Source organism: Bradyrhizobium sp. ISRA436 (genome assembly GCF_029910015.1).
Lineage (GTDB): Bacteria > Pseudomonadota > Alphaproteobacteria > Rhizobiales > Xanthobacteraceae > Bradyrhizobium.
In genome coordinates this window covers 115,344-570,456 of the sequence record NZ_CP094519.1, presented here as the reverse complement: position 1 = coordinate 570,456, position 455,113 = coordinate 115,344, and the positions used below count along the sequence as shown (strand labels likewise).

The following is a 455,113-nucleotide window of genomic DNA, read 5'->3' as shown; positions in this document are numbered from 1 at the left end:
TTCGTCGGCATCTTCTCGACCGAGACGATGATTACTGGACTCGTCGTGATTGCCGGTCAGGGCGGCTTGTGGCCCGCCCCGTATGCCCACTATCTGCCGCCTGACACGCTGCCGCTGACGTTGGCGATTTTCTCGATCATCGTCTACGTCGTGGCGCAGCTCGGAACGGTGCGCCAGATCATGCAGATCGCCGACCGCTATTTCAATGCCGCCGAACTGGCGCCGGCGCGTGTCTGGCCGTTTCGCCCTTTCAATGCGCCCGAGCGGCGCGTCGCCGTCGCCCTCGTTGTTGCCCTCGTGCTTCTGAACCAGGCGGAGGTGGGTATCCTCATTCGGCTGAACTTCTTCAACCGCGCCTGGTTCGACGCCATACAAACCCGCAATGCGGCAGTGTTCTGGCAACAGCTGTTGCTCGTCTTCACGCCTTGGGCTTTCACATACGTAACGATGGCGGTTGTCGAGTTCTTCATGCGCTCGATGCTGGTCATCCGCTGGCGGCGCTGGTTGACGGACCATTTCGTATCGCGTTGGCTGACCCACCACAATCATTACAGGATCAGCCTCGTCGCCGGCCAGACCGACAATCCCGACCAGCGCATTGCCGAGGATATTTTCCGCTTCATCAACGGCGGCTCCGACGGGTCGGTCACGGCCTACGGCATCTACGATTTTTCCATTCTGCTCGTATCGACCGTCAGCTCATTCGTTTCCTTTGCCGTCGTGTTATGGGGCCTGTCGAAAGCGTTCACGCTCCCGGGCACAAACATCATTGTTCCCGGCTTTCTGTTCTGGGTCGCCCTGATCTACGCGACCTGCGGAACGCTCATCACCCATCTTATCGGCCGGCCTCTGATCGGCCTCTACTTCGAGCGCCAGCACAGGGAAGCTGATTTCCGGTTTTCGCTTGCTCGACTTCGCGAATACACCGAGCAGGTCGCACTCTTGGGCGGAGAGATGGCAGAGAACAACGCGGTCGGGCATCGCTTCTCCGCGCTTATCGCAAACTACCTGGCCGTCATCTTTCGTCTCATGAGAGTCACGGCATTTACAGCCACGTTCGGCCAGCTCTCACCGATCATCCCTTTCGTCTTCACAGCGCCGTTCTATTTTGCCGGCAAGATCGAACTCGGTGTGATGACGCAAACCGCGCAAGCGTTCGGCCATGTGGCGACGGCGTTGACCTTCTTTGTGACCTATTACACCTATCTGGCGGCGTTCAAGTCGGTAGTCGATCGTCTGACCTCATTCGACGTCGCGATCGAACAAGCGCAAGCGCTCAAGGGCGCAGGACCGGCCCACGTCGCAAGCGCCGACGGCGAGCGCAAGATCGTCCTTGACGGCGTCGAGCTCTTGCTGCCGGACGGACGGCCTGTCGTTAGGACTGGCCATCTCGAATTGGCGGGCAGTGAAAGCGTGGCTATTTCCGGTCCATCAGGATCCGGCAAGTCGACATTGTTTCGCGCAATTGCGGGAATATGGCCCTACGGCGAAGGCCGCATCAGCGGTCCCGATGGCACAAACGCGATGGTCGTGCCGCCGAAGCCCTACCTTCCCATCGGCACGTTGCGCGCGGCCGTCAGCTATCCGGCGCTGCCCGGCAGCTACTCGGACGATGACATCCGCAGCGCGCTGGTCGAGGCCCATCTCCCCAATCTCGTCGATCAGCTTGACCGCGAGGAAGTCTGGTCACAACAATTGTCGAGCGGCGAGCAGCAGCGCGTGGCCATCGCACGCGCACTATTGATGCGGCCGGACTGGCTCTTCCTGGACGAATCGACGTCCGCCGTGGATGAGAAGCTGGAGGCCAAACTCTACGCCGTCCTGGCTCGTCGGCTGCCGAACTCGACCATCGTATCCATCGGACATCGCTCGGCGGTTGTCCGGCTGCATCAGCGGCATCTGGCGATGCGGTCCGCCGATGGCGACTTTATCCTTCGCGATGCCGCTGAGGGTGATTCCGTGGACACCGCATCCGGCAAGGTCATGAACGCCCCGCGGAGCGATTCACCCGGCCGTCAGCGATGATGACCGCCGCCAAAACCTCGTCCGCCAACATGGCGCATGCCTACCCCGACGTGGCCCATGCTAGCCATGTGCGCGCCAAATCCACCCGGCATCGCGTGGCCGATGGCGCCCATCCGACCGGCAGCGAAGTGCGGCTCGCCGCCACGGGACGCAGCGAAACCATGCGCCGCGAACTGGGGCCGAGCGCCCAACGCACGCATGGGATGACCGATCTGACGGGTGGCGAACGCGCGGGTCCCGCCAAGCCGGTAAGGCCCGGCCGACTCTCGATACTCGCCGCGCTCGTGTCTGAATTCGTGTCGGTGACCGACGAACCCAAATTCAAAGCCCTCGTCGGGGAGCCCAAAAGCGTAAGCAAATGGCTCATAGTACGCATACGGCCCGTAATAGCCGTAATACCCGTACGATGGGTAATAATACGGCTCGACTGCGGCTGTCTCGATGTCGAGATAGGCTCGGCTGGCATAGCCCTCCTCTCCGTCATAGGAGACTCGGCACCACCCGACGGCGCAGTCGGTCGCATTGACCGTGGCCCCCGCGGGCAGCGTAGCGATCACAGCGAACTCTGTTCCCGGGCCGTTTCGCAGGTTAACACTCGATTCGACGACCGCTGGCGCGGCCATGGCCGCTCCGGCGGAAAGTGCCACGAAGCTGACGCCGAGCAACAGGCGTTTCATCATGCACATCTCACTTCTTCCTCATGCGTGAACACGCTTCGCCCCTGAAGAACAACCCTGCCAAATTGCGTACGTTCCGGTGTTACCGATTTTCAATGTGTCTGACTGTCGAGACGGACGAATGCGGATCATCACCAAACCGATAATTCACCACACAAGAACCACCCGGAGCGATCAGCTAGCCCGGATCGGCTCGGCACCGGATCGACGACGGGACCATTGGCCTCACTCACTATCGGCCGCTTCTGACGAACTGCGGCTGGGTCAACAGGCAATTGCAATACTGTCGTGCAATACTGTCGCCTCTTGCCCTGGGCGCAGCGCGGTGAGTAACACGATTTGCCCGTTTCGAGGCTGCGCAAGTACTCGCGGTGGCCGTCGACCAGTAGAAAATCGTTGCTTTGCACAGCTAGTGCCGCGGCGGCCCGCAGAATCTTTCTGTGCTATCCCGCGCGGTCGCAAAATAGATTTCTATCGCTCCAACAGCCGATCGAATTCTTGCCCAGCCTCGGGTTCGGAAACTCGACAGCGTCGTGATGCGTATCGGGCCAGCCCAGGTTGACCTGCCGAAAGCGCACCAGCCTTCCGGTCGCCTGCCTTTTCTCGAAGAACCTGAAAAGGGGCCAACCCCATTCAATGTCCTTCTCGAACACCAGCTCAGTACCGGGACGAAGGCACACGGCAACCCCCGGTTTACCGACTGCGGCAAAGCCACGCCTGGACGTGTAGGCGAAAGATGCGGTCACCCATCGCGTCGGCTTTCGATTAGACGAAGGACGAGGCACACTCGACGATTGGAGCGGCGCCACGCGGATCGTCTTCAATCGAGAAATCGTTCGCTCTGCCGCACGACTTCGTGAAGCGCCGCGATAGGCACGAGAAGTCTCCAGCAGCGTTTTCAATTTTAGTCGGGGCCGAAGGTGGACAACTCATGTCCAGAATGAAGAACGGTCTCGTCTTCCTCGTGATAACCCTGGCGGTGTGTGGCATCGCCTCGATGTTTGGCGTGGTTGCGAGCCAAGACTGGGTTCAGCGTGCTGACGCAAGCGGCGTCGGCAAGGTGGTCCTCGGCATGCCGGTCGACTGGGAATTGAATTTTCCGTACGCTGGCACACCGTTCGGGCGAGACCTCTTCAGGTTTCACAACTTGTTGTTCAGCGTCGACCTGGCCATCTGCTCGCTGGTTGCGATCCTGCTTTTTTATTCGGTCTGGCGTTTCCGAAAATCGAGGAACGCCGTGCCATCCGATAGGACGCATAACACCCCCCTCGAGCTCCTATGGACTGTGCTTCCGGGCCTCGTCCTCGTGGGCATCGCCGTACCCTCGTTTAGCCTGGTCTATCGTTACAATGTCATTCCGGCGAGCGGGATGACACTGAAGGTCACAGGTCACCAATGGTATTGGGAATATCAATATCCAACCAATGGCAATCTCGACATCACCAGCACGATACTGCCGGACGCCAAGCTCAAAGCGCAACAGGGTCATAACAGTGTTCGCCTTCTCGCCGTCGACAACTACGCGGTCCTGCCGGTCGGGACAGTGATCCGCATCGAGGTCACTGGAGCCGACGTCATTCATTCGTTCATGGTCCCCTCACTCGGATTGCAGAAATACGCGATCCCGGGCCGCATCAACGAAATCTGGACGCGGATCGACCGAGAGGGAGATTACTACGGGCAGTGCTCCCAGCTTTGCGGACAGAACCACGCTTTCATGCCGATCGGCATCCGGGCCGTTTCGAGGAAGGCCTTTGATGACTGGGTCAAAAAGCAGAAAGAGCAGAACGTGTCTCTGCTGGGCGTGCATGGGGCCGCGCCGGCAGGGGGAAACGCTCGCGTCGAATAAGGTTGCCGGAGGTTAAGCATGACCGAGGTCGCGTTACCTGAGCCTGCCAACGAAGCGCCCGAATCCTTCGCGCAGCGCTGGCTTGAAGCCACCAACCACAAGAACATCGGCACGCTTTACCTTTGCGGGGCAACGCTCGCCGGCATCCTGGCGGTTGGCCTCTCCATCGTCATGCGCGTGGAGTTGCAATCCCCCGGCGTGCAATTCCTCAAGGACGCGGCCGGCAATCCTGACGGGCAACTCTACAATGTGATCGTGACCGCCCACGGCCTCTTGATGATGTTCTTTGTCATCATCCCTGCGATGTTCGGCGGGTTCGGCAACTATTTCGTGCCGTTGATGATCGGCGCGCCGGACATGGCGTTCCCGCGCTTGAACAATCTGAGTTTCTGGCTCTTCATCGCCGGACTGGTCATGCTGATATCGTCGCTCCTGGTTGGAAGCGGCCCAGGTACCGGGTGGACTCTTTACCCGCCCCTGGCTTCACTCACCGGGCAGCCGGGCCCTTCCGTAGACATGGCGATCCTGTCGATCCATTTGTCTGGAGCTTCTTCGATCCTAGCTTCGATCAACTTCATCACCACCATCCTGAACATGCGCGCACCGGGGATGCATCTGTTCAAGATGCCGCTCTTTCCGTGGGCCATCCTTTGCACTGCCATCCTGATGATTATCTCGATCCCGGTTCTGGCCGGCGCCATCACGATGCTTCTCGTCGACCGCAATTTTGGTACCGCTTTTTTTGACCCCACCGAAGGGGGCGATCCCATGCTGTTTCAAAACCTGTTTTGGTTCTTCGGACACCCGGAAGTCTATATGATGATCCTTCCAGCCTTCGGCGTGATCAGCCAGGTCATCGCCACCTTCAGCGGCAAGCCCATATTCGGCTATGTCGGCATGGTCTTTGCGCTGGTGGGCATCACACTGATCAGCTTCATCGTCTGGGCTCACCACATGTTCGTCACCGGGATCAGCCTGGAGGCGCAACTCTTCTTCTCGTTTGCCTCAATGGTCATCGCGGTACCTACCGGCATCAAGGTATTTTCCTGGATCGCCACCACTTGGGGAGGCTCGCTTGACTTGCGCACTCCGATGTTGTGGGCTCTTGGCTTCATTTTCGTCTTTACAGTGGGCGGGGTCACCGGTGTCAATCTCGCCAGCGCGAGCTTCGACGTCGCCGCACACAATACCTACTATGTTGTCGCGCACTTCCACTATGTCATGTCACTCGGCGCCGCCTTCGGCCTCTTCGCCGGCTTGTACTACTGGATCGGCAAAATCAGCGGCCGGCAATATCCGGAATGGGCAGGCAAGCTCCATTTCTGGGCGACCTTTGTCAGCGTCAACCTGACCTTCTTCCCGATGCACATGCTAGGCGCGGAGGGCATGCCGCGCCGCGTGATCGACTATCCCCAAGCCTTTGCCGGCTGGAATTTCATCAGCTCGATTGGCGCCTATCTCGGCGCAATTTCCTTCGTCTTCGGTCTTGGCGTGTTTGCGTACACCCTGCTCGCGGGCCGGCGCGTCCATGAGGCCAACTATTGGGGCGCCGGCGCCACCACACTCGAATGGAGCTTGCCATCCCCGCCTCCCTACCACACGTTCGAAACGCTGCCGCTCATTCGCTAGGCGCTTCAATGGAGATGACCGCGACGGACAGGATCAACAGAGACACCACGCCTTGGCGTCCTGCAGAGAACGCAGCGAAGGACGCGCATCGAGCCGGCAACCGCGAGGAGCCGCCGGCCGGTCGCACCACCGCCGTCGAGTGGAGCGACCTGGTGGCCGGCACCCTGCTGATCGTCACCGCCTTTCTCTTTTGGTGGCTAAGCGCCGCTCATGCCTCGGCCATGCCTCTCTGGGCGCCGTGGGATTTCTCCTCGGTTGAGTTCGTAAGCACTTGGCTCGTGATATGGTGGTTTGCCCGCGGTCTCGTCCGCACGGAAGTGCCGAACAGGCCTTCGCCGATACAGCGGATAGGCTTTCTAGCCGGTACGCTTGCGATCTATTCGGTACTGCAGACGCATTTCGAGTACGCAGCCCAGCATATGTTCGTGCTCAATCGGATCCAGCATGTCGTGATGCATCATCTGGGGCCTTTGCTGATCGCACTTTCCTGGCCGGGCACAACAATCGCTCACGGCATGCCACGGACACTGCGCGCGTTGGTGCGGCATCATCTGGTACTACGCGCCGTCAACCTTGTGCAGCAACCGATTCTCGCTGCGACGCTGTTCGTAGGCATCATCTTCTTCTGGCTGATTCCAGCGGTGCATTTCCGTGCCATGCTCGATCCCCGCCTATTCGCGATCATGAATTGGAGCATGGTTGTCGACGGGATCCTGTTTTGGTGCCTTGTCCTCGATCCCCGCCCCTCACCGCCTGCCCGCACCTCCTTTGCCGTCAGGGCGATGCTCGCCATCGGCGTCATGTTTCCACAGATTCTCGGCGGCGCTCTGATCGCATTCAGCCGCCGCGACCTCTATCCCAGTTACGATCTGTGCGGTCGCCTATTTCCCGGGATTGGTGCTTTGGCGGATCAGACGCTCGGCGGCCTCGTGATATGGATTCCGCCGGCAATGATGAGCGTGCTTGCGTTCATGCTGGTCCTGAATGCATCGCGACACTACAGTGAAGCGCGGCAGGAGAGCCGCGGCCACGATCGGTTGTGCTGCTCGACCTCTATCGAAGCAAGGCTTTGGACCGGATGACGGACCTCCGGTCAAGAAATGTGCAGGAGATGTGCGAACCATTCCCGCTCGGATGGCGCGACGAGAACATTGCGCACATCCTGCGTCATTGCTTTCAGGTCACGAGGCGCAGGTCTTTCCAGCCCTGCGAACAGCCGCTTCACGTTTCCTTCCCTGTCGAACAAATAGACGCCCGTGCCGTGCGTCACCTCATAATCGCCAGTCCCCGCAATCGGCTTGACGGAGTAGGCGACGCGATAGCGCTTCGCAAGCGCTGCAAGCTGATCAGGTGTGCCCCGCAAACCGACAATCTGCGGCGCAAAGGAACTTGTATACTGCTTCAAGGCGTCCAGGCTGTCGCGGTTGGGATCGATCGTGACGAACAGGACGCGAATCTGATCGGCGAGTGTGCCGAGCTTGCCAAGCATCGTCGTCAGGTTGAAAAGCGTCATCGGGCATATGTCAGGGCAGGAAGTATAACCAAAGTATAGGAGAACGACCTTTCCACGATAGTCGGCAGCCGTTACTTCCCGACCATCGGCGGCCCGGCGCATCGTGAAGGCCAGCTGAGGCAAACTGCCTGAGATATCGACTGAAGATCCTGTATTCGAGGCGTTGTTCTCGCTGCATCCGGAGAGAACGGCAAAGCACATTCCTGCACCCAATAGCCGGAAGAAAGTCCGGCGCGTTGGAACTGTCATTCGAGGTGCCATCATAAACCGGGGTGCCATGCGATCATAAACGACCGCGGGTTGCTCGAGTTCCACCCATGAGGTGTCTGCCGAGTGAGGCGCAGGCCGGGCTTGCGCCCAACTTCGCAAGCACCTGGCGCTCCCGCACAAGGGCCGCGGTTCAGTTTCGCGCCGTTCTCATAGGCCGGGGACAACACCCAAGCGCAATTCGAATTTGCGTGCGTTAAGCAAGCGACTCCATGCGCATCATAATCTCTGCCCTCGTGGCACTCTGGTATGGCTTGATGATAGCCCTGTGCACCGAAATCGGCACCCTGCACGGGCCTCGCTTGCTGCGCTGGTGACCGCCCTCGCTCGAAGTTTACCCAAGGTCTCAAAACCTTACTTGCGGCGCCTCGTCGACCACTCGGCGTTCATTGCCAACGCCAAAGAATTCGTGCGGTGCAAAGCCAAGAACGCGCGCAACCAGCGCGGTGGGAAGTTGCTGGATCATACTGTTATATCCCTGCACCATGGCATTGAATGCTCGGCGTGCGGCCGCGAGCCTGTTCTCGATAGTGGTCAATTCGGCCTGAAGTTGCTGAAAATTGCTGTTCGCCTTGAGGTTCGGATAAGCCTCCGCCAACGCGAATAATTGGCGCAACGCACCGCCCAGCGTGGATTCGGCCTCTGCCTTTGCCGCAGAGCCTCGCGCCGCCATTGCGGCGTTCCTCGCCTGCACCACCGCGTCGAGGGTGCCGCGCTCATGACCGGCGTAGTCTTTCACGGCTTCGACGAGGTTGGGGACAAGATCGTGACGCTGCCTAAGCTGAACGTCGATATCGGCGAAAGCCTGATTACATTGCTGGCGCATCGCGACGAGCCGGTTGTAGCTCGCAAAGCCGAGCAGCACGACGACCACCACGAGGGTAAGAATGATCCATGCGGAAATGGACATGGCAGGGCTCTCAGGCTGCTGTCGCTCCATAGCGTAGCGCGGGCGCAGCGGGAGTCTATCCCGAATGCTTCAACTGAATGCGAAGAGATCCCCCCGCTCTCGAGAGGTGGCCTCACAAGAGCACGGGGAAATTGTGCGCATATTCACATCACTGCTGAGTTCTTGGCCGAGCGGGAAGCTCATAGAGCTCCCACCCCGCTATGCAGAGAACGAGGATACCGACGATCAAGGCGTTCCGCATGGTCACCTGATCACCGCTGAAGCGAAGGAGCCAGGGTGAGATGGCGACCCAAAGGCCGAGCACAACATTGGTCCATTCCTCCCACCTCTGTACCTCGTACAAGGTCGCTGCGGCGAGGACCGCGATGATAGCCCCGAAGATCCAAGCGTTCCGAGCCGCGGCCGTCGCACCAGTGAAGTGCAGCAGCCAAGGTGAAGCGAAGAGCCAAAGCCCCAGGATCAGGTTCGCCCAATCCTGCCAGGCATTGGACTGCCTGTCTCCACGCGGAGTTCCATATGAAGTCATGACGAGCCTCCACTCGTTAGAGATTCTGCCCAACGTTCGGGCGTCCTGGAACGTAGTGTTTCCCGTAAATGGAGGGTCAAGGCACAGCCTTCGTCCGGTTTACCGACGCGCGAGGCTCTCAGGGGGCGCCTGCGAGAGGGATGCCGCGACTAGGGGCCACAGGCTCTGTTGCATGCCGAGTTCTCAGTCATGAACCCTCACACCTACTTTTTCTTTCCTGCGCCTTGACCTTCCAGCGACTGGAAGGTGCACATTCCACCTAACAGGAATGTATGTGGAAAGCCTGCCATGACTGGATCTGCCGATATTCGAGCCCCGGGTGCCGTAACGCTCGCGATCCAAGGGATGACTTGCAGCGGTTGCGCGCGGACAGTCGAGCGAGTGCTGCGACGGGTATCTGGCGTGGACAACGCGACCGTCGACTTCGATCTCGGTCTCGCTGTCGTGAATGGAGCGGCCACCCCGGTGATCGCCGCAGTCGAGGGCGCAGGGTACGGCGCCGCAAAAGCCTGAACGTCCTTAATGTGGGTGCAACAAATGGAACGAACAAAGAGCACCGCCCAATCGGCGGCCGTTGAACGACAACATGTCGTTCTGCCCATCGAAGGCATGAGCTGCGCGACCTGCGCCGGACGGGTCGAGAAGGCGATTTCAGCGTTGCCGGGCGTAACGGCAACCGTAAACCTCGCGAGCGAGAACACAGATGTCGAGTACGACGGCTCCCAGGTGAGCCCCGTCGCCCTCACCGAAGCCGTGGTGGGCGCTGGCTACGAGGTGCGACGGGAAACCCGCGAGCTTGCGATTTCGGACATGAGCTGCGCCACCTGCGCCGGGCGTGTTGAAGCGGCCCTCAAGCAGGTGCCGGGTGTCACGCACGCGGAAGTGAGCCTCGCGAGCGAGAAGGCAGCCGTCGAGGGCATTGCAGGCGTCTTGCGACCATCCGATCTGGTTGCTGCGGTTCGGAAGGCCGGCTACGGCGCCGAATTGCTAACCGGTGATCGCGAACGCGATGAAGCGATCGTCGCAGCCGAAGACCGGCGGCTTCGGCGCGAGACGTGGCGGATCATCGCCGCGGTCGTGCTGAGCGCGCCACTGTTGTTGCCGATGGTCGGGATGATGCTGCCCGGATGGCTGCAGTTCGCGCTCGCCACCCCCGTCCAGTTCGGCGTCGGCTGGCGGTTTTACGCCGGCGCATGGCGAGCCCTGCGAGCCCGCACCGGCAACATGGACCTCCTGGTGTCGCTCGGCACCTCCGCCGCCTATTTCTACAGCGTTTACCTGATGCTCGCCGGTCCGCCGGGCGGTCACCTCTACTTTGAGGCGGCGGCCGTGGTCATCGCCTTGATCATGGTCGGTCGCTGGCTCGAGGTGCGCGCCAAGCGCTCGACCACCGCCGCGGTCCGGGCGCTCATGTCGCTGCGCCCGGAGCGCGCGCGGATCGAGCGCGACGGCGGCGAGATCGAGGTGCCGGTCGCCGATGTCGTCGTCGGCGAGATCGTGGTGGTGCGGCCTGGAGAAAGAATTCCAGTCGACGCCACGGTACTGACCGGACGGAGCGAGGTCGATGAGAGCCTGCTGACAGGTGAAAGCCTGCCGGTGCCGAAGGCCGCCGGCGACAAGATCATCGGAGGGTCGATCAACGGCAGCGGTCTCCTCCGGGCTCAGGCGAGCGCGGTCGGCGAACAGTCGAGCCTGTCGCGGATCATCGCCTTGGTGGAGCACGCCCAAACGAAGAAGCCGCCGGTGCAGCGCTTGGTCGATCGCGTTGCTGCGGTCTTCGTGCCTATCGTGCTGGCAATCGCCCTGGCGGCCTTTTTGGGCTGGTGGCTGATGGTCGGAGATATGACGGCGGGCGTCGTTGCCGCGGTTTCGGTGCTGGTCATCGCCTGCCCTTGCTCGCTCGGCCTCGCAACGCCAACTGCGCTGATGGTCGGCACGGGTGCTGCGGCGAAAGCAGGCATCCTGATCCGCGACGCCGAGGCGCTCGAGCGCACGCACCGGCTTGATACGATCATCTTCGACAAGACCGGCACGATCACCGAAGGCAGGCCCGCGGTCACCGAGGTCGTCTGTCACGACATCGACGAAGCGCAACTACTAGCGTTCGCAGCCGCGGCCCAGACAGGCAGTGAGCATCCGCTCGCCAGGGCCGTGTTGGCGAAAGCAAAGGGACTGAGCCTGCCAAGACTCGTGGATTTCCAGAGCCACACCGGCCTTGGCCTGACGGCCAACGTCGACGGGCGCAGGGTCGTGATCGGCAATCGCCGGCTCATGGCTGAGCACGGCGTGAGCCTCGATCCGCTCGTTGCCGAGGCCGCTCGCCTAGAGGAGCGAGGCCGCACGGTCATGTGGGTCGCCGAGCTCACCACCTCAGCCGAATTGCTGGGTATCATTGCCGTAGCCGATCCGGTGAAGCCGACGGCGAGCGACGCCGTGCGGCACCTGCACGATATCGGAATCGAGACCGTTTTGTTGACGGGCGACAACGAGCGGACCGCTGCGGCCGCCGCGGCTCAGGTCGGGATCGACCGCGTGCTCGCGGGCGTTCTTCCCGGCGAGAAGTCGAACGAGGTGGAGCGGCTGCAGAAGGAAGGCAGGCGAGTCGGCATGGTCGGGGACGGCGTCAACGACGCGCCGGCGCTCGCCGCAGCTGATGTTGGTATCGCGATGGGTACCGGTGCTGACGTCGCGATGGAGACCGCGGGAATCACGCTGATGCGCGGCGATCCGCTGCTGGTCGGGAATGCAATCTCGGTGAGCCGAGCGACCTACAACAAGATTGGGCAGGGCCTGTTCTGGGCCTTCATCTACAATGTGGTGGGCCTGCCGCTTGCCGCCTTCGGGCTGCTCAGTCCAGTGATCGCGGGCGCGGCGATGGCTCTGTCCTCGGTGAGCGTGGTGACGAACGCGCTGCTATTGCGTCGCTGGCGGCCGGCTGGCGTCGGCAAGGCGTCGCGTGTTGTCAAGCCATCTGACCCGGCGCTCACCGCGGTAACCCAAGTTGGAGGACCATAAGATGGATGCGATGACGATCGGCCAGGCGGCGCAGCGCTCGGGCGTACCGCCGAAGACCATCCGCTACTACGAAAGTGTGGGGCTCGTCAGCCCGGCGGCGCGCGGAGAGAACAAGTATCGCGCCTACGGCGACAAGGAGGTCGAGATCCTCCGCTTCATCAATCGCGCAAGAGGCCTTGGTTTCTCGCTCCAGGAAGTGGAGGAACTCCTTGCACTCTACCGCGACCGCAGGCGGCCAAGTCGCGAGGTGAAACGCCTTACGCTGCGCCACATTGACGATCTCGATCGCAAGATCGCCGAGTTGCAAACGATCAAGAAGGCCCTTCTGCACCTCGCCGAAAAATGCCGGGGCGACGACAGGCCAGACTGCCCGATCCTGGATGATCTTCAGTCCGGCCGCGCGCTGTCAGCCGCGGCGTCGACGCGAGGCCGCCGAATCCGATCTCTCGCGGCGGGAGCGTCGAACGCCAACCGAGCGAATCATTGCAGATAGGGATGCCGGTCATGCACCGTAGGTCATTGCTCAAGGGAGTGCTCGCCGCCGCTGGAACTGTCATCAGCTTCCTGCTCGCCCGGTTTGGCCGTGCCCAGACCATGATGCCCGGCATGGGCGGAATGATGGAAGACCATATGGGCGGCATGATGAGAGGCGGCATGGGCGACATGATGGGCCCGATGCGAACCGGCATGCAGCTCTTTCGCCGCCATGCCGCAATCCGCCGCAATGTAACGGTCCTCTCGGACGGTGTCCGGGCCGTCACCGAATCGGACGATCCGGAAGTGGGCGCGCTCATCCAGAGGCATGTCGCCGACATGTACACGCGGATCGATCAGGATCGGCCGTTTGCATATCCGATGAGCCGAACAGTGCCGGTTCTGTTTCAGAACACCGGTCGGTATCGCCGGCAATTGGAGGTGACACCAAAGGGCGTCGCAATAACCGAGACGGCATCAGATCCCGACATGGTCGAGCTGATCAAGGCGCACGCGCGCGAGATCACCGGCTTCGTCGATGAGGGCATGCCGGCAATGATGCGGAACATGATGCAGTAAGCCATCCTTCTGCCGCTAAGGACCCGAGGCAGCTACTGTGAATCTCATGATTCGAAGTGAAATCTGCTCTTCAGACAATCCGGATCGAGGTTCCCAATCATAAAGTTTGAAGGAAGCGAGCTCAGAATCTGTCGTTGACTTGGCACGAGCCATCCAATCATTCGTTTGCTTCAATCAACAAGGAGGAGAATTCAGTACGGGAGAGTTGAGCATGTCCTGGCTTGGTGTTGTGTCCTGGATTACGATCATTCTCGGCTTTCTGACTGCCGGGATCATCTCCCTCGATCTCGCTTCCCATCCGCAGAAGATGCGGATCATGAATATCGTATGGCCTGTAACCGGTCTCTATTTCCCGGTGGTCGGATGGTGGTTCTATCGCGCGATGGGGCGGCCCATGGCAGCCGATGCGCCGGTAATGAAGGGCGAGCGGCCCTATTGGAGGCGGATCTTCGTGTCGGCGACGCATTGCGGAGCTGGTTGCGTGATCGGTGACATCCTGGGTCCGCCGATCGTGTTCGGCTTCCGGCTGACGCTGTTTGGAGTCGTTCTTTTCGCCGAATACGTGACGGAATTCGTCTTCGCCTACGCATTCGGAATAGCTTTCCAGTATTTTCCGATCCGGTCGATGCGCCATGTGCCACCGGGAGAGGCGCTGATCGATGCCGTCAAGGCGGATACGCTATCTCTTGTCGCGTTCGAGGTCGGCATGTTCGCCTGGATGGCGCTCGCATATTTTGTTCTGGTCCCTTGGCACCCGAAACCAGATAACGTCGTCTTCTGGTTCATGATGCAGATCGGCATGACCTTTGGGTTCTTGACGACCTATCCGGCGAATTGGCTGCTCATCCGGTGGGGCGTCAAAAGCGGGATGTAATCGACTTTCCGGTATGGCCTGTAGCAAGTGACGTCGCGCGTATCGTTGACTAGCTGGCCTGCCAACAAACCGACGCACAACCACCACGGCGGCGTCTCCGCAATAGACCCGCGGCAGGTCGCTATGTGCTTCTCGTCCGCAAAAAATTTGAACACCAGGTTGATACCGCCACTCTCTCAGAGAGTCCGTTGTGCTCGCCCTGATATCCTATTTTACGACGCGCATCGGATCGAAATGTACCAATTGATGTGGGCGCCGTATCTCATGGGTAAAGATAGAGGCGCGAAGGGGAAAAGCGCGCGTCTAAGCCCGCTCTAATTCGCAAGCGTCGCAACTGCCCGGCGCTTTTCGATGGGCGCCGCAACGGGCTCGAAACCGGCGTCAAAATTCGGAAAATGATCGTAGAATCAATAGGATATGGCGGCGTACTGGATGCCGTATTCCTCCTCGCCGGTCTCGCCCAAGGTGCGGCCGTCAAAGCCAATGATCGCGGAGTGGCCGAAATAGGAATAGACACCGTCGAAGCCGGCGGCATTGGCGACGGCGACATAGACATTGTTGGCCCAGGCCATCGCCTTGGAGATCAGCACCTGCTGCTCCTTGGCAGGATACATGTAGTCCTGGCAGCGCACGATCAGTTCGGCGCCCTTCATGGCGCAGTCGCGCCAAATTTCCGGATAGTTGCCGTCGTCGCAGATGATCAGGCTGATCTTCAGGCCCTTCGGACCGTCCGAGACATAGGTGCAATTGCCGGGGATACCAGCCTTCGATCGGCACCCAAGGCATGATCTTGCGGTACTTCTGAACAATCTCACAGGATCAGGGTGTTGTAGGGCGCCTTGTGCGGGTGCTCCTCATGCCGCTTGCCGGTGAGCGAGAACACGCCCCAGACCCTGGCCTTGCAGCAAGCTTCGGCGAAGATGGCGGTCTCTTCACCCGGGACCTGCGAGGCGGTCTCGTACATCTCCTTGGAGTCGTGCATAATGCCGTCGTGGAATATTCCGGGAAGATCACCAGATCCATGCCCGGCAGGCCGAGCTTCAAGGAGGTCGACGAGGGCATTTGGCTCGCGACCTTCATGCGCCATGATTTGGGATACTTCGACCTGGAACAGAAAACCCTGCAACCTCTCGACAACCCGTTCGGCACGAGGTTGTCACCCATGTCTTACGTACGATCTGTTAGCCATGTCTCCGGGCTGGAAAAACAGTGTGGTGGCGGAGAGAGTGTCAGTCAATCCCCATTGAAAGATAAAGCATTTTCGACCTTCATAGACCAAAACCCACCATTCGAGCTACGGCCCGAAATGGGATTTCGCCGCCGGCAAAAGCCTGTTCAGCCAATGGCCCATCATCGACAACAACACCATCAAGCGACAAGCGAAAGGCAAATTGCCGTCGCGCGCATGGGGCACAAATCCCAGCCCCATGCTTGCCGCAGAACCGAACCGCAGGTCATGGCCGAACGCGAGAGCGGCGATCCCGAACGCGGCAAACAGCATTCCCGACCAGAAATCCCTGGTCGGCAACATCCGTTTGAGCGCCATGCCCCCATTTCGAAAACTCAGGCTTTGCCCGCGATGTTCCATCCGCGTGCGATGTCGCCGGGGGCTTCCCAGCCATCCTCAGTGACGATCAGCGTATCCTCGAGCTTGATGTAGCCGCGCGAAGGATGGAGCATCGCGGTCTCGACCGAGATCACCATCCCGGGCTGCAGCGGTCGATCGGCATCATAAGGCGCATAAGGCACCGGCCCACGTCCGGTGAGCCGCGGCGCCTCGTGACTGACAAGGCCGATGCCGTGCGCCGTGTAGTCCAGCACATCGGCATGCGGCGCCCGGCGCACCGCCTCTTCGCCGGCGGCGATGATGTCGCCGCCACGCGCACCGGGGCTGATCGTGCCGCGCGCTACCTGCTGGATCTCCTCGATCTCTTGCAGCAGGTCGTGCAATTCTGCGTCGGGCTCGCCCACCACGCCCATGCGGCTGAGGTCGCCGATATAGCCTTTATAGTTGCCGCCGGAATCGAGCGAGATCACGTCGCCTGCCTTCAGGCGCTGATCGGAGGGTGCGCGGTTGTGGCTGTTGCCGACAGCGATCAGGCAGTATTCGAACACAAGGTCCCTGTCGTGTTCCTCGCGCCGCAGCCGACCGACGATATCGTGCTTGCTCATGCCCGGCGCGCAGATGTCGAAGGTCGCCGTCATCGCATCTACCACGCGCTCAGAAGCTTCACGCACCAGGTCAAGTTCTGCCGCGGTCTTGACCGCGCGGAGCCGTTCCAGCACGAATTGCGCGTCCGCCAGCGACGCGCCGCCGAGCTCTTTGCTCAGGAGATCCTTGGCATCGGACGGCAGGAAACTCGGCTCGAATCCGACGCGTTTCACGTCGGCGCCCAGCGCCTTGATGTGATCGATGGCGAGACGGATCGCGTCCGTGCTACCCCAGGAAGCGGTCTTGACCGCGGGCGCCTCAATGCGGCCGAGTTCCTTCTCGAACCCTTCCATGCGGTTGCCGACATAGAGCGCGTTCTCCGGACGCCCGCGCTGATAGACGTACACCGGCAAATAGCGGCTGACGCCGATCGCCTCCATCGCGTCGAAGAAGAAAAAGCGATAGCCGCCGAGCAGATACTGAACGTTGTGGCGGGACGTGACGACCAGCGCGTCGAGCCGCGCCTCGTGCATCAGCCGGTCGAGCTTTTCGGTATCGAACGGCGCGCGCGCTGTGATCTTCCTGTCCGCTACATTCATGCCCTTGCTCCAATCATGCTTGCTGAGTCGTTGCGTGCTCGCGCACCGGCACCGTTTCGCGCGGTGCTACGGCCGGATCGCCGCTCTCTAGCGCCAGCGGCTTGCCATGGGTTTCGATACCAAGCAGGCTGAAGGCGAGCCCGATCGCGAGGCCGCAGGCGGCCAGGAACAGAAACGCCGGCGTAACGGCGTCGATGGTGGCCTTGGGCGTGATCAGATTCGACGCGCCGGCGATCAGCGCGAGGCAGAGCGGTCCCGAAATCTTTCCGACGCCGTTGGCGGCCTGCGCCAGTCCCACGCCGCGCGCGCTTAGCCGCACCGGAAAGATCTCGGCGGAATACGGCGCGATGTTGGAAAAACCGCCGTCGAAGAACAACGCAGCCGGGATCAACAGCACGGCGAACGCCGGATAGCCAAAGATGATGCGGTCGAAGAACAGCGCCGCCGCGCCGAGCGAAAGCGCGGTGCCATAGCCCATGATCTCACCGCAGCGTCGCCGCCCAAGCCATTGCGGCAGGAACGAGAACGCGGTACGGCCGAGCATGCCAGTCAGGCTGACGAAGACGAAGAGAGGGGCGGCCTGCATCGGCGATACGCCCATCAACAGCGCGACGATCGTGGGCCCCCACAGGAACACACCGTAATTGGCCGTGCTCGCGCCGAACCAGACGATCACCGTGAGCCAGAACAGTTTTGGCTTGGCCAACAGATCGGCGAAGCTCGGGGCCGGCGACCGCACATGGCTTGCTGGCGCGATAGCCGGCTGCGGCAAATCATCCGGCGGCACGTTTAGTGCCCGGCCAACGATGCGGCGCGCCTCGGCGTGACGCCCGCGCGATACCAGCCAGCGCACGGACTCCGGCATAACAACCGCGATCAGAATGGCCGGAACCAGCGGCAAGAAACCCAGCGCCGCGAGGCCGCGCCAGCCGATCAACTGCAACAGCGTCGCGGCCGTGAGCGACGCCGCGAGGATTCCGAGCGAAACCGGAATCACCGTGACGCTGGTCAGGATCGTGCGGTGCCGCGTCGGCGTATATTCGACGATCAGCGGCAGCGCGACCGCGGCTACAGCGCCGACGCCGAAGCCGACGACGAAGCGCAGGCACGCGAACAGGATCCACGCGCCGTCCGGGATGACCGAGATGGAACCTGCGCCCATCGCGCAAAGAACGACGCCTGTGACCGTCAACGTCTTGCGGCCGAAATGATCCGCCAGCGCACCCCAGGCCAGTGATCCAACGATCGCGCCGACGCCGGCGCTGAGCAGCATGACCGAGGTCTGGCCGAACGTCAGGTGCCATTGCGGGGCCAGCACCGCCACCAGGAAGCCCACGATGAAGAAGTCGAAAAAATCAAAGATGCTTGTCGTGACGGCGAGCGCCATGCTGACCCAGTAACGGGCATTGAGCGGCGCCTCGTCATAGAGCGTAACGAGATCCTCCCCTTTGGTCTCCATGGTCATCCTCCTCCGTGCTTTGTCGTTGTTTTGTCTGGTCGCCTCGCAAAAATGCCCGTACCTCCGCCGCGACCGCGGCAGGATCTTGAATGGTCCCGATGTGGCCGATGCCGGCGATGGTCGCGGTCTTCGCGCCCGCGATCTCCCGTGCCAGCGACAGCGTATGCGCCGGCGGGATCAGGCGGTCGGCACCACCGGCCAGCACCAGCGTCGGCGCCGTGATCGCGCCCGGCTCGAACGCGACCGGCCGCATTAGGATGGCGCCGCGGCGCTGCTTCTGTTCCGCATCGCGCGTGCTGCTGGTGAAGATCGCTAGCACCTCCGGATGCGCCGCGATGTACTCGGGCGGCACAAAATACTCTGCGAACTCGCAGACCGATTCCGGCATGCGGTTGCGCAGCGCCACAAACGCCGGGAAGCCTTCCGGATTGATCGACATCACCGACGCACCGGGCCGGAAGGTGCTCGACAGCACTAGGCGATCGATGCGCCCGGTGTGACGTGCGGCCAGCACCTGCGCGATGACCCCGCCGAGCGAGGTGCCGAACACATGGGCGCGCCGATAGCCAAGCGCTGCGACCAGCGCGGCAGCATCGTCGGCGAGTTCCTCGAGACCGTAGGGCTGCGGCGGATTACGGGTCGCGCCGGAATCGCGCTGGTCGTAGGCGATCACGGTGAAATGCGGCGCCAGCAGCGCGCCGAAGGCATCGAACATCGAGTGGTCGGCTTCGGCGCCATGCAGAAGCAATAGCGGCGGTCCCTCCCCGCTGCGCTTGAAGGCAATCGTGGTGCCGTTGGCTTCGATTGTATCCATGACTAATGCAGCAGGGTTTCGAGCGCGCCGGCCAATTCGCGCGCGGGATCGGAGGGGATGTAGGGCATGCGCCAGGCGACGTGGCCGTCGGGACGCACCAGCACCGCGCCACGCGGTCCCATCTGAATGCCGTCGGCGGGATGGGCGTGGGGGAGTTGCTGCAAATTGAGCTGCAGCCCGGTTTTCGCCGATACGTTGCGGCCGGCCTCGAGCCACGTCTCGCCCTGCGGTCCGGCAACGACTGTAAACTCCTTGTCGAACCAGTCGAGCGTCGAGCGCTTGCGCGACATGTCGAGCCACATGTGGGGAAAGCGTCCGCCCGGCCGGTCGGACGGCCGGTAGACGCGGGTCAGATGCCCGCCATGCGGCGTGCCGTCGGGAATGACCGCGCCCTCTTCATAGGTGAAGCCGAGCCCCTGGCCGATGCTGTGCAAATGGTTGTCGAGGTCGTTCACCCAGAAGCGGATGTGATCCTCGTTGCCGGAGCGGACGGCTTCGTCGATCCGCCGGAAGCGGATCATGTTGCCAAAACTGAAATCCGCGTTCGATCGTCCCACCGGCCGTCGTTCGAGGTCGTAGCTGTTGAGCAGCTTCTCCGACGCCCAGCCGCGCAGCACATAGACGAGCTTCCAGGCCAGGTTGTGCGCGTCCTGAACGCCCGAGTTGAGTCCAAAACCGCCGGTCGGCGGAAAGCGATGCGCGGCATCGCCGACGAGAAACACGTGGCTCTTGCGAAAACTCGCCGCGACCTGCTTGCTCATGCGCCAGACCGAGCGGTTGAGCAACGTCACTTCGAGATCGGGAACGCCGACATGGGCGCGGATGATCTCGATCATCTCGGCATCGGTCCAGGGCCGCGGCCGATCGTCCTTCTGCTCGCCGATCTCGATGATGGACAGCCAGCGGTCGCGGCCGTTGGTGTTGAGAATGCCGGCGCGCGGCGGCACGCCCGGCGTTTTTGAGTAGACCTGAAAGCCGGCGGCCTCGCGCGCCAATGGAAAGCGCGAAAGATCGGCGCGCCAGTATTCGTTCTGCAGCACCGACAGGCAGGCCGGCCCCACCATGTCGATGCCGGCAGCCCGGCGCGTCTGGCTGCCAGCGCCGTCGCAGGCCAGCAGATACCTGGCGTGCCAATGTTCGCTGCGGCCGGTTTCAACCGAGCGGATCTCGCAGATGACACCGTCCTCGACTTCCTCGAAGCCGACGAATTCGGTCGAGAATTGCACCTGCACCCGGTTGGAATGCTCGATGACCCGGTAGATCTCCTCTTCCACCGCATCCTGCGCCACCACGCTTTTCCACGCCGGCGTCTGCCCGAGATTGGGCTCCGGGCGCGACCGGCTGATCTCGCGGCCGGCGATGCTTTCGACCTGCACGAACATGTCGGAATCATCCTGCAGCCCGCGGTCGCGGATCGCCTGCTCGATCCCCCATTGCCGGAAGATCTCCATGGTGCGGATCCAGCAGCCGCGCGATTTCGGATGATCTGTCGTTGTCGGGCTCTTCTCGACGATGACGGCGTCGATCCCGAAGCGGTCGAGCAACAGCCCCATGGCGAGGCCAACCGGTCCGCCGCCAACGACAAGTACCGACGTGCGGCGAGGCGCTTCCGCGGCGATGTTCATTCTCGTTTCCTCTCGATTTTCACTTTGGCCGCAGACTGCCCGGTTTTTGATATCTCACAAGAATATATTTGCTATGATCTCCATCTCGATTCGAGATGGAGGGCGAAAATGGACCTGCGGCAGCTTCGCTATTTCGTGGCGGTGGCAGAACGCGGCGGCTTCGGCGCCGCGGCCAGCGCGCTCAACGTCGCGCAGTCGGCGCTCAGCCGCCACGTCAAGGAACTCGAGCACGAATTGGGAGGCGCGTTGCTCGAGCGCGGCGCGCGCGGGGTATCGGTGACCGAGTCCGGCAAGGTGCTGTTGGCGCGCGGGCGCTGGCTGCTCGGCGCCGTCGATGACGTCAAGGCGGAGGTGCGCACGGAAAACCGCGAGCCCAGCGGCACGGTGCGGCTGGGAGCGCCGTCGAGCCTCGCCGACATCTTCTACGCGCCGCTGGCGCAGATATTCACGAGGCGCTTTCCCCGCGTCCGGCTGGAGTTGAGCGAGGGCCTGACCGAGACGATGTGCGATCATCTGCTGCGCGCCGAACTCGACATCGCCATCGTCACCACGCCGCAGCCCAATGACCATCTCGACTACGAAACGCTGGTGGTCGAGCCGGTCTTCCTAATCGGTCCGCCGCGCGATCCCAGGCTCAAGCGTGGCCGGCTGACGCGCAAGGAGGTCAACGATCTGCCGACCGCTGTCGTGCCACTCAGCCGCAACCCGTTCCCGCCAGACGTACCGTTCTCCTTGCGGGTCGAGAGCACCACGCCGTTCAAACAGATCGTGGGCCTGGGGCTTGGCTACGGGCTGTTGCCGTTCTCGGGGATTCACCAGGAAGTGGCGGCAGGCACGCTGTCGGCGGCTCTCTTGCCATGGATGCGCGCCGACCGCGTCCTCGCCCTGCCGCGCGGCCGGCCCGTTACCCGCGCCACCCGCGAAGTCGTTGCAGCTTTAAAGGAGATCTGCAGCAACCTTATCGACGACGGCAAGATTCTGACGATGCCGACGCGCGCGAGATCCCGCTAAACCAAACCTATTCCTTCATGCCAGTTCGGATAGGCGCCCTACGCGTATTCGGGCCTCAGCTTCAATGAGCGAGCCGCCCCCATCGATCGTACGAAATCGTAGAAAATTGTGAGGTAGCGAACAAAATCGCACAAATGGCGGAGAGAGTGGGATTCGAACCCACGGTACGGTTTCCCGCACACACGCTTTCCAAGCGTGCGCCTTAAGCCACTCGGCCATCTCTCCGGGAGGCCCTCTCTTGAAGGGACGAGGCGGATTTTGCAAGGGAGTGTGGGGCCGCGGCCGGAAATTTCCACAACTCACTGGAATTGCTTGACAATTCAGGCCTGAGGCCGCGCCGTTACCGGCGCCCTGGCCGGGAGACGCGGGAGGTTTTGGCACCGATTGGTTAGAGACCGGCGCAAATCATCGGCGGTGCCCAACACGATTCACCAGCGACCGCCCGTCATTTCGGGTCTTCCAGCAAGGTCCGCGCAAGGCGCGGCTCGATGACCAAGCCCCCCGAGACCTATGATGCGCAACTGCGCATCTGAGAATCGATCGGGCCATACGCTCCATGGACGAATGGATTCCGGGCTCGACGCTACGCGTCGCCCCGGAATGATGGTGAGGCGAGCACGTTGCTCAGGCTCCCTATCGCCGGTGGCTTCCTAACGGGCCAATCACTGATTTGCCCGACGGCGCAAGAGCCCACGCAAGAAATATTTCTGTTTTACAGAAACGCAACTCAGTCTATGATCCGCCTCGTCTCACCCGACACGAGGGGCGGATCGCGATCGTCACGAACGTGGTGTGGGATGCGGTGGACGCGGATTGCGCAACTGACGAGTGCGCATGAGGCGGACGGTGAAGTCGTGTGGTCTCGACGCCCCAGTGGCAGGTGTCTCCTCGCAAGATGCAAAGCGCGTCTTCGCGAAGACGGTGACAAAAAGCCAAGTCTCGCCGGGGAGAGCACGAAGTAAGCCGTAACCCATCGCGCAGGGAAAGCCGGAGTGTTTCCGGTTTCACCTGTGGTCCTACCTCCCGTGCTTTCCATTTGCACGGGACCCATGGGTGCGATCGGCACCCGGCTTTCCCTGCGCCCTCTGCGGATTGAGAGGGCGAAACGAACGGTAGAACTCGGGCAAATCGTGCCGCGAGAATGCGGATGTGCATCCCCACTTGTCATACCCCGCGCATCGGGGGCATCCCAGTACGCTGCGGCCTCTCGACTCAAGCACTGGCGTCTCTGGAATGCTGGATCACCCGCATGCGCGGGTGATGACAGCGCGGCCAGGCTGTTTGATATGTGAATCGGGTACGAACCCGCCATCATGACGGCGAGGCTGCAACGCGGCCGCCCCGAAGCAGACGGCCACGGGCGGCGCGTGCATGCCTCTTCCGGCGGGATGAAGTACGGCTAAATCGGTCTTGCTGGCTGCACCTCTCCCGCTTGCGCGGGAGGTCGTATCGCATCTTCGATGCGATACGGGTGGGGGTTCTCTCCACAATGCGACTCGCAGAGAGCCCCCAACCCAGCCCTCCCCCGCAAGCGGGAGAGGGAGCGCAGCGCCTTCGCGATTGCCGCCAGCCTTATCTCAGCATGCGTCGCGACGCGCGTTCTGCGCCTCTCAGCGGCAGCAGCGAAGCCGTTGCGCGAGAGACGATGGACACTCCGTTCCGTCGGCGTTGGCGAGTGTGATTGCGGCCTGCCGTCCAGCGAGGATAGCAGGTCGCTCAGTGATACCGCGCCGCGACATCCGATGCGCGGCGCGGCCAAACGGTCGGCGGCTCGGGCAGCGCGGTGTCGCCCGAATCATGCGTGCTCTGCAGCGCGTCGATGAAGTCGGCGAACCACTGCTGGATGGTGTGGGTGTTGAGCTTCGTCATCATCGCTTCCCAGCGCGTCCGCCGTTCGGTCAGCGGCATCACCAGCGCGGAAGCGATGGTGCGCGCCATGCCGTCGATGTCATGCGGGTTGACCAGGAGCGCGGCGTCGAGCTCGTTGGCGGCGCCGGCAAATTTCGACAGCACCAGCACGCCCGGATCGGCCGGGTTTTGGGCGGCGACATATTCCTTGGCGACGAGGTTCATGCCGTCCTGCAGCGGCGTCACCACGCCGACCTGCGCGGTGCGATAGAGCCCTGCGAGCACGCTCTGGCCAAATCCCTTGTTGAGATAGCGGATCGGCGTCCAGTCCACCTCACCATGCGCGCCGTTGACGTCGGTGACCAGCCTGGCGATCTCGCTCTGCAAATTGCCGTAGGCCTCGATCACGCCGCGCGAGGGCGTTGCGATCTGCAGCAACGACACCCGTCGCTTGAGGTGCGGATAGAGCATCCACATCTTGTCGAACGCCTTGATGCGATTGCCGAGCCCCTTGGAGTAGTCAAGCCGGTCGACGCCGATCGCGAGCTTCTCGCCATTGAGACTGCGCCGCAGCCGCGTCACGTCGGGATGCGTCATCGCCTTGGCGGCCTGCTGCGCGAACCTCTCGGGATCGATGCCGATCGGGAACACCGCGGCGCGCGCGCGACCGAACGACGAGGTGACGACGCCGTCACGGACCGCGAGGTCGAGGTCGTCCCGCACATAGGCAAGGAAGTTCTCGCAATCTTCCTCGGTCTGGAAGCCGATCAAGTCATAGGCGAGCATCGCCTCGACCAGCTCGCGATGGTTCGGCACGCCGGAGATCACCGCGCGCGTGGGCCACGGCGTGTGCAGGAAGAAGCCGATCGGCTGTGTCACGCCGAGATCGCGCAGCTCGGCGCCGAGCGCGAGGAAATGATAATCCTGGATCCAGAACACGGAATCGGGTTTGCGGAATCGCAGCAGCGCGCGCGCCATAAAGGCGTTCACCTCGCGATAGCTCGCATAATCGTCTCGCGACGCGCGGATCAGATCGGCACGTGAATGCAGCGCCGGCCACAGCGCCGAATTGGCGAATCCTTCGTAATAGCCGCCGTAATGCGCGGCCGGCAGGTCGAGCATCGCCAGCGCGCCGGCGCCGAGCGCTTCGACCTCCGCAAATGGCTCCTTCAAGCTCCCGTCGCGGACGCGGCCGCTGGAACCAACCCATATCGCCCCTGTCTTTTCCACCACCGGCAATAGTGCCGCAGCCAGCCCCCCCGTCATGGGTTCATTGGGTTTTCCGCGCGCCACGCGGTTCGAAACGACGACGAGGTTCACCCGGTTCCCTCCTGTTGGTCAACTCGCGTATTAACAACCATTCATCAAGATGGTTCCTCATCAAGGAATCTCCCAAATGAAACCAAATTCTGGCGAACGCGCACGGAACTCGCGGGAACTCGCGAAAAGAAAATTGCGCGCGAGGTGGCGCCCGCGACGCAAAAGCACCGCATTCGATTCGGAGGTGGCAAGATACGGTGAGCCGCTTAGGGCGGGCTCACGTGCCTTTCGTCATCGCTCCAGCAGACGCGCGAGGAATTCGCGCACGTCGCTCGGTGTGTCGAAATGGCCGGCGACGCCGGTCGCGCGACGGCCCACGGAAAATGCGAGACCGTTGAAGTCGGGCATGATCTCGAACACGCTCTCGTCGGTGACGTCGTCGCCGATGAAGAACGGACGCCGTCCCTTGAACGGCTCGTGCGTCATCAGTTCGCGCACGCCGCTCGCCTTGGTGAAGCCGGCCTGCTTGATCTCGCACACGCTCTTGCCCGGCATCACCTCGATCGGCGCGTTCGGCAGATCGGCGCGGATCAGCGACACCGCTTCATGGATCGCCTTCTCCGCGTGCGGCGCGAGCCGGTAGTGCAGCGCCAGCGAGTAGCCCTTGTCCTCGAGCAGGATCCCGGGGCTGAGCTTGGCGATCGCGGCGAGACGGCGCTTCAACTCCTTGTCCAGCGGCGGGGCGTGCGCGGCGACTGCTTCGTCGCTGCCCGGCTGCAGCCGCATCTCGGCGCCGTGGCCGCCGATGGCGGGAAACAGATCCGGCGCGAAGATCAGGTCAATGTCGTTGAGCGAGCGGCCGCTGACCAGCGCCAGCGCGCCGTCAGTGCGCTCGTGCAGAAGCCTCAAGGTCTCCGCCAGATCCGGCGGCACCCAGACCTCGCGCGGCGTCGGCGCGAAATCGATCAAGGTGCCGTCGATATCGAGCAGCACCGCGGTCTCCTTCAGACGCGGAACCAGCGATGCCGGCACCGGCACGCTGTCCGGCGCCAGATTGTCGTCAGGGGCGATGTCGTCATCCACGGGCATCTCGGCCAGGTCATGCTTCATGTCATTCTACTCCACAACTGCCAGCGGTCGTGCGACAGATTCGAGCGATTTTCGCTCGGCCGCGACGGCGTAACGCCACGCGACGACTGCGGCTCCGACCATGAGCGCCGCCCCCAGAAGGTAACCGGCGAAAACGCTGCTGCGCGATCCGGTGTCGATCAGCACGCCGAACAATGCGGGCCCCACCACGCCGCCGATGCCGGTGCCGATCGCATAGAACGCGGCGATCGCGAGCGCGCGGACCTCGAGCGGGAAGTTCTCGCTGACGGTCAGATAGGCGGCGCTCGCGGCCGGCGAGGCAAAGAAGAAGATCACCATCCAGGCGATGGTCTGGCTCTGCGCGCTGAGCGCGCCGATCGAGAACAGATAGCCGGACAGCGCCAGCAGCACGCCCGACACGCCATAGGTCAGCGTGATCATGGTGCGGCGGCCAAGCGTGTCGAACAGGCGGCCGAGCAGCAGCGGCCCGAGGAAATTGCCGGCGGCAAAGGGGAGGATGTACCAGCCAACATCGCTCGCGGGAATGCCAAAGAAGTCGGTCAGAATAAGGGCGAAGGTGAAGAAGATCGCATTGTAGAAGAACGCCTGCGCGGCCATCAACACCAGCCCGACCAGCGAGCGCTGCCGGTAGGTGGAGAACAGTGTCGTTGCGACCTCGCGCAGCGGCGTATGATCGCGCATCCGGATCCTGATCTTGTCGAAATCCCCGCTCGGCTGGGTATGGCCGAGGACGGAGGTCTCGATGCCGTCGACGATCCGGTGCGCCTCGTCGGGGCGGCCGTGGATCATCAGCCAACGCGGGCTCTCGGGGATCCACATCCGCATGAACAGCACGACGAGGCCGAGCACGGCGCCGGTGAAATAGGCGATCCGCCAGCCGTGGTCCGGCGCCAGCACCGCGGGGTCGAGCAGGAAGATCGCGCTGGAGGCGCCGATCGCGGCGCCGATCCAGAAGCTGCCGTTGATGACGAGATCGGTCCAGCCGCGATAGCGCGCCGGCACCAGCTCCTGGATGGTCGAATTGATCGCGGTGTATTCGCCGCCGATGCCGGCGCCGGTGAGAAAACGGAACAGCGCGTAGCTCGCAACATTCCACGACAGCGCGGTGGCCGCGGTTGCCGAGAGATACAGCGCCAGCGTGATGAAGAACAGCTTCTTGCGCCCGATGCGGTCGGTCAGCCAGCCGAAGCCCAGCGCGCCGAGCACCGCGCCGGCGAGATAGGCGCTGCTGGCAAAGCCGACATCGGCGTTGGAGAACCGCATCGCCGGGCTGTCCTTCAGCGCGCCCGACAACGCGCCGGCGAGCGTCACTTCGAGCCCGTCGAGGATCCAGGTGATGCCGAGCGCCAGCACCACGCGGGTATGGAATCCGCTCCAGTACAGATTGTCGAGCCGAAGCGGAATCGAGGTCTCGATGATGCGATCATCGCTCTCCGCGGCCGGCGCCGCCGCCTCGCCCGTTGTCGCAGTGCTGAGCTGTGTCCGCTGCAGAGTCATCGCGCCTGAGTAATGGGAAAAACCCCGGAACGAAACGCTCCAAGGCTCTCACTGCCGGAATTGCGGCAAACCAGATGCCCGCCACGCGGCGATAACGCCGGCGTCGTGCAGAGGTTCCCATATCGATCGACAGGAACGGAACATGGCGGCCACAGTTGCCCGCTGAGACGTCAAGGAGCCAGCCATGGCGGCACGCAAGCAAGCCACGCGGAAAAAGTCCACCGCACGGAAGGCCGGTGCGGCACGGCGCAAGATCGCAACGCGAAAGACGGCGCCCAACCGCTGGTCGCAGCGGGTGACGCAAGAGAGCGATGCGCTCGATCTCAAACGCGGCGTGTTCAAGCTGACCAGCGCGAAGAAGATCGCAGCATCGCTGAAGCGGTCCGCCGAACAGAGCAAGCGTCGCAAGAGCGGCGCCTACCGGTCCGCATTGTCGATGCTAACCTTCTATATCAACCGCGCCGGCAAGACGCTGCCGCTGGCGCAACGCTCGCGGCTCGAACGTGCCAAGGTCGAGTTGAAGCACCAGTTTGGCCGCGATTGATGTCGTCGTCCTGGCGAAGGCCAGGACCCATACGCAGCCATGGCAACAGGCGCGCGGCTAGTTGCGTCTACAACAATAGCGAGCGGTGGGTATGGATCCCGGCTTTCGCCAGGACGACGATTGTCTATCCGCTCGGGCGTACCCGCCTACGCCGCGCGGATGTTCGCCATGAAGCGGTCGAGCTCCTCGCGCAGCCGCGCGCTCTCGACCGACAGCGAGCGGGCCGAGTTCAGGACCTCTTCGGAGGCTGCGCCAGTCTCGGTTGCGCCGCGATTGACCTGGGTGACGCTGGCGGCGGCCTCCTGCGTGCCCTGCGCGACGTTCTGCACGCTGCGGGCGATCTCCTGCGTCGCCGCGCTCTGCTGCTCGACCGAGCTCGCGATGTTGGTCGCGATGCCGGAGATCTGGGAGATGGTGCCGCCGATCTCCTTGATCGCGGCGACCGATTCCTGCGTCGCGGCCTGCATGCCCGAGATGTGGTTGGAGATTTCCTCGGTGGCCCTGCCGGTCTGACTCGCCAGCGACTTCACCTCGGCCGCAACCACCGCGAAGCCGCGGCCGGCATCGCCGGCGCGCGCCGCCTCGATAGTGGCGTTCAACGCCAGCAGGTTGGTCTGCTCGGCAATCGCCGTGATCAGCTTGACCACGTCGCCGATCTCCTGCGCGGCACGCGACAATTTGCCGATCCGCGCATCGGTCTGCTCGGCCTGGCGCACGGCGGAATCGGCGATCTGGCTCGACTCCTTGGCGCGGCGGCCGATCTCGTCGACCGAAGCGGACAGCTCCTCGGTGGCGGAGGCAACCGACTGCATGTTGCTGGACGCCTCCTCGGAAGCGCCGGCGACCTGGCTGGACAGATTCTGCGTGGTCTCCGCGGTCCGCGTCAGGGTGCCGGCTGCCGATTCGAGCTGCACGGCGGAGGCCGACACGTTGGAGACGATCGAGCCGACAGCGGATTCGAATTCGTCGGCGAATCGGATCAGCTCGGCACGCCGCGCGGCGGCGCTTGCCTTGTTCTGCGCCTCCTGGGTCGCGGCGTCGCGCTCGGCCTTGGCGATCGCCTGGACCTTGAACTCCTCCACCGCACCAGCCATCTCGCCCAGCTCGTCGCGGCGGCCGAGGCCGGGCAGCACGACGTCGAAATTGCCGGCGGCGAGCTCGCGCATCGCGGCGCACATCGCGGCAATCGGCCGCGAGATGCCCTTGCCGAGCAAGAACGCCCAGGCGAGGCCCAGCACGAAGCCGCCAGCGGCAAGCATCAGGATCAGCCGCTCGGTCTCGCCGATCGTGGCATGGGATTCGTTCTCGAGCCGCTTCTGATCGGCGAGCAGGTTGGACTTCATCGCGGCCGAGCCCTGGCTGATGGCGGTTGCGGATTCCGTCATCTCGACCGTCAGCTCATCGATTGATTTCGAGTTCTCGATCAGCTTCGCCAGCGATTGCCGGTATTCGTCGAGCAGCCCGGCGACCTCCTTCAGCCCCTGATTGATCCGCTCGGTCTTCGAGGAGAGCGCGTGCAGCGAGTTCTCGACGAACTTCAGCCGCGCCATCGCGCTGGTCGCGACCGTCTTGTCGGCATTGACGACGAACATGTTGGCGAGCGCGGTCGCCGCCTGGAACTGGTCGGCAACCTTCTTGGAGCCGAACTGAATCGACTGGAGCTCAGAATCGTCGGCATTGCTCGGGAGATCGTCGAGCTTGTAGCGCATCGAATTTGCGCTGCGGTTGAGATTGTTCTGCGCGATCCGTGCGCTCTCGTCCTTCAGTTTGACGATGTCGGCGAAGATCTTGGAGAAGGTGCGAAACTCGCGCTCCAGCTTGGTGACCTGATCGAGCCGGGCCGGGTTGGTGGTGCCCTTCATCGCGGCCAGGATGGCGTCCTTCAGGCTGGCTTCCGCGGCGAGCGCCGCCTTGGCGTCGTCCTCCTTGCCGGTGACCACGAAATACCGCGCCAGCGAACGGTAGGAGATCAGCTCGCGGTCGATATTGCGGGCAAGATCGGCTTCCGCGACGCTCTGGCGGTAGGAGGCGACGCCGGCCGAGACCCGCTCGAAGCCCATATAGGCAAATCCCATGCTGGCCGCCGAAATCGCCAGCGTCACGGCAAAGCCGAGCATGATCTTGGCGCGGAACCTGAGGGTTGGGAATTTGATCGAACGCGATCGCTTGAGCCCCAGCATCCCCACCCCCTCATCTTCATTCTGAAAACCATGCGGTGTCCGGAGGCGCCCCGCCCCGAACCCGGCGCGCAAACCTAGGGCAGAAATGGATAAAGCTGTGTAAACGCCGATGCGTACCGGACTGCAGGGATCAACGGAGGGCGTCCGTTTCCTGACCCGCAGCCGGGTGTTCAACGACGACGAGGTCGCGGAGCTCGAGGCAGCCGAGCGCCCGGCCTGATCCCCCTGCGATACCGGCAGGCCGGTGCACCGACCGCTGGCATTCCAGACCGGCCCGGACGCGCCTGCTACGACCTTCGTCCCGCGCATTCGCGATTGACGGGAGAGCCGGCCCCTTTAATTTAGACTGGTTATAAGCAGGCCCGGCCGCTGCCCGCAGCCGGGAAAAACATATCAGGGAGGCGTCCGATGTCATTGCGGCGGATGGCGCTATCGGCGCTTGCGTCAAACAGGCGTGCCGGCACCTTGGCCGGCCAATGATGTCTCCCACTACGATACGGTACCCAGCGGTACCTCGATCGCGTCCGGCCTGAGCCGCCGTCGCGGTATGCGCGGAACCATCCGCGCCAAGAAGAATAAAGTGACCTGGTCTGGGAGAAAGCCTTTGGCGGAGAAGCACAGCGGTGCCGCCGACAGTATTGTCGTGGCGCAGGCAAAGACCGACGGACCGCGGGAAGCCGCGGACGAGATCGCGCGTCAATTGGCGCGCGCCAAGCTCGCCATGGTCACGGTGTTCGTCTCGCCGTTCTACGATCCCGAGACCTTCATCGCCGAGCTGTCGCGCCGGATGCCGGACACGCCGATCTTCGGCTGCACGACGGCCGGCGAGCTCTCGCCGGCCGGCTGGGACGAGGACAGCGTGGTCGCGATGGGCTTCAACGCGGCCGACTTCGTGATCGCGGCCCGCCCGCTGCTCGACCTCTCGACCTTCCGGGTCGATCGCGGCCGCTCGATCTGCACCGAGCTGCAGCAGGAGTTCGCGCAACGCACCGAGCAATGCGATCCCGCCGACGAGTCCTTCGGGCTGCTGTTCATCGACGGAATGTGCCAGCGCGAAGAGACCATCATGTCGGCGATCTACGCGTCGCTGGGAGACATTCCGATCGTCGGCGGCTCGGCCGGCGACGGCCTGCGCTTCGAGAAATCCTGGGTCTTCCACAACGGCAAGGCATACACCGACGCCGCCGTCGTGATCCTGATCAGGACCCGGCTGCCGTTCCGCCTGTTCAAATGCGATCACTTCGAGCCGACCGCGACCAAGATGGTCGTGACCGACGCCGACATCGAGCGGCGGATCGTGAAGGAGATCAACGCCGAGCCTGCCGCGCTGGAATATTCGCGCGCGGTCGGCCTCAGCGATTCCAAGCTCGAACTGTTCTCCTTCGCCGCCCATCCCTTGCTGGTCCGGGTCGGCGGCGCGTATTACGCACGGTCGATCCAGTGCACCAACCCGGACGGGTCGCTGCAGTTCTTCTGCGCCATAGACGAGGGGATGGTGCTGACGGTAGCGCGCGAGCGCGATCCGATTGATGCGACGAGCGACCTGCTCAAGGAGATCACCGACGAACTCGGCGAGATCTCGGTCTTCATCGGCTTCGAATGCGTGCTGCGCCGGCTCGACGTCGAGCAGCACCAGTTGTCGCGGGAGATGTCGGAACTCTATCGCCGCAACAATGTGATTGGCTTTCAAACCTATGGCGAGCAATATCGCTCCATGCACGTCAATCAGACGCTGACCGGCGTTGCCATCGGCAAGCGAGCTGTTGCTCCGCAATGACGGATACCGGCCCCAGCCGCATTGCAACGCTCGAGCGCGAGGCCGAGAAGCTGCGCAAGATCAACGCGGCGCTGATGTCGCGCGTCGAGCGCTCGACCGACCAGCAGCTCAACGCATTCTCGCTGTTCGAGACCGCGATCGCGCTCGACCAGCAGGTTCGCGACCGCACCCAGCAGCTCAAGCAGGTGCTGCAGTCGCTGGAAAAGACCAATGGCCGGCTGCTGCAGGCGAAGCAACAGGCGGAGGCGGCAAGCTCGCTGAAATCGTCCGTGCTGGTGTCCGTCACTCACGATCTGCTGCAGCCGCTGAATGCGGCGCGGCTGACGCTGTCGGCCCTGACCGAGATGATGACCGAACCCAAGGGCGTCGCCCTGACCGACCAGATCGACCGCTCGCTGGCGACGCTCGAGGACATGCTGCGCACGCTGCTCGACATCTCCAAGCTCGATGCGGGCGTGCTCAAGCCGGAGTTCGGACCGGTTGCGATCGCGTCGCTGTTCGAACCGCTGCAGCAGGAATTCAGCCCGCTCGCGGCCAAGCGCAACCTCTCGCTCCGGATCATGCCGTCGTCCGGTGTGGTTCGCTCGGACCCGCTGATGCTGCGCCGGATCTTGCAGAACCTGTTGGCCAATGCATTGCGCTACACCCAGCGCGGCAGCGTGCTGATGGGTTGCCGTAACAGCGGCGACAACATCTGCATCGAGGTGCACGACACCGGCCCAGGAATTCCGGAAACGCAGCGCGAAGCCATCTTCGTCGAGTTCCAGCGTGGCGAGGCCGGCGCCGGCGACAAGGCCGGCATCGGACTCGGCCTCTCGATCGTGCGCCGCTTTGCCAACGTGCTGGGCCACGACATCCGGCTGACGTCGCGCCCGGGCAAGGGCTCGGTGTTCTCGGTCACCCTCCCGCGCACCGCCGACCCAGTCGCAATTCCGGCGCGCGAGCAGGCAAGCGTCGATTATCGGTATGGCGGCATGGAGGGTGCGAAGATCCTGCTGATCGAGAACGACCTGTCGAGCGCCGAGGGCCTCGCCAGCCTGCTGGAGAAATGGGGTTGCGACGTCGCGGTGACGATCTCCAAGACCGAAGCGCTCGAACGCATCCGGGCGCTGGATGGAATTCCAGACGCCATCATCGCCGATCTGCATCTCGACAATGGCGAGACCGGGATCGAGGCCGTCGACGTGATCCGCAACGAGATCAAGACCGGCGTTCCGGCGATCATCGTCACCGCCGACTACTCCGCCAAGGCGGCCTCCGATGTGTCGGCCTTCGGCCACGAGCTGCTGAAGAAGCCGATCAAGCCCGCTGAGATGCGCTCGCTGCTGTCGTTCCTGCTGGCCGCGGAGCAGCCGGCAACGCGGCTATGATTGGTCGCCGCGCGACGGCGCAGCCGTGACCGGCGCGTGGTCGTGCTTGCCGAAATCCAGCTTCGACAATGCGATGATCGCCTCGGTCCGGCTCCGCACGTTGAGCTTGCGCAGGATCTCCGAGACATGCACCTTCACGGTCGTGACCGAGATATCGAGCTGATAGGCGATATGCTTGTTCTGCAGGCCATGGCAGATCATGTCGAGCACGCGCAACTGCTGTGAGGTGAGCTGGCCGAGCTGCTGGATCAGCTCCCGCGTGTCGGCCTGACCTTTCCGGGCAGCGGCGGTATCGCGGAAACGCGTGGGCAGGCACACGGCTCCTTCGAGGATGCCGCGCAACAGGCGCGCCAGCTCGGCCTTCGGCGTGGATTTCGGAATATAACCGGAAATGCCGAGCGAGATCGTGCTGCCGATGATTCGGGAATCGTCATGCGCCGACACGATGACGAGCGCGCTGCGCGGCGCGGCAGCGCGCACCCGGTAGGCTCCCAGGAGCCCAGTGGTCCCGGGCATCGACAGATCGAGCAGGATCAAATCAAGGCCCTCGCGCGCGGCGATAACGTCCAGCGCGCCGTCGATCGACGTCGCCTGCAGCACTTCGGCCTCAGGAAATTCAGCGCCGATCACGCCGACCAGGGCGGCACGAAACAGCGGGTGATCCTCGACGATCAGCAGCCGAGGGGCACCCGCCTTGCTGACCGGCGGTTCGTCCAGGGGCGCGGTTGTGGTCAAGGCTGCGCCGTCCTCTCCCGGGTCGCTCATGACTGCCATTGCGGGCATGACGTTATCTCAAAGCCGGGGTGCAGCCTATAGAACGTTCGATGCCCTCGCGTTGCAGCGCAGCAACCTTAAGGCGCCTTCTCCGGCTTCGAACCCGCGCAGGCTTCAGGAAGCGGAAGCGGGACCTTGCCGAGCTCGATGATCGCCTTGTTGCGGCTGAACAGCTTCAGCTTGCGCAGTATCTCGGTCACATGCGCCTTCACCGTGGACTCCGCGAGCTTGAGCTCCGCGGCGATCTCTCGGTTCTGCAAGCCGCGGGTAATCAGGTGCAGGACGCGAATCTGCTGCGGCGTCAGCTTCTGGATCCGTTCCTGCAACGTGCGCGCCGTCTCCGACTGCTCCAATGCGCCGACCGCGACGAAATCCCGCGGCGCCGAGACCGAACCGCTCAGCACCCGGGCGATCGCCTCAGACAGCTCGCCGAGCGAGGTCGACTTCGGCAGATAGCCGACCGCGCCCATCTCCAGCGCCTCGCGGATCGTATGCTTGTCCTCCTCGCTCGACACGATGGCGATCGGAAGCCGGGGATAGCGGTCCCGGATCTTCTGGAACCCGGAAAAGCCGACAACGTCGGGCAGCAGCAAATCGAGCAGGGCCAGGTCGATGTTCGGCTCGGTGGCGAGGATACCGAGCGCGCCCTTGATCGAGGTGGCCTCGTAGATACGGGCATCCGGATGCGAGATGCGAATGGCGTTGCCAAGCGCTTCACCGAACAACGGGTGATCGTCGATGATCAGGAAGCCCATCATAAGGAGCCTCGTACGGATGTTGCCGCCGTCGTGCCCTAGAGCATTTTCAGTTCTGATTAAATCAGAACCGAAGCTCCAGATGCTAGCTTTGACGCATCGTCTTCACGCGAACCGGTGCTGAATTCGCTCGAAAATGCTCTAGTTCGACGCGTCGGAGTCCTGCAGTGTCTGTAAATAGGCATATACGTTTTTCAGCTCGTCGTCGCTAAAAACGTCCTTCCACGACGGCATCCCCTTGGACGGGCGGCCCTCATGGACCGTCTTCCAGAAGGTCGCTTCCATGTCGTTGCCATAACGCTTCTTCAGGAGACGCAGATCGATGCGCCGTTCGCTCTGCACCGCATCCGGGCCGTGGCAATGAGCGCAGGTGCCGTTGAACGTTTCCCGCCCGGCCTTGGCATCTCCGGTGACTGCCGCGGTCTGGACCGGCTTGTCGGATGCAGCCGCCTGTCCCACGGTGGTGGGTTCGCTCGTCCCGCTGGACGACGTCGCAGCCTGGTTCGCCTGGCCGAACTTCACCGGTGCGCCGTTCGGCACGCCATATTTGACGAACAGGGCGGCGATGTCAGGTTGCAGTGACGGTAGCACGGCATCGACCTCATCGCGCAGCGTGCCCGACGCCTTGGCGAAGCCGATTGCGGTCTTCCAGAGCAGGCCGTCGCCTTTGGTCGATACGACCTGATACTTGTCGCCATAGGCGGTCTTGTTGAGCCAGCCGGCCACCGGCGCCCAAATGAAGGCGACGTCCACCGTTCCTTTCGCAAGCGCCGCCATCCCTTCGTCCGGGCTGAGCACGGTGACTTTCTGGATGTCGTCGCGCGACGCAAGCAGGTTTTGTGGCGCCGATTCGTATTGCACCGCGACCCGCAGCCCCTTGAGATCGTCGATGCCGGCGAGCTTGCGATCCCTGGCCGCGACTAGCGCGTAGCCTTCATGGGCGATCGGCTTCGAGAAGATCACCGCCGGCCCCATGAAATCCTCGACCAGCGGCAGGCCGACCATGGCATCGCATTGCTTGCTGAGCAGGGTTTCGCGAACCGTGCGCTTGCCGAAATAAGACTTGTACCAGTTGTAGCTCACCGCACGGCCGAGCTTCTCCGCCACCGCCTGGCCGATCTCGAGATACAGTCCGGGCTTGCCCGGATCATCGCTCGAGAACGGCAGGTTGGTTGGGTCGGCGCAGAGCCGCAGCGGCTTTGTCTCCTCTGCGCCGGCCGACACGGCCGGCGCCATCAATATTGCGGAGAGCAGCACGGCACTGATCGCCCGTCCCAACCGCGCGTCACGCGAACATCCACGCACTTCGTTTCGGGTCATGCTGAACACGGACAATGCTGCCTCCGTTCTCGACGATTGTTACTGCACGCTGAACACGAACAACGAGCCGCCCTCGGGCGCCGCGGCGGTCATCTTCTTGCCGATGTCGCCGAGGAAGGCCGGGATCGACGCCGTGCGCCCAACCACGATTGCGACATACTGCTTGCCGTCGACCGAGTAGGTCACCGGACCGGCGCCGATGCCGCTGCCGAGGTTCTTGCTCCACAGCACCTTGCCGTTCTTGGCATCGATGGCGCGGAAGTCGCCATGCAGATTGCCCGAGAACACCAGGTTGCCGGCCGTCGTCAGCGTGCCGCCGTTGAAGGGCAGGTCTTCCTTGAGGCCCCACACCTTCTTGTTGGCGATGGGATCCCAGGCCACGAGCTCGCCGAGGAACCCGCCGGGACCTGCCTTGGTCGGGAATTCGGCGCCGAGATAGAACACGCCGCGCTTGTAGTTCACGTCACTGACCGACCAGTCCATGCAGACATTGTTGGTCGGAATGTAGACGAGGCCGGTCTGCGGGTTGAACGACATCGGCTGCCAGTTCTTGCCGCCGATCAGGTTCGGGCAGATGTCCTTGGCGGGATGGCCGGGGCCGGGCCGCTTGTCCGGATCCTCTTCGGCCCGCATCGTGTTGACGTCCCACTTCTTGGCCCAGTTCGCGAAGACATATTTCTCGGCCGAGATCACCTTGCCAGTTTCGCGGTTGGCGACGAAGAAGAAGCCGTTGCGGTCCGCCTTCATCAGCACCGGCGTCTCGGCGCCCTTGATCTTCAAGTTGGCGAGCACGAGCTCATTGACGCCGTCATAATCCCAGGCATCGGCTGGCGTGCCCTGGATATGCCACTTGATCTTGCCGGTGTTGGGATCGATCGCGAGCGTGGACGCCGTGTACAGGTTGGTCAGCTTGCCGAAATTGCCGTCGCCGGTGGAGCGCACGCCGGTGTTCCAGGGACCCGGATTGCTGGTTCCCCAATAGACCGTGTCGGACTTGGCGTCGTAGGAGCCGACCAGCCAGGCTGCGCCGCCGCCGTGCAGGCCGGTGTCGCCCTTCCAGGTCTCGCTGCCGGGTTCGCCGGGCGCCGGCACCGTGTAGGTCTGCCAGAGCAGCTTGCCGGTGTTAAGGTCGAACGCCTGCAGCGCACCGCGGACGCCGTATTCGCCGCCGCCGAAGCCGGTGATGACCTTGTCGCGGACCACGAGCGGCGGCGAGGTGATGACCGAGCCCTGCTTGTAGTCGACGACGGTCGAGGTCCAGAGCTCCTTGCCGGTCTCGGCATCGAGCGCGGTCAGCTTGCCATCGAGCCGGCCGACGAAGATCTTGCCGTTGGCATAGGACACGCCACGATTGTTGACGTCGCAGCAGGCGTATTGAAGCACGTCGTCGGGGATATCAGGCTGATAGGTCCATTTGCGCGCCCCGGTCGCGGCATCGATCGCATAGACGTATTTCGGCCCCCAGGAGGTCGAGACGTACAGGGTCTTGCCGATCACGATCGGCGAGGACTCGTTGGAACGCAGCGAGGCCAGCGACATGGAATAGGCCAGCTGCAGCTTGCCGACGTTCTCGGAGTTGATTTGCTTCAGGGGGCTGAAGCGCGTATTGCCGTAGTCGTGGCCTGCGACGGCCCACCCGTTGGGATCCGATGCCGCCTTCACGACGGAATCATTCGCTCTCGACACGCCGACACTCGCCATCAGCATGGCGGCCAGCGACACGCCGGCAAAGAAGGTCCCGCTCCTCAGCTTCATCTGTTTCCTCCAATATGGTTTCGTTGCCGCGACGGATGCGTCGCGGGCGCGGCTTTCTAACCAATTCATGAACGCGCGATCTTTCGTCGCTGCATCGCCGATGAAAATGACAGCAACGTTTTTTGGCCGTTATAGGCGGAAGGTAGTAGCCATCGCGGACGGTGCTTCGCCGCGCGTTGCGATCGACAGGTTGGCGATCGCAAGCGCCATGAAGGCGGGTGCATCACGTGCACTTGGGACGATCGGTGCGGGCTTGTAAATTGCCCATCCACCGGCGGCCTGCTAGGATCGAAGCACAGGCCCGGCACCCTTCATGACAGGGTCGCGACTACGACTTTGATCGCGGTTACGCCCCCCATGAAGCGTGCTCTACTGAGCCAATAATTGAGACTTTGGGAGGAATGCGTGTCTACAGTCAAACTGACGGTAAACGGCAGGGCGGTCTCGGTCGACGTCGAGGACCGGACCCTCCTCGTGCATCTCTTGCGCGAAAACCTGAACCTGACCGGTACCCATGTCGGCTGCGATACCAGCCAGTGCGGTGCCTGCGTCGTCCATGTCGACGGACGGGCGGTCAAATCCTGCACCATGCTGGCCGGCCAGGCCGCCGGCTGCAACGTCACCACGATCGAAGGCCTCGCCAAGGGCGACGAGCTGCACCCGATGCAGGCGGCCTTCCGCGACAATCACGGCCTGCAGTGCGGTTACTGCACCCCCGGCATGATCATGTCCGCTGTCGATATCGTGCACCGCCATGGCGGCAATCTCGACGAGGAAACGGTCCGCCACGAGCTCGAAGGCAATATCTGCCGCTGCACCGGCTACCACAACATCGTCAAAGCGGTGCTCGATGCAGCCGGCCGCATGAAGGTCGCGCAGGCCGCCGAATAGCAGCCCAAGGGCTGTAGAGGACCACGCACGATCAAGCTCATCACCGCCGATCTCGATGGAAACGGCGGCAAATCGAAATCTCCGGTCGGGAGGACTAGACCATGGGTGTTGAAGGAATCGGCGCACGTGTCGTGCGCAAGGAAGATCGCCGGTTCATAACCGGACAGGGACGTTACGTCGACGACATCAAAATGGTGGGCATGAGCTATGCTCACTTCATCCGCAGCCCGCATGCGCATGCCAAGGTCACGGGCATCGATTCAGCCGAGGCCATGAAGATGCCCGGCGTGATCGCGGTGCTGACCGGGCAGCAGCTCGTCGACGACAAGGTCGGCAACCTCATCTGCGGCTGGGCGATCACCTCGAAGGATGGTTCGCCGATGAAAATGGGCGCGTGGCCGGCGATGGCGCCGGAGACCGTGCGTTTCGTCGGACAGGCGGTCGCGGTCGTGATCGCCGAAACCAAGAATCAGGCCAGGGACGCGGCCGAAGCTGTTATCGTCAACTATGAAGAGCTTCCCGCGGTGCCCGACATCAAGGCCGCGATCAAGCCCGGCGCGCCGCAGCTGCACCCCGAAGCGCCCGGCAACGTCGTGTATGATTGGCACCTCGGCGACGAAGCCGCGGTGAAGGACGCCTTCAGCAAGGCCGCCAACGTGGTGACGCTCGAGCTCACCAACAACCGCCTGGTGCCGAACGCGATGGAGCCGCGCGCGGCGATTGCGCATTACGACCAGGCCGACGAGCACTTTACGCTCTACACCACATCGCAGAACCCGCACGTCGCCCGCCTCGTGCTGTCGGCGTTCTACAACATCGCGCCGGAGCACAAGCTGCGGGTGATCGCGCCCGACGTCGGCGGCGGCTTCGGCTCGAAGATCTACATCTATCCAGAAGAGATGGTGGCGCTGTGGGCGTCGAAGAAGGTCAACCGCCCGGTGAAGTGGACCGGTGACCGCTCGGAGGCCTTCCTCACCGACGCGCATGGCCGCGACCATGTCTCGAAGGCAGAGATGGCGTTCGACAAGGACAACAAGATCCTTGGTCTCAGGGTGAAGACCCACGCCAATTTCGGCGCCTATATGTCGCTGTTCTCCTCGGCGGTGCCGACCTATCTCTATGCGACGCTGCTGTCGGGCCAGTATGTGATCCCGGCGATCTATGCCGAGGTGATGGGCGTCTACACCAACACCACGCCGGTCGACGCTTATCGCGGCGCCGGCCGCCCGGAGGCCAGCTACCTGATCGAGCGGATGATGGAGACCGCGGCGCGGCAGTTGAAGGTCGACCCGGCCGAGCTGCGCAAGAAGAACTTCATCACCCAGTTCCCGTATCAGACGCCTGTGATCATGGCGTATGACGTCGGCGACTTCCACGCTTCGATCGACGCCGCGATGAAGGCGATCGATTACGCCGGCTTCCCGGGCCGCAAGGCCAAGGCGAAGGCCGACGGCAAACTGCGCGGCATCGGCATCTCCTGCTACATCGAGGCCTGCGGCATCGCGCCGTCGAAAGCGGTCGGCAGTCTCGGTGCCGGCGTCGGCCTATGGGAGTCCGCGGAGATCCGCGTCAACCCGGTCGGCACCATCGAGGTCCTCACCGGCTCGCACAGCCACGGCCAGGGCCACGAGACGACGTTCTGCCAGATCATCGCGGAGCGTCTCGGCGTGCCGCTCAGCCAGGTCTCGATCGTCCATGGCGACACCGACAAGGTGCAGTTCGGCATGGGCACCTACGGCTCGCGCTCGCTCGCGGTCGGCGGCACCGCGATCGTGAAGGCGATGGAGAAGGTCGAAGCCAAGGCCAAGAAGATCGCGGCGCACGCGCTCGAAGCCTCCGAGAGCGACATCGTGATCGAGAACGGCGAGTTCAAGGTCACCGGCACCGACAAGTCGATCGCGCTGCCGATGGTCGCGCTCGCGGCCTACACCGCGCACAACCTGCCTGAGGGCATGGAGCCGGGGCTGAAGGAGACGGCGTTCTACGACCCGACCAACTTCACCTTCCCGGCCGGCGCCTATATCTGCGAGCTCGAGGTCGATCCCACCACCGGCAAGACCTCCTTCGTCAACTTCGTGGCGGCAGACGACTTCGGCCGGCTGATCAACCCGATGATCGTCGAGGGCCAGGTTCATGGCGGCTTGGCGCAGGGCATCGGCCAGGCCCTGCTCGAAGGCGTGGTCTATGACGGCAACGGTCAGCTCGTGACCGCATCCTTCATGGATTACACCATGCCGCGTGCCGACGACCTGCCGTCGTTCCAGCTCTCGCACACCACGACGCTGTGTCCGGGCAATCCGCTCGGCGTCAAGGGCTGCGGCGAGGCCGGCGCGATCGGCGCCTCGGCTGCCGTGATCAATGCGATCACGGACGCCATCGGCAACAACAAGCTGGAAATGCCGGCGACGCCCGATCGCGTCTGGAACGCCATTCACGGTTGAGGGAGGAAGAGCCATGTACGAGACAAATTATCACCGCGCTTCCTCGGTCGCCGACGCCGCGGCAACCTTCGCCAAGGGCACGGAATCAAAATTCCTTGCCGGCGGACAAACCCTGCTCCCCGTGATGAAGCAGCGTCTCGCCGCGCCGTCCGACGTGATCGACCTCTCCAAGGTGCCGGAGATGATCGGCATCGAGGTTTCGGGCGACACGGTCACCATCAAGGCCGCGACGCCGCATCACGATGTGGCGCAAAGCGATGCGGTCAGGAAGGCGATCCCGGCGCTCGCCAATCTGGCGTCGATGATCGGCGATCCCGCCGTGCGCCATCGCGGCACGATCGGCGGCTCGCTCGCCAACAATGATCCGGCGGCGGACTATCCCGCGGCGGTTCTGGCGCTTGGCGCGACGATCAAGACCAACAAGCGGTCGATCGCCGCCGAGGACTTCTTCAAGGGCCTGTTCGCGACCGCGCTTGAGGACGGCGAGATCATCACGGCGGTCTCGTTCCCCGTTCCGGCCAAGGCGGGCTATGCGAAATTTCCGAACCCGGCCTCGCGCTTCGCGCTGACCGGCGTGTTCGTCGCCCAGACCAAGGCTGGCGACGTCCGTGCCGCGGCGACCGGCGCGTCGCAGAGCGGCGTCATGCGGGTCCCGGCGATCGAGGGCGCGCTGAAGGCGAATTGGTCGCCCAGTGCGCTCGATGGCGTCAAGATCCCGTCGAACGGGCTGCTCGCCGACATCCACGGCTCGGCAGACTATCGCGCCAACCTGATCAAGGTGATGGGACAGCGCGCAGTCACCGCCGCGGGTTGATAGCGTCTAGACACAAGTGCAAGAACGGCGCGCAGCGATGCGCGCCGTTCTTTTTTGCGGATGAGCACGGACAAAAAGCCGCTTGCCACACGGCGTATTCGGCGAGACAATTTAGCTAATCAGCTAATTAAAAATACCGTCGCACGGACGGGGCGAGGACGCGCGCATGACATTCGGCATCACCGACGCACACCGTTTGCCACGACCGTGTAATGAGTCCGACGTCAGGTGACGCGCAGCGATACCGCCGCAGCCACGAGACCTCATCCGCATAACTCCTAACTACAACGGACCAACAACGTGCTCGATAAACCAGCCTCCCAAACTGCCGCCCGCACCTCCGGCCCGCTCGTCGGCTTCCGCATCGTCGAATTCGCCGGCATCGGCCCCGGCCCGTTCGCGTGCATGCTGCTCGCCGACATGGGCGCCGAGGTCATCACCCTCGATCGCGTCGGCGCCGGCAAGAACCTGAAGGCGGTCGCAACGCGCGGCCGCAAGGTGATCGAGCTCGATCTCAAGAACAAGGCCGCGGTCGCCGAGGTGCTGGAGCTGTTGGGTCATGCCGATGCGCTGATCGAGGGTTTCCGCCCCGGAGTGATGGAGCGCCTTGGTCTCGGCCCCGACGTCGTGCTCGCGCGCAATCCGAAGCTGGTCTATGGCCGCATGACCGGCTGGGGCCAGGAAGGGCCGCTGGCGCACGCTGCCGGCCACGACATCAACTACATCTCGATAACCGGCGCGCTGGCTGCGATCGGCACCAAGGAGAAGCCGGTGCCGCCGCTCAACCTGGTCGGCGATTTCGGCGGCGGCGCGCTCTATCTCGTGGTCGGCGTGCTCGCCGCGCTGCTCGAAGCACAGAAATCCGGCAAGGGCCAGGTGGTGGATACCGCGATGTGCGACGGCGCGGCGTCGCTGATGTCGATGTTCTACGACATGAGCGCACAGGGCCGCTGGAGCGGCGGCCGCGACCAGAACTTCCTCGATGGCGGCGCGCACTTCTACGGCGTCTACGAATGCTCCTGCGGCAACTTCATCTCTATCGGTTCGATCGAGCCGCAATTCTACGCGCTGCTGCGCAAGCATGCCGATCTGACCGGCGCCGATTTCGACGCGCAGATGGATCGCAAGGCGTGGCCGGGGCTGAAGGAGAAGCTGACCAAGGTCTTCAAGAGCAAGACGCGTGCGGACTGGTGCAAGATCATGGAAGGCACCGACATCTGCTTCGCGCCCGTACTCACCATGGAGGAGGCGCCGAAGCATCCGCACATGGCGGCGCGCAAGGTGTTTGTCGAGCGCCACGGCGTCACCCAGCCCGCCCCCGCGCCGCGCTTCTCGCGGACCCCGTCGGCGATCCGCGAGCCGGAGGTGGCGAAGATCGGGGATGTGACGAGCGCGTGGAAGGTCGCGAGGTAACTTCCGCTGTCATGCGAGCTCGCGACAAAATTGCAAGGCAATTTTGCGCTGAAGCGACGAAGCAATCCATCGTTCCGCGAACGGCGAAATGGATTGCTTCGCTTCGCTCGCAATGACGGCGCAGAGAACGCAGAGTGGATAAGGACGCGTAGCGCCGTACCGACGAAGTCCTACGCCGCGTGATCGACCTTCAGCACGCCGCGGCGAATCTGGTCCTCCTCGATCGATTCGAACAGCGCCTTGAAGTTGCCTTCGCCGAAGCCGTCGTCACCCTTGCGCTGGATGAATTCGAAGAAGATCGGTCCGATCGCGTTCGCCGAGAAGATCTGCAGCAAGACCTTGGTCTGGCCGCCATCGACCACGCCCTCACCGTCGATCAGGATGCCGTTTGTCTGCAGCCGCGCGACGTCTTCACCATGCTTCGGCAGGCGGGTGTCGATCCGCTCGAAATAAGTGTCGGGCGGTGACGGCATGAACGGCAGACCGGCGTCACGCAGCGTCTCGACGGTGCGATAGATATCGCGGGCGCCGCAGGCGATGTGCTGGATGCCCTCGCCGCGATAAATGTTGAGATACTCCTCGATCTGCCCGGAATCGCCGGCGTCCTCGTTGATCGGAATCCTGATCTTGCCGTCCGGGCTGGTCAGCGCCCGGGAGAACAGGCCCGATGCGCGCCCCTCGATGTCGAAGAAGCGGATCTGGCGGAAGTTGAACAGCTTTGCGTAGAAGCCGGTCCAGGCGTCCATGCGGCCGCGATGAACGTTGTGGGTGAGGTGATCGACGTAATAGAGGCCGGAGCCTGCGGGCCGCGGATTCTCCGCGCCGAGCCACTCGAACTCGGCGTCATAGGCCGAGCCCTTGGCGCCGTAGCGATCGACGAAATAGAGCAGGCTGCCGCCGATGCCCTTGATCGCGGGGACGTCGAGCGTCTTCTGCGCGGATGAGGCATCGGACGGCTCGGCGCCGAGCGAGAGCGCGCGCTCATAGGCCCGCTTGGCATCGACCACGCGGAACGCCATCGACGGCGCGCACGGGCCGTGCGCGGCGACGAAGTTGAAGCCGTGGGTGGCGGGCTCCTCATTGACGAGATAGTTGATGTCGCCCTGGCGATAGACCGTGATCATCTTGGTCTTGTGGCGGGCGACCGCGACGAAGCCCATCAGCTTGAACAGCGCGTGCAGTTCTTCCGGATTGGGGTGGGCATATTCGACGAACTCGAAGCCGTCGGTGCCCATCGGGTTGTCGGCGCTGATCTCGGCCGGCGGCGCATTGTGAGGAAACGGACCCATGGCGGAATCTCCCTGACTTGTCTCGAGGTTAATTTCCACCATTTGCCGCGCAATGTGCGTGCAAAGCAGCGCTAGATTCGCTAGCATCGCACACAATCCGTGCATTAGATTGGCTTTCTGCGCATGACTGAAGTCGACGCCTTCGACCTCAAGATGCTCGCCGCGTTGCAGGACGACGGCCGGCTAACCAACCAGCAACTCGCCGACCTTGTCGGCCTGTCCGCCTCGCAATGCTCCCGCCGCCGGATGAGGCTGGAGGAGGAGAAGGTCATTTCCGGCTACCACGCCGACCTTGCCGGCGAAGCGCTCGGCTTCGGCCTGATCGCCTTCGTCCACATCACGCTGGCGACCCATTCGCCCGACAACGCCAAGCGGTTTCGCGAGCTGGTCAACCGCGTCGACGATATCCAGGAGGCCTATGCGCTGACGGGAGATGCCGATTACGTGCTCAAGGTGATGCTGCGCGACCTCAAGAGCCTGTCCGACATCGTCAACAACGTGCTGATGCCGCACCAGAGTGTCGCCCATGTGCGCTCCTCCATCGTGCTCGATCGCCTCAAGGAGAGCTCAAAGCTGCCGCTGACGACGTTGCAGGGGTAGTCTTTTTGACGCGTTTTCTTCACGCGAACCGGTCCCACTTCGCTGGAAAACGCTCTGCTCTGGCGCAAATCGAGGGAAATCCGTCATTCGCTTTCCTGGCCCGATTTGCGATCATTCCTCCAACATCCGGCAAGAGGGACGACGATGGCGCTGCAGATGCGACCGAACTGCGAATATTGCGACAAGGACCTGCCGCCGAACGCGACAGATGCGCGGATCTGTTCGTATGAATGTACATTTTGCGCGGATTGCGCCGACACCAAGCTCGGCAATGTCTGCCCGAACTGCGGCGGCGGCTTCGCGCCGCGGCCCATCCGGCCCGCGAAGGAGTGGCGGCCGGGCGTGTGCTCGGCGAAACAGCCGCCGTCCGACAAGCGGGTGCACCTGAAATATAGCCTCGAGGATATTGCCGCGCATTCGGCGCGGCTGAAGGATATCAGGCCGGAAGAGAGGTGATCGGCGATATTTTGTCCCCTCTCTAGCCCCCTCCCGCCTTGCGGGCCTGCAAGGGCGAGGGAGGGGTGGGGGTCAAGCCGCGGACGCCGGCATTCGCCACCCGCTTCGCGCTGCAGCGCAAACCAACCTCCCCTTTTCAAGGGGAGGTGAAGCACTCTGTCGGGCGATCGAACGAACTATTCCGCCGCGACGATCGTCCCCTCGACCTCGCCGAAGCCGACGCGGTAGCCGTCGCCCTGGCACCAGCCGCGCATGACGAGCGAATCGCCGTCTTCGAGGAACGAGCGCTTGACGCCGCCGGCAAGCTCGACCGGCTCGGTGCCGTTCCAGCTGATCTCGAGCAGGCTGCCGCGCTGGTGCTTCTCCGGACCGGAGATCGTGCCTGACCCTAAGAGGTCGCCGACATTCATGGCGCAGCCGGATGAGGCGTGATGCACGAGCTGTTGCACCGACGACCAGTACATGTACTTGAAATTGGTGCTGCAGATCGTCTTCGCCTCGTTCATCGATCCCGCACCCAGCGCGACATCGAGCTGCATGTCGTAATTGTTCGGCTGCGCCTGCTTCAGATAGGCGAGCGGCTCCGGCTGCTGCGCCGGGCCCTGCATGCGGAACGGCTCCAGCGCTTCGCGCGTCACCACCCAGGGGCTGATCGAGGTCGCGAACGCCTTGGCCTGGAACGGGCCGAGCGGCACGTACTCCCACTGCTGGATGTCGCGCGCGCTCCAGTCGTTGAGGATGACGAAGCCGAAAATCATCTCCTCAGCCTGCTTCTCGGTCAGCATCTCGCCCATCGGCGACGCCTGTCCCACGACCACGCCCATCTCGAGCTCGAAATCGAGCCGCTTGCACGGGCCGAAGCTCGGCACCTCAGCGGTCGGCGGCTTCAGCTGGCCGCGCGGCCGGCGCACCTTGGTGCCGCTCACCACCACGGTCGAAGCGCGGCCGTTATAGCCAATCGGCATGTGCAGCCAGTTCGGCTGCAGCGCGTTGTCCTTGCCGCGGAACATGACGCCGACATTGGTGGCGTGCTCCTTCGACGAATAGAAATCGGTGTAGCCCGAGACGGCAAACGGCATGTGCAGCTTCACATTCGCCATGGGCACCAGCGCCCGCGCCCGCAATTCCCTGTTGTCCCGTAGCTCCGGGTGATCGGAGCGCAGCAGCTCACTGATCCGCGCCCGCGTCGCCGACCACACTTTCGGCCCCAGCGCCATGAAGGCGTTGAGCGACGGCTGCGAGAACACGCCGAGCGGCCCGACATCGAGCCGCGAGTCCTGCTCGAGCTCCCAGAGATCGAGCACATAGTCGCCGATCGCGACGCCGACGCGAGGGGCCAATCCGTTCGCCGAGAACACGCCATAAGGCAGATTCTGGATCGGAAAGTCGGAGGTCGGCGCAACGTCGATGAAGGAGCGGAGTTTGGGGTCGTTCGGGTGGGGCACGGATTTCTCCAATCAGAAAGTCGTCATGCCCGGGCTTGACCCGGGCATCCATCTTCAGGAAGCCCGATGGATCGCCGGGTCAAGCCCGGCGATGACGATCGACATGAATTCTACGGCTTGCTCGGATCGAACTTCTTTTCCAAGCCCTTCCAGCAATCCGAATAATCGTCCTGCAGCGTCGACGACGTCGCCGCATGCTTGGTAACGCGCTGGGGAAACCGCGTTTCGAACATGAAGGCCATGGTGCCGGTCAGCTTCACCGGCTTGAGCTCGGTGTTGCTGGCGTGCTCGAAGGCCTCGCGGTCGGGGCCGTGCGGCAGCATGCAGTTGTGCAAGCTGATTCCGCCGGGCACGAAGCCCTGCGGCTTGGCGTCGTAGACGCCGTAGATCAGGCCCATGAATTCCGACATGATATTCATGTGATACCACGGCGGACGGAAGGTGTTGTCGGCCACCAACCAGCGCTCCGGGAAGATCACGAAGTCGATATTCGCGGTGCCCGCGGTCTCCGACGGCGAGGTCAGCACCGTGAAGATCGAGGGATCGGGGTGATCGAAGGCGATCGCGCCGACCGGCGAGAAGGCGCGCAGGTCATATTTGTACGGCGCATAATTGCCGTGCCAGGCGACCACGTCGATCGGCGAATGCGGCAGCGTGGTCTTGAACAGCGAGCCGCCCCATTTCACGTAGAGTTCGGTCGGCGTGTCCTTGTCCTCATAGGACGCAACGGGCGTCAGGAAGTCGCGCGAATTGGCGAGGCAGTTGGCGCCGATCGGGCCGCGCTCCGGCAGCGTGAACGCACCGCCGTAGTTTTCGCAGAGATACCCGCGCGCCGGACCATTTAGAATCTCGACGCGGAACTTGACGCCGCGCGGGATCACCACGATCTCGCCAGGCTCGGCATCGATGCGGCCGAACTCGGTGACGAAGCGCAAATTGCCCTGCTGCAACACGAACAGCATCTCGCCATCGGCATTGTAGAAATGCTGATCCACCATCGATTTGGTGATGAGATAGACGTGCGCCGCCATGCCGGCTTGCGTGTTGGCATCGCCCGCCGTGGTCATGGTCTGCACACCCTGCAGGAAGGTCTTGTCCTCCTTCGGGATCGGCGCGGGGTCCCAGCGCAGTTGCGCGATCGGCATGTCGTATTCGTGGCACGGCGCGGTGCGCCACAGCCCGGCATCGACCTTGGCAAAGCGGCCGGAATGCTTGACCGACGGACGGATGCGATAGAGCCAGGAGCGCTCGTTGGTCCCGCGCGGCGCCGTGAACGGCGAACCCGAGAGCTGTTCGGCGTAGAGCCCGTAGGCGCAGCGCTGCGGCGAGTTGCGCCCCATCGGCAGCGCGCCGGGTAGCGCCTCGGTCTCAAAGCTGTTGCCGAAGCCGGACATGTAGCCCGGCGTCACCTGCGCGGTGCTGCGAACGATCTGATCAGGTGAGGTGTTGATATTCATGGTCATCCTCCTCCTTGCAGGGCGGCCCACATTTCCTGGTCGCGCTTGTCGGTCCAGATCACGGGATCGTCGATCCCGGACGCCTCGTCATAGGCGCGGGAGACGTTGAACGGCAGGCAATGCTCGTAAATCGCGAAGCTTGCGAATTTCGGATCCATCACCTCGCGCGTCGCGGCCATCGATTCCTTCAGCGTGCGGCCTTTGGCGACGGAGCTTTCGGCGGCGCCATAGAGCGTGGTGACGAAGTCGCGGGTCATTGCGATCGCATCGCGCGTGGTCGACAGGCCGGTCAACGCATCGCCGCGGCCCGGCGCGATCGCCTTCGGATTGAAGGCGCGGATCTCGTTCAGCGTCATCGGCCATTCGCGCAAATGCGCGTCGCCGCAATAGCAGGCCGAGTGGTACTCGATGAGATCGCCGGAGAACATCACCTCGGCATCCGGCACCCAGGCGACGATGTCGCCGGAGGTGTGGCCGGCGCCGAGCTGCATCAGCCGCACCTCGCGTTTTCCCAGATAGATAGACATCTCGCCTTCGAAGGCCAGCGTCGGCCAGGTTAGACCGGGAATGCTCGCGGCATCCTGGAACAGGCGCGGGAAGCGTCCGTACTCGGAATCCCAGTCCTGCTGGCCGCGCTCCTGGATCAGCCGATAGGTCTCCTGCGAGGCGACGATACCCTGCGCGTGATAGGCGGACGCACCGAGCACGCGCACGGCGTGATAATGCGACAACACGACATATTTAATCGGCTTGTCGGTGACCGTGCGCACTCGCTCGATCACCTTGTTGGCCATCGCGGGCGTCGCCTGCGCGTCGAACACCAAGCAGCCGTCTTCGCCGACGATCACGGCGGTGTTGGGGTCGCCTTCGGCGGTGAAGGCATAGAGATCGGTCCCGATCTCGGAGAAGGTGACCTTCTTCTCCGCGAGGTCGGTGGTCGAGGCGAAACCTTTGGCCATCAGTTCAATCCTGTTCGTTTACGTCGAGACTATTGTTGTTGCTGTTGCTGCTGCTGCTGGCTCGCATCCAGCGTCCGGCGCTTCGCCAGCGCGATCGCCTCACGCAGCACATCGATGTCGCCAATGTGGTTTGCGAGCACCAGAACCAGCGCGGCATCGAAATCGGCGCTCTGGGCCTCGGTGAGGCCGCGATGCGCCTCGACGATGGCGCGGAAGGCATCATCGGGCCTTGCGAAATTCGAGCTGGTCGACAGCGCCATCGGCGATACCTCAGTTCAGGCCGGATGCGCGCGCCAGCGCCGCATCGAGCGCCGGCCGCTGCGCTTTGCGGAAGCGCGCCGCGACGTAGCCGTCCGGCCGCAGCAGATAGGCCGTATCAGGCGCAGCTTCGTAGCGCATGGCGGCAAGACCCTGGGAATCGACCAAGCCGCCCTCGCCGCCGACCTGGATCTTGCCGACGCCTTCCGGCACGTCGGCGGCCGCTCCACTGCCAAACGCCAGCAGCGTGAAACGCGTTCCCTGCTTGATGAAGGCCTCGGTCAGGAAGGTGGACTTGCCGTCGCGTTCCGCAACGGGCGCATCCACCATCGAAGCGCCGGGCCTCGGGCCGCCGCGCCATTCGTCGCGATCCTCCGTCGATAGCGGCGTGTCGTAGACCGAGGGCACCGACAGCCGGCCGCCATTGACCATGCGCTTGCCGAATTCGGTTTCCTTGGCGAGCGACAGCACCGCCTGGCGCAGCCGCGCCTCCTGCCGGGTCGCCGGCGCCATGAAGTCGGTCGAGCGCGTCGATTCGCGGATGTTCTCGTCCGCCGCCGCGCTGCGCTCGATGTGATAGCTCTCCAGCAGCCCTTCCGGCGAACGCCGGCGCAGCACGCGGTCGAGCTTCCACGCCAGGTTTTCGGCGTCCTCGAGCCCGGAATTGGCGCCGCGCGCGCCGAACGGCGAGACCTGATGCGCGGAATCGCCCGCGAAGATCACCCGGCCATGGACGAACTTGGCCATCCGCCGACACTGGAACTTGTAAAGCGAGATCCACTCGAAGTCGAACTTGTCATGCCCGAGCATGCGCTCGATCCGCGGCCGCACGTTCTCCGGCCGCTTCTCCGCGACCGGATCGACATCCGGGTTGAGCTGCAGATCGATCCGCCAGATGTCGTCCGGCTGCTTGTGCAATAGCGCCGAGCGGCCGGCATGGAACGGCGGATCGAACCAGAACCAGCGTTCGGTCGGGAACGCCGCGGTCATCTTGACGTCGGCGATCAGGAACTGGTCCTCGAACACCTGGCCTGCGAACTCCGCGCCGACCATCTGCCGCAGCGACGAGCGGGCGCCGTCGCAAGCGATCACGAAGGTCGCGCGCACCTGGTACGCACCGTCGGGGGTTGCGATCGTCAGCGCGACGCAATCGTTGCGGCTCTCCAGCGCGACCACCTTGTTGCGCCAGCGCAGATCGACCCCGGGCAGTTGCTCGACGCGATCGACCAGATAGGCCTCTGCATAGAACTGCTGCAGGTTGATGAAGGCCGGCCGCTTGTGGCCTTCCTCGGGCAGCAGATTGAATTGATAGAGCTGCGCGTCGCCGTGGAAGATCCGGCCGACGCTCCACACCACGCCCTTGTCGACCATGCGGTCGCCGACGCCGAGACGATCCCAGAACTCCAATGAGCGTTTCGAAAAGCAGATTGCGCGCGAGCCCTCGCCGATCCGATCGGCATCGTCGAGCAGCACCACGTGCTGGCCGCGTTGCGCCAGATCGATCGCCAGCGACAGCCCGACCGGGCCGGCGCCGACGATCACGACAGGGTGTTCCGCCACTTTGGCGCCCGACCGGTCCTGGTCGGGATGGCGGCGGTAGCCGAATTGGGTTTTGGCCTGTGCCGTATTGGCTTGTGCCATAGCGTGACCCTGGATGTTTCCTTCCGCGCCGGCCTTTGGCCGTGGACTTCCATGACAGGCTTGCGACCGGCGCGCGATCTTGCTAAATTAGTCTCACTTGCAACTATCTTAAACTCCCAGTCGAGCCCGTCGTCAACTCAAATTGGAGGGATTTTTGGCCAGGACCTCTGCAAGCCAGCCTCCTGTGCGCGCACGCGGCGCGCTGGACGGCGATCTGCGCGACGACGCCGCCCCCGGAAAAAAGCGGCTTGATCTGTTCCACTTCGTGCCGTTCCGGTTGAACCGGCTTTCGGCCGAGGTCAGCTCGGCGCTGTCGAGCGAATATCAGGCGCGTTACGGCCTCGACATACCGGAGTGGCGCGTGCTCGCGACGCTTGGTTTTCGCGCCGACGCCTGTAGTGCGCAATACATCGCGCACTGCACCCGCACGCACAAATCCACCATCAGCCGCGCGGTCTCGGCGCTGATGGAGCGCGAGATCGTGGAGCGCGTCGAGAACGAGGACGACCGCCGCGAATTCCGCCTGCGACTGACGAAGAAGGGGCAGGCGCTGTACGAAGAGCTGATCCCGCGCCTGCTGCACAAGGAGCAGGAGATTCTCTCCTGCCTCTCGGCGCAGGAACGCCGCAACCTCGGACGCCTGCTCGGCAAGATCGAGGCAAGCCTCGATCTCGTGCAGACCAGCGAAGAGGCCGACGCCAAGGAAGCGTATTAGGCGAGTTCTGCCGCTCGCCCTGCTCTCAACCCTTCATGCCCGCGCAACGACTCCGTTAGCGACGCTAGCGCGTGATGAGATTAGGTTGAGCTGGAGCCGCAACGGAGCCTCTCCCTTGGGAGAGGTGAACCGAATACGTGACCGAACCTATTCGATCCAAACTCATCTTGCTCTAAGGTCCGGACTCAATCAGGTCCACCAAATGATAGCGGCAGCAAGATTGACGGCCGAGAGGAAGTTTCTGGCGAGCTTGTCATAGCGGGTTGCAATGCGCCGCCAGTCCTTGAGCCTGCAAAACATGCGCTCGACGAGGTTGCGCCGCTTGTATGCGGCGCGGTCGAACGGATGGAAGCGTTTTCGGGTGGGATTGTTTGGGATGACCGGGGTTGTTCCCCGTTCGATGAGGAATTGCCGCAGTTCGTTCGCGTCATAGGCCGTGTCGGCCGCACAGCAACGCGGTGGTGGCAGAGAGCTGAGCAGGGGCAGCGCCGCGCGGATGTCACCACGCTGACCTGGCGTTACTTCGAGCGCGATGGCGCGTCCGAGACTGTCGCAGACGGCGTGGATCTTGGTGGTCCTGCCACCGCGGGAACGACCGATGGCCTGAGCCTCCGCCCCCCTTTTCCACCGGCCGCCGCACGGTGCGCCTTGGCGGTCGTGGAATCGATGGCCTGGAAGTCGTCATCGGGCGACAGGCCCCGAAGTGCTTCGAACAGATTGCGCCAGACCTCGCGCCGCGACCAGCGGTTCCAGCGATTGTAGACGGTCGTGTAAGGGCCGAACACTGCCGGGCAATCGCGCCAGCGGCAGCCGGACTTCAACACATGGATGATGCCACTGATCACGCGGCGATCATCGACTCGACGAGCGCCGGGCTGATTTTGCGGCAGCAAGGGCTCGATTGCTGCCCACTGCCGATCATTCAACCAAAACTCGCCCGCCATGATCCAAGCCCCGCAAATGCAGAGCTTGAATCATATCTCCACGTAAAATTATACATCTGATTGAGTACAAACCTTAGCGCCTACTTCGCAAACGACCGCGACGGCGCCAGATGTAAGGCGAACGCATCGACCTTGTCGCTGGCGCGCGGGTAGATCTCGCTCACGATCGGATCGTGCCCGGGGATGAAGCGGTCCGGATGGCCGGCGAGCCGCTCGACGGTCTCCCAGCCCTGCGCCATGTCACCGACATTGTAGACGATCGGGAACGGGCTGCGCCTGTGCAGGTTCGCGTAGTAATGCGCGGCGTCGGACGCCAGCACGACAGGGCCGCGCGCGGTCTCGACCCGCACCACCTGCAGGCCGTCGGAGTGGCCGCCGACCCGGTGCACGGTGATCCCGAGTGCAATCTCGCCGTCACCCGAATGGAAAGTGACGCGTTCGCCATAGACATGGCGCACCATCTGCGTGACATGCTCGACCGAGAACGGATGGCGCAGCAGGCCGTTGCACATGCAACGGCCTGCTGCGTAGCTCATCTCGCGCTCCTGCAGATGGAAGCGGGCGTTCGGGAAGCGGTCGAGATTGCCCGCGTGATCGTAGTGCAGATGCGTGACGATGACGTCGCGGATCGTATCGGCGGCTACACCGAAGCCGGCCAGCGCATCGACCGGGTTGAGCGTCAGCTTGCGGGCGCGCGCCTTGGCTTCCTCCGCATTGAAGCCGGTGTCGACCAGGATGTCACGGCCGTGGCCGCGGATCAGCCAGACGAAGTAATCGAGATCCTGCGCGGTGGTGTCGTGCGGATCAGGCGCCAGGAAGTTCATGTTGGGTGTGCGCGGCGACATGGTCGCATAGCGCAAGGCATAGATCTCGTAGGCGTTTCCCATCGGTTTCGCTCTTGTTTGAGTGGCTTGCCGTCCCGCACACAAAGCCACCACCCCGCGCAAAGGTCAAACCGCGCAGACAGAGTGACAGATGCATGTCGAGACGGCCAAGGTCTCTGAGAGCTATCACATTATCCGCTCGCGGGAACTTGCACCATGCGCCGATGGCGATGGCGCCATGACCGCGGCGACTGTGCTCCGGCCGGCACATCCGTCGCGATCAACGACGCCGCGGCCGGCCGTTGACGCGGTCTGGCGCTGGTTTGATAATGGTTTTTCCGTAGAGTAAGGTCGCCGAGGCGCGAACTGGAGCCGGCGCCATTTGTTTTGGAACGCTGCGATCTGGATTGCCGCGATCATGAAAATCCGCTTTGCCTTGCTCGCCACGTTGATTTTTTCGATCGCCTCGCCTGTCCCATCCCTCGCAGCCGGTGAACGTTTCGCGCTGGTCATTGGCAACGCCAAATATCCGGACGCCGACGCGCCGCTGAAGGAGCCGATCAACGACGCGCGCGATGTCGCCGACGAGCTCAAGCGCGACGGCTTCACCGTCGATATCGGCGAGAACCTGACCGGCGACGGCATGCGCCGCGCCTTCGACAAGCTCTACGCCAAGATCAAGCCGGGCTCGGTGGCGCTGATCTTCTTCTCGGGCTACGGCATCCAGTCGAACCGGCAGAGCTACATGATCCCGGTCGATGCGCAGATCTGGGCCGAGCCCGACATTCGCCGCGACGGAATCAGCCTCGAGACCGTGCTCGGCGAGATCAACAGCCGCGGCGCCGGCGTCAAGATCGCCCTGATCGACGCCTCCAGGCGCAATCCGTTCGAGCGCCGCTTCCGCAGCTTTTCGGCGGGCCTTGCCCCGGTGATCGCCCCCAACGGAACGTTGGTGATGTATTCGGCCGCGCTGTCGTCGGTCGTCTCCGATAATGGCAGCGATCACAGCCTGTTTGTGCGGGAGCTGCTGAAGGAAATCCGCACCCCCGACCTGATGGCGGAAGAGACGCTGAACCGCACCCGGGTCGGCGTCACCCGGGCCTCGCGCCAGGAGCAGGTACCGTGGATTTCGTCGTCGCTGGCCGAGGACTTCTCCTTCATCCCGGGCGGCGCGCCGCAGCCCGCGAGCCTTGCGCCCGCCGCGCCTGCGGCCGAGGCGGCGGCGCCACAGCCCACACCAGCTCCGCCAACCCGGCCGGCACCGCCGGTTCAGACTGCGACTGCCCCAACCCCGCCGTCACTACTGTCACCACCGCCACCACCGAAGCAGGCCGAGATCACCCTGCCGCCACCGCCCCCTCAGGCGCCCACGGTGATCGAGCCCTCGCCGACCCCGACCAGCCCGGCCGCGCTCGCGCTTGCCGACGATCCAACGATCAAGGGTCTGAGCAACCGGCTCGACAAAAATCCGGACGATGCGGCGGCGCTGTATCGCCGCGGCCAGGTCTATGCCAGCAAGGGCGCCTACCAGCTCGCAATCAGCGACTTCACCAATTCGCTGCGGCTGAACCCCAAGGATGTCGAGGCCTATAACAACCGTTGCTGGGTCCGCACCGTGATCGGCGACCTGCAGGCCGCGCTGAAGGACTGTAACGAGGCGCTGCGGCTGCGTCCGAACTTCGTCGATGCGCTCGACAGCCGCGGCCTGATGAACCTGAAGAGCGGACAGAACAAGAATGCGATCGCCGATTTCGACGCGGCGCTGAAGATCAATCCGCGCCTGACGTCGTCGCTGTACGGAAGGGGCCTCGCCAAGAAACGCAACGGCGCGATCGCGGAAGGCGATCTCGACATCGCCAACGCCAAGGCGATGGACCCGAATATCGTGAAGGAGTTCGCCGAGTACGGCGTGAAGTGACGAGGCAAATCGGCGCCGGCCGCGGCCCGACCTCGAACTGCCGGCCGAATTGCTCGACTAGACAGCGGGTGCATACCGGCTCGGCCGGCCAATCGATTTCGGTATTTGGAACCGCGCGGAGCGCGCAGGAGGGACTCCATATTCAAGCCGTCCGGACATCTGGCCGCCGTCGTTTCGATGATGACCGTCGGCGCCGCGCTGTCGTTCGCGTCACGGTCGGCTATGGCAAGAGCAAGCTGAAGGACCCGAGCCAGCCGCTGTCGGAAGTGAACCGCCGCGTGCAGGTCGTGAACATGGAAAACAAGGCCTCCGCGTCCAGGTGATGGGCGTGGCATGCCATATTTTTGTGGTTACAATGCGTCCCGCACCCCGGCGGGACGCATTTGCATTTGGGGCAAGCCCAAGGCAAACGAAGAGGCAAACGAAAAGGCAAACGTGAAAGCAAGCCCGAGTGACCCGCCTCACATGACGTCAGAGCATGATCCGAAAGAATGGAGACCGGGACTGCGCGCGCCCGGACAGCAAGGTGGCGAGCGGGATGAGGCTTCGACAAGCGCTTGCGACGCGCCAAGTTCTGGGTTGATCCGGCGATGAATTTTCCTCAGTACCTCAAGCCGGCGCTTGGAACGGTCGTCCTTGTCGCCCTTGGCATCGCCTATTATTCGTTCGAGCTCCGCTCCCACCCGGAAGCGAAGGAGACGCCCGGCCAGGCGCTGGTGGTCGTGACGAAAGCGACCAATGCCTGCTTCTCCGACATGGTCCGCGTCACCGGATTCATCGTGCCGCGCCGCGAGGCGCAGGTGAATGTCGACCAGGAAGGCTCCAAGGTCACCGAGGTCCTGGTTCGCGAGGGCGACGCCGTCACCGAGGGCCAGGAACTGGCGCGACTGACTCCGCCGCCGCAACAGGCGGCCCAGGGCAATACCAAGCCGATCGTGCTGCGTGCGCCGGCGGCCGGGCTCGTCACCGAGGTGCGCACCGCGGTCGGCGCGCCGGCCTCGCCGCAGGCCCCTCCCATGTTCAAGATCTCCGTCAACAACGAGATCGAGCTCGACGCCGAGGTGCCGGGCTTCCAGCTCCTGAAGCTCAATCCGGGCGCCACGGTGCGAATCAGCCGGGACGATGCGCCTGATATGGTCGGCAAGGTGCGCCTGATCTCGCCGCAGATCGACCGCACCACCCAGCTCGGGCATGTCCGCATCTCCCTGAACAACAACCCCACGCTCAAGGTCGGCATGTTTGCCCGCGCCAATATCGACGCCAAGCGCTCCTGCGGCGTCGCCGTGCCGCGCACCGCGATCGACCGCCTGACGCTGCAGGTCGTGAAGGGCAATACGATCGAGACGCGCAGGGTCCGTGTCGGGCTGACGTCCGACACCTCGACCGAAATCCTTGAGGGTCTCGACGTCGGCGAAATCGTCGTGGCCGACGCCGGCACCTCGCTGCATGACGGCGACCAGATCAAGACGATATTTGCCGAAGACCTCGATCGTACGCGGACACGCTAATGGGCTTGAACATCTCGGCATGGTCGATCCGGAACCCGCTTCCCTCGATCGTCTTCTCGATCATCCTGCTCTTGCTGGGGTGGGTATCCTTCACCAAACTCGCGGTGACACGGCTGCCGAGCGCCGACATTCCGGTGATCTCGGTTGCGGTCTCGCAGTTCGGCGCAGCACCTTCGGAACTTGAATCGCAGGTCACCAAGACGATCGAAGACGGCGTCTCCGGCGTCGAGGGCGTGCGCCATATTTCATCGTCGATCACCGACGGCCTGTCAGTCACCACGATCCAGTTCGCGCTGGAGACCAACACCGACCGCGCGCTGAACGACGTCAAGGACGCAGTCACCCGCGTGCGCGCCAATCTGCCGCAGAACGTCACCGAGCCGCTGATCCAGCGCGTCGATGTGATCGGCCTGCCGATCGTGACCTATGCCGCGATCTCGCCCGGCAAAACGCCGGAGCAGTTGTCCTATTTCGTCGACGACGTGGTCAAGCGCGCGCTGCAGGGCGTGCGCGGCGTCGCGCAGGTGGAGCGCATCGGCGGTGTCGAGCGCGAGATCCTGGTCTCGCTCGATCCAGACAAGTTGCAGGCCGTCGGCCTCACCGCCGTCAATGTCAGCCAGATCCTGCGTGGCAGCAATGTCGATCTCGCCGGCGGCCGCGCCGAGATCGGCAAGAACGACCAGGCGATCCGCACACTCGCCGGCGCCAAGACCCTGAACGAGCTCGCCGGCACCATGATCCCGCTGTTCGGCGGCGGCGAGGTGCGGCTCGACGACCTCGGCACCGTCACCGACACCATCGCCGACCGCCGCACCTTCGCCCGCTTCAACGGCGAGCCGGTGGTGGCGCTCGGCATCAAGCGCTCCAAGGGCGCCAGCGACGTGGTGGTCGCAGCCGCCGTGCAGAAGCGCATCGACGCCCTGAAGGCGGCCTATCCCGACGTCGACCTCAAGCTGATCGACACTTCGGTGGAGTTCACCAAGGGCAATTACGAAGCGGCGATCTCGACCCTGTTCGAGGGCGCGATCCTCGCCGTCATCATCGTGCTGTTGTTCCTGCGCGACATCAGAGCCACGATCATTGCCGCGGTCTCGCTGCCGTTGTCGATCTTCCCGGCGTTCTGGGCGATGGACATCCTCGGCTTCTCGCTCAACCTGGTCTCGTTCCTCGCCATCACGCTGTCGACCGGCATCCTGGTCGACGACGCCATTGTCGAGATCGAGAACATCGTCCGCCACATGCGGATGGGCAAGACGCCTTATCGTGCCGCACTTGAAGCTGCCGATGAGATCGGCCTTGCGGTGATCGCGATCTCGCTGACGATCATCGCGATCTTCGCGCCCGCGAGCTTCATGTCCGGCGTCGCCGGGCAATTCTTCAAGCAGTTCGGCATCACCGTCTCGGTGCAGGTGTTCTTCTCGCTGCTCGCCGCGCGCTTCGTCACGCCGATGCTGGCCGCCTACTTCCTCAAGCATCATTCGCAGGACGAGCCGCCGCCGGGCCGCATCCTGCGTGGCTACCACAGCCTCGTCACCTGGTCGGTGAAGCACCACTACGTCACCGTGCTGATCGGCTTTGCGATCTTCGCTGCATCGATCTGGAGCATCACGCTGCTGCCGCAGGGCTTCCTGCCGGCGCAGGACACCGCACGATCGCTGCTCGCGATGGAGCTGCCGCCGGGCTCGCAGCTTGCCTATACCGAGAAGGTCACCGAGGAGATCGTGGCGCGGCTGCGCAGGCGGCCCGAGGTACGAAGCGTGTTTGTCGACGGCGGCCGCGTGCCGCCGGGCACCCAGGAGGTGCGTCGCGCCGCACTGATCATCAACTACACGCCAAAGGCCGACCGCAAGATCACCCAGCGCCAGCTCGAGCTTTCGATCAGCAAGGAGCTCGAGAACGTGCCGGATATCCGGTTCTGGTTCCTCGACGAGAACGGCCTGCGCGCGATCTCGCTGGTCGTCACTGGCACCGACAGCAACATCGTCAACAATGTCGCCAGCGAGCTGGCGACGCAGATGAAGCGGATCCCGATCATCGCCAATGTGATCTCGGAGACCGCGCTCGACCGGCCCGAGCTGCGCATACACCCGCGCGCGGAACTCGCCGCGAGGCTCGGCGTCTCGACCGAGAGCCTGTCGCAGACCATCCGCGTCGCCACCATCGGCGACGTCGGCCCGGCGCTGGCCAAGTTCGACGCCGGCGACCGCCAGGTGCCGATCCGCGTGCAGCTCGAGGACAATGCGCGCGGTGACCTGAAGATGCTGCAACAGCTGCGGGTGCCCCTCGGCCAGCATGGCGAGCGCGGCGGCGTGCCGCTGTCGGTCGTCGCCGACATCAAGCTCGACCAGGGCCCAACCAGCATCAACCGCTACGACCGCGAGCGGCAGGCCACGGTGGCTGCTGACCTCGTCGGCAATGCCGCGCTCGGCGACGCCACCAAGCTGATCTACGACCTGCCGGTCATGAAGAGCCTGCCCAAGGGCGTGAAGGTCAGCCCGTCCGGCGACGCCGAAAGCCTCAACGAGCTGTCCGACGGCTTCGCCACCGCGATCACCGCCGGCCTGATGATGGTCTATGCGGTGCTGGTGCTGCTGTTCGGCACCTTCCTGCAGCCGATCACCATCCTGTTCTCGCTGCCGCTCTCGATCGGCGGCGCGATCGGGGCGCTGCTGTTGACCGGCAAGCAGCTCACCACGCCGGTGTGGATCGGCATCCTGATGCTGATGGGCATCGTCACCAAGAACGCGATCATGCTGGTCGAGTTCGCCATCGAGGCGATCCGCGGCGGCAAGACGCGCGAAGAGGCGATGATCGACGCCGGCATGAAGCGCGCCCGTCCGATCGTGATGACCACCATCGCGATGGTTGCAGGCATGACGCCGTCCGCACTCGCCTTCGGGGCCGGTGGCGAATTCCGCTCGCCGATGGCACTCGCGGTGATCGGCGGCCTCCTGTTCTCGACGCTGCTGTCGCTGGTGTTCGTGCCGGCGATGTTCATGGTGATGGACGACATCGGCGCCCTGATCTGGCGCTTCAGCAAACGGCTCGTGGTCTCGCATGCCGGCCACGAGCTCCCCCCGGACGACCGTCAATCCAAGCCTCCATCCAAGGGGCCGCCGGACACGATCTCGCCTGCGGCGGAATGATGGCGCAATCGCGGCGGCGCTGAAAGCAAAACCCCTGCGGTCAACGGGAGGACCGCAGGGGTTTGCAGATGGATGGTGTGAGGCCAGCAAGGCTGGGTGTCACCCCAAAGACCCGCATCATGATGAAAGCGGCCGCGACCGGTTCCCGCAAGCATGTCTTTTGGGCAATCGCACACGTCCTTACGCAAGCAGAACGCGCACGACGGTTCGCTTGTCCCGCACGCATTGCAATGCCGGTTAATCGTTGCGCGCGACCGCGGTCAGCTTGGGCATGTTGTGCAACAGGATGCGGCCGCGCTGTAGGTCCAGGATGCCGTCCCTGCGCCAGCTCTGGAGCTGTCGGTTGACGCTCTCGCGGGCAGCGCCGACGAAGATGCCGAGCTGTTCCTGCGAGATGTGCACCTCGGAGCCGAAATCCTCGGCCAGCGCGCACAGCCGCCGCGCCAGCCGCACCGGCAGCGGCTGCAGCACGGGTTCCTCCATCCGCTCGCCCTGCCAGCGGATGCGCTGGCACAACAGTTCGATCAGCCGCACCGCGACCTTCGGCTCGCGCTCGAGGAAGCTGAGGAAATCCTCCCGCCGCAGCAGAAACAATTCGCTGGGCTCGCCCGCGGTCGCGTCCGAAGTGCGGTCCTGGCCGTCGAGGACCGCGACCTCGCCGAAGAGATCACCGGGTCCCATGAGATTCAGCGTGAGCCGGCTGCCGTTGGAGGCGCCGGTCTCGATCCGGATCCGGCCGCGGCGAACCCCGAACAGGGCGTCGCCGGGATCGCCCTTCTGGAACAGCACCTCGCCGGTCGCGAGCTGCTGGGTGTGGCAAAGGCCCGAAAGCCGCTGCAATTCGTCCGCGCCCAGATCCGCGAACATCGGGTTCATCTTCAAAATGACCGCAAATTCGGCCTGTTTGCTCATGGTACTGCCTTCCAGATCAATCCCAGCGGTCCCGCAACGCCGGTTAGCAAAGTTCCCCCTCCTGGGAGTGTGTCAGAGGTCACATAAGTTCATGCCGGTAACGGATTATTTTTCCGGCCGTTGGAGCCAACTCCCGTTTCGGGGATAATCCCGGCTGGTCGGCCTTGTCCGTCCGATGCAACCGAACCGATGCCGCTTGCCCGGTCTGGAATGACGACATGAGAGCACTGAAATTTGCCGGGGCGGCGATCGCCGCCGCGGCCGTGATCATCGCGCTACTCGGGGCGTTCGGGATCCCGTCCGGCTTCCTGACCTCGGCGATCGCGGAGCGGATCGAGCGCGAGACCGGCTACAAGGTCGCGATCAATGGCAGCGGCAGGATCGCGCTTTGGCCGACGGTCTACATCACGCTGAACGACGTCGTGCTGCAGGCCCCGACGCGGCGCGAGGTCAACAACCGCTTCACCGCTGATAGCATCGAGGCCGAGACGACGCTGTCGAGCCTCTGGTCGGGCCGGCCCGAGATCACCGACCTCGTCATCATCAGGCCCGTGGTCAACCTGCCGCTGCAGCGCGAGCGGACGCGCGACAACAATCCGCCGGCGCAATCCGCCTCGTCCGGCGACGCGGGTACTGTGTCGGTCCGGCACGTCAGCATCAGCGGCGGCACCATCGTGCTCTCCAATGTCCATGACCACGTCGAAGACCGGATCGAGACGGTCAATGCCGACGTGAGGGTCGGCACTGATCGCAGCATCGTCGTCACGGGCAACGCGCGCGCCCGCGACAAGCCGGTGAAATTCGAGATCCGCGCCGCCGCGCCGCCACTTGAGCGACAGAACGCGCCGACCGAATTCAACATCGATGCCCCCGGCCTCTTGCCCGCGGCACTCAAGGCCAACGCCGAGCTGCGGCTGAACGGCACCGTTCTGATGTTCAACGGCGTGTCCGGCACGCTCGGCGACGGCGGCTTCACCGGCTGGACCTCGGTCGATTTCGCCGGCAACAAGCCGCTGGTGAAGCTCGATCTCGACTTCCGCCGGATTTCGATCGCCACGACGCCGAGCCAGCCCGGCACGGCGTCGGAGCCCTGGAGCAACGCGCCGATCGACTTCAAACTGCTCAACTATGTCGACGCGCAGGCCCGCATCTCGGCGGCGGAGCTCATGATCGGCGACGGCCGCTTCGCGCCGGCGGCGATCGATGCCTCGCTCGCAAGCGGCGTGCTGAAGGGCCGGCTCAGCAATCTCGGCGCCTATGACGGCAACGCCAATGGCGACCTCACCATCGACACCACCACCAACAATCCCACCTACGCACTGCGGCTCGATCTCAACGGCGTGCGCGCGCTGCCGGTGCTGAAGAACCTTGCCGGCTTCGACAAGCTCGACGGCCGCATGGAGGCCAAGCTCGACCTGCACTCGCAAGGCGGAAGCGAACGCGCCATCGTCGCCGGTCTCGGCGGCACCGCGCTGGCCGCGTTCCAGGACGGCAAGATCATCGGCCTCAACGTCGCGCAGATGATCCGCAACCTCACCGCCAGCCCGTTGTCCGGCTGGCAGGAGAGCGCGGAACTCTCGACCGATCTCAGCCAGCTCTCGGCCTCCTTCAAGATCGACAACGGCCAGGCCGTCACCACCGATCTCGACCTGGTCGGCCCGCTGGTGAAGATGACCGGGGCCGGCACCGTCGACCTCAACACCAGGCAGATCGGCTTCCGCGTCGAGCCGCAGCTCGTGATGACCACCGAGGGCCAGGGCCGCGCCGGCAATCCGGTCGGCTTCGGCATTCCCGTGATGATCGAGGGACCGTGGGCCAACCCGCGGATCTATCCGGAGGTCCAGGGCATCTTCGACAACCCCGAAGCGGCCTATGCCAGGCTCAAGGAGATGGGCAAGGGCCTGTTCGGGCCTGGTGGCGCCGGCCTCGGCGGGCTCTCCGACCTTCTCAACGGCGTGCAGGGCGGCAACGGGCAGCCCAACAATGGCGGCCAGGCGCAAGGCGGCGAGAGCCAGAACAACCCGCTCGGCGGACAGCTTGGCGAAGCCATTGGCAATCTGCTGCAGCAGGGGCTTTCCACCTTGAACCAAGGTAATGCAACACGCGGAAACCAAGGCTCGACTCAAGGCCGCAGCGCCGATCCCGCCCCGCCACCGTCGCCGCCCGATCCTGACCAGCGGGGCGACAATCCGGCGATGAACGACATCCTGCGGCAGCTGTTCAACCGCTGACAGGCCCGCACACCGAAGGGCTTTAATCCCCCGATCCTCGCCGCGGAGATTCTCAGCTGGAAGGGCGAGCCGAGCGCGAAGGCAACGGCGGCGGAGTGAGCGGAACCCGCGCCGGCCCGCACCTTGTATTCGCGGAAAAGATGTGTATATTGGTACAATTCGATTAGCCGTTGTGCCTTGTTGAATGGTCAGAGCGGCCCTTTTCCAAAGAACATCGTGAGTTGAATCGATGACGCGCAATCTTGCGCAACAGATGCGCATATGCGCGTTTTGGAGAAGAGAGATGCCGACAGGTACTGTGAAGTGGTTCAACGGCCAGAAGGGCTTTGGTTTCATCGAGCCCAGCGATGGCAGCAAGGATGTGTTCGTTCACATCAGCGCGGTCGAGCGTGCCGGTTTGTCCGGCCTTGCCGAGGGACAGAAGGTCTCGTTCGAAGTGAAGACCGACAAGATGCGCGGCAAGACCAGCGCCGAGAATCTCTCGCTGGTTTAGGCCCGTTGCCTGGGCATGATCCGTTTGGAAAGCCGCGACGCGGTTTTCCGGATCATGCCGTATCGTCATTCCACGGATGTACTGGGATGACGTGGCGACCCGCTCGATCCCCACGGATTGGGCGGGTTGCGGCATGTTCGCTTGTGCGTGATCTGCCGGGACACTGCGTCCCGCCGTTGCCCGGGACGGGCGCGGCGTTTGCGCCGAGAATATGCTTTTGAAAGGATGTCGATGACCGCCAGGAAGCCCAACCTGTCGCCCGCAAGCCTCGCGAGGGCCGACCGCCAGCGCCTTGCGGCCGAGGAGGGCGCGCGCGCGATGGCCGAGGTCGAGCGCGAGGCGCTCGCCGTGCGCAAGAACATGGAGCGGCTGCGCGCCTTGCGCGAGGCGCGCGACGCCGAAGCGGCGAGCGATGCGACGCCTGCCTCATCCGCGCCCCGGCCGAAGCTCACGCGCCGCGTGAAGCGGATCGTGCGTTATACCAATGGCCCTAAGGATTGACTGTTGCCCAAGTGCGGCTTGTGATTGAGGCGATGCGACCTGGATCATTTGCGAAGAAGTTCCAGGCTTCGCAGGTCTTGGCGACGATATCGTCGTAGTCGTCGAAGACGGTGATGGCGAGCTTGTTGGCGCGCAGGTACTGCCAGACGTTTTCAATCGGATTGAGCTCGGGCGCATAAGGCGGCAGCTGTAACAGAGTGATATTTTCCGGAGCTCGGACGGTGCCGGCACTGTGATAGCCGGCGCCGTCGAAGACGAGAACGGCATGTGCGTCGGGTGCAACTTTGCGGCTGATTGCCTCCAAATGCAGTGACGTCGCCTCTGCATTTGCCGTCGGCATGACAAGACCCGCGGCGACGCCCCGTTGAGGACAGGCGGCACCGAAGAGATAAGCCCAATCGTAACGTCGATCGCGCGGCGCGCGAGGCCGTGAGCCACGCTTGGCCCACACGCGTGTCAGCGTGCCCTGCTGGCCGATCCGCGCCTCGTCCTGGAACCAGATTTCGATCGGCTTGCCTTGGGCGTGAGCGGGGAGCGTTGTCGTGAGGGTCGTAGCAAAGTTTTTTTGAACGCTTCCTGAGCCGCTTCATCGGCTTGCGGATGGCGCGGCCGCACCGAGAGCCGGCGGTACCCGAGCTTGGCCAGAACCTTGCCGACCGAACGTTCGTGCAGTTTGACGCCAAACCGCCGCTCAAGCTCGTCGCGCAAATCCACCCGCCGCCAACGTACGACCCCATGCTGCTCAGGATCGGGACCGGCCTCGACCAACGCGGCCAATTCGGCCTGCTGCTCTGTCGTCAGCCGCGACCGCGGTCCCGTCGGTTTGCGCGACCGCAGTCCCGCCAAGCCTTCGGCGTTATAACGATGCACCCAGTCCCGCAGGGTCTGACGATCCATCCCGCAACTTTCGGCTGCCTTCTTGCGGTCCGCGCCCTCCAGCACAAGCGCAAGCGCCAATATCCGCCGCGCTACCGTACTATTCTTCTCTCTGCGCGCCGCCTTCCGAAGCTCGCCCGCGGTCAAATCAAGCCGCGTAATCGCTACCGCTGCCCCCATCGATATTGCTCCTGTCTACGCAGCAACATCGATTCAGAAACTCACTGATTTGGAAATCCCAAATGTGAGTCAAATCCGGGGGCCGTTGGTATTAGTCCGATTCGATTTTCAAACAGCATGGGATGTGAGTGCGCGGCCTCGCGACGCGATGCGCCCGAGCTGTGCGACCAGATCACCCTCTTCGAATATCGGAGGGCGCAGGGAAGGCCGGGCGCCGATTGCACCCGCGGGTCCCGTGCAACAAAAAAGCACGGGGGTAGGACCACAGGTTCAACCGGAAACATCCGGCCTTCCCTGCGCAATGGTTTACGGCTTACTTCGTGCTCTTCCCGGCGAGACTAGGCTTGCTTGTCACCGCCCTCCGCGCGACGCGTTCGCGTCAAGCGGATGGGGCACCTGCCACTGGGGCGCCAGAACCACACGACTTCACCGTCCGCCAACATGCGCGCTTCGTCGATCGCGCCGCCAGCGTCCATAGCTAGCGGTCGCTGCATCCGCCTCTCCGCTGGTTGCTTGGCTCACCATCTGCTAATCAGGGACCGCATATTTCGGAAATGATCCGCCGATGACGCCATGCTTTTCGCGCTGTTCTGCCGCCGCCGCGCTGCTCCTGCTCGCGACGCAGCCGGCGCTTGCCGCTGATAACACCGACGCACTGCCGAAAGGCGTCGCCGTCACCGTGCTGAAGGCAGCGAAATCCTGCTTCGACAATATCGTCGAGGTCTCGGGCGTCGTGATGGCGCGGAACGAGCAGCAGGTTCGGCCTGACCGGTTCGGGCTGAAGGTGGCGGAGGTGATGGCCGATCCCGGTGATGCCGTCACCGCGGGTCAGCAGTTGGCGCGGCTGACCGACGGCAGCAATGCAATCAAGCTCACCGCGCCGGTGGCGGGCACGATCTCGGCCTCCACGGCGATCGTCGGCGCGCCGGCGTCCGCCAAGGGCGAGGCGCTGTTCACGATCATCACCAGGAGCGAGTACGACCTGGTCGGCATGGTGCCGACCCGCGACATCACCAAGGTGAAGGCCGACCAGACGGCGCGGGTCAGCGTGCTCGGCGCCGGCGAGATCGACGGCAAGGTGCGGCTGGTCGCGCCGACGGTGGAGCCGAACAGCCAGCTCGGCCAGGTGTTCATCGCGCTTGCCACCGACCGGCGGCTGCTGGTGAATTCATCCGGCCGCGCGCGGATCAAGACCGGGCAGAGCTGTGGCGTCGCGGTGCCGCTGACCGCGATCCTCTATTCCACCGCCGGCACGGTGGTGCAGGTGGTGCGGCGCGACCGCGTCGAGACGCGGCGGGTGGAGACCGGGCTGATGTCGGCCGGACAGGTCGAGATCCGCGACGGCGTGCAGGAGGGCGAGATCGTAGTCGCCCGCGCCGGCGCGCTGCTCCGCGAGGGCGATCCGGTGCGGCCGGTGCCGGAGAATGCCGACGCGAAGTAGGGGGGTGCGATCAACCATTCACGCCGTTCAAGCAGCGACATCGTCGACAATTTGGCGCACGTCGTCTCCCGTCAGGCAGCACGGCAAGCGGCACCCCTCTCCCTAACCCTCCCCTGCAAGGGGGGAGGGAACCCGTCCGCTGGCGGCTACCTCACGCGATCTGCGGAGATAGACGTGCCGTGATTGCCAGTGCCAATACGTGGGTGAGGCGCCGCCGCGCGATGTGAGGCGAGCACGCATGTCAGGCTCCCTCCCCCCTTGCGGGGGAGGGCTTTCTCCACACGGATGCTGTTCGGAAAGCCGACACCGTCATTGCCGGGCTTGACCCGGCAATCCATCGACAAGGATCACTCTGTGAAGAAGGCCGCGCGGATCGTGCGCGCTAACGTCAGCCGCCGAGCTTGACGTCTTCCAGCAGCGACGAGGACACCTGCGGCACCTGCTCGCCTTCGCTGACGCGGGACACGGCGGCGCGGGTCTTGTTGAAGGCGGCCTCGACGCCGGCCTGGGTGTTGAGGTTGGTCAGGAGCTCCGACACCAGCACGCTGTTCGCCGTCCGGGAATCGTCGGCGACCTTGCCGGGCGCGGCCGAGGTCAGCACCAGCGTGTTCTCCGGCGGGCTGATCGGGGCGAGGCCGTGGGAATAGGCGCGGAAGCGGCGCTCATAGGGATTGCGCCTGGAGGCATCGAGCACGACGAGCTTGGTCTTGGCGCCCTGCTCGTTCATCGCATCGAGCACGGATTCGACGCTGACGCCGACGCGCTTGACGTCGGCTTCCTTCCAGATCGCGGCGTCGACCGGGATCATGTAGCTCTCGCGGCCGGCCTGCACGCCGTAGCCGCCGAAGAACAGCATCACGACGGTGCCGGGGCGGATCCTGGCCTTCATCCGCTCGACCGCGCGGACCATGTCGTCGCGGGTCGCGTCCTCGACGACGTCGACATCGAAGCCGTCGTGGCGCAGCGCGGCCGACAGCGTGCGGGCGTCGTTGATCGGCTGGGCGAGCGGCGCGGAGGCGTCCGGGTAATGGCCGTTGCCGATGATCAGCGCGAGATGGGACGCGCCGGTGGTGACGGCGCCGGTGGCCTGCTCGGTGGTAACAGCCTTGGCGGCGTCGAGCGAACGCTTGTTCAGCGCGGCATGGGCGCCGATCGCGAGCGACACCGTGCCTGCCAGCGCCACGGCGACCGCAATGGTGCGGCGGGAAATGCGAAGCTGCCTAAGGTTCATGGCGTACCTAGTCCCAATCCTTATCCCAAGGCGCTCAACATGGCCGCGCCAGTTAGTCGCGTTCGATCCGGTCAGGTTTAATGGGGTTGCTTACGTGTGTGCCGGTGAGTTCAGCTCTGTTTGCGGCATCGCAACAAACAAACCCTTAACCCGAGCGGGCGCCGGGAGCAACCCGTTTGGCGCATGGGGCCGATCGCACATGGCCATTGACGGCGTTGGCCAGACGTTATGTGACCCCAATCACATTTGAGTTTCCCATGGATTCATGTAGCCTTCCCAAAGACTTGCGGGCTTTTTGGGCGGAGCGCGGAAACATCGTCCGCCCTGACGGCGTTAACCGGTTCCTTGAGAAAGGGTTTCATGGGCTTTCACGGGATTGCGGGGGCGGTGTGCCGGGCGCTGACGGCCAAAAAGGACGGCCCGTCGCTGTACGACGTCTGCGATCCCCTGCTGCTGAAATATCGGGGCGGCGACGCCCATCTCGGACAGTTTTACCGGACCGCGCTCGGCAATCCGGCGCTGCGGTCGCTGCTCCGCCGCACCGGCCTGCCGGCGCTGAAGGATCCTGCGCGGCTTGACCGGCTGCGCGCGGCGCTGACCGCCGCCCGCGACGCCGCGGCGCCCGATTGGGCCGCGATCGGCGCCCCCGTCGCCGAGTTGATTGATGACATCGATGTGCGCCACCCGCAGCCGCCGGCCGCAGCAGTGTCGGGGCGCGCACCTGACATGGCCGAGATCGACCGGGTGATCCGCAGCTGCGGCGCGCATCTGCTGCGCTCCTTCGCGAGGAACGGCTTCATCCCGACCTATGCCGCGTTCAATCTACTCGGCGATGCCGACATCAGCGGGCGCGAGATGCTGATGGCGCTCACCGGCCTGAACGCGCGCGGTTACAAGAACTCGACGCTGCTGTTCGCTCTCGCCCGCATCTTCATCGCGCATTCGCCGGCGCGCGCGCTGATCAATCCGCCGTGGCGCGGCATCGCCGAGCCGATGTGGGAGCCGGTGCAGATCCGCCACCGCTCGGCCTATTACGACGCGTTCTTCACCGAGGCACTGCTCGGCTTCATCGAGACCGGGCTCGCGTCGCCGGACCAGACCAAAGCTGCGCGGCGCGCGATCTCCGACATGGTGGACTTCTGCCTGAAGACCAGCGCCGAGGAGGTGCCGTCGCATGACGGCTCTGTTGTGAAGGTGATCACCGCGCTGGCGCCGGGGCGGCATCCGCGCTTCTCGCGCTTCTTCGCCCAGATCAAGCAGGATCTCGGCTTCGGCATCTACGTGCCCGATTGCGACACCACGGCGTGCTCGTTCTCCGCCGCCACGCAGGCGGGAGCCGACGACCCGATCCTCGACCAGCCGCTGCTCGATTTCTACCGCGGCTACCAGGTGCGATCCGGCGCCAACGAGCCGCGCGTCACCGTGCCGCTCAACGACCACATCGATTATGAGGGCGGCGTCGTCACCTGGATCGACAATCTCAATGGCGACCGGCCCTATGGCAACGACCTCGATCCAACCTTGAACCTCGACATCCTCGAGGTCTCGTTCCGCAACCTTGCGCGCTGGAAGATCATCGAGACGCCAGAGCGGCTTCAGACCGTGCATCGCATCATCGCGTTCCAGAAACGGCTGGTCGAAAGCGGCGCGTTCAAGAACCCGCGCTCGCACATCTACTATCTGCCCGAGCTCTATTCGGCCTATTTCGGCCGCTGCTACGCCGCCTTCATCGCGCTGCCGCTCGCAGCCCAGCGCGTCATCGATCCCGGCAACGTGTTCGCGCTGATCCGCGCCCGCGTGCTCGGCTACGTCATGAACGAGCTGATCACCAATGAAATGAACCCGTTCGACGCCGCGCTGGCGCTGATGGCGCTGGCGCATCTTGGCGCGGAGGTCGCAAGCTTCACGCCGGCGCTGCATTGCATCGTGCAGACCATCGGCGAAGGCGGCCGCCGCGGCCCCTACAGGGCCTATGAGTGGAACAAGATGAAGACGCCGACGCGCATTTTGGTCGGCGGACCGGAGGTGACGTCGGCCTTCGTGCTGATGGCGCTGGCGCTGGCGCGGAAGCGAATGACGGTCCCGTAGGATGGGAGCGAAGCGATACCCATCGATGCACGGGGACAGATGATGGGTTTCGCTGCGCTCTACCCATCCTACGGACCGTCGAGGAGGCGAATGGCTCATTCGTAGGGGGATGACGTGAAGTTGAAACCGGCTGCAACACAACGCCACTGGCACCGCTGCCCAATTGCCCGCACAATCCGTGGGCAATGAGATTTGAACGCTCAAGTCCGCGCCGGGATTGCCAATGCTCAAGACGTTGCTCACCGCTGGCCTGCTGTTGTCGCTGCCGACGCTGGCGCATGCCGCCGACATCACCGGCGTGCCGAAGATCCGCGACGGCGACCAGGTGATGATCGGCAGCGTCCGCATCCGGCTCGGCGGCATCGACGCGCCGTCGACCGACCAGCTCTGCCTCAACACCAAGGGCGAGCGCTGGACCTGCGGCGTTGCCGCGCGCGACGCGCTGGTCAAGCATGCCGGCAACAAGAGCTGGACCTGCCACGCCCGCTCGGTCGATCGCCGCGGCCGCACCATCGCGCGCTGCCAGGTCGACGGCGAGGACATCCAGAAATGGCTGGTCGGCAGCGGCTGGGCGCTGGCCAACACCCACATCTCGCACGACTACGAGGCGGACCAGAAGGCGGCGCGCGAGGCCAAGGCCGGGATGTGGCAGGGCGCGTTCATCGCGCCGTGGGACTGGCGCGTGCGCAACAAGAAAACGCCGGTGCTCGGCGCCGCGAAGGTGCCGGACAGCGCCCACGCGATCCTGCTCGCGTCGGCCTCCGGCCCGGTCGCGCCCTCGCCCGACTGCACCATCAAGGGCAACGTCAACCGCTCCGGCGAGTGCATCTATCACAAACCGACCAGCCGCTGGTACGCACGGATCGAGATGAAGATCAGCAAGGGCACGCGCTGGTTCTGCTCGGTCGAGGAGGCCGAGGCCGCCGGTTGCCGCGAGACGCGGCGCTGACAGCTTGATAGATGCGAGTGCTTTCTGGCCGCATCCACAATGCGCCCCCTCTCCCGCTTGCGGGGGAGGGTTGGGGTGGGGGCTTTCTCTACGAGTCGCATTGCGGAAAGAGCCCCCACCCGCATCGCATCTGCGATGCAATGCGACCTCCCCCGCAGGCGGGAGAGGTGAGAGCGGGCCACATCTCGTGACCGACATCCCCAGCGATCCGCACGCGGCGCACAGGTGCCACCGCATCCGGCGCGTCGCGATGGCGCTGCTGTTCGTCGTGGCGACGTATCTGATCGCGGCCTATCTGGTGCTGCCGGAGCTCTGGAAGCATTACGAGCACCAGAAGGGCCTCGCTGATCTGCCGATGGTGACGCGCACTGCGCAGGGCATTCCCGGCGATCCCATGAACGTCGGCCTGATCGGCGACCTCGCCGACGTGGTCTGCGCGATGCACGAGGCGGGATGGTACCCGGCCGATCGCATCACGCTGAAGTCCTCGATCGAGATCGTAGGCAGCGTGCTGCTCGATCGCCCCTACAAGGACGCGCCGGTCAGCAACCTGTTCTATCTCGGCCGGCGCGAGGACCTCGCCTTCGAGAAGCCGGTCGGATCGAGCGCGGATCGCCGCAACCATGTGCGCTTCTGGAAGGTGCTCGCGTCAGGCGAGGAGAAGCGCCCGGTGTGGCTCGGCGCCGCGACACTCGACCGCAGCGTCGGCGTCAGCCACTACACCGGCGCGGTGACCCATCACATCGCGCCCGACCTCGACGCCGAGCGCGCGCTGCTCGCCACCGATCTGGAATCCGCCGGTCTCGTCACCGCCAAATATCAGGTCACCGGGATCGGTCCGACGCTCGCCGGCCGCAACGGCGGCGGCGATCTCTATTACACCGACGGCGAAATCTGGGTGCTGCGCCTGGTCGAGGCCTGCAAGAAGCATCACGGCACGGTCGAACAGATCCCGAGCCCGGCCGCGACCGCATTCAAGGACCAGGTCTGGCACGCCGTCGTCGACGCGATCGGCAAATAGGCGGCCGTGTCCCGCACTTTTCGAAGCTCTGGATTGCTTCGCCATGCTCGCAATCGCGGGCCTGATCGCATATCTTCCTCACCTGATCCCTCACACGCTTGATTTGCGCGTTTTACCCAAGGAACAAGAAGATGACCGTTCGCGCGGGCCGGGAATTTCTGGCCATCCCCGGGCCCACCACGATGCCTGATCAGGTGCTGCAGGCAATGCATCGCCCGGCCCTCGACATCTACTCCACCGAGATGGTCGAACTGACCGAAGGCCTGCTGCGCGATCTCTCGAAGCTGTTCGCCACCAAGGGCAAATCCTACATCTACATCTCCAACGGCCACGGCGCCTGGGAGGCGACGCTCTCGAACGTGCTGTCGCGCGGCGACAAGGTGCTGGTGCTGGAGAGCGGCCGCTTCGCGATCGGCTGGGGCATGGCGGCGGCCGCGATGGGCGCCGAGGTCGAGGTGCTGAAGGGCGACTGGCGCCGTGCCATCCGCCCCGCCGAGGTCGAGGCGCGGCTGCGGCGCGACAAGGAGCATACCATCAAGGCGATCCTCGCGGTGCAGGTCGACACCGCCTCCGGCGCCTACAACGACATCGAGGCGATCGGCAAGGCGATCAAAGCCGCAGGCCATCCCGCCCTCTTCATGGTCGACACCGTAGCCTCGCTCGGCTGCACGCCGTTCGAGATGGACAAATGGGGCATCGACGTCGCGATGAGCGGCTCGCAAAAGGGGCTGATGACCCCGCCCGGTCTCGGCTTCGTCGCCGCCAACGACCGCGCGTGGGAGGTGCACAAAAAGGCCGATCTGCGCACGCCCTATTGGGACTGGACCGAGCGCGAAGGCAGCGAGCACTACCGCAAATATGCCGGCACCGCGCCGGTGCACCTGCTGTTCGCGCTGCGCGAGGCGATCAACATGCTGCACGCCGAAGGGCTGGACAATGCTTTCGAGCGGCACCGGCTGCTCGGTGAGGCGGTACGTCGCGCGGTCGCGGTCTGGGCCGAGGGACAGGTGCTCGGCTTCAACATCACCGAGCCCGCCGAGCGTTCCAACACGGTGACGACCGTGACCGTGAAGGGCGCCGATCCCGCCGCGATCCAGCGCTACGCCAAGGAGAAATGCGGCGTGGTGCTCGGCACCGGCATCGGCGACCTGCAGGGACAGGCCTTCCGCATCGCGCATATGGGCCACGTCAACGCACCGATGGTCCTGGGCACACTCGGCGTCGTCGAGGTCGCGCTCAACGCCCTGAGGATTCCGCACGGCAAGGGCGGAACCGACGCCGCCGTGCAGTGGCTCGGCGAGAACGTGAAGGCGTAGGCTGGTCGTGCGTCCGACGTCGCGGACGCACATGCTTGACTCGTCATTCCCGAGGAGGCCGCGAAGCGGCCGTCTCGAAGGATCGACGGCAACTCTCGGCTCCGCGAATCCGCACACGCCGGAACATCCGGGCCGTACACCTTCGAGGCTCGCCCAGCGGCGCTAGCGCGCCGCAAGCCCGCACCTCCAGCGACAAGGGCTTTGCGCGGAGATGACGGAACGGAGACGTGCCAAGACTTTTTGAGAGGGCACGAACACTTTTCGTCGTCATCATTTTCCGCTTTACTGCCGGCAACAGCCGGGCACTGATCCCTGCGAAATAACGAGAATGGAGGGATCGCTTGGCGTCGGTGGAATTGCGCAGCCTGGTCAAGCGATTCGGATCGTTTGTCGCGGTCGACGATGTCTCCCTCACGATCGATCACGGCCAACTGGTCTGCCTGCTCGGGCCATCCGGCTGCGGCAAGACCACGACGCTGCGGCTGATCGCGGGCTTCCTCGAGCCGTCCGACGGCGAAATCCGAGTGGGTGACCGCGTGGTCTCCTCGAAGGCGCGCACGCTGCCGCCCGAGCAGCGCAACATGTCGATGATCTTCCAGAGCTACGCGCTGTGGCCGCACATGACGGTCGCCGAGAACATCGTCTATGGTTTGCGGCTGCGCAAGGTCGATCGCGACACCATCGCCAAGAGGCTCGCCGCGATCCTGGCGACGACCAAGCTCGAACCGCTGGCGCAGCGCTATCCCGGCGAACTCTCCGGCGGCCAGCAGCAGCGCGTCGCGCTGGCACGCGCGCTGATCGTCGGCCCCGAGACGCTGCTGCTCGACGAGCCGCTGTCCAATCTCGATGCCAATTTGCGCGAGGAGATGCGCTTCGAGATCCGCAGGCTGCACGACGAATATCGCTACACCACGGTCTACGTCACCCATGACCAGTCGGAGGCGATGACCACCGCCGACCTGATCGCGGTGATGAATGCCGGCAAGATCGACCAGCTCGGCACGCCCCAAGATATCTATGCGCACCCCGAGTCCGAGTTCGTCGCACGCTTCATCGGCGCGGCCAATGTGATCAAGGGCACCGCGCGCGACGAGAGCCATGTCGCGTTTGCCGGCGCGACGCTGCAGGTGGTCGGCACGAAGCTCGTGGCCGGCCAGACCGCGCCGGTCGCGATCCGCCAGCATGAGATCCAGCTGTCGACGCAGGCGCCCGCCTCGCCGCAGAACACGCTGAAGGCCACGGTGACGCGGCAGGTCTATCTCGGCATGAACCGCGATTACATGGTGGAGACAGAGGACGGCACGTCGATGCGGGTCACCACGCCGACCGAGACTGCGGTCGACAAGGGCAGCGAGGTCTGGCTGACGCTGCCGCCCGAGCGCTGCCGGGCGCTCAGCCGATAACAAGAGACGGAGGGACACGATGCGGAAGCAAATTTCCAGACGCGATGTCCCTAATTCATTGCCGTCGGCCATCACGGCGCGTTCGCCGACCGGCTGGCCGGCTTCCTTTGTACCTGCGCATGCACCGAGTGCTGCCCGGTGAAGTCGACGAAGAACTGCTGGGTCTCGCGGGTGCCTCGCCCCGCTTGCGGGGAGAGGCCGCCGCGCATCGCAAGATGTGCGGCGGGTGAGGGGGAGTCTCCGCGCATTCGGTGTCCGCGGGGGCAGCCCCTCACCCCAACCCTCTCCCCGCGAAGAGCGGGGCGAGGGAGCTCAGCTCAGCAGGCGGGGACGCCATGACCACCTCCTCCCCCGTCCCCAAGCCTCGCACCGACTGGACGCGTCCCGTCCTCTGGCTGTTCGCGGCCGTGCTGATGCTTCTGATCCTGCTGCCGCTGTCATGGCTTGTGGCGTTCGCCTTCACCGACAAGGACCGGCACCTCACGCTGCAGAACTTTGCGACCCTTTTCAGCAACCCCGACTTCCTCGATCCGCTGCTGACGACCGCGATCATCGCGGTCACGTCAGCGCTGATCTGCTGCATCGTCGCGGCACCGATCAGCTGGCTGGTATCGCGCACCGACATGCCGGGCCGGCAGATCATCCGCGCGCTGGTGACGGCGTCCTTCGTGACGCCGCCGTTCCTCGGCGCGATCGCCTGGGAATTGCTGGCGGCGCCGAACTCGGGACTGCTGAACCAGCTCTACCGGCTGTTCGCGGGCGAGGATGCGGACGCGCTTTTCAACATCTATTCGCTGACCGGGATCATCTTCGTTATCTCCTGCTACACCTTCCCGTTCGTGTTTGTGCTGGTGGCGAATGCGCTCGACACCATGCCGGGCGAGCTGGAGGACGCCTCCGCGATCCTCGGCGGCAACGCCTGGACCACGGCGCGGCGGGTCACGATCCCGCTCGCCCTGCCCGCGCTGGTCGCGGGCGCGCTGATCGCGTTCCTGCAGGCGATGACCCTGTTCGGCTCGCCCGCGATCCTGGCGCTGCCGGCCGGCTTCCACACCATGACGACCAAGATCTGGAGCCTGTTCCAATATCCGCCGAAACTGGAGCTCGCCGCCGCCGCGGCCGTGCCGCTGTTGCTGCTCACCATCCTCCTGCTGCAGGGGCAGAAATTCCTGCTCGGCCGACGCAGCTATTCGGTGATCGGCGACAAATATAGCGCGCCGCGCCGGGTGGAGCTACGCGGCTGGCGCTATGTTGCACTCGGCTTCTGCCTCGTGATGCTGCTCAACCCGGTGTTCCTGCCCTATCTGGCGCTGCTCAACGCCGCACTCTCGCCGAACGCCACCACGCTGGTGACACCGTCGACGTTAACCCTGCACAACGTCGTCTTTGTGTTCACCGAGCTGTCCTCGACCCAGCTCGCGCTGAAGAACACCGTAATCCTCGGCACCGCGACCGCGACCATCGGCACCATCCTCGCGCTCGTGATTGCCTATATCACGACGCGGCGGGTGATCGCGGGCTACCGCCTGCTCGCGTTCCTCGCCACCGCGCCGGTCGCAGTGCCCGGCATCGTGCTCGGTGTCGGCCTGTTCCTGAGCTACACGCGCCCGCCCTTCGTGCTCTACGGCACACTGTGGATCCTGCTGCTCGCGTTCCTCACCATCAATTTGCCATCGGCCTATCAGCAATTGCAGGCCGCGTTCGCGACCATCCACCCTGAGCTCGAGGAAGCCAGCCGCATCCTCGGCGCGACCCGGCTGCAGGCGCTGCGCCAGATCACCGCGCCGCTGTTGCGCACCGGCGTGATCGCGACCTGGTGCTTCATCTTCATCGGCGTGATGCGGGAACTGTCGGCAGCGATCGTGCTGTTCACCTCGCAGACCAAGGTGCTGTCGGTCCTGATCTACGATCTCAACGAAGGCGGCGACCTCGCCGCGATCGCGGTGCTCGGCATCGCGATGCTGGTGATCACTTTCGCCGTGGTGCTGGCGGTGAACCAGATCCCGATCTCCGGCAGCAACGCCGCTGCGAGGCTGAGGAACGGGCAGTTCTAACCGCTGTCATTGCGAGCGAAGCAAAGCAATCCATCGTCCCCCTCGGGGATAGAATGGATTGCTTCGTCGCTTCGCTCCTCGCAATGACGACGGAAACCGGGCGCTCGCCCATCTGGCAATCGCCGCATTCATCCCGATATAAGGCGGAACCCCTGCACAATGAGGATCGTGTGACCGAAGCCGCTATCAAGACACCCCTGCAACCGCCGCCCGTCGCGCCGCGCCGGCCGCATACCTTCACCACCCACGGCATCACGGTGACGGACGACTATGCGTGGATCAAGGATCCGAAATGGCAGGAGGTGCTGCGCGATCCCTCGATCCTCGATCCCGATATCCGCAAATATCTGGAGGAAGAGAACGGCTATACCGAGACCCTGCTGGGCCATACCGACGGCTTGCAGAAGCGGCTCGTCAAGGAGATGCGCGGGCGGATCAAGGAAGACGATTCCAGCGTGCCGTCGCCGGACGGCCCGTTCGCCTACTTCCGCAAGTTCCGCGAAGGCGGCCAGCACGAACTGTTCTGTCGCACGCCGCGCGACGGCGGCGACACCCATGTCGTGCTCGACGGCGACGCGCTGGCGAAGGACCACAAATATTTCAAGTTCGGCGGCAGCCGGCATTCCGACGATCACCGGCTGCACGCCTGGAGCGCCGACACCAAGGGCTCCGAGTATTTCTCGATCCGCGTGCGCGACTGGGCGACCGGCGGCGATCTCGACGATTGCGTCGAGGAGACCGACGGCGGCGTGGTCTGGGCCAAGGATTCGAAGAGCTTCTTCTACGTCAAGCTCGACGACAATCACCGCCCCATGCAGGTGTGGCGACACCAGCTCGGCACCAGGCAGGCGGACGATATCCTGGTCTATGAGGAGCAGGATCCCGGCTGGTTCACCCATCTGCACGAAAGTTCGAGCGGCCGGTTCTGCGTGATCGCCGGCGGCGACCACGAGACCTCGGAGCAGCGGCTGATCGACCTTTCCAATCCGGACGCACCACCGCGCCTCGTCGCTGCGCGCGAGGAAGGCGTGCAATATTCGATCGCCGACCGCGGCGACGAGCTCTACATCCTCACCAATGCCGACGACGCCATCGACTTCAAGGTGGTGACCGCGCCGCTCTCTGCACCCGAGCGCGCCAACTGGCGCGACCTGATCCCGTATCGCGAAGGCGTCTACGTGCTCGACGTCGAGCTCTATGCCGGCCACATGGTGCGGCTGGAACGCGCCAACGCGCTGCCGGCGATCGTCATTCGCGATCTTAGCAACGGCGAAGAGCACGCGATCGCCTTCGACGAAGCCGCTTATTCGCTCGACACCATGGGCAGCTATGAGTTCGAGACCACGAACCTGCGCTTCTCCTATTCGTCGATGACAACGCCTTCGGAAGTCTATGACTATGACATGGCGAAGCGGACCCGGGTGCTGCGCAAGCGTCAGGAGATCCCGTCCGGCCACAACCCGGCTGACTACGTCACCACTCGCATCATGGCGACCTCGCATGACGGCGCGCAGGTTCCAGTCTCGATCCTGCATCGCAAGGACTTTGTCCGTGACGGCAAGGCGCCTTTGCTGCTCTATGGCTATGGCTCGTACGGCATGGCGATGCCGGCGTCGTTTGCCGCCAACCGGCTGTCGCTGGTCGACCGCGGCTTCGTCTACGCCATCGCGCATATCCGCGGCGGCGCCGACAAGGGCTGGGGCTGGTATCTCGAAGGCAAGCGCGAGAAGAAGCCCAACACATTCGACGATTTCGCCGCCGCCGGGCGCGCGCTGATCGATGCAAAGTACACTGGCGAGAAGCGCATCGTCGGCCATGGCGGCTCGGCCGGTGGCATGCTGATGGGCGCGGTTGCCAACCGCGCCGACGAACTGTTCGCCGGCATCGTTGCCGAAGTGCCGTTCGTCGACGTGCTCAACACCATGCTCGACGATACGTTGCCGCTGACGCCGCCGGAATGGCCGGAGTGGGGCAACCCGATCGAGAGCGAGAAGGATTTTCGCACCATCATGTCCTATTCGCCCTACGACAATGTCTCCGCGAAGCATTATCCCGCAATCCTCGCGATGGGCGGGCTGACCGATCCGCGCGTCACCTACTGGGAGCCGGCGAAGTGGATTGCGCGGCTGCGCGCCGCCATGACAGGCGGCGGCCCGGTGCTGCTGCGGACCAACATGGGCGCCGGTCACGGCGGCGCCTCCGGCCGCTTCGACCGGCTCGACGAAGTCGCGATCGTGTATGCGTTCGCGCTGTGGGCGGTCGGGATGGCTGAGAGGGCAGAAGTGTAAAAGACACCCCCGCACGCGGGGGTAAGAAACGGACTACCGTCCCTTTGCCTTCCGCCACACCGCAAAATCCTTCAGCGTCTGCTCGTCGGTCGCGGGATAGAGCCCAAAAATGCTGCGGCCCTTGTGGACTTCCTCGGTCACGAAATCCTCGAATGCGGTCATCTCGAAGGTCTCATCGGCGATCTCGTCGGCGAGATGCGCGGGGATCACGATGACGCCGTCGCTGTCGCCGAGGATCACGTCGCCGGGAAACACCGGCGCGTCGCCGCAACCGATCGGCACGTTGATCTCGATCGCCTGGTGCAGCGTGAGATTGGTCGGCGCGCTCGGCCGATGGTGAAAGGCGGGGAAGCCGAGCCTGGCGATCTCGGCGGCGTCGCGGAAGCCGCCATCGGTAACGACGCCGGCACAGCCGCGCTTCATCAGCCGCGTCACCAGGATCGCACCGGCGGACGCGGCGCGCGCGTCCTTGCGGCTGTCCATCACCAGCACACTGCCGGCCGGACAATCCTCGATCGCCTTGCGCTGCGGATGCGAGCGATCGCGGAACACATCGATCTTGTTGAGGTCCTCGCGCGCCGGCATGTAGCGCAAGGTGAAGGCTTCGCCGACCATGGTCGGCTGATTGGGGCTCAAGGGGTGGACATCCTGGATGGCCTGGATGCGGAAGCCGCGCTTGAACAGCGCGGTCGCCACCGTAGCGGTGGAGACGGACTTCAGCTTGTTGCAGGTGGTGTCGCTGAGTTTTGACATATTGTTCATCCCAGTTGTCATTCCGGGATGGTCCGAAGGACCAGACCCGGAATCTCGAGGTCCGGGTTCGATGCTTCGCATCGCCCGGAACGACGGAGTCAATAAATCGAAGGCTCGCCCACCGGCTTGCCAAAACCGGTTTCGAGGAAATCGAAGTCGCAGCCCTCATTGGCCTGCTTGATGTGCCTGGAGAACATCCAGCCATAGCCGCGCTCGAAGCGCCGTTCGGGCTGCTTCCATTCCGCGCGGCGCTTCGCCAGCTCCGCCTCCGGCACATCGAGATTGATGGTGCGCGCGGCGACGTCGAGCGTGATGAGGTCGCCGTTCCTCACCAACGCCAGCGGGCCGCCGATATAGGATTCCGGCGAAACATGCAGGATGCAGGCGCCGTAGCTGGTGCCGCTCATCCGCGCGTCCGACAGCCGCACCATGTCGCGCACGCCCTGCTTCACGAGCTTGGTCGGGATCGGCAGCATGCCCCATTCCGGCATGCCCGGCCCGCCCTGCGGACCGGCATTGCGCAGGATCATCACATGATCCGCCGTGACATCGAGATCAGGATCGTCGACCGCCTTCTTCATCGACGGATAATCGTCGAACACCAGCGCCGGCCCGGTGTGCTTGAGGAAACGCGGATCGCAGGCACTCGGCTTGATCACGCAGCCATCGGGCGCAAGATTGCCCTTCAGGACCGCAAGCGCGCCCTCCTTGTAGATCGGGTTGGCGACGGTGCGGATGACGTCGTCGTTGTAGACCTCGGCGTGCGCGATGTTCTCGCCGAGGGTCTTGCCCGACACCGTCATGCAGTCGAGATGCAGGTGCTCCTTGATCCGGCTCATCAAGCCGGGCAGCCCACCGGCATAGAAGAAATCCTCCATCAGATAGCGGTCACCGCTCGGCCGCACATTGGCGATGACGGGCACCTTGCGACTCGCCGTCTCGAAATCGTCGAGGGAGATGTCCTGCCCGGCGCGGCGCGCCTGCGCGATCAGATGGATGATAGCGTTGGTCGAGCAGCCCATCGCCATCGCGACCGCGATCGCGTTCTCGAATGCGCTTCGCGTCTGGATCGTCTGCGGGGTGAGATCCTCCCACACCATCTCGACGATGCGGCGGCCCGCCTCCGAGCTCATGCGGATGTGGTTAGCGTCGGCTGCGGGGATCGACGACGCGCCCGGCAGCGTCATGCCGATCGCTTCCGCGATCGCGGTCATGGTCGAGGCCGTGCCCATGGTCATGCAGGTGCCGTAGCTGCGGGCGATGCCGGCCTCCATGTCGACCCAATCCCTGTCGGAAATCTTGCCGGCGCGGCGCTCGTCCCAGTATTTCCAGGCATCCGACCCTGAGCCCAACGTCTTGCCCTTCCAGTTGCCGCGCAGCATCGGGCCGGCCGGCAGATAGATCGCGGGCAGGTTCATGCTGGTGGCCCCGAGCAGCAGCGCCGGCGTGGTCTTGTCGCAGCCGCCCATCAGCACGACGCCATCGACGGGGTGGCCGCGCAGCAGCTCCTCGGCATCCATCGCCAGCATGTTGCGGTAGAGCATCGTGGTCGGCTTCAGGAGCGATTCCGACAGCGACAGCGCCGGCAGCTCCAGCGGAAACCCGCCGGCCATCAGCACGCCGCGCTTGACGTCGTCGACCCGGCTCTTGAAGTGCATGTGGCAGGGCTGCGCGTCCGACCAGGTGTTGATGATCGCGATCACCGGCCGGTCTCGCCACTCCTCCGGCGCGTAGCCCATCTGCATCGCGCGGGAGCGATGGCCGAAGGCGCGCAAATCGTCGGGCGCGAACCAGCGGGCGCTGCGCAGTTGGCCGGGGGTCTTGTTCTTTTGCGTCATGTTCGGGGCCCCATATCTGTCGAGGTCGCCTGCATAGGCTAGTGTTTCAGTTACCGGAAAGGGCTTATAAATCGGTCGCGGTGCATATACTCGAATTTGGCTGGGGTGTCCTAGCCCGTCGATCAGGAGGCGGACTTCACTGAACATGACGGTCAAGCGGATCCTTCCCCTGCAGGAACGGTTCGCGGCAGGCGAGAGCACACATCCGGGCGCGGGGAACGGCAGTGCAACCGGCCGCGGATTCGCATGAGTATCGGGTGGCCCATCATCTCGCGCGCCCGGACAAGCGGAAAGCTGCGACCGCACCGATGACGCTGACCAGCAGACTCGCCATCGCAATGATCGCGCTCGTCGCGATCGCGGTTTCCGCGGTCGGATGGCTGAGCTATCGCAGCCTCGAGCAGGCCCTGATCCCGCGGGTCCTCGACCGGATCGAGGCGCAATCGCGCTTCGCCGCGGCTGCCCTCGAGGCGTACGTCCAGAGCGCGCCCGCCGACATCACGACGTTCCATAACCTCGCCGCCATCGACGGCTTGATGCGCGCGCGGCTCAATGGCGGGATCGATCCTGTCGACGGCACCACGGAGGCGGTGTGGCGCGAGCGCCTGGAAGGCCGGCTCGCCGTGCAGATGGCGCTGAAGCCCGCCTATTCACTCCGCTTCATCGGAGTTGCGGACGGTCATCGCGAACTCGTCCGCGTCGACCGCTCCGGTCCGAACGGTACCGCCCGCATCGTGCCGCAGGCGGAGTTGAAGCAGGTCGGCGACGCCGACTATTTCCGCGACACGATCAATCTGGGAGCCGACGGCATCTACGTTTCTCCAATCCGCCTCAACGAGGAAGCTGGCGTCATCGACACGCCGCCGGCGCCGATCATGATGGTCGCCAAGCCGGTCGCGGCGCCTGACGGCAAGCCGTTCGGGATCGTCATCGTCAATATCGACATGCGGCCGGTGCTCGAGCGCGTTCGCGCCTCGGTGCGGCCCGGCGAACAGGCCTATGTGGTCGACGCGAGCGGCAATTATCTCGTGAACCCCGACCGCAGCCGCGAATTCGGCGCCCAGCTTGGCCGGCCGGCGAGTTGGCAGCGCGACATGCCCGCGCTGTCAGCCGCGAGCGGAACCACGCAAAGCACCTCGACCATGAGCAGCGATCCCGCCGGACAATGGATCGGGATCGCGCTCGCGCCGGCCACGCTGGCCCGACATCAATGGATCGCGGTGATCGAAGCCGTTCCCAATACGGTGTTCATGGCGCCAGCGATGGCGATCCGCAACAGTTCGATCCAGGTCGGCCTGCTGGCGGTGCTCGGCGCGGGCGTCCTGGCCTGGCTGATCGCGCGATCGCTGACCCGGCCGATCACGCGACTGACCGCCGCCGTCGAGCGCGTCGGCGAAAAGGGCACCGCGGCGATTCCGGTCGACGCCGGCGGCGAGACCGGCGTGCTGGCGCGCGCTTTCGTCCGCGTGATGGACGAGGCCAACGCCAAGACGGTGGCGCTCGAGCGCGAGGTCGCCGAGCATCGCCGCACCGAGGCGGCGCGCGACCACCATGCCGAGCGCGAGTACCTGTTCGCATCGGCTGTCGAATCCTCGAACGACGCCATCATCACGATGTCGCTCGAGGGGATCATCACCGGCTGGAACCCGGCTGCCGAGCGGCTCTATGGCTACAGCGCCGACGAGGCGGTCGGCCGACATATCTCCCTGATCGTGCCCCCGGACCGGCGCACCGAGATCGACGATATCATTCGCGGGATCCGCCGCGGTGAACGGATCGAGGAAAGCGAGACCGTGCGCCTGCGCAAGGACGGCAGCACGGTCGACGTGTCACTCTCGACCGCGCCGATCAAGGCGCTGTCGGGAGCCATTATCGGCATCGTCAAGTCGGCGTACGACATGACCGAGAGCCGCAAGTCCGAGGAAAGCCTGCGCGAGAGCGCGCAGCTCGCGAGGGGCATCATCGACGGCTCGCTCGACGCCTTCGTGCAGATCAACCAGTTCGGCATCATCCGCGACTGGAATACCCAGGCGGAGACGATCTTCGGCTGGACCCGCGAGGAGGCGATCGGCCGCAACGTCTTCGACCTGATGGGCCGGCCGGACGGCCCGCTCAGGACGGCGCTCGCCGGATTCCTGAGCTCCGGCGGCGAACAGGTGCGCCAACCCCGCCGCGAGGCGCAGATCCGGCGCCGTGACGGCAGCGAATTCACCGCCGAGCTGAGCATCTCGGCACTGAAGACCCGCGATGGATTCGTGTTCAACGGCTTCATCCGCGATCTCACCGAAAAGATCGCCGCCGAGGATCGGATCCGGCAGTCGGAGAAGATGGAAGCGGTCGGCCAGCTCACCGGCGGCATCGCGCACGACTTCAACAATATCCTCACCGTCGTCACCGGGACGATCGAGATCCTGGCCGACGCCGTAAAGGACCAGCCGCAGCTCGCGGCGATCACCCGGATGATCGACGAGGCCGCGTCGCGCGGCGCCGATCTCACCCAGCAACTGCTGGCGTTCGCCCGCAAGCAGCCGCTCGAGCCGCGCGAGATCGACGTCAACGCACTGATCATCGACACCACCAAGCTGCTGCGCCGGACGCTGGGCGAGCAGGTCGAGATCCAGTCGGCCTTCGAGGACGAGACGTGCCTGGCGGTCGTCGATCCCAATCGGCTCGCCAACGCCCTGCTCAACCTCGCGCTCAACGCCCGCGATGCCATGCCGCAGGGCGGCCGGCTCACGATCGAGACGGCATCCGTCGTGCTCGACGAGAGCTATGCCGGCTCGCATGGCGACGTGCGGCCCGGTCCCTATGCCATGATCGCAGTGAGCGATACGGGGACGGGAATTGCCGCCGACATGCTCGACAAGGTGTTCGATCCCTTCTTCACCTCGAAGGGCCCCGGCAAGGGCACCGGGCTCGGCCTCAGCATGGTCTACGGCTTCGTCAAGCAGTCCGCCGGGCACATCAAGATCTACAGCGAGCACGGATACGGAACGACGATCCGGATGTATCTTCCGGCGGCTTCCGGTACAGGGGTCGCGGCCGAGGAGGCGGCGGCGCTGGAATTCGAGGGCGGCCACGAGACGATCCTGGTGGTCGAGGACGACAAGCTGGTCCGCGACTACGTGCTCGCACAAGTGCACGGTCTCGGCTACGTCACGCTGGAGGCCGCGAATGCCAATGAAGCACTCGCGATCGTCGAGGCCGGCAAGCCGTTCGATCTGCTGTTCACCGACGTGATCATGCCCGGGCTCAACGGCCGCCAGCTTGCCGAACGGATCTTCAGGATGAAGCCCGACCTCAAGGTCCTCTACACCTCGGGTTACACCGAGAATGCGATCATCCATCACGGGCGCTTGGACGAAGGCGTGCTGCTGCTACCCAAGCCCTATCGCAAGTCGGAACTCGCGGCGATGATCCGCAAGGCGCTCGCCGATTAGAGCGTGATCCGGAAAAGTGTAAAGCGGTTCTCCCTCGCGACAAATGCGGAACGCGCTTGCGCGGAGATCATGCTCAAACAGAGAGCTAAAGCCCGATGACGATTCAACCCAATCTCATCGCGCTATAGATGTGAGCTCGCGGATGCCGGCTCTGCTTCAATCAGCGCGGCAACTCTCGAAGGTTGCGCGGAAATCAGGCTTGGCGCTGTGCCGTCATCACGATGCGGACGAGGTCGGCGGCGTTGCGCGCCCCGAGCTTCTTCATGATGTTGGCGCGGTGATCCTCGATGGTGCGCGGACTGATGCCGAGATGACGTCCGGCCTCCTTGTTGGACGCGCCTGAAGTGAACTGCTCGAGCACCTCGCGCTCGCGGCGGGTCAGCGGCTCGCGTCCCGGAAAATGCAGCGAGGCGATGCGCGACGCCGAAGTCTCGGTGCGGCGCCTTGTGTAGGCCTCGATCGCTTCATTCAACCGGGCGACGATCTCGTTGCCGCGGAATGGCTTCTCGATGAAATCCAGCGCGCCGTTCTTGATGGCGCTGACCGCCATCGCGATATCGCCCTGCCCCGAGATCATGAAGATCGGCGCCGGATAGTCCTCGCCGTGCAGTTCCTTCAGGATGTCGAGACCCGATTTGCCGGGAATGTGCACGTCGAGCAGGATGCACGCCGGCGTCCTGCTTCGCGCAACGGAAAGCAGCGCGGCGCCGTCCGCAAAACAGATCACCTTGTAACCGGCTGTCGACAAAACCACGGAAAGAGTCTCGCGAACGGCAGGATCGTCGTCGACTACGAAAATCTCCCCGCGGGGAACGCCATTCTCAGCCATGTGCATCGTCCATCAGTGGTGAAGCGTGGTGCTTAGCCCCACAAAATATCTCTCGACCGTATCGATCAATGGACCCGTATTTGTACGGGACGTCCGCTTAACGCACAAGTAGCACCGCATTCCCTAAAAGTGGAGGTCGTGGAGGAACATGCATGAGAAATGCAGCGGCGGATAACGTTGCGGCGTGCTCGGACGAAGGCAATGATCCCTACAACATGATTGTGGCGGACCTGGTTGCGCTGATCGGGCACGTCCAGGCGAGCCTGCGGCTGATCGAGTCCGAGATTGCGCGTGAAGCCCTGCTCGCCGAGCAGGACGCCGCCAGCAACATCTTCGTCCTGGACGATGTTATGCCACGCTATATGGTCGCATCCACTGCCTTGAAAGCCTGTGACGTTGGCCTCGGTGCCGCGCTTGGTCGGCTGCTCGACTCCGAGACCCCGACACACATCCTAAACTGATCCGCCGGTCCGGAAACGACCGCGCCCGCGACGGACGGCTGTCACGCAGATTGCGCCATTGGCGCTCCAACACATAAGATCGCGATCTGTTCCGCGCTCAGTTCGGGATGATGGCAGATTTGACGGAACGCGCGGCCAGGTCAGGCCCCGACCCGGACGGCTTCGCCGGAGGCTGATCGCTTCTTGCTCGGCTTGCCCTTGAGGAAGCCGACGTCCATTTCGGTGCCGTTGACACGGATCAGTTCGCAACGGCGATAGGCGAGCCCGGTTGACGACAGCAGCAGGAAAAACTCCTTTAGATTGAGCCCCTGAATAGAACCTTCCACCGTGAGGGCTGCGTCCGTGTCGGAGATGGCGTCGAGCCGGCAGTCGCGCCGCCAGGTGCCGTCGATGGCCATGATACAGACATCAAAGCCCCTGCTGAACGTGACGCGTTCGACGAGTTTGCCATCTTCCGTCATGGTCAAAGCCTCGCTGCCATGGCGGCAACCCTCGGCAGGACGGCTCCTGCCGCCGACGTCCGCGCGCCGCTCGGCCGATACAGGCCGCGCCGTTCGGGGAACGGCTTGAATCCGTCCGTCAGGCCGACCACGGTTTCGGCTGCGCCCAGCACCAGAAAGCCGTCGGCCTCCATCGATCTGGCGAGGCGGTTGAAGACGTTGATCTTGGTGTCCTGATCGAAATAGATCAGCACGTTGCGACAGAAGATCACATCGAAGGCGCCGAGCTGGGAAAAATCGTGCAGCAGGTTGAGCTGGCGGTGCTGCACCATCGTGCGCAATTCAGGATTGATCTGCCAGAACTCGCCCGATTGCTTGAAGTACTTGACCAGCATCTGGATCGGCAGTCCGCGCTGCACCTCGAACTGGCTGTAAATGCCGGCCTTCGATTTCTCCAGCACCTCCTGCGACAGGTCGGTCGCGATGATCTCGACCCGCCAACCCGCCAGTACTGCACCCATCTCCTTCAGGCACATCGCCAGCGAATAGGGCTCCTGACCCGTCGATCCCGCGGCGCACCAGATCCGGACGCTCCTGCGTGCGGCACGCGCCTTCAGGAGCTCCGGCATGATCGTGTTGCGGAAGTGATCGAACGGCACCTTGTCGCGAAAGAAGAAGGTCTCGTTGGTGGTCATGGCTTCGACCACCTGGACGACGAGCGAGGACGAACCGCCCTTGATCTTCGTCACCAGGTCAGGGATGCCGGACAAACCGAACTTGCGCGCCAGCGGAAGCAGGCGGCTTTCGATCAGGTACTGCTTGTCTGCGGACAGGTCGAGCCCTGAATGATCCTTCAGGAGCTTACGCAGATACTCGTAGTCGGGGGGCGTCACTGGAGCCTCGCAAGGGCAAAAAAGATGAAACTGGCGTCAGGCTTCGGTGGGCAGATCGAGTGCAAGCAGCCCGACTTCCTGGAACTTCGCGGTGACGATCTCCTTGTCGAACGGCTTCATGATGTACTCGTTGGCGCCGGCATGCAGCGCACGCGAGATGTGATCGATGCCGTTCTCGGTGGTGCAGAACACCACTTTCGGTGCATCGCCGTCGGGCATCCGGCGGAGCTGCACGAGGAATTCGAAGCCGTCCATCACGGGCATGTTCCAGTCGAGCAGCACCGCGTCTGGCATCGCGCGTTTGCAGGCCTCGAGCGCCTTCTCGCCGTCCTCGGCCTCGATAACAGTGAAATCCATTCCTTCGAGGATGCGGCGTGCGATCTTCCGCACCACGCCAGAATCGTCGACAACAAGACATGTCTTCATGTGTTTGCCTCCTTGTTGAACCAGCCGTCTTCGCGGCCAGCGTATTACGCAGCAACCTTGGCGTCGGGCATCAATTCGAGCACGCGATCGACATCGAGGACGACCATGAGCTGGCCGTCGAGGCGGTGGACGCCGCCGGCGAGCCTGGCCATGCGGGGATCGAGGTTGACGGGATTGTCCTCGCGGCCCGCCTCGGGCAGCCGCAGGACCTCGCCGATCTGGTCGATCAGCAGCCCGTAGGATTCGCCGCGCAGGTCGACGCCGACCGCCATCATCGCCCTGCCGTCGCCGGCCCGGGGCAGGCCGAGCCGGGCGCGCATGTCGACCACGGTGACGATGCGGCCGCGCAGGTTGAGCACGCCGGCGATCTCGCTGGAGGCCAGCGGCACCCGGGTCAGCCGCTCCGGCATGAACACGTCCTGCACCCGCGAGATCGGCAGCCCGAACAGCTGCCCGCCGATCACGGCGGTGACGTATTCAGCCATGATGCCGTCGCTCGCTTCGCTCTTGCTGGTCATCGCTCCTGTTTCCCTGGGTCCCGTCAGGCCGCTTTCCGGATCTCGGCGGTCTGCTCCTTCAGCGCCGCGATCAGCCCGGGACGGTCGAACTTGGCGACGTAATCGTGGAAGCCGGCCTGCCGGCCGCGCTCGATCGCCGCCGGCGACACCATCGCCGACAGCGCGATGATCGGCAGCCCGGTCAGATTGTGGTCAGAGCGGATCACTTCCGCGAACTCGAAGCCGTTCATCTCGGGCATCTCGATGTCGGTCAGCACGACGTCGAAGGCCTGCCCCGAACGCAGCGCGGCGAGCCCCTCCTGCGCGCCTCCCGCGGTCCGCACCTTGTAGCCGGCGGCCTTCAGGACCGGCGCCAGCATGTTGCGGAAGAACGCGGAGTCGTCGACCAGCAGCACCGACTGCGCGCTGGCCGACGGCCGCATCTCCTTGCGCGAGAACCAGTCGGCAAACGCCATCGGCAGGAAGTGGCCGACGTCGATCACCTCGGTGGCCTGGCCCTTGATCACCGCCGAGCCCAAAATGCCGTCCTGCGCGCCCGCGACCTCGATGTTGAGCCGCTCCTCGACGATGTCGATGATCTCGTCGACCACGAGCCCCATCGAGCGGCCGTCGTCGGCGAACACCAGGATCGGCTGCGCGCCTTGCGTCTGCACCTGGACGCCTTCCATCTGCACCAGCGGCATCAGCTGCTCGCGGTACTGCACCATGTGGCGGCCGTTACTGAGCTCGATCTTGTCGGTGGCGATCTCCTCGAGCCGGGTGACGAGGCCGAGCGGCACCGCCTTGGGCTGGCTGGTGCCGGCGCGGAACACCAAGAGCGAGGTCAGCTGCTCGCCGCTTAAGGCATGCGAAGCGGCACTGTCGTCGGCCACGGCATGGGCCGCCGAGCCGGAGGCACCGAGCGCCTTGGCAATGCCGTTGGGGTCGATGATCATGATCACCGCGCCATCGCCCAGGATGGTGTTGCCGGAGAACATGTCGATGTGGCGCAGCTTGGTCGACATCGGCTTGACCACGATCTCCTCGGTGTGGAACACGCCGTCGACCACGATGCCGAAGGTCTGGCTGCCGACCTGGGTCACCACGATGAAGCCGTGCTCGGCCTCGGTGGTCGCGCCGTCGTCGATGTTGAGCAGCTTCTTCAGATGGATCAGCGGCAACAGCTTGTTGCGCAGCCGCAAGACCGCGGTGTCCTTGATGCGCTCGATGCGGTGCTCGGAGTTGGCGCGGGCCCGCACCAGCTCGACCACCGAGAGCTGCGGGATCGCGAAGCGGTCGCCGCCGGCCTCCACGATCAAGGCGGAGACGATCGCCAGGGTCAGCGGGATCTTGATGGTGACGGAGGCGCCCTCGCCGGCCACGCTCTTGATGTCGATGGTGCCGCCGATCTGGTCGATATTGGTGCGCACCACGTCCATGCCGACGCCGCGGCCGGACACCGAGGTGACCTGGGCGGCGGTGGAGAAGCCCGGCGCGAAGATGAACTTGTGGATCTGCGCTTCCGTCATCTTCTCCAGCTCGGCCTCGGTGACGAGGCCGTTCGAGAGCGCTTTCGCCTTGATCCGCTCGGTGTTGAGGCCGCGCCCATTGTCGGCGATGCAGATGATGATGTGGCCGCCCTCGTGATAGGCACTCAGCCGAATCGTGCCCTGCTCACCCTTGCCGGCCGCGAGCCGCTCGGCCGGGGTCTCCAGACCATGGTCGGCGGAGTTGCGCACCATGTGCGTCAACGGGTCCTTGATCAGGTCGAGCACCTGGCGGTCGAGCTCGGTGTCGGCGCCGTGCATCTCCAGTTCGATCTGCTTGCCGAGTTCGCCGGAGAGGTCGCGGACGATGCGCGGCAGCTTCTGCCAGGCGTTGCCGATCGGCTGCATCCGCGTCTTCATGACGCCCTCCTGCAGCTCGGCGGTGACGTTGGAGAGCCGCTGCAGCGGCACCTTGAACTCGGTGTCCTCGTTGCGGCGCGAGATCTCCAAGAGCTGGTTGCGGGTCAACACCAGCTCGGAGACCATGGTCATCAGGTGCTCGAGGGTGTCGACATTGACCCGGATCGACTGGTGGGCGATCTTGTCGCCGCCCTCGACCTCGGCGTCGGCGGCCGCGGTCCTGCGCGCCGGCTTCTTCGCCGCCTCGGCGGCTGCAACGGCAGGCGCTGTAGCGGCGGGCCTGGCGACGGGCGCCGGCACCTCGGTTGCGGTCTCGCGGAAGGCGCGCTCGAGCTCGTCGAGCGAGACCTCGCCCGGACGCAGCGGCCGCTCCAGCGTCTGCGCCACCAGCGTGCCCGCGGTCACCGCCGGCTGCATCGGCGGCGCCTCGACCACCGGCACCGCCGCCGCATCGGCCATCGCCGCCATGCCGCGCGCGACCATGGCTTCCAGCTGCTCGATCAGGTCGCGGTCGGTGCCGGCGGGCTCGGCCTCGGTGGCCTCGAGCCCGGCCAGGATCTCCTTGATGCGGTCGATCGAGGACAGGATCAGCGTCACCGCCTCGGCGGTCACCGGCATGCCGTCGCGGAACTTGCCCATCAGGGTCTCGCCGGCATGCGCCAGCGCTTCCAGCCGCGGCAGCCCGAGGAAGCCGCAGGTCCCCTTGATCGTGTGCACCAGGCGGAAGATGTTATCCAGGATCTTGGCGTTGTTCGGATCCTGCTCGAACTGCACCAGCTGGTTGTCGACCGTGTCCAGGCTCTCGCTGCTCTCCGTCAGGAACTCGCGCAACAGATCGTCCATCGGAATCGGCCCTCAAAGTGCTACGGAATGGTCGCCGCCTATCGATAACCTCGCCAACTTCACGGCGACGTTAATTTTGCTGTCCGTGCAAATACGGACCATGAGGCATTTCAAGGAGTTGGGAGATGCATTCTGCGGCCTCGGCCGCGCTCGAAAGAACAGACACTTACTACTCGCGCAGGTAGAACAACGTCCGGCGAGCGCCGCGAATTGAATCAAATTGCAACAAGCGGCTGTTAAGCTTGGCCGCAGCATGCCGTGACGCGATACGCGCACGTCGGCGCGATCGCGCACCGCGCTCCAGGTGGACGGCGCGCAAGACAAAGGCGGCGGAGTCTTCTCCGCCGCCTTCATATCGATGCCTGTCGCGGCCGCGCTTAGCGGAGCAGCTGCAGAACGCTCTGCTGGCTCTGGTTGGCCAGCGCCAGCGCGGACACCGCGATCGACTGGCGGGTCGACAGCGCCTGGCTGTTCGCCGCTTCCTCATTGGTGTCGGCCAGTGTCAGGTTGGACGAGCCGGTCTGCAGCACGTTGATCAGGTTCTTCGAGAAGTCCTGACGGATCTGCACGATCGACAGGTTCGAGCCGAGGGTCGACGCCTGGGTGCGCAGCTGGCCGCTCGCGGTGTTGAGCGTCTTCAGCGTGGCGTTGGCCGACGCGTTGTCCAGGAAGTCGGTTCCGGCTGTCAGCTTGGTGAGGTTGAGACCTGTGGCATTGAAGGTCACGCCCTGGATCTTCAGCGTCGAGGAGCCGGTCTCGTTGAAGGTCAGCTTGAGCTGATCGCCGTTGAGCAGGTTGATGCCGTTGTACGACGCGTCCTGGGCCGTCGTGGTGATCTGGTCCAGGATGTTGTTGTACTGGTCGACCAGGTTGGCGCGGTTCGCCAGCGCGGTCGGATCCTGCACCGGAGCGCTGCCCGCCAGGCCGTTGAACAGCTTGCCGGCGCCGGCTGCCGTGCCGCCGATCGTGCCGATGGTCGCCGACGCGGCATCGTTGGTGGTGCTGATGGTGAGCGCACCGGCCGAGCTGAGCGAGGCCTGCAGGTTGTTGGCCGCAAGCGCGGTGTTCAGGTCGTTGAGGGACTTCACCTGGCCCGCGCCGGTGCCGAAGGTGATGTTGGTGGCGGTGCCGTTGCCGGTCGCGCCGATCGTCAGGGTCAGGCCACCCAGCGGGGTGGTCGCGGTGCGCGCGGTGGTGCCGGCGGTGAGCCCGAAGGCGGTCAGCGAGGTGCCGGTGCCGGAGATCACGAGATCCTGGGCGGTGCCGGTGCTGATCTGGAGCTTGCCGCCCGACACGGAGGAGGCGGTGGTCGCCCCCGTGATGCCGTCGATCGCGGTGAGCAGGTCGCCGACCGTCAGCGTGCTGCCCGCGCCGGTGCCGAGGGTGACGTTGCCGGACGCGTCGGTGGTCGAGGTGGTCTGCGCCGTCGAGAATGTGATCGTCTTGCCGTTGACGGTGAGGACGCCGGTCGGCGTCGCCGCCAAGGTGTCGGAGTTGGCCGCGCTGACGAGCTTGGTGGCCGACGTGATCGCCGCGGGCGTCGTCAGGTTGTTGTTGACGACGGAGCCGGTAAGCTGGGCGTTGCTGTAGGTCGGCGTGCCGAGCAGGTTGTCAGCCGTCGCGCCGGTGATCGCGGCGGTCGACACCGAAGACTTCTGGGAGTAGCCGACGGCGGCCTGCAGCGCCTGGTTGGCGACCGACTTGGCGCTGTCGACCAGCTTCTGCAGCGAGGTGATGCCGGTGTTGGCGGCCTGCAGCACCTGCACGCCGTTGCTGATGCCGTCGAGCAGGTTGTTGATGTCGCTGGCGCGGTTGTCGAGCGACTGCGCGGTGAAGAAGTTGGTCGGATTGTCGAGCGCGGTGTTGACCTTCTTGCCGGTGGCAAGGCGGTTCTGCGTGGTGGCGAGCAGATCGGCGGTCGACTGCAGCGAAAGCAGATTCTGGCGGACCGAAGCCGAAAGGACGATGCCGGACATACTGGATACCCTTCTGGATGAACACAATTGACGCGACGCCGCAAGTTTCACACGGCGACCGTGTTACACTGGGCCGTCCGCGCTACCCGTTCGTTAAAGAGCTTCTCCGTACTAATACCCAACTAGTACCCAGAAGAGCGCGCGCGAGGTCGGTCTGGGAACCTGTGCCGCTGCCACATATGGGCGTTCAAGCGGCGCCCGAGCATGCGCAGGTCCATCGGACATTGCGCGCTGCGTGCGGGCCGTCGCGCGCCATAGGACCGACCAGACCAGGCGTGTGATCGGTCTCGCGTCGCGAGACTCAGCGATATCCGCCAATGCTCGGCGTTAATGGAAAATCAACAATGCCACGAAAATGGCGAAACCCTTCGCCGGCCGTGGCTACGCATTCTGTGCGTGAATCGGGGACCAATCGCGACTGTTTGCCCCATAGGGTGTATAAAGTGAATACCGCAACTCTTGTGCAATTGCGCAGGCCGGCTATGTTCGCTGCCGTTCCAAACGCCAAGAGTAGGTGATGTGAGACCGTAGTGCTCCCGCCCTCGGCAGGAGATCCAATGTCTGCGGTAACGCGTCCGCCCAATCGTTTGTTGCAAGCGCTGCCTGCGGCAGAGTTCGCGCAACTCCACCCGCTTCTCGAAACCGTCGAACTGACCAAGGACGCTGTGCTAGCCAACGCCGGAGCGCCGGTGCAGCGGGTCTATCTCCCGCACGGCGGCATCATTTCGCTGATGATCAATTTGTCCGACGGACAGTCGGTCGAGATCGCGACGATCGGCCGCGACGGCGTCGCCGGAGCGGTCGCCGCGATTCACAGCCGCCCGCTGCTCACGGACGCGATCGTCGCGGTCCCGGGGACGGCTTCGATGCTGCGGGCGGAGGATTTCCGCGAGGCGGCCGAGCGCGGAGTCGCGTTTCGAACCCTGGTCGCTCTCCATGAGCAGGCGTTGATGGCACAGGCGCAGCAGTCCGTGGCGTGCAACGTGTCGCATCCGGTCGAGGCGCGACTGTCGCGATGGCTGCTGCGCGCACGCGACCTGTGCGGCAGCGAGGCGTTGCCGCTGACCCAGGAGATGCTGGCGCAGATGATCGGTGTCCGGCGCAATGCCGTCTCGATCGTCGCGCATGGATTTCAGCAGGCCGGCGTCCTCCGCTATAGCCGCGGACATATCGAAATCACCGATGTCAACGGTTTGCAGAAGGCTGCTTGCGAGTGCTACGCGACGGTCAAGGCGTATGCCGCGCAATGGGTTGGGTCCGAGGATTGATCGCGCGAGCGAACCAACGAGCCCAGACGCAGCGGTCAACAGTATGCGGCAATAGACCTATTTTTATTAAACTCAAGTCGTGCCAAGATAGGTTGCGGGCGCGTACGACTGCGCGCGTCGGTGCCAGAGACAAGCTTTGCCGGCAGGCTGGAGGTTGCTTTGGATACGGCTTCGCGATCACCTAACGGTTTCCTGTCGTCACTGTCGGCGAACGATTTCGAATTGATCCGGCGGCACCTGCAAACCGTCGACCTGGTTGCGGATACGGTGCTGATCGAAGCCGACGAGATGCTCAAGCGCGCATATCTGCCGCACAAGGGCGTGATCTCGCTGGTGGTCAAGCTCGCCCGAGGCGAGCACGTGCAGGTCGCGATGGTCGGCCGCGACAGCATCTTCGGTGCGTTCGCCGGGCTCGGCGAGGCTCCCACGCTGAACAGCGCGGTGGTGCTGGTGCCTGGCGTCGCCTCGACGATCGAGGTCGAGGCCTTGCGGAAGGCGGCCGGGCTGAGCCCGACATTTCGCGCAACGCTGACGCGGCACGGGCTCGCCGTCTACGCGCAGATCCAGCAGACTGCCGGCTGCAACGCCGCCCACACCGTGGAATCGCGGCTGGCGCGATGCCTGCTGCAAACGCGCGATCTCGCCTGCAGCAACAAGTTCGTGCTGACGCAGGAATCGATAGCGCAGATGATCGGCGCCCGACGCAACAGCGTGTCGCTGGTGGCCCACACCCTGCAGCAGGCGAACTTCATCCACTATAGCCGCGGTCACATCGAGATCATCAATCTCGACGGGCTGATCAAGACCACGTGCGAGTGCTACGCCACGGTCAAGACCCGGTACGCGCAGCTGCTCCATGGTCACGAGACTTTCAACAAGTGAGCGTCTCGCGACGCCGTACTTCTACGGCTCACGATTTTCACCGTCGGATAACATTGAATCCACACAGTTGTGTGGACGCGCGGGGGAGCCGATGTTCACGTATCAAACGACCGACCACAAGGACGCCAGGCGTCTCCGTATTGCGCAGTTCAGCGGCAGATCCGCCACCGTTCACTCCGGCGGCGCGACGATCACCGGCCGCGTGCGGTCGATCCTCGAAGGCAAGGGCGACGTCGGGACGATGTGGGTGATCACGATCATTCCGGAAGAGCGGACGGCCGCGGCACCGAAGACGCGGCCGACGCCGCGTATGCACATTCCGGCAGAGGATTATCTCTGAGACACCAGTCGCCGCCACGCCGCGGCGGTCTCCGGCAAGACAGCCGGTGTGCACGCGCAGCCCGGAGCATGCGAGCCGTTTCTCGCCGCCACCTGTGGCGGCGAAGGCGCTCAGGCGGTGTACAGCAGAGCCTTGCGGACGAGGTCGGCGGTGTTGCGCGCACCGAGCTTGCGCATGGCTTCGGCGCGGTGGCTCTCGAACGTCCGCGGACTGATGTTCATGCGCAGCGCGCCCTGCTTGTTGGAATAGCCGTCGCTGATCAGGCTGAGCACTTCGCGCTCGCGCTTCGTCAAGGGCTTACGGCCGGCCTCCGGCGCGAACATCACCTCGGGCGAACAGGATCGTATCGGCTTGTCGCCCCGGAGCGGCTTGAGGTCGGCGGCCGGCACGGCATTCGGATAGAGATCGGAGATCTGCTTCAGCATCGCCGACACGCGTTCGGTCTGCTCGAGTGCGTTCTCGATGACCTGCCGCAAGTAAATGCCGTTGCCGGGTGTCTGCGCGAACTGATGGCTGTGCTGCTTGAGCTCATTCATATAGAGCAGCAGCGCGGTCACGGGTCCATTGAACTGGCGGACGATCGCGGCCCCAGCCTCCTCCGTGACCTGCGCTCGCGGGACGACCTTCTGGGTCTCAAGCGGCGGGGTCTCGAGCGGCATGGCCTCATCGATCCATGTCGGGAGGCGGGCCTCGGCTCGATTGTCGTGTTGCGTCATAAGTATGGTTTACCGAAGGTGAACTTGTGTCTGCGTTAACGCGGAACCCCGTAGAAATACGGACGATGCAACTGTGATCTACGGTTCCGGCAGGCCAAGCAGGGGCAGATCACCGCCGATTGGCAACGAATCTCGCATATTTGAGTCGAATTACAATATTTTTACGGGACGACGCCTGCCTCAACCGCGGTAATTTCACGGACCCGCTTTTACCTTTCCGAAAGACCCGATCGCCGCATCCGACGTTCGATCCGGCCGCGATTCGTGCCGTGATGCGGATCGCGTCGCTCCGCATTCGGGGTGGGGTCTCCGTACGATGCAGCGCGCGAGAGGGCCGTGGCAGACCGGAGGAACCGGGTCAGGCGATTGTCAATTTACAGCTTCACGGGGCCGCCGCGATGATCCGCCACCTCGGATAGCCCGCAAGAGCCCAGCAAGGAGGCAGCGACGATGCGAGGACGGAACGGATCCTGGATGGCGATGGTCGCGCTGACCGCCGCACTGCTATTGGGGGCCGATGTGCAGGCCCAGACCCCGCCGACCGGCAATGCGACGCCGACGCCCGACAACGCGGTCATGGTCACCATCTTCTTCAAGCATGACCAGTCGCGGCCGTTGAGCGAATTGAACGCCCAGCTCGAGCGACAGGGCTTCTACAAGGCGTTTCCACCGGAAGGCATCGAGGTCGTGAGCTGGTACGTGATGATGGGAATTGGCCAAGTGGTGACGCTGCGGATGCCGGCCTCACGGCTGCGCGAGGTCAACCGCGTCATCGAGAACAACGCCTGGGGTGCCTATCACACCGAGTTCTATCCGACCTACGATTACAAGGCGGTCGGGATGGCCAACCACGAAAAGGCGAAGTGAGGCGATTTCTCCGCCCGACTGCAGAGGGACGCACGCCAAGTCTCCCGGCACTGATCGATCAGAGCCGGCTGCCAACCGGATGCGGCCCGCTCGCTACGCGTGCGCCCGCGAGCGCTGGCTGAGCTTCCTGGCCAGAATCCTCAAATCCTTGGTGCGCCCGCTGCAAAGCAGGCGCGTGAATTCGTCAGGATCGATGGACGCAGGTGGGAGATCGGCCGATTTGCGCGCGACGCGGCGTAGCCAAGTCAATCCGAAGAGACGCTTGAGCATCTTCATGGTTGTTGAGCCCCAATACGCGTGTACGTTAAATCGCGGTAAAGAAAATTGGTTCCGCTCCTTGCCGTAGCCCACGCTGATTTTCACAGGTCCAATCAGGCGAGCAGCGCCTTGCGCTTTCGCACCCGCTCAATGGACTGCCCGATGCTGGGCTGATCGAGCGTGCCCTCAGCGATCCGCGCCACGATCGCCTCGGCGATGGCGGCCATCTCCTGCTCCTGGTTGAACAGATTGTTGCCGATGCAGACCATGTCCATGCCGGCGCCGATCGCCTGCAGGCTGGCGGCGTGCGTGCCAAGCGCCTTCTGTAATCCTTGCATCTGCATGTCGTCGGTGATCAGCAGCGTCTCGGGCAGGCGCCGACGCAGCCGGTCGATCCCGACGGATGACAACGTCATTGGATTGCGGGCGTCCCACGGCCGGACGATCGCGTGGCTGACCAGCACGGCATCGCCATGGGTCTGCGGCGCCAGCGCATAGAACAACTCCTCCTGCTCTGGCCGCAGCGCATCGGAAATGTCCATGAACTCCAGATGCGAATCGACCTTTGCGCCGCCGATCCCCGGAAAATGCTTCAGGCAGAGGCCGACCCGGGCCTGCCGCGCCGCAGCGTCGACAAGACGCGCATTGGCCTCGACCTCGGCGATGTCGGCCGAGTAGGAGCGCTTGATCCGGCCGATATTCGGATTGTCAGGGTTGTAGTCGACATCGATCACCGGCGCGAAATTGTAGCTGACGCCGAGCCGGCGCAATTCGCCATAGCTTGCGGCCAGGATTTTGCGCTTCTCCTCGGTGGCGAGCAGATTGAAATCCTTCGCGCTCGGTAGCGGCTGAAAGCCGAGGCTATCCTTGAGTCGGCGCACCAGCCCGCCCTCCTGATCGATGAAGACCAGCGGGCGTGAGGGCAGCGACGCGATCTCGGCGCACAGCGCCTGCAGTTGCGCGGGCGAAGCGATGTTGTTGTCGTATTGCCGGGTCTGGCAGGAGTAGTCGAACAGGATCACCCCGCCGAGCCCGAAGCGCATGGCAAAATCCTTCAGCCACGCAGGGATGACCTTGCCATAAAAGCCGAGGATAAAGAGTTCGCCAACGGACATCTGCATGTGCTGGCCCTGCGCGTGAATCGGGTGCGGCATAGCATGTGGAAATAGCGGTAAGAATATGCTGGCACGCCTGCCGCCGGAACTGCGTTCCCCGCGCTTGCACGCCTATGCTAGAGATGCCGCACGCGAACGCCAAGATACGCCAGCAAGACAAGAAAACCCGGAATCGCCCATGACAGCACCTTACGTCCCGCAAATGGCCCTTTACCGCCAATGGCTGAAGCAGACGCGCGGCCTTGAGTTTGCGAATTTCGAGGAGATGCGGCGCTGGTCGGTCACCGACATCGACGGCTTCTGGCAAAGCATCTGGGACTATTTCGACATCCAATCGCCGACGCCGCACGCGGCCGTGCTCGCGAGCCGCAAGATGCCGGGCGCGATGTGGTTTCCCGGTGCCTCAGTGAACTATGCGCGCCAGGTGTTTCGCCATGTCGAGCCGGCACATGCCGCAGGCCTGCCGGCCCTCGTCTCGAGCGGCGAAGACGGCAAGCTTATGGAGACGAGCTGGCCGGAGCTCCGGCGCAAGGCGGCCGCGCTGGCCTTGCATCTGAAGGCCAGGGGCGTGCAAAGCGGCGATCGCGTCGCGGCCTACCTGCCGAACATCCCGGAGACCATCATCGCGTTTCTCGCGACCGCGAGCCTGGGTGCGATCTGGAGCGTCTGCGCGCCCGACATGGCGGCGCCAGCGGTGATCGACCGCTTCAAGCAGATCGAGCCGAAGGTGCTGATCGCCTGCGATGCCGTGACCTATGCCGGCCGGCGCCATGACCGGCAGGGCGTCATCGACGAATTGCGGCGCGCGCTGCCGACGGTGCAGCATGTCCTCCTGCATAGCGAGACGGCCGCCTCCGACACGCAGCTGTCGTCCATCCTCGCAAGGGAGAGCGCCGAGATCGACGCGTTCGAGCCGGAATGGCTGCCGTTCGACCATCCGCTCTGGATCGTCTATTCCTCGGGCACGACCGGATTGCCGAAGCCGATCCTGCACAGCCATGGCGGCGTGATCGTGGTGGCGCTGCCGCTCTCGACGCTGCACAACGACATCGGCTGCAGCTACCAACAGAACTCGTTCGGCGAACGCTTCCATTGGTACAGCTCGACCGGCTGGATCATGTGGAACTGCCAGACCAACGGCCTGCTCAACGGCACCACCTGCTGCATCTTCGACGGCAGCCCGGGCGGCCCCAAGGACAAGCCGGACTGGACCACGCTGTGGCGCTTCGTCGCAAACGCCAAGGCGACGTTCTTCGGCGCGGGCGCGGCATTCTTCGCCAACTGCACCAAGGCGGAGATCGATCTCGCGGAAGTCGGCGACCTCTCGCAGTTGCGTACCTTGGGCTCGACCGGATCGCCACTCAGTGCCGACACGCAAGCCTGGTTCAACGACCGCTTCGCCACGCTCGCGAAGATCAACGGCAACGCCGCGCAGGCCGACATGTGGTGGGCGAACATCTCCGGCGGCACCGATTTCGCCGGCGCTTTCATCGGCGGCAACCGTGAACTGCCGCAGACGCCGGGCACGATGCAGTGCCGCCTGCTCGGCTGCGCGGTGGAAGCCTTCGACGAGCAGGGCCGCGCCGTGATCGACGAAGTCGGCGAGCTTGTCTGCACCGAGCCGCTGCCGTCGATGCCGCTGCGGTTCTGGAACGATCCGGGCGATGCGCGCTATCGCGCCAGCTATTTCGAGACCTATCCGGATAATTTCGACGGGAGCGGCCGCGGGCCGGTGTGGCGCCACGGCGACTGGCTCAAGATCAATCTTGACGGCTCCTGCGTGATCTACGGCCGCAGCGACGCCACCATCAACCGCCACGGCCTGCGGATGGGCACCAGCGAGCTCTATTCCGCGATCGAAGCGCTGCCCGAGGTGCTGGATTCCATGGTCGTCGACCTCGAATATCTCGGCCGCGACAGCTACATGCCGCTGTTCGTGGTGCTGCGGGAGGGCATTGCGCTGGATGCCGCGATGAAGGCCAGGATCAACAAGGCGGTCGAAGCCGGACTGTCGCGCCGCTTCCTGCCCAACGACATTTTCGCGGTGCCTGAAATTCCGCGCACACTGTCGGGCAAGAAGCAGGAGCTGCCGATCAAGAAGCTGCTGCTCGGCCACCCCGTGGAGAAGGTCATCAACAAGGACGCGATGGCCAATCCGGGCTGCCTGGACTGGTATCTCGACTTTGCGAGGAATTATCTGAGCAAGCAGACCGGCGCGGCGTGAGGCTGCCGTTCGATCGACTCGGCCGCATTCAGGACTCAACGACATGCCGTCACCCAGCTATATCGACCCGCTCAACGGAAAACTCTATTCGCTGGATGTGCCGCGCTGGTGCTCGGACGAGGGCAAGCCGCTGCTGGTGACGCCGCTGCCCGGCATCTCCCGCGACGACATCGATCGCGGCACGCGGTCGCTGTGGCGTTACCGGGCCTCGCTGCCCGTCGATATCAAGCAACCGATCACGATGGGCGAAGGCTGCACGCCTGTCGTCGAAAAGGAGTGGAGCGAGCTGCGCCCTCACTTCAAGCTCGAATGGTTCAATCCGACTGCGAGCTTCAAGGATCGCGGCACCACGGTGATGCTATCCTTCCTGCGTCAGCTCGGCGTCGATGCGGTGCTGGAGGACAGTTCCGGCAATGGCGGTGCGTCCGTCTCAGCGTATGGCGCTGCCGGCGGGATGCGGGTCAAGATTCTCGCGCCCGCCACGACGTCGCCGATGAAGGTGGCGCAGATGCACGCCTTCGGCGCCGAGGTCCAGCTGGTGGAAGGCCCGCGCGAGGAATCCGAGGCGGAAGCGATCCGGCAGTCGAAGCAGACCTTCTATTCCAGCCATAACTGGCAGCCGTTCTTCCTCCAGGGCACGAAGTCGCTGGCCTACGAGATCTGGGAGGACTTGAACTACTCGGTGCCCGACAACGTTATCATGCCGGTCGGCGCAGGCAGCAGCATGCTCGGCTGCTACATCGGATTTAAGGAGCTGCTCGCGGCCGGACAGATCACGCACCTGCCGCGCCTGTTTGCCGCGCAACCGCTCAACTGCTCGCCGGTCGATGCCAGCTTTGCCGTCGGCCTTGACACGCCTGTCAATCGCGAGGTGCGCAAGACCATTGCCGAGGGCACCGCCATCAAGCATCCGCTGCGCCTGAAGCAGATCATCGCGGCGCTCCGGGAGACGGGTGGCGGCACGGTCGCTATCCCCGAGAAAAGGATCATCGACGCGTTGAAGCGGCTGGCGCGCACCGGCCTGTTCGTCGAGCCGACCTCGGCCTCTGCTGCCGCCGCGCTCGACGTGCTCAAGGAGCGCGGCGCGATCCGTCCGGCCGAGCGTACTGTCGTCATCATCACCGGGACCGGAATCAAGGCCGCCGGATTGATCACCGAGATTCTGGAAGCGAGCTAGGCTTACACCGGCGGCGGATTCAGCCGCGCAAAGCCCTCCTGGATGCGATAAGGATAGTACGGATAGCTCGGCATCACTGCGCTCGCTTTGTCGAGACGCGCGACCTGATCCGGTGTCAGCGACCACCCGACCGCACCGAGATTGTCGCGGAGCTGCGCTTCGTCGCGCGCGCCGATGATCACCGAGGACACGCTGGGACGTGTGAGCAGCCAGGCGATGGCGATCTGCGGCACGCTGCGTCCGGTCTCAGCCGCCGCCGCGTCCAGCGCATCGACGATCGCGTAGAGCTGCTTGTCGTCGACGGGCGGTCCGAACTGCGCAGTCTCGTGCAGGCGACTTTGCTTCGGCAGCGGATGGCCACGCCTGATCTTGCCGGTGAGCCGGCCCCACCCGAGCGGACTCCAGACCAGCGCGCCAACATGCTGGTCAAGCGCGAGCGGCATCAGCTCGGATTCATAGTCGCGGCCGACCAGCGAGTAGTAGACTTGATGCGTCACGTAACGCGGCCAGCCGTGCCGCTCGGCGATGGCCAGCGATTTCATCAACTGCCAGCCGGAAAAATTCGAGGCGCCGACATAACGCAGCTTGCCGGCACGCACGAGCGCATCGAGCGTCGACAGCACCTCGTCGATCGGCGTGAAGGCATCGAACGCATGGAGCTGCAGCAAGTCGATATAGTCGGTGCCCAGTCGCCGGAGGGCCGCGTCGACCGCTGCGACGAGCCGATGCCGCGACGTGCCGGCATCAGACGGACCGTCGCCCATAGGCAGGCCGGTTTTGGTGGAGATCAGCACCTTGTCGCGGCGGCCCTTGATGGCGGCGCCGAGAATTTCCTCCGACGCGCCGTTGGAATAGACATCGGCGGTGTCGAACAGGTTGACGCCCGCGTCGAGGCAGATGTCGATCAATCGGCGTGCCTCGTCAACGCCGCTCCGCCCCCATGCCGAGAACAGCGGCCCCTCGCCGCCGAACGTGCCGGTACCGAAGCTGAGCACCGGCACTTTCAGACCGGAGGCGCCAAGATTGCGATATTCCATGATTGGATTCCCTTTGATCCTGTTCATTCCGCCGGACACTGCGCCGCCAGAGCGGCCGGGCTATCGAGGCGCAGGCTCCACAGGGCCAGCAGCAGTCCGACCAAGGTGATGACGGCGGCCACCAGCGGCAGGGCGCCGAGGCCGAGGCCGCGATCGATGGTCACTCCGCCGGCCCAGGCGCCGAGCGCATTGCCGAGATTGAAGGCCGCGATATTGAGGCTCGACGCCAGGGTCCGCCCCTCCGCGCCGGCGGCTTCGAGCACGCGAAGCTGCAGCGGTGCGACGGTCGCAAACGCGGCGATGCCGAGCACGAACAGCAGCGCCACGGCCAATGCCTTGATCGAGACGACAGCGGCGAGCGCCACGAGAACGACGGCGAGGCCACCGAGCGTCACGATCAGCGCACGTGCAAGTCCCTTGTCGGCGAGCCGCCCGCCTGCGACATTGCCGATCGCAAGACCGGCGCCGAACACCAGGAGGATCGGCGAGACGGCAGCGTCCGAGAATCCGGTGAGTCGCGTCAGGATCGGCTGCACATAGGTGAACACCGCGAACAGGCCACCGAAACCGAACACCGTCATGGCCAGCCCAAGCAGGACCTGCGGGCGACCAAGTACGGTGAGTTCCTCGCGCAGCCGCGCTGGCTTGTCCTTAGCTCCGACATGGCCGGGGACCAGCACGGCGAGCACGACGAAGGCGATGACGCCGATCGCCGCCACCGCCCAGAACGCGGCGCGCCATCCGAGCATCAGGCCGAACCAGGCGCCAAACGGCACGCCCAGCAAGGTAGCGACCGTCAAGCCGATGAACATCGTGGCGATCGCGGACGCGCGCTTGTCCTCGGCGACGAGGCTCGTCGCCACCACTGAGCCGACGCCGAAGAAGGTGCCGTGCGCCAGCGAGGTGAGGATTCGCGCCGCCATCAAGAGCGCATAATTAGGCGCCAGCGCGCAGGCCGCGTTTCCGAGCGTGAAGACCGCCATCAGTGCCAGCAGCACCGCCTTGCGCGGCATCCGCCGCGTCGCGAGCGTGAGGATCGGCGCACCGACGAACACGCCGAGCGCGTACCCGGAAATCAGGAGGCCCGCCGCAGAGACCGAGACCTGCATGTCGGCGGCGACCTGCAGCAACAGGCCCATTATGAGGAATTCGGTGGTGCCGATGCCGAAGGCACCGGCGGTCAGGGCAAGAACAGCGGCAGGCATGAGTCGCTCCGGATCGAATGGGATTCGGCAATGCGACATAGCGGTCCGGTTCCAAAAGGATTAGAATGGCCGCGATCCAATCATTTGTGACTTGAATTCAATATGGCCCGCCTCGACACCAACCGCTCCGGCGAAATGGAGGTCTTCGTCCGCGTCGTCGATCTCGGCGGCTTCACCGCCGCGGCGAACAACCTGCGCCTGACGCCCTCCGGCGTCAGCAAGCTGGTCTCCCGGCTCGAGACGCGGCTCGGCACAAGGCTCGTCAACCGCACCACGCGCAAGCTTCAGCTCACCGAGGAAGGCCAGGCCTTCTACCAGCGCGCCCAGCGTATCCTCGCCGACATCGATGAGGCCGAACGCGAAGCCGCCTCCTGCGTGCCGCGCGGGCACCTCACCGTCAACAGCAACATCCCGTTCGGCATGCTGCATGTGATGCCGCTGCTGCCGCGCTTCATGAGCGATCATCCCGACATCACGCTCGACATCGTGCTGACCGACACGCTGGTCGACCTGATGCAGGAGCGTGCCGACGTCGCGATCCGCGTCGGACCGCTCGGCGCCTCGCGGCTGATCGCGCGCAAGCTCGGCACCAGCCGCATGGCTGTTGTCGCCGCCCCCTCCTATCTTGCCCGCTTCGGCACGCCGAAGACGCCGGCCGACCTCACCGGCCATCGCGGCATCGGCTGGACCTTTCCACGCAGCATCCGTGGCTGGCCATTCCGCCGGGGTGAGCGGATCGAGGAGGCACTGCCGCCGCCGGTCGCACGCGCCAGCGATGGCGAGACCGCGCGCCAGCTTGCGCTCGGCGGCATCGGGTTTGCGCGGCTCGCGCTGTTCCACATCGGCCCCGACATCGAGGCCGGGCGCCTGGTGCCGGTGCTGCAGACCCTCAATCCCGGCGACCGCGAGGACATCCATGCGGTCTATGTCGGTCACGCCGGCCCGTTGCCGGCGCGGGTGCGGGCCTTCATCGATTTCCTCGCCAAGCATATCCGCATTGGCGACCCGGCACTGCGGCGTGGCGCAGACGGAAAGTGGAAGATCGCGCCCGGTCGGTGAGCATTCGCCGCACGATCGCCTGATCGTGAGCCGGTCTAGGCCCGCTTCAACAAATAGAGGTGCGTGACGTAGGGAAACACCACCTCATCAGCGTCGCCGAGACCGGCCTCGCGTAGGATGGCGTCGGTCTTGTCGCGAAGTGCCGCCTTCTCCGCGTCCGGAAGATTGGCGACATAGCTCGTCGATGCGACGCGCTGAAAGACATCCTGCCGCGGCATCCGATGCGGATGCTCCTGCACAATTTCCTTCTCGAGCATGAAGCGCGGATCCATCAAGATCCATCGCCAGCGTCCCGTCCGTTGCCGGGGCGTGTCTCCCGCGTAGTGTTCAATTATGCGGGACAACGCGTCGACCCACGGCATGCGGTCATCCCTGTTGTTCCAGACCAGCGCCAGCGTTCCGCCCGGACGCAGCAGCCGCACGATCTCGGCGACCGACGGCTCATTGTCGAACCAATGGAAGGCCTGGGCGCAGGTGACGAGGTCGACACTGCCCGTTTCCAGACCGATCGCATCGGCGCGCGTGTTGATGACCTCGACCGTCGCTTCCTTCGCCAACCTGGCCGACATCTCCGGCACGGGCTCCACGGCGATCAGGCGAGCGGTCGAAGACAAATGCGGAAGCAGGAGGCGGGTGAACTTGCCGGTGCCGGCACCGAGATCGACGACGCAGCGCGCGGCCCAAAGCGGCAGCGCGGCGACAATATCAGCCGGATAGCCGGGCCGGCCCGCCTCGTAAGCGTTGACCGCGACACGATAATTTTCAGCCGTGGGGTTCAGTGTCATTCCGCGTCTCCCTGCAAGCCTCCTGTGTGCCGTGAAGCCCTGCCGGACGGTATAGAGCAGCGGACGCGCAGGACTGGAAGAGCGTGTCGATTCAAGTTTCGCTGATATACGTCACCTTTGCGTCGCAGCCCGTTCTTGGAGCGGCGCCATGTTCCTGGCGGCTGGCACACACGTCCGCCGGATGGGTTGGCAAGCGCGGACAAAGCCGCTAAACGTCCGCCCCCTTTCACCCCCACCATCAGAGCATGACATGTCGAGCGCCCCGCCCGCCGTCTCGATCGGCGTCGATTTCGGCACCAGCAACACCGTGGTCGCGCTGTCCGACGGCGATGGCCGCGTCGAGGCGATCAGGTTCGACCATGGCGGCCGGACACACAATGTCTTTGTGTCGGCGCTGTGCTTCTGGGAGGAGCGGCCGGGCAGCGGCCTGCATCCGCGCGCCGAGGGCGGCCCGTGGGCGATCGAGCAGCTCCTGGAAGGGCGCACCATTCATCGCTTCATCCAGTCGTTCAAGACGTTTGCGGCAAGCTCGGCGTTCAACACCACGCAGATCTTCCGGCAGCGCTACAAGTTCGAGGATCTTTTGGCGGCGTTCCTGCGCACGCTGGCACGCCATGCCGGCGACGGTTTCGATCTCGGCGCGCCGACCATCATGGTCGGGCGGCCGGTGCGGTTTGCCGGCGGCAATCCCAATGACGAGCTCGCGATGCAGCGCTACAGGGCTGCGTTCGAGCGGCTCGGCGCCGGCCATGCGCGCTATGTCTACGAGCCGGTCGGTGCCGCGTTCTCCTTCGCGCGCAGCCTCGATCACGACGCCACCGTGCTGGTCGCCGATTTCGGTGGCGGCACCAGCGACTTCTCGGTCATGCGCTTCTCGCGCTCGGGCGGCGTGCTACGCGCCGAACCGCTGGGACACGCTGGCGTCGGGATCGCCGGCGACACCTTCGACTACCGCATCGTCGACCACATCGTCTCGCCTCGACTCGGCAAGGGCACCAACTACCGCTCGTTCGACAAGGTGCTACCGATTCCCAATCACTATTATTCGAGCCTGGCCCGCTGGCATCAGCTCGCGATGATGAAGGGCAATGGCGATTTGCGGGAGTTGCAGCAGCTCGCGCGCACCGCGCTCGACCCCGCCCCGCTGCAGGACTTCATCACCATCGTCGACCACGATCTCGGTTTTGCGCTCTATCGCGCCGTCTCCGACACCAAGGTCGCGCTGTCGAGCCGCGACAGCGTCGAGTTCCGCTTTGCGCGCGAAGGCATCGATATTGCCGCGACCGTCACGCGCGACGATTTCGAGGCCTGGATCGCCGACGACATCGAACGGCTGGGAGCCACGGTCGACGAAGCGCTCGCCAAGGCCGGCATCACCGCGCGCGACGTGGAGAAGGTGTTCCTGACCGGCGGCACGTCATTCGTGCCGGCGGTGCAGCGCCTGTTCGCCGAGCGCTTTGGCGCAGCGCGGCTGACATCGGCCGACCAGTTCGAATCGATCGCCTACGGCCTCGCTCTGATCGGTGACACGCCGGACCCCGACCGCTGGACGGTGGCTGCCGCGGCGTGACAACGACCGCTATAGGAAGGATCGCGCCATAGTGGCGGATCGGAACGCCGCGAGTGTGGCGGTGGATACGGGAGACGCCTCGGCTTGAAATGCGCGTCACCGCATGACGGTTGCGGCCCAGATTGCACCGGCCCCGCGCCGGCTCACGGCTTGACGTAGGTCCAGCCCTGCTCCTCAAGCTCCATGACATGCACGACACCCGACTTGACCACTTGCGCCTGCGGAATGATCGGAATGTCCCTGTTCTCGGCCTTGTGCATGTTCTCCTGGGTATTGCCGCAGGCTTTGAACGAAACTTCCGGCGTGCTCAAAGCCATCTCCTCGATGCGGGCCTTTACCGGCGACGTGTCGTTGCGCAGCATGTGCAGGCCGGGCCCGAACGTGACCACCTCGATTTCCACCTTCTCGCCGAGATTCTTGTAATATTGCGTGACGTTCGTTGCGTTGTTGAGCGCGAGATTCATCGCGGCGGGATCATTGGTATTCACTTGCAGCACCAGGCGATGCAGCTTTTTCCCCGCAGCGGGCGGCGCGACGCGCGCAGCTCTCTGCTTGTGCATCTGTGCGGCGGCGTGCGACGTCGCAGTTCTGGCGTTCGCCTGCGACGCGGCGAGATGGAGTGTCGGCGTCAGCGCCAACGGTCGCATGGCTTCCTGCGCAGCAGACGGCCACGTGGTAATCATAAGAGTGATAGCGCCGATCGTCGCCATCCTCGCAATATACAAAAATCTGGTCATGGTCCGCCTCCTATCGAGGAAAGTTTCCGCGCATTATCGGTCGTTGGGCCTTGCTACGGCATGTGGCCATTTGCACACGGCCTCTATCTTCGCCCGTACTTTCTCCAGCCCGGTCAGGGAGAACGTCCCTTCTCGGGCGGCTCCCATCCGCGGCTGGAGGCGGATGTCGAGTTCTCCTTCACCCGGGAGCGATCGCAACAACCCGACCACATCGCCGGCGAACGCGATGCCGCCTCCGAATGCCGGCGCATTGCCCGCGAGTTGCACCGGAGGACCGCCGTTCACGCGGTAGGAAACGACATAGCCGTCGCCGCGGCCAGGCATGGCAGGTCCCGCAACCACCAGCTCGGTCCGTCCACCACGACACCGGATCGAGAGCTGCATGGTCGATCCTGCTGCAGACTCGCGCGATGAAATTGTGGCAGTCGCGATCGGCGTGTAGTCGAGGGGCGAAGTCGTCTGGCTGACAATCCAGCCTCCCTCCGCCGGCGCAGAAATCGCCGGAGGAACGATGGCATGGGACAGCCGATCGAGGCATTCCAGGCGTTCCGCGCGCTCCATCGCGGAGCAGGCACGAAGCTGCTCCAGCAGATCGTTCGATCCCTGCGCCAGCACAATGGCGCTTGCGACCGTGAGTGCGATTGGGGTCGGAAGGACAATCACGATCATTGCTCTGTCATTGCGATGCCCGGGCTGCGCGCGTGTGGCCATCGAGCCATGCCTGCGCCGCAGGGAAGCGCGTAAGCCCGGGAACGGTCGCGGCGAGATTGATCGATTTCCATTTCGGATCGAAACCGGGCGCCTGCAGCCTGTCGATCCGTGAGAACAGATGATCGACAAAGCGCGCGACCCGCTCAAACCGGTTCGAATTGGTCCGCCAATTGAAGGCGACAAGCGCTGTCGGCACGGCAATCGTCGCCACGCGTTCGCCCTGCCTGATCAGGTTGGGATAATCGGTCGCATCCAGAGTCGCCGGGAGATAGTAGTCCTCCAGCTTGCTCCCATAAGGGACCGGCAGAAACTTGAAGCCCGGATCCCAGCGCCCGCGCAAGAAGGCATCGACCGGCTTCGACGTAATGAACACGACCGCCGCGATCTCGCCTTTGCGCATCTGCTCCAGTGCGACCTGATGCGGGATGAACGTCTTTTCGACGTCCAGACCGAGACGGCTGAAGATGAGCGGCCCCGAATAGGCCGCGGCGGTGCCCAGGGTATTGAAGTTCACCTTCTTGCCGACGAGGTCGTTCAGGCTGGCAATCTCCGGCCGAACGAACACGTGCAATTCAGACGGGAACAGGTTGAGCACGTAGGCAAGCCTGTGCTGGATATCCGGGACCTGGCTCTTGTACTCGTCGAGCGCATCGGAATTGATGATCGCCGCGTCGATGCCGCGCAGATAGAGCAGCGAGTTGAGATTTTCCGTGGGCCCCCGCGTCACGACCGGCAGAACATGCATGTTGTCACCGTCATCGACCACACGAGCCATCTCTGCGGCAAGACGAATGGGCGCGCCCTCGATGCGACCTCCGGCCAGACCGACCGTCCAGGCGTTGATCGCCGCTCTCGGGTTTGGCGGCTCCTGCCGCACCGCCCGCGCGGCATGTATCGGGACGTTCTTCGTTTGCGCATCCACGGGGGACGGCTGAACGAACTGGAGCAGAGCCAATGCCGCAAGCAAAAGCAGCGGATGCGTTGCAGGACACCTGTTCATCGATCAGCTCCTTCTGTGCTATTGGCGCAGCGCGTCGAACCGCTGTTTCGCCTCCTTGACTCCGCCGGCCTCGGCCTTCGCGTAGAGAGCGCGCGCTTTTGGCGCATCGCCGCGCGTCCCATACGTTCCCCATTGAGGCAGAATCAGTGGGTCGTAGGTTTCGGCGAGCATGAAACTCGCCTGAGCATTGCCGTCCTCAGCGGCGCGCTCGAGCACGATCCGCGCCGAGCCGATATCGCCCTGCCCAAGCAACACGCTCGCGCGGGCCACCAATCTTGCCGTGTCCTGGGCGCCCTCTGGGTTCCCCCGAGGCTCTCCGCGCGCGTTGGCGACGGCCACCGTTCCTGCTGCGCCCGGCTTTGCCGCGTTCGTCTCGACTTGCTTGGCCTGCGCAACCTGACTGGCAGGCATGTCCTTCGTGCTCCGCGCAAGGGCGAGTTCCTGCTCCAGCCCCGCGACGCGCCCGCGCTCCTGCTGCAACGACGCGCGCAATTCTGTAGCCCCTTGCTTCAGCCGCGCAGTCTCGTCACCCGCCTTGGCTGCTAATGCCGTCTGCGTCTCAACTTCGCGCCGAGCGGCTTTAAGCTCCTGCTCGAGCTGCGCCGTCCTCTCGCTCTCCTTCTGTAAGGACTTTTGCAGTTCCGCCGTGCCGCTTTCGCCGACCTTCTTTGCTTCACTGGCCTCGGTGCGCGCCTTCGCCGTCAGCGCGGTCTGCGTCTCGACTTCGCGCCGCGCTGCCGCGAGATCCTGCTCCAGCTGGCCGGCCCTCTCGCTCTCCTTCTGCAGGGATTTTTTCAGTTCCGCCGTGCCGCTCTCTCCCGCCTGCTTTACCTCCGTCGCTTCGGCGCGCGCCTTCGCCGCCAGTGCGGTCTGCGTCTCGACCTCACGCTGCGCTGCCGCGAGATCCTGCTCCAGCCGCGCCGCTCTCTCGCTCTCCTCTTGCAGGGATTTTTTCAGTTCCGCCGTGCCGCCTTCTCCTTCCTGCTTTACCGCGGTGGCTTGGGCGTACGCCTGCGCCGCCAACGCGGCCTTCGTCTCAACCTCGCGCCGCGCTGCCGTAAGATCCTGCTCCAGCCGCGCCGCTCTCTCGCTCTCCTCTTGCAGGGATTTTTTCAGTTCCGCCGTGCCGCCTTCTCCTTCCTGCTTTACCGCGGTGGCTTGGGCGTACGCCTTCGCCGCCAACGCGGCCTTCGTCTCAACCTCGCGCCGCGCTGCCGTAAGATCCTGCTCCAGCCGCGCCGCTCTCTCGTGCTCTTCTTGTAGGGATTTTTGCAGCTCCGCCGTGCCGCTCTCTCCCGCCTGCTTTGCTTCGGTCGCTTCGGTGCGGGCCTTCACCGCCAGTGCGGTCTGCGTCTCGACCTCCCGCCGCGCTGCCGTAAGATCCTGCTCCAGCCGCGCCGCTCTCTCGTGCTCTTCTTGTAGGGATTTCTGCAGCTCCGCCGTGCCGCTCTCTCCCCCCTGCTTTGCTTCGGTCGCTTCGGTGCGGGCCTTCACCACCAGTGCGGTCTGCGTCTCGACCTCCCGCCGCGCTGCCGTAAGATCCTGCTCCAGCCGCGCCGCTCTCTTGCGCTCTTCTTGTAGGGATTTTTGCAGCTCCGCCGTGTCGCTCTCTCCCGCCTGCTTTGCTTCGGTCGCTTCGGCGCGGGTCTTCACCACCAATGCGGTCTGCGTCTCGACCTCCCGCCGCGCTGCCGCGAGATCCTGCTCCAACCGCGCGGACTTTTCGCTCTCCTTTTGCTGAGATTTCTGCAGTTCCGCTGCGCTGCTCTCCCCTGCCCGCTTTACTTCGGCCGCTTCGGCGCGTGCCTTCGCCGCCAGTGCAGTCTGCGCTTCAACCTCGCGCCTTGCCGCCGCGAGATCCTGCTCCAGCCGGCCGGCTCGCTCGCGTTCCTGTTGCAGGGATCTCTTTAGCTCTGCCATGCCGCTATCGGTCGCCTGTCTTGCTTCGTCTTTCGCCGTGGCTGCCGGCGAGGCCCGCGAGTCGGCATTGCCGCGCATTCTGGCAATATCCCGCTCCATCCGTTCGGATCGTTCGCGCATCATCGATTTGCGCAACTCGGCGGCGTTGCGCTCCGCCGCCGACATTGATCGGTCGACGCCCTCGCGCTCCCGCTGCAGGGATTTGCGTAATTCTGCGATTTCGCTGTCGGCGGCCTGCCTGGCTCGAGCCGATTCTTGGCCCGCCTCCTTCAACCGCGCCTGCAGCATCTCGAGATCGTGCCGGACGACGGCGAGTTCGCGCGCCAGCATCTCCGCTCTCTGGCGCTCCTGCTCGGCGACCGGCTGCGGCCCGCTCGGCTCGCTGCTCGTTGCTTGTGCCAGCTGTACCGATCTGTCGCCGCTCGGCCGCATCTGCGCTTGCCGGGCTTCGCCTGACGCCAACGCTTGCGATACCCATGTCGACGCGAGCAAAGTTGCGATGATGCACAGGGGAGCGGCTCGCCCCCATCCGGACGGGCGCAGCGTCGTCCTGCAGGCGAGCTGCCTATTGTTCGAGCCGCCTGCGATACCGCAAGCGTGCACCTCATTGATGAGGATGACGGTTGTTGGATTTCCCGACCCCTCCGCAATCACCTGTCGCATGGTGATTTGGCCCATTCGTTGGCCTACTCTAATGGGTCACGATAGCGCTTACGGGCGCTCGAATGCCATTCCCTCGCAAGGAGGCCCCTTACCTACCCCTTTCGAGTTAGCTACGCGCCGTGGAAAGCGGCCTGATTTAAACGGCCCTAGCCCGCGGCCGCGGCCTGACGAAGGGATGCGAGCATCTGTGCCGGCGCTGGTGGCCGAAGCGACTCAGTTCCGGCCTTGATCCCGAATCAACACGCGACTAGATCACCTCCATCATCAATCCGAGAGGATGCCGACGGCCATGGATTTCATCCGGACTGCAACGCCCACCAGCCTTGCCCACGGGGACATCCATCGCCATGCCTGCATCCATCACGCTCTCGAATTTGACCCTGTCCGCGCCTGACGGCCGGATCCTTCTTTCCAACATCGACCTGAGCTTCGGACCCGAACGGACCGGCCTTGTCGGCCGCAACGGCATCGGGAAAACGACGCTGCTTGCTTTGATCGCCGGGGAACGTCCGCCACAATCCGGCACGGTCTCGGTGCGGGGCCGTGTCGGACTGCTTCACCAGACGGTTCAGGTGAAGCCGGATGAGTGCGTCATCGATCTGTTCGGGGCGCGCCGTGCACTTGGCGCACTGCGCCGCGCTGAACGGGGCAATGCGACCATCGAGGAGCTTGCGGATATCGACTGGACGCTGGACGTCCGCATTGCATCCGCACTCGGCCGCGTCGGACTGGGCGATGTTCTCGAAGCCCGCCTGGCGAGCCTGTCCGGGGGACAGGCCACCAGGGCGCGCCTCGCCGCACTCATTTTCGCAGAGCCCGACTTCCTGCTGCTGGACGAGCCCACGAACAATCTGGACCGCGCGGGACGCAAGGCCGTGATCGACCTGCTCGCCGACTGGCGTCGCGGCGCGATCATCGTCAGCCACGATCGCGCGCTGCTGGAGACCATGGATGCGATTGTCGAACTGACGTCGCTGGAAGCCAGACGCTACGGCGGCAATTGGAGCCATTACCGCGACCGCAAGGCAGTCGAGCTTGCCGCGGCCCGGCACGACCTGGCGAGCGCCGAAAAGCGCGTGGCCGAGATCGACCGCAAGGAAAGAGAGACGACTGAACGGAAGGCGCGCAAGGACGGCGCGGGCCAGCGCGAGCGCGCAAAGGGCGATATGCCGCGCATCGCCGCCGGCCTGCGCAAGGATCGCAGCGAAGACACCGGCGGCGAGAACGCCCGCCTCGCCGAACGCAGGCGAAGCCAGGCGATTGAACTCGCCACCGCAGCGCGTCAGCGCATCGAAGTCCTTCAACCGTTCTCGGTGCAACTGCCGCCGACACATCTGCCGACAGGCAGGATCGTGCTCCGGATCGAAGCCGCTGATGTCGGCTACACGATGGAGAAGTCGATCCTGCGCGACGTCACCTTCTCCATCGCCGGACCGGAACGCGTCGCGATCGTCGGGCCGAACGGAGCGGGCAAGACGACGTTACTTAAGCTCATCAGCGGCGACCTGATGCCGTCGCGCGGCACGGTGCGCGTCGTAAGCCGTTTTGCGATGTTCGATCAAGCTGTCAGCCTGCTGGATGCTTCGAGCTCCATCCTGGACAACTTCCGGCGCATCAATGCGAATGCCGGCGAGAACGAATGCCGCGCCGCGCTAGCGCGCTTCATGTTCCGGGCCGATGCAGCGCTGCAGACCGTCTCCCGCCTCAGCGGCGGGCAGTTGCTCCGGGCGGGCCTCGCCTGCGTTCTTGGCGGCGCCACGCCACCGCCGCTCCTGATCCTCGACGAGCCGACCACCCACCTCGACATCGAATCCATGGAAGCGGTCGAAGCCGGATTACGCGCCTATGACGGTGCGCTGCTGGTCGTGAGCCACGATGAGGCCTTCCTCGAGGCCATCGCTGTCACGCGCAGGTTCGACCTCGGCGCCTACGCCCGGTAGCGATCGACGGGATTGTCCGGGTCATCCCTCGGCACGAATCAGATCGCGCCCGATGGCCGCGGTTCCCACCAAAATATCGAAAACAACCCCATGCAAAGTAGCCAACGGCCACCACAAGCGACGGTTTGGGCCGGCGCGCTTCGCTGTCCTCGATCAGCGAGACGTGGTCAGTACCGCTATGAACTCATGTGGCAGCGCGCGGAAGCGCTCGGCGTGAGGCCGCCAGAGGCTGAGTTGCGCTTCTCGAAAAACTGACGTTGGTCAACAATATCCTCCACAGTGCCTGGCGAATAGAAGCACCAAAACAACTTCTTCACATGATCTTGGGTCGCCTTATCCTGCCATGGGGGAAGCTCGCCGCCCTGAATACTGGTGATAGCTGGGGAGACAATCAACTGCAGGGCGGTTGACATTCCAACGTTCGTGCTACGGCTCTTGCCGCGATTCGTTGGAGAATTTGTTCATGGCGAACCTGCCATACGTTGTTAGCTACAAGAATTTGCCGACCCTGTTCGAGAAGATCAATTCAGCAAAAATCCCGGAAACCGGCTTCACCTACAACTTCCTGCTAACCACGATCGGTTTGAAGTCGACCAATGACAGGGCCTACATCCCACTGCTGCGCCATCTCGGCTTCTTGGATCAGTCGAGTGTGCCTACCCCGCACTATCGGCTTCTGAAGGGCGACAAGCGGAAAGCGGCGTTGGCCGATGGCATCCGCCGCGCCTACGGTCCTTTGTTCGATGCCGATCAGGAGGCGAACAAGCTGAGCGGAGAAAAGCTCCGAAGCCTCGTTGCACAAGTGGCGGGGACCGATGCTGATTTGACCGGGAGGATCAGCGGCACGTTCCTATCGTTGGTCAACCTCGCGGACTTCGAGTCGAGCACGGCCACCGAAGAGAAGAAGGCCGATGGGAAGGACGATGCTGGTGATCAGCAAGCCGACCAAGATACGCAGCGATACAAGCCGAAAGGGCTGCGAACCGAATTCCACTACAACATCCAGGTGCAGCTGCCCTCAAACGGAACCGAGGAAACGTACCTGAATATCTTCAATGCAATCCGTAAGACCTTTCAATGACGACGGTAGATTCTCGGGCGGCGTTGTTCTTGATGCTGGGTCAAGCAGCGGAGAAGACGGTCTCGCAACTTGATGAGATCGTGCCCAAGGACTCGTTGCTCATTTCGCCTTCCTACGATCTGGCGGCACTGGTGCCGGACAAGACGCGACGAGCAATCGAAGCGTCCGAAGCCTACAAGCTGTTTTTCGTGTTCGAGAGCTATCTCCGAGAGATGATGGTCGAAGTCCTCTCGAACGATGGTCAAAACGTCAATTGGTACGACAAGGTGCCGCCGGATGTGCAAGCCGAAGTCGCCAAGCTGGAGCAAACCGAAGAGGTAAAGAGTTGGATGGCGTTGGAGTCGCGCGACCGATCAGCGCTTCTTACCCTGCCTCAGCTGCTGAGGGTCATCGACGTCAATTGGAAAGACGGCTTCGAAGACTTGGTCCGGGACAAGAGCTTGATCCAGCAGGGCCGGGTGCTCGTGCACCTGCGCAATACGATCTGCCACATGAGCACGATACCCGCCGAGGAAGTGGCGCGGCTTAAGCAGACCATGCGGGACTGGTTCAGGGTGGTCGCCCCCTGATCGCCGGCGCCCCAGATAGGGCGGCCTCGCTACCCCATTTCCGGGCCCAATGCATATCCGAGTAGGGGTAGACCCCAATCCGGGAGTTCCATCGGGTTCCACTGGCCCCTAGAACCGATCTTCCCGCGATTCCAGCGATCTAACCGGGACGGCCTAGCACCGTTGGGGAACCCGTCCATCGCATCCCCGAGCCGTATTGTGCGATTTATGGACGGGCTTCGTTTTAGCCCGGAACTTTGGATCGGCTGGCCCCAGTATCTCCCCGGGGCGGAATGGAAATCGCTCCGCATGGGAACGATCATGGATCGACTCCAAAATCCAAGCTAAGCCGTTTATTGTGCTGCCCTTAATGGCGGAGAGGGAGGGATTCGAACCCCCGATAGGCTTGCACCTATGCCGCATTTCGAGTGCGGTGCATTCAACCACTCTGCCACCTCTCCAGTGGCCCGGGTGATTTGCGCCACCCGCGGTCGGGGCGTGTTCTAGGCGAGGTTGGCGGGCCAGACAAGGCGCTGCAATAATATTTCCGTCACGGCGTCATCGAGCCACAGAGGTTATCGACGCGGCTGAAGAAAGCGCGTGGAAACAAAGCGCTAGCGGCATGGCTCTGGTCAGGCCGGCACGGCGTCGCGCAGGCAGAACGGGAGCGGGCGATGGAGCATGTGACGATTCGAGCCAATGGTGCGGCGTTCCACGTCGCAAAAGCCGGTAGCGGCAGGCCGTTGCTCCTGCTGCACGGCTGGCCGGAATTCTGGCTGACCTGGGAGCCGGTCATGACCCGCCTCGAGGACCGTTTCACGCTGATCGCCCCCGACCTGCGCGGCTTTGGCGACAGCGACAAGCCCGACGGCCCTTACGGCCCCGATCAGCATACCGACGACATGCTGGCGCTTTTGGATACGCTCGGCATCGAGAAGGCCGGCGTCGTCGGCCACGACGTCGGCGGCGCGGTGATGCAGCCCTTGGCCCGCAAGGCGCCGGAGCGGCTGGCCGGCCTGTTCTTCTTCGATTTCGTCTATCCCGGCATCGGGCCCCGCATGGCTGCACCCGACCGGCTGAACCACATCTGGTACCAATCGTTTCACCAGATGGAAATGGCGCCCGCACTGGTCGGCGCGACGCGCGAGAATTGCCGCACCTATATCGGGCATTTCCTGCGCAACTGGTCGCATCGCAAGGCCGCCTTCGACGACGCGATCGAGGCCTTCACTGACAACTTCTTCAAGCCCGGCAACCTCGCCGGCGGCTTCGCCCACTACCGCGCGGCGCATGCGGCACGCGTGAAGATGATGCAGGGCGAGGCCCTGGCGCTGCCGCCTATCGCAGTGCCGACCTGCATCCGCTGGGCGGAGCACGATCCGCTGTTTCCCTATGCCTGGACCGACCGGCTCGGCGATACCTTCACACATCTCGACCTGACGATGTTTCCCGATGTCGGACATTTCCCGCATCGTGAGGACCCCGACCGCGCGGCCTCCGAGATCGCGGGCTTCTTCGAACGAATCAATTGGAAGTAGAGAAGTGGGTGGGACCGCCAGACGCGACAAATATACTGGCGGTCCCTTGCCGCTGCTTGAAAATTGCCGGCTTGGAAGTGCGGCTTCGCTGGCCGGCGGAGCGACATGGGGACGGTAGCAACCCGCCCGGAATCGGCAACGCGAAGCCGATCTTAACCTAACCGGTCAACCTTACCGCGCCGGGGCGCCCGGAAGCGACGCTGGCTCCGGGTCTCAAGGAACTCGTTGATTTCAAATCCGGGTTGCGGTCCTGAAGCGGCGCCCGGAGGGCCAAAATGGCGCCAAATCCTTCATTTTTGGCCGGTTTTTGCCCTGCTTTGCCTTGACTTTCCGCGATTTGCGGCTATAAGTCCCCCACATTCGGCGCGAGGATTTCTCGCGCCGCTTGTCTTTGCGCGAATTTATGCGGGACTTGTGCCCGTTTCGTGCGAGACACGTACCCTAAACCCGACTGAACAAGAAGCCGGCCCGGATGCGTCCGAGGCCGGGATCGAACACGAAGGAATCAAACGATGTTCGCAGTCATCAAAACCGGCGGCCGGCAGTACCGTGTCGTTCCGAATGATGTACTCGAGATAGGCAAGATCGCCGGCGACGTCGGCACGATCGTGCAGCTTGGCGAAGTTCTGGTGCTCGGCGGTGACACGCCGGTGCTGGGAACGCCCACCGTGGCAGGCGCCTCCGTTGCAGCCGAAGTGCTGCAGCACAAGCGCGGCGCCAAGGTGATCGCGTTCAAGAAGCGTCGCCGCAAGAATTCACGCCGGAAGCGCGGTTATCGCGACGAGCTGACGGTGCTTCGCATCACCGAGATCCTCGCCGATAACGCCAAGCCGACCATCGGCCCGCGGCCGAAGAAGGAAAAGGTAGCAGCGCCCGCCGACGGCGAGGACGCCGCACCGAAGGCGGCCAAGAAGAAGGCGCCAGCCGCCAAGAAGGCTCCGGCCAAGAAGGCCGCCAAAAGCGAGAAGAAGTGATCATCGCGCTTCACGAACTGAAGCGTGACAAAATGTGAAATGATTCCGTCAAGGAATTGATCTAGAGATCAAAGCGAAGTCGGAGACGGGCTATGGCTCACAAAAAAGCAGGCGGTTCATCGCGCAACGGACGTGATTCCAAGGGCAAGCGCCTTGGCATCAAGGCGTTCGGTGGCGAGCGCGTGATCCCCGGTAACATCATCGCGCGTCAGCGCGGCACCACTTGGCATCCCGGCCTTAATGTCGGCATGGGCACCGATCATACTCTCTTCGCCAAGATCGAGGGTCATGTCGAGTTCCGTGCCAAAGCCAACGGCCGCACATTCGTATCGGTTATCCCGATGGCGGAAGCGGCCGAGTAGACGGTGGACAAACACGAGTCCGCCGGGTCCTGTTGAACCGGCGGAGTCGCAAAGGGCTCCAGGGGAGGCGGGATAACCGGCCTCCCTTTTTTGTTGCGCGTGTTCCGGTTCGATCACGTGTGACGTTCCAAGCGTTGCGTAACGTTTTTTCGCATCACAGGAGCCCGACATGTTGCAGGAAATCCCGACGCCGACGACCTTGCGTGAGGCAAGAGCTTGCGTCCTCGAGACCGAACGGCTGACATTGCGCAAGCCGACTCTCGCGGACGTAAAAGCAATTGCCCGCCTGGCCAATGATCGCCGCATCGCCGAGAACACCCGCCGCCTGCCGTACCCCTACAGTCAGGACGACGCCATCGACTTTGTGCGAGCCCTCGCCGAACGCGGACGCGAAACGGTTTTCCTGATCGAGAACAATCACACGCCGATCGGCATGGTCGGCATCGACTGGCGCGACGGGATCACGCCGGAGCTCGGCTACTGGCTCGGCGTCGACTATTGGGGCCAGGGCTTCGGCACGGAGGCCGCTCGCGCGGCGATCGATTACTTCTTCGAGGAGTTCGACCTCGACCACCTGATCTCCGGCGCGCGGGTGGTGAACCCGTCGTCGCGCAACATCCTCGAGAAGTGCGGCTTCCAGTGGAGCGGCGTCGAGCTGCATCGTTTCGAGGCGCTGGGCTCGTCGAGCCCGGTCGACTGTTTCCGTCTCTCGCGGAGCGTCTGGGCGTCGCTGAAGAACTGGAACAATTCGACGCGCCGGCACGGATAGTTCTTCGTCGCCAACATCGTGGTCTCGGCTCAATGCCGAGGCCACTCGATCACGCCGGCGGATTCACCGCAGGCTCCTCGCGTCCGAGCTGCTGCTCGCGCAGGAAGATGTAGAGGCCAGCCGCGATGATGATCGCGGCGCCGATGATCGTGGCCCATGACGGCACGTCGCCGAACACCGCGAAGCCGAAGATCACCGCCCACACGATCATCGAATATTGATAGGGCACCACGACGCTGGCCGGCGCGAGCTTCAGCGAGCGGTTGACGCAGAACAGCGCGGCAACCGAGATAAGGCCGGCGGCGGCGAACAGCACCAGGCTGCCCGCGGTCGGCGTCACCCAGCCGATTGGCGAGAGCACCGCGCCGAGGACGAACGTGCCGCAAAATTGCGACGTCGTCAGCACGATGTCGGGCGTCGCACGCAGCGAGCGGGTGATCAGCATCAGCAGCGCGAACGAGGTGCTGCCGCCGAGCGCAATCAGCGCGGGCCAGCTTACCGTCTGCGTCGACGGCCTGAGCGCGATCAGCACGCCGCAGAAGCCGATCAGGATCGCAGTCCAGCGCCGCCAGCCGACATGCTCGCCGAGCACGAGGCCGGACAGCGCGGTGACGAAGATCGGGCACGCCAGATAGTAGGTGATGACGTCGGCGAGCGGCAGATAGACGGTCGCGAGGAAGAACGCCGCGACCTCCAGCGTCGACAGCGTGACGCGCAGCAATTGCAGCCACGGGCGCTCGAGATGCAGGAAATCCGCACGCCGCTGCCACACGATCGGCAGCAGCACGAGCAGCGCCGCGCAGGCGCGCAGCCACAGGAGCTGCCCGACCGAATAGGTCGCGACGATGAATTTGCCCATCGCGTCGCCGAACGAGAACATGAAGATCGACAGCAGCATCAAGCCGATGCCGGCGAGCCGCGCCGATCGATCGTCATAGGAGGACAGTTTTGCGAACAGGCTCATCTTGCTCTTGTCGCCGCCGCGTGTGAGTCAGGCCGCTCTTGTTGCCGGTTTTAGCGAGGTGGCCGCGCAGGACAACCCCGGGGGGTTGCGATCGCACCAATTGTCGCAGTCCGGTGCCTGCGCTACCGGTGGGTCAACCATTCAGGAAACAGTGCAGGAAAACGCCGCATGACCGAGTTCGACCCCACCCAGCATCGCATGGTGACCGCGCAGCGCTGGTTCGAGGATTTTGTGCTCGGCGAACGCTTCGTGATTCCGAGCCGTACCCAGACCTCCGCCGTGTTCGCCGCCTTCCAGACCGCGAGCGGCGACACCCACCCGATCCACTATGACGTCGAATATTGCCGTGCGCGCGGCATGCCGGACCTGCTTGCGCATGGCTTCCAGACCCTGGTGCACACCGCGCCGGGCGCGGGGTTGTTTCCCTATATCGTGGAGGAGTCGCTGATCGGCTTCCTCGAGCAGTCGAGCAAGTTCCTGAAACCGGTCTATGCCGGAGACACCATCTACCCGGCGCTGGAAGTGATCGAACTCGCCCCGGGCCGCACCACCGGCGTGGTGACGCTGCGCTCGACCGTGCACAACCAGCGCCGCGAACTGGTGCTGGAGGGGGTGCAGAAGTTCCTGATCCGGCGGCGGCCTCGGGCCGAAAAAAGGCCCGAAAATTAAGGCTTCTCGGCGAAGTCAGGGCGCTTCCGGGTTGCCGCAGCGGCCGCCCTGCCCTAACTAGTAGCGATTATGAAATTCCTCGATGAAGCAAAGGTCTATATTCGCTCCGGCGACGGCGGCAATGGCTGCGTCGCGTTCCGGCGCGAGAAGTTCATCGAGTTCGGCGGCCCCTCCGGCGGCAATGGCGGCCGCGGCGGCGACGTGATCATCGAGACCGTCGACGGCCTGAACACGCTGATCGACTATCGCTATCAGCAGCACTTCAAGGCGCAGAAGGGCGGCAATGGCATGGGCAAGGACCGCCACGGCGCCAACGGCAAGCCGATCCTGCTGAAGGTGCCGGTCGGCACCCAGGTGTTCGACGAAGACCGCGAGACGCTGATCCACGACTTTACGAAGCTCGGCGAGAAATTCGTGCTCGCCAAGGGCGGCAATGGCGGTTTCGGCAACGCGCATTTCAAATCCTCCACCAATCGTGCACCGCGCAACGCCAATCCCGGCGCGCCGGGCGAAGAGCGCTGGATCTGGCTGCGGCTGAAGCTGATTGCCGATGCCGGTCTCGTCGGTCTGCCCAACGCCGGCAAATCGACCTTCCTGTCGGTGGTCAGTGCGGCGCGGCCGAAGATCGCCGACTATCCCTTCACCACGCTGCACCCGCAGCTCGGCGTGGTGAACTTCGGCGGCCGCGAATTCGTACTGGCCGACATTCCCGGGCTGATCGAAGGCGCGCATGAAGGCGCCGGCCTCGGCGACCGTTTCCTCGGCCATGTCGAGCGCTGCCGCGTGCTGCTGCACCTGGTGGATGCGACCTGCGAGCATGCCGGCAAGGCCTACAGGACCGTGCGTACCGAGCTCGAAGCCTATGAGGGCCATCTGGCCGACAAGATCGAGATCGTCGCGCTGAACAAGATCGACGCGGTCGCACCGGACGAATTGAAGAAGCAGAAGGACCGGCTGAAGCGGGCGGCGAAGAAGACGCCGCTGCTGCTGTCCGGGGCCACAGGCACAGGCGTGCAGGACGCGCTTCGTGCGTTGGTCGAGGTGATCGGCGAGGCGCCGGTGTCCAGCAAGGCCAAAGGCGAGGCGGAGCCGTGGGCGACCCCGGTGCCGCAGGGTTGAACGGCTAGGCCGCTCAACTCTTGCACTTCCCAAGCCACATTGTGGCGCGTATTGCTTCCACCTTGCTGCTAGACCGAACCCATGAAACGCCCCGCGCTCCAGAATTTTCGCCGTATCGTCGTCAAGGTCGGTTCGTCGCTGCTGGTCGACTCCGAGGCCGGCGAGGTGCGTGCGGCGTGGCTCTCGGCGCTGGTCGACGACATCGCCAAGCTGCACAACGAAGGCCGTGAGGTCATGGTGGTGTCGTCGGGCTCGATCGCGCTCGGCCGCAGCCGACTCAAGCTGCCGCGCGGACCGCTGAAGCTCGAGGAGAGTCAGGGCGCCGCCGCCGTCGGGCAGATCGCGCTGGCGCGGATCTGGTCGGAGGTGCTCGGCCGTCACGGCATTGGCGCAGGGCAAATCCTCGTCACGCTGCAGGACACCGAGGAGCGCCGCCGCTATCTCAACGCGCGCTCGACGATCGCAAAGCTGCTCGAATGGCGCGCGGTGCCCGTCATTAACGAGAACGACACGGTCGCCACCAACGAGATCCGCTACGGCGACAATGATCGCCTCGCCGCCCGCGTCGCCACCATGACGAGCGCAGACCTGCTGATCCTGCTGTCGGACATCGACGGCCTCTACACCGCACCGCCGGCGGTCGATCCCGACGCGAAGCTGATCCCGGTCGTCGAAAGCATCACCGCGGAGATCGAAGCGATGGCGGGCTCTGCCGGATCCGAGCTGTCGCGCGGCGGCATGACCACCAAGATCGAGGCCGGCAAGATCGCGACCACCGCGGGCACGCATATGCTGATCGCCTCCGGCAAGATCGAGCATCCCTTGCAGGCGATCGCCGACGGTGGCCGCTGCACCTGGTTCCTGACCCCGGCCAATCCCGTCACCGCGCGCAAGCGCTGGATCGCGGGTTCGCTGGAGCCGAAAGGCACGCTGACCATCGACGCCGGCGCCGTGAATGCGCTGCGCGCCGGCAAGAGCCTGTTGCCAGCCGGCGTCATCCGGGTCGACGGCCAGTTCGCCCGCGGCGACGCCGTGGTGGTGCGCGGCCCCGACACCCATGAGATCGGCCGCGGCCTGGTCGCCTACGACGCCGAGGAGGCCGAGCGGATCAAGGGCCATTCCTCGCCGGAGGTGATGGCCATTCTGGGCACCAGCGGCCGCTCCGAGATGATCCATCGTGACGATCTCGTGGTCGGCCCGGCCGGGCCAATCCCGGCCAAATAGGCCATTGGCCGACCTGCCGGCGGTCGGCCGCCCATCTGCCATGCCGGTTCCGCGCCTCGCCAACCCCTCAATTGCCATGCTAGAACATAGCGTTAGAGCATCATCCGGACCGGCACGGCCGCGTTAGCGAAAAGTGGAAACCGATTTTCGAAGAGATGATGCTCACATAGAACTTGGGACATCCATGACCACGCCTCTGAAGGCGATCGACGGCAACGCCGATCTCTCCACCCTGATGACCGATCTCGCCGCCAAGGCGCGCGCCGCCGCGCGCGTGCTGGCGCTGGCGCCGCCGGAGCAGAAGGACCGCGCGCTCGCTGCGATCGAACGCGCGATCCGCGCCAATGCGGCGGCGATCCTTGCGGCCAATGCCGAGGATGTCGCGGAGGCGCGCGCCGCCGGCACGACCTCGGCGTTCCTCGACCGCCTGACGCTGACGCAGGCGCGCATCGACGGCATGGCCGATGGGGTTGCGACCGTGCACGAGATTGCCGATCCGGTCGGTGCCGTCACCGAGCGCTGGCAGCGGCCGAACGGCATGACGATCGAGCGCGTGCGCGTGCCGCTCGGCGTGATCGGCGTGATCTTCGAGAGCCGCCCCAACGTCGCCGCCGACGCCGGCGTGCTGTGCCTGAAGTCGGGCAATGCGGTGATCCTGCGCGGCGGCTCGGACAGCTTCCGCTCCTGCCGCGCGATCCACGATTGCCTGGTGCAGGGCCTGTGCGAAGCCGGCTTGCCCGAAGCCGCGATCACTCTGGTGCCGACGCGCGACCGCGCAGCGGTCGGCCTGATGCTGTCGGGGCTCAATGGCGGCATCGACGTGATCGTGCCGCGCGGAGGCAAGAGCCTGGTCGGGCGCGTCGAGGCGGAAGCGCGCGTGCCGGTGTTCGCGCATCTCGAAGGCGTCAATCACGTCTACGTCGATGCCGGCGCCGATCTCGAGATGGCGAAGTCGATCGTGCTGAACGCCAAGATGCGCCGCACCGGCGTCTGCGGCGCGGCCGAGACGCTGCTGGTCGATCGGGCTGCCGCGGCGACCAGCCTGAAGCCGCTGGTCGAGATGCTGCTCGACGCCGGCTGCGAGGTGCGCGGCGACGACGCCGTGCAGAAGGTCGATGTGCGCGTCAAACCGGCGTCCGATGAGGATTGGGACACCGAGTATCTCGACGCCATCATCGCCGCCCGCGTCGTCAACGGCGTCGATGAGGCGATCGCACATATCCACGACCACGGCTCACACCATACCGATTCGATCGTGACCGAGGACGCCAGGGCCGCCGAGAAATTCCTGAGCGAGGTCGACTCCGCGATCGTGCTGCACAACGCCTCGACCCAGTTCGCCGACGGCGGCGAGTTCGGCTTCGGCGCCGAGATCGGAATCGCCACCGGCAAATTCCACGCCCGCGGCCCGGTCGGCGCCGAGCAACTGACGAGCTTCAAGTACCGCGTCCACGGCACCGGGCAGACGCGGCCGTGATCATTGTCGCACGCGCACGGTAGACCATTGCAGCAAGCTTCGACCGTGCCGTACCCCGCAGCCCAGGTGCTGCCGTTCTATACCAACGGCATGCGCATCGGGCTGCTGGGCGGCTCGTTCAATCCGCCCCACGCGGCGCATCGCGCCATCAGCCTGTTCGCGATCAAGCGATTGCAGCTCGATCGCGTCTGGTGGCTGCTGACGCCGGGCAATCCGCTGAAGAACCATGACGGCCTGCGTGCGCTTGCCGAACGCGCCGACGCCGCGCGCCGCGTTGCCGATGATCCGCGCATCGACATCAGCTGTCTCGAAGCTGTCATTGGCACGCGCTACACTGTGGACACGATCATCCACTTGCGCCGCCGCGTCTCCGGCGTGCACTTTGTCTGGATCATGGGCGCTGACAACCTCGCGCAGTTCCACCGCTGGAAAGACTGGCGGCGCATCGCCTCCGATGTGCCGATTGCCGTGATCGACCGCCCGCCCCAAAGTTTCCGCGCCCTTGCCGCACCGGCAGCACAGGCGCTCGCGCGCTACCGCTTGCCCGAGAATCAGGCGACGCGGCTGGCCGACCAGCGTGCCCCGGCCTGGGTATTCCTGACCGGCATGAAATCCAAGCTGTCTTCGACCGGCCTTCGGAACCCTGACGGGAGCTGGAGGACGGCCTGAAGCACAAGAGGGTTACTGGAATATTGAAACCATTAACCCCACATGCGTAGTATGGTGTGCGGGCGCCGAGGATTCGGCACCCGCGATACAGTGAAAGGAATGGTCCCTGGCCACATCTGTATTGTCCAAGTCTGTTTTACCCAAGGTTCCAAAGACTGCGCGTAAAACATCGACGAAAACCGCGGCCTTGCAGGCGCAACCCGGCGCCGACAAGACGCTGAGCCTGATCCTCTCCCGCCTCGAGGATATGAAGGCGGAAGAGACGGTCACAATCGACCTTCGAGGCAAATCCGCATATTCCGATTACATGATCATCACCTCGGGCCGGGCCAACCGGCACGTCGGTGCGATCGCGGAAAATGTGACGAAGGGCCTGAAGGAAAACGGGGTCAAGAGCATTCACGTCGAGGGCTTGCCCAATTGCGACTGGGTGCTGATCGATTCCGGCGACGTGATCGTGCACGTGTTCAGACCTGAGGTGCGCGAGTTCTACAACCTCGAGCGGTTGTGGACTCAGAACCCGGCAGTCGCGGCGGTCTAAGGCTTATCGAAGCCGATGCGAATCGGCAGCGGCGCAGCTAGTCTGCACGCGCGCCTCAGGGCGCGCGAGTGTCAGGCTTGACGCGTTTTCTGCGGCAAACCGGTTTCCACTTTGCCGGAAAACGCTTTTATGCGCCTCGTTGTGATCTGCATCGGCCGTCTGAAACAAGGCCCGGAACGGGAGCTCGCCGAGCGCTATCGCGCGCGCTTTGACGATATCGGCCGCAAGCTCGGCTTTCGCGGCCTCGATATCCATGACATTGCAGAAAGCCGCGCACGTGACGCCAATGCGCGCATCGCCGAAGAGGCCGCAGCCATCGCCGCGGTGGTCCCGGAAAAGCATGTGCTGGTCGCGCTCGACGAACGCGGCAAGAGCGTCGACAGCGCAAGCTTCGCCCGGCAGCTCGGCCGCTGGCGCGACGAGGGAATCGCAAATACTGTCTTCGTGATCGGCGGCGCCGACGGACTTTCGCCCGAATTGCAGCGCAAGGCTTCGTTACGCATTGCATTCGGCTCCGCGACCTGGCCGCATCAAATGGTCCGCGTCATGCTCCTGGAACAGATTTATCGGGCCGCCACCATTCTGGCCGGCCACCCCTATCACCGCGCATGAATGCCGTAACGAACAGTCGATAGCGCTGAACAAAAACTGGATGCAACACAAGCGGGACATGGTTTCGTATTTCGGCGCTGCGTGTCGCGCCTGGCTGCCCCTATCGCAGCTGCTGTCGATCGTCATGCTCGCCGCGAGCCCGCTCTCGCCGGTGCACGCGCAAGCCGCGCCGCCAGAGCAACAAGCCGCGGTGACGACAGCATCGCCCGACGCCATCAAGCAGCGTGAACAGGAGCTCGAGGCGGCACGCGAGCAGCAACGCAAGGCGACCGAGCTGCAGGAGAAGTTGAAGGCCGAGATCGCGGCAATCGGCCAGGACCGCAGCAAGCTCAACCAGCAGCTGATCGACATCGCCGGCCAGGTGCGAAGCATCGAGACGCGGATCGCGGACGCCGAGGCGCGCCTGCAGCCGCTCGACGGCCGCGAGCGCGACATCCGCGCCTCGCTCGATTCGCGCCGCGCCGAGATCATCGAAGTGCTCGCCGCCCTCCAGCGTGCGGGGCGACGGACGCCGCCGGCGCTTTTGGTGCGGCCCGAGGACGCGCTGCAATCGCTGCGCACCGCGATGCTGCTCGGGGCGGTGGTGCCGGAGTTACGCGGCCGCGCCGAGAAGCTTGCAACCGACCTCGGCGAGCTGGTCGCGCTCCGCAAGACCATCTCGACCGAGCGCGATGCGCTGGCACGCGACCGCGACAAGCTCAAGGAGGACCAGACCCGCCTTACGGCGCTGGTCGACGAGCGGCAGCGACAGCAGGCCGCGGCCGAGAAGGACATGGAAGCCGAGGGCACCCGCGCCATCGCGCTGTCGAAGCAGGTCGACGACCTGCAAGGCCTGATCGCCAAGATGGAGCAGGATCTGAAGAGCGCGGCCAAGGCCGCCGCCACGGCCAATCTCCAGGGCGCGCCGGCGACCGTCAACGGCAAGCCGAATCTGGAGGCCTTCAAGAACCCGGCCCGGATGAGTCCGGCGGTCGCCTTCGCCTCGGCCAAGGGCCTGTTCTCGTACCCCGTGAACGGCACCAAGATTCGCGATTTTGGCGGTTCCGATGGCGCGGGCGGCGTACAAAAAGGCATTTCTTTGGCGACCAAGGCCGACGCGCAGGTCACAACCCCGTGTGACGGCTGGGTTGTTTACGCAGGCCCCTTCCGCAGCTACGGACAACTCTTGATCCTCAATGCCGGGGGCGGGTATCATGTCCTGATCGCCGGGATGGAGCACATTTCGGTTAACATCGGCCAGTTTGTACTTACGGGGGAGCCGGTAGCGACCATGGGCTCGACATCCCAAGTCGCATCCATTCTCGCGACCAATGCGAGCCAGCCAGTGCTCTATGTCGAGTTCCGGAAAGACGGCACTCCAATCGATCCAGGTCCATGGTGGGCCGCAAATGAAGGCGAAAAGGTTCGCGGATGATGCGCAAGACTTCTGTAATTCTCCTCAGCGCCGCCACCGGCGCGGCACTGACGCTTTTCGTCACGCAGCCCCGCGCTGTGCTGATGGGATCGAGCGCGCGCGCTGCGACGTCTGATACCTACCGCCAGCTCAACCTGTTCGGCGACGTGTTCGAGCGCGTGCGCAGCGACTATGTCGAGAAGCCCGACGACAGCAAGCTGATCGAATCCGCCATCTCGGGCATGCTGTCCGGCCTCGATCCGCACTCCAGCTACATGGACGCCAAGAGCTTCCGCGACATGCAGGTGCAGACCCGCGGCGAATTCGGTGGGCTCGGCATCGAAGTCACGATGGAAGACGGGCTGATCAAGGTCGTCTCGCCGATCGACGACACCCCGGCTTCGAAGGCCGGCATCATGGCCAACGACATCATCACGACGCTGGACGACGAGGCCGTGCAGGGCCTGACGCTCAATCAGGCGGTCGAGAAGATGCGCGGCCCGGTCAACACCAAGATCAAGCTCAGGATCATCCGCAAGGGCCAGGACAATCCGATCGACGTCACGCTGGTGCGCGACAACATCCGCGTCCGTTCGGTGCGCGCGCGCGTCGAGGCCGACGACATCGCCTATATCCGCATCACCACCTTCAACGAGCAGACCACCGAAGGCCTGAAGAAGGAGATCGCCAATCTGCAGAACCAGATCGGCGACAAGCTGAAGGGCTACATCATCGACCTCAGAAACAACCCAGGCGGTCTGCTTGAAGAGGCGGTCACGGTGTCCGACTCCTTCCTGGAGCGCGGCGAGATCGTCTCGACCCGCGGACGCAACGCCGAGGAGACGCAGCGCCGCACCGCTCATCCGGGCGACCTGACCAAGGGCAAGCCGGTCATCGTGCTGATCAACGGCGGCTCGGCGTCGGCTTCCGAGATCGTCGCCGGCGCGCTGCAGGACCACAAGCGCGCGACGCTGGTCGGCACGCGCTCGTTCGGCAAGGGCTCTGTGCAGACCATCATCCCGCTCGGCTCGGGCAACGGCGCGCTGCGCCTGACCACCGCGCGCTACTACACACCGTCGGGCAAGTCGATCCAGGCCAAGGGCATCGTGCCCGATATCGAGGTGCTGCAGGACGTGCCGGACGAGCTGAAGGCACGGACCGACACCAAGGGCGAGGCCTCGCTCCGCGGCCATTTGAAGACGAACGATGGCGACGAGAAAACCGGCTCGCAGTCCTACGTGCCGCCGGACGCCAAGGACGACAAGGCGCTGAAGATGGCCGACGACCTCCTGCACGGCATCAAGTCGACCTCGAGCGCGACGCCGGCGGCGCCTGCGTCCGGCGACAAGGCCGCAGTCGACAAGCCGGCCAGCAAGGCCGCGAACTGATCCGATCGATCGATTCGGCGAAAGGGCGGCCCTGGGGTCGCCCTTTTGCTTTCGGGGCCCGACCGTCGGGCGGTCGCCCCGTGCTTTGACGGGTAGGCGCAGCGCGCGGGAATGCACTGCATCGTGCTATCGTTCGCGCTGTTGATTCGGGGAGGACGATGGCAGAGGCGGCCGACGAACTGAGCACGCCGCTTGGGCAGAACACCGTGGGCAAATCGCGCCGGTTCCGTCTGCCGTTCACGGCGATGCAGGCGCTCGCCGTGCTGCTGGGACTGGTATTGGTTGCCTTCGTCGGCATTGCACTGTTCAACGACAACCCGCTTGGCGGCGAGCCGATCGCCCATATCGCGCTGCGCAAGGCGCCGCCCGCCGCGGCGGATGACAAGCATTCCGCGGCCAGCCACGCCGCCGAACCCGCGGCCAAATCCACCGCCAAGCCGCCGGCCGCTGCCGGCGACGTCAAGACGGTCACGATCATCGATGGCTCGAGCGGCAAGCGCCAAGACATGGTGATCGGCGGCGGCGATCCGAGCGATACGGCCAATGGCGACACATCCGCCCCCGCGATGACCGGCGCCGACCCGCGTCTGCTCGAAAAGTCCCGCTACGGCATGATCCCGGTGGTCGCCGACGGGCTGAAGCCCTTCACGGTCTATGCGGCCGACGCCGACCGCGCCAAGGCCGCCAGGATGCCTGTGGTGGCCGTCGTGGTCGCCGGCCTTGGCGTCGGCGCCGCCAAGACGACCGAAGCCATCATGAAGCTGCCGCCGGCCGTGACGCTGGCCTTCACGCCCTATGGGGCCGACCCCGGCAAGCTCGCCGGGCGCGCCCGAACGCAGCGCCATGAGATCCTGCTGCAGATCCCGATGGAACCGTTCGACTACCCCGACAATGATCCCGGGCCGCAGACCCTGCTGACCACGCTCAACAGCGAGCAGAACCTTGACCGCTTCTACTGGCACCTGAGCCGTCTGCAAGGCTATGCCGGGATCGCCAACTTCATGGGCGCACGCTTCGTTGCGACCGATCCTGTGATGCAGCCGATCATCCGCGAGGCGGCCAAGCGCGGCCTCGGCTATTTCGACGATGGTTCCACCCCCCGCAGCGTCGCCCCGGCGCTGGCCACGAGCCAGGGCGTGCCGTTCGCCAGGGCCGATTTCAGCATCGACGCGGTGCCAACCTCCGCCGAGATCGACCGCACGCTGGTCAAGCTGGAGACGCTCGCCAAGGAACGCGGCACGGCCGTCGGCGTCGCCTCGGCCCTGCCGGTCTCGATCGAGCGACTCGGCGCCTGGATCAAGACGCTGGACTCCAAGGGTATCATGCTTGTGCCATTGACAACGGCGATGCTGAAATCAAAATCGAGCTAAAGATCAATCTGTTGGTGCAGCTTCAGACCTTGCCGGGGGGCCGGGTCGGGCGGCCCCGGGATATGCGAGGTATCGGCGGCATGGCACGTTATGAAGACCTGCCCTATCGCACCTGCGTCGGCATCATGCTGCTGAATGCGGCGGGACTGGTCTTCATCGGACGCCGCGCCGGCGGCATAGAACATGTTAACGAGGCCCATGTCTGGCAGATGCCGCAAGGCGGCGTCGATCCCGGCGAGGATACGTTTCAGGCTGCCAAGCGCGAGCTCTATGAGGAGACCAGCGTCAGATCCGTGGAGAAGCTCGGCGAGGTCGCCGACTGGCTGATCTATGACATCCCGCGCACCGTCGCGGGCCGTGCCTGGAAAGGTCGCTATCGCGGCCAGCGGCAGAAGTGGTTCGCGCTGCGCTTCACCGGCAAGGACAACGAGATCAACGTTGCCAATCCCGGCGGAGGGCACAAGGCGGAGTTCATCTCCTGGCGCTGGGAGCCGATGAAGAACCTCCCCGAACTGATCGTGCCGTTCAAGCGACCGGTCTACGAGCGCGTGGTGAGGGAATTCGCGGCCCTGGCGGCGAAGTAACCGGCCGACACGACCACCGTCATGTCATCAAGCAAGCCCTATCGCCCCAACGTGGGCATCGCACTGTTCAGCCCCGCAGGACGCGTGCTGATCGGCCGTCGATTCAAGGATGACGGTCCGGAGATCGTGCTGCCCGGTCTCGAATGGCAGATGCCGCAGGGCGGCATCGATGCGGGCGAGGATCCGCGCGACGCCGTCATGCGCGAGCTCTGGGAAGAGACCGGGGCGGTCAGCGCCGACTATCTCGGCGAGACCGACTGGATGACCTACGAATTCCCGCCCTATGACGGACCAGCATCGCACCGGCTGGCGAAATTCCGCGGCCAGCGGCAAAAGTGGTTCGCGCTCCGCTTCACCGGGCGCGATGACGAGATCGACCCGTTGACGCCGCGCAACGGCCAGCCGGCCGAGTTCGATCAATGGCGCTGGGAACGGCTCGACCGCGTCGCCGATCTCGTGGTCCCATTCCGCCGCGACGTCTATCGCGCCGTCGCCGCGCGCTTTGCGGAGTTCGCGGGCTAAAGCGCGATGAGATTAGGTTGAATCGTTATCGCGCTTTAGCTCTTTGTTTGAGTATGATCTCCGCGGAAACGCGTTCCGCGTTTGTCGCGAGGAAAACCGCTTCACACTTTTCCGGATCATGCTCAATTGCAACAAGCAACAGCGCCCGCCAAGATCTGGCGAGCGCTGTACTCATTCAAGCTTGTAAGGCGATGAGCGGCCGGAGACGGCCTAATGCATCGCCGTCGTGTTGAGTTCGTTCTGGATGCTCTTGAAGTGATCTAGACGCTCGATCGCATGATCCAGCTCGGACCCTTCCTTCTCGGCGAGCTTTTCCTGCATCTCGTTGATCGTCTCTGCGAACTTCGCACGATCGAGATCGGCAATCGCGGTCGCGACGTCGGCCAGCACGGTCAGCCCCTTGTCCGACATCTCGGCGAGACCGCCGAGCACGATGACCTTCTCGCGCTTGCCCGCCGTGGTGACGGTCAGGATGCCCGGGCGAACCGCGGCGACGACCGGAGCGTGTCCGGCGAGGACGCCGAAATCGCCTTCCACGCCGGGGACGTCAACCTGATCGACCTCGCCGGAGAAAGCGAGCTTTTCGGGAGAGACGAGATCGAAGTGGAAGGTAGCCATGGTGACCCTGCGAGTAGTGAATAGCGAATAGCGAGTAGCGGCGGAGGGAGAAGCGAGCGATACCGCTATTCGCTACTCCCGCTTCGCCAATCGCTTGCTTACGCCGCCTCGGCGGCGAGCTTCTTGCCCTTCTCGACGGCTTCTTCGATGGTGCCGACCATGTAGAAGGCCGCTTCCGGCAGGTGGTCATACTTGCCCTGGCAGAGGTCGCGGAAGCCCTTGATGGTGTCGGCGAGGTCGACGAACTTGCCCGGCGAACCGGTGAACACTTCGGCGACGTGGAACGGCTGCGACAGGAAGCGCTCGACCTTGCGGGCGCGGGCAACCGTCAGCTTGTCCTCTTCCGACAATTCGTCCATGCCGAGAATGGCGATGATGTCCTGCAGCGACTTGTAGCGCTGCAGGATCTGCTGAACCAAGCGCGCGGTCTGATAGTGCTCTTCGCCGACGACGAGCGGCGACAGCATGCGCGAGGTCGAGTCGAGCGGGTCCACCGCCGGGTAGATGCCCTTTTCCGAGATCGCGCGCGACAGCACCGTGGTGGCGTCCAAGTGCGCGAAGGACGTGGCGGGCGCCGGGTCGGTCAAGTCGTCGGCCGGCACGTAGATCGCCTGCACCGAGGTGATCGAGCCCTTCTGGGTGGTGGTGATGCGCTCCTGCAGCGCGCCCATGTCGGTCGCGAGCGTCGGCTGATAACCCACGGCGCTCGGAATACGGCCGAGCAGCGCCGACACTTCCGAGCCCGCCTGGGTGAAGCGGAAGATGTTGTCGACGAAGAACAGCACGTCCTGGCCCTGATCGCGGAAGTGCTCGGCGACGGTCAGACCGGTGAGGCCGACGCGGGCACGGGCGCCCGGCGGCTCGTTCATCTGGCCGAACACCAGCGCGCACTTCGACTTCACGCTCGGATCCGGATTGTGCGGATCGGCGTTGACCTTCGATTCGATGAACTCGTGATAGAGGTCGTTGCCTTCGCGGGTGCGCTCACCGACGCCGGCGAACACGGAATAACCACCGTGCGCCTTCGCGACGTTGTTGATCAGTTCCTGAATCAGCACGGTCTTGCCGACGCCGGCGCCGCCAAACAGGCCAATCTTGCCGCCCTTGGCGTAGGGCGCGAGCAGGTCGACGACCTTGATGCCGGTGACGAGAATCTCGGCTTCGGTCGACTGGTCGGTGTAGGTCGGCGCGTCCTGATGGATGGCGCGCAGGCCTTCGGACTTGATCGGGCCGGCTTCGTCGATCGGCTCGCCGACGACGTTGATGATGCGCCCGAGCGTGCCTTCACCAACCGGCACCCGGATCGGCGCACCGGTGTCGGTCACTTCCTGGCCGCGAACCAGACCTTCGGTGGTGTCCATCGCGATCGTGCGCACGGTCGACTCACCGAGGTGCTGCGCGACCTCGAGCACCAGGCGGTTGCCGCCGTTCTTGGTCTCGAGCGAGTTGAGAATCGCCGGAAGGTGGCCTTCGAACTGCACGTCGACCACGGCACCCGTGACCTGGGTAATGCGACCGATCTGGTTGGCTGCTGTAGCCATGGACTGTTCTCCTTCGAAAATCTGCCTTAGACCGCCTCGGCGCCGGAGATGATTTCAATCAGCTCCTTCGTGATCATGGCCTGGCGGGTCCGGTTGTAGATCAGGGTTTGCTTGCGGATCATTTCGCCGGCGTTGCGGGTCGCGTTGTCCATCGCGCTCATCTGCGCGCCATAGAACGAGGCGTTATTCTCCAGCAATGCGCGGAAGATCTGCACCGCGAGGTTGCGCGGCAGCAGGCGGGTGAGGATCTCGTCCTCCTCCGGCTCGTATTCGTAGGACGTGGAGGGAGCCGCATTGGCCGCGGGCGCGTTGACCTCCAGCGGGATGATCTGCTGCGCGGTCGGAAGCTGCGCGATCACCGACTTGAAGCGCGAGTAGAACAGCGTGCAGACATCGAACTCACCGGCCTCGAACCGCGCCAGCACCTTGTTGGCGATGTCCTCGGCATTGACAAAGCCGAGCTGGCGCACCGAGCGCAGGTCGAGATGCTCGACGATCTGCCGCTCGAAGGTCCGGCGCAGCTGCTCATAGCCCTTGCGGCCGACGCAGAAGAACTTGACCTCTTTGCCCTGCGCGATCAGCGACTGCGCCCGCTCGCGCGCCAGGCGTACGATCGACGAGTTGAACGCACCCGACAGGCCACGCTCGCCGGTGCAGACCAGCAGGAGATGGAGTTGGTCCTTGCCGGTGCCGGCCAGCAACGTCGGCGCACCCGGCGAACCGTTGGCTGCGGCGGCGATGTTGGAAATCACCGCGTCCATCTTGTCGGCATAGGGCCGCGCCGCTTCTGCGGCGTTCTGCGCGCGGCGCAGCTTCGAGGCTGCGACCATCTGCATGGCCTTGGTGATCTTCTGCGTCGCCTTGGTCGAGGCGATGCGGACCCGCATGTCTTTCAGTGACGCCATTCTTCGTTCACCCCGGCGATCCGACCGCCAGGGTCAGATCGCAAGCCTCCGTTCGTCACGCCCGGCGGCGAGCCGGGCGACGGCCCCATTGTTATGCAAACGTCTTGGCGAAGCCTTCGACCGCCGACTTCAGCTTGGCAGCGGTGTCGTCGGAGAGGTCGCGGCTGTCGCGGATCGCGTTGAGGATCTCGACGTTCTTGCCGCGCAACAGCGACAGCAGACCTTCCTCGAACGCCTTCACCTTGTTGAGCGGCAGCGGATCGAGATAGCCGTTGGTGCCGGCCCAGATCACGCAGACCTGCTCTTCCATCTTCAGCGGCGAGAACTGCGGCTGCTTCAGGAGCTCGGTCAGGCGCGAGCCGCGGTTGAGCAAGCGCTGCGTCGAGGCGTCGAGGTCTGAGCCGAACTGCGCGAACGCCGCCATTTCGCGGTACTGCGCGAGCTCGCCCTTGATCTTGCCGGCGACCTTCTTGGTTGCCTTGGTCTGCGCGGACGAACCGACGCGCGACACCGACAGACCGACGTTCACCGCGGGACGGATACCCTGGAAGAACAGGTCGGTCTCCAGGAAGATCTGGCCGTCGGTGATCGAAATCACGTTGGTCGGAATGTAGGCCGACACGTCGTTGGCCTGGGTTTCGATGACCGGCAGCGCGGTCAGCGAGCCCGAACCATGCTCCTTGTTGAGCTTGGCGGCGCGCTCGAGCAGGCGGGAGTGCAGATAGAACACGTCGCCCGGATAGGCTTCGCGGCCCGGCGGGCGGCGCAGCAGCAGCGACATCTGGCGATAGGCGACGGCCTGCTTCGACAAGTCGTCATAGATGATCACGGCGTGCATGCCGTTGTCGCGGAAGTATTCGCCCATGGTGCAGCCGGTGAACGGCGCGATGTACTGCATCGGAGCCGGATCGGATGCCGTGGCCGCGACCACGATCGAGTATTCGAGCGCGCCCTGCTCCTCGAGCACCTTCACGAACTGGGCGACGGTGGAGCGCTTCTGGCCGACCGCGACATAGACGCAGTACAGCTTGAGGTTCTCGTCCGGCTGGGCGTTGAGCGGCTTCTGGTTCAGGATGGTGTCGAGCGCGATCGCGGTCTTGCCGGTCTGGCGGTCGCCGATGATCAGCTCGCGCTGACCGCGACCGATCGGGATCAGCGCGTCGATCGCCTTCAGGCCGGTCGCCATCGGCTCGTTCACCGACTTGCGCGGAATGATGCCGGGCGCCTTGACGTCGACGCGCTTGCGCTCGGTGGCCTGGATCGGACCCTTGCCGTCGATCGGGTTGCCGAGCGCGTCGACGACGCGGCCGAGCAGCCCCTTGCCGACCGGCGTGTCCACGATGGAGCGGGTGCGCTTGACGGTCTGGCCTTCCTTGATCTCGCGGTCGGCGCCGAAGATCACGATACCGACGTTGTCGGTTTCGAGGTTGAGCGCCATGCCGCGGGTGCCGTTCTCGAACTCGACCATTTCACCGGCCTGGACATTGTCGAGACCGTAGACGCGGGCGATACCGTCACCGACCGACAGCACCTGTCCGACTTCGGTAACCTCGGCTTCCTGGCCGAAATTCTTGATCTGGTCCTTGAGGATCGCGGAAATTTCCGCGGCGCGGATGTCCATCAGCCTGCCTCTTTCATCGCGTTCTTGATCGAATTGAGTTTGGTGCGAAGCGAACCATCCACCATGCGGCTACCGAGCTTGACCACCAGGCCACCGATAATGGAGGGATCGACCTTCACGTTGAGCGCGACGTCCTTGCCCGTCACCGATTTCAGTGCGGTCTTCAGCGCGTCGAGATTCTTGTCACTGAGCTGCTCGGCGACGGTGACTTCGGCAGTCGCCTCGCCCTTGTATTTCGCCACCAGCGCGCGATAGGCGCGGACCACATCGGCAACGGCGAACAGCCGGCGATTGGCGGTGAGCACTTTGAGGAATTTTGCGGAGGTGCCCGAGATACCGGCCTTGTCGAGCACTGCGGTCAGCGCCTTCAACTGCGCGTCCGCCGAGAACACCGGGCTGCGCACGAGGCGCTTGAGATCGGCACTCTCGTTGAGCAGAGCATCGAACTTGTCGAGATCGGCCCTCACTTCATCGACGGATTTTTCGTCGCGCGCCAACTCGAACAAGGCCGTTGCATAACGACCGGACACTCCCGAAACGGACGGATCTTCAGCAGCCACGAGCTCGCTCTTTTTTGCTGTCAAACTCGCAAGGGAAAAACCGTCGCCACCGAAAGCAGCGCCTAGCGATCCAAGCCCTTGGAATTCAAGCGGGACTTCGATTTTCGACCGGCACGGGACGTGCCGAGACCGTTAAAATCGCGGCTTTGCTAACATAGCAATCGCACAGGTGCAACATGACGGCATAGCCGGTGCCGCCTTGTCGCACACGCACCTGCCCCCGTCCGCGCAAGCCGAATCAGGAAATTCTGCGCGCGGGAATTTGCCGCTCCGACCACCGACGGTTCGCCAAGCCTGAGTTGGTTCCAGCAAAAATTTGCATGGGTCCATGCGCGGCTGCGCACGGAACCGATCACGGGCGCGTGTTCCATTTGGCGAATACTTACCCAAACCTTACTTCAGCGCCGCTAAACAGTATTCGTAAGTATTTAACTCATTAAAGATTGGTTAAAGAACAAGGTTACGGAACCTAGCTGGAATACCCGAAAGCGGTAACAAGATATTTCAGCCGGAGACAATCCGGATTTACTGCCCAATTCGTGCCTCATTGCGAAACCAAACGGCCCAGGTCAACGAAGGGACGGGGGTTCCACTTGCCACGCTTGTGGCAATACTGTCTGAGGGTCTTAATCAATGCGAAATATGAAGAAGGCGCTGGGTGGGGTAACCCAGTCGCGCGCGGCGCTCGCTGTTGTCGCCGCCACTCTCCTGGTCGGGGGCAGCGTCACGGAGGCGTCCGCGAAGTCCAGGCATCATCATTACCGCTATCACCATCATCACCACGCCCGCGCCGAAACCTCCGCCTGGCGCGACGCCAACGCATCGATTGCCCAGCCGACCGGCGGCCGCATGTTCTCGGGGATGGCCTCCTTCTACGGCAACGAGTCCGGCAGCCGCACCGCTTCCGGCCAGCGCTTCAACCAGAACGCCATGACCGCGGCCCACCGCTCGCTGCCGTTCGGCACCAAGCTCCGCGTCACCCATGGCGGCCGCAGCGTCGTCGTCACCATCAATGATCGTGGCCCGTTCGTCCGTGGCCGCGTGCTCGACCTCTCCACCGGCGCAGCTCGCGCCATCGGCCTCACGGGTGCCGGCGTCGGCCGCGTCACCGCCGAGGTGGTCTCCTGAGGCGTCCACCACGCCGCCTTCCGTTCACAGTGTTCGGTAAGCGTTGCGTAGCGTAACGGTTGCGGATCTTGTTCCGCACCGATCAGGCCTGTCGTCGCGAATGACGGCAGGCTCTTCGTTTCACAGGAAGGTCTGCGGGTCGACGTCGACCTCGAGCTTCAGATTGCCCTTGGTCTTGGGACCGGCGGCCAGCCATTCGCGCAGGTACTGCGACAGGTCGACATTGCGCAGTGACTTCACCAGCAGACGGAAGCGATAGCGGCCCTTGATGACCGCAAGCGGCGCCTCGGCGGGACCGAGCACCTGGATCCGCTCGTCGAGCGGCGCGACCGCGGCGAGCTTGCGCGCGAAGCCCTCTGCCGTGGGACGATCGCCGGCCGAGACAATCAGGCTCGCCAGCCGGCCGAACGGCGGATAGCCGGTGCGTTCCCGGATCTCGATCTCGCTCGCGTAGAACGCCTCGCGGTCGTTCGCGATCAAGGCCTTGATGACGGGATGCTCCCGCTGGTGCGTCTGCAGATAGCCGACACCGCGCCCCTGCTCGCGGCCGGCACGGCCGACCACCTGGTTCAAAAGCTGGAACGTGCGCTCGGCCGCGCGTGGATCACCGTTGCTCAAGCCCAGATCGGCATCGACGACGCCGACCAGATTGAGCCGCGGAAAATTGTGCCCCTTCGCCACGAGCTGGGTGCCGATGATGATGTCGACGCGCCCCTCGGCGATCTCGTTCAGCTCGCTGCGCATGGTCTCGATCGAGGTGATGAGATCGCTGGACAGCACCATGGTGCGGGCCTCCGGGAAGATGCTCGCCGCCTCCTCCTGCAGCCGTTCGACACCGGGACCGACGGCAACCAGTGATTCCTCGGCCGCGCAGTGCGGACAGATGTTCGGGCGCGGCATCGAGAAGCCGCAGTGATGGCAGACCAGCCGCTGGCGGAAGCGATGATCGACCAGCCAGGCATCGCAGATCGTGCAGGCGAAGCGATGGCCGCAGGCGCGGCACAGTGTCAGCGGCGCATAGCCGCGGCGGTTGAGGAACAGCAACGCCTGCTCGCGCCGCTCGATCGCATGGCGGATCTGCTCGGCGAGCGGCGGCGAGATGAAGCGGCCGCGCGGCGGCGGCGCGCGCCGCATGTCGATCGCCTCGATATGCGGCATGTGCTGGCCGCCGAACCGCGACGGCAGCGCCACGCGCTGGTAGCGCCCCTTGCGTGCATTGACCTCGCTCTCGACCGACGGCGTGGCGGAGGCCAGCACGATCGGGATCCTGGCGATATGCGCACGCACCACCGCCATGTCGCGGGCGTGATAATGCGCGCCATCGTCCTGCTTGTAGGCCTGGTCGTGCTCTTCATCGACGACGATGAGGCCGAGATCGGCATAGGGCAGGAACAGCGCCGAACGCGCGCCGACCACGACCGGCGCCTTGCCCTCCGAGATCGCCGCCCAATTCCGCGCGCGCGTGCGCGGCGTCAGCTCCGAATGCCATTCGAGCGGCCGCACCCCGAAGCGCTGCGCGAAGCGGTCGAGGAACTGGCCGGTCAGCGCAATTTCGGGCATCAGGATCAGCGACTGCTTGCCGCGGCGGATGTTTTCGGCGATCGCCTCGAAATAGACTTCGGTCTTGCCTGAGCCGGTGACGCCGTCGAGCAGCGCGACATGAAAGCTGCCGCTTGCGGCGAGCGTCCGCATCACGTCGACAGCGCTGCGCTGCTCGCGCGAGAAATCAGGCTGCGCGTAGGATGGGTCCGGAGGCGGCGGCGCCTGCGGCGGCGGCATCGCCTCGACCGTCAGCGTGCCCTCGTCGACCAAGCCGTCGATCACGCCCGAACTGACGCCGGCCTCCCGCGCCGCCTCCGACTTGCCATGCAGCAGGCCGTCCGACAGCACCTCGATCACCCGCCGGCGCGCCGGCGTCAGGCGCCGTGGCGCCTCGCCGACCAGGCGCACGCCGAGACGGGTGCGTTCGGGCCCGAGATTCTCGCCCATGCGCAGCGTCATCCGCAGCACCATGCCGCGGGCCGACAATGTGTAGTTGGACACCCAATCGACGAGCTGGCGCAGTTCCGCTTTCAGCGGCGGGATGTCGAGCTTCTCGCTGACGTCCTTGAGCCGATTGTGCAGCCGCGGATCGGGATTCGCGTTCTCGGCCCACACGACCGCGACGACCTCGCGCGGCCCCAGCGGAACGCAGACGACATCGCCCGGCGCCAGCGCCATACCGCGCGGAATCCGGTAGGAATAGGTCTGATTCAGCGCGACAGGCACCAGCACGTCGACGACGCGCGTCGTCGATGTCGAAGTCGTGCTGCTGCGCGTCGCGTGGTCCATCCGAGAATCGATCTTTGAGCCGCGGCAGGCTAGCGCCGCCCCAGCCAGTTAGCGAACGGTAAACGAAACCGGTGCGATATAATCAAGGGAATCGCAACGCCAATAGCGTCATGACCAAAACAAACCAGGCAAGCACGGAGCCGGTGACCCAGCCGCTCGAGCTCGACTGCGCCGACGCAAGCGTCACGCAGGAGATGACGCGCTGGCTGTCGCATCTGCGCGCCGAGCGGCGGCTGTCGCCGAAGACGCTCGAGGCCTATGCCCGCGATGTGCGGCAATGCCTGGCCTTCCTGGCCGAACATTGGGGCACGCAGGTGACGCTCGCGGGTTTCGCCGCCCTGGAGGCCAGCGATGTCCGCGCCTTCATGGCGATGCGGCGCGCCGACGAGATCGGCGGGCGGTCGCTGATGCGGGCGTTGGCGGGCTTGCGCTCGTTCGGGCGCTTCCTGGAACGCGAGGGCAAGGGCAAGGTCGGCGCGCTCTCGGCCATTCGTGCGCCGAAGATCGCAAAGAGCCTGCCGAAACCGATCCACATCGAAGCGGCAAAACGTTTCGCCGACGCCGATGAGCGCGCCGGCGAAGCCCGCGAGACCTGGATCCTTGTCCGCGACGCAGCGGTCATGGCGCTGCTCTATGGTTCGGGCCTGCGCATCTCGGAGGCGCTCGGACTGAAGCGCCGCGACGTGCCGAAGCCGGGCGAAGGCGACGTGCTCGTCGTCACCGGCAAGGGCAACAAGACCCGCATGGTGCCGGTGCTGCAGAACGTGCTGCAGCTGATCGCGGACTACGCGGCGATCTGCCCGCATCAGCTCAATCCGACCGGGCCGATGTTCGTCGGCGCGCGCGGCGGCCCCCTGAGCCCGCGCATCATCCAGCTTACGATGGAGCGGCTGCGTGGCGCGCTTGGCCTGCCCGACAGCGCAACCCCGCATGCGCTGCGACACTCCTTTGCCACGCACCTGCTCAGCCGCGGCGGCGACCTGCGCGCGATCCAGGAATTGCTCGGCCACGTCTCGCTGTCGACCACGCAGATCTACACCGGCATCGACAGCGAACGCCTGCTCGAGGTCTATCGTTCGGCGCATCCGCGCGGGTGAGGCGGCGGGACAGCCTTCAAATATGACGCAGGCTGTTTCGGTCGTCCCAGCGACGCCGATATTCATACGCCCGCCATAAACGGCGCGCCCCTTGCGTTGCAGGCCGCATTCGGCAATCGTGTACCGGTCTCACCCGGAGGGGGAATTATGAGCGCACATGAAAGTATGGAGCACGCGGAGCATGTCGAGCATGCGTCCAGCGAGAACAAGAAGATCGCACTTCTGATCGCCGTGATCGCATTGTGCCTGGCCCTCTCGGAAACGCTCGGCAAGGGCGCACAGACCGAAACGATCAGCAAGAATGTCGAGGCCTCCAACCTCTGGGCCTTCTTCCAGGCCAAGAGCATTCGCCGCACCACCTTGCAGACCGCGGCCGAGCAGGGCAAGCTGAGCCTCGGCGGCACGGCCGACGACGCCACCAAGGCAACGCTGCAGAAGCAGATCGACGAATGGCAGAAGACCGCCGCGCGTTATCGCTCGGAGCCGGAAACCGGCGAAGGCACCGAGCAGCTGGCCGAGCGCGCCAAGCACGCCGAGCATGAGCGCGACGAGGCGACGGCGAAGTATCATCACTTCGAACTTGCCTCCGCCGCCTTCCAGATCGCGATCGTGCTGGCGTCCGCGACCATCATCACGGGCATGATCGCGCTGGCCTGGGTGTCAGGCCTCGTGACGCTCGCCGGCATCGTGATGACCGCGCTCGGCATCTTCCAGCCGCATTTTCTGCCGCTGCATTGAACCGCAGAGCCCCGGCTCTCTCACCGTCGCCCTGAGGAGGACGGTCGAGCAACTTGCGCGGAACGTCTAGCGCGCCTGTTGCACGCTCTTGCGGAAGCGCGCGATCAGACGGAGCGTGCGCGCCGTCCATCCGTCACCATTGCCGCGCAGGACCTCGCGGATACGCTGCTTGATCGGCTCGACGATGGCGGTGGCCTTGGCGCGCATCGCCATCACGAAATGATAGAGCGCCTCGAACCACGGCATCTCCATCAGCTTCGGCCGCGTCACGTCGAAGATGAAGGCGGTGACGCCGACGCTGAGGAATTTCGCGAACAGAATGGTCGAGATCGCGCCGAGCCAGTATTCGTGCGTGAACAGCCACAGGCCGACCAGCTTGAGCGGAAACAGCGGGATGACCGGGACGATGAACACAATCAGCGTCATCGCCGGCGACAGCGAATCGACCCGCTCGGCCAACCATTGCTTGAACGCGCTCAGCGGAATCGCCCCCACCACGCGCGCCACGATCGGCTCGAGGTGGTCCCACAGCCATGCTTCGATCAGGAAAATGATCGCAAGCAGGACCCAGAACGGCTGTAATAGGCGACGCAACATCTAGATGATCTCGACCCCGGCCGGCGCCGGACATCGGTCACATATGGATGGCGCGTTTGCCCACCGCAAGCGAGGCTTCCTTGATGGCTTCCGAGCGGGTCGGATGGGCGTGGCATGTGCGCGCCAAATCCTCCGCCGATCCGCCAAATTCCATCAGCACGCAGGCTTCATGGATCATTTCGCCGGCTTCGCGGCCGACAATGTGCACGCCGAGCACCCGATCCGTCTTCGCGTCTGCGAGAACCTTCACGAAGCCGTCCGTGGTCTGGTTTACCTTGGAGCGGCCGTTGGCGGTAAATGGAAATTTGCCGACGGTATAAGCGATACCTGCCTGCTTGAGGTCTTCCTCGGTCTTGCCGACCGATGACACTTCGGGCGTGGTATACACAACGCCTGGGATGACGTCGTAGTTCACGTGGCCAGCCTGACCCGCGATGATCTCCGCGCAGGCGACGCCTTCGTCTTCCGCTTTGTGCGCGAGCATCGGGCCGGCGACGACGTCACCGATCGCATAGATACCCTTCACATTGGTCGAGAAGTGCGAATCGATCTCGACACGGCCGCGATTGTCGAGCGCAACACCGGCTTCCTTCAGCCCGAGGCCTTCGGTGTAGGGCACGCGGCCGATGCACACCAGCACCACATCGGCCTCGAGCGTTTCGGCCGCGCCGCCTACGGCCGGCTCGACCCTCACCGCCAATGTCTTGCCCGAGGTATCCACCGAGGTGACCTTGGCGCCGAGCTTGAAGACGAATCCCTGCTTCTCCAGCATGCGCTGGAATTGCTTTGCCACTTCGCCATCCATGCCGGGCAGGATGCGGTCGAGGAATTCCACGACCATGACATCCGCGCCGAGGCGGCGCCAGACCGAGCCGAGTTCGAGCCCGATCACGCCGGCGCCGATGATCAACAATTTCTCCGGCACCTTCGCCAGCGAGAGGGCGCCGGTCGACGACACGATTCGCTTCTCGTCGATATCGATTCCCTTCAGCCGCGCGATGTCCGACCCGGTAGCAATCACGATGTTCTTGGTCTCGACGACTTCGGCCTTGCCGTCGCCGGAGACCTCGACCTTGCCGGCACCGAGGATCTTGCCGGTGCCCTTGAGCACGTCGATCTTGTTCTTCTTCATCAGGAACTCGACGCCCTTGACGTTGCCGTCGATGCCCTGCTGCTTGAAATTCATCATCGAAGGAAGATCGAGCTTCGGCGCCGAGACGCTGACGCCCATCTTGGCAAAGGAGTGGGCGGCTTCCTCGAACATCTCGGAGGCATGCAGCAGCGCCTTCGAGGGCATGCAGCCGACGTTGAGGCAGGTGCCGCCGAGCGTCGCGTTCTTCTCGACGACGGCCACCTTCATGCCGAGTTGCGCTGCGCGTATTGCGCAGACGTAACCGCCGGGCCCAGTGCCGATGACGACGAGATCGTAAGAAGCCATGATGGAAGTCCTGTAGCTAAACTCTGTGACAGTTAGTGGAGCACGACCTTTCGGAGAAGGGGTTCCTGCTTGTCCGGATCATGCTCACATCTCCTTGTTTGAGCATGATCTTTTCGGAAAACCGGTTTCCACTTTTCCGGATCATGCTCTAGCGACCGCCCGACACGTCGAGGGTCGCGCTCGTGACATAGGACGCCTCGTCCGAGATCAGCCAGACGATGGCATTGGCGATTTCCTCGGCTGTGCCGACCCGCTTCATCGGCACCATGGGCGCGAGCCGATGCGCGCGATCGGGCTCGCCGCCCGAGGCGTGGATTTCGGTATCGATCAGACCGGGGCGAATGCCGGCAACGCGAATGCCTTCGTCGGCGACCTCGTGACCAAGGCCGACGGTGAAGGTATCGATCGCGCCCTTGGACGCCGCGTAGTCGACATAGGTGTTGGCCGAGCCGAGCTTGGCGGCGACCGACGACAGGTTGACGATCACGCCGCCCTTGCCGCCCCTCTTGGTCGACATCCGCTTCACGGCTTCACGGGCGCACAGGATGCTGCCGGTGACGTTCACCGCCATCATGCGCGCGATGCGCTCGGCGGTCATGTCCTCGACGCGAATCGACGGACCGACGATGCCGGCATTGTTGACCAGCGCGCCGAGCGTCCCGAAGCCGTCAGCGGCCTTGAACAGTGCCAGGATATCCTGCTCGCTGCCGACGTCGCACTTCACCGCGATCGCCTTGCCGTTCTTCGCCTCGATCGCGGCAACGACCTCGTTGGCCGCCGTCTGGTTGGAAGCGTAGCCAACGACGACGCGATAGCCGCGCGCAGCCGCCGCGAGCGCGGCGGCGCGGCCGATGCCGCGGCTGCCGCCAGTGATGACAACGACCTTGTCCGTCACGTCAACCTCCAAGCGTGTGTAATGAAGATCCAATCGCGATGCCCGAAGCGGTCGGGCATCGCGTGCGTCCTGACCTCAGAGATCCAGCACCAGGCGGGCCGGATCCTCCAGGCTCTCCTTGACGCGCACCAGGAAAGTGACCGCTTCCTTGCCGTCGATGACGCGGTGATCGTAGGACAGCGCCAGGTACATCATCGGGCGTGCCTCGATCTTGCCGCCGACCACCATCGGCCGCTCCTGGATCTTGTGCATGCCGAGAATGCCGGACTGCGGCGCGTTGAGGATCGGCGTCGACATCAGCGAGCCGTAGATGCCGCCATTGGTGATGGTGAAGGTGCCGCCCTGCATCTCATCGATCTTGAGCTGGCCGTCGCGGGCGCGGCGGCCGTAGTCGGCGATTCCCTTCTCGATCTCGGCGATCGACTTGTGGTCGCAGTCGCGCACGACAGGCACCACCAGGCCGCGGTCGGTGCCGACCGCGACGCCGATGTGATAGTAGTTCTTGTAGATCAGGTCGCTGCCGTCGATCTCGGCGTTGACGGCCGGAATATCCTTCAGGGCCTGCACGACGGCCTTGGTGAAGAAGCCCATGAAGCCGAGCTTGGCGCCGTGCTTCTTCTCGAACGCGTCCTTGTAGTGCGCGCGCAGCGCCATGACGTTGGTCATGTCGACCTCGTTGAAGGTCGTCAGCATTGCGGCAGTGTTCTGCACGTCCTTGAGACGGCGCGCGATGGTCTGACGCAGCCGCGTCATCTTCACGCGCTCCTCGCGCGCGGCATCGTCGGCCGGCGACGGCGCGCGCACCTGCACGGCGGCAGCCGGCTGATAGACCGGGGTGGGCGCGGAGGCCGCCTTTTCGATCGCAGCCAGCATGTCGCCCTTGGTCACGCGGCCGTCCTTGCCCGAACCGGGAACGGTGGAAGCATCGATGCCGCTCTCGGCCGAGAGCTTGCGAACGGAGGGCGCGAGCGGCGCATCCGCCGGCGGCGCCTTCGGCGCAGCGGCAGGAGCCGGGGCGGCGGTCGGCGCGGGCGCGGCTGGAGCCGCCGCCTTGGCGGGTGCGGCGGCCGCAGCAGGCTTGGCCGGAGCCGCGCCGTCATTGATCTGGCCGAGCAATGCGCCGACGGCAACCGTTTCGCCGTCCTTGGCGATGATCTCGCCAAGCGTTCCCGCCGACGGCGCCGGAACCTCGATCGTAACCTTGTCGGTCTCCAGCTCCACGAGCGGCTCGTCCACCGCGACGGCATCGCCTGCCTTCTTGAACCAGCGGCCGATGGTGGCCTCGGTCACGGATTCGCCGAGCGTTGGAACGCGAATTTCAGTCATGGTCTTTTCCTCAGATCAACCCTGCGGTCATAAAACTTGTGCGGCCACCGTGCGCCAGGGCGGACGATCCGGGGCTCCGTGACGACAGTGCTTCTGCCGGATACGCGGAGTGCCGAATGCCCCGCTTTCGCGGGGCATGGCTGGAGTGAAGCTCGTCAGTTCAGTGCGTCGTCGAGCAGCGCCTTGAGCTGCGCCAGGTGTTTCGACATCAACCCGGTCGCGGTCGCCGCCGATGCCGGACGGCCGGCGTAGCGCGGACGCTTGTTGGCCGCGTGGATCTGGTTCAGCACCCATTCGAGATAGGGCTCGATGAAGTGCCACGAACCCATGTTGCGCGGCTCTTCCTGGCACCAGACCATCTCGGCATTCTTGAAGCGGCCGAGCTCCTGCACCAGCGCCTTCAGCGGCACCGGATAGAGCTGCTCGATGCGCATCAGATAGATGTCGTCGATGCCGCGCTTCTCGCGCTCCTCGTAGAGATCGTAATAGACCTTGCCGGAGCACAGCACGACGCGACGGATCTTGTCGTCCGGCTTCAGCTTGATCTTCTCGTCCGGCAGCATCTGCGCGTCATCGTACAGGATGCGATGGAAGGTGGCGTTCTTGCCGAGCTCGTCGAGCCGCGACACGGCGCGCCTGTGACGCAGCAGCGACTTCGGCGTCATCAGGATCAGCGGCTTGCGGATCTCGCGATGCAGCTGGCGCCGCAGCACATGGAAGTAGTTCGCCGGCGTGGTCGGATAGACCACCTGCATGTTGTCCTCGGCGCACATCTGCAAATAGCGCTCGAGGCGAGCGGAAGAGTGCTCCGGTCCCTGACCTTCGTAGCCATGCGGCAGCAGGCAGACCAGGCCGGACATGCGCAGCCATTTGCGTTCGCCCGAGGAGATGAACTGGTCGAACACGACCTGTGCGCCGTTGGCGAAGTCGCCGAACTGCGCCTCCCAGATCGCGAGCGCATTCGGCTCGGCCAGCGAGTAGCCGTATTCGAAGCCGAGCACCGCCTCTTCCGAGAGCAGCGAGTTGATGACCTCGTAATGGCCGGTGTCGTCGCCGCCGAGGTGATTGAACGGCGTGTAGCGGCTCTCGTCTTCCTGATCGATCAGGACCGAGTGACGCTGCGAGAAAGTGCCGCGTTCGGAATCCTGGCCGGACAGGCGCACGTGATGGCCTTCCTGTAGCAGCGAACAGAACGCCAGCGCCTCGCCGGTCGCCCAGTCGATGCCGACCCCGCTGTCGATCGCCTTGGCGCGATTATCGAGGAAGCGCTGGATGGTGCGGTGGACGCGGAAACCGTCCGGCACCTTGGTGATCTTGCGGCCGATGTCCTTCAGAACGGCAACGTCGACGCCGGTGACGCCACGGCGGGCGTCCTCTTCCTGGTCGGCGATCTTGAAGCCCGCCCACTTGCCGTCGAGCCAGTCGGCCTTGTTCGGCTTGTAGCCGGCGCCCGCTTCGAATTCGGCATCGAGCCGCGCGCGCCAATCGGCCTTGGCCTTCTCGACCTCGCCCTCGGTGAGCACGCCATCGGCGACCAGCCGCTTGGCATAGATCTCAAGGGTGCTCGGATGCGAGGCGATGCGCTTGTACATCACCGGCTGGGTGAACGCCGGCTCGTCGCCCTCATTGTGGCCGTGGCGACGGTAGCAGAACATGTCGATGACGACCGGCTTGTGGAATTTCTGCCGGAACTCGATCGCGACCTTGGCTGCGAACACCACCGCTTCCGGATCGTCGCCGTTCACATGGAAGATCGGCGCGTCGATCATCTTCGCGACGTCGGAGGGATAGGGCGACGAGCGCGAATAGCGCGGATAGGTGGTGAAGCCGATCTGGTTGTTGACGATGAAGTGCAGCGATCCGCCGGTGCGATAGCCCTTCAGGTCGGAGAGGCTGAAGCATTCCGCCACGACGCCCTGGCCCGCAAACGCCGCGTCGCCATGCATCAAGAGCGGCAGGACGGAGATGCGCATGTCGGGTGGATCGCCGTGCTGGTCCTGCTTGGCGCGAACCTTGCCCATCACCACGGGATCGACGATCTCGAGATGCGACGGGTTTGCGGTCAGCGACAGGTGGATGTTGTTGCCGTCGAACTCGCGGTCCGAGGAGGCGCCGAGGTGATACTTGACGTCGCCCGAGCCTTCGACCGAGTCCGGATTGGCCGAGCCGCCCTTGAATTCATGGAACAGCGCGCGGTGCGGCTTGCCCATCACCTGGGTCAGCACATTGAGGCGACCGCGATGCGGCATGCCGACCACGATCTCCTTCACGCCGAGATTGCCGCCGCGCTTGATGATCTGCTCGAGCGCAGGGATCAGTGATTCACCGCCGTCGAGGCCGAAGCGCTTGGTGCCGGTGAACTTGAGGTCGCAGAACTTCTCAAAACCCTCCGCCTCGATCAGCTTGTTGAGGATGGCGCGGCGCCCTTCGGGGGTAAAGCTGATCTCCTTGTCCGGCCCCTCGATGCGCTCCTGGATCCACGCCTTCTGCGCGGCATTGGAGATGTGCATGAATTCGACGCCGAGCGTCTGGCAGTAGGTACGCTCGCAGATCTGAACGATCTCGCGCAGCGTGCCGTATTCGAGGCCGAGCACGTGATCGAGGAAGATCTTGCGGTCGAAATCGGCCTCGGTGAAGCCGTAGGAGCGCGGATCGAGCTCCTCGCGATCGCGCGGCGCCTCGATGCCAAGCGGATCGAGCTTGGCGTGGAAATGGCCGCGCATGCGATAGGCGCGAATCAGCATCAACGCGCGGACGGAATCGCGGGTCGCCTGATGGACCTCGGCGTCCGAGAGCTCGGCGCCCTTGGCCTGGGCCTTGGCGGCGAGCTTGGCGCCGACCGCCTTCTCGACCTCCGCCCAGTTGCCGTCGAGCGCTGAGGTCAGCTCGTCACGCGGCGTCACCGGCCAATTGTCGCGGCCCCAGGAAGCGCCGTCGGCGTTCTTCTGGACATCGGCAGGGACGTCCCTCAGGCTCTTGAAGAATTCCTGCCACTCGGCATCGACCGATCCTGGATCCTGTTGGTAGCGGGCATAGAGGTCGTCGATGTAGGCGGCGTTGGTGCCCTGCAAAAACGATGAAAGGGCAAAAGCGGCGTTCGCGTCCTGGCGAGACATGAGGCAGTCCTGGTGATTTTTTTCGGTTCGCGCGTCAAAGACGGCGCAAGTGCCGGTCTGGAAGAGGGGCCGGCTGGTTGGGTACCCTTTACCCTATCTAGTTTGGATATTCCTGCCTAAAAGAACTAAGGAGTGAATATATTTTCAAAACTTGTAAATACACGATCTTTGGAAGCAAACGGCTGCGCCGTGGCTTCCCGGAGGGGAAATTCCGGGAGGCCACGGCGGGATAACGCCTGATCAGGAAAATTGTCGCGGCGGGATGATTTACTTCAACATCTCGGCCAGGGTGTGCCCGAGCCGGGCCGGCGATGGCGACACCTTGATCCCCGCCGCTTCCATCGCCGCGGTCTTGGAACCGGCATCGCCCTTGCCGCCGGAAATGATGGCGCCGGCATGGCCCATCCGGCGACCGGGAGGTGCTGTAACACCGGCAATGAAGCCAACCATCGGCTTCTTGCGGCCACGTTTGGCCTCGTCCCGGAGGAACTGGGCCGCATCCTCCTCGGCGGAACCGCCGATCTCGCCGATCATGACGATCGACTTGGTCTTCTCGTCGGCCAGGAACATCTCCAGCACGTCGATGAACTCGGTGCCCTTGACCGGGTCGCCGCCGATGCCGACCGCGGTGGTCTGGCCGAGGCCTTCCTGGGTGGTCTGGAACACCGCCTCGTAAGTGAGCGTGCCGGAGCGGGAGACGATGCCGACGCTGCCGGGCTTGAAGATGTTGGCCGGCATGATGCCGATCTTGCACTCGCCGGCCGTCATCACGCCCGGACAATTGGGTCCGATCAGCCGCGACTTCGATCCCGACAGCGAACGCTTCACGCGCACCATGTCGAGCACAGGGATGCCTTCGGTGATGCAGACGATCAGCGGGATCTCCGCATCGATCGCCTCGCAGATCGCATCCGCCGCGCCCGGCGGCGGCACATAGACCACGCTGGCGTCGGCGCCGGTCTTTTCGCGCGCTTCCGCGACGGTGTCGAACACCGGAAGGTTGAGATGGGTCGAGCCGCCTTTGCCCGGCGCCACACCGCCGACCATCTTGGTGCCGTAAGCGATCGCCGCTTCCGAATGGAAGGTACCGTTCTTGCCGGTGAAGCCCTGGCAGATGACCTTGGTGTTCTTGTCGATCAGGATGGACATGGTTCGTGATGCTTTCGCGAGACGAGCAGTGAGGACTCTATGCTCTAGTGGATACGCCGGTACACGCCGGTGAGCACGTCGGCCCATCCTTCCGCGTCTGGCGAGAACTGGATCTTCATGTTGTAGGTGTCGTCGTCGACGACCTCGTAGACGTGACGGGCGTTGCCGCGCAGCGAGCCGCGCACCAGGATCAGCGATTTGTTGACCCAGGCGCCGGAGGCCGGCGACGGCGGGTAGTAGCCGAGCGAATCGTGCCAGAACAGTTTGTAGGTCCGCTCTTCGCGGTCGTAGGTGAAGACGCCGTGAGTGGCAAAGCTCTCCTTGCTGTCGCGCGTCTGCACGCTGTCCTGGATCAGGTAGAAGCCGTTGAGCGCGACGCGCGCGCTGACATGCGAGGTCGCCGGACCACCTGCAGTCCAGCGCGACGGGTGGACCACCTCTTCGCCGCTCCACTCGCCCGCGAAGACCGCGAGCCTGCGGTGTTCTTCCAGCGGTGACGGAGCGTCGAGATGATCGGCCATCGTTAGCCTCCCTTGACGGCTTTCACGATCTTCTGTGCGGCATCATCGAGATTGTCGGCAGGCACGACGTTGAGACCGCTTTCGCGGATGATCTTCTTGCCCTGCTCGACATTGGTGCCTTCAAGACGCACCACCAGCGGCACCTTGAGACCGACCTGCTTCACCGCGGCGACCACGCCCTCGGCGATCACGTCGCACTTCATGATGCCGCCGAAGATGTTGACCAGGATGCCCTTCACGTTGGGATCGGCGGTGATGATCTTGAACGCGGCCGCGACCTTCTCCACGCTGGCGCCGCCGCCGACATCGAGGAAGTTCGCCGGCGACATGCCGTAGAGCTTGATGATGTCCATGGTCGCCATGGCGAGGCCGGCGCCGTTGACCATGCAACCGATATTGCCGTCGAGCGCGACGTAGTTGAGGTCGAATTTCGACGCCTCGATCTCCTTGGCGTCTTCCTCGGTCTCGTCGCGCAGCGCCAGCACGTCGGGGTGGCGATAGAGCGCGTTGCTGTCGAACGACACCTTGGCGTCGAGCACGCGGAGCTGGCCCTGCTTGGTGACGACGAGCGGATTGATTTCAAGCATCGCCATGTCCTTGGCGACGAAGGCGGCATAGAGCTGGCTGGTCAGCTTTTCCGCCTGCTTGGCAAGGTCGCCGGTCAGCTTCAGCGCGTTCGCGACGGTGCGGCCGTGGTGCGGCATGATGCCGGTCGCCGGATCGACGGAGAAGGAGACGATCTTTTCCGGCGTCGCGTGCGCGACCTCTTCGATGTTGACGCCGCCCTCGGTCGAAACCACGAACGAGACTTCGGAGGTTTCGCGGTTGACCAGGATCGAGAGATAGAACTCCTTGTCGATGTCGGAGCCTTCCTCGATGTAGAGACGGTTGACCTGCTTGCCGTGCGGGCCGGTCTGCACCGTGACCAGGGTCGCACCGAGCATCTGCCTGGCGAACTCGTCGACCTCGGCGACCGACTTGGCGATGCGGACGCCGCCCTTGTCGCCGGCGGATGCTTCCTTGAACTTGCCCTTGCCACGGCCTCCGGCGTGAATCTGGCTCTTCACCACCCAGATCGGTCCGGGAAGCTGCTTCGCCGCCGCATCGGCGTCCTCCGGCTTGAGCACCGGGACGCCGCGCGAGATCGGCACGCCGAATTGATGCAGCAGTGCCTTGGCCTGGTATTCGTGGATATTCATGGAGAGACGCTCCCAAACCCTCTTGCGGCGAACTTCATCGAAATCGCGTCAGCCTTGAGACTGGCATACCACATACCAAGGCTCATGCAACTACAAAAGCCGCCGGAAATTCATCACCCTGCACCCGATAGGCGATTGAAAACGCCTATCGGGCCATTGCCAAGCCAGATTACCTGCCGAGCAGGTCGGGCGTGATCTTCTTGCAGGCGTCGACCAGGCCCTGCACGGCGCCGACCGACTTGTCGAAGGCTTCGCGGTCCTTGCCGGCCAGCTCGATCTCGACGACGCGCTCGACGCCCTTCGAACCGATCACGACCGGCACGCCGACATACATGTCCTTCACGCCATACTCGCCGTTGAGATAGGCGGCGCAGGGCAGCACGCGCTTCTTGTCCTTCAGATAGCTCTCGGCCATCGCGATCGCGGAGGCAGCCGGCGCGTAGAAGGCGGAGCCGGTCTTGAGCAGGTTGACGATCTCGGCGCCGCCGTTGCGGGTGCGATCGACGATCTCGTCGACGCGCGCCTGCGAGGTCCAGCCCATCTTGACAAGGTCGGGCAGCGGAATGCCGGCAACGGTCGAATAGCGCGTCAGCGGCACCATCGTGTCGCCGTGGCCGCCGAGCACGAAGGCGGTGACGTCCTCGACCGAGACGTTGAATTCGTCGGCGAGGAAATAGCGGAAGCGCGCGGAGTCGAGCACGCCGGCCATGCCGACCACCTTCTTGTGCGGCAGGCCCGAAGCCTTCTGCAACGCCCACACCATCGCGTCCAGCGGGTTGGTGATGCAGATGACGAACGCGTCGGGCGCGTACTTCTTGATGCCGGCGCCGACCTGCTCCATGACCTTGAGGTTGATGGAGAGCAGGTCATCGCGGCTCATGCCGGGTTTGCGCGGCACGCCGGCCGTGACGATGCAGACCTTGGCGCCGTCGAGCGCTTCATAGGAATTGGCGCCGGAGAGATTGGAGTCGAAGCCGTCGACCGGCGACGATTGCGCGATGTCGAGCGCTTTGCCCTGCGGCACACCTTCGGCGATATCGAACAGCACGACATCTCCGAGTTCCTTGAGGCCGACGAGGTGCGCCAGCGTTCCGCCGATCTGTCCGGAGCCAATCAGAGCAATCTTGTCGCGTGCCATGGGAAATCAGTCCTTTGAACTGGTAGCAGGAGGGAGAGAAGTCGGTTGGAAGGGTGGTTATCCCTTTCGAATGATACGTTCAAGTCGCGGCCTGCCCAATTGTCGCCCCTGCCCGGAATTCGATCAGGCATGCCAGCGATAACCGTGCGGACGCTCGAAAAGTTGCCCGGAACGGGCGCTCGAGGCTGTATTCAGGTCTCGACCAGACCGGTCGATGTGCCGCTCGCCGACGAGTCTTTCCGACCGTGCGGCAACGCCAGGTAGGATTCCGAGCTCATTTCGATCAGACGGGACGCAGTGCGCTTGAATTCCATCGCCTCGATGCCGTCGGTGGCGAGATAAAGCGACACCGGGTTGGCCTCGGCCGAGGCCATCAGCTTCACGGCATTGTCATAGAGCGTGTCGATCAGCGAGATGAAGCGCTTGGCGGCGTTGCGCTGGGCATAATCCATCACCGGTATATGGTCGATCAGGATCGTGTGGTAGTCGTGCGCGAGCCGCAGGTAATCGGAGGCAGCAAGCGGCTTCTCGCAGATATCCGCGAAGCTGAAGCGCGCGACACCATTCGAAGAGCACGGCACGTGCAGCGTGCGCCCCTTGATCGCGATGTCGCGCGACTTGCACGGCGCATTGCCGGTCATCTTGCGCCACGCTGCGTCGAGCGCCTCGTCGGCCTCATCATCCGGCGGCACCAGCCACATCTTTACGCCGAACAACTTCTCCAGCCGGAAGTCGGTGCGTGCGTCGAGCCGCAGCACGTCCATATGGTCGGAGATCTGCTTGATGAACGGCAGGAACAGCGCACGGTTGAGGCCGCCTTTATAGAGGTCCTCCGGCGCGACGTTCGAGGTTGCGACCACGACGGTGCCGAGATCGAACAGCTTTGCGAACAGCCGCCCGAGGATCATCGCATCCGCGATGTCGGTAACATGGAATTCGTCGAAGCAGAGCAGCCAGGCCTCGTCGAAGATCGCCTGCGCGGTGAGCGCGATGACATCGGCTTCGTCGATCTCGCCGCGCGCAATCTGCTGGCGATAGCCGTAGATGCGCTCATGCGCTTCGGCCATGAATTCGTGGAAATGCGCGCGGCGCTTGTGCTCGATCGGGCTCTGCTGGAAGAACAGGTCCATCAGCATGGTCTTGCCGCGTCCGACCTCGCCATGGACATAGAGCCCGCGCGGCGGCTTCTCGTCCTTGTCGCCACCGAACAGCCGGCCGAACAAGCTCTGCTTGCGCTGTGGCTTGTAGCTCGCGAGCCGCTCGTCCAGCGCACCGAACGCGTCGGCGGCGCGCGCCTGCGCGGGATCAGCCTCGATCGCGCCGGAGGCGACCAAGGCTTTGTAGTGGTCGAGGAAGGAACTGGGCGAGGTGGAGAGCATGAGCCATCTTACGGCCCTACCTCGCGGAAAATTGCAAGCCGTGAATTTTGGCGACGGCTATGCACGAGCACGGCCTTGCGCACCCCGGCCGGGCGCCCAGAACTGGCGGCTATCTCACGCGCAGAGCGCGTAGGAATCCTCGACCACGTAGGGGCCGCCGCCAGTCGACGCACGCGACGAGAACAGCACGAAGCGATCCGCCATGAAGGTGCGGCTCGGGAAGTAGCCGCGGACGGAAAGATAATCCGCCACGTCCTGGCTCGACGCATCGTGCAATCGCGCGAGCGTCACATGCGGCGTGAACTTGCGCCCCTCGGGATCAAGCCCGATCCGCTGCATCAACCGCTCGAGCTCCGCCTGCAGCTCTATCAGCGGCCGGCTCGGCTCGACGGAGGCAACCACCGCGCGCGGCTTGCGTCCGCCGAAGCTCGACAAGCCCTGCAGCTTCACCTCGAATGGCTTGCGATTCACCCGAAACAGCATCATGGCGATCTCGTTGGCTGAGACGCCATCGATATCGCCGATGAAACGCAGGGTGACGTGATAATTTTCGGGATCGATCCAGCGTGCGCCGGGAAGGCCACCACGCAAGCTGGAGAGGGTTTGGCCGATATCGGCCGGGATTTCCAGTCCAGTGAACAGACGCGGCATCGCAATAATCCTCGATGCGGTGGCGCGAGTTTTGGGAGCCCGCGCCCTGTTACGACCCGGTGACGAATCACCGACGTCTCTTTGTACCCGAGTTATATGACTCTGCGAAGCATGATGCGTTAACAGCTCGTAAACCTACATCATCATGCGCAGCAGGGCCTGTATTTCAACTGCGTTGCCCCGATAGTGCACTGAGGAATGCCTCCACCGTGGGCAGGATTTTCTTCACGACGATATCCACTCCGTCGGCCGTCGGATGCATGCCGTCGGCCTGGTTGAGCTTGGCGTCGGCGGCGACGCCATCGAGAAAGAACGGATAGAGCGGCACGCCAAAGGACCTCGAAAGATCTGGATAGATCGCGTTGAACTTGGCCGCATAGTCGCTGCCGTAGTTCGGCGGCGCGAGCATCCCGCACAAGAGTACTGCGATCTTGCGCACCTTCAACTTTGTGATGATGTCGGACAGCGCGGCGCGGGTGACGGCGGGATCGGTGCCACGCAGGGCATCGTTGGCGCCAAGCTCGAGGATCACGGCATCGGTTCCATCAGGCACCGACCAGTCGACTCGGTCGCGACCGCCCGAGGCGGTGTCGCCGGACACCCCGGCATTGATCATATCGACCTTTATCCCCTTGGCATCCAAGGCCTTTTGCAGGCGAACCGGGAACGCCGCCGCGGCCGGGAGGCCATAGCCGGCACTTAAGGAGTCACCCAGCACCACCATCTTGATCGGTTTCGCGGGATCCGCCGCCTGCACGCTTGCCGCCGTCATCAAGCCCATAAGCAACACGAGTATGTGCACGAAGATTCCCAACCGGGCCTCGACCGCAGCGGCGGAAGTGCCATATGACCGAACCATGGACAGTCTCATCGAATCCTCTTCCCTGACCGGCGTCGAGCCGGACACCATCTCTGTCAAGAACGTCAATCTCTCGCTCGGCACCGGCGCGGCACGGGTTCATATCCTGAAAGATATCAGCCTTCGTGTGGCAGCGGGCGAGGCCATCGGCTTGATCGGCCCGTCGGGTTCGGGCAAGTCGACCTTGCTGATGGTGATGGCGGGGCTCGAACGTCCTGACAGTGGAGAAGTGGTCGTCAACGGCACGTCGTTCAATGCCCTCGACGAGGATGCGCTTGCGCGCTTCCGCGGCCGCCAGGTCGGCATCGTCTTCCAGTCGTTCCATCTGATCCCGACCATGACGGCACTGGAGAACGTCGCGGTGCCGCTCGAACTCGCCGGCAATGCCGATGCGGCAACGCGTGCCGCGCAGGAGCTGCAATCGGTGGGCCTCGGCGAACGTCTGCATCACTATCCGACGCAACTCTCCGGCGGCGAGCAGCAGCGTGTCGCAATCGCGCGCGCGCTCGCGCCCGATCCCGCGATCCTCGTTGCCGATGAGCCGACCGGGAACCTCGACGAGGCGACAGGAAAGCAGATCGTCGACTTGCTCTTCAGCAAGCACACCGAGCGCGGCATGACGCTGGTGCTGGTGACGCACGACATCTCGCTCGCGCAGCGCTGCGATCGCGTCGTGCGGCTGCGCTCGGGCCGGATCGACGGGCACTCCGCGACATGAGCATCGCGTCCGAAGTCGCGTTGCAGGGCCGCGCATCGTCGCTCGCCTTCCGTTACGCGATGCGCGAACTGCGCGGCGGCCTGCGCGGCTTCTATGTCTTCATCGCCTGCATTGCGCTCGGCGTGATGGCGATCGCCGGCGTCGGCTCGGTCGCCGCGAGCCTCGGCGACGGCCTGTCGCGCGAAGGTCGCACCTTGCTCGGCGGCGACGTCGCGTTCTCGTTGATCTCGCGCGAGGCCAAGCCGAGCGAAGTTGCGTTCCTGCGCACGCGCGGCGAGGTCTCGGTCGCAGCCAAGCTCCGCGCGATGGCGCGCAGCAATGACGGCAAGCTGGCACTGGTCGAGCTCAAGGCGGTCGACGACAAATATCCGATGCTCGGCGAACTGACGCTCGAGCCGAACATGCCGCTCGCCGATCTCCTCGCCGAGCGCGACGGCGCCTATGGCGCGGCCGTCGATTCGACCTTGCTCGCACGGCTCGACCTCAAGCTCGGCGACCGCGTCACCGTCGGCACCGCGACCTACCAGATCCGCAGCGTGGTCGCGGCCGAGCCGGACAAGCTCGCCGCCGGCGTCGGCCTCGGCCCGCGGTTTCTCGTCAGCGAAGCCAGCCTGCGCGCCACCGACCTGCTGCAGCCGGGCAGCCTGGTGCGCTGGATCTACCGGGTGAAGCTGCCCGACGGCACCAACGACGATCGGGCCACTACCGCATTGATCGACGGCGCGCGCAACGCGGCGCCTGAGGCCGGCTGGGAAGTCCGCAGCCGTAGCAATGCTTCGCCGCAACTCGAACGCAACATCAACCGCTTCACGCAGTTCCTGACCCTGGTTGGCCTTGCCGCGCTACTGGTCGGCGGCGTCGGCGTCGCCAATGCCGTGAAGAGCCATATCGACCGCCGCCGCGACGTCATCGCCTCCTTCAAGGCGCTCGGCGCCACCGGCCGCGACGTCTTCACGATCTATCTCACCCAGGTGGTCGTGCTCGCCGGAATTGGCTCGGTGATCGGCCTTGCGCTCGGCGCCGCGCTGCCCTTCGCAATCGTCGGCCTGTTCGGCACGCTGCTGCCGCTGCCGGTGGTGCCGGCCGTGCATCCGGATGAGCTTGCGCTCGCCTTCATCTATGGTCAGCTCACCGCGCTCGCCTTCGGCCTGTGGCCGCTCGGCCGGGTCCACGACGTGCCGGTGGCGGCGCTGTTCCGCGAGACCGTCGCCAGCGAATGGCACCGTCCGCGCTGGAGCTATCTCGCACTCATGGGGGTCGTGATTGCCCTGCTGATCGCGGTCGCCATCGGGCTGTCCTATGACAAGCGGGTTGCCACCGTATTCGTCATCTCCTCGATCGCGGTGTTCCTGCTGTTGCGTGGAATTGCCGAACTGCTGATGGTCGTGGCCCGGCGGCTGCCACGCAGCCGCATGACCATGCTGCGGCTCGCGATCGCCAACATCCATCGGCCAGGGGCGCTAACGCCGTCGGTCGTGCTGTCGCTGGGCCTCGGGCTAGCGGTGCTCGTCACCATCACCCAGATCGACGGCAACCTGCGCCGTCAATTCCTGGCTGCGTTGCCGGAGCGGGCGCCGTCGTTCTTCTTCATCGACATCCCCTCCACCGAAGCCGACCGCTTCGGCGCCTTCCTCAAGCAGATCTCCCCGGATTCGACGGTCGAGGACGTGCCGATGCTGCGCGGACGCATCGTCGCCGCCCGCGGCGTGAAAGCCGACCAGCTCAATCCCACCGTCGATTCGGAATGGGTGCTACAGAGCGACCGCGGCCTGACCTACACCGGGGAAGTTCCGAAGGGCTCGAAGATCGTCGAGGGCGAATGGTGGGGGCCGGACTATAGCGGGCCTCCGCTGGTCTCGATGGAGAAGAAGATCGCCGACGGGCTCGGCTTGAAGATCGGCGACCAGATCGTGGTCAACGTGCTCGGCCGCGATGTCCCGGCGAAGATCGCCAATCTACGCGATATCGACTGGCAAGGGCTCGGCATCAACTTCGTGCTGGTGTTCTCGCCGAATGCCTTCAAGGGCGCACCGCACAGCCACGTCGCGACCTTGACGGAACCACATCCGGGCTCCGCCGATGACGCCCGCATCATCAAGCAGGTCGCCGACGCCTTCCCGATGGTGACGAGCGTGCGGGTCCGCGAGGCACTGGAAACGATCGGCAGCGTCGTCAGCAACCTTGTGCTGGCGATCCGCGGCGCCAGCGCCGTGACGCTGATCTCCGCCATCCTGGTGCTGGGCGGAGCGCTGGCCGCCGGCCACCGCCACCGGGTCTACGACGCCGTCATCCTCAAGACGCTCGGCGCAACACGGGCACGGCTGCTCGGCGCCTACGCGCTGGAGTACCTTATGATCGGCTTTGCAACCGCCGCGTTCGGAATCATCGCCGGCTCGATCGCGGCCTGGCTGATCGTCACGCGGCTGATGACGCTGAGCTTCATCTGGCAGGCCGGGAGCTCCGCGCTGGTCGTGGTCGCCGCACTGATCCTTACCGTCGGATTGGGTTTGGCCGGAACACTGCTCGCACTCAATCAGAAACCCGCTTCGGTGCTGCGGAATTTGTGACAATTTGTAGCGCCGGCTACACCGTTTTTCGCCGCAAATGCCGCATCAGAGCGACATTCAGCCGCGCGTGGAAGCTTGCGTCGCATGTGTTAATTTCCCACATACCAACCGGGTCGGATGATCGGTTTGATGACACGGAATTAATGTTCCGCAAACCGCGCCATCTGAGATAGATTTACGACCGGCGCCGCAAATCCCTTGCGCTCCACCGGGACCAACCACGGGAATTCGACCATGTCGGACCTAGACCGTAACTACGCTTCTCCTTTCGGCCGGGCCGCCGGGCGCATTGACGCTGCGGCCGTCGACGCCGGTCTGCGCGCCTACATGCTGCGCATCTACAACTACATGAGCATCGGCCTGGCCATCACCGGCCTCGCCGCGCTCGGTGTCTATATGGCTGCGGTGACCGGCGATCCGTCCGCCGCCGTCGCGAAGTTTGGCAGTGCCTATCTGACGCAGTTCGGCTACGCGATGTTCGTCAGCCCGCTGAAGTGGCTGTTCATCCTCGCCCCTCTGGTGATGGTGTTCGTCATCTCGGCCGGCATCAACCGCCTGGCACCCTCGACCGCCCAGATGCTGTTCTGGGTGTTCTCGGCGCTGATGGGCCTGTCGCTGTCGTCGATCTTCCTGGTGTACACACACACCTCGATCGTGCGCGTGTTCTTCATCACCGCAGCGACGTTCGGTGCGCTCAGCCTTTACGGCTACACCACCAAGCGTGACATGAGCGGCATGGGCTCGTTCCTGTTCATGGGCCTGATCGGCATCATCATCGCCAGCCTGGTCAACCTGTTCCTGGCGAGCTCAGCGCTGCAGTTCATCGTGTCGGTGGTCGGCGTGCTGGTGTTCGCGGGCCTCACCGCCTGGGATACCCAGCGGCTGAAGAACGACTACATCTACGGCTACGCCTCGCAGGGCGGCGCGATTGCAGAGCGCGCGGCGATCACCGGTGCACTCTCGCTCTACCTGAACTTCATCAACCTGTTCACGCTGCTCCTGCAGCTCCTCGGCCAGCGCGACTGACGCGCAACGCCGATCGGACAGATCGAAGCCCCGGCCCAACGGCCGGGGCTTTTCTTTTGCGCGGAGCAAAAATAGTGTCGCGCCATGTCCGATGCAGAAATGGCCCGAACAGAGGTCAGGCCCACCACCGAAGCCGACCTCCCCTCCATCACCGCGATCTATGAGCAGGCGGTGCGCTTCGGCACCGCCACGTTCGAGCTGATCCCGCCCGACCTCTCCGAGATGACCCGCCGCTACAGGGCGCTGATCGATGGCGGCTTTCCCCATTTCGTCGCCGTGCACGAGGGCGGCGTGGTCGGCTATGCCTATGCCGGCCCCTACCGGCCACGCCCCGCCTACCGCTTCACGGTCGAGAACTCGGTCTATCTGGATCCCGCGATCCATCGCCGCGGCGTCGGCCTGCAGCTGATGGAGCGCCTGATCGCCGAATGCACAGAGCGTGGCTTCCGGCAGATGATCGCCGTGATCGGCGATTCCGCCAATGCCGGCTCGATCGGCCTGCATCGCAGATGCGGTTTCCAGATGATCGGGACACATCCCAGCGTCGGCCTGAAGTTCGGCCGCTGGCTCGACACCGTGATGATGCAGCGCAAACTCGGAGAAGGCGGCGCAACGGTGCCGGCGGATTAGACGAGCCGAGGGTATGGGATTCGGAGCCCGCATGAGCGAAGCGATATCCGGGGAAGTCGCATCTGCTTGGCGAGATCGTCCCCGGATGTCGCTACGCTCATCCGGGCTACAATAGCCGCAATTGACGCGCCTAGACCAGCGCCAGCTTGCGGTCGATCACCAGCAGCACGCGCTCGAGCTCATGGCCGCGGCGCAGGATCAGGCCTGTCGCCGAGATCACGCTGTACATGCCCTGCTTGCGCGCGAGGCGCGGGTCCTTCTCGATGCGGTAGATCGGCACTTCGGAGGCTCGGCGAAACACCGAGAACACCGCACGGTCCTTCAGGAAGTCGATCGCGTAATCGCGCCACTCACCGTCGGCGACCATGCGGCCATAGAGATTGAGGATGCGGTTAAGTTCAAGTCGATTGAATGTCACGCGGTTGGGCTGAGGGGCCGCAGCGGCGGCGCGCGCCACGGCGCGAATCCCGCTCGGATCAGTGTCCTCCGACATCAAACTCATCGAGCGCCTCCTGTCATCCCGGCGACGATCTTGTTCCGAAGGCCGGTGCCCCCTCTTCGGGATCGTCACGAGACTGACATGATCGCGCTAAGCGGGAGGCACCGCAAGGGGCCATTCTCGATGCAATCAGGCAGAACCGTGTCGGAGCGCGACGGATTGTCCAAAAGACTGTCCAAAAAAGAGTCACAGGAACGTTAGAAGAATCATATTACCGCCCCACTTCCGCCCATCGCCCGCCCCGCGGCTCTGCAAAAAGGAAGCCCTGCGTTGGCCCGGTCCTTTCGGTTCCGGATTCCTCAGCCCCCAGCCCCCCGGGGCCGTCAGGATCGGGCCTGTACGCAGGGGAGTTGATCCCCAACACTGGGCCAACGAAAGTTGGTCCTTTTTGTTTTTGAGTGTCCTCATGCGCGATCGAAGCGAATGCGCAGAGTCGAGCCGCCCTCACCTCAACAGAATTCGAGATCGATATCGCCGCCAATGTCTCGGAGAGACGGCGCGCATCAGCACGCGATCCGGAGGCCTGCGTTCACACGAAGCGTGACGCTGACCTCCGTGACAATGATGCGCACCTTAGCGCAGTGACGTGAACGCCGCGCCGAGCATCGGACCCGGCTTGTCGCGACTGCCATCCTGGACGTACACGGCGGCAGCATCGACGCCGTCACGCGCGATGTTCTCCAGCGGCACGGTCCAGCTTCCGGACGAACCGTTCCAGTCGCCGACCTTCAGCAGATTGCGCACAACATTGTGGTAGGTGATTTCGCGGCCGCGATTCTCGCCGCGCCCGATCGAGATCGGCACCGATTTCGAGATCGAGCAGATCCACACTTCGCCACGCGACGCCGTCGGCGACCTGGACGCCGCCACCGAAACATTGATCTGCTTGCCGGTCAGCGTCATCGACACCGGCACCGACATCACGCCGGCGCTCTTGTCGGTGTCCCTGATCGCGCTCTCGATGGAGGCGCGATCGCTGCCGATCACATGCGCCGAGCCGTTGATCACGGCCTGCGGCGTGTAGACATCGCGATCGCCGCGCATATGCGAATAGGCCTTCTGGCGCGCGCTGAAACGCGCATCGGCCAGCGTATCCTTCCAGCCGAGATAATCCCAATAGTCGATCGGCATGCTCAGCGCGATGACACTGGGATCTTTGGCAAGCTCGCCGATGATCTTGTCCGCGGGCGGACAGGACGAGCATCCCTGCGAGGTAAATAGTTCGACGACAGCACGCGGATCGGCGTGAGCGGGGCGGATGATTGCGACGATTGCGCAGATACCAAGCGCGCGGGACCATCGCGAGACACGATTATAGGCCATCATCGCTGTCATACTGCGAACCAGTCGTGATGATTTCCATCCGTATTTGTACGGAGCATGGAGTTGTCCCTGAACCGCGTGCCCCAAACGCGAGAAAGCGGCCTTTTTCATAGGCCGCCTTCCCTTTAGCCGCTACTCACTAAGCAGTGAGCCACGGATCACAAATCCGCGTTAGGCGGCGAGTTTGCGCAGCACATAATGCAGGATGCCGCCGTTGCGATAGTAATCCAGCTCATCGAGCGTATCGATACGGCAGAGCAGGGGGACTTCCTTCTTGCCACCCTCGTTTGAGGTGATCTCCGCGGTCAACGTCTGACGCGGCTTCAGATCACCCTGGAGCCCGCGGATCGTGACCTTCTCGTCGCCCTTCAGGCCGAGCGAGGACCACGAGGTGCCCTCCTGGAAGGTGAGTGGAAGCACACCCATGCCGACCAGGTTGGAGCGATGGATGCGCTCGAAGCTCTGGCAGATCACCGCACGCACCCCGAGGAGGCGGGTCCCCTTCGCAGCCCAGTCGCGCGACGAGCCGTTGCCGTATTCGGCGCCGGCGAACACCACCAGCGGCACGCCGTCGTGCTGGTACTTCATCGCCGCGTCGTAGATCGACATCTGCTCGCCGTCGGGCCAGTGCTTGGTCAATCCGCCTTCCGGAATATTTCCGTCGGCGCCCTTCAGCATGAAGTTCTTGATGCGGATGTTGGCGAAGGTGCCGCGCATCATCACTTCATGGTTGCCGCGGCGTGTGCCGTACTGGTTGAAGTCGGCGGGGCGCACCTGGTGTTCACTCAGGAACTTGCCGGCGGGCGAGGTCAGCTTGATCGAACCGGCCGGCGAGATGTGGTCGGTCGTGATCTTGTCGCCGAACATCGCAAGGATCCGCGCGTCGACCACGTCGGTGATCGGATCGGGCTCCTTCTTCATGCCTTCGAAGTAAGGCGGGTTCTGCACATAGGTCGAGCTCATGTTCCAGCGATAAGTCTCGCTTTCGGTGGTCTTGATCTTGCGCCAGTTGGTATCGCCCTTGAACACGTCGGCGTACTTCTTCTTGAAGATCGTCGCCGTGACGTACCTCTTCATGAAGGCGTTGATCTCTTTCGCCGTCGGCCAGATGTCCTTCAGGAACACCGGCTTGCCGTCCTTGCCGATGCCGAGCGGCTCGACCGCGAGATCCTTGGTGACGGTGCCGGCGAGCGCATGCGCGACCACCAGCGGCGGCGAGGCGAGATAGTTCGCCTGCACGTCCGGCGAGACGCGGCCTTCGAAGTTGCGGTTGCCCGACAGCACGGCAGCGGCAACGATGCCGTTTTCGTTGATCGACTTCGAAATCTCCTCCGGCAGCGGCCCGGAATTGCCGATGCAGGTCGTGCAGCCGAAGCCGACCAGGTTGAAGCCGACCTTGTCGAGATCCTTCTGCAGGCCGGAATTGGCGAGATATTCGGCAACCACCTGGCTGCCCGGCGCGAGCGAGGTCTTCACCCACGGCTTGGCCTTCAGGCCCTTGGCGGCCGCGTTGCGCGCCAACAGGCCGGCGCCGATCAGCACGCTCGGGTTCGAGGTGTTGGTGCAGGAGGTGATCGCGGCGATCACGACGTCGCCATGGCCGAGATCGAAATCGCGACCCTCGACTGCGAAGCGCTTCGATTCACTATCGGGCTTCTTGTACTCGTTGACCAGCGAGGTAGCGAAGCCGGACGCGACCGCCGGCAGCGCGATGCGGCCTTCGGGACGCTTCGGCCCGGCCATCGACGGCACGACGTCGCCGAGATCCAGCGTGAGCGTGGTGGTGAACACCGGATCGGCCGACTTGGCGGTACGGAACAGGCCCTGCGCCTTGGCGTAGGACTGGACCAGCTTGACGCGATCGGCCTTGCGGCCCGAGGTCTTCAGATAGTCGATGGCCGCGGCGTCGACCGGGAAGAAACCGCAGGTCGCGCCGTATTCGGGCGCCATGTTGCCGATGGTCGCCTTGTCCGCGACCGAGAGATAGTCGAGGCCGGGACCGAAGAACTCGACGAACTTGCCGACCACACCCTGCTTGCGAAGCATCTGGGTGACCGTGAGCACGAGGTCGGTCGCGGTGACGCCTTCCTTGAGCTGGCCCTTGAGCTTGAAGCCGACGACTTCCGGCAGCAGCATCGACAGCGGCTGGCCGAGCATGCAGGCCTCGGCCTCGATGCCGCCGACGCCCCAGCCGAGCACGGCGAGGCCGTTAACCATCGTGGTGTGCGAGTCGGTGCCGACAAGCGAGTCGGGATAAGCGACCTCGAAGGTGCCGGTCTTCTTGCCGACCGTCATCTTCTCCTTCTTGGTCCACACCGTCTGCGCCAGATATTCGAGATTGACCTGGTGGCAGATGCCGGTGCCGGGCGGCACCACCGAGAAATTCGAGAACGCCTTCTGGCCCCACTTCAGGAACTCGTAGCGCTCCTGGTTCTGCTTGTATTCCTCGACCACGTTCTTTGCGAACGCCTTGTTGTCGCCGAAGAAGTTGACGATCACCGAGTGGTCGATGACGAGATCGACCGGCACCAGCGGATTGATCTTCTCGGCATCGCCACCAAGCTTCTGCATCGCGTTGCGCATTGCTGCGAGATCGACCACGGCCGGAACGCCTGTGAAGTCCTGCATCAGCACGCGCGCCGGACGGAAGGCGATTTCATGCTCGAGTTGGCGCTTCCTCAGCCACTTCGACACCGCGACGATGTCGTCCTTCTTGACGGTGCGGCCGTCCTCGTTGCGCAGCAGGTTCTCCAGCAGAACCTTCATCGAGTATGGCAGCTTCGAAATGCCCTTCAGTCCGTTCTTCTCTGCCTGAGGCAGGCTGTAATAGACGTAGGTCTTGCCACCGACCTTCATGGTCTTGCGGCATTTGAAGCTGTCGAGCGAGGTCATGCGAGGAATCCCAATTCTCAGTTATACCCAGGAAAGGTATTTGAACACCGTCGACCGCGCCGGCCGTGAGGATCGGCCTGATGGCTTGCGGCCGCCGACTGTGTGTGCTGCATCAAGTTCCGGGCTTATAGAATCTTTCTAGAAGCACCGCCACATCGACAAGCGTGCGACAGCGTTGCGCGACCCAAAAATTCTCACGCGGTAGCCAAAGATTTCAGAGGGCTGTGACAAGGAGAAACATGCGGCTCTCGGGACGAAATCTGAAATGCGTACGTGGCGGTCGCGAGGTATTTTCCGGCCTGGATTTTTCGGCCTCCTCCGGCGAGGTCATCGCCGTCACAGGCCCGAACGGCTCAGGCAAGACGTCACTGCTGCGCGTCATTGCGGGGCTGCTGGTTCCCGCCGAGGGCGCGATCGCACTGGAAGGCGGCGAGGCCGAGCTGAGCCTGCCCGAGCAGGCCCATTATCTCGGCCACCGCGACGCGCTGAAGCCGGCGCTCAGCGTGCTTGAAAATCTGTCGTTCTGGCGCGAGTTCCTCGGCGGCAAGCCGGAGGATGCCAAACAGTGCCTCGCCGCCGTGGCGCTGGATCACGCCGCACATCTGCCGGCCGCCTATCTTTCCGCCGGCCAGCGCCGCCGCCTGTCGGTCGCACGCCTGCTCTCGGTGCGGCGGCCGGTCTGGCTGCTCGACGAGCCGACGTCAGCGCTGGATGCGGCCGGTCAGGAGTTGTTTGTCGGATTGATGCGCGATCATCTCGGCGGCGGCGGGATCATCATGGCCGCGACCCACATGCCGCTCGGACTCGAATCACGCCACCTGCGGATGGGAGGCGTCCAATGAGCGCCCTCGCCGCGTTGATCCGCCGCGATATCAAGATCGCGTTGCGCGTCGGCGGCGGTGCGCTGATCGGCGTGCTGTTCTTCCTCACCGTCACGGTGCTAATGCCGTTCGCGGTGGGACCGGATCTCGCGCTGCTGTCGCGGCTCGGCCCGGCGATCCTATGGCTCGGCGCGCTGCTGGCGAGCCTGCTCACCCTCGATCGCCTGTTCATGGCCGACCACGACGACGGCTCGCTCGACCTCATCGTGATGAGCCGGACGCCGCTGGAACTCGCCTGCGCGGCCAAGGCATTGGCGCATTGGCTCGCCGCCGGCCTGCCGCTGATCGTGGCAACGCCTGTGCTCGGCCTGCTGCTCAATCTCGACGGCGCCGCGACGTTGGCGGTCGCACTCACGCTGCTCGCGGGAACGCCAGCGCTGACTTTCACCGGCATGATCGGCGCGGCATTGGCCGTGACGCTGCATCGCGGCGGACTGTTGCTGGCGGTGCTGGTGCTGCCGCTATCGATTCCGGTGCTGATTTTCGGCGTGGCGGCCTCTCAGGCGGCGATATCGGGGCCCCTCTCGTTCGGAACGCCGTTCTCGATCCTTTGCGCGCTGTCGCTCGTCAGCTTCGTAATCGGCCCATTTGCTGCGGCCGCGAGCCTGCGGCACGGGCTGGACTGAGGTTGCGTCCGATCAATTCTTGACGAGGGGAATTCGGCCAATTGCCTGCGACACATCAGACGATTATCAGGGTGCCATGACGCTGATCGACCTTGCCAACCCGACCAGGTTTCTGGCGCTGACCGCACGCATCCTGCCGTGGCTGGCGGGCGCGACCGCGATCCTGCTCGCGATCGGCCTCTATCAATCGGCCATGGCGCCCGACGACTACCAGCAGGGCGCCACGGTGAAGATCATGTTCATCCATGTGCCGAACGCCTGGCTGTCGATGTTCGTCTGGAGCGTCATGAGCGTCGCCGCGCTCGGCACCTTGGTGTGGCGCCATCCGCTGGCGGATGTCGCGGCCAAGGCCGCAGCACCGATCGGTGCCGCCTTCACCTTTCTCGCGCTGGTTACCGGCTCGCTCTGGGGCCGGCCGATGTGGGGCACCTATTGGGAGTGGGATGCGCGGCTGACCTCGGTGCTGATCCTGTTCCTGATGTATCTCGGCCTGATGGCGCTGTGGCGCGCGGTGGAGGATCCCTCGCGGGCAGCGCGGGCGGCGGCGGTCCTCACTTTGGTCGGTGCGATCAATATCCCGATCATCAAGTTCTCGGTCGATTGGTGGAACACGCTGCATCAGCCGGCCTCCGTGTTCCGGATGGGCGGGCCGACGCTCGACAAGGCGTTCCTGTGGCCGCTGCTGGTGATGGCGCTCGCCTTCTCGCTCTTGTTCGTCACGCTGCATCTGGCGGCGATGCGCAACGAGATCCTGCGCCGCCGCGTGCGCAGCTTGCAGATGATGCAAGCCAGCCGCATAGCGTTTACGAGCGAAGTGGGCACCGGTTCGCGTGAAGAAAACGCGTCAAAAGAAATTGGGGCGGCCTGACCATGTCGCTCGGACCCTACGCCCCCTTCATCGTGACGTCCTACGCGGTGGTCACGGCGGTCGTGCTGCTGTTGATCATCTGGATCGCCGCCGACTATCGCCGGCAACAGGCGCGCCTGAAGGAGATCGAGGCCAGCGGCGTGACACGCCGCTCGGGCCGCAGCGCTGGAGATGTCCGATGAGCGAGCAGGCGACGGACTCCCCACCGCAGGGCCGGCGCTGGCTGGTGGCGTTGCCGCTGATCATCTTCCTCGGTCTTGCCGGCCTGTTCCTGTTGCGGCTCTATGGCGACGATCCCTCGAAGATTCCGTCGGCGCTGATCGGCCGGCCCGCGCCGCAGACCCCGCTGCCCGCGCTCGACGGCCTGGTGAAGGACGGCGCACCTGTGCCGGGCCTTGACCCCACCGTGTTCAAGGGCAAGGTCAGCGTGGTCAATGTCTGGGCGTCCTGGTGCGTGCCCTGCCACGACGAGGCGCCGCTGCTGACCGACCTCGGCAAGGACAAGCGCTTCCAGATCATCGGCATCAACTACAAGGACGCGCCCGACAACGCCCGGCGCTTCCTCGGCCGCTACGGCAATCCATTCGGCATCGTCGGCGTCGACGGCAACGGCCGCGCCTCGATCGAATGGGGCGTCTACGGCGTGCCCGAGACCTTCGTGGTCGGGCGCGAGGGCAAGATCGTCTACAAGCTGGTCGGCCCGGTGACCCCGGACAACGTCAACACCGTGCTCAAAGCCGAGATCGAGAAGGCGCTCGCGGCGGGCAGCTAGCCCTTCCGCACATCGCCCGCCTCGGCTTCGCTGGCCTCCAGCGAGACCGGCTCGAGGTGGTAGCGCTTGGTCAGTGGCATCTGGGCGATGGCGAAGATCATGGTCAGCGGCGTCACGCCGAAGACCTTGAAGTTCACCCAGAAATCCGTGGTCTGCGTGCGCCAGACGATCTCGTTCAGGATCGCCATGCCGGCGAAGAACAGCGCCCAGCGCAGCGTGAGGATGCGCCAGCCCTTCGGCGTCAGGTTGAACATCTGGTCGAACATGACGGCGATGAAGGAGCGGCCGAACAGCAACCCTCCGCCGAGCACCGCCGCGAACAGGCCGTAGATGATGGTCGGCTTGACCTTGATGAAGGTCTCGTCGTGCAGCACCAGCGTCAGCGTGCCGAACACCAGCACGATCACCCCGGTCACCAGCGCCATGATCGGCACGTGCTTGGTCACCACGTAGGAAGCGATCATCGCCGCAACGATCGCGACCATGAACGCGCCGGTCGCGACAAACAGATGGTACTTTGCGTTGGCGACAAAGAACACGAGCAGCGGCCCGAGCTCGGTGGCGAGTTTGAACAGCGGATGCGGCTGGGTCTTGTCCATCACCTAACCTTTGTTGCCGTCATCACCCGCGAAGGCGGGTGATCCAGTACTCCGAGAGGTCTCGATTCCAGTGAGCGGCGCGGCGTACTGGATGCCCCGCCTTCGCGGGGCATGACGAAAACCTAAGTTTCAATTCCGGCGATCGCCTTGGCAAAATCCTTCGCCGTGAAGGGCGCGAGGTCCTCGACGCCTTCGCCGACGCCGATGAAATGCACCGGCAGCTTGTGCTTCTCCGACAGCGCGACCAGGATGCCGCCACGCGCGGTACCATCGAGCTTGGTCATCACCAGGCCGGTGACGCCCGCCGTACGATGAAACGCCTCGACCTGCGACAGCGCATTTTGTCCCACCGTGGCATCGAGCACCAGCAGCACCGCGTGCGGCGCCGTCGCATCGACCTTCCTGATGACGCGCACGACCTTCTCGAGCTCGTTCATCAGCTCGGACTTGTTCTGCAGCCGACCGGCGGTGTCGATCAGCAGTACGTCGCGCTGCTGCTCCTTCGCCGCGGTCAGCGCGCTGAAGGCGAGGCTCGCCGAATCCGATCCCTGCGCGCCGGCGATGACCGGCGACTTGGTGCGCTCGCCCCAGACTTTCAGCTGCTCGATCGCCGCGGCACGGAACGTGTCGCCGGCGGCGAGCATCACCTTGCGGCCCTCGGCGGAGAATTTCGCGGCGAGCTTGCCGATCGTGGTGGTCTTGCCGGACCCGTTGACGCCGACGACGAGGATGACGAACGGCTGCTTCGAGGTGTCGATCTCGAGCGACTTCGCCACCGGCGACAGCACCTTCTCGACCTCGGTTGCGACCACCTCCTTCACCTCGTCGGCGGAGATCGCCTTGTCGTAGCGTCCCTTGCCCACTGCATCCGCGATGCGCACGGCGACCTCGGTGCCGAGATCGGCGCGCAGCAGCACATCCTCGATGTCGTCGAGCATGGCGCGATCGAGCTTGCGTTTGATGACGAGATCGGCGACTGCCGTCCCGAGCGCACCGGAGGTCCGCTTCAGGCCGCTCTTCAGCCGCTGCCACCAGCTCAGTTTTGGAGTTCCCGGAGTATCGTTCATGGTGCAGGTGTGTTAGCCGTTTCGCCTCGCAAACGAAAGTCTCGACCAATTGATCGATGTTCCCTCTTTGAGCGCGGATGAAATCCTGGCGCGGGTGCTCCACCGCGACGGGTTGATGCTGGTCATCGACAAGCCGGCCGGGTTGCCGGTGCATCGCGGCCCCAAGGGCGGGCCCAATCTGGAGGCGTCGTTCGACGCGCTGCGATTCGGCCTGCCGCGGCCGCCGGTCCTGGCGCACCGACTCGACAAGGACACCTCCGGCTGCCTGGTGCTGGGACGCCACCGCAAGGCGACCGCCTCGCTCGGATTGCTGTTCAAGCATGGCAAGATCTCGAAGACCTATTGGACCGTGGTCGAGGGCGGCCCTGCTGAAGACGAGGGCACCATCGACCTGCCGCTCGGCAGGCTCAACGCGGAGCGCGGCTGGTGGCAGAAGCCGGACCCGGACGGACAGAAGGCCGTCACCAACTGGAAGGTGTTGGGCCGCGGCGAGGGCCTCACCTGGCTCGCGATGGAGCCGGTCACCGGCCGCACCCATCAGCTTCGGGTGCATTCCGCCGCCGCGGGCTGGCCGATTGTCGGCGACAATATCTACGGCAACGGCCCGCGCTTCGGCGAGCCGATCCTGCACCTGCACTCCCGCGAGATCGAAATCCCGATCTCCAGGAACAAGGAGCCGGTGCAGGTGGTCGCGCCGGCGCCGGCGCACATGCGTGAGCGGCTCAAGGCCTGCGGCTGGAACGGGCAGTGATCGTTGCGCTGGCGGATCTTGCGGCGACAGCAGGAACCCAAAACGACTGCAACTGTCGTTATTGCAGGAACGCGCGCCCGATGACCGGCTCCGCGAAGGCTTCGACGGCGAGTTTCTGATTCAACTGTCAAACAGCTTGCTCAGTGTCATCACCCGCGCATGCGGGTGATCCAGTATTCCAGAGACGTCAGGGCTTGATTGAGAGGCCGCGGCGTACTGGATGCCCCGCATGCGCGGGGCATGACAGCCGGGAGGATGCAAGCGCGCATTCTCGCGACATGATTTGCCCGAGTTTTGCTCTTCATTTCGCCCCTCTTGAGCAGAGGGCGCAGGGAAAGCCGGGTGCCGATCGCACCCATGGGCCCGGTGCAACAAAAAAAGCACCGGGGGTAGGACCACAGGCGAGACCGAAGAACACTCCGGCTTTCCCTGCGCGATGGTTTACGGCTTACTTCGTGCTCTCCCCGGCGAGACTTGGCTTTTTTGTCACCGTCTTCAGCAAGAGACGCTCATCCCTTGCGAAGAGACACCTGCCACTGGGGCGTCGAGACCACACGACTTCGCCGTCCGCTTCATGCGCACTCGTCAGTTGCGCCTTCCGCGTCCACCGCATCTCGCCCCAACACTCGTGACGATCGCGAAGCGCCCCTCAAGCGGGGTGAGATGGGTCAATTCATACACTGAGTTGCAATTCTGTAAAACAGAAATTTTTTTCGCGCGAGGGCTTGCGCCGTCGGACAAATCAGTGATTGCACGCAAGGGAGGCACCGGCGAAAGGGTTCCCTCTCCCCTTGCGGGGTCCGAGGCGAGCGAAGCTCGCTCTCGAGGTTAGGAAGAGGGGTGCCACACGACGCGCCCTCTCCGCATTCGTCATGACGGCAAGCGACCACAATTTGCGAGGGTGCTGCCCGCATCGACTATCTCAGCCCGCGGCTTACCCCTCTCCCCACCCTCCCCCGCAAGGGGGGAGGGTGCCTGAGCAATGTGCTCCCCTTACCGTCATTTCGGGACGACGCGCAGCGTCAAGCCCGGAATCCATTTCACCATGGAGCGTGCGGCTCGATGAATTCCCGGCTTGCGCCAGGAGCCGCGCGCCGTCGTGACCGGTCATCATAAGCCGCCGCACCAGGCCCGGCACATCGCCGTCGATCGCGACGGGCAGGAAGTGCTCGGTGCGGCCCTGCCGGGCGCTTTCGATCAGCACGTCGCGCGTGGCGCCGACCTCCGCCGCCAGCCGCCGGGGCAGCGCGGCCTCGCCTGCCGCACGCAGGCGTTTCGCGCGCTCCTTGATGGCGCCGCCGTCGACCTGCGGCATTCGCGCGGCCGGCGTCCCCGGACGCCTGGAATAGGGGAAGACGTGCAGGAAGGTGAGATCGCATTCCTCGACCAGATCGAGCGAGCGCGAGAACATCTCCTCCGTCTCGGTCGGGAAGCCCGCGATGATGTCGGCGCCGAAAGCGATGTCCGGCCGCAGCCGGCGCACCTGCGCGCAGAAATCGATCGCGTCCTTTCGCGAATGCCGGCGTTTCATCCGCTTGAGGATCATGTCGTCACCGGATTGCAGCGACAGATGCAGATGCGGCATCAGCCGGGCATCGTCGGCGATGACGTTAAGCAGATCGCGGTCGGCTTCGATCGAGTCGATCGAAGAGATGCGCAGCCGCTTCAGCTCGGGCACATGGCGCAGGATCTGCCGCGCCAATTGGCCGAGCTTGGGTGTAGCAGGCAGATCGGCGCCGTAGCTCGTGAGATCGACGCCGGTCAGCACGATCTCGACGTGGCCGCGCGCGACCAGCGTGCGGACCTGATCGACCACAGCCCCCATCGGCACCGAGCGCGAATTGCCGCGGCCATAGGGGATGATGCAGAAGGTGCAGCGATGGTCGCAGCCGTTCTGCACCTGCACGAACACCCGCGGCAAGCCACGCTCGAAGCCGTCGAGCAGGTGCGGCGCCATCTCCGTCACCGCCATGATGTCGGCAACGGCGACCTTCTCGCTTGCGCCGATGTCGAACGCTGCGCGCGTCGCGCGCCAGGCCTCGCCGCGCATCTTCTCGTCATTGCCGACGACGCGATCGACCTCTGCCATGCCGGCGAACATCTGGCCTTGCGTCTGTGCCGCGCAGCCGGTGACGACGATGCGCGCCGCCGGGCGTTCGCGCTTCAACTTGCGGATCGATTGCCGGGCCTGCGCCACCGCCTCGTTGGTGACGGCACAGCTATTGATGACGATGGTGTCGGCAAGACCCGCCTGCTCCGCCTCGCGGCGAATCACTTCGGACTCGAACGCGTTGAGGCGGCAGCCGAAGGTGACGACGTCGACGCCCATGATTGTCAGGCCGCACCGGCGAACAGCGCCGGATCGAAGCGGCCCTCATATTCGAAATCGGCCGTGCCGGTCATCAACACGTGATCGTCGCGCTCGCGCCACTCGATGCCGAGCTTGCCGCCCGGCAGCGTCATCTCGACGATACGGTTGGCGCGCTTCAGCCGGGCCGCGGCGACCGCCGTGGCGCAAGCCGCCGAGCCGCACGCCTTGGTGAGACCCGCGGCGCGCTCCCAGGTGCGAATCGTGATGTGGTCGCGGTCGACGATATGAGCGAGTGTGATGTTGGCGCGCTCCGGGAAGATCGGATGATTTTCCAGCAGCGGTCCGAACCGCTCGAGGTCATAGGCGTTGACGTCCTCGACCCAGAAGATCGCATGAGGATTGCCCATGCTGACCACCGAGGGTGAGTGCAGCACCGGATTGTCGATCGGCCCGACCTGCAGCTCGATATAGCGGGTGTCACGGAATTCCTCCGCGAGCGGAATGTCCTGCCAGCCAAACTTCGGCGCGCCCATGTCCACGGTGTAGAGATCGGGCGCGGGGCCCTGCCAGCAATTGAGCAGGCCGGCGCGGGTCTCGAACGTCGCCGTGGTCTGGCCGGTGGTCTCGAACACGCGTCGCACCACGCAGCGCATGCCGTTGCCGCAGGCGCCGGCCTCCGAGCCGTCATTGTTGAAGATCGTAATGAACGCCTCGGTGCCCTGCAGCCGCGGCGGCTGCAGCACCATAAGCTGGTCATAGGGCACACCGCCGGAGGGCGACGCCACCGCGCGCGCTTCCTCCGCCGAAACCCGCGCTTTGGAATCGCGCAGGTCGACGACAACGATCTCGTTGCCGATGCCGTTCATCTTGGCGAATGCGTGGTTGGCGAGCGCACTCATGGATTTTCCCAATTTCTGCCCGCTTATATGGCGAGTGGTGGCTGAAAGGCCAGCATCGAAGATGCCTATGACGCATCTGTCATGGGACGAAAGCGGAACTTGCGTGTTAGGAATATCGCACCTCGCGGACCGTGCGCCGGGACAGATCGAGCGGCCGTTTTGAGGATGGGGATGGAGAATACCGAATGAACCGTATCAGCACGCTTCGCGCGGCCCTGGTCGCGCTGCTGCCTTTGGCCGCGATCGTTCTGGCAAGCCCGGCGCCCGCCCAGTCGCCGGTGGCCACGCCCGCACCCGCGGCGAGCCCGGCACCAACCCCCGCGCCGTCGGCGACCTCGGTCGCACCCGCGACCCCGGTCGCACCGGCGACCCCGGTCCCGCCGCCGGCCGAGACCAAATCGCCGGCTGACAGCCCCGCCGCGTCCCAGACTCCAGCGCCGCCACCGGCTGCGCCGGTGCAGACCGCCGACCCGTTCGGCGAGCCGATCACGCTGGAGCCGAAGAAGGTCGTCATGCTGAAGGGCACCGCCAACTGGGATTCGGCCTTCGATACCCTGATCGATGCCTTCAAGACCCTCACCGCGCTGCTCGACAAGCAGAGCGTCAGGGCATCAGGCAATCCGATGATCGTCTACACCTCGACCGACGACACCGGCTTCACCTTCATCGCCGAGATTCCGGTCGATCAGGACGTGAAGAACCTGGGCAAGAACATGAGCATGGGCAATTCACCCGAGGGCAAGTCGCTGAAGTTCGTGCATCGCGGCTCCTACGACAACATGGACAACACCTATGAGGCGATCACCAATCACCTCGACGACAAGAAGCTCGAAGCCAAGGACACCTTCATCGAAGAATATATGACAGATCCCCTGAAGACCGCCGAAGACAAGCTTGTGATCAACGTCTACGTACCCCTGAAGTGAGCCAGATGACCCATCGCCTGCCCTTCGCTGCCACCCTGATCGCGACCACGCTGCTGGCTGCGCCCGCACTGGCCGACAATGACTTTCCGCCGGCGATTTCGGTCACCGGCGAGGCGACCGTCTCCGCCCCGCCGGACCAGGCGCAGCTTGACGCGGGCGTCACCACTGACGCCAAGACCGCACGCGAGGCCGCCGAGGCCAACAATGTCACGATGGGCAAGGTGCTGGCCGCGCTGAAAGGCGCCGGGATCGCGGAGAAGGATTATCAGACGTCACGGCTGTCGCTGCAGCCGCAATTCGCCAACCGTCCGGCGCCGTCCCCGGCCACGCCGCCGAGCATCGTCGGCTATCACGCGAGCAACCGCGTCACGATCAAGCTGCACGATGTGAGCAAGGTCGCGGGGATCATCGATGTGCTGGTCGGCGCCGGTGCCAATGACATCGGCGGGCTCAGTTTCTCGGTATCGCAGGCCTCGAAGCTGCGCGATGAGGCGCGTGAAAAGGCCATCGCCGACGCCCGACGCAAAGCGGAGATTTACGCCAAGGCCGCGGGCGTCACGCTCGGAGCACCCCTGGATATCGCGGAAGTCGGCTCGGCGCCGGGACCGACGTTCCGCGCCAGGATGGCCACGGCCGGGTTCGCGGCACCGACGCCGGTCGCGCAGGGCGAAGAAACACTCACGGTCAATGTGAGCGTCTCCTGGGCGATCAAGGAGAAGTAGGCGTAACCGTCACTGCGAGCGGAGCGAAGCAATCCACCCGTCAGCGAGAGGAAAGATGGATTGCTTCGTCGCGGAGCCTGTCATCGGGCGCGCATGCGCGCGACCCGTTGGCTCCTCGCAATGACGGCTCGAGCGGGATGATTTAAGATCGAAACGAGCGGCCGCCTCTCCTTCACCTCGCCCCGCCTGCGGGGAGAGGTCGGATCGCATCGCAAGATGCGATCCGGGTGAGGGAAGCTTCCCCAGACCGTCTGCGCGGAGAGGGCGCCTCACCCCAACCCTCTCCCCGTAAGAACGGGGCGAGGGGGCGCAGTCTCTTCGCAGTTGCAGTTCGACTTACTCTCATCCCGCTCTAGATCTCGAACACCTGCCCGGGCTTCAACGCTGCGAATTTTTCGCGCGGCACTTTTGCCGCGTCCAGCGCTTTACCGAGCGCGATCAGCGGCGCGTCGATCGCCTCATCGGTCAACTGGAATGTGCCGTGGTGGTGCGCCAGCGCCTGTTCCGCGCCGCAATCGGCGAGCGCCTGTACGGCATCTTCCGGGTTCATGTGCTGGTCGCGCATGAACCAGCGCGGCTCGTAGGCGCCGATGGGCAGGATCGCGAGCCGCAACGGGCCGTGCGCCTCGGCGACGCGCCGGAAATGCCGCCCGTCGCCGTAACCGGAATCGCAGACGATGTAGAGCTTGCCGGCCGGCGTCTCCAGCACGAAGCTCGCCCACAGCGCCCTGTTGCGATCGAACAGGCCGCGCGCCGACCAGTGCCGCGTCGGCACCAGGGTCACGGCAAGGCCGTTACCGAGCTCGACGCGCTGATGCCAGTCGAACGCTTCAGCCTTGATCGCGGCATCGGCCTCACGCATGGTGATGTCGTTGCCGAGCGGCGTCACCACGCGGGGGCCGAACGTCTTGGCGAGCTTCGACAGCGTCGCGACGTCGAGATGATCGTAGTGGCCGTGCGACACCAGCACGACATCGATCCTGGGCAGCTTCTGGAAGGCAATGCCGGGATCATTGTGCCGCTTCGGCCCGGCAAAGCGGAACGGCGAAGCGCGCATCGACCACACGGGGTCGACCAGGATGTTGAGGCCTCCGGTCTGGATCAGCCAGCTTGCATGCCCGACGAAGCATAACCGCACCTTGCCGCCATCGACGCGGGGCGGCGGCGTATCGGCGTAGGGGCTCGGGACCCAATCGGGCCAGACGAAGCGCTGCCGGCCGCCGCCGAATTGCCAGCGCAGCAACTCGCCGAGCGCCTTCGGTGGCGCGCCGTCGGGATCGAAGAAACACCGGCCGTCAAAATGATCGGAGATGGGGCCGTCATAGGTTTTCATTGATGAGATCCAGATGGATGGAACACCGATCGCCGCGGCGGCGCCGGTCAGGGTAGCGAGAAGACGGCGACGGGTAATGGCAAGTGGGGTTCCGAAATGGCCAGATGGGCGGCCCCGTCTATATGGGTGGCGCCGCCGGATTCGGAACCCGCGCAAGAAAATGACGTATTTTCATAGCCTTACTGTTTGCATCGAGCCGCCGACGGGCAAACTTTCCTTGACTTTTCGCCCCCGGCAGCGTTTAACGCGGCCACTTTCTCGGAAAGATCCGTCTTTTCGACCCGCCGACCGGTCCTGGAGGCCGGAGGTCAACGCCCGACAGCGCGATGCGCCCTCGGGCGCGAAAGTGTTTGGACCATCGTCTTGGCACGGTGCCAGGGCAGACTATGTCGTCATCACCCGCGAAAGCGGGTGATCCAGTATTCCAGGGCGTATCGGATTGAACCGAGATGCTGCGGCGTACTGGATACCCCGCCTTCGCGGGGTATGACGGGAAGCGAATGAAGCGAGCGCTCACGAGCGCAACGAAGGACAACGGCATTGTTCGACAATCTGTCGGAAAGGCTTGGTGGCATTCTCGATCGTCTGACGGGGCGCGGTGCGCTGACCGAAAAGGACGTCGATGCCGCGATGCGCGAGGTGCGCCGCGCGCTGCTCGAAGCCGACGTCGCGCTCGAAGTGGTCCGCAGTTTCACCGAGAGGGTCCGCGAGCAGGCGATCGGCGCCACCGTCGTCAAGTCGGTGACACCCGGCCAGATGGTGGTGAAGATCGTCCATGACGAGCTCGTCGCCACGCTCGGCTCCGATGGCCAGACCATCGACATCAACACGGTGCCCCCGGTTCCGATCATGATGGTCGGTCTGCAGGGCTCCGGTAAGACCACCACCACCGCGAAGCTCGCCCGCCGCATGGTCCAGCGCGACAAGCGCAAGGTGCTGATGGCCTCGCTCGACGTCTATCGTCCGGCGGCGATGGAGCAGCTCGCCGTGCTCGGCCGCGATCTCGACATCCCGACGCTGCCGATCGTTACCGGGCAGATGCCGCCGCAGATCGCCCGGCGCGCGCTCGAAGCCGGCAAGCTCGGCGGCTACGACGTCGTGCTGCTCGACACCGCCGGCCGCACCACGCTCGACGAAGAGATGATGAAGGAGGCGGCCGAGATCAAAGCCGCCGCCAATCCGCACGAAGTGCTGCTGGTCGCGGACTCCCTCACCGGCCAGGACGCGGTCAACCTGGCGCGCTCATTCGACCAGCGCGTCGGCCTCACCGGCATCGTGCTGACCCGTGTCGACGGCGACGGCCGCGGCGGCGCGGCGCTCTCGATGCGCGCGGTCACCGGCAAGCCGATCAAGCTGATCGGCACCGGCGAAAAGACCGATGCGCTGGAGGACTTCCACCCGAGCCGCATCGCCGGCCGCATCCTCGGCATGGGCGACGTCGTCTCGCTGGTCGAGAAGGCGGCCGCCAACATCGACGCCGAGAAGGCCGCGCGCACCGCCGAGCGCATGCGCAAGGGTCAGTTCGACCTCAACGACATGCGCGAGCAATTGCAGCAGATGGCGAATATGGGCGGCATCGGCGGCCTGATGGGCATGATGCCCGGCATCGCCAAGATGAAGAACCAGATCGCCGCGGCCGGCATCGACGACAGGATCATCAAGCGCCAGGTCGCGATCATCGATTCGATGACGCGGCAGGAGCGCAAGAACCCGGACATCCTGAAGGCGAGCCGAAAGAAGCGTATCGCGGCCGGCGCCGGCCAGAGCGTCGAGCACGTCAACAAGCTCCTGAAGATGCACCGGAACATGGCCGACATGATGAAGGCCATGGGCTCCGGCAAGCGCGGCCCGCTCGCCGGCATCGCGCAGGCGATGGGCTTTGGCGGCGGCATGAAGCCGCCCTCGCCCGAGGAGATGAAGGCGCTCGCCGAGAAGATGCAGGGCGGCGCCGGTGGCGGCCTGCCGAACCTGCCGAAGGATTTACCCGCCGGCCTGCGCGGCGGCCTGCCGAATCTGCCGGGACTGACCGGCCTCAGCGGCAAGCCGACGCTGCCGGGCCTCGGCGGCTTCCCGGGCAAGAAGAAATGAGCAATTCGTCGCGACGGTTCGCATGCGGCCTGCGCGACGCGGAATGCCAATCAAACGAACACATCGTATTTTGAAGGAGAACTAAATGTCCGTTGTTATCCGCCTCGCTCGCGCAGGCACCAAGAAGCGTCCGGTCTATCACGTCGTCGTCGCCGACTCGCGCTTCCCGCGCGATGGCCGCTTCATCGAGCGTCTCGGCCACTTCAATCCGCTGCTGCCGAAGGACAGCGAGGCGCGCCTGAAGCTCGACATGGACAAGGTGAAGGCCTGGCTCGCCAAGGGCGCGCAGCCGTCGGATCGCGTGACCCGTTTTCTCGACGCCGCCGGCGTCGTGAAGCGCAAGGCGCGCAACAACCCCGAGAAGGCCGTGCCGCGCAAGGAGCGCAAGGCGCAGGCTGAAGCCGCCGCCAAGGCATAAGCTGAACGGCGACCGCGGTGGCTGCACCGGTCTGCGTCGCCCGTATCGGCGCTGCGCATGGCGTGCGCGGCGCCGTCAGGCTATGGACCTTCACCGAAGACCCGCTGGCCGTGCAGGATTACGGCCCGCTGCTGACCAAGGACGGCACACGCCAGTTCGAGGTCACGCATGTGCGCGAGGCCAAGGACCATCTGGTGGTGACGCTGAAGGGCGTCGCCACGCGTGACGAGGCCGAGCGGCTTAACGGCCTCGAACTGTATGTCCCGCGCGACCGGCTGCCCGAGACCGACGACGGCGAGTATTACCACACCGACCTGATCGGGCTTGCCGCGGTGACGACCGCGGAGCAGCCGCTCGGCAAGGTAATCGCCATCCATAATTTCGGCGCCGGCGACATCATCGAGATCGCCCCGCCGCAAGGCGCGACGATACTGCTTCCCTTCACCAATGCCGTGGTGCCGACCGTCGATCTCGCCGGCGGACGCGTGGTGATCGAGCTGCCGCAGGAAATCGACGGCGACGATCCGTCGGCGGCGTGACGAAACTCCCGCCGGCTGGCACTGTCCCGGTTTAATCATACATGGACTGTTGCGACGATGAGTCCCGGGTCCTGCCTCCCTTGCCCGGGACGAGCAACGGGAACGCACCACAATGACAAGCACGCACAAGGCCTGGCGGCTGCACGCACACAATGATCTCCGCTTCGATGACGTCCCGACGCCGAAGCCCGCGCCCGACGGCGTCGTCGTCAGCATCGAAGCCGGCATGGTGCTGTCCTACACCAACAAGCTGCTGTCGGGTGCGCTGCCCTACAGCCTGCCGCCGATGCCGTTCGTGCCCGGCACCAACGCGATCGCGCGTGTCGTCGCGGCCGGTGAGAACGTGACGCATGTGCAAAGCGGCGACCGCGTGTTCCTGAGCCCGCATCTGCGCGGCGACGTGCCGGACCGCGATCCGCCGCAGATCCTGATCGGCCTCACCGCGACGGTGACGACGCCGGAGGCGCTGGCGCTGCAGGCGCGCTGGCGCGACGGCGTGTTCGCGGAAACAGCGCATTGGCCGGCCGCCTGCGTGACGCCGCTCGCCAATCTCGACGACAGGCCGGCAACCGAGCTGATCGGGCTGGCGAAGCTGATCGTGCCATTCGGCGGATTGCAGCGCTCCGGCCTGCGCGGCGGCCAAACCATCATCATCAACGGCGCGACCGGCTATTTCGGTTCGGGCGCCGTGATGCTCGCGGTCGCGATGGGTGCGGGCCGCGTCGTTGCGGTCGGACGCAAGCAGGCGATGCTCGAGCAATTGCGCGATGCCTTCGGACCGCGCGTCGTTCCGGCTATCGTCACCGGCGATGCTGCCAGCGACCTGCCGGTCATCCGCCGCGCCGCGGGCGGCACCGCTGACGCGGCGCTCGATCTGCTCGGCGCCGCCAAGAGCACATCGACGACTTTGTCGTGCCTGCGCGCGCTGCGTCGTGGCGGCCGGATGGTGCTGATGGGCAGCGCCGAGGTGCCGCTCGAGCTCTCCTTCCGCGAGATGCTCGCCAACGACTGGGAGGTGGTCGGGCAGTTCATGTATGACCGGACCGCGCCGGGACAGCTTGCCGGCCTCGCCGCCGAAGGCCTGCTGGATCTGCGCAAGATCAACGTCGCGACCTTCAAGCTCGCCGACTTACGCCGCGCCGTAGACGCTGCCGCGATGATGCAGAGTCTCGACCTCACGGCCGTGGTGCCGTAACCAGAGGCCATGACATCCCACTCCGCACCCTGGCGCGCGACCGTGCTGACCCTGTTCCCGGACATGTTTCCGGGGCCGCTTGGCGTGAGCCTGGCCGGACGGGCGCTGGCCAGCGGCCTGTGGGCGCTGGAGGCGCGTGACATCCGCGCCTCGGCCACCGACAAGCACCGCAGCGTCGACGACACGCCAGCCGGCGGCGGCCCGGGCATGGTGCTGCGCGCCGATGTACTGGCCGCCGCGATCGATGCCGCGGCGATAGCGGCGGAGCGGCCGCGGCTCCTGATGAGCCCGCGCGGTCGGCCATTGACCCAGGCAGAGGTCATTGAGCTTGCGGCGGGACCCGGCCCCCTGATCGTCTGTGGCCGCTTCGAGGGCATCGACCAGCGCGTGATCGAGGCGCGGGCGCTGGAGGAGGTCTCGATCGGCGATTACGTGCTGTCGGGCGGCGAAATCGCCGCGATGGCGCTGATCGACGCCTGCGTCCGGCTGTTGCCGGGGGTGATGGGGAAGCAGGCCTCCGGAACCGATGAAAGCTTCTCCGAAGGACTACTGGAATACCCGCAATACACCCGCCCGCAGGAGTTCGAGGGGCGGCCGATCCCGGAAATCCTCGTTTCCGGCGATCACGCCAAGGTTGCGGCGTGGCGTCTGGCCCAATCCGAGGCCCTGACCCAGGCCCGGCGGCCGGACCTCTGGGCCAGAAGGGCCGGCCAAAAAGCCGCATCCGGGCGGACAAAAAGCACGACAGACGGGTGACAAACCCTGTGCTTTGCCTTATAGGAGCGCGCAAATCCGCACACGCGCAGGATAGATGGACGTTTGCGCAGCCCGCCAAAGGCTGGGCGCGCCGCCGATGGAGATTTCAATGAACCTTATTCAGCAGCTCGAAAAAGAGCAGTTCGACAAGCTCTCCGCCACCAAGGAGATCCCGGAATTCGCACCCGGCGATACCGTCATCGTCAACGTGAAGGTGGTCGAAGGCGAACGCACCCGCGTGCAGGCCTATGAGGGCGTCTGCATCGGCCGCTCCGGCTCGGGCCTCAACGAGAGCTTCACCGTGCGCAAGATATCCTACGGCGAAGGCGTCGAGCGCGTCTTCCCGGTGATGTCGCCGATGATCGACTCGATCAAGGTGGTCCGTCGCGGCAAGGTGCGTCGCGCCAAGCTCTATTATCTGCGCAGCCTGCGCGGCAAGTCGGCCCGCATCGTCGAGAAGCAGGACCGCGCCGCTGCCGTCAACGAGTGACCGATCCCGCAGGGGGTGTGATCAAAAGCGCGGGCTCACCCCGCGCTTTTTTGTTGCGGCATACCTATCTGGTGGACAGCCCCAACTCGTCATGCGCGGGCGCCTGTCCCCGACCTGATCGGGGATGACCCGCGCATCCATCATCATGAGAACGCCGTGCTCAGGATCGATGGATTGCCGGGCCAAGCCCGGCAATGACGACAAGGGCGCCCCGCGCATCGATTGATTGTCGCAGGGCTTTGCCCTGTGTTAGAAATTTAGAATGGTTCCGGATCAAGCTAGCCAGCCCTGCCAGCGCGTCGTGATCGACGATCGCTCGCGGCTGCCCGGCCGGTTTTTCGGACGCTTTGCAACGTCGGCGACGTCGGAGCTTACGCGCGCAGCGTAACGCTGCCGGACGCTTTCGCCTGCTCGCGCGTCGCCGCGCTCAAGCCGCCCATCACTGAATTTCACACTGAGTTTCCCTTGGAGCTGACGCTCATGTCCAAACCGACCACGCTGTACGACAAGATCTGGAACGACCATCTGGTCCACGAAGCCGAGGACGGCACCTGCCTCATCTATATCGACCGCCATCTGGTGCACGAAGTGACCTCGCCGCAGGCGTTCGAAGGCCTGCGCGTCTCCGGCCGCAAGGTGCATGCGCCCGAGAAGACGCTCGCCGTTGTCGACCACAACGTGCCGACCACCGATCGCACCAAGCCCAATCCCGACCCCGAGAGCATCGAGCAGATCAAGGCGCTCGCCGAGAACGCCAGGGACTTCGGCATCGAATATTACAACGAGTTCGACAAGCGTCAGGGCATCGTCCACGTCATCGGCCCGGAGCAGGGCTTCACGCTGCCCGGCACCACCATCGTCTGCGGTGACAGCCACACCTCGACGCATGGCGCGTTCGGCGCGCTCGCGCACGGCATCGGCACCTCCGAGGTCGAGCATGTGCTGGCGACGCAGACGCTGATCCAGAAGAAGGCGAAGAACATGCGCGCGATCGTCGACGGCAAATTGCCGGATGGCGTCACCGGCAAGGACATCATCCTCGCGATCATCGGCGAGATCGGCACCGCCGGCGGCACCGGCTACGTGCTGGAATATGCCGGCGAGGCGATCCGTGCGCTGAGCATGGAAGGCCGCATGACGGTCTGCAACATGTCGATCGAAGGCGGCGCGCGCGCCGGCCTGGTCGCGCCGGACCAGAAGGCGTTCGACTTCCTGCGCGGCCGCCCGAAGGCGCCGCAGGGCGCGGCCTGGGACGCCGCGATGCGCTATTGGGAGACGCTGCGCTCCGACGAGGGCGCGCATTTCGACCACGAGATCCGGCTCGACGCGGCCAAGCTGCCGCCGATCGTCACCTGGGGCACGAGCCCTGAGGACGTGATCTCGGTGACCGGCTACGTGCCCGATCCCGACAAGATCGAGGACGAGGCCAAGCGCATCTCCAAGCACCGCGCACTGAAATATATGGGCCTGACGGCGGGCACGAAGATCACCGACATCAAGCTCGACCGCGTCTTCATCGGCTCCTGCACCAACGGCCGCATCGAAGACCTGCGTGCCGCGGCCAAGATCGCCGAGGGCAAGACCGTCAACGCCAATGTCAACGCGATGATCGTGCCGGGCTCGGGCATCGTGAAGGAGCAGGCGGAAGCCGAGGGCCTCGACAAGATCTTCATCAAGGCCGGCTTCGAATGGCGTGAACCGGGCTGCTCGATGTGCCTCGCGATGAACCCGGACAAGCTGAAGCCGGAGGAGCGCTGCGCCTCGACCTCGAACCGCAACTTCGAGGGGCGCCAGGGCTTCAAGGGCCGCACCCATCTGGTGTCGCCTGCGATGGCCGCCGCCGCCGCGATCGCCGGACACTTCGTCGACGTCCGCGACTGGCGCTAAACGCCGGCGTTTCGCTACGGCTCTTGCTTCAAGCTCGAGCCGTTTCAGAAACGGCTCGTTAACGCACCTTACGCACACTGGCTCCTCGCGAAGATCAGCTTCGCGAGGAGCCGGACGTGGCGGAAAAACGCGAATTCGTCGATATGATCAGCGAGGCGACGCGGCAGAAGCGCCGCCGCGCCGCGCCGCGCATCATCGATCCGTTGCCTGAGGTGAAGCAGACCTCACGTCTCAGCCACTGGCCGCCGGAGCGCTGGACGCAGTGGCGGATGGAAAACCTGACGCCGTGGAAGATCAAGTCCTGGAAGTTGAAGGACTGGGACTAAGCGCGGATCGCATGACTTAACAAGACAGGCGCCGTTTGGCGCCCGCTGTCATTTCAACCCTCACCAATAGCCGTAGGGCCGCCAATAGTGACGGCGATGCCACCACCACGGCCGGCAGATCCGGCGCGGCCCGTAATAGGTCCAGATCACCCGGCAACGGCGGTGATGATAGTAGTAGGACGGACCATAGAAGAAACGCCGGTGATGGAAGTGCCGGCGATAGTAAGGCCGGTAGCCGTAGCGATAACCGCCACCGTAAAAGCGGTGGTAGCCGCCATAGTGGCGATGGAAGCCGCCATAGCGATAGCCGCCATGGAACGCCGGCGCGGCACGAAAGCCGCCGCCGTGAAAGCCGCGGAAGCCACCACCGTGGAAACCGCCTCCATGGAAACCACCGCCGCGGAAACCACCGCCATGAACACCTCCGCCGCCATGGAAGCCGCCATGCCGAACTTGAGTCGTCATTCCGCCTGCTGCAGACTTCGCCGCAGGCGATGTGCCTGGGCTCGCCGGTGACAGCGCTTCGGCGCGCTGCTGCGAAGCGATCGACAACGCGAAGATCGCGGCCGCTGCGACACCGAGATGGCGCACCAATCCGCGCCGCAAATATCCCTCCCTCATCTCTGGACCTCCCTGACAACAGCAATTAGAACCGCGCCGCATCGCAGCCGGTCTCATTGCGTTCGTTGCAGTCGCTCCCGCCGTGACGCTAGAAATGCCCAAGTGAATGCGCCATGAACGCGCGTGCGACGAAAAGTCCGAGAGGAGCTGCAAAGCAGGCGTGCAGGCTATCGTGCTGCTGGTCAAAGGCTTCACGCCCTGATCCGATTCACTGACTTTCTTTCAGTCTTCGCCGAACGATCTTGATCAGCAGGAGCAGTTCCGATCGAGCGGAACTGCTCCTGCCTTCCGTCTCCTGCTACGCACGCAGCAATAGCGCCTGCATCACCAGAACGGGCCGAATCCGAAGCCGAAGGTGAACGGCGCCGGCGCAGCATACGGATAGGGCCGATAGTAGTAGGGCCGTCCGTAGTAATAAGGATACGGCCGGTAGTAGGGTCGGTAGTACGGCCGGTCATAATAGGGCCGGTAGCCGTGAAAGTGGTGACGATGGTAGCGGCGATGATGGCGTTGTGCGCTGAGGTCCGTCGCTTTGCCCGCACCCTGTTGTTGCGCGGCCGGTTGCGACTTGGCTGGCGCGGCGGCAGCCGCCGATGCCGGCGCGTGAAGCGCGAGCACGCCTGCGACAACGGCAACACCGATCCATCTCATCATGATCAACTCCTGCAGATTTCGATGAACATCATCTGGGTCGCTCGAATCTGCCGGTTTCATGGCTAAGAACGATAACAGGCCCGCTGCTCACGGGCCTGTGTCTCATCTGCGCTGAAACGCCGCGCGATCAGCGGCGCCAGTGGCGACCGTGCCAGCCACGGTGATACCAGCCACGGTGATGTCCACGATACCACCCACGATGCCATCCGCGCCCGCGCCAGTGCACTTGTGTGGTCATCTGGTTCGAGTCGTCCTGAACCGTTGCGGCCGCACCTGGCGTCGCGAGCGTGAGCGCTTGCGCGCGCTCAGTCGGTGCCGCCAAAACCAGCACGGCACCGACGGCCGCGAGCCCCAGAACGTTCGTCACCTTCATGAGTTGTTGTCTCCTCGATTCCTGGATGTCACGTCTTGCAACGGCGATGCGTTGATGGAGTTGACAGGCTCATCAAGCCCCGTTGCCGCGACGCAGATCGCAAGCAGAGTTTGGATGACGTGAATGGAGAATGAATGACTGCGCCACGATCATGAATGCCGCGGCCCCGAGGCGGGTTCCTTGCGGACACATGATTTTTCGCATCATCGTGCGAGCCGGTATCCGGCTCGCACCAAGACGCGTTAGCCTGGCCGCCAGAAGCAGTTCATGCGCGGCGTGATCACGGTGCCGCTCGGCCGATATTCCTGCACATAGGTCGCGGTACACTCGCGCACGGCGTTCGGACCGGGATTGTAGCGTGGAATGACATCCGGTTCCCAATGCTCGGGCCGGTAGATCGGTACGCGCCGCAGCCGGCGACGCCCGACGACAACTGTGCTGCCCGCCGCAGGCGGCGCCGCCTGGGCCACGCGCACATCGGCCTGAGCGGTCTGCGCTTGCGCCGCCGCTCCCGGAAGCCAAATCCCGACTGATGTCGCCAACAGCGCTGTCGCCACGATCCGTTTCATCACGCCACCCCGTTATTGGGCCGCACGGTCTCCCATTGGGCCGCCAAGGTCAACTGCGCTGGCGCCGCCGGCCGCACTCGCGCTAAAGGAGTGTCATGTGGACCACAGCCAAAGCCCCCTCGCTCGCCGAAATGGAGGCGATGGCGCACGAGATTTTCGAGCGCCTGCCGAACACGTTCCGGACCCTCTGCGAGGGCCTGATCATCCGTGTCGACGATTTCCCGACGGATGAAGTGCTCGACGAGTTGCAAGTGGAGAGCGAATTCGACCTGCTCGGCCTTTTTCAAGGGGTCGGCCTGCCGCAGCAGAGCTTTGGCGACGTGGCCCGGCTGCCTAACCTGATCTGGCTCTACCGCCGGCCGATCCTGGACTACTGGGCGGAGCATGACGAGACCCTCGGCCATATCGTCCGCCACGTGCTGGTCCATGAAATCGGCCACCATTTCGGCCTGTCGGACGCCGATATGGAGGCGATTGAGTCGGAAGCGGGCTAAGGTTTGTACTCAATCAGATGTATAATTTTACGTGGAGATATGATTCAAGCTCTGCATTTGCGGGGCTTGGATCATGGCGGGCGAGTTTTGGTTGAATGATCGGCAGTGGGCAGCAATCGAGCCCTTGCTGCCGCAAAATCAGCCCGGCGCTCGTCGAGTCGATGATCGCCGCGTGATCAGTGGCATCATCCATGTGTTGAAGTCCGGCTGCCGCTGGCGCGATTGCCCGGCAGTGTTCGGCCCTTACACGACCGTCTACAATCGCTGGAACCGCTGGTCGCGGCGCGAGGTCTGGCGCAATCTGTTCGAAGCACTTCGGGGCCTGTCGCCCGATGACGACTTCCAGGCCATCGATTCCACGACCGCCAAGGCGCACCGTGCGGCGGCCGGTGGAAAAGGGGGGCGGAGGCTCAGGCCATCGGTCGTTCCCGCGGTGGCAGGACCACCAAGATCCACGCCGTCTGCGACAGTCTCGGACGCGCCATCGCGCTCGAAGTAACGCCAGGTCAGCGTGGTGACATCCGCGCGGCGCTGCCCCTGCTCAGCTCTCTGCCACCACCGCGTTGCTGTGCGGCCGACACGGCCTATGACGCGAACGAACTGCGGCAATTCCTCATCGAACGGGGAACAACCCCGGTCATCCCAAACAATCCCACCCGAAAACGCTTCCATCCGTTCGACCGCGCCGCATACAAGCGGCGCAACCTCGTCGAGCGCATGTTTTGCAGGCTCAAGGACTGGCGGCGCATTGCAACCCGCTATGACAAGCTCGCCAGAAACTTCCTCTCGGCCGTCAATCTTGCTGCCGCTATCATTTGGTGGACCTGATTGAGTCCGGACCTTAGTCCTGCAGAAATGGCCCTTTTACCGCTGTCACATTCGCGATACACATCCCGCCCGTATCCCTCATTTTTGACCGGGAAGTGCATCGATGGACAAGTTCACCACGCTGGAAGGCGTTGCGGCGCCGCTGAAGATCATCAATGTCGACACCGACATGATCATTCCGAAGCAGTACCTCAAGACCATCAAGCGCACCGGCCTTGGCAAGGGGCTTTTCTCCGAGCAGCGCTACAAGGACGACGGCAGCGAAAACCCTGATTTCGTCCTCAACCAGCCGGCCTATCGCAACGCCAAGGTGCTGGTCGCCGGCGACAATTTCGGCTGCGGCTCGAGCCGCGAACACGCGCCATGGGCGCTGCTCGACTTCGGTATTCGCTGTGTGATCTCGACCTCGTTCGGCGACATTTTCTACAACAACTGCTTCAAGAACGGCATCCTGCCGATCCGCGTGTCGCAGGAGGACCTCGACAAGCTGTTCGACGATGCCGAGCGCGGCGCCAATGCGACCCTGACCATCGACCTTCCCAACCAGGAGATCCGCGGTCCCGACGGCGGCAAGGTGAAGTTCGAGATCGATCCGTTCCGCAAGCACTGCCTGATCAACGGCCTCGACGACATCGGGTTGACGATGGAGAAGAAGAGCTCGATCGACGCCTACGAGTCCAAGCTCAAGGAGCGCGCCTGGGCTTGAGGCGCGGCCTTTTCATCATGCCCCCCGGTGCCTGTCGGCGCCGGGGTTTTTCTTTGCCGGTTTGTCTTCAACGCAAAACTGCTTATAGCTGCCGCACATGTTGCCTGACGTCGTCACCTTCTGGCACGGCCCGATGGATGCGTTGCGCCAGACCTGCCTGCGCTCGCAGCTGGCGGCCGGGCACAAGGTCACCGTCTACAGCTTCGATCCGATTCCCGGCCTGCCCGACGGCATCGGCAACGCCGAAGCCGAGGCGGTGCTGCCGCATGCGTTCGCCGAGAAGCTGCGCCCGCCGCAGCCCGACGGTTCATGGCGCGACTGGACCATCCTGCAATTCAGCGACTTCTTCCGCATGCGGCTGATGACACAGCGCGCCGGCCTCTGGCTGGACGCCGATGTGCTGTTGCTGAGACCCGTCGAGCTCGATTCTGCAAAGCCGTATTTTGCCTGGGAACGCCCGCGGCAGATCGGCAATTCCGTGCTGTATTTCCCGCCGGACGATCCGATCGTGCGCGCATTCGAAGCGCTGATGGCACAGGACGAACTCACGCCGGACTGGCTGGCGCTGCGCCACCGCCTGACCTTTGCGATGCACCGGCTGATCGGCAAATCGAACCGCGTCTCCGATATTCGCATTGCGATCTACGGCCCGGCTGCGCTCACCGCGCTGGTGCGCCGCGAGAACGAATTGCAGCATGCGCTGCCGAAGCGATCGTTCTACGCCGTCCACGCCCAGCCGAGGCTGTTCTTCGAGCCGATGGATTTTTCCAAGTACCTGAACGATCCGGAGATCATTGGCCTGCATATCTCGGGAAAGGGACGCGCCAAGCAGCCCCCGCGTCCGGGCAGCCTGTACGCCTGGGCGACGGAGAGGTTTGCGGACTGACCGCAAGCGCGGCCTTACCCTCTCCCCCTTACAAGGCAGGGCAATCGCACATGCCGCTTATGCCGCGCGTTCGACGCCTGTGGTTTGGTTGGTCTACCCACAAACTCGTCGTGCCCGGGCCCGGCGATGTCATATGCGATTGCCCTGCCTTACAAGGGGAGAAGGGAAGGTCGCCGACCTGCTAATGCCCCATCGCGGTGATCGCGTCCGCGATCGCGATGGTGCGCCTGGCCATCTCGGCGTGCAGGCGCTCGACCATGCGGCCGTCGAGCTGGATCGCTCCGCGCGACGCATTCTCCGGCTTCTCGAAAGCCGCGATGATCTTGCGTGCCTCGGCGACCTCGGCCTCGGGCGGCGTGAAGATGGCATTGCAGGCGTCGATGTGGCTCGGATGGATCAGCGTCTTGCCGTCGAAGCCGAGATCGCGCCCCTGCGCGCACTCCTCGGCAAAGCCGTCGATGTTGCCGATGTCGCTGTAGGGCCCGTCGAGGATTTCCAGGCCGTGGGCGCGGGTCGCCAGGATGCAATGCGTGATCATCGGGATCATGGCCGCGCGGCCCGGCTTCATCCGGATCCGGGTCTCGCGCGCGATGTCATTGGGTCCGAATACGAAGCCCGCGAGCCTGACCCCGGAATCCTTCGACGCCGCGGCGAGCTTGTCGGCGTCGAGCACCGCGCGTGCGGTCTCGATCATGGCCCAGACCCGGATCGGGGCCGGGGCATTGGCGTCGCTGAGGCGATCGGCGACGGCGTTGAGATCGTCGACCGTGGAGATCTTGGGAACCAGGATGCCGTCCGGCTGCGCCTTGCCGGCCATGCCGATGTCGTCGACCCACCAGGGCGTGTCGAGCGCGTTGATGCGGATCAGCACCTCGCGCTTGCCGAACCCCTTGGCGGCGACCGCCTTGGCGATCTGCTCGCGGGCCACGGCCTTGGCGTCCGGCGCAACCGAATCCTCCAGATCGAGGATAATGCCGTCCGCCGGCAGCGTGCGAGCCTTCTCCAGCGCCCGCGCATTCGATCCGGGCATGAACAACAGGCTGCGGCGCGGGCGGGTCATCGGCATCTCCTGACGGCTTTGGCTCGGCACTACTGTCTGGGCATTGCGCGGCCGCGTAGCTGGAACCCCTGCCGTACCATTTCGGGCTCCCAACCGAAAGTCTTGTTCCGGTCACCTCCATGTGGTTAGGCAGAGGGCATGAAGCTCTTTCCGAAGCAGTTGATCGACGGCTACCGGACCTTCGCGACCCAGCGGTTGCCGACTGAGCAGTCGCGATACCGGGAGCTATCGGAACGCGGCCAGTTTCCCGAGACTATGGTGATCGGCTGCTGCGACTCTCGCGTCTCGCCGGAGGTGATCTTCGATGCCGGACCCGGCGAGTTGTTCGTGGTCCGGAACATCGCCAACCTGGTTCCAGTTTATCAGCCCGACAGCAACGCCCACGGCGTCTCGGCTGCGCTGGAATATGCCGTGACCGTGCTGAGGGTGAAGCATATCGTGGTGCTGGGCCATGCGCAGTGCGGCGGCATCCGCGCCTTCGTCGACAAGATCAAGCCGCTCACGCCTGGCGACTTCATCGGCAAATGGATGCAGATGTTCATCAAGCCGGGCGAAGTGGTCGAGCAACGCGACCATGAAAGCATGCAGGACTTCGTCGTCCGCATCGAGAAGGCCGCGGTGTTCCGCTCGCTGGAGAACCTGATGACCTTCCCGTTCGTCCGCGACCGGGTGGAGAGCGGCGAGATGCAGCTGCACGGCGCCTATTTCGGCGTCGCCGAGGGCTCGCTGTTCGTGCTCGACCGGGTCGCGAAGGAATTCATCAGCGTGCACGACGCGCTGGAGCGGGGCGAATAGCGAATGGCGAGCAGCGAATAGCGCAGACGTCCATTCGCTGCTCCCTATTCGCCAGTTACGCCGCCTTCTTCTTCGCGGTGATCAGCTTGCGGTTGATCAGGACTTCCGCGATCTGCACGGCGTTGAGCGCCGCACCCTTGCGCAGATTGTCCGAGACGCACCAGAACGACAGGCCGTTCTCGACGGTCGCGTCCTCGCGGATGCGGCTGATATAGGTCGCATCTTCGCCCGCGGCCTCATAGGGCGTCACGTAGCCGCCCGGCTCCTGCTTGTCGATCACGAGGCAGCCCGGCGCGTTGCGCAGGATGTTGCGCGCCTCGTCCGGTGTAATCGGATTGGCGAACTCGACATTGACGGCTTCGGAGTGGCCGACGAAGACCGGAACGCGCACGCAAGTCGCGGTCAGCTTGATCTTGGGATCAAGGATCTTCTTGGTCTCCGCCATCATCTTCCACTCTTCCTTGGTGTAGCCGTCTTCCATGAAGACGTCGATGTGAGGGATGACGTTGAAGGCGATGCGCTTCGGAAACTTGTTATTGATCAGCTCGTCGTTGGTGTAGACGGCCTTGGTCTGCGAGAACAGTTCGTCCATCGCATCCTTGCCGGCACCGGACACCGATTGATAGGTCGAAACCACGACGCGCGTGATAGTGGCCTTGTCGTGCAGCGGCTTCAGCGCAACGACGAGCTGTGCGGTCGAGCAGTTCGGGTTGGCAATGATGTGCTTCTTGGTAAAGCCGGCCGCGGCGTCCGCATTCACCTCGGGCACGACCAGCGGCACGTCCGGGTCCATGCGCCAGGCCGAGGAATTGTCGATCACGACCGTGCCGGCGGCGCCGATCTTCGGCGACCATTCCTTGGAGACCGAACCGCCGGCCGACATCAGGCAGATATCGACGTCGGAGAAATCATAGTGCTCGAGGGCTTTGACCTTCAGGGTGCGGTCGCCATAGGAGACCTCGACGCCGACACTGCGGCGTGACGCCAGCGCGACGACCTCGTCGGCAGGGAATTTGCGCTCGTCGAGAATGTTGAGCATTTCCCGCCCGACATTGCCGGTCGCACCGACCACCGCGACTTTGTAACCCATCGTTCACTCTCCGACGAAAAATGCCCGTTCCCACGCTACATGCGGAAAGGGAAGAGGCAGCGCTTCTATGCGAGAAGATATTTCGCGTTGAAACCACTACGGTTTTCGAATTTGTACCCACGGCTGTACCCACGGGAATTTCGAGCGCCGCGGTGATCCAGCCTGATCTATCCTAACCGGGTTGACCGTGAAAGCCATAAGGCCTAGGCCAACGGCGTCGTGAGGACGAAAGCGCCCCTTCGTGGGGAAAAACGTGGTCGCCTCGGGCAACGGGATACAGCCACCATGGCCCCGTGGAGTGCCGTTAAGCCGGCCATCACGATACTACCATGTCTGAGCCTCTGTCCCTGTCCCCGCAAGGGGCCGCCGAATATCTCTCCCTAAGCAAGCCAACCATCTATCGCCTGTTAGCCGCCGGTACCCTGACGGGCAAGCGCCACGGAACGCGCACGTTGATCGACGGCAAATCAGTCCGCGCATTCTACGCCAGCTTGCCGGACTACGCGGCCGGCAACTCGATCCCCAACGCGCCGCAGTCCCTGCCGACCCGCCGCAGGAAAGGCCCTAGAAGCCGTTAGGGACTCCGCTTTGAGTAGCCCATGGCTCCGAAGCACTGTCAACCGCCGATCTCGGGAGGCGACCGCAAGGCGCTCGGGAAGGAATTGCGCCGGGCTCGCGCCATGACAACCATCCTCGTCGAACGCGCAGCGGAGAAGCGTGCAGCCGGCGAGGCGCTGATCCGGGAAGCCGACTGCCTCGATTGCCAAAGCTGGAATGAGCGCCATTTGAGCAGCCGGCACTCGCGCCGGACCTCTTGCGTTGGTAACGAATAGCCGGCTCGACGAAGACCGACTTTACAATGTTCTCTTTTTGTTCTATGGTGTACCCATGACCGCTCCCTACACTGAGATCGAATGGACGGACGCGACGTGGAACCCGACAACCGGCTGCACGAAGATCAGTCCTGGCTGTCAGAACTGTTACGCGGAGCGGATTGCTGAGCGCTTTCGAGGCGTCCCGGATCACCCATATGAGCACGGCTTCGATTTGACACTCCGGCCGGAGCGGCTGTCCCAGCCGTTCGGATGGAAGTCGTCGAAGATGATCTTCGTGAATTCGATGAGCGACCTATTCCATAAGGCCGTCCCGGAGAGCTTCGTCGATCGGATTTTTGATGTCATGGAGAAGGCCGATTGGCACGTTTTCCAAATCCTGACGAAGCGCAGTTCTCGATTGCAGCGGTACATAAACCGTCGCTACGGCGAGGCGGGGGCACCCTCGCATATTTGGCTGGGCGTATCGATCGAAGATGGACAAAGGCTCTCGCGGCTCAAGCATCTCCGGGCGACCAATGCGCCAATCAAATTTCTTTCGCTTGAACCATTGATCGGCCGAATTGGGCACCTCGACCTTGACGGCATTGCTTGGGTGATCGCAGGCGGCGAGAGCGGTCCAAAGCATCGGCCCATCGAACCTCACTGGGTGAGGGAAATCCGGGATCAATGCCACGCGAGCGGCACAGCCTTTTTCTTCAAGCAATGGGGCGGCCGGAACCCGAAGTCTGGCGGTCGGCAACTAGATGGTGTAGAGTGGAGCCAATACCCCAAACTACCTTTTAAGAACCCACTCAATCCTCGGAAATCCGCGCGCAATCCCATCAATGGCGACCACAGAAACGCTATGGAAGCTTGACCCGCACACCGTTGGGAAGCACCTCGTGCTTCGCGCCTACTTGGATGCGTGGCTTCCCATCATGAGTTCGGCAAACAGCCGCGTCCTGTTCATAGACGGATTTGCAGGCCCCGGCGAATACGCCGGGGGCGAAGAAGGGTCGCCCCAAATCGCAATGAGGGCTCTCGTTGATCACTCAGCGAGCATTAAGGCTGAGGTCGCTTACTTCTTTATCGAGAAGGAAGCCGATCGGGCGAAACATCTAGAGACAGTCGTTGAGGGGTGGAAGCCGAAGGTGCCGGCATCGACCTCAGTCGCGGTCATCACCGGGGCCTTTGACGACACGATGACCAGCATCTTCGATTATCTCGACGACAAGAATTCGAAGTTAGCGCCTGCGTTTGTCATGGTCGATCCGTTCGGCGTTAAGGGAACGCCGATGTCGGTCGTAAAACGACTGCTGCAAAATCCACGGTGCGAAATCTACTTCTCCCTCATGTATGAATTCCTCAACCGGTTTAAGGCTTCTGCCGAGTTTGAGCCTCACCTTGACGAGCTATTTGGCTGCTCCGACTGGAGGGACCTGATCAACATCGCTGATACGGAAGAGCGCCGAATGGCTCTCTACGACTTGTATGAAAGGCAGCTTCGCGCGGCCGGTGCCAAGCAAGTCATCCACTTCGACATCTTCGACGGCAATAGGCTGAAATACAGCATCTTCTTCGCCTCGCAGCACGAACTCGGCGCAGACCGAATGAAGCAAGCGATTTGGAAGGCTGCACCCCAAGGTGACTTTGCATTCCACGGATCGCAAACTCCGCAGCTTGAACTCGTCGCATCACCAAACTTCGGGCCTCTTATGGATCAGTTGAGCGCGGAGTTCGCTGATGGGAATTGGCACGGCATTTCTGAGATCGTTAGCTTCGTAAAATCTGACAAGACGGACTATCACTCCGGTCAGGTGAAAACCAAGACGTTGAAGCCGATGGAGGTCGCGGGCCGGCTGGAGGTGAAACCTGGCACTCGCACAAAGGCAGGCACATATCCAGACGGCTGCATGATCAAGTTTAAGCCGCTATCGAAGAGCGCCTGACGCCAAACGGCGACGTACCACTAGGAGCACCATCATGCCCGCCGCAGAAATCACGGCTGCCATTACCAGTATCCGAGCCGCGTATGATTTCACGAAGGGCATGGTTGCTGTTCGCGACAGCGACCTGCTAGCAAAGCAAGCCCGCGAACTGAATGCGATGATGCTTGACGTGCTCGATAAGAGCATCGCTGCGAGGCAATCGTATATTGAGCAGACCGACGAATTGCAGGCGCTCAAGGCCGAGCTTGCGGCATCGAAGAACTGGGATCGCGAGAGGGAAAGATACGAGCTTAAATCTGTAGGCTCGGGAGCAATGGTCTACATGTTGAAGCCCGAGGCCCGAGCCAGCGAGCCGCCTTATTGGCTCTGCCCCAATTGCTTCGCTCAAGGCAAGAAATCGTTTCCTCAATCGACGCATCAAATGCATCTGCGGCAACTGATATACAATTGCGTTGAGTGCAAGGGCACGTTCAGTGCCAACAAAGACCCCAACAAGTGGTTAGATGGCGACGCTGGGGATCACGAGTAACTAACCGTTTCTTCATCGATCGCGGCGACACTGCGCACGGGCAGCGTATCCAGCCTAAAGCCGCCGCACCGATCTCAACCCGGTAGCGGCGGCTTTTCGTTGATCAGGCGAGCTTGTCGGTGCGCATGTAGTCGTCATAGCCGCAAAAGCCGAAGACCCGGACTAGCCAACCCTCCGCCATCATGGTCTCCGAGAGCGACATGCAATCGACGCGGAGATCGCCCCACGGATCATCGCGGGGATCATCGATCCGCATTGACTTCGGACAGTTGTCTTTGGCCCATGCATCCATGTCGCGCCAATCGAGCCAAGAGCCCGGCGGAAGCGCGATCACGTGTCGGCGAAATGCCGCGTCGGTTCGCTTGCCCATGATCAATGCTTCGTGGTGCCGGCGTGTTGCTCTTCGGATCGCCGCACATTCGCCAATCCCTTCACGGCCGCGCGGAAGGTACACTCGGCATTGATCAAATCGTCAAGCGCTTCGTCGCGTGCAATCTCAGCAGCCTCAAGCTCGGGCGTATATTTGCGGTTGGCCTTGATAGCGGCTTCGCACACAAGCAAGTGAGCATCGAAGAATGCGCCGATCGCACATTGTTTAGCGTCGTCAGCAAGATCGACCGCGCGCCGGCCGGGCTCTGTCTTGGTCGTCATAGGGGATTGCTCCGGTAGTTCTTACGGACGCCCCGCTCTGCGGGGTCCGAGGTGGACAACTAATTCCGAACGACCGGGAGATGGCATGCGCCAGCGGCCGTTGCAACCATGTAAGGAAGCCATCTATTCGGTGATGGTAAATTCTGTCGGGGACAGGATCAGTGAACGGAAAAGCCGCCGCTACCGGGTTGAGATCGGTGCGGCGGCTCGTTTACGTTCGGGCGTGATACGCAACCCGGCGCAGAGTGTCGCTGCACCCGGTGAACAAACCGTTAGGCCCGTCGCACTGCATAGACCGGAATGGTTGGGTTGACCCAATGCGGACCGATCGTCCATTCGTCGAGTAGATAAGCGGTCGCGGAAGAGCCCGGGTCTTCCAATGTCAGGGTCTGCCCTAGTTCTTTGCCGAAGATCGCGAGGGCTTCGCGGCGATCTTGCGCCGGGGTCGATAGCGTTCGGTTGTTCTCGATTTGAAGGTTGAAATACATGATGCGTTGCACCCAATCTAACGACGCCATGTAATGCGGAGATCGCGGCAAACATATGTCCGCGCTGGACGCGGCCGAGAATTCGGCTAGGCTCTCAACCCGGGCGGGAGGAGGCGTAGCGTGCGAGAGCTTGGACGCATCATAGTGGAGGAGCGGTCAGTGCTGATCCGCCTGCGACGCGTGGAGGCATGGCGCAGGGTGCGGCTCCAGCGACTGCTAGCTGATCCGCACCGCGAGCATGAACAAGCCATCCGTGCGGGCCGCCGCTATCTCGAAGTCAGCACCCGACGCATGGCTATAGAGCGTGGCGTTATCTAACAAATGGCCCTACCTCTCTTCATTCGAAAATTCTTAGCCCCTGTCGAGGTGAAGCTCGTGCTCTCGGCTCTTTCAATGGAGGCGCAACTATTCAGGGACGACCGAAAGCTAGGCGGAGGGATCGCGACTGACATTGTCATGCCGAAGGTCGTCAGCGACGTGCTGACTTGGTCAAAGAGCATTGAAAAGGACATCCAAGACGGCAAGCCGCCGCGCGTCTTAGCGTTGTTTCTGACGATGAACGTGGTGCGGGATTATCTCGCCTCAGGCAGGTTTCATATCTATCGCGGCAGGCTCTCGATGCAGGGCGCCGCACTCAAAGGCATGAATGCTTACTGCCTCAACGAACTTACGAAGCTCGGTCAGATGACGACGGAGGAGCAGAGAGCCGCGTTGCAAGCGACCAACAGCGATATCGCAGCGGTTGGTTAGTCACACAAGCATGCCGCGCCCATGGCCGTTGAGCGCGGGATTATCTAAGGTCGTTTGGATCGGCGCATTGGGGAACTGAAATGTTGACGATTTGGGATTTTCTCGCTCTTGCATTCATTGCGTTGGCGGCGGTAGCAGCCATCACGCATGCCATCGGCGAGGCCGCTAGGAAGCTCACGGTTAAACCGAAGGATGTCAGCTTTGACGTGATGACGGCCCGCGTGGCCGCGACAGGTTGGCACTTCGCCTTAGAGGGAGAGCGTTATCGCATTTGGCACGCAAACGATTTCGCCGACCTCAAACGTGAGATCGTAACCAGCACGGCCCATAATGACGTTGCGCTTTGGCTGCATGCAATCGGCTGCCTTGGTCGTGACGAAATGTTCGCCGATTGCAAGCCACGTTACGTTCCGGTGGATATGCACGACGATTTTAGCAAGCCCGTGGATCGCGTGGAGTTCAGAGCCACCTCGTTGCATCTCTGGTACTCTCGCAACGGCAAGATAGATTCGTATAACATACGCCAAGTCGTCACCGACACATTGATGCGCGGTGAGGTGAACCATCCTACATATTACGCGCTGCTTTCGTTGGCCCGTGCCTTCGTCTCCGGCCGCGCGGTTAGCGAAGCTGAGTTAGCCGAAATGCTTGCCGCTCTCGCCCCTGAGGAGCTGAAAGCCGCGGCGGATGGTTAGCTCTCTGAGAGAAGTTCTTCCAACGTTTGTGGCTTGCTGGCCTTGATCAAGGCTGCACGAGGGAGGGACTTCGACTTCACGTCATCCCTCACTGACCATGCGCACGTGATCCCGTCTTGGTCGATGGAGATAACAGTCATGATATGGCCGCCGCTGCGCAGCGACACAGTATCACCGATCTTCAACGGCTCGCTTTCGACCTGCATATTCATTTCGCTTCTCGATCCATGTGGTTCGCTGGGCCTTGTGCTCAAGTCCGTTGAGGTCTAGTGGCGCGGCATGTTTGACGTGATTGGATCGGTCTTCTCATCGAACAGTGCGAGCACTCCGCCGGCATCTAGGCCAAGGTCGCGCAACTGCGCTGCGTTGAGCTGTTGATTGATCACCGCGGCTTCTCCGTCGCAGGCTCTTATCGCCGCGGCTATGGCTTCCGCTGGGTCGATCAATGCGACCGCGTAGACGACGTGTCCGATACTGTTATCGGCCTTGATGATTCCGACCGTCACTATCCAGCCGGCTGCTATCTGATCCATGGAAGCCATCTGAGCCCAGCCGGCGCCCCGTGGCAACGTCTTACATGGTCGGTGGCTCCGGCCCGTGATCCTGCGGAGCGGGTCCTCATCTAGGGAAGATATTTCTCCGGCTTAAAGCCATGTGCGGCGAGCCCGTCTTGCGCGGCGCGGAGGTCTCTTCGTCTCTTTGTCTTTTCCCATAGTATCGCGCCGCCCCACACCGGAGCCGTCATCGCGCCAATGACCAACGCGGGCAGCACCAACGGTGCGAGCGTTTTTGCGATCCCGATGCTACCGCCGACATACTTTATCGCGCGCTCGGCTTTTGAGTCGCGCGGGTGAATATCCAAAAGCTGTTCGAAGCCTTCGCGCCACCAAGTCGTCACTGTCGCCTCCAAGCTTCGACCGTGCGCACAAACACATTGAGGCTCGCGGAAGGTGAACGCTAAAGTTGTTCTCAATTCGTCCAGCCTTTTTCCGAAATTTCGTCGGATTCTATATTTTTTCACAATCCGGACTTCTCCGTCAGCGAGCGAGCGGACGCTAGGGCGCATAGCCCATTTCGCAATACCCGAAATACAGGGTCCTACCCCATAGCAGTTTCCAGCGGGCCGGACGCGGGGAGGCTCAGAGATGCCCAGCCGGGTCGCGCGCCTATGCGCCCGGCCCAAGGCCCTGTTAACCACGCGGAGCGATCGAATGCTGATAATCAGAAGAGATTGTTAGCATACAAACGATCGTAGATTCCATAACACCCCTCATCGGAAGTCGGGCCTTGACGTTGTTGAGCTTTTCCAAGTCAACTGAAAAGCGTAAGTATGGATAACACAACTTTAAGAGAACAGAATAAGATGAGGCCGATCTGGCCGGGAAGATCGTTCTACGCCGGGTCACGAAGCCATGCGCCGGCCCCGCGCTCGATCCGATCGATACAATTCGAGCTATTCGAAAAATCCGAAGGCAAGGCCGACCTGTCGGTAAGGTTACCTTTTGGCGTTAACAGGGTCTTGCCGGCGGAAGCCACTTTTGCGGCCGAATGTGCCGGAATAAGACGAAATTGCGCGAAATTGGCCGGCTGGGCCGCCTACGGCTCGGTAGGGTTAGGAATTAACGTTAAAACGGGTTCCAGATCGCTAAAATTGAGAGAAAAAATTTGGCGCGCCCCTCCGAAGGCCTGTTCCAACGATCTTGAGCGTTGCTCAACTTTGACGCCTGCTCCAGATTGTCCAGAAACCATGAGCCGGAGGCCCCAGAGAGTAATTTCACGAAATTGCATGTAACGGCATAACGTGTAACGGGTCACTTCTATAACATACCTATAATACTACCCTCTCTTCTATATGCGCGTGACCCATTACACCCATTATGCAGTTACAGCGGTGATTGTACTGGAGAATTTTGTAACGGGTACCAGTTACGCCCGTTACAGGCCTCCGCCAGCTTGAAAAGCGCGCTCGCGCATCAGTCATCCGGCGCGCCGCGGTCGCCCGCTCATCAGTCATTCCCCGTGATCACGCGCCGGCCGGCCTCTCCGGTTGATCAGCACGTGATCGGTGATCCTCCTCCTATGCGCCTTGCCGATCTCCCGGCCGGCCTCAGATCGGTGACGCGCTCCCCCATAGTGATCATCCACGTCGGTCTCGAACCGCGATCGACGAGCCCGTCACATGGTTTCGGCGGCATGACCGAGAAATGCACGTCCGCTCGATCCGTCGCCGCGGAAATCGCAGCAAACCCCTCAAATCATAGCGTAATTCGTCATATCGGCACCGTGTCTTGATGCCCGCTAATTGATAGTTGATCAAACTACACGCTCGGCGTTAGAATCCGCCTTGTCAGATCGAGGCGCGCATGGGCCGCCGGAGATCGCCGCAGGCAGGCCATGGGGCCGGGCCTCCACATTCAATCGACACCGACATAGAGGACCGCGCGCATCAGCGTGCGGTGATCGATTCATGGGCCGTCCCGGACCACGCACGCACATTCTGCTCGACGACGGCATCGTCGCGTATTCACCGAGGGCCGCTTGTAAGGCCTTCGTGCCACCGATGCCCGACTACCTCATCCGCGCTGCGCTCGCCGATGGCACGTTGCGCTCCGTCCTGATCGGCCGGCGCACCTACGTCACCCACGACCAACTGAAACAATGGGCCGCAGACAATGGCTAGACTTTCCCTTACCCGTCTCTTGATCGAGCGCGAAGTGCAGAAGATCGCGCCGCGCCTGCAATCGCATGTGCCGCTCGCAGCATTCGCCGACGACATCGAGCACGCTGTCGGCGACGCCGTCGCATCAGCCCGGACCGACGAAGATGCCGTTGCCCGGATCAAGGAAGCGATCGACGCCCGTTCGCACCTCATCAGAACCTCTACTGCGGTCGATCCCTCGCTCGCGCGTCAAGCGTTCGGCGAACGGCCGAGCCTCTACGCTCAGGGTCGGATCGTTCGCGAGTATGGCGAAGATGCCGCGAAGGAGATTGCGGCCGATTGGCAGACCCAGCTCGGCAGCTTGAACCCGGGCAAAGACCCGACTGCGAAGCCGCCGGCAGGAAACGTCAAGCGCGAGCGCGGCCGTCCGGCTGATATCCGCAACAATCCGTGGTCCAAGGAGTGGAAGGGCCAAGAGCGCGATCGGGCCGACGCGAAGGCTCACGCCTTGCGCGTGTATGGCATCAAGAAATGCGAGCAATTAAGCGCTGAGGCAGGCGTGCATCTTTTGTCAGGGAGGCCGCGATGATCGACAAGACTTCGCTGTTGCGCGGCGCGGAGAAGCATCTGCATCCCGCCGGCCTGCATCATGGAATGGTGCACGTCACCCACATCGGCGGCCGGCGTGTCGAAGTTCTCGGCATCAGCCGCACCGAGATGGGTCACGAATTCGGCAAGGTCGATGCGCTCCGAAACCACATTGACGGAGGCCAACCGATCGCCTCGACCAGCGTCATCAAGCGCGGCGTCGGACCCGCACCGATCAATCCGGGATGCCGCTCGCGCAATCACGAAAGGTCTTAGGCCATGGCAAAGAAGCAAGCGAAGATCACGAACGAATCCGGAAGTCTCCCGTCCGATTACTCGATCACGCGCGGATATCGCGCACCGGGCAGCACCGGACCTGCTATGCTGATGAGCGCGCCGTCATCGCCGAGCTTGTCCGCTGTTCGAACGGTCCCGGGCGATCCGGATTTCGAGCGCGACTATCTTCGCCGCTCCGGTTTCTTCAAGAGCCCGAAGCAAAAGCAAGTCGCCAGTCATCCGGGCACACCGAGCCGCGTCAATCGCGGTCGCGCTCGCCTCGCCTCGAAAGAGCTGTCGCCAGCGGCCGATGCGCTCGATCAATTCGCCTCCGTCGTGGGGCTGGACAGCGCGAGTTGACGACTATGCGCGCGACCCTAACACGCTGGCTACCGGAGAAGCGCTACGGCTTCGCCAAGGCCGCCGGCCTGACTCATGACTTGATGGTGCACGTCGCAGACATCGTATCTGGTGCGCCCTATGCCGGCGCGGTGATCGAGTGCGATATCGTCAAGGGCGATCGTCACGGACGGCCGCGCGCTGCAAATGTGCGGGTGCTCCAATGAAGGGCGTTGTCGTGCACATCGCGGACGATCACAAATTTGGCTTGATCGCCGATCTTGAAGCCGGTCCGAATGCGTCTTGGATTTTCTTCGACACGTATGATTGCCTCTGTGATCCGGACGACGTTCTGTCGTCGCTCGGCGCGGAGGTCTCATTCGAGATCAGAGCCGAGGCGACCAGAGGCAAGCATCGGCGCGCATGCAACATCCGCCGCTTTGAGCCCAAGCTGGAGCGCGGGACGATCGCGAACATCGTTGACCGCAACGGCAAGAGCTACGGATTTCTGAAGGACGATTGGGGTGTGAGCTATTACTTCACGCGCAAGCATTCCGCCCGCTTTGACGACCTTCGGGCAGGCACTCGCGTCCGCTTCGCCGAGATGAAGATCAAGGCGGACGGCGGCAAGTATCCCATCGCTTGCGCTATCGAACCCATGGAGTGAACATCATGTCTAAGAAAATCGACACCTACGCCGGCACGCCGGCCGACACCTACATCGAGAGCGAGTTGCCCGCGAACGATTCGTTTGGGCAAAATGGATATCGTGGTCCGTCCAGCGTTGTCCCGGGCGCGCAGGCACCGAAGCCAAACGACTTCGCTCCAAAAGAGAGCCCAGCGCACAAGGTGATCAAGGATGCCGGGATGGACTTCTCCCAGACCCGCAAGATCGATCCCCATCTCGCCGCGCCGATCGCGCACGGCATGCGCGACGTGAACAAGAACCCGGTGAATGTCCCGCCGAGCGGTCGCCCAGTAACGACGCAGGAAGCAAAGAGCGAGAAGCGGCCGGGCAAGACCTTCGCCGAGCGCAACGACAGCTTCGCAGGCCGTCACCACTAACGAGATTCGATCGCGCGTTTCATGCCCGCGCGATCGAACCGGCCGGCGTCATTCTCGCGTGTCCCCTTGTGTGACGCCGGCCAACAGATTCGTTTCCAGCAAGCGCTTGCTGGAGCGTTGAGGCCAGTGGCTAAGCGCTGGCAGCGGCTCAGCGTCGTGGACATGGTCCATGACGGTGCGCACCCAGACCCAGTCCGCGGCTGACGACGGTTTCTCCTTCCGTCGCGCCGCGGCCGGGCAACCACGGAAGAGGATTTTTCAAAATGACCTATCCAGTCATGACCAACCCGGACGGCACTCCGCGCCGCGACTTCGACGAAGCCGACTTCGCGCAGATGTCCGACGATGAGCGCGAGGCATTTGTCGTCTTCCTGCAAGAGCGTGTCGCAGAGGATGAGGCGGTTGCAGCGCTCGACGCCGCGACCAAGGACCTTCACGCCTCGGTTCGCGAACGCAATGCCGCAGAGCAGGCGCTCAACGAAGCATACCCTCCGCAGACCGCGCTTGAGGCGCGGCTCGCTGCAATCGCCGCGTATGATGCGGTCCGGCTCGGCAAGGAGCTGCCCAAGCCCAAGCCGCCGACCAAAAAGCAACTCGCCGCGAAGGAACGCGCCGAGCAGGCAGAGAGTGACTGGCGGAGGAAGCTCTCGACGAAGCAACGCGCGGAGGAAGCTCTCCGCGAAGTTCGCCGAAACCTCAAGGCTGCATTTCTCCGATGCGTCACGCCGGTCAGCGCGGATGAGGCTCGCAGAGAGCACTTGCGTCTCAGTTCCGAGCACAAGGCGGCCGGCAATGTCGTGAAACCAACGCCCGAGGCACCATTGTCGCCGATCGATCGCGCCTTGCGCGGCGCCGGGCGGCAAACCTCGATCGAGTACGGCACGAAGCGCCCGAGGTACGCGTGATGCAGACACTCACGCCGAATAGTCGGCGCGTCCGTAACGTTTGCGCGGCTCAGCGGAAAGCTGCCACGCTCGGCGTCGAGCTTCGACCGAGGGATCGTCGCTTTCCGTATCATGAGATGGAGCGCGACGGATATGGAGCTGCATCCCGCGGACGTGCGCTTGATCGCCTTGTCAGGGCCAAGCTGGGAATTCCGGATCATGACGCGTAAAAATCCCGAGACCCTGCTCACGTTGTGCCAGTCACTGAGCGAGAACCCGCGCATTGAGCTGGCGTGCACCCGGGCCGGCATCTCCCGCGCCACCTTCTATTCATGGCTATCGCAGTCGCAGGCCGGCGAGCCGGGCTTTGAGCTGGAGTGGTGCGGGCAAGTCGTGCCCCTGCATGTGGCCGTCGCGCTCTCGCGCCGCATGGTGATTATGGAGGCGGTCGCGCGCATGGAAGAAAGAGCCCTCAATGGCCATGAAGAAATCTCGATGTGGCATGGGGCTCCTGTCTATCAGATCGACGAGCGATATGAGCACTGTGATGACGAGACTCTAGCCATCCTTGGCGTCCCCGATCGCTACCTCCGTGATCCCGTGACCGGCGAAAAGGTGCCGTACAAAATCCACTACATGCCCCCGACGCAATTGGTTCTAGCTGTCGCGGGCGCACATTTCCCGAAGCTCTACGGCAACCATCAGAGCATCGAGGTCACCAACAAGTCCGGTGGAGTGCACGTTGTGAAGCATGAGCACAAACTGATCAAACCACCTGTGCCTGTTGTCGAGGCGTTGCCCGCACCTGTCGAAGATGCAGTTTTCGAGGAAGTTCCTGCCGAGCCTGTCACTATGCCCGAGCCGGCGATCGTTGAACGCGTCGGCATCAGCGATTTGGAGCGCGACCTTCTCGCCAAGTTGGCCGCGGGTCCGAAAAATCCGCGGCCTTCCGGACTGGTCAATACTTGTGGCGGAAGTTCGCCGCGCGCGGACGACCCGCAGGAAGGTGGCGCATGATCGACTGGGACGCACTCAACCAGCCTGTCGGGAATATCGACGATGCGCCGTCCGAGGAGCAGACCACCGGCCTCCCCGTTGAAAGGCCGTGGTCTCCAGCAGAGGCTGAGATCGCCGCCAAGCTTTTTCACAGCGATGATGCGTTCTGCCGATTGCCACCAGTGTTTACCCATGAGGGGGAAAACGGGGAAGAGATATTCGCCAACGCGGAGGAGTTTAAAGCACTCATGGGACTCGATCGCCTTCCCACCGAGGAAGAAGCGCTCGCCTTCAGCTCGCGTGTTCTGGCGCTCTGGACCAAGCTGCTCGATCAGCGCGCTGCGGAGCTGGACCGATGAAGGGCGACATTTCCATGTTGCGCCACTATCGCCTCGCCGAGCTTGCTGCGGCCGAGCCCGATCAACAGCGCCGGTTCAGACTGGCTTCGCTGGCGACGCGAGCGCGCTGGAATGCCTGTTTCCGGGGCGATCACCGGATCGAATGCCCGATCCCGACACCGGATGCAAAGCCTGACCCTCGATACGGACCGGATATGTGGCTGCTCTTCCTGCCGTAGGGCAGGATTCGTCGGCGCGCTTCGGCCGCACAGATACACCGGAGCGCCGGAAGGCCTCTCCAGCGACTCCGTAGGACTCTGGAGAGGCATTCGCGCAACGGATTGAACATGAACTTTCGGCGACCTTCTCCCGTAGAAGCTAGATCGGCTCCCGTAGAAAATGAACGGCAACGGTCGCGCTTGTCCCGCGATCACGAAGAGGCGAGCACAGAAAACATCTAAGGATTTGACTTCGTTTACTGCCCAGAAATCGAAAGGCCCACACGCGGCAGAACGTGCGGGCCTCTGATTCGAATTTTCGTCGCGACCCGGCAAGGTCCGACGATGTGATGCAACCAACCGTACTTGATCGCATGCGCAATCCTTATCCATCCCCCACTATCGCGTCAACGGCTTGTCCGGGAAATCTGCTTTCCTTCACGGCGTTCGCGCTTCATTGCCGCAGTGTCGCACACACACCGCGCGGTAAATTTCTCGCCCTCCTAAAAAGCTGGATCGATACCGAGATCGTGCCCGACTTCACGTCGTGGCGCGATTTTTTCCGCTGGCTAGATCGCCGCGGCGTCGATCGCGACACGATCCAAATCGCGCGCGGCCTCTGGACGGAGTACCAAAAACAGGAAGTCCCCCTTCCGCAGATACGAAGAGGGACATCATGAACCAGACAGTCTTGCGGCTCGGCGATCGACTTGACAACGTCGATCATGCGCTCGCGTCGGTATGGGCGAGCGACACCGGGCTATATCCCCCCGGCGTCACGAACGCAGAATACGATGGCCTCTTGCATAAGCGACACGAGGCGGCGTCGATCTATTCTCGCGCGCTTTGGCAGCGCGTCATCGCCGCTCGCGATAAATTTCGCAACCGTGTCCAACCTCCGCGGGCACGCGACGCCATCGCGCTGCGCGAGGAGATGTATGACGCAGAAATCCATCTGGACTTGCTCGAAAAGCTCGGCTTCGACTTCTCCACGGAGCGGGAACGGATCGACGCACACGCCAGAGCATGGCTTGCGCGCGAACGGTATGAGATTGCCGAAGAGAAATTCCAAGATCACCAGCGGCAGGCTCGCGCCGATCGACGCGCGGGCATTGTTCGCACCTAAGCCATACGAGGCCCCACAATGGCAAAGCGTAGCAAGCAGGAATTGGTGCCGGTCATCCTTGATGCGCCGTTGCCCGTCGATTTTGTTGATCTGGCTGGCAAGGGGCCTACGGCCGTAGCGAAGGATACATTCATCAATGCGCGAATTGCTCTAAACCGGCTCGATCTCGATTGTCGTTATGATCTGTTTCGCGAGCAGTATCTGATCAACGGTTATAAGCTCTCGTTGTCATCCGAGAAGGCTGGCGAATTGTCCGATGTCGCATGCCGGAAGCTTCGCATCATTATCCGGCAGAATTTCTTTTTCGAACCCGGTGAATCGAACATGGTGAACGCTGCAAAGGCCGCTTGCGAGGCCCGCGCATTTCACCCGGTCAAAGACTATCTCGATCCGCTGAAGTGGGACGGCGTTCCGCGCATCGATTCCTTTTTGTCCGACTACATGAGCGCCGAGGACAACGAGTACACGCGCGCGGTTGCGCGCATCACCTTCATTGCGTCCGTTCGGCGCATCTATCGTCCCGGCACGAAGTTTGACTATCTGCCGATCCTGCAAGGCGCCGAGGGCCTGAACAAGTCTACTGCCCTGAAGGTGCTCTATGGTGATGAGTTCTTCACCGACACGTCGTTTCTCGGTGCGGACTCGAAACACACTGACGAGATCGGTCGTGGAATGTGGTGTGTCGAATGTGCCGAGATCGCGGGCCTGAGGAAGGGCGAAATGGAGCTGATAAAGGCCCAATTGTCCCGGACCAAAGAGCGCATCCGCCGGCCATATGATCGGCTGGCAATGGACGTTCCGCGCACCTTCATCGCGTGGGGCACCACAAACGAGGTGCAATTTCTGAAGCCTTCCTCTGGCGTGAACCGGCGTTTCCTGCCGGTCACCGTTGGGCGTATCGATATCGACAGAATTCTCGCCGATCGCGATCAGCTATGGGCGGAGGCGAAGTTCTACGCGGACAGTGGCGAGAGCTGCATGCTGCCCGAACATCTCTGGCAGAACGCATTCAACGAGCGGCAGGCCTTCACTCAATCCGACCCTTGGGAGGAAGATTTGCGTGATATCTCGGTCTCCGCTGCTCGGGATCAGTTCGAAGACTACAGCGACCAAGCGATCTATCAGCGCATCGAATTGTCTAGTGGCGAGGCGGAAGAGCGCATAGCGTCCGCCTATGTGATGGATCAACTGAACATCCCAACGGAGCGGCGCACGTCAGAACTCGCGAAGCGCGCCGCGAACGTGATGCGAGATTTGGGCTGGAAGGGTCCGCAATCAGTACGCATCAACGGGAGCACCCTCAGAGGATTCGTTCGCAAAGAGCCCCAGCCTTGGGATTGAGGCGCGACTATAAGGCGCGCGGCTAGGACAAGAGATCGCGCACGCTGCGACGATGACGCGAGCGCACATGATAAGCCGTTGCGAAGGCGAGGACAGCAACAGCGACCCGGCCCATGGCGTGATTGAAGCGCGCGAGCCATCGCCAGAATGGGCGCTTGCGCCAGTCCGGTTTGCCGAAGACTTTTTCCCGTAGCGGATGTGTCATGGATCACTCTAAACAGCGCCGATTTTCAACACGCCAAAAGCGTGTTGAAAATTACACGGTCCTCACCTTGCTCATCGCGTAGTCGCTCCACGCCTGAAGCATCGGCCGCAACGCCTTCAACTGGTCGGCTCTGTCATAGCGTTCGTATGCCGCCTCGGTCGCGGTGCGCCCGGCCGCGTGCGCCTTGGCAAGCTCGCGAAGGTCCTTCGGATAGCCAGCCGCCTTGGCCCATGAGGTAAAGCTAGTCCTGAACCCGTGCACGGTGAGGCCGCTGCGAAGCGCGCCGAGCACATCATTCAAGGCCGACTTGTGCATCTCGCCGAAGATCAGGCCAGATGGCTTGCGCTTGCCGAGCAGTGCAAACGCGGCCGGCGACAGCGGAACGGCGTGCTCTTCGCCTTCCTTCATTGATCGCTCTTCACGACCGCCGGGGATGATCCAATCCTTACCGACGATCTCTTGCCAGTCGGCTAGACGTGCTTCCGCATTCCGCGCCACGGTCAAGATCGTGAAGGCTAGCGCACGCGCGGCGGGTGAGCCATCGGCGACAAGCTCAGCCATCAGATTGGGCACGTCGTCGCGGTGCATCGCAGGCCGCGGCGTGCTCTTCGGCGCGCTCTGCATCAGTTGCCCGATGATCTCAATGCGCGCCGGATTGGGTCCATCGGACCGAGCCCCTTTCGCCACCGCGTGGTCAATCACGCGTTCGATGCGACCGCGCATCTTCTCGGCGTTCGCCAGCGCATCGCCCCATCGCGTGGTCAGCTCGCTCGCGACCGCTGTATGGTCGATCTCATCGGCCCATTTCTTGGCGAGCGCGCCGGTTTTCAAACGGCGGTAGTTCTCGGGCTCGCGGCTTTTCGTCTTCCACTCCGACGCCTTCAACGTGATGAAGCTATCGACAACATCGGCGAAGCGCATGCGCTTCGGCGCGTCGCTCTTCGGCTCGGTCGCTGGCGCGGCCGAGTTGAGCACGGCGAGGCCGCGACGCGGGATGCGCTCTTCGTACCGCTTCGCCGCGAAGGCGTTGCGCGCATTGCGCGCAGCGCTGAGGCTCATCCCGTGGTGATAGCTGCCAAGGCTTGTTGAGCGGAAGCTGATGCCGTCCCGAAATTTGTAAATCCAGAGCGCGGAACCGCCCCGGATTTTTAACGAGAGGCTGGCACCATCGCTTAGCGTCTGATCGGTCCCGCTGGCGATGGCTTTCGTGATGTCGGCCGGGCTGAGGTTGCCCATGGGCAAAGGCTCCGTTTGTACCCACCTTTGTACCCACAATATGCCTTCCGGCCTGATCCAACAAGAGCCGGCATGAGAAATCAGACCCGATCTAACACCTTGGTAAATTAGCCGAAATGATCCGGCATGATCCAGCGTGAGAAAGTCTTAAAATTTCTAGGCGAGAAACCCCATCAAGACAACGTTTGCGTAGCGTTTGAGCGTTGATGCGTCTGTTTCGGGCCGATCCGGCCGCCCGCCATCATACGGGAATTCCATCAGCACTGAGGAGTCTCGTCGACGAGGTCTACGCCGCGCTGTCGCAGCTGTTCGCCTACGTTGCGGCACTGGCGCTGCTCGGTGGTCTCAGCGTCTATCTATGGCAACGTCTGCCGGACGCAACGGCGATGGAGCCGGCGGCCGCGGGCTGGGGCCTAGCCGACCATTCGGCCCCGGCCTTTGCCATGAGCCGGCTCGATCCACGTGACAAAACAGAGGCTTACGAAATCTTCCGGCACCCGCAGGGCGGCCGCAAGGACGTTTTCCGCTGGAATGATGCTGCGCTTAAGCCGATCGCCGAGTTGTTCGCGCATGCCGAGCTGAGGCGGACCACCGACCGCGTTACCTCCGGCCCGCCGGCCCTGTCGCCCGACTGGGTCATGGGCAGCGAAAACCCGAGGTTGCGCGGCGCGCTTTGATGGCGGCACCGTGGCAAGACACTGGTTTTGATGCAACTTTTGCTCCGCGGTCGGCATTATGTCCGCTGGTGTGGCGCAATTGACCTAGTGACGGCCCAGCCACCGCGGCTACAATGTGTTCCAATCGATTTGGCGACGCGCCAGCCCCTCTCGGGCCGTAATGACGAGGATGCGATGACCGTGAAATTCCCTGCCGCGAACAAGCTCGTGGTGTTGCTTGCTGCGGCTGCCGTCACCGCAACCGCGTTCAGCGTGACCCCGGCCGACGCTCAGGCCCCGACCAAGCGCCAGCAGCAGCGCTACGACCGCGACGGTCGCCACTATTACGGCCCGCAAGGTCCGAACCGAGTCTACCAGCAGGGCCCCCGCACCCGCGTTTACGTGACCACCCGCTCGTGGCTCGACGCCGGCACCGAGGTGCTGCCGGGCGATCGCAAGTTCAGCGACTACGCCTTCCCGCCGGATGTCGGCTATCCGTCGTTTGGGCGCGAGAACAACAACCGTCCGATCGATCGCCAGCCGCTCAGCCCGCCGGCCGATCTCGGCGGCTATCCGCGGAACTTCCCGCTGTACTGAGATTTTCGGCGATCAGCCGACACGAAAATGGCCGGGCTCGCCCCGGCCATTTTGTTTTGGCTTTGTCAATCCGGGCGATGCGAAAGCATCGAACCCGGAATAACGGCACTGCCGTTACGCGTGCAGCTTCTGCAATTCCTTCAGGATCGCCTCACCCATCTGCGCCGTGCTGGCCGATGTGGTGCCTTCCGACTTGATGTCGGCGGTGCGCAATCCGCTGGCCAAGACGGCGGCGATCGCGGCATCGACCTTGTCGGCGAGATCGCCCATGTCGAAGGAATAGCGCAGCGCCATGCCGAACGATGAGATCATCGCGATCGGATTGGCGAGGCCCCTGCCTGCGATGTCAGGCGCCGAGCCATGCACCGGCTCGAACAGCGAGCGGCGCTTCCTGGTCTTGGTGTCGATCTCGCCGAGCGAGGCCGAGGGCAGCATGCCGAGCGAGCCGGTCAGCATCGCCGCGATGTCGGACAGCATGTCGCCGAACAAATTGTCCGTGACGATGACGTCGAACTGCTTCGGCGCCTTCACCAGGTTCATGCCGCCGGAATCGGCGAGTTGATGCTCCAGCGTGACGTCCTTGTACTCGCGCGCATGCACCTGGGTTATGACCTCGTTCCAGAGCACGCCCGACTTCATGACGTTGCGCTTTTCCATCGACGTCACCTTGTTGCGGCGCTTGCGCGCAAGGTCGAAGGCGACGCGGCCGATTCGCTCGATCTCGTAGGTGTCGTAGACCTGGGTGTCGATCGCGCGCTTCTGGCCGTTGCCGAGATCGGTGATGGTCTTCGGCTCGCCGAAATAGACGCCGCCGGTGAGCTCGCGCACGATCATGATGTCGAGGCCCTCGACGACCTCGCGCTTCAGGCTGGAGGCCTCCGCCAGCGCCGGGTAGCACACCGCCGGGCGCAGATTGGCGAACAGGCCGAGGTCCTTGCGCAGCCGCAGCAGGCCGGCCTCCGGGCGCACCTCATAGGGCACGCTGTCCCACTTGGGACCGCCGACCGCGCCGAAGATCACGGCATCGGCCGCGAGCGCCTTGGCCATGTCGCCCTCGGAGATCGACACCTTGTGGGCGTCGTAGGCCGAACCGCCGACCAGCCCCTGCTCGGTTTCGAATTTCGCGATTCCCTGCGCGTTCAGCCAGTCGATCAGGCGCTGCACCTCGGCCATCACTTCGGGGCCGATGCCGTCGCCGGGGAGAAGCAGCAGTTTATGGGTCGCCATGGTGTTACCTCGAGCTAACTGTTTGTTGTCATTGCCGGGCAAAAGCGCGAAGCGCGTCCTCGCACAGATGACCCGGCAATCCATCTCGCTTCGATGAAGCCTTGAAGATGGAGGCCCGGGTCAAGCCCGGGCATGACGAGCGAAGAAAATCCGGCGCGAGTGCTAAAACGCCCAGGGCGGATTGGCAAGGCGCCTCGGACAGGGCCAGAATGGCCCCACATGGCCAACCGCGCCGCGCCAAGAAGCCAACAAGACGGACCTCATGACCGCCGCCATCCTCTACGCCTTTGCCTCGGCCCTTTTCCTCGGCGCCGGGGTCGTGCTGGCGCAACTCGGCCTCCGCACCGTCGAGCCGCTATCGGGCGCCGCCATCAGCGTGCCCTCCTTCACCCTGCTGTTCGTGCTGCTGTCCCCGCTGATCCTGCACGGCGAGCCGGTGGTCTGGCAGGGCTTGCCGATCTTCATGGCGATCGGCCTGTTCTTTCCGGCGTCGCTGACGTTCCTGACCTTCGCGTCGAACCGGGCGCTCGGGCCGGTCATCACCTCGACGCTGGGCAATCTCGCGCCGCTGTTCGCGGTCACCGCCGCCGTGGTCCTGCTGCACGAGCCCCTGGAACTGCAGCAGCTCATCGGTCTCGTCGTCGCGGTCGCGGGTGCCGCGATCATCACCGTGACCCGGCCGCGCGACCTCGGCCATTGGCGGAGCTGGGCGCTGCTGCTGCCGCTCACCAGCGCGCTGGTGCGCGGAATCGTGCCGCCGATCGCCAAGCTCGGTCTGGCGGTCTGGCCAAGCCCGCTCTGGGCGTGCCTGGTCGGCTACATCATGTCCTCGCTGGTGGTGCTGATGGTGCAGCGGATCCGCAAGGGCAGCTTCATGGTGCAGGCCCCGCGCGAGGGCCGGTTCTGGTTCGCGATGACCGGGATCAGCAACGGGCTCAGCGCGCTCAGCCTGTTCGCGGCGGTCCGCAACGGCCCGATCACGCTGGTGGCGCCGCTCGCCGCGATCTATCCGCTGGTCACCGTGGCGCTGAGCGCGATGGCGTTGAAGCACATCGAGATCACGATGCGGATCGTCGCCGGAACCGCGTTGACCGTGATCGGCGTGGCCCTGGTGCTGATCGCCTGATTGTCCGTTCTGCAACACACCGTTGCGGCGCGAGGCGCTGGGCAGGACCGGCGCGGCCTGTCACAATGCCGGCATTGCCGGAGTGATTTGTGAGAGCCCCCACCCCATCCTACGCGCGTCCCGCGCGGCTGATCCTTATTCTGTCGCTGGCACCGACCATAGGCCTCGGCATCGGCCGCTTTGCCTATTCGCTGGTGCTGCCCGACATGCGCGACTCGCTGGCCTGGTCCTATTCGGCCGCCGGCTTCATGAACACGATCAACGCCGCCGGCTATCTGGTCGGCGCACTGTTCGCCTCGCGCCTGATCCAGCGCTTCGGGCTGGCGACATCGGTGCGCTGGTCGACGCTCGCCTGCGTGCTGTCGCTGGCGCTCTCGGCCATCTCGGGCAATTTCGTCGTGTTGAGTTTCGCCCGCCTCCTGCTCGGCCTCGCCGCCGCGGTCGGCTTTGTCGGCGGCGGCACGCTTGCGGCGACCATCGCACAATCGCGGCCGCACCGCGCGAATTTCCTGATCAGCCTGTTCTACGCCGGACCGGGCATCGGCATCCTGTCGTCCGGCCTGATCGCCCCTTTCGTGCTGCAGGGCTTCGGCGCGGGCTCCTGGTGGATCGTATGGTGGGCGATGACGCTGCTCGGGGTCGCCATGATCCTGCCGCTGTGGTTCGCGCCGTTTCACGCCGACACCATCGCCGGCCGCATCGTGCGAACGAAGTTCGCGATCTCACCGGTCCTGATCTATCTTACCAGCTATTTCCTGTTCGGCGCCGGCTACATCGCCTACATGACCTTCATGATCGCCTACGTCCGCGACGGCGGCGGCGGCGCTGTGGCGCAGAGCGCGTTCTGGAGCCTGATCGGCGTCAGCGCCTTCGTGACGCCCTGGGTCTGGCGGCGCGTGCTGGCGCTCGACCGCGGCGGGCTCGCGACCACGATCATCCTCGGCGTCAACGCGCTCGGCGCCAGCCTGCCGATCTTCGGGCATTCACCGCTGCTGCTCGCAATCTCGGCGCTGGTGTTCGGCGTCGCCTTCTTTGCCGTGGTCAGCTCGACCACCGCCTTCGTCCGCCTCAATTACCCGCCGGAAGCATGGCCCACGGCAATCGCCGCAATGACCATCGCCTTCGGGATCGGCCAGACACTCGGCCCGATCGTGGTCGGCGCCATCACCGACGCGGTCGGCAGCCTGTCATTTGCGCTGAACGTCTCGGCGGCGATGCTGGCGCTGGGAGCGGTGCTGTCGGCCTTTCAGAGAAAGGTCGGGCCGAAATCAGCGAATAGCGAGTAGCGAACAGAAACGCGTCTCGTCACTCCCCATTCGCTATTCGCCGCCTCAATTCCCGCTGAACGAATTGTATCCCTGGTCTTCCCAGTAGCCGCCCTTGTAGTCGTTGGTGACTTCCATCGAGACGACGTATTTCGGATTCTTGAAGCCGAGCTTGGTCGGCACCCGGATCTTCATCGGATAGCCATAGGCGCGCGGCAGGATCTGGTCGGCGAACTTGAACGTCATCTGCGTCTGCGGATGCAGCGCGCTGCGCATGTCGAGCGGCGAATTGTAGCCGTCCTTGTCGGCACACTGGAACCAGACATATTTTGCGCGCATGTCGGCGCCGACCAGCTTGAGGAAATCGCGCAACGGCGTGCCGGTCCAGCTGCCGATCGCGCTCCAGCCCTCGACGCAGATGAGCCGGGTAACCTGCTTGACCTGCGGCAGCTTGTAGAGCTCGTCCAGCGTCCAGGACTTCTTGTTCTCGACTAGCCCGCGCACCTCCAGCTTCCAGTCCGGGCCCGCGATGTCAGGCGCATCGTCGAGATCGTAATAGGCATTGAACGGGAAGGGCTTGGTGATCATGCTCTCCGGGAAGGTCGGCGCCAGCGCATCCGGATTGAACATCCAGGCCTGCACGGCGTCGTTGAACTTCGACACCTTCTTCAGCAGTTCCTCCGCCGAGGACGAATCGACAACATCGCAGCCGGTCAGCAGCGTCAGCGCGCCGAGGCTCGCGCCGGTCGTGATGAAGCGGCGCCGCGTCGGACCGGGCATGGTTTTCACGGCGTCGCCGACGAGCAGTTTCTCGTCGACGCCGGGGATCAGAAGCTTGCGCATGCGACCCATAACGTCCTCCTCAACGTCCGATGATCATGGCGCGCAGGCTGCGCGGCACCAGCACCGCGAGCGCGACATGGATCACCAGGAAGGCGACGATCAGCGCCATGCAGGTGAAGTGAACGTAGCGCGCGATGTCGTAGCCGCCGAACAGCACCGACAGCCAGTACAATTGCACCGGCTTCCACATCGACAGGCCGGACAGCACGATCACGACGCCGACAATGATGATGCCGGCATAGAGCAATTTCTGCACGTAATTGTATGTGCTGAGATCGTCATGCGACAGCTTGAAGGTGAGCGCCGCCCTGGCGTCGGAAATCACGCCACCCGGCGTGATCGGCAACAGCTTGCGACGGAACCGGCCGGTGATGAAGCCGAGGATCAGATAGATCAGGCCGTTGACCATCAACAGCCACATCGCAGCGAAGTGCCACAGCAACCCGCCGGCGAGCCAGCCACCGAGCGTGATGCTCGGGGAGAAGGTGAAGTTGAACAAGGGCGAGGCGTTGTAGATCTGCCAGCCGGACATGATCATCATGATCATGGCGAGCGCATTGATCCAGTGCAGCACGCGCACCCACACGGGCTGGATGACCTTCGCGGGCGTCGCTGTGTCTGCGTGGTCGTCGGTGACGGCGAAGCTCGACATTGGGGGGTTCTCTGCTCAAGGTCATTATCGGCTTATACGCCGGGAACCGCCATTCCGTTACAGAAACTCGCGTTATCAGTTTGATGCACGCGGCCTATCACGGTCACAAAAATGCGAGCCGGGGCGGGGCGCCGGCTCGCCGTTCCGCCCGCCCTGTCGGGATTAAACAGGGCGGTCGGGTGTTACGTCGCCGGCATCAGGACGGTATCGATCACGTGGATGACGCCGTTCGATTGGTGGACGTTGGAGATCGTCACCATGGCAGAACCACCCTTGGCATCGACGATCCAGACCTTGCCGTCCTGCTTCTTCACCGTGAGCTCCTCGCCCTCGGCCGTCTTCAGCGTCTTGCCGTCGGTGAGGTCGGATGCCTCGAGCCTGCCGGGGACCACATGGTAGGTGAGGATCTTGGTCAGCGTCGCCTTGTTCTCGGGCTTCACGAGATTGTCGACGGTTCCCGCCGGCAGCTTGCTGAACGCGGCATTGGTCGGCGCGAACACCGTGAACGGGCCCTTGCCTTCCAGCGTGTTGACCAGGCCCGCGGCCTTCACCGCGGAGACGAGCGTGGTGTGATCTTTCGAGTTCACTGCGTTCTGGATGATGTTTCTCGATGGGAACATCGCGGCGCCGCCGACCATCACGGTCTTCTCCGCGGCGCTGACCGGCGCGACGACAGTTGGGGTAAGCGCGAGCGCGGCGAAGGCTGCAGCCGAGAACAGTGCAATAGGCTTGGACATGGAAGGTCTCCCGATATTGGTGTGACCGGCGGCTCCGCCGGGATGAAAGGGTCAACGACGACAGGGGGTGATGAGTGAATGCGTCGTCGTTGGCTCGAACTACGGGAGGTTTTGCGGACGGTTTCGCCGGATAATTTATCGTGATGCGTGAAACTAATGTCAGGCGTGATCGTGAGGCCGAACCCGATTGCAGCCCGGATGGAGCCAGCGAGTCGCGCGAAGCGCCCAATAGCTCCATCCGGCTGCGAAGTTGTGAGGGTGCCTCGCCTAATCCCGGTTCGCCGGCGTCTGGATGAAGCCGCGGTTGTGCGTCGGGCTGATCAGGATCTCGTTCATGCAGACGCGCGGCGGCATGCTGGCGACGAAGGCGATGGTGCGGCCGAGATCTTCGGGCTGCAGCATCTTGGCCTGCTCGGCCTCGCTCGGCACCACCGGCCGCAGCTTGAGGATCGGGGTGGCGACCTCGCCCGGCGACAGGCAGCAGGCGCGCAGGCCGTTGACGCATTCGTCCATGTTGAAGGAGTGCGTCAGCGCCAGCACCGCGTGCTTGGTCGTGGTGTAGGCCGGGCCCGGCATCTTCGAGACATGGCGGCCGGCCCAGGAGGCGACGTTGATGATGCAGCCGTCCTTCTGCTTGCGCATCGTCGGCAACACCGCGTGCATGCAGTAGAGCACGCCATTGAGGTTGATCTCGACCAGCTTGTCCCAGCCTTGAAGCTCCATATCGGCCCAGCTTCGCTTCGGCACGTTGATGCCGGCGCTGTTGACCAGGAGATCGATCCGGCCGTGCCTGGACACGATCGTCTCGGCGGCCTTGTTAACGTCGGCCTTGTTGCTGACGTCGAGCGGGATGGCCTCCGCCTTGCCGCCGTTCTTCGTAACGTTGGCGACGACGCGATCCAGCTCTTCCTTTCGGCGGCCGGAGACCACCACCGTCCAGCCATCCGCGGCCAGGAACTCCGCCCCGGATTCACCGATTCCCGTGCCGCCGCCAGTCACCCAGGCCACGCGTTTCTCGTTTTTTGTCATGCAAACTGTCTCCGTTGCTTTCCGAAGGGCGTTTTTGCTAATCCAACCAGGATTTATCGGCTCTTTCGGCCCCTCGGGGATGTTGCATGAACATGACCGCCAACGCCAACCTGTTTTCCCGCCTGTTCGACGGCCTCGACGATCCCAACCGGCTCGCAATCGAGCAACTCGACGGCAGCCGCATCTCCTATGGCGACCTGATCGCCCGCGCCGGGCAGATGGCGAATGTGCTGGTCAGCCGTGGCGTCAAGCCGGGCGATCGCGTCGCCGCGCAGACCGAGAAGTCGGTCTCGGGCCTCGTGCTCTATCTCGCCACTGTGCGGGCCGGCGGCGTCTATCTGCCGCTCAATACCGCCTATACGCTGAACGAGCTCGAATACTTCATCACCGACGCTGAGCCGACGGTAGTGGTTTGCGATCCCTCGAAGCTGGAGGGGATCAAGGCCATCGCCGCCAAGGTCGGCGCCAAGGTCGAGACGCTCGACGCCACCGGCAACGGCTCGCTGACCGAGGCCGCCGACAAGGCGGCCAAGGATTTTACGACGGTGCAGCGCGGCAATGACGATCTTGCCGCGATCCTCTACACCTCGGGCACCACCGGCCGCTCCAAGGGCGCGATGCTGTCGCACGACAATCTGGCATCGAATTCGTACTCGCTGGTCGACTATTGGCGCTTCACCGACAAGGACGTGTTGATCCACGCGCTGCCGATCTACCATACCCATGGCCTGTTCGTAGCGAGCAACGTCACGCTGTTCGCCCGCGCCTCGATGATCTTCCTGCCGAAGTTCGATCCGGATCTGATCCTGAAGCTTATGGCGCGCGCCACCGTGCTGATGGGCGTGCCGACCTTCTACACCCGCCTGCTGCAGAACCCGGGCCTGAACAAGGAAGCGACCAAGCACATGCGGCTGTTCATCTCGGGCTCCGCGCCGCTGCTCGCCGACACGCATCGCGAATGGTCCGCGCGCACCGGGCATGCCGTGCTCGAGCGCTACGGCATGACCGAGACCAACATGAACACAAGCAACCCCTATGACGGCGACCGCGTGCCCGGCGCCGTCGGCTTCGCGCTGCCCGGCGTGTCGGTGCGGGTCACCGAACCCGAGACCGGCAAGGTGCTGCCGCCGGAGACGATCGGCATGATCGAGGTCAAGGGCCGGAACGTCTTCAAGGGCTACTGGCGGATGCCGGAGAAGACCAAGGCCGAGTTCCGTGACGACGGCTTCTTCATCACCGGCGATCTCGGCAAGATCGACGACAAGGGCTATGTCCACATCCTCGGCCGCGGCAAGGACCTGGTGATCTCAGGCGGCTTCAACGTCTACCCGAAGGAGATCGAGAGCGAGATCGACGCCATGCCGGGCGTGGTCGAATCGGCCGTGATCGGCGTACCGCATGCCGACTTCGGCGAAGGCGTCACCGCCGTCCTGGTCTGCAACAAGGGCGCCGACGTGAGCGAAGCCTCGGTGCTGAAGGCGCTCGACGGGCGGCTGGCGAAATTCAAGATGCCCAAGCGGGTCTTCGTCGTGGACGAATTGCCGCGCAACGCGATGGGCAAGGTGCAGAAGAACATTCTGCGGGATAAGTATAAGGATATTTACACGAAGGCATGAGGGACGCGGGTCGTCCGCGAGGAGCAATGAAACGGGAGCAGGCCGTTCGGATTACCGATCACCTACTCGACGCCTGCGAGGCGTTGGACAAGGCGGACATGGCCATTGCGGGGCTCGGCAAGGAGGAGCGGCTCAGGTTCGATCGCCTGCTTTACGAGGTCGTCCAGGATTTAGAAGACAAACTGCTCCTGCCGATCTGCGAGCAATATCCGGATCTGTTGCCACCCGAGCCCGAGCGGAGCCGCCCGTAGTGTGCAGCGAGCTCACATGGAGCGAGGTGAATCTTCCATCCACGGTGACCGAGGGCCAACTCGACGAGATCATCTTCTCGCTCTTGAAGCCGCGTTGGCAAAAGACAGCAGCGATCCTGATCTATGCAGAAAAGCGCTGCAAAGGAGCTCGGCTTACCGATCAGTGACCACGTAATTGCAGCTCGATTGCGCGCGCTTTCCGACTCCGATCGCATCGAAGGCATTGGCGATTTGCGGTTGTGGAGACACAGCGAAGTCCGGTTGAAGGAATAGCGCCGTAGCCCGGATGGAGCGAAGCGCAATCCGGGCTCTTGCGGGCGGGTAGACTGATCCCGGATTACGCTTCGCTCCATCCGGGCTACGAACCTACGCACCGTTCAACAGGCTGATCACGAACCGTCCGCCGACAATAAAGAGATACGTCCCGAACGCCACCTCCAGCGCCCGCTTCGACAGCGCGTGCGCGACCTTCACGCCGAGCGGTGCGGTGACGAGCGTGGCCGGCATCACCAGGAGCGTGCCGATCAGCGAGACGTAACCCAGCGCGAACGGCAGCTGCAGCGCGGCGACGTCGGGAAAGCGCGCCGCGGCGGGCCAGCCGGCATAGACATAGCCGAGCGCGCCGGGGATCGAGATCAGCACGGCGAGCGCCGACGACGTCGCGACCGCCTGATGGATCGGCCGGCCGTAGAAGGTCATCAGGAGGTTCGCGAACAGGCCGCCGCCGATCCCCATCAGCGTCGACAGCAGGCCGACGAAGAAGCCGTAGACCCGCATCAGAAGGCCCTTGGGCACGTCGTCGCCGAACTTCCAGGTCTCGCGCGCCAGCAGCAGCCGCGCTGCCGCCGACCATGCCACCATCACGAACACGATCTTGAACAGCCGCTCCGGCGCAAAGCGCGCGGTGACGCTGCCGGCCAGGACGCCGAGCACGATCGGCAGCCACCAGCGCTTGAGGATCTCCATGTCGACCGCGCCGCGGTGATAATGGGCGCGGAACGAACTGAGCGAGGTCGGGATGATGATCGCAAGCGATGTGCCGATGCAGAGCGGCATCCGCACCTCGAGCGGCACGCCGGCGAGGCGGAAGCACTCGTAGAACACCGGCACCAGGATCGCGCCGCCGCCGATGCCAAACACGCCGGCGAGAAAGCCGGACAGCGCTCCCACCGCGATCAGCAACAGCGCGAGTTCGAGAAGCTCCTTGGGATCGAGGCCGGCCATCATGTCCTTGGGCAGCTTGAGTGTTCTGCGGCCGCCAGGGCGCAAGCCTTGGGGCACCAGCCCCAGGGGCTAGCCAAGCGAGCATTAGCCCGTTCGGGGATTGGAGGGTATCTTCGCGTGCTGGCTCGGCGACGTCAGCATGATCCTGTGCGGGTCGCCGGACTATCGCGCGGCGCGGCACGCCGCAGACGCCGGACGATCTTGCCGGGCACAACTGTCTCGTATCCTCGGACGCACCCGGCAGCGCGGCGTGGCGCTTCGCCGACGGCACCACAGCGGGCCGCAAAATCCGCATATCCGCCCGGCTCTGGATGAATAGATGGGGTAACGGGCCGACGGATATAGCCGCCCGGTCGCGACGGCGCGATGTGGAAGCGCGCTCGCGTGCGGCTTTTCGGGCAGGCGGTCGTCCCTCAAACTGATGGTGTTCAAACGGAGTCGGGCGAGCCCGCTCCAAGCATCATTAAGGGACGACCATGTACCACTATGCAGGAATCGACGTGTCTTTGGAAAGCTCGAGCGTTTGCGTTGTCGATGGCGCGGGCAAGATTTTGCGGGAGGCGAAGGTTGCCAGCGAGCCGGAAGCGCTGATCGCCTGGTTCCGATCGCTGGGCCAGGCGATGGAGCGGATCGGACTGGAGGCCGGTCCGTTGTCGCAATGGCTGTCCACGGCGCTGCGCGCGGCCGGGCTTGCCGTCGAGCTGCTGGAGACCCGGCACGTCCGCGATGCCTTCAAGGCGATGCCGGTGAAGTCGGACCGCAACGATGCCCGCGGCATCGCCCAACTGATGCGGCTCGGCTGGTTCCGGCCGGTCCACTGCAAGTCGATTGAAGCGCAGGAGACGCGGGCGGTTCTGACGGCCCGCAAGCTGCTGCAGTCGAAGCTGCGCGACATCGAGAACAGCGTACGTGGCGTGCTGCGGGGCTTTGGCCTGAAGGTCGGCAAGACCACCGAGCGCACGTTCGCCAACCGGATCCGGGAGCTCGTCGCCGGCCACCCCGGACTTGAGCTGGTGGCGCAGGCCCTGCTCGAAGCCCATGCCGTGTTGCTGCGCGAGTTCAATGGCCTGGACAGACACACCCAGAAGCTCGCCAGATCGCATCCCCCGGCCCGGCTTCTGATGACAACGCCGGCCGTCGGCCCGATCGTGGCGCTCACCTATGCCGCCGCGATCGACGATCCGATCAGGTTCCGTTCCTCGAAGGCGACCGGCGCGCATTTTGGGCTCACCCCGAAGAAGTATCAGTCGGGGCAAACCGACTACACTGCCCGCATCAGCAAGATCGGCGACGCGTCGGTGCGGGAGGCGCTGTACCAGGCCGCCCACGTCATGCTGACCAAGCCGGTCAGGAACTGCTCGGCGCTGAAGAGCTGGGCCATGCGGCTTGCCAAACGTGCGGGCATGCGCAAGGCCAAGGTGGCGCTGGCGCGCAAGCTCGCAGTCATCCTGCATCGGATGCTGGCTGATGCGAAACCCTTCAATCCGATGGCCCACGCAACCTAAGGAAGGAGCCTCAACCGATCTGGGCAGGCCACGACACCAGGCCTTCCCCGAGCGAAGTCCCTTTGCCGGGACGACGGATCCGGTCAGGCCGCCATCCGGGAAGTCGGTTCACAACCACGCTTCCGTAGATTGGCCGGCCGGCTCCTCAATGCACCCCATCAGGCGACGGCCACTGCGCCGATCCCGTACAGAAGCAAGTGCCCGGCAAGTGGACCACGCAAAAAGGGATTGACTAACCAAGGCCCGTTACAGAAGCCCGGATGCACTGGCCTGCGCAGCGAGAGACGGCGCAAGGATCGTCCCGCGTGCCGTCGTGGCAGGTGGCGTCCGATCTCGCCGCGGGGCGATTGCAAGGCCTGCTGATCGAGCACGAACCGGCGCCCACGGAGCTGCATTTGACCTTCGAGCCATCCCGGGTCGCGTCGCCTAAGATCAGGGCTTTCGTCGATTATCCGGTCGAGTGATGGCGGAGCGGCGACGCCTTCGGAACCCGGGCATCCACGCCGATTCGCACTTAGATATTTAGATTCATTTGTTGGTTCACCTGACGCAGAGACTGGTATACCAGACTGCTGATCAATCAGATTTCGGCTGCGCTAACAATGAACTTCGGTTCGACCGAAGGCTATTTGGGCGTTGCACGGACCTGTCCGACTCCGTAAATAGAATTGATCTACCGCGTTCCCCGATGGGCCGGCCGCGGTCCCACACAACATAAAGCCCGCCGATGACCGCCAGGATCGAACGACCCCTTTCGCCCCATATACAAACCTATCGCTGGACTCTGACGATGGCGCTATCCATCGTCCACCGCGCCACGGGTATTGCGCTCTATTTCGGCACGCTGCTGCTCGCCTGGTGGCTGATTGCGGCGGCTTCCGGCCCCACCGCCTACGCCAACGTCCAGGCCTTCACCGGCAGCGTCATCGGCAAGCTGATCGTGTTCGGCTACACTTGGGCGCTGATGCACCACCTGCTGAGCGGCATCCGGCATTTCGTCTGGGATCTCGGCTACGGGTTCAAGGCCAATGAGCGCGAGGCGCTGACCTGGGGCGCCCTGGTCGGCGGCGTCTCGCTCACCGTCCTCATCTGGATCATTGCCTACGCTGTCGGAGGTGGACGATGAGCGGCCCGTCTTCGATGCGCACGCCGCTGGCGCGCGTCCGCAACCTCGGCGCCTCGCACAGCGGCACGGGCGACTTCTGGCGTCAGCGCCTCACGGCGGTCGCCATGACGTTGCTGATCATCCCCGTGATCGTCGTGGTGATCATGCTGCTCGGCCGCAACCAGGCCGGCGCGGCGCAAATCCTCGGCTCGCTGCCCATCGCAGTCATCCTGCTGCTCTTCATCATCGCCAGCACCTGGCACATGAAGATCGGCATGCAGGTCGTGATCGAAGACTACGTGCATAACGAGAAGCTGAAGATCGCGAGCGTGATGGCGAACAACTTCTTCTGCTTCGTGGTCGCGATGGCCTCGATCTACGCAATCCTCAAATTGTCGTCGGGAGTGTAACCCATGGCCGGTGAAGGAAACGGCAAGGCCACCAACGGTGGCCCGGCCACGAACGGCAAGGCTTACCCGATTCAGGACCACACCTACGACGTCGTCGTGGTCGGCGCCGGCGGCGCCGGCCTGCGCGCCGTGGTCGGCTGCTCGGAAGCGGGCCTGCGCACGGCCTGCATCACCAAGGTGTTCCCGACCCGCTCGCACACCGTTGCGGCTCAGGGCGGCATCTCGGCCTCGCTCGGCAACATGCATCAGGACGACTGGCGCTGGCACATGTACGACACCGTGAAGGGGTCGGACTGGCTCGGTGACCAGGATGCGATCGAGTACATGGTGCGCAACGCGCCCGACGCGGTCTATGAGCTCGAGCATTGGGGCGTCCCGTTCTCGCGCACCGAGGACGGCCGAATCTACCAGCGTCCGTTCGGCGGCATGACCATCGACTTCGGCAAGAGCCAGGCGCAGCGCACCTGCGCCGCCGCCGACCGCACCGGCCACGCCATGCTGCACACGATGTATGGCCAGTCACTGCGCCACGCGGCCGAGTTCTTCATCGAATTCTTCGCCATAGACCTGATCATGGACGACCAGGGCGTCTGCCGTGGCGTGATCGCGCTCAAGCTCGATGACGGCACGCTGCATCGCTTCCGCGCCCAGACCACGATCCTGGCCACCGGCGGCTATGGCCGCGCCTATGCCTCCTGCACCTCGGCGCACACCTGCACCGGCGACGGCGGCGGCATGGTGCTGCGTGCCGGTCTTCCGTTGCAGGATATGGAATTCGTGCAGTTCCACCCGACCGGCATCTACGGCTCGGGCTGCCTCGTCACCGAGGGCGCGCGCGGCGAAGGCGGCTATCTCGTCAACTCCGAGGGCGAGCGCTTCATGGAGCGCTATGCGCCGTCCGCCAAGGACCTCGCCTCGCGCGACGTCGTATCGCGCGCAATGACGATCGAGATCCGCGAAGGCCGCGGCGTCGGCAAGAAGAAGGATCACATCTTCCTGCACCTCGATCACCTCGATCCGAAGGTGCTGCACGAGCGGCTGCCGGGCATTTCCGAATCGGCGAAGATCTTCGCCAATGTCGACGTCACCCGTGAGCCGATCCCGATCGTGCCGACCGTGCACTACAACATGGGCGGCATCGCCACGAACTATCACGCCGAGGTCCTGACCAAGCGCAACGGCGACGACAATTCGGTGGTGCCGGGCCTGATGGCGATCGGCGAAGCGGCCTGCGTGTCGGTGCACGGCGCCAACCGCCTCGGCTCCAACTCGCTGATCGACCTCGTGGTGTTCGGCCGCGCGGCCGCGCTGCGCTGCGCCGAGAAGCTGACCGCCAACGCCAAGCAGGCTGAGCTGCCGAAGGATTCCGCCGACCGCGCGCTCGGCCGGCTCGATCACTTCCGCCACGCCTCCGGCTCCACGCCGACCGCGAAGCTGCGCGACAGCATGCAGCACGTGATGCAGAACAATTGCGCGGTGTTCCGCACCGGCGAAGTGCTGCAGGAAGGCCAGAACCTGATCCACAAGGTCTATGGCGGCGTCGGCGACATCTCGGTATCCGACCGCTCGCTGGTTTGGAACTCCGACCTGGTCGAGACGCTTGAATTCGACAATCTGATCGTCCAGGCGGTCGTGACGATGGACTCTGCGGCGAACCGCACCGAGAGCCGCGGCGCGCATGCTCGCGAGGATTTCCCCGAGCGCGACGACAAGACCTGGATGAAGCACACCCTGGCGTGGCTGGATTCGAGCGGCAAGACCTCGATCGAGTATCGCCCGGTGCACGATTACACGATGACCAACGACGTGCAGTACATCCCGCCGAAGGCGCGGGTCTACTGAGAACGAAGGCGAGCAAGCATGGTTGAATTCGCACTTCCGAAGAATTCGAAGATTTCCGGCGGCAAGACCTGGCCCAAGCCGGCCGGCGCCACCGAGACGCGCGAATTCAAGGTGTATCGCTGGAATCCAGACGACGGCAAGAATCCGAGCGTCGACACCTATTATGTCGACGTCAATGATTGCGGCCCGATGGTGCTGGACGGCCTGATCTGGATCAAGAACCACATCGATCCGACCCTGACCTTCCGCCGCTCCTGCCGCGAAGGCGTCTGCGGCTCCTGCGCGATGAATATCGACGGCCAGAACACGCTCGCCTGCACCAAGTCGATGCACGACGTCGCCGCCGGCGGCGCGGTGAAGGTCAATCCGCTGCCGCATCAGCCGGTCGTGAAGGACCTCGTTCCCGACCTCACCAATTTCTACGCCCAATACGCCTCGATCGAGCCGTGGCTGAAGACCACCACGCCGACGCCGCAGAAGGAGTGGAGGCAGAGCCACGAGGACCGCGAGAAGCTCGACGGGCTCTACGAATGCATCCTGTGCGCCTGCTGCTCGACCTCGTGCCCGAGCTACTGGTGGAACAGCGAACGCTTCCTCGGCCCGGCCGCGCTTTTGCAGGCGAACCGTTGGGTCACCGACTCGCGCGATGAAGCAACCGGCGAGCGCCTGGACAACCTCGAGGATCCGTTCCGCCTCTATCGCTGCCACACCATCATGAATTGCGCCAAGGCGTGCCCGAAGGGCCTCAACCCGTCGGAAGCGATCGCAGAGCTCAAGTTCAAGCTGGTCGAACGGCAGATCTGACCCGCCGCAGGCGCCGGAGCCTGGCCATCGATCGACCAGGCTCCGCTCAATGATCGGCGTTCCGTGCCTTCTCCAGTTAGAGCAGGTTACGTCAGCAGGCCGAACGTCATTTGCCGCAGCGCGCTGTTGCCGGCGAAGGCGGGGAGGTTGCAACTAAAACCGTCGAAGAGCCGATCGATTTCCTGCCGCAGAACCGCGAACGGACTGGCGTGCTGGCGCGGCACGGAACGTTCGACGTGAACGGGAACTGTAGCTTCGGTCATTCATTCTCTCCTGACTGAACCCAATTCACGGACCATATCCTTAAGGTGAGGTCCAAAATCTCTGTCTTGACCGAGATCAAGGCTCGCGACGATCGCCTGCTCACACTGCGTCCATTACGATTTCGGATGGGTTGCTATGTATGCGATGGTGCTTGCGGCGCGCGGTGCGCCTCTCGTCCTTCAGGAGCGGCCTGACCCGGTTCCGGGCCCCGGCGAGGTTCGCGTCAAGGTCGGTGCCTGCGGCGTTTGCCGCACCGATCTCCATGTCGTTGATGGCGAGCTGCCTGATTTGTCCTACCCGATCATCCCCGGCCACGAGGTCGTCGGCCGGATCGATGCGCTGGGAGACGGCGTCACCGAGCTCCCGATCGGCAGGCGCGTCGGCGTGCCCTGGCTCGGCCGCACGTGCGGCGACTGTCCCTATTGCCGCGCGGGCCAGGAAAATCTCTGCGATCGTCCGCAGTTCACCGGCTACACCCGCGACGGCGGCTTCGCCACCCACGTCGTTGCCGACGCTCGCTATTGCTTCCCGCTCGGAGAGCGCGGCGATGCCGTGGCTCTTGCCCCGCTCCTTTGTGCCGGATTGATCGGTTGGCGATCGCTGGTGATGGCCGGCGACGGCAAGAACATTGGCATCTATGGCTTCGGCGCGGCCGGACACATCGTGGCGCAGGTCGTGCGGTCGCAGGGCCGGTCGATTTTTGCGTTCACCCGCAAGGGCGACGATGACGCTCAGTCGCTTGCGCTTTCCATGGGCGCGAGTTGGGCTGGCGCGTCGGAGGACAAGCCTCCGGTCGAGCTCGACGCTGCAATCATATATGCGCCCTTCGGACCATTGGTGCCGCAGGCACTTCGCGCGGTGCGCAAGGGCGGGCGCGTGGTATGCGCCGGAATCCACATGTCCGACATTCCGTCGTTCCCCTACGATATTCTCTGGGGCGAGCGGCAGATCGTCTCCGTCGCCAACCTGACACGGCAGGACGGCATTGATTTTCTAGGCACCTGGGCCGGCGCCGATATCCAGACGCACATCACGGCTTTTCCGCTCGATCAAGCCAACGAAGCGCTGGCGCAGCTGCGCGACGGCAAGCTGGTAGGCGCGGCTGTGCTGCGACCATGACGGCGCCAACCCGCACAAACAGCCGCGAGGACGGCCAGCGTGCGGTGCTTGCCTTCATGGACGAGCGCGTCCGTAGCGGCGCGGCGAAACGGGTCGACACCCATATCTCCGTGGTCTTCCTCGAGCCAGATCGCGTTCTGAAGATCAAGCGGGCCGTTCGCCTGCCGTTCCTGGATTATTCGACCCTGGAGAAGCGGAAGCAAGCCTGCGAGGCGGAGCTTGCCGTCAACAGGCGCTATACTCCTGAGCTTTATCGGCAGGTCATTCCGATCACCAAGGGAACAAGCGGCCCCGAAATCGGCGGCGCCGGACCCGTGCTTGAGTGGGCCGTCGAGATGGCGCGGTTCGACGAACGCTGCACACTCGATCATTTGGCTGCCGCCGGCGAGATCAAGCCGGAGATCGGTGATGCGCTGGCCGATACGATCCAGCGATCGCACGAGAACGCAGAGATTTCCGACGGCGCCGCGTGGCTTGTCTCCATTGCCACTATTATCGACCGCAACACCGATAGGCTCCGCAGCCAGCCCACACTTGAAGGTCGCGCCGTCGAGCAGTTGCACGAACGAAGCCATGGATGGCTGGTAAGCTGCCGGCCTCTGCTTGAGCGGCGGGCTTCAGCAGGATGCGTCCGACGCTGTCATGGCGACGCTCATCTCGGCAACGTCGTCCTCATCAACCAGAAGCCGGTGTTGTTCGACGCCATCGAATTCGATCCCGCGATGGCGACCACGGACGTTCTCTACGACCTTGCCTTCCCGCTGATGGATCTCATCCATTTTCGTTCGCAGCGCGCAGCAGGCCGGCTGCTCAATCGCTATCTCGAACCAAGCTGGCGCGACAACGGCGCCGCGCTGCAATCGCTTTCGCTGTTTCTTTCCATGCGGGCGGCGATTCGCAGCCAGGTGCTCTTCACCAAATGCGAACAATCGCGCGACGTTGCGGGGATGACCGAGGCGACATCCTATTTCGAGCTGGCACTACGGCTGATCGCCCCGGCAAGCCCCTCGCTGGTTGCGATCGGAGGGATGTCCGGAACGGGCAAGAGCGTGCTGGCGCGCGACGCCGCCAGCCATTTGCAGCCGCCGCCTGGCGCGATCATCCTGCGTTCGGACGTCATCCGTAAGGAACTGTTCGACGTTGACCCGCTCACGGCGTTGCCGGAGAGCGCCTATGGCGCCGAGGTGAGCGAACGCGTCTATAAGGTGATGTTCGAGCGCGCCACGCAGATCATCGCGCAAGGATTCTCCGTGATACTTGACGCGGCCTTCCTGCGCGAGAGCGAGCGGTCCGCGCTCGAGCTGGAAGCGCGCAGGATGAAAGCCGACTTTCGGCCGATCTTCCTGCGCGCAGATCTGTCCACCCGCCTCGACCGAGTCGCATCGCGTGGCACAGATGCTTCCGACGCGACGCGTGAAGTTGCCGCCCGGCAAGAACAATACAGCATCGGCCAGCTCGACTGGCCCCGGATCGATGCATCCGGCTCGCCTGAAGAAACCCTGATACGAAGTTCTTCAGTCCTGTTGAAGGCCCAGAGGCGGCTTCGCGTTGATCGAAATGGCTAAGGAAAGATACGGAAAAAGCTTGTCAGCACCGTCTTTGCCGCCGCGGCGAATATGTCTTCATCCGCGAGACGGACGGCACATCCTTATCGGGCCGTTGCCGTCGCACCGCTTTGATCCGCGCCGGATCGGATCAGGATGTCCGCGCCGACGGCATCGGCGATGGACCGATCGAGATCGAGCATGACATCGACGATGCTGTGATCGGCCGGATCCATCGTGACGGTGAACCCGAGCTCGCGGCACATGCCCAGCATCGTGGTGTTCTCGGTCAGCACCTGGCCGAACAGACGCTTCAGCCCCTCCGATCTTGCATAGTGGATCAGGAGTTGCATCAGCGCCCAGCCGAGCCCTTTGCCCTTGAGATCGGACTGCAGCAGGATGGCGTACTCGGCGTTCTCATACAGCGAGTCCGAATGCAGCCGGACCGCTCCCATCATCTCGCCGGTGTTCGGATCCAGCGCCACAAAGGCCATCGCGCGCGCATAATCGAGTTGAGTGAGACGCGCGATGAACGCATGTGAGAACTCCTTCATCGCGTGGAAGAAGCGCAGCCTGAGGTCTTCGGCGGTCACGCGCTTGAAGAAAGCCCGGACCATGGGTTCATCCTCCGGCCGCATCGGCCGCACCAGGACGCGCGACCCGTCCTTGAGCGCGAGCTCGCCCTCCCATTGCGACGGATAGGGCCGGACAGCCAGCCGGGTCTGACCGGCAAACAGTCGCGCAGGCTTGCGGATCGCCACGCGCGCATCGAGCGCGAACACTCCCGTCTCGTCCGCCAGCAACGGATTGATCTCGAGCTCGGCGACGTCGGGAATGTCGGCGACCATCTGCGCGAGCTTGACGAGGGTGAGCGGCACGACGTCAGGCGGGACGGCGGGCACATCGCGATAGGCGCCGAGCAGCCGCGAGACCCGTGTCCGTCCGACCAGATCGCGGGCGAGATTCATGTCGAGCGGCGGCAGCGCCAGCGCCTTGTCGTTGATCACCTCGACCGCGGTGCCACCGCGACCGAACACGATCACCGGACCGAAGGTCGGATCGTCGGCGGTGCCGAGAATCAGCTCGCGCGCCGCACGCCGCACGATCATCGGCTGGATCGTGAGACCCTGCAGCTTCGCGTCCGGCCGCGCGCTGCGCGCTCGCGCCAGCACAGTCGTGGCGGCCTCGACGACAGCTTCCTTCGTACGCAGGCCGAGGATGACCCCGCCAACATCGGACGTGTGCCTGACGTCGCGCGAGAACACCTTGACCGCGACCGCAAGTCCCTTGGCCAGGAACGGGGCTGCTTTCTTCGCTGCGTCCTCGGGGTCATGCGCGGCGACCGTTGGAACGATCGGAATGTCGTAGGCATCGAACAAGGCAACGATCTCGACCGGATCGAGCCAGGCCCGTTCCTCCGACAATGCTTTTGCGACGACCCGGCGCGCCGCCGAGGTGTCGGGCGTGAACACCGATGCAATGCTCGGCGGAGTTGCAGCAAGCGCCGTGGAAGCCTCGCGATATCGTACCAGATACATGAAGGCGCGCACCGCGTCGTCCTCGGTCGGGAAATGCGGGATGCGCGCGGCCTCGAAGGTTGCCCCGGTGCGATCATCGGCGCCGACCCACGCCGCAAGCACCAATGCGGCGACGGCACTTCTTTTTGCCCTGCGGTCGCGAACGCACTGCGCCACAGCCGCGGCAATTCCGTCGGCCGGCGCCACCGCGGTTTCCACGTTCGCGACCAGGACGGCATCGCTGTTCGCGTCGTCGAGCAAGGCGCCGAGCGCGGACACGTAACGAGCGGCATCGGCGTCGCCCGAGATGTCGACAGGATTGGCGCGCGACCAGCCCGGCGGCAGGACCATGTCGAGCCGTGTGATCGTCTCCGCCGTCAACGTCGCGGGAACACCGCCGAGCTCGGCCAGCCGATCGATCGCGAGGATGCCGAGACCACCGCCATTGGTCAGGATCGCCAGACGGTTGCCGCGCGGCACGAAGCCGCGACCGAGCAGCTCGGCGCAATCGAACAGCTCGCGCAGGTCGTACACACGCAGCATGCCGGCGCGGCGGAAGGCTGCATCATAGACAGCATCGGATCCGGCCAGCGCGCCGGTGTGGGTCGCGGCGGCTTTCGCGCCGTGCGCCATGCGCCCCGACTTGACGACGATGACCGGCTTCAACCGTGCCGCCGCGCGCGCCGCCGACATGAACTTGCGCGCGTCCTTGACGGCTTCGAGATAGATCAGGATCGCGCTGGTGTGGTCATCCAGCGCGAAATAGTCGAGCAGGTCGGCGACATCGACGTCGAGCTGGTCGCCGATCGAGACGATGCCGGAAAAGCCGAGCCGCCGCTCGGCCGCCCACTCGATCATCGCGGCTGCGACCGCGCCGGACTGCGAGATCAAGGCCACATGTCCTTCGGCCGGGCGATGGGCCGCAAAGCTCGCATTGAGCTTCGCACGCGGCACCATGACGCCAAGGCAGTTCGGACCGATCAGGCGCATCCCGCTCATGCGCGCCGTCCGCGCGACGGTCTCGGCGAGCGAGCCTGCGTCGTGACCGAGGCCCGCCGACAGGATCGCTGCGCCGGCGACGCCGACCGCGGCAGCATCCGCGATGATCGAGGGGATCGCCGCCGCTGGCGCCGTGACGACGATGAGATCCGGAACGAAGGAAAGCGACTTCAGATCGGGAAACGAGCGTTCGCCGTCGATGACGGCATGCCGCGGATTGACCATGGCGATCCCGCCGGCGAAGCCGCTTGCCTTGAGGTTTCTGAGCACCGCCGCGCCCAGGGACGACGGGCGCGCGCTGCCACCGACGACCGCGATATTTCGAGGCGAGAATACCCGCTCCAGGCCAAACGTCGACATTACATGATCTCGCAGCGAACACGCGAAGGCGCCTGCCGCTTCGGACGCCCTCGGAGGAATTCTACTGCTTCGCTTCGCTGCCTGCACCCATCGCGGTCTCGGGGCCGGATGCCGGAACTCGGTTGCCTACCTAATGGAGGCCGAGCGCCTGCGCCAGGTTGAAGGTCAGGAAGCTCGCGACATAGGCCAGCGCGAGCATGTAGACGAACGTCACCACCATCCACTTCGCACTGCCGGTCTCGCGGCGGATCACCGCCAGCGTCGAGGCGCATTGCGGCGCGAAGATGTACCAGACCAGCAGCGACAGCGCGGTCGCCAGCGTCCATTTCTGCGCCAGCACCTGGCCGATCGCATCCGCCGCCTCCTTGCCGCCCTCGATCGAATAGACGGTGCCGAGCGCTGCCACCGCGACCTCGCGCGCCGCCATGCCCGGAATCAGCGCCACCGCGATCTGCCAGTTGAAACCGATCGGCCGAAGCAGCGGCTCGAGCGCGTGGCCGATCATCGCCGCAAAGCTGTAATTGATCGCGGGCCCCTCGGCGCCGGCCGGCGCGGTCGGGAACGACGCCAGGAACCAGATCAGGACCATCATCGAAAGGATGGTGGTGCCGGCGCGATACAGGAACATCTTGGCGCGGGTGAACACGCCGATCGCGATGCTGCGCAGCTGCGGCACCTTGTAGTCGGGCAATTCCAGCATGAACGGCGCCGGCGCATGGTCGCGCCACAGAAAGAACTTCGCGACCGCCGAGACCGTCAGCGCACTGGTGATGCCTGCGGCATAGAGGCCGAACATCACGAGCCCCTGCAAATTGACCCAACCCCACAGCGTCTTCGCCGGCACGAAGGCGGAGATGATCAGGGTGTAGACGGGAATCCGCGCCGAGCAGGTCATCAGCGGCGCAATCAGGATCGTGGTCAGCCGGTCGCGGCGATTGTCGATCACCCGGGTCGCCATGATGCCGGGAATGGCGCAGGCAAAGCTCGACAGCAGCGGAATGAAGGCGCGGCCGTGCAGTCCGGCGCCACCCATGATGCGGTCCATCAGGAAGGCGGCGCGCGCCATGTAGCCGAAATCTTCCAGCAGCAGGATGAACAGGAAGATGATCATGATCTGCGGCAGGAACACGATGACGCTGCCGACGCCGGAGATCAGGCCGTTCTGCAGGAAGCTCTGCAACAGACTCCAGCCTTCGGGCAGCACGTTGTGGATCAGTTGCCCGAGCGCGGCGAAGCTATCCGACAGCAACTGCATGGCCGGCTGGGCCCAGGTGAACACCGCCTGGAACATCACGAACAGGATCAGCGCCAGGATCATCAGGCCCCAGACCGGATGCAGCACGACGGCGTCGATCCGGTTGGTCACGGTATCCGGCTTGGCCGGCAGGCTGACGCTCGCGGCAATGATGCGGTCCGCCTCGCGCTGCGCAGCCTTGAGGTCGGTGATCGTGGGCGCGGTCCATTGGCCGGCCGCGTGTGTCTCATGCGACCGGGCCAGGAACTCGTCGGTCCGCTTGAGCAGGTCGGCGATGCCGCCCTTGCGGACGGCGACCGAGGTCACGATCGGCAGGCCGAGCTCCTGCGACAGCCGCTCCAGATTGATATCGACGCCGCGGCGCTTGGCGATATCGATCATGTTGAGCACGAGGATCATCGGCCGGCCGATCCGCTTGAGCTCGAGCACCAGCCGCAGCGTCAGCCGCAGGTTGGTTGCATCAGCGACACAGAGCACGAGATCGGGCACCGCTTCGCCCTCGAAGCGGCCGAGCACGATGTCGCGGGTGATCTCCTCGTCCGGGCTGCGGCCGCGCAACGAATAGGTGCCGGGCAAATCGAGCACGGTGACGCTGCGGCCTTCCGGCGTGACGAAGCTGCCGGATTTGCGCTCGACGGTGACGCCGGGATAGTTGGCGACCTTCTGGCGGCTGCCGGTCAGGCTGTTGAACAGCGACGTCTTGCCGGTGTTCGGGGCACCGACCAGCGCCAGGCGCAGGGATGCAGTTGTCATTCGACGATCACGGCCATGGCTTCGCTCCGGCGCAGTGCGATCGTGATGTTGTCGACGCGCACCGCGATCGGATCGCGCCGGATCGTGCCTTCGTGCAGGATTTCCACGCGCGCGCCTTCCACAAATCCCATCTCGACCAGGCGCTGCTCCAGCTCCTGCGGTGAGAGCGACGAGCCGGTCTGCGGGGCATCGAGCTTGATGATTTTGCCGACAAAACCGCGACCTGCACGTCCGAGCCGGATGTCCTGGGAGCTTTGGGGATCACGTGTCATATCGCGCGTCATGGGGCCTGTTTTTCAGCAGGTAGTTACAGGGTCAAGCATTTGCCCGCGACAGGTTTTAGAACCACTAAAAACAGCGTCCATACGCGTCGTCCCGGTAGATTCACCGCCGGGCCGCCGGCCACGGCTAACGGGGCCGTGAAGGGCTGCGCGCACCACCCGCCGTGCGACCTTGGCGGGGGCGAGCGCGTCGCCCGCGACCGCCATCCGCGACCACCCCGAGCGATGTGAACCAAATCGGCTACCAATTTGTCGATCCACGTCGATTTCCAGCCCCGTATGCGGTCGGAGGGCGACAAACCGGCGACTGCAACCGAGGGTCGGGTTTTGTCGTTCTCCCGCGCTAAGGTTTGCGTTAAGGTTCGCGCGGAGCCGGAGCGACCTTGCAGACCGCACAACGCAATTCGCTGAGATTGTTGCAATGGATGATGGCCGCTTCGCTGGCCCTCCCGCTGGCATTGTTTGTTTTTGCTTCCGCGGTGACCTGGATCTCGACCAACGAGGCCGCCGACCGGGAGATCGAGCGCACGCTTGACGTCGCCCATGAGCACGCGCTCAAGGTATTCGAGACCATCGACCGCAGCCTGTCCGAGACCGCCGAGATCATCCGCGGCATGTCCGATGCCGATATCGTCTCGCATCAGCAGGGTCTCCACCAGCGGCTGAGCCGGCTCGCCGATACGCTGCCCCAGGTGAAATCGGTCTGGGTGTTCGATGCCAGGGGTCATGCCCTGGTCAACAGCCTCGTCACCCCGCCCCCCGATATCGATTTCTCCGATCGGGATTACTTCCAGATGCATGCCGATGGCGACATCGGCACCTATATCGGCGAGGTGCTGACGCCGCGGCCGCCCTACCAGGGATCGCGGTTCTTCAGCGTCAGCCGAGGCCGCAACAACGACGACGGCAGTTTTGCCGGCGTCATCCAGGCCTCGGTCCTTCCCGAATATTTCGAGAACTTTTATGCGCGGATTGGCCGCGAGCCCGGCAGCTTCCTCGCGCTGATCCGGATCGATGGCACCGTGCTGGCCCACTTCCCCGTCGTCCACCACGATTTCAGGTACGAGCCGAACGGGCCGCTCGGGCAGCACATCGTCGCCCACCCGCTCTCCGGCATCATGACGATAAAGTCCCCGGCCGACGGCATCGAGCGGCGCATTCGCTATCAACGGCTTGCCGAATACCCGGTCTATGTCAGCGCGGGTCTGGAGACCTCGGCGATCCGGGCGCGCTGGATCGCGACCATGGCCCCGCATCTGATCTTCGGCGTACCGGCCACTGCACTGCTGTTCGCCGTGCTCGGCCTCGCCTTGCGGCGAACGCGGCGCCTGTACGAGGAGGCCAACCGGCGCATCGAGGCCGAGGAGGCGCTGCGGCACAGTCAGCGGCTGGAGGCGCTGGGGCAGCTCACCGGCGGCGTCGCGCACGACTTCAACAATCTGCTGACCGTCATCCGTGGATCGGTCGACATGTTGCGACGGCCGGATCTGCCGGAGCCACGGCGACTGCACTACATCGATGCGATCTCCAACACCGTGAACCGCGCCGCCAGACTGACCAGCCAGTTGCTCGCCTTCGCGCGCCGACAAGCCCTCAAGCCCGAGATGTTCGACGTCGGCCAGAGCCTGCGGATCCTGAGCGAGATGGTCGCGACGCTGATCGGGCCGCGTATCGAGATCGTCACGCAGGTGCCGGACGAGCCCAATTTCGTCAACGCCGATCCCGACCAGTTCGAGACCGCGATCATCAACATCGCCGTGAACGCGCGCGACGCCATGAATGGCGCCGGCCGGCTCACGATCACGGTCCGGCAGGCGGACAAATTGCCGTCTGCCCCGACGAATCCGGCCAGTCCGCATGGCCATGTCGCAGTGTCGGTCGCCGACACCGGCGTCGGGATTCCGCAGGACCGGCTGGAACGGATCTTCGAACCCTTCTTCACCACCAAGGAGGTCGGCCAGGGCACCGGCCTCGGCCTGTCGCAGGTGTTCGGCTTCGCCAAGCAGTCCGGCGGCGAGGTGGACGTTATCAGCGAGGTCGGCAAGGGCTCCACGTTTACGCTCTACCTGCCGCGCGTGACCGGCAACGGCTCCCCGCAAGCGCTGCTCGCTGACGATGCACCGCCGGCCGGTCAGGACGGCACCTCGGTGCTGGTGGTCGAGGACAATCCCGAGGTCGGAAAGTTTGCTGCCGACGCGCTGACCCAGCTCGGCTGCAACGCCGTGCTGGTCGACAACGCCGTCCACGCGCTGGAGGAGCTTGCGGCCGGCGCGAGCCGCTTCGACATGGTGTTCACGGACGTCGTGATGCCCGGCATGAGCGGCATCGAACTCGCGAAGGAAATCCGCCGGCTGGGGCTCAATCTGCCGATCGTGCTCGCCAGCGGCTACAGCCAGGTGCTGTCGCAGCAAGGCAGCTCCGGCTTCGAGCTGCTGCAAAAGCCCTACTCGATCGAGCAGCTCAGGCAGATGCTGCACAAGATCGGACGAACGCTGACGGCGAGGCGCGATCAGGCCCCGGCATCGTCGTGAGGGTTCTTGCGCGGCTTGCGGGTCATACGCCCGCGTTCTCGCGACACGATTTGTCCGAGTCTTGCATCTCGTTGCCCCTCCCTGAATTACAGAGGGCGCAGGGAAAGCCGGGTGCCGATCGCACCCATGAGTCCGGTGCAACAGAAAAAGCACCGGAGGTAGGACCACAGGTGAAACCGGATCAATCCCGGCTTTCCCTGCGCGATGGATTACGGCTTACTTCGTGCTCTCTCCGGCGAGACTTGGCTTTTTGTCACCGTCTTCGCAAAGATGCTTCGCGTGCTTAGCGAGGAGACATCTGCCACTGGGGCGTCAGAACCACACGACTTCACCGTCCGCCTCATGCGCACTCGTCAGTTGCGCAATCCGCGTCCACCACATCTCACACCACGTTCGTGACGATCGCGAGTCGCCCCTCATCGGGTGAGATGGCGAGGATCATAGACTGAGCTTCATTTCTGTAAAACAGAAATACTTGTGCGTAAGGGACTTGCCACGTCGGGCAACTCAGTGATTGGCCCGTCAGGAAGGCACCGGCGAAAAGGGCTCCCTCCCCCTTGTGGCGGAGGGAGCCTGAGCCCCGCGCTCACCGTCGTTCCGGGGGGCCGATGCGTAGCGTCGAGCCCGGAATGACGGGTGAATCGGCACAACATTGGCGTCAACTCCCCCGTGCGCGCTGTTTCTCTCCTATCCGGCTCCGCCCGAGCGAAGCGGGCGTTGGAGTCGCGACCAAAACCGGCTATCCATGCGCCGCTTTTGACGAGGGCCACGCGTGATCCCCAGCAACGATACTTCGCCCGCGCCGTTCGGCGCCTTCGCGCCAAATGCGGCGCAGGCTGCGCTCATCCGCCTGGCGCATGGCACCGAACTGAAACGCGGCGCGTTCCGCCCCTGGCTGTCGCGGCTGGTCAATCTGTTCGGTTCGGGGCCGCTCGACGTGCCGTATCAGGGCGCATCGTTCCGCTTCTATCACCAGGCGAGCGCGACCGAGCGCGGCGCATTGTTCAATCCGGACTACAACCTCGAAGAGCTCGAATTCCTGCGCCGGCATGTCGGCGCCGGTGGCACCTTCGTCGATCTCGGCGCCAATGTCGGCACCTACGCGCTGGCGCTGGCGCGCGACGTCGGGCCCACCGGCAAGGTGATCGCGATCGAGCCGCATCCGGTGACGCACGCACGGCTCAAATTCAACACGCAAGCCTCCGGCTACGCGCAGGTGCGGCTGGTCGCGGCCGCCGCCGGTCCGTCTGACGGCGAGCTGATGATCGAGACCGACGGCGACAATCTCGGTGCCAGCCACATCGTGACCGGCACCCCATCGGGCAAGGCATTCAAGGTGCCGTCGCTGCGGCTGCAACGCATTCTCGAGGAGGCCGGCGCGACCAGGGTCGACGCGCTCAAGATCGACGTCGAAGGTTTCGAGGACCGCGTGCTCATCGGCTTCTTCCGGAAAGCCCCGGAGGCGCTGTGGCCGCGCGCCGTGGTGATCGAGCATCTGTCGAAGGATGAATGGACCAGCGACTGCATTGCGGACATGCGCGCACGTGGTTACGTCGAGCAGGGCCGCACGCGAAGCAACACACTGCTCGTGCGAGGCTAGGATGTAGCCACGGCGCGCGTCGATTCCCTCTCCCGCTTGCGGGGGAGGGCCGGGGTGGGGATGCATCCGCGAGTCATGTTGTGGAGAGAACCCCCACCCGGATTGTATCTCCGATGCAATCCGACCTCCTTCGCAGGCGGGAGAGGTGACCGAGACTGCGGATACAACGGTCGTAACAAGGGAGGCTCGCGATGATCGACCATATCGGCTTTTCAGTATCCGACTATGAACGCGCGAAGGCATTCTATCAGACCGCGCTGGCGCCGCTCGGCTACAGCCTGATCATGGAAGTGACGGCCGAGCAGACCGGTCACGATGCCGCGGCCGGCTTCGGCGCCGATGGCAAGCCGGATTTCTGGATCGGCGGCGAAGGCGCGATGAACAAGCCGGTGCATATCGCGATATCAGCCAAGGATCGCGCCGCCGTCGACGCTTTCTACAAGGCCGCTATGTCGGCCGGCGGTACGGACAACGGCCCTCCCGGCATTCGCGCGCATTATCACCCCAATTATTACGGCGCCTTCGTATGCGACCCCGACGGGCACAACATCGAGGCGGTCTGTCACATGCCGGTGTGAGTTCCCGGCGCGAATCAGGAACGTCGCTGCACGCGGCCCGTTGTCGCTATGAGAGGCATGGAGCGATCAATGACTGCGAGCCGACCGGGCACCCCTGACCCCCGCAAGCTCTCGACGTCGACGCCGATCGAGCCGCCGGAGGTCCCACCGACGACGCCGGGCACACCGAGCGAACCACCGCCGGGAATTCCCCCGGGCAACCCGCGACCGGAAGTGCCACAGCCGGTGCATGAGCCCGGCGAGCCGTCGCGGCCGCACGAACTTCCCGGTGATATGCCTGATGAATTGCCGATCCCCACTCCGCCCGGGCCCCCCGGCCCGCCCAGTCCGCCGCCTGCGGCCGATCGCCTGGCGGCGCCGCGCAACATCTGTCCGACCAGGTTCCGCTGCGGACCTTCGTATGTCTGAGCACTTCTTCTGAATGCGCCATGAATAAACGCGCATGCAACCCGTTATGATGTCGAAATAAAGTTCGGCTCTGATTCGTCGCCCGCCACAATCCGGCCTAACGGCTGGCCGTTCATCGTCCCGCCGAATTGTTCGGTTCTCTCGTTTCCTTCCTGCCCAGACGTTTCTCCGGGGATTCCACTACATGACAAAGCTTCGTCTCGTGCTGCTTGCCACGACTGCGCTGACGGTGATGCAGTTCGCTGCCACAGCGTCGCACGCACAAACATCGCCGCTTGTCGTCGCGCAGGCGCAACCGAGGGAAGAGGTCGGACCCGACGGAAAGCCTAAGGCGCGCCCCACACCGGGCGGCCCGGCGCATCCGGCACCGCCGGCCGGCGCACCGCGTCCGGCACAGCCTCCGGCAGCGGCTCCGCATCCCACGCCGCCCCCGCCCGCGGCCCCCGCGCGGCCGACGCCGCCGCCTGCCGCCGCGCCGGCACGTCCGACCCCGCCGGCACCTCCGGTCGCGCGGCCTGCACCGCCCGCGCCCACGCACCCCACGCCGCCCACGCACCCCACGCCGCCCGCGCCCGCACACCCCACTCCGCCGGCAGCCGCCCCGGCACGGCCGGCTCCGACCCCGCCGCCCGCGGCCGCACACCCCACCCCACCAGCGCCGCCCGCTGCTGCACCTACGCGGCCGTCTCCGACACCGCCGCCGGCAGCAGCGCCTGCGCGCCCGACCCCGCCAGCGCCGCCTGCGGCCGCACCAACGCGTCCGGCTCCGACGCCGCCGCCCGCGGCCGGTCCGGCGCACGCGCCGAGCCCGGCGCCAAGCGCGGCTCCTGGTGCGACTCCTGGAGCGCGGCCCGGTGCATTGCCGACGTCACCGCCCGCTGCGCAGACGCCGGCAGCTCCGGCCCCCGGCGCGCGCCCGCAGGGCGGACCGCCAGCCGCCGGTGCAAGGCCGGCCCCGGGCACACCGCCCGCCGCAGCCACGCCTGCGCCTACACCTTCGGCCACAACACCGCCTACTGCCGGCGGACAGCCTCCGGCGCGTCCGGGCACCCTGCCCACGCAGCCTCCGGCGGCGGGCGGTGCGACGCCGCCCGCGCGTCCCGGTGCATTGCCGACGGCACCGGCCAGCCCGCAGGCCGGCGGCCCGGCCCGGCCCCCGCTGCCGGCGGGCGCCGCTGCCCCGACTGTGGTCCCAGGCTCTGCGGCCGCAGCGCCGCCGCCCGGCAGGGCGCAATACGCCCCGCCGACGGTTGCGCCCGCCTTCCGGGCCGCGCCTGCGGTTGCGGCTCCGCTGCCGCCACCACCAGCACCGCCGCGGCGTGACCTGACACCGCTCGCCATCGGCGCAGGCGTGGTGGCCGGCGCGGTGATCGGCGCGACTATCGCCGACCTCCACAATCAGCGGCAGGAGGTCGTCGAAGGCGGCCGCACGATCTACACCGAGCCCGACCGCATCATCATCCGCGATCCGAGCGGGCAGGAGTACGTGCGCGGCAACGATCTGTATCGCTTCCGCTATGGCGCCCGCGACATCCGCACCGAGACCGTCGGCGGCGAAACCCGCACCGTCGTGATCCGTCCCGACGGCAGCGAGATCATCACCGTGGTCGGTCCGGACGGTCAGCTGCTGCGGCGAATCCGTAGGGATCCCCGCGGGCGTGAGCTCGTGATCATCGACAACACCTACCGCGATCCGCAGGCGGTCGGCGGTTTCTATGTCGACGCGCCACCGCCGGTGGTCAGCATTCCCTATGACCGCTACATCGTCAGCGCGGAGGATGCGTCGCCCGATGTGATCTACGAGACCATGGAAGCGCCGCCGGTGGACCGGATCCAGCGACGTTATTCGCTCGACGAGATCCGCTACAGCCCGAACGTGCGCATGTTGATGCCGTCGATCGACATCAACACCATCAACTTCGACACCGGATCGTGGGCGATCCCGCCGGACCAGGCTGCGAAGCTGCAGGTGATTGCCGACGGCCTCAACCGGGCGATCCAGCGCAACCCGCGCGAGGTGTTCCTGATCGAGGGTCACACCGACGCGGTCGGCAACGACGTCGACAATCTGTCGCTGTCGGATCGCCGCGCGCAGGCCGCGGCCGAATTGCTGACCCAGCAGTTCGGCGTGCCGGCGGAGAACCTGACGTCGCAGGGCTACGGCAAGCAGTATCTGAAGGAGCAGACCGACGGACCGAGCCGCATCAACCGGCGCGTCACCGTCCGCCGCATCACCCCGCTGCTCAACGGCGATCAGGCGGCTGCGGCACCGCCGCACTGAGCCGACGGTTAAGCGCAATAAAGCGAAATGGCCGGGAGCGATCCCGGCCATTTTTTGTTGTGCAGCGATTGTGAATTGATGGTCGAACTACGCCGCTTCCTGACGCCTCTCCCGCTTGCGGGGAGGCCGACGCGCGAAGCGCGTCGGGTGGGGTTGTCTCCACCCAAATGAACGGCGCCTTCGTGGCGACACCCCCACCCTGACCCTCCCCCGCAAGCGGGAGAGGGAGCGCATCTGCGATGCGGCGAGAACTCGAGCACTGCCCTTCACCCCGCCATCTGCTGCGGATCGTAGAAGAAGCGCTCCTCGATCAGCTCGTCGCCGCGCCAGGTCTGCCAGGCAACCTCTTCCATGCTGCGGACCTTGCCGTCCTTGCCGGTGAACTCGAACCGCCAGCAGATCGCGGAGTGATCGCCGTCGATCAGCAGCGGTCCGAGCCGCGTGGTCTTGACGCCGGCGACCTGCGCCAGCACCGCGGCCTCGCGCGCCACCAGCGCCTCGCGGCCGACGCGCCATTCGCCGACATTCTCCTGAGTGCGGGCATCGGCGGCGTAGAAATTCATGATCGCGCCGACATGATCGTTGGATTCCACCGTATCGGCGAACGCCTGCAGGGTCTCTAGTGAGGGCATGAGGGATCTCCCTGATTGTCCGGGCATGATCGCCGCGCAAACGCTTCGCATTTGTCGCGTCGCTCAAGTTACAGACTAATGGTCGGTATTTACCGACTGATAGTTTGTAAGTCAATTGGCTTGTTTCTGGAACTGCGCTAGACAAAGAGCATGGCAACCCAGGCCGAACGGCGCGAGAAAACCAGGACTTCGATCGTCAAGGCGGCGCGGCGCATCTTCGGCGAGCGCGGCTTTACGGCGACGACGATGGACGACATCGCCGCCGGTGCACGCGTGGCGAAAGGCGCGGTCTATCATCACTTCGCGACCAAGGAGGCGGTGTTCGAGGCGGTGTTCGAGCAGGTCTCGGTCGATCTCGTCGCCGATCTCGACCGCGTCGCGCGCGCCGAGAACGATCCGCTCGCCGCGATGGCGGCCGGCACGCAGGGGTATTTCGCGGCGTGCTCCAAGGGTCCGACCGGCCAGATCATCCTGCGTGATGGCCCCGCCGTGCTCGGCTGGGAGCGCTGGCGCGAGATCGACGCCAGGCATTTCGGCGGCAAGTTTTCACACGCGCTGACTGCTGCGATGGAGGCCGGCGTGATCGCCAAGCAGCCGATCGAGCCGCTGGCGCGGCTGCTGCTCGGGGCGGTGACGGAGGCCGCGGTTGCGGTCTCCGCCGGCCCCGACATTGGCAAGGCCGGCACCGACTACGCGCGCGCGTTCCGTTCGCTGCTGGATGCGCTGCGGGTGAAGTAGCCGAACTCTCTCCTGTCGTCCCTGCGAAGGCATGGACGACTGAGAGCTTGTGTCCGCCGCCTTAGCCCTTGTCGCTTTCGAGCTGGAAGATCTGCGAGCCCTCGCCGCTCGAGAGCAGGCCGGTCTTGCCGTAGAGCCCGAGCTTGGCGCGGGTGTCGGCGATATCGAGGTTGCGCATCGTGAGCTGGCCGATGCGGTCGACCGGCGTGAACGGCGCGTCCTCGACCTTCTCCATGCTGAGCCGTTCCGGCGCATAGGTCAGGTTCGGGCTCTCGGTGTTTGATATCGAGTAGTCGTTGCCGCGGCGCAGCTCGAGCGTCACCTCGCCGGTGATAGCGCGCGCCACCCAGCGCTGCGCGGTCTCGCGCAGCATCAAAGCCTGCGAATCGAACCAGCGGCCCTGATAGAGCAGGCGACCGAGGCGAAGACCGCTGATGCGATACTGCTCGATGGTGTCCTCGTTATGGATGCCGGTGACCAGCCGCTCATAGGCGATGTGCAGCAGCGCCATGCCGGGCGCCTCGTAGATGCCGCGGCTCTTCGCCTCGATGATGCGGTTCTCGATCTGGTCGCTCATGCCGAGACCGTGGCGGCCGCCGATCGCGTTGGCCTCGAGGAACAGTGCGACCGGATCGGCAAAAGTCTTGCCGTTCAGCGCGACCGGCTGGCCCTCCTCGAAGCGCACCACAACCTTCTCGGGCTTGACGTCGCAATCGGCGCGCCAGAACGGCACGCCCATGATCGGGTTGACGATGGTGATGCCGCTGTCGAGCTGCTCGAGATCCTTCGCCTCATGCGTTGCGCCGAGCAGATTGCTGTCGGTCGAGTACGCCTTCTCGGCACTCATCTTATAGGCGAAGCCATGCACGGTCATGAACGCCGACATCTCGGCGCGGCCGCCGAGCTCGTCGATGAACTGCTGGTCAAGCCAGGGCTTGTAGATCCGCAGGCTCGGATTGGTCAAAAGGCCGTAGCGATAGAAGCGCTCGATGTCGTTGCCCTTGAAGGTCGAGCCGTCGCCCCAGATGTTGACGCCGTCCTCCTGCATGGCGGCGACCAGCATCGTGCCGGTTACGGCGCGGCCGAGCGGGGTGGTGTTGAAATAGGTGATGCCGCCGGTCGAGATGTGGAAGGCGCCCGACTGGATCGCGGCAATGCCCTCATGGACCAGTTGCGTGCGGCAATCGACCAGGCGCGCCTTCTCGGCGCCGAAGTCCATCGCCTTGCGCGGGATCGCGTCGTAATCGGCCTCGTCGGGCTGGCCAAGATTGGCGGTATAGGCGAAGACGCGGGCGCCCTTCTGCTTCATCCAGAGCAGCGCCGCGCTGGTGTCGAGCCCGCCCGAGAATGCGATGCCGACTTTCTCTCCCTTGGGCAGGCTTTTCAGAATCGTACTCATGGAACGGTCCAATCGGTCGAAATCAGGGGTGTTTGGAGCTGGCGAATATCAAATTTCGGAAGGCTGGGCACGCCTTTAATCGCGGCTTTCGCGGCCGCGCCAACGCTGCATCAGCCGGTGGCCGGGCATGGCCAGCCGCGTCAGCGCCGCATCGACCTGTTCGTCGGTCAGGCGAGTGGCGGCCCAGCGGTAGATCAGGGCATAGAACAGCCAGATCACCAGGAAGGACACAAGGCCCGCGATCGCCACGTCGGTGAAGAAATGGCCGCCAAAGGCCATCCTGAGCCCGCTGGTGACCACGCCGAACACGGTGGCCCCGACGTAGGCGAGCGGCCGCCAAGCGGCCGGCGCCAGCGCCGCCGGCGCATAGGTCCAGAACGCGGTCGCGCCCTCGCCGGAGAAGAACGAGCAGTTGCGCGGGCAGGCGCCGCGCGGATCCCACCACGCGACGAACGGAAGCTCGCCGCCGAACTGGGCGACCGCCACCGGGCGCGGCCGGCCCCAATAGCTCTTGAAGGTGAGGTTGGTGAGCACGCCGGCCGAGAGCAGCATCGTGGCGAGCAGGAAGACCGCCGCGCGGGGCGACATCAGCATCGGCCGGTCCGGCCGGATGAACTTCACCACGATCGCCACGATCGCCGGCAGCACCAGCGCCCAGGCGATCCACATCGCCGCGTCGCGCGCGAACGCCGCGAGCCCATCGGCCCTCAGCGGGAACGCCTTCTGCGTGCTGTCGTAGAACAGCGCCGCCAGCTTCAGGTCGAGCTCGGGATAGATCCCGAACAGGAGGCCGATGACGAGCGCAAGCCCGAGCGCGATGACAAGTCCGGTCCGGTTCATGGCGCGCGGTTTAGCCGAGGCGGATGAGCATGGGAAGCTTCACGGCTGCGGCGGCGTCTGCGACGGCAGCGGCGGCGGTGGCAAGGGACGCGACGGCTCGCGCCAGGCGCCGGCGGTGCGGCCGGCGATCAGCCAATAGACCAGGCCCGCGACGATGCCGGCGCCGGTCATGATCTCCATGTGCCGCTGCACGATGCCATGGAATTGCATGGTGTCGGGATCGAACGGCACCAGGCCGAGATAGCAGGCCGCGCCGACCAGCGCGCCGCCCACGGCATAGGCCAACACGCTCCTGACGTAGAAGGCCTCGGTGATCAGCACGATGATCAGCGCCGGCAGCAGCGCAAAACCGGAAATGAAGATGAAGCCAAAGCCGAGCACGATATTGATCGCGCTCTGGTCGATCTGCGCGCCGAAATCGCTGATCTCGGGATAGAGCACCGCGCCGACCACGATGATGCCGGCGGCAAGGCAGGCCACCAGGAATGCGAAGGCGACGACGAACAGGCGGCCGATCAGGGCCATTGGGTCATTCCATTGTCAGATAAGGCTGGGCACCAACCCACTCGATCGTCATGCCCGGGCCTGGCCCGGGCATCCACGTCTTCTCTCGGGGAGAGAAAGCCAAGACGTGGATGGCCGGGACAAGCCCGGCCATGACGAAATATGGAGACACTTCTCAATCCGTCATCGCCATCGCGCGCAGCGCCTGGCGCTCGCGCGCCGAGAGCTTTTCGGTTTCCGACTTGAGCTGGCCGCAGGCGGCGAGGATGTCGCGGCCGCGCGGCGTGCGCACCGGCGAGGAATAGCCGGCATTGAAGATGTATTCGGAGAATTTCTCGATCTGCTCCCAGTCCGAGCATTCGTAGGCCGTGCCCGGCCACGGGTTGAACGGAATGAGATTGATCTTGGCCGGAATGCCCTTGAGCAGCCTCACCAATAGCCTCGCGTCATCGAGCGAATCGTTGACGCCCTTGAGCATCACATATTCGAAGGTGATGCGCCGCGCGTTCGACGCGCCGGGATAGTCGCGGCAGGCCTGCAGCAGTTCTTGAATCGGATATTTGCGATTGAGCGGCACCAGCTCGTTGCGCAGCTCATCGCGCACCGCATGCAGCGAGATCGCGAGCATCACGCCGATCTCCTCGCCGGTGCGCTTGATGTTCGGCACCACGCCCGAGGTCGACAGCGTGATGCGGCGGCGGGAAATGCCGATGCCTTCATTGTCGGCGACGATCAGCAGTGCATCGCGCACCGCGTCGAAATTATAGAGCGGCTCGCCCATGCCCATCATCACGATGTTGGTGACGAGGCGCGAGCCGTTCTCGCGATCGCCCCAATCGTTCAGCCGGTCGCGCGCCACCATCACCTGGCCGACGATCTCGCCGGCGGTGAGGTTGCGCACCAGCCGCTGCGTGCCGGTGTGGCAGAACGCGCAGTTCAGCGTGCAGCCGACCTGCGAGGAGACGCACAGCGTGCCGCGATCGGTCTCCGGGATGTAGACGCACTCGACCTCATGCGGCTTCTCGAGCTTGTCGCCGCTCGGCAGCCTGAGCAGCCATTTGCGCGTGCCGTCATTGGAGATCTGCTCGGCGACGACCTCGGGACGGTCGACGGTAAAATGCTTCTCGAGTTCGGCGCGCATGTCCTTCGAGACGTTGGTCATCTCGGCGAAGTTCCTGGCGCCGCGGAAATACATCCAGTGCCAAAGCTGCTGCGTGCGCATCTTGCGTTGCGACGGCGGAACTCCGACCTCGCCGAGGCGATCGGCGATCTCGGCGCGCGACAACCCGATCAGCGACGGCTTGGCCGGCGGCACATAGGTTTCGAGCGGAACCTTTTCGACCAGCGTATTGGCCGTGGCATGTTGAACGATCGATTCTGCGGTCATCGCGTGTCTGTGCTTGTGGGATTTCCGATCCTCACCCTTAAGGAGCGGCGCCTCCGCCGCATCTCGAAGAATGAGGCCATCGGCCGGGCCGCATGGCTCGAGATGGCCCTGATGCCTTCTCACCCATGAGGGGAACCAACCCTCAAATAGGCCTTCTGCCGCCGATAAACAACGCTGATTCGGACTTAGCGTCGGCAGTCGTGCGCCAGCCGGTCGAGCGCCTGCGACAGGCCCTTCAGCGAGAACGTATCGGTGGTCTCTGTGCCCTTGGCCGAGACCGCTTTCACCGTCGCCTCACCCGATTTGCGCATGGCTTCCACCATCCGCTCCTCCTCGGCCGCGTTCTTGATCCAGAGGCCGTCACCCTGCGTGTACATCGCGTAGGTCCCGCCGCCGACCTGGAGCGTCGATTCGGAGCCCGGCTTCAGGGTGTAACCGATCATGACCGAGACTTCGTTGACGACCTTTTCCGCCGGACGGGTCGAGACGAAGGCATAGGCCGGATCGCGCGGCCTGTTCGGCGGATTGGTCTTCGACGACGACGGCTTGGCGAGCGCGAAGCAGACCTTCTTGCCGTTCGGCGAAGCCATGTAGGCACCCCAGGTGCCGTATTGGCCGATCAGCGTCGGCTCCGCACCGCCGGCCGCAGCCGCGGCAGGCGACGCGGGCTTGGCTGCTTCCTTCTTCGGCGCAGTTTGTTTCGGCGCAGCGTGCGCCGGTGCAAGCGAGATGATCCCGCACACCAGACTACCCGCAACCAGCGATGTCAGTATTTGCCGCACGGCCAACTGGTTCCCCCATCATTGTGACTGGAAGATGGCTCGGCGATTCCCCTCCGCCGGCTCGGATGGATAACCGGGAAACGTCTTCTTGGGAAGGCAGTTACGCCAGGAGACGAGCGTGCGGCACAGAAGCGGCGCGTCACCTCTTGGCGCGCGCTGCGCGCTGCTTCTCCCACTGCGCGTCGGTCCATTGCAGCAGGTCCTCCGCGCCGGAACTGCGCAAGTGAGAGCCGCCGTCCTGCACCACCATCTCGCCGTTGATGTAGCCGGCCTGGTCGGAGATCAGGAAGGTCGCGAGGTTGGCAAGTTCGGAATGCTCGCCGGCGCGGCCGAGCGGATTGCGGTGCGACCAGCTCTCGCCGCGGCCCTCGGGACGCAACTGTCCGGTGGCGCCGGGCGTCGGGAACGCACCGGGCGCAATCGCCACCGTGCGGATGCCCTTCGGACCCCACTCGACCGCGAGGCTCTTGGTCATCGCCAGCACCGCGGTCTTGGCCATCGACGACGGCACGGTGAAGGCGCGGCCGGTGATGGTCGAGGTCGAAAGAATCGAGAGCACCACGCCCTTGTGCTTGCCCTCGATCCAGCGGCGGCCGGCTGCGAGCGTGCAATACAGCGTGCCGTGCAGCGTCGGGGCGAGAATCGCGTCCGCCGCGCGGAATGACAGATGTTCGGTCTGCGCGATGAAGGTTGCGGCAGCATTGTTGACGAGTACGTCGATCGGCGCCTCCTGCCAGATCTGGTCCATCATCGCTTCAACCGCAGCGCCATCGCGAATATCGCATCGCGCGGTGGAGACTTTCGCGCCAAATTCGCTGCGGAATTTTCCTGCGGTCTCCTCCAGCAATTCCTGCCGACGACCACAAATGATCAGTTCGGCGCCAAGCTCGGCAAAGCGACGCCCCATGACAGCGCCAAGGCCGGAGCCGCCGCCGGTGATCAGGATGCGCTTGTTCGCCAGCAGGCCTTTTTCAAACATAGTTTGATCCTCCGCTTGTATTGTCGCTCCGCCGTAAATCCGGCATGAAGCTCTCAGCCTAGAACGCTGAAACCTTTGTGTGTCCGAAAATCAGGTGTGTCCATGAAAGCCATCCTCTGCTCGCAATACTGTCAACCCGACGATCTCGTGCTGGCTGACGTGCCGGATCCCGCGGCAGGTCCCGGCGAAGCCGTGATCGCGATCAAGGCGGCTGCGCTGAACTTCTTCGACATCTTGATGATCCAGGGCAAGTACCAGATCAAGCCGCCGTTCCCGTTCTCGCCGGCTGCGGAAGTCGCAGGCGTGATCGAGAGCGTCGGCGAAGGCGTCACCGATCTCAAGCCCGGCGACCGCGTCGTGGCGTCCTGCGGCCATAACGGCGCGCGCGACAAGATCGCGCTGCCGGCGAATGCGATCGTGAAGATCCCCGACAATCTCGACTATGACCGCGCCGCCGGCATCATCATCATCTACGGCACCGCGCTGCATGCGCTGGAAGATCGCGCGAGCCCGAAGCCGGGCGAGACGCTCGCGGTGCTCGGCGCCGCCGGCGGCACCGGACTTGCCGCTTGCGAACTCGGCAAACTGATGGGCCTGAAGGTGATCGCCTGCGCCTCGTCGGACGAGAAGCTCGAATTCGCCAAGCAGCACGGCGCCGAGCTGACGCTGAACTACGCCAAGGAAGATTTGAAGGAAGGTCTGCGCAAGCTGACCGGCGGCAAGGGCGCCGACATCGTGTTCGATCCGGTCGGCGGCGCTTACGCCGAAGCTGCGCTGCGCTCGACCGCGTGGGAAGGCCGCTTCCTGGTGATCGGCTTTGCCGCCGGCGAGATCCCGAAGATCCCGCTCAACCTCGCGCTCCTGAAGGGCTGCGACATCAGAGGCGTGTTCTGGGGCGCATGGGCGCGGCAGAATCCGGAGAAGAACCGCAAGAACCTCGAGAAGCTCGTGCAGTGGACCGCGGAAGGCAAGATCTCATCGCATGTCGACCGCACCTTCCCGCTGTCGCAGACCGCGGAAGCCCTGAAGGTGCTCGCCGGCCGCAAGGCGATGGGCAAGGTGATCCTGCATCCGGGAAGCTGAGAAGAGATCGCGTAGCCTCGGATGAAGCCAACGGGTCGCGCGAACGCGCGCCCGATGACAGGCTCAGCGAAATCCGGGACGGTTCATCGGCGCCGGATTGCGCTTCGCTTCATCCGGGCTACGCGGCGCTTACTCCTCGCTCAGCGTGGCGCGTTTCAGCGCGGCACGCGCGGCCTCGCGATGCTCGGGCGTGATGTGGCTTGCCACCATGCGGATCGCGGTCGCGAGCACCGCCGCATCGTCGGTGAAGCCGAGGATCGGCATCATGTCGGGAATGAAGTCGAACGGCAGGATGAAATAGGCGATGGCGCCAAGCAGCGCCGCCTGCACATGGCGCGGCGTCTGGCGGTCGAAGGCGCAGTAATAAGCGGCGAGCAGATCCTCGGCGAAAGGCAGCCGCGCCACCACCTTCTTGAACTTGATCCAGAAGCGGCGGCGCACGCTTTCGCGATCCTGGGCCAGCCGGTCGGCGGGCTCGAATCCCACGCTGTGTTCGGTCGATGCCATCGCAAGGCTCCTCGACGCCGCGCGGCAGTCGGGCGACGTTCGCTGCGAATCTGGTGATGTCAGACGGCCGCCGCAAGGCGCGCTGCATCAACGCCCCGACCCCTCATCCCGAGGAGCCGCGAAGCAGCGTCTCGAAGGATGCAGGCCCGGGCCTCATGGTTCGCCTGGCGATGCGCAGCATCGTCCAGAGACGCGCGTTCCGCGCTCCTCGCCATGAGGGCTGACAAAGTCAGCTCACCCCGAGCTGCCTTGCGATCGCGTTCATGGCCTTGGCGAGCTCGATGTCGCGTTTGGTCACCCCGCCGACCTCGTGGGTCGCCAGCATGACCTCGACCGTCTTGTAGACGTTCTTCCATTCAGGATGATGGTCGTTCTTTTCCGCGACCAAGGCCGCGCGACACATAAAGCCAAAAGCTTCGTTGAAGTCCTTGAACACGAAGGTCTTTGTGATGGCCGCACGGCCAGGCATCTCCGCCCAGCCGGCCAATTCCCAGAGCGCGGCCTTCCTTGCTTCCGCCGACAGCAATTCCACCATGACAGCCCTCCTGTTTGGCCCCAACCTTAACCTAACGGCCGGCCTGCGCGATGGGATCCACGCCGAAATTAAGGCCGAAATTGCGTCCTATCGCCGCTGCTCACCATGACGGAGATGTAACGTCGGTCGTCCCCGGAATTTGCTACAAATCGGGGATGTATGCGCGCCGGCCCTTTTGAGATTGAGCCCCAAGCTTTTGTTTGCGAGATCGATGACCAACGGCACTGGCCCCGCCGACATATTGCCGAAGCCGCCCCGTTCTGCGCGGCAACGGCTGATATTCGTGCTGATCGCGGGTGTGCTCGCCATCATCGGCACGATGGCTGCAGGCTATTATTTCGCGATGCGGCCGGTGACGCTGCGCATCGCGGTCGGCCCGCCCAACAGCGACGATGTCAAGCTGGTGCAGACACTGGCCCAGGCTTTCAACAACCAGGCGAATAGCCAGGTCAAGCTTCGCCCGATGCAAACCGATGGCGCTCCGGCGAGCGCGCAGGTGCTCGCCGAAGGCAAGGCCGATCTCGCCATCATCCGCGGCGATCTCGAAGTGCCGAAGAACGCACAGGCGGTTGCGACGCTGCGCAAGAATGTCGTGGTGATGTGGGTTCCACCCGCGGCGAAAGGCAAGCGGCGGAAGGGCCCGAAGATCACCAAGATCGCGCAGCTTGCCGGCCACAAGATCGGCGTCGTTGGCCGTACCCAGGCCAACGTCAATCTGCTCAAGATGATCCTGGTGCAATATGGCATCGACCCGATGAAGGTCGATATCGTCCAGTTCCCGGTCAATGAGGCGGTCGAGGCGATCCGCAACCAGAAGGCCGACGCCTATCTCGCCGCAGGTCCCGCCAACAGCAAGATCACGATCGACGCGATCGCGGCATCGGCCCATGACGGCAACGAGCCGACCTTCCTCGCCATCGATGCCTCCGAGGCGATCGCGCAGAACCATCCGGCCTATGAAGCCTCGGAAATCCCCGCCGGCTCGCTCGGCTCTGCCGACCGGCCGGAGGACGAGGTCAAGACCATCAGCTTCTCGCATCACATCGTCGCCCGCAAAGGCCTATCGGAATCGACGGTGGCAGCGTTTACGCGGCAATTGTTCTCGATCCGGCAGTCGCTGAAGAGCGATTTCCCGCTCGCCGCCAAGATCGAGACCCCCGACACCGACAAGGACGCCGTCATCCCGGTGCATCCGGGCGCCGCCGCCTTCGTCGATGGCGAGGAAAAGACCTTCCTCGACCGCTACAGCGATTACATCTGGTGGAGCCTGATGGCGCTCTCGGCGATGGGCTCGGCCGGCGCGTGGTTCGCCGGCTATCTCAAGCAGGACGAACGCAACACCAACACCTCGCAGCGCGATCGCCTGCTGGACATGCTGAAGGCCGCGCGGCGCAGCGATTCGACCGATGAGCTCGACCAGATGCAGGCGGAGGCCGACGACATCCTGCGCGACACGCTGGTGTGCTTCGAGCGTGGCGCGATCGAACAGGGCACGCTGACCGCGTTCAACATCGCGCTCGAGCAGTTCCACAACGCGGTCGCCGACCGCAAGGCGCTGTTGATGAGCATGCCGCAGAACCTGCAGCGCGCCGCCACCCAGTTCCGCGCGGCGGGCTCGGCATAAGGGACGACTCCCTCTCCGCGAACTCATTCCGCCTCTCCCGCTTGCGGGGGAGGCCGACGCGCGTAGCGCGGCGGGTGGGGGGCTCTCTCCGCGGCATCATTCGCGGAGGAAGCCCCCACCCCACCCTCCCCCGCAAGCGGGAGAGGGAGCCTGACAGACGTGCTCACCTTACGAGGCACGTCGCAGTTCTCCCCCGCGCAGCCACTCCCTGTAATCTCTCCGTCATGGAATTTTTCTAGGTCTTTGCGAGCTTGCGGCGCAGTGTCGCGTCCTATTCCTGGAGGCCCCCATGACGATCCGGTTTTCGCGCAAGATCACTCGCCGACGCTTCCTGTCCACCGCGGCAGCGACCGGGGCCGGCGTCGTTGCGATGCCTTATCTCTCCCGCGCTGCCGACCGGCCGGCGATCACCCATGGTGTGCAGTCCGGCGACGTCGGTGTCGACGGCGGCGTGGTCTGGGCCCGGGCCGATCGCCCGTCGCAGATGATGGTCGAGGTCGCGACCACGGAATCGTTCAAGGATGCGCGCACGCTGCCGCCGATCGCGGCGCTGCCGGAGAGCGACTTCACCGCCAAGATGCTGCTGGAGAACCTGCCCTCCGGCCAGGACATCTTCTATCGCGTGCGCTTCCGCGATCTCTCCCACATCGACATCGCAGGCGAGCCGGTGATCGGCCGCTTCCGCACCGCGCCGAGCGATCGCCGCGACGTCTCCTTCGTGTGGGGCGGCGACGTGGCCGGCCAGGGCTGGGGCATCAATCCCGATGACGGCGGTATGGTCACCTTCTCCGCCATGAAGAAGCACAAGCCGGATTTCTTCCTGCATTCCGGCGACACCATCTATGCTGACGGCATCATCACGGCCGAGCAGAAGCAGCCCGACGGCAAGATCTGGAAGAACATCACAATTCCGGAAAAGGCCAAGGTCGCCGAGACGCTCAACGAATTCCGTGCCGCCCACAAATACAATTTCCTCGACGAGAATCTGCGCGCCTTCAATGCCGAAGTGCCGATCTTCGTGCAGTGGGACGATCACGAAGTGATGAACAACTGGTCGCTGTCGAAGCAACTGCCCGACGCCTACAAGGAGCGCGACATCATGCTGCTTGCCGCGCGTTCGGCCCGTGCCTTCCACGAGATGTATCCGATGCGCGAGAGCATCGTCGAGCCGGGCCGGGTCTACCGCACGTTGAGCTACGGCCCGCTGCTCGACGTCTTCATGCTCGACGAGCGCAGCTATCGCGGCCCCAACGGCCCGAACCTGCAGGAGACCTATGGTCCCGACGCCTATTTCCTCGGGCCCGACCAGCTCGCCTGGCTGAAGCGCGGCTTGCTCAACTCGCGCGCCACCTGGAAGGTGATCGCCTCCGACATGCCGCTCTCCCTCCTCGTCTATGACGACGCGGCCAACAAGAAGGGTTCGGAAGCCTTCGCGCAGGGCGACGGTCCGGCACGCGGCCGCGAGCTCGAGATCGCCGACGTCCTGCGCTTCATCAAGACCGCTGGAATCGTCAACACGGTGTGGCTGACCGCCGACGTGCACTACGCCGCCGCGCACTACTACAACCCGAACAAGGCGCAGTTCCAGGAGTTCGATCCGTTCTGGGAATTCGTCTCCGGCCCGCTGCATGCCGGTACGTTCGGCCCGAACGAACTCGACAACACGTTCGGCCCCGAAGTGAAGTTCGTGAAGGCGCCGGGCGAAGCGAACCAGAACCTGCCGCCGTCGGCCGGCATGCAGTTCTTCGGTCACGTCAAGATCGACGGCAAGAGCGGACAGATGACGGTGAGCCTGCGCGATCGTGCCGACGCCGAATTGTGGTCGATCACGCTCGATCCGAAGCAGGCGTAGTCCGGTCGCATCCACTACGGAACCGCCCCTTTCCTGGACGTCCCTGGCCCAAGGCCGGGGCGACGCGATTGACCGGGGATGGACGTCACCGACCTGTTCCGGTATCGATATCAGAGCCGTTGTGCTGGGGGCCCGGAGGGGCGGAGCATGAGGCGCTACGAGTCCATTCGCGTGCTCGGTGGCATCGTCGCGGGGTCTCGGCCGTGCCACCTCATTGTCGTCGCCATAGCAGCGTTCGTGCTGCTGCCGATCGAAGCCAGCGATGCCGGCAGGCTGCCGCATATCTTCAAGAGCTCGTCAAAGCACGCCGGATCGCCAAAGCGCGTGAGGCCGGCCAAGTTGGCCAGGCACAGAGTCTCACCAAAACCCCACGCCACGCGGCTTGCCGCCCTCGGGCCGGCCGTCCTGCCTCGTTCCGCTCTCAAACCGGCCTCGGCAAAATGCGATCCCTCGACATTCCGGATGGTTCTCGATGTGGGGCATACGGCTGAATCGGAGGGCGCGATCAGCGCTCGCAATGTCGCCGAGTACACCTTCAACCTGCGCCTTGCCCGGCTGATCGACGAGAAATTGAAGGCCGAAGGCTTTGCCGAAACCAGACTCCTTGTGACTGAGGGCAAGGCCAGACCCAGCCTCTTCAAACGAGTGGCTGCGGCCAATGATCTGCGCACAGATCTCTTCCTGTCGATCCACCATGACTCCGTGCCCAACAAATTGCTCGAGGACTGGGATTTCGAGGGCAAGAAAAGCCATTACAGCGATCGGTTCAGCGGGTACTCCATCTTCGTCTCCCGCGACAATCCGGACTTCAAGACGAGCCTCTCGTTCGCCGAACTGATGGGCAAGGAATTAAAGGCCGAGGGGCTTCCTTATGCCGAGCAATACACGCAACCCATCATGGGTCGCTATCAGCACCCGCTGCTGAACAAGGAGACCGGCGTCTACAGCTATGATGAGCTCATCGTGCTGCGAAAGACCCGGATGCCCGCCGTGTTGCTGGAGGCGGGCTCGATAATCAACCGGGACGAGGAGCTCGAGATGGACTCGCCCGAACGGCAGAACATGATCAGCAGCAGCGTCGCGGCCGCCGTCAAGGAGTTCTGTGAGCCGCGATGGGCCATCCTCGGTCCGCTCTGATCGCCCTGTGACGCACCGCCGAGCATCTCAGCGAAACGCGATCCGATTGGCACCTGCTGATGTCATCCCCGCTTGCCCGCCTTGATCTCCTCGAATTTGGCAAGCGCTTGCTCAAACTTGCCGTTGAAAAGCCACATGGCATCGAGGATTTCGCGGAAGGTCGCAGATGTTCTTGCCCTGTCGGCCCGACCGAACGCGAAGATGCTGTTGTTCCGCAGGTATCGCATGATCCTGGCATCGGAAATTCTGTAGCCGACGAGGTTGCCCGAGCCGAGTGCGGCCCTGGTCGGCGTGGGAATGATCTGGATAAGCTCAAAGAGCTTCATTTGATCGATCGTGTCAGGCAAGGCTTTCAGGATCGCCGGGACCTCCGGGAAAATATCCGCGTGCGCGTTCATGAGGGCGTCTCGCACGGCGGTCCAGTGATTGAGCCGATGATCCAGTTTGCCGACCCGCGCTTCTTCCTTGTCGTCGCGACGGCTCAGTGCAGAATCGAAGGCTGCGATTGATCCCTTGATCGCTGCCCATTTCCTTCGACCGTTTCGATCTTCGGACGGACCCGTCTGCAGACTCCCCTTGTATGTGTTCGACCGCGCATTTCCTGCATTCTGCTTGCCGCCCGTCTCGGCAAAGAAAAGGCCGAGGCTGATGCGGCCCGCGGCTGCGGCATTCGCGGCATCCAGGCTCTTGGCCCGCGCGATCGCAGTCGCCAGATCGATGACGTCCTTGAATGGAGTATCCGATCGTTGCGCGCTGGTGGGCGGGGCCTCCATGAGGTCGAAAAGCTTCCTGTACTCATCGAACAACGGCTCATTGTCAGCATCAAAATATGCCGGAGGGATTCCGAATCTGTTGGGTCTTCCAATCCTGGACGGAAGCGCGTCGGTGAGATCCTTGTATGCGCTCATCATTTCGACACGGGCAAGGTAAAGGGCCTGGCCCGGCAGGTTGGGCAGCGGCTGGTGGGAATCGATCTGTGCGCGACGCTGGCGCAGGATCGACTCGAAGTCCCTCACGGCCTTGTCGTAGGTCTCGCGCGCGGCCGATTGCTTGCTCGTCAGTCCGCCCGGCTGGCCCCTGGCTGGAGACACGAAACCACCGATGGCGACCGAGGCCAGCGACCCGGCCGCACCGAAGATCGCATGCGTTGCGAGCTGCGGCGTGAGGAGCAGCGCGACAGAAAGCGCAGCCGCGAGTGCAGCGGCAGATGTCCTGATCGCCATAACGGCTTCCCGATGGCTGAGCTTCGCCGGATCCGACACCTCAGATCGTAGATGACGAACACGCCGGCTGCGAGGCGGAAGCCCCGCAATCCGACCGTGTTCCGTTTCCCAGCGCGGCCAGATCGCACCAAAAGTCGCCGGAAAGCCTGCAAAATCCACGGCGCCGGCCCGAAATTCGGTCACCCAAAGCGCCAACAAACCGTTGTTTTTTGGCGTTTTCTGACTATATTGCGTCGCAACGCGCCAGGTGCCCGGTCCATTGGCCGGGCTTCCTTTTTGGGGCGATGCGTCCCCGTCAAATTTCTTAGGTATGAGCGTGATCCGGGCCCGGATGGGCCACGTCTGCGGCCGGCCCGAGTTGTCCGGCGAGACCGCGTTCACGACCCTTTGCACGACCAGAAGAAGAGCCATGAACCTTCGTAACGTCGCCATCATCGCCCACGTCGACCACGGCAAGACCACCCTCGTCGACCGCCTGCTGCAGCAATCCGGCACCTTCCGCGAAAACCAGAAGGTGACCGAGCGCGCCATGGACTCCAACGACCTGGAGCGCGAGCGCGGCATCACCATCCTGGCGAAAGCCGCCTCGGTGCAATGGAAAGACATCCGCATCAACATCGTTGACACCCCCGGCCACGCCGATTTCGGCGGCGAGGTCGAGCGCATCCTCAATATGGTCGACGGCGCGCTGGTGCTGGTCGACGCGGCCGAAGGCCCGCTGCCGCAGACCAAATTCGTGGTGTCGAAGGCGCTGAAGATCGGCCTGAAGCCGATCGTCGTCATCAACAAGGTCGACCGCCCCGACGCGCGCCCGACCGAAGTCATCAACGAGGTGTTCGACCTGTTCGCGGCGCTCGATGCCAGCGAGGAGCAGCTCGACTTCCCGATTTTATATGGGTCGGCCAAGCAGGGCTGGATGGCCGACAGCCCGGAAGGGCCGAAGGATCTCGGCATGCAGCCGCTGTTCGACCTGATCGTGCGCCATGTCGAGCCGCCGAAGGTTGAGGAAGGTCCGTTCCGCATGATCGGCACCATCCTCGAAGCCAACCCCTATCTCGGCCGCATCATCACCGGCCGCATCTCCTCCGGTTCGATCAAGCCGAACCAGCAGGTGAAGGTACTGTCCGCCGACGGCAAGCTGATCGAGCAGGGCCGCCTGACCAAGATCCTCGCCTTCCGCGGCCTCGAGCGCACCCCGCTCGATGAGGCCGAGGCCGGCGACATCGTCGCGATCGCGGGCCTCACCAAGGGCACCGTCGCCGACACCTTCTGCGATCCCAGCGTCGACACAGCGCTGCCGGCGCAGCCGATCGATCCGCCCACCGTGTCGATGTCGTTCATCGTCAACAACTCGCCGCTCGCCGGCACCGAAGGCGACAAGGTGACCTCGCGCATGATCCGCGACCGCCTGCTGCGCGAAGCCGAGGGCAATGTCGCGCTGCGCGTCGTCGAGGCCGCCGACAAGGATTCCATGGAGGTCTCCGGCCGCGGCGAATTGCAGCTCGCGATCCTGATCGAGACCATGCGTCGCGAGGGCTTCGAGCTTTCGGTGTCGCGCCCGCGCGTCGTGCTGCAGAAGGACGAGACCACCGGCGGCTGGCAGGAGCCGATCGAGGAGGTCGTGATCGACGTCGACGAGGAGCATTCGGGCGTCGTCGTGCAGAAGATGAGCGAGCGCAAGGCCGAGATGATCGAGATGCGTCCGTCCGGCGGCAACCGCCTGCGGCTGGTGTTCTACGCGCCGACCCGCGGCTTGATCGGCTACCAGGGCGAACTGCTGACCGACACCCGCGGCACCGCGATCATGAACCGCATCTTCCACGGCTACGCCCCCTACAAGGGCGAGATCCAGGGCCGCCGCAACGGCGTGCTGATCTCCAACGACCAGGGTGAGGCGGTGGCCTATGCGATGTTCAAGCTGGAAGACCGCGGCCCGATGATGATCGAGCCGGGCTGGAAGGTCTACAGGGGCATGATCGTCGGCGAGCACACCCGCGACAACGATCTCGAGATCAACGTGCTGAAGGGCAAGCAGCTCACCAACATCCGCACCACCTCGAAGGACGAAGCGGTGCGCCTGACGCCGCCGATCCGGATGACGCTGGAAAAGGCGCTCGCCTATATCGAGGACGACGAGCTCGTCGAGGTGACGCCGAAGTCGATCCGGCTGCGCAAGAAGCATCTCGATCCGAACGAGCGCAAGCGCGCCGAAAAGGCCAAGGAAGCGGTGGCGTGAGCCAATCTGTCATGCCCCGGCTCGACCGGGGCATCCAGTACGCCGCGGCCCGTCAGCTCAATCATTACTGTCTCTGGAATACTGGATCACCCGCATGCGCGGGTGATGACAGTCATGCGCGTTGCGACTTTAGACGTGCTTCTGGACGTGCTAGAGCCGGGACATGAGTTCGCTTCCCTCCACAGTCGACGTCGCCATCATCGGCGCCGGCGCCGCCGGCCTCGGCTCCGCGCATGCGCTGAAGGACTCCGGCCTCTCGATCATCGTGCTGGAAGCCCGCGACCGCGTCGGCGGGCGGGCGCATACGATCCAGGCTGCGCCCGACGTGGTGTTCGATGTCGGCTGCGGCTGGCTGCATTCGGCCGACCAGAACAGCTTCGTCGGTATCGCCGAGCGGCTCAAATTCGAGATCAGCAAGGACCTGCCGCCCTGGGGCCAGCGGGCCTATGGCAACGCGTTCCCGCAGGCCGATCGCGACGCGTTCACGCTTGCGCTCGACCAATTCTACGATCGCATCGAAGCGGCCGCGCAGGACGGCAAGGACGCGCCTGCCAGCATCTATCTCGAGCCCGGCAACCGCTGGAACCCGATGATCGATGCGATCTCGACCTATGTGAACGGCTGCGAGCTCGACCGGGTCTCGATCCTCGATGTGGACGAATACGAAGACACCAACATCAATTGGCGCGTGCGGCGCGGCTATGGCGCGCTGATTGCGGCCTACGGCGCGCTTGTGCCCGTGGCCCTGAACTGCGCGGTCAGGCTGATCGATCACGCGGGCAAGCGCGTGCGCATCGAGACCTCACGCGGCACGCTCGAGGCCGACAGAGTGATCGTCACGGTGCCGACCAATTTGATCGCCGATGAAGCGATCCGCTTCTCGCCCGCGCTGCCGGACAAGGTGGATGCCGCGCGCGGCCTGCCGCTCGGTCTCGCCGACAAGGTGACGCTGGCGCTCGATGACGCGGCAGCGCTGCCGAAGGAAGGCAATCTGCGCGGCGCCACCATGCGCACCGAGATGGGCACTTATCACATCCGCCCGTTCGGCCAGCCCTGCATCGAAGGCTTCTTCGGCGGCCGCTTCGCGCAAGCGCTCGAAGACGCTGGCGATGGCGCCTTCGCCGCGCACAGCATCGACGAGATCGTCTCATTCCTCGGCAATGATTTCCGCCGCAAGCTGAAGCCGCTCAGCGAATCCCGCTGGTCGCACGACCCGTTCGCCCGCGGTTCCTATTCGCACGCTTTGCCCGGCCACGCCGACAAGCGCGCCGTGCTCGCTGCACCGCTCGACAGCCGGCTGTTCTTCGCCGGCGAGGCGACCTCGCCGCACTTCTTTTCGACCGCGCATGGAGCGAGGGACAGCGGAGAGAGGGCGGCGAAGGAGGTGCTGGCGGCGAGCGCGCAGTAAAGGTACCGGTTCTAGCCCTTGAACACCTTGTCTCGATGAAATTTCAAGTATTGGGCATTGGGGTGGAAAGCTCCATCGTTCGGCAGATGAATCGTACCACTCCGATTTAGATTTAAGAGACGAGTGGCATCCTCAGGAACGTGGTTTGCCGCTACCAGAATTTTGTAATCGTCCCCGATCGAAATCAGCCCCCGGTCAAACATCCAATGGACGGTTCCGGAAAGCGCAATTCCATTTCGGACCGAATCTGGTCCCTTCGATGCCACCGGCTGTATGTGCGCCGCTTGAACCTCCGGCCGGCCTCCGCCGTTGATCAAGCGAAGTCCTGTCATTGCACACCGGTTTGCATAAGCAGCGCGGACGTTATGCATGAATGATCGCTCTCGGAATGGCCGAGAAATAGTCATCTCTACGATAGAACGCTCAAATGGCGTTGTCGGCTCGGATAGTCCCAAAGCTGGTTCCTGCTGAAGCGCAGGGCTTTCATTCAGCACTGGAGCAAAACCAGCCTTCAATATGAGATCAAACTCGGCGTCGGGGATGAGACGTACAGCTCTTCCGAAGGCTCCCTTGTTCGTCGAACCGTCCGCTTTCTTCAACGCGCTTTCAAAATACTCCTTGCCCACCGCGAACGGCACAGGCGCGTCGAAGTCAAGATAGTTGTCGATGAGCGCGTAATAGTGATCCGCAAGCTCCTCATCCTCGACGACAGCCGTGACTCGGGCGACCCCGAAATAAGATTGCCGACCTCCAAAGCTTGATAGTTCGACGCTTGATCGTCTCGGCTCGTAGTAGACGATGTGATCGCCAACTGCTTGCCTCACGTGATTGAGGTATGTCTTCGGAAAGTGATAACGAGCTTCCGGGAGATCTCTGTATCCCGGCACCACCTTGGTTGTGAAAACTGCTTTGGCCATTCAGCCCAGTGATTCATTTACTTGCGGCAAGAAAGTCTAATCCGAATTGCCTCAGATATACTAGACGGCTTTATTCCAGAACCCGCGCCCGCGTATCGGCGTCGGGCACGAAGCACGTCTCGTACTTCCCGAAGATACGGTAGCGGTTACGCGCGATCAGGCTGTAGACCGCATCGCGCAGCGGCTTTGGCACGGCGAACAGCACGCGTGTCCACTCCCATCCCGGCAGATGACTTAGCACGGTCAGCGCGGCATCGGATTTCATATACGCAACGCCACCGCGCACCAGGGCGTTGGTGTCGGGATCATCGGGGTCGATGCCAAAAGCCTTTGCCAGCCGCGTGCCGTAGTCCGACTGGATCGGCGTGAAGCGAAAGCGGCGTGCCGTGTCGCGGGCGATGACGAAGCGGACCCAGCGCGAGCAGAAGACGCAGACGCCGTCGTAGAGGATCACGTCGTCGTCGGGCCAGGCGGTCATCGTTGATTCTCTTGACACGTTTTTTCTTCACGCGAACGATGCCTGCGACCAGGCCGAGGGCCGCGCTGCGCACGCGCATCTCGATCTGCAAGAAGATCACCGGCACCCGGAACATCCCGGCCACGGCATAGAGCGCAAGCGACGTCAGCAGCCAGCGCTTGGTCGGGCTCGTCGCCGACAGCATCATCACAGTCCGAAACTTCACGTGCTTACTCGTTTCCGGCAACCTGTGGACTTCGCTGCCATAGGCCGGACGGGCGCCGAAATCCACTCTGGCGCCGAGGCCGGCAACGTCGGCAGGTTGGCACGCCTGGGCACATACCGCGCTCGAATCAGTCCGGAGGCATTTTCCGGGGACGCCGGCGCTGTCACAACACGCCGCCGCCGTGGCCTTACCTGTTGATGGATCAGGAAATCCGTCGGTTGTGGCAGCCGCCCTGTCCTCTTTCGACACAAGTCTTCATGACACTGATGCAAAAAGCCCACAGATTAACCGATAATTAAGGATAGACCTTGAAGGCGGCCGTCCGACTTGCTTTGATTATGGCCATGAGCACAACGCTGATCGAGGTCCGGGCGGCCAAAGCTGCAGACGCAGCCGCGGTGGCGTCTACGCATGATGAAGCCTGGCGCTCGGCGTACCAGGGCATCATCCCCGGCGCCGAACTCGAAAAGCTGATCAACCGTCGCGGCCCGCAATGGTGGGACAGCGCGATCCGCAAGGGCAGCCGCGTCAGCGTGCTGGTGTTCGGCGACAAGATCGCCGGCTACGCCAATTACGGCCGCAACCGCGCCCGCAGCCTGCACTTTGAAGGCGAGATCTACGAGCTCTATTTGCGGCCGGAATTCCAGGGTCTCGGCTTCGGCCGGCGCCTGTTCACCGCCGCGCGCCGCGACCTGATCCAGAGCGGCCTGAAGAGCATGGTGATCTGGGCACTGTCCGACAACGAGCCGGCGACCGAGTTCTATCGTGCGCTGGGCGGCCGCATGGTGGCACGCTCTTCGGAGCGATTCGGACCCAAATCGCTCGACAAGGTCGCTTTCGCCTGGGCCAACTGAAAATCCTGCTTCTCTCGCAGCTGCAGCAAGGCTAAACCAGCCGGAGCGCTTTGCGCGAAGGCCTGCCCCGCGACAAGCCGGGGTTCATGCTGCTTTCGCGCCCTGATAGCGCCAAACAAAAAATCACATCGTTCTCAACTTCCAAAAGGCCACGCGGAGCAATCCATGCGTATCGACGCCATATCGACCGGTAAGAACCCGCCCCACGACGTCAACGTCATCATCGAAGTGCCTGTGGGCGGCGAGCCGATCAAATACGAGATGGACAAGGAGGCCGGCACGCTGGTGGTGGATCGCTTCCTCTATACGCCGATGCGCTATCCCGGGAACTACGGCTTCATCCCGCACACGCTGTCCAACGACGGCGACCCCTGCGACGTGCTGATCATCAACACCCGCGCGATCGTCCCCGGCGCGGTGATGAGCGTGCGCCCGGTCGGCGTGCTCTTGATGGAGGACGAGGCCGGCGGCGACGAGAAGATCATCGCGGTGCCGTCATCGAAGCTGACCCAGCGCTACGACAAGGTGAAGAGCTACAGCGACCTTCCCGACATCACGCTGCAGCAGATCCAGCACTTCTTCGAGCACTACAAGGATCTCGAGAAAGGCAAGTGGGTGAAGGTGCTGCGCTGGGGCGACGCCGAGGAAGCCTGCAAGCTGATCCTGGAAGGGATTGAGCGGGCGAAGAAGAAGTAGCGAACCTCGCCCCGCTTGCGGGAGAGGTCGGATCGCATCGTGAGATGCGATCCGGGTGAGGGGGTACAGGTCCCTCAACCGTCAACGCTCGCGGAGAGAGCCCCTCACCCCAACCCTCTCCCCGCAAGAGCGGGGCGAGGGAGCCCACTCACACCGCCGGCGCGGGCAGGCCGTGGATCGCGCAAGCCGCGCGCAGTGTGTTCACCAGCAGGCACGCCACCGTCATCTGCCCGACGCCGCCCGGCACCGGCGTGATCGCGCCGGCGACTTTGAGCGCCTCCTGGAACGCGACGTCGCCGACCAGCTTCGGCTTGCCGCCCGGCACCGGAATCCGGTTGATGCCGACATCGATCACGGTCGCGCCCGGCTTCAGCCAGTTTCCCCGCACCATCTCGGGCCGGCCGACCGCGGCATAGACGAGATCAGCGTGAGCAACGAGCCCGGGCAGATCGCGCGAGCGCGAATGCGCGACCGTTACCGTCGCGTTCTCGTTCAGCAGCAATTGTACCAGCGGACGGCCGACCAGATTGGAGCGGCCGATCACGATCGCGTTCATGCCCTCGATCGACGGATGCACGCTCTTGGTCAGGATGATGCAACCGAGCGGCGTGCAGGGCGACAGCGCCGCGAGACCGCCGGCGAGCCGTCCGGCATTGTTCGGGTGCAGGCCGTCGACGTCCTTGGCGGGATCGATCGCATTGATGATGGTTTCGGTGTGCAGCGATTTGGGCAGCGGCAGCTGGACCAGGATGCCATGCACCAGCGGATCGCGGTTGAGCCGCTCGATCAGCGCCAGCAGATCCGCCTGCGAGACATCCGCCGGCAGCTTGTGCTCGAACGAGGCCATGCCGGCGGCCTGGGTCTGGGTGTGCTTGCTGCGGACATAGACCTCGCTCGCGGGATCGTTGCCGACCAGCACGACGGCGAGCCCCGGCGTGAGCTGATGGTCACGCTTCACCCGGGCAACCTCGTCAGCCACGCGGGCGCGAAGTTCAGCGGCGATGGCCTTTCCGTCGATGATACGGGCAGTCATGTCAGTCCTTTGTCTCTCGCGTTGCGGTCAGCTTCCGCAAGGTCCCGCCAAGCTCTTTCGGGTCGCCGTCGACGGCCACCTGCTTGAGCCGCGAGGTGGCGCCGGAGAGGATATTCACCCTGGCCTTGGGCACGCCAAGCGTCTTGGCAAGCAGCTCGGTCACCGCACGGTTGGCTTCCCCGCCCTCGGCAATGGCGCGCACCCTGACTTTCACCACGGACCGGCCGTTCGCCAGTGTTTCAATCCCGTCGATGCCGTCGCGTCCGCCGCGCGGCGTCACGCGCACCGAGATGCTGATGCCCTCGGTGGAATAGCGCCAAGGGTCCATCGACGAGTCCCTCGAAAAGGGTCAGATGACGTTCGGGTAGATGTAATACATGATCACTCGCTCGATAAACATGATGATCAGGATCACGATGATCGGCGAGATATCGAGCCCGCCCAGGTTCGGCATCACGTTCCGAATCGGCCGCAGCACCGGCTCCGTGATCCGGTAGAGGAACTCGGCCACCCCTGAGACGAACTGGTTGCGCGTGTTGACGACATTGAAGGCCACCAGCCAGGACAGGATGGCGGAGGCGATCAGGAGCCAGACATAGAGGTCAAGGACGATGATGACGATGTCGAGGACAGCACGCATGTGGTGGGGGCTCGCGGGTGGGACAGTCAGTTGAAGCACGACGAGACTGGGAATGAACCGTCATCGCGCTTCTTTTTGAGCATGATCTTTCTGGAAAACCGCTACGCATTTTGCGCTGGCGCGGCCTTCCGGGACCGGGTCATGCTCTAGATATCGGTTCATCCCCCCGCAAACAAGGGAACTTCCCCGGCCGCCGGGCCGAAAACCGCAGTTTAACCGTTCTTGACTTGGCCTTGGGCCGGACTGTAAATGGCGCCCGACTGTCGGCCGGGATACTCAGCACAACCCGGCTGCGATGGGGCCATAGCTCAGCTGGGAGAGCGCATCGTTCGCAATGATGAGGTCGGCGGTTCGATCCCGCCTGGCTCCACCAGCCTTCGCAGGCTACGCCCGCTTCGGCTCGGCAAGCCTTTTCGTAGCGAAGCTGCCGCGGCGTAGCCCGGAGGGCGAAGCCGGACTGGTCCAGCAAATCCACGTCTCGCGAGCTACGGCTGGGTAAACCCGGGGAGTCTATCCTGGCGAAGTGAGCGAAGGCGGCCCCGCCATAGCCCACAGGCGGGCCGAGGCAAGCCTTCCTGCTCTCGACCCCTCCCCTCACGTCCCCGTAAACCGCGGCGGCCGCTTCTCCACGAAGCTCGCGACGCCCTCCCTGAAATCGTTACTTTTGAGCGCGATCTGCATCTCGCGATTGGCGTCGATGGTGGCTTCGGCCAGCGTCTGGAACGGCACGTCGTAGAGCTGGCGCTTGATGGTGGCCATCGCGCTAGGTGAGACGAAATCGGCGAGATCGCGGGCATAGGCGTAGGTTTCCTCGCGCAGCCTGTCCGGCGTGCAGAGCCGGTTGACGAGGCCGATGCGCAGCGCCTCCTCGGCCGACACGCGCCGCGCGGACATCAGCAGATCGAGCGCGTTGGCGTGGCCGATGATGTGCGGCAGCATCCAGCTGATGCCGTGCTCGGCAATCAGGCCTCGCCGCGCGAAGGCTGTCGTGAACACCGCATTGTCGGCGGCAAAGCGCAGATCGCAGTAGAGCGCGTGGACGAGGCCGATGCCGGCGGCGGCGCCGTTGAGCATCGCGATGACAGGCTTCTTGATCGCGGGATAGTAGGCGTAACGTGTCTGCCAGTCGGCGCGACGGTTCATGTCGAACGGAATGCTCTCGCCGCGCCTGACCTCGTTGGGATCGATCCCCTTCAGCGCCTCCATGTCGGCACCGGCGCAGAACGCGCGGCCCGCACCGGTGATCACGATGACGCGGACATTGTCGTCATCAGCCGCAGCCTCCATCGCGCGGCGAACATCGCGCTCCATGATCGCCGTCCACGCATTCATGCGATCGGGGCGGTTGAGCGTGACGGTCGCGATGCTGTCGCTGACGTCGTAGAGGATGTGTTCGTAGCTCACGGCGATCTCCCTGTGGTTTGTTGTTATCGGCGCACGCGCAATTGCTGCGGCACCGGCCGCTGCGCGCAACACTAACACATCTGTCGAAATGAAAGGCGTGCGATGCCGCGAGCAATATTCCGCGCGACGGCTATTCCGCGGCTTGCAGCATTATCGTGCGCGGCGTGCGCGCGATCCAGTCGTCGATGAAATGCTTCAGCCACGCTCGCTCGGCGGCGTCGTAGACGGCGCGTTCGGCGAAATGCAGATGGCGCGGCTGCGCGCCCGGCGAATCCATGCGCACGCAACCGCGCGTGGTCCAGCGGTGCATCATCGCGTAGGTGACATCGGGATGGAACTGCAGGCCGAAGGCATTGTCGAACTGGAACGCCTGGATCGGAAAGTCATCGCCCGCGGCAAGCAGCTCCGCGCCGTCGGGCAATTGAAATCCCTCGCCGTGCCAGTGATAGACGCGCGCCGGCCAGTGCGGACAAAGCGCACGGCCCGCGGCCGTCGGCCTGATTGGATAGTAGCCGACCTCGACGCGCCCTTCCGGATGCGGCGCGACCTTTGCGCCAAGTTGCCGCGCCAGCATCTGGGCGCCCAGGCAGATGCCCAGGAACGGCCGCTGCTCACGTAGCGGCACGGCGATCCAGTCGATCTCGCGCCGCACGTAGTCGTCGAGATCGTTGGCGCTCATCGGGCCGCCGAAGATAACGGCGCCGGCGTGCTCGTCGAGCGTCTCAGGCAGCGCGTCGCCGAAGCGCGGGCGGCGAATGTCCAGCTTGTAGCCCAGCGCGTGCAGGGCGTTGCCGATCCGGCCGGGGGTCGATGTCTCCTGGTGCAGCACGATCAGGATCGGCTGCATCGGGGCCGGCTCCGGCGTGGCCGCGGCCGGCCTTCGATTTGCGAAGGGCACCACGACACTGGCTTGGTCCGACCGGAACGACATTGTCTCTGCTTAAGGATTCGGCACGTCAGGCAGGATCATAGCTAAGCAATTCTTAAGATCGCGTGAGCTTGATATCGCGTGAGCTTGCGCACGCTCACGCGAAGCAAGTCGCGGGCCATGAATGACCGTCGCGACGATGGCTAGCGCTTGCGGAGCTGAAAACCGCCGACAGCCGTCAGGATGAAGGAGCGCGGGAACAGGCGGAGCAGGAATGGCACGAGCTTGATGAAGAGTCCGGGCAACACGGCACGCTTGTTGGCCATCAGCCCCTGATAAGCCTGCCTGGCGACCTCTGCCGGCGCAACGTCAAGGATGGCGGAATCGAATCCGGGCGTAAAGCCGGCGCGCGCCTGGAACTCCGACGGCACCGGACCCGGGCACACCACGGTGACGCGCACGCCCTGCGGCGCCAGCTCGCGGCGCAGCGCCTCGGAAAACGACAGCACATAGGCCTTGGTGGCGTAGTAGACGGCCATGCCGGGTCCCGGCAGGAATCCGGCAATCGAGCCCAGATTGAGGATGCCACCGCGATGACGGATCAGCTGGTCGGCAAAGCGCAACGACAAATCGGTCAGAGCACGGACGTTGACCGCGATCATGTTGAGCTGCTCGACGCGGTCGCGCTTGATCGCGAGGCCGAACAGGCCAAAACCCGCATTGTTGACGAGATATTCGATCTCGACCCCGGCCTCGGTCAGGGCCGCGGCGATCTTGTCGCCGGCATCGTTCTCTTGCAGGTCGCAGGGAATCACGATCGGCGTCGCGCCGCCCTTGCCGCCGAGCTCGTCGGCGAGCGCCTTCAGGCGATCGGCACGCCGCGCCACCAGCGCCACACGGTGACCGTTCGATGCAAACACACGCGCCAGTTCGGTACCTATGCCCGCCGATGCCCCGGTTATCAGCGTCACACGCTCGGTCACGATCCAAACTCTTATTTCAAATTGCAGAGAGCTCTCGAACGGTCGCGACGAGAGCATAGGCATGCGGTGGGAGCAAGCCGCCCGTCAGCTTGTCGACAGGGAGCTCGCGCAAGTTTCACGCGAAACGCCGGATTTTCAGGCGGATCGCCCATGATCGCGGCAAATCACACCGGACATTAAAGTTTCGTCATCTGTGATGCTGCTGTGATGATGTCCGAGTTGACACAATAGGCGTGTCAGACCGGGGCGTGTCAGGTTGCCGCGTCTGCCGTGCCCCACGGGCCTTTCGGCAGCGCCGCCTGTTTCTCGGCGACGCGATGCTTGAGATCGATGCGGTCGCGCGAGGAAATGCCGAGCAAGTCGGCGGCACGCCAGACCACATTGTCCTCGAACTCGCTGACCTGGCCGTCGACATAGACCAACTCCCACATCATCTCGACGATGCGCAGCCGTCCCTCCTCGTTCACCGAGCGCATGATCACGCTGGTAAAGTGATAGAGATCGACGGCCTCGCCCTCGACCCGCATGGCCGATGCGATCAGCTTGTCGGCGGTGCCGGGATCGAGCTGGAAACGGCTCTCGATCAGGCTGTGCAGCTTGCGTTTCTCGACCGCCGTCGGCTCGCCGTCCAGCGACACGACGTGAACCAGCAGCGCAGTGGCCGCCAGACGGTAGTCGCTGTCGTCGAAGGTCCGGTCGGCCTGCGCGTCGGGGGACACGATATCGGCAATGAATTGGCGGAGTCCGTCGAGCATCGCTCTCTCTGTCGAATAGGCTTGATGAAAAACTATATGGCGCGGAAACAGAACCGGCGCAATCGGCCCCGGTTCCCGCACAAGCATTACGTTTCGGCAATGTCCCGAGTGTGTCCGTCATCGCGAGCGAAGCGAAGCAATCCATTCGTCGTGGTCGCTCCCCACAATGACGGTGAAAATCAGCTCAAGGGATCTCGTACACTACGAGCTTGTCGGCGATTCCACGCAGCGCGGCCTCCTTCTGGATCGGCCTGATGGCCGCACGATCCAGAATGCCGGCAACCGCCTGCGATTCCATCACCGGCTGGGTCAGATGAATTTCCTGCGAGGTCGACAGGCTCTGCACCCGCGCTGCGATGTTCACGGTCTGCCCGAAATAGTCCTGCCGTTCGTTCAGCATCACCGCCAGGCAGGGGCCCTCATGAATGCCGATCTTGACGATCAGGTCCTCCCGGCCGCGCTCGGCATTGAGCTTCTTCATCGCGGCGCGCATGCGCAAGCCCGCCGACAGCGCGTCTTCGGGCTTGATGAACGTTGCCATCACGGCATCGCCGATCGTCTTCACCACCGCGCCGTGTTCGGAGGCGATGATCTCGAGCAGCGCATGGAAATGCGCGCGCACCAGATCGAACGCGGCGAGATCGCCGACGCGCTCATAGAGCGCGGTCGAGCCCTTGAGATCGGTGAACAGGAAGGTCAGCGCGGTGATCTTCAGCCGCTGGTCAACGTTGAGATTGTCGGCCTTGAACACGTCGCGGAAGGTCTGGTTCGACAACATACGCTTTGCCGTGAGGATCGGCTTGCGCTTGCCCAGCAACTTGTGCAGCGGATCGCCTGCGATCCAGACCGAAGGCAGCACGCGGACGTCAGCCTGATTTTCCAGCGAGAGCCGCAGCGGCCCCGGTCGCATCGTCGACGTCCCGGTCGGCGCGTGCAGCTTGTTGAATGCGATCGAAAACTGCTGACGCTCGGTGGTGGGCTCGCCCTCAATGGCGAAGAAGTGCGCCGAATGCGTCACCGGCTCAAACACAATGACGAATTCGTTGGGCAAATTGAGCGACAGAATTGCCTTCTCACCGGGTGGCAGCTCTAACCCCTCCAGCGTCACCTCGTTGATCAACGTCGAAAGCGAACTCTCATCGAGCTCGATGCCCGAGCTCCAGAACATTTGCCGGAAGTATTCCCAGATCGGCAGCGTATTGGGATCGTGCGCGGCAATGTGGCGGACCCGCGGGCTGACAGTAAAAGCCACTTCGACGAGTTCATCGACCGAGGCCTCGTAGCCCGCCGCGCACAACGCGCAATTGTAGTCGTCGTGGCGCAGCGACTTCAGCGTCGCATGGGCGTCGAGCACGCCGCCACAGCCTGGACACAGCACGTTCCAGCTCATGTCGAACAGACCGAGCCGCGAGGCATGCAGGAAGCCGGAGATCACCTTCTCCTGATCAAGTCCGGTACGGCGGGAGAAATCCAGCAGGTTGATGCGATTGAGATCGCGATCATGACCATCCGCGATCAGCTGCTGCATGGCATCGACGACGGCACTATCGGCCGTCTGCCTGAGGACTGCGAACTGGGCCTGCGTATCGCTCATGGTGTGAGACCTCAAGCATGAGCCGGAAAGATACGAAGCCGCTTTCCGGACGAACGCGCTCAAATGGAGGCAAGGAGACGATGACGGGTCAACCTGAACTCATCGCGCCTTAGATGAGCATCTTGGAGGTGTCGCGCAAGGGTTTTCAGCGTGCCGTGATCGCAAACATCGGCGAGCGGTTGGGTTGCGTCGTCACTACGCCGATCGGCATCACCGGCTCCTTGTCCGCCAATGCGACGCGGAACGTACCGATGATCCTGGCGAGCGCGAGCGTCGCCTCGACCAGCGCGAAATGCGCGCCGATGCAGACCCGCGCGCCGACCCCGAACGGCAGATAGGCGAAGCGATCGGGCGGCGTGCCGCTCATGAATCGCATCGGCACGAATGCGTTTGGATCACGCCACAGCTTTTCATGCCGGTGCAACAGCCATGGCGCGATCAGGATTACGTCATGCTTCCTGACCGGCAGGCCCGAGATGGTGTCCGGACCATCAGCCGCGCGTGCGATCAGGAAGGCCGGCGGATAGAGCCGCATGGTTTCGTCCATCACCGCGCGCGTGAATTTCAGCCGCTCGACATCCAGCCTGCCCGCTGCTGCCACGCTGCTGACTTCTGCTGCCAACTGCTCCTGCGTCGGGGGATCCAGCGCCAGCAGATAGAGCGCCCAGAACAGCGCGGTCGCTGTCGTCTCGTGACCGGCCAGGATCATGGTCGCGACCTGATCGCCGAGCTGCGCATCGGTGAAGGCCTCGCCGGTCTCGGGATCGCGAGCGGCCTCCATCAGGTCGAACAGGTCGCGCGCCGGCGCGTTGTCGTTCTTGCCGGCGGCGCGGCGCTCGGCCATCAGCTGGCCTACGAAAGCAGTCCAGCGCTTGCGGAAGCGGGCGCGCCGGAAATCCTGCGGGCTCGGCCAGCCGAGCGGCAGCAGCAGATCGAGCAAGTGCGGCCGGGCCAGCGTCACGCCGTATTCCATCACGAAGTCGCGCAGCTTCGCGCCGTGACGATCCATGCCGAAGGAGAACATGGTGCGGCCGGCGATCTCGAGCGTCATCCGCTGCATCGCCTCGCGCAGATCGACCGGGCCGCTGCTCGCGGCCTTCAGCTTGGCAATCGTCTCGTCGGTCACCCCGATCATGGTGGGCACGAGCGTCATCACGGCGCGCGGCGTGAATGCCGGCGCCAGCGTGCGCCGCTGATGTTTCCACGCGCGGCCCTCGGCGATCAGAAGTCCTTCGCCGAGCATCGGGCGCAGCACGCGAATGCCGGCGGGCGTGCGGGTGTAGTTCTCGTAATTGTCGACCAGCACATGCCGGATCGCGTCCGGCGTGTTGAGAATGAAGCTGCTGCGGCCGAAAAAGCGGCCCTGGATGATGTCGTCCTCATAGGCGCGCCGGCCCCAGCTCTCGATCGGCGAGTTGCCTATCGCCCGCATCCGCCCGAACGCGGTCATATTGTCGGGCGCGCGCGGCGGGGCCGGCGGCACCAGCGGCCGGCGCGTGACTGTTGTGTCGTAGACCTCGGCTATGCTCATGGTCCTCGCTCCAGCCTATCGCGACGTCAGATCCAGACACGCAATCCCGGCGCCGTGAAGGCGCGGACCACAGCAAGAGCTAATAGGTCAGCTCGGCGATGGCAATCCGGTTCTCCGATGCCGGCCAGGCCCGCGCCACGATCCGCTCCTCGTTGAAGAGGCCGACCACCGGACGGCCGACCTCGGCTGCCGGAAGCCGCAACGTCGTCGCCGAATCCGTCGGCACGCCCGGCTTCACGTCGGTCGGCTCCTTGCCGTCGAGCAGCACGACATCGCGCGGCAGGCCGAAATAGCCGCGCGGCCGCGACATCATGACGATGACGCCTGCGCCTGTATCGGCAGGCAGGAACGGCCGTGCCGCGCGCAGATGCACGATGTCCGACGAGCGCGGAAACGGCGAACGATAGATGTGCGTCGTCACCGAATCAGGTGAGGTCAACACGAATTCGAGGGACCAGGAGGGATCGACCTGCGCCGGCCCCCAGCGCCCGTCCGATCCCGTCTGCGAGCTGTGCAGCGGGCCGCCGATGCGTTCGCCTGTTTCTGTCGAGACACGATAGATATCGACGGAGGCGCCCGACACCGGACGATTGGTCGGCACGCCGCCGGGCGTGCCCGTGACGAGGCCGCTCAACCTCACCGTCGCCTCCGGCACGATGCCGATCCGCGACGGCTCGCGCCCCGCGATGAACTTGTAGATCTCGCGAAAGGCGCGCGGATGAAACGCAGTCTCGCGATGATCGAGCGCGCCGAGCACCAGATTGGTGGCGCCCTTCAGGGCCGGGCCATCAGCGGTGACGTTGGTCGGCCTACCCGGCTTGCCGACAAAACGGCCGTCGCCTTGTGCGAATTTATCGAGCCCGTCGCTGCGCAGCGTCAGGAACGCGGTGCCCGCGGTCACCTCGCTGTCGCCGTCGTTCAGGGCACGCAGGAACGGTCCGCGGCCATTGAACTCGTTGCCGAGCCCGTCGTCCCAGGCATAGACGCCGTGGTTCGGCGTGCCGCACAGCACGGCATGACTGACATCGCCGCCACCGCCGTTCTTGATGTAGTTGCGGATCGCGTAGCCGCCGCGCGAACTGCCGACCAGCGCGACGCGTGCGGCGCCGGTCGCCTGCCTCAGCTCCTTGATTGCCTCGCCGAGTTCGCGGCGCTGGTCTTCCGTCGAGGAGCGGTTGGCCTGCTCGACCTTGTCGTCGGTGCGCGCCAGCGGATCGGTGAAGTTGAGCGCGAGCAGCCGCTCGCGCGGCACGCCATTGGATTCCATCCGCCAGATCGTCGTCACCCAGAGCGGCGCCTGGTCGCCATTGCCGTGCACAAACAGGATCGGCGGGAGATCGGCACCCGGCGCCGCGGGCACCGTCTGCGCCAGGGCCGAGGTGCCAAGACGGCTTCCCAGCAGGGGCAGGGCGCCGGCCCCCTTCAGAATCGTCCGCCGCGACAGGTCCATTGTCCGCTTCCCCAAGCCTTTCAGGCCTTTAGCTGTGCCTTAGGTCCGCAATGGATACCGTAATCGCTGGACAGGACACGCTTTTCGCAGGCATCAGTTGATGCTGCCGGAATCATCAGCAAACCATAGCAGGCCAAACGGAACCGGATATGACCGCACCGTCTGATCGCACCGACAGTATCACTGCACCGTTACGGCACTCAATCTTCAGGCGGATCTGGCTCGCCAGCCTTCTCTCCAATCTCGGCATCCTGATTCAGGGCGTCGGCGCCGCCTGGGCCATGACGCAGATGACATCAGAGGCCGACAAGGTCGCCCTGGTGCAGACCGCGCTGATGCTGCCGGTGATGCTGATCTCGATGCCGGCCGGCGCCATCGCCGACATGCATGACCGCCGGGTCGTCGCGCTGCTGTCGCTGGCGATCGCACTCACGGGCGCCACCACGCTGACGGTGCTGGCATGGCTCAATCTGGTGACGCCGAACATCCTGCTGGCGCTGTGCTTCGTCGTCGGCAGCGGCATGGCGCTGTTCGGCCCGGCCTGGCAATCCTCGGTCAGCGAGCAGGTGCCGGCGGAGACGCTGCCCGCCGCCGTCGCACTCAACGGCATCAGCTACAACATCGCGCGCAGCTTCGGACCCGCAATCGGCGGCATCGTGGTGGCGGCCGCCGGCGCCGTGGCGGCGTTCGCCGCCAACGCCGTGTTGTATTTGCCGCTGCTGGTCGTGCTGTTCCTGTGGAATCGCGTCAGCGAACCGTCGCGGCTGCCGCGCGAACGGCTGAACCGCGCCATCGTCTCGGGCGTGCGCTACATCACCAATTCGCCATCGATCAAGATCGTGCTGACCCGCACCATGGTCACCGGCATCATCGGTGGCTCGGTCTCGGCGCTGATGCCGCTGGTGGCGCGCGACCTCCTGCATGGCGGCGCGCAGACCTACGGCATCATGCTCGGCGCGTTCGGCATGGGCGCGGTGATCGGCGCGCTCAACATCAGCGAGATCAGGCGCCGCCTCAGCGGCGAGGCCGCAATTCGCGCCTGCACGCTGATGATGGGAGGCGCGATCGCCGGCGTTGCGCTGAGCAGGGAACCGGTGATCACGGCCGCCGCGCTGGTGATCGCCGGCGCGGCGTGGATGCTCGCGGTCGCGCTGTTCAATATTGGCGTGCAGCTCTCGGCGCCGCGCTGGGTCGCGGGCCGCTCGTTGGCCGCCTTCCAGGCCGCAATCGCCGGCGGCATCGCGATCGGAAGCTGGGGCTGGGGCCGCATCACCGACATAGCCGGCGTCGAGACGGCGCTGTTGATCTCCGCCGCTCTGATGCTGCTGTCGCCGCTGCTCGGCCTCTGGCTCAGGATGCCGCCGGTTGGCGCCCGCAACGAGGATGCGACCGAGGCACTCGCCGATCCCGAGGTGCGGCTGCAATTGACCGGACGCAGCGGGCCGCTGGTGGTCGAGATCGAATATCGCGTGGCGCAGGACAATGCCCGCGCCTTCCACAACGTGATGCAGGACGTGCAGCTGAGCCGGCAGCGCAACGGCGCCTATGGCTGGTCGATCGCGCGCGACATCGCCGATCCCGAGCTCTGGACCGAGCGCTATCACTGCCCGACCTGGCTCGATTTCCTGCGCCAGCGCAACCGCGCCACCCAGATCGAGCGCGAACTGCACCAGAAGGCGGCCAGCTTCCACATCGGCGCCGAGCCGATCCGGGTGCGCCGGATGCTGGAGCGTCCGTTCGGATCGGTGCGCTGGAAGGAGGAGACGCCGGACCGCGCCGCCAACGAGGTGATCCCGGTGGTCGCGACGGCGGCCGGAAGCAGCACGTAGCCCCCTGCCGTCATTCCGGGGCATCGCGTCAGCGACGAACCATGGTGCGCTCTTTTTCTTGCGCTCCCGGCGACTTGTTGGGACCGCGTTAAGACCTTGTTGGCATTAATCGCTCGTTACGGCTGTGGCGTATCCCGAGTCCTTAGGAAGTGTGTAGCGATGCGTAATGCGTTGGGCCTGATGCTGGCCAGTCTTGTAGCGGCGGTCGTGATCGCCGGAGTGTGGTTCTGGACCTCCTCCCCGCGCGCCGACGCTTCTCCTCCCCAAACCGTGGCTGCCCGCACGGCCGATCCGCTGCCTATGGCTGCCAAGGCGGCAGCCAAGGATGACGTCGAGACCACCGCCGCGCTGTCGAAGCGCGCCGACGCCACCACCGTCACGGCACAGCCCGCTGCGGCACCTGCCCCTGTGCCGGTGCCCGCGCCGGTCGCGGCCGCACCGAAGCAGGCCTGCGCCAATCCCGATGCGCTCGGCGTCAGCCGCACCGTTGTGGTCGACACGTCAGGCGGTCCGGGTTTCGGCTTCCTGCAGTACAAGCAGTACGACTTCCTCACCGACAAGGAGGTCGTGCTGACGTTCGACGACGGTCCGTGGCCGACCACGCCGGCCGTGCTCAAGGCGCTGGCGGATGAATGCACCAAGGCCGTGTTCTTCCCGATCGGCCTGCACACCACCTATCACCCGGACATCCTCCGCCAGGTCCTGGCTGCCGGCCACACCATCGGCGCCCACACGTGGTCGCACGCCCATCTTGCGAGCAAGAAGATCACCGAGCAGCAGGCCAAGGACGAGATCGAGAAGGGCTTCAGCGCCGTGAAGATCGCGCTGGGCACCGACCCCGCGCCGTTCTTCCGCTTCCCGGCACTGGCGCACACGCCGGCGACGACGGCCTATCTCGGCTCGCGCAACATCGCGATGTTCTCGGTCGACGTCGACTCCAACGACTTCAAGTCCAAGAGTGCGGACGAAGTGATCCAGAACGTGATGACCAAGCTCGAGAAGCAGGGCAAGGGCATCATCCTGATGCACGATTTGCAGAAGCACACCGCGCAAGCCCTGCCGACGCTGCTGCGCCGGCTGAAGGCGGGCGGCTACAAGGTGGTCTGGATGAAGCCCAAGACCCAGCTCGAGACGCTGCCCGAATACGATGCGATGATGACCAAGCTCGAGAAACCGACCGCATCGGGCCGCCCGATCGGCAACGTCGTGCAGACGGTCGCGGAGTAAGTTAGCGAACCCGTTACGACGATCCGCTCAATGCAAAAGCGTCCCTGGATACGATCCAGGGGCGCTTTCGTTTTCTGATCGCAGCCACCTTCTGCTGGTCCGACACGGCCGGACGACCTTGGCTGGGTTCGACCTTTTTTGAGCGGTGGCGGAGAGCGTGTCAGTCAATCTTCACTGAAAGCAGAATTGTCGACCTGCCGGGACCAAACCCACGATGTGAGCGACAGCGCGGAAAGAGGCGCCATCGCGCCCGGCGGCTGCGGCTCCCACCAAATATCGAAAACAACCCCATGCAAAGTAGCCCGCGGCCGCCGTTTCCGGGCCAGTGAGTGCTGGTGACGCAAGAAGGATCGAACCCCGACCCCGTCATTACGAATGAAATTTAATCCACTTGCGGGCCGTTGCAGCCGAACGCATCGTGAGGCGTGGCGTTGTAGAATCAGCTTGTTTTCTTGGCTTTCCGTACACGCAAGCTCACCTGACCCGCAGCCTCATGAGTACCTAGCGAGGTACGGAGCCGGGGCCTGCCGCGACGAACTCTCACCGACCGATTTTGCCAGCACGCCAAGGCGGCCGAAGGCGAGCCCCAGACCGATTACTTTGACGAAGGCCGCGCCGTGCTCGCGTTGCGGGTATCGCGGGGCGGGTCGAAATCCTGAACCTACCACTTCACCCTAGGCGGCCGACGCGTCCGCATGACGTTCGGGACCTACCCAGCCACCAGCCTCGCCAAGGCGCACACCCGCGCCGATGAGGCCCACGCCGCATTTGAAGAGGGCCGTGATCCGCGCACAGTACTCGCGAAGCCCCAGACCCTCAGAGCCATCTGCGAGGAATGGGCGGAGCGTGAGGGGGCGGGGCTGCGCACCGGCGACGCTCGCAAGGATACGGGCCGCGCGATGCGCCTCCACCCCCGAGGCCAAAATTCGTCGGCCCGAGATGCGCGCATATGGCCCCGCGCAATGTGTGAGAAATTCCGACCGCCTACTACAAAAAATTTTTGCAGAAATTTCGGGCACCCGCACGCTACCAGAGGTGTATTGCGGGCCGCGTGCGATCTTGTGGTAGTCATCGGGGGACTGGGGGAGGGGCAATCGATGGAAGCGAAGGACGTGTGGCTCTTGTTGGCCGGGACCCTGCTCGGCTTTCTCGCGAGCTTGCTGGCCACGTTCACAGCACCGTCAATCGGCAACGCATTCGGCAAGCTCAAGTCCGGCTTCATTGAGCGCAACAAGGCCAGGGCGTTGGCGGCATACACTGTTGTGCATGACCTCAAGTTCGGAAAACGAGACAAGTATCTCTACGCGATAATCGGCTGGGGTTCATTGAATGCCCTAACGCTTATGAGCATCGCAACTGGGGGGATGGGATTTGCGGCGCGAAGGGTACTAGGACCGGCAGTATCTAGCGCGTCCTCTGACCCGCTGGGCCTTAGGGTACTCGCCTTGGCAGTCGCCCTAACTGGCATAAGCATCGTGCTAATGATTGGACTGCATTTGTATCTGACTTTCGCCAGACTAGAGAACTTCGAGAATTATCGGTCTCAACTCCTGAAGCGCTGGCCCGATCTTGAACTGCCGGACCTACAGGCCGCTAAGCCCGTTGCCGATGGTGCAGCCGACCAATCTCGGCAGCAGGATTAGGTGGCAAGGTAACCACGATGAAATACCCCAAAACTCGGGAAACCCTCCCCGTTTCCCTTGAAACGAGCCGCCATCTCCGTGAGAGTCCTAGCGCGAGTCGGCGTGGCTGATTCGCCTCCTAGGTTGTATCGGCCTTATTGGTCGTGAGCCTCTTCTGAACGGACGGATGTGCCCTCTCGCGGCGGGGCGCAATTCCGCGCTCCGTTACCAGAGAGGTTATCATGCGAATAAGTTGTTCGATGCTGCAGCCCGTGTCCGTCACGGACTATGTCCGCTTTCGGCTCGGCAAATGGGAGTACGTTCGTGCCCACTGCCGGTCTCTACCAACCCGCTGACGGATCAGTAGAGACCTAGTGGTAGCGTAGTAGTAATCGGACTCGGGCGGGTGGCACCCCGCCCAGTCCACCCCTCCCAACCATCACTGGCTGAGAATCGTTCGGCGTCAGCGCAGAATTGATTAGCGCCGCAGCCAATTTGGAATTCGTGAAAGTCTCCCGCAGCGTGGCCGCGCCAATTGATTCGTTTTTTGTTTCACGCGGATCGTACGCACGATTTTTCACGTGATGCAAACGGTCAAAAAACCGCGTGGTCGCAGCGAGTCAAATCAAGGGCTTGCGCCGGGATAACTCCCGGGCCCGTACCTCTCCCGTACCTTTGGTAAAATTCGAAGTCGCGAAATCGGGGCTAAGTGCTGGTGCCGCAAGAGGGATTCGAACCCCCGACCCCGTCATTACGAATGACGTGCTCTACCGACTGAGCTATTGCGGCGGACCGTTCGGCAACGGCCTTGAAGGGCAGCCACCTGATATCGGGCATGGCCTCGATTGGCAAGGACAAGCCGGGCCGTAGGCTTGCGGATTTAACTCCCCAAACGTGACAGAAATCCGCGCCAGCCGCCCATCTGGGCCTTGGGCGGGCCGATTTGCTCGGCAAATTCGTCCCTGGCGCCGTCCTCGTCGACCCCGGGGTCATCGGGGGCGCGGACGATGGGGATCACGGCCGGAATGGGCGCCGGGGCGGCCTTGGGCAGGTCGGTCCGGGAGCGGAACAACGGGGCGGGCGCCGGTGCGGCTGATTCGGGAGGCGGAGCCGGCTCGGCCGGGGCGGGGTCTGCCTCGATGGCCTCCGCAGGCGGCGGCGGGGCATTGTCCTGCGCGGCAGGTGCGGCCGGCGCGGCGGGTTTCATCTCGATCGGCTCGACCGGCCTTGGCTCCGGGAGTTCGGTGGCTGCCTCCGTCGGCGGCTCGACCCGGCGCGGGGCCAGCATCGCCTCCTCGAACGCTGAGGTGTCGATCGGACCGCGCTTGTCCGACGGCAGTGCCGCCACCGGCGTCTGCCACTGGAAGGCGTCGAGCCGGCCGGTGACCGGCGAGACCGGACGCCAGCGGTCCGAGACATAGCCGTCAGCGGTCCAGGCCGGGTCGTGCAGCGCCCGCACCGCGCGCAAGGTCCAGGCCCGCGCCCGGCCGCTGTCACCATGCTCGGTGCGCTCGATCTCGGCCATCAACAGCGCGACGCGCTGGGTCGGCGTCGCGATGAACGGCTCCAGCGCGGAGCGCGCCTTGGCGAACTCGGATGCGTCGATCGCCGCGCGGGCGACCGCCAGCGCACCTTCGATATGACCTGGCGTCTTGGCCGCCAGCGTCTCGACCCGCACCAGGCGCTGGCGCGCGGAATCGCCGAGCCGCACATGCGCATAGGCGTCGGCGAGATCGGGATGCGGCTGCACCAGCCACGCCGCCTCGACGAGTCGCATGGCGCGGCGTACCTGATGCGCCTCGCTGTCGAATTTGGCCGCGAGCACCGCGGCCGGAATCAGCGTCGGCGCGAGCTTGAGCGCCTCCATCACGCTCTCGCGCGACAGATCGCGATCGACCGTCTCCAGTTCCAGCGCGCGCGCCGTCAGCAGCACGCCGCGCTGCCGCCGGTAGGTCGCCTTGTCGATCAATCCCGATGACTGGTTGTTGTCGAGGATCGCCAGCGCGCCGGCCCAATCGCCCTTGGCGCAGCAGAAGCCGAGCACCGCATGCGACGCCCATGACGACGAGGGCGACACTTTCAGCGCCTCCTCGGCGATCATCACCGCCGCAACCGGATCATCGGCGCGTTGCGCCTCGATGAAGAGACCGCGCAGGCCGAGCAGCCGCGTGTCCTCGCGCTCGGCCATTGCGCGGAACGCGCGCTGCGCGCCGGCGCGGTCGCCGTCGAGCTGCGCCGACTGCGCGTGCAACAGCAGCGTCAGCGGATCATTTTCGGCATGGCGGCGCGCCACGTCGGCATGCATGCGGGCAGAAGACGCGTCGCCATGGCCGATCGCGAGCAGGCCTTGGGTGATGGCGTGGCGGCCGCGGGCGCGGCGGCGCTCGCGGCTGGCACGGCGGATGCCTTCCGGCATCTTCCAGAGCGCGCGCAGGATTGTCCATGCCGCCATCGCGGCCACCACGACGATGCCGATGCCGAGCACAAGCACCGGCAGCGTCGTCACGACACGCCAGCCGTCCCATGACAGCACGACGTCGCCGGTTTGGTCGGCCACCCAGGCCGCGCCCGCTGCAGCAAGCGCGATCAACAGCAGGAACAGAATGATCCGGATCATCGAGGGCCTATTGATTGACCGAGGCGAGCGCCGCCATCGCGTTGTCGGCGAACTTTCGCGATGCGTCGAGCGCGGCGCGCCGCGCGTCCACCCTCTCGATCCAGGCTTGCGCCGCGGTGCGATCGGCCGGCGGCAGCGACCTCAACTCACGCTCGGCGCGCGCGAGATCGTTGTGCACGGCGGCCGAGGTCATGCGCGCGACGATGCTGCCGCGATCGGTGCCCGTGCCGTCGGTCCGCTCGATGCGGATCAGCTTGGAAGCCCCGGCCTGCAGGCGATCGACCAGCCCCGCGCCCGTCGTCGTATCCTGCGGCGGCGGCGCGAGCTTCGGGACGATTTCGATCAGTTCGCGGCAGAGTGCGTTCGCGTTCGGAACGCCGGATGCAGCGAAAGCGTCGAGCGGCTTCAGGATCTCGGGATCGTCGGCGAGCGCCTTTGCCGCCGAAAGCGAAGAGACGAAAGGATCGCCGTGGCGGACCGCGACGTCGAGCAATGATGCGGCGACGACGCGGCGCAACGGTGTGTCGTCGGCCGGCTTCGCTTCGGCTCGGGTGTCGGCGATCTTGCTATCCTGTTTGGCGATCTCGGCGTTCTGCGACTTCACCGCGCCTTCGATCCTGTCGATGCGCGCGGTGATCGCCGACAGATCGGGCAGAGCCTTCGCGCCAGTGGCCGTGGCCGCCAGCTTGTCGGACTGCGCGCGCGTGGCGGCGAGCTCGCTGCGCAACGCGGCGATCGATTTGTCCAGCGCCTCCAGGCGCGGATCGGCCGCCGGCGCCCTGTTGACCTTTGATTCCAGCCCGGCGACGCGCGCGCTGAGATCGTCGATTGCCGCGGTGTTGAGCTGTGACGCGGGCTGTATTTGTGGCCAGCCGAGCAGCCAGCCGACGCCGATCACCAGCGCGGCGGCCACCGCACCGGAGACCGGCGCCACCACCCAGGGCGAGACCGGCTGCGGCGGCTCGGACGCCGGCGCTTCCGAAGCGGTCTCGGGATGCGGCTCGGGCTGGGATGGGGCTTCGGGCGCAGCCGTATCAGCGGATGCCTCGGGCTGCTCCGTCTTCGGGGCCTCGCTGGAGACCTCGGTCGCCCCGAGCTCAATGGTCGGCGGCGCGCGCTTAGGCCGGGCGGAATCCGGCGACGGTGCTGTATCCTCGGGCCTCTCTTCAGCCATCGCAGGGTCCTCAAAACGAATGACGGCGCATTCTAGCAGAATCGGCTTGGGTTCTCAGAGCACGATCCGAAAAACTGGGAAATGGCTAACGTCATGGCCAGACGAAAGAATTAGGCCGGATCAGGATCGCAAGGCGCGGACCAGCGCGTCCAGGAGCGCGCTCTCGTCCGGCCGTGCCGCCACCGCCACCTGGGTGGCGCCGGCGTCACGCAGCACCAAGGCGACGGCGGCCGAGATGCAGCATTGCGGCAGCGCCAAAGCCGAGATTTCGAGCCCGCCCGCGCGCGCCGCGTCCAGGAAGGCCAACGCGCTGCGGCGCGAATAGTGCAGCACCGCCGTGATCCGGTTCGCCAGAAATGCCTCGCTGACCTCGCCCGGAAAGCTTGCGACCGGCGCCATCCGGTAGGTGGTGCGGGTGACGACGGTCATTCCCTTCTTGCCAAGCTCGCCCGCGAGATCGCGCGAGAGGTCGGCGCCGGCGAGATAGAGCAGCGTGGCGGCACTCTTCAGCGCTCCGGCTTCGACGCGCGCCAGCACGAGATCGCGCAGCGCGACGGCATCGCCCTTGGCCACCAGCACCTCGCCGAAGCCGGCCGCGCGCGCGGCATCGGCGGTGTGGGCTCCGACCGCGAACAGCGGCAACCGCAACAGCCGGCTACCTGTGAGATCGATCGCGCGCAGCGCATTGGCGCTCGTCAGGATGACTGCGTCATAATGCGCGTCGTCATCGTCATGAAACGGCAACGGCTCGAAGCGCAGCATCGGCGCCGCCACGGCATCGAAGCCTCGCGCCCGCAGGCTGGCGAGCGTCGCCTCATTGTCGGGATGTGGGCGCGTGACGAGAACAGCCACGGTTCAGCGCTCCAGCCGCGCGAAATGGAGATTCGCTACCGATTGCACTTCAAGACCTCGCAATGCTACCCCGAAAGGGACATTTCTCTGCAATTGAGCAGGATTGGATCGGAAGGCCGGTTCCGGCTTTCCGGATCGTGCTCGTAGCACAAGGGCCGCAATTGAGTAACGAACGACCGATGCTGGTGTTGGGGATCGAGACCACCTGCGATGAAACCGCAGCCGCCGTGGTCGAGCGCCAGGGCGACGGCTCGGGGCGGATCCTTTCCAACGTCGTGCGCTCGCAGACCGAGGAGCACGCCCGCTTCGGCGGCGTGGTTCCGGAGATCGCCGCGCGCGCCCATGTCGACCTGCTCGACGGCATCGTCGCGAGCGCGATGAAGCAGGCCGGCGTCGGCTACCCGCAATTGTCGGCGGTTGCCGCCGCGGCCGGGCCCGGCCTGATCGGCGGCGTGATCGTCGGCCTGACCACCGCGAAGGCGATCGCGATGGTGCACGACACCCCGCTGATCGCGGTGAACCATCTCGAGGCGCATGCGCTGACGCCGCGGCTGACCTGCGCGCTGGCGTTTCCCTATTGCCTGTTCCTGGCCTCGGGCGGACACACCCAGATCGTCGCCGTGGTCGGCGTCGGCGAATATGTGCGGCTCGGCACCACCGTCGATGACGCCATGGGCGAGGCGTTCGACAAAGTGGCGAAAATGCTGTCGCTGCCCTATCCCGGCGGACCACAGGTCGAGCGCGCGGCCGAAGGCGGCGATCCGAAGCGCTTTGCCTTCCCGCGCCCGATGCTCGGGCGGCCGGATGCGAACTTCTCGCTGTCGGGGTTGAAGACGGCGGTCCGCAACGAGGCCAGCCGGCTGACCCCCCTGGAGCCGCAGGACATCAGCGATCTCTGCGCGAGCTTCCAGGCCGCGGTGCTGGAATCGACCGCAGACCGGCTGAGCGTCGGGTTGAGGCTTTTTCAGGAGCAGTTCGGCACGCCGCGGGCGCTGGTCGCCGCCGGCGGCGTCGCCGCCAATCACGCCATCCGCGACGCGTTGCAGGATGTCGCGGCACGCGCGCAGACCACATTGATCATTCCGCCGCCGGCGCTCTGCACCGACAACGGCGCGATGATCGCCTGGGCCGGCGCCGAGCGGATGGCGATCGGACTGACCGACACCATGGAGGCGCCGCCCCGCGCACGCTGGCTGCTCGACGCCAACGCCAAGGCGCCAGCCGGCTACGCCAATAGCCGCGCCGGATATTGAGTTCGTCAAGATGAAGATGAGCCGCGACACGACCTCCAACCCACCTCGCCCCGCTTGCGGGGAGAGGCATAGGCCGCCTCTGGCGGCCGTCACGAAGGGACGCCGAAGCAAAGCTTCGGCTATGTCGCATCGAAGATGCGATCCGGGTGAGGGGGGGTCTCGACAGGCCCGGTGTCTGCGCGGATGCAGCCCCTCACCCCGCCCCTGTCCCGCAAGAGCGGGGCGAGGGAGCGCAGCTGAGCTCGGGTTCTGATGCCCACGCACTGCTCAGTCAGCGTGATCGGTGCCGGTGCCTGGGGCACGGCACTGGCCGGTGTCGCGGCGCGCGCGGGACGCGCCGTCACGCTCTATGCACGCAATGGCGAGCATGCAGCGCAGATTGAGGCGACGCGGGTCAATCCACGGCTGGCCGGCGTCCGGCTCGATCCAGCCGTCGCCGTGACATCCGATATCGCGGCCGCCGCGCGCGCCGACATCATCCTGGCCGTGACTCCGGCCCAGCATCTGCGCGCGGCCGTCAGTCATCTTGCGCCACATTTGAAGCCGGGCACGCCGGTGATCGCCTGCGCCAAGGGCATCGAGCACGGCACCCACAAGTTCATGACCGAAGTGGTCGTGGAAGCCGCGCCTCAGGCTATACCCGCCATCCTGTCGGGACCGAGCTTTGCCGACGACGTCGCGCGCGGACTGCCGACCGCGGTGACATTGGCCGCAAGGGACGAGGCGCTGGCAAGTCGCCTGGTGCAGGCGCTCGGCTCGGCGACGTTCCGGCCCTACCACACGACCGACGTGCGCGGCGTCGAGATCGGCGGCGCGGCGAAGAACGTGCTGGCGATCGCGGCCGGCATCGTGGTCGGCCGCGACCTCGGCGCCTCCGCGCTCGCCGCGCTGACCACACGCGGCTTCAGCGAGCTCGCCCGCCTCGGCCGCGCCTGCGGCGCGCGCGCCGAAACTCTCGCCGGCCTGTCGGGATTGGGCGACCTCCTGCTGAGCTGCTCGACCGCGCAATCGCGCAATTTCGCGCTTGGCCGCGCGCTCGGCCGCGGCGAAGCCGCGCCCGTGGGCAAGCTCGCCGAAGGCGCGTTCACCGCGCCGGTGCTGATCGAACTCGCCGCTTCGCAAAACGTCGATATGCCGGTATCAAAAGCCGTCGCGGCGATCCTGAGCAACAGGCTGACGATCGATGCGGCGATTGAGGGCCTGCTGACGCGGCCGTTCAAAGCGGAGGAATAATCGCCATTCTGTCATGCCCGCGCTTGTCGCGGGCATCCACGTCTTGAATAATGACGCGGAAGGAAGACGTGGATGGCCGGAACAAGTCCGGCCATGACGAAGAGGTTGCGGCGACATGAATTACTGGCTGGTGAAATCCGAACCCTCGGTCTGGTCATGGGACCAGCAGGTCGCCAAGGGCGCGAAGGGCGAGGCTTGGACCGGCGTGCGCAACTTCACGGCGCGGCAGAACCTCGTGAACATGAAGAAGGGCGACAAGGCGTTCTTCTATCACTCCAACGAGGGCAAGGAGATCGTCGGCATCGCCGAAGTCATCAAGGAAGCCTATCCCGACCCGACCGACAAGACCGGCAAGTTCGTCTGCGTCGACATCAAGGCCGACAAGCCGTTGAAGACGCCGGTGACGATGGCCGCGATCAAGGCCGACAAGACGCTCGCGGACATGGCGCTCGTGAAGTATTCGCGGCTCTCGGTGCAGCCGGTGACGTCAGAGCAATGGAAGCACGTCTGCAAGATGGGCGGGCTGTAGGCTTCCGTCATCGCCGGGCTTGACCCGGTGATCCATCGTCCAAAAGAGTCACTCTTGATGGATGCGCGGGTCAAAGCCCGCGCATGATGAGACGTTGTTACGCCCCCGCCGCCATCACCACCTGCGCCAGCAATTGCTCGCGCTTGGACTGGGTGCGGTAGCCTTTCATCGTCGCGGCGAAGCGCTCGAGGATGCCATCCTCGAAGGCGGTGACGATGGTGTCGTGGACGTAGCTCCTGCGGCAGATCGCCGGCGTATTGGAGAGCTGATCGGCCGCTGCGCGGATCGCTTCCAGCACCTGGCGCTTGCGGCCGCGCTGGCTGGTGGCCGGCGTGATCCGCGACAGCGATTCCACGACGACCGCAGACGCCATCAACGTGCGGAAATCCTTCAGCGAAATCTTGATGCCGGCGATCTCGCGCAGGAACGCGTTCACCGCCGTGGTCGACGCCGCGCGCACGACGCCCGACCGATCGTAATACTGGAACATGCGCTTGCCTGGCACCGTGCGTAAAATGCCGACCGCGCGTACGAGCTTGGCCGCATCGCACTCCTTGCGCACGGCCTTGCCGCCCTTGGCCTTGAAGGTCAGCACCAGGGAATCGTCCTCCAGCGTGACGTTGGACTTCAGCAGGGTGGTGGCGCCGCGGGTGCCGTTGAGGCGGGCATAGGATTCATTGCCGGGCCGGATCGCGGTGCGCGCGATCAACTCGATCACCGCCGACAGCGCGAATTCGCGCGTCGGCTCGTCGCCGGACAGGAACGTCGAGACCTTGCGCCGGATCTTCGGCAACGCCGCGACCAGCTTGGCCAGGCGATGCGCCTTGCGCTGCTCGCGGACCTTTTCCCAGTCGGCGTGGTAGCGGTATTGCAGCCGGCCGGCGGCATCGCGGCCGACTGCCTGCAGGTGCGAACTGGGATCGCTGGAATAACGTACCTGGCGATAGGCCGGCGGCACCGCCATCGCGTGCAGTCGCCGGATGGTGCGGGCGTCGCGGATCCGGGTGCCGTTGGCACGAATGAATGAATAGCCGTTTCCGCGCTTGATGCGGCGGATGGTCAACTCGTTCTGGTCGCCAAGCCTTAAGCCGAGGTCGCGCGCGAGTTCTTCCACCGTGGTCTTGATGGCGGCGGGCGTGTCGAACTTGACCTTCGGCGAGGGCAGCTTTGCCCGCAATGACAGCTTTGCTTGCGGTTTGGGTGGCCACTGGCCCAGCGCCTTGGCCAGGGCGACAGCAGGATCGGCGGAAACGGGCCGCACAGCCGCACTGTTCTGCTGATCCATCATCTGCTCAAGACGCCCTGTTCTTCCTGTTCTCCCGGCAATGCCGTTTCTTGTGGCTTCGGTCCGGTTGGGCCACCGGCCCCGGGGAGGCCATTTAGGGGGTCCCGGCCCATATTGCGAGTCGCGAATCACCCAAAACGGTTTCTAATTACCTTTCATAGGTGCCATTCGCCCGATAACGTTGATGTCAGCCTGCCGCAGCACGCGAAATTGACCGCCTGAGCCAGCCGTCACGGCAGCGCGGCACGACGATTTCGAGCCGGTGACCGACCCGGAAATCGGATCAGAGGTCGTGCCCCTTCTTGCGCAGTTCCTCGATGATCCGTTGCCGCATCTCCGCAGCCACGGACTGGCCGAACTTCTGGCCGGCCAGCAGCGATTGCTGCGTCACGATGGGCGACTTCTGCAGGAATTTCTGGCCCACCCGGGTTTTGTAGAAGGCGATCAGACCTCGCAAATCGTCCGGCGTGAAGTTGCTGGCGTAGATGATGGCGACGGCTTCCGACAGTTCGTTGAACCGCGCCTGGAAGCCAGCGAGCAACATCGGCGTCAGGGTGTCGTAGTCATGGTCGACGTCGCTGCGGCCCTGGACGATCGCGGGCTTCATGCTCTGCATGATGGCCGGCATCAACGCCTTGAACTGATCCATCATGTTGATCGTTGTCACCAATTCCCTTGCGACGGCGAGCGCCTCCGGTGAAGGCGCCGGCGCTGGCGTTTGGGCGCGCGCAAGCGGTGCGGCCAGCGACATCACTACGACCAAGAGACCAGTGACCCGGGCCACGCGATGGAGCATAGGTTTCTCTCGTCGATAGATTACGGTAAAGCCGTCTTAGCATATGCAAAAGCCGGAGGGGACGCGCCTGACGGCTTCTGCGCGACAATGGTGACAGTCCTTTTTCCTTGCCCGGCCAGAACGCGGCCACGCATAATTATTGCGGCAATGATCAAGACGGCTTGCCACCGCTTCGTTTGCGATCGGCAATGAGTGGAGGAAATGATGTCCGAGAAGATTTATGACGTGCCGGCTGACTGGGCCAAGCGCGCTTATATCGATGATGCCAAATATCGCGAGATGTATGCGCGGTCGGTATCGGACCCCAACGGCTTCTGGGCCGAGCACGGCAAGCGGGTCGACTGGATCAAGCCGTTCACCAAGGTCGAGAACTCCTCCTTTGTGCCCGGCAACATCGCGATCAAATGGTTCGAGGACGGCGAGCTGAACGTTGCCTGGAACTGCATCGACCGTCATCTGGAGAAGCGCGGCGACCAGACCGCGATCATCTGGGAAGGCGACGACCCCTCCGAGTCGAAGCACATCACCTATCGCCAGCTTCACGACGAAGTCTGCAAGATGGCCAACATCCTGCGTACGCGGAACGTCAAGAAGGGCGACCGCGTCACGATCTACCTGCCGATGATTCCGGAAGCGGCCTACGCGATGCTGGCCTGTGCGCGGATCGGCGCGATCCATTCGGTGGTGTTCGGCGGCTTCTCCCCCGACAGCCTCGCCCAGCGCATCAAGGATTGCGATTCGAAGGTGGTCATCACGGCCGATGAAGGCCTGCGCGGCGGCAGGAAGGTGCCGCTGAAGGCCAATGTCGATGCGGCGATTGCCAAGACCGGAGGCGTCGACTGGGTCGTGGTCGTGAAGCGCACCGGCGGCGCGGTCGACATGAATCCCTCGCGCGATCTCTGGTATCACGACGCCGCCAAGATGGTCACCTCGGAATGCCCGTGCGAGTCGATGAATGCGGAGGACCCGCTGTTCATCCTCTACACCTCGGGCTCGACCGGAACGCCGAAGGGCGTGCTGCACACCTCGGCCGGCTATCTCGTGTTCGCGGCGATGACGCATCAATACGTCTTCGACTATCACGACGGCGACATCTACTGGTGCACCGCCGACGTCGGCTGGGTCACCGGCCACAGCTACATCCTCTACGGGCCGCTCGCCAACGGCGCCACCACGCTGATGTTCGAAGGCGTGCCGAACTACCCCGACAACTCCCGCTTCTGGAACGTCGTCGACAAGCACAAGGTCAACATCTTCTACACCGCTCCGACCGCGATCCGCGCCTTGATGCAGGGCGGCGACGAACCGGTGAAGAAGACCTCGCGCGCCTCGCTGCGCCTGCTCGGCACCGTCGGCGAGCCGATCAATCCGGAGGCCTGGGAGTGGTATTATCGCGTGGTCGGCGACGACCGCTGCCCGATCGTCGACACCTGGTGGCAGACCGAAACCGGCGGTATCCTGATCACGCCGCTGCCCGGCGCGACCAAATTGAAGCCGGGATCGGCGACGCGGCCGTTCTTCGGCGTGGTGCCGGAGATCGTCGATGCCGACGGCAAGACGCTGGAGGGCGAGACGTCGGGCAACCTCTGCCTGATCCGCTCCTGGCCGGGGATGATGCGCACGGTCTATGGCGATCACGCCCGCTTCGAGCAGACCTACTTCTCGACCTACAAGGGCAAGTACTTCACCGGCGACGGCTGCCGCCGCGATGCCGACGGCTACTACTGGATCACCGGCCGCGTCGACGACGTCATCAACGTCTCCGGCCACCGCATGGGCACCGCTGAGGTCGAAAGCTCGCTGGTCGCGCATGAGGCCGTGTCCGAGGCCGCGGTCGTCGGCTATCCCCACGACATCAAGGGCCAGGGCATCTACGCCTACGTCACCTTGATGAAGGGCACGGAACCGACCGAGGCGCTGCGCAAGGAACTGGTTGCCTGGGTCCGCAAGGACATCGGCCCGATCGCCTCCCCCGACCTGATCCAGTTCGCGCCCGGCCTGCCGAAGACGCGCTCGGGCAAGATCATGCGCCGCATCCTGCGCAAGATCGCGGAGGACGAGCCGTCCAGCCTCGGCGATACCTCGACGCTGGCCGATCCGGCCGTGGTCGACGATCTCGTCAAGAACCGCCAGAACAAGAAGGGCGCGCCGGCATAGGTCGACTCTGGGAAGACGCGAGACAGAAGTGCTGGGTCGCCGCGATGATCGCCGCGGCCCTTTTATTTGACTAGGTCTGGCTTTCACGTAATTGTCAGAGGCAAGGCGCCCCTGCGGCGGATTTGCGGCAAAGTGTTGTTTCCAGGTCATTTACTTTAATCCGAACATTTCCTTTCTTCCCGCTATCAGGACGTGTCTCGCGACCGGCGTGGCAACCATCCGGTTAAGCCACGCGGTTAACATTGCGTACGAGACCGGCAGGCCCGGCTCTTGGGCTCTGCTCCTTGTTTTTTAAGGCTCCGCGAGGAGCTGTTGGGCAGTGGAGAAAGTGATGTCGTTGAGGATTGCGGTGGCGTTGGCCGCCACCATCGGGGCGGGCGTTTTGATGTCGTCAGCAGCCGAAGCGCGGCCGGAGATGGTCGGCATTCACGCCGAGAATTATTCGCCGGGCACCATCGTGGTGAAGACGAACGAACGGCGGCTCTATCTCATCCTCGATTCCGGCCACGCCATGCGTTACCCGGTCGGCGTCGGCAAGGCCGGCAAGCAGTGGGCTGGCACCACCCGGATCGACGGCAAATATCGCAACCCGGCCTGGTCGCCGCCGGCCGAAGTGAAGCACGACAAGCCGAGCATCCCGGACGTGATCCCCGGCGGCTCGCCGCGCAATCCGATGGGCGTTGCGGCGATGACGCTCGCCGGCGGCGAATACGCGATCCACGGCACCAATGTGCCGCGCTCGGTCGGCGGCTTCGTGTCCTACGGCTGCATCCGCATGCTCAACTCCGACATCACCGACCTTTATCAGCGCGTCTCGGTCGGCACGACCGTCGTCGTCACCCGCTGACATCGATTGGAGCCTGGCGAAACAAAAGCCGCGCATCCGCGCGGCTTTTGTTTATTGCGGCATCGGGACATGATCGGCCCAAAGAGGCGCCGCGGCTTTCCAGAAAGACTATCTCTCGCTTCAACGCGTGGCGTTGGCGCACCAGCCGCTGCGATGCCCGCCATTATAGGCGCGCGCGTAACCGCCTGCGAGCAGCGCCGCCGAAACGTTCTCGGTTTTCCTGGTCGCGACGTCGGCGACGACCCGGCCCTGATATTTGTCGGGGCCGACATTGTAGATCACGACATCGCCCTGGCTGAGCAGATCACGCAGCGCTGAAGTCGCCGCCTCCGCCATACGCAGCTCCTGCAGACAGGACGCCTTCAGCTCCGGCGCATCGATGCCGCGCAGACGGACGTGCGTGGTCAGGTCGAGACCCGGCCAGACATGCACCCGCGCCGCGAAGGTGTCGCCATCGATCGTCCTGATGACGTCGGCGGGATGCCGGGCGTCCGGTGCGCCGGCACGCGTCCAGATCGCATCGGTATCTCGGGAGCGGCTGTCGGACCAATGCGGCAGCGGCACATGCACCCATCGGCGGACCGGCAACATGGTGCCGGCGGCGATGCCGAGAACGAAGACCCATGGCAGCGCCGCCGAGAAGCGCCGGCCCCAGCGCGACCGGCCGAAGGGCGGGCGTCCCGACGCACGATGAGCATTTATTCTCTCGTATGGGGACATATTCCCTGACTAGGCCTGAGTCGGGTCGTCCGGCAAGGATCTCAGAAGTCCGAGGCGATGCCTTTGGTTTCCCAGTCGCCATAACGAGTCGGTTCAGGGCCCTTCGGGCCCTGAACCTCCTTCGGCCGCGCGGCCGCGTTTTGCGCGGCAGCCTCCTCGGCCGACCTGCGCCGCGCTTCGGCCTCGGCGAGCGCGCGTTGCGCGGCCGGCGTCAGCGGCTTGCGCGGCGTTGGATCCAGCGACGCTGAAGATTTATCAGACATGGCAAAACCTTCCGGCTGCGCGTCACGCATTTTGATGTCGCTGCAGCGGCGGCATCACGATCACAAGATATCTCGGAGCGATTCTTACATTTGGCATATTCGCGTGCCAGAGGTGTTTTTCCAGTTCATAGGCATGAGCCGAATGTAACTCAGCACCTTCCGAGATATCTCCGCTTCATGCCTCCTTCAAGATTTGCAGTTCCTTCCGAAGTACCCGGTCTCGCGGCACGACGAATCGCGGCCGACATTCTCGACGGCGTGCTGCACAAGCATCGCACGCTCGACGACCAGCTCGACGGCGCCGGCGCGCATCCGGGCCTGAAATCGCTCGCCGATCGCGACCGTGCGCTGATGCGGCGCCTGGTGTCGACCATCCTGCGCCGTCTTGGCACACTCGGCCATCTGCTGTCGCGCCTGCTCGACCGCGGCATCCCGACCGATGCGCCGCGCGCGCAAAGCGCGCTCCTGATCGGAGCCGCGCAGATTCTCTGGATGGATGTACCCGATCATGCGGCGGTCGATCTCTCGGTGCGGCTGGTGCAGTCGGACCGGCGCGCGGCGAAATATGCCGGGCTCGTCAACGCCGTGCTGCGCCGCTGCGCGCGCGAGGGCCACGGCTTGATCGACGAGATCAAGCTGCAGACGCTCGATCTGCCGCAATGGATGCTGACGCGCTGGATCGCGCATTATGGCGAATCGACCGCGCGCGACATGGCGCTCGCGCTCGGCCACGAGCCGTCGCTCGATCTCACGGTGAAGTCGGATGCGCCGCAATGGGCCAGCCGCCTGCACGGCGAGACGCTGCCGACGGGAACCGTACGCACGCTGCTGCAGGGTTCCGTGACGATGCTGCCGGGTTTCGCGGAAGGCCAATGGTGGGTGCAGGACGCCGCCGCCGCGCTGCCGGCGCGGCTGTTCGGCGACGTCAAGGACAAGGCGATCGCCGATCTCTGCGCCGCGCCTGGCGGCAAGACCGCGCAGCTCGCCTTCGCCGGCGCGCGCGTCACCGCGGTCGACCGGTCGCCGGCGCGGATGGCGCGGCTGCGCGACAACCTCACGCGTCTCTCGCTGCAAGCGGAGAACGTCGTGAGCGACACGGTCGAATGGCCGGCCCAGGCCGAAAGCTTCGACGGCATCCTGGTCGATGCGCCCTGCACCTCGACCGGCACGATTCGCCGCCACCCCGACGTCGCCTGGCTGCGGCAGGAGGCCGACATCGCCGCGCTGTCGGGGCTGCAGAAGCGGTTGCTGCAAAAGGCGGTCGGACTGCTGAAGCCGGGCGGTACGCTGGTCTACTGCACCTGCTCGCTGGAGCCCGAGGAGGGCGAACAGGCGATTGCCGCGCTGCTGGCCGGCGAATCAGGCTTGCGGCGTGCGCCAGTCGAGAAAGGCGAGGTCGCGGACCTCGACGAAATCATCACCCCCGACGGGGATTTGCGCACCCTGCCCTGCCATTTGCCTCATGCCGACCCGCGGCTAGGCGGGCTGGATGGATTTTACGCGGCAAGGCTGGTTAAATCCTGATTTCTAAACTTGTGTCTTCTAGGCTCCGACTGATTCGCGCGGTTTCAAGAGGGTGTCTTGAGCGCGTTTCCGGATTAATAAAGGATTCGTTGAAGATCCCCTCCCCACAAGGTTAGGCGTGTCGGTCGCTCAAAGCAGACGCATCTCGACGCTGATTGCTGGCCGCTTCGCCCGCAGCATGGTCGCGCGCGCCAGCGGTGGAACCGTCGCGCTGTCGCGGCTGTGGCCCGGCCGCACCGACCGGCTGATCATCGCGCCGCACGACCTCCGCACCGCGGACGCCACCCGCGCAGCGGAAATCTATGCCGGCCGATTCGTCTTCGCCGGCAAGATCGTCACCTGCCATGGACGCTCGATCTTCGACCTCGAGCCGCCGTCGGAAGATTGGGAAGCCGCCCTGCTCGGCTTCGGCTGGCTGCGCCATCTGCGCGCCGCCGACACCGCGCTGACCCGCGCCAACGCCCGCTCGCTGGTCGACGACTGGATCTCCAACCAGGCGCGCAAGCGGCCGCTGGAGAGCCGCGCGGATGTGCGCGCCCGCCGTGTGATCTCGCTGTTGTCGCAGGCACCGCTGGTGCTCGGCGACAGCGACAGCAAGTTTTACCGCAAATATCTGCGCGGGCTGGCGCGCGAGATCCGCTATTTGCGCTACTCCGCGCTCGACAATGACGGCGTTCCGCGGCTGCAGGCGCTGATCGCGCTGTGCTACGCCTCGCTCTGCCTCGCCAACCAGGCGCGCAACATCAAGGCGACCTCACGCAAGCTGTCGGAGGAGTTGCAGCGCCAGATCCTGCCCGATGGCGGCCATATCTCGCGCAATCCCGGCGCGCTGGTCGAATTGCTCAGCGATCTGCTGCCGCTGCGGCAGACGTTTGCCGCGCGGAACATCGCGCCGCCGCCGGCGCTACTCAATGCCATCGACCGCATGATGCCGATGCTGCGCTTCTTCCGGCACGGCGACGGCAGCTTCGCGCTGTTCAACGGCATGAGCACCGCGCCATCCGATCTCGTGGCGACACTGCTCGCCTATGACGACACGCGTGGCGTGCCGATGTCGAGCATGCCGCATTCCGGCTTCCAGCGGATCGACGCCGGCACGGCGACCGTGATCGTCGACACCGGCCTGCCACCGCCGCCCAGCGTCAGCCAGGACGCACATGCCGGCTGCCTGTCGTTCGAGCTCTCGTCCGGTCCGAGCCGCATCGTCGTCAATTGCGGGATGCCGTCCACCGGGCGCGAGAATTGGCGGCCGTTCGCGCGCTCCACCGCGGCGCATTCGACGCTGACCTATCACGAGACCTCGTCGTGCCAGTTCGTCGAACTGTCGGCGATGAAGCGCTTGCTCCGCGGTGCGCCGATCACCAGCGGCCCCAGCCATGTCGAGAACTACCGCGAGACCGTCACCGAAGGCGACATGCTGACCACCTCGCATGACGGTTATCTCTCCCGCTTTGGCGTGATCCATCGCCGCGTGCTGATATTGGCGCACGACGGCACGCGCCTTGAGGGCGAGGATTCGGTAGCGCCGGCGCAGGGCGGCCGCATCAAGGGCGCCGAGGCTGACTTTGCGCTGCGCTTCCAACTGCATCCATCGGTGAAGGCCAGCCGCCTGTCGGACGCACGCGGCGTCATGCTTGTGCTGCCCAACCGCGACGTCTGGACCTTCGAGGCCTACGACGACAAGGTCGATCTCGAGGACAGCGTCTTCCTGGCCGGCAATGACGGCCCGCGCCGCACCTCCCAGATCGTGATCCGGCAGGACGCCCGGCAGGCCTCCACGGTCCGCTGGAGCTTCGTGCGCTCCTCGGCCTCTGCCTCGGCCACCAACGCCCGGCGCAATGCCCGGCGCGAGCCGGAACTGCCGTTGTAAATTTGTGACGAAACCGGCCCATTCCGGTTCCGCGCCCTGCCAAACCGTGCTACCCGGCTGCCTTAACAGCCAAGGATTTCCAGCATGACCGAACAGCTTCGCCGCGTGACCCGCGCTCTGTTGTCCGTTTCCGACAAGACTGACCTGATCGACTTCGCCAAGGCGCTTGCCGGACATGGCGTCGAACTGGTCTCGACCGGCGGTACGGCCAAAGCCATCGCCGCAGCCGGTTTGAAGGTCAAGGACGTCTCCGAGCTCACCGGCTTCCCCGAGATGATGGACGGCCGGGTCAAGACGCTGCACCCGAAGGTGCATGGCGGCCTGCTTGCGATCCGCGACAACAAGGAGCACGCGGCGGCAATGCAGGCGCACGGCATCGCGCCAATCGATCTGCTGGTCGTCAATCTCTATCCGTTCGAGGCGACCGTCGACAAAGGCGCCGGCTTCGAGGAGTGCATCGAGAACATCGACATCGGCGGCCCCGCGATGATCCGCGCCGCGGCGAAGAACCATGACGACGTCGCCGTGGTGGTCGAGGCGCAGGACTATTCTGCGGTGCTCGACGAGCTCGCCGCGCACAAGGGCGCAACCTCGCTTGGCCTGCGCAGGCGGCTGGCTGCCAAGGCCTATGCCCGCACTGCCGCTTACGATGCCGCGATCTCGAACTGGTTTGCCGTGCAGCTCGACACCCGGGCGCCGGACTTCCGCGCCTTCGGCGGCAGGCTGATCCAGTCGCTGCGCTACGGCGAGAATCCGCACCAGACCGCGGCGTTCTACGCCACCCCGGAAAAGCGGCCGGGCGTTGCCACCGCGCGGCAGCTTCAAGGCAAGGAACTGTCCTACAACAACATCAACGACACCGATGCGGCCTATGAATGCGTCAGCGAGTTCGATCCCATTCGCACGGCGGCATGCGTGATCGTCAAGCACGCCAACCCGTGCGGCGTCGCCGAGGGTCCCGACCTCGCCACCGCCTATGCCCGCGCGCTCGCCTGCGACTCGACCTCGGCCTATGGCGGCATCATCGCGGTCAACCGCACGCTCGACGCCGACGCCGCGCGCGCCATCATCGGCATCTTCACCGAGGTGATCATCGCGCCCGATGCGACCGAGGAAGCGATCTCGATCATCGCGGGCCGGCGCAATTTGCGCCTGCTGCTCGCGGGTGGCTTGCCGAACCCGCGCGCGGTTGGCCTCACCGCCAAGACGGTCGCCGGCGGCCTTCTGGTGCAGAGCCGCGACAATGCCGTGGTCGAGGACATGAACCTCAAGGTCGCGACCAAGCGCGCGCCGACCGATGCCGAGCTGCGCGATCTGAAATTCGCCTTCCGAGTCGCAAAGCACGTGAAGTCGAACACCATCATCTACGCCAAGGATCTCGCCACCGTCGGCATCGGCGCCGGCCAGATGAGCCGGGTCGATTCCGCGCGCATCGCCGCACGCAAGGCGCTCGACGCGGCGGCCGAGCTGAAGCTGGCGGAGCCCTTGACCAAGGGTTCGGTGGTCGCCTCCGACGCGTTCTTCCCGTTCGCCGACGGCATGCTTGCCTGCATCGAGGCCGGCGCCACCGCGGTGATCCAGCCCGGCGGCTCGATGCGCGACGACGAGGTGATCAAGGCCGCCGACGAACACGACATCGCGATGGTGTTCACCGGCGTGCGGCACTTCCGGCACTGATCACGGCCTGTAGCCCGGATGGAGCGTAGCGAAATCCGGGTCCGCCTGCCCGGGGAGAGATCTTCCCGGATTGCGCTTCGCTCCATCCGGGCTACGAATTGCTACGCGTCGGCGCGCACCTTCGCCAGCAGCGCCAAGCCGACGAGGAAAAACACCACCAGCACCGCCATGCCGGCCTTCTGACTCGCGGTCGCCGCGGTGATCGCGCCGATCAGCAGCGGGCCAATGAACGACGTCACCTTCCCGGTCAGCGCGAACAGACCAAAATACTGCGCGATGCGATCCTTCGGCGCCAGACGGATCAAAAGCGAGCGCGATGCCGCCTGCAGCGGCGCGCCGGTGGCGCCGATCAGGCAACCCAGCACGATATAGGCGCGCTCGGCGGCGCCGGCGAACAGCGGGCCGCCGGGCACCGGAGGCGCGACCGGTATGAACAGGATCGAATCCTTGTTCACGGTGAGGATCGTGACGATCGCAAACAGCAGGATCAGCAGGCTGCCCGTGATGACACGCTTCGGCCCGAACGCATCATCGAGCTTGCCGCCGAGCCACCCGCCGAACGTGCCGGCAATCGCCAGGATGATGCCGAACGTGCCGATCCGGATCGTGTCCCAGCCGAAGGTGCCGGCCGCATAGATGCCGCCGAAGGCAAACAGCGACACCAACCCGTCGGTGTAGATCATGTTCGCGAGCAGGAACCGCGCCATCGATTTCTGCTTCGGCAGGCTCGCCAATGATTCTCGCAGCTCGCGCAGGCCTTCACCGAGCGCATCGCGCAACCGACGCTTGGCCGGATAATCCGGCGTGAACAGGAACATCGGCGCGACGAAGATGATGAACCACAGCCCGGTCAGCGGTCCGGTGATGCGATCGCCTTCATGGGTGACGGGATCGAGACCGAACAGCGGGGTGAAGCCGAACAGCGTGCGGCCGGTCTCGGCATTGGCGGCGAGGAAGCCGAGCACCAGCACGAGGCTCAGGATGCCGCCAACATAGCCGGTGGCCCAGCCGGTACCCGAGAGCCTCCCGATCCTGTTCGGCGGTACCAGCGTCGGCATCATCGCATTGTTGAAGACGGTCGCGAACTCGACGCCGACGCTCGCGATCGCATAGGCGAGCAGCAGCACGGGAATGACGTCGGGATTGCCGGGCTTGCCGATCCACATCGCGCTCGCGCCGATGACGAGCAGCGCACCAAAGCCCGCGATCCACGGCTTGCGGCGGCCGCTGGCATCGGCAATCGCGCCCAGCACCGGCGACAGCAGCGCGATCGCGAGCCCGGCGGCTGCCGTGGCAAAACCCCACATCGCCTGACCGCTCGCCGGATCTGATGCGACGAAGCTCGCGAAATAGGGCGCGAACACGAAGGTCGTGATCAGGGTGAAATAGGGCTGCGCCGCCCAGTCGAAGAAGATCCAGCTGATGACGGCAGCGCGTCCCGGATAGGTCCTCACGTCGTCCATGCCTGTCTGTGCCGTCGCCGCCATCGTCATAAAGATTCCTCAAGTAGAGTCGCGAACAGGCGTTTTGCCTCGCCGATGCATCCCCCATATAGCATGAGCTTGTTTTGCGAATGTCACATCGACGAAGAGCAGGGGGCTCCGATGACACGTGCCGCAACGATATCGCGACGGTTGTTTGCCGCTCTCCTGTTGATCGGTCTCGCTGCGCCGGCGCTCAGCCAGGAGCAGCGCCGCTTCTATGCGCCGCCCGCTGCCGACGCGATTCGCAGCATTCCCGCCGAAAACGGCATGGTGGTGGCGCAGGAGAAACTCGCCGCGCAGGTCGGCGCCGATTTCCTGCGGCGGGGTGGCAATGCGGTCGATGCCGCGGTCGCCACCGGCTTTGCGATGGCGGTGACCTATCCGCGCGCCGGCAATATCGGCGGCGGCGGCTTCATGGTGATCCATCTTGCCGAACGCAACCAGGACGTCACGATCGACTACCGCGAGACCGCGCCGCAGGCCGCAACGCGCGACATGTTCCTGGACGCAGACGGCAAGCCCGACCCCAACAAATCGCGCTATTCCGCGCTCGGCATCGGCGTGCCCGGCACCGTAGCGGGGCTGGCACTGGCGCTCGAGAAATACGGCTCCGGCAAGTTCACGCTGGCGCAGATCATCCAACCCGCGATCGACCTGGCGCGCGACGGCTTCATCGTCACCGACGATACATCCGACACGCTGTCCGACATGTATCGCCGTATGTCGCGCTGGCCGAATTCGGCCAGGACTTTCTCGCATGCCGACGGCAGCCCGTTGCACGAGGGCGACCGGCTGATCCAGAGCGATCTCACGGCGACGCTGACGGCGATCGCGGAGCAGGGCCCGCGCGGCTTCTATGAAGGTGTGGTCGCCGAGAAGCTCGTCAAGGGCATCCGTGACGCCGGCGGCATCATCAGCCTCGACGACCTGAAATCCTATCAGCCGGTCATCCGCCCGCCGATCCGCGGCACCTATCGGGGCTATGACATCGTCTCGATGCCGCAGCCTTCCTCGGGCGGCGTGGTACTGCTGGAGATCCTGAACATCCTCGAAGGCTTTCCGATGTCGGATATCAAGCAAGGCTCGGCGGCCTCGCTGCATGTGATGATCGAGGCGATGAAGCGCGCCTATGCCGATCGTGCGCGCTATCTTGGCGATCCCGCCTTCGTCGACGCGCCGACGCAATTGTTGATCTCGAAGGATTACGCCGCGAAGCAGCGCGCGACCATCGATCTCGCCCGCGCCACGCCCTGGACCGACGTGCGGAACGCAAAGCCGCCGCACGAGGGCGACAACACCACGCACTATTCCGTCGTCGATGCCAGCGGCAACGCCGTCAGCAACACCTACACGCTGAACTTCCCCTACGGCGTCGGCCTCGTCGCCGAGGGGACCGGCGTGCTGCTCAACAACGAACTCGACGATTTCACCGCTGCGCCGGGCGCCTCCAACGCCTTCGGCCTGGTCGGCTTCGAGGCCAACCTGCCCGGCCCCGGCAAGCGCCCGCTGTCGTCGATGTCGCCGACCATCGTGCTGAAGGACGGCAGGCCGGTGCTGGTGACAGGATCGCCGGGCGGCAGCCGCATCATCTCCGCGGTGACGCAGATCATCGTCGACGTGATCGATTACAAGATGGACATCGCCGCCGCCGTTGCGGCGCCGCGCGTGCATCATCAATGGCTGCCCGACGAGGTCAGGATCGAGCGCGGCTTTCCCGAGCAGGTGCTCGACGAGCTGAAGGCCAAGGGCCACAAGCTGGTCGAGCCGCTCGGCTACTCCTCGGCCAACTCGATCTTGGTCACGTCCAACGGACTGCTCGGCGCGCCCGACCCGCGCACGCGCGGCTCGGAGGCGGCGGCACAGTGAGACGAAACCGCAGGGCGGGCACAGCACAAGCGTGTCCGCCATCGCGGGCACATCGCGCATCGATGCGCACGGCGCAAATGCGCCTTTGCCCACCCACCAGCATCGCGGTAAATTGCCCGCCTCCGCGCAAGCCGGCCGCGGATTTCAGAAGCGCCGGCGACAATTGCTTCCAAGGGAACGCGCATGAGTTCAGCCGAATCCAAACCGATGGAAGTCGCGGAGATCCAGGACAGCAGTCTTCTTGCCTTCTATCGCGACATGAACGTGCAGGAACGGCGCACGTTCTGGGCCTGCGGCGCGGGCTGGGCGCTCGACGGCATGGATTTCATGATCTATCCGCTGGTGATCGGCACCATCATCGCGCTGTGGAAGGTCGATGCCGGCACCGCGGGGCTCGCCGGCACGGTGACGCTGTTGTCATCGGCCGTCGGCGGCTGGCTCGGCGGCTACCTCTCCGATCGCATCGGGCGGGTGAAGACGCTGCAATTCACCATCCTCTGGTTCTCCTTCTTCTCGCTGGTCTGCGCCATCGTGCAGAATTTCGATCAGCTCCTGATCGCCCGCGCGCTGCTCGGCCTGGGCTTCGGCGGCGAATGGGCAGCGGGCGCTGTGCTGATGGGTGAAGCAATCCGGCCGCAATATCGCGGACGCGCGGTCGGTTCGGTGCAATCCGGATGGGCGATCGGCTGGGGCTTTGCCGTGCTGGCGCAGGCGGTGCTATTCTCGATCCTGCCTGCGGAGAGTGCATGGCGTTGGATGTTCGTGATCGGCGCACTGCCGGCGCTGCTGGTGTTCTATCTCCGCCGCTACGTCGCCGAGCCCGAGATCTCCGCCGCGACATTGGCGCAACAGCGAGCGTCCGGCAGCGGACCGGCCGCATTGTGGGAGATCTTTCACGGGCCGATCCTGAGGACTACGATCCTGGCCTCGCTGGTCGGCACCGGCATGCAGGGCGGCTATTACGCCGTCACCTTCTGGGTGCCGCGCTTCCTCACCACCGAGCGCAAGCTCTCGGTGGTCGGCTCCACGGGTTATCTCGCGACCCTGATCATCGGCTCGTTTATCGGTTATCTGGTCGGGGCCTGGCTCGCCGACCGTTTCGGCCGGCGCAACCTGTTCCTGATCTTCTCGCTCGGCGCGATCGCGGTGGTGCTGCTCTACACCCAGCTGCCGCTGTCCAATGAAGTGCTCTGGATACTCGGCTTTCCGCTCGGCTTCTTCGCCTCCGGCTATTTCTCCGGCATGGGCGCGTTCCTGACCGAGCTCTACCCGACGCGGCTGCGCGGCTCCGGCCAGGGTTTCTGCTACAATTTCGGCCGCGGTGTCGGTGCGCTGTTCCCCTATCTGGTCGGTGCACTGTCGACGACGACGTCGCTCGCCAACGCGATCGCGATCTTCGCGGTGGCGGCCTATGGCGTCTTCTTCCTTGCCGCCTACGCGCTGCCGGAGACGCGCGGCCGCGTGCTGCATGCGGATGCGTAGCGCCTGTCGTAGTTGCGCGATGGCGGCGGCGCTTGCTTCGTCGTCCCCTCCCCCACAAGGGCGGAGGGAGCCCTAGACTAGTAATGCGCGCCCCTAACTGTGGAGGAGCCGGCAAATGACGTCCCTCAAAGGCAAGACGCTGTTCATCTCGGGCGCAAGCCGCGGCATCGGGCTTGCGATTGCGCTTCGCGCCGCGCGCGACGGCGCCAATGTTGCGATCGCGGCGAAGACCGCCGAGCCGCATCCCAAGCTGACGGGCACGATCTACACCGCCGCCGACGAGGTCCGCGCCGGCGGCGGCAAGGCGCTGCCGGTGATCTGCGATATCAGGGATGAGGCGCAGGTGGTGGCGGCGATCGAGCGGACCGTCGCGGAGTTCGGCGGTATCGACATCTGCGTCAACAATGCCAGCGCCATCAGCCTGACCACCTCGCAGGCGACCGACATGAAGCGGTTCGACCTGATGATGGGTATCAATACGCGCGGCACCTTCATGGTGTCGAAATACTGTATCCCGCATCTGAAGAAGGCGGAGAACCCGCATATCCTGATGCTGTCGCCGCCGCTCGACATGAAGACGAAATGGTTCGAGCATTCCACCGCCTACACGATGGCGAAGTACGGCATGAGCATGTGCGTGCTCGGGCTGGCGGGCGAGCTGAAATCCGCCGGCATCGCCGTCAACGCACTGTGGCCGCGCACCACGATCGCAACCGCCGCGGTCGGCAATTTGCTCGGCGGCGACGCCATGATGCGCGCGAGCCGCACGCCGGAGATCATGGGCGATGCGGCTTACGCGATCGTCACCCGACCGTCGCGCGAGTTCACCGGTCATTTCTGCATCGACGACAAGGTGCTCTACGCCAACGGCGTGCGCGACTTCGAGCGCTATCGCGTCGACGCTTCCGTGCCGCTGATGTCGGATTTCTTTGTGCCCGACGACGACGTGCCGCCGCCCGGCGTCACGGTGCAGCCGCTGCCATCGATCGGCGGCGCACAGGCATCCCGCTAAGGCATGATCGCGCTTCAGACGATGAGCTGAAGCACGGCGATGATGCATCCTTATCTCGCCGCGCTCCGGGAGCGTGGAGTTTCACAAGAGGTGACGCGTGCGCGCTCGAATCTGGATCGCGTTGGCGATGCTGCTGCCGGTCACGGCTGTGGTTGCGGGGAGCTATTTTCGCGCCGACAAGGCTGCCCGCTTCATGGCCGACTTCGTCGCGCACAATGTCTGCATCAGGACCTTCGTTTCCGGGATCGACCCGGATGCCAGTTTTGCGGCGATCTCGGACGTCCCGAGCGTTCGGCCGTGGCGGTACGTGATGAGTTACCAGGTCGATCGAACAGCCAAAGTCGTCGAGACATCGGTCATGGGAGTCGTGCACGGGCAGGCCACATTTCGCCAAGGCTTTGGTTGCACCTTGCGGCTCGGGTCAAAGCCTCCCTACCTGCTCCGGAACGACCTCGACGCACTGAGCACTCCGACGTCGCCGGCATTGTTGCCGGACATCGCCCCTCCGACAGTTGTCGAGCCGTCGAACGCCGCGCTCGTGAGTGCGCTCGATCATGCATTCGAGGAGCCCGCAGGGGAGGTGTCGCGCAGGACCAAGGCCGTGGTGGTGGTCCACAACGGTCGTGTCATCGCCGAACGCTATGCGCCGGGAGTTGGCGTCGACACGCAGCTGCTCGGATTCTCGCTCAGCAAGTCGGTCGTGAATGCGTTGATCGGCATTCTCCAGCGCAAAAATCTCATCCAACCCTCGATGGCGGCGCCGATCGCTCAGTGGCAGGGCGCCAATGATCTGCGTCGTGCGATCACGGTCGAGCATCTGATGCGGATGACGTCCGGACTGGCGCTGGACGAAACGTTCCTCGGCTTCGACGAGGCCAGCCGGATGTACCTGGACGAGGACATGACCGGCTACGCCGCGAAAGCGCCGTTGATCGCGCCGCCGGGGACGCGATGGCACTATTCCAGCGGGTCAGCCCAACTCCTGGCAGGAATCATTCGCGATATCGTCGGCGGGCCGGAACAGACACTCGCCTTTGCATGGCGCGAACTGCTCAATCCGCTCGGCATGCGCCACGTGACGCTGGAATTCGACGCGTCCGGAACGCTGCAAGGCGCGTCCAACATGCTTGCGAGCGCGCGCGATTGGGCGCGGTTCGGCATGCTCTACCTGAACAACGGTCAGATCGGTAACGTGCGTCTCTTCAACGAGAACTGGGTGGATTTCTCTGCCACGGCGACGCTCGATACCGACTACGGCGCCGGGTTCTGGACCAACCGCAGCACGGCCAAGGGTGCAGCGAACCGGATCAGGGCCGGCATCCCGCGGGACGCCTTCTTTGCCGCAGGTTTCCTCGACCAGCGTATCGCGATCATTCCGTCGCGAAACCTCGTGATCGTGCGCCTGGGGGATTCCACCGGCCGGTCCGGTGGTGGTGTCGAACGGCTCATCGCCGAGGTTCTGTCGGCGATCAAGCATTAGCGTGGCTGCACAGCCCATTCACGCGAACCGGTATCCACTTCGCTCCAAAGCGTTCTAGATCGCGGACGCGTTCAGCCGTACGCGCCAGCGCTGCACGCGCTCCTTGAGCAGCTTATCGCGCACATAGGCCAATTCCTCATCTTCGATGCGCTCCAGCGTTTCGAGGGAGAAGCTGGCCTCACCATGCGTCGTCCATGCCCGCTGCAGTTCGGCATCACGGTGATCGCCCATGCGCAGCGTGAACCAGATGCGGTTCTGGATCTTCTCGAGATCGAGCGCCTGCCCGACCCAGACCTCGCCGGAAGCGCGACAGCGGATCGCGAAGACTCCGGCGACGCTCGCGCGCTTCTTGTAGTCGGCGATGGCATGCTTTCGGATCTCGGATTTCATGGCGGCTCCTTGGATCGGTCGGCCATTTATATCCGGGTATTATAGACAATGCAATTACACCCGGATAAAACACGGCTCAGTTAAGGACCGACAGGACGACCGAACATGGACACCGCCTACCATCTGGAGCCGACGTGGAATGCTGGGCGCGACTTCGCCCAGCGCGAGATCGCAGGCGAGCTGGTGATGCTCAATCTGCTGCGCTTTCGCGAGATTGCCGACTATTCGGCGAGCCCCGAATTGGCCCCGCCGCAGCCGATCACGGGCGCGGAGGCCTATGATCGCTACATCGCACACACCCTTCCCTTCCTGCGGAAGAGCGGCGGCGATCTGCTGTTCATGGGCGAAGGCGGTCCGTTCCTGATCGGACCCGAGGGCGAGCGCTGGGACCGCGCGATGCTGATCCGGCAGAAGAGCCGCGGGGCCTTCCTCGCCTTTGCCGTGGCGGAGGCCTATCTCGCCGGCATCGGCCATCGCACGGCGGCGCTGTCGGATTCGCGGCTGCTCCCGCTGGTCGAGCTGCCGCGATGAGTGAGGCGCTATCGGCCGACCTGGTACGGTCCGCCCTTCTCCAGCGCCCGAGCATAGGCCGGGCGCGCATGAATGCGCTCGAGGAACGCCACGCATTTCGGATGGCCGTCCTCGAGCCCGCCGCGCGCCGCCGCAGCTTCGAGCGGAAAGCTCATCTGGATGTCGGCGCCCGTAAATTCATTGCCGGCAAACCATTCGCTCTTGCCAAGCTCGCCTTCCCAATAGGCCATGTGGTGCCTGAGCTGCGGATTGACCAGCGTGGAGAGTGCCTGGTTGGACACCTTGCGCACCAGCGGCCGCAGCAGCGCCGGCGCGCGCTTCGGCATCAGCGTGAACAGCAGCTTCAGCAGCAGCGGCGGCATCGCCGAGCCTTCGGCGTAGTGCAGCCAATAGGTGTAGCGCAACCGATCCGGCGTATTCGCGGGCGGAATCAGCCGGCCATTGCCGTAGGTTCCGATGATGTATTCGAGGATCGCGCCGGATTCCGCGATCGTGTTGCCGTTGTCGGTGATGACAGGCGACTTGCCGAGCGGATGCACGGCCAACAGCTCTTTCGGCGCGCGCATGTCGGGCTGGCGTTGATACCGCACGATTTCGTAAGGCACGCCCAATTCCTCGAGCAGCCACAGCACGCGCTGCGAGCGGGAATTGTTAAGATGATGAACCGTCAGCATGGGTGTCCCTCGGGTCGGCAGCGCAGGCAAGCGGCGCTTGGTGCCAGCCTTGACCAATAAAGTCGAGATGCACGCGTCGTGATTGCCTCAAATTACCTGCGCAATATCTCATGCAACCGGAGAGGTCCGCAATGAACCCTGCCTATGTCGCCTTCGAGGGGGATCACCGCATCGCGGCCGGCGACCTCCCCGATGTCGCCCGCGCCGCCAAGCAGGTGCACGACCGGCGCAAGGACGCGGCGATCCTGGTGTTCGACGGCCGCACCTCCGCCTTGGTCGATATCGATTTCCGCGGCTCGGTCGACGACGTGCTGGCGCGTCTGCCGAAGCTCGAGGCTCCCGCGGCGGACGAACCGCCGGCGCCGGTGGCGCCGCGCGGGCCCGGCCGCCCCAAACTCGGCGTCGTCGCGCGCGAGATCACGCTGCTGCCGCGGCATTGGGACTGGCTGGCGCAGCAAAAAGGCGGCGCCTCGGTCGCGATCCGCAAGCTGATCGACGAAGCGCGGCGCGCGAGCGGCGACCAGGACCGCACGCGGCTCGCCCAGGACGCCGCCTATCGCTTCATGACCGCGATGGCCGGCAACCGTCCGCATTACGAGGACGCGATCCGCGCCCTGTTCGCGCATGACCGGCGGCGCTTTGTGACATTGATCGCAGACTGGCCGGCCGACATCCGCGACCATGCGATCGGGCTCGCCTACAGCGATCAAGCGGACTAGCGCGGGGATGAGCAGCCACGAAACGAGCTGCGCTCCCTCTCCCGCAAGCAAGCGGGAGAGGTGCAGCGAGTGTGCCGCCAGACACGCTCAATTAAACGCATTGCTCAGACACTCCACTCCGTTCGGGAAATCGATGTGCCCGCCCTCCATCCCTGCGCAAGGCCGTTCTGTTCTTCCTTGCGCCGATGCTGCTCAGCAATGTGCTGCAGTTGTTGTTCGGCACCATCATCTCGGCCAGATGATCGGCGTCTGGATCGCCCATCCTGTCACGTTTGCAACCATGTGTGTGCTGCAGATGGCCTATTACGGGCCGGTATGGCGCAGGCAGACGATCAGGCGTCTGATTTGACATCACGCGCCGCGACTCACATGATGACTATCATATTCTACTGATGGCGCCTGCGACAGCAGGCCATGCTAAGCGAGCCGAGGAGAAACTGCCGTGAGCCAGAACCCGCAATTCCTGTTCGATTTCGGCAGCCCCAACGCCTTCCTCAGCCATGAGGCGATCCCGGCGATCGAGAAGCGCACCGGTGTCAAATTCGAATATGTGCCGATCCTGCTCGGCGGCATCTTCAAGGCCACCAACAACAGGTCGCCGGCCGAGACGCTGGCCGGTGTCAAGAACAAGCCCGAGTTCCAGAAGATCGAGACCGAGCGCTTCCTCAAGCGCTTCAACGTCAAACCCTATACCTGGAACCCGTTCTTCCCGGTCAACACGCTGAATCTGATGCGCGCGGCGGTCGCCGCACAGCTCGAAGGCGTGTTCGAGAAATATGTCGAGGCCGCCTTCCACCACATGTGGGTCGAACCGAAGAAGATGGACGACCCTGATGTCGCCGGCAAAGCCATAGCCTCGTCCGGCCTCGACGCCGCAAGGCTGTTTGCGCGCGCGCAGGAGGCGGACGTGAAGGCCAAGCTGATCGCGAACACCCAGTCCGCCGTGGAGCGCGGCGCATTCGGCTCGCCGACCTTCTTCGTCGGCAACGAGATCTTCTTCGGCAAGGAGCAGCTGCGCGAAGTCGAGGAAATGGTCAAGGGAGCGAATCGGGAGTAGCGAATGGCTGATGGCACGCACATATTGCTATTCGCTACTCCCTACTATTCGCCAGCTCTCCTCAAGCAACAAAGAAGGACTAAATCCCATGCGCGTTCTCGTGGTCGGTGCCGGTGCGATCGGCGGATATTTCGGCGGCCGGATGCTTGAGGCCGGCCGCGATGTCACCTTCCTGGTGCGCCGCAAGCGCGCGTCCGAGCTGGCATCGGCCGGTCTCGTGATCAAAAGCCCGAATGGTGACGTCACGCTGAAGAACCCGCCGACCCTGCAGGCCGACAAGCTCTCCGAGAAGTTCGACGTCGTGCTGTTGAGCTGCAAGGCGTTCGATCTCGACGATGCGATCAAGTCCTTCGCGCCCGCCGTCGGCGACAAGACCGCGATCATTCCGCTGCTCAACGGCATGCTGCATCTCGACGCGCTCGACAAGACATTCGGCGCATCCCACACGCTCGGCGGACTCTGCGCGATCGCGGCGACACTGAACGAGGCGCGCGAGGTGGTGCAGCTTCAGCCGATGCAGTCGCTGAATTTCGGCGAGCGCGCCGGCGGGATGTCGGACCGGGTGCGCGCGATTGCGGAGACCTTCTCTGTCATCAACGGCGCGGCCGCCAGCGATCACATCATGCAGGACATGTGGGAAAAGTGGGTATTCCTGGCCTCGCTCGCCGCTTCCACCAGCCTGATGCGGACCTCGGTCGGCAACATCCTGGCCGCGCCCGGCGGCAAGGACTTCCTGATCGGCATCCTCGACGAATGCAGCGCGATCGCCGCCGACGCCGGCCATATGCCGGGCGGCCCGTTCTTCCAGCGCACCCGCGGACTGCTTACGACCGAAGGCTCGCCGATGACCGCGTCCATGTTCCGTGACATCCAGGCCGGGCTTCCGGTCGAGGCCGATCACGTGATCGGCGACCTGATCGTGCGCGCGGATGCGGCCAAGATTCCGGTGCCCAAGCTGCGCACGGCGTACACGCATCTGAAGGCATACGAGAAGCAGCGAGGCGGTTAGCTCTGTAGCCCGGATGCAGCGCAGCGGAATCCGGGTCCAGTTGATCTGCGATACGACGATTCCCGGATTTCGCTGCGCTTCATCCGGGCTACGCGTCTATTCGCGACTCCCTATTCGCTATTCGCCCATCTCACAGATGCGCCAGATAATGCGCCAGCGCCGTGATCTCCTCATCGCTCAAGGGATATGCCACGTCGGCCATCGCGGCCTGGGCGCCGCCCGAGCGCAGACCTGACTTGTAGTCGTGCAACGCCTTGACGAGATATTCCTCGCGCTGGCCGGCGATGCGTGCGACGGCCTTGGTGCCGGCAAAGGTGTCGGTGTGGCATGACGCGCAGCGGCGGCCGGCGGCGGCCTGCTTGCCCTTCTCCGACAATTCCGGATTGTCGTCCTTGCCGCCCTTGAACGGCGTCAGCGAAGCGAAATAGGCGCCGAGATTGCGGATGTCCTCGTTGTTGAGCTGCTCGACGATCGGCTGCATCTGCTCGTTCTTGCGCGCGCCGGCGCGGAAGAACACCAGCTGCCACTGGATGAACTGATCGAGCTGGCCCGCGAGCGAGGGAATGTTCTCCGTCTGCGAGATACCGTTCTCGCCGTGACAGCCGACGCACAGCTCGGCCTTCTCCTTGCCGGCGGCGATATCGGCGGCGTGGGCAAGCGAGGTCATCGCGATTGCCGATGCGAACACCACTCCAAGGGACACGACACGCATTGCCAGTTTCTCCGGGTGTCAATGCCGGCCCTGTCCTCGACCTGATCGGGACGCCCGGCAATCCATCTGGTTGCAGAAGGGTTCTTGTTGGGATGGATGCCCGGATCAAGTCCGGGCATGACGAGTCTGTTCCGTTGCCGGCCGATCGCAAGAGAGGCTGCGGCCGCCTCTTGGCCGCCGCAGCCTCGTGCCATTCAGCCGTTACTTCTTGCTGTAGCTGATGCGATAGATCGCACCGGCCCAGTCGTCGGCAACGAGGATCGAGCCGTCCTTGTCGAGCAGGATGTCGGCGGGACGACCGAGATAGCCCTGGTCGCCCTCGATCCAGCCGGAGGCGAACACCTCCTGCTTGGCGTTCTTGCCGTCAGGCCCGACGATCACGCGCACGATGCGGCCGCCCTGATACTTGTGCCGATTCCAGGAGCCGTGCTCGGCGATCAGGATGTTGTTCTTGTACTCGGCCGGGAATTGGCTGCCGGTATAGAACTTCATGCCGAGCGGAGCGACGTGAGCGCCGAGTTTGAGCACCGGCGGGGTGAACTCCGAGCACTTGTGACCCATCGCGAACTTCGAATCCGGCAGGTCGCCCTGATGGCAATAGGGATAACCGAAATGCTCGCCCATCCTGCCGATCATGTTGAGCTTGTCGCTCGGCAGGTCATCGCTGATCCAGTCGCGCGCATTTTCGGTGAACCAGTATTTGCCGGTGCGCGGATCGACGTCGCCGCCGACCGAGTTGCGCACGCCGAGCGCCCAGATCTCCGCGTTGCCGGTCTTCGGATCGACGCGGCGGATCTGCGACACGCTGGTCGGCGGAATGCCGATGTTAAAGGGCGGGCCGAACGGAATGTAGAACCAGCCGTCCTTGTCGACGGAGATGTATTTCCAGCCATGCGCCGCATAGGACGGCATGTCGTCATACACCACCTTGCCTTGGCCGAGATTGTCGAGATTGGCCTCGGCGTTGTCGTACTTGATCAGCTTATCGACCGCGATGACGTAGAGCGCGCCATCCTTGAAAGTGAGGCCGGTGGGCATGTTGAGGCCCTTGAGGATCGTCTTGACCTCTTTCTTGCCGTTGTTGTCCTTGATCGCATAGACGTTGCCAAGGCCGAACGAGCCGACGAACAGCGTTCCCTTGTCGCCCCACGCCATCTGGCGCGCGGCGAGCACGTTCGACGCATAGACCTCGATCTTGAAGCCCGGCGGCAGCTTGATCTTCTTGATCGTCGCCGCGAGCTCGGCGTCGGAGGAGCCGGTCGGCGGGCCGGACGGCGGGGCAAGGCCCTTCTGCGCTTCGGTCTCGTCGCCGAGGAACCAGTCATCCGGCGGATGCGTCCAGAATTCCTTGTTGCCGGATTCGTATTTCTTCAACGGACGATTCTTGTCCGTCTGTTGCTGCGCACTGGCGAAGGTTGTCCCCGCCAGCAGCGCAATCGCCGCGAACGCAAGTATGGATCGATTGAAAGCTGATTTCATCGCGTCACTCCCCTATGCAAGCCGTTGCAGCTTGCCCCGTTATTGATTTTGAACGCCCTGAGAGATGATTGTGGCGGTCTGTAAGGTAGGTCAGACGACAAAATGGTAGCACATCCGACGACGCTGAGAAGCGGATGCATCTGGGTGCGCTGCAGTCAAAAACAAGTTTGAGGCGAAATTTTCGGGCGTGATGTGCTTGCGAAAGAGGCAGGCGCGCTGCGACGCAATATTCAGACGAAGCGAACGGTTGTGTCGCAGGGCGCGCAAATACGGAGCATCTGTTTGCGCGTGTGAGGCGGCCGCGAGCGACATGGTCCACGTCGTCGCAAAGCGAAGATGTCGCTGGCCGCTGGGGCGCGGCGACGATCTGATTCTGATCGCGCTGCATGCTCTGGCCCTTCGCCGCCCCGGCAGGATCGAGCTGCATCGGTGCCGCGATCGAAGGCTGTCCGGTCGGGCGCAGCGCGCCTTCGCAAGGGGAGGTGGCGGACCGCAAGACCTTGCGGTCGTCTCCAGCGACACGATCGCGACTGAACTCGGCAAATGGGCCAGGGGCTACGGGCTCGATCAGGGCCTGAGCGGCACGAAGGCGCACCTCGATCTTGGCCGGCAGCCAAAGCATCTCGACCCGGAGCCAGAGATCGAAGCGCCTGCCTGGAAATAAAAAAGCCCGCTTCGGAGGGCGGGCCTTCATCAGACTGTCAGCTCGGTCAGCGAGAAACTCTGGAGCGGGCGAAGGGGCTCGAACCCTCGACCCCGACCTTGGCAAGGTCGTGCTCTACCACTGAGCTACACCCGCATCCGAGATGACGGCGATTGCTCGCCGGCAACGGCAGACCTATGCCAAATGCTTTGGGCGAATGCAACACAAGAGCGCGGTCAAGACGCGACGAAATTGCTCGGTTTCCTTAAAAATTGAGCTCGAATCGGCCCGAAACCGGCCGGCATCACGATTTCTTTGCGTTTGGGCCAGGAACCGGCCTCAGACCGCCATCGCATCGCGGAGCGATTCGAGCCAGGTCTCGAACCAGCCCGCCAAGGTCCGTGTCAGTTCAGCGCGGCGGGCGGGCTCGCAATCGAAAATCGCCCACCATTCAACGAAGGCGCGGTTGCCGTCGACCACCGGGGTCACCCGCAAGGTGGCCGTGAAGTCGGTCATCGGCAGGGTCGGCGGACCGGCGAACTCGTAGGTCTGAAAGCAGTCGATATCGGACTGCGCCAGCAGCCGCTGCCGGATCCGCCGCTCCCGGTAGACTACGTTGCGCACCGCTCCGATGGTGTCGCCGGACCTGCCCTCCTCGATCTCGCTCGTCCCCTCGCCATGGACCCAGACCGGGTAGTTGTTGAAATCTCGGATGATTTTCCAGACCTCGCCAGCCGGCTGCTCGAACACGGTGCTGTAATAGGCCTTGGCCATGGCGCATTTCCCCGGGGTACCTCGACAGCGCGATCTTCGACCGCGGCCCGGCGAAAACCCACCCGATCTCCGACGGAACGGAGACAGGCGGCAAGCGATTGAAATTTGTCGTCTGACCGCCATTTAGCCAGACAGAACGGCTGAACCAGCCGCGCGGAGCGTGCTAGAACGCCCCCGGATTTTCTGACCTCATTCAAGACCAGGCGAGGACAACGTGACGATAATGGAGCAGGGCGGCTCAACGCCCCAGGCAGCGCCCGATCTGATCAAGGAAACGACGACCCAGACCTTCGTCAAGGACGTCATCGAGGAATCGCGCCGTCAGCCGGTCCTGATCGACTTCTGGGCGCCGTGGTGCGGTCCGTGCCGTCAGCTCACGCCGATGCTGGAAAAAGCGGTCCGCAATGCCAGGGGCCGGGTCAAGCTGGTCAAGATGAACATCGACGAGCATCCGGCGATCCCGGGCCAGATGGGCATCCAGTCGATCCCGGCCGTGATCGCCTTTGTCAACGGCCAGCCGGCCGACGGCTTCATGGGCGCGGTGCCGGAGAGCCAGGTCAACGCGTTCATCGAGAAGATCACCAAGGGCGTCCCCGCCGCGGGCGAGCCCGATCTTGCGGAAATCGTGAAGGAGGCCGAGGCCGTGCTCGCCGACGGTGACGCCGCCGCGGCCGCGCAAATCTACGCCGAGGTACTGGCGCACGACGCCACCAACATTGCCGCGCTGGCCGGCCTCGCCAAGTGCTATGTCACGACCGGTGCCATCGAGCAGGCCAAGCAGACGCTCGCGATGGTTCCGGAATCCAAGCGCAATGACGCCGCCGTGAAGGCGGTGCAGGCCGCAATCGATCTCGCCGAGCAGGCGCAGTCGGTCGGCCCGATCGCCGAGCTTGAACAGAAAGTCGCCGCAAACCCGCTCGATCATCAGGCCCGGTTCGATCTCGCGACCGCGCTGAACGCGATGGGCAAGCGCGCTGAGGCGACCGAGCAACTGCTGGCCATCGTCAAGCGTGACCGCAATTGGAACGACGACGGCGCGCGCAAGCAGCTCGTGCAGTTCTTCGAGGCGTGGGGCGGCGCCGACGAGGCAACCGTCGAGGGGCGCAAGCGGTTGTCGACCATCCTGTTCTCCTAAAGCGCGGTAAGCGCGCTTGGGGTTCTTGTTTGGGCATGATCTTGTCGGAAAGCCGCTATACACTATTCTGGATCTTGCCTGAGCCGCGCCTGTAACAGCGGGACTGCAGATGCCGATCAACGCCGAATACCGCGGGCCCGCCGAGCTTCCCGAAGTGATCCCGGTATTCCCGTTGCCCGGCGCGCTGTTGCTGCCGCGCGGCCAGATGCCGCTCAACATCTTCGAGCCGCGCTATCTCGCAATGGTCGATGACGCGCTGCGCGACGGGCACCGCCTGATCGGGATGATCCAGCCCGACGTGACGCATTCGCCGAACGAGGCCAATCCCGTGCTGTTCCGCATCGGCTGCGTCGGTCGCATCACCCAGCTCGCCGAATCCGGCGACGGCCGCTACATCCTCGAACTGACCGGCGTCGCGCGCTTCAAGGTGGTCGAGGAACTGACCGTGCAGACGTCCTACCGGCAGTGCAAAGTCGACTTCTTTTCCTTCACCGGCGACTTCACCGCGCGCAAGGGCGAGGAGGCGGTCGACCGCAAGGCGCTGCTCAAGGTGCTCGCCGATTTCCTGAAGGCCAACAATCTCAAGGTCGACTGGGAAGGCATCGAGGCCGCGCCCAACGAGGCGCTGGTCAATGCGCTGGCGATGATGTCGCCCTACGGTGCCGCCGAGAAACAAGCAATGCTCGAGGCGCCCGACCTGAAGACCCGCGCCGAGATCCTGATCGCGGTCACCGAGATGGATCTAGCCAAGAAGCGCACCAGCGGCGACCCGCCGGTGCAGTGAGGCCCTCTCACCACAACTCCCGTCGACCAAGCCAGATGTGGAGCGGAAGCATCAGGGAGAGCGCAAATCCCGCGGTGAGGTGGATCCAGCTGATCCAGGGCCGCACCTCCTCCGATCCAAGATAATACAAGCCAAAGGCGGTCACGATCAGGACGGCGTTGAACGCCGCCATGATCGATCCGGAAATGCGATTTTTCCGGCTCCGCCATGCGCGCAACAAATGCACGGGAATCAGCGCGCCCACCAGCAACAACGCCAGCATGGCGACGCCGCCATGCACCATCAGCATCGTGGCCGCGGCCTGCTGCCAGATCTCGTCGCTGGCGATGTTTTTTTGCCAATCCGCTACGAGCCAGCCAGCCCCCGTCAGCAGCAGCACGACGAACGCCGCGTAAATGGAATAGCGAAATGGACGCTTAAGCCGCAAGGTGCACCGCCTGAGGCCAGTCGGACGTGATCTGCACCTCGCCATCGACCGAGATCAACAAGGCACTCGCTCCGTAATGCGCGAGCAGGTCGCCGGCGCCGGTCCAGGAGATCATGACGACCTTCGTGAGCGCATCGGCGATCATGCATGACGGTGCTCGGACCGTAGCGCCGGTAACGGCACCCGTCGGCTTGCCGGTAAAGGGATCGATGATCGCCGATACGCCCGGAGCTGCTCCATCGACCAGATCAAATCGACGCGCCGTCGACGCCAGCGCCTCATCGGTCAACTCGATACAGGCGAGCAAGCGGAGCGGGTCGCCGGGGTCGCGCAGGTGGACCGTGTGCGACCCTTGTCCAAACACCCGAAGATCGCCACCGGCATTGACCAGCCCGCCCGGAATATCGAAGCCGCGCAACACCTCGATTGCGCGATCGACTGCAAAGCCCTTGGCGATCCCACCGAGATCGATCGCGATCGCCGGTGATCGAAGGCGCACGGTCTGTTCGGGCGAAAGCTCGATCGGATCGATGACGCGTCGTTCCGGCATGATGATCGGATCGCCATCCAATCCGGGCAGCAGACCCATGGCCTGCAACTCCGGCGCGATGGTGACATCGAAAACGCCCTTGGAGCGTCGATGCATCTCGACCGCCGCCTCCAGCACCTGGAACGTCCAGGCATGGACCCGCGTCGGGCGAATGCCGGCGTCCCGATTGAGCCGGCTGACGTCGCTGTCGTGCTCGTGAAAGCTCATCAGCCGATGAACCTCGGCGACCGCATCGAAGGCGGCGTCGATGGCGGCAGCCGTCTCGGGTTCGGCAGCAGCTGCGACCTCGATCTCAACGAAGGTGCCCAGCAGCGGTCGCGCGCGGCGAATACTATCGAAGGCGATTGGCATAGGCGGTCAGGATCCTCTTCACGCCCTCGGTGACATGCGTCGATGACAACGTCGCGCCGGAGATATTCCTGATGTCGCCGTTGATCTTCAATGCGCTGCCGCTGGTCTTGCCGACGAATTGCGCCAGCCAGCTCGGACTTCTGATCTCACCGCCATAGGATTCCCGGTACTGCAGGATTTCGACCTTATGCACTGCGCCGCCCGGGGTCAGCGCCACCGCATAGTCGATGAACAGGTGCTTGCCGATGACCCGGTCGAAGACGAAGAAGCCCGCGACCTTGCCGCCGGCTTCGGCCTTCCAGACGCGTCCCGCCTGGACTTCGGTGAAGTGCGTCGCCGACGGAAACGCCTGCTTCTGCGCCTCCTCGATCGACAGATACTGAACCGCATAGGCAGGCGAAGCAACCGACACGAGCGCTGCCGCCGGCAGCGTATATCGAACCCACGTCATCTTTCACGCGACTCCCATCGTTTGTTGTCTTGCGGCGGCGCGCGCGTTGCGAGCGCCGCACTGATCTCAGAAGAAGAAGCCGACACCGCCGAGGAACGAATCCGACATCGCGCCGGTGATGCTCTTGTCGATGACGTGCTGATAGGTCGCCTTCAGCGCAATCTTCGGCGATGGGAAGAGCGCAAATCCGGCGATGTGGAACTGTCGCTGACCGGCGCCGGTCGGCAGATTGGCATCGGTGCCGGCAAAGCCGCCGGTCTGCAAATTCTGGTAGGTATAGCGATAGAACGGCACCGCCTCCCACTCGCTGTTCATGATGGTGCCGAGCGGCACGTGATACGCGACTTCGCCGGAGTAGCCGTACATCGTCTTGCCGACGTTGTTGGTGGGATCAGAATCGTTGTTGGCGCGCAAATTCTCCGGATGGCCGAATTCTGCGCGGACATATTCGCCGCGCAGCTCCAGGCCGGTGTCGGGTACGCGATAGCGGAATTCGGCGTCGAACATCGTCAGGCTCGAGTGGCCAAGGAAATTGCCGAAATCGTCGTGCGCGCCACGCGGCGTCGTGTTCGGCGAGTAGTACGCGCTTACGCTTCCGGCGAAGCCGGGCAGGAAGGTCGGCGTGACGTCGAGCCGCCCGGATACGGCCACGGCATTGTTGAGTTGCTGGAAGTCGCCGAGCGGAGGCCTGGAGAACCCAAGCCCGTTCAGGCCATCGATTCCTGCGGCGTAGGGCGTTCCGGGAAGCGGCACGGTCTTGGCCTCGGTGCGGTTATCAAACGAGTCGCCGAAGTCCTCGTTGCTGGTGCTAACCATGACCTGGTACTTCAGATCTTCGCTGATGGTCCCGTAGACGCTGCTGGACGGCACCTTCCAGGTCGATGGAATGAGGCCGTTGTACAATTCGGGCCGGTTCACGCTGTAGAATTGCGTCGGCTCGTGATGCTGATTGATGTAGCCGATCGGCACGAGATCGATACCGGGCGCGCGCCAGTTGAACTGATCGAGGATCTTGAAATCAACCCAGAGCTGCTCGATCTCGGCGGTGCCGTGCAGCTTGTCGTCGTTGTCAAAGCCCGAACCGGCATGTTCGAACTCGATCTCTGCATTGAAGATGATGTTCGGCGTGATCGCGTAAGTAGGCAACAGGACGAAGCGTTGCGCATCGAAGCCGTTCTGCCACTGGCCGTTGGCGGCAGGGTTTTGCACGGCACCGAACTTGACTTCGCCATACGCGCCTATGCTGAGGCCAGGCACAGGTGAGTCCGCCAGCCCGAGGATAGGCTTGTCTCCCGCCGCCGGCAGCGGCGGGAGATTCAGCATCGGCCTGGCCGGCGTCTCTGCGGATTGGGCTTCGGGCTTGCCCTTGGCTCCCTTCGCTTCCTGCTTTGCGTCCGTCGCCTCCTTCGCATCGGCGGATGACGCCGTCGCGTTGGCGCTCCGGATCGAGGCCGGCCGCGATGAGGACTTGGTGCCGGCGTCGGCCTGCTGGTGGCTGTCCTTCTGCTTTAACTCGGCTTCCAGCGCCTCGATGCGCCGCTCCATCTTGTCGAGTTTTTTCAGCAGTGCCTCGTTCGCGCGCTCGTCTGCCGCGAAGGCGCTGCTGCTGCTGAAGATTGACAGCGCGGTCGCCGCAAGCAGCGCGGCACGCCTCGAGCTAAAGCCCAGCCCGAATTTCGATATTTCCAAGTCCGTGTAACGTTGCGACAGCATGCGCCCCCCTCTTAATCTGCGGAAACAAAAGTCCGCGACAATTGGGCGCACCTAACACCACAGAGAAGCATTTCGGTACGTTTCTGGCAGTCTGAGAGCCAGACGGCGGTTAGAATTTCTCCACTTTGGAATTAGAATAAGAACAAACTAGTCGAGGCCCGACAGAGTTCGTGGATTTCCGCGGATACTCGACGAAAGCGGCGAAGTCGCTTACCAGCGGCTGCGGATCAGCTTCCGTCCTGTAATCATCGCTTGCACCAGATTCTGGCGCTGAAGAATGCCCATCACGACCACACCCAAGACGTGCAACACGACCAGGATGATGACCGCATCCGAGGCGTAGGCATGGGTGTCCTCGACCCACCAGACGCCGAAGAAAGTCACGGTGACCTGCATCGCTCCCGTGATCGCCGAAATCGCGAGCAGCACCAGCAGGGCCACCAGCATCACGGTGCCGGCAGGATTGAGCCCGATATAGCGTCCGGTGACGCCGTGGCGCAGATTCCAGAGATAGCGCGGCGCGGCGCGCAGCCTCGCGCCCAGCATCTTGAACTGCGAATACCGCGTGCCGGCAAAGCCCCAGATCAATCGAAAGGCCAGCAAACCAATCACGCTGTAGCCGGCCAGCCGGTGCAGCCGATCATGGCTGTTCGGCGTGAACCACGCGACCAAGACGGCGGCCGCGAGGGTCCAGTGCCAGAGCCGCAGCGGCAGGTCCCAGACCTGCACCGTCCGCGACGCGATGCGCTGTGTGGATGCATCGCGCGGTCCGGGCGCCGCCTCTGCCATCGGCCTCAGGTCACTTCGCGATGGTGTGTTTCAGGGTGAGATCCTCGGGGCTGTAGAACAGCTCGAACAGCTTGCCGTCCTTGACGCCGTACACTTCGTAGCAGGAGCCTTCGATCTTGGAGCGGCGCACCTCGTAGCCGGCCGCCTTGGCCCTGGCTTCGGCTTCGCTCGCCGGCTTCCACGACGCCTTGTCGAGCTTGGTGCAGTTCTTGTAGCCGTCGGCAAGCGCCGTCGATCCCATCAGCCCCAATACAGACATTGCCAGCGCAGCACTCCGAATGACCCTCACGAATATCTCCTCCCGGTTTCGATGACGCGCGCAAGGCGCGCGAACCGAAGGACGCGGAGGCGATGGCGAAGTCAATGCCGCGCGGCGCGTTGAATGCCTTAGAGAAATTCTAACGGCCGCGAAAACCGCTGCAGTCTCCGTGCACAAACCAGAACTTGGCGGCTCGCTGCGGCCTTACGTCTCACGAGGCACGATCCGCCGCTGCGGCCTGCGGTCGGGACGCCGCGCCTGCACGCCCTTCCCGGTGGCGAGATCGCCGATCACTCATTCAACTTCCATCCCTGGCCGCGGCGAGCGCGCGAGCACCCGCCGGTGCCTCCGGCGACGAGAATGAGAGTCATGTCCGGTTCTCCATCGGTTGTGCGCGCCGGGCGTCGCCGGCACAGCGCGAAGATCGTCTCACCCGCCGAGCGGAACGAGCACGGTCTCGCCGGTCGCGACCAGCGACATCTCGCCCTGGTCGTTTTCGGCAAACAGCTCCGCCCGCGCGAACACCTGCTTCCGCCCGGCCCGCACCGTGCGGCCCTTCGCGACGAAGCAGCGGCCTGCGGCCGGTCTCAGGCAGTTCATCGAAAAGTGCGATGCGGTCACCGCACCCACGACGGTCGCCGCCGCGAAGCCGCAGGCGGTGTCGAGCAGGGCTGCGATCATTCCAGCATGCAAATTGCCGGCATATTGGGTGAACTCGTCGCGCCACGGCATTCGCAGCTCGACCTCGCCGTCACCAGATGCGGCGACCTCGAGGCCGATCAGGCGGTTGAAGGCGGCCGACGCATTGGTCGCGATGAGACGCTGCAGATCGAATCCCGGACTGGTGGTCATGCAAAGCTCCATTGCGGAGTGCGATCTTCGAGATTGGCGCGCACTGCCTCGACGTGGTTGGCTTGGCCGAGCAGCGTTGCCTGAGCGGCGGTCTCGGCCGCAAGTCCCGTCGCCGCATCGCAGCCGACCGCGAGGTTGAGCAGCCGCTTGGCGGCACGGATCGCATCCGGACTGCGGTCTGCGATCATCCGTGCGGTGGCGAGCGCCGCTTCGCGCGGATCGTCCATGATCCGCGTGGCGAGGCCGTAGGCAAGCGCTTCCTGCGCGGAGAAGATGCGGGCCGTGTAGGTCAATTCGCGGACGACATCTTCGCTGGCGAGATGCCGCATGAGCTGTGTGCCGGCCATGTCGGGCACCAATCCCCATTTGGCCTCGACGATGGCGAGGCGCGTATCGGGCGCGAGGTACCTGATGTCGGCGCCGAGCGTGAGCTGGAAGCCGCCGCCGAACGCGATGCCGTGGACCGCCGCGATGACGGGCACCGGCAGCTCCCGCCACAGCCACACCAGATGCTGCGCCCAGTTGGCGATGCCGTGCGTGCGCTGGCCGAGATCGGCGAAAGGCAGGATCGATTCACCTTCGGCGGTGGCGACCAGCCGTTCCATGTCGAGCCCGGCACAGAACGCCTTGCCCTCGCCCGACAGCACCACGGCGCGAACGCTGCGGTCGTCCTTGAGCCGTGCGCCGGCGGCCGCGATCGCGCTAAACATCGCCGGATCGAGCGCGTTCAGCTTGTCGGGGCGATTGAGGCGAACGTCGGCAATGCCGTTGGCGATGCTGAGGTGGACACGATCATCCATGATGGCCTCTCTGGCGCTAATAGCCGGCGATCGCGAGCGCCACCACGACGCTCATGCCAATCCATCCGAAGTGGCGACCGCGGGTGGCGATCGCGTTGGCCAGCGCGGCGCAGCCGAACACCACGGCCAGCGTGGCGACGATCCAGTGCCGCGCGGCGTCGCTGGCCATCGCAGGCGCCACGACGAGGAGCACGCCGCCGCCGATCCAGGCGACCGTGCCGGCCTGCCACACCAGGCGGAGCAGCAGGCGCAGCCGCGGCGGCTCGACGGTGGCGCGCGCAAAGATTCTGAGTTCGCCGAGCACGCCATGGATCAGGCTGATGATGATCGCGATGACGCCGGCGCCCTGCAGCAGATAATCACGCATCTGATCGCTCCATACAGTACTGTATGGTTATGATCCCGGCGCTGGCGCCTGTCAATACACTTATGTATGGTGACCGGCCGGCACGATAACCGGCACGATAAGAGGAACCATGGCCGATCAACTCTCGGCGCAGGATTGGCTCGACCTGGGTCTGAAGACCCTGGCAAAGAGCGGCTTCACGGCGCTGAAGGCCGATCCGTTGGCCAAGGCGATGGGCGTGTCGCGCGGCAGCTTCTACTGGCACTTCGCCGACATCGGCGCGTTCCACGCCGCGGTGCTCAAGCGCTGGCGCGAGGTCGCCGCCGAGCAGATCATCGCCGGCATCGAGGCAGCCAAGGGCGAGGACCCCGTGGCGGTGCTGCTGCGGCTGACCTTCCTCAGCAAGCTCGCGCTGGAGCGGGCGGTGCGCAGCTGGGCCGCGCATGATGGCGCGGCGCGTGCCGCGGTCCAGGCGATCGACCGCCGCCGGCTCGACTACATCGAAAACCTGCTGAAGAAGGTCGGCCTGCCCGACGCCGTCGCCCGCGCCCGCGCCCAGATTCTTTACTGGACGTTTCTCGGTTTCGCGCTGTCCGACCAAACCCTGCCGCAGGACAAGCAGCAGGCCGTGCTCGAGGAGCTGCTAAGGATGGCGACCCGACCGCCGTCATGACATCGAGCAATCGAGTGTGCTAGACAGAAACGAGCCGGAGACAGCAATGAATTCCACGCCCGACCATCTCGAAAGCACCGCCGACCCGAAACTGCTGGAGATCCTGGTGTGCCCGATCACCAAGGGGCCGCTGGAGTTCGACGCGGCGAAGCAGGAACTGATCTCGCGTTCCGCCAAGCTCGCCTATCCGATCCGCGACGGCATCCCGATCATGTTGCCGGAAGAGGCCAGGAAGATCGACTAGCAGCACAGTATGCGGGCGGTCGTCACATTGCTGCTGTTGCTCGCTTCGCTGGCGAGCGCAGCAGCCGACGAGAGCAAGATCCGCGTCGGCCCGATCGACGCAGTGCTGACGGTCCCGCCAGGCGTCCCGAAGCCGCCGGTCGCGCTCCTGATCGCCGGCTCCGGCTCGACCGACCATGACGGCAACGGGCCGCAGCTCAAGCCGGCAACGCTGAAGAAGCTCTCCGAGCAACTGGTCGCGCGCGGCATCGCGACGCTGCGCTACGACAAGCGCGGCGCCGGCGGCTGGAAGAAGGAGTTCGGCCGCCCGGAGAATTTTCGCTTCAAGGACTTCGTCGACGATGCCGTGTCGCTGATCGAATATCTGCGCGCAAGCGGCAGGTTCGCGCGGATCGCGGTGGTCGGGCACAGCGAAGGCGGCCTCGTCGCGCTGCTTGCCGTGCAGCGCGCGCCGATCGACCGGCTGGTGTTGCTGGCGACCGCGGCGCGCAAGCAGGGCGACCTCCTGAAGGCGCAGCTCGAAAAGCAGCTGCCGGCGGACAAATACGCGCCGCTCGGCAAGGCGATCGACGACATCATGGCCGGACAGATCGTCGACCCGCCGCCGGCGGGGCTTGCGATCGCGCCGTCGATGCAGCCTGGCATGGCCTCCGCCTTCAATGAAGATCCAATCGAACCGATGAAGAAGGTCACCGGCCCGACGCTGATCGTCGCAGGCGGCCGCGACCATCAATTGGCGCGGCTCGACCTTCTCGCGCTCACCGCCGCCGACATCGCGGCCAAATCATTGTGGCTGCCGGACATGAACCATGTGCTGGTCGACGTCACCGACGAGGCGGACGATGTGGCGAGCTACAACCAGCCCGACCGAGCGCTCGATCCCGCCATGATCGATGCTGTGGCCGCGTTCATCTCACACGAATAATCTCGTAGCCCGGATGGAGCAGGACTAAGTCGATTGTCGTCGCAGGTTCGTAGCCCGGATGGAGCGAAGCGCAATCCGGGACAGCCCCTCCCCGGAGATGCTTCCCCGGATTTCGCTTCGCTGCATCCGGGCTACAAGCTTTACAGCGCCTCGCCCTTCAACAGCCGCGGCACTTCGCCCGACAGCCCCGCCGCCTGGCGGATGAACATCTCCTTCAGCGGCGGCGCGCGGTCGACCAAGCCCAATCCGATGTCGCGCACGGCGCGCAGCAGCGTCGATTCATTGGAGAACAGGAAGTTCAGCGAGTTGGTGGCGACCCCCATTGCCATCGTGTCGAAGCGCCGCCAGCGCTGATAGCGCTCGAGCACATCGGCCTGGCCGAGATCGATGCCGAGCCGTGCCGCGTCGACGACGACTTCGGCCAGCGCCGCGACATCCCTCAGCCCCATATTGAGCCCCTGCCCCGCGATCGGATGGATCACATGGGCGGCGTCGCCGATCAGCGCCAGCCGCTCGGCGATGAAGGAGCGCGCGACAAAATAGCCGAGCGGAAATGCGCGCGGCTTGTCGAGCGCCTTGAGCTCGCCGAGACGCAGCCCGAAGCGCTGCTCGAGCTCGGCGTGGAATTCCTCCTCACTCAGCGCGACGATGCGCGCGGCATCCTTGCGCGTCTCGGTCCACACCAGCGAGGAGCGATTGCCGGTCAGCGGCAGGATCGCGAACGGACCCGCGGGCAGGAAATGCTCCTCGGCGCGGCCCTGATGCTCGCGCTCATGCCCGACCGTGACGACGATGCCGGATTGATCGTACTCCCAGCCATGGGTGGCGATGCCGGCGCGCTCGCGCAGCTTCGAGCGCGCGCCGTCGGCGGCGACAAGGAGGCTCGCATCGATCACAGCACCGTCGGCCAGCGTCACGCTGATGCCGTCGGTGCGAGCGTCGTAGGTCGACACCGCGGTGGCGCGCAGCTCGACGCCCTCGGCCTCGGCGCGCGCGGCCAGCGCATCGATCAGATGGCGGTTCTCGACCATATGCGCGAACGGCTCGCCGGGCGCGACGTTGCCGGCGAAGGTCAGGAATACCGGTCGGGTGGCGTCTTCCAGCTTGGAATCGGTGACCACCATGTCCGTGATCGGCTGCGCGGTCGGCGCGACCTGGCCCCAGACGCCGAGCGTCTCGAACAGCCGCCGGCAGGCGGCCACGATCGCTGTCGCGCGGGGATCGCGGCTTGGGCGCGTGCCCAGCGCCGGATCGGCCACGATGACGGCCACGTCAGGCCCAAGCCCCTGGCGCAACGCCACCGCCAGTGCCAGCCCGGCAAACGCACCCCCGCAGATGACTATACTTCGCTGTCCCGGCATGCCCTTCCTCTACGCGTTTGCCGCTCTCAGACTGTGCTTGCTACCTGATAATAGCTGGGCGAAACAGGGGCCCAAACAAGATCCATAGTAACGGGCGTCATTCCGGGGCGCGCGAAGCGCGACCTCAGGTGCGCAATTGCGTACCTGAGAATCTCGAGATTCCGGGTTCGATGCTGCCGCATCGCCCCGGAATGACGGCTAACCAACCGAAAGCACCCCATGTCCAAGAGCCTGATCGACTTGCTGTCCATCCTCGATCTCGAGCAACTCGAGGTGAACCTGTTCCGCGGCAACAGCCCGAAGACAAGCTGGCAGCGCGTGTTCGGCGGCCAGGTGATCGGACAGGCGATGGTTGCGGCGTGCCGCACCGTCGAGGGCCGGCTGCCGCACTCGATCCATTGCTATTTCATCCTGCCCGGCGATCCGCAGATCCCGATCATCTACCAGGTCGAGCGCCTGCGCGACGGCAAGAGCTACACGACCCGCCGCGTCACCGCGATCCAGCACGGGAATGCGATCTTCTCGATCATGGTGTCGTTCCACGCCGATGAGCAGGGCGCGTTCGACCATCAGGAGAAGATGCCCGACGTGCCGCCGCCGGAGAAGCTCACCGCGGAGGAAGTGTCGAAGCAGCCGATGTTCAAGGAGATGCCGGAGTTCATCCGCCGCTACTATGAATCCGACCGGCCGATCGAGCTGCGTCCGGTCGAGCTCGGCCGCTACTTCGGCCAGACAATCGACGACGGCCGCATCCATGTCTGGATCCGCACTGCGGCGAAGCTTCCCGACGATCCGGCGCTGCACATGTGCGCACTCGCCTATGCATCGGACTTCTCGCTGCTCGACGCTGTGATGGCACGCTACGGCCGCACGCTGTTCGACAAGCGCATGATGCCGGCGAGCCTCGACCACGCGATGTGGTTTCACCGCCCGTTCCGCGCCGACGAATGGCTGCTCTACGCGCAGGATTCACCGAGCGCACAATCAGGCCGCGGTCTGACGCGCGGCCTGATCTTCAAGCCCGACGGCACGCTGGTGGCCTCGGTCGCGCAGGAAGGCTCAGTGCGCGAGCGCAAGGCCTAACGCGCGACCGCTCCGCGCAAACGCAGAGTTGCGCGGAGGATCGTGCTCAAACCAGTTACACGCCCGGCTGCGTGCCTCGCTGCACCAGCGCGGTCTGCGACGCGATCCAGCGCATCATCCAGCGATACACCCATGGGATCGGGATCAAGAAGGCGATGCCGATAAAGGTCACGATGCCGCGCCACAGGAATTCCAGTCCGGTGCCGTTGAAGGTCACTTCGTGGCGCGCGCCCTGGATGTTCTGGCAGACCCAGCGCGTCCAGGCAGCGTAGACCCAGGCCCAGCCGATGATCGTGATGAACGAGACGACCGCCAGCAGGGTCCAGCCCAAATAGGCCCAGAATGAGCCGGTGAAGCTCAGCCCGAGCAGCTGTCCGTTGGAGGCGATGTTCGCGACCAGCCATTTCAGGAACAGCCAGTACAGCGCGATCTCGACCAGGAAGACCAGAAGGTTGAGCGACCGAATCCCGAGCATCGACATGGCGATGATGAGCACGACCGCGCCGAAGAACCAGGGCACGATCGTCATCGCGGTTCCCTCAAAGCTGAGATTCGGCCGCCCGGGCACCTGCACGCACGGCACCAGCCATTTGAGATACCAGACCAGCATCCATGGCAGCGGGATGACGAAGGCACTTGCGACCGCGAACACGATAGTGCGCCAGATGAACTCCCAGATGCCGAAATCGATCGACAATTGTCCACCGCCGTAGCTTGCGGAGGCCGCCACCGGGGGCGGTCCGCCGGGTTGGGGAAATGCCGGCGGCGCGCCGGCGCCGGGAATGAGGCCCGGAATTTCACCCGCCTTCTGCCAGCCGGCCATGCCTTCGGTCCATACCAGCGTATCGGCCCGCACCATTCCGCGGGCGATCAGGTCGCGAAGCTGAGCTTCCGGCAGAGGACCTCTTGGCTGGCCTTCCGATGCGTAAAACCAGGTTCGGTTCGACATTTTTGTTTTCCTCGGGGGCGCGCGTGGGGACGCAACGGGGCAGAACGAGCCAGCGGGCCGCTGGCCAAAGGAAAGCCACATTCTGGCCGAGGGCTTTAGCCCCGTATAGTGAGGGAGCTCACGAGCTGCGCACGTTTTCCCCTTCAACCTGCAACTTTTTTGTGCCATTTGCCTAGAAAGATGCCAGATTTGGTGGACGCAGAACGCTGGCCCCCTGGCCGGCAGGTTAGCGCCCCGGGGAAAGGGCGCATGCGGAAAAACCTCAAGGGAATGAAGGCCTGACCATGAAACTCGTCGTCGCGATCATCAAACCGTTCAAGCTGGACGAGGTACGCCAGGCGCTGACAGCGATCGGCGTCCACGGCATGACGGTGACCGAGGTGAAGGGCTACGGGCGCCAGAAGGGCCACACCGAGATCTATCGCGGCGCCGAATATGTCGTGAACTTCCTGCCCAAGCTCAGGATCGAGATCGCGGTCGATTCCGAGCTCGCCGAGAAGGCGGTTGACGTCATCACCCAGCACGCGCGCACCGGCCAGATCGGCGACGGCAAGATCTTCGTGACGCCGATCGACCACGCCTTGCGCATCCGCACCGGCGAGACCGACAACGACGCGCTCTGAGACTTCAGTTCATGACCGCCACTGGCAACGACGCCGGCGCGCAAAAAGCACCACACGCCGAGGAATGATGATGGGGGCACGAGCTCTTCGTGCAGCAAAAATCGCTGCGCCGATCAATGCTGCAATCCTGCTTGCGCTGGGCACGCCGGCCTTCGCGCAGGATACGGCCAATTCGACCATAAACGCCGCCGACACCGCCTGGATGATCGTCGCCACCGCGCTGGTGTTGATGATGACGATCCCCGGGCTTGCGCTGTTCTACTCGGGCATGGTGCGCAAGAAGAACGTGCTGGCGACGATGGCGCAGAGCCTCGCCGCGGTTGCGATCGTCTCGATCCTCTGGGTCACCTTCGGCTATTCGCTGGCCTTTGTCGGCGATGGTCCGTGGCTCGGCTCGCTCGACCGCTGGTTTCTCGCGGGCCTGACGATGGACAGCATCAATCCGGCGGCGAAGACGATCCCCGAAGCGCTGTTCATGCTGTACCAGATGACGTTCGCGATCATCACGGTGGCGCTGGTCGCAGGCTCGGTCGCCGACCGCATGCGATTCTCCGCCTATGTGCTGTTCTCGATCGGCTGGTTCATCTTCGCCTATGTGCCGCTGGCGCATTGGGTGTGGGGCGGCGGCTTTCTCGCCTCGACGGGTGTGCTCGATTTCGCCGGAGGCCTCGTCGTGCATCTCTCCGCCGGCGTCAGCGGCCTGGTGGCGGCGAAGGTGATGGGCAATCGCCATGGCTATGGCAGCGAGAACCTGTCGCCGTTCGATCTGTCGCTCGCCGTGATGGGCACCGGCCTGCTTTGGGTCGGCTGGTTCGGCTTCAACGGCGGCTCGGCGCTGGCGGCCAATTCACGCGCGGTGATGGCGATCACCGCCACGCATCTCGCGGCCTGCGCCGGCGCGCTGACCTGGGGCGCGATCGAATGGGCGACGCGCCGCAAGCCGTCGGTGCTCGGCATGATCTCGGGCGCGGTCGCTGGCCTCGGTACCATCACGCCGGCCTCCGGTTACGTCGCGCCGTGGCACGGCGTGATCATCGGCATCATTGCCGGTCTGGTCTGCTACTGGGCCTGCACCTGGCTGAAGCACCGCTTCAAATATGACGACTCGCTCGATGTGTTCGGCGTGCACGGCATCGGCGGCCTGACCGGCACGCTGCTCGCGGGCGTTTTCGCGGCATCGGCGATCTGCGGCACCTCCGGGCTGCTCGAGGGGAACCCGAAGGAGCTGCTGATCCAGTTCTACGGCGTCGCCGTCACGCTGGTCTGGTGCGGCGGCATCACCTTCGCGCTGCTCAAGCTGGTCAGCGTCTTCGTCCCCTTAAGGGTCTCGGCGCAACAGGAGCTGGAGGGCCTGGACATCACGCAGCACGGCGAGGCGCTGCAGTAGGCGCGGGCTCGCCTTCAGTTCGCTTCGGGCTTGCGCAACACATAAGTATATGCTTATGTGTTGTCATGGTCGAAGCCGACATCTTCAAGGCGCTGGCCGATCCCACGCGCCGAAAGGTCTTTGAAAAGCTCGCCGGCGGAAGCCTAAATGCCAGCGCCTTGCGCGACGGGCTGGAGATCAGCCAGCCGGCGATGTCGCAGCATCTCGCGGTGCTGCGCGCGGCGGGCCTGGTGCGCGAGCAGCGGCAGGGCCGCTTCGTCAATTATGAAGTCGACCCGGACGGGATTGCCACCATCGGGACATGGCTGGCGCGCTATCGCGCCTATTGGCCGAAGCGCATGGAAGCGCTCACCGACTTGCTGAAGGATATGGATCAATGAGCGACGCAGTTGAGCCCGATCACGCCGAGGCCGCCCTGGTGCTCGAATATGATCTCGATGCGCCGCCCGAGAAGGTTTGGCGCGCCGTGACCATTCCGGCGCTGCGCCAGCGCTGGCTGGCTGATACCGACCTTGCCGGGGCCGAGCCTGAGTCATCGGTCGCGGGCGAAGAGGTGCGCTACCGGCTCCGCGAGTCCGAACCGCCGTTTCGCGAAAGCCACGTCACCTTCCGGATCGAACCGAACGAGGCCGGCGGCACCCGGTTTCGCATCATCCAGGTGGCCTGTGACAACCGACGAACACTGCCGCAGGCAGCCAACAGCAACAGCCGCTGCCTGATGCGCGCGGCCTGACGGCAAGCAAACTCATCACCTGCAGAAATGGAGGTCGCCGATGCGCGACATGCTGCAACTCGTCCCTATGGTCGTCGAACAATCCACCCGCGGCGAACGATCCTTCGACATCTATTCGAGGCTGCTGCGCGAGCGCATCATCTTCCTGAACGGCGAGGTCAATGATGCCATGTCCGGCCTCGTCTGCGCGCAGCTCCTGTTCCTGGAGGCGGAGAATCCGAACCAGCCGATCAATCTCTACATCAACTCGTATGGCGGCGTGATCACCAGCGGGCTCGCAATGTACGACACCATGCAGTTCATCAAGGCGCCGGTCCACACGCTGTGCATGGGCACCGCGCGCTCGATGGGTTCGTTCCTGCTGATGGCCGGCGAGCCGGGTCACCGCGCCGCCCTGCCCAATGCCAGCCTTCACATGCACCAGCCGCTCGGCGGCTTCCAGGGCCAGGCCTCCGACATCCTGATCCACGCGACCGAGATGCAGGAGACCAAGCGGCGCATCATCCGGCTCTACGCGCGACATTGCGGGCGCGGCGAGGCGGAGGTTGAGCGGACGCTGGACCGCGACCACTTCATGACGGCGCAGCAGGCGCTCGACTGGGGATTGATCGACAAGGTTCTTGCGGAACGCGAGGCCGTCTAGCGTGCGATGAGTTTGGATCGAATCGTTTCCGCCGCGGACTCGCTTCAACTCTCCCCGACGGGAGAGGTCGATTTGCGCAGCAAATCGGGTGAGCGGCCGCGGCTCTAACGAAAGACCGTAATCCCTCACCCGGCGCTACGCGCCGACCTCTCCCAAGGGAGAGGTGACCCTCCGTTGCCGCTCCAGCTCAGCCTCAGCCTTATGAGGTGCCAGAACTTCGACCGGATACCACCCGCTGCCCCGCCGCTGGGCAGAATTGTGTCCGGAGTCTGTCGTGCCCGCGTTTTGAACAGAGGTGATGATATTTTAGGCGCGGCGGAATGGCGCAGTGTCGAAGACCTCCCGCAAAGCAGGAAAAGGTCCGGATTCATAATCCATTAGCTGCGCCGGCCGATCTGGCACGGCATTTGATTCTAAGGGTCCCGGCTGTGCCCGCGTAGTGGATGCTCTCCGCGTGGTGAACCTCAGTCGCAATTCTCCCGGTGTTTCGCACCGGGCCCAAGCGGGGATAGGACTCATGAAAATTGTTATGGCGATCATTAAGCCATTCAAGCTCGAAGAGGTCCGTGATGCCCTGACCGCCATTGGCGTTCACGGTCTCACGGTGACGGAAGTCAAAGGTTACGGCCGTCAGAAGGGCCACACGGAAATCTACCGCGGCGCCGAATATGCGGTGAGCTTCCTGCCCAAGATCAAGATCGAGGTCGCCATCGCCTCCGATCAGGTCGACAAGACCATCGACGCCATCACCTCAGCCGCCAAGACCGGCCAGATCGGCGACGGCAAGATCTTCGTCATCAGCCTCGAGCATGCGGTGCGCATCCGCACCGGCGAGGCCGATGCCGCGGCCCTCTGATTTCGCGCTCAAACCATAAGACCTCAGGAGTAAGACAACATGACGTTCAAGCGTCCCTCAGGCGCGGGACTGGCGGCCCTCGCAGTCGGCATCTTCGCCGCGACTGCCGCTCACGCCGAGCCGACCATCAACAAGGGCGACAACGCCTGGATGCTCACCTCGACGGTGCTGGTGCTGTTGATGACCATCCCGGGCCTGGCCCTGTTCTACGGCGGTCTGGTCCGCTCCAAGAACATGCTCTCGGTGCTGGCGCAGGTGTTCTACACGGTCTGCGTCGTCACCGTTCTCTGGGCCCTCTACGGCTACAGCCTCGCCTTCACCGGCGGCTCCGACTTCATCGGCGGCTTCTCCAAGGCCTTCCTGATGGGCGTGACCACGGACTCCAAGGCGGCGACCTTCTCGGTCGACGCCAACATCTCGGAGCTGGTCTATTTCTGCTTCCAGATGACCTTCGCGGCGATCACGCCCGCCCTGATCGTCGGCGCCTTTGCCGAGCGCATGAAGTTCTCGGCGATCGCGCTGTTCATCCCGCTCTGGGTGACGGTGATCTACTTCCCGATCGCGCACATGGTCTGGTACTGGCCCGGTCCGGACGCGATCCAGGATGCCGCCAAGGCGCTCGCCGCGGCGGCTGACGGTGCGGCGAAGACCGCAGCCCAGGCCAAGCTCGACGAGATCAACGCCGACGCCGGCTGGATCTTCAAGAAGGGTGCGATCGACTTCGCGGGCGGCACCGTCGTGCACATCAACGCCGGCATCGCCGGCCTGGTCGGCGCGCTGCTGATCGGCAAGCGCACCGGCTACGGCAAGGAGCTGATGGCTCCGCACTCGCTCACCATGACCATGATCGGCGCCTCGCTGCTCTGGGTCGGCTGGTTCGGCTTCAATGCCGGTTCGAACCTCGAAGCCAATGGCGGCGCCGCGCTCGCCATGACCAACTCCTTCGTGGCCACCGCCGCGGCGGCGCTGTCCTGGATGTTCGCGGAATGGATCGTCAAGGGCCATCCTTCGCTGCTCGGCGCGCTCTCCGGCGCGGTCGCGGGCCTCGTCGCGGTAACGCCGGCGGCCGGCTACTCCGGTCCGATGGGCGCGATCGTGCTCGGCCTCGTGGTCGGCGTGGTCTGCCTGTTCTTCTGCACGGTCGTGAAGAATGCGCTCGGCTATGACGACTCGCTCGACGTGTTCGGCGTCCACTGCGTCGGCGGCATCGTCGGCGCGCTCGGCACCGGCATCCTGGTCAACCCGGCGCTCGGCGGCACGGGCATCATCGACTACACCGCGATCCCGCCGAAGGTCGCCGATTACGACTTCGCCGCGCAGATGATCTCGCAGATCTCGGCCGTCTGCACCACGCTGGTGTGGTCGGGCATCGGTTCGGCGATCCTCTACAAGGTCGTCGACGTAATCGTCGGCCTGCGCGCCAACGTCGAGACCGAGCGTGAAGGCCTCGACATCACCGAGCACACGGAGCGCGCCTACAACATGTGAGTTCTCCCGGGACGCGACCGCCTCACGCGGTTGTTCCCAGAACTACGGTCCTGGCACATACCCGGCAATGCCCGGACCGTTGAGGGGCTCCAGCGCAAGTTGGAGCCCCTTTCTTTTTCCCGCGGCTTGAGAAAAATTGCCGGAACGGCCCGCGGCGCTGCAATGATCCTGTCGGGCCGGCAAACAATGGGAGGACGTCATGAAGGTCGAAGGCGGGTGCTATTGCGGCAAGGTGCGCTACGAGGCCGAGGGCGAGCCGATGATGGCGGCGCAATGCCATTGCCGGGAATGCCAGTACATCACGGGCGGCGGGCCGAACATGTTCATGGCGATGCCGGTCGCGGGCTTCAAATACACCGCGAGCGAACCCAGGCAGTTCACCCGCAAGGATCTCGCACGCGCGGTGACGCGTGAATTCTGTCCAGAGTGCGGCACCCATCTGGCGACCAAGGTGCCCGGCCTGCCCGCGGCAATCCTGAAGGTCGGGACCTTCGACGATCCAAAGCTGTTCAATCCGCAGGTCGCGATCTACACCTGCGACAAGCAGGCCTTCCACCACGTGCCCTCGGGCATGCCGGCATTCGAGAAGCTGCCGGCGCGGTAGAGGCGCGCGCGGTGACGTAGAGGGTCGAGTACCCACCGCGATGGGACTGCGCTCCCTCTCTCGCTGGGGCTATCGCATATGCTGATCACGCTGCGCATGCGGTTTGGCCGGCGTATCCACGAACGCGTCGTGCCCGGGCCTGTCCCGGCCATGACGACGTGCAGACGATCACGCCGCGTCGCGGGCGTGCTCGACACGATCGCGGCCATGGCGCTTGGCAGTGTAGAGCGCCTGGTCGGCGGTGCGCATCAGGTCGCCGAGATCGAAGCCGCTCGTCTTGATGGTGAAGCCGATGCTGATCGTCACGGGGAGCTGCGTGACGTCGTCGAGGATCGTCCTCGCCGCGCAGTCGCGGCGGATTTCCTCGGCGCCATCAGCCGCCTGCTCGTGGCTGAGCCCGGTGAGAACGACGGCGAATTCCTCGCCGCCGTAACGCGCCACCAGCGCGCCGCGCCGGAGCGCGAACTGGCGCAACACGTCGGCGATCGCGACCAGAACCTTGTCGCCGATCTCATGCCCGTAACGATCGTTGATCGACTTGAAATGATCGATGTCGCACATCAGCACCGCCGCGGAGGCGCCGTCGGCCTGTGCCTGATCGAGCGCGGTGGCAGCAGCGGCATCGAAGCCGCGCCGGTTCAAGAGGCCGGTCAACTGATCGGTCTGGGAGATCTGCGCGAGCTCGCGACGGGTCTGCGCCAGCTCCAGCATCAAACACCCTGAGCGATAGGACATGGCGCCGCTCAGCGAGAGCGCGATGAAGACGCCCGCCGTGAGTCCGAAGAATTGCATCTGCCCGACCGTGATCGGCGCGGCGAAGTCGCGGCCGAAAGCCAGCGCAACCATGGTGAACGACATCACCGCGCTCGCCGCCGCCGCGGTCGCCATGACCTTGCCGGTGCGGCGCACCACATCGCCGTGTGTCTCGATCTTAATGGCCATGCCCCTGCGCGCGCCTTCGAATGGCGGACCATTCGTCCCAAGTACCTTGCCAATTGCTGAAGGAACTTGTGCCGCGCACGCTGGCCTTAATGGCGGGTAAAGCGGGAGACCAGAATGCGCGCTGATAGGTTGGCGCATGCCCTGTCCGCGGTGTCAGAACACGTCGTCAGTCGATCAGAACTTCCGCGTCCGGCAGCGTGTCAGGCGCACCGTGACGCTTTTGTTGCGTCCGGACTGCCGTTTCCGACTTTCGTCGGACCCCTCACCGCAGATCACGACCCCCCGCCGATGGTTAATCGCGTCTTAACCTCGCCCTATCTATGGTGACTTGATCAGTTTACGGTCGGCCCTCCTCACCCCGACCGCAGTGAAAGTGCTGGCGCTTCAAACATGGCTATGACCGCCTCATCCGGCGCGGCGCAGGGCGCCGGCAATGTCGCTTCCGCCGGCCAAGCCGAGCGTTCCCCGTTCCTGCGCACGACCGAGCTGCTGGCCCCCTATCAGCCAGCTAAGCCATTGATTACGCTGTCGTTAGGAGAACCGCAGCATCCGGTTCCCGATTTCGTCGGGCCGGTGCTATCAAAGCATACCGCCGAGTTCGGCCGCTACCCGATCGCCAAGGGCATCGAGCCGTTCCGCCGGGCGGTCGCGACCTGGCTGTCGAGCCGGTTCCAACTACCCCGCCCGGTCGACCCGGAGAGCGAGGTTTTGGTGCTGAACGGCAGCCGCGAGGGGCTGTTTTTCGCGGCGATCACCGCGGCGCGCTACGTCTCCCTGCGAAAAGGCCGGCCGGCAATCCTGATGCCGAATCCGTTCTACCCGGCCTATGGCGCCGGCGCCCGTGCCGCCGGCTGCGAGCAGATCTATCTGCCGACCACGCTGGCCAACGGCTTCCTGCCCGATCTGGATTCGATCGACGAGGCGACGCTGGCGCGCACCGTGGCGTTCTTCATCGCCTCGCCCGCCAACCCGCAAGGCTCGGTCGCCTCGCGCGCCTACTTCACCCGTCTCAAGGAGCTCGCCGACCGCTTCGGCTTCATGATCCTCAGCGACGAGTGCTACTCCGAGATCTACACCCGCGAGGCGCCGGGCAGCGCGCTGGAATGCGCCGGGCCCGACTTCGCCAATGTGGTCGCGTTCCAGTCGCTGTCGAAGCGCTCGAACCTGCCGGGCATGCGCGTCGGCTTCGCCGCCGGCGACAAGAAGTTTTTGGCCGCCTTCCATGAGCTGCGCAATGTCGCCGCGCCGCAGGTGCCGGTGCCGCTGCAGCATGTCGCCGTCGCCGCCTATAGCGACGAGGCGCATGTCGAGGAGAACCGCAGGCTCTATCGCATCAAGTTCGATCTCGCCGACCAGATCCTCGGCAACCGCTACGGCTACAAGCGTCCCGCGGGCGGCTTCTGCGTCTGGCTCGACGTCTCGCAGCGCGGCGGCGACGAGGCCGCGGCGGTCAGGCTCTATCGCGACGCCGGCGTCCGCGTGATTCCCGGCAGCTATCTGGCACGCGAGCAGAACGACGGTTCCAATCCGGGCGCGGGCTATATCCGCCTTGCGCTCGTCTCCGACAGTGAATCCACGGCCGAGGCGTTGCACCGGCTGGTCGAAACCCTGGATTAATCGCGAAGCGCGAAGATTGAGCATGGCAGCGATCGAACGTGTCATCCCCCTGGTCGGCCATTTGCCGCACTCCATGCGCGAGTCGCTGGCGCGGCGGCTGCGCGAGCTGACCGGGCTCGGGCTGATCGCGCTCGCCGGCGTCGTGGCCGCGGCGCTGATGACCTGGTCGGTGCAGGATCCCTCGCTGAGCCACGCCACCTCGCGCGCGATCCGCAACGTCGTCGGCTATCCTGGCGCGATCGGCGCCGATCTGCTGATGCAGATCCTCGGCCTCGGCGCGATCATGCTGATGCTGCCGGTTGCGGTGTGGGGTTGGCGGATGCTGACGCACCGCCCGTTCGACCGCGAGGCGCTGCGGCTCGGCTGCTGGGTGCTGTGCACGACGATCGCGGCGGGATTTGCCAGCTGCTGGCCGTACAACACCGCGTGGCCGCTGCCGACCGGGCTCGGCGGCGTGGTCGGCGACGCGCTGGTGCGCGCGCCTGCCGTGGTGTTCGGCCCGCCCGGCTTCATCTATCGCTTCGTGCTCGGCTTGATCCTGTTCGTTGCGATGGCGGCCTTCTTCCTGTTCGCCTGCGGCTGGGGCGCCAAGGAAAGCGATCCGGAACTGACGGCGATATCAGACGACGACGAACCGTTCGTCGAGGACGAAGAGGACGATCGCAGCTCGATCTCGCTCGGCTGGCTGTTCCACGCGCTGATGAGCGCCAAGGCGCGGCTCGGCTGGCTGTTCACGAAAGCCTATAAATCGCTGGTGTCGAGCGCGCCGCAGGGCCGCGCTGCGGCCTTCGAGCGTCAGGAGCCCAATCTCGGCGGCGGCCGCGCCGCGCCGTCGATTGCGCCTGTGGCCGAAGACGACGACGAGGACGTCGAACACGACACGGAAGCTTTCGACGAGGAGGAGGAAGAGGAGGAAGCTCCCGCCGCCCGCGCGCCGCGCAAGAAGGCCGAGCCGCGCGTCAAGAAGAAGTCCTCCGACAAGTTCGAGCTGCCGTCGGTCTCCGTGCTCACCGCGCCGAAGGCGAGCGACCGCCAGCCGCTCAGCAAGGCCGAGTTAGAGGCCAATTCGCGCGCGCTCGAGGGCGTGCTGCAGGATTTCGGCGTGCGCGGCGAAATCGTCAAAGCCAATCCCGGCCCGGTCGTCACGTTGTACGAGCTCGAGCCTGCGCCCGGCATCAAGTCGTCGCGCGTGATCGGCCTGTCCGACGACATCGCGCGCTCGATGAGCGCGCTGTCGGCCCGTGTCGCCGTCGTCGCCGGACGCAACGCGATCGGCATAGAGCTGCCGAACGCGCATCGCGAGAAGGTTTATCTGCGCGAGCTGCTGGTCGCGAAGGAGAGCACCGAGTCGGTGGCGAAGCTGCCGCTGTGCCTCGGCAAGACGATCGGCGGCGATCCCGTCATTATCGATCTCGCGCGCACGCCGCATATGCTGATCGCCGGCACCACCGGCTCCGGCAAATCGGTTGCGATCAACACCATGATCCTCAGCCTGGTCTACCGGCTGCGCCCCGATCAGTGCCGCCTGATCATGGTCGATCCGAAGATGCTCGAACTCTCCGTCTATGACGGCATCCCGCATCTGCTCACGCCTGTCGTCACCGACCCGAAGAAGGCGGTCGTCGCGCTGAAATGGGCCGTGCGCGAGATGGAAGAGCGCTACAAGAAGATGGCCAAGCTCGGCGTGCGCAACATCGACGGCTACAATGCGCGCCTCGTCGAGGCCAAGGGCAAGGGCGAGGAGCTGACGCGCACGGTGCACACCGGCTTCGACAAGGAGACCGGCAAGGCGATCTACGAGGAAGAGAAGCTCGATCTCGATCCGCTGCCCTACATCGTCATCATCGTCGACGAGATGGCCGACCTGATGATGGTCGCCGGCAAGGACATCGAAGGCGCGGTGCAGCGTCTCGCGCAGATGGCGCGCGCCGCCGGCCTGCACGTCATCCTCGCCACGCAGCGTCCATCGGTCGACGTCATCACCGGCACGATCAAGGCGAACTTCCCGACCCGCATCGCCTTCCAGGTGACGTCGAAGATCGACAGCCGCACCATCCTCGGCGAGATGGGCGCCGAGCAGCTGCTCGGCCAGGGCGACATGCTCTACATGGCGGGCGGCGGCCGCATCAGCCGCGTGCACGGCCCGTTTGCATCGGATGAAGAAGTCGAGAAGGTGGTGCGCCACCTGAAGACGCAGGGCCAACCCGAATATCTGGAAGCGGTTACCGCCGAAGAGCCGACCGACGAGGACGGCGCGGTGTTCGATTCCACTGGCATGGGTGGAGACGGCGGCGGCGACCTGTTTGCGCAGGCGGTTGCGATCGTCAAGCGCGACCGCAAGGCGTCAACCTCCTACATTCAGCGCCGGCTGCAAATCGGCTATAACCGCGCCGCATCGCTCATGGAGCGGATGGAACTTGAAGGCATCGTCGGCCCGGCGAATCACGCCGGAAAGCGCGAAATTCTGGTCGGCGAGGAAGAAGGCCAGTTCTGATCGGACATCATCACGGAAAAACCATATCTCCCTCGGATGAGGCGCTATAGGATCGCTCAAGCGGGCCGAGCGTCGAACAGAGACCTGACATATCTGATGGAAAAGCATCTCACGCACCGCGGCATGCGCTACGCGCTGGCGCTCCTCGTCTCCGCCGCGCTCGCCGGCACCACCGCAACCTCGGCGGACGCGCAGACCGTTCCGACCCCGAAGCCCGCGCCCAAGAAGAGCCGGGACGGCGGCACCCAGCTCAGCGCACAGGACAAGGGCCCGGCGACCACGGGCGCAACCCAGCAGGAGCCGACGCCGATCATTCCCGATCCGCGCCGCAACGTGCCGGCCAACATCTTTCAAACCTTCGACGCCAACCAGAAGGCGCAGGCAGCCAAGGTCTCGGCCTATCTGTCGTCGCTGCAAACGCTGGTCGGCAACTTCGTCCAGATCGGCCCCGACGGCACCAAGACCAAGGGCGATTTCTACATCCAGAAGCCCGGCAAGCTGCGCTTCGAATATGACGATCCGAGCCCGGTCGAGGTCATCGCCGACGGCTCGTCGGTCGCGGTGCGCGACCGCAGGCTCGCAACCCAGGACATCTATCCGCTATCGCAGACGCCGCTGCGTTATCTCTTGTCCGACCGCATCGATCTGATGAAGGACACCAACGTCATCAGCGTCACCGCCGATGACGTGTTCGTCAGCATCACCATCGAGGAGAAGCAGGCGCTGGTCGGCACCAGCCGCTTCCTGCTGATGGTCGGCGCCAAGGACGGCAAGCTGAAGCAGTGGACCGTCACCGATCCGCAGGGCTACGACACCACCGTTGCTGTCTACAATCTCGACTCGACGCAGAAGCCCGATCCGTCGCTGTTCAAGATCGACTTCACGACCTATCCCGGCTCCTCGCCGGGGTAACGTTTCGCGTAGGATGGGTAGAGCGCAGCGAAATCCATCATTGCCCTACCGCCTCACGATCGCGATGGGTTTCGCTGCGCTCTACCCATCCTACCGCGCCGCACCTGCGAGCCATCCAGTCCTGTGGACAATTGAAATCCGCATCGAGAACCGTGCTATGACGCAGCTCTCATGCGGTTCTCCGTCACAACCTGGAACATCAATTCGGTGCGGCTGCGCATCGACCTCGTCGCCAAGTTCATCAAGGCGGCGCGGCCGGACGTGCTGTGCTTGCAGGAGACCAAATGCATCGATGACGCGTTTCCGCTGAAGCGCTTCAAGCGGCTCGGCTATGAGCACGTCGCGCTGAACGGGCAGAAGGGTTATCACGGCGTCGCCATCATCTCGCGTCTGCCGTTCGAGAGCACCGACATCAGGACCTTCTGCGACAAGATCGACTCGCGCCACATCTCCGTTTCCTTCGGCGAGAAGGCGCAAATCTCAAAGCCGCTGGTGCTGCATAATTTCTACGTGCCGGCCGGCGGCGACATTCCCGACCCCGCGCTCAATCCGAAGTTCGAGCACAAGCTGCAATTCCTCGACGAAATGAAAGCTTGCGAGCCGCTGCATCCGCGCGGCGACGACCGCCACATCCTGGTCGGCGACCTCAACGTCGCGCCGCACGAGAACGACGTGTGGTCGCACAAGCAGCTCTTGAAGGTCGTCTCGCACACGCCCATTGAAACCGAGAAGCTGCTTGCCGCGCAAATGCACGGCGAATGGTTCGATATCGCGCGCGAGCGGATCCCGCTGTCGGAGAAGGTCTACACCTGGTGGAGCTACCGCGCCGCCGATTGGACCGTCGGCGACCGCGGCCGGAGGCTCGACCACATCTGGGTGTCCCGCGCGCTGAAGGACCAGGTCAGCGATTTCAGGATCACCCGCGACGCCCGCGGCTGGGAGCGCCCGTCCGACCACGTGCCGGTGACCGCGGTGCTGGAGGTCTAGGCGTTCAGAGCAGGCCATAGACGCTTGCTCAGCTTGCCTCTCCCACAAGGGGAGAGGTGGAGTATGCGGCGCGGCCGTCGTTCAATTTTAACCAGCTACGTATTCAGCTTCGCGCCCGCCATCAGGATATCGCTCGCGAGCTGGCTCGTGCGCGCCGCGAGGTCGTCGCGCAGCCGTCGCGCTGCGGCGGGATCGCTTTCCAGCACGCGCTGGAACAGGCTGCGCGCGATCCGAATCACCGAGGCGCGTTCGAGCGCGGTCGCGGTCGAGGGTCGCTTCATCGCCACGATCAGCGCGAGCTCGCCGATCAGCGCGCCGGGACCGGCGACGATCTCGGCACCGCCTTCCTCGACGCGGAATCTCCCGCTCTGGACGACATAGCCGGCATCGGCCGCGTCGCCCGCCTTGAACAGCACGTCACCGTTTTCGAAATCGCGTTGCTCGGAGCCGATCGCCAGCATGCGCAAGGAGGTATCGCCCAACAGACGCATCGTCGGGACCCGCTCGAGCAGGGCTACATCATCGTCGATCGACATTCAGGGCCGGGAACCGGAGTGCGCCTCGATTTTACGAATCGTTGAGCGCAAAGCGTATCACGGCACCAGCTTGTAGCCACCGGCTTCGGTGACCAGGATTTCCGGGTTGGCCGCGTCCTTCTCGATCTTCTGGCGGAGGCGGTAGATGTGGGTTTCCAGCGTGTGGGTGGTGACGCCGGAATTGTAGCCCCAGACCTCTTGGAGCAGGGTCTCGCGCGACACCGGCATCTGGCCGGCGCGGTAGAGGAAGCGGAGGATCGCGGTCTCCTTCTCAGTCAGCCGCACCTTCTTGGCGTTGGCGCCGGTGAGCATCTTGGAGCCGGGCCGGAACGAGTAGGGGCCGACCGAGAACACCGCGTCCTCGCTGGCCTCATGCTGGCGAAGCTGCGCCCGGATCCGGGCGAGCAGCACCGCGAAGCGAAAGGGCTTCGCCACGTAGTCATTGGCGCCGGATTCCAGGCCCAGGATGGTGTCCGAATCGGTGTCGTGGCCGGTCAGCATGATGATCGGGGCCTTGAAGCCGCCCTTGCGCAGGCTGCGGACCACCTCGCGGCCATCGGTATCCGGCAGGCCGACATCCATCAGGACCAGATCGGGGGAATTGGCTTTGGCAGCGCTGGCGCCCTTGGCACCGGTATCGACTGCGGAGGCCTCGAATTCCTCGTGCAGCGACAGTTGCTCGACCAGCGTATCGCGCAGATCGGTATCGTCATCCACGATCAAGATCTTGCGGGCATTGGCCATTGGTACAATCCTTCGGGGGCAGCAGGCGGACAGAAGCGGAGGGCGCTTATGACCGGGACTTGAGATAGATATGGGTTCAGGTAGGCGATTGTTACCGATTCACAAGACAACGGCAGTTTATCCCAAAATCGGCAGGCGGGAGGTGAATGTCCTGTAATCCCGCCAGATAGAACAGCCAGGGCGCCCAAGGCAAGTTTGGATTGGAGTGATTCTGAAGGGGAAGGCCAGCTATTTCAATCACTTATATGACAGATGCACGTGATCGCCCGCTCTCCGCCATTCGGGTCCACCGCGCCGCCGGAGACCCGCGCCGGGGCTGGCTGAGCGCGGACGGCTGGACGGTGCCGGTCGCACTCGGACGCGGCGGGATTCTGGCCAACAAGCGCGAGGGCGACGGCGGCACACCACGCGGCATCTTCCGTCCGCTGCGGCTGTGGTGGCGCGCCGACCGCTACCGGCGGCCGCGAACCTTCCTGCCGACCCGGCCGATCCGCCCCGAGGACGCCTGGTGCGAGGACCCCAGCGATCGTCATTACAACCAGCCGATCCGGCTCGACGGCGCGGAGCCCGGCGACCGCCTGACCCGCGCGGATCATCTCTACGACTTCATCGTCGAGATCGACCACAACGCCGCGCCGCGCGTCGCCGGCCGCGGTAGCGCGGTGTTCCTGCATTTGGCGCGCCCCAATTTCTCGCCGACCGCCGGCTGCGTCTCGATGACGAAGTCGTCGATGCTGCGTCTGTTGCGGCGGATGAGCCCGCAGACCAAGATCATCATCGGCTAAGCTTAACCCTCATGGTGAGGGGCAGCGCGTCTCTGGACGACGCTTCGCGTCGCCAGGCGAACCATGAGGCCCGAGCGGTGGCCTGCATCCTTCGAGACGACGCTACGCGGCTCCTCAGGATAGGGTTAGAGTGTTTACAACGGAACAAGATCGCACTTGGGAACGCATTAATGCTCGACAACAACCAGATCGCGGCGGCCTCGAAAGTCCTGCACGACCACTGGCGCAACGGCACCAAGCTCGGCGAGCTCGACGGCGCGATCCGGCCGCGCGACCGCGCCGAGGGCTATGCGGTGCAGGCCGCGCTAGAGAAAAGCTCGCGCGAAAAACTGTTCGGCTGGAAGATCGCCGCGACCAGCGCGGCCGGCCAGAAGCACATCAATGTCGCGGGCCCGCTGGCCGGGCGCATCCTCGCCGAGACCGTGATCGCCGATGGCGGCACCGCGTCGATGACGGGCAACGAGATGCGCGTCGGCGAGCCGGAATTCGCTTTCCGCATGGCGCGCGACCTGCCGCCGCGCACATCGCCCTACAGCGTGCAGGAGGTGCTCGACGCCGTCGGCACGCTGCATCCCGCCATCGAGATTCCGGATTCGCGCTTCGCCGATTTCACCGCCGCCGGCGAGGCGCAGTTGATCGCCGACAATGCCTGCGCGCATCTGTTCGTGCTTGGCCCCGCGACCTCGGCCGACTGGCGCGCGATGGATCTGATCGAGGAGCGGCCGACCATCACGCTGCGCGGCCAGCACTACACTGGGCACGGCAAGAACGTGCTCGGCGATCCCCGCGTCGCGCTGGCGTGGTGCGCCAATGAACTACGCGGTCTTGGGCTGACGCTGCGGGCAGGGGAGGTGATCACAACCGGCACCTGCCACCCGCCGCTGCCGATTGCAGCCGGCGATGTCTTCGCGGCGGATTTCGGCGTGCTGGGAAAAGTGTCGGTGCGGTTCGCGTAGGCTCCCTCCATCGTCATTGCGAGGAGCGAAACGACGAAGCAATCCATAGCTCAACAAGCGGGCCTATGGATTGCTTCGCTTCGCTCGCAATGACGATTCCAGGCAGCTAAGCTTGCGACACTGTCCTAGCCCCAAAGATCGCCGACCCCACGCGCACATGGGTGGCGCCCATCTGGATTGCCACCGCGAAATCCGCGCTCATTCCCATCGAGAGATTCTTCAGGCCGTTGCGTGCGGCGATCTTGGCGCAGAGCGCGAAATGCGGCGCCGGCGCCTGGTCGACCGGCGGGATGCACATCAACCCCGAGATCTGCAAACCGTATTTGTCGCGGCACGCAGCGATGAAGGCATCGGCGTCCTGCGGTGCGACGCCGGCCTTCTGCGGCTCCTCGCCGGTGTTGATCTGGACAAACAATTCCGGCTGCTTCTGCCGGGATTTGATTTCCTTGGCTAATGCTTCGCAAATGCTCGGACGATCGACGGAATGGATCACATCGAACAGCGCGACGGCATCCTTGGTCTTGTTCGACTGCAGCGGCCCGATCAGATGCAGCACCAGTCCGGGGTGAGCCTGCATCAACACCGGCCACTTGCCCTTCGCTTCCTGCACGCGATTCTCGCCGAAAACACGCTGTCCCGCGTCGATAACGGGTGAAATGGCATCGGCCGCGAAGGTCTTCGACACCGCGATCAGCGTCACCGAGGCGCGATCGCGGCGCGCTTCCTTGCAGGCACGCGCGATCTCCTGCTCGACGGTGGCAAGGCCGTTTGGTGAATGCGCTGATAACGGTGTGGTCGGGCTTTGCGGCATGTTTGTATCGTTTTCTGACGGGCGGTGGTGTTGGGTCGAATTTTACCAAATTCGGGAAAGGCTTTTTGAAGCCCTTCATCTTACCTTGGCGCACGGGCAAGGGACCAAGATGTCGGGCGTAACCTTCAACCGCAACCGGGTGAAACTCAAGAAGGTTCTGGGCATTCGTGCCCGGCTGGCCTTGCTTGCAGTGATGCTGGTTGCGCCCCTGATGCTCGATCGGGTCCGCACGCTGGAGGCGTTCCGCGCCAAGCAGATCGCGCAGGCAGCGGAGGTCTACGCCAATCTGACCAGCCATGCCGCCGAAACCCAGCGCGAGGTGGTTTCCTCGGTCGAGACCATGCTGAAGTCGGCCGCCTATATCAGAGCCTCCGGCGGCATCGCGCGGAGCTGCGAGGTGCTGCGCGCCAGCCTGCCGACGATCCTGCCGTGGATCCACAGCATCATGTTCGCGTCCCGCGACGGCGTGGTGCAGTGTTCCACGCTCAACGCCCAGGTCGGGATCAATCTCGCCGACCGCGACTATTTCAAGAAAGCGCAGAGCACGCGCGGCTTCGTCTTCAGCGATTATTTGTTCGGCAAGCCCAATGGCCGTCCGATGATGATGGCCGCCTATCCGGTCGCCGCGATCAATCCGGAGGAGGATGCCGTCGTCGTCGCCGGCATCAATATCGACTGGCTTTCGCAGATCATGGGCAATCTCGGCGGACAGCCGGGCATGTCGGCGGTGCTGGTCGACAGCACCGGTGTCGTGATCGCCGCGCCATCGGACCATGCGAGCCTGATCGGCCGCTCGCTCGACACTGTTCCGTTGATGTCGGCGATCGCGGAGAAGGCGCTGAGCTACGACGAGCCCTCAGGCTCGGTGTCGTTCACCGCGTCCGACGGCGCGCAGCGCACGCTGAGCTTCGCCCGCATCTCCGGAACGCAGTCACGGCTGATCGTGAGCATGGATGAAGCGAAGGTGACGGCGGCGATCAACCGCGAGATCCGCACGGCCTATCTGCAGCTCGGCTTCGTCTGCCTGTTCGTGCTGCTTGGCGCGCTGGTCGGCGCGGAGAAGCTGATCATCAAGCCGATCGAGCTGATGACCGGCATGGCACGCCGGTTCGGCGAGGGCGACTGGTCTGCGCGCGTCGCCAAGCACAAGCTGCCGTCGGAGTTCGTTCCGCTGGCGCGCGCCTTCAATGCGATGGCCGCGCAGCTCAGTCAGCGCGAACGCGAGCTCCTCGCCTCCAATGACCGCCTGACCGTGATGGCCTCGATCGACGCGCTGTCGGGCCTTGCCAATCGCCGCGGCTTCCAGAGCCGGCTCGATTTCGAGTGGATGAAGTCGCAGCAATATGACTCCGCGCTATCGCTGTTGATGATCGATGTCGATCACTTCAAGCTCTACAACGACACCTACGGTCATCCCGAAGGCGACACCTGCCTCACCAGGATCGGCGAAACGCTATCCGGTATCGCCGCCGACACGATGGGCTTTGCGGGCCGCTATGGCGGCGAGGAATTCTGCCTGCTGCTGCCGAACACCGACGCCGCGCGGGCGCTCGCGATCGGCGAGACCGTGCGCACGGCGGTGCTCGGGCTGGCAGTGCCGCACTCAACGTCGGGCCACACCATCGTCACCGTGAGCGTCGGCGTCGCGACGACGAAGCCGAACGACGCCCTTCGCCCCGGCGATCTGATCGAAGCCGCCGACGCCGCGCTCTACGCCGCCAAGCACCGTGGCCGCAACGCGGTGGTCGAGCATGGCTTCGTGAAGGCGTTGGACGAAGCTGGGATGGCGCTGGCGAGCTGAGGCGCCATGCGGAATTGCTGCCGACGCAGAGGAAAGAGCCGCGCCCATGCCACCGATTTGCCCGACGGCGCAAGGCCTCGCATCAAAAATATTTCTGTTTTCCAGAAGTGCAACTCGGTGTATGAATTGGCTGTCTCACCCGCCTGAGGGGCGCTACGCGATCGTCACGAGTGTTGGGTCGAGATGCGGTGGACGCCGATGTCACGGCTGACGAGCGTGACCGAGGCGGACGACGAAATCGTGCAGGCCTGACGCCCTAAGGTCCGGACTCAATCAGGTCCACCAAATGATAGCGGCAGCAAGATTGACGGCCGAGAGGAAGTTTCTGGCGAGCTTGTCATAGCGGGTTGCAATGCGCCGCCAGTCCTTGAGCCTGCAAAACATGCGCTCGACGAGGTTGCGCCGCTTGTATGCGGCGCGGTCGAACGGATGGAAGCGTTTTCGGGTGGGATTGTTTGGGATGACCGGGGTTGTTCCCCGTTCGATGAGGAATTGCCGCAGTTCGTTCGCGTCATAGGCCGTGTCGGCCGCACAGCAACGCGGTGGTGGCAGAGAGCTGAGCAGGGGCAGCGCCGCGCGGATGTCACCACGCTGACCTGGCGTTACTTCGAGCGCGATGGCGCGTCCGAGACTGTCGCAGACGGCGTGGATCTTGGTGGTCCTGCCACCGCGGGAACGACCGATGGCCTGAGCCTCCGCCCCCCTTTTCCACCGGCCGCCGCACGGTGCGCCTTGGCGGTCGTGGAATCGATGGCCTGGAAGTCGTCATCGGGCGACAGGCCCCGAAGTGCTTCGAACAGATTGCGCCAGACCTCGCGCCGCGACCAGCGGTTCCAGCGATTGTAGACGGTCGTGTAAGGGCCGAACACTGCCGGGCAATCGCGCCAGCGGCAGCCGGACTTCAACACATGGATGATGCCACTGATCACGCGGCGATCATCGACTCGACGAGCGCCGGGCTGATTTTGCGGCAGCAAGGGCTCGATTGCTGCCCACTGCCGATCATTCAACCAAAACTCGCCCGCCATGATCCAAGCCCCGCAAATGCAGAGCTTGAATCATATCTCCACGTAAAATTATACATCTGATTGAGTACAAACCTTAGCACTACTTTGGCAGAATGTGTTTGCGCGACTGCTTTTCAAGGATTTGCTTTCGGCAATATGGGCACTGCTGAGACGGCGGCCGAAGGATGAGATCGACGATGGCGTGACGTACGGCGGGCATGGTTGGTTGAGGCGGAGGCCCGTTGATTCTTTTTTTTCCGCCCCGCGTGTGCGAGGCGACGATGTTGCAGGAAGGCGTAGGCAATCATGGTCATCAGGGCGTGGCGATGAAGACCTTGCCATGATCGCCCTTCGAAGTGATCCAGTCCAAGCTCCTCCTTCAACTGCTGATGCGCCTGCTCACAAATCCACCGTGCCTTGATGGTTGCGGCCAGCGTGCGCAGATCCGTCGCCGCCGGGAGATTGGCGAGATAGTATTTCTTCTCCCCGGAGGCGCGTTGCTCGCCAATGAGCCAGGCCTCGTCGCCTGGGAGATGCTGCTGACCCTTGTCCCAAATCCGCTGCGGAGGGCCGTCGGCGGTGCGGACACGGACAGCAGCAAATCGGGCTGTCAGACGACCTTTCGTTCCGCTGCGCCAACTCACGGTTTTCCATTTGGCGCTGGCCAGCATTTGTTCTGCCGCAATCGATAAGACATCTGGTACGTGGTGCTTTCGTGGCTTCCCGCGGACTTTGGTAATCGGCCAAATGAGCTGTACATCAACCGGATACACCTTGAGATGCCGAGGGATGCCGACGGCCCAGGCCAGGCCGCGTTCTGTTAGCCCCTGTCGAAACGGTGCGCTAAGCCCGTATCCTGCATCCGCCAGCACGCATCCAAAGCGCACGTTGGCTGCCATCGCTCGGTCAACCTCGGCCAAAGCAATTTCCGGCTTGGATCGTGCCGTTCGGTGTTCGATCGGCACGCGAGCACGCTTCAAACGAGACACATTGCTCGTCCAGCTTTCGGGCAAAAAGAGACGCAGCGCGACCATTACTGGCACTTCGCCGCGCGCAAGGGTCAGCGACACCAGCGTTTGGCAATTTGCCGTTTTGCCAAGAGAGGACGCATATTGAGGCGCGACGCCAACCGAGCGTTCGCCCTTCTTCGGCATTGCGGTGTCGTCAATAACGAGCACCGCGTCCTTGCCGCCGACAAGCCGGTCGGCCTGATTTAACAGTTCAGATTCCAGCGGAGTCGCGTCCCAGACACCGTCGGCAATGAAATGGTGCAACTGATCGTAGTTGCCCGCGGCAAGGCGCTCCGCCATCGGCTGAACGCTTTTGCGGTCGCCGGGACCGATCAATCCCGCAACGTACAATGGACACATCCGCCGCCGGGTCCTATGACCCAACCGATCCAGGAACGGCTTCAGCCAGCGTTCGAGTTCGTCTTCCCACTCCGCCATGGTCAGCCCTCCGAGAGCCGACCACCCATGAATCATTGAAAAATCGATTCGGGAATCCTAAAAAACGCAGTAAAAGCGATAATCTGCCAAAGTAGTGTTAGTGGCAGGTGTCTCATCAGTAAGAGCTAGAACCCTCACTGATGACGGTGACAACAAAGCCCAGTCTCGCCGGGGAGAGCGCGTATAAGCCGTAGCCCATCGCGCAGGGAAAGCCGGGATGATTCCGGTTTCACCTGTGGTCCTACCCTCGGTGCTTTTTTGTTGCACCGGGCCCATGGGTGCGATCGGCACCCGGCTTTCCCTGCGCCCTCTGATCGAAAGAGGGCGGAATGTGAGGCAAGACTCGGACAGATCATGTCGCGAGAACGCGAAATTGCGCCCCCAACACCCTGTCGTCGCCCGGTTTGCCGCTTTCGCTAAAGCTCCGGCGCGCCCGAGGCCGCAAGCCCCGTCGAAGCCTTGGCGTAGACGGGACCGGGCGATCCAGTACGCCGCGGCTTTTCGGGTTGAACTCAGGCGTTTCTGGAATACTGGTCACCCGACTTCGCGGGTGACGACACCGAATAAGTTCCTTGAGGATGCCCCAAGGCAGCCAGTTGCGGCAGCTCCAACCAACCCCGATCCGCCCCCTGCGGCAGCGGCAGGGCCAGGCCGCGAGGGATGAGGCTTTGTAGGGGCCCAAACCGTTGACCCCATGGGCGTTTTTGTGGCCTAGTCCGCCGTCCTTTGATGGGACCCGAAAATCACCCAAAGCCCTGCGATTTCATGACCTCTGAACGCTACAACGCCCGTGAATCCGAGCCCCGCTGGCAGCGCCTGTGGGATGACAAGGCGATCTTCGCCTCGAAGAACGACGATAAGCGGCCGAAATATTACGTGCTCGAGATGTTTCCCTATCCGTCCGGGCGCATCCATATCGGGCATGTCAGGAACTACACGCTGGGCGACGTGCTGGCGCGCTACATGCGCGCCAAGGGGTTCAACGTGCTGCATCCGATGGGCTGGGACGCGTTCGGCCTGCCGGCGGAGAACGCCGCGATCGAGCGCAAGGTGGCGCCGAAGGCCTGGACCTACGACAACATCGCCGCGATGAAGAAGCAGCTCAAGTCGATCGGGCTGTCGCTCGACTGGAGCCGGGAGTTCGCGACTTGCGATCCCTCCTACTACAAGCATCAGCAGAAGATGTTCCTGGACATGCTGCGCGCGGGCCTCGCCGAGCGCGAGAAGCGCAAGCTGAACTGGGATCCGGTCGACATGACCGTGCTCGCCAACGAGCAGGTGATCGACGGCCGCGGCTGGCGCTCGGGCGCCATCGTCGAGCAGCGCGAGATGAGCCAGTGGGTCTTCAAGATCACGAAGTACTCGGAGGAGCTGCTGGAGGCGCTGGACGGACTGGACCGCTGGCCCGACAAGGTGCTGCTGATGCAGCGCAACTGGATCGGCCGCTCCGAAGGCCTCTTGATCCGCTTTGCGCTCGATACGGCGACGACGCCGGCCGGCGAGAGCGAGCTGAAGATCTTCACCACGCGGCCGGACACGCTGTTTGGCGCGAAGTTCATGGCAATCTCCGCCGATCACCCGCTGGCGCAGGCCGCGGCCGCGAAGGACCCCAAGCTTGCGGAGTTCATCTCCGAGATCAAGAAGATCGGCACCGCGCAGGAGATCATCGACACCGCCGAGAAGCAGGGTTTCGACACGGGCATCAAGGCGATCCATCCGTTCGACCCGAGCTGGAAGCTGCCGGTCTATGTCGCGAATTTCGTGCTAATGGAATACGGCACCGGCGCGATCTTCGGCTGTCCGGCACACGACCAGCGCGACCTCGACTTCGTCAACAAATACGGGCTCGGCAACGTGCCGGTGGTCTGCCCCCAGGGCCAGGACCCGAAGACCTTCGTCATCACCGACACCGCCTATGACGGCGATGGCCGCATGATCAATTCGCGCTTCCTCGACGGCATGACCATCGAGCAGGCGAAGGAAGAGGTCGCCAAGCGCCTTGAGTGCGAGATGCGCCCCTTGCCTAACTCTTCCCCGCAAGCGGGGGAGGGAAGGGTGGGGGCCGTCGGCGAGCGCCAGGTGAATTTCCGCCTGCGCGACTGGGGCATTTCACGCCAGCGCTATTGGGGCTGCCCGATCCCGGTGATCCATTGTCCCAAGTGCGACGTGGTGCCGGTGCCCGACGACCAGTTGCCGGTGACGCTGCCGGAGGACGCGACCTTCGACAAGCCGGGCAACGCGCTCGATCATCACCCGAGCTGGAAGCACGTCACCTGCCCGAAATGCGGCGGCAAGGCGGTGCGCGAAACCGACACGATGGACACCTTCGTGGACTCGTCCTGGTACTTCGCGCGCTTCACCGATCCCTGGAACGAGGAGGCGCCGACGACGCCCGCGGTCGCCAACCGGATGATGCCGGTCGACCAGTATATCGGCGGCGTCGAGCACGCGATCCTGCATCTGCTCTACAGCCGCTTCTTCACCCGCGCGATGAAGGCGACCGGCCACATCGACATGAAGGAACCGTTCGCCGGCATGTTCACCCAGGGCATGGTGGTGCACGAGACCTACCAGAAGGCCGACGGCACCTATGTCACGCCGGCCGAGGTGAAGGTCGAGATAGGCGGCAACGGCCGCCGCGCGGTGCTGATGGCGACCGGCGAAGACATTGCGATCGGTCCGATCGAGAAGATGTCGAAGTCGAAGAAGAACACCGTCGACCCCGACGACATCATCGCGAGCTACGGCGCCGATGTCGCGCGCTGGTTCATGCTGTCCGATTCGCCGCCGGATCGCGACGTGATCTGGAGCGACGAGCGCGTGCAGGGCGCCTCGCGCTTCGTGCAGCGGCTGTGGCGGCTGGTGAACGAATCGGCCAAGATCGCAAAGTCGGCGCCGGCGGCGCGGCCGGCGACCTTCGGGCCCGAGGCGCTCGCCTTGCGCAAGGCCGCGCACGGTGCGCTCGACAAGGTCTCGTCGGGCATCGAGCGGCTGCACTTCAACGTCTGCCTCGCCCATATCCGCGAGTTTGCCAACGCACTGGCCGAGGTATTGGGGAAGGGTGACAAGCCCGCGCCCGACGTCGTCTGGGCGGTAAAAGAGGCCGCGACCATCCTGGTCCACCTGTTCTCACCCATGATGCCGCATCTGGCCGAGGAGTGCTGGGCGGTTTTGGGCCAGAGCGGGCTGGTATCGGAGGCCGGTTGGCCTCAAATCGAGCGCGATTTGCTGGTCGAAGACAGCGTGACCCTGGTCGTTCAGGTCAACGGCAAGAAGCGGGGTGATGTTACTGTGCCACGCACCGCCCAAAATGCGGAGATAGAGGCTGCCGTTTTGGCGCTCGATGCGGTAAAACTCGCCTTGGGCGGCAAACCCGTCCGCAAGGTGATCGTAGTTCCCATGAGGATCGTGAATGTCGTCGGCTAGGATCAGGATCGCTGCCCGGTTGATTGCCGTGGCTGCCTTGGCCGCGCTGACGGCCGGCTGCTTTCACCCGATGTATGCCGAGCATACCGACGGGACGCCGGGCCTGCGCGAAAAGCTGATGGGCGTCGAGATTCCACCGGTCGACAAGCCGAACGCCTCCCGCGAGGCGCGGGTCGGCGTCGAGATCCGCAACGCGCTCGCCTTCAAGCTCTATGGCAATGCCACCGGCATGCCGCCGACCCATCGGCTTGTCCTGAGATTCACAACCAGCCGTTCCTCGCTGATGATCGACCCCGCCACCGCGCTGCCGACCAGCGAGAACTACGGCATCAACGCGCAGTTCAACCTGATCGAGATCGCATCCAACAAGTCGGTGATGACCGGCACGACCTTCTCGCGCGTGTCCTATGACATGCCCGGCTCCTATCAGCGTTTCGCCCGCTCGCGCGCCTTCCGCGACGCCGAGGATCGCGCCGCGCAGGAGATCGCCGACAACATCCAGACCCGGCTGGCGTCGTTCTTCTCTGCCGGGACCTGATCACCGCATTGGTCGCGCTTCGCGGAAAAGAGATCGACAGCTTTCTCGCCCGGCCTGACGCTGGCCGCCCGATCATCCTGCTGTACGGCCCGGATGCGGGCCTGGTGCGCGAGCGCGCCGACGCGCTGATGGCGTCGGCGGTCGACGATCCCAACGATCCGTTCTCGCTGGTGCGGCTCGATGGCGACGAGCTCGCCGCCGAGCCCTCGCGGCTGGTCGACGAGGCGATGACGGTCCCGCTGTTCGGCGGCCGCCGCGCCATCCGCGTCCGCGCCGGCTCGCGCAATTTTGCCAGCGGCGTCGATACGCTCGCCGAGACACAATTGAAGGATTGCCGGATCGTGATCGAGGCCGGCGAGCTGCGGCCGGAATCGCCGCTGCGCAAGGCCTGCGAGCGCGCCAGGAACGCGGTGGCGATCGGCTGCTATCCCGACACCGAGCGCGATCTGACCAAGCTGATCGAGGACGAGCTGCGCATTTCCAACCTGCGGCTGGCGCCGGATGCGCGCGCGGTGCTGATGTCGTTGCTCGGCGGCGACCGCCAGGCCTCGCGCAACGAGCTGCGCAAGCTCGCGCTGTTCGCGCACGGCAAGGGCGAGATCACGCTCGATGACGTGGTGACTGTCGTCTCCGACGCATCCGAGCTTAAGCTCGATCCGATCGTCGACGGCGCCTTTGCCGGCAATGCCGCGCTGGTCGAGAGCGAGTTCGCAAAGGCGATGGTCGCCGGCACCTATCCCGGCGTGATCATCTCGGCCGCGCAGCGCCACGCGGCTTGGCTGCACAAATCGGCGCTCGCGGTCGCCGACGGCACCCCTGTTACCGCCGTGCTCGAAGGCGGATTTCCGCGGCTGCACTTCTCGCGCAAAGCCTCGGTCGAGATCGCGCTGCGCAATTTCAGCGCGCCGCGGCTGGTGACCGTGATCGAGCAGCTCGCGACCGCCGCGCTCGAGATGCGCAAGCAGGCCTCGCTCGCCGCCGTGATCGGACAGCGCTCGCTGCTGTCGATCGCGGCGAATGCGAAGCGGCGGGGATAGCGCACGATATTGGGGAGACGTCATTGCGAGCGAAGCGAAGCAATCCATCGTCCCGCAAAGGAAACATGGATTGCTTCGTCGCTTCAGCGCAAAATTGCTTTGCAATTTTGTCGCGAGCTCCTCGCAATGACGGAAAAGAGATCGGCTGGACTAGCCGCCTTCCAGCCGCCGCACCACCTCATCGAGCTGCTCGAGGTTGCGGTAGTTGATCTGCACCGTGCCGCCGGGATCGCGATGGTTGACGGTGACGGTAAGGCCGAGCGCGTCGCTGACACGCTTCTCCAGTGCCAGGGTGTCGGCATCCTTGTTGACCTTGGCCGCAGCGCTCGAGCGCGCCTTTTGCGGCTTGCGCTCCGGCACGCCTTCCTCATGCGCCAGCGCCTCGGCCTGGCGGACGTTGAGGCCTTCGGCGACGATGCGCTTCGCAGCCGCGAGCGGATCGGGCACGCCGATCAGCGCGCGGGCGTGACCGGCGGAGAGATCGCCCTTGGCGATCAGCGCCTGCACCTCGGCGGGCAGCTTGGTCAGCCGCATCATGTTGGCGACGTGGCTGCGGCTCTTGCCGACGATCTTGGCGATGTCCTCCTGGCTGCGTTTGAACTCGTCGGCCAGCGCATGATAGCCCTGCGACTCCTCCATCGCGTTGAGGTCTTCGCGCTGAACGTTCTCGATGATCATGATCTCGAGCGCATCGGAGTCGTTGACCTCGACCGGCATGATCGGCACTTCGTGCAGGCCGGCAAGCTGCGAGGCGCGCCAGCGGCGCTCGCCGGCGATGATCTCGTAGCGGTCCTGCACGCCCTTGATCGCGCGCACCACGATCGGCTGGATCACGCCGCGCTGCTTGATCGAATCGGCGAGCTCGCCAAGCTCGACATCGGCAAAGGTGCGGCGCGGGTTGCGCGGGTTGGCCTTGAGGAATTCGATCGGCACCTTGCGCTGCGCGCGCGGCCGCTCGACATGCGCGGCCTCGCCGCCGACATCCCCGATCAGGCTTGCAAGCCCGCGCCCCAGTCGCGAACGCGCTTCATCAGCCATTGTTGCGAGCTCCCTTGGATTCACGCGCAGTACTCCGGAAATCGAATCTTGAATTGGGCAGACAGAACGAGACGTGTCCACCATGCGGCGCGACGGGTGATGGACACAGCGAGAAAGTCTGTGCCCACACCATCATCGTCAATGCGTGCGCAGCTCGCGCTCGCGCTGGATCACCTCGGTGGCGAGCTTGAGATAGGCTTCGCTGCCGGCGCATTTGAGATCATAGACCAGGACCGGCTTGCCGTAGGACGGCGCCTCCGAAATGCGCACGTTGCGCGGGATCATGGTGTCGTAGACCTTGGCTCCCATGAACTGGCGCACGTCGGCGACGACCTGGTTGGAGAGGTTGTTGCGCGAGTCGAACATGGTCAGCACGATGCCGTGGATCGACAGGTTCGAATTGAGCGTCGAGCGCACCTGCTCCACGGTCTGCAGCAACTGCGACAGACCTTCGAGCGCGAAGAACTCGCACTGCAACGGCACCAGGATCGCATCCGACGCCGCCATCGCATTCACGGTGAGCAGGTTGAGCGACGGCGGGCAGTCGATCAGCACATAGGTGTAGTCGGCTTCTGGCGAGACATTGTTGTTGAGCCCGGCGATCGCATCGCGCAACCGGAACGCGCGGCCCGGCGTGGTGCCGAGTTCGAGCTCGAGGCCGGAAAGATCCATGGTAGAGGCCGCGATGTGCAGCCGCGGCACCGCGGTCGCGACCACGGCATCGCGCAGCGGCGCTTCGCCGACCAGCACATCATAGGTCGAGCAGCTGCGGTTGCGGCGATCGATGCCGAGGCCAGTCGACGCGTTGCCCTGCGGATCGAGATCGACGATCAGGACCCGCTCACCAATCGCAGCGAGTGCCGTACCAAGATTGATCGCTGTGGTGGTCTTGCCCACGCCGCCCTTCTGATTGGCGAGCGACAGGATGCGCGGATGGCCGGCCGGCTGCGGCGCCCTATCCTCTTGATAAACCTCATCCATCACAGTCATACCAGAATACCACTTGCTGCCGCGGAGCCCCCTAGCGCCGCTCGATTGACGCGAGTTCGACGATCCAGCCGTGTCCGCCGGTACGGCTGGAATGAAGCTTTGGTTCAATATTCCAATATTTAGTGGCCTCGGTCAATTCGGCCTCTACATCTTGACCTTTCAAAAACAGCGCTCTCGCGCCTTTTTTGACCCACGGCTCCGCGAAGCCGACAAGTTGATGTAACGGAGCCAGCGCCCGCGCGGTGACGCAATCGATCGGACCAGAGATTCTATCCACAGTATCCCCGATATCAGCGAGATGCACTGTCCCCGGCGACGCCGTCACGCGAATCGCCTCGCGCAAGAATGCCGCCTTCTTGGCGATTCGCTCAACCAGATGAACCGATGCGTCCGGCGTCTCGGCCAGCGCGCAGGCCAGCACCACGCCGGGGAAGCCGCCGCCGCTGCCGAGATCGACCCAGGACTTTGCCGATGGCGCTAGATTCAGAAGTTGCAGCGAATCGGAGATATGGCGGGTCCAGAGATTCGGGAGCGTCGATGGCGCCACCAGATTGGTCTTGGCCTGCCACTCCAGCAGGAGCGCGACATAGCGATCGAGGCGAGCTTCCGTTTCACGTGAAACAGGAGTCAGCGCGAGCGCCGCGGCCTTGTCGCCGCCGGAGACTTGAAGCTCTGAGGATTGGGAAACTGGAGCCATCTTCTTGGATGCCGACCGAGCTCGCCGTTGGGACAAATCGATGCAATCCAGAAGTGCTGCCCGGAAGCGATGGACTGCTTCGTCGCTTCCGCTCTTCGATACGACGGACAGTCGACCGCCGTCCCGTTTCACGTGAAACGCTATGCGGACGCCTTCGCGGTCTTGCGCCGCGCCTCGCGGCGCAGATAGGCGGCCAGGATGCCCAGCGCGGCCGGCGTCATGCCGTCGATCCGGCCCGCCTGCCCGATCGTCCGTGGCTGTGCCTTCCGCAGCTTGGCGCGCGCTTCATTCGAGAGGCCCGGCACATCGGCGTAATCGACGCCGGTCAGAACCATGCTCTCATCCCGCCGGAAAGCATCAACCTCGGCGGTCTGGCGCTTCAGATAGACATCGTATTTGGCGTCGATCTCCAGATGCACCGCGATGGCAGGATCGATGGCCGACAGCTTCGGCCAGATCGCACGGACCGCGGGCCATTCGATCTCCGGGTAGGCTAACAGTTCAAAGGCCGAGCGGCGGGTCCCATCGCGGTTGAGCGACAGCCCATGCCTGACGGCTTCATTCGGCGTGATCGAGAGCGACTTCGCCAACGTCTTCGCGGCCTCCAGCGCCGCCATCTTGGTCCGGTGGCGCGCTGCGCGGGCTGTCCCGACGCATCCGAGCGCGATGCCCTTGTCGGTGAGCCGCTGGTCGGCGTTATCGGCCCGCAGCGTCAGCCGGTATTCGGCGCGCGAGGTGAACATCCGATAAGGCTCGGTGATCCCGCGGGTGACGAGGTCGTCGATCATTACGCCGAGATAGCCGTCAGCGCGGTCGAACACGATCGGGTCGGCGCCGCCGGCAACCAATGCGGCATTGAGCCCTGCGACAATGCCCTGCCCGGCCGCCTCTTCGTACCCGGTGGTGCCGTTAATCTGCCCGGCCAGGAACAGCCCCTGGAGGCGCTTGGTCTCCAGGGTCGGATGAAGCTCGCGCGGATCGACATAGTCGTATTCGATCGCATAGCCCGGCCGGATCATCTTCACCCGCTCAAGGCCGGGAACGCTGGCCAGGATCGCAAGCTGGACCTCCTCCGGCAGCGATGTCGAGATACCGTTCGGATAGACCGTGGTGTCGTCGAGCCCTTCCGGCTCCAGGAAGATCTGATGGCCATCGCGATCGCCAAAGCGGACGATCTTGTCCTCGATCGAAGGGCAATAGCGCGGTCCGGTGCTCTTGATCTGGCCGGAATACATCGGCGAGCGATGGACATTGGCCCGGATCACCTCATGGGTCGCCGGCATGGTCCTGGTGATGCCGCACTGGATCTGAGGCGTCGTGATCCGCTCGGTCATCACTGAAAATGGCTCAGGCGGATCGTCTCCCGGCTGCATTTCGACCACCGACCAGTCGATCGTGGTGCCATCCAGGCGCGGTGGAGTCCCGGTCTTGAGCCGTCCCAGGGTAAAGCCGACGCGTTCAAACGACGCAGAGAGCCCCATGGCCGGCTCCTCGCCGACTCGGCCGGCGGGCCAGTTCCTCTCGCCGAGGTGGATCAGACCGCGCAAGAAGGTTCCGGTCGTAATCACGACGGCACCCGTCGAGAGCGTTCGGCCGTCGCCCAAGCGAATGCCGGTCACGCGCCCATCAGCGACGATCAGCTCGTCAGCTTCACCTTCGATCACTCTCAGATTGGCGGTCTCAGTAATCGCGGCCTGCATGGCCGCGGCATAGAGCTTCCGGTCGGCCTGAGCCCGGGGACCACGGACCGCTGGCCCCTTCCGGCGATTGAGCATCCGGAACTGGATGCCGCTGGCATCGGCAACACGACCCATCAGACCATCAAGGGCGTCGACCTCGCGCACCAGGTGCCCCTTGCCGAGGCCTCCGATGGCGGGATTGCAGGACATCGCGCCAATAGTTAAAAAGCGGTGAGTCACAAGGGCAGTCTTTGCGCCCATCCGGGCAGCCGCGCTCGCAGCCTCGCAGCCGGCATGGCCGCCGCCGATGACGATGACGTCAAATGTATCCGCCGGAGAAATCATGGCGGGACTTCTATCGCGGAGTCATGAATGCCGGAAGAACGAAGTTGAAAGCTCCGTTGTTTCACGTGAAACGGGCGCCCTTGGTTCCGGCCAATCTGTTTCACGTGAAACGCGCGACTGGTCACACCGGGGGCAATTAGTGTTTCACGTGAAACGATCCGACAGTACCCCGATCGGGCGTCTTACTTCCCTATGCAGAATTCTCGGAAGATCACGTCAAGGATGTCCTCGACATCGACCCGGCCGAGCAAGCGGCCAAGGGAAAAGGCCGCGCTGCGGAGTTCCTCAGCGGCTAATTCTTCGCCCTGGCCGATCACGTCGAGGCTGCGGTGGAGCGATTGCGCCGTCTCCTCCAGCAACTTGCGTTGCCGTGTCCGGCTGATCAGTCCGCCTTCGCTGGTCCCGAAATAGTCGTGCGCGAAGCCAACCAGCGCCGTGATCAGTTCGGGAATTCCATCGCCGCGGGCTGCGGAGATCCTGAGCTGGGGGTTTGTGTCCCCCTCGCCCAGTCCGCTGGACCGCGCACGATCGAGATCGACCTTGTTGCGTACCAGCCAGACCGGCGTCGTATCTTCGTGCGTCCCCACCCCGCCAGCACCGTCGGTCAGCCAGAGGACGAGATCCGCTTCCGCAGCTCGCGCCCGCGCACGGCGGACGCCCTCCTGCTCCACGGGATCCTCGGTCTCGCGGATGCCCGCCGTGTCGATGACCGTCACCGGATAGCCGTCGAGATCGAGCTGAACCTCGATTACGTCACGCGTGGTGCCGGCATGCGGCGAGACGATCGCGACCTCACGGCGCGCAAGCTGGTTGATCAACGTCGACTTGCCGACATTCGGCGGACCCGCGATCGCGACCACCAGGCCATCGCGCAGCCGTTCCCCTTGTCCTTGCGCCGCCAGGACGCCTTGAATCTCATCGTGAAGGGATCTGATCTTCGCCAGCGCCGGCGCAATCAGTTCGTCGGGCACATCGCCTTCGTCGGAGAAATCAATGCCGGCTTCGATCAGCGCCGACGCCGCGATGATTTGCTCGCGCCAGTCGCGCGCGCGGTCGCCAAGCAGCCCCTTCAACTGACGCAGCGCCTGGCGCCGCTGGCGGTCGGTATCGGCGTGGATGAGATCGTCGAGGCCCTCCGCCTCGGTCAGGTCGAGTTTGCCGTTCTCGAAGGCCCGCCGCGTGAATTCGCCGGGCTCGGCCGGACGTACATTGTCGAACGCAGCGAGTGCTCCAAACATCGTTGCGAGCACCGCGCGTCCGCCATGGACATGGAATTCGGCAACGTCCTCGCCAGTCGCACTCGCCGGCGCTGGAAACCACAGCACGACCGCGTCGTCGATCGGTTGACGGCCGGAATCGCGGAGCAGCACACGGGTGGCCATCCGCGGAACCGGCATCTTGCCGGCCAGGCCCGAGACGACTGACTCGGCCATTGGACCAGAGACCCTGATAATCGCGATCGCACTCGGTGCCCGACCGGACGACAGCGCAAAAATGGTTTGGTCGCGTGGATGCATCGCCTATTTGTTCCCGAGCACTTAGAAAGGCAATGCGGTTTCGTTTCGCAACATTTGATCAGGATGATGCACTGCAATATAACTTGGATGCGACCGCAATATTTCCGCAGCAATTATGCTGCAATCGGCCCTCTGATCCCGCAGCACAGCCGTTCTTCAGTTAATATAGCTGTTATAAATCAATACGTTATAAGGTAATTATGTACCAACGCGCCGCGCTCCATGTTGCGGGCGTACTGCAACAAGACCGCAACATGAAAAGGGCGCCCCGTTTGAACGGAGCGCCTGTCGTTCCGGGCTACAGCGTCAGGTGTTCATCGAATCGAAGAACTCTGCGTTGTTCTTCGTGTTCCGAAGCTTGTCGAGCAGGAAGTCGATCGCGTCCATGGTGCCCATCGGATTCAGGATGCGGCGCAGGACGTACATCTTCTTCAGCACCTGCGGATCGGTGATGAGCTCCTCCTTGCGGGTGCCGGACCGGGCAATGTCGATCGCCGGGAAGGTCCGCTTGTCGGAGACCTTGCGGTCAAGGATCAGTTCGGAGTTACCGGTGCCCTTGAACTCTTCGAAAATGACTTCATCCATACGGCTGCCGGTATCGACCAGTGCGGTCGCGATGATGGTCAGCGAACCGCCCTCCTCAATGTTGCGCGCGGCACCGAAGAAGCGCTTCGGGCGCTGCAAGGCATTGGCGTCGACGCCGCCGGTCAGTACCTTGCCGGATGACGGCACCACCGTGTTGTAGGCGCGGCCGAGGCGCGTGATCGAATCGAGCAGGATCACGACGTCGCGGCCGTGCTCGACGAGCCGCTTGGCCTTCTCGATCACCATCTCAGCGACCTGGACGTGACGTACCGCGGGTTCGTCGAAGGTGGACGAGACCACTTCACCCTTCACCGAGCGCTGCATGTCAGTGACTTCTTCGGGACGCTCGTCGATCAGCAGCACGATCAGATAGCAGTCAGGATGATTTGCGGTGATGGAGTGCGCGATGTTCTGCATCAGCACCGTCTTGCCGGTGCGCGGCGGCGCCACGATCAGCGCGCGCTGGCCCTTGCCGATCGGCGCGACAATGTCGATCACGCGGGCAGAAAGATCTTTCTTGGTGGAGTCCTCGAGCTCCATGCGGAAGCGCTGATTGGGAAACAGAGGCGTGAGGTTGTCGAAATTGACCTTGTGCCTGGATTTCTCGGGGTCTTCGAAATTGAGCGTGTTGACCTTCAGCAGCGCGAAGTAGCGTTCGCCTTCCTTCGGGCTGCGGATGTGGCCTTCGATCGTATCGCCGGTGCGCAGGCCAAAGCGGCGGATCTGCGAGGGCGAGACGTAGATGTCGTCGGGGCCCGGCAGGTAGTTCGCGTCCGGCGAACGAAGGAAGCCGAAGCCGTCGGACAGAACCTCGACGACGCCTTCACCGATAATGTCGGTCTCGGCGATCGCGAGCTGCTTGAGGATGGCGAACATCAGCTCCTGCTTGCGCATGGTGCTGGCGTTTTCGACCCCGTTCTCTTCCGCAAACGAGACGAGCTCAGCCGGCGTTTTCGATTTGAGGTCCTGGAGTTTGATTTCCCGCATTGGGATAGTCCTGTGAGGAAGTAAGTAGGGAAGGGGTGCGAGGTGGCTTTGGAAAAAGCGGACGCCAAAGGAAGGTCCGCAGGTCTCAGCCAGGAAAGTGCCGTTGGGGCTTCAAACCTGATGCGGCGCCGGCCCAAAAACGAACCGAAACGCGACCACATCCGCCTGCGTAGGGTGGGATAAAGCCTATATAGAAAATCGATCCGTGCTCCGCAAGAAGGACTGAAGCCTGCTTCTTGAGCATTATCGTCCCTAGAACGGCTTAACGACCACCATGATGACGATCAGAATCATCAGGATTGTCGGTACCTCATTGATAATACGATAGAATTTCTGGCTACGCTGATTCCGATCCGCGGCGAAATCCTTGACCCACCGGGCAAAAAAGCCGTGGACACCGGACATTATCAGCACCAGCGTAAATTTGACGTGAAACCAGCCCGAAAGGTACCAGTGTCCAGCCCAGACCAGATAAAGCCCGGCGAGCCAAGTCACGATCATCGCGGGGTTGATGATCGCCTTCAAAAGCCGCCGTTCCATCACCTTGAACGTCTCGGACTGCTTCGAGCCGGGCTCGGCTTCGCAGTGATAAACGAACAGCCGCGGCAGATACAGCATCCCCGCCATCCACGAGATGACGGCAACGATGTGCAGGGCCTTGATCCACTCGTACATGGCGGGGCTGCCTTTCAAGGAACGGCTCGGACGGTCTCAGCGTTGCGAGTAAAGCTCTCCAAGCGAGGGGCGGATACATATCCGCAAGCTCGGCTCTCCTAAACCTATTAATTTTAGAATCTAAGGTTTGAGTCTGAATGGCGGTGGATTTGACTCACGCAAGGCGATCCAGCCGTTCTCGCAGGCTTGTTCACATCCCTCAACATTCTGGCGCGGCAGCAAGCTCACTGGAATTCGGTGATCTCACTCAATTGCTTGCGCAGGTCCGTGGCCAGCTTATGAAGAGACAAATCCACACCTACCCACTATCATCGCTCCCATGACGTCGACTTATCCTTTTGCGAGGCGCTGTGAAGAAAAGGATGAGATATCCCGAGGCTGGCCGGCGGCCCCGGATTCTCCTCCTCGGTCTCCACAGGGATTCACAAAATAGACAGGAATTTTGGTGCCCACGAACTCCAACTATTTCCATCTGCATCTGGTGTCGGATTCGACCGGTGAGACGCTGATCACCGTGGCACGTGCGGTCGCCGCGCAATACGCCAACGTGACCGCGGTCGAGCATGTCTATCCGCTGGTGCGTAGCCAGAAGCAGCTCGATCGCGTGCTCGATGAGATCGAGGAATCGCCAGGCATCGTGCTGTTCACGCTGCTGGAGAAAGATCTCGTCGGCCGGCTCGAAGACAAGTGCAAGGAGATCAATGTTCCGAGCCTGTCGATCATCGGGCCGGTGATGCAATTGTTCGAGGCGTATCTGGGTGCCGCGACGACGGGACGGGTCGGCGCGCAGCACGTGCTCAACGCGGAATATTTCCGGCGGATCGATGCGTTGAACTACACCATGATGCATGACGACGGTCAGCATGTCGAAGGCCTCGAGGAAGCCGACATCGTCTTGGTCGGCGTATCGCGCACGTCGAAGACGCCGACGTCGATCTATCTCGCCAATCGCGGCATCCGCACGGCGAACGTTCCGCTGGTGCCGGGCATTCCGCTGCCGCACCAGCTCGAAACCCTGAAGAAGCCGCTGGTGGTCAGCCTGCACGCAACGCCGGAGCGATTGATTCAGGTGCGGCAGAACCGCTTGCTCAGCATGGGCGACCGCGACAACGACACCTACATCGATAAGCAGGCGGTGGCCGACGAGGTCGCCTTTGCACGACGCTTGAGCGCGAAATTCAACTGGGCGCTGCTCGACGTGACGCGTCGCTCGATCGAGGAGACCGCGGCCGCGGTGATGAAGCTCTATGCCGACCGCCAGCGCGCGCGGCCCCCCGAGTGATCGTTGCGTCATGACCATCTGGCGTGGACAACAGAAGCTGATCCTGGCGTCGCAAAGCCGCGCGCGGAAAATGCTGCTCGAAAATGCCGACCTCGATTTCGAGGCGCTGCCGGCCAATATCGACGAGCGCGCCGTGCAGAAGCAATCCGGTCTATTGGCGCCAGGCGAAATCGCCTCGCTGCTGGCGTGCGAGAAGGCCTTGTTCGTCTCCCGCCAAAGGCCCGGCCACTATGTCGTCGGAGCTGATCAAACGCTTGCGCTTGGGCCGCGGATGTTCAGCAAGCCGGCCGGCCGGGCGCAGGCCGCCGAGCAGCTCAGTCTGCTCGCAGGCAATGTCCATGAACTCCATTCGGCCGTCTCGGTTGCGCGTGACGGAAAAATCTTGTTTGCCGATGTGAGCGTCGCGCGCATGACGATGCGGCGGCTCAGCGAGGGCGAGATCGAAGCCTATCTCGACCAGGCCGGAGCGGCGGTGACGACCAGCGTCGGCGCCTATCAGCTCGAGAGCCTGGGCGTACATCTGTTCGAGCGCATCGAGGGCGACCATTTCACCATTCTCGGCCTGCCGCTATTGTCGCTGCTCGGGTTCCTGCGCCGCGAGCGAATGCTCGCGGTCTGAGGCGCTGTTGAAAGGCATGGCGACGGAAAAGATGCTGATCCGATGTTGATCCTTGGACTGACCGGCTCGATCGGGATGGGAAAATCCACGACAGCAAAACTGTTCATGGAGGCCGGCGTGCCGGTGTACGACGCCGATGCGGCCGTGCATCAATTGTATGAAGGGGAAGCGGCGCCGGCGATTGAGGCGGCGTTTCCCGGAACGACGGTCAATGGCAAGGTCGACCGCGCCAAACTCTCCGCGCGCGTGGTGCATGATGCCGCGGCGATGCAGCAGCTCGAGCAGATCGTGCATCCGATGCTCGGCGCGTCGCGCCGGAAATTCTTCGCCGACGCGGAGGCCGCCGGCGCACCCGTGGTTGTCGTCGACGTGCCGCTATTGTTCGAGACCGGCGGCGAAAAGCGGGTCGATGCCGTGGTGGTCGTCTCCACCTCGCCGGAGCTGCAGCGCGAGCGCGTGCTGGCGCGAGGCACGATGGATGCCGAGAAGCTCGACGCCATCATCGCGCGCCAGACTCCGGACGCCGAAAAGCGCAAACGTGCGGATTTCATAGTGGATACCTCGCACGGGCTTGAGCCGGTGCGGGCGCGCATCCGCGACATTCTGGCCGAGGTTGTTAAGATGCCGAAGCGGCGCGTCTGATTCGCCCGCTCTTCGGATTCCTTCACGTCATGCGCGAAATCGTTCTCGATACCGAAACCACTGGCCTCGATCCGCTGCGCGGCGACCGATTGGTCGAGATCGGTTGCGTCGAGATCTTCAATCGCATGCCGACGGGGCAGACCTACCACGTCTATATCAATCCCGAGCGCGACATGCCGGCGGAGGCATTCGCCGTGCACGGCCTGTCGACCGAGTTCCTGGCCAGCAAGCCGCTGTTCAGCGAGGTGGTCGAGGAGTTCCTGGCCTTCATTGGCGACACGCCGCTGGTGATCCACAACGCGTCCTTCGACGTCAGCTTCATCAACGCCGAGCTCGATCGCATCAAGCGGCCGACGATTCCGAAGGATCGTCTGGTCGACACCTTGCTGCTGGCGCGCCGCAAGCACCCCGGCGTGTCGAACCGGCTCGACGATCTCTGCTCGCGCTACTCGATCGACAATTCCCACCGCACCAAGCACGGCGCGTTGCTCGACGCCGAGCTCTTGGCCGAGGTCTATATCGACCTGATCGGGGCACGGCAGTCGCAGCTCATCCTGGCGTCGGAGACGTCGGACGCCCGCGCCGGCAGCTATGGCGATACGCCGCGGCGGCAGCGTGAAATTCCGCTGGTGCCACGGGTCAGTGATGCCGATCGCGAGGTTCACCGGGCCTTTGTCGCGACCTTGGGCGACAAGCCGATCTGGAACGACTATTTGCCACCGGTACCTGTGGCTGTACCGGCCGCTTAAAAGCAATTCGGCCCTGATTGCGATCAGGGCCGAATGCGCTTGCCTGTTGGTTTTGCCTGAATGCCGTCGGATCAGCTCGGCTTGACGCCGGACGCCGCCTGCGCGGCAGCTTGCCGCTCCATGTTCTGGCGGTAGAGGCCGACGAAATCGACGGGATCGAGCATCAGGGGCGGGAAGCCGCCGTCGCGGACCGAGGTCGCGACGATTTCGCGCGCGAACGGGAACAGCAGCCGCGGGCACTCGATCATGACCAGCGGGTGCAGGTTTTCCTGCGGAACGTTCACGATCCGGAACACGCCGGCATAGGCCAGGTCGAAGCTGAACATCACCTTGCCGGCGCTTTCGGCCTTGCCCTCGATCGACAGGATCACCTCGAAGTCGTTTTCCGCGATGTTGTTGGCGGAGACGTTGATCTGGATGTTGATCGCCGGCTGCTGCTGCTGCGGGCCGAGCGAGGCCGGCGCGTTCGGGTTCTCGAACGAGAGATCCTTGGTGTATTGCGCCAGCACGTTGAGCTGGGGCGGGGCCTGCTCGACGGGTGCGCCGTTGCCGTTGGTCATGAAATGTCTCCTGAAGCGGCGCTCGATGGACTGGATGTCCGACGGCACGCGTTAAGGTGTTGGGAATGCAGATGCCGCGCGAGTGGCTATCATAGGCCCGGCGCGCTCGACAAGGACGACGAGGCAAAGAGCGCGCGGCGGATTCCTCCGCCGGCAGTGGTCAAACCGATCCGCACAATCCATTAACGGCTTCCTAAATTATTGAATATGCGTGATTTCCGGGCAGGAACGGGTTTCCTCCCAGCGGTAAAACGCGCTACAATTGCCCGTGCCAAAAAGCGCCATTGGCCGGGCATAGTTTCGTGCCTACATGCTGCGGACTCAATCGGTGATGTAATCTCTGCCGTTCCCCGACCGGGAACGCTTGTACAGCCGGCCCGTTGCCGGCAGAGACCAGAAAGCGAAATCGACGTGGATATCTACACCATCATCTTCCTGGCGCTGGCTGTGTTCATCTTCCTGCGCCTGCGCAGCGTCCTCGGACAGCGCACCGGAAGCGAGCGGCCGCCTTACGATCGCGCCGCGCCCAACGTCGTTCAGCGCAGCCAGGATAACAATAACGTCGTTCCGATCCCGGGTTCGGTGATTGACCAACCCACCACGGCACGCGTCGAGCCGACTGAACCGACCGACCGCTGGAAGGGGATCGCCGAGCCCGGCACGCCGCTGGCGCAGGGTCTCGACGCGTTGGCCGCCCAGGACTCCTCGTTCGATCCGCGGCATTTCCTCTCGGGCGCCCGTTCGGCCTACGAGATGATCGTGCTGGCCTTCGCCAACGGCGACCGCCGGGCCCTCAAGGATTTATTATCGACCGAGGTCTATGAAAGCTTCGAGGCCGCGATCAAGGACCGCGAGAAGCACGAGCAGAAGACCGAGACGCGGTTCGTGTCGATCGACAAGGCCGAGATCGTCAACGCGGAGACGCGCGATCGCACGGCGCAACTGACCGTCCGCTTCGTGTCGCAGATGATTTCGGTCACGCGCGACAAGGCGGGCACGATTGTCGACGGCAGCCCGGACAAGGTGGCCGACATCACTGATGTCTGGACGTTCGCCCGTGACTCGACTTCCCGCGATCCGAACTGGAAGCTGGTTGGTACTGGAAGCGCTAACTAAACATCTCAGTTATGGGCGCCTTGCCGTTGCGAGTTGCGCGCTCGCGATACTCTGTTCCACGGCGGCGATAGGCGCACATTACCGGGCGAAACGGCACGCACCGGCGCGGCACGAGCCTACGCGCCAGGTTCCCTATCCCAAGCTTGAATTGCCACTGCAGGTCAGCGGCAGCCAGTATGAGCCGCTCACCTGGGCCACGATTCCCGGCTGGAACGACGACGACCATCTCGCGGCCTACAGAGCGTTTCGGACGAGCTGCAAGCCGATCGCGGCCCAGCAGCAGGGCGTGCCGGCGGAATCGAAGGCGCTCGGCGGCTCCCTGCGCGACCCCTGCCGGATCGCCAAACGGCTCGAGCCGACCGACAGCGCGCGAGCCAAGGAATTCTTCGAGCAGAACTTCGTGCCCCTGCGCATCTCGCGGCTTGGCGAGGACGCGGGCTTCGTCACTGGCTATTACGAGCCGGTGCTCGACGGCTCGCGGACGCAGACCGACATCTACAACGTTCCGGTCTATCGCCGCCCGTCCAACCTGTTCGTGCGCGGCAAGACACAGGACTCGGTCGGCCTGCCCAACAGCGGGCCGGTGTACCGCAAGATCGGCCGACGCAAGCTCGTGCCTTATTACGACCGCGCTCAGATCGAGGATGGCGCGATTGCCGGCCGCGGCCTGGAGATCTGCTGGCTGAAGAGCCAGACCGACCTCCTGTTCGCGCAGATCCAGGGCTCGGCGCGGATCAAGCTGACCGACGGCACCACGTTGCGCATCAATTACGACGCGCATAACGGTTACCCCTATACGCCGGTCGGACGCATTCTGATCGATCGCGGCATCATCCCGAAGGACCAGATGTCGATGCAGAAGATCAGGGAGTGGATGGAGCAGAACCCCGACGGCGCCAAGGAGCTGCGCCGGCAGAACCGCTCCTACATCTTCTTCCGCGAAGTTCCGCTGTCCGACAAGGATGAAGCGGTCGGCGCGCAAGGCGTGCCGTTGACGCCGGGCCGCTCGATCGCGGTCGACAAGGCGCTGCATGTCTATGGCACGCCGTTCTTCATCGAGGGCGTGCTGCCGATCGAATCCGAGCAGTCGAAGACGCCGTTCCACCGGTTGATGATCGCGCAGGACACGGGCTCTGCGATTGTGGGTCCTGCGCGCGCCGATCTTTATTTCGGCGCCGGCGCGGATGCCGGGAAGGTATCGGGTCGCCTGCGGAATAATATGCAGTTCGTCATGCTGGTCCCGAAGGGTCTCGATCCGGTCGCTCGCGGCCGCAAGCTGCCGATTCCCGACGCGCGGCCGTCGGCCAGGATCGCAAAGCTGTTCCCGCAGACCGATCCACAGAAGGACAAGCCGGCGGCAAAGCCGGCCGACGCGCCTGTTGCACCTGTGACCAAGGATGCGCCCAAGGGTGCGGCGAAAGATACGACCGGCAATGTAACCAAAGGCCCGACCGCCACGAAAGCCACAGCATCTCCGGCGACGACAGGCACGACAGCCCCTGTCGCGCAATCCGCGCCTGTGGCAGAACCGGTGCCGTTGCCGGCAGCCCGGCCTGGCATTCCGCAGCAACCGGAGAAGCGGCGCTCTCGCCATCGCGACGATCAATGAAACGTCCCGCGCCGATCCTCGACCTCTCCGCTCCTTCGCGGCGCAAACGCGCGTTGAGCGAGGAGGAGCGCGCGCTCTGGGAGAGCGTGGCGAAACAGGTCAAGCCGCTGCGCAAGCGGCCGGTTGTCATCAAAGCACCCACCGTCGCCGCCGATCCGAGCACGCATCACGTCCCGGCAAAGCCTGTTCCGGTCAAGGCGGCGCCCGCGAAGGCCGCGCCGGCGCCGCGCCCGCATTTGCCGCCCCTGGCGCCAATCGGTCGCCGCGAGCGCGCCAAGCTGTCGCGCGGCAAGCAGGAGATCGACGCGCGGCTCGATCTGCACGGCATGACGCAAATGCGCGCGCATCGCGTGCTGTTCACCTTCCTGCAACGTGCCCACAGCGACGGGCTCACCTTCGTGCTCGTCATCACCGGAAAGGGCAAGGCCGGCGGCCTGGACTCCGAGCGCGGCGTGCTGCGGCGCCAGGTGCCGGAATGGCTCAGCCTGCCGGAATTCCGATCGCTGGTCGTTGGCTTCGAAGAGGCCCATATCGGACATGGCGGCGAGGGCGCGCTCTATGTCCGAGTCCGCCGCGCGCGAAGCTAGAGCGCTTTTGGGCGAAGTGGGCACCAGTTCGCGGGAACAAAACGCGTCACAACAAAATCTAAAGCTTCGGTTCTGATCCGATCAGAATCGATCATGCTCAGAACGGCCTGATGATCCCGACGCGCGGGATCAGCGTCAGGATCCAGCCGAAGGTCGTTGTCCTGCGATCGTCTGACGGGATCACCGGCACCTCCTTCGAGGCCGGCAGCATCTTCACAGCGTGCAGCATCAGGATCATGCAAACCGCCCAGTTCGAGATCCAACGCGAATAGTCGAACACGATCACGAACATGATGGAAAAGCCGGCGCCGATCATGATGATCGCGGCGATCACGATGCGGCGGTGCAGCTCGCTTGCGAGTGCGTCGATCAGGCGCGCGAAATGCCGCCAAAGCGGCGTGTGCAGCCAGATCAGCAGCGCGAACACCGGGACGCCCAGGATGTTCGAGGGCATGCGCGCCCAGGTGTCCGTGATCTCCTTCGACAGCGGCTGGTACCAGATGTAGCCGAACTCAAGCAGGTCGGTTCGTGACGGGTCGGCCATCCGGCTCTGCAGGTGACGGAGAAATTCGTCATAGGGCACGTCGACGGTGCCGAGGAATTGCGCGGCGAGGAAGAGGATGCCGACTGCGGCCAGCGCCGCGATTCCTGCCACAGCGCTCCGCGACGTCACGCCCTGCACGAGATAGAAGCGCAGCACCACGATGGCAGCGATGGTCGGCACGTACATCAGCACGAAGATGTGGTGGATCAGGATCAGTACGATCGAGAACAGCGCGGCCACCAGCACATAGGCGATCGAGCGGGCCGGGATCAGCAACAGCACGATCGCCAGCGCGCAGCCATAGATGTCGAAATGGCCGAGCGAGAACATGAAGTTCTTCAGGAAGAACGGCGATCCCGCGGTGAAGACGAACAGTGGCCAATGCGCGTCGTCGAGCCCGAACGTGCGGCGGAAGAGCTTGACGAACAGGCCGAGCGTCACCAGCCAGATCGCGCCGCCCAGCGCAAACACCAGCCATACCGGCACCTTGTCGGTGAACAGCGAGACGATCGCGCCGATCAGCGCGCGCTTGGTGAAGCCGTAGTGGTAGTCGACCAGCAGGTGGATATAGGGGACGAAGGGTCGCAGCGTGATCTTGTAAAAGAATAGCCCGACCAGCACGGCGGCATTGACGGCAAGCATCACGCGCCAGGGGTTCTTCCAGGCCGGCAGATTCATCGATCGTCCACCACGTCGCCCCGACCTGGTGCGCAATTGCGCGCGAGGGCCGGGGCCTATGACCACCAGAACTAGAGCATGATCCGGACCCGGAGGGCCGCGTCAGCGCAAAGTGTGAAGCGGTTTTCCGAAAAGATCATGCTCAAACAAGAAGCTAAAGCGCGATGACGATTCAACGCAATCTCATCGCGCTTTAGTTCTTAGACGGGATAGCGGCCCGAGTCTTGGTTCAATGCGGGCAGCGGTGATTGTCGGCCCCGACCTGCGTCGGAGCGAGAGATGCCGGATCAGAGAATGAACCGGCTTAGATCGGCGTTCTTGGCGAGATCGCCGACGTGCTTCGTCACATAGTCGGCATCAACCTGGATGGTCTCGCCATGGCGGTCGGGCGCGGTGAAGGAGATGTCGTCCAGCACCCGCTCCATCACGGTCTGCAGCCGCCGCGCGCCGATGTTCTCGACCGTCGAGTTGACGGCGACCGCGACGTCGGCCAGCGCGTCGATCGCAGCGTCGGTGATGTCAAGCGTCACGCCCTCGGTCTTCATCAACGCGACATACTGCTTGATCAGCGACACCTCGGGCTCGGTCAAGATCCGGCGCATGTCGTCGCGGGTGAGCGCCTGCAGCTCGACACGGATCGGCAGGCGGCCCTGCAGCTCGGGCAGCAGGTCCGACGGCTTCGCGATGTGGAACGCGCCGGAGGCGATGAACAGGACGTGGTCGGTCTTGACCGCGCCGTGCTTGGTCGAGACGGTCGTGCCTTCGATCAGCGGCAGCAGGTCGCGCTGCACGCCCTCGCGCGACACGTCGCCGCCGCCGGCGCGGTTCTCGCGCACACAGATCTTGTCGATCTCGTCGAGGAAGACGATGCCGTTGTTCTCGACCGCGTTGATGGCTTCCTGCACCAGCTGGTCGGTGTCGAGCAGCTTGTCGGATTCCTCGTTGACCAGGATCTCGTGCGAGCCTTCGACGGTCAGGCGGCGCGTCTTGCTGCGACCGCCCATCTTGCCGAAGATATCGCCGAGCGAGATGGCGCCCATCTGGGCGCCGGGCATGCCGGGAATCTCGAACATCGGCATGCCGCTGCCGGACGACTGTGTCTCGATCTCGATTTCCTTGTCGTTGAGCTCGCCGGCGCGCAGCTTCTTGCGGAACGATTCGCGAGTTCCGGCGCTCGCGGCCGGCCCCACCAGCGCATCCAGCACACGTTCTTCGGCGGCGAGCTGGGCGCGGGCGTGGACGTCCTTGCGCTTGCGCTCGCGGGTTTGCGCGATCGCAACCTCGACGAGGTCGCGGATGATCTGCTCGACGTCGCGGCCGACATAGCCGACCTCGGTGAACTTGGTGGCTTCGACCTTGAGGAACGGTGCGCCCGCGAGCTTGGCGAGCCGCCGCGCGATCTCGGTCTTGCCGACGCCGGTCGGCCCGATCATCAGGATGTTCTTGGGCAGAACCTCCTCGCGCAGGGAACCGTCGAGCTGCAGCCGCCGCCAGCGATTGCGAAGCGCAATCGATACCGCACGCTTGGCATCGGTCTGGCCGACGATGAAGCGGTCAAGTTCAGAAACAATTTCACGGGGGGAGAAGTCGGTCATTGGCTCTAGCTAGGTTGAAAGAACTCTATCGGCAAGCATTGTTCCGGACCTGCGACCTCGACGTCATCTGTCGCGGATCATCAGCAGCGCAGGTCCGTCAGGCGTGTCGATCATGTGCATCTTGCGGAAACCCGCCTTTTCGTAGGCGCGCACCGCGCGTGTGTTGGTGGGATCGGGGTCGGTCACCACCCGCGGCGTCTCCAGCGCCAGCCGTCCGTCAACAAAGGCGCGGATCAGGGCTGGGCCATGGCCGCGCTCGATCATGGCGGGCTCGCCGATGAAAAGATCGATGCCGCGCGTGCCTTTTGGCTGCGCGCCAAAGCCGGAATCCCACGCCGTCACGTCATAGCACTGGATGTAACCGAATTCGCCGTCGTCAGCCGAGACGATGAACTGCTCCATGGCCGGCTCCTCGAGGTCGCCGCTGAGAAGCGCATATTGCTCGGCCGGATCGCCCCACCACGCCCGGACGTGCGGCAACGCAAGCCACCGCTTGATCTGCGGCAGGTCGGCCGACGTCATCGGGCGGAAGCTGTAGCGGCAGGCCACGCTCAGCCGCCCACGGATTCGATCGTCACGTTCCGGTTGGTGTAGACGCAGATATCGGCGGCGATATCCAGCGCGCGGCGCACGATGGTCTCGGCGTCCTTGTCGGTGTCGATCAGAGCGCGCGCCGCCGCGAGCGCATAATTGCCGCCCGAGCCGATTGCCATGATCCCGGCCTCCGGCTCCAGCACGTCGCCAGTGCCGGTCAGCACCAGCGAGACGTCCCTGTCGGCGACGATCATCATGGCCTCCAGGCGCCGCAGGTAGCGGTCGGTGCGCCAATCCTTGGCGAGCTCCACGGCCGCCCGGGTCAACTGGCCCGGATATTGTTCCAGCTTGCTTTCGAGCCGCTCGAACAGGGTGAAAGCGTCGGCGGTTGCGCCGGCGAAGCCGCCGATCACGTCGCCCTTGCCGATCCGGCGGACTTTCTTGGCATTGGCCTTGATCACGGTCTGGCCGATCGAGACCTGCCCGTCGCCGCCGATCACCACCTTGCCGCCCTTGCGGACGGAGCAAATCGTGGTGCCATGCCAGACGGACGGCTCATTTGGAGATGCTTGCATAGGTTACCTCTCTTGGGGGCAGATTTAGGCGGTCGGGCAGGGGGTTACAATCGGACGATTTGGCAAGGAATTCCGGTCACCATGGCCAGAAGTCGGGGCATTTCGACGTCATCCCGCAGTAGCGAAGGTGACATCAGCCTGTTAAAAGACCGGCGTTTCGGCACGGGAAAGTCATTTTCATGCGCACGGCAACCATCAAGCGCAAGACCAAGGAGACCGACATCGAGGTGACGGTCAACCTCGACGGAGCGGGTGTATCCACGGTTTCGACCGGGATCGGCTTCTTCGACCATATGCTCGACCTCCTGGCCCGGCATTCGCGCATCGACATCACGGTGAAGGCGGATGGCGATCTCCATGTCGATTACCACCACACCACCGAAGACGTCGGGATTGCACTGGGGCAGGCTGTGAAACAGGCGCTCGGCAACATGGCCGGCATCACCCGCTACGCCTCGATCCACATGCCGATGGACGAGACGCTGTCGCGCGTCGTGATCGACATTTCCGGCCGCCCGATGCTGGTGTTCAGGGTCGGATTCCCGCGCGACAAGATCGGCGAGTTCGACACCGAGCTGGTGCGCGAGTGGTTCAACGCGTTCGCGATGAACGCCGGCGTGACTCTGCACGTCGAGACCCTATATGGCGAGAACAGCCACCATATCGCCGAATCCTGCTTCAAGGGTTTGGCCAGGGCGCTGCGAATGGCGGTCGCGATCGATCCGCGCAATCAGGGCGAGGTGCCCTCGACGAAAGGTCAGCTCGGCGGCTGATACGGGAGCATGATCGGAAAAGCGGGTGCCGGCTTTCCGGAAGATCATGCTCAAAGAAGAGACTATCCTCGGCGGAGCTTTCGATGCCGGTCTACACAGTGCATGCCCCCGTGGCTGATGGCGCCGATCTTGCGGCGACCGACAAGTTCACTTTCGTGCGCGATGGCTTCCATTTCTGGGCCGCCGTCGCGAGCGTGATCTGGCTTGCCTGGAACCGGCTGTGGCTGGCGCTGGTCGGCTGGATCATCCTTAGCTTTGCCATCGATTTCGGACTGGCCAGGCTCGGCGTCGGGCGCGGCGCGATCTTTTTCGTCGATCTGGTGCTGATGCTGCTGATGGGGTTCGAGGCGTCAAGCCTGCGACGCTGGACTTTGTCACGGGGCAAGTGGCGGCAGCTCGACATCGTCGTGGCCGATGACGAGGAGACCGCCGAGCGCCGCTTCTTCCAGCGCTGGACCGCCCGCCATCGTGGCATCGTCAACGATCAAGGGTCAGTCGACCGCGGCGCGCCGCCACCGACCCGGAATATTCCGGGACAGCCGTTCTCAAAACCACCGCCGCCGCCGCAAGGCAGCATTATCGGATTGTTTCCAGAGCCAGGAGGATCGCGATGACCGTTGCAATCATCGATTACGGCTCCGGCAACCTGCATTCCGCAGCGAAAGCGTTCGAGCGCGCCGCGCGCGGCATGGAGGATCCGAAAGCAATCAAGGTGACGCGCGATCCCGACGCGGTGTATCGCGCCGATCGCATCGTGCTGCCCGGCGTCGGCGCCTTTGCCGACTGCCGCCGTGGCGTCGACGCAATCGACGGCATGCTCGAAGCGCTCACCGAGGCGGTGCGGGTCAAGGCGCGGCCGTTCTTCGGCATCTGCGTTGGCATGCAGCTGATGGCAACGCGCGGCAAGGAGCATGTCACAACCGAGGGCTTCAACTGGATCGGCGGTGACGTCGTCAAGATCGAGCCGCGCGATGAAAGCCTCAAGGTCCCGCACATGGGCTGGAACACGCTCGACCTCGTCCGCGAGCACCCGGTGCTGGAACGGCTGCCGCTCGGGCCGAAGGGCCGTCACGCCTATTTCGTGCACTCCTACCATCTCGCCGCTGCCGACGAGGCCGACGTGCTGGCACGCGCCGATTATGGCGGGCCGGTCACCGCGATCGTCGCCAAGGACACCGCCATTGGCACCCAGTTTCACCCCGAGAAGAGCCAGCGCTTCGGCCTTGCCCTGATCTCGAATTTCTTGAAGTGGAAGCCGTGATGGCCGCGCCTCTAGTGACCTCGCCCCTTGAGGGGGAGGTCGAATGCGAAGCATTCGGGAGGGGCGTAAGCCACAAGCACCGTGTCCGCGGCTGCCCCCCACCCCAACCCTCCCCACAAGGGGGGAGGGAGCAGGCAACAGAGCATGATCCTCTTTCCCGCGGTTGATCTGAAGAACGGCCAGTGCGTGCGCCTGGAGCAGGGCGACATGGCGCGCGCCACCGTGTTCAATCTCGATCCGGCTGCCCAGGCCCGCGCCTTCGCCGCGCAGGGCTTCGAATATCTGCACGTCGTCGATCTCGATGGCGCCTTTGCCGGCAAGCCGATGAATGCGCACGCCGTGGAAGCCATGCTGAAGGCCGTCACCATGCCGGTGCAGCTCGGCGGCGGCATCCGCGACCTCAGGACCATCGAGGCCTGGCTCGGCAAGGGCATCACGCGGGTGATCATCGGCACCGCGGCGGTGCGCGATCCCGAGCTCGTGAAGGGCGCGGCGAAGAAATTCCCCGGCCGGGTCGCGGTCGGCCTCGATGCACGCGACGGCAAGGTCGCGGTCGAGGGCTGGGCGGAGACGTCGCAGGTGACGGCGCTCGAGATCGCGCAGCGCTTCGAGGATGCCGGCGTCGCCGCGATCATCTTCACCGACATCGCCCGCGACGGTCTGCTCAAGGGGCTCAACCTCGATGCCACGATCGCGCTCGCCGATCGCATTTCAATTCCCGTGATCGCCTCCGGCGGCTTTGCCTCGATCGACGACGTCAAGGCGCTGCTCGAGCCGCGCGCCAAAAAGCTCGCCGGCGCCATCGTCGGGCGCGCGCTCTACGACGGACGGCTCGATCCAGCCGCCGCGCTTAAGCTGATCAAGAACGCTCGGACCGCGGCGTAGGAGAAGACCATGTTCAAGGTGCGCGTGATCCCCTGTCTCGACGTGAAGGACGGGCGCGTGGTCAAGGGCGTCAATTTCGTCGACCTGCGCGATGCCGGCGATCCGGTCGAGGCCGCGATCGCCTATGACGCCGCCGGCGCCGATGAGCTCACTTTCCTCGACATCACCGCGACCCACGAAAACCGCGGCATCATGCTGGACGTGGTGCGGCGGACGGCAGAGGCCTGCTTCATGCCGCTGACCATCGGCGGCGGCGTGCGCACCGTCGACGATATCAAGACCTTGCTGCGGTCCGGCGCCGACAAGGTCTCGATCAATTCGGCCGCCGTCAGCCGCCGTGAATTCGTGAAGGAAGCGGCCGAGAAGTTCGGTGAGCAATGCATCGTGGTCGCGATCGACGCCAAGCGGGTCAAGCGCGCCGGCGGGTCGGACCGCTGGGAGATCTTCACCCATGGTGGACGTAATGCCACCGGGATCGACGCCATCGAATATGCCCAGGAGGTCGTCTCCCTCGGCGCCGGTGAAATCCTGCTGACCTCGATGGACCGGGACGGCACCCGGCAAGGCTTCGACCTGCCGCTGACCCGGGCGATTGCCGACAGTGTCCCCGTACCGGTCATTGCGTCCGGCGGCGTCGGCAACCTCGATCATCTGGTCGACGGCGTCCGCGAAGGACACGCCACCGGCGTGCTGGCCGCTTCGATCTTCCACTTCGGGGAATTTACCATCCGCCAGGCCAAGGACCACATGGTGCGCGCCGGGCTGCCGATGCGTCTCGATCCCTAGCGCATGACCCCGAAGAGTGGAAACCGGTCTTCCGAAAAGGTCATGCTCCAACAAGAGATGAGATCATGATGCGACTAGCTCCAATCGCATCATGATCTAGGACTCCTTGTCACAAAAATGCTAAGTCCGCACTTGGGAGCGGCATCTGGACGGTGCCGGTGCTCACGGTCGAGTTGAGTCAATGTCGCGTTTCACGGTCCACGATCTGGCCGCTATCATCGACGCCCGCGCTGCAGCCGGCGGCGAGGCGTCCTACACCCGCAAACTGCTCGACAAGGGCGCGGAGCACTGCGCCAAGAAGCTGGGCGAAGAGGCGATCGAGACGGTGATCGCCGCGATCGAGAATGATCGCGATCATCTCATCGCCGAGAGCGCGGATCTCGTGTTTCACCTGCTGGTTCTGTTGAAGTCACGTGGTGTGAAACTGGAGGATGTCGAGGCCGCGCTGGAGAAGCGCACCTCGATGTCCGGACTGGAAGAGAAGGCGTCGCGCAAGCGCGATTGATCGAGGAACGGTCTCATGGATATCCGGGCACCAGATCAGCAATACAATCCCTACCGCATCTTCACGCGCCAGCAATGGGCTCATCTGCGCGACGACACGCCGATGACGCTTGAGCCCGGTGAATTCGATCGCCTGCGGTCGATGCACGATCGACTCGACTTGCAGGAGGTCGAGGACATCTACCTGCCGCTGTCGCGGCTGCTCTCCATCTACGTCGATGCGATGCAGCGGCTCTATTATGCGCAGCGCCAGTTCCTCGGCATCCGCGATCGCAAGATGCCCTACATCATCGGCGTCGCCGGTTCGGTCGCGGTCGGCAAATCCACCACCGCGCGCGTGCTGCAGGCGCTGTTGGCGCGCTGGTCGCCGCGGCCGAAGGTCGATCTGATCACGACGGACGGCTTCCTGTATCCCAATGCCGTGCTCGAGCGGCAGGGCCTCATGCAGAAGAAGGGCTTTCCGGAAAGCTACGATCTGCCGACGCTGCTGTCATTCCTCAGCGACATCAAGGCCGGACGGCGTCGTGTGCGCGCGCCGGTCTATTCGCATCTGACCTACGACATCGTGCCGAACAAATGGGTCGAGATCGACCAGCCCGACATCCTGATCGTCGAGGGCGTCAACGTGCTGCAGACCGGAAGGCTGCCGCGTGACGGCAAGGCGGTGCCATTCGTCTCCGACTTCTTCGATTTCTCGGTCTACATTGATGCCGACGAATCGGCCTTGCGGCAGTGGTACATCACGCGTTTCCTGGCGCTGCGCGACACCGCGTTCACCGATCCCAGATCCTACTTCCACCGCTACGCACCGCTGTCCGACGAGGAGGCGACGGCGACCGCGATCGCGATCTGGGAGCGCACCAACCTCGCCAATCTCGAGGACAATATTCTGCCGACGCGGCCGCGCGCGACGCTGATCCTGAAGAAGGGCGCCGATCACGTGGTGCAATCGGTGGCGCTGCGCCGGCTGTAGACAATCCACCACCTAATCCGAACGCATGACAGCTGTCGTCCGAGCAAACGCAGGGACGACGGAGCGCTTGCGACGACCTTACGCCGCGAGATGCCGCGACGCGGCCAGTCCCGCAAGCGCCTCTGCCAGCTTCTCGCGGTCGAGCGGCTTGATCAGGAAACCATCCATGCCGGCCTCGAAGCAGGCGTAGCGGTCCTCCACCAGCGTGTTGGCGGTGAGCGCCAGGATCGGGGTCCGGCGTCCGGGCTCGCCGGCTTCGTGCGCGCGGATGCGCTTGCTGGTTTCAATGCCGTTGAGGCGCGGCATCTGGACGTCCATCAGCACGAGATCGTACGGCGTGCCGGCGGACTTTGCCGACAGCCAGGATTCCATGGCCTGTTCGCCGTTGGTGGTGATGACCGCGGTGTGGCCGAGACGGCTGAGCAGCGAGCGCATCAATAGCGCGTTGATCTCATTGTCTTCGGCGACCAGAATCGAGAAGCCCTTGTCCGGTGCCGCCAGAGCCGCAGCGGGCGCAGGCTCCGCGAGCGCTTCCATCGCAAGGCTCGGCGCCGCGACTTCGGGCGATGCGGTCAGACGCGCCGCGAGCGACGACGCACGCAGCGGCTTGACCAGGTAGCCGGTGAAGGTGGGTGTCGAGGATGCCAACAGTTCCTGCCGCGTCGCCGGCGTGAACATCACGATACGGTGGATCGCATGGCTGCGGGCGGCATTGGCAAGCGTCTCCATCGCGGCAGTGCCGAGCGCATGGTCGATCAGGATCGCGTGCCAGCTTCGCTCCGGCAACAATGCCTCGGCCACCTCGGCGTCCGATACGATGCAGGTCTGCGCACCCCAGCGCTGCAGACGCCGCGAGATCAGCGAGACCTCGATGCTCTGCGGCGCGACCAGCATGATCGATTGGCCCGAGAGATCGGGCGCGACGAAGGCGTTGCCCTCGCCCGTCTCGGCCGCGGCAAGCGGGATCGACACCTCGAATGTCGAGCCTGCACCGGGCGTGCTGGCGAGGGCTATCCGCCCGCCCATCCGCTTGACGATGCGGTCGCTGATGGAGAGGCCGAGGCCGGTGCCGCCATAGCTGCGCGCAATGCGCTCGTCGGCCTGCTCGAACTCGCGGAAAATCCGCTGCTGGGCTTCCGGCGCGATGCCGATCCCTGTGTCGCGGACCAGGAAGCTGATTTCGTTCGGCAAGATGCCGGGCTCGACGATCAGGGCAACTCCGCCGGCTGCGGTGAACTTGATGGCATTGCCGGCGAGGTTGAGCAGTACCTGCCGCAGCCGCGCAGCGTCGCCGATCACCTGCAACGGCAGGCGCTCGTCGACATAGGCCGCGATCTCGATGCCCTTGGCCTGCGTGCGTGGCGCCAGCAGCTCGGTGATGTCCTCGATCAGGCCGGACAGCGCGAAGGGGCGGCGCTCCAGATCGATCTTGCCGGCCTCGATCTTGGAGTAGTCGAGCAACTCCTCGATCAGCGCGAGCAGCGCATCGCCCGACGTCTTGACCGCCTTGACATAGGTCGCCTGTTCCGGCGTCAGCGACGTATCCATCAACAGTCCGCTCATGCCGATGATGCCGTTCAGCGGCGTGCGGATCTCGTGGCTGGCCATCGCCAGGAAACGCGACTTGGCCCGATTGGCGGCATCGGCCTGGTCGCGCGCTTCGCCAAGCGCTCGCTCGCTCTCGGTGCGATCGGTGACGTCGCGGCCGACGCTCTGCATCTCCGCCGGTCCGCCGGCATCGTTGCGGACGAGACCCTCGCGCCAGGCGATCCAGCGCGGGCCGAGCGGTCCATCGATCCTTTGGTCGTAGACGCGCGTGCCGCTGGGTTCGAGCGCGGTATCGCCCTGTTCGAGGACCTTCAGCGTCGCGGTGCTGCCGATCAGCTCGTCGCGCCGAACCTGCGCCAGCTCGCAATAGGCGTCGTTGGCGTAGGTGATGCGACCCTCGGGGTCGCGCAGCACGATCAGGTCGCCCTGAGCCTCGAACAGGTTGCTGACGCGTTGCGCCGCCTCCTGCAGTTCCCAATTGCGATCGGCCATCGCTTCGTTGTGCAAGGCGATCGTGCGCAGCTTCTTGCGCATGAAGCGCAGGCGGATGCTCAGCGTGACGATCCAGAGGCAGGCGAGCGCAAACAGGAAGCTGACGCCGATCGCGAACAGATGAGGATCGTAGCCGCTTTTGTCCGAGAGAATGCCCGTGATGAATCCGAAGGCGCCGCCGAACGCGGCGGAGAAGATCATAAAGGAACGGACGATCAACGCGATCCAGGAATGGCGCCGCAGGAAACGACGCAGGCGCAACTTGATCCTGAAGAAACGCCCCATCAATGGTGGCCCTGAGATAGCTTGATCCGTCGCGCACAATGCGTCGGCGACCTTGCAAAGTGCTTGAGGTCGACGAGCGTTTCGTGCCGCCCTGGGAACAGGGTTAGCGAAGGGTTAATTCGGGGCCGCGCCAGATCAGAGCGACGCCGTCTCGAGACGGCGGTGGTTGCTGCGGGCGCTGACGATCAGCGCTGCGGCGTCGCGCGCCGAGAAGGTCTTCGACTGCACGAAGATGCGGTAGTCGGAGGGCCCGTCATGCGAAAGATAGATAACCGGATCGCTCGGCGACGGATCGCTGGAAATCGCGATCAGGTGCGGCACGGCGTCGCTCTGGCAGGCGCCGGCTTCGCTGTCGTCGACGTCGTCGATCACGGTGAAATCGGCGGCCTCGGCACTGTCGGCGATCCGGACCCGGACGGTGGCAATGCGGGGATCGTCGGTGAAGCTGACGTGAAGCTGGGCCAGCCACGGGATCGATGCGATCTGCAGCGCGGCGCTGCCGACTTCGATGCAGGGCCGAGGGCCCGGCAGGATCTCGGCGCGGGCAAATACTGCGGCCACGGCGAGGGGGACCACCGAGGCCAGAACCTTGAAACGCAACATGACGCTACTCACTCGACCCAAGTTGCCGCGGATCGCGGGGGCTTATGGTTTGCGGAGCGTAAATAAAACTCGTTACCACCGCGTTGACGCGGACCGATCTTCCGCGCGAACCGGTGTCCACTTCGCCGGAAACGCTCTCATCAGGCGGCGCGGCGAAGATCGTCGGCCAGCGCGCGGTAGGACAGCGCTTCGGCGAGGTGCAGCCGGCCGATCGTCGCGGCGCCGTCGAGGTCGGCGAGCGTGCGCGCCACCCGCAACACGCGGTGATAGCCACGAGCCGTGAGGTGCATGTTCTCGGCCGCCTCGCGCAGCACCTTCTGCCCATGCGCATCGGGCTGCGCGATGGTGTCGAGCAGCGAACTCGGCGCCTCCGCGTTGGTTCGGATATGTGGCATGCCGGCTGCCGCGTAGCGCGCGCGCTGAATGTCGCGTGCGGCCGCGACGCGGGCGGCGACCTCGGCCGATCCCTCGGATGGCGGCGGCAGAATCAGATCCGCCGCGGTCACCGCAGGCACCTCGATCCGCAGGTCGATGCGATCCATCAGCGGACCGGAGATCCGCATCTGGTAGTCGGCGGTGCAACGATCGAGCCGGCCGCGCTTGCAGGAATAGCCGGGCTCATAGGCATGCCCACAACGGCACGGATTCATAGCTGCAACCAGCATGAAGCGCGCCGGATAGGTGACGCGATGATTGGCTCTGCTCACCGCAACCTCGCCGTTCTCCAGCGGCTGGCGCAGCGAATCCAGCACCCGCGGATCGAACTCCGGCAGCTCGTCGAGGAACAGCACGCCCTGATGCGCGAGCGAGATCTCGCCGGGTTTGGCGCGCGTGCCGCCGCCGGTCAGCGCAGCCATGCTGGCGGAATGATGCGGGCTGCGGAACGGGCGCCGCGCCGTCAACGCGCCATCGCGGATCTCGCCAGCGACCGAGGCGATCATCGAGACTTCGAGCAGCTCCGATGGCGACAGCGGCGGCAGGATCGAGGGCAGCCGCGCCGCCAGCATCGACTTGCCGGCGCCCGGCGAGCCGATCATGAGGAGATGATGCCCGCCGGCGGCCGCAATCTCCAGCGCGCGTTTCGCGCTCTCCTGGCCCTTGATATCGCGCACGTCGAGCAGCGCCTCCTCGCGCTCATGCACTCTCGGCTGCGGGCGCGACAGAACCTGCGTGCCCTTGAAGTGGTTGGCGATCTGGATCAGCGAATGTGCTGCGATGATCTGGATGTCCGGGCTGGCCCATGCCGCTTCCGAGCCGCAGGCTGCCGGGCAGATCAACCCCTCGTCGCGCGAATTGGCGCCGATCGCGGCCGGCAGCACGCCTGCGACCGGCGCGATCGAGCCGTCGAGCCCGAGCTCGCCAAGTACGGTGAAGCCGTTGAGGGCGTCCGGCGGGATCGCCCCGATCGCGGCCATCAGCCCGAGCGCGATCGGCAAGTCGTAATGGCTGCCTTCCTTCGGCAGGTCGGCGGGCGCGAGGTTGACGGTGATCCGGCGCGCCGGCAGCGCCAGGCCAGAGGCGATCAGCGCCGAGCGCACCCGCTCGCGCGCCTCCGAGACCGCCTTGTCGGGCAGGCCGACGATCGCAAACGCCGGCAGGCCGGGCGCGACCTGCACCTGCACGTCGACCGCGCGGGCCTCGATCCCCTCGAAAGCGACGGTGGAAACGCGTTGGACCATGCTGCCCCTATCTTCCGCAATCGAGGGTAGCGGAACCCGGCGCCAAGTGCAAGAACATTACGGGAACAGCCGGAGTGTTTGCTGCCCGGTGCCCCATCCGTCGCCGTCACACCAACTCTGGATCGGAGCCGATGGTGTCGGCATCGTCATGCAAACGACGTGTGACCCTGACCATCGATCGCATCGACGAAGGTCCGCAGGAGTCGCTCCACAACGTCCGCCGCGTCGCGGGCACATTGTCGCAGCGCGTCGCCGATTTCCCTTCTGTTTCAGCAATCACCACGTTTGGCGCCGCGCAGTCTCGACCTATTCCAACGACCGACATCTGTACTCACGCGCTCCCCGCTGTAGAGCCGGATCACAAATTCACATCCGGACTGACATCAGGGGCGCCTTCGCGTGATCGACAGACTCGTTTCGCATTCCATTCGTCAACATCCAGTCTTGCGAACGATCGGTCTATGCACCGCCGCCGCGTTTATAACCGGCGCGGCGATCGAAGAAGCCGACGCGCAATCGGCATTGCCGCCGGTGACAGTGGATGCGCCTCAGACGCGCACGAACACGACCGCTGCAAAGCCCAGCCGTCGCGCGGCGGCCGCGCGCGCGAGCCGTCCCAATCGCGCGCCGCAGCCACCGCGGGAGACGAACTCGCCTGCGTCCGTTGCCGGGTCTGGCGCGGGAGAGCGCGCCGGCGGTCCGGTGGTCGGTTTCGTTGCCACGCGTTCAGCGACTGCGACCAAGACCGACACGCCGCTGCTCGAAACGCCGCAATCGATCTCGGTCGTCACGACAGATCAGATCAGGAACCAGGGCGCGGAGTCGGTGGGCGCCGCATTGCGTTACACCGCGGGAGTCAGCGGAGACGTCAACGGCGGCTCGGACACCCGCTTCGGCGGCTTGCAGATTCGCGGCTTCGACATGACGATGCCCGGTCTTTATCTCGACGGCTTGCGGCTGCCCAGCAGCAACTACGTGCACTTCCTCGGGCTCGATCCTTACGGCGCCGAGCGCCTCGAAGTGTTGAAGGGACCATCCTCCGCGATGTTCGGCGGCAGCGGCACCGGCGGCATCCTCAACTATGTGAGCAAGCTTCCGACCGCGCGCGAGTTCGGTGAAGTGTCGCTGTCCGGCGGCAGCTTCAATCGCTACCAGGGCGAGTTCGACGTCGGCGGCCCCGCCAACAAGGAGGGTACGGTGCTGTGGCGCCTGACCGGCGTCGCGCGCGACGGCGAGACTCAGGTCGACTACACCAAGGATAGCCGCGTCTTCGTCGCGCCGGCCGTCACGGTGAAGCCGAACGACGACACCACCATCACCTTCCTGGCAAACTACCAGAAGGAGCGGACAGGCTGGGGCCTGCAGTTTCTGCCGCCGTCCGGCACCGTCTGGGCCAATAACGGCCGCTTCATCCCGAACACGCGTTTCGTCGGCGAGCCCGGCTTCAACCAGTTCGATACCGAGCAATCTTCCGCCGGCTACATGCTGTCGCATGACATCAACGACGCGCTGACCTTCCGCCAGAACCTGCGCTATTCGTGGATGCACAACGAGCAGAAGAGTTTCTACGGCACCGGCTATGCCTCGGCCGCCGACGAAGTCGCCGGCCTGCTGTCGCGCGGTGGCGCTGGTGGCGCCTCGACCATCAATTCCTTCGCGGTCGACAACCAGCTTCAAGGCAAGTTCGTCACCGGCATCCTGAGTCACACGACGCTGTTCGGCATCGACTATCGCAACACGTCGTTCCGCGACATGGCCTCCAGCTTCAGCACCGGCAAGATCAACGTCTTTGCGCCCGTTTACACCAATAGCTGGACCAACAACGGTCCATACGACGACACCGGCATCAAGCAATCGCAGGCCGGCCTATATCTGCAGGACCAGATCAAGCTCGGGCGGCTGTCGTTCCTGCTTGGCGGGCGGCAGGATTTCGTCACCACCGGCCTCGACAACAACCTGGCGCGGACGTCGACGTCGACGGACGCCTCGGCGTTCACCGGCCGAGCCGCCGTCATGTACAATTTCGACAACGGGATCGCGCCCTATTTCAGCTATTCGGAATCGTTCCTGCCGGTGCTGAGCATCAACGCCGCCGGCGAGTTGCTGAAGCCGGAAACCGGAGTGCAGTACGAAGTCGGCGTCAAGTATCAGCCGGTCGGCGTCAATGCGCTGATCACGCTGGCGGCCTTCGATCTGACTCGCTCCAACGTTGTCACCTACGCGCCGCCATCCTACTTCGCCGAGCAGACCGGCGAAGTGAGATCGCGCGGCATCGAGCTCGAAGGCACGGCGACGCTCGCTGAAGGCGTCAACATCCGCGGCGGCTACGCTTACATCGATGCGGTCGTCACCAGGGATCCAGTCAATGTCGGCAAGGCACCGCCCACTGTGCCGCTTAACCGTTTCTCGCTGTGGGGAGATTACACGGTTCAGGGTGGACCGCTCGCCGGCGTGCAGTTCGGCGCCGGTGTCCGCTACGTCGGATCGACGTTCGGCGACGACGCGAACACCTTCAAGGTGCCGGCCTCCACGGTCGCCGATGTGCTGGTTGCCTATACCAGGGACAATTACCGCCTCTCGCTTAACGTCACCAACCTTGCCGATACGCGCTACGTCGCCGCCTGTTACGGCAACACAAGCTGCTTCTACGCCGAGGGCCGCAAGGCAATCGCGAAGCTGACCTATCGATGGTGATCGCCATGAGACCGATGCTCGGACGGCTGCATCGCTGGGCGGGGCTCCTCACGGCGGCCTTCCTGTTTTTTTCGGGCGTCACGGGTGCGATCATCTCGTGGGATCACGAGATCGACGACGTCCTCAACAGGAAGCTGTTCGAGGTGACGAGTTCAGGGCCGGCCATCCCGTCGGTCGAGCTGGTCAAGCTGATCGAGCAGCGCGATCCGCGCGCCCGCGTCGTCCATATGTTCATGACGGCGGAGAAGGGCGAATCGCTGTGGTTCTTCGTGCTGCCGCGGATCGATCCGGCGACCGGCAAGCGCTACACCCTCGACTACAACCAGGTGTTCCTCGATCCGAACACCGGCGCCGAACTGGGGCGACGCTGCTGGGGCGCGGTCTGGCCGGTCAGCCGCGAGAACTTCATCTCCTTTCTCTACAAGCTGCATTATACGATGCACGTTCCCGAGTTCTGGGGCAGCGATCGCTGGGGCATGCGCTTCCTCGGCATCATCGCGGTGATCTGGACCATCGATTGCTTCGTCGGCTTCTACCTGACGCTGCCGTCGCGCCACCGCGTAAGCCCGCAACAGGCCGCGGCGGCACCGGGCCGAGGCAAGAGCTTCCGGGCTCGCTGGGCGCCGGCCTGGAAGATCAAGACCTCCGGCAGCGCGTATCGAATCAATTTCGACATCCATCGCGCTTTCAGCCTGTGGACCTGGGCGCTGCTGTTCGCGATCGCGTTCACGGCATTCTCGCTGAATCTCTATTTCGAGGTGTTCTCGCCGCTGATGAGAACCGTATCCAGCTATACGCCGACCCCCTACGAGCAGCGGCCATACCGCCATCTCGACGATCCGATCGAGCCGAAGGTGACCTATGCTGAGATCGCCGCGCGCGCCGCCGCCGACGGCAAGGCGCGGGGTTGGGCGACGCCGATCGGTTCGATTAATTACGGCCCGGCGCACGGGGTCTATGCCGTCGCGTTCTTCGAGCCCGGTGACGAGCACGGCGCCGCGGGTGTTGGCCCGGCCCAGCTCTACTACGACAGCGAGGACGGCCGTCCGCTGGGCGAGCGACTGCCATGGGTCGGCACCGCAGCCGATGTCTTCGTGCAGATGCAGTTTCCGTTGCATTCCGGCCGTATCGCCGGCTTGCCCGGACGCATCCTGATTTCCGTGATGGGGCTCGTCGTCGCGGCGCTGTCGGTGACCGGGGTCGCGATCTGGTGGCGCAAACGCCGAGCGCGCGTCGCTTCACGACGAGAGGTTGCGCCGCCGGCCGGAGAGCGCCTCGCGCCGGCCGAATAGGCCGGGCGCCTCGATCTGGAGCACCTCGTTCGACGGGACCATTCGGGGGCGATGATCGCCCCCGAAAGTATCCTCAAGACGCTCGTCACAGCAGCATCTGCATCGGCTCCGGATAGTACCGGAAGCCGTCACCGGCCTTGGCTACGTGGCCGTAGCCGGGCCAGGCGAAGTGATAGGACATCACTGGCGTCTTGTTCGCGGCCAGCATCTCCAACAGTCGCACTCGCGATTGCGCCGCCTGTTTCGGATCGGTGTCGTAGGAGAATTCCATCCTGGGCTTCTCCAGCAACAGCACCGCGTGATGCGAGAGGTCGCCGAGGAAGGCGAAGGATTTGTCGGCCGAGCTCACCATGAAGATGGTGTGGCCCACGGTGTGGCCCGGCGCTGCGATCGCCTGCACGCCGGGCAGGAATTCCTCGCCGTCCTTGAAGAACACCAGGCGATCCCTCACCGGCAGCAGGTTCTTGCGGGCGTGTACGATGAAGTCCTTCAGCGCACTGCCCATCTTGCCTTCGTCGGTCCAGAAGTCGAGGTCGCTTTGCGCGATATAGTACTGTGCGTTGGGGAACAGCGGCTTGTTGTTGGCATCGACGATGCCGCCGATATGGTCGATATGTGCGTGCGACAGCACCACCGCATCGATGTCCTCCGGCTTGATGCCGGCTTCCTGCATGCTCTTCTGTTGCCGGCCGGTGGTCGGGCCGAACAGTTGCGACGTGCCCATGCCGGTATCGAACAGGATCAGCCTGTCGCCGGTGTTGACGATCGGCGAGTTCTGCTCGAGCACGACATTGTCGGGCGACAGGAAGTTGTCGGAGAGCATCTGCTTCACTTGTTCTTTCGGCACGCCGGTGAAGGTGCCGGACGGATCGCCAAGCGGGAGCGGGCCGTCCGATACGACGGTGACTTCGGCATCGCCGAGCATGAAGCGGTGCCAGTAGGGCGTCTGCGCGCCGAGCTTCGGCGCGCGCGCGACCGCGGTGCCGCCGAGCATGGTGCTGGCGCCGAGACCGGCACCGAGCGCGAGCAAGGATCGTCGTGAGACATTAAGCGTCATACGTTTTCCTCCACAATGTTTATGAGATTATTTCGCGTTGTCGCCCGCGACGGCCCGCCGCTTGACCTGATGCAGGCAACAGGATGCTGCGCTCGCCCGCGCAAGCTGGCAAGAAGAATAAGGCGAGCGCAGGCTCGCTAGAAATCTATCTGAGACGCAACCGCAATGTGCGTCGAATAAGGAAGGCTTATTTCGCTGCGCGCCTGGCCTCAATGCTATCCCAGATCTTCGCCGCGATATCCGTTCCGTTGAGCCGCTGGATCGCGCGGATACCCGTCGGGGACGTGACGTTGATCTCGGTGAGACTGCCGTCGATCACGTCGATGCCGACGAACAGCAGCCCGTGCTTACGGAGCGCAGGCCCCAGCGTCGTGCAGATCTCGCGCTCGCGGTCCGAGAGCTCGGTGGCCTTGGCCGCGCCGCCGCGCACCATGTTGGAGCGCAAATCGTCAGCCGCCGGCACGCGGTTGACGGCGCCGGCGAATTCGCCATCGACCAGGATGATGCGCTTATCGCCATGCTTCACCTCGGGAAGGAAGCGCTGGATCACCCACGGCTCCTTGAAGGTGACCGAGAACATGTCGAACAGCGAGCCGAAATTCATGTCTTGCGGCATGACGCGGAACACCGCGGCGCCGCCATAGCCATGCAGCGGTTTCATGACGACGGCGCCGTGCTGATCGCGGAATGCGTTGATCTCGTCGAGGTCGCGCGAGATCAGGGTCGGCGGCATCAGCTGCGGGAAGTTCATCACGAACAGCTTCTCCGGCGCGTTGCGTACGCTGACCGGGTCGTTGACGACCAGGGTCTTCGGGTGGATGCGTTCGAGGAGATGGGTCGAGGTGATGTAGGCGAGGTCGAACGGCGGATCCTGCCGCAGCAACACGACGTCGAAGGCGTTGAGCGGCTCGCGCTTCGGCTCGCCCAGCGTGAAGTGATTGCCGACCTCGTCGCGCACGGTGAGAAGCTGCACCGGTGCCACCAGCTCGTCGCCGCGCAGCGACAGCTTGTCCGGCGTGTAATAGGAAATGCCGTGGCCGCGCTTCTGCGCCTCTAGCAGCAGCGCAAAGGTGGAATCGCCGCGGATGTTGATGCGCGCGATGGGATCCATTTGGACGGCGACATTCAATTTCATGGGGTGTATCCCGCGAGTCTGGAGGTAACGTTAAGGGCTGGCGTCGAATGCCGCTAACACATGGCGCGGCAGGCTCTTCGGCGCAATCAGGACGGCATCGAATCTGAGATCAAATTCCGCATGTTCGGGATGCGCCATTAGCCAGGCCTGGGCGGTATTGATGATGCGCTGCTGCTGGCGCGGCGTCACCGCATAGGCGGCTTCATCGAGGCTGGCGCGCGCCTTGACCTCGACGAAGACGAGCAGGTTACGCCGGCGCGCCACCAGGTCGATTTCGCCATAGGGAGTACGGAAGCGCTTGGCGAGGATGCGATAGCCCTTGGCCATCAGATAGGCGGCGGCGCGGCTTTCGGCGGAGATGCCGGTCCGGAATGCCGCGACGCGTTCAGGGGAGGCGCTCTCAGTCTTCGCCATCGCCGTCCCTGATGTCCTTCGCGAGCTCGAGGGCGCGGGCATAAACCTCGCGGCGGGGGCGGCCGGACAGTTCGACCGCATGGACCACCGCGTCCTTGACGCTGCCGCGCGCGAGCTGCGCGCGCAACAGCTCATCCAGCGCATCCTGGTCCATCACCCCGGCATTGTCAGGCGGCGGTCCGACGACCAGCACGAACTCGCCGCGCGTCTCCAGCGTATCCGCGGCCTCCGCAAGCTCGGCGATCGGTGCGCGCGTGATTTCCTCGTGCAGCTTGGTCAGCTCGCGGCAGATTGCGGCGTCGCGTCCAGGCATGATCGCGGCGAGATCGCGCAAGCTCTCCTGAACGCGATTGCCGGATTCGAACATCACCAGCGTCGAATCGATCCTGGCGAGCTCGTTGAGCCGCGTCCGGCGCGCGTGCTCCTTCGCGGGCAGGAATCCTTCGAAGAAAAACCGGTCGGTCGGCAGCGCCGCGACCGATAACGCGGTCAGCACCGACGATGGGCCGGGGACTACGATCACCCGATGCTCGGCGGCGCAGACCTCGCGCACCAGCTTGAAGCCGGGATCTGATATCAACGGCGTGCCGGCATCCGAAACCAGCGCGATTGAGGCGCCTTGCGCCAGTTGCGCCAGCATCTTCGGTCGCGCCTGCGCGGCATTATGTTCGTGATAGGGTTGCAGCTCGGCGGCGATCGCGTAACGCTCGGTCAGGCGGCGCGTAATCCTTGTGTCCTCGCAGGCAATGATGTCAACACCAGCAAGCGTTTCCAGCGCGCGCAGGGTGATGTCGGCGAGATTGCCGATCGGGGTCGCCACCAGATGCAGCCCCGGAGCCGCCTTGGGGGCCGCCAGTATCTGGCCACCGACGGAAAAGGTTCTGTTTGAAGAACCCGCGGTGGCCTCCGGGCCGTACAAGGAACTAGCTTTTGCGCGCATAATGACAATCTAGAGGGACGGCGGTGCTTGCGCTACACCGGCAGCGGCGGTGGCTGAGCGCGGCCGAGCCAAGAAACGGGAGCCTCCCGGCAAGGTCTGGCGAGGCCATAATCCTTTTGTTTTAGTTAACTATTCGCCGACAATATGCCTGAATCCACCGGCCTCATCGAGGCTGAATGGAATCCTGGCCGATCACGGTCGGTCAAGAGAAGAGAGACGATGGCAGGCCCGCATCACCGCAAGTCCCCGCCGTCGGGCGCGACCCGGCGGACCGCGCTTGGCCTCATCATGGGCGCGCCGCTGCTGTCGGCCTGCTCGGGCGTCCAGCAAACCCTCAACCAGTTCTCGACCCCGGAGGCCGGGCCCGCGGGACCGCCGCAGCAGCCGCAGGCGATCGGAACGGGGCAGGTCAAGGTCGGGCTGGTTCTGCCGCTGTCGGCGGCTGGCAATGCCGGCGTCGCTGCGCAGTCGATGCGCAACGCCGCCGAGATGGCATTGGCGGAATTTCAGAATCCGAACATCCAGCTCCTGATCAAGGACGATGGCGGCAGCCCGCAGGGCGCGGCGCAGGGAACCCAGCAGGCGCTGTCCGAGGGGGCCGAGATCATTCTGGGGCCGCTGTTCGCGGGCTCGGTGCCGGCCGCCGCGCAGCTCACGCGCCAACGCGGAACCTCCCTGATCGCGTTCTCGACGGACTCGAGCGTCGCCGGGCGCGGCGTCTATCTTCTCAGCTTCCTGCCGGAGTCCGATATCAATCGCATCGTCGATTATGCGTCTGGTATCGGAAAGCGCTCCTTTGCAGCGATGGTGCCTGACAACGCTTACGGCAACGTGGTCGAGGCCGCGTTCAAGCAGGCGGTGAGCCACAAGAACGGTCGCATCGTCGCATTCGAGAAATACGGTGCCGACCGGGCGACGCCGGCGCGGAACTTGGCGCAGGCGCTCGGCCAGGCCGATGCACTCATGCTCGCCGATGACGGCGATTCGGTCGTCGCCACCGCGGACGCGCTGACCGCGGCCGGCGCCAATCTGCACAACATCCAGTTGCTCGGCACGGGGCTGTGGGACAATCCGCGCGTGTTCGCGAGCCCCGGGCTGCAGGGCGGCCTCTATGCCGCGCCCGATCCGGCCGGCTTCCGCAGCTTCGCGGGCCGCTACCGCGCCAAGTTCGGCGGCGAGCCGGTGCGCACGGCCACGCTTGCCTATGACGCCGTCGCACTGGTTGCGGCACTGGCCCGCACGCAAGGTGCACAGCGCTTCGCACCGGAAACGCTGACCAATCCTTCCGGCTTTGCCGGCATCGACGGCCTGTTCCGCTTCCGCTCCGACGGAACCAATGAGCGCGGCCTTGCCGTCATGAAGGTGGCGTCGGGTGGCAGCACCGCGGTTGCCGGCTCGCCGAAGAGCTTTGGCGCCTAGGCCACCTCGCTCAAAAGCGCTCTAAGCGGCAAGATCCGCAACGACGGCGTCGAGCACCGGGAAGCCAGACTTCGTCACCCGTAGCCGCCCGTCGGCATCGACCTCGATCGCGCCTTCCTCGCGCAACATGGCGATGCGGTGCGGATCGAGCTGACGACCTGACAGCGCCGCATAGCGCTTGGGATCGATGCCCTCGGCGAGCCGCAGTCCCATCAACAGGAATTCGTCGGCGCGTTCTTCGCTGTTGAGGCTATCGTCGGTGATGACGCCGTGCCCGCTTGATTCGACCCGCATCAGCCACGCCTCGGGCCGTTTCTCGGTCGCGGTCGCGTGTCTCACCCCATCGATGTCGAGCCGGCCATGCGCGCCGGGGCCGATGCCGGCATATTCCTCGCCGCGCCAGTAGACGAGGTTGTGCCTGCACTCGGCGCCGATGCGGGCGTGATTGGAGATTTCGTAGGCGGGCAAGCCTTCGCGGGTGCAGACCTCCTGCGTCACATCATAGAGCGCGCGTGCGGTCGCTTCATCCGGTGTCTGCAACTTGCCAGCGGCGTGCAGTCCGAAGAACGGCGTGCCTTCCTCGATCGTGAGCTGATAGAGCGACAAATGCTCGGCTGCTTCCGAGATTGCCTGCTTCAATTCGCTCGCCCACATCTGCGGCGTCTGGTCGGGACGCGCGTAGATCAGATCGAAGGAATAACGGTCGAACGCGGATCGCGCGATCGCAACCGCATCGAGCGCCTCGCGCGCCGTGTGCAAGCGCCCCAGCGCCTTCAGCGATGCATCGTCCAGCGCCTGGACGCCGAGCGAGACGCGGTTGACGCCGGCTGCGCGATAGCCGCGAAAGCGCGTCGCCTCCACGCTGGTCGGATTGGCCTCGAGCGTGACCTCGACATCGCGCGCCACCTGCCAGTGCTTGCCGATCGCATCGAGCACCGCGCCGACGGTCTGCGGCTGCATCAGCGAGGGCGTGCCGCCGCCGAGGAAGATTGAGGAGACTTCGCGTCCTGGCACACGCGCGGCCGTCGTCTCGATCTCGCGGGCAAATGCGCTTACGAAGCGCTCCTCGTCGACGGGCGCATGCCGGACATGGCTGTTGAAATCACAATACGGGCATTTCGACAGGCAGAACGGCCAGTGCACGTAGACGCCGAAGGCTGCTCGTTCAGCGTGGCTCAAGGCAGATCTCCGCGAGCTTCACGAAGGCGCGCGCGCGATGCGACAGGCCGAGCCCGAGCGGCGGCAGGCCGTGCTTCTCGATGCTGGTCATCTCGCCGAATGTACGTGTGTATCCGTCGGGCAGGAAAGCCGGATCGTAGCCGAAGCCCGCGGTGCCGCGCGGCGGCCAGACCAGGGTTCCATCGACGCGGGCCTCGACCTCGTCGAGATGATCATCAGGCCAGGCCACGCACAGCGCCGAGACGAAATGCGCCTTGCGCTGTTCGGGAGTGGTGGCGCCGCGCTCCTGCAGCAGGCGCTCGATCCGCGTCATCGCGGCCATGAAATCCTTGCCCTCGCCGGCCCAGCGCGCCGAATAGATGCCCGGCGCCCCGTCCAGCGCGTCGACCACGAGGCCGGAATCATCCGCAAAGGCTGGCAATCCCGTCGCCTTGGCCGCCGCGGACGCTTTGATCGCCGCATTGGCGCGAAAATTGTCGCCGGTCTCCTCGGGCTCGGCGAGGCCGAGCTCGCCGGCCGACACCGCTTCCACGCCGTGCGGCGCCAGCAGTTCCCGCATCTCGGCCAGCTTGCCGGGATTATGGGTGGCGATCACGAGCCTTCCGGTGATTCGGCGGTGCATGACCAATCTGTCTACGCCACCGCGATCTTTTGCAAGTCGACCAGACGCGCGACACCTTTGCGCGCCAGCGCCATCAACGCCAGGAATTCGTCCTGCGAGAACGGAGTCTTCTCGGCGGTGCCCTGCACCTCGATGATGCGGCCGTCGCCGGTCATGACGAAATTGGCGTCGGTCTCGGCTTCGGAATCCTCGGCATAATCGAGATCGAGCACCGGCGTGCCCTGATAGATGCCGCAGGAGATCGCCGCCACATTGTCGCGCAGCACGTTGGCCTTCAGCATGTTGCGGGCCTTCATCCAGTTGATGCAATCAGCCAGCGCCACCCAGGCCCCGGTGATCGAGGCGGTGCGGGTGCCGCCATCGGCCTGAATCACGTCGCAATCGACGGTGATCTGGCGCTCGCCCAATGCCTCAAGGTCGATGGCCGCGCGCAGCGAACGGCCGATCAGCCGCTGGATTTCGACGGTGCGGCCGCCCTGCTTGCCGGCGGAGGCCTCGCGGCGGGTGCGTTCCAGGGTGGCGCGCGGCAGCATGCCGTATTCGGCGGTGACCCAGCCGCGGCCCTGGCCCTTCAGCCAGGGCGGCAGCCGCTCCTCCAGCGTGGCGGTCACCAGCACATGGGTGTCGCCGAACTTCACCATGCAGGAACCCTCGGCATATTTGACGACGCCGCGTTCCAGCGACACGGGACGCAGTTCATCGGGCGCACGGCGGCTTGGCCGCATGAAGTCCTCCAAAAATCCGAGAAAAATGGCTGGCCGTGCTTGTAGGAGGGGGAAGGGGCAGCGGCAAGGGTTTTTGGCCCCGGTATCGGATGCCGAATGCATGCTTGTCACCGGCCTCCCGGATCGACAAATTAGGGGGCAATGTGAGGGAGTAGAGCGTGGCTCACCACGATCCGATAGGGTTGATCGCACCGCATGCCGGGCTGGCCCAGCTCAACGAACGTTCACGCGACATTTTTCGTCAAATCGTCGAAAGCTATCTGGCGACCGGCGAGCCGGTCGGCTCGCGCAACATCTCGCGCCTGATCGCCTTGCCGCTGTCGCCGGCCTCGGTCCGCAACGTGATGTCGGACCTCGAGCAACTCGGCCTGATCTACGCGCCGCACACCTCCGCCGGCCGGCTGCCGACCGAACTCGGTCTGCGCTTCTTTGTCGACGCGCTGATGCAGGTCGGCGATCTCACCGAGGACGAGCGGCAGTCGATCCGGACCCAGCTTGCCTCCGTCGGCCGCGCGCAAACGGTCGAGGCCGCGCTGGAGGAAGCCCTGATGCGGCTGTCGGGCCTGACCCGCGCCGCAGCGGTGGTGCTGACGCCGAAGTCGAATGCGCGGCTGAAGCACATCGAATTCGTGCGGCTGGAGCCGGAGAAGGCGCTGGTCGTGCTGGTCAGCGAAGACGGCCAGATCGAAAACCGGGTTCTGGCGCTGCCGCCGGGTGTTCCGTCTTCCGTGCTGACCGAGGCGAGCAATTTCCTCAATGCGCGGATCCGCGGCCGGACGCTGGCCGAAGCGCGCCTCGAGCTCGAGACCGCGTTGACGCAGAGCCGCGCCGAACTGGATCAGCTGACGCAAAAGGTCGTCGCGGCCGGAATCGCGAGCTGGTCCGGCGGCGAGAACGAGGATCGGCAACTGATCGTGCGCGGCCATGCCAATCTGCTCGAGGATCTGCATGCGCTCGACGATTTGGAGCGCATCAAATCGTTGTTCGACGACCTCGAGACCAAGCGCGGCGTGATCGATTTGCTCGGGCGCGCCGAGCGCGGCGAGGGGGTGCGGATTTTTATCGGCTCGGAGAACAAGCTGTTCTCGCTGTCGGGTTCCTCAACCATCATGGCGCCTTACAGCGACGCCCAGGGCCGGATCGTCGGCGTCCTCGGCGTGATCGGGCCGACACGGCTGAATTACGCCAGGGTGATTCCCACGGTCGATTACGCCGCGCGCATCGTGAGCAAGATCCTGGGCGGCTGACCGGAGGGCGGAAGGACGCTTGATTTTCCCTGCCCAAAGCACGATATCCCCCTAACCAATCCCCAAGATTTGAATCGACGCGAGTTTTCGAGAAGGCAAGCCATGACCGATCCGAACCGGACGAATGACAATACCGAGAATCCGGCGCCGACGGGTGAGCCTGTGGTCTCCAAGCCCTACATCATGCCTGATGAGCCCGAGGTTGGATCGGCCGAGGCGCTGGCCAAGGAACTGGCGGAGGCGCACGACAAGACGCTGCGCACGTTGGCCGAGATGGAGAATCTCCGTCAGCGCACCCGCCGCGAGGTCGCCGACGCCAAGACCTACGGCATTACCGGCTTTGCCCGAGACGTGCTCGAGATCGCCGACAATCTGCAGCGCGCGCTTGATGCCGTGCCGGCCGAGGCCAAGGAAGCCGCGGATCCCGGCCTCAAGGCGCTGATCGAAGGCGTCGAATTGACCGAGCGTTCGCTGCTCAACGCGTTGGAAAAGAACGGCGTGAAGAAATTCGATCCGATCGGCGAGAAGTTCGATCCGAATTTCCAGCAGGCGATGTTCGAAGTGCCCGACCCGTCGGTGCCGTCAGGTACAGTGGTGCAGGTCGTGCAGGCCGGCTACATGATCGGCGAGCGCGTGCTGCGTCCGGCGCTCGTGGGCGTTTCCAAGGGCGGCGCCAAGGCCGCCCCGGCTGCCGATTTCACGGCCTGATCGTCCGAACCTGGACAGGGCGCGGACGAAAGCGGTGCAGCTTGCGATCGCCGCGGCGTCATGCCGGCGGTTTCTCATGGGCCTTCGGCCAATAAGTGCCGAAGCCCCAGAGATCTCCTTCGAGGTCGCGGCAGGCAAAAAGACCTTACGCGATGTCGGACGACTGGAGGCGCTTGACGCCGGCCTTGTCCATATCGGACCAAGCCTTGGCCAGCGACCCCTGGGTGTCAATGCCGCGGCGTCTTCCACCACATAGGTTTCGAAGCCGGCCTTGCGGGCGTCGAGGGCAGTCGGCGCGCCTTGCGAGAAGCGCGATCAGCCCCGCGGCTCGACGCCGTCGCGCACCGCGCGGAAGCGCGGGAACGCCTTCTCCCAGTCGGTGCGCGGCGAGCTGCCGATGATGCGCATCGATGACTGCGAGCCGAACCGCAGCCACTGCACGATGGTCACCGGCGTATTGTCCTTGCCGCTGGTTGCGTCGATCCGGGTCTCGTAGCCCGGCTGGCCGTCGATCCGGATCGGCTCGGACATCGTGATGCGTCCGTCACGAACGCCGGGGATGGTGGTGGCGACCTGTTGGGCGAAACGGCCGCGGTCATCGGGAGAGGCCGCAGTCGAGGCGACGACGCCGAGGATCATGAAAGGCTTGGCCTCGAAGCCGCTCTTCTCGTCGCCGTCGGCCAGGATCAGCGCCGCGCCGGGCGCCACCATGCGGACGTTCTTGAAATCGGCAAGCTGGGTGACCTTGAACGGCATCAGGCCGAGCTGCTCGTCGACCGGCACCTCGTTGCGTATCACGGCGGAGGCGAACATCTGCCGGATGGCGTCATCGGTGTAGATCTTGGCGGCATTCTCGGGCACCTGGACCGCGACATAGCCGGAGAAGGTCGGCCCCGGCAGGATCATGGAATAGCGCCGCACATTGGTGGCGCCGTCCCGCGCGCTCTCGATAGTGTAGTAGCCGAGCCCGGCCGGCGTCTCGAGGCTTTCCGGCTTGATCCCGCCGCTGCCGCCGGGATTTGCCTTGAAGGCGCTGACCACCTCGCCATAGGCAGCCGCGGGCAGATCCGCGATCAGCACCTTCACGCTCTGGTCCTCAGTCTCGAAACCGACGAACGTCTTCGCGCGGGCAAGGCCGACCAGCGGCCTCATCCCGACATGTGCGCCCGGCGGAAACACCACGTCGGCAGCGAAGGCAGAGCACGTGGCGGCGATCAGCAAGGCGACCGCAGCGAGAAGGCGAAAAGGCATCATGGAGGATCTACCGGTTTGCTCGGCGGCCGTTCGACGGGCCGATGCAGGGCTGGGTGGGCCTCAGTCAGTCGGCCCGCTTTTAGCGGTTTTGATGGCCCTGCAACAGGGTCGCCATCTCTTCATTCCGGCCTGGCAGCCCCGATTCCGGACGTGTTTTGCCGGATAAGCCGGCACTTTCCGGTGTTTCCCGGCATCTCGGGGGGAGGCTCGCGCGAGCCCCGCCGCCAGCGGCCAAATAGCGCGCCCTCCCTCGCTCGCGCGCGGGACCGTTGTGAGCGTTCACTCAACAAGCGGCACGCTTGCGCGGTGGCGGATCGCCGTCGGTTGCGCTCGCAATCATTGCTGATTTGTTAACATGTTTCGGGGCTGAACCAGCGTTGACCCGGAGGCTGACACAATCTTTCAAACGTCAGTCTTTTCAGGCCTCAACGTTGCGTCCAGTCCTTGCGGGCCAGACCCTCTCTCCTATATCAGGCTCACCGTCGCAATATCGCGAGTATGTGAACGTCTGGGGGTTCGGTACGGAGCGCCGTCAGGGCCCAACCAACCTGCCGTAGCAAGAAGGATATGAAAACCATGGGTAAGGTCATTGGGATCGACCTCGGCACCACGAATTCGTGCGTCGCCGTAATGGATGGCAAAAACGCCAAGGTGATCGAGAATGCCGAGGGCATGCGGACGACGCCGTCGATCGTTGCCTTCACTGATGATGGCGAGCGGCTTGTCGGCCAGCCGGCGAAGCGCCAGGCGGTGACCAATCCGGAGCGCACGTTCTTTGCGGTGAAGCGCCTCATCGGCCGCCGCTATGACGACCCGATGGTCGAGAAGGACAAGAAGCTCGTTCCCTACAAGATCGTCAAGGCATCGAACGGCGACGCCTGGGTTGAAGCCGACGGCAAGACCTATTCGCCCTCGCAGGTCTCGGCCTTCATCCTGCAGAAGATGAAGGAGACCGCTGAGGCGCATCTCGGCCAGAAGGTCGAGCAGGCCGTTATCACGGTTCCCGCTTATTTCAATGATGCACAGCGTCAGGCCACCAAGGACGCTGGCAAGATCGCCGGTCTCGAAGTGCTGCGCATCATCAACGAGCCGACGGCTGCCGCGCTCGCCTACGGCCTCGACAAGTCGAAGGCCGGAACGATCGCGGTGTACGACCTCGGTGGCGGCACCTTCGACGTCTCGATCCTCGAGATCGGCGACGGCGTGTTCGAAGTGAAGTCGACCAACGGCGACACCTTCCTCGGCGGTGAGGACTTCGACATGCGCCTGGTCGGCTATCTTGCCGACGAGTTCCAGAAGGAGCAGGGCATCAACCTGCGCAACGACAAGCTGGCTCTGCAGCGCCTGAAGGAAGCCGCCGAAAAGGCCAAGATCGAGCTGTCGTCGACCACGCAGACCGAGATCAATTTGCCGTTCATCACGGCTGACCAGACCGGTCCGAAGCATCTGACGATGAAGCTGACCCGCGCCAAGTTCGAGGCGCTGGTGGCCGACCTCGTCGAGAAGACCATCGAGCCGTGCCGCAAGGCGCTGAAGGATGCCGGCCTGACCGCCGGTGAAGTCGGCGAAGTGGTGCTGGTCGGCGGCATGACCCGCATGCCGAAGATCCAGGAAGTCGTGAAGCAGTTCTTCGGCAAGGAGCCGCACAAGGGCGTCAATCCCGACGAGGTCGTCGCGATCGGCGCTGCGATCCAGGCCGGCGTGCTGCAGGGCGACGTCAAGGACGTGCTGCTGCTCGACGTGACCCCGCTGTCGCTGGGCATTGAGACGCTGGGTGGCGTGTTCACCCGCATCATCGACCGCAACACCACGATCCCGACCAAGAAGAGCCAGGTGTTCTCGACGGCCGAGGACAACCAGAACGCCGTCACGATCCGCGTCTTCCAGGGCGAGCGTGAGATGGCGGCCGACAACAAGATGCTCGGCCAGTTCGACCTGATGGGCATTCCGCCGGCTCCGCGCGGCATGCCGCAGATCGAGGTGACCTTCGACATCGACGCCAACGGCATCGTCAACGTCTCGGCCAAAGACAAGGCGACCGGCAAGGAACAGCAGATCCGGATCCAGGCATCCGGCGGTCTGTCCGAGGCCGACATCGAGAAGATGGTGAAGGACGCCGAGGCCAACGCGGCCGAGGACAAGAAGCGCCGCGAGGCGGTCGACGCCAAGAATCACGCGGACGGCCTGGTTCATTCGACCGAGAAGGCTTTGGCCGAGCACGGCTCGAAGATCTCGGACACTGAGCGTCGCGCGATCGAAGATGCCGTCAGCGACCTGAAGGAAGCGCTGAAGGGCGACGACGCCGAGGCGATCAAGGCCAAGACCAACACGCTGGCGCAGGCTTCGATGAAGCTCGGCGAGGCCATGTACAAGCAGCAGGCCGAGGCCGATGCGGCCAAGGGCGCTGCGAAGGATGACGTCGTCGACGCGGAGTTCACCGAGGTCGACGACGACAAGAACAACAAGAAGTCTGCTTAACGCGCGGGCTTGAGATGATGACCCTCACGCCAAAGAGCACGCTGAGCGTCTCGATGGAGTGGGGGTCATTTTTCGTTAAGCCGATCGCGGCATTTTCCCGACAGGCGCGGTCCCTGGCGATGAACTTCCAACGGAACTGACGGATGTCCACCAAGCGCTGCTACTACGAGACCCTCGAGGTCGATCGGAACGCGGACGAGACCAAGCTGAAGGCGGCTTTCCGCAAGCTCGCGATGAAGTGGCACCCGGACCGCAATCCCGGCGATGCGCAGAGCGAGGTCCGGTTCAAGGAAATCAACGAAGCCTATGAAGTGCTGAAGGACGGCGAGAAGCGCGCCGCCTATGACCGCTTCGGCCACGCGGCCTTCGAGCACGGCATGGGCGGCGGTGGCGGTCCCGGCTTCGGCGCAGGCTTCGCCTCCTCCTTCTCCGACATTTTCGAAGACCTGTTCGGCATGGCCGGGCAGCGCCGCAGCGGCGGCCGCGAGCGCGGCGCCGACCTGCGCTACAACATGGAGATCACGCTCGAGGAAGCCTTCCAGGGCAAGACCGCGCAGATCGAGATCCCGGTCTCCGTCACCTGCGAATCCTGCTCGGGCACCGGCGCCAAGTCCGGCACCAAGCCGAAGACCTGCTCGACCTGCGGCGGCGCCGGCCGTGTCAGGCAGGCACAGGGCTTCTTCACGCTGGAGCGTACCTGCCCCGGCTGCCAGGGCCGCGGCCAGATGATCGAGGACGCCTGCACCTCCTGCGGCGGATCCGGCCGGGTGACCCGCGACCGAACGCTGTCGGTCAACATCCCGCCGGGCGTCGAGGACGGCACCCGCATTCGTCTTGCCGGCGAGGGCGAGGCCGGTATCCGCGGCGGTCCGCCCGGAGACCTCTACATTTTCCTGTCCCTGACTGCCCACCAGTTCTTCCAGCGCGACGGTGCCGACCTGCACTGCCGCGTGCCGATCTCGATGGTAACGGCTGCGCTCGGCGGCGAGTTCGAGGTGCCAACGATCGACAAGGGCAAGACCAAGGTGAAGGTGCCAGCCGGCACGCAGTCCGGACGGCGATTCCGCATCGCATCAAAGGGCATGCCCGTGCTGCGGTCCCGCCAGACCGGCGACATGTATGTCCAGGTTATGGTCGAAACGCCGCAGAATCTGACCAAGAAACAGCAAGAATTGCTGGCGGAGTTCGAAAGGCTCTCGTCCGGTGCAACCCAGCCGGAGGCAGCGGGTTTCTTCTCTAAGGTCAAGGACTTCTTCGGAAACCGCTCCGCCCAGCAGTAGTCGTCGTGCTTGACCGTAACGGTTTCGAGCTATACGTCTTTGTGACTGTTTTCTGACAACCGCTCGATCGTGCGGTCCCGCTTGGTAGCGACATGCCCTTGCAATCGTCCGCGCGTGCGTTGAAGAAGCCCCTCCGTCTCGATGACGAGGTCCGTTTTCTCCGTTCATGGATTGAGAAGCCGCTGCATATGGGCGCGGTGATGCCGTCGGGGCGACTGCTGGCCCGCACGATGGCGCATTATGTCGACGCGAACGCCGAAGGGCCGGTCGTCGAACTTGGGCCTGGGACCGGTGCGATCACCAACGCGCTGATCGAGCATGGCGTCGATCAGAAGCGGCTCGTACTGGTCGAATACAATCCGGGCTTCTGCGCACTGCTGCGCGAACGCTATCCGCAGGCCAAGGTTGTCCAGGGTGACGCCTACGCGCTGCGCGACGCGCTCTGGGAGGTCATGAAGTCTCCCGCCTCCGCGGTGGTGTCCGGCCTGCCGCTCGTCACCAAGCCGATGCTGACGCGCGTGAAGCTGATCCGCGACGCCTTCGTGGCGCTCGCACCCGGCGCTCCCTTCATTCAGTTCACCTATTCGGTCGTGCCCCCGATCCCGAAATCGCTACCGGGCGTGTCCACAGAAGCTTCCGAACGGATCTGGATGAACCTTCCGCCCGCGCGGGTCTGGGTGTATCGCAAGGGCTGATCGCTCTGCGCTCTCGCGCGGGCTCGCCCGACCTGCGATTTCAAAATGTCCGCGCTGAAAATCCTTGTGATCCCGGGATCGCTTCGTACCGGCTCGCTCAATGCCAAGCTGGCAGCAGTCGCCGCGCTGGAATTGGTGCAGCTTGGCGCGGATGTCACCCGCATCTCGCTCGCCGATTTTCCGCTGCCGATCTATGACGGTGACCTGCAGGCCAAATCCGGTGTGCCGCTGAATGCGGTCAACCTCAAGCGGATGATCGGCGCCCATCACGGCGTGCTGATCGTGACGCCGGAATATAATTCCTCGGTGCCGGCGCTGGTGAAGAACACGATCGACTGGGTCAGTCGCGTGCAGGACCCGCACGAGGCCCGCGGCGAGGTGTTCCGCGACCGCGTCTTCGCGATCGCTGCGGCCTCCGGCAACCGGCTCGGGGGGACGCGCGCGCTGGCGGCGCTGCGGCTGATCCTCTCGGCGTGCCACGCGACCGTGATTCCGAACCAGCTTGCACTGTCATTCGCCGAGCAGGCCTATGACGATATGGATCGTCTAAAACACCACGCCGACATCGAGGCGATGCGGGCGTTGACGCGGCAGTTGATCGATCATTCCCAACGCATGATGTGAGGTGACATGCAGCCAGCCAGGATCGCTCCGAGAGACCGGTTGATTGTGGCGCTCGATCTGCCGTCCGTTGCTGCGGCGGAGGCGATGATCGAGAAGCTCGACGATAGCGTGGCCTTCTACAAGATCGGCTATCAGCTCGCCTATGCCGGCGGCCTGCCGCTGGCAAAGCAGCTTGCTAACAGCGGCAAGAAGGTCTTCATCGATCTCAAGCTGCACGACATCGGCAACACGGTCGCGCGCGGCGTCGAGAGCATCGCGAGCCTCGGTGCAACCTTCCTCACCGTGCATGCCTATCCGCAGACCATGAAGGCCGCGGTCGAAGCGCGCGCCGGCTCCGGCCTGAAGATCCTCGCGGTCACCGTGCTGACCTCCTACGATGACAACGATCTTCATGCCGCGGGCTATCGTCTCAACGTCTCCGATCTCGTTGAAGCGCGCGCCAGGCAGGCGCAGGCGCTCGGCGTCGATGGCCTGGTGAGCTCACCCGAGGAAGCGGCCGCCTTGCGCAAGATCGTCGGGCCTCAGATGCATCTGGTGACGCCGGGGATCCGCCCGGCGGGATCGGCCACCGGCGACCAGAAGCGTATCATGACGCCGGCCCGTGCGATTGCCGCCGGCGCTGACTATCTGGTGGTGGGGCGGCCGGTGATGGAAGCTGCCGACCCCAAAGCCGCCGCAGAAGCCATTCAAGCTGAGATCGCGCAGGCGATTGCCTGAGCAGAAACAAGGGAGAGAGAAATGGCGAAGGGCTACTGGATTGGACGCGTCGACGTTCACAGTGAGGAGGGCTACAAGCCCTACATGGCAGCCAATCCGGCCATTTTCCAGAAGTTTGGCGGCAAGTTCATCGTGCGCGGTGGCAAGTTCACCAGCGTCGAGGGCCAGAGCCGCTCGCGCAATGTCGTGATCGAATTTCCGGACTACGAGACCGCTCTGGCCTGCTACCACTCGCCGGAATATCAGGCCAACATCAAGGTGCGGCAGCCGCATTCGATCGCCGATCTCATCATCATCCAGGGTCACGACAGCCCGTAGACGGCCGGTTCGGCTGCCGGAACAGCCTCGATGACCCCCGTTCGGGCATGATCCATCGCCGGAAAACCGGTTTCCACTTTCCCGGATCATGCTTTATACGGCCCTGAGAGGTGAGCCATGGCTGACATGCGTCTGATCGTTGCGGGAGCCGGCGGCCGGATGGGCCGCACGCTGACGCGGGTAATTTCCGAAACCCCGGGGGCGGTTCTGGTGGGCGCGCTCGAAGCGCCGGGCTCGGAACTGCTGGGCAAGGATGCCGGGGTGCTGGCCGGCCTGCCGGCCAACGGCGTCACGCTGTCGGCCGATCTGTGGTCGATGTCGGCCGATGCCGACGGTATCCTGGATTTCACCGTGCCGGCCGCGACCATCGCCAACGTCGCGATCGCGGCCCAGCGCCGCCTCGTTCACATCATCGGCACCACCGGCCTGTCGCCATCAGATGATGCCGTGATCAGGAGCGTGACTGATCGCGCCATCGTGGTGAAGTCGGGCAACATGAGCCTCGGCGTCAATCTGCTCGCCGCGCTGGTCAAGCGCGTTGCGCAATCGCTCGACCAGAGCTTCGATATCGAAATTCTGGAGATGCATCACAAGTCCAAGATCGACGCGCCGTCCGGCACGGCTTTGATGCTCGGCGAAGCCGCGGCCGCCGGACGCAAGATCGCGCTGGAGCAGCATTCGGCGCGTGGCCGCGATGGCCTCACCGGCGCACGGCGCGCTGGCGACATCGGCTTTGCTTCCCTACGCGGCGGCACCATTGCCGGCGATCACAGTGTGATCTTTGCCGGTCCGTCGGAGCGCATAACGCTCTCGCATCATGCCGAGGACCGCGCGCTGTTCGCGCAAGGCGCGCTGAAGGCGGCGCTGTGGGCGCATGGCAAGAAGCCCGGCATGTACTCGATGGCAGACGTGCTCGGACTGAGCGAATAATCAAGCTGAAACAACAATGGAAACCTTTGAATGAGCGAACGTCTTCTTGTGCTCGTGCGGCACGGCCAGAGCGACTGGAACCTGAAGAACCTCTTCACCGGATGGAAGGATCCCGATCTCACCGAGCAAGGCATCAACGAAGCCAAGGAAGCCGGCCGCAAGCTGAAGGCGCAGGACCTGTCGTTCGATGTTGCCTTCACCTCCGACCTCACGCGCGCCCAGCACACGCTGAAGCTGATGCTCGCCGAGATCGGCCAGACCGGGCTGCCGACGACACAGAACCTCGCGCTCAACGAACGCGACTATGGCGATCTCTCCGGCCTCAACAAGGACGACGCGCGCAAGAAGTGGGGCGAAGACCAGGTGCTGATCTGGCGCCGTTCCTACGACGTGTCGCCGCCCGGCGGCGAAAGCCTCAAGGACACGCTGGCGCGCGCCTTGCCCTACTACGTGCAGGAGATCCTGCCCGGCGTGCTGCGCGGCCAGCGCACGCTGGTTGCTGCCCACGGCAATTCGCTGCGCGCACTGATCATGGTGCTGGAAAAGCTGACGCCCGAGCAGATCATCAAGCGCGAGCTCGCGACCGGCGCGCCCGTGGTGTACCGGCTCAATGCCGATTCCACCGTGGCATCCAAGGTCGATCTGGCGGGCTGAGCGAACGGAGCTGCACCGTTCACGGCTTCCTAGGATGACGGGAAGCTGAACCGTTCGCCTTAGTGCAAGCCCACCTGCCCGGCTTCCCAGCCCAGCATCGCCTGCTTGCGGGTAATGCCCCAGTGATAGCCGGTCAGCGCGCCGCTCTTGCCGAGTGCGCGATGGCAGGGCACCACGAACGACACCGGGTTGCGGCCGACCGCGGCGCCGACGGCGCGTGACGCCTTCGGATTGCTGATCTTGTTGGCGATGTCGGAATAGCTGACCGCGCAGCCCATCGGGATCTTCAGCAACGTCTCCCACACCCGCACCTCGAAATCGGTGCCGATCAGGACCACGCGCAGCGGCTGGTCCGGCCGCCACAACCGCGTATCGAAGATGCGCTGCGCCAACATGGTGGTGCCGTCGGTGTCCTCGACATAGGTCGCGTTCGGCCAGCGCCGCGTCATATCGGCGAAAGCGATCTGCTCGTCACCGGGATCGGCGAAGGCGAGGCCCGCCAGCCCCCGGCTCGTCGCGATCACGATCGCGGTGCCGAACGGCGAGGGATGGAAGCCGTAGCGCAGCGTCATGCCGGCGCCGCCGTTCTTCCACTCGCCGGGCGACATCGCCTCGTGAGTCACGAACAGGTCGTGCAGACGGCCCGGCCCTGAAAGGCCGGAGTCGAGCGCCGCATCGAGCACGCTGGCGGAGCCGCGCAGCAGGCCCTTGGCGTGGTCCAGGGTCAGCGCCTGCATGAAGGCTTTCGGCGTCAGCCCCGCCCAACGGCGGAACAGATGGTGGAGCTCATCCGGCGTGACACCGGCGGCGTCGGCCATCGCCTCGATGGTCGGCTGCGCACGCCAGTGCTCCGAGATGAAGGCGATCGCGCGCCGCACCGAATCGTAGTCACGCAGCGCTGCGTTCTGGAGGCCCGGCTTGGCCAGGCGCTGGTCATGTATGGCGAGTGTCATCATGGTCTCTGATTTAGGAGCCATGGCGCGTCCGAACCACCCGATTTCTGACAAGCCGATCAATGAATGGGATTATAGGTCGGGCCCCGCTTGGCGGTGTTCAGCGCAGCTATCAAGGCTTTGGAAAAGCTGGCCTTTTCGTCCGGACTCAGGAAGCTCCCGATGCTCACTCGGCGGCCCCTGGAGATCAGGTAAAGCCGTTCGATGCCGAACTCCTCGTGCGACTTCTGCTCGAACTGCACCCAGAGCGGATTGAGCACCCATTCCACCACATGGCCGCGGTGGCTGATCCGGCGCACCCGCAATTCCGAAGATGTCACGGTGATCTCCTCGCTCGCTTTGGCGGTGCGGAAATTCACCTTGAACGCCCAATAGATCACCAGCACGTCGAGGCCGAAGAAGCCGAAGATCGGCCAGGCACCCATCCACCAGAACACCGCGCCGGCGATGAAGCTGATCGCGGTGACCGATGTCATCAGCACCGCGAAGCCGGTCCGGTTGAGCGAGCGGTGCGGTGTCAGCAATGCAGAGAACAGCGCCGGCTCGGCGTCAGAGCCGATCACCTCAAGGTCATCCCTGGGATCAAAATCATTGCCTGCAGTCATGACGTATCAGTATATCCCGGTCATGGCCAAAATCATCCGCTCTCAACGCGCCAAGTCGTCAAGTGTTCGGTCCGCGCCGAAGAAGCCCGCGAAAACGGCAAAGCCGCTGCCCAAACGCGCGGTTAAGAAGGCGGCGAAACCGAAGCCCTGGACGGAAGCGGAGGTCTACGAGGCCTTCAATCGGTTCCGCGAAGCCAATCCAGAGCCCAAGGGTGAGCTCGAACACCTCAACCCCTACACGCTGCTGGTCGCGGTGGTGCTGTCGGCGCAGGCGACCGATGCCGGCGTCAACAAGGCGACACGGGCGCTGTTCGCGGTCGCCGACACCCCGGAGAAGATGCTCGCGCTCGGCGCGGATAAGGTGCGCGACTACATCAAGACCATCGGGCTGTATCGCAATAAGGCGAAGAACGTCATTGCGCTGTCCGAGAAGCTGATCGCCGAATTCGGCGGCGAGGTGCCGCGCACCCGCGCCGAGATCGAGTCACTGCCCGGCGCCGGCCGCAAGACCGCGAATGTCGTGCTCAATATGGCGTTCGGCGAGCACACGATGGCGGTCGATACCCATGTGTTTCGCGTCGGAAATCGCACCGGGCTGGCGCCCGGCAAGACCCCGCTCGAGGTCGAGCTGGCGCTGGAGAAGGTGATCCCGCTGGAGTTCATGCTGCACGCCCATCACTGGCTGATCCTGCATGGCCGCTACACCTGCCTCGCGCGCTCGCCGCGTTGCGAAGTATGTCTGATCAATGACCTTTGCCGGTGGCCGGAAAAGACCGTCTGAGGCATGATCGACATCATGAGGTTGTAACCACTGCGAGTGGTTTCTGGATCCGCTTCGGGATCCCGCTCTTCGCGGTGCTCGTCGCGCAAATGCGGCGTGGCCGTCTCCTGAGTGCGCCGTTATCGCAGCGAAATTTCCTGATGCTGTCGCGGCTCGATCAACTCGGGCCGCGAGCCGGACAGCCGTTTGTGCATGTGGACCATGAAGGCCATGCCGAACAGCGGTGTCGCCAGATTGACGATCGGGATCGAGACGAAGGCGGCGATGAACAGGCCCGCGGTGAATATGGTCGATGCATGGTCCCGGCGCATCGCCTTGGCTTCCGCGGGCGAGCGGAAACGCATCGCGGCGAGCTCGAAATATTCCCGTCCCAACAGCCACGCGGTCGCGATGAAGAACACGATGAAGCCGACGCCCGCGAACAGCACGAAAGGCAGTGCAACCAGGTAGACCAGGATCGTCAGCAGCGCCGTCTTGGCGCCTTCGGTCATCGCGAGCGCGAACGGCAATGCAGCGCCGGGCGGCTCGGCCGGATAATGCTCGCGCTCGACAATGTCGGCGACGTCGTCGACGAACAGGCTCGCCACCAGCGAAGTGATCGCGGGCATCAGGAAGATGCCGCCGAGCACGACGCCAAGGCCGGCGGCGATCGAGATGACCCAGGACAGCACGTGCAGGGTGGAATGGAAGTTCGGGCCGAGCATGCCCTCCGCCCAGACCTCGCCATAGTCGGCAACCCAGCTGAGCAGCCGCTGCAAGCCGATCGCCAGCACCGTGATGAGCACGAGCGCAAGCCCGATCGAGCGCCACAGGATCGAGCGCATCGGCGGTGACAGGATCTGCGAAAGCGCCTTGACGGCGGCGTCCAACATGACTGGGTTACCTCTCCGGAAGTTCTCGCGAGAGGTAGACACCCGATAAGGCTTCGGCAAGTGCCGCTTGTGTCGCGGGTAGAGCGTTTTCGAGCGAAGTGGACACCGGTTCGCGTGAGGAAAACGCGTCAAATAGAGATTTAGAGCTTCGGTTCTGATCCAATCAGAACCGAAGCTCTAAGCGTCGAGCGGCTTGCCGCGGACCGTGGGTCCCCAGACGCCGATCGCGATGATCACGATGACCATCGCCGTGGTGATCAGGCCGAACACCCCGCCGACGCCGGCTTCGCGCAGCATGAAAGCCACGATGAAGCCGGAGAAGGTCGCGCTGAGCCGGCTCATCGAATAGACGAGGCCGGCCGCGCGGGCCCGGATCGCGGTCGGGAACACCTCGGTCTGGTAGGCGTGATAGGCATAGGACAGCGTCATGTTGGCGCCGGTCACCAGCACGCCGCTTGCGATCAGGAGCCCCGGCTCGGTGAGTTGCGAGAACGCGAGGCCGAACACCGAGATCGCCGCGGCGGCGCCGCAAATGATCCATTTGCGCTCGAAGCGATCGGCGAAGGTTGCGGCGAGCAACGGCGCGAGCGGATAGGCGACGGCGATGATGAACGAGTACTGCAGGCTCTTGGTGACGGTGATGCCCTTCTGGACCAGCAAGGCCGGCACCCAGTTGGCGAAGCCGTAGACGCCGAACGCCTGGCAGAGGTTGAAGATCATGAAGAGCACGACCAGCGCGCCATAGGGCGGCTGGAACAACTCGGTATAGCCGGCCGGCTTGATCGGCGCGCGCGCCGGTGCGATCGCAACCCCTGCTGCTGGCCGCGCGGCAGCCGCGCATGCTGCGGCCTCGAGCGTCCGCATGATCTTGTCGGCCTCGCCGGCGCGGCCGTGGCGGGCCAGCCAGAGCGGGCTTTCGGGCACATAGAGCCGCAGCACCCAGATCACCATGCTCGCGGCGGCGCCGATCAGAACGACCCAGCGCCAGCCGTCGATGCCGTAGGGCATGAGCGGCACCAGCCACCACGACAGCGCCGCGACGATCGGCACCGCCGACAGCATCACGGCCTGGTTGATCGCAAAGGCGCGGCCGCGCATCCAGCTCGGCACCAGCTCGGTGATGTAAGCATCGATGGTGATGACCTCGATGCCGATCCCGATCCCGGCGATGAAGCGCCACAGCAGCAGGCCGCCGGGCGTCGTCTGGCACGCCATGATGACGGAAGCGACGCTGTAGAACAGCAGCGAATAGGTGAAGACCGCCTTGCGCCCAAAGCGGTCGGCGAGGAAGCCGAGGAAGAAGGTGCCGACGAACAGGCCCGCGAAGGTCGCGGCGACGAAGGCGCCGATGCCGGAGAAGCCGAAGAAGGCTTGGGTTGTCGTGGTCATCAAGCCGCTGCGGCTGAGACCGGGCGCGATGTAGCCGGTGAAGAACAGATCGTAGATCTCGAAACAGCCGCCGAGCGACAGCAGGATCACGAGCCGCCAGACATAGGCGGAGGTGGGCAGCGCCTCGAGCCGCCGCGAAATCTCGTCAGGCTCGCTTGTCGTGCTGACACGATCGGTCACTGAGCCGACGTCGACGGCGCTCATGCTGGTCCTCCCCGAATGGTCCAATGGCCGCCTTTCTTGCGAAGGCGTGCCGGTCGGCGCCATGTTTGGCAGTTGGAAGCCAGAAATCCAGACGAACATATCGAAGGAATCGTTCGATATTTTCGATGGCGCTATTCCCCGACGCTTTCTTCACGCGAACCGGCGTCCGCTTCGCTTGGAAGCGCTTCAGATCAGGAGCGTCGCCTCCCAGGCGCCGCGCCCCACCTGTTCGGCGACCAGCGAGCGGATCAGCCGGCACATTTCTTCCATCACGTAGGTCATCGGGCGGTTGCGCAAGCGACAGAGATAGAGCGTGCGGGTCAGCCTCGGTTCGATTACCTCGCGTGCGACCAGCGCCTTTGCCTTCAACGGCTCGCTCACGAAGTGGGTCGTCGCGATCGTGCAGCCCAAACCGGCGGTAAGGGCACCGATCATGCCGCTGGTCGAGTTGAGATGCAGGATCGCACTGGCTTCCAGCCGCTTGAGCGGCACGGGGTCGTCCAGCAGCGCGCGGGCCGACAGCCCGTGCCGGAGCAGGATCAGCGGCAACTGCGCGACCTGCTCGAACGTGATCGGTCCCTTGTTGCCAATCAGCTTCTCCGTGCCGACGCAGAACATCTGCTCTTCCAGCACTGGCTCAGCGATCAGGTCCTTTTCCGACGGTGGGTTGTAGACCAGCGCGAGATCGACCTCGGAGCTCATCAGATGCAGCAGCGTGGCACCGGAGAGGCTTTCGGTCAGTGACAGCTTCAGGTTCGGATATTTCGTCAGCACAGTTCGCATCAGCGGCACGCCGATCGCCTTCATGCCGGAATTGGCCATGCCGATCGAGATGTCGCCGGCGATCTCGCTGCCGCCTTCCTTGATCTCGCGCTCGGCCGCCGCCATCGCGCGCAGGATGATGCGGGCATGCTCGTAGAGCCGTTCGCCGGCCGCGGTCGGTTCCATGCCGCGCGGCTTGCGCTCGAACAGGGGTGTAGTGAATTCGGCCTCGAGGTTCGCGATATGATGGCTGAGCGCGGACTGCGCGACATTGGCCTGATCCGCGGCCCGCGACAGGTTGCGCTGCTCATAAACCGCGATGAAATAGCGAAGCTGGCGCGAGTCCATCGGACCTTGCGTTCTGGAACCACGAATACACTATTCGACAGATTATATTTTTCAGATAGCGTGCGAAAGCCTAGTCTGTCTCAGTGGCGAAATGATCACGGAGCAACCGATGACGGGGAGCGGACTGCCGCTGGATGGCGTTAGGGTCGTCGAGATGACCCACATGGTGATGGGCCCGACCTGCGGCATGATCCTGGCGCAGCTCGGTGCCGAGGTGATCAAGGTCGAGCCGCCGGCCGGCGACAAGACCCGCATCCTTGGCGGCATGGGCGTCTCGTTCTTCCCGCTGTTCAACCGCGGCAAGCGCAGCGTCGTTCTCGATTTCGGCAAGCCTGAAGACCGCGAGACCATGCACCGGCTGCTCGCAAGCGCCGACGTGTTTCTGGAGAATTTTCGCGACGGCCAGCTCGAGAAGCAGGGGCTCGGCGCGGAGGAGTTGCGCAAGAAGTATCCGCATCTGATCCTCGCCGGCCACAAGGGCTTTCTGTCCGGCCCCTACGACCATCGTCCCGCGCTGGACGAGGTCGTGCAGATGATGTCGGGGCTCGCGGCGATGACCGGGACGCGCGACAAGCCGCAGCGGGTCGGCTCTTCCGCCAACGACATCATGGGCGGAATGTTCGGCGTGATCGCGATCCTCGCCGCGCTCTACCAGAGGCGCGGCGGCAACAGGAACGGCGCGGACATCCGCATCGGCCTGTTCGAGAACTGCCTGTTCCTGGTCGCCCAGCACATGGTCGAGTACGAGATGACCGGGCGCAAGCCGCGCTCGATGCCGGAGCGCGAGCACGCCTGGCCGATCTACGACATCTTCGAGGCCGCCGGCGGCGATCGCATCTTCATCGGCGTCGTGACCGAAGGCCACTGGCAGAGCTTTTGCCGCGAGTTCGGTCTCGAGGAGTTTGCCGACGATCCCACGCTGCGCACGACGACCGACCGCATCATGGCGCGTGACCGGATCATTCCGCGCGTCGCCGAGAAGATCAAACGCTGGAAGGTCGCGGATCTGTCGGCCAAGCTCGACGCGCTCAACATCTGCTTTTCGCCGATCAATCGGCCCGAGGATTTGCTGCAGGACCCGCATGTGCTGCGCCCCGGTGGCCTCGTCAACAACGTCAATGCCGACGGCAAGCCGTTCCGCGTGCCCGCACTCCCGGTCGAATGGAATGGCGGCAATATCGGCGAAGGCCTGAAAGTGCCGGTGCTCGGTGCCGATACCGATGCGGTTCGTGCCGAGCTCGAACAACAGAAGCGCTCAACCGGAAACGCTGCGTGAGGCCGTCATGACCCGTGTCCACGATATCTATCCCAACGACAGAGTGAGCCTGCGCGAGGTCGGCCTGCGCGACGGCCTGCAGCTGGTGAAGACGTTCCCGTCGACAGCGGCGAAGCAGCGCTGGGTGCGCGATGAATATGCCGCCGGCGTCAGGCATTTCGAGGTCGGTTCGTTCCTGCCCGCCAAGACCTTCCCGCAGTTCGTCGATGTCCGCGACGTCGTCGCGACCGTCGCCGCGCTGCCCGGCGCGCACGGCGTCGCGCTGGCGCTGAACGAGCGCGGCGTCAACGAGGCGCTGGCCTCCGGCGTGGCTGAGATCGCTTCGGTGGTGTCGGCGACCGAGGAGCACAGCCAGGCCAACGCCAACCGCTCGCGTGAATCCGCAATCGAGAACGTCAAGCGCCTCTGCGAATTGCGCGACGCCAGCGCGCACAAGCCGGTGGTCAATGCTGCGATCTCGATGGCGCTGGGCTGCTCGATCGTGGGTGCCGTCAATCCGAAGGAGGTGCTGCGCCTGACCGAGAAGCTCTACGAGATTGGCGTCGACATGGTCGCGATCGCCGACACCGTCGGCTACGCGGGTCCGAGGCAGGTCGGCGAGCTGACCAAAGGCGCGGTGAGAATCGCGGGCTCGAAGCCGGTCTGCGTCCATCTGCACGACACGCGCGGCATGGGCATCGCGAACGCCTCCGCCGCGCTCGATGAAGGCGCCCGCGTGCTCGACGGGTCGCTCGGCGGGCTTGGCGGCTGCCCGTTCGCGCCGGGCGCGACCGGCAATGTCGTGTTCGAGGATCTCGTCTTCCTCTGCGAGAGCAAGGGATTCCCGACCGGCATCGATCTCGACCGGCTCATTGCCGTGCGTTCGATCCTCAAATCCGAGATGCCGAACGAGCCGCTCTATGGCGGCCTTGCCCGCGCCGGCCTGCCCTGCGGCACCAAGGCGAAGGCGGCGTAATCTTTCTTCTCCCTCGCCCCGCTCTTGCGGGGAGAGGGTCGGGGTGAGGGGCTCTCTCCGTGAGAAATGGGTTTGGACCGCCTCACCCGGATCGCATCTAATGATGCGATCCGACCTCTCCCCGCAAGTGGGGCGAGGTAGTTTCGCTCAATCGTGATGAGGCCCACGCTTGCGCTGCTTCTTGTCAGGCGCCGTCGGGATCATCACCACCCGGCCGTAGCGGACGCCGCGCTCGGCGATGATGTGGTCGGCGAAATGCCGGACCGCGTTGCTCGCGCCCTTCAGCGCGGTCACCTCCATGCAGCTGTCGTCGTCGAGATGGACGTGCAGCGTCGCCAGCGACAGATCGTGATGGCCGTGGAAGTTCTGCACCAGCCGTTTCGACAGGTCGCGCGCGGCATGATCGTAGACATAGACCAGCGCCGCCACGCATTGCCCTGAGGGCGCCTGCTCCGCGCTCTGCTGCAGTCCCGCACGCGCGAGGTCGCGGATGATCTCGGAGCGATTCTGATAGCCGCGCTCTTCTGCGGCGGCGTCGATCTCCGCAAGCAAATCATCCTCGATGGTGATGGTGATCCGTTGCATGGGCTATCCGTGTTGGCTTGCGCGGCCGCCTTGGCAGCGACGTTCTGTCCTCACGCCGCCGGCTCCGCGGCCGAGATCGTCACTTGCGCAGCCGCAACCGGTGCCTCTTCGCCAATCTCTTCAGGAACAAGCGGCGGCGACCTGCTTTCTGGAAACACACTGAATTCGCCCGCTACCTCCTGGAGCGGCTTCTGCTTGTCGGCCCAGTGCAGGGCGGTGTAGTCGAACCCGTGCACGATGGTTGGTTTGACGATTTCGAAATAGGGCGAGATGTCGAAGTCGCGGGGCATGTAGAGCGAGGAATCGCGGATGTGCAGGATCTCCCGCCGCGCCTTGCGGCTGGCTGCGCGCGTGATCTTGGGCAGGATCGGATAGCGCACGGCGTCGAAGGCCTGCGCGATCAGCGCCGAGCAGATGATCTTGGTCGGATCGCCGGAGCCGAACGCGATCATGCGCCGCCGCCAGCGCTGCGGGATCGGCAGCGGGAACAGATAGCGCGCCAGGTCGACGATGTTCTTGGTGTCGTAGCCGAAGCCGATGCGGTTGATCGCGTAGCGGCAGACCGTGGTGCGGTCCTCGTAGGACAGGCCGACCGGACGGCAGATGCGGGTGTGATAGGTGAAATATTTCGACAGGGGCGCGGAGGTCACGCCTTCGCCAACATTGGCCTCGATCAGCACATGCTGTTCGCCATCGGGCTCGGTCGCGCCATCGACCGGGCCGACATAGAGCGCGGCATGCGACCACGTCGACTGCGTGAGGTATTTGATGATGCCGGAAATCCGGTTGTTGCCTTCGACCAGCAGGACATCGCCGGGCTGGATGATGCCACGCAACTGATCCGGTTCGCTCGGCGTGAACGGCTCGTAACCCGGGATTTCCTTTTGCAGGTACCCCGCGATCCATTTGCCGACAGTATCGAGCATCAAGCCCATGGAATCCCCCCGAGCGGTTCTACGACCGCTTGCTGCGACATAATCATGGTCGCCAGCCGTTTCAATTTAGTTCATGCATGGCGCGGATCAATCATGATTGATTCACCATGATGGTTGCTGCGGTCAGTGAGATGCGGCACAGTTCGCGAAGCGTTCCCTTTTGCTGCAAGTCTCCGGAAACCATGCCATGACAATGACCCGCCGCGATTTCCTGTCGGCGTCCGCAGGGCTCGCAGTGGCGCCTGCACTGGGCGGCCGGGTCTTTGCGGCGCAGTTGCCGCGCGAAGCCGACATCGTCGTGATCGGCGCAGGCGCGGCGGGCATTGCCGCGGCGCGGCGGATCACCGCCGCAAATCGCAAGGTGATTGTGCTCGAGGCCGCCGGCCGGATCGGCGGGCGCTGCCAGACCGATGCATCGACCTTCGACGCGCCGTTCGATCGCGGCGCGCGCTGGATGCACAATCCCGAGACCAATCCGATGGTTCGGCTGGCCCGCGCGGCCGGCCTCGAGATCGTCACCGCGCCCGCGGGCCAGAAGATCCGCATCGGCCGGCGCTATGCCCGTCCCGGCGAGACCGAGGAGTTTCTTGCGGCGCTGGTGCGTGCCAACCGCGCCATCGACGATGCCTCGCGCAAGGCCGATATCGCCTGCGCTGCGGTGTTGCCGAAGGACCTCGGCGATTGGGCCGGCACCGCGGAATTCCTGCTTGGCGCCAGCTTCAGCGGCAAGGACCTCAAGGATGTCTCCGTCGTCGACAAGGCGCGCGCGCAGGACCGCAACGCCGCGATCGGCTGCCGTCAGGGGCTTGGCGTGTTGGTCGCAAAGCTCGGCGAGCAGCTTCCCCTGGCGCTGTCGACGCCGGCGCAGCGCATCCTGTGGAGCAACCGCGACGTGATGGTCGAGACGCCCGCCGGCAAGATCACCGCGCGTGCCGCTATCATCACCGTGTCGAGCAACGTGCTCACCGGCGGCATCATCAAATTCGCGCCAGAGATTCCGAAGCGCGCGCTCGATGCCGCGGCAAGGCTCAGCCTCGGCAGTTACGACCGCATCGCGCTGCAGATGCCCGGCAACCCGCTCGGTCTGTCGCACGACGACGTCATCATCGAGCAGAGCAATTCGACCAGGACGGCGCTGCTCTACGGCAATATCGGCGGCTCGTCGTTCTGCACGATCGACGTCGCCGGCTCCTTCGGGCGCGAACTGTCCGCGCAGGGCGAGAAGGCGATGTCGGCCTTCGCGGTGGAATGGCTGACCAAGCTCTATGGCAGCGAAGTCGGTGCCGCCGTGAAGAAGACCAGCGTCACGCGCTGGAACGCACAGCCTTTCGTGCTCGGCGCGATGTCGGCCGCTGCGCCCGGCGCGCAGCTCTCGCGCAGGATTTTGATTGAGCCGATCGGCTGTCTCTATCTCGCCGGCGAGGCCACGCATGAGACGCTGTGGGGCACCGTCGATGGCGCCTGGGAGAGCGGCGAACGCGCCGCTGACGCCGCGCTGCGACGGATCGGCGGAGTGAGGGAGGCGGCGCCGGAAGCGCGAGCGCCGGCAGCAAGGCATCGATCGCGCCGTGCACCGGCGCGTACCGCCGCGCCGATGCGCTAAGTCGCAGCCGCCAGTACAACGCGATCGAGCGTCATAGCTAGATTTGCTGAAGTAAGCTCCGCATATCAGATGTCGTCCCGGCCTAGTGCGCAATTGCGCACGGGGCCGGGACCGATGTCGCGCCACATCTACCGGCGTCGTCCTTCCTGGCGAAAGCCAGGACCCATAACCACCGCATTTGGTGATGAACGGGATCTTGGCCCCAGCGTCGCGCCACAATGAGCATTTGGGGTAATGGGTCCTGGCTTTCGCCAGGACGACAGTGAGTGTGTGGCGCAGCTTGTGAATCATCCGTTCGCATTCTCGCGGCGCGATGCGTCCGAGGTTTTCATCGATCTTCGCCACCCTGAAGAGCAGAGGGCGCAGGGAAAGCCGGGTGCCGATCGCACCCATGGGCCCGGTGCAACAAAAAAAGCACCGGGGTAGGACCACAGGTGAAACCGGAGCAATCCCGGCTTTCCCTGCGCGATGGCTTTACGGCTTATACGCGCTCTCCCCGGCGAGACTGGGCTTTGTTGTCACCGTCATCAGCGAGAGATCTTGCTCTTGCTGATGAGACACCTGCCACTAGGCGTCAGGCCTGCACGACTTCACCGTCCGCCTCATGCGCACCCGTCCGTTGCGCATTTGGCGTCCACCGCATCTCACACCGGCAGCTTCAGCTCCGTCAAATCCTTCGCGACCACGATCCGGCCGGAGTAGTGCTTCTTCACGTCCCTGGTCCAGTCGTCGTCGGTGACGAGCGGATCGTCGCCGGGAACGAAGTGGCTGAGCGCGAGCACCTTCACATTGGCGGCGGCGGCGATGCGGCCGACATCCTCGGTCGAGGTGTGGCTGTCGAGCAGATGCTTCTTCAGCGTCGCGCCGTTCTTGGTCTTCGCCACCAGGCGATCGACCGCGGGAATGTAGAGGCACTCATGCACGAGCACGTCGGCGCCCTTGGCGAAGTCGGCGAGCTTCGGATTGTAGGCGGTATCGCTGGAGAACACGATGACGCCGTCGGGCGTTGCGAACTTGTAGGCGAAGTTGTCCGTGATCGGCGGATGCGGCGTGCGAAATGCGGTGACGGTCACCTCCGGCGTCTTCAGCACCACGCCGTCTTCGGTGATGTCCTTCGCGATCAGAAGCTTGCGCGGGTCGGGACGGCCTTCATCCGCGATCCGGGTCTCGACGTCGAACTTGTTGAGCTCCCAATATTCCTTGGTCATCGCCTCGATGCCCTTCGGGCCGAACGAATGGATCGGCGTCGTGAGGCCGGCGGCCCAGGCGTTGTAGAACAAATTGCCGTATTCGAGGTTGTGATCGGAATGATGATGGCTGATGAGGATGTACCTCACCGAGGGGATCGGCACGCCGGCGCTGACGAGCTGGCGGCTGACGCCCATGCCGCAATCGATCACGAACGGCGTGTCGTCGACGACGACGAGATTGGCGGGATTGGAGGCGCCGATGCCGACGCGCGGCCCACCCTTGGTGCCGAGGAACACGATGCGCGTCCGCGGCCTTGCGGGTTGCGCGCGGACAACGGGCGCAGCGAGCATGGCGGCGCTGCCGAGCGCCAGCTTCAATGCGTTGCGGCGGTCGATCATGAATCCCTCCCTGAATTTCGTCTTCGACTGAGGTGAGCCTAGCCGCCGCGCAAAATGCCATCAAGCGCCGGCAGGCCGGCGATGACGGCGGCGGCGATCAGCGCGTAGCAGATCGTACGAAACATGGCTTCGCTCGCCTTGCCGAACAGCGAGGCGCCGAACCAGACGCCGATGCCGTAGATCGGGCCGACGATCAGCGAGAACTTGACCGAGTCGAAGGTGATCAGTCCGGTGAACCAGTAGCTGGCCAGCGAGAAGAAATCGGAGGCGCCGAAGAACAGCAGGATGTTGGCGCGGGAGATCGCCGACGGGATCGGACGCCCAAGCCAGTAGCCGACGATCGGCGGGCCGCCGGTCTGCGCAAGGCCGCTGCAAAAGCCGGAGAAGCCGCCGATGCCGACCGACAGCGCCGCGTGATCCTTGCCGCGATAGCGCCAGCCGGACAGCAGCAGCACCAAAAGAGCGGCGACGAAGCAGGAAATGATCCAGCGCGTGGTGACGGGATCGAGCACGGTGAGGAAATAGGTGCCGATGGGAACGCCGACCAGCGCGCCGGCGACCATGACCGCGGTCGCCTTGCGGTCGGCGTACTTCCAGGCATTCGGCAGTAGCGGTGTGGCCGCGACGAAATCGATCACCAGCAGCAGCGCCGCCACTAGCCGCGGCGCCGCGATGCTGCTCGCCAGCGGCATGAAGATCAGCGCCGAGCCGAAGCCGGAAAAGCCGCGCGCCGTGCCGGAGGCGAAGGCGATCCCGCAGATCGCAAGCGCGACGCTCGTGCTGACATCGGACGGGATCAGGGTGAGGGAGTTCATGGGGAAAATGCCAGAGGCGATGATCTCGGTGTTACCTCGCCCCGCGTGCGGGGAGAGGTCGAAATTCAAGCTCTGCTTGAATTTCGGGTGAGCTTCCGCATACTCCGCTCTCACCGATTTCGCCGGGCGAGCCCCTCACCCCAGCCCTCTCCCTGTAAGTACGGGGAGAGGGAGTGAGATACCCCATCACGCCCGCAGCGTGCCGCCGGTCTTCCTGGTCACTTCGGCGACGATCTTTGCCGCGACGGCGTCGATCTCCTGATCGGTCATCGTCTTCTCGCGCGGCTGAATGGTCACGGCGATGGCGATCGACTTCTTGTCGGGATCGATGCCCTTGCCCTCATAGACGTCGAACACGGTGACGCCTGCGATCAGCTTCTTGTCGACATTCTGCGCAGCGCGGACGATGTCGCCTGCCTTGACGCTGCGGTCGACGATGAAGGCGAAGTCGCGCGACACCGGCTGGAATGCCGACAGATCGATCGCCGGCTTGGCGCGGGTCGCCCGCTGCTTGCCCTCCGGGATGCGCTCCAAGATCACCTCGAACACGATCATCGGACCGTCGGCGCCGAGCGCCTCGGCGGCACGCGGATGCAATTCGCCGAAAGTGCCGAGCACGTTCTGCGGACCCATCTGGATGGTGCCCGAACGTCCCGGATGCAGCCAGGCGGGGCCGCCGGGCACGATCTGCAGCGCCTGCACCGGTGCGCCGGCGGCCGCCAGCACGGCGAAGGCGTCGGCCTTGGCGTCGAACGTGTCGGCCGTCGACGAGCCGGTCCAGTGGCGGCCGATTCCCTTCGACGAGGCGTAGTCGTGGCGCACGCCGGAGGCGGCGACGAACTGGTCCTCCGGCCTGTCGCCGCGGAACACCTGGCCGACCTCGAACAGCGCGACGTCGGGATAGCCGCGGTTGATGTTGGATTGCGCCGCAGCGACGAGGCCGGGCAGCAGGCTCGGCCGCATGTCGGAGAGGTCAGCTGCGATCGGGTTGGCGAGCACGAGCTCGGGCTGCCCGCCGCCGAACATCCTGGCCGCGTCGCTGGTGATGAACGACCAGGTCACCGCTTCCACCAGGCCGCGCGCGGCCAGCGCACGCTTGGCGCGGCGGGTGCGGAGCTGAATCGGCGTCAGCACCGGCTTGCGCGGCTCCTCGCCGCGATCGAACGGCGTCATCGGCACCTTGTCGACGCCGACGATGCGCACGATCTCCTCGACGATGTCGGCCTTGCCGTGAACGTCGGTGCGCCAGGACGGGATTGCGATCTTCACGACGGGACCGTTGCCGGCCAGCATGAAGCCGAGCCGGCTCAGGATCAGCTTCACCTCGACCAGCGGCACCTCGATGCCCGCGAGGCGCTTGACCTCCGTGAGCGGGAAATCGATCACGCGATCCTCGCCGAAGCGATTGCCGACCACGACGTTCTCGGACGGCGCGCCGCCGCAGAGATCCATTACCATCCTGGTCGCGAGCTCGAGCCCCGGCACCATGAAGGCCGGATCGACGCCGCGCTCGAAGCGATAGCGCGCGTCCGAATTGATGCCGAGCTTGCGGCCGCTATGGGCGATGTTGATCTCGTTCCACAGCGCCGATTCGATCAGCACGTCGGTGGTGTTCTCATCGCAGCCCGAGGCCTCGCCGCCCATGATGCCGGCGAGCGATTCGACGCCATGCTCGTCGGCGATCACGCAGACATTGTTGTCGAGCGTATAGGTGCGGCCGTCGAGCGCGAGCAGCGTCTCGCCATCCCTGGCGCGGCGGACGGTGAGATTGCCCTTCACCTTCCTGGCGTCGAACACGTGCAGCGGGCGCGCGCGGTCGTAGGTCATGAAGTTGGTGATGTCGACCAGCGCGTTGATCGGGCGCAGGCCGATCGCGGCCAGCCGCTTCTGCAGCCATTCCGGCGACGGGCCGTTCTTCACCCCGCGCACCAGGCGCAGCGCGAAGCCCGGGCAGAGATCGGGATCTTCCACCGTCACCTGCACCGGGCAGGGGAATTCACCCTTGATCGGCTTGATCGCGGGCTCCTTGAGCTTGCCCATGTCGGCGGCGGAGAGATCGCGCGCGATGCCGTGCACGCCGGTGCAGTCCTGCCGGTTCGGCGTCAGATTGATCTCGACGACGGGATCGCCGAGCGCGGCCCATTCGGCAAAGCCCTTGCCGACCGGCGCATCATCAGGCAGCTCCATGATGCCGTCGTGATCCTCGGAGATCTGCAGCTCGGCGGCCGAGCACAGCATGCCGCGGCTCTCGACGCCTCGGATCGTGCCGACGCCGAGCGTGATGTTCTTGCCGGGAATGTAAGTGCCGGGCGGCGAGAACACGCTGATCAGCCCCGCACGCGCGTTCGGCGCGCCGCACACCACCTGCACCGGCGCGCCGCCGTCACCGGTGTCGACCATGCACACCCGCAGGCGATCCGCATTGGGATGCTGCTCAGCCGAGATCACGCGCGCGATCGTAAACGGCGCCAGCCGCTTCGCCTTGTCCTCGATGCTCTCAACCTCGAGCCCGATCATGGTGAGCTTGTCGGCAAGCTTTTCCAGCGGCTCGTCGGTCTCGAGATGGTCCTTCAGCCAGGAGAGGGTGAACTTCATGGCTGCATGCCTCTGCCTTTGTTGGTGGTTACTGTGACACTTGCGCCGGTGCCAGGGCTCCCTCCCCCCTTGCGGGGGAGGGCTGGGGAGAGGGGTAAGCCGCTTGCTCGAAAAGACGTCGTGCTGCGGGCTGATTCTGCAACGTCAAAGCCCAGCGGACTCGTGGAGATGTACGCGCCGGCGACTGCGCTCAGCGCCCGCGGCCACCCCTCTCCCTGACCCTCCCCCGCAAGGGGGGAGGGAATGGAGAGAGCCCCCGCGTATCGGTGCTCCCGTGCGAGACTCACGAACTCAACCCTCCCGCAATCGTCGGGATGTCAAGCGGCTTGAAGCCGTAGTGGTTGAGCCAGCGGACGTCGCTGTCGAACAATTGGCGCAAATCGGCGATGCCGTATTTCAGCATCGCGATGCGGTCGATGCCCATGCCCCAGGCGAAGCCCTGGTAGACGTCGGGATCGAGGCCGCAGGCGCGCAGCACGTTCGGGTGCACCATGCCGCAGCCGAGGATCTCGAGCCAATCATCGCCCTCGCCGAAGCGGATCTCGCCCTTATCGCGGCGGCACTGGATGTCGACCTCGAGCGACGGCTCGGTGAACGGGAAGAACGACGGCCGGAACCGCATGTTGATGTGGTCGACCTCGAAGAACGCCTTGCAGAATTCGTGCAGGATCCATTTGAGGTGGCCGAGATGCGAGCCCTTGTCGATGACGAGGCCCTCGACCTGGTGGAATTGCGGCGTATGCGTCGCGTCCGAGTCGATACGATAGGTGCGGCCGGGGCAGATCACGCGGATCGGCGGCTTCTGCGTCAGCATGGTGCGCACCTGCACCGGCGAGGTGTGGGTGCGCAACAGCATGCGCGAGCCGTCTTGCTTCGGATTGAAGAAGAAGGTGTCGTGCATCTCCCGCGCCGGATGGCCTTCGGGGAAGTTCAGCTTGGTGAAGTTGTAATCGTCGGTCTCGATGTCGGGCCCTTCGGCGACCGAGAATCCCATGTCGGCGAAGATCGTGGTGAGCTCATCCCACACCTGGCTGAGCGGATGGATGCGGCCAGCCTCGGCCGGCGTCTCGCGCAGCGGCAGCGTGACGTCGATGGTCTCCGAGGCGAGGCGCGCATCGAGCGCGGCCTGCTTCAGCACGTCGCGCTTTGCTGCGAGCGCCTGCGTCACCGCATCCTTGGCGAGGTTGATCGCAGCGCCTTGCGTCTTGCGTTCCTCCGGCGACATCTTGCCGAGGGTGGCGAGCAGGGCGGAGATCGCGCCCTTCTTGCCGAGGGCGGCGACGCGCACTGCCTCGAGGGCGGGCTCGTCGCCGGCCGCAGCGATCTGGTCGAGAATGGATTTTTCGAGCGTTGCGAGATCGGACACGGTCAATTCCTGCTCTTTAGCGGAGCATGATCTGGTCGGAAAACCGGTACCCACTTTTCGCTAACGCGGCCGTACCGGTCCAGATCATGCTGCCAAATTTGGGTGGGTTGTCGCCGCCCGAAGGCCGTAACGTCAAGCAAAAAGCCGGTCATTTCGGGCGGATGACTGGCTGCATTGAACCCCTTCGCGCGAGCGCGGCACCAAGGGGTTAACGAGGAGACCACGCGATGTTCTTGCGATCCCGTCTGGCCGTCCTGGCCGCCATTGTGTCGATGACCGCCTCCCCGGCGCTGTCAGCGGTTTGCATGGACAAGTCCATGACGCAGGACGAGATCATCGACACCATCAACGCCCAGAGCGGATGCGGGCGCGCGATGAAGGTGTTCCAGGATTGCGAGTACGGTGCGAGCGGCGACGTCCTGCTTGGTGCCGCCGTCGAGAAGAAGTGCGAGGCCGACTTCCTGTCTGGCCTCGGAGCATCGCAGAAGAAGGCCTATGCCAGCCAGCTCAAGCGCTGTGACGCCAAATACCGCAACGAGAGCGGCACCATGTACCGCTCGTTCACGGCATTCTGCCGGGCAGAGGTCTCGCAGCGCTATTCGCAGAAGGCGCTGAAGGCGAGCCCGAAGGCCCGCTAGGATCAGGCAGCCAGAGCAGCCTTGGCCTTTTCGGCGATCGCCTGGAACGCCGCGGGCTCGTGGATCGCGAGATCCGACAGCACCTTGCGGTCGACCGTGATGCCCGACTTGGAGAGACCGTCGATAAATCGGCTGTAGGTCATGCCGAACGGACGGACAGCGGCGTTGAGGCGCTGGATCCAGAGCGCGCGGAAGGTGCGCTTCTTGCGCTTGCGGTCGCGGAACGCGTACTGGCCGGCCTTTTCGACCGCCTGCTTGGCGATGCGGATCGTGTTCTTGCGGCGGCCGTAATAGCCCTTGGCGGCCTTGTAGACTTTCTTGTGCTTGGCGTGAGCGGTCACACCGCGTTTGACGCGAGACATGACGGAAATCCTTGAGATCTAGAAGAGGTGACGGAGCGCCGCGCCGTCGCGGCGGGGTTCAAGCGATGCGCGTGATCAGGCGTTCGGCAAGAAGTACTTCTTGACGTTGTCGCCGTCGGTCTTGAACAGCACGCGGGTGCCGCGCAGTTGACGGATCTGCTTTTTCGTCCGCTTGATCATGCCGTGGCGCTTGCCGCGCTGGGCGTGCATGACTTTGCCGGTGGCAGTCACCTTGAAGCGCTTTTTGGCGCCCGATTTGGTCTTCAACTTGGGCATTTGGCTCTCCTTCAGGCCAAGCACGAAATCCGCCCCGAGAGGCGTGCGGCCGGCTAAAATGCTCGTTAGAGCGTTGAAAGTGCTAAGGTTTTTTCCGAATTGAAAGAACCTGCACGACACGTCGCCACGGCAGCCCTTGATCAGCCGGGCGGCGAAGGCCCGGCTTATGGCAGAGGATCGGCCGTTTTGCAACGATTGAAGCGAGGGGAGCCGGGCCCGGAACCGGGCTACGAAACGGAAGCAGCCCGCCAGACGATCTGGCGGGCTGTTTCATCGCGAACAACGGACTGATCGAACTAGCGCGGCGCCAGCACCATCACGACCTGGCGGCCCTCGAACTTCGCGTCCTGCTCGACCTTGGCGAACTCCGCGACGTCGGCCTTCACCTTGTCCAGCAGCTTGGTGCCGATCTCTTGGTGCGCCATCTCACGACCGCGGTAGCGCAAGGTGATCTTGACCTTGTCGCCTTCTTCGAAGAAGCGCTGCATCGCGCGCATCTTCACGTCGTAGTCGTGATCGTCGATCATGGGGCGGAGCTTGATCTCCTTGATCTCGACGACCTTCTGCTTCTTGCGGGCTTCGGCAGCCTTCTTCTGCGCGGAATACTTGTACTTCCCGTAGTCCATGATTTTGCAGACGGGGGGATTGGTATTCGGCGAAATCTCGACCAGATCCATTCCGGCATCCATGGCCATGCGCACGGCCACCGCGGTTTCAACGGTGCCCTTGTTGACACCATCCTGATCAATCAGCTGGATCTGTGCGTTGCGGATTTCGTCATTGGTGCGCGGCCCGTCTTTGGCGACTGTCGGCGGGGCTCTATTGGGACGGCGAATGGGTAACTCTCCAAAGTTGTGAAAGGGAAGGCGGATATTTTGAAGCAAGATGCTGCAACGGGCAAGCGTGCTCGCCATTTACGCGGCAAAACCGCCGATTGCGAGGCATTTTGGCCACGCCCGGCACATATAGCGGGCACGCGTGCTCCGCAAGGCGTGGACCGTAGCCGTTGACCGATGCCGTCAGCTCATCGAAAACCAATTAGAAAACCAATTATCTGACACGCGAGTGACCGAACCATGAGCCAAACCGCCGCCCCCGATCAGGAACCTGCTTTCATCGAGCTCGGCGAAGGCAGCGGCCGGCGCCGTATCGCGGTGCGCGCCCGCTCCGGCGGCAGTCCCGGGCTGTTTTGGCTCGGCGGTTTCAATTCCGACATGAAGGGCACCAAGGCGGTCGCGCTCGACACGTGGGCCGCCGAGCACGGCCGCGGCTGCGTCAGATTCGACTATTCCGGCCACGGCGAATCCGGCGGGCAGTTTGTCGACGGCACCATCGGCCGCTGGCTCGAGGACAGCGTGGCGGTGTTCACCGAGTTTTGCCGCGGACCACAGGTGGTGATCGGCTCCTCGATGGGCGGCTGGATGGCGCTGTTGCTGGCGCGCGAGATCGCCAGGCGCGGCAACGGCCAGGCGCAGCTTGCGGGCCTCGTGCTGATCGCGCCGGCGCCGGACTTCACCGAAGAGCTGATGTGGAAGGGGTTCTCGCCGGAGATCCGCGCCGAGATCGAGACCAAGGGCGTCTGGCTCCGGCCCTCGGAATATGGCGACGGCTCGCCCTATCCGATCACGCGCAATCTGATCGAGGAGGGCCGCAACCACCTCCTGCTCGGCAGCAAGATCGACGTCGGCTGCCCGGTGCGCATCCTGCAGGGTGCGCAGGATCCCGACGTGCCGTGGAAGCACGCCTTTGCGCTGGTGCACCGGCTGCCGGCCGAGGACGTCGTGCTGACCATGATCCAGGACGGCGACCATCGCCTGTCGCGGCCGCAGGACATCGCGCGGATCATCGCCGCCGTGGCGGAGATCGGCTAATTGCTGTCATCATCCGCGAAAGCGGATGATCCAGTACGCCGCAGCCTCTCGATTCAAAGCAGCCCCTCTGGAATACTGGATGCCCCGCCTGCGCGGGGCATGACGGCGGGAGGAATGGCGATGACGATCAACGGGATGCTGCGCGCGTTCTGCGATGCGGTCGAGCAGCGCAACGGCAAGGCCTTTGCAAGTCTCTTCACCGAGGACGGCGTCTATCACGACGTGTTCTACGGCGCATTCAAAGGTCACGCTCGGATCGCCGAGATGATTGACGACTGGTTCTACCGGACCGCGACCGATTTCCGCTGGGACATGCACGACCCCGTCTCTGACGGCGAGACGCTCTACGCGCGCTACACGTTCAGCTACCGCTCGACCTTGCCCGAGGCCAACGGCGCCCGCGCGATGTTCGAGGGCGTGTCGATCATGACGTTGCGCGACGGCAAGATCACTGAATATCACGAGGTCGCCAACACCGCGCCCGCCTTCGTCGACCTGAACTTTGCGCCGGAGCGGATCGCCAAGATCGTCGCCAAGCAGGGCGCCGCGCTGAAGGCGCGACCGGAGATGAAGCGGCACTTGGCCTGAGCTCCGCCTCTCTGCCGTCATTCCGGAGCGTGCGAAGCGCGAACCTCGGATGCGCAATTGCGCATCGGGGAATCCAGAGGTTGCCGCGCGAGATTCTGGGTTCGATGCTGTGCGTCGAACCCGGAATGACGACGGAGAATCTTACGGCGGCGGCGGATTGGTCATCGGCCGGCGCTGGGCCAGCGCCGCGACCGTCGACGTGCCGATCGGCCCCTTCTCGTCGTAGAGCCAGCATTCGCCGATCGCGACGCCGTCGGTGGCGTGATGGTTCACCACTTCGAAGCCGATCCATCGCGTCAGCGGCAGGCGGTGCAGATAGATCGTGACATCGCTGTTGATGTAGCCGAGCCCCTGGTCGCCGGCGTTGGCGAACGGGCTGGCGAAATCCGCGCCGGTCGCGACGTGGACGAACGGCGTCATCGCCGCGCCCTCGACCAGCTCGCGCACCTCGCTCATCCACAGCCGGCGCGGACCCAGCGAGCCCATGTGGCCTGTGATCGGCCGCGTTTCCCATTTGCCGTTCATGCCGAGCCGGGGGTCGGTCGGCCTCGGAATGTCCCATGGCGCCGGCACCTCCCAGTTCGGCGGCGACCAGACGTTGCCGGGCGCATTTTCCGTCTTGCGCAATAGCTGACAGGAGGCGCGCGCCATGCTGGTGCCGCCGGAGACAAATTCGGCCTCGATCACCTTGATGCGCATGCCGTCACGCACCAGCCTCGTCGTCACCTCGATCGGCGTCGTGATGTTGGGCAGCCGGAACATGTCGACGGTCAGCCGCGCCGGCACGAAATCATCGGAGCCGTGGCGCTCCTCGATGACAAAAGCGAGCAGGCCGATCACGACGCGGCCGTGCAGGGATTCCGGACTCCACGGTCCGTTCGCAACGGCCGTCGGCATGAAGCCGTCGCCGTGCCTGGTGAAGAAGGGCTGGTTTGTCATGGCGCGCGACCATGACGGGAACGGCGCGATGAAATCAAGAGGCAGCGCGGGCCGCGCGCCACTCCTGCTGCACAGTCACGTCGGGCTCGCCGCCGGCCCGCGACGCCAGCGCCGCGAACTCATCCCGCGCGATCAGTTGCGACAACGCCCACACCGCGGCGCCGCGCACCAGCGGGCTCGCATCGTCGAGCAGGCGCCGCGCTTCGCCCGCGAGGCTCGCATCGCCCGAATTGCCGATCGCGATCAGCACATTGCGAATGAAGCGGTCGCGGCCGATGCGCTTGACCGGCGATTTCGCAAACAGCGCGCGGAAGCCGGCGTCGTCGAGCCGCACGAGATCGGCGAGCATTGGCGCGCGCAACGCGTCGCGCGCGGCGAGCTTCTGTTCGTGTCCCGCTTGCGCGAACTTGTTCCACGGGCACACGGCAAGGCAGTCGTCGCAGCCATAGATGCGGTTGCCGATGCTCTTGCGGAATTCGTGCGGGATCGGTCCCTTGTTCTCGATGGTCAGATACGAGATGCAACGCCGCGCATCGAGCTTGTAGGGAGCGGGAAATGCCGCGGTCGGGCAGATGTCCTGGCAGGCGCGGCAGCTGCCGCAATGATCGGTGTCGGGCTCGTCGCGCGGCAGCTCGGTGGCGGAATAGATCGCGCCGAGGAACAGCCACGAGCCGAATTCGCGCGAGACGAGATTGGTGTGCTTGCCCTGCCAGCCGATGCCGGCGGCCTGCGCCAACGGCTTCTCCATCACGGCGGCGGTGTCGATGAACACCTTCACCTCGTCGCCAGTGATCGCGGCGAGCCATCGCGCCAGCGTCTTCAGGCGCTTCTTGATCACGTCATGATAATCGTCGCCCTGCGCATAGACCGAGATCGCGCCGCGGCTGCGGCGCTCGATAACCTTCAGCGGATCCTCGTCGGGTCCATAGTTGACGCCGAGCATGATGATCGAGCGCACCCCCGGCCACAACCCGCGCGGATCGGCGCGGCGCGCGGGGCTGGCGGCGAGCCAGTCCATGTCGCCATGGCCGCCGCTGTCGAGGAATTCGAGGAAATGCCTGCCCGCCTGCGCGATAGCATCGGGACCGGTGATGCCGATGCTGTCGAAGCCGAGCGCACGCGCCTCGCGCTGAAGCGCTGCCTTCAGATCATCAGGAGAAAGCCTGACCGCCTGGTTCAGAAGTCGAGGTCCACATAGGTGCGCGACGCCGGCACCCCCGCCAGCCATTCGCTGAGCAGCGGGCGAAACGATGGGCGGGATTTCACCCGCGCGTACCACGACTTTGCAGCGTCGTCCTCGCTCCATGGCACGTCGCCTAGATAATCGATCGCCGAAAGATGCGCCGCGGCGGCGAGATCCGCGTAAGTAAGCCGGTCGCCGGCGAGATAGTTCCGCGTCTTCGCGAGCCAGCCGATATAGCTCAAATGATAACGCACATTGACCTTGGCCGCGCGCATGATGTCGGGGGCCGGCGGACCGCCGCCATTGTCCTCGCTCATGAAACGCTTGTAGATACGCTCGGTCACCAGCGGGTTGGAGGCTTCCTCGAAGAACTTTTCGTTGAACCACGCCATCAGCCGGCGCACCTCGACGCGCTCGGCCATCGACGTCGGCAACAGCCGTCGCTCGCCAGCGTTAAGGCCATGCGCCTCGTCGACATATTCGGCGATGATCGCAGCACCCGGAACCGGCGGAAAGCCCTCCGCGATCAACACCGGTGTGGTCGCCGCCGGATTGAGCGCAAGAAACGCTTCGCGCCGTTCCCAGACCCGCTCCTCCACAAGGCGCAGATCGAGGCCGTACTCGCCGAGCACGAGGCGGATGAATCGCGAATGCGGACAGAACGGATGGTGATACAGCGTGTACATGCAGTCCTTGGTAGTGTCGCGGCGCTTAAGAAACCATCAACCTGTGTGACGTGAACTTGAGGGGCTTGGCCGAACCAGCCTCGATCGTCTCTATGTCGCGTGATCACGCAAAGCGGTAGCCACCCCCGCGGAGGATGCGGGTCACAAAAACGCTATAGCTCAGCAAATCCGTCAGGCAACAACTGTTTGCCGTTTTTTTGCGATTGCAGCAAATGGACGAATAGGCGAGAAGAACGCGGTTCTTCCAGACAAGGGCAGGCCACATCATGATGACGGATACGCTGCGGGCCGTGATTCTCGGCATTGTCGAGGGCGTCACGGAGTTCCTGCCGGTTTCTTCGACGGGCCACCTGCTGCTTGCCGAGCGCTTCTTCAATCTCGGCGAAGGCGACTTCTGGAAGAGCTTTGCGATCCTGATTCAGCTCGGCGCGATCCTGGCGATCGTCGTTCTTTATTTCGCCAAATTGTGGCGCATCGCGCTCGGCATGTTCACCAATCCCGACGACCGGCGCTTCGTCATCGGCGTGCTGGTGGCCTTCCTGCCTGCGGTGGTGATCGGCCTGATTGCCGGCAAATACATCAAGGAATTCCTGTTCAATCCGTGGGTGGTCTGCTTCTCGCTGATCGTCGGTGGCGCTATCCTGCTGTGGGTCGATCAGCTCGATCTCAAGTTCTATGAGGACGACGCGACCCGATTCCCGCTGCTGATGTACTTCTGGATCGGCGTTGCGCAGTGCATGGCGATGGTCCCCGGCGTGTCGCGCTCGGGCGCCAGCATCGTGGCCGCGATGTTGCTCGGCGCCGACAAGCGCTCGTCGGCCGAGTTCTCGTTCTTCCTCGCGATCCCGACCATGATCGGCGCGTTCGCCTATGATTTCTACAAGAACCGCGGCGACTTCACGACCGATGGCCTCGGCATCATCGCGATCGGCTTCGTGGTGTCGTTCATCACCGCTGTCATCGTGGTGCGAGCGTTCCTCAACTTCGTCACCCGCCGCGGCTTCACCTTCTTCGCCTGGTGGCGCGTGATCGTCGGCACGCTCGGCCTGATCGCGCTGGCGATGGGGCGGTAAGACGAGTCGCTCGAAGTTTCGCTGTGTTTTCACCTCCCCCGCAAGCGGGAAAGGGGGCGGAGTCCCGTTGCGACTGCGCCTACGCGCTCTTCTTCTGGAACTGCCCCGTCGCGCGGAAGCGCCAGAGATATTGCCGCGCGATGGTTTCCATCGAGTCGGGCCTGATGCCGAGGCCGGCGAAGGTCAGGCCCTCTGCCCTCGCAGCATCCGACACCACATTGTCGGCGCGCAGCATCGCGACCTGGTCCGGGGTTAGCTTGAGCGCGCCGGGGGCGAACTGCAGGAACACCGACATCAGCCTGGCGAGGCCGAACGGCAGCGGCACCAGCATGCGGTCACGCTTGGTGATCTCCAGGATGATCTTCATCACCTCGCGCATGGTCAGCACTTCGGGCCCGCCGAGCTCGTAAGTTGCGCCGGCCTTGGTCTTGCCGTCCACGGCGTCGGCCACGGCCCGCGCCACGTCGGCGACATAGGCCGGCTGCAGCTTGTTGACCCCGCCGCCGACCAGCGGCAGCGCCGGCGACATCCGCGCCAGCGCCGCAAAGCGGTTGGTGAAGTGATCCTCGGGCCCGAACAACAGCGACGGCCGGATGATCGTGGCCGAGGGAGAAGCAGCGAGCACTGCCTGCTCGCCGGCGGCCTTGGAGCGGAAATAGCCGGAGGCCGAGTTCTCGTTGGCGCCGATCGCCGAGACATGGACCATCCGGGCGCCTGCGGCGGCAGCCGCCTTCGCGACCGTCTCGGCCCCCTTCTGCTGCACGGCGTCGAAGGTCTGGCCGCCGCCCTGGGCCAGGATGCCCACCAGGTTGATGGCGACATGCGAATCACGCATCGCGGCCTCAACCGAGGCGGGGTAGCGCACATTGGCTTGCACGGCGTGGATCTGCCCGACCCGGCCGAGCGGTTGCAAATGGCCGGCAAGCTCTGCCCGCCGCACCGCGACTCGGATGCGGTAATCGCGCTTGCAGAGCGCCCGGACCACGTTCCGCCCCAGAAAACCCGATCCGCCGAAGACAGTGACGAGCGTGTCGAGGTTCGATGCCATGAGGTCAGTTCCTGCCGGATTCGAGAGTTATTGAGGGCATTTAGCCGTTTGGCGATACGCCATCGGCCCCATCCTGTACAGGGTATTTGATTTTCCAATCGCGAATTTGACAAGCGCGTCGTCGAACCTTACTAGAGCGCCCCACGTGCCCAGGTGGCGGAATTGGTAGACGCGCTGGCTTCAGGTGCCAGTGGCTTCACGGCCGTGAAGGTTCGAGTCCTTTCCTGGGCACCACTCCCTTTGCAAGCGATTGAAATCGCTGATTTGCGGGGGATTTGGGCTGCCGACCAGGCTATATCGGGCAGGCCACACTTTTCAGTAGCAGATAGTTAGCTTTGCATGGTGTGATTGCGCCGGCGCGCTCACCTCTACTGTCAGAACATCTCGCCCGTCGAAATGGACCGGAACGCCGCGGCGTATTGGCGGGGCATGAGGAGAGAGCGCTAGGCAATCAGGCTGGCAAACCGAAAATCAGTGCTGGACGAGCTGGTAGCAGTCGGCGCAACGGCTTCAGGCCGGATCGGTGTCCTGGAGGTAGGAGGCGAGCCCGTTGCCGAACGACCACTCGTCGCGCGCATTGGGTGACAGGATTATCTGCACGTCTTCGCGCCGCAGGCCCGGCTTCTCGACGAGGCGGTCGGCGATCGCCCTGTAGAGCGCCTTCTTGGTCGCAGTGTCGCGCCAATTGCCGGCGACGATGTGAATGAACACCACGTCATCGGTGCGATGAATGCCGAGATAGTCGGGGTCGTAGATGAATTCCTCCCGCTCATGCTGACGGATGAACTGGAAGCGATCGCCCGGCGGCACGCTGTAGGTGTCCATCAGCGCCTGGTGGACGCCATCGGCGATGGCGCGGATGTGGTCCTTCGACTTGCCCTTCAGAAGCGAGATGTTGACGAGCGGCATGGGTCGACCTCCCTGGATGGGTCTCGTGCGGAAGATGCCTTGCGCTCACACCATGCGCCGGCCGCTCCGCTTCGCGACCGCTTTCTGCACGAAGTACATCGCGACTAGCGAGACGATCGACGTCGCGACAACGATGTATCCCAGCTGGTCGAAATGCAGCAGCGAACCGTCCGGGTTCTCCGCGATGATCGCCGCCGCCAGCACCGAGCCGAGCCCGCCCGAGAGCTGTTGCACGGAGGCGCTGACCGCGCTGAACGAGCCGCGCTGGCTCGCGTCCGGGATCGCCGACATCAGCGCCTGCGACGGGATCATGCGCGAGAAGATGCCGACGAACATCAGCACGTTGACGACGATCGCGGTGATCAGCGAGACCTGACCGAGATGGGTGTAGATCAGCACCATGACGACGGATACGGCGCTGCCGAACACGAAGGTCGGATACTTGCCGAACGTGTCGCTGGCACGGCCGACCAGCGGCCCCATGATGATGCTGAACAGGCCGGAGACGAGATAGATCGTCGGAAGGTGAACGATGTCGATGCCGAGATTGTGTACGGTATAGGCGCTGCCGAACGGCATCAGCATGAAGCCGCCGGTCGCCAGCAGCGTCGTCACCGCGAAGGCGAGCGTATAGCGCGGCTCGCCGACGGTCGCGATCAGGTGCTTGAACGGATTGGTGTCCTGCTTGAGCCGCAGATGTGCATCGACCGGCTGCATCGCGAGCGCGATGGCGGCGATCGCCACGATCGACAGACCGACGATCGCGGCGAAGGCGACGTGCCAGTTCCAGTGGTTGGCGAGAAACAGCCCGGCGGGAATGCCGAGCACCTGGCTCGCGGCAAACGCGGTTTGTACGAACCCCATCACGCGGCCGCGCTGCTGCAGCGGGAACAGGTCGGTGATGATGGCGAGCACGACGGAGCCGATCACGCCGCCGAACAATCCGGTGACAATCCGGCCGAGCAGCAGCACGTGGAAATCCTGTGCCAGCGCGCAGAGCGCGGTGCCGAGCGCGAAGCCGACATAGAAGAACAAGAGCAGGCGCTTGCGGTCGAAGCGATCGGCAAAGCCGGCGGCGAGGATGCCGGAAATGCCGGCGCTGAAGGCGTAAGCCGAAACCGCGACGCCGAATTGTCCGGCGCTGATGTTGAGCGACGGCATCAGGATGGCGCCGAGCGGCGACATGATGATGAAATCGAGGATGATGGTGAACTGCGTGAACGCGAGCAGCGCGATGAGGAGTGACTGGTAGCGCGAAAAGCCGCGCTCCTGCTGCTGCGGGTTATCGATCGGCGCTGCCAGAGTCTGATCGGTCATGTCATTCTTTTCGTTGGGGGCACAAGCGGGCGAAGGGCTGGCAACAGATAGGGTGGGGCCGGGACAATTTCACCGGGCGGGCGAGGGGCAAACGTATGTCCAATTGCGAGCCGGGGTGGAAAAATGCTCGATTCGCGGCAGTTGCTGCCCTATTTGGGCTCAGGCGAGACCCTGTCGGAGGCGCGGCGCAGGGTGCCCGGAAGCCGCCTATCCGCTCGCATCCCTGCTCTTTGGAGGGTAGGGTCGCGCCGAATCGACATTTGGAACTTGAGGCCAGTTTTCATGACCATCCGCCTGCACCGCGGCGATCTGCCCGACCTGTCCCGCTATACCGATTCGGTGGCAATCGATACCGAGACCATGGGGCTGCATCCGCATCGCGACCGGCTCTGCGTGGTGCAGATGTCGAATGGCGACGGCACCGCCGACGTGATCCAGATTCCGAAGGGGCACACCGATGCGCCGAACCTGAAGGCGCTGCTCGCCAATCCCGCCATCACCAAGATCTTTCATTTCGCGCGGTTCGACGTCGCGGTGCTCTACAACACCTTCGGTGTGATGCCGAAGCCGGTCTACTGCACCAAGATCGCCTCGCGGCTCACCCGCACTTACACCGATCGCCATGGCCTGAAGGACCTGGTGCGGGAGGTGCTGAACGTCGATCTGTCGAAGCAGCAGCAGTCGAGCGACTGGGGCGCAGCGACGCTGAGCGAGGCGCAGCTCGCCTACGCGGCCTCCGACGTGCTGCATCTGCACGCGCTGCGCGACAAGCTCGATGCCATGCTGGCGCGCGAGGGGCGGACCGACCTGGCCAAGGCCTGTTTCGAATTCCTCCCGGCCCGCGCCAAGCTCGATCTCGACGGCTGGGAGGCCGAGGATATTTTCGCACATTCGTGAACGGCGACGATTTCGGTCGGCGGAGGCCATTTCCGCCCCGTTTCGGCCAAACTGTTCACGCGAGGTCGCTTTCGGGGGCGCGACGCGAGGTCCGGGCTGCATATTTGTGCGGCTACGGGTAGGATGGACGGCAATTTCGCGCCTCTGGAGCAGCGGTGAGTTCGGTTCAGAATCCAGCCTATGGCGCCACCCTCGAGGCGCGCTTTGCCGCGGCCGCGCGGCACAGCCGCATGGTGCGGATCCTGCGCATCGCAGTGCCGGCGGCGGTGGTGCTGGCGATGGCGGTGATCGTCTTCGTTTCGATCGTCAATCCGTTCCGCGCTTTGATGCCCAAAATGCCCGTCGAGATGGACAATCTCGTGGTGTCCGGGACCAAGATCACGATGGAATCGCCGCATTTGTCCGGCTTCTCGACGGACGGGCGGCCCTACGAGATGTGGGCCAAGGCTGCGATCCAGGACGTGACCGATCCCGATCATGTCGAGTTGAAGACGATCCGCGCCAAGGTGGCGATGGAGGACCAATCGACCGTGACGATGGATGCGCGCACCGGCTTCTTCGACAACAAGCAGCAGCTGCTCGACCTGCGCAAGGATATCTTCCTGCAATCGTCGACCGGCTATGAGGCGAGGCTGACGCAGGCCTTCGTCGACATGAACAAGGGCACCGTGACCTCGGACGAGCATGTCGACGTCAAGCTGCTCGACGGGACGCTGACCTCCGACAAGCTGCGGATCTACAACAACGGCGAAGTTGTGCGGTTCGAGGGCAACGTCGTGATGCATCTCGACAAGCTCGGCGACAATAACGCCGCCAGCCAGCCCGCCGAACCCGCACCACCTCCGCCGCCGCCCAAGGCGCGCAGATCCGCCAACCCGAAATGACATTGATGATGAGATCTTTTCCGCGCGGCACAGCAATTGCGGCGTTCGCGCTCTCGCTCTTCGCCGCGAGCGCTGCAAGCGCGCAAGGCTCGATGACCGGCGTCCCCAACGCCATGCAGGGCTTTTCGCAGAACCGCGACCAGCCGATCCAGATCGAGGCCGCCTCGCTCGAAATGCGCGACAAGAAGAAGGAAGCGACCTTCTCCGGCAACGTGAAGGTGGTGCAGGGCGACACCACCATGACCTCGAAGACGCTGGTGGTGTTCTACGAATCGAACTCGGGCCAGTCGCAGCAGCAGCCGGCCAACAGCAACGCCAAGGGCGCGAAGGGCTCCGCCGCCCCGATGCAGTCGGCGACCCCCGGCCCCGGCGGCGCGTCGTCGATCAAACGGCTCGAGGCGCGGGGCAACGTCGTGGTAACCCAGAAGGATCAGGTGGTTACCGGCGAAACCGCGATCTTCGACACCAAGACCAACCTGATCACGATGCTCGGCGGCGTGGTGCTGACCCAGTGCCAGAACGTGCTGCGCGGCGACCGTCTGCTGGTCGACATGACCACCGGCGTCTCGCGCGTCGAATCCAATAGCGGCAAGGTGCAGGGCCTGTTCATCCAGTCCCAGGGCGGGCAGAACGGCAAATGCGGGACGCCGGCCGCGCCCGGTTCGGCCCCGCCGTCACCGCTTCAGCTTCTTCCAGGCAAGTCCAAGTAGAATCAATACGTTAGATAATATCCTCGGCCCGCGAGGTTGAAGCGCGTGGAGCGAGATTGTATTTACTGGAGCGGCCCGGCCTGGAGATGCGCTTGAGGGGGATCGAGATGTTGGCCAGGCTCGGGGCATCCATTCATTCAAGGCGCGGTCATCGCGCCTTGTCGTATTGTTTGAGCATGGTCGGTCCGGAAGCCGGCGCCCAGTTTTCCGGAACATGCTCGGGTTCGCGTGCGAATCGGCTGGTCTGCGGGCAAGGTCGCGGGATCACCATGAAAGGCTGAAGCGAAGCGGGGATGGTGGATTTTCTCGGCATGTTCCGGCGGCGCCCTGCGAAACGCAGCAGCGGATTTGCGCGCTCGCACGACGACATCACGGCGCTCGGCGATTCATTCGGCGACATGCTGGCAAGCCCGGTCCGCGACGCGCCGCCAATGGCGCGTGCCGCCCCGGTTCCCGGCGTGGAGCTGCCGCGGCCCCAGCCCCAGCCCGCACCCGCGGCACCGCGCGCCAGGCCTGCGAGGGGCAACGGCGCCGCCGGCGCACCGCAGCTGATCAAGCGGCCGGGCTATCTGGCTGTGCATAGCGTGGAAAAGAGCTTCGGCAGCCGCCAGGTGGTGCGCGGCGTCAGCATCTATGTCCGTCGTGGTGAGGCGGTCGGGCTGCTCGGGCCGAACGGTGCCGGCAAGACCACGGTGTTCTACATGATCACCGGCCTGATCAAGGCCGATCGCGGCGCGATCGAGCTCGATGGCCACGACGTCACCAAGCTGCCGATGTACCAGCGCGCCCGCCTCGGCATCGGCTATCTTCCGCAGGAAGCCTCGATCTTCCGCGGTCTCTCCGTCGAGCAGAACATCCGCGCGGTGCTCGAGGTCGTCGAGCCTTCGCGCAAGAAGCGCGAGCACGAGCTGGATTCGCTGCTCGACGAGTTCAACATCACCCGCGTGCGGAAAAGCCCGTCGATCGCGCTGTCCGGCGGCGAGCGCCGCCGCGTCGAGATCGCCCGCGCGCTCGCAACCCGCCCCAATTACATGCTGCTCGACGAGCCGTTCGCCGGCATCGACCCGATCGCGGTCGGCGACATCCAGGATCTCGTGCGCCATCTCACCAACCGCGGCATCGGCGTTCTCATCACCGACCACAATGTCCGCGAGACGCTCGGCCTCACCGACCGCGCCTATATCGTCTATGCCGGCGAAATCTTGACCGAAGGCAGCCCGGAAGACATCGTTAATGATCCCGATGTACGGCGGCTTTACCTTGGCGAGGAATTCCGCCTTTAGCACATGATCCGCCAAAGTGTGACGCGGTTTGGCGATAAGACCATGCGCTACTTGGGGAATTTGACGCGCGGTCGGACACCAAACCGGGGCGTCCACTGTTGCCGATCTCGCCTACCCCAAAATTCCGATCCGTCAAGCCGTGTACATCGCACGCAGACTGAGCTAAGCAAGAATCGAGCCAACTTTTCTGGATCGTTCCTGCCTCCATGGCACTGACGCAAAGATTAGAGTTCCGCCAGTCGCAGTCGCTGGTCATGACGCCGCAGCTGATGCAGGCGATCAAGCTGCTGCAACTGTCGAACCTGGATCTGTCGGCCTTCGTCGAGGAGGAACTGGAACGCAACCCGCTGCTCGAGCGGGCCGCGGATGGTCCTGAGCCGCCGGTGGCGGGCGAGGCCGCCATGGAGCGGCCGGACTATGGCGATTCCGGCGGTGATGGCGACGACGGCGGCGAATCTGCTGACATGGCCGGCGGTTCCGTTGGCGAGGCATTCGAGCCCGGCCAGGAGGAATGGCTGAACCGCGATCTCGGCACCCGCGCCGAGATCGAGCAGACGCTGGATACCGGTCTCGACAACGTCTTTTCCGAGGAGCCGGCGGAAGCCGCCGCGCGCGCCGCGCAGGACGCGCCGCCTTCGGTCTACACCGAGTGGGGCGGAGGCGCCTCCAGCGACGACGAATACAATCTCGAAGCCTTTGTGGCCGCCGAGGTGACGCTGGCCGACCACCTCGCTGAACAGCTCGCGGTGGCCTTCTCCGCGCCCGCGCAGCGCATGATCGGGCAGTACCTGATCGACCTGGTCGACGAGGCCGGTTACCTGCCGGCCGATCTCGGCCAGGCCGCCGAGCGGCTCGGCACGTCGCAAGCCGCGGTCGACGAGGTCGTCGCGACGCTGCAGAAGTTCGATCCGCCGGGCGTGTGCGCGCGAAACTTGAGCGAATGCCTGGCGATCCAGCTGCGCGAGCTCAACCGTTACGATCCCGCGATGCAGGCGCTGGTCGAGCATCTCGACCTGCTTGCCAAGCGCGACATCGCTGGCTTGCGGAAGCTCTGCGGCGTCGACGACGAAGACATCACCGACATGATCGCGGAGATCCGCCGGCTCGATCCGAAGCCCGGGTTGAAGTTCGGCACGTCGCGGGCGCAGACCATGGTGCCTGACGTCTATGTGCGGCCGGGTCCCGATGGCGGCTGGCATGTCGAGCTCAACAGCGACACTCTGCCGCGTGTGCTGGTCAACCAGACCTACTACGCTGAGCTGTCGAAGACGATCCGCAAGGACGGTGACAAGTCGTACTTCACCGATTGTCTGCAGAATGCGACCTGGCTGGTGCGCGCGCTCGATCAGCGCGCCCGCACCATCCTGAAGGTTGCGACCGAAATCGTGCGCCAGCAGGACGGCTTCTTCACCTATGGCGTCGCGCATTTGCGGCCGCTGAACCTGAAGGCGGTCGCCGACGCGATCCAGATGCATGAATCGACGGTGTCGCGCGTCACCGCCAACAAGTACATGGCGACCAATCGTGGCAGTTTTGAATTGAAGTATTTCTTCACCGCGTCGATCGCGTCCGCCGACGGCGGCGAGGCGCATTCGGCGGAAGCGGTGCGTCACCACATCAAGCAATTGATCGACGGCGAGGCGCCGTCGGCGATCCTGTCAGACGACACGATCGTGGAACGTTTGCGGACGTCCGGCATTGATATTGCCCGCCGCACCGTCGCGAAGTACCGCGAAGCGATGCGGATACCGTCCTCGGTACAGCGCCGCCGCGACAAACAGAGCATGCTCGGCAATGCCCTTTCGGCCCCAGCCTCCTCCTCCGACCGATCGCGCGATACTACGGCTGCAGTATAATTGCCTTCGCGCCGAATCGCGCTAGTCTCATCTTCCCCCTTCAGGCGTAACCCGGAAAGGAAGGTACCCGAAATCCAGAAAACCATCATGCTCCGGCAAGAGAGTGATCGAGGCATCCAGCAATCGAGGCATCAAATGACCCTTCGAATCTCGGGAAAGAGCATCAGCATCGGCGAAGCGCTTCGCGCGCGCGTCAGCGAGCGCACCGACGAGGTCCTGCGAAAGTACTTTGATGGCAACTATTCCGGTCACATCACGCTGAGCAAGGATGGCTTCGGCTTCCGGACCGATTGCGCGCTGCATCTGGATTCCGGCATCACGCTGGAAGCCGAGTCCAACGCCACCGACGCCTATGCCAGCGCCGACGCCGCGCTCCTGATGATCGAGAAGCGCCTGCGCCGCTACAAGAGCCGGCTGAAGGACCGCTCGGCCCGCAAGGCCTATGCCGCGAACGCCGCACTCGCCGAACTGAACGGCGTCGGGCTCGATGCGCCGAGCTATGTCATCGAGGCGCCCGAGAACGAGGACGAGGTCACCGAGTACAGCCCCGTGATCATTGCGGAAGCAACCACCGCGCTGAAGCGGCTGTCGGTCAGCGAAGCTGTCATGGAGCTGGACCTGTCGGGCGCGTCCTGCCTGGTGTTCCAGCACGGCGGCAGCGGGCGGGTGAACATCATTTACCGTCGTACGGACGGCAATGTCGGCTGGGTCGATCCCCCGGCGGTTACCCCCTGAGATATTATGGTGGATGGCATTGACCTTGGAAGCCAGCCCTGCTTATGGTCCGCCGCCCCGGATAGGGGGCGGAACAGGGTCCGCAGGTGTTGGCACTGCCGATGCGTTGGAGTAGAAGCCCTGCCAACCAGGACCGGGGCTAAGCCCGTATCCCACCTCACCTTCTTGACGCCGACGCTGTAACGCCTATCTCGCAACCTGACGGTCTCATTCACCTCGGAACGTCCCAATGCCGATTACCGATTTGGTCGCACCCGAGGCGATTCTCCCGGCTTTGAAAGTCATCAGCAAGAAGCAGGCGCTGCAGGAACTCGCGGCGCGTGCCTCGGCTCTGACCGCTCAGAACGAACGCGCGATCTTCGAGGTGCTGCTGCAGCGCGAGAAGCTTGGCACCACCGCCGTCGGCTATGGCGTCGCCATTCCGCACGGCAAGCTGCCCAAGCTGGAGAAGCTGTTCGGCTTGTTCGCCCGTCTCGAACGCCCGATCGATTTCGAGGCAATGGACGGTCAGCCGGTCGACCTGATCTTCCTGCTGCTGGCGCCGGAAGGCGCCGGTGCCGACCACCTCAAGGCGCTGGCGCGCATTGCCCGCCTGCTGCGCGACCAGGACGTCGCCAAGAAGCTGCGCGCCTCGCGCGACGCGCAGGCGATCTACTCGGTGCTCGCGCTGCCGCCCGCGAGCGCGGCGTAACATTCTTTAATCAGAAGTCGTCTCCGGCGTTGCCCGCGAGAGGCGTCGCAAGCCACGCGCTTCGCAATCGTTTCAGCAAATCGTTGGCAGGATGCGCCTGACCTCGTCGAGGAACTCGGGGATCGCCGCCTTATCGTTGGCGAGATGCCGGAGCAGCGCGCTCTGGAACAGGCCGTCGAACAGCGCGTAGAGCGCGGCCGGCGATGTCGCAAGCCGCTTGCCGTCGAGCTCGGCATAGCGTGAGGCGACGCGCCAGATCATGGCTTCCAGGCTCTTGTCGATCTCGAGCACGTCCTTGCGAAACGCGGCCTCGAACATCGCCTGCGAGCGCAGATCGTACCACAGCCGGTGCATGCGCGCGTCCTCGCGCAGCGTCGTCACAAGCTTGGCGAGAAAGCCGTCCGTCAGCTCCTTGCGCGTCTTCGCCGTCGCGACGACCTCGTCATATCGCGTCACGCATTTCGCCTTGTAGTGCCGCACGCAGCAGCAGATCAGGTCGAGCTTGTCGCTGAAGTAGTAGTGAAACACGCCGTGCGTGAACGCGGAGTTCTGCGCGATCTCGCGCAGGCTGGTGCGCGCGAAGCCGAGTTCGCCGAGCGTTTCCAGCGCGGCTTCCGCAAGCTCGATTCGCCGCGCGTTGAATTTCTCGTCGCGCAGTGCCTCGGCCGCTACCGCCACCCGTTGGGCCGTTACCTGCCGCGCCATCTCCTGCCTTTCCTCCGTTCCGTCCCTTGAAAGTCTTATAGCGCGCCAGCAGCGGCGCTCCATCCCCTCACAACCACTCCTTTTGACACTTGTCAAATTTCATCTTGACAAGTGTCAAGCTTCCGGCGGAGGTTTGGCGAACTAATTTGGACAGTCGTCAAGACGCCGAACAGGGAGGGTCTACGCCGCCGGAGCGCCAATGCTGCGCTCCGCCGATCAGCGGACCTGACTGCTGCCGCCCGAAGGCGCTCAGTCCGCCGGCACGTGCTGCCCTTGGCCGCAGCACCCATCGATCACCAGCAAGGGAGGAGTACGTCATGAGTGGGAAGAGCCTTGAAGGCAGGAAAGCCTTGGTCACCGGCGGCGCCCGGGGTATCGGAGCCGCCATTGCGCAGGCACTGGCGCGGTCCGGCGCGGCGATCATGATTGCCGACATTCTCGAGGAGACCGGCAGGTCGACCGCCAACGAGATTGGCAAGGTCGGCGTGAAGACCGGCTTCGCCCAGCTCGATGTCACCGACGACGCGCAATGGGAAAGGGCCGTCGCGGCCACTGTCGCGACGCTCGGCGGCTACGACATCCTGATCAACAACGCCGGCATCGAGATCACCTCGCTGGTCAGCGAGATCAAGGCGGAGGACGCGCGGCGGATGTGCGACGTCAACATCGTCGGCACCGTGCTCGGCATGAAGCACGCCTTCCGCGCGATGCGGCCGGGCGGGCTGGCCGGCAAGGGCGGTGCGATCGTCAACATCGCCTCCGTCGCGGCGACGATTGCTTTCCCGAGCATCGCGGTCTACTCGGGCACCAAATCCGCGGTCGATCGCATGACGCGGGTCGCGGCGATGGAAGCCGGCAAGCTCGGCTACGGCGTGCGCGTCAACTGCATCTATCCCGGCCTGATCCCCACCGACATGGGGATGCAGCTCGCCAACGACATCGTGAAAATCGGACTCGCACCCGACGTCAATGCCGCCGTCGGCTCGGTGGTTGAGCAAACGCCGCTCGGCCGCCTCGCCGAGGTCAGCGACATCGCCGACGCCGCCGTGTTCCTGTGCTCGAACGATGCGCGCTTCGTCACCGGCGTCGGTCTGCCGGTCGACGGCGGCATGGGCATGTAGCCACGCGCGCAACAGCAATCATTTCGGAGGATCGCCATGAGCGAGAAGAAGCCCGTCGTCGTCTACGGTGTCTCAGGCTACACCGGCCGCCTGGTCTGCGAATATCTGCGCGAGTACAACATCCCCTTCATCGCCGCCGGCCGCGACGCCGCGAAGGTGAAGGCGGTGGTGGAGAAAATCCCCGGCATCGAAACCGCCGATTACGAGGTCGTCGGCGTCGAGCACAATGTCGAGTCGCTGACGAAACTGTTCCGCGGCTCGCGGGTCGTCAGCAACATGGTTGGCCCGTTCATCAAATACGGATCGGAAGTCGTGGAAGCCGCGCTGCAGGCCGGCTGCCACTACACCGACACCACCGGCGAACAGGACTGGGTGCTGCTGGCCCAGGAGAAATGGGGCAAGGCGTTCGCCGAGAAGGGCCTGCTGCTGTCGCCGAATCTGGCGCAGATGTACACGACCGGTGAGATCGCCGCCAATATCTGCCTGGAGACGCCCGGCCTCGACACGCTCGACATCCTGGTGTTCTGGAAGGGCTTCCCGACCTACGCCTCGACGCAGACGATCTTCACCATCCTCAAGGCGAACTGGTACTACCTCGAGCAGAACAAGTTCGTCGAATGGGACGTCACCACGCGCGCCGACGTCGTCGTGCCGGGCCAGCACGAGACCGCGATCGCGGTGCCGTGGGGCGGCACCGCGCATCCGGTCTGGTTCAAGAACGATCCGCGCGTCAGCAATTGCCGCGTGCTCGGCGGCGTGCTCGCGCGCCCGGTGATGGAAGGCGTGGTGCAGACCACGCAGATGGTAAAGGAGAAGATCAAGCCGCTGCCGCCGGTGGAGCAGGAGAAGGCGCTGGCCGACATCGCCGCCACCCTGCAGGCCTCGATGCCGCCGCGCGAAAATCCACGCGTCAACACTTCGATCGACTCGGTGCACGCATCCGGGCCGCTTGGCCGCGCGCACTGCGTGATCCACGGCAATTGCAACTACAAGCAGACCGGCATGCTGCAGGCCTATGCGGCATTCGCGCTGCTGCAACAGCCGCCGAAGCGCACAGGCTTTGCTTCCGGATGCCAGGCGTTCGGCCATCGCGAGCTGCTCGGGCAATTGCGCAGCTTCGGGCTCGTCAGCAAGCCGATCGTGACCGTGCACGATTGAGTAAATCGCGGGTGGCGCAGTCGCGCGTCACCCGCCTCTCACGCGAGATCGACCATGCGCTTCATCGACTATCTCGACAAGGGCGCTTCGCTTGGTGCCGACGCGCCGTGCCTTACCATGGATGGACGCGACCTCAGCTACCGCGAGGTGCAGCAGCTCAGCTATCGGATCGCGCGCGGGCTCGACCGGTCTGGCATTGCTCCCGGCGAGAAGGTCGCGATCCTCTCCGGCAACGATCCGCTGGCCTTTGCCTGCGTGTTCGGCATCTCGCGCGCTGCTGCCGTGTGGTGCCCGATCAATCCGCGCAACGAGGCGAACGAGAACAAGTTCATCCTCGACCAGTTCGATTGCAGCCTGCTGCTGTTTCATTCGAGCTTTGCTCCCATGGTCGAAGCTGTCAGACAGGACCTGCCGAAGCTGCGCGCGCTGGTCTGCCTCGATACCGAGTTGCCCTTCGCGCCGTCGTTCGAGCGCTGGCTCGCCGGCCTCACCGACGATTTCTATCAGCGTGAGACGATCGACGATCTCGCGATGATCCCGGGCACCGGCGGTACCACGGGCAAGCCGAAGGGCGTGATGCTCTCGGGGCGCAACATCGAGGCGATGACGGCGCTGACTCTGATCGGCTACCCGTTCAAGGGCCGCCCGATCTATCTCGCGCTGGCGCCGCTCACCCATGCCGCGGGCGTGCTCTGCTTTCCGATCATGACGCTCGGCGGCCGCATCGTGATCATGCATCACCCTGATATCGGCGAGTTCCTCGCGCTGATCGAGCGCTATCGCGTCACGCACACCTTCCTGCCGCCGACCGTGATCTACATGCTGCTCGACCATCCCAGCCTGGATCGGGCGAAGCTCGGCTCGCTGCAATGCTTCTGGTATGGCGCCGCCCCGATCTCGGCTGCGCGGCTGGCGGAAGCGTTGCAGCGGATCGGGCCGATGGCGCAATTGTTCGGCCAGACCGAAGCGCCGATGATGATCTCGATGATGGCGCCCGACGAGCACTACAATGCCGACGGCACGATCGCGATGCAGCGCCTCGCGTCGGCCGGCCGGATCGGCCCGCTGGTCCAGGCCGGCATCATGGACGGTGAGGGCAAGTTGTTGCCGACCGGATCGCGTGGCGAGATCGTGGTGCGTGGCTCGCTGGTGATGGAGGGCTACTACAAGAATCCCGAAGCCACGGCCGAGGCCTCGGCGCATGGATGGCACCACACCGGTGACATCGGCTACATCGACGACAACGGCTATCTCTACATCGTCGACCGCGCCAAGGACATGATCATCACCGGCGGCTTCAACGTCTACTCGATCGAGGTCGAGAACGCGTTGCGCGCGCATGAGGCGGTGCAGGATTGCGCGGTGATCGGTTTGCCCGACGACAAATGGGGCGAACGCATCGTCGCCGTGGTGCAGCCGCGCGCCGGTCACGGCATCGATGCAGTTGCGCTCGCGGCCTTCGTCAAGCAGCAGATCGGCAGTGTCAAGACGCCGAAGCAGATCGAGGTCTGGGACGATCTCCCGCGCTCCAGGGTCGGCAAGGTGCTGAAGCCCGATATCCGCGCGCGGCTGGCGGGTCGCTCGGGCAGTTAACCCGGTGCGTCGCGCCCGGCGTCGGCGGTTCCCGGTCCATTCGACTTTCGTTCAGAGAGATGAACGCGCGACGCGAAGTCGTCGGGCCGTGCGGCGCCAACCTTTGCTTCTCAATCGTTCGGCTAAGGCAGGCCAGCGGATTGCGCCGTTTTGGTGAATTCGCTGCGCCGGCGTGTGCGATTTAGGAACGGAGTTCTATCGACCGCGTTCACGGCAATCCGACCGCGAACGACATACAAAAAGCGACAGACAGCCCAGGAGTTACAGAGCGAGTTACGCAGCGTGCGCAGCTTGGCCGACCAAGCAGCGGGAATGAAAGGAATGCTCGATGATTCGACGCGGAACAAAGATGGTGTTCGGAATTGGAATGCTCGGACTTGGCAGCTGGACCATGTTCTCGACGTACAGTGCCTCGGAAGGCGCGACAGCAGTCGTCAATGGAAAGGTCGCGGTCATTCGGGCGCCAAAGGACGGGTATGTGTCGTTCGGTTCGCTGCATCGCGGTTCCGCGGTCGAAAAAGGCGAGCCGATCGGACGCTTCGCCGTCAGCTTATCTCCTGCGCACGACACCAGCGGGCCGAAGACGGTCGCGCAGGCGCGGGGTCGCGTGCAAGCCATTGCAGCCGAGATCGATGGTTTGCAGAACCAGTACGATCAGCTTCGCCGCGAGGCCGATGAATACCGCGACGCGCGGTTGAGGCAACTCAACATCAAGCTTTCGGAAGCAAAGGCTGCCGCCGAAGCAAGTCGTGCAAAAGAACATTCGACCGCCACCATCGTCAGCCGGCAGCGACGCGAATTCGCGCGAGGCTTTGCGCTCAAGGACACGGTCACGGCCGCCGAGCAAGCCGCCAACGCTGCGCGCTTCGACCGCGAGGCCGCCGATAAGAAGTTGGATAGCTTGAATGTCGAGGTCGCGGCGGCCAAGAATGGCACCTATCTCACCGACGGATACAACAATTCCTCCTATTCCCAACAGCGCGCCGATCAGGTCGCGCTGCGGATCACCGAGCTCAAGGCGGAATCGCAACAGCAGGAGTCGTTGATCGCGTCGCTCAACGGTGACAATCGGTCGCTTCGTCCGACCGATGCCGGTGCCGACTCCGCGGTCGAGGCCGATCTCGCTTCACCGGTGTCAGGCCTGCTGTGGAGTATCAGCGCGGAAAGTGGTCAGTTCGTACGTGCCGGAGATGAGCTAGCCCGGGTCATCGACTGCAAGCAGCTGTTTGCGAGCATCGCTGTCTCACAAAGAGGATATGGAGCGATCCGGGAAGGCGAGCCCGCCTCCTTCCACAGCGAGGGACAGCCGGTTGCCTGGCATGGGACGGTGGTATGGGCCGGCGTCGCAGACCGCGAGTTCGGCACGCGCGTGCAGGCGGCGCTGGATCCTCCGACACCCTCCGATGCGCGCTACAACCTGATGGTTGCGCTGGATTCGGACAGACACGCCGGCGAGCAATGTCCGGTCGGAAAGCCAGGCCGCGTGACCTTCGATTCCGAGAATACGTGGGCAAGAACGGCGAGTGACCTGGGCAGGACCGCCAGTGAGTGGGGCAAGACAGCCAGAGCGACCCTGGTCGAGCTCCAAGACCGCTTCGTCAATCACTGAATCATCCGCTCTCGCTCCTCCGGTTGGGCAGGTCAATGATCGATTTCGGCAGTCTTGCTCCCACCCTGGTTACGGTCGGCGCTGCGGTGCTCGTGCTGCCGATGCTTGATCCGCGCAGCAGCCTTGAGCGTGCTCTGCCATGCGCTGTCTGCCTTGTGCTGATCGGACGAACACTGGCCTGGCGGCTGACCAGCACGCTGCCACCATTTTCGTTCGATTTGGATACGCTATGGGCTTACTTGTTCGCGTCGATTGAAGCGCTCAGCACGGTCAGCAGCATGCTGCTGTTCTTCTTCCTTGCCAGGACGAGGGATCGTCGGCCGGAGGCGGACCGTGCGCAGAGCTGGGTCACGACGCATCGACCGCGCATCGACCTACTCATTCCGACTTACGACGAGGACGCCGCAATCCTCGAGCGAACGATCATCGGCGCGCAGGCCCAGGACTATGACAATTACCGCGTCTACGTGCTCGATGACGGGAAGCGCGAATGGCTCAGGGACCTCTGCAGGCGGCGCGACGTCGGCTATCTCGTGCGCACCGGCAACTCGCATGCCAAGGCCGGCAACATCAACAATGCGATCGAAGTACTCGGACATGCGATCCAGCCCGCCGAATTCATCGCGGTGCTGGATGCGGACTTCGTGGCACAGCCGAAATTCCTGAGCCGCGCCGTCTCGTTGTTTGCGGATGCGTCGGTCGGCTGCGTGCAGACGCCTCAGCACTTTTTCAATACCGATCCGCTGCAACACGGCTTCCGGGCGTCGTCGCACTGGCCTGATGAGCAAAGGTTCTTTTTCGACGTCCTGCTGGCCTCGAAGGATGCCTGGGGTGCGGCATTCTGCTGTGGAACGTCGTCGATCTGCAGGCGCGAAGCTCTCGAAGCCATCGGCGGCGTTCCGACCGAAAGCGTCACTGAAGACATGCTGCTGTCGCTGAAACTGAAGGCCGCCGGCTGGAAGACCGTCTATCTGAACGAACGGCTAAGCATGGGGCTCGCTCCGGAGGGCGTGTCGGAATACATCACCCAACGCAGCCGCTGGTGCATTGGATTCATGCAGATCGCGCGCGGCGACTGGGGGCCGTTTGGTCGGGCGAGGCTCCCGCTCATCGACCGCATTTCCCTGTTCGATGCCTTCCTCTATTGGGGCCCAAGCTTTCCGTTCCGGATCATGTGCCTTGCGGCGCCCGTCGTCTACGGCTTGACGGGAGCCGCCGTGATCTACGCCGATGCCGATGGTGTGTTGATGCATTACGGTCCGTCGATCTGCGCCGCCGTGGCGACGCTGGCCTGGATCACATCGGGCAGGGTTTTGCCGATCGTGACCGATGCCGCGCAGCTCCTCGTCGCGGTCGATGCGATGAAGGCAGCGGTCTTTGGGTTTCTCAGGCCGGCAGGACAAAAGTTCAGGGTGACGGCGAAGGGGCGCGCGCGAGATCGGGTGACGGTGCAAGGGCCAATCTTCTTCAAGGTGCTGTTGCCTCTGCTCGTCCTGACCCTGTCGGCCATCGTGTACGGCACGCAATATCCGTTCAGCCCGGTGTACGGAGACAGGAGCGCGCCAATCTGGCTGTTCTGGGCCTACTACAACATGACGGTGCTGCTGGTGACTACACTGACCTGCATCGAACTGCCGCGCCCGAAATTCGAAGGGTTCCGGGCCGACGAGGCGGTGACGTTGATGGTCGGCTCGGCGGTCTACAGAGCACGCATGCTCGTATTGTCGGACACCGGCGCAACGCTGCAGGGGCTGCCATCGATTCCGGTTGGCGCGCCGTGCACCGTCCGGCTCAGCACGATCGAGGCGCCGATTCCGTCTCGGCTGATCCGGACAGGGAAGAGAACGGCCGAGATCGCGTTCGAGGCTTCGCCGCCAATCGGCGAAGCGATCATACGAAAGCTCTTCTCCGGTCCGTATCAGATCTCGCCGCAGCACTTTCGATTTACCGGCGTGCTTGCCGCGATCGCCGGCCGGATCGCCAGCTGAGTGGGACGCGCGATCATGTCGGGAAGCACGGGAAGGATCATCGCACTGTTCATGGGTATTGCCGGATTGCTGAGCCAACGCTGCCCAGCACAGCCGCTGACGCAGGCTCCGCGCGACGAGTTGCAGCAGGCGTGGCGACAGTATCGGCAGTCCTTCATCGCCCCCGAGGGACGCGTGGTCGACAATGCGAATGGCGGCATCAGCCACAGCGAAGGACAGGGCTACGGCATGCTGCTCGCCGAGCGCATGAACGATCGGGAGACTTTCGAGCGAATTTGGCGGTGGACGAGCGCGCACCTTCTCGTCCGCGATGACGGGCTCGCAGCCTGGCGATGGGATCCCAAATCCGTCCCGCACGTGACCGATCGAAACAACGCAAGCGACGGCGATGTGCTGATCGCCTGGGCGCTGTCCGAAGCCGCCGACAAATGGAGTGTTCAGCACTACGGCGACGCATCCCGGCGCACCGTTGACGCGATCGCCGCGAAGCTCGTCGTGAACAGCCGCTTCGGACCGGTTCTGTTGCCGGGCGCCGACGGATTTGGGGCCTCCAGTCGCTCCGACGGTCCCGTCGTCAATCTGTCCTATTGGATCTTCCCGGCCTTCAATTATCTGCGGCGGCATGCCGGTCCCGTGGACTGGACGCGGCTCTCTGATGCGGGCCTGAGGCTTGTTGCAGCCGCGCGCTTCGGTCCGCGACGGCTGCCGACGAACTGGATATCGCTCGCCCATGACGGCGCGGCACCGGCGGCTTCCTTCCCGCGCGTATTCGGATATGACGCGATCCGGATTCCGCTCTATCTCGCCTGGGGCCTGCACAGCGATGCGGCCGCGGCGCTCGCACCGGGCGGCTCGGTCGTTGAGGTCGACAGTGGCAACAATGCCGAACCGTTGAGTGATCCCGACTACCAGGCGATCGCAGCCCTGGCGACTTGTGCAAGGGCCTCATCCGGCGAGCCTGCGTACAACGGTCGGTTCTATTATCCCGCAACCCTCTATCTGTTGTCTCGCATTGCGATGGACGATGTCGCGTCAACGTGCCCGCGATGAAACCAGCAGCGCGGCCGCGAAGCGAATGACGGTTTCACCGGCGAGCCAGCGGCCGGCATGAGCATCTATTGACAACCGGCGGGCGCCGCCAGAAGACAGGCGTCCGCATTGCGCAGCGACCCAGGGGATATCGGATGTCCCGTGATTTTCGCCTTGATCGTGTTCCCGTCGACGTTCTCTCTTATGAGCTCGCCGAAGAGAAGGCGACCGCGCTTGGGCGAATGGGACGTGCGCTGGAAGAGGCCCTCGCCAGGCTGCGGGAGTTCGATGCCGCTCATCCGCGCTCTGAAGCAACGCAGCAGGCCCGGCGCCTCCTGGTGAGGGAAGCCGGCCACGCGCTCTGGATGTTCGTGGTGCAGCGGGAGGCGTGCGGTCTGCGCAACAGCCGCACGCTGATGCGGGACTACAACGTGCCCGGCGAGGTGCAGCAGTGCATGGCGCCGCTCCTCGCTCCATCGGCCGCATCGCCGTAACACCATAAATGAGAATGCGCGGGCCGCCTCGATTCCTGTCGAGGCATGCCCGCGCATTTGAACTCGCGGATGCTGAATTCAGCCTTGCGTCAGTGGACGCTCACGGCCTGCAACTCATTGCTCCAGGCGTTGGCGATCGCGGCCTCGCGGCTGTCGGTCAGCATGATCGGCGTGCCGTCGGCGGCGTGGAGTGCGAACAATTTCAAACCCGGCGCAAGGCTCGGCGCTTGCGGAAAGAGATCCGGCACATCCTCCGAACGGACCTGCTTCACATAGGCGATATGACCCTCGCCCAGGTGAGCCAGCGCTTCCGGCGTGACGCTCTCGGTTTCGAATGTGGTACTCAGCTCACTCATGGTCTCGACTCCTCAGTGATACAAGCGGTCGAGTCCGCTCCAGGTTTCTATTATTCGTGTTCATTGATAGCGATTGTCTTAATGACCCGTTCAGGTTCCGGCCTGGCCAGGTCGATCGACAACAGCCCGTTCTTCAGGTCCGCGCCCAACACCTGCATCCCCTCCGCCAGCACGAAGGTGCGCTGGAAGTGGCGCGCGGCGATGCCGCGATGGATGTATTGCCGAGCCTTGTCGTCCTGCTGGCGGCCGCGGATGACGAGCTGGTTTTCCTCAATGGTCACATCGAGTTGGTCGCGGGTGAAACCCGCCACCGCCAGCGTGATGCGCAGGCGCTCGGGCTGACCGTTGGTACGGTCGAACCGCTCGATGTTGTAAGGAGGATAGCCGTCGGCGCCCTTCACGACGCGGTCGAGCGCACGCTCGATCTCGTCGAATCCCAGAAGGAACGGACTGGACAACGATGGAACACGAGACATTACAAAGTCCTCTCGAAGCGACTTTGAGGGGCCCTTGCGGCACCCCATGCAATCGGCGGGCCTCTTGCCCCCCGATCAAAAGCCAATATGGGGTGATTTGGATAGCGTTCAAGCGCCTCTGAAACCAGCGCAAATGGCTTGCAGGACGGCGGTTATCCCTTCCCGGTTGGTCACTGGCCGACCCGCTTGCGGCCATCGGCGGTAAAGAGGTGCAGCTTGTCGCGGGACGCGACCGCTTTGATCCGCTCGCCGATGGCCGGGCCGGTGGCGCCGGGAACCCGGACGATGACCTCGCCGGGCGGCAATTCGCCGGGGTTCGCGGCGACGCCCTGTTCCTCGCGCTGGCGGGTGCCATAGACGAAGGTCTCGGCGCCGACATGCTCGATCGCCTCGACCGTCAGCCCGAGCGCGACGCCGCCGGGAGCGGTCTCGCTGGAGATGACGAAATCCTCGGGCCGGATGCCGACGATGCCGGCGCCATCGACATCAGCGATCTGCGACCTCAGCTCGTCCGACCGCAGCGGCATCAAATTCATCGGCGGGGCGCCGATGAAGGAGGCGACGAAGGTGGTCGCCGGCCGCTGGTAGATCTCGAGCGGATTGCCGATCTGCTCGACCTGGCCGGCATTCATGACCACGAGGATGTCGGCGAGCGTCATCGCCTCGAGCTGGTCGTGGGTGACGTAGATCGATGTGGTGTTGAGACGGCGCTGCAGTTTGCGGATCTCGACGCGCATCGCGATGCGCAGCTTGGCATCGAGGTTCGACAGTGGCTCGTCGAACAGGAACACCTTCGGCTGGCGGACGATCGCGCGGCCCATCGCCACGCGCTGGCGCTGGCCGCCGGAGAGCTGTCCAGGCTTGCGGCCCAGCATGGCGCTGAGCTCGAGGATGCGGGCGGCTTCCTGCACGCGGGTATCGATCTCGGGTTTGGGCATGCCGCGATTGCGCAACCCGTAGGCCATGTTGTTGTAGACGCTCATATGCGGATAGAGCGCGTAGTTCTGGAACACCATCGCGATATCGCGTTCGGCCGGCTCGATCTGGTTGACGATGCGGCCGCCGATGTCGATCTCGCCGGAGGTGATGGTCTCGAGCCCGGCGACCATCCTG

Annotated in this window: 426 protein-coding genes, 6 tRNA genes and 7 pseudogenes (2 of these 439 only partly in view); 236 read left to right on the top strand and 203 right to left on the bottom strand. The window is 64.2% G+C overall.

Annotation, left to right across the window (positions count from 1 at the left end; translation table 11 throughout):
- Positions 1-2,025: the 3' portion of an ABC transporter ATP-binding protein/permease gene (locus MTX23_RS02690; protein ID WP_280975103.1), read on the top strand. Its footprint begins 159 nt before the window's first position; the window shows 2,025 of its 2,184 coding nt (coding positions 160-2,184); its start codon lies off the left edge, out of view; it ends in the stop codon at positions 2,023-2,025.
- On the opposite strand, the gene MTX23_RS02685 is transcribed toward MTX23_RS02690, so the two are convergent.
- Complete coding sequence (locus MTX23_RS02685) at positions 2,016-2,705, bottom strand: SH3 domain-containing protein (protein WP_280975102.1); 690 nt, start codon at positions 2,703-2,705, stop codon at positions 2,016-2,018. The genes MTX23_RS02690 and MTX23_RS02685 overlap by 10 nt on opposite strands.
- A 928-nt stretch (positions 2,706-3,633) precedes the next feature.
- On the opposite strand from MTX23_RS02685, the gene coxB reads away from it, so the two are divergent.
- Genes coxB through MTX23_RS02670 form a run of 3 tightly spaced genes read left to right on the top strand, consistent with a single transcriptional unit; the run spans position 3,634 to position 7,262 of the window.
- Positions 3,634-4,551: a cytochrome c oxidase subunit II gene (coxB, locus tag MTX23_RS02680; protein ID WP_280975101.1), complete on the top strand. Its 918-nt coding sequence runs from the start codon at positions 3,634-3,636 to the stop codon at positions 4,549-4,551.
- An 18-nt stretch (positions 4,552-4,569) separates the two neighbouring features.
- A complete protein-coding gene (ctaD, locus tag MTX23_RS02675) occupies positions 4,570-6,180 on the top strand; it encodes a cytochrome c oxidase subunit I (protein ID WP_280975100.1) in 1,611 nt (536 codons plus the stop codon).
- Positions 6,181-6,188: 8 nt separating this feature from the next.
- Complete coding sequence (locus MTX23_RS02670; RefSeq protein WP_280975099.1) at positions 6,189-7,262, top strand: cytochrome c oxidase assembly protein; 1,074 nt, start codon at positions 6,189-6,191, stop codon at positions 7,260-7,262.
- An 11-nt stretch (positions 7,263-7,273) separates the two neighbouring features.
- Here the strand turns inward: MTX23_RS02670 and MTX23_RS02665 are convergent, their stop codons facing one another.
- Positions 7,274-7,942 carry an SCO family protein gene (locus MTX23_RS02665; protein ID WP_280975098.1) on the bottom strand — a complete coding sequence of 223 codons (669 nt, stop codon included), beginning with the start codon at positions 7,940-7,942 and terminating at the stop codon, positions 7,274-7,276.
- A 364-nt stretch (positions 7,943-8,306) separates the two neighbouring features.
- Positions 8,307-8,870 carry a LemA family protein gene (locus MTX23_RS02660; protein ID WP_280975097.1) on the bottom strand — a complete coding sequence of 188 codons (564 nt, stop codon included), beginning with the start codon at positions 8,868-8,870 and terminating at the stop codon, positions 8,307-8,309.
- Positions 8,871-9,684: 814 nt separating this feature from the next.
- Here MTX23_RS02660 and MTX23_RS02655 point away from each other — a divergent pair.
- From MTX23_RS02655 to MTX23_RS02635, 5 genes are all read left to right on the top strand, one after another.
- Positions 9,685-9,909, top strand: a complete 225-nt coding sequence (locus MTX23_RS02655) for a heavy metal-associated domain-containing protein (RefSeq protein WP_348637541.1) — start codon at positions 9,685-9,687, stop codon at positions 9,907-9,909.
- Between the two features lie 24 nt (positions 9,910-9,933).
- Entirely contained in the window at positions 9,934-12,411 is a 2,478-nt protein-coding gene (locus MTX23_RS02650; protein WP_280975094.1) for a heavy metal translocating P-type ATPase, read from the top strand.
- 10 nt (positions 12,412-12,421) lie between these two features.
- Positions 12,422-12,904: a Cu(I)-responsive transcriptional regulator gene (cueR, locus tag MTX23_RS02645; RefSeq protein ID WP_280978344.1), complete on the top strand. Its 483-nt coding sequence runs from the start codon at positions 12,422-12,424 to the stop codon at positions 12,902-12,904.
- Positions 12,905-12,915: 11 nt separating this feature from the next.
- A complete protein-coding gene (locus MTX23_RS02640; RefSeq protein WP_280975093.1) occupies positions 12,916-13,464 on the top strand; it encodes a hypothetical protein in 549 nt (182 codons plus the stop codon).
- A gap of 139 nt (positions 13,465-13,603) precedes the next feature.
- Positions 13,604-14,338, top strand: a complete 735-nt coding sequence (locus tag MTX23_RS02635; protein WP_280975092.1) for a DUF4396 domain-containing protein — start codon at positions 13,604-13,606, stop codon at positions 14,336-14,338.
- 413 nt (positions 14,339-14,751) lie between these two features.
- On the opposite strand, the pseudogene MTX23_RS02630 reads toward MTX23_RS02635, so the two are convergent.
- The 6 genes and pseudogenes from MTX23_RS02630 to MTX23_RS02605 form a co-directional block, all read right to left on the bottom strand.
- Positions 14,752-15,382 (bottom strand): annotated as a pseudogene (locus tag MTX23_RS02630) (aliphatic amidase); the annotation flags it as partial.
- Between the two features lie 250 nt (positions 15,383-15,632).
- On the bottom strand, positions 15,633-15,884 hold the full coding sequence (locus MTX23_RS02625; protein WP_280975091.1) for a hypothetical protein: 252 nt from the start codon (positions 15,882-15,884) through the stop codon (positions 15,633-15,635).
- Positions 15,885-15,901: 17 nt separating this feature from the next.
- A complete protein-coding gene (locus MTX23_RS02620; protein ID WP_280975090.1) occupies positions 15,902-17,089 on the bottom strand; it encodes a Xaa-Pro peptidase family protein in 1,188 nt (395 codons plus the stop codon).
- 13 nt (positions 17,090-17,102) lie between these two features.
- On the bottom strand, positions 17,103-18,548 hold the full coding sequence (locus MTX23_RS02615) for an MFS transporter (RefSeq protein ID WP_280975089.1): 1,446 nt from the start codon (positions 18,546-18,548) through the stop codon (positions 17,103-17,105).
- Complete coding sequence (locus tag MTX23_RS02610) at positions 18,511-19,362, bottom strand: alpha/beta fold hydrolase (RefSeq protein ID WP_280975088.1); 852 nt, start codon at positions 19,360-19,362, stop codon at positions 18,511-18,513. The genes MTX23_RS02615 and MTX23_RS02610 overlap by 38 nt, the downstream gene beginning before the upstream one ends.
- 2 nt (positions 19,363-19,364) lie before the next feature.
- Positions 19,365-20,987 carry an FAD-dependent monooxygenase gene (locus MTX23_RS02605; protein WP_280975087.1) on the bottom strand — a complete coding sequence of 541 codons (1,623 nt, stop codon included), beginning with the start codon at positions 20,985-20,987 and terminating at the stop codon, positions 19,365-19,367.
- A 108-nt stretch (positions 20,988-21,095) separates the two neighbouring features.
- Here MTX23_RS02605 and MTX23_RS02600 point away from each other — a divergent pair, with 108 nt between their 5' ends.
- Entirely contained in the window at positions 21,096-21,998 is a 903-nt protein-coding gene (locus MTX23_RS02600) for a LysR family transcriptional regulator (protein WP_280975086.1), read from the top strand.
- 135 nt (positions 21,999-22,133) lie between these two features.
- Here the strand turns inward: MTX23_RS02600 and MTX23_RS02595 are convergent.
- The 4 genes from MTX23_RS02595 to MTX23_RS02580 form a co-directional block, all read right to left on the bottom strand.
- Positions 22,134-22,223, bottom strand: a tRNA-Ser gene (locus MTX23_RS02595).
- A gap of 1,491 nt (positions 22,224-23,714) precedes the next feature.
- Entirely contained in the window at positions 23,715-25,166 is a 1,452-nt protein-coding gene (locus MTX23_RS02590) for a trehalose-6-phosphate synthase (protein ID WP_280975085.1), read from the bottom strand.
- A 231-nt stretch (positions 25,167-25,397) separates the two neighbouring features.
- On the bottom strand, positions 25,398-26,216 hold the full coding sequence (gene otsB / locus MTX23_RS02585; RefSeq protein ID WP_280975084.1) for a trehalose-phosphatase: 819 nt from the start codon (positions 26,214-26,216) through the stop codon (positions 25,398-25,400).
- A gap of 6 nt (positions 26,217-26,222) precedes the next feature.
- Complete coding sequence (locus MTX23_RS02580) at positions 26,223-27,713, bottom strand: MFS transporter (RefSeq protein ID WP_280975083.1); 1,491 nt, start codon at positions 27,711-27,713, stop codon at positions 26,223-26,225.
- 184 nt (positions 27,714-27,897) lie between these two features.
- Between MTX23_RS02580 and MTX23_RS02575 the strand changes: the two genes are divergently transcribed.
- Positions 27,898-28,257: a DUF3175 domain-containing protein gene (locus MTX23_RS02575; RefSeq protein ID WP_280975082.1), complete on the top strand. Its 360-nt coding sequence runs from the start codon at positions 27,898-27,900 to the stop codon at positions 28,255-28,257.
- Positions 28,258-28,403: 146 nt separating this feature from the next.
- On the opposite strand, the gene MTX23_RS02570 is transcribed toward MTX23_RS02575, so the two are convergent.
- Positions 28,404-30,437, bottom strand: coding sequence for a methyl-accepting chemotaxis protein (locus MTX23_RS02570; protein ID WP_280975081.1), 2,034 nt, complete (start codon positions 30,435-30,437; stop codon positions 28,404-28,406).
- Between the two features lie 604 nt (positions 30,438-31,041).
- On the opposite strand from MTX23_RS02570, the gene MTX23_RS02565 reads away from it, so the two are divergent.
- Entirely contained in the window at positions 31,042-32,214 is a 1,173-nt protein-coding gene (locus MTX23_RS02565; protein WP_280975080.1) for an FIST N-terminal domain-containing protein, read from the top strand.
- Positions 32,211-33,584, top strand: a complete 1,374-nt coding sequence (locus MTX23_RS02560; RefSeq protein ID WP_280975079.1) for an ATP-binding protein — start codon at positions 32,211-32,213, stop codon at positions 33,582-33,584. The genes MTX23_RS02565 and MTX23_RS02560 overlap by 4 nt, the downstream gene beginning before the upstream one ends.
- Here MTX23_RS02560 and MTX23_RS02555 read toward each other — a convergent pair.
- From MTX23_RS02555 to MTX23_RS02540, 4 genes are all read right to left on the bottom strand, one after another.
- Positions 33,579-34,349 (bottom strand): response regulator transcription factor, encoded by a 771-nt coding sequence (locus MTX23_RS02555; protein WP_280990716.1) that lies wholly within the window; start codon positions 34,347-34,349, stop codon positions 33,579-33,581. The two genes, MTX23_RS02560 and MTX23_RS02555, sit on opposite strands and share 6 nt — an antisense overlap.
- A gap of 86 nt (positions 34,350-34,435) precedes the next feature.
- Entirely contained in the window at positions 34,436-35,116 is a 681-nt protein-coding gene (locus MTX23_RS02550) for a response regulator transcription factor (RefSeq protein ID WP_280975077.1), read from the bottom strand.
- Between the two features lie 138 nt (positions 35,117-35,254).
- Positions 35,255-36,433 carry a transporter substrate-binding domain-containing protein gene (locus MTX23_RS02545; RefSeq protein ID WP_280975076.1) on the bottom strand — a complete coding sequence of 393 codons (1,179 nt, stop codon included), beginning with the start codon at positions 36,431-36,433 and terminating at the stop codon, positions 35,255-35,257.
- Between the two features lie 39 nt (positions 36,434-36,472).
- Positions 36,473-38,188 carry a PQQ-dependent methanol/ethanol family dehydrogenase gene (locus MTX23_RS02540; protein WP_280975075.1) on the bottom strand — a complete coding sequence of 572 codons (1,716 nt, stop codon included), beginning with the start codon at positions 38,186-38,188 and terminating at the stop codon, positions 36,473-36,475.
- 405 nt (positions 38,189-38,593) lie between these two features.
- On the opposite strand from MTX23_RS02540, the gene MTX23_RS02535 reads away from it, so the two are divergent.
- From MTX23_RS02535 to MTX23_RS02520, 4 genes are all read left to right on the top strand, one after another.
- Entirely contained in the window at positions 38,594-39,079 is a 486-nt protein-coding gene (locus MTX23_RS02535) for a (2Fe-2S)-binding protein (RefSeq protein WP_280975074.1), read from the top strand.
- A gap of 101 nt (positions 39,080-39,180) precedes the next feature.
- Entirely contained in the window at positions 39,181-41,520 is a 2,340-nt protein-coding gene (locus tag MTX23_RS02530) for a xanthine dehydrogenase family protein molybdopterin-binding subunit (protein ID WP_280975073.1), read from the top strand.
- 13 nt (positions 41,521-41,533) lie between these two features.
- Complete coding sequence (locus tag MTX23_RS02525) at positions 41,534-42,334, top strand: xanthine dehydrogenase family protein subunit M (RefSeq protein WP_280975072.1); 801 nt, start codon at positions 41,534-41,536, stop codon at positions 42,332-42,334.
- Positions 42,335-42,634: 300 nt separating this feature from the next.
- Positions 42,635-43,747 (top strand): CaiB/BaiF CoA-transferase family protein, encoded by a 1,113-nt coding sequence (locus tag MTX23_RS02520; RefSeq protein ID WP_280975071.1) that lies wholly within the window; start codon positions 42,635-42,637, stop codon positions 43,745-43,747.
- A gap of 170 nt (positions 43,748-43,917) precedes the next feature.
- Here MTX23_RS02520 and hppD read toward each other — a convergent pair whose 3' ends face one another.
- Positions 43,918-45,036, bottom strand: a complete 1,119-nt coding sequence (hppD, locus tag MTX23_RS02515) for a 4-hydroxyphenylpyruvate dioxygenase (protein ID WP_280975070.1) — start codon at positions 45,034-45,036, stop codon at positions 43,918-43,920.
- 123 nt (positions 45,037-45,159) lie between these two features.
- Between hppD and MTX23_RS02510 the strand changes: the two genes are divergently transcribed.
- On the top strand, positions 45,160-45,636 hold the full coding sequence (locus tag MTX23_RS02510; protein ID WP_280975069.1) for an Lrp/AsnC family transcriptional regulator: 477 nt from the start codon (positions 45,160-45,162) through the stop codon (positions 45,634-45,636).
- 144 nt (positions 45,637-45,780) lie between these two features.
- Positions 45,781-46,092: a DUF1272 domain-containing protein gene (locus tag MTX23_RS02505; protein WP_280975068.1), complete on the top strand. Its 312-nt coding sequence runs from the start codon at positions 45,781-45,783 to the stop codon at positions 46,090-46,092.
- Positions 46,093-46,268: 176 nt separating this feature from the next.
- On the opposite strand, the gene fahA is transcribed toward MTX23_RS02505, so the two are convergent.
- The 5 genes from fahA to MTX23_RS02480 form a co-directional block, all read right to left on the bottom strand.
- Positions 46,269-47,537, bottom strand: a complete 1,269-nt coding sequence (gene fahA, locus MTX23_RS02500; protein ID WP_280975067.1) for a fumarylacetoacetase — start codon at positions 47,535-47,537, stop codon at positions 46,269-46,271.
- A 110-nt stretch (positions 47,538-47,647) separates the two neighbouring features.
- Positions 47,648-48,994 (bottom strand): homogentisate 1,2-dioxygenase, encoded by a 1,347-nt coding sequence (gene hmgA, locus MTX23_RS02495; protein WP_280975066.1) that lies wholly within the window; start codon positions 48,992-48,994, stop codon positions 47,648-47,650.
- Between the two features lie 2 nt (positions 48,995-48,996).
- Positions 48,997-49,953 carry an MBL fold metallo-hydrolase gene (locus MTX23_RS02490; RefSeq protein WP_280975065.1) on the bottom strand — a complete coding sequence of 319 codons (957 nt, stop codon included), beginning with the start codon at positions 49,951-49,953 and terminating at the stop codon, positions 48,997-48,999.
- Between the two features lie 29 nt (positions 49,954-49,982).
- Entirely contained in the window at positions 49,983-50,213 is a 231-nt protein-coding gene (locus tag MTX23_RS02485) for a DUF2783 domain-containing protein (protein ID WP_280975064.1), read from the bottom strand.
- Positions 50,214-50,223: 10 nt separating this feature from the next.
- Positions 50,224-51,852: an FAD-dependent oxidoreductase gene (locus MTX23_RS02480; protein WP_280975063.1), complete on the bottom strand. Its 1,629-nt coding sequence runs from the start codon at positions 51,850-51,852 to the stop codon at positions 50,224-50,226.
- 202 nt (positions 51,853-52,054) lie between these two features.
- Between MTX23_RS02480 and MTX23_RS02475 the strand changes: the two genes are divergently transcribed.
- On the top strand, positions 52,055-52,567 hold the full coding sequence (locus MTX23_RS02475; protein ID WP_280978343.1) for a MarR family transcriptional regulator: 513 nt from the start codon (positions 52,055-52,057) through the stop codon (positions 52,565-52,567).
- 189 nt (positions 52,568-52,756) lie between these two features.
- Here MTX23_RS02475 and MTX23_RS02470 read toward each other — a convergent pair.
- Positions 52,757-53,511, bottom strand: a pseudogene (locus MTX23_RS02470) (IS5 family transposase).
- Positions 53,512-53,591: 80 nt separating this feature from the next.
- Entirely contained in the window at positions 53,592-54,398 is an 807-nt protein-coding gene (locus MTX23_RS02465) for an N-acyl homoserine lactonase family protein (RefSeq protein ID WP_280975062.1), read from the bottom strand.
- A 355-nt stretch (positions 54,399-54,753) separates the two neighbouring features.
- Between MTX23_RS02465 and MTX23_RS02460 the strand changes: the two genes are divergently transcribed.
- From MTX23_RS02460 to MTX23_RS02445, 4 genes and pseudogenes are all read left to right on the top strand, one after another.
- Positions 54,754-56,253, top strand: coding sequence for a caspase family protein (locus tag MTX23_RS02460; RefSeq protein ID WP_280975061.1), 1,500 nt, complete (start codon positions 54,754-54,756; stop codon positions 56,251-56,253).
- 209 nt (positions 56,254-56,462) lie between these two features.
- Positions 56,463-56,576 (top strand): annotated as a pseudogene (locus MTX23_RS02455) (OmpA family protein); the annotation flags it as partial.
- A gap of 267 nt (positions 56,577-56,843) precedes the next feature.
- The gene (locus MTX23_RS02450) at positions 56,844-57,761 is read left to right on the top strand and encodes an efflux RND transporter periplasmic adaptor subunit (RefSeq protein WP_280975060.1); all 918 of its coding nucleotides are present in this window, start codon (positions 56,844-56,846) and stop codon (positions 57,759-57,761) included.
- Entirely contained in the window at positions 57,761-60,907 is a 3,147-nt protein-coding gene (locus MTX23_RS02445) for an efflux RND transporter permease subunit (RefSeq protein WP_280975059.1), read from the top strand. Before MTX23_RS02450 ends, MTX23_RS02445 begins: the two co-directional genes overlap by 1 nt.
- A gap of 237 nt (positions 60,908-61,144) precedes the next feature.
- Here MTX23_RS02445 and MTX23_RS02440 read toward each other — a convergent pair whose 3' ends face one another.
- Positions 61,145-61,819 carry a Crp/Fnr family transcriptional regulator gene (locus tag MTX23_RS02440; protein WP_280975058.1) on the bottom strand — a complete coding sequence of 225 codons (675 nt, stop codon included), beginning with the start codon at positions 61,817-61,819 and terminating at the stop codon, positions 61,145-61,147.
- Between the two features lie 218 nt (positions 61,820-62,037).
- Here MTX23_RS02440 and MTX23_RS02435 point away from each other — a divergent pair, with 218 nt between their 5' ends.
- From MTX23_RS02435 to MTX23_RS02425, 3 genes are all read left to right on the top strand, one after another.
- On the top strand, positions 62,038-64,050 hold the full coding sequence (locus MTX23_RS02435; RefSeq protein ID WP_280975057.1) for an AsmA family protein: 2,013 nt from the start codon (positions 62,038-62,040) through the stop codon (positions 64,048-64,050).
- A 283-nt stretch (positions 64,051-64,333) separates the two neighbouring features.
- Complete coding sequence (locus MTX23_RS02430) at positions 64,334-64,543, top strand: cold-shock protein (RefSeq protein WP_280975056.1); 210 nt, start codon at positions 64,334-64,336, stop codon at positions 64,541-64,543.
- 231 nt (positions 64,544-64,774) lie between these two features.
- Positions 64,775-65,044, top strand: coding sequence for a hypothetical protein (locus tag MTX23_RS02425; RefSeq protein WP_280975055.1), 270 nt, complete (start codon positions 64,775-64,777; stop codon positions 65,042-65,044).
- On the opposite strand, the gene MTX23_RS02420 is transcribed toward MTX23_RS02425, so the two are convergent.
- A protein-coding gene (locus MTX23_RS02420) for an IS630 family transposase (RefSeq protein WP_280971795.1) occupies positions 65,034-66,100 on the bottom strand; the annotation gives its coding sequence in 2 pieces (ribosomal slippage) (positions 65,034-65,614 and positions 65,614-66,100; 1,068 coding nt in all). The two genes, MTX23_RS02425 and MTX23_RS02420, sit on opposite strands and share 11 nt — an antisense overlap.
- Positions 66,101-66,665: 565 nt before the next feature.
- Between MTX23_RS02420 and MTX23_RS02415 the strand changes: the two genes are divergently transcribed.
- Positions 66,666-67,541, top strand: a complete 876-nt coding sequence (locus MTX23_RS02415) for an HlyD family efflux transporter periplasmic adaptor subunit (RefSeq protein WP_280975054.1) — start codon at positions 66,666-66,668, stop codon at positions 67,539-67,541.
- A gap of 388 nt (positions 67,542-67,929) precedes the next feature.
- On the opposite strand, the gene MTX23_RS02410 is transcribed toward MTX23_RS02415, so the two are convergent.
- On the bottom strand, positions 67,930-68,772 hold the full coding sequence (locus tag MTX23_RS02410) for a caspase family protein (RefSeq protein WP_280975053.1): 843 nt from the start codon (positions 68,770-68,772) through the stop codon (positions 67,930-67,932).
- Positions 68,773-69,132: 360 nt separating this feature from the next.
- On the opposite strand from MTX23_RS02410, the gene MTX23_RS02405 reads away from it, so the two are divergent.
- The 7 genes from MTX23_RS02405 to MTX23_RS02375 all read left to right on the top strand — a co-directional run bounded on the left by MTX23_RS02405 (position 69,133) and on the right by MTX23_RS02375 (position 79,891).
- Positions 69,133-70,860 (top strand): hypothetical protein, encoded by a 1,728-nt coding sequence (locus MTX23_RS02405; RefSeq protein WP_280975052.1) that lies wholly within the window; start codon positions 69,133-69,135, stop codon positions 70,858-70,860.
- Between the two features lie 223 nt (positions 70,861-71,083).
- Positions 71,084-71,809, top strand: coding sequence for a thermonuclease family protein (locus tag MTX23_RS02400; protein WP_280975051.1), 726 nt, complete (start codon positions 71,084-71,086; stop codon positions 71,807-71,809).
- Between the two features lie 250 nt (positions 71,810-72,059).
- Positions 72,060-72,830: an LssY C-terminal domain-containing protein gene (locus tag MTX23_RS02395; protein WP_280978342.1), complete on the top strand. Its 771-nt coding sequence runs from the start codon at positions 72,060-72,062 to the stop codon at positions 72,828-72,830.
- A gap of 131 nt (positions 72,831-72,961) precedes the next feature.
- Positions 72,962-74,146 carry an aminotransferase class V-fold PLP-dependent enzyme gene (locus MTX23_RS02390; protein ID WP_280975050.1) on the top strand — a complete coding sequence of 395 codons (1,185 nt, stop codon included), beginning with the start codon at positions 72,962-72,964 and terminating at the stop codon, positions 74,144-74,146.
- A 350-nt stretch (positions 74,147-74,496) separates the two neighbouring features.
- Entirely contained in the window at positions 74,497-75,549 is a 1,053-nt protein-coding gene (locus tag MTX23_RS02385; RefSeq protein WP_280978341.1) for an ABC transporter ATP-binding protein, read from the top strand.
- 335 nt (positions 75,550-75,884) lie between these two features.
- On the top strand, positions 75,885-77,603 hold the full coding sequence (locus MTX23_RS02380; RefSeq protein ID WP_280975049.1) for an iron ABC transporter permease: 1,719 nt from the start codon (positions 75,885-75,887) through the stop codon (positions 77,601-77,603).
- 170 nt (positions 77,604-77,773) lie between these two features.
- Entirely contained in the window at positions 77,774-79,891 is a 2,118-nt protein-coding gene (locus MTX23_RS02375; protein WP_280975048.1) for a S9 family peptidase, read from the top strand.
- 33 nt (positions 79,892-79,924) lie between these two features.
- Here the strand turns inward: MTX23_RS02375 and MTX23_RS02370 are convergent, their stop codons facing one another.
- Together MTX23_RS02370 and araD are read right to left on the bottom strand one after the other, a co-directional pair.
- Complete coding sequence (locus MTX23_RS02370) at positions 79,925-80,644, bottom strand: ribonuclease activity regulator RraA (RefSeq protein WP_280975047.1); 720 nt, start codon at positions 80,642-80,644, stop codon at positions 79,925-79,927.
- A 98-nt stretch (positions 80,645-80,742) separates the two neighbouring features.
- Positions 80,743-82,482, bottom strand: a complete 1,740-nt coding sequence (araD, locus tag MTX23_RS02365) for an L-arabinonate dehydratase (protein WP_280975046.1) — start codon at positions 82,480-82,482, stop codon at positions 80,743-80,745.
- A gap of 308 nt (positions 82,483-82,790) precedes the next feature.
- Here araD and MTX23_RS02360 point away from each other — a divergent pair, with 308 nt between their 5' ends.
- Entirely contained in the window at positions 82,791-85,922 is a 3,132-nt protein-coding gene (locus MTX23_RS02360) for a PAS domain S-box protein (protein WP_280978340.1), read from the top strand.
- A gap of 193 nt (positions 85,923-86,115) precedes the next feature.
- Here the strand turns inward: MTX23_RS02360 and MTX23_RS02355 are convergent, their stop codons facing one another.
- Complete coding sequence (locus MTX23_RS02355) at positions 86,116-86,751, bottom strand: response regulator (RefSeq protein ID WP_280975045.1); 636 nt, start codon at positions 86,749-86,751, stop codon at positions 86,116-86,118.
- 152 nt (positions 86,752-86,903) lie between these two features.
- Here MTX23_RS02355 and MTX23_RS02350 point away from each other — a divergent pair, with 152 nt between their 5' ends.
- Positions 86,904-87,212, top strand: coding sequence for a hypothetical protein (locus tag MTX23_RS02350; protein WP_280975044.1), 309 nt, complete (start codon positions 86,904-86,906; stop codon positions 87,210-87,212).
- 140 nt (positions 87,213-87,352) lie between these two features.
- Here the strand turns inward: MTX23_RS02350 and MTX23_RS02345 are convergent, their stop codons facing one another.
- From MTX23_RS02345 to MTX23_RS02320, 6 genes are all read right to left on the bottom strand, one after another.
- Positions 87,353-87,673, bottom strand: coding sequence for a PilZ domain-containing protein (locus MTX23_RS02345; RefSeq protein WP_280975043.1), 321 nt, complete (start codon positions 87,671-87,673; stop codon positions 87,353-87,355).
- Between the two features lie 2 nt (positions 87,674-87,675).
- Positions 87,676-88,545, bottom strand: coding sequence for a protein-glutamate O-methyltransferase CheR (locus MTX23_RS02340; RefSeq protein WP_280975042.1), 870 nt, complete (start codon positions 88,543-88,545; stop codon positions 87,676-87,678).
- Between the two features lie 36 nt (positions 88,546-88,581).
- Positions 88,582-88,971: a response regulator gene (locus MTX23_RS02335; RefSeq protein ID WP_280975041.1), complete on the bottom strand. Its 390-nt coding sequence runs from the start codon at positions 88,969-88,971 to the stop codon at positions 88,582-88,584.
- 44 nt (positions 88,972-89,015) lie between these two features.
- Entirely contained in the window at positions 89,016-89,489 is a 474-nt protein-coding gene (locus MTX23_RS02330) for a chemotaxis protein CheW (protein WP_280975040.1), read from the bottom strand.
- 23 nt (positions 89,490-89,512) lie between these two features.
- Entirely contained in the window at positions 89,513-92,218 is a 2,706-nt protein-coding gene (locus tag MTX23_RS02325; protein ID WP_280973648.1) for a hybrid sensor histidine kinase/response regulator, read from the bottom strand.
- A gap of 377 nt (positions 92,219-92,595) precedes the next feature.
- Positions 92,596-94,194 carry a flagellin gene (locus MTX23_RS02320; RefSeq protein WP_280975039.1) on the bottom strand — a complete coding sequence of 533 codons (1,599 nt, stop codon included), beginning with the start codon at positions 94,192-94,194 and terminating at the stop codon, positions 92,596-92,598.
- Between the two features lie 557 nt (positions 94,195-94,751).
- On the opposite strand from MTX23_RS02320, the gene MTX23_RS02315 reads away from it, so the two are divergent.
- From MTX23_RS02315 to MTX23_RS02305, 3 genes are all read left to right on the top strand, one after another.
- Entirely contained in the window at positions 94,752-95,462 is a 711-nt protein-coding gene (locus MTX23_RS02315; RefSeq protein WP_280975038.1) for a Crp/Fnr family transcriptional regulator, read from the top strand.
- 159 nt (positions 95,463-95,621) lie between these two features.
- Complete coding sequence (locus MTX23_RS02310; RefSeq protein ID WP_280975037.1) at positions 95,622-96,344, top strand: Crp/Fnr family transcriptional regulator; 723 nt, start codon at positions 95,622-95,624, stop codon at positions 96,342-96,344.
- A 91-nt stretch (positions 96,345-96,435) separates the two neighbouring features.
- Positions 96,436-96,684 carry a hypothetical protein gene (locus tag MTX23_RS02305; RefSeq protein WP_280975036.1) on the top strand — a complete coding sequence of 83 codons (249 nt, stop codon included), beginning with the start codon at positions 96,436-96,438 and terminating at the stop codon, positions 96,682-96,684.
- A gap of 110 nt (positions 96,685-96,794) precedes the next feature.
- Here the strand turns inward: MTX23_RS02305 and MTX23_RS02300 are convergent, their stop codons facing one another.
- On the bottom strand, positions 96,795-97,343 hold the full coding sequence (locus MTX23_RS02300; RefSeq protein ID WP_280975035.1) for a LuxR family transcriptional regulator: 549 nt from the start codon (positions 97,341-97,343) through the stop codon (positions 96,795-96,797).
- A gap of 531 nt (positions 97,344-97,874) precedes the next feature.
- Between MTX23_RS02300 and MTX23_RS02295 the strand changes: the two genes are divergently transcribed.
- Entirely contained in the window at positions 97,875-98,267 is a 393-nt protein-coding gene (locus MTX23_RS02295; protein ID WP_280978339.1) for a hypothetical protein, read from the top strand.
- Between the two features lie 93 nt (positions 98,268-98,360).
- On the opposite strand, the gene MTX23_RS02290 is transcribed toward MTX23_RS02295, so the two are convergent.
- Complete coding sequence (locus MTX23_RS02290; RefSeq protein ID WP_280975034.1) at positions 98,361-98,543, bottom strand: hypothetical protein; 183 nt, start codon at positions 98,541-98,543, stop codon at positions 98,361-98,363.
- A 95-nt stretch (positions 98,544-98,638) separates the two neighbouring features.
- Positions 98,639-99,646, bottom strand: coding sequence for a glycoside hydrolase family 3 N-terminal domain-containing protein (locus MTX23_RS02285; RefSeq protein WP_280975033.1), 1,008 nt, complete (start codon positions 99,644-99,646; stop codon positions 98,639-98,641).
- Positions 99,647-99,818: 172 nt separating this feature from the next.
- Here MTX23_RS02285 and MTX23_RS02280 point away from each other — a divergent pair, with 172 nt between their 5' ends.
- On the top strand, positions 99,819-101,864 hold the full coding sequence (locus MTX23_RS02280) for an acetoacetate--CoA ligase (protein WP_280975032.1): 2,046 nt from the start codon (positions 99,819-99,821) through the stop codon (positions 101,862-101,864).
- A 43-nt stretch (positions 101,865-101,907) separates the two neighbouring features.
- Entirely contained in the window at positions 101,908-103,041 is a 1,134-nt protein-coding gene (locus MTX23_RS02275) for a threonine synthase (protein WP_280975031.1), read from the top strand.
- 2 nt (positions 103,042-103,043) lie between these two features.
- Here MTX23_RS02275 and MTX23_RS02270 read toward each other — a convergent pair whose 3' ends face one another.
- Entirely contained in the window at positions 103,044-104,078 is a 1,035-nt protein-coding gene (locus MTX23_RS02270) for an aldo/keto reductase (protein ID WP_280975030.1), read from the bottom strand.
- A 23-nt stretch (positions 104,079-104,101) separates the two neighbouring features.
- Entirely contained in the window at positions 104,102-105,283 is a 1,182-nt protein-coding gene (locus MTX23_RS02265) for an MFS transporter (protein WP_280975029.1), read from the bottom strand.
- Between the two features lie 102 nt (positions 105,284-105,385).
- Here MTX23_RS02265 and MTX23_RS02260 point away from each other — a divergent pair, with 102 nt between their 5' ends.
- Positions 105,386-106,342 (top strand): LysR family transcriptional regulator, encoded by a 957-nt coding sequence (locus MTX23_RS02260; protein WP_280975028.1) that lies wholly within the window; start codon positions 105,386-105,388, stop codon positions 106,340-106,342.
- A gap of 35 nt (positions 106,343-106,377) precedes the next feature.
- On the opposite strand, the gene MTX23_RS02255 is transcribed toward MTX23_RS02260, so the two are convergent.
- The gene (locus MTX23_RS02255) at positions 106,378-107,127 is read right to left on the bottom strand and encodes a class I SAM-dependent methyltransferase (protein WP_280975027.1); all 750 of its coding nucleotides are present in this window, start codon (positions 107,125-107,127) and stop codon (positions 106,378-106,380) included.
- A 250-nt stretch (positions 107,128-107,377) separates the two neighbouring features.
- Here MTX23_RS02255 and MTX23_RS02250 point away from each other — a divergent pair, with 250 nt between their 5' ends.
- Positions 107,378-108,697, top strand: coding sequence for an Hsp70 family protein (locus MTX23_RS02250; RefSeq protein ID WP_280975026.1), 1,320 nt, complete (start codon positions 107,378-107,380; stop codon positions 108,695-108,697).
- 143 nt (positions 108,698-108,840) lie between these two features.
- On the opposite strand, the gene MTX23_RS02245 is transcribed toward MTX23_RS02250, so the two are convergent.
- From MTX23_RS02245 to MTX23_RS02230, 4 genes are read right to left on the bottom strand one after another with little or no spacing between them, the layout of a single operon-like run.
- On the bottom strand, positions 108,841-109,407 hold the full coding sequence (locus MTX23_RS02245; protein ID WP_280975025.1) for a DsrE family protein: 567 nt from the start codon (positions 109,405-109,407) through the stop codon (positions 108,841-108,843).
- A 60-nt stretch (positions 109,408-109,467) separates the two neighbouring features.
- Positions 109,468-110,145: a hypothetical protein gene (locus MTX23_RS02240; protein ID WP_280975024.1), complete on the bottom strand. Its 678-nt coding sequence runs from the start codon at positions 110,143-110,145 to the stop codon at positions 109,468-109,470.
- On the bottom strand, positions 110,111-111,145 hold the full coding sequence (locus MTX23_RS02235) for a TAXI family TRAP transporter solute-binding subunit (protein ID WP_280975023.1): 1,035 nt from the start codon (positions 111,143-111,145) through the stop codon (positions 110,111-110,113). The genes MTX23_RS02240 and MTX23_RS02235 overlap by 35 nt, the downstream gene beginning before the upstream one ends.
- Before the next feature lie 18 nt (positions 111,146-111,163).
- Complete coding sequence (locus MTX23_RS02230) at positions 111,164-113,743, bottom strand: hypothetical protein (RefSeq protein WP_280975022.1); 2,580 nt, start codon at positions 113,741-113,743, stop codon at positions 111,164-111,166.
- A gap of 332 nt (positions 113,744-114,075) precedes the next feature.
- Here MTX23_RS02230 and MTX23_RS02225 point away from each other — a divergent pair, with 332 nt between their 5' ends.
- Positions 114,076-115,668, top strand: coding sequence for an ABC-F family ATP-binding cassette domain-containing protein (locus tag MTX23_RS02225; RefSeq protein ID WP_280975021.1), 1,593 nt, complete (start codon positions 114,076-114,078; stop codon positions 115,666-115,668).
- 176 nt (positions 115,669-115,844) lie between these two features.
- On the opposite strand, the gene MTX23_RS02220 is transcribed toward MTX23_RS02225, so the two are convergent.
- Positions 115,845-116,081, bottom strand: a complete 237-nt coding sequence (locus MTX23_RS02220) for a hypothetical protein (RefSeq protein ID WP_280975020.1) — start codon at positions 116,079-116,081, stop codon at positions 115,845-115,847.
- A 50-nt stretch (positions 116,082-116,131) separates the two neighbouring features.
- Here MTX23_RS02220 and MTX23_RS02215 point away from each other — a divergent pair, with 50 nt between their 5' ends.
- Positions 116,132-116,749: a DUF5343 domain-containing protein gene (locus MTX23_RS02215; protein WP_280975019.1), complete on the top strand. Its 618-nt coding sequence runs from the start codon at positions 116,132-116,134 to the stop codon at positions 116,747-116,749.
- The gene (locus MTX23_RS02210) at positions 116,746-117,318 is read left to right on the top strand and encodes a Swt1 family HEPN domain-containing protein (RefSeq protein WP_280975018.1); all 573 of its coding nucleotides are present in this window, start codon (positions 116,746-116,748) and stop codon (positions 117,316-117,318) included. The genes MTX23_RS02215 and MTX23_RS02210 overlap by 4 nt, the downstream gene beginning before the upstream one ends.
- Before the next feature lie 350 nt (positions 117,319-117,668).
- On the opposite strand, the gene MTX23_RS02205 is transcribed toward MTX23_RS02210, so the two are convergent.
- A tRNA-Ser gene (locus MTX23_RS02205) sits at positions 117,669-117,758 on the bottom strand.
- Positions 117,759-117,971: 213 nt separating this feature from the next.
- Between MTX23_RS02205 and MTX23_RS02200 the strand changes: the two genes are divergently transcribed.
- From MTX23_RS02200 to MTX23_RS02185, 4 genes are all read left to right on the top strand, one after another.
- Positions 117,972-118,835, top strand: coding sequence for an alpha/beta hydrolase (locus MTX23_RS02200; protein ID WP_280975017.1), 864 nt, complete (start codon positions 117,972-117,974; stop codon positions 118,833-118,835).
- 512 nt (positions 118,836-119,347) lie between these two features.
- The gene (gene rplU / locus MTX23_RS02195; protein WP_280975016.1) at positions 119,348-119,809 is read left to right on the top strand and encodes a 50S ribosomal protein L21; all 462 of its coding nucleotides are present in this window, start codon (positions 119,348-119,350) and stop codon (positions 119,807-119,809) included.
- 92 nt (positions 119,810-119,901) lie between these two features.
- Positions 119,902-120,171 (top strand): 50S ribosomal protein L27, encoded by a 270-nt coding sequence (gene rpmA / locus MTX23_RS02190; RefSeq protein ID WP_028336337.1) that lies wholly within the window; start codon positions 119,902-119,904, stop codon positions 120,169-120,171.
- 169 nt (positions 120,172-120,340) lie between these two features.
- Positions 120,341-120,940: a GNAT family N-acetyltransferase gene (locus tag MTX23_RS02185; protein ID WP_280975015.1), complete on the top strand. Its 600-nt coding sequence runs from the start codon at positions 120,341-120,343 to the stop codon at positions 120,938-120,940.
- A 49-nt stretch (positions 120,941-120,989) separates the two neighbouring features.
- Here MTX23_RS02185 and MTX23_RS02180 read toward each other — a convergent pair whose 3' ends face one another.
- On the bottom strand, positions 120,990-121,904 hold the full coding sequence (locus MTX23_RS02180; RefSeq protein ID WP_280975014.1) for a DMT family transporter: 915 nt from the start codon (positions 121,902-121,904) through the stop codon (positions 120,990-120,992).
- Between the two features lie 168 nt (positions 121,905-122,072).
- Here MTX23_RS02180 and MTX23_RS02175 point away from each other — a divergent pair, with 168 nt between their 5' ends.
- The 12 genes from MTX23_RS02175 to MTX23_RS02120 all read left to right on the top strand — a co-directional run bounded on the left by MTX23_RS02175 (position 122,073) and on the right by MTX23_RS02120 (position 133,472).
- A complete protein-coding gene (locus MTX23_RS02175) occupies positions 122,073-122,573 on the top strand; it encodes a MaoC family dehydratase (RefSeq protein WP_280975013.1) in 501 nt (166 codons plus the stop codon).
- Between the two features lie 69 nt (positions 122,574-122,642).
- A complete protein-coding gene (gene obgE, locus MTX23_RS02170; protein ID WP_280975012.1) occupies positions 122,643-123,692 on the top strand; it encodes a GTPase ObgE in 1,050 nt (349 codons plus the stop codon).
- An 81-nt stretch (positions 123,693-123,773) separates the two neighbouring features.
- Positions 123,774-124,916, top strand: a complete 1,143-nt coding sequence (gene proB, locus MTX23_RS02165; protein WP_280975011.1) for a glutamate 5-kinase — start codon at positions 123,774-123,776, stop codon at positions 124,914-124,916.
- Positions 124,917-125,100: 184 nt separating this feature from the next.
- Positions 125,101-126,393, top strand: coding sequence for a glutamate-5-semialdehyde dehydrogenase (locus MTX23_RS02160; protein ID WP_280975010.1), 1,293 nt, complete (start codon positions 125,101-125,103; stop codon positions 126,391-126,393).
- Between the two features lie 90 nt (positions 126,394-126,483).
- Entirely contained in the window at positions 126,484-127,062 is a 579-nt protein-coding gene (locus MTX23_RS02155) for a nicotinate-nucleotide adenylyltransferase (RefSeq protein WP_280978338.1), read from the top strand.
- A 187-nt stretch (positions 127,063-127,249) separates the two neighbouring features.
- Entirely contained in the window at positions 127,250-127,603 is a 354-nt protein-coding gene (gene rsfS, locus MTX23_RS02150) for a ribosome silencing factor (protein ID WP_280975009.1), read from the top strand.
- Positions 127,604-127,732: 129 nt separating this feature from the next.
- Positions 127,733-128,215 (top strand): 23S rRNA (pseudouridine(1915)-N(3))-methyltransferase RlmH, encoded by a 483-nt coding sequence (rlmH, locus tag MTX23_RS02145; RefSeq protein WP_280975008.1) that lies wholly within the window; start codon positions 127,733-127,735, stop codon positions 128,213-128,215.
- Between the two features lie 58 nt (positions 128,216-128,273).
- A complete protein-coding gene (locus MTX23_RS02140) occupies positions 128,274-129,629 on the top strand; it encodes a peptidoglycan DD-metalloendopeptidase family protein (RefSeq protein WP_280975007.1) in 1,356 nt (451 codons plus the stop codon).
- Entirely contained in the window at positions 129,626-130,996 is a 1,371-nt protein-coding gene (locus MTX23_RS02135) for a S41 family peptidase (protein WP_280975006.1), read from the top strand. Before MTX23_RS02140 ends, MTX23_RS02135 begins: the two co-directional genes overlap by 4 nt.
- Positions 130,997-131,154: 158 nt before the next feature.
- Positions 131,155-132,366, top strand: coding sequence for a divergent polysaccharide deacetylase family protein (locus MTX23_RS02130; protein ID WP_280975005.1), 1,212 nt, complete (start codon positions 131,155-131,157; stop codon positions 132,364-132,366).
- Positions 132,367-132,446: 80 nt separating this feature from the next.
- The gene (locus MTX23_RS02125) at positions 132,447-132,950 is read left to right on the top strand and encodes an RNA pyrophosphohydrolase (RefSeq protein WP_280975004.1); all 504 of its coding nucleotides are present in this window, start codon (positions 132,447-132,449) and stop codon (positions 132,948-132,950) included.
- A 21-nt stretch (positions 132,951-132,971) separates the two neighbouring features.
- Complete coding sequence (locus tag MTX23_RS02120; protein WP_280975003.1) at positions 132,972-133,472, top strand: RNA pyrophosphohydrolase; 501 nt, start codon at positions 132,972-132,974, stop codon at positions 133,470-133,472.
- Positions 133,473-133,682: 210 nt separating this feature from the next.
- Here the strand turns inward: MTX23_RS02120 and MTX23_RS02115 are convergent, their stop codons facing one another.
- From MTX23_RS02115 to MTX23_RS02095, 5 genes are all read right to left on the bottom strand, one after another.
- Positions 133,683-134,090: a F0F1 ATP synthase subunit epsilon gene (locus MTX23_RS02115; protein ID WP_280975002.1), complete on the bottom strand. Its 408-nt coding sequence runs from the start codon at positions 134,088-134,090 to the stop codon at positions 133,683-133,685.
- Between the two features lie 98 nt (positions 134,091-134,188).
- A complete protein-coding gene (gene atpD / locus MTX23_RS02110; protein ID WP_280975001.1) occupies positions 134,189-135,631 on the bottom strand; it encodes a F0F1 ATP synthase subunit beta in 1,443 nt (480 codons plus the stop codon).
- A gap of 26 nt (positions 135,632-135,657) precedes the next feature.
- Complete coding sequence (locus MTX23_RS02105) at positions 135,658-136,536, bottom strand: F0F1 ATP synthase subunit gamma (protein WP_280975000.1); 879 nt, start codon at positions 136,534-136,536, stop codon at positions 135,658-135,660.
- A 91-nt stretch (positions 136,537-136,627) separates the two neighbouring features.
- Positions 136,628-138,157 (bottom strand): F0F1 ATP synthase subunit alpha, encoded by a 1,530-nt coding sequence (gene atpA / locus MTX23_RS02100; protein WP_280974999.1) that lies wholly within the window; start codon positions 138,155-138,157, stop codon positions 136,628-136,630.
- The gene (locus tag MTX23_RS02095) at positions 138,157-138,717 is read right to left on the bottom strand and encodes a F0F1 ATP synthase subunit delta (protein ID WP_280974998.1); all 561 of its coding nucleotides are present in this window, start codon (positions 138,715-138,717) and stop codon (positions 138,157-138,159) included. The genes atpA and MTX23_RS02095 overlap by 1 nt, the downstream gene beginning before the upstream one ends.
- Before the next feature lie 633 nt (positions 138,718-139,350).
- Here MTX23_RS02095 and MTX23_RS02090 point away from each other — a divergent pair.
- Positions 139,351-139,845, top strand: coding sequence for a septal ring lytic transglycosylase RlpA family protein (locus MTX23_RS02090; protein ID WP_280974997.1), 495 nt, complete (start codon positions 139,351-139,353; stop codon positions 139,843-139,845).
- A 120-nt stretch (positions 139,846-139,965) separates the two neighbouring features.
- Here the strand turns inward: MTX23_RS02090 and MTX23_RS02085 are convergent, their stop codons facing one another.
- Positions 139,966-142,176, bottom strand: a complete 2,211-nt coding sequence (locus MTX23_RS02085; RefSeq protein ID WP_280974996.1) for a primosomal protein N' — start codon at positions 142,174-142,176, stop codon at positions 139,966-139,968.
- Positions 142,177-142,286: 110 nt separating this feature from the next.
- On the opposite strand from MTX23_RS02085, the gene MTX23_RS02080 reads away from it, so the two are divergent.
- Together MTX23_RS02080 and MTX23_RS02075 are read left to right on the top strand one after the other, a co-directional pair.
- Entirely contained in the window at positions 142,287-143,273 is a 987-nt protein-coding gene (locus MTX23_RS02080) for a tyrosine recombinase XerC (RefSeq protein WP_280974995.1), read from the top strand.
- 147 nt (positions 143,274-143,420) lie between these two features.
- Positions 143,421-144,011 carry a DUF4337 domain-containing protein gene (locus MTX23_RS02075; RefSeq protein WP_280974994.1) on the top strand — a complete coding sequence of 197 codons (591 nt, stop codon included), beginning with the start codon at positions 143,421-143,423 and terminating at the stop codon, positions 144,009-144,011.
- Between the two features lie 66 nt (positions 144,012-144,077).
- Here the strand turns inward: MTX23_RS02075 and MTX23_RS02070 are convergent, their stop codons facing one another.
- The 12 genes from MTX23_RS02070 to MTX23_RS02015 form a co-directional block, all read right to left on the bottom strand.
- On the bottom strand, positions 144,078-144,608 hold the full coding sequence (locus MTX23_RS02070) for a hypothetical protein (protein WP_280974993.1): 531 nt from the start codon (positions 144,606-144,608) through the stop codon (positions 144,078-144,080).
- Positions 144,609-144,645: 37 nt separating this feature from the next.
- On the bottom strand, positions 144,646-146,046 hold the full coding sequence (gene lpdA, locus MTX23_RS02065; protein WP_280974992.1) for a dihydrolipoyl dehydrogenase: 1,401 nt from the start codon (positions 146,044-146,046) through the stop codon (positions 144,646-144,648).
- A 148-nt stretch (positions 146,047-146,194) separates the two neighbouring features.
- On the bottom strand, positions 146,195-146,941 hold the full coding sequence (locus tag MTX23_RS02060) for an SDR family oxidoreductase (RefSeq protein WP_280974991.1): 747 nt from the start codon (positions 146,939-146,941) through the stop codon (positions 146,195-146,197).
- A 75-nt stretch (positions 146,942-147,016) separates the two neighbouring features.
- On the bottom strand, positions 147,017-148,267 hold the full coding sequence (gene odhB, locus MTX23_RS02055) for a 2-oxoglutarate dehydrogenase complex dihydrolipoyllysine-residue succinyltransferase (RefSeq protein WP_280974990.1): 1,251 nt from the start codon (positions 148,265-148,267) through the stop codon (positions 147,017-147,019).
- Between the two features lie 155 nt (positions 148,268-148,422).
- A complete protein-coding gene (locus tag MTX23_RS02050; RefSeq protein WP_280974989.1) occupies positions 148,423-151,383 on the bottom strand; it encodes a 2-oxoglutarate dehydrogenase E1 component in 2,961 nt (986 codons plus the stop codon).
- A 267-nt stretch (positions 151,384-151,650) separates the two neighbouring features.
- Positions 151,651-152,532: a succinate--CoA ligase subunit alpha gene (gene sucD / locus MTX23_RS02045; RefSeq protein WP_066501070.1), complete on the bottom strand. Its 882-nt coding sequence runs from the start codon at positions 152,530-152,532 to the stop codon at positions 151,651-151,653.
- Between the two features lie 44 nt (positions 152,533-152,576).
- Positions 152,577-153,053, bottom strand: a complete 477-nt coding sequence (locus MTX23_RS02040; RefSeq protein WP_280974988.1) for a DUF1579 family protein — start codon at positions 153,051-153,053, stop codon at positions 152,577-152,579.
- A gap of 2 nt (positions 153,054-153,055) precedes the next feature.
- Entirely contained in the window at positions 153,056-154,252 is a 1,197-nt protein-coding gene (gene sucC, locus MTX23_RS02035) for an ADP-forming succinate--CoA ligase subunit beta (protein ID WP_280974987.1), read from the bottom strand.
- Positions 154,253-154,421: 169 nt separating this feature from the next.
- Complete coding sequence (mdh, locus tag MTX23_RS02030) at positions 154,422-155,390, bottom strand: malate dehydrogenase (protein WP_280974986.1); 969 nt, start codon at positions 155,388-155,390, stop codon at positions 154,422-154,424.
- A gap of 191 nt (positions 155,391-155,581) precedes the next feature.
- Entirely contained in the window at positions 155,582-156,769 is a 1,188-nt protein-coding gene (gene zapE / locus MTX23_RS02025; RefSeq protein WP_280974985.1) for a cell division protein ZapE, read from the bottom strand.
- Positions 156,770-156,883: 114 nt separating this feature from the next.
- A complete protein-coding gene (gene thpR / locus MTX23_RS02020) occupies positions 156,884-157,420 on the bottom strand; it encodes an RNA 2',3'-cyclic phosphodiesterase (RefSeq protein WP_280974984.1) in 537 nt (178 codons plus the stop codon).
- A gap of 166 nt (positions 157,421-157,586) precedes the next feature.
- Positions 157,587-158,222 carry an arylesterase gene (locus MTX23_RS02015; RefSeq protein WP_280978337.1) on the bottom strand — a complete coding sequence of 212 codons (636 nt, stop codon included), beginning with the start codon at positions 158,220-158,222 and terminating at the stop codon, positions 157,587-157,589.
- Positions 158,223-158,277: 55 nt separating this feature from the next.
- Between MTX23_RS02015 and MTX23_RS02010 the strand changes: the two genes are divergently transcribed.
- The 4 genes from MTX23_RS02010 (at position 158,278) to MTX23_RS01995 (ending at position 163,220) form a co-directional block, all read left to right on the top strand.
- On the top strand, positions 158,278-158,997 hold the full coding sequence (locus MTX23_RS02010) for an ABC transporter ATP-binding protein (protein WP_280974983.1): 720 nt from the start codon (positions 158,278-158,280) through the stop codon (positions 158,995-158,997).
- Positions 158,994-161,564 carry an ABC transporter permease gene (locus tag MTX23_RS02005; protein ID WP_280974982.1) on the top strand — a complete coding sequence of 857 codons (2,571 nt, stop codon included), beginning with the start codon at positions 158,994-158,996 and terminating at the stop codon, positions 161,562-161,564. The genes MTX23_RS02010 and MTX23_RS02005 overlap by 4 nt, the downstream gene beginning before the upstream one ends.
- A gap of 234 nt (positions 161,565-161,798) precedes the next feature.
- On the top strand, positions 161,799-162,590 hold the full coding sequence (locus MTX23_RS02000; RefSeq protein WP_280974981.1) for a Bax inhibitor-1/YccA family protein: 792 nt from the start codon (positions 161,799-161,801) through the stop codon (positions 162,588-162,590).
- Between the two features lie 99 nt (positions 162,591-162,689).
- On the top strand, positions 162,690-163,220 hold the full coding sequence (locus tag MTX23_RS01995) for a GNAT family N-acetyltransferase (RefSeq protein WP_280974980.1): 531 nt from the start codon (positions 162,690-162,692) through the stop codon (positions 163,218-163,220).
- A 130-nt stretch (positions 163,221-163,350) separates the two neighbouring features.
- On the opposite strand, the gene MTX23_RS01990 is transcribed toward MTX23_RS01995, so the two are convergent.
- From MTX23_RS01990 to acnA, 3 genes are all read right to left on the bottom strand, one after another.
- Positions 163,351-163,722 (bottom strand): DUF2794 domain-containing protein, encoded by a 372-nt coding sequence (locus MTX23_RS01990; protein WP_280974979.1) that lies wholly within the window; start codon positions 163,720-163,722, stop codon positions 163,351-163,353.
- A 570-nt stretch (positions 163,723-164,292) separates the two neighbouring features.
- Positions 164,293-165,054 carry a DUF1223 domain-containing protein gene (locus MTX23_RS01985; protein ID WP_280974978.1) on the bottom strand — a complete coding sequence of 254 codons (762 nt, stop codon included), beginning with the start codon at positions 165,052-165,054 and terminating at the stop codon, positions 164,293-164,295.
- A 159-nt stretch (positions 165,055-165,213) separates the two neighbouring features.
- Positions 165,214-167,934 carry an aconitate hydratase AcnA gene (acnA, locus tag MTX23_RS01980; protein WP_280974977.1) on the bottom strand — a complete coding sequence of 907 codons (2,721 nt, stop codon included), beginning with the start codon at positions 167,932-167,934 and terminating at the stop codon, positions 165,214-165,216.
- 239 nt (positions 167,935-168,173) lie between these two features.
- Here acnA and ccmA point away from each other — a divergent pair, with 239 nt between their 5' ends.
- From ccmA to MTX23_RS01955, 5 genes are all read left to right on the top strand, one after another.
- Complete coding sequence (gene ccmA, locus MTX23_RS01975) at positions 168,174-168,776, top strand: heme ABC exporter ATP-binding protein CcmA (protein WP_280974976.1); 603 nt, start codon at positions 168,174-168,176, stop codon at positions 168,774-168,776.
- Positions 168,773-169,441 carry a heme exporter protein CcmB gene (ccmB, locus tag MTX23_RS01970; RefSeq protein ID WP_280974975.1) on the top strand — a complete coding sequence of 223 codons (669 nt, stop codon included), beginning with the start codon at positions 168,773-168,775 and terminating at the stop codon, positions 169,439-169,441. Before ccmA ends, ccmB begins: the two co-directional genes overlap by 4 nt.
- Before the next feature lie 76 nt (positions 169,442-169,517).
- Entirely contained in the window at positions 169,518-170,309 is a 792-nt protein-coding gene (locus MTX23_RS01965; RefSeq protein ID WP_280974974.1) for a heme ABC transporter permease, read from the top strand.
- Between the two features lie 2 nt (positions 170,310-170,311).
- Positions 170,312-170,491: a heme exporter protein CcmD gene (gene ccmD, locus MTX23_RS01960; RefSeq protein WP_280974973.1), complete on the top strand. Its 180-nt coding sequence runs from the start codon at positions 170,312-170,314 to the stop codon at positions 170,489-170,491.
- Entirely contained in the window at positions 170,488-171,081 is a 594-nt protein-coding gene (locus tag MTX23_RS01955; RefSeq protein WP_280974972.1) for a DsbE family thiol:disulfide interchange protein, read from the top strand. The genes ccmD and MTX23_RS01955 overlap by 4 nt, the downstream gene beginning before the upstream one ends.
- Here MTX23_RS01955 and MTX23_RS01950 read toward each other — a convergent pair.
- Together MTX23_RS01950 and ftsY are read right to left on the bottom strand one after the other, a co-directional pair.
- Positions 171,078-171,680 carry a septation protein A gene (locus MTX23_RS01950; RefSeq protein ID WP_280974971.1) on the bottom strand — a complete coding sequence of 201 codons (603 nt, stop codon included), beginning with the start codon at positions 171,678-171,680 and terminating at the stop codon, positions 171,078-171,080. The genes MTX23_RS01955 and MTX23_RS01950 overlap by 4 nt on opposite strands.
- Before the next feature lie 122 nt (positions 171,681-171,802).
- The gene (ftsY, locus tag MTX23_RS01945) at positions 171,803-172,747 is read right to left on the bottom strand and encodes a signal recognition particle-docking protein FtsY (RefSeq protein ID WP_280974970.1); all 945 of its coding nucleotides are present in this window, start codon (positions 172,745-172,747) and stop codon (positions 171,803-171,805) included.
- Between the two features lie 49 nt (positions 172,748-172,796).
- Here ftsY and MTX23_RS01940 point away from each other — a divergent pair, with 49 nt between their 5' ends.
- Positions 172,797-173,498, top strand: coding sequence for an RNA pseudouridine synthase (locus MTX23_RS01940; RefSeq protein ID WP_280974969.1), 702 nt, complete (start codon positions 172,797-172,799; stop codon positions 173,496-173,498).
- A 934-nt stretch (positions 173,499-174,432) separates the two neighbouring features.
- Here the strand turns inward: MTX23_RS01940 and mtaB are convergent.
- Both mtaB and dapF read right to left on the bottom strand, forming a co-directional pair.
- On the bottom strand, positions 174,433-175,827 hold the full coding sequence (mtaB, locus tag MTX23_RS01935) for a tRNA (N(6)-L-threonylcarbamoyladenosine(37)-C(2))-methylthiotransferase MtaB (protein WP_280974968.1): 1,395 nt from the start codon (positions 175,825-175,827) through the stop codon (positions 174,433-174,435).
- Positions 175,828-175,832: 5 nt separating this feature from the next.
- Entirely contained in the window at positions 175,833-176,708 is an 876-nt protein-coding gene (gene dapF / locus MTX23_RS01930) for a diaminopimelate epimerase (RefSeq protein ID WP_280974967.1), read from the bottom strand.
- Positions 176,709-176,893: 185 nt separating this feature from the next.
- On the opposite strand from dapF, the gene MTX23_RS01925 reads away from it, so the two are divergent.
- Both MTX23_RS01925 and MTX23_RS01920 read left to right on the top strand, forming a co-directional pair.
- Positions 176,894-177,634, top strand: coding sequence for a GyrI-like domain-containing protein (locus MTX23_RS01925; protein WP_280974966.1), 741 nt, complete (start codon positions 176,894-176,896; stop codon positions 177,632-177,634).
- A gap of 5 nt (positions 177,635-177,639) precedes the next feature.
- On the top strand, positions 177,640-178,356 hold the full coding sequence (locus tag MTX23_RS01920) for an SIMPL domain-containing protein (RefSeq protein ID WP_280974965.1): 717 nt from the start codon (positions 177,640-177,642) through the stop codon (positions 178,354-178,356).
- 352 nt (positions 178,357-178,708) lie between these two features.
- Here MTX23_RS01920 and MTX23_RS01915 read toward each other — a convergent pair whose 3' ends face one another.
- Positions 178,709-179,689 (bottom strand): MBL fold metallo-hydrolase, encoded by a 981-nt coding sequence (locus MTX23_RS01915; protein ID WP_280974964.1) that lies wholly within the window; start codon positions 179,687-179,689, stop codon positions 178,709-178,711.
- 540 nt (positions 179,690-180,229) lie between these two features.
- Here MTX23_RS01915 and ffh point away from each other — a divergent pair.
- From ffh to MTX23_RS01875, 8 genes are all read left to right on the top strand, one after another.
- Positions 180,230-181,777: a signal recognition particle protein gene (ffh, locus tag MTX23_RS01910; protein WP_280974963.1), complete on the top strand. Its 1,548-nt coding sequence runs from the start codon at positions 180,230-180,232 to the stop codon at positions 181,775-181,777.
- A gap of 85 nt (positions 181,778-181,862) precedes the next feature.
- Positions 181,863-182,195: a 30S ribosomal protein S16 gene (gene rpsP / locus MTX23_RS01905; RefSeq protein ID WP_280974962.1), complete on the top strand. Its 333-nt coding sequence runs from the start codon at positions 181,863-181,865 to the stop codon at positions 182,193-182,195.
- A 17-nt stretch (positions 182,196-182,212) separates the two neighbouring features.
- Positions 182,213-182,734, top strand: a complete 522-nt coding sequence (gene rimM, locus MTX23_RS01900; protein ID WP_280974961.1) for a ribosome maturation factor RimM — start codon at positions 182,213-182,215, stop codon at positions 182,732-182,734.
- 112 nt (positions 182,735-182,846) lie between these two features.
- Positions 182,847-183,929 (top strand): zinc-binding alcohol dehydrogenase family protein, encoded by a 1,083-nt coding sequence (locus MTX23_RS01895; protein WP_280974960.1) that lies wholly within the window; start codon positions 182,847-182,849, stop codon positions 183,927-183,929.
- 9 nt (positions 183,930-183,938) lie between these two features.
- Positions 183,939-184,685 carry a tRNA (guanosine(37)-N1)-methyltransferase TrmD gene (trmD, locus tag MTX23_RS01890; RefSeq protein ID WP_280974959.1) on the top strand — a complete coding sequence of 249 codons (747 nt, stop codon included), beginning with the start codon at positions 183,939-183,941 and terminating at the stop codon, positions 184,683-184,685.
- A 109-nt stretch (positions 184,686-184,794) separates the two neighbouring features.
- Positions 184,795-185,175 carry a 50S ribosomal protein L19 gene (gene rplS, locus MTX23_RS01885; protein ID WP_280974958.1) on the top strand — a complete coding sequence of 127 codons (381 nt, stop codon included), beginning with the start codon at positions 184,795-184,797 and terminating at the stop codon, positions 185,173-185,175.
- 480 nt (positions 185,176-185,655) lie between these two features.
- Positions 185,656-187,062: a 3-isopropylmalate dehydratase large subunit gene (gene leuC / locus MTX23_RS01880; RefSeq protein ID WP_280974957.1), complete on the top strand. Its 1,407-nt coding sequence runs from the start codon at positions 185,656-185,658 to the stop codon at positions 187,060-187,062.
- Positions 187,063-187,178: 116 nt separating this feature from the next.
- The gene (locus MTX23_RS01875) at positions 187,179-187,388 is read left to right on the top strand and encodes a hypothetical protein (RefSeq protein WP_280974956.1); all 210 of its coding nucleotides are present in this window, start codon (positions 187,179-187,181) and stop codon (positions 187,386-187,388) included.
- Positions 187,389-187,448: 60 nt separating this feature from the next.
- On the opposite strand, the gene MTX23_RS01870 is transcribed toward MTX23_RS01875, so the two are convergent.
- The 4 genes from MTX23_RS01870 to MTX23_RS01855 all read right to left on the bottom strand — a co-directional run bounded on the left by MTX23_RS01870 (position 187,449) and on the right by MTX23_RS01855 (position 189,605).
- Positions 187,449-188,009 (bottom strand): hypothetical protein, encoded by a 561-nt coding sequence (locus tag MTX23_RS01870; protein ID WP_280974955.1) that lies wholly within the window; start codon positions 188,007-188,009, stop codon positions 187,449-187,451.
- A 324-nt stretch (positions 188,010-188,333) separates the two neighbouring features.
- Complete coding sequence (locus tag MTX23_RS01865; RefSeq protein ID WP_280974954.1) at positions 188,334-188,663, bottom strand: hypothetical protein; 330 nt, start codon at positions 188,661-188,663, stop codon at positions 188,334-188,336.
- 127 nt (positions 188,664-188,790) lie between these two features.
- The gene (locus MTX23_RS01860; protein ID WP_280974953.1) at positions 188,791-189,036 is read right to left on the bottom strand and encodes a hypothetical protein; all 246 of its coding nucleotides are present in this window, start codon (positions 189,034-189,036) and stop codon (positions 188,791-188,793) included.
- 242 nt (positions 189,037-189,278) lie between these two features.
- On the bottom strand, positions 189,279-189,605 hold the full coding sequence (locus MTX23_RS01855) for a hypothetical protein (RefSeq protein WP_280974952.1): 327 nt from the start codon (positions 189,603-189,605) through the stop codon (positions 189,279-189,281).
- A gap of 95 nt (positions 189,606-189,700) precedes the next feature.
- On the opposite strand from MTX23_RS01855, the gene MTX23_RS01850 reads away from it, so the two are divergent.
- The 4 genes from MTX23_RS01850 to MTX23_RS01835 all read left to right on the top strand — a co-directional run bounded on the left by MTX23_RS01850 (position 189,701) and on the right by MTX23_RS01835 (position 192,519).
- Entirely contained in the window at positions 189,701-190,099 is a 399-nt protein-coding gene (locus tag MTX23_RS01850) for a metallopeptidase family protein (protein ID WP_280974951.1), read from the top strand.
- A 73-nt stretch (positions 190,100-190,172) separates the two neighbouring features.
- A protein-coding gene (locus MTX23_RS01845; RefSeq protein ID WP_280972604.1) for an IS5 family transposase occupies positions 190,173-190,927 on the top strand; the annotation gives its coding sequence in 2 pieces (ribosomal slippage) (positions 190,173-190,506 and positions 190,506-190,927; 756 coding nt in all).
- A 103-nt stretch (positions 190,928-191,030) separates the two neighbouring features.
- Positions 191,031-191,633, top strand: a complete 603-nt coding sequence (gene leuD / locus MTX23_RS01840; RefSeq protein ID WP_280974950.1) for a 3-isopropylmalate dehydratase small subunit — start codon at positions 191,031-191,033, stop codon at positions 191,631-191,633.
- Between the two features lie 97 nt (positions 191,634-191,730).
- Positions 191,731-192,519 (top strand): hypothetical protein, encoded by a 789-nt coding sequence (locus tag MTX23_RS01835; RefSeq protein WP_280974949.1) that lies wholly within the window; start codon positions 191,731-191,733, stop codon positions 192,517-192,519.
- A gap of 181 nt (positions 192,520-192,700) precedes the next feature.
- On the opposite strand, the gene MTX23_RS01830 is transcribed toward MTX23_RS01835, so the two are convergent.
- Entirely contained in the window at positions 192,701-193,579 is an 879-nt protein-coding gene (locus MTX23_RS01830) for a CoA ester lyase (RefSeq protein ID WP_280974948.1), read from the bottom strand.
- A gap of 138 nt (positions 193,580-193,717) precedes the next feature.
- On the opposite strand from MTX23_RS01830, the gene MTX23_RS01825 reads away from it, so the two are divergent.
- Positions 193,718-194,374 (top strand): carbonic anhydrase, encoded by a 657-nt coding sequence (locus MTX23_RS01825; RefSeq protein ID WP_280974947.1) that lies wholly within the window; start codon positions 193,718-193,720, stop codon positions 194,372-194,374.
- Between the two features lie 55 nt (positions 194,375-194,429).
- Here MTX23_RS01825 and MTX23_RS01820 read toward each other — a convergent pair whose 3' ends face one another.
- The gene (locus MTX23_RS01820; protein ID WP_280974946.1) at positions 194,430-195,464 is read right to left on the bottom strand and encodes an aspartate-semialdehyde dehydrogenase; all 1,035 of its coding nucleotides are present in this window, start codon (positions 195,462-195,464) and stop codon (positions 194,430-194,432) included.
- Between the two features lie 329 nt (positions 195,465-195,793).
- Between MTX23_RS01820 and MTX23_RS01815 the strand changes: the two genes are divergently transcribed.
- The 5 genes and pseudogenes from MTX23_RS01815 (at position 195,794) to MTX23_RS01795 (ending at position 198,757) form a co-directional block, all read left to right on the top strand.
- On the top strand, positions 195,794-196,042 hold the full coding sequence (locus MTX23_RS01815) for a helix-turn-helix domain-containing protein (RefSeq protein WP_280974945.1): 249 nt from the start codon (positions 195,794-195,796) through the stop codon (positions 196,040-196,042).
- Positions 196,043-196,063: 21 nt separating this feature from the next.
- Positions 196,064-196,246 (top strand): annotated as a pseudogene (locus MTX23_RS01810) (hypothetical protein); the annotation flags it as partial.
- Positions 196,247-196,352: 106 nt separating this feature from the next.
- The gene (locus MTX23_RS01805; RefSeq protein WP_280974944.1) at positions 196,353-197,156 is read left to right on the top strand and encodes a phage Gp37/Gp68 family protein; all 804 of its coding nucleotides are present in this window, start codon (positions 196,353-196,355) and stop codon (positions 197,154-197,156) included.
- Positions 197,125-198,228, top strand: coding sequence for a three-Cys-motif partner protein TcmP (locus MTX23_RS01800; RefSeq protein ID WP_280974943.1), 1,104 nt, complete (start codon positions 197,125-197,127; stop codon positions 198,226-198,228). The genes MTX23_RS01805 and MTX23_RS01800 overlap by 32 nt, the downstream gene beginning before the upstream one ends.
- 34 nt (positions 198,229-198,262) lie before the next feature.
- On the top strand, positions 198,263-198,757 hold the full coding sequence (locus tag MTX23_RS01795; RefSeq protein WP_280974942.1) for a hypothetical protein: 495 nt from the start codon (positions 198,263-198,265) through the stop codon (positions 198,755-198,757).
- 103 nt (positions 198,758-198,860) lie between these two features.
- Here MTX23_RS01795 and MTX23_RS01790 read toward each other — a convergent pair whose 3' ends face one another.
- The 3 genes from MTX23_RS01790 to MTX23_RS01780 form a co-directional block, all read right to left on the bottom strand.
- Entirely contained in the window at positions 198,861-199,127 is a 267-nt protein-coding gene (locus MTX23_RS01790; protein ID WP_280974941.1) for a hypothetical protein, read from the bottom strand.
- 2 nt (positions 199,128-199,129) lie between these two features.
- Positions 199,130-199,408, bottom strand: a complete 279-nt coding sequence (locus MTX23_RS01785; protein WP_280974940.1) for a hypothetical protein — start codon at positions 199,406-199,408, stop codon at positions 199,130-199,132.
- Positions 199,409-199,680: 272 nt separating this feature from the next.
- A complete protein-coding gene (locus MTX23_RS01780) occupies positions 199,681-199,896 on the bottom strand; it encodes a hypothetical protein (RefSeq protein ID WP_280974939.1) in 216 nt (71 codons plus the stop codon).
- A gap of 456 nt (positions 199,897-200,352) precedes the next feature.
- Here MTX23_RS01780 and MTX23_RS01775 point away from each other — a divergent pair, with 456 nt between their 5' ends.
- Complete coding sequence (locus MTX23_RS01775; RefSeq protein ID WP_280974938.1) at positions 200,353-200,646, top strand: hypothetical protein; 294 nt, start codon at positions 200,353-200,355, stop codon at positions 200,644-200,646.
- 80 nt (positions 200,647-200,726) lie between these two features.
- Positions 200,727-201,341, top strand: coding sequence for a hypothetical protein (locus tag MTX23_RS01770; protein WP_280974937.1), 615 nt, complete (start codon positions 200,727-200,729; stop codon positions 201,339-201,341).
- Here the strand turns inward: MTX23_RS01770 and MTX23_RS01765 are convergent.
- The 3 genes from MTX23_RS01765 to MTX23_RS01755 all read right to left on the bottom strand — a co-directional run bounded on the left by MTX23_RS01765 (position 201,338) and on the right by MTX23_RS01755 (position 202,239).
- On the bottom strand, positions 201,338-201,553 hold the full coding sequence (locus MTX23_RS01765) for a hypothetical protein (protein WP_280974936.1): 216 nt from the start codon (positions 201,551-201,553) through the stop codon (positions 201,338-201,340). The genes MTX23_RS01770 and MTX23_RS01765 overlap by 4 nt on opposite strands.
- A gap of 54 nt (positions 201,554-201,607) precedes the next feature.
- Positions 201,608-201,883, bottom strand: a complete 276-nt coding sequence (locus MTX23_RS01760) for a hypothetical protein (protein WP_280974935.1) — start codon at positions 201,881-201,883, stop codon at positions 201,608-201,610.
- Between the two features lie 80 nt (positions 201,884-201,963).
- Complete coding sequence (locus MTX23_RS01755) at positions 201,964-202,239, bottom strand: hypothetical protein (RefSeq protein ID WP_280974934.1); 276 nt, start codon at positions 202,237-202,239, stop codon at positions 201,964-201,966.
- Between the two features lie 1,569 nt (positions 202,240-203,808).
- Here MTX23_RS01755 and MTX23_RS01750 point away from each other — a divergent pair.
- From MTX23_RS01750 to MTX23_RS01685, 14 genes are all read left to right on the top strand, one after another.
- Positions 203,809-204,021, top strand: a complete 213-nt coding sequence (locus tag MTX23_RS01750) for a hypothetical protein (RefSeq protein WP_280974933.1) — start codon at positions 203,809-203,811, stop codon at positions 204,019-204,021.
- The gene (locus tag MTX23_RS01745) at positions 204,014-204,589 is read left to right on the top strand and encodes a hypothetical protein (RefSeq protein WP_280974932.1); all 576 of its coding nucleotides are present in this window, start codon (positions 204,014-204,016) and stop codon (positions 204,587-204,589) included. Before MTX23_RS01750 ends, MTX23_RS01745 begins: the two co-directional genes overlap by 8 nt.
- A complete protein-coding gene (locus tag MTX23_RS01740; RefSeq protein ID WP_280974931.1) occupies positions 204,586-204,864 on the top strand; it encodes a hypothetical protein in 279 nt (92 codons plus the stop codon). Before MTX23_RS01745 ends, MTX23_RS01740 begins: the two co-directional genes overlap by 4 nt.
- 105 nt (positions 204,865-204,969) lie before the next feature.
- Positions 204,970-205,224 carry a hypothetical protein gene (locus MTX23_RS01735; protein ID WP_280974930.1) on the top strand — a complete coding sequence of 85 codons (255 nt, stop codon included), beginning with the start codon at positions 204,970-204,972 and terminating at the stop codon, positions 205,222-205,224.
- Positions 205,225-205,229: 5 nt separating this feature from the next.
- Positions 205,230-205,430: a hypothetical protein gene (locus MTX23_RS01730; RefSeq protein ID WP_280974929.1), complete on the top strand. Its 201-nt coding sequence runs from the start codon at positions 205,230-205,232 to the stop codon at positions 205,428-205,430.
- 41 nt (positions 205,431-205,471) lie between these two features.
- Positions 205,472-205,870, top strand: coding sequence for a hypothetical protein (locus MTX23_RS01725; RefSeq protein WP_280974928.1), 399 nt, complete (start codon positions 205,472-205,474; stop codon positions 205,868-205,870).
- 5 nt (positions 205,871-205,875) lie between these two features.
- Positions 205,876-206,268: a hypothetical protein gene (locus tag MTX23_RS01720; protein WP_280974927.1), complete on the top strand. Its 393-nt coding sequence runs from the start codon at positions 205,876-205,878 to the stop codon at positions 206,266-206,268.
- A gap of 263 nt (positions 206,269-206,531) precedes the next feature.
- Positions 206,532-207,173 (top strand): hypothetical protein, encoded by a 642-nt coding sequence (locus MTX23_RS01715; protein WP_280974926.1) that lies wholly within the window; start codon positions 206,532-206,534, stop codon positions 207,171-207,173.
- Positions 207,174-207,305: 132 nt separating this feature from the next.
- A complete protein-coding gene (locus MTX23_RS01710; RefSeq protein ID WP_280974925.1) occupies positions 207,306-208,169 on the top strand; it encodes a hypothetical protein in 864 nt (287 codons plus the stop codon).
- A complete protein-coding gene (locus MTX23_RS01705; protein ID WP_280974924.1) occupies positions 208,166-208,507 on the top strand; it encodes a hypothetical protein in 342 nt (113 codons plus the stop codon). Before MTX23_RS01710 ends, MTX23_RS01705 begins: the two co-directional genes overlap by 4 nt.
- Entirely contained in the window at positions 208,504-208,725 is a 222-nt protein-coding gene (locus MTX23_RS01700; protein WP_280974923.1) for a hypothetical protein, read from the top strand. Before MTX23_RS01705 ends, MTX23_RS01700 begins: the two co-directional genes overlap by 4 nt.
- A gap of 329 nt (positions 208,726-209,054) precedes the next feature.
- A complete protein-coding gene (locus MTX23_RS01695; protein ID WP_280974922.1) occupies positions 209,055-209,384 on the top strand; it encodes a hypothetical protein in 330 nt (109 codons plus the stop codon).
- Entirely contained in the window at positions 209,381-209,830 is a 450-nt protein-coding gene (locus tag MTX23_RS01690; protein WP_280974921.1) for a hypothetical protein, read from the top strand. The genes MTX23_RS01695 and MTX23_RS01690 overlap by 4 nt, the downstream gene beginning before the upstream one ends.
- A gap of 18 nt (positions 209,831-209,848) precedes the next feature.
- On the top strand, positions 209,849-211,171 hold the full coding sequence (locus MTX23_RS01685) for a virulence-associated E family protein (protein WP_280974920.1): 1,323 nt from the start codon (positions 209,849-209,851) through the stop codon (positions 211,169-211,171).
- A gap of 256 nt (positions 211,172-211,427) precedes the next feature.
- On the opposite strand, the gene MTX23_RS01680 is transcribed toward MTX23_RS01685, so the two are convergent.
- Entirely contained in the window at positions 211,428-212,612 is a 1,185-nt protein-coding gene (locus tag MTX23_RS01680; protein WP_280974919.1) for an integrase arm-type DNA-binding domain-containing protein, read from the bottom strand.
- A 206-nt stretch (positions 212,613-212,818) separates the two neighbouring features.
- On the opposite strand from MTX23_RS01680, the gene MTX23_RS01675 reads away from it, so the two are divergent.
- On the top strand, positions 212,819-213,289 hold the full coding sequence (locus tag MTX23_RS01675) for a hypothetical protein (protein ID WP_280974918.1): 471 nt from the start codon (positions 212,819-212,821) through the stop codon (positions 213,287-213,289).
- 174 nt (positions 213,290-213,463) lie between these two features.
- Complete coding sequence (locus MTX23_RS01670; RefSeq protein ID WP_280974917.1) at positions 213,464-213,865, top strand: hypothetical protein; 402 nt, start codon at positions 213,464-213,466, stop codon at positions 213,863-213,865.
- 114 nt (positions 213,866-213,979) lie between these two features.
- Here MTX23_RS01670 and leuB read toward each other — a convergent pair whose 3' ends face one another.
- Positions 213,980-215,092: a 3-isopropylmalate dehydrogenase gene (gene leuB, locus MTX23_RS01665; protein WP_280974916.1), complete on the bottom strand. Its 1,113-nt coding sequence runs from the start codon at positions 215,090-215,092 to the stop codon at positions 213,980-213,982.
- 262 nt (positions 215,093-215,354) lie between these two features.
- Here leuB and MTX23_RS01660 point away from each other — a divergent pair, with 262 nt between their 5' ends.
- Both MTX23_RS01660 and MTX23_RS01655 read left to right on the top strand, forming a co-directional pair.
- Positions 215,355-216,218 (top strand): EamA family transporter, encoded by an 864-nt coding sequence (locus MTX23_RS01660; protein WP_280974914.1) that lies wholly within the window; start codon positions 215,355-215,357, stop codon positions 216,216-216,218.
- Between the two features lie 89 nt (positions 216,219-216,307).
- Positions 216,308-217,504, top strand: coding sequence for a YbfB/YjiJ family MFS transporter (locus MTX23_RS01655; protein ID WP_280974913.1), 1,197 nt, complete (start codon positions 216,308-216,310; stop codon positions 217,502-217,504).
- A gap of 45 nt (positions 217,505-217,549) precedes the next feature.
- Here the strand turns inward: MTX23_RS01655 and MTX23_RS01650 are convergent, their stop codons facing one another.
- The 4 genes from MTX23_RS01650 to MTX23_RS01635 all read right to left on the bottom strand — a co-directional run bounded on the left by MTX23_RS01650 (position 217,550) and on the right by MTX23_RS01635 (position 220,744).
- Positions 217,550-218,335 (bottom strand): molybdopterin-binding protein, encoded by a 786-nt coding sequence (locus MTX23_RS01650; protein WP_280974912.1) that lies wholly within the window; start codon positions 218,333-218,335, stop codon positions 217,550-217,552.
- A 10-nt stretch (positions 218,336-218,345) separates the two neighbouring features.
- The gene (locus tag MTX23_RS01645; protein WP_280974911.1) at positions 218,346-218,978 is read right to left on the bottom strand and encodes a cytochrome b/b6 domain-containing protein; all 633 of its coding nucleotides are present in this window, start codon (positions 218,976-218,978) and stop codon (positions 218,346-218,348) included.
- Positions 218,979-219,160: 182 nt separating this feature from the next.
- Positions 219,161-219,715, bottom strand: coding sequence for a fasciclin domain-containing protein (locus MTX23_RS01640; RefSeq protein WP_280974910.1), 555 nt, complete (start codon positions 219,713-219,715; stop codon positions 219,161-219,163).
- 267 nt (positions 219,716-219,982) lie between these two features.
- A complete protein-coding gene (locus tag MTX23_RS01635) occupies positions 219,983-220,744 on the bottom strand; it encodes an SDR family oxidoreductase (RefSeq protein ID WP_280974909.1) in 762 nt (253 codons plus the stop codon).
- Between the two features lie 86 nt (positions 220,745-220,830).
- Between MTX23_RS01635 and MTX23_RS01630 the strand changes: the two genes are divergently transcribed.
- Entirely contained in the window at positions 220,831-222,360 is a 1,530-nt protein-coding gene (locus tag MTX23_RS01630) for a malonyl-CoA synthase (protein WP_280974908.1), read from the top strand.
- A 26-nt stretch (positions 222,361-222,386) separates the two neighbouring features.
- Positions 222,387-222,611 (top strand): hypothetical protein, encoded by a 225-nt coding sequence (locus MTX23_RS01625; protein WP_280974907.1) that lies wholly within the window; start codon positions 222,387-222,389, stop codon positions 222,609-222,611.
- Positions 222,612-222,977: 366 nt separating this feature from the next.
- Here the strand turns inward: MTX23_RS01625 and MTX23_RS01620 are convergent, their stop codons facing one another.
- The gene (locus tag MTX23_RS01620; RefSeq protein ID WP_280978336.1) at positions 222,978-223,838 is read right to left on the bottom strand and encodes a sulfite exporter TauE/SafE family protein; all 861 of its coding nucleotides are present in this window, start codon (positions 223,836-223,838) and stop codon (positions 222,978-222,980) included.
- Positions 223,839-224,311: 473 nt separating this feature from the next.
- Here MTX23_RS01620 and MTX23_RS01615 point away from each other — a divergent pair, with 473 nt between their 5' ends.
- The 6 genes from MTX23_RS01615 (at position 224,312) to MTX23_RS01590 (ending at position 229,501) form a co-directional block, all read left to right on the top strand.
- Positions 224,312-225,340: an IS110 family transposase gene (locus MTX23_RS01615; RefSeq protein WP_280973967.1), complete on the top strand. Its 1,029-nt coding sequence runs from the start codon at positions 224,312-224,314 to the stop codon at positions 225,338-225,340.
- Positions 225,341-225,645: 305 nt separating this feature from the next.
- Entirely contained in the window at positions 225,646-225,804 is a 159-nt protein-coding gene (locus MTX23_RS01610; protein WP_280974906.1) for a hypothetical protein, read from the top strand.
- A gap of 263 nt (positions 225,805-226,067) precedes the next feature.
- Positions 226,068-226,466 (top strand): succinate dehydrogenase, cytochrome b556 subunit, encoded by a 399-nt coding sequence (gene sdhC / locus MTX23_RS01605; RefSeq protein ID WP_280974905.1) that lies wholly within the window; start codon positions 226,068-226,070, stop codon positions 226,464-226,466.
- Positions 226,467-226,480: 14 nt separating this feature from the next.
- Positions 226,481-226,855, top strand: coding sequence for a succinate dehydrogenase, hydrophobic membrane anchor protein (gene sdhD / locus MTX23_RS01600; protein ID WP_280978335.1), 375 nt, complete (start codon positions 226,481-226,483; stop codon positions 226,853-226,855).
- Between the two features lie 3 nt (positions 226,856-226,858).
- Entirely contained in the window at positions 226,859-228,697 is a 1,839-nt protein-coding gene (gene sdhA, locus MTX23_RS01595) for a succinate dehydrogenase flavoprotein subunit (protein WP_280974904.1), read from the top strand.
- An 18-nt stretch (positions 228,698-228,715) separates the two neighbouring features.
- Positions 228,716-229,501, top strand: a complete 786-nt coding sequence (locus MTX23_RS01590) for a succinate dehydrogenase iron-sulfur subunit (protein ID WP_280974903.1) — start codon at positions 228,716-228,718, stop codon at positions 229,499-229,501.
- A gap of 86 nt (positions 229,502-229,587) precedes the next feature.
- Here the strand turns inward: MTX23_RS01590 and MTX23_RS01585 are convergent, their stop codons facing one another.
- The gene (locus tag MTX23_RS01585; RefSeq protein ID WP_280974902.1) at positions 229,588-229,764 is read right to left on the bottom strand and encodes a hypothetical protein; all 177 of its coding nucleotides are present in this window, start codon (positions 229,762-229,764) and stop codon (positions 229,588-229,590) included.
- 136 nt (positions 229,765-229,900) lie between these two features.
- Between MTX23_RS01585 and MTX23_RS01580 the strand changes: the two genes are divergently transcribed.
- Both MTX23_RS01580 and MTX23_RS01575 read left to right on the top strand, forming a co-directional pair.
- Positions 229,901-230,884, top strand: a complete 984-nt coding sequence (locus tag MTX23_RS01580; protein ID WP_280974901.1) for a zinc-dependent alcohol dehydrogenase family protein — start codon at positions 229,901-229,903, stop codon at positions 230,882-230,884.
- A 56-nt stretch (positions 230,885-230,940) separates the two neighbouring features.
- The gene (locus MTX23_RS01575; protein WP_280974900.1) at positions 230,941-232,449 is read left to right on the top strand and encodes a bifunctional aminoglycoside phosphotransferase/ATP-binding protein; all 1,509 of its coding nucleotides are present in this window, start codon (positions 230,941-230,943) and stop codon (positions 232,447-232,449) included.
- 83 nt (positions 232,450-232,532) lie between these two features.
- On the opposite strand, the gene MTX23_RS01570 is transcribed toward MTX23_RS01575, so the two are convergent.
- From MTX23_RS01570 to MTX23_RS01560, 3 genes are all read right to left on the bottom strand, one after another.
- Positions 232,533-235,304 (bottom strand): bifunctional acetate--CoA ligase family protein/GNAT family N-acetyltransferase, encoded by a 2,772-nt coding sequence (locus MTX23_RS01570; RefSeq protein WP_280974899.1) that lies wholly within the window; start codon positions 235,302-235,304, stop codon positions 232,533-232,535.
- A gap of 130 nt (positions 235,305-235,434) precedes the next feature.
- Positions 235,435-237,312: a ferrous iron transporter B gene (locus MTX23_RS01565; protein ID WP_280974898.1), complete on the bottom strand. Its 1,878-nt coding sequence runs from the start codon at positions 237,310-237,312 to the stop codon at positions 235,435-235,437.
- The gene (locus tag MTX23_RS01560; protein WP_280974897.1) at positions 237,309-237,584 is read right to left on the bottom strand and encodes a FeoA family protein; all 276 of its coding nucleotides are present in this window, start codon (positions 237,582-237,584) and stop codon (positions 237,309-237,311) included. The genes MTX23_RS01565 and MTX23_RS01560 overlap by 4 nt, the downstream gene beginning before the upstream one ends.
- 392 nt (positions 237,585-237,976) lie before the next feature.
- Between MTX23_RS01560 and MTX23_RS01555 the strand changes: the two genes are divergently transcribed.
- The 5 genes from MTX23_RS01555 to MTX23_RS01535 all read left to right on the top strand — a co-directional run bounded on the left by MTX23_RS01555 (position 237,977) and on the right by MTX23_RS01535 (position 244,991).
- On the top strand, positions 237,977-240,124 hold the full coding sequence (locus MTX23_RS01555) for a hybrid sensor histidine kinase/response regulator (protein WP_280974896.1): 2,148 nt from the start codon (positions 237,977-237,979) through the stop codon (positions 240,122-240,124).
- Positions 240,125-240,896: 772 nt separating this feature from the next.
- Positions 240,897-241,724 (top strand): FkbM family methyltransferase, encoded by an 828-nt coding sequence (locus MTX23_RS01550; protein ID WP_280974895.1) that lies wholly within the window; start codon positions 240,897-240,899, stop codon positions 241,722-241,724.
- A 191-nt stretch (positions 241,725-241,915) separates the two neighbouring features.
- A complete protein-coding gene (locus MTX23_RS01545) occupies positions 241,916-242,302 on the top strand; it encodes a VOC family protein (protein ID WP_280974894.1) in 387 nt (128 codons plus the stop codon).
- Positions 242,303-242,371: 69 nt separating this feature from the next.
- On the top strand, positions 242,372-242,710 hold the full coding sequence (locus MTX23_RS01540; protein ID WP_280974893.1) for a hypothetical protein: 339 nt from the start codon (positions 242,372-242,374) through the stop codon (positions 242,708-242,710).
- Positions 242,711-242,894: 184 nt separating this feature from the next.
- The gene (locus tag MTX23_RS01535) at positions 242,895-244,991 is read left to right on the top strand and encodes an OmpA family protein (protein WP_280974892.1); all 2,097 of its coding nucleotides are present in this window, start codon (positions 242,895-242,897) and stop codon (positions 244,989-244,991) included.
- A 266-nt stretch (positions 244,992-245,257) separates the two neighbouring features.
- Here MTX23_RS01535 and MTX23_RS01530 read toward each other — a convergent pair whose 3' ends face one another.
- Entirely contained in the window at positions 245,258-245,623 is a 366-nt protein-coding gene (locus tag MTX23_RS01530) for a nuclear transport factor 2 family protein (RefSeq protein ID WP_280974891.1), read from the bottom strand.
- A 150-nt stretch (positions 245,624-245,773) separates the two neighbouring features.
- Here MTX23_RS01530 and MTX23_RS01525 point away from each other — a divergent pair, with 150 nt between their 5' ends.
- Complete coding sequence (locus tag MTX23_RS01525) at positions 245,774-246,361, top strand: TetR/AcrR family transcriptional regulator (RefSeq protein ID WP_280974890.1); 588 nt, start codon at positions 245,774-245,776, stop codon at positions 246,359-246,361.
- A 61-nt stretch (positions 246,362-246,422) separates the two neighbouring features.
- Here the strand turns inward: MTX23_RS01525 and argG are convergent, their stop codons facing one another.
- The 6 genes from argG to MTX23_RS01495 form a co-directional block, all read right to left on the bottom strand.
- The gene (gene argG / locus MTX23_RS01520) at positions 246,423-247,760 is read right to left on the bottom strand and encodes an argininosuccinate synthase (RefSeq protein ID WP_280974889.1); all 1,338 of its coding nucleotides are present in this window, start codon (positions 247,758-247,760) and stop codon (positions 246,423-246,425) included.
- 75 nt (positions 247,761-247,835) lie between these two features.
- On the bottom strand, positions 247,836-248,600 hold the full coding sequence (locus tag MTX23_RS01515) for a phosphatase PAP2 family protein (protein WP_280974888.1): 765 nt from the start codon (positions 248,598-248,600) through the stop codon (positions 247,836-247,838).
- Positions 248,601-248,639: 39 nt separating this feature from the next.
- Positions 248,640-249,125 (bottom strand): hypothetical protein, encoded by a 486-nt coding sequence (locus MTX23_RS01510; protein ID WP_280974887.1) that lies wholly within the window; start codon positions 249,123-249,125, stop codon positions 248,640-248,642.
- Between the two features lie 154 nt (positions 249,126-249,279).
- Entirely contained in the window at positions 249,280-250,491 is a 1,212-nt protein-coding gene (gene rlmN / locus MTX23_RS01505; RefSeq protein WP_280974886.1) for a 23S rRNA (adenine(2503)-C(2))-methyltransferase RlmN, read from the bottom strand.
- Positions 250,492-250,676: 185 nt separating this feature from the next.
- Entirely contained in the window at positions 250,677-251,279 is a 603-nt protein-coding gene (locus MTX23_RS01500; RefSeq protein ID WP_280974885.1) for an invasion associated locus B family protein, read from the bottom strand.
- Positions 251,280-251,412: 133 nt separating this feature from the next.
- Positions 251,413-252,252, bottom strand: a complete 840-nt coding sequence (locus MTX23_RS01495) for an SDR family oxidoreductase (RefSeq protein WP_280974884.1) — start codon at positions 252,250-252,252, stop codon at positions 251,413-251,415.
- A gap of 102 nt (positions 252,253-252,354) precedes the next feature.
- On the opposite strand from MTX23_RS01495, the gene MTX23_RS01490 reads away from it, so the two are divergent.
- Positions 252,355-253,335 carry an NADPH:quinone oxidoreductase family protein gene (locus MTX23_RS01490; protein ID WP_280974883.1) on the top strand — a complete coding sequence of 327 codons (981 nt, stop codon included), beginning with the start codon at positions 252,355-252,357 and terminating at the stop codon, positions 253,333-253,335.
- 129 nt (positions 253,336-253,464) lie between these two features.
- Here MTX23_RS01490 and MTX23_RS01485 read toward each other — a convergent pair whose 3' ends face one another.
- Together MTX23_RS01485 and MTX23_RS01480 are read right to left on the bottom strand one after the other, a co-directional pair.
- On the bottom strand, positions 253,465-253,842 hold the full coding sequence (locus tag MTX23_RS01485) for a YkvA family protein (protein WP_280974882.1): 378 nt from the start codon (positions 253,840-253,842) through the stop codon (positions 253,465-253,467).
- A 229-nt stretch (positions 253,843-254,071) separates the two neighbouring features.
- Positions 254,072-254,377 (bottom strand): 4a-hydroxytetrahydrobiopterin dehydratase, encoded by a 306-nt coding sequence (locus tag MTX23_RS01480; RefSeq protein ID WP_280974881.1) that lies wholly within the window; start codon positions 254,375-254,377, stop codon positions 254,072-254,074.
- A gap of 277 nt (positions 254,378-254,654) precedes the next feature.
- Here MTX23_RS01480 and MTX23_RS01475 point away from each other — a divergent pair, with 277 nt between their 5' ends.
- The 3 genes from MTX23_RS01475 (at position 254,655) to MTX23_RS01465 (ending at position 258,990) form a co-directional block, all read left to right on the top strand.
- Entirely contained in the window at positions 254,655-256,001 is a 1,347-nt protein-coding gene (locus MTX23_RS01475) for a TAXI family TRAP transporter solute-binding subunit (RefSeq protein ID WP_280978334.1), read from the top strand.
- A gap of 289 nt (positions 256,002-256,290) precedes the next feature.
- Complete coding sequence (locus MTX23_RS01470) at positions 256,291-257,853, top strand: alkaline phosphatase D family protein (RefSeq protein ID WP_280974880.1); 1,563 nt, start codon at positions 256,291-256,293, stop codon at positions 257,851-257,853.
- Between the two features lie 147 nt (positions 257,854-258,000).
- Positions 258,001-258,990 carry an N-acetylmuramoyl-L-alanine amidase gene (locus MTX23_RS01465; protein WP_280974879.1) on the top strand — a complete coding sequence of 330 codons (990 nt, stop codon included), beginning with the start codon at positions 258,001-258,003 and terminating at the stop codon, positions 258,988-258,990.
- A 62-nt stretch (positions 258,991-259,052) separates the two neighbouring features.
- Here the strand turns inward: MTX23_RS01465 and MTX23_RS01460 are convergent, their stop codons facing one another.
- A complete protein-coding gene (locus MTX23_RS01460; protein ID WP_280978333.1) occupies positions 259,053-260,213 on the bottom strand; it encodes a hypothetical protein in 1,161 nt (386 codons plus the stop codon).
- Between the two features lie 409 nt (positions 260,214-260,622).
- On the opposite strand from MTX23_RS01460, the gene typA reads away from it, so the two are divergent.
- Both typA and MTX23_RS01450 read left to right on the top strand, forming a co-directional pair.
- A complete protein-coding gene (gene typA, locus MTX23_RS01455) occupies positions 260,623-262,449 on the top strand; it encodes a translational GTPase TypA (protein ID WP_280974878.1) in 1,827 nt (608 codons plus the stop codon).
- A gap of 163 nt (positions 262,450-262,612) precedes the next feature.
- Positions 262,613-263,857 (top strand): NAD(P)/FAD-dependent oxidoreductase, encoded by a 1,245-nt coding sequence (locus MTX23_RS01450; protein WP_280974877.1) that lies wholly within the window; start codon positions 262,613-262,615, stop codon positions 263,855-263,857.
- Positions 263,858-263,868: 11 nt separating this feature from the next.
- Here the strand turns inward: MTX23_RS01450 and MTX23_RS01445 are convergent, their stop codons facing one another.
- From MTX23_RS01445 to MTX23_RS36335, 3 genes and pseudogenes are all read right to left on the bottom strand, one after another.
- Positions 263,869-264,774 carry an HNH endonuclease gene (locus MTX23_RS01445; protein WP_280974876.1) on the bottom strand — a complete coding sequence of 302 codons (906 nt, stop codon included), beginning with the start codon at positions 264,772-264,774 and terminating at the stop codon, positions 263,869-263,871.
- Positions 264,775-264,844: 70 nt separating this feature from the next.
- On the bottom strand, positions 264,845-265,252 hold the full coding sequence (locus MTX23_RS01440) for a thiol-disulfide oxidoreductase DCC family protein (RefSeq protein ID WP_280974875.1): 408 nt from the start codon (positions 265,250-265,252) through the stop codon (positions 264,845-264,847).
- A gap of 73 nt (positions 265,253-265,325) precedes the next feature.
- Positions 265,326-265,439 (bottom strand): annotated as a pseudogene (locus MTX23_RS36335) (DUF2269 family protein); the annotation flags it as partial.
- 362 nt (positions 265,440-265,801) lie between these two features.
- Here MTX23_RS36335 and MTX23_RS01435 point away from each other — a divergent pair.
- Both MTX23_RS01435 and ppa read left to right on the top strand, forming a co-directional pair.
- Positions 265,802-266,311, top strand: a complete 510-nt coding sequence (locus tag MTX23_RS01435) for a GNAT family N-acetyltransferase (RefSeq protein ID WP_280974874.1) — start codon at positions 265,802-265,804, stop codon at positions 266,309-266,311.
- Between the two features lie 165 nt (positions 266,312-266,476).
- Entirely contained in the window at positions 266,477-267,007 is a 531-nt protein-coding gene (gene ppa / locus MTX23_RS01430) for an inorganic diphosphatase (RefSeq protein WP_280974873.1), read from the top strand.
- A gap of 148 nt (positions 267,008-267,155) precedes the next feature.
- Here the strand turns inward: ppa and MTX23_RS01425 are convergent, their stop codons facing one another.
- From MTX23_RS01425 to MTX23_RS01415, 3 genes are read right to left on the bottom strand one after another with little or no spacing between them, the layout of a single operon-like run.
- A complete protein-coding gene (locus MTX23_RS01425) occupies positions 267,156-268,040 on the bottom strand; it encodes a bifunctional methylenetetrahydrofolate dehydrogenase/methenyltetrahydrofolate cyclohydrolase (protein WP_280974872.1) in 885 nt (294 codons plus the stop codon).
- Position 268,041: 1 nt separating this feature from the next.
- Positions 268,042-268,368 carry a DUF167 domain-containing protein gene (locus MTX23_RS01420; RefSeq protein WP_280974871.1) on the bottom strand — a complete coding sequence of 109 codons (327 nt, stop codon included), beginning with the start codon at positions 268,366-268,368 and terminating at the stop codon, positions 268,042-268,044.
- Between the two features lie 21 nt (positions 268,369-268,389).
- Entirely contained in the window at positions 268,390-268,680 is a 291-nt protein-coding gene (locus MTX23_RS01415; RefSeq protein ID WP_280974870.1) for a YggT family protein, read from the bottom strand.
- Between the two features lie 297 nt (positions 268,681-268,977).
- Here MTX23_RS01415 and MTX23_RS01410 point away from each other — a divergent pair.
- A tRNA-Ala gene (locus MTX23_RS01410) sits at positions 268,978-269,053 on the top strand.
- A 221-nt stretch (positions 269,054-269,274) separates the two neighbouring features.
- Here the strand turns inward: MTX23_RS01410 and MTX23_RS01405 are convergent.
- The 7 genes from MTX23_RS01405 to MTX23_RS01375 all read right to left on the bottom strand — a co-directional run bounded on the left by MTX23_RS01405 (position 269,275) and on the right by MTX23_RS01375 (position 277,265).
- Positions 269,275-270,084, bottom strand: coding sequence for an enoyl-CoA hydratase (locus MTX23_RS01405; protein WP_280974869.1), 810 nt, complete (start codon positions 270,082-270,084; stop codon positions 269,275-269,277).
- Positions 270,085-270,214: 130 nt separating this feature from the next.
- On the bottom strand, positions 270,215-271,015 hold the full coding sequence (locus MTX23_RS01400) for a glutamine amidotransferase (RefSeq protein ID WP_280974868.1): 801 nt from the start codon (positions 271,013-271,015) through the stop codon (positions 270,215-270,217).
- 140 nt (positions 271,016-271,155) lie between these two features.
- On the bottom strand, positions 271,156-271,935 hold the full coding sequence (locus MTX23_RS01395; protein WP_280974867.1) for an SDR family oxidoreductase: 780 nt from the start codon (positions 271,933-271,935) through the stop codon (positions 271,156-271,158).
- Positions 271,936-272,186: 251 nt separating this feature from the next.
- Positions 272,187-272,690 (bottom strand): TerB family tellurite resistance protein, encoded by a 504-nt coding sequence (locus tag MTX23_RS01390; RefSeq protein ID WP_280974866.1) that lies wholly within the window; start codon positions 272,688-272,690, stop codon positions 272,187-272,189.
- 184 nt (positions 272,691-272,874) lie between these two features.
- Positions 272,875-274,284 carry an adenylate/guanylate cyclase domain-containing protein gene (locus tag MTX23_RS01385; protein WP_280974865.1) on the bottom strand — a complete coding sequence of 470 codons (1,410 nt, stop codon included), beginning with the start codon at positions 274,282-274,284 and terminating at the stop codon, positions 272,875-272,877.
- 145 nt (positions 274,285-274,429) lie between these two features.
- On the bottom strand, positions 274,430-275,815 hold the full coding sequence (locus MTX23_RS01380) for a cytochrome P450 (protein WP_280974864.1): 1,386 nt from the start codon (positions 275,813-275,815) through the stop codon (positions 274,430-274,432).
- A gap of 79 nt (positions 275,816-275,894) precedes the next feature.
- Positions 275,895-277,265: a hydrolase gene (locus MTX23_RS01375; protein WP_280974863.1), complete on the bottom strand. Its 1,371-nt coding sequence runs from the start codon at positions 277,263-277,265 to the stop codon at positions 275,895-275,897.
- 149 nt (positions 277,266-277,414) lie between these two features.
- On the opposite strand from MTX23_RS01375, the gene MTX23_RS01370 reads away from it, so the two are divergent.
- The 3 genes from MTX23_RS01370 (at position 277,415) to MTX23_RS01360 (ending at position 281,964) form a co-directional block, all read left to right on the top strand.
- Positions 277,415-279,094, top strand: a complete 1,680-nt coding sequence (locus tag MTX23_RS01370; protein ID WP_280974862.1) for an MFS transporter — start codon at positions 277,415-277,417, stop codon at positions 279,092-279,094.
- A gap of 159 nt (positions 279,095-279,253) precedes the next feature.
- The gene (locus MTX23_RS01365; protein WP_280974861.1) at positions 279,254-280,321 is read left to right on the top strand and encodes a polysaccharide deacetylase family protein; all 1,068 of its coding nucleotides are present in this window, start codon (positions 279,254-279,256) and stop codon (positions 280,319-280,321) included.
- 1,097 nt (positions 280,322-281,418) lie between these two features.
- Positions 281,419-281,964, top strand: a complete 546-nt coding sequence (locus MTX23_RS01360; RefSeq protein ID WP_280974860.1) for a hypothetical protein — start codon at positions 281,419-281,421, stop codon at positions 281,962-281,964.
- Positions 281,965-282,656: 692 nt separating this feature from the next.
- On the opposite strand, the gene MTX23_RS01355 is transcribed toward MTX23_RS01360, so the two are convergent.
- The 4 genes from MTX23_RS01355 to MTX23_RS01340 all read right to left on the bottom strand — a co-directional run bounded on the left by MTX23_RS01355 (position 282,657) and on the right by MTX23_RS01340 (position 286,586).
- Positions 282,657-282,732 (bottom strand) — tRNA-Thr (locus MTX23_RS01355).
- A 91-nt stretch (positions 282,733-282,823) separates the two neighbouring features.
- Positions 282,824-284,560: a heme biosynthesis HemY N-terminal domain-containing protein gene (locus tag MTX23_RS01350; protein ID WP_280974859.1), complete on the bottom strand. Its 1,737-nt coding sequence runs from the start codon at positions 284,558-284,560 to the stop codon at positions 282,824-282,826.
- Positions 284,561-284,567: 7 nt separating this feature from the next.
- Positions 284,568-285,734 (bottom strand): hypothetical protein, encoded by a 1,167-nt coding sequence (locus tag MTX23_RS01345; protein ID WP_280974858.1) that lies wholly within the window; start codon positions 285,732-285,734, stop codon positions 284,568-284,570.
- Positions 285,735-285,854: 120 nt separating this feature from the next.
- Positions 285,855-286,586, bottom strand: coding sequence for a uroporphyrinogen-III synthase (locus tag MTX23_RS01340; protein ID WP_280974857.1), 732 nt, complete (start codon positions 286,584-286,586; stop codon positions 285,855-285,857).
- A gap of 179 nt (positions 286,587-286,765) precedes the next feature.
- Between MTX23_RS01340 and tsaD the strand changes: the two genes are divergently transcribed.
- The 3 genes from tsaD (at position 286,766) to MTX23_RS01325 (ending at position 289,601) form a co-directional block, all read left to right on the top strand.
- Positions 286,766-287,839: a tRNA (adenosine(37)-N6)-threonylcarbamoyltransferase complex transferase subunit TsaD gene (gene tsaD, locus MTX23_RS01335; RefSeq protein WP_280978332.1), complete on the top strand. Its 1,074-nt coding sequence runs from the start codon at positions 286,766-286,768 to the stop codon at positions 287,837-287,839.
- A 252-nt stretch (positions 287,840-288,091) separates the two neighbouring features.
- The gene (locus tag MTX23_RS01330; RefSeq protein WP_280974856.1) at positions 288,092-289,072 is read left to right on the top strand and encodes an NAD(P)H-dependent glycerol-3-phosphate dehydrogenase; all 981 of its coding nucleotides are present in this window, start codon (positions 288,092-288,094) and stop codon (positions 289,070-289,072) included.
- Positions 289,073-289,187: 115 nt separating this feature from the next.
- A complete protein-coding gene (locus MTX23_RS01325) occupies positions 289,188-289,601 on the top strand; it encodes an EVE domain-containing protein (RefSeq protein ID WP_280974855.1) in 414 nt (137 codons plus the stop codon).
- A gap of 97 nt (positions 289,602-289,698) precedes the next feature.
- Here the strand turns inward: MTX23_RS01325 and MTX23_RS01320 are convergent, their stop codons facing one another.
- Both MTX23_RS01320 and MTX23_RS01315 read right to left on the bottom strand, forming a co-directional pair.
- Positions 289,699-290,889: a DNA topoisomerase IB gene (locus MTX23_RS01320; protein ID WP_280974854.1), complete on the bottom strand. Its 1,191-nt coding sequence runs from the start codon at positions 290,887-290,889 to the stop codon at positions 289,699-289,701.
- Positions 290,890-291,169: 280 nt separating this feature from the next.
- Complete coding sequence (locus MTX23_RS01315; protein ID WP_280974853.1) at positions 291,170-291,682, bottom strand: DUF2059 domain-containing protein; 513 nt, start codon at positions 291,680-291,682, stop codon at positions 291,170-291,172.
- Positions 291,683-291,886: 204 nt separating this feature from the next.
- Here MTX23_RS01315 and acs point away from each other — a divergent pair, with 204 nt between their 5' ends.
- Positions 291,887-293,839 carry an acetate--CoA ligase gene (gene acs / locus MTX23_RS01310; protein ID WP_280974852.1) on the top strand — a complete coding sequence of 651 codons (1,953 nt, stop codon included), beginning with the start codon at positions 291,887-291,889 and terminating at the stop codon, positions 293,837-293,839.
- Positions 293,840-294,170: 331 nt separating this feature from the next.
- Positions 294,171-294,686: a L,D-transpeptidase gene (locus tag MTX23_RS01305; RefSeq protein WP_280974851.1), complete on the top strand. Its 516-nt coding sequence runs from the start codon at positions 294,171-294,173 to the stop codon at positions 294,684-294,686.
- A gap of 120 nt (positions 294,687-294,806) precedes the next feature.
- Here the strand turns inward: MTX23_RS01305 and MTX23_RS01300 are convergent, their stop codons facing one another.
- Positions 294,807-295,406: a thermonuclease family protein gene (locus MTX23_RS01300; RefSeq protein WP_280974850.1), complete on the bottom strand. Its 600-nt coding sequence runs from the start codon at positions 295,404-295,406 to the stop codon at positions 294,807-294,809.
- Between the two features lie 41 nt (positions 295,407-295,447).
- Entirely contained in the window at positions 295,448-295,669 is a 222-nt protein-coding gene (locus tag MTX23_RS01295; RefSeq protein ID WP_280978331.1) for a DUF1674 domain-containing protein, read from the bottom strand.
- Positions 295,670-295,846: 177 nt separating this feature from the next.
- Here MTX23_RS01295 and MTX23_RS01290 point away from each other — a divergent pair, with 177 nt between their 5' ends.
- The 3 genes from MTX23_RS01290 to purH all read left to right on the top strand — a co-directional run bounded on the left by MTX23_RS01290 (position 295,847) and on the right by purH (position 300,740).
- On the top strand, positions 295,847-297,193 hold the full coding sequence (locus MTX23_RS01290) for an RsmB/NOP family class I SAM-dependent RNA methyltransferase (protein ID WP_280974849.1): 1,347 nt from the start codon (positions 295,847-295,849) through the stop codon (positions 297,191-297,193).
- Positions 297,194-297,311: 118 nt separating this feature from the next.
- On the top strand, positions 297,312-299,063 hold the full coding sequence (locus tag MTX23_RS01285; protein WP_280974848.1) for a heparinase II/III family protein: 1,752 nt from the start codon (positions 297,312-297,314) through the stop codon (positions 299,061-299,063).
- Between the two features lie 84 nt (positions 299,064-299,147).
- Entirely contained in the window at positions 299,148-300,740 is a 1,593-nt protein-coding gene (gene purH, locus MTX23_RS01280) for a bifunctional phosphoribosylaminoimidazolecarboxamide formyltransferase/IMP cyclohydrolase (RefSeq protein WP_280974847.1), read from the top strand.
- Between the two features lie 101 nt (positions 300,741-300,841).
- Here purH and MTX23_RS01275 read toward each other — a convergent pair whose 3' ends face one another.
- Positions 300,842-302,233 (bottom strand): MFS transporter, encoded by a 1,392-nt coding sequence (locus MTX23_RS01275; protein ID WP_280990748.1) that lies wholly within the window; start codon positions 302,231-302,233, stop codon positions 300,842-300,844.
- A gap of 111 nt (positions 302,234-302,344) precedes the next feature.
- On the opposite strand from MTX23_RS01275, the gene ggt reads away from it, so the two are divergent.
- From ggt to MTX23_RS01255, 4 genes are all read left to right on the top strand, one after another.
- A complete protein-coding gene (gene ggt / locus MTX23_RS01270; RefSeq protein WP_280974845.1) occupies positions 302,345-304,090 on the top strand; it encodes a gamma-glutamyltransferase in 1,746 nt (581 codons plus the stop codon).
- A gap of 183 nt (positions 304,091-304,273) precedes the next feature.
- Entirely contained in the window at positions 304,274-305,572 is a 1,299-nt protein-coding gene (locus tag MTX23_RS01265; RefSeq protein WP_280974844.1) for an MFS transporter, read from the top strand.
- Between the two features lie 115 nt (positions 305,573-305,687).
- Positions 305,688-306,584: an NAD(P)-dependent oxidoreductase gene (locus MTX23_RS01260; RefSeq protein WP_280974843.1), complete on the top strand. Its 897-nt coding sequence runs from the start codon at positions 305,688-305,690 to the stop codon at positions 306,582-306,584.
- Positions 306,585-306,711: 127 nt separating this feature from the next.
- Positions 306,712-308,064, top strand: a complete 1,353-nt coding sequence (locus tag MTX23_RS01255) for a serine hydrolase (RefSeq protein ID WP_280974842.1) — start codon at positions 306,712-306,714, stop codon at positions 308,062-308,064.
- A gap of 54 nt (positions 308,065-308,118) precedes the next feature.
- Here MTX23_RS01255 and MTX23_RS01250 read toward each other — a convergent pair whose 3' ends face one another.
- A complete protein-coding gene (locus tag MTX23_RS01250) occupies positions 308,119-308,454 on the bottom strand; it encodes a GIY-YIG nuclease family protein (protein ID WP_280974841.1) in 336 nt (111 codons plus the stop codon).
- Between the two features lie 105 nt (positions 308,455-308,559).
- On the opposite strand from MTX23_RS01250, the gene MTX23_RS01245 reads away from it, so the two are divergent.
- Entirely contained in the window at positions 308,560-308,985 is a 426-nt protein-coding gene (locus tag MTX23_RS01245; protein WP_280974840.1) for a DUF1330 domain-containing protein, read from the top strand.
- An 8-nt stretch (positions 308,986-308,993) separates the two neighbouring features.
- Here MTX23_RS01245 and MTX23_RS01240 read toward each other — a convergent pair whose 3' ends face one another.
- Positions 308,994-309,659 (bottom strand): glutathione S-transferase, encoded by a 666-nt coding sequence (locus tag MTX23_RS01240; RefSeq protein WP_280974839.1) that lies wholly within the window; start codon positions 309,657-309,659, stop codon positions 308,994-308,996.
- 131 nt (positions 309,660-309,790) lie between these two features.
- Between MTX23_RS01240 and MTX23_RS01235 the strand changes: the two genes are divergently transcribed.
- The 3 genes from MTX23_RS01235 (at position 309,791) to panE (ending at position 312,444) form a co-directional block, all read left to right on the top strand.
- The gene (locus tag MTX23_RS01235; RefSeq protein ID WP_280974838.1) at positions 309,791-310,378 is read left to right on the top strand and encodes a DUF2239 family protein; all 588 of its coding nucleotides are present in this window, start codon (positions 309,791-309,793) and stop codon (positions 310,376-310,378) included.
- 442 nt (positions 310,379-310,820) lie between these two features.
- Positions 310,821-311,435 (top strand): 2-hydroxychromene-2-carboxylate isomerase, encoded by a 615-nt coding sequence (locus tag MTX23_RS01230; protein ID WP_280974837.1) that lies wholly within the window; start codon positions 310,821-310,823, stop codon positions 311,433-311,435.
- A gap of 88 nt (positions 311,436-311,523) precedes the next feature.
- Positions 311,524-312,444 carry a 2-dehydropantoate 2-reductase gene (panE, locus tag MTX23_RS01225; protein ID WP_280974836.1) on the top strand — a complete coding sequence of 307 codons (921 nt, stop codon included), beginning with the start codon at positions 311,524-311,526 and terminating at the stop codon, positions 312,442-312,444.
- 130 nt (positions 312,445-312,574) lie between these two features.
- Here panE and MTX23_RS01220 read toward each other — a convergent pair whose 3' ends face one another.
- Both MTX23_RS01220 and MTX23_RS01215 read right to left on the bottom strand, forming a co-directional pair.
- Positions 312,575-313,156: a c-type cytochrome gene (locus MTX23_RS01220; RefSeq protein WP_280974835.1), complete on the bottom strand. Its 582-nt coding sequence runs from the start codon at positions 313,154-313,156 to the stop codon at positions 312,575-312,577.
- 201 nt (positions 313,157-313,357) lie between these two features.
- The gene (locus MTX23_RS01215; RefSeq protein WP_280974834.1) at positions 313,358-314,635 is read right to left on the bottom strand and encodes a PQQ-dependent sugar dehydrogenase; all 1,278 of its coding nucleotides are present in this window, start codon (positions 314,633-314,635) and stop codon (positions 313,358-313,360) included.
- Positions 314,636-314,945: 310 nt separating this feature from the next.
- On the opposite strand from MTX23_RS01215, the gene MTX23_RS01210 reads away from it, so the two are divergent.
- Positions 314,946-315,299, top strand: coding sequence for a hypothetical protein (locus tag MTX23_RS01210; RefSeq protein WP_280974833.1), 354 nt, complete (start codon positions 314,946-314,948; stop codon positions 315,297-315,299).
- Between the two features lie 60 nt (positions 315,300-315,359).
- Here the strand turns inward: MTX23_RS01210 and MTX23_RS01205 are convergent.
- Both MTX23_RS01205 and MTX23_RS01200 read right to left on the bottom strand, forming a co-directional pair.
- A tRNA-Gly gene (locus tag MTX23_RS01205) sits at positions 315,360-315,434 on the bottom strand.
- Positions 315,435-315,617: 183 nt separating this feature from the next.
- Positions 315,618-316,052 (bottom strand): SRPBCC family protein, encoded by a 435-nt coding sequence (locus MTX23_RS01200; protein WP_280974832.1) that lies wholly within the window; start codon positions 316,050-316,052, stop codon positions 315,618-315,620.
- A gap of 214 nt (positions 316,053-316,266) precedes the next feature.
- On the opposite strand from MTX23_RS01200, the gene trxA reads away from it, so the two are divergent.
- Together trxA and MTX23_RS01190 are read left to right on the top strand one after the other, a co-directional pair.
- The gene (gene trxA / locus MTX23_RS01195; protein WP_280974831.1) at positions 316,267-317,187 is read left to right on the top strand and encodes a thioredoxin; all 921 of its coding nucleotides are present in this window, start codon (positions 316,267-316,269) and stop codon (positions 317,185-317,187) included.
- A gap of 109 nt (positions 317,188-317,296) precedes the next feature.
- A complete protein-coding gene (locus tag MTX23_RS01190; RefSeq protein ID WP_280974830.1) occupies positions 317,297-317,971 on the top strand; it encodes an LON peptidase substrate-binding domain-containing protein in 675 nt (224 codons plus the stop codon).
- 7 nt (positions 317,972-317,978) lie between these two features.
- On the opposite strand, the gene MTX23_RS01185 is transcribed toward MTX23_RS01190, so the two are convergent.
- The 9 genes from MTX23_RS01185 to MTX23_RS01145 all read right to left on the bottom strand — a co-directional run bounded on the left by MTX23_RS01185 (position 317,979) and on the right by MTX23_RS01145 (position 324,530).
- The gene (locus tag MTX23_RS01185) at positions 317,979-318,398 is read right to left on the bottom strand and encodes a hypothetical protein (protein WP_280974829.1); all 420 of its coding nucleotides are present in this window, start codon (positions 318,396-318,398) and stop codon (positions 317,979-317,981) included.
- Positions 318,388-319,299: an FAD:protein FMN transferase gene (locus MTX23_RS01180; RefSeq protein WP_280974828.1), complete on the bottom strand. Its 912-nt coding sequence runs from the start codon at positions 319,297-319,299 to the stop codon at positions 318,388-318,390. Before MTX23_RS01180 ends, MTX23_RS01185 begins: the two co-directional genes overlap by 11 nt.
- Positions 319,280-319,750, bottom strand: coding sequence for an FMN-binding protein (locus tag MTX23_RS01175; protein WP_280974827.1), 471 nt, complete (start codon positions 319,748-319,750; stop codon positions 319,280-319,282). Before MTX23_RS01175 ends, MTX23_RS01180 begins: the two co-directional genes overlap by 20 nt.
- Positions 319,751-319,816: 66 nt before the next feature.
- Positions 319,817-321,463 (bottom strand): hypothetical protein, encoded by a 1,647-nt coding sequence (locus MTX23_RS01170; protein WP_280974826.1) that lies wholly within the window; start codon positions 321,461-321,463, stop codon positions 319,817-319,819.
- 210 nt (positions 321,464-321,673) lie between these two features.
- Positions 321,674-322,252 (bottom strand): cytochrome b/b6 domain-containing protein, encoded by a 579-nt coding sequence (locus MTX23_RS01165; protein WP_280974825.1) that lies wholly within the window; start codon positions 322,250-322,252, stop codon positions 321,674-321,676.
- Positions 322,253-322,262: 10 nt separating this feature from the next.
- The gene (locus MTX23_RS01160) at positions 322,263-322,541 is read right to left on the bottom strand and encodes a PepSY domain-containing protein (RefSeq protein WP_280974824.1); all 279 of its coding nucleotides are present in this window, start codon (positions 322,539-322,541) and stop codon (positions 322,263-322,265) included.
- A gap of 399 nt (positions 322,542-322,940) precedes the next feature.
- A complete protein-coding gene (locus MTX23_RS01155) occupies positions 322,941-323,363 on the bottom strand; it encodes a PaaI family thioesterase (RefSeq protein WP_280974823.1) in 423 nt (140 codons plus the stop codon).
- Complete coding sequence (locus tag MTX23_RS01150; RefSeq protein WP_280974822.1) at positions 323,360-324,163, bottom strand: crotonase/enoyl-CoA hydratase family protein; 804 nt, start codon at positions 324,161-324,163, stop codon at positions 323,360-323,362. The genes MTX23_RS01155 and MTX23_RS01150 overlap by 4 nt, the downstream gene beginning before the upstream one ends.
- Positions 324,164-324,179: 16 nt before the next feature.
- Positions 324,180-324,530 carry a hypothetical protein gene (locus MTX23_RS01145; RefSeq protein ID WP_280974821.1) on the bottom strand — a complete coding sequence of 117 codons (351 nt, stop codon included), beginning with the start codon at positions 324,528-324,530 and terminating at the stop codon, positions 324,180-324,182.
- Positions 324,531-324,639: 109 nt separating this feature from the next.
- Between MTX23_RS01145 and MTX23_RS01140 the strand changes: the two genes are divergently transcribed.
- From MTX23_RS01140 to MTX23_RS01130, 3 genes are read left to right on the top strand one after another with little or no spacing between them, the layout of a single operon-like run.
- Positions 324,640-325,182 (top strand): TetR/AcrR family transcriptional regulator, encoded by a 543-nt coding sequence (locus MTX23_RS01140; RefSeq protein ID WP_280974820.1) that lies wholly within the window; start codon positions 324,640-324,642, stop codon positions 325,180-325,182.
- Between the two features lie 46 nt (positions 325,183-325,228).
- On the top strand, positions 325,229-325,426 hold the full coding sequence (locus MTX23_RS01135) for a Trm112 family protein (protein WP_044539258.1): 198 nt from the start codon (positions 325,229-325,231) through the stop codon (positions 325,424-325,426).
- Positions 325,427-325,435: 9 nt separating this feature from the next.
- Positions 325,436-326,350, top strand: coding sequence for an alpha/beta fold hydrolase (locus MTX23_RS01130; protein WP_280974819.1), 915 nt, complete (start codon positions 325,436-325,438; stop codon positions 326,348-326,350).
- A gap of 140 nt (positions 326,351-326,490) precedes the next feature.
- On the opposite strand, the gene MTX23_RS01125 is transcribed toward MTX23_RS01130, so the two are convergent.
- Positions 326,491-327,711: a ubiquinone biosynthesis hydroxylase gene (locus MTX23_RS01125; RefSeq protein WP_280974818.1), complete on the bottom strand. Its 1,221-nt coding sequence runs from the start codon at positions 327,709-327,711 to the stop codon at positions 326,491-326,493.
- Positions 327,712-327,930: 219 nt separating this feature from the next.
- Here MTX23_RS01125 and tesB point away from each other — a divergent pair, with 219 nt between their 5' ends.
- Positions 327,931-328,794, top strand: coding sequence for an acyl-CoA thioesterase II (tesB, locus tag MTX23_RS01120; protein WP_280974817.1), 864 nt, complete (start codon positions 327,931-327,933; stop codon positions 328,792-328,794).
- 55 nt (positions 328,795-328,849) lie between these two features.
- Here tesB and MTX23_RS01115 read toward each other — a convergent pair whose 3' ends face one another.
- Complete coding sequence (locus MTX23_RS01115; protein WP_280974816.1) at positions 328,850-329,743, bottom strand: GYF domain-containing protein; 894 nt, start codon at positions 329,741-329,743, stop codon at positions 328,850-328,852.
- Positions 329,744-330,027: 284 nt separating this feature from the next.
- Between MTX23_RS01115 and MTX23_RS01110 the strand changes: the two genes are divergently transcribed.
- From MTX23_RS01110 to MTX23_RS01075, 8 genes are all read left to right on the top strand, one after another.
- Positions 330,028-330,366, top strand: a complete 339-nt coding sequence (locus tag MTX23_RS01110; RefSeq protein ID WP_280974815.1) for a P-II family nitrogen regulator — start codon at positions 330,028-330,030, stop codon at positions 330,364-330,366.
- Between the two features lie 70 nt (positions 330,367-330,436).
- Positions 330,437-331,753 (top strand): ammonium transporter, encoded by a 1,317-nt coding sequence (locus MTX23_RS01105; RefSeq protein ID WP_280974814.1) that lies wholly within the window; start codon positions 330,437-330,439, stop codon positions 331,751-331,753.
- Between the two features lie 65 nt (positions 331,754-331,818).
- Complete coding sequence (locus MTX23_RS01100) at positions 331,819-332,133, top strand: metalloregulator ArsR/SmtB family transcription factor (protein WP_280974813.1); 315 nt, start codon at positions 331,819-331,821, stop codon at positions 332,131-332,133.
- Entirely contained in the window at positions 332,130-332,486 is a 357-nt protein-coding gene (locus MTX23_RS01095) for an SRPBCC domain-containing protein (protein WP_280974812.1), read from the top strand. Before MTX23_RS01100 ends, MTX23_RS01095 begins: the two co-directional genes overlap by 4 nt.
- A gap of 40 nt (positions 332,487-332,526) precedes the next feature.
- Complete coding sequence (locus MTX23_RS01090; protein ID WP_280974811.1) at positions 332,527-333,129, top strand: ATP-dependent Clp protease proteolytic subunit; 603 nt, start codon at positions 332,527-332,529, stop codon at positions 333,127-333,129.
- 517 nt (positions 333,130-333,646) lie between these two features.
- A complete protein-coding gene (locus tag MTX23_RS01085; protein ID WP_066514990.1) occupies positions 333,647-333,985 on the top strand; it encodes a P-II family nitrogen regulator in 339 nt (112 codons plus the stop codon).
- A 39-nt stretch (positions 333,986-334,024) separates the two neighbouring features.
- A complete protein-coding gene (locus MTX23_RS01080) occupies positions 334,025-335,473 on the top strand; it encodes an ammonium transporter (protein ID WP_280974810.1) in 1,449 nt (482 codons plus the stop codon).
- Positions 335,474-335,672: 199 nt separating this feature from the next.
- Positions 335,673-336,077, top strand: a complete 405-nt coding sequence (locus MTX23_RS01075; protein WP_280974809.1) for a GFA family protein — start codon at positions 335,673-335,675, stop codon at positions 336,075-336,077.
- Positions 336,078-336,245: 168 nt separating this feature from the next.
- On the opposite strand, the gene MTX23_RS01070 is transcribed toward MTX23_RS01075, so the two are convergent.
- Positions 336,246-337,019: a GGDEF domain-containing protein gene (locus MTX23_RS01070; protein ID WP_280974808.1), complete on the bottom strand. Its 774-nt coding sequence runs from the start codon at positions 337,017-337,019 to the stop codon at positions 336,246-336,248.
- 390 nt (positions 337,020-337,409) lie between these two features.
- Here MTX23_RS01070 and MTX23_RS01065 point away from each other — a divergent pair, with 390 nt between their 5' ends.
- The 4 genes from MTX23_RS01065 (at position 337,410) to MTX23_RS01050 (ending at position 343,029) form a co-directional block, all read left to right on the top strand.
- A complete protein-coding gene (locus tag MTX23_RS01065; RefSeq protein ID WP_280974807.1) occupies positions 337,410-338,636 on the top strand; it encodes an aminotransferase class I/II-fold pyridoxal phosphate-dependent enzyme in 1,227 nt (408 codons plus the stop codon).
- Positions 338,637-338,652: 16 nt separating this feature from the next.
- Positions 338,653-341,130 (top strand): DNA translocase FtsK, encoded by a 2,478-nt coding sequence (locus MTX23_RS01060; RefSeq protein ID WP_280974806.1) that lies wholly within the window; start codon positions 338,653-338,655, stop codon positions 341,128-341,130.
- A 96-nt stretch (positions 341,131-341,226) separates the two neighbouring features.
- Entirely contained in the window at positions 341,227-342,042 is an 816-nt protein-coding gene (locus tag MTX23_RS01055) for an outer membrane lipoprotein carrier protein LolA (protein WP_280974805.1), read from the top strand.
- Between the two features lie 171 nt (positions 342,043-342,213).
- Positions 342,214-343,029, top strand: coding sequence for an exodeoxyribonuclease III (locus MTX23_RS01050; protein WP_280974804.1), 816 nt, complete (start codon positions 342,214-342,216; stop codon positions 343,027-343,029).
- A 95-nt stretch (positions 343,030-343,124) separates the two neighbouring features.
- Here the strand turns inward: MTX23_RS01050 and MTX23_RS01045 are convergent, their stop codons facing one another.
- Both MTX23_RS01045 and MTX23_RS01040 read right to left on the bottom strand, forming a co-directional pair.
- Positions 343,125-343,565: a cyclic nucleotide-binding domain-containing protein gene (locus MTX23_RS01045; RefSeq protein WP_280974803.1), complete on the bottom strand. Its 441-nt coding sequence runs from the start codon at positions 343,563-343,565 to the stop codon at positions 343,125-343,127.
- Between the two features lie 57 nt (positions 343,566-343,622).
- Positions 343,623-344,309, bottom strand: coding sequence for a response regulator transcription factor (locus MTX23_RS01040; RefSeq protein WP_280974802.1), 687 nt, complete (start codon positions 344,307-344,309; stop codon positions 343,623-343,625).
- A 245-nt stretch (positions 344,310-344,554) separates the two neighbouring features.
- On the opposite strand from MTX23_RS01040, the gene MTX23_RS01035 reads away from it, so the two are divergent.
- Together MTX23_RS01035 and MTX23_RS01030 are read left to right on the top strand one after the other, a co-directional pair.
- A complete protein-coding gene (locus MTX23_RS01035) occupies positions 344,555-345,094 on the top strand; it encodes a L,D-transpeptidase family protein (RefSeq protein ID WP_280974801.1) in 540 nt (179 codons plus the stop codon).
- A 170-nt stretch (positions 345,095-345,264) separates the two neighbouring features.
- Positions 345,265-346,050: a fumarylacetoacetate hydrolase family protein gene (locus MTX23_RS01030; protein ID WP_280978330.1), complete on the top strand. Its 786-nt coding sequence runs from the start codon at positions 345,265-345,267 to the stop codon at positions 346,048-346,050.
- A gap of 106 nt (positions 346,051-346,156) precedes the next feature.
- On the opposite strand, the gene MTX23_RS01025 is transcribed toward MTX23_RS01030, so the two are convergent.
- The gene (locus tag MTX23_RS01025) at positions 346,157-346,861 is read right to left on the bottom strand and encodes a YggS family pyridoxal phosphate-dependent enzyme (protein ID WP_280974800.1); all 705 of its coding nucleotides are present in this window, start codon (positions 346,859-346,861) and stop codon (positions 346,157-346,159) included.
- A 109-nt stretch (positions 346,862-346,970) separates the two neighbouring features.
- Between MTX23_RS01025 and MTX23_RS01020 the strand changes: the two genes are divergently transcribed.
- Positions 346,971-348,662 (top strand): diguanylate cyclase, encoded by a 1,692-nt coding sequence (locus MTX23_RS01020; RefSeq protein ID WP_280974799.1) that lies wholly within the window; start codon positions 346,971-346,973, stop codon positions 348,660-348,662.
- Between the two features lie 273 nt (positions 348,663-348,935).
- Here MTX23_RS01020 and MTX23_RS01015 read toward each other — a convergent pair.
- Positions 348,936-349,690: pseudogene (locus MTX23_RS01015) on the bottom strand (IS5 family transposase).
- A gap of 113 nt (positions 349,691-349,803) precedes the next feature.
- Positions 349,804-351,153: an IS701 family transposase gene (locus MTX23_RS01010; protein WP_280972939.1), complete on the bottom strand. Its 1,350-nt coding sequence runs from the start codon at positions 351,151-351,153 to the stop codon at positions 349,804-349,806.
- A 729-nt stretch (positions 351,154-351,882) separates the two neighbouring features.
- Between MTX23_RS01010 and leuS the strand changes: the two genes are divergently transcribed.
- From leuS to holA, 3 genes are read left to right on the top strand one after another with little or no spacing between them, the layout of a single operon-like run.
- Positions 351,883-354,543 carry a leucine--tRNA ligase gene (gene leuS, locus MTX23_RS01005; RefSeq protein WP_280974798.1) on the top strand — a complete coding sequence of 887 codons (2,661 nt, stop codon included), beginning with the start codon at positions 351,883-351,885 and terminating at the stop codon, positions 354,541-354,543.
- Entirely contained in the window at positions 354,530-355,081 is a 552-nt protein-coding gene (lptE, locus tag MTX23_RS01000; RefSeq protein WP_280974797.1) for an LPS assembly lipoprotein LptE, read from the top strand. The genes leuS and lptE overlap by 14 nt, the downstream gene beginning before the upstream one ends.
- Before the next feature lie 8 nt (positions 355,082-355,089).
- Positions 355,090-356,118, top strand: a complete 1,029-nt coding sequence (gene holA / locus MTX23_RS00995) for a DNA polymerase III subunit delta (protein ID WP_280974796.1) — start codon at positions 355,090-355,092, stop codon at positions 356,116-356,118.
- 150 nt (positions 356,119-356,268) lie between these two features.
- Here holA and MTX23_RS00990 read toward each other — a convergent pair whose 3' ends face one another.
- The 7 genes from MTX23_RS00990 to hemJ all read right to left on the bottom strand — a co-directional run bounded on the left by MTX23_RS00990 (position 356,269) and on the right by hemJ (position 364,631).
- Complete coding sequence (locus MTX23_RS00990) at positions 356,269-357,156, bottom strand: ParB/RepB/Spo0J family partition protein (RefSeq protein WP_280974795.1); 888 nt, start codon at positions 357,154-357,156, stop codon at positions 356,269-356,271.
- A gap of 138 nt (positions 357,157-357,294) precedes the next feature.
- Positions 357,295-358,146: a ParA family protein gene (locus tag MTX23_RS00985; RefSeq protein ID WP_280974794.1), complete on the bottom strand. Its 852-nt coding sequence runs from the start codon at positions 358,144-358,146 to the stop codon at positions 357,295-357,297.
- 31 nt (positions 358,147-358,177) lie between these two features.
- Complete coding sequence (rsmG, locus tag MTX23_RS00980; protein WP_280974793.1) at positions 358,178-358,843, bottom strand: 16S rRNA (guanine(527)-N(7))-methyltransferase RsmG; 666 nt, start codon at positions 358,841-358,843, stop codon at positions 358,178-358,180.
- A 140-nt stretch (positions 358,844-358,983) separates the two neighbouring features.
- Positions 358,984-360,867, bottom strand: coding sequence for a tRNA uridine-5-carboxymethylaminomethyl(34) synthesis enzyme MnmG (gene mnmG / locus MTX23_RS00975; protein WP_280974792.1), 1,884 nt, complete (start codon positions 360,865-360,867; stop codon positions 358,984-358,986).
- Positions 360,868-361,049: 182 nt separating this feature from the next.
- On the bottom strand, positions 361,050-362,384 hold the full coding sequence (gene mnmE / locus MTX23_RS00970; protein ID WP_280974791.1) for a tRNA uridine-5-carboxymethylaminomethyl(34) synthesis GTPase MnmE: 1,335 nt from the start codon (positions 362,382-362,384) through the stop codon (positions 361,050-361,052).
- Between the two features lie 306 nt (positions 362,385-362,690).
- A complete protein-coding gene (gene rho, locus MTX23_RS00965; RefSeq protein WP_280974790.1) occupies positions 362,691-363,956 on the bottom strand; it encodes a transcription termination factor Rho in 1,266 nt (421 codons plus the stop codon).
- A gap of 252 nt (positions 363,957-364,208) precedes the next feature.
- On the bottom strand, positions 364,209-364,631 hold the full coding sequence (gene hemJ / locus MTX23_RS00960; protein ID WP_280974789.1) for a protoporphyrinogen oxidase HemJ: 423 nt from the start codon (positions 364,629-364,631) through the stop codon (positions 364,209-364,211).
- A gap of 445 nt (positions 364,632-365,076) precedes the next feature.
- On the opposite strand from hemJ, the gene MTX23_RS00955 reads away from it, so the two are divergent.
- From MTX23_RS00955 to dnaQ, 4 genes are read left to right on the top strand one after another with little or no spacing between them, the layout of a single operon-like run.
- The gene (locus MTX23_RS00955) at positions 365,077-365,913 is read left to right on the top strand and encodes a pyruvate, water dikinase regulatory protein (RefSeq protein ID WP_280974788.1); all 837 of its coding nucleotides are present in this window, start codon (positions 365,077-365,079) and stop codon (positions 365,911-365,913) included.
- Positions 365,914-365,923: 10 nt separating this feature from the next.
- Positions 365,924-366,532, top strand: coding sequence for a Maf family protein (locus MTX23_RS00950; protein ID WP_280974787.1), 609 nt, complete (start codon positions 365,924-365,926; stop codon positions 366,530-366,532).
- Between the two features lie 42 nt (positions 366,533-366,574).
- The gene (gene coaE / locus MTX23_RS00945) at positions 366,575-367,174 is read left to right on the top strand and encodes a dephospho-CoA kinase (protein ID WP_280974786.1); all 600 of its coding nucleotides are present in this window, start codon (positions 366,575-366,577) and stop codon (positions 367,172-367,174) included.
- A gap of 29 nt (positions 367,175-367,203) precedes the next feature.
- Positions 367,204-367,923, top strand: a complete 720-nt coding sequence (gene dnaQ / locus MTX23_RS00940; protein WP_280974785.1) for a DNA polymerase III subunit epsilon — start codon at positions 367,204-367,206, stop codon at positions 367,921-367,923.
- 71 nt (positions 367,924-367,994) lie between these two features.
- Here the strand turns inward: dnaQ and secB are convergent, their stop codons facing one another.
- Positions 367,995-368,483, bottom strand: coding sequence for a protein-export chaperone SecB (gene secB, locus MTX23_RS00935; RefSeq protein WP_280974784.1), 489 nt, complete (start codon positions 368,481-368,483; stop codon positions 367,995-367,997).
- 411 nt (positions 368,484-368,894) lie between these two features.
- Here secB and MTX23_RS00930 point away from each other — a divergent pair, with 411 nt between their 5' ends.
- The 3 genes from MTX23_RS00930 (at position 368,895) to MTX23_RS00920 (ending at position 371,795) form a co-directional block, all read left to right on the top strand.
- Positions 368,895-369,599: a Tim44/TimA family putative adaptor protein gene (locus MTX23_RS00930; RefSeq protein ID WP_280974783.1), complete on the top strand. Its 705-nt coding sequence runs from the start codon at positions 368,895-368,897 to the stop codon at positions 369,597-369,599.
- Positions 369,600-369,747: 148 nt separating this feature from the next.
- On the top strand, positions 369,748-371,208 hold the full coding sequence (locus tag MTX23_RS00925) for an MltA domain-containing protein (protein ID WP_348637540.1): 1,461 nt from the start codon (positions 369,748-369,750) through the stop codon (positions 371,206-371,208).
- Complete coding sequence (locus tag MTX23_RS00920) at positions 371,205-371,795, top strand: Smr/MutS family protein (protein WP_280974781.1); 591 nt, start codon at positions 371,205-371,207, stop codon at positions 371,793-371,795. The genes MTX23_RS00925 and MTX23_RS00920 overlap by 4 nt, the downstream gene beginning before the upstream one ends.
- Positions 371,796-371,892: 97 nt before the next feature.
- On the opposite strand, the gene MTX23_RS00915 is transcribed toward MTX23_RS00920, so the two are convergent.
- The 4 genes from MTX23_RS00915 to hslV all read right to left on the bottom strand — a co-directional run bounded on the left by MTX23_RS00915 (position 371,893) and on the right by hslV (position 375,721).
- Positions 371,893-373,017 carry a hypothetical protein gene (locus MTX23_RS00915; protein ID WP_280974780.1) on the bottom strand — a complete coding sequence of 375 codons (1,125 nt, stop codon included), beginning with the start codon at positions 373,015-373,017 and terminating at the stop codon, positions 371,893-371,895.
- 287 nt (positions 373,018-373,304) lie between these two features.
- On the bottom strand, positions 373,305-374,612 hold the full coding sequence (gene hslU, locus MTX23_RS00910) for an ATP-dependent protease ATPase subunit HslU (protein WP_280974779.1): 1,308 nt from the start codon (positions 374,610-374,612) through the stop codon (positions 373,305-373,307).
- Between the two features lie 63 nt (positions 374,613-374,675).
- Positions 374,676-375,161 (bottom strand): GNAT family N-acetyltransferase, encoded by a 486-nt coding sequence (locus MTX23_RS00905; RefSeq protein ID WP_280974778.1) that lies wholly within the window; start codon positions 375,159-375,161, stop codon positions 374,676-374,678.
- Positions 375,162-375,163: 2 nt separating this feature from the next.
- Positions 375,164-375,721, bottom strand: coding sequence for an ATP-dependent protease subunit HslV (gene hslV, locus MTX23_RS00900; RefSeq protein ID WP_280974777.1), 558 nt, complete (start codon positions 375,719-375,721; stop codon positions 375,164-375,166).
- 179 nt (positions 375,722-375,900) lie between these two features.
- On the opposite strand from hslV, the gene hisB reads away from it, so the two are divergent.
- The 7 genes from hisB to coaA all read left to right on the top strand — a co-directional run bounded on the left by hisB (position 375,901) and on the right by coaA (position 380,903).
- Positions 375,901-376,494 carry an imidazoleglycerol-phosphate dehydratase HisB gene (hisB, locus tag MTX23_RS00895; RefSeq protein ID WP_280974776.1) on the top strand — a complete coding sequence of 198 codons (594 nt, stop codon included), beginning with the start codon at positions 375,901-375,903 and terminating at the stop codon, positions 376,492-376,494.
- 83 nt (positions 376,495-376,577) lie between these two features.
- Entirely contained in the window at positions 376,578-377,108 is a 531-nt protein-coding gene (locus tag MTX23_RS00890; RefSeq protein ID WP_280974775.1) for a DUF2628 domain-containing protein, read from the top strand.
- Entirely contained in the window at positions 377,105-377,755 is a 651-nt protein-coding gene (hisH, locus tag MTX23_RS00885; RefSeq protein ID WP_280974774.1) for an imidazole glycerol phosphate synthase subunit HisH, read from the top strand. Before MTX23_RS00890 ends, hisH begins: the two co-directional genes overlap by 4 nt.
- Positions 377,756-377,899: 144 nt before the next feature.
- The gene (hisA, locus tag MTX23_RS00880; RefSeq protein ID WP_280974773.1) at positions 377,900-378,640 is read left to right on the top strand and encodes a 1-(5-phosphoribosyl)-5-[(5-phosphoribosylamino)methylideneamino]imidazole-4-carboxamide isomerase; all 741 of its coding nucleotides are present in this window, start codon (positions 377,900-377,902) and stop codon (positions 378,638-378,640) included.
- Positions 378,641-378,649: 9 nt separating this feature from the next.
- Positions 378,650-379,426, top strand: coding sequence for an imidazole glycerol phosphate synthase subunit HisF (hisF, locus tag MTX23_RS00875; protein ID WP_280974772.1), 777 nt, complete (start codon positions 378,650-378,652; stop codon positions 379,424-379,426).
- Positions 379,427-379,607: 181 nt separating this feature from the next.
- Positions 379,608-379,931, top strand: coding sequence for a phosphoribosyl-ATP diphosphatase (locus tag MTX23_RS00870; RefSeq protein ID WP_280974771.1), 324 nt, complete (start codon positions 379,608-379,610; stop codon positions 379,929-379,931).
- Positions 379,932-379,946: 15 nt separating this feature from the next.
- Positions 379,947-380,903: a type I pantothenate kinase gene (gene coaA, locus MTX23_RS00865; RefSeq protein ID WP_280974770.1), complete on the top strand. Its 957-nt coding sequence runs from the start codon at positions 379,947-379,949 to the stop codon at positions 380,901-380,903.
- Between the two features lie 78 nt (positions 380,904-380,981).
- Here the strand turns inward: coaA and MTX23_RS00860 are convergent, their stop codons facing one another.
- The 3 genes from MTX23_RS00860 to MTX23_RS00850 all read right to left on the bottom strand — a co-directional run bounded on the left by MTX23_RS00860 (position 380,982) and on the right by MTX23_RS00850 (position 385,510).
- Positions 380,982-383,228, bottom strand: coding sequence for an ATP-binding protein (locus MTX23_RS00860; RefSeq protein WP_280974768.1), 2,247 nt, complete (start codon positions 383,226-383,228; stop codon positions 380,982-380,984).
- 135 nt (positions 383,229-383,363) lie between these two features.
- Positions 383,364-383,831, bottom strand: coding sequence for a hypothetical protein (locus tag MTX23_RS00855; RefSeq protein WP_280974767.1), 468 nt, complete (start codon positions 383,829-383,831; stop codon positions 383,364-383,366).
- A 140-nt stretch (positions 383,832-383,971) separates the two neighbouring features.
- Complete coding sequence (locus MTX23_RS00850) at positions 383,972-385,510, bottom strand: YifB family Mg chelatase-like AAA ATPase (protein ID WP_280974766.1); 1,539 nt, start codon at positions 385,508-385,510, stop codon at positions 383,972-383,974.
- Positions 385,511-386,212: 702 nt separating this feature from the next.
- On the opposite strand from MTX23_RS00850, the gene MTX23_RS00845 reads away from it, so the two are divergent.
- Both MTX23_RS00845 and fsrB read left to right on the top strand, forming a co-directional pair.
- The gene (locus MTX23_RS00845; RefSeq protein ID WP_280974765.1) at positions 386,213-388,204 is read left to right on the top strand and encodes a TonB-dependent siderophore receptor; all 1,992 of its coding nucleotides are present in this window, start codon (positions 386,213-386,215) and stop codon (positions 388,202-388,204) included.
- Between the two features lie 5 nt (positions 388,205-388,209).
- Positions 388,210-389,496 (top strand): siderophore utilization protein FsrB, encoded by a 1,287-nt coding sequence (gene fsrB, locus MTX23_RS00840; RefSeq protein ID WP_280974764.1) that lies wholly within the window; start codon positions 388,210-388,212, stop codon positions 389,494-389,496.
- A gap of 85 nt (positions 389,497-389,581) precedes the next feature.
- On the opposite strand, the gene MTX23_RS00835 is transcribed toward fsrB, so the two are convergent.
- The 4 genes from MTX23_RS00835 to rsmI form a co-directional block, all read right to left on the bottom strand.
- Complete coding sequence (locus MTX23_RS00835; protein ID WP_280974763.1) at positions 389,582-390,553, bottom strand: MBL fold metallo-hydrolase; 972 nt, start codon at positions 390,551-390,553, stop codon at positions 389,582-389,584.
- Positions 390,554-390,740: 187 nt separating this feature from the next.
- Positions 390,741-391,688: a glutathione synthase gene (gene gshB / locus MTX23_RS00830; RefSeq protein WP_280974762.1), complete on the bottom strand. Its 948-nt coding sequence runs from the start codon at positions 391,686-391,688 to the stop codon at positions 390,741-390,743.
- A 30-nt stretch (positions 391,689-391,718) separates the two neighbouring features.
- Positions 391,719-392,144 (bottom strand): YraN family protein, encoded by a 426-nt coding sequence (locus tag MTX23_RS00825; protein ID WP_280974761.1) that lies wholly within the window; start codon positions 392,142-392,144, stop codon positions 391,719-391,721.
- Positions 392,089-393,042 carry a 16S rRNA (cytidine(1402)-2'-O)-methyltransferase gene (gene rsmI, locus MTX23_RS00820; RefSeq protein ID WP_280974760.1) on the bottom strand — a complete coding sequence of 318 codons (954 nt, stop codon included), beginning with the start codon at positions 393,040-393,042 and terminating at the stop codon, positions 392,089-392,091. Before rsmI ends, MTX23_RS00825 begins: the two co-directional genes overlap by 56 nt.
- A 219-nt stretch (positions 393,043-393,261) precedes the next feature.
- Between rsmI and MTX23_RS00815 the strand changes: the two genes are divergently transcribed.
- Positions 393,262-394,461 (top strand): penicillin-binding protein activator, encoded by a 1,200-nt coding sequence (locus MTX23_RS00815; RefSeq protein WP_280974759.1) that lies wholly within the window; start codon positions 393,262-393,264, stop codon positions 394,459-394,461.
- Positions 394,462-394,482: 21 nt separating this feature from the next.
- Here MTX23_RS00815 and hemW read toward each other — a convergent pair whose 3' ends face one another.
- Genes hemW through rph form a run of 3 tightly spaced genes read right to left on the bottom strand, consistent with a single transcriptional unit; the run spans position 394,483 to position 396,987 of the window.
- A complete protein-coding gene (gene hemW, locus MTX23_RS00810; protein WP_280974758.1) occupies positions 394,483-395,640 on the bottom strand; it encodes a radical SAM family heme chaperone HemW in 1,158 nt (385 codons plus the stop codon).
- Positions 395,627-396,262 carry an RdgB/HAM1 family non-canonical purine NTP pyrophosphatase gene (gene rdgB, locus MTX23_RS00805; RefSeq protein WP_280974757.1) on the bottom strand — a complete coding sequence of 212 codons (636 nt, stop codon included), beginning with the start codon at positions 396,260-396,262 and terminating at the stop codon, positions 395,627-395,629. The genes hemW and rdgB overlap by 14 nt, the downstream gene beginning before the upstream one ends.
- A gap of 11 nt (positions 396,263-396,273) precedes the next feature.
- Complete coding sequence (gene rph / locus MTX23_RS00800) at positions 396,274-396,987, bottom strand: ribonuclease PH (RefSeq protein WP_280974756.1); 714 nt, start codon at positions 396,985-396,987, stop codon at positions 396,274-396,276.
- A 158-nt stretch (positions 396,988-397,145) separates the two neighbouring features.
- Between rph and hrcA the strand changes: the two genes are divergently transcribed.
- Positions 397,146-398,234: a heat-inducible transcriptional repressor HrcA gene (gene hrcA / locus MTX23_RS00795; protein ID WP_280974755.1), complete on the top strand. Its 1,089-nt coding sequence runs from the start codon at positions 397,146-397,148 to the stop codon at positions 398,232-398,234.
- Between the two features lie 102 nt (positions 398,235-398,336).
- Positions 398,337-398,942: a nucleotide exchange factor GrpE gene (grpE, locus tag MTX23_RS00790; RefSeq protein WP_280974754.1), complete on the top strand. Its 606-nt coding sequence runs from the start codon at positions 398,337-398,339 to the stop codon at positions 398,940-398,942.
- A gap of 145 nt (positions 398,943-399,087) precedes the next feature.
- On the opposite strand, the pseudogene MTX23_RS00785 reads toward grpE, so the two are convergent.
- Positions 399,088-399,239 (bottom strand): annotated as a pseudogene (locus tag MTX23_RS00785) (nicotinamidase); the annotation flags it as partial.
- A gap of 18 nt (positions 399,240-399,257) precedes the next feature.
- Positions 399,258-400,196 (bottom strand): hypothetical protein, encoded by a 939-nt coding sequence (locus MTX23_RS00780; RefSeq protein ID WP_280974753.1) that lies wholly within the window; start codon positions 400,194-400,196, stop codon positions 399,258-399,260.
- A gap of 576 nt (positions 400,197-400,772) precedes the next feature.
- On the opposite strand from MTX23_RS00780, the gene dnaK reads away from it, so the two are divergent.
- From dnaK to MTX23_RS00740, 8 genes are all read left to right on the top strand, one after another.
- Positions 400,773-402,674, top strand: a complete 1,902-nt coding sequence (gene dnaK, locus MTX23_RS00775; protein ID WP_280974752.1) for a molecular chaperone DnaK — start codon at positions 400,773-400,775, stop codon at positions 402,672-402,674.
- A 143-nt stretch (positions 402,675-402,817) separates the two neighbouring features.
- On the top strand, positions 402,818-403,954 hold the full coding sequence (dnaJ, locus tag MTX23_RS00770; protein ID WP_280974750.1) for a molecular chaperone DnaJ: 1,137 nt from the start codon (positions 402,818-402,820) through the stop codon (positions 403,952-403,954).
- 92 nt (positions 403,955-404,046) lie between these two features.
- Positions 404,047-404,649: an rRNA adenine N-6-methyltransferase family protein gene (locus MTX23_RS00765; protein ID WP_280974749.1), complete on the top strand. Its 603-nt coding sequence runs from the start codon at positions 404,047-404,049 to the stop codon at positions 404,647-404,649.
- A gap of 45 nt (positions 404,650-404,694) precedes the next feature.
- Positions 404,695-405,273, top strand: a complete 579-nt coding sequence (locus MTX23_RS00760) for an NAD(P)H-dependent oxidoreductase (RefSeq protein ID WP_280974748.1) — start codon at positions 404,695-404,697, stop codon at positions 405,271-405,273.
- 6 nt (positions 405,274-405,279) lie between these two features.
- Positions 405,280-405,990, top strand: a complete 711-nt coding sequence (gene pyrF, locus MTX23_RS00755) for an orotidine-5'-phosphate decarboxylase (protein WP_280974747.1) — start codon at positions 405,280-405,282, stop codon at positions 405,988-405,990.
- A gap of 21 nt (positions 405,991-406,011) precedes the next feature.
- Positions 406,012-406,308 (top strand): DUF1330 domain-containing protein, encoded by a 297-nt coding sequence (locus MTX23_RS00750; protein ID WP_280974746.1) that lies wholly within the window; start codon positions 406,012-406,014, stop codon positions 406,306-406,308.
- A 117-nt stretch (positions 406,309-406,425) separates the two neighbouring features.
- Entirely contained in the window at positions 406,426-407,238 is an 813-nt protein-coding gene (gene dapB, locus MTX23_RS00745) for a 4-hydroxy-tetrahydrodipicolinate reductase (RefSeq protein ID WP_280974745.1), read from the top strand.
- A gap of 30 nt (positions 407,239-407,268) precedes the next feature.
- A complete protein-coding gene (locus tag MTX23_RS00740; RefSeq protein WP_280974744.1) occupies positions 407,269-407,892 on the top strand; it encodes a 2,3-bisphosphoglycerate-dependent phosphoglycerate mutase in 624 nt (207 codons plus the stop codon).
- 59 nt (positions 407,893-407,951) lie between these two features.
- Here MTX23_RS00740 and MTX23_RS00735 read toward each other — a convergent pair whose 3' ends face one another.
- Both MTX23_RS00735 and MTX23_RS00730 read right to left on the bottom strand, forming a co-directional pair.
- On the bottom strand, positions 407,952-408,848 hold the full coding sequence (locus MTX23_RS00735; RefSeq protein ID WP_280978329.1) for a bifunctional helix-turn-helix domain-containing protein/methylated-DNA--[protein]-cysteine S-methyltransferase: 897 nt from the start codon (positions 408,846-408,848) through the stop codon (positions 407,952-407,954).
- 56 nt (positions 408,849-408,904) lie between these two features.
- On the bottom strand, positions 408,905-409,450 hold the full coding sequence (locus MTX23_RS00730; RefSeq protein WP_280974742.1) for a DUF2244 domain-containing protein: 546 nt from the start codon (positions 409,448-409,450) through the stop codon (positions 408,905-408,907).
- A 22-nt stretch (positions 409,451-409,472) separates the two neighbouring features.
- Here MTX23_RS00730 and nth point away from each other — a divergent pair, with 22 nt between their 5' ends.
- Positions 409,473-410,231, top strand: a complete 759-nt coding sequence (gene nth / locus MTX23_RS00725; RefSeq protein WP_280974741.1) for an endonuclease III — start codon at positions 409,473-409,475, stop codon at positions 410,229-410,231.
- Positions 410,232-410,350: 119 nt separating this feature from the next.
- Here the strand turns inward: nth and MTX23_RS00720 are convergent, their stop codons facing one another.
- From MTX23_RS00720 to MTX23_RS00710, 3 genes are all read right to left on the bottom strand, one after another.
- Positions 410,351-411,103, bottom strand: coding sequence for a sulfate transporter family protein (locus tag MTX23_RS00720; protein ID WP_280974740.1), 753 nt, complete (start codon positions 411,101-411,103; stop codon positions 410,351-410,353).
- 177 nt (positions 411,104-411,280) lie between these two features.
- A complete protein-coding gene (locus tag MTX23_RS00715) occupies positions 411,281-412,696 on the bottom strand; it encodes an MFS transporter (protein ID WP_280974739.1) in 1,416 nt (471 codons plus the stop codon).
- A 186-nt stretch (positions 412,697-412,882) separates the two neighbouring features.
- Positions 412,883-413,806, bottom strand: coding sequence for a LysR family transcriptional regulator (locus tag MTX23_RS00710; RefSeq protein ID WP_280974738.1), 924 nt, complete (start codon positions 413,804-413,806; stop codon positions 412,883-412,885).
- Between the two features lie 109 nt (positions 413,807-413,915).
- Here MTX23_RS00710 and MTX23_RS00705 point away from each other — a divergent pair, with 109 nt between their 5' ends.
- Together MTX23_RS00705 and MTX23_RS00700 are read left to right on the top strand one after the other, a co-directional pair.
- Positions 413,916-415,082, top strand: a complete 1,167-nt coding sequence (locus tag MTX23_RS00705) for a CoA transferase (RefSeq protein ID WP_280974737.1) — start codon at positions 413,916-413,918, stop codon at positions 415,080-415,082.
- 7 nt (positions 415,083-415,089) lie between these two features.
- A complete protein-coding gene (locus MTX23_RS00700; RefSeq protein ID WP_280974736.1) occupies positions 415,090-416,037 on the top strand; it encodes a hydroxymethylglutaryl-CoA lyase in 948 nt (315 codons plus the stop codon).
- A 147-nt stretch (positions 416,038-416,184) separates the two neighbouring features.
- On the opposite strand, the gene nikR is transcribed toward MTX23_RS00700, so the two are convergent.
- Both nikR and MTX23_RS00690 read right to left on the bottom strand, forming a co-directional pair.
- The gene (nikR, locus tag MTX23_RS00695; protein WP_280974735.1) at positions 416,185-416,622 is read right to left on the bottom strand and encodes a nickel-responsive transcriptional regulator NikR; all 438 of its coding nucleotides are present in this window, start codon (positions 416,620-416,622) and stop codon (positions 416,185-416,187) included.
- A 50-nt stretch (positions 416,623-416,672) separates the two neighbouring features.
- Complete coding sequence (locus tag MTX23_RS00690) at positions 416,673-417,557, bottom strand: YiiX/YebB-like N1pC/P60 family cysteine hydrolase (RefSeq protein ID WP_280974734.1); 885 nt, start codon at positions 417,555-417,557, stop codon at positions 416,673-416,675.
- A 187-nt stretch (positions 417,558-417,744) separates the two neighbouring features.
- Here MTX23_RS00690 and MTX23_RS00685 point away from each other — a divergent pair, with 187 nt between their 5' ends.
- Complete coding sequence (locus MTX23_RS00685) at positions 417,745-419,160, top strand: NAD(P)/FAD-dependent oxidoreductase (RefSeq protein ID WP_280974733.1); 1,416 nt, start codon at positions 417,745-417,747, stop codon at positions 419,158-419,160.
- Between the two features lie 644 nt (positions 419,161-419,804).
- Here the strand turns inward: MTX23_RS00685 and MTX23_RS00680 are convergent.
- The 4 genes from MTX23_RS00680 to pheS all read right to left on the bottom strand — a co-directional run bounded on the left by MTX23_RS00680 (position 419,805) and on the right by pheS (position 425,525).
- On the bottom strand, positions 419,805-420,749 hold the full coding sequence (locus MTX23_RS00680; RefSeq protein WP_280974732.1) for an MBL fold metallo-hydrolase: 945 nt from the start codon (positions 420,747-420,749) through the stop codon (positions 419,805-419,807).
- A 38-nt stretch (positions 420,750-420,787) separates the two neighbouring features.
- Positions 420,788-421,564 carry a sulfite exporter TauE/SafE family protein gene (locus MTX23_RS00675; protein WP_280974731.1) on the bottom strand — a complete coding sequence of 259 codons (777 nt, stop codon included), beginning with the start codon at positions 421,562-421,564 and terminating at the stop codon, positions 420,788-420,790.
- Between the two features lie 186 nt (positions 421,565-421,750).
- On the bottom strand, positions 421,751-424,159 hold the full coding sequence (gene pheT / locus MTX23_RS00670) for a phenylalanine--tRNA ligase subunit beta (RefSeq protein ID WP_280974730.1): 2,409 nt from the start codon (positions 424,157-424,159) through the stop codon (positions 421,751-421,753).
- A gap of 283 nt (positions 424,160-424,442) precedes the next feature.
- On the bottom strand, positions 424,443-425,525 hold the full coding sequence (gene pheS, locus MTX23_RS00665) for a phenylalanine--tRNA ligase subunit alpha (RefSeq protein WP_280974729.1): 1,083 nt from the start codon (positions 425,523-425,525) through the stop codon (positions 424,443-424,445).
- A 227-nt stretch (positions 425,526-425,752) separates the two neighbouring features.
- On the opposite strand from pheS, the gene MTX23_RS00660 reads away from it, so the two are divergent.
- Positions 425,753-426,163, top strand: coding sequence for a hypothetical protein (locus tag MTX23_RS00660; RefSeq protein WP_280974728.1), 411 nt, complete (start codon positions 425,753-425,755; stop codon positions 426,161-426,163).
- A gap of 2 nt (positions 426,164-426,165) precedes the next feature.
- On the opposite strand, the gene rplT is transcribed toward MTX23_RS00660, so the two are convergent.
- From rplT to infC, 3 genes are all read right to left on the bottom strand, one after another.
- Positions 426,166-426,525 carry a 50S ribosomal protein L20 gene (gene rplT, locus MTX23_RS00655; protein ID WP_280974727.1) on the bottom strand — a complete coding sequence of 120 codons (360 nt, stop codon included), beginning with the start codon at positions 426,523-426,525 and terminating at the stop codon, positions 426,166-426,168.
- Between the two features lie 75 nt (positions 426,526-426,600).
- Positions 426,601-426,801, bottom strand: coding sequence for a 50S ribosomal protein L35 (gene rpmI, locus MTX23_RS00650; RefSeq protein ID WP_008539890.1), 201 nt, complete (start codon positions 426,799-426,801; stop codon positions 426,601-426,603).
- Between the two features lie 296 nt (positions 426,802-427,097).
- Positions 427,098-427,637 carry a translation initiation factor IF-3 gene (gene infC / locus MTX23_RS00645; RefSeq protein ID WP_280978328.1) on the bottom strand — a complete coding sequence of 180 codons (540 nt, stop codon included), beginning with the start codon at positions 427,635-427,637 and terminating at the stop codon, positions 427,098-427,100.
- Positions 427,638-427,877: 240 nt separating this feature from the next.
- On the opposite strand from infC, the gene MTX23_RS00640 reads away from it, so the two are divergent.
- Together MTX23_RS00640 and MTX23_RS00635 are read left to right on the top strand one after the other, a co-directional pair.
- Entirely contained in the window at positions 427,878-428,672 is a 795-nt protein-coding gene (locus tag MTX23_RS00640; RefSeq protein WP_280974726.1) for an alpha/beta hydrolase, read from the top strand.
- Positions 428,673-428,792: 120 nt separating this feature from the next.
- Positions 428,793-429,260: a nuclear transport factor 2 family protein gene (locus MTX23_RS00635; protein WP_280974725.1), complete on the top strand. Its 468-nt coding sequence runs from the start codon at positions 428,793-428,795 to the stop codon at positions 429,258-429,260.
- Positions 429,261-429,401: 141 nt separating this feature from the next.
- On the opposite strand, the gene MTX23_RS00630 is transcribed toward MTX23_RS00635, so the two are convergent.
- Genes MTX23_RS00630 through MTX23_RS00620 form a run of 3 tightly spaced genes read right to left on the bottom strand, consistent with a single transcriptional unit; the run spans position 429,402 to position 432,068 of the window.
- Entirely contained in the window at positions 429,402-430,199 is a 798-nt protein-coding gene (locus MTX23_RS00630; protein WP_280974724.1) for an acyl-CoA thioesterase domain-containing protein, read from the bottom strand.
- Positions 430,200-430,233: 34 nt separating this feature from the next.
- A complete protein-coding gene (gene queG, locus MTX23_RS00625) occupies positions 430,234-431,427 on the bottom strand; it encodes a tRNA epoxyqueuosine(34) reductase QueG (RefSeq protein ID WP_280974722.1) in 1,194 nt (397 codons plus the stop codon).
- The gene (locus MTX23_RS00620) at positions 431,376-432,068 is read right to left on the bottom strand and encodes a glutathione S-transferase family protein (RefSeq protein WP_280974721.1); all 693 of its coding nucleotides are present in this window, start codon (positions 432,066-432,068) and stop codon (positions 431,376-431,378) included. Before MTX23_RS00620 ends, queG begins: the two co-directional genes overlap by 52 nt.
- Before the next feature lie 266 nt (positions 432,069-432,334).
- On the opposite strand from MTX23_RS00620, the gene MTX23_RS00615 reads away from it, so the two are divergent.
- Complete coding sequence (locus MTX23_RS00615) at positions 432,335-433,141, top strand: undecaprenyl-diphosphate phosphatase (protein ID WP_280974720.1); 807 nt, start codon at positions 432,335-432,337, stop codon at positions 433,139-433,141.
- 79 nt (positions 433,142-433,220) lie between these two features.
- Here the strand turns inward: MTX23_RS00615 and MTX23_RS00610 are convergent, their stop codons facing one another.
- Positions 433,221-434,189 (bottom strand): complex I NDUFA9 subunit family protein, encoded by a 969-nt coding sequence (locus tag MTX23_RS00610; protein ID WP_280974719.1) that lies wholly within the window; start codon positions 434,187-434,189, stop codon positions 433,221-433,223.
- A gap of 147 nt (positions 434,190-434,336) precedes the next feature.
- Here MTX23_RS00610 and MTX23_RS00605 point away from each other — a divergent pair.
- Positions 434,337-434,423: transfer RNA gene (locus tag MTX23_RS00605), tRNA-Leu, on the top strand.
- A gap of 276 nt (positions 434,424-434,699) precedes the next feature.
- Here the strand turns inward: MTX23_RS00605 and MTX23_RS00600 are convergent.
- Both MTX23_RS00600 and MTX23_RS00595 read right to left on the bottom strand, forming a co-directional pair.
- Entirely contained in the window at positions 434,700-435,098 is a 399-nt protein-coding gene (locus MTX23_RS00600) for a tautomerase family protein (protein WP_280974718.1), read from the bottom strand.
- A 45-nt stretch (positions 435,099-435,143) separates the two neighbouring features.
- Positions 435,144-436,415, bottom strand: coding sequence for an MFS transporter (locus MTX23_RS00595; RefSeq protein ID WP_280974717.1), 1,272 nt, complete (start codon positions 436,413-436,415; stop codon positions 435,144-435,146).
- 282 nt (positions 436,416-436,697) lie between these two features.
- Here MTX23_RS00595 and MTX23_RS00590 point away from each other — a divergent pair, with 282 nt between their 5' ends.
- From MTX23_RS00590 to ptsN, 7 genes are all read left to right on the top strand, one after another.
- Positions 436,698-437,312, top strand: a complete 615-nt coding sequence (locus MTX23_RS00590) for a ribonuclease D (RefSeq protein WP_280974716.1) — start codon at positions 436,698-436,700, stop codon at positions 437,310-437,312.
- A gap of 155 nt (positions 437,313-437,467) precedes the next feature.
- Positions 437,468-438,196 carry an LPS export ABC transporter periplasmic protein LptC gene (gene lptC, locus MTX23_RS00585; protein ID WP_280974715.1) on the top strand — a complete coding sequence of 243 codons (729 nt, stop codon included), beginning with the start codon at positions 437,468-437,470 and terminating at the stop codon, positions 438,194-438,196.
- A gap of 5 nt (positions 438,197-438,201) precedes the next feature.
- Entirely contained in the window at positions 438,202-438,906 is a 705-nt protein-coding gene (locus MTX23_RS00580; RefSeq protein ID WP_280974714.1) for an LptA/OstA family protein, read from the top strand.
- A gap of 293 nt (positions 438,907-439,199) precedes the next feature.
- Positions 439,200-440,189: an LPS export ABC transporter ATP-binding protein gene (lptB, locus tag MTX23_RS00575; RefSeq protein WP_280974713.1), complete on the top strand. Its 990-nt coding sequence runs from the start codon at positions 439,200-439,202 to the stop codon at positions 440,187-440,189.
- 206 nt (positions 440,190-440,395) lie between these two features.
- On the top strand, positions 440,396-442,045 hold the full coding sequence (gene rpoN / locus MTX23_RS00570; RefSeq protein ID WP_280974712.1) for an RNA polymerase factor sigma-54: 1,650 nt from the start codon (positions 440,396-440,398) through the stop codon (positions 442,043-442,045).
- Positions 442,046-442,180: 135 nt separating this feature from the next.
- Positions 442,181-442,780 (top strand): ribosome-associated translation inhibitor RaiA, encoded by a 600-nt coding sequence (raiA, locus tag MTX23_RS00565; RefSeq protein WP_280974711.1) that lies wholly within the window; start codon positions 442,181-442,183, stop codon positions 442,778-442,780.
- 229 nt (positions 442,781-443,009) lie between these two features.
- Positions 443,010-443,471 carry a PTS IIA-like nitrogen regulatory protein PtsN gene (ptsN, locus tag MTX23_RS00560; RefSeq protein WP_280974710.1) on the top strand — a complete coding sequence of 154 codons (462 nt, stop codon included), beginning with the start codon at positions 443,010-443,012 and terminating at the stop codon, positions 443,469-443,471.
- Between the two features lie 72 nt (positions 443,472-443,543).
- Here the strand turns inward: ptsN and MTX23_RS00555 are convergent, their stop codons facing one another.
- Positions 443,544-444,176, bottom strand: a complete 633-nt coding sequence (locus MTX23_RS00555; protein ID WP_280974709.1) for a TetR/AcrR family transcriptional regulator — start codon at positions 444,174-444,176, stop codon at positions 443,544-443,546.
- A gap of 317 nt (positions 444,177-444,493) precedes the next feature.
- Here MTX23_RS00555 and MTX23_RS00550 point away from each other — a divergent pair, with 317 nt between their 5' ends.
- The 7 genes from MTX23_RS00550 to MTX23_RS00520 all read left to right on the top strand — a co-directional run bounded on the left by MTX23_RS00550 (position 444,494) and on the right by MTX23_RS00520 (position 453,168).
- Entirely contained in the window at positions 444,494-445,297 is an 804-nt protein-coding gene (locus tag MTX23_RS00550; RefSeq protein ID WP_280974708.1) for an SDR family NAD(P)-dependent oxidoreductase, read from the top strand.
- A gap of 36 nt (positions 445,298-445,333) precedes the next feature.
- Positions 445,334-446,455 carry a DUF5938 domain-containing protein gene (locus MTX23_RS00545; RefSeq protein WP_280974707.1) on the top strand — a complete coding sequence of 374 codons (1,122 nt, stop codon included), beginning with the start codon at positions 445,334-445,336 and terminating at the stop codon, positions 446,453-446,455.
- Positions 446,456-446,509: 54 nt separating this feature from the next.
- The gene (locus MTX23_RS00540) at positions 446,510-448,048 is read left to right on the top strand and encodes an AMP-binding protein (RefSeq protein WP_280974706.1); all 1,539 of its coding nucleotides are present in this window, start codon (positions 446,510-446,512) and stop codon (positions 448,046-448,048) included.
- A 328-nt stretch (positions 448,049-448,376) separates the two neighbouring features.
- A complete protein-coding gene (locus MTX23_RS00535; RefSeq protein WP_280974705.1) occupies positions 448,377-449,657 on the top strand; it encodes an HlyD family secretion protein in 1,281 nt (426 codons plus the stop codon).
- Between the two features lie 35 nt (positions 449,658-449,692).
- Positions 449,693-451,645 (top strand): glycosyltransferase, encoded by a 1,953-nt coding sequence (locus tag MTX23_RS00530; RefSeq protein WP_280974704.1) that lies wholly within the window; start codon positions 449,693-449,695, stop codon positions 451,643-451,645.
- Between the two features lie 15 nt (positions 451,646-451,660).
- Positions 451,661-452,695, top strand: a complete 1,035-nt coding sequence (locus tag MTX23_RS00525) for a glycosyl hydrolase family 8 (protein WP_280974703.1) — start codon at positions 451,661-451,663, stop codon at positions 452,693-452,695.
- A gap of 134 nt (positions 452,696-452,829) precedes the next feature.
- Positions 452,830-453,168 carry a DUF6665 family protein gene (locus MTX23_RS00520; protein WP_280974702.1) on the top strand — a complete coding sequence of 113 codons (339 nt, stop codon included), beginning with the start codon at positions 452,830-452,832 and terminating at the stop codon, positions 453,166-453,168.
- Between the two features lie 89 nt (positions 453,169-453,257).
- On the opposite strand, the gene MTX23_RS00515 is transcribed toward MTX23_RS00520, so the two are convergent.
- The 3 genes from MTX23_RS00515 to MTX23_RS00505 form a co-directional block, all read right to left on the bottom strand.
- A complete protein-coding gene (locus MTX23_RS00515; protein WP_280974701.1) occupies positions 453,258-453,524 on the bottom strand; it encodes a DUF1150 domain-containing protein in 267 nt (88 codons plus the stop codon).
- Between the two features lie 50 nt (positions 453,525-453,574).
- A complete protein-coding gene (locus tag MTX23_RS00510) occupies positions 453,575-454,000 on the bottom strand; it encodes an Hsp20 family protein (RefSeq protein ID WP_280978327.1) in 426 nt (141 codons plus the stop codon).
- A 170-nt stretch (positions 454,001-454,170) separates the two neighbouring features.
- Positions 454,171-455,113, bottom strand: the 3' portion of a protein-coding gene (locus MTX23_RS00505) for a sn-glycerol-3-phosphate import ATP-binding protein UgpC (RefSeq protein WP_280974700.1). It continues 140 nt past the right edge of the window; 943 of the gene's 1,083 nt are visible here — the last part of the coding sequence; its start codon lies beyond the right edge, outside the window; the stop codon is at positions 454,171-454,173.

Coding starts and splice junctions, on each gene's coding strand:
- MTX23_RS01850 (WP_280974951.1), top strand. CDS start 189,701: ATGTGGACCACAGCCAAAGCCCCCTCGCTCGCCGAAATGGAGGCGATG.
- MTX23_RS01325 (WP_280974855.1), top strand. CDS start 289,188: ATGAATTACTGGCTGGTGAAATCCGAACCCTCGGTCTGGTCATGGGAC.
- MTX23_RS01545 (WP_280974894.1), top strand. CDS start 241,916: ATGATCGACCATATCGGCTTTTCAGTATCCGACTATGAACGCGCGAAG.
- MTX23_RS01070 (WP_280974808.1), bottom strand. CDS start 337,019: ATGGCCATTAAGATCGAGACACACGGCGATGTGGTGCGCCGCACCGGC.
- MTX23_RS02530 (WP_280975073.1), top strand. CDS start 39,181: ATGGGTGTTGAAGGAATCGGCGCACGTGTCGTGCGCAAGGAAGATCGC.
- MTX23_RS02270 (WP_280975030.1), bottom strand. CDS start 104,078: ATGGAATATCGCAATCTTGGCGCCTCCGGTCTGAAAGTGCCGGTGCTC.
- MTX23_RS02480 (WP_280975063.1), bottom strand. CDS start 51,852: ATGGCACAAGCCAATACGGCACAGGCCAAAACCCAATTCGGCTACCGC.
- atpD (WP_280975001.1), bottom strand. CDS start 135,631: ATGGCTACAGCAGCCAACCAGATCGGTCGCATTACCCAGGTCACGGGT.
- MTX23_RS01250 (WP_280974841.1), bottom strand. CDS start 308,454: ATGAAATCCGAGATCCGAAAGCATGCCATCGCCGACTACAAGAAGCGC.
- ccmB (WP_280974975.1), top strand. CDS start 168,773: ATGAGCGCCCTCGCCGCGTTGATCCGCCGCGATATCAAGATCGCGTTG.
- MTX23_RS01040 (WP_280974802.1), bottom strand. CDS start 344,309: ATGGCCAATGCCCGCAAGATCTTGATCGTGGATGACGATACCGATCTG.
- MTX23_RS02400 (WP_280975051.1), top strand. CDS start 71,084: ATGCTCAAGACGTTGCTCACCGCTGGCCTGCTGTTGTCGCTGCCGACG.
- MTX23_RS02460 (WP_280975061.1), top strand. CDS start 54,754: ATGAAAATCCGCTTTGCCTTGCTCGCCACGTTGATTTTTTCGATCGCC.
- MTX23_RS00520 (WP_280974702.1), top strand. CDS start 452,830: ATGTCCCGTGATTTTCGCCTTGATCGTGTTCCCGTCGACGTTCTCTCT.
- MTX23_RS01050 (WP_280974804.1), top strand. CDS start 342,214: ATGCGGTTCTCCGTCACAACCTGGAACATCAATTCGGTGCGGCTGCGC.
- MTX23_RS00580 (WP_280974714.1), top strand. CDS start 438,202: ATGATGAGATCTTTTCCGCGCGGCACAGCAATTGCGGCGTTCGCGCTC.
- MTX23_RS01990 (WP_280974979.1), bottom strand. CDS start 163,722: ATGAGTTTGATGTCGGAGGACACTGATCCGAGCGGGATTCGCGCCGTG.
- rpmA (WP_028336337.1), top strand. CDS start 119,902: ATGGCTCACAAAAAAGCAGGCGGTTCATCGCGCAACGGACGTGATTCC.
- MTX23_RS02005 (WP_280974982.1), top strand. CDS start 158,994: ATGAGCATCGCGTCCGAAGTCGCGTTGCAGGGCCGCGCATCGTCGCTC.
- MTX23_RS00660 (WP_280974728.1), top strand. CDS start 425,753: ATGTTCTTGCGATCCCGTCTGGCCGTCCTGGCCGCCATTGTGTCGATG.
- MTX23_RS00855 (WP_280974767.1), bottom strand. CDS start 383,831: ATGTTGCGTTTCAAGGTTCTGGCCTCGGTGGTCCCCCTCGCCGTGGCC.
- MTX23_RS02155 (WP_280978338.1), top strand. CDS start 126,484: ATGCGCATCGGGCTGCTGGGCGGCTCGTTCAATCCGCCCCACGCGGCG.
- MTX23_RS00720 (WP_280974740.1), bottom strand. CDS start 411,103: ATGTTGGACGCCGCCGTCAAGGCGCTTTCGCAGATCCTGTCACCGCCG.
- MTX23_RS01100 (WP_280974813.1), top strand. CDS start 331,819: ATGGTCGAAGCCGACATCTTCAAGGCGCTGGCCGATCCCACGCGCCGA.
- MTX23_RS01695 (WP_280974922.1), top strand. CDS start 209,055: ATGCAACCAACCGTACTTGATCGCATGCGCAATCCTTATCCATCCCCC.
- panE (WP_280974836.1), top strand. CDS start 311,524: ATGCGCGTTCTCGTGGTCGGTGCCGGTGCGATCGGCGGATATTTCGGC.
- MTX23_RS02210 (WP_280975018.1), top strand. CDS start 116,746: ATGACGACGGTAGATTCTCGGGCGGCGTTGTTCTTGATGCTGGGTCAA.
- MTX23_RS01515 (WP_280974888.1), bottom strand. CDS start 248,600: ATGAACCGGACCGGACTTGTCATCGCGCTCGGGCTTGCGCTCGTCATC.
- rho (WP_280974790.1), bottom strand. CDS start 363,956: ATGCGGGAAATCAAACTCCAGGACCTCAAATCGAAAACGCCGGCTGAG.
- MTX23_RS00635 (WP_280974725.1), top strand. CDS start 428,793: ATGACGATCAACGGGATGCTGCGCGCGTTCTGCGATGCGGTCGAGCAG.
- otsB (WP_280975084.1), bottom strand. CDS start 26,216: ATGAAGCATGACCTGGCCGAGATGCCCGTGGATGACGACATCGCCCCT.
- MTX23_RS00545 (WP_280974707.1), top strand. CDS start 445,334: ATGAGCGAGAAGAAGCCCGTCGTCGTCTACGGTGTCTCAGGCTACACC.
- MTX23_RS02240 (WP_280975024.1), bottom strand. CDS start 110,145: ATGGCCACACGCGCGCAGCCCGGGCATCGCAATGACAGAGCAATGATC.
- MTX23_RS00825 (WP_280974761.1), bottom strand. CDS start 392,144: ATGCCCGCGCCCTCGAGCTCGCGAAGGACATCAGGGACGGCGATGGCG.
- MTX23_RS01320 (WP_280974854.1), bottom strand. CDS start 290,889: ATGATGGATCAGCAGAACAGTGCGGCTGTGCGGCCCGTTTCCGCCGAT.
- MTX23_RS01370 (WP_280974862.1), top strand. CDS start 277,415: ATGACCGCACCGTCTGATCGCACCGACAGTATCACTGCACCGTTACGG.
- MTX23_RS02120 (WP_280975003.1), top strand. CDS start 132,972: ATGTCATCAAGCAAGCCCTATCGCCCCAACGTGGGCATCGCACTGTTC.
- MTX23_RS01770 (WP_280974937.1), top strand. CDS start 200,727: ATGTTGACGATTTGGGATTTTCTCGCTCTTGCATTCATTGCGTTGGCG.
- MTX23_RS01135 (WP_044539258.1), top strand. CDS start 325,229: ATGAATTCCACGCCCGACCATCTCGAAAGCACCGCCGACCCGAAACTG.
- MTX23_RS01615 (WP_280973967.1), top strand. CDS start 224,312: ATGTACCACTATGCAGGAATCGACGTGTCTTTGGAAAGCTCGAGCGTT.
- MTX23_RS01735 (WP_280974930.1), top strand. CDS start 204,970: ATGCTGATGAGCGCGCCGTCATCGCCGAGCTTGTCCGCTGTTCGAACG.
- ggt (WP_280974845.1), top strand. CDS start 302,345: ATGACACGTGCCGCAACGATATCGCGACGGTTGTTTGCCGCTCTCCTG.
- mnmG (WP_280974792.1), bottom strand. CDS start 360,867: ATGATTTCTCCGGCGGATACATTTGACGTCATCGTCATCGGCGGCGGC.
- MTX23_RS00620 (WP_280974721.1), bottom strand. CDS start 432,068: ATGTACACGCTGTATCACCATCCGTTCTGTCCGCATTCGCGATTCATC.
- MTX23_RS02080 (WP_280974995.1), top strand. CDS start 142,287: ATGACCAAAACAAACCAGGCAAGCACGGAGCCGGTGACCCAGCCGCTC.
- mdh (WP_280974986.1), bottom strand. CDS start 155,390: ATGGCACGCGACAAGATTGCTCTGATTGGCTCCGGACAGATCGGCGGA.
- MTX23_RS01495 (WP_280974884.1), bottom strand. CDS start 252,252: ATGTTTGAAAAAGGCCTGCTGGCGAACAAGCGCATCCTGATCACCGGC.
- MTX23_RS01630 (WP_280974908.1), top strand. CDS start 220,831: ATGAACATGACCGCCAACGCCAACCTGTTTTCCCGCCTGTTCGACGGC.
- MTX23_RS02250 (WP_280975026.1), top strand. CDS start 107,378: ATGTCGAGCGCCCCGCCCGCCGTCTCGATCGGCGTCGATTTCGGCACC.
- MTX23_RS01860 (WP_280974953.1), bottom strand. CDS start 189,036: ATGAAGGTGACGAACGTTCTGGGGCTCGCGGCCGTCGGTGCCGTGCTG.
- hslU (WP_280974779.1), bottom strand. CDS start 374,612: ATGACCGACTTCTCCCCCCGTGAAATTGTTTCTGAACTTGACCGCTTC.
- MTX23_RS00950 (WP_280974787.1), top strand. CDS start 365,924: ATGACCATCTGGCGTGGACAACAGAAGCTGATCCTGGCGTCGCAAAGC.
- queG (WP_280974722.1), bottom strand. CDS start 431,427: ATGGCTGGCGGGGGTGCCGGCGTCGCGCACCTATGTGGACCTCGACTT.
- MTX23_RS02575 (WP_280975082.1), top strand. CDS start 27,898: ATGGCGGCACGCAAGCAAGCCACGCGGAAAAAGTCCACCGCACGGAAG.
- MTX23_RS01685 (WP_280974920.1), top strand. CDS start 209,849: ATGGCAAAGCGTAGCAAGCAGGAATTGGTGCCGGTCATCCTTGATGCG.
- MTX23_RS00990 (WP_280974795.1), bottom strand. CDS start 357,156: ATGGCTGATGAAGCGCGTTCGCGACTGGGGCGCGGGCTTGCAAGCCTG.
- MTX23_RS01290 (WP_280974849.1), top strand. CDS start 295,847: ATGCCTCCTTCAAGATTTGCAGTTCCTTCCGAAGTACCCGGTCTCGCG.
- MTX23_RS01645 (WP_280974911.1), bottom strand. CDS start 218,978: ATGTCGAGCTTCGCCGTCACCGACGACCACGCAGACACAGCGACGCCC.
- MTX23_RS02200 (WP_280975017.1), top strand. CDS start 117,972: ATGGAGCATGTGACGATTCGAGCCAATGGTGCGGCGTTCCACGTCGCA.
- MTX23_RS01030 (WP_280978330.1), top strand. CDS start 345,265: ATGCTCGACAACAACCAGATCGCGGCGGCCTCGAAAGTCCTGCACGAC.
- MTX23_RS01795 (WP_280974942.1), top strand. CDS start 198,263: ATGCCCGCCGCAGAAATCACGGCTGCCATTACCAGTATCCGAGCCGCG.
- MTX23_RS01950 (WP_280974971.1), bottom strand. CDS start 171,680: ATGGACAAGACCCAGCCGCATCCGCTGTTCAAACTCGCCACCGAGCTC.
- MTX23_RS01955 (WP_280974972.1), top strand. CDS start 170,488: ATGAGCGAGCAGGCGACGGACTCCCCACCGCAGGGCCGGCGCTGGCTG.
- MTX23_RS01775 (WP_280974938.1), top strand. CDS start 200,353: ATGCCGAAGGTCGTCAGCGACGTGCTGACTTGGTCAAAGAGCATTGAA.
- MTX23_RS01265 (WP_280974844.1), top strand. CDS start 304,274: ATGAGTTCAGCCGAATCCAAACCGATGGAAGTCGCGGAGATCCAGGAC.
- MTX23_RS01815 (WP_280974945.1), top strand. CDS start 195,794: ATGTCTGAGCCTCTGTCCCTGTCCCCGCAAGGGGCCGCCGAATATCTC.
- MTX23_RS01830 (WP_280974948.1), bottom strand. CDS start 193,579: ATGACCCGCCCGCGCCGCAGCCTGTTGTTCATGCCCGGATCGAATGCG.
- MTX23_RS01045 (WP_280974803.1), bottom strand. CDS start 343,565: ATGTCGATCGACGATGATGTAGCCCTGCTCGAGCGGGTCCCGACGATG.
- MTX23_RS01540 (WP_280974893.1), top strand. CDS start 242,372: ATGACTGCGAGCCGACCGGGCACCCCTGACCCCCGCAAGCTCTCGACG.
- MTX23_RS02115 (WP_280975002.1), bottom strand. CDS start 134,090: ATGGCTACCTTCCACTTCGATCTCGTCTCTCCCGAAAAGCTCGCTTTC.
- rph (WP_280974756.1), bottom strand. CDS start 396,987: ATGCGGCCAAGCCGCCGTGCGCCCGATGAACTGCGTCCCGTGTCGCTG.
- MTX23_RS01010 (WP_280972939.1), bottom strand. CDS start 351,153: ATGATTCATGGGTGGTCGGCTCTCGGAGGGCTGACCATGGCGGAGTGG.
- MTX23_RS01965 (WP_280974974.1), top strand. CDS start 169,518: ATGACGCTGATCGACCTTGCCAACCCGACCAGGTTTCTGGCGCTGACC.
- MTX23_RS01220 (WP_280974835.1), bottom strand. CDS start 313,156: ATGCGTGTCGTGTCCCTTGGAGTGGTGTTCGCATCGGCAATCGCGATG.
- MTX23_RS02425 (WP_280975055.1), top strand. CDS start 64,775: ATGACCGCCAGGAAGCCCAACCTGTCGCCCGCAAGCCTCGCGAGGGCC.
- MTX23_RS02395 (WP_280978342.1), top strand. CDS start 72,060: ATGGCGCTGCTGTTCGTCGTGGCGACGTATCTGATCGCGGCCTATCTG.
- MTX23_RS01095 (WP_280974812.1), top strand. CDS start 332,130: ATGAGCGACGCAGTTGAGCCCGATCACGCCGAGGCCGCCCTGGTGCTC.
- MTX23_RS01165 (WP_280974825.1), bottom strand. CDS start 322,252: ATGGCAGAGGCGGCGCCCGGACCGCGCGATGCATCCACACAGCGCATC.
- hmgA (WP_280975066.1), bottom strand. CDS start 48,994: ATGAATATCAACACCTCACCTGATCAGATCGTTCGCAGCACCGCGCAG.
- MTX23_RS01640 (WP_280974910.1), bottom strand. CDS start 219,715: ATGTCCAAGCCTATTGCACTGTTCTCGGCTGCAGCCTTCGCCGCGCTC.
- rplS (WP_280974958.1), top strand. CDS start 184,795: ATGAACCTTATTCAGCAGCTCGAAAAAGAGCAGTTCGACAAGCTCTCC.
- MTX23_RS00550 (WP_280974708.1), top strand. CDS start 444,494: ATGAGTGGGAAGAGCCTTGAAGGCAGGAAAGCCTTGGTCACCGGCGGC.
- leuS (WP_280974798.1), top strand. CDS start 351,883: ATGACCTCTGAACGCTACAACGCCCGTGAATCCGAGCCCCGCTGGCAG.
- dnaK (WP_280974752.1), top strand. CDS start 400,773: ATGGGTAAGGTCATTGGGATCGACCTCGGCACCACGAATTCGTGCGTC.
- zapE (WP_280974985.1), bottom strand. CDS start 156,769: ATGCTCTCCACCTCGCCCAGTTCCTTCCTCGACCACTACAAAGCCTTG.
- MTX23_RS01300 (WP_280974850.1), bottom strand. CDS start 295,406: ATGTCCCCATACGAGAGAATAAATGCTCATCGTGCGTCGGGACGCCCG.
- sdhD (WP_280978335.1), top strand. CDS start 226,481: ATGCGCACGCCGCTGGCGCGCGTCCGCAACCTCGGCGCCTCGCACAGC.
- MTX23_RS01170 (WP_280974826.1), bottom strand. CDS start 321,463: ATGCTGTCGCAACGTTACACGGACTTGGAAATATCGAAATTCGGGCTG.
- MTX23_RS01385 (WP_280974865.1), bottom strand. CDS start 274,284: ATGAGCGATACGCAGGCCCAGTTCGCAGTCCTCAGGCAGACGGCCGAT.
- MTX23_RS01345 (WP_280974858.1), bottom strand. CDS start 285,734: ATGGCTGAAGAGAGGCCCGAGGATACAGCACCGTCGCCGGATTCCGCC.
- MTX23_RS02295 (WP_280978339.1), top strand. CDS start 97,875: ATGGCGATGGTCGCGCTGACCGCCGCACTGCTATTGGGGGCCGATGTG.
- MTX23_RS02175 (WP_280975013.1), top strand. CDS start 122,073: ATGACCGAGTTCGACCCCACCCAGCATCGCATGGTGACCGCGCAGCGC.
- rlmN (WP_280974886.1), bottom strand. CDS start 250,491: ATGACCGCAGAATCGATCGTTCAACATGCCACGGCCAATACGCTGGTC.
- rplU (WP_280975016.1), top strand. CDS start 119,348: ATGTTCGCAGTCATCAAAACCGGCGGCCGGCAGTACCGTGTCGTTCCG.
- MTX23_RS02655 (WP_348637541.1), top strand. CDS start 9,685: ATGACTGGATCTGCCGATATTCGAGCCCCGGGTGCCGTAACGCTCGCG.
- MTX23_RS01450 (WP_280974877.1), top strand. CDS start 262,613: ATGAGTTCGCTTCCCTCCACAGTCGACGTCGCCATCATCGGCGCCGGC.
- MTX23_RS02380 (WP_280975049.1), top strand. CDS start 75,885: ATGACCACCTCCTCCCCCGTCCCCAAGCCTCGCACCGACTGGACGCGT.
- MTX23_RS01485 (WP_280974882.1), bottom strand. CDS start 253,842: ATGGCATCGACCGAACACAGCGTGGGATTCGAGCCCGCCGACCGGCTG.
- MTX23_RS00540 (WP_280974706.1), top strand. CDS start 446,510: ATGCGCTTCATCGACTATCTCGACAAGGGCGCTTCGCTTGGTGCCGAC.
- MTX23_RS01035 (WP_280974801.1), top strand. CDS start 344,555: ATGACAGATGCACGTGATCGCCCGCTCTCCGCCATTCGGGTCCACCGC.
- MTX23_RS00705 (WP_280974737.1), top strand. CDS start 413,916: ATGACGGGGAGCGGACTGCCGCTGGATGGCGTTAGGGTCGTCGAGATG.
- MTX23_RS01525 (WP_280974890.1), top strand. CDS start 245,774: ATGGCAACCCAGGCCGAACGGCGCGAGAAAACCAGGACTTCGATCGTC.
- MTX23_RS02225 (WP_280975021.1), top strand. CDS start 114,076: ATGCCTGCATCCATCACGCTCTCGAATTTGACCCTGTCCGCGCCTGAC.
- MTX23_RS01075 (WP_280974809.1), top strand. CDS start 335,673: ATGAAGGTCGAAGGCGGGTGCTATTGCGGCAAGGTGCGCTACGAGGCC.
- araD (WP_280975046.1), bottom strand. CDS start 82,482: ATGACGCAAAAGAACAAGACCCCCGGCCAACTGCGCAGCGCCCGCTGG.
- MTX23_RS01750 (WP_280974933.1), top strand. CDS start 203,809: ATGGGCCGTCCCGGACCACGCACGCACATTCTGCTCGACGACGGCATC.
- MTX23_RS00920 (WP_280974781.1), top strand. CDS start 371,205: ATGAAACGTCCCGCGCCGATCCTCGACCTCTCCGCTCCTTCGCGGCGC.
- MTX23_RS00595 (WP_280974717.1), bottom strand. CDS start 436,415: ATGACCGATCAGACTCTGGCAGCGCCGATCGATAACCCGCAGCAGCAG.
- tesB (WP_280974817.1), top strand. CDS start 327,931: ATGTCCAAGAGCCTGATCGACTTGCTGTCCATCCTCGATCTCGAGCAA.
- ccmD (WP_280974973.1), top strand. CDS start 170,312: ATGTCGCTCGGACCCTACGCCCCCTTCATCGTGACGTCCTACGCGGTG.
- hemJ (WP_280974789.1), bottom strand. CDS start 364,631: ATGTACGAGTGGATCAAGGCCCTGCACATCGTTGCCGTCATCTCGTGG.
- MTX23_RS01375 (WP_280974863.1), bottom strand. CDS start 277,265: ATGGACCTGTCGCGGCGGACGATTCTGAAGGGGGCCGGCGCCCTGCCC.
- MTX23_RS01895 (WP_280974960.1), top strand. CDS start 182,847: ATGACAAGCACGCACAAGGCCTGGCGGCTGCACGCACACAATGATCTC.
- acnA (WP_280974977.1), bottom strand. CDS start 167,934: ATGACCTCGCTCGACAGCTTCAAATGCCGCAAGACCATGAAGGTCGGT.
- hisA (WP_280974773.1), top strand. CDS start 377,900: ATGATCCTCTTTCCCGCGGTTGATCTGAAGAACGGCCAGTGCGTGCGC.
- gshB (WP_280974762.1), bottom strand. CDS start 391,688: ATGAAATTGAATGTCGCCGTCCAAATGGATCCCATCGCGCGCATCAAC.
- MTX23_RS00690 (WP_280974734.1), bottom strand. CDS start 417,557: ATGGGCTTGATGCTCGATACTGTCGGCAAATGGATCGCGGGGTACCTG.
- MTX23_RS01435 (WP_280974874.1), top strand. CDS start 265,802: ATGAGCACAACGCTGATCGAGGTCCGGGCGGCCAAAGCTGCAGACGCA.
- MTX23_RS00680 (WP_280974732.1), bottom strand. CDS start 420,749: ATGATCGACCGCCGCAACGCATTGAAGCTGGCGCTCGGCAGCGCCGCC.
- MTX23_RS02620 (WP_280975090.1), bottom strand. CDS start 17,089: ATGAATGTAGCGGACAGGAAGATCACAGCGCGCGCGCCGTTCGATACC.
- hisF (WP_280974772.1), top strand. CDS start 378,650: ATGTTCAAGGTGCGCGTGATCCCCTGTCTCGACGTGAAGGACGGGCGC.
- MTX23_RS01855 (WP_280974952.1), bottom strand. CDS start 189,605: ATGAAACGGATCGTGGCGACAGCGCTGTTGGCGACATCAGTCGGGATT.
- MTX23_RS00860 (WP_280974768.1), bottom strand. CDS start 383,228: ATGGGGCGTTTCTTCAGGATCAAGTTGCGCCTGCGTCGTTTCCTGCGG.
- MTX23_RS00760 (WP_280974748.1), top strand. CDS start 404,695: ATGTCCGCGCTGAAAATCCTTGTGATCCCGGGATCGCTTCGTACCGGC.
- MTX23_RS01080 (WP_280974810.1), top strand. CDS start 334,025: ATGACGTTCAAGCGTCCCTCAGGCGCGGGACTGGCGGCCCTCGCAGTC.
- MTX23_RS01105 (WP_280974814.1), top strand. CDS start 330,437: ATGGGGGCACGAGCTCTTCGTGCAGCAAAAATCGCTGCGCCGATCAAT.
- MTX23_RS01530 (WP_280974891.1), bottom strand. CDS start 245,623: ATGCCCTCACTAGAGACCCTGCAGGCGTTCGCCGATACGGTGGAATCC.
- MTX23_RS00710 (WP_280974738.1), bottom strand. CDS start 413,806: ATGGACTCGCGCCAGCTTCGCTATTTCATCGCGGTTTATGAGCAGCGC.
- coaE (WP_280974786.1), top strand. CDS start 366,575: ATGTTGATCCTTGGACTGACCGGCTCGATCGGGATGGGAAAATCCACG.
- MTX23_RS02485 (WP_280975064.1), bottom strand. CDS start 50,213: ATGGCGCTGTCGACCAGCTCGAATTTCGCAAGGCCCGATGATGCCTTC.
- MTX23_RS01620 (WP_280978336.1), bottom strand. CDS start 223,838: ATGATGGCCGGCCTCGATCCCAAGGAGCTTCTCGAACTCGCGCTGTTG.
- MTX23_RS02410 (WP_280975053.1), bottom strand. CDS start 68,772: ATGAACCTTAGGCAGCTTCGCATTTCCCGCCGCACCATTGCGGTCGCC.
- MTX23_RS02330 (WP_280975040.1), bottom strand. CDS start 89,489: ATGACCAGCAAGAGCGAAGCGAGCGACGGCATCATGGCTGAATACGTC.
- rpmI (WP_008539890.1), bottom strand. CDS start 426,801: ATGCCCAAGTTGAAGACCAAATCGGGCGCCAAAAAGCGCTTCAAGGTG.
- MTX23_RS02465 (WP_280975062.1), bottom strand. CDS start 54,398: ATGGGAAACGCCTACGAGATCTATGCCTTGCGCTATGCGACCATGTCG.
- MTX23_RS01675 (WP_280974918.1), top strand. CDS start 212,819: ATGCGTCTGTTTCGGGCCGATCCGGCCGCCCGCCATCATACGGGAATT.
- coaA (WP_280974770.1), top strand. CDS start 379,947: ATGGATATCCGGGCACCAGATCAGCAATACAATCCCTACCGCATCTTC.
- lpdA (WP_280974992.1), bottom strand. CDS start 146,046: ATGGCTTCTTACGATCTCGTCGTCATCGGCACTGGGCCCGGCGGTTAC.
- MTX23_RS02285 (WP_280975033.1), bottom strand. CDS start 99,646: ATGCAGATGTCCGTTGGCGAACTCTTTATCCTCGGCTTTTATGGCAAG.
- MTX23_RS00525 (WP_280974703.1), top strand. CDS start 451,661: ATGTCGGGAAGCACGGGAAGGATCATCGCACTGTTCATGGGTATTGCC.
- MTX23_RS02625 (WP_280975091.1), bottom strand. CDS start 15,884: ATGGCGCTCAAACGGATGTTGCCGACCAGGGATTTCTGGTCGGGAATG.
- MTX23_RS02550 (WP_280975077.1), bottom strand. CDS start 35,116: ATGATGGGCTTCCTGATCATCGACGATCACCCGTTGTTCGGTGAAGCG.
- lptB (WP_280974713.1), top strand. CDS start 439,200: ATGGTGGATTTTCTCGGCATGTTCCGGCGGCGCCCTGCGAAACGCAGC.
- MTX23_RS00510 (WP_280978327.1), bottom strand. CDS start 454,000: ATGTCTCGTGTTCCATCGTTGTCCAGTCCGTTCCTTCTGGGATTCGAC.
- MTX23_RS02040 (WP_280974988.1), bottom strand. CDS start 153,053: ATGGCCGATCATCTCGACGCTCCGTCACCGCTGGAAGAACACCGCAGG.
- rsmI (WP_280974760.1), bottom strand. CDS start 393,042: ATGCGCGCAAAAGCTAGTTCCTTGTACGGCCCGGAGGCCACCGCGGGT.
- MTX23_RS00555 (WP_280974709.1), bottom strand. CDS start 444,176: ATGGCGCGGCAGGTAACGGCCCAACGGGTGGCGGTAGCGGCCGAGGCA.
- MTX23_RS00590 (WP_280974716.1), top strand. CDS start 436,698: ATGACCATCCGCCTGCACCGCGGCGATCTGCCCGACCTGTCCCGCTAT.
- MTX23_RS00615 (WP_280974720.1), top strand. CDS start 432,335: ATGATGACGGATACGCTGCGGGCCGTGATTCTCGGCATTGTCGAGGGC.
- MTX23_RS01065 (WP_280974807.1), top strand. CDS start 337,410: ATGGCTATGACCGCCTCATCCGGCGCGGCGCAGGGCGCCGGCAATGTC.
- dnaQ (WP_280974785.1), top strand. CDS start 367,204: ATGCGCGAAATCGTTCTCGATACCGAAACCACTGGCCTCGATCCGCTG.
- MTX23_RS01190 (WP_280974830.1), top strand. CDS start 317,297: ATGCCGATCAACGCCGAATACCGCGGGCCCGCCGAGCTTCCCGAAGTG.
- MTX23_RS00765 (WP_280974749.1), top strand. CDS start 404,047: ATGCCCTTGCAATCGTCCGCGCGTGCGTTGAAGAAGCCCCTCCGTCTC.
- MTX23_RS01110 (WP_280974815.1), top strand. CDS start 330,028: ATGAAACTCGTCGTCGCGATCATCAAACCGTTCAAGCTGGACGAGGTA.
- sdhC (WP_280974905.1), top strand. CDS start 226,068: ATGACCGCCAGGATCGAACGACCCCTTTCGCCCCATATACAAACCTAT.
- MTX23_RS01535 (WP_280974892.1), top strand. CDS start 242,895: ATGACAAAGCTTCGTCTCGTGCTGCTTGCCACGACTGCGCTGACGGTG.
- MTX23_RS01350 (WP_280974859.1), bottom strand. CDS start 284,560: ATGATCCGGATCATTCTGTTCCTGCTGTTGATCGCGCTTGCTGCAGCG.
- MTX23_RS02650 (WP_280975094.1), top strand. CDS start 9,934: ATGGAACGAACAAAGAGCACCGCCCAATCGGCGGCCGTTGAACGACAA.
- ptsN (WP_280974710.1), top strand. CDS start 443,010: ATGCCGATTACCGATTTGGTCGCACCCGAGGCGATTCTCCCGGCTTTG.
- MTX23_RS02075 (WP_280974994.1), top strand. CDS start 143,421: ATGAGCGCACATGAAAGTATGGAGCACGCGGAGCATGTCGAGCATGCG.
- MTX23_RS01275 (WP_280990748.1), bottom strand. CDS start 302,233: ATGACGATGGCGGCGACGGCACAGACAGGCATGGACGACGTGAGGACC.
- MTX23_RS01360 (WP_280974860.1), top strand. CDS start 281,419: ATGGAAGCGAAGGACGTGTGGCTCTTGTTGGCCGGGACCCTGCTCGGC.
- MTX23_RS01700 (WP_280974923.1), top strand. CDS start 208,504: ATGAAGGGCGACATTTCCATGTTGCGCCACTATCGCCTCGCCGAGCTT.
- MTX23_RS01295 (WP_280978331.1), bottom strand. CDS start 295,669: ATGTCTGATAAATCTTCAGCGTCGCTGGATCCAACGCCGCGCAAGCCG.
- MTX23_RS01510 (WP_280974887.1), bottom strand. CDS start 249,125: ATGGCCCTGATCGGCCGCCTGTTCGTCGTCGCCTTCGCATTCCTGGTG.
- MTX23_RS01705 (WP_280974924.1), top strand. CDS start 208,166: ATGATCGACTGGGACGCACTCAACCAGCCTGTCGGGAATATCGACGAT.
- MTX23_RS02490 (WP_280975065.1), bottom strand. CDS start 49,953: ATGGCCAAAGGTTTCGCCTCGACCACCGACCTCGCGGAGAAGAAGGTC.
- MTX23_RS02665 (WP_280975098.1), bottom strand. CDS start 7,942: ATGACAGTTCCAACGCGCCGGACTTTCTTCCGGCTATTGGGTGCAGGA.
- ccmA (WP_280974976.1), top strand. CDS start 168,174: ATGCGGCTCTCGGGACGAAATCTGAAATGCGTACGTGGCGGTCGCGAG.
- nth (WP_280974741.1), top strand. CDS start 409,473: ATGGCCAAAATCATCCGCTCTCAACGCGCCAAGTCGTCAAGTGTTCGG.
- MTX23_RS02430 (WP_280975056.1), top strand. CDS start 64,334: ATGCCGACAGGTACTGTGAAGTGGTTCAACGGCCAGAAGGGCTTTGGT.
- MTX23_RS00530 (WP_280974704.1), top strand. CDS start 449,693: ATGATCGATTTCGGCAGTCTTGCTCCCACCCTGGTTACGGTCGGCGCT.
- MTX23_RS02010 (WP_280974983.1), top strand. CDS start 158,278: ATGGACAGTCTCATCGAATCCTCTTCCCTGACCGGCGTCGAGCCGGAC.
- raiA (WP_280974711.1), top strand. CDS start 442,181: ATGACCCTTCGAATCTCGGGAAAGAGCATCAGCATCGGCGAAGCGCTT.
- odhB (WP_280974990.1), bottom strand. CDS start 148,267: ATGACTGAAATTCGCGTTCCAACGCTCGGCGAATCCGTGACCGAGGCC.
- MTX23_RS00610 (WP_280974719.1), bottom strand. CDS start 434,189: ATGGCATCGAACCTCGACACGCTCGTCACTGTCTTCGGCGGATCGGGT.
- MTX23_RS01660 (WP_280974914.1), top strand. CDS start 215,355: ATGACCGCCGCCATCCTCTACGCCTTTGCCTCGGCCCTTTTCCTCGGC.
- MTX23_RS02325 (WP_280973648.1), bottom strand. CDS start 92,218: ATGGACGATCTGTTGCGCGAGTTCCTGACGGAGAGCAGCGAGAGCCTG.
- rplT (WP_280974727.1), bottom strand. CDS start 426,525: ATGTCTCGCGTCAAACGCGGTGTGACCGCTCACGCCAAGCACAAGAAA.
- MTX23_RS00685 (WP_280974733.1), top strand. CDS start 417,745: ATGACAATGACCCGCCGCGATTTCCTGTCGGCGTCCGCAGGGCTCGCA.
- MTX23_RS02300 (WP_280975035.1), bottom strand. CDS start 97,343: ATGCCGCTCGAGACCCCGCCGCTTGAGACCCAGAAGGTCGTCCCGCGA.
- MTX23_RS01740 (WP_280974931.1), top strand. CDS start 204,586: ATGATCGACAAGACTTCGCTGTTGCGCGGCGCGGAGAAGCATCTGCAT.
- MTX23_RS02445 (WP_280975059.1), top strand. CDS start 57,761: ATGGGCTTGAACATCTCGGCATGGTCGATCCGGAACCCGCTTCCCTCG.
- MTX23_RS00915 (WP_280974780.1), bottom strand. CDS start 373,017: ATGAATCTGCCGGCCTGGAAGAACCCCTGGCGCGTGATGCTTGCCGTC.
- dapF (WP_280974967.1), bottom strand. CDS start 176,708: ATGAGTGCGCTCGCCAACCACGCATTCGCCAAGATGAACGGCATCGGC.
- hppD (WP_280975070.1), bottom strand. CDS start 45,036: ATGGGTCCGTTTCCTCACAATGCGCCGCCGGCCGAGATCAGCGCCGAC.
- MTX23_RS02525 (WP_280975072.1), top strand. CDS start 41,534: ATGTACGAGACAAATTATCACCGCGCTTCCTCGGTCGCCGACGCCGCG.
- MTX23_RS01995 (WP_280974980.1), top strand. CDS start 162,690: ATGGCCCGAACAGAGGTCAGGCCCACCACCGAAGCCGACCTCCCCTCC.
- MTX23_RS02320 (WP_280975039.1), bottom strand. CDS start 94,194: ATGTCCGGCATCGTCCTTTCGGCTTCGGTCCGCCAGAATCTGCTTTCG.
- MTX23_RS01140 (WP_280974820.1), top strand. CDS start 324,640: ATGGCCGATCAACTCTCGGCGCAGGATTGGCTCGACCTGGGTCTGAAG.
- MTX23_RS02220 (WP_280975020.1), bottom strand. CDS start 116,081: ATGTCAACCGCCCTGCAGTTGATTGTCTCCCCAGCTATCACCAGTATT.
- MTX23_RS02135 (WP_280975006.1), top strand. CDS start 129,626: ATGATGCGCAAGACTTCTGTAATTCTCCTCAGCGCCGCCACCGGCGCG.
- MTX23_RS02570 (WP_280975081.1), bottom strand. CDS start 30,437: ATGCTGGGGCTCAAGCGATCGCGTTCGATCAAATTCCCAACCCTCAGG.
- MTX23_RS00675 (WP_280974731.1), bottom strand. CDS start 421,564: ATGAACTCCCTCACCCTGATCCCGTCCGATGTCAGCACGAGCGTCGCG.
- MTX23_RS01560 (WP_280974897.1), bottom strand. CDS start 237,584: ATGACACGTGATCCCCAAAGCTCCCAGGACATCCGGCTCGGACGTGCA.
- rlmH (WP_280975008.1), top strand. CDS start 127,733: ATGCGCCTCGTTGTGATCTGCATCGGCCGTCTGAAACAAGGCCCGGAA.
- trmD (WP_280974959.1), top strand. CDS start 183,939: ATGACATCCCACTCCGCACCCTGGCGCGCGACCGTGCTGACCCTGTTC.
- rdgB (WP_280974757.1), bottom strand. CDS start 396,262: ATGCACCGCCGAATCACCGGAAGGCTCGTGATCGCCACCCATAATCCC.
- MTX23_RS02580 (WP_280975083.1), bottom strand. CDS start 27,713: ATGACTCTGCAGCGGACACAGCTCAGCACTGCGACAACGGGCGAGGCG.
- hslV (WP_280974777.1), bottom strand. CDS start 375,721: ATGCAAGCATCTCCAAATGAGCCGTCCGTCTGGCATGGCACCACGATT.
- MTX23_RS02180 (WP_280975014.1), bottom strand. CDS start 121,904: ATGAGCCTGTTCGCAAAACTGTCCTCCTATGACGATCGATCGGCGCGG.
- MTX23_RS02305 (WP_280975036.1), top strand. CDS start 96,436: ATGTTCACGTATCAAACGACCGACCACAAGGACGCCAGGCGTCTCCGT.
- MTX23_RS00535 (WP_280974705.1), top strand. CDS start 448,377: ATGATTCGACGCGGAACAAAGATGGTGTTCGGAATTGGAATGCTCGGA.
- MTX23_RS00890 (WP_280974775.1), top strand. CDS start 376,578: ATGCCGGTCTACACAGTGCATGCCCCCGTGGCTGATGGCGCCGATCTT.
- rpsP (WP_280974962.1), top strand. CDS start 181,863: ATGTCCGTTGTTATCCGCCTCGCTCGCGCAGGCACCAAGAAGCGTCCG.
- MTX23_RS01730 (WP_280974929.1), top strand. CDS start 205,230: ATGCGCGCGACCCTAACACGCTGGCTACCGGAGAAGCGCTACGGCTTC.
- thpR (WP_280974984.1), bottom strand. CDS start 157,420: ATGCCGCGTCTGTTCACTGGACTGGAAATCCCGGCCGATATCGGCCAA.
- MTX23_RS01440 (WP_280974875.1), bottom strand. CDS start 265,252: ATGACCGCCTGGCCCGACGACGACGTGATCCTCTACGACGGCGTCTGC.
- acs (WP_280974852.1), top strand. CDS start 291,887: ATGTCCGAGAAGATTTATGACGTGCCGGCTGACTGGGCCAAGCGCGCT.
- MTX23_RS01920 (WP_280974965.1), top strand. CDS start 177,640: ATGACCCATCGCCTGCCCTTCGCTGCCACCCTGATCGCGACCACGCTG.
- MTX23_RS01330 (WP_280974856.1), top strand. CDS start 288,092: ATGCCCACGCACTGCTCAGTCAGCGTGATCGGTGCCGGTGCCTGGGGC.
- MTX23_RS02360 (WP_280978340.1), top strand. CDS start 82,791: ATGACGCTGACCAGCAGACTCGCCATCGCAATGATCGCGCTCGTCGCG.
- MTX23_RS01305 (WP_280974851.1), top strand. CDS start 294,171: ATGTCGTTGAGGATTGCGGTGGCGTTGGCCGCCACCATCGGGGCGGGC.
- dapB (WP_280974745.1), top strand. CDS start 406,426: ATGGCTGACATGCGTCTGATCGTTGCGGGAGCCGGCGGCCGGATGGGC.
- MTX23_RS02345 (WP_280975043.1), bottom strand. CDS start 87,673: ATGACGGAAGATGGCAAACTCGTCGAACGCGTCACGTTCAGCAGGGGC.
- secB (WP_280974784.1), bottom strand. CDS start 368,483: ATGACCAACGGCAACGGCGCACCCGTCGAGCAGGCCCCGCCCCAGCTC.
- pyrF (WP_280974747.1), top strand. CDS start 405,280: ATGCAGCCAGCCAGGATCGCTCCGAGAGACCGGTTGATTGTGGCGCTC.
- MTX23_RS01445 (WP_280974876.1), bottom strand. CDS start 264,774: ATGGCCAAAGCAGTTTTCACAACCAAGGTGGTGCCGGGATACAGAGAT.
- MTX23_RS01130 (WP_280974819.1), top strand. CDS start 325,436: ATGCGGGCGGTCGTCACATTGCTGCTGTTGCTCGCTTCGCTGGCGAGC.
- MTX23_RS01635 (WP_280974909.1), bottom strand. CDS start 220,744: ATGACAAAAAACGAGAAACGCGTGGCCTGGGTGACTGGCGGCGGCACG.
- MTX23_RS02545 (WP_280975076.1), bottom strand. CDS start 36,433: ATGACCCGAAACGAAGTGCGTGGATGTTCGCGTGACGCGCGGTTGGGA.
- MTX23_RS00515 (WP_280974701.1), bottom strand. CDS start 453,524: ATGAGTGAGCTGAGTACCACATTCGAAACCGAGAGCGTCACGCCGGAA.
- MTX23_RS02505 (WP_280975068.1), top strand. CDS start 45,781: ATGGCGCTGCAGATGCGACCGAACTGCGAATATTGCGACAAGGACCTG.
- MTX23_RS00600 (WP_280974718.1), bottom strand. CDS start 435,098: ATGCCGCTCGTCAACATCTCGCTTCTGAAGGGCAAGTCGAAGGACCAC.
- MTX23_RS02070 (WP_280974993.1), bottom strand. CDS start 144,608: ATGTTGCGTCGCCTATTACAGCCGTTCTGGGTCCTGCTTGCGATCATT.
- MTX23_RS01460 (WP_280978333.1), bottom strand. CDS start 260,213: ATGGCGATCAGGACATCTGCCGCTGCACTCGCGGCTGCGCTTTCTGTC.
- cueR (WP_280978344.1), top strand. CDS start 12,422: ATGACGATCGGCCAGGCGGCGCAGCGCTCGGGCGTACCGCCGAAGACC.
- purH (WP_280974847.1), top strand. CDS start 299,148: ATGACCGAACAGCTTCGCCGCGTGACCCGCGCTCTGTTGTCCGTTTCC.
- MTX23_RS01625 (WP_280974907.1), top strand. CDS start 222,387: ATGAAACGGGAGCAGGCCGTTCGGATTACCGATCACCTACTCGACGCC.
- MTX23_RS01805 (WP_280974944.1), top strand. CDS start 196,353: ATGACCGCTCCCTACACTGAGATCGAATGGACGGACGCGACGTGGAAC.
- ctaD (WP_280975100.1), top strand. CDS start 4,570: ATGACCGAGGTCGCGTTACCTGAGCCTGCCAACGAAGCGCCCGAATCC.
- MTX23_RS01020 (WP_280974799.1), top strand. CDS start 346,971: ATGTCGGGCGTAACCTTCAACCGCAACCGGGTGAAACTCAAGAAGGTT.
- MTX23_RS01415 (WP_280974870.1), bottom strand. CDS start 268,680: ATGCGTGCTGTCCTCGACATCGTCATCATCGTCCTTGACCTCTATGTC.
- MTX23_RS02160 (WP_280975010.1), top strand. CDS start 125,101: ATGACCACGCCTCTGAAGGCGATCGACGGCAACGCCGATCTCTCCACC.
- typA (WP_280974878.1), top strand. CDS start 260,623: ATGAACCTTCGTAACGTCGCCATCATCGCCCACGTCGACCACGGCAAG.
- MTX23_RS01800 (WP_280974943.1), top strand. CDS start 197,125: ATGGCGACCACAGAAACGCTATGGAAGCTTGACCCGCACACCGTTGGG.
- MTX23_RS00870 (WP_280974771.1), top strand. CDS start 379,608: ATGTCGCGTTTCACGGTCCACGATCTGGCCGCTATCATCGACGCCCGC.
- MTX23_RS01820 (WP_280974946.1), bottom strand. CDS start 195,464: ATGGGTTACAAAGTCGCGGTGGTCGGTGCGACCGGCAATGTCGGGCGG.
- MTX23_RS02685 (WP_280975102.1), bottom strand. CDS start 2,705: ATGATGAAACGCCTGTTGCTCGGCGTCAGCTTCGTGGCACTTTCCGCC.
- MTX23_RS01025 (WP_280974800.1), bottom strand. CDS start 346,861: ATGCCGCAAAGCCCGACCACACCGTTATCAGCGCATTCACCAAACGGC.
- rpoN (WP_280974712.1), top strand. CDS start 440,396: ATGGCACTGACGCAAAGATTAGAGTTCCGCCAGTCGCAGTCGCTGGTC.
- MTX23_RS02235 (WP_280975023.1), bottom strand. CDS start 111,145: ATGAACAGGTGTCCTGCAACGCATCCGCTGCTTTTGCTTGCGGCATTG.
- MTX23_RS01055 (WP_280974805.1), top strand. CDS start 341,227: ATGGAAAAGCATCTCACGCACCGCGGCATGCGCTACGCGCTGGCGCTC.
- MTX23_RS01125 (WP_280974818.1), bottom strand. CDS start 327,711: ATGCCGGGACAGCGAAGTATAGTCATCTGCGGGGGTGCGTTTGCCGGG.
- MTX23_RS00735 (WP_280978329.1), bottom strand. CDS start 408,848: ATGATGACACTCGCCATACATGACCAGCGCCTGGCCAAGCCGGGCCTC.
- MTX23_RS01925 (WP_280974966.1), top strand. CDS start 176,894: ATGAACCGTATCAGCACGCTTCGCGCGGCCCTGGTCGCGCTGCTGCCT.
- MTX23_RS02555 (WP_280990716.1), bottom strand. CDS start 34,349: ATGAGCGACCCGGGAGAGGACGGCGCAGCCTTGACCACAACCGCGCCC.
- MTX23_RS01745 (WP_280974932.1), top strand. CDS start 204,014: ATGGCTAGACTTTCCCTTACCCGTCTCTTGATCGAGCGCGAAGTGCAG.
- MTX23_RS01690 (WP_280974921.1), top strand. CDS start 209,381: ATGAACCAGACAGTCTTGCGGCTCGGCGATCGACTTGACAACGTCGAT.
- MTX23_RS02000 (WP_280974981.1), top strand. CDS start 161,799: ATGTCGGACCTAGACCGTAACTACGCTTCTCCTTTCGGCCGGGCCGCC.
- MTX23_RS01085 (WP_066514990.1), top strand. CDS start 333,647: ATGAAAATTGTTATGGCGATCATTAAGCCATTCAAGCTCGAAGAGGTC.
- MTX23_RS02660 (WP_280975097.1), bottom strand. CDS start 8,870: ATGTCCATTTCCGCATGGATCATTCTTACCCTCGTGGTGGTCGTCGTG.
- MTX23_RS01680 (WP_280974919.1), bottom strand. CDS start 212,612: ATGGGCAACCTCAGCCCGGCCGACATCACGAAAGCCATCGCCAGCGGG.
- MTX23_RS01865 (WP_280974954.1), bottom strand. CDS start 188,663: ATGATGAGATGGATCGGTGTTGCCGTTGTCGCAGGCGTGCTCGCGCTT.
- MTX23_RS02140 (WP_280975007.1), top strand. CDS start 128,274: ATGGTTTCGTATTTCGGCGCTGCGTGTCGCGCCTGGCTGCCCCTATCG.
- MTX23_RS02255 (WP_280975027.1), bottom strand. CDS start 107,127: ATGACACTGAACCCCACGGCTGAAAATTATCGTGTCGCGGTCAACGCT.
- MTX23_RS02315 (WP_280975038.1), top strand. CDS start 94,752: ATGTCTGCGGTAACGCGTCCGCCCAATCGTTTGTTGCAAGCGCTGCCT.
- MTX23_RS01420 (WP_280974871.1), bottom strand. CDS start 268,368: ATGGACCCTTGGCGCTATTCCACCGAGGGCATCAGCATCTCGGTGCGC.
- mnmE (WP_280974791.1), bottom strand. CDS start 362,384: ATGCATCCACGCGACCAAACCATTTTTGCGCTGTCGTCCGGTCGGGCA.
- MTX23_RS02390 (WP_280975050.1), top strand. CDS start 72,962: ATGACCGTTCGCGCGGGCCGGGAATTTCTGGCCATCCCCGGGCCCACC.
- MTX23_RS02610 (WP_280975088.1), bottom strand. CDS start 19,362: ATGGATACAATCGAAGCCAACGGCACCACGATTGCCTTCAAGCGCAGC.
- MTX23_RS01255 (WP_280974842.1), top strand. CDS start 306,712: ATGCTGCTGCCGGTCACGGCTGTGGTTGCGGGGAGCTATTTTCGCGCC.
- MTX23_RS01580 (WP_280974901.1), top strand. CDS start 229,901: ATGTATGCGATGGTGCTTGCGGCGCGCGGTGCGCCTCTCGTCCTTCAG.
- atpA (WP_280974999.1), bottom strand. CDS start 138,157: ATGGACATCCGCGCCGCGGAAATTTCCGCGATCCTCAAGGACCAGATC.
- coxB (WP_280975101.1), top strand. CDS start 3,634: ATGTCCAGAATGAAGAACGGTCTCGTCTTCCTCGTGATAACCCTGGCG.
- MTX23_RS02540 (WP_280975075.1), bottom strand. CDS start 38,188: ATGAAGCTGAGGAGCGGGACCTTCTTTGCCGGCGTGTCGCTGGCCGCC.
- MTX23_RS02090 (WP_280974997.1), top strand. CDS start 139,351: ATGCGAAATATGAAGAAGGCGCTGGGTGGGGTAACCCAGTCGCGCGCG.
- MTX23_RS01465 (WP_280974879.1), top strand. CDS start 258,001: ATGAGGCGCTACGAGTCCATTCGCGTGCTCGGTGGCATCGTCGCGGGG.
- MTX23_RS01785 (WP_280974940.1), bottom strand. CDS start 199,408: ATGACGACCAAGACAGAGCCCGGCCGGCGCGCGGTCGATCTTGCTGAC.
- MTX23_RS01180 (WP_280974828.1), bottom strand. CDS start 319,299: ATGCCAATCGCCTTCGATAGTATTCGCCGCGCGCGACCGCTGCTGGGC.
- MTX23_RS01590 (WP_280974903.1), top strand. CDS start 228,716: ATGGTTGAATTCGCACTTCCGAAGAATTCGAAGATTTCCGGCGGCAAG.
- dnaJ (WP_280974750.1), top strand. CDS start 402,818: ATGTCCACCAAGCGCTGCTACTACGAGACCCTCGAGGTCGATCGGAAC.
- MTX23_RS02415 (WP_280975054.1), top strand. CDS start 66,666: ATGACGCCATGCTTTTCGCGCTGTTCTGCCGCCGCCGCGCTGCTCCTG.
- MTX23_RS02605 (WP_280975087.1), bottom strand. CDS start 20,987: ATGAACATCGCCGCGGAAGCGCCTCGCCGCACGTCGGTACTTGTCGTT.
- MTX23_RS02280 (WP_280975032.1), top strand. CDS start 99,819: ATGACAGCACCTTACGTCCCGCAAATGGCCCTTTACCGCCAATGGCTG.
- MTX23_RS01210 (WP_280974833.1), top strand. CDS start 314,946: ATGGTCCACGTCGTCGCAAAGCGAAGATGTCGCTGGCCGCTGGGGCGC.
- MTX23_RS02050 (WP_280974989.1), bottom strand. CDS start 151,383: ATGTCTCGCCAGGACGCGAACGCCGCTTTTGCCCTTTCATCGTTTTTG.
- MTX23_RS01115 (WP_280974816.1), bottom strand. CDS start 329,743: ATGTCGAACCGAACCTGGTTTTACGCATCGGAAGGCCAGCCAAGAGGT.
- MTX23_RS01715 (WP_280974926.1), top strand. CDS start 206,532: ATGACCTATCCAGTCATGACCAACCCGGACGGCACTCCGCGCCGCGAC.
- MTX23_RS00630 (WP_280974724.1), bottom strand. CDS start 430,199: ATGACAAACCAGCCCTTCTTCACCAGGCACGGCGACGGCTTCATGCCG.
- leuC (WP_280974957.1), top strand. CDS start 185,656: ATGTCCAAACCGACCACGCTGTACGACAAGATCTGGAACGACCATCTG.
- MTX23_RS01870 (WP_280974955.1), bottom strand. CDS start 188,009: ATGAGGGAGGGATATTTGCGGCGCGGATTGGTGCGCCATCTCGGTGTC.
- MTX23_RS02450 (WP_280975060.1), top strand. CDS start 56,844: ATGAATTTTCCTCAGTACCTCAAGCCGGCGCTTGGAACGGTCGTCCTT.
- MTX23_RS01585 (WP_280974902.1), bottom strand. CDS start 229,764: ATGACCGAAGCTACAGTTCCCGTTCACGTCGAACGTTCCGTGCCGCGC.
- MTX23_RS01915 (WP_280974964.1), bottom strand. CDS start 179,689: ATGAAAACCTATGACGGCCCCATCTCCGATCATTTTGACGGCCGGTGT.
- MTX23_RS02290 (WP_280975034.1), bottom strand. CDS start 98,543: ATGAAGATGCTCAAGCGTCTCTTCGGATTGACTTGGCTACGCCGCGTC.
- MTX23_RS01145 (WP_280974821.1), bottom strand. CDS start 324,530: ATGCGTGATTATCTGCTGCAGGGCGCCGGCGTCATCGCGATCATCATC.
- MTX23_RS00640 (WP_280974726.1), top strand. CDS start 427,878: ATGAGCCAAACCGCCGCCCCCGATCAGGAACCTGCTTTCATCGAGCTC.
- MTX23_RS00700 (WP_280974736.1), top strand. CDS start 415,090: ATGACCCGTGTCCACGATATCTATCCCAACGACAGAGTGAGCCTGCGC.
- MTX23_RS01235 (WP_280974838.1), top strand. CDS start 309,791: ATGAACCCTGCCTATGTCGCCTTCGAGGGGGATCACCGCATCGCGGCC.
- MTX23_RS02275 (WP_280975031.1), top strand. CDS start 101,908: ATGCCGTCACCCAGCTATATCGACCCGCTCAACGGAAAACTCTATTCG.
- leuD (WP_280974950.1), top strand. CDS start 191,031: ATGGACAAGTTCACCACGCTGGAAGGCGTTGCGGCGCCGCTGAAGATC.
- MTX23_RS02405 (WP_280975052.1), top strand. CDS start 69,133: ATGGGCTTTCACGGGATTGCGGGGGCGGTGTGCCGGGCGCTGACGGCC.
- MTX23_RS00740 (WP_280974744.1), top strand. CDS start 407,269: ATGAGCGAACGTCTTCTTGTGCTCGTGCGGCACGGCCAGAGCGACTGG.
- MTX23_RS02185 (WP_280975015.1), top strand. CDS start 120,341: ATGTTGCAGGAAATCCCGACGCCGACGACCTTGCGTGAGGCAAGAGCT.
- MTX23_RS01575 (WP_280974900.1), top strand. CDS start 230,941: ATGGACGAGCGCGTCCGTAGCGGCGCGGCGAAACGGGTCGACACCCAT.
- MTX23_RS02370 (WP_280975047.1), bottom strand. CDS start 80,644: ATGTCAAAACTCAGCGACACCACCTGCAACAAGCTGAAGTCCGTCTCC.
- MTX23_RS01425 (WP_280974872.1), bottom strand. CDS start 268,040: ATGACTGCCCGTATCATCGACGGAAAGGCCATCGCCGCTGAACTTCGC.
- MTX23_RS01985 (WP_280974978.1), bottom strand. CDS start 165,054: ATGACAGCGATGATGGCCTATAATCGTGTCTCGCGATGGTCCCGCGCG.
- MTX23_RS00730 (WP_280974742.1), bottom strand. CDS start 409,450: ATGACTGCAGGCAATGATTTTGATCCCAGGGATGACCTTGAGGTGATC.
- sucD (WP_066501070.1), bottom strand. CDS start 152,532: ATGTCCATCCTGATCGACAAGAACACCAAGGTCATCTGCCAGGGCTTC.
- MTX23_RS00835 (WP_280974763.1), bottom strand. CDS start 390,553: ATGACGCTTAATGTCTCACGACGATCCTTGCTCGCGCTCGGTGCCGGT.
- MTX23_RS02260 (WP_280975028.1), top strand. CDS start 105,386: ATGGCCCGCCTCGACACCAACCGCTCCGGCGAAATGGAGGTCTTCGTC.
- MTX23_RS02355 (WP_280975045.1), bottom strand. CDS start 86,751: ATGGCTGAGAATGGCGTTCCCCGCGGGGAGATTTTCGTAGTCGACGAC.
- MTX23_RS01245 (WP_280974840.1), top strand. CDS start 308,560: ATGGACACCGCCTACCATCTGGAGCCGACGTGGAATGCTGGGCGCGAC.
- MTX23_RS02670 (WP_280975099.1), top strand. CDS start 6,189: ATGGAGATGACCGCGACGGACAGGATCAACAGAGACACCACGCCTTGG.
- mtaB (WP_280974968.1), bottom strand. CDS start 175,827: ATGGGCGTCGACGTCGTCACCTTCGGCTGCCGCCTCAACGCGTTCGAG.
- MTX23_RS01835 (WP_280974949.1), top strand. CDS start 191,731: ATGTTGCCTGACGTCGTCACCTTCTGGCACGGCCCGATGGATGCGTTG.
- leuB (WP_280974916.1), bottom strand. CDS start 215,092: ATGGCGACCCATAAACTGCTGCTTCTCCCCGGCGACGGCATCGGCCCC.
- MTX23_RS02335 (WP_280975041.1), bottom strand. CDS start 88,971: ATGAAGACATGTCTTGTTGTCGACGATTCTGGCGTGGTGCGGAAGATC.
- MTX23_RS01315 (WP_280974853.1), bottom strand. CDS start 291,682: ATGCTCCATCGCGTGGCCCGGGTCACTGGTCTCTTGGTCGTAGTGATG.
- MTX23_RS02600 (WP_280975086.1), top strand. CDS start 21,096: ATGGACCTGCGGCAGCTTCGCTATTTCGTGGCGGTGGCAGAACGCGGC.
- MTX23_RS01215 (WP_280974834.1), bottom strand. CDS start 314,635: ATGAAATCAGCTTTCAATCGATCCATACTTGCGTTCGCGGCGATTGCG.
- MTX23_RS01470 (WP_280974880.1), top strand. CDS start 256,291: ATGACGATCCGGTTTTCGCGCAAGATCACTCGCCGACGCTTCCTGTCC.
- nikR (WP_280974735.1), bottom strand. CDS start 416,622: ATGCAACGGATCACCATCACCATCGAGGATGATTTGCTTGCGGAGATC.
- MTX23_RS02085 (WP_280974996.1), bottom strand. CDS start 142,176: ATGGACCACGCGACGCGCAGCAGCACGACTTCGACATCGACGACGCGC.
- MTX23_RS01400 (WP_280974868.1), bottom strand. CDS start 271,015: ATGTCGTTCCGGTCGGACCAAGCCAGTGTCGTGGTGCCCTTCGCAAAT.
- MTX23_RS01090 (WP_280974811.1), top strand. CDS start 332,527: ATGCGCGACATGCTGCAACTCGTCCCTATGGTCGTCGAACAATCCACC.
- MTX23_RS01765 (WP_280974936.1), bottom strand. CDS start 201,553: ATGAATATGCAGGTCGAAAGCGAGCCGTTGAAGATCGGTGATACTGTG.
- ppa (WP_280974873.1), top strand. CDS start 266,477: ATGCGTATCGACGCCATATCGACCGGTAAGAACCCGCCCCACGACGTC.
- MTX23_RS01240 (WP_280974839.1), bottom strand. CDS start 309,659: ATGCTGACGGTTCATCATCTTAACAATTCCCGCTCGCAGCGCGTGCTG.
- MTX23_RS02105 (WP_280975000.1), bottom strand. CDS start 136,536: ATGGCGTCACTGAAAGACATGCGGGTCCGCATCGCCTCGACCAAGGCG.
- MTX23_RS00815 (WP_280974759.1), top strand. CDS start 393,262: ATGGCAGGCCCGCATCACCGCAAGTCCCCGCCGTCGGGCGCGACCCGG.
- MTX23_RS01150 (WP_280974822.1), bottom strand. CDS start 324,163: ATGGATGATCGTGTCCACCTCAGCATCGCCAACGGCATTGCCGACGTT.
- rsmG (WP_280974793.1), bottom strand. CDS start 358,843: ATGGCTCCAGTTTCCCAATCCTCAGAGCTTCAAGTCTCCGGCGGCGAC.
- MTX23_RS00750 (WP_280974746.1), top strand. CDS start 406,012: ATGGCGAAGGGCTACTGGATTGGACGCGTCGACGTTCACAGTGAGGAG.
- hisH (WP_280974774.1), top strand. CDS start 377,105: ATGACCGTTGCAATCATCGATTACGGCTCCGGCAACCTGCATTCCGCA.
- MTX23_RS01825 (WP_280974947.1), top strand. CDS start 193,718: ATGAAGCTCTTTCCGAAGCAGTTGATCGACGGCTACCGGACCTTCGCG.
- MTX23_RS02130 (WP_280975005.1), top strand. CDS start 131,155: ATGGCAGAGGCGGCCGACGAACTGAGCACGCCGCTTGGGCAGAACACC.
- MTX23_RS00985 (WP_280974794.1), bottom strand. CDS start 358,146: ATGACTGTGATGGATGAGGTTTATCAAGAGGATAGGGCGCCGCAGCCG.
- MTX23_RS02230 (WP_280975022.1), bottom strand. CDS start 113,743: ATGGGCCAAATCACCATGCGACAGGTGATTGCGGAGGGGTCGGGAAAT.
- MTX23_RS01570 (WP_280974899.1), bottom strand. CDS start 235,304: ATGTCGACGTTTGGCCTGGAGCGGGTATTCTCGCCTCGAAATATCGCG.
- MTX23_RS01650 (WP_280974912.1), bottom strand. CDS start 218,335: ATGGGTCGCATGCGCAAGCTTCTGATCCCCGGCGTCGACGAGAAACTG.
- MTX23_RS01790 (WP_280974941.1), bottom strand. CDS start 199,127: ATGGGCAAGCGAACCGACGCGGCATTTCGCCGACACGTGATCGCGCTT.
- MTX23_RS01175 (WP_280974827.1), bottom strand. CDS start 319,750: ATGACGTGGGTTCGATATACGCTGCCGGCGGCAGCGCTCGTGTCGGTT.
- ftsY (WP_280974970.1), bottom strand. CDS start 172,747: ATGAACGATACTCCGGGAACTCCAAAACTGAGCTGGTGGCAGCGGCTG.
- MTX23_RS02350 (WP_280975044.1), top strand. CDS start 86,904: ATGAGAAATGCAGCGGCGGATAACGTTGCGGCGTGCTCGGACGAAGGC.
- MTX23_RS00780 (WP_280974753.1), bottom strand. CDS start 400,196: ATGATGCCTTTTCGCCTTCTCGCTGCGGTCGCCTTGCTGATCGCCGCC.
- MTX23_RS02640 (WP_280975093.1), top strand. CDS start 12,916: ATGCACCGTAGGTCATTGCTCAAGGGAGTGCTCGCCGCCGCTGGAACT.
- MTX23_RS01760 (WP_280974935.1), bottom strand. CDS start 201,883: ATGGCTTCCATGGATCAGATAGCAGCCGGCTGGATAGTGACGGTCGGA.
- MTX23_RS01260 (WP_280974843.1), top strand. CDS start 305,688: ATGACGTCCCTCAAAGGCAAGACGCTGTTCATCTCGGGCGCAAGCCGC.
- MTX23_RS01780 (WP_280974939.1), bottom strand. CDS start 199,896: ATGTATTTCAACCTTCAAATCGAGAACAACCGAACGCTATCGACCCCG.
- MTX23_RS00850 (WP_280974766.1), bottom strand. CDS start 385,510: ATGGTCCAACGCGTTTCCACCGTCGCTTTCGAGGGGATCGAGGCCCGC.
- MTX23_RS02125 (WP_280975004.1), top strand. CDS start 132,447: ATGGCACGTTATGAAGACCTGCCCTATCGCACCTGCGTCGGCATCATG.
- MTX23_RS02215 (WP_280975019.1), top strand. CDS start 116,132: ATGGCGAACCTGCCATACGTTGTTAGCTACAAGAATTTGCCGACCCTG.
- MTX23_RS00715 (WP_280974739.1), bottom strand. CDS start 412,696: ATGAGCGCCGTCGACGTCGGCTCAGTGACCGATCGTGTCAGCACGACA.
- pheT (WP_280974730.1), bottom strand. CDS start 424,159: ATGAAGTTCACCCTCTCCTGGCTGAAGGACCATCTCGAGACCGACGAG.
- MTX23_RS02245 (WP_280975025.1), bottom strand. CDS start 109,407: ATGGCGACGATCGGCGCTATCACTCTTATGATTACCACGTGGCCGTCT.
- MTX23_RS02435 (WP_280975057.1), top strand. CDS start 62,038: ATGAGAGCACTGAAATTTGCCGGGGCGGCGATCGCCGCCGCGGCCGTG.
- lptE (WP_280974797.1), top strand. CDS start 354,530: ATGTCGTCGGCTAGGATCAGGATCGCTGCCCGGTTGATTGCCGTGGCT.
- MTX23_RS01490 (WP_280974883.1), top strand. CDS start 252,355: ATGAAAGCCATCCTCTGCTCGCAATACTGTCAACCCGACGATCTCGTG.
- MTX23_RS01155 (WP_280974823.1), bottom strand. CDS start 323,363: ATGACCACCAGTCCGGGATTCGATCTGCAGCGTCTCATCGCGACCAAT.
- MTX23_RS01380 (WP_280974864.1), bottom strand. CDS start 275,815: ATGAGCATAGCCGAGGTCTACGACACAACAGTCACGCGCCGGCCGCTG.
- obgE (WP_280975012.1), top strand. CDS start 122,643: ATGAAATTCCTCGATGAAGCAAAGGTCTATATTCGCTCCGGCGACGGC.
- MTX23_RS01720 (WP_280974927.1), top strand. CDS start 205,876: ATGTCTAAGAAAATCGACACCTACGCCGGCACGCCGGCCGACACCTAC.
- sdhA (WP_280974904.1), top strand. CDS start 226,859: ATGGCCGGTGAAGGAAACGGCAAGGCCACCAACGGTGGCCCGGCCACG.
- MTX23_RS01710 (WP_280974925.1), top strand. CDS start 207,306: ATGGAGCTGCATCCCGCGGACGTGCGCTTGATCGCCTTGTCAGGGCCA.
- MTX23_RS01565 (WP_280974898.1), bottom strand. CDS start 237,312: ATGACAACTGCATCCCTGCGCCTGGCGCTGGTCGGTGCCCCGAACACC.
- MTX23_RS01200 (WP_280974832.1), bottom strand. CDS start 316,052: ATGGCCAAGGCCTATTACAGCACCGTGTTCGAGCAGCCGGCTGGCGAG.
- tsaD (WP_280978332.1), top strand. CDS start 286,766: ATGCTGGTGTTGGGGATCGAGACCACCTGCGATGAAACCGCAGCCGCC.
- MTX23_RS02510 (WP_280975069.1), top strand. CDS start 45,160: ATGACTGAAGTCGACGCCTTCGACCTCAAGATGCTCGCCGCGTTGCAG.
- MTX23_RS02440 (WP_280975058.1), bottom strand. CDS start 61,819: ATGAGCAAACAGGCCGAATTTGCGGTCATTTTGAAGATGAACCCGATG.
- grpE (WP_280974754.1), top strand. CDS start 398,337: ATGACCGATCCGAACCGGACGAATGACAATACCGAGAATCCGGCGCCG.
- MTX23_RS01670 (WP_280974917.1), top strand. CDS start 213,464: ATGACCGTGAAATTCCCTGCCGCGAACAAGCTCGTGGTGTTGCTTGCT.
- hisB (WP_280974776.1), top strand. CDS start 375,901: ATGCGCACGGCAACCATCAAGCGCAAGACCAAGGAGACCGACATCGAG.
- argG (WP_280974889.1), bottom strand. CDS start 247,760: ATGAGTACGATTCTGAAAAGCCTGCCCAAGGGAGAGAAAGTCGGCATC.
- MTX23_RS02265 (WP_280975029.1), bottom strand. CDS start 105,283: ATGCCTGCCGCTGTTCTTGCCCTGACCGCCGGTGCCTTCGGCATCGGC.
- proB (WP_280975011.1), top strand. CDS start 123,774: ATGAAACGCCCCGCGCTCCAGAATTTTCGCCGTATCGTCGTCAAGGTC.
- MTX23_RS01390 (WP_280974866.1), bottom strand. CDS start 272,690: ATGCTCGACGGACTCCGCCAATTCATTGCCGATATCGTGTCCCCCGAC.
- sucC (WP_280974987.1), bottom strand. CDS start 154,252: ATGAATATCCACGAATACCAGGCCAAGGCACTGCTGCATCAATTCGGC.
- MTX23_RS01365 (WP_280974861.1), top strand. CDS start 279,254: ATGCGTAATGCGTTGGGCCTGATGCTGGCCAGTCTTGTAGCGGCGGTC.
- MTX23_RS02615 (WP_280975089.1), bottom strand. CDS start 18,548: ATGGAGACCAAAGGGGAGGATCTCGTTACGCTCTATGACGAGGCGCCG.
- fsrB (WP_280974764.1), top strand. CDS start 388,210: ATGAGACCGATGCTCGGACGGCTGCATCGCTGGGCGGGGCTCCTCACG.
- MTX23_RS02560 (WP_280975079.1), top strand. CDS start 32,211: ATGACGGATACCGGCCCCAGCCGCATTGCAACGCTCGAGCGCGAGGCC.
- MTX23_RS01480 (WP_280974881.1), bottom strand. CDS start 254,377: ATGGTGGAATTGCTGTCGGCGGAAGCAAGGAAGGCCGCGCTCTGGGAA.